418 protein-coding genes, 5 tRNA genes, 1 rRNA gene and 1 riboswitch (1 of these 425 only partly in view) are annotated in these 461,373 nt (G+C 49.1%); of the genes, 234 read left to right on the top strand and 190 right to left on the bottom strand.

What is annotated here, in order from left to right; translation table 11 throughout:
* A protein-coding gene (locus tag BUB81_RS13600) for a putative manganese transporter (protein ID WP_073323647.1) crosses the window boundary here: on the top strand, nucleotides 1–1,102 show its 3' portion. The gene continues 29 nt to the left of window position 1, outside the view; the window shows 1,102 of its 1,131 coding nt (coding positions 30–1,131); its start codon lies off the left edge, out of view; the stop codon is at nucleotides 1,100–1,102.
* On the opposite strand, the gene BUB81_RS13595 is transcribed toward BUB81_RS13600, so the two are convergent.
* Nucleotides 1,081–2,679: an alpha/beta hydrolase-fold protein gene (locus BUB81_RS13595; protein ID WP_084526534.1), complete on the bottom strand. Its 1,599-nt coding sequence runs from the start codon at nucleotides 2,677–2,679 to the stop codon at nucleotides 1,081–1,083. The genes BUB81_RS13600 and BUB81_RS13595 overlap by 22 nt on opposite strands.
* A 117-nt stretch (nucleotides 2,680–2,796) precedes the next feature.
* Between BUB81_RS13595 and BUB81_RS22180 the strand changes: the two genes are divergently transcribed.
* Genes BUB81_RS22180 through BUB81_RS13570 form a run of 5 tightly spaced genes read left to right on the top strand, consistent with a single transcriptional unit; the run spans nucleotide 2,797 to nucleotide 4,681 of the window.
* Nucleotides 2,797–3,162 carry a hypothetical protein gene (locus tag BUB81_RS22180; RefSeq protein ID WP_073323643.1) on the top strand — a complete coding sequence of 122 codons (366 nt, stop codon included), beginning with the start codon at nucleotides 2,797–2,799 and terminating at the stop codon, nucleotides 3,160–3,162.
* A 27-nt stretch (nucleotides 3,163–3,189) separates the two neighbouring features.
* Nucleotides 3,190–3,636, top strand: a complete 447-nt coding sequence (locus BUB81_RS13585) for a hypothetical protein (RefSeq protein ID WP_073323641.1) — start codon at nucleotides 3,190–3,192, stop codon at nucleotides 3,634–3,636.
* Nucleotides 3,637–3,654: 18 nt separating this feature from the next.
* Entirely contained in the window at nucleotides 3,655–3,864 is a 210-nt protein-coding gene (locus BUB81_RS13580) for a hypothetical protein (protein WP_139241583.1), read from the top strand.
* A 2-nt stretch (nucleotides 3,865–3,866) separates the two neighbouring features.
* A complete protein-coding gene (sodN, locus tag BUB81_RS13575) occupies nucleotides 3,867–4,364 on the top strand; it encodes a superoxide dismutase, Ni (RefSeq protein ID WP_073323637.1) in 498 nt (165 codons plus the stop codon).
* Nucleotides 4,364–4,681, top strand: a complete 318-nt coding sequence (locus BUB81_RS13570; RefSeq protein WP_073323635.1) for a S24 family peptidase — start codon at nucleotides 4,364–4,366, stop codon at nucleotides 4,679–4,681. The genes sodN and BUB81_RS13570 overlap by 1 nt, the downstream gene beginning before the upstream one ends.
* 253 nt (nucleotides 4,682–4,934) lie before the next feature.
* On the opposite strand, the gene BUB81_RS13565 is transcribed toward BUB81_RS13570, so the two are convergent.
* Genes BUB81_RS13565 through BUB81_RS13555 form a run of 3 tightly spaced genes read right to left on the bottom strand, consistent with a single transcriptional unit; the run spans nucleotide 4,935 to nucleotide 7,119 of the window.
* Complete coding sequence (locus tag BUB81_RS13565) at nucleotides 4,935–6,566, bottom strand: PepSY-associated TM helix domain-containing protein (RefSeq protein ID WP_073323633.1); 1,632 nt, start codon at nucleotides 6,564–6,566, stop codon at nucleotides 4,935–4,937.
* A complete protein-coding gene (locus BUB81_RS13560; RefSeq protein WP_073323631.1) occupies nucleotides 6,563–6,862 on the bottom strand; it encodes a hypothetical protein in 300 nt (99 codons plus the stop codon). Before BUB81_RS13560 ends, BUB81_RS13565 begins: the two co-directional genes overlap by 4 nt.
* Nucleotides 6,862–7,119, bottom strand: a complete 258-nt coding sequence (locus tag BUB81_RS13555; RefSeq protein WP_073323629.1) for a hypothetical protein — start codon at nucleotides 7,117–7,119, stop codon at nucleotides 6,862–6,864. The genes BUB81_RS13560 and BUB81_RS13555 overlap by 1 nt, the downstream gene beginning before the upstream one ends.
* Nucleotides 7,120–7,366: 247 nt before the next feature.
* On the opposite strand from BUB81_RS13555, the gene BUB81_RS13550 reads away from it, so the two are divergent.
* Complete coding sequence (locus tag BUB81_RS13550) at nucleotides 7,367–9,511, top strand: TonB-dependent siderophore receptor (RefSeq protein ID WP_073323627.1); 2,145 nt, start codon at nucleotides 7,367–7,369, stop codon at nucleotides 9,509–9,511.
* Between the two features lie 75 nt (nucleotides 9,512–9,586).
* Here BUB81_RS13550 and BUB81_RS13545 read toward each other — a convergent pair whose 3' ends face one another.
* On the bottom strand, nucleotides 9,587–10,222 hold the full coding sequence (locus tag BUB81_RS13545) for a response regulator (RefSeq protein WP_073323624.1): 636 nt from the start codon (nucleotides 10,220–10,222) through the stop codon (nucleotides 9,587–9,589).
* On the bottom strand, nucleotides 10,203–11,471 hold the full coding sequence (locus BUB81_RS13540; protein ID WP_073323622.1) for a sensor histidine kinase: 1,269 nt from the start codon (nucleotides 11,469–11,471) through the stop codon (nucleotides 10,203–10,205). The genes BUB81_RS13545 and BUB81_RS13540 overlap by 20 nt, the downstream gene beginning before the upstream one ends.
* A gap of 251 nt (nucleotides 11,472–11,722) precedes the next feature.
* On the opposite strand from BUB81_RS13540, the gene BUB81_RS13535 reads away from it, so the two are divergent.
* Nucleotides 11,723–13,651 carry an extracellular catalytic domain type 1 short-chain-length polyhydroxyalkanoate depolymerase gene (locus BUB81_RS13535; RefSeq protein ID WP_073323620.1) on the top strand — a complete coding sequence of 643 codons (1,929 nt, stop codon included), beginning with the start codon at nucleotides 11,723–11,725 and terminating at the stop codon, nucleotides 13,649–13,651.
* Between the two features lie 82 nt (nucleotides 13,652–13,733).
* On the opposite strand, the gene BUB81_RS13530 is transcribed toward BUB81_RS13535, so the two are convergent.
* Complete coding sequence (locus tag BUB81_RS13530; RefSeq protein WP_073323618.1) at nucleotides 13,734–14,432, bottom strand: choice-of-anchor H family protein; 699 nt, start codon at nucleotides 14,430–14,432, stop codon at nucleotides 13,734–13,736.
* Nucleotides 14,433–14,521: 89 nt separating this feature from the next.
* Here BUB81_RS13530 and bla point away from each other — a divergent pair, with 89 nt between their 5' ends.
* Both bla and BUB81_RS13520 read left to right on the top strand, forming a co-directional pair.
* Nucleotides 14,522–15,256, top strand: a complete 735-nt coding sequence (bla, locus tag BUB81_RS13525) for a subclass B1 metallo-beta-lactamase (RefSeq protein WP_084526532.1) — start codon at nucleotides 14,522–14,524, stop codon at nucleotides 15,254–15,256.
* Nucleotides 15,257–15,498: 242 nt separating this feature from the next.
* Nucleotides 15,499–16,692, top strand: coding sequence for an FAD-dependent oxidoreductase (locus tag BUB81_RS13520; protein ID WP_073323616.1), 1,194 nt, complete (start codon nucleotides 15,499–15,501; stop codon nucleotides 16,690–16,692).
* A gap of 69 nt (nucleotides 16,693–16,761) precedes the next feature.
* On the opposite strand, the gene BUB81_RS13515 is transcribed toward BUB81_RS13520, so the two are convergent.
* The 4 genes from BUB81_RS13515 to BUB81_RS13500 form a co-directional block, all read right to left on the bottom strand.
* Nucleotides 16,762–17,805: a M48 family metallopeptidase gene (locus tag BUB81_RS13515; RefSeq protein ID WP_073323614.1), complete on the bottom strand. Its 1,044-nt coding sequence runs from the start codon at nucleotides 17,803–17,805 to the stop codon at nucleotides 16,762–16,764.
* Between the two features lie 8 nt (nucleotides 17,806–17,813).
* The gene (locus BUB81_RS13510) at nucleotides 17,814–19,019 is read right to left on the bottom strand and encodes a YjgN family protein (protein WP_073323612.1); all 1,206 of its coding nucleotides are present in this window, start codon (nucleotides 19,017–19,019) and stop codon (nucleotides 17,814–17,816) included.
* Between the two features lie 152 nt (nucleotides 19,020–19,171).
* Nucleotides 19,172–19,555, bottom strand: a complete 384-nt coding sequence (rraB, locus tag BUB81_RS13505; RefSeq protein WP_073323610.1) for a ribonuclease E inhibitor RraB — start codon at nucleotides 19,553–19,555, stop codon at nucleotides 19,172–19,174.
* Nucleotides 19,556–19,587: 32 nt separating this feature from the next.
* On the bottom strand, nucleotides 19,588–20,313 hold the full coding sequence (locus BUB81_RS13500) for a 1-acylglycerol-3-phosphate O-acyltransferase (protein WP_073323608.1): 726 nt from the start codon (nucleotides 20,311–20,313) through the stop codon (nucleotides 19,588–19,590).
* A gap of 232 nt (nucleotides 20,314–20,545) precedes the next feature.
* Here BUB81_RS13500 and BUB81_RS13495 point away from each other — a divergent pair, with 232 nt between their 5' ends.
* Nucleotides 20,546–21,703 carry an HD domain-containing phosphohydrolase gene (locus BUB81_RS13495; protein WP_073323606.1) on the top strand — a complete coding sequence of 386 codons (1,158 nt, stop codon included), beginning with the start codon at nucleotides 20,546–20,548 and terminating at the stop codon, nucleotides 21,701–21,703.
* A 73-nt stretch (nucleotides 21,704–21,776) separates the two neighbouring features.
* Here BUB81_RS13495 and glnG read toward each other — a convergent pair whose 3' ends face one another.
* The 4 genes from glnG to glnA form a co-directional block, all read right to left on the bottom strand.
* On the bottom strand, nucleotides 21,777–23,189 hold the full coding sequence (glnG, locus tag BUB81_RS13490) for a nitrogen regulation protein NR(I) (protein WP_073323604.1): 1,413 nt from the start codon (nucleotides 23,187–23,189) through the stop codon (nucleotides 21,777–21,779).
* Nucleotides 23,190–23,191: 2 nt separating this feature from the next.
* Complete coding sequence (glnL, locus tag BUB81_RS13485) at nucleotides 23,192–24,268, bottom strand: nitrogen regulation protein NR(II) (RefSeq protein WP_073323915.1); 1,077 nt, start codon at nucleotides 24,266–24,268, stop codon at nucleotides 23,192–23,194.
* Between the two features lie 125 nt (nucleotides 24,269–24,393).
* Nucleotides 24,394–24,927 (bottom strand): DUF4124 domain-containing protein, encoded by a 534-nt coding sequence (locus tag BUB81_RS13480; protein WP_073323602.1) that lies wholly within the window; start codon nucleotides 24,925–24,927, stop codon nucleotides 24,394–24,396.
* A gap of 76 nt (nucleotides 24,928–25,003) precedes the next feature.
* A complete protein-coding gene (glnA, locus tag BUB81_RS13475; RefSeq protein WP_073323600.1) occupies nucleotides 25,004–26,413 on the bottom strand; it encodes a glutamate--ammonia ligase in 1,410 nt (469 codons plus the stop codon).
* 407 nt (nucleotides 26,414–26,820) lie between these two features.
* Here glnA and typA point away from each other — a divergent pair, with 407 nt between their 5' ends.
* The 3 genes from typA to BUB81_RS13460 all read left to right on the top strand — a co-directional run bounded on the left by typA (nucleotide 26,821) and on the right by BUB81_RS13460 (nucleotide 30,454).
* Entirely contained in the window at nucleotides 26,821–28,647 is a 1,827-nt protein-coding gene (typA, locus tag BUB81_RS13470; protein WP_073323598.1) for a translational GTPase TypA, read from the top strand.
* A 269-nt stretch (nucleotides 28,648–28,916) separates the two neighbouring features.
* Nucleotides 28,917–29,294: a response regulator transcription factor gene (locus BUB81_RS13465; protein WP_073323596.1), complete on the top strand. Its 378-nt coding sequence runs from the start codon at nucleotides 28,917–28,919 to the stop codon at nucleotides 29,292–29,294.
* 29 nt (nucleotides 29,295–29,323) lie between these two features.
* Nucleotides 29,324–30,454 carry a MalY/PatB family protein gene (locus BUB81_RS13460; protein WP_073323594.1) on the top strand — a complete coding sequence of 377 codons (1,131 nt, stop codon included), beginning with the start codon at nucleotides 29,324–29,326 and terminating at the stop codon, nucleotides 30,452–30,454.
* Here BUB81_RS13460 and BUB81_RS13455 read toward each other — a convergent pair.
* Nucleotides 30,443–31,630, bottom strand: a complete 1,188-nt coding sequence (locus BUB81_RS13455; protein ID WP_073323592.1) for an Nramp family divalent metal transporter — start codon at nucleotides 31,628–31,630, stop codon at nucleotides 30,443–30,445. The genes BUB81_RS13460 and BUB81_RS13455 overlap by 12 nt on opposite strands.
* A gap of 142 nt (nucleotides 31,631–31,772) precedes the next feature.
* Here BUB81_RS13455 and BUB81_RS13450 point away from each other — a divergent pair, with 142 nt between their 5' ends.
* A complete protein-coding gene (locus BUB81_RS13450) occupies nucleotides 31,773–32,396 on the top strand; it encodes a UPF0149 family protein (protein ID WP_073323590.1) in 624 nt (207 codons plus the stop codon).
* A 20-nt stretch (nucleotides 32,397–32,416) separates the two neighbouring features.
* On the opposite strand, the gene BUB81_RS13445 is transcribed toward BUB81_RS13450, so the two are convergent.
* The 3 genes from BUB81_RS13445 to BUB81_RS13435 form a co-directional block, all read right to left on the bottom strand.
* Nucleotides 32,417–32,599, bottom strand: a complete 183-nt coding sequence (locus BUB81_RS13445) for a hypothetical protein (protein WP_073323588.1) — start codon at nucleotides 32,597–32,599, stop codon at nucleotides 32,417–32,419.
* Between the two features lie 64 nt (nucleotides 32,600–32,663).
* Nucleotides 32,664–33,092 carry a CopD family protein gene (locus BUB81_RS13440; protein ID WP_073323586.1) on the bottom strand — a complete coding sequence of 143 codons (429 nt, stop codon included), beginning with the start codon at nucleotides 33,090–33,092 and terminating at the stop codon, nucleotides 32,664–32,666.
* A 14-nt stretch (nucleotides 33,093–33,106) separates the two neighbouring features.
* Entirely contained in the window at nucleotides 33,107–34,783 is a 1,677-nt protein-coding gene (locus tag BUB81_RS13435) for a chloride channel protein (RefSeq protein ID WP_073323913.1), read from the bottom strand.
* Nucleotides 34,784–34,958: 175 nt separating this feature from the next.
* Here BUB81_RS13435 and BUB81_RS13430 point away from each other — a divergent pair, with 175 nt between their 5' ends.
* The gene (locus tag BUB81_RS13430; RefSeq protein ID WP_073323584.1) at nucleotides 34,959–35,669 is read left to right on the top strand and encodes a DUF6776 family protein; all 711 of its coding nucleotides are present in this window, start codon (nucleotides 34,959–34,961) and stop codon (nucleotides 35,667–35,669) included.
* Between the two features lie 8 nt (nucleotides 35,670–35,677).
* Nucleotides 35,678–36,418: an EI24 domain-containing protein gene (locus BUB81_RS13425; RefSeq protein WP_073323582.1), complete on the top strand. Its 741-nt coding sequence runs from the start codon at nucleotides 35,678–35,680 to the stop codon at nucleotides 36,416–36,418.
* Between the two features lie 3 nt (nucleotides 36,419–36,421).
* Here the strand turns inward: BUB81_RS13425 and BUB81_RS13420 are convergent, their stop codons facing one another.
* Together BUB81_RS13420 and BUB81_RS13415 are read right to left on the bottom strand one after the other, a co-directional pair.
* Nucleotides 36,422–37,972 (bottom strand): PH domain-containing protein, encoded by a 1,551-nt coding sequence (locus BUB81_RS13420; RefSeq protein ID WP_073323580.1) that lies wholly within the window; start codon nucleotides 37,970–37,972, stop codon nucleotides 36,422–36,424.
* The gene (locus BUB81_RS13415; protein WP_073323578.1) at nucleotides 37,969–38,514 is read right to left on the bottom strand and encodes a PH domain-containing protein; all 546 of its coding nucleotides are present in this window, start codon (nucleotides 38,512–38,514) and stop codon (nucleotides 37,969–37,971) included. Before BUB81_RS13415 ends, BUB81_RS13420 begins: the two co-directional genes overlap by 4 nt.
* Before the next feature lie 250 nt (nucleotides 38,515–38,764).
* Between BUB81_RS13415 and BUB81_RS13410 the strand changes: the two genes are divergently transcribed.
* The 3 genes from BUB81_RS13410 (at nucleotide 38,765) to BUB81_RS13400 (ending at nucleotide 40,854) form a co-directional block, all read left to right on the top strand.
* A complete protein-coding gene (locus tag BUB81_RS13410) occupies nucleotides 38,765–39,100 on the top strand; it encodes a copper resistance CopC family protein (protein WP_073323576.1) in 336 nt (111 codons plus the stop codon).
* A 2-nt stretch (nucleotides 39,101–39,102) separates the two neighbouring features.
* Entirely contained in the window at nucleotides 39,103–39,984 is an 882-nt protein-coding gene (locus BUB81_RS13405; RefSeq protein WP_073323574.1) for a copper resistance D family protein, read from the top strand.
* A 150-nt stretch (nucleotides 39,985–40,134) separates the two neighbouring features.
* Nucleotides 40,135–40,854: a MauE/DoxX family redox-associated membrane protein gene (locus BUB81_RS13400; protein ID WP_073323573.1), complete on the top strand. Its 720-nt coding sequence runs from the start codon at nucleotides 40,135–40,137 to the stop codon at nucleotides 40,852–40,854.
* Nucleotides 40,855–40,901: 47 nt separating this feature from the next.
* Here BUB81_RS13400 and BUB81_RS13395 read toward each other — a convergent pair whose 3' ends face one another.
* On the bottom strand, nucleotides 40,902–42,818 hold the full coding sequence (locus BUB81_RS13395) for an alpha-amylase family glycosyl hydrolase (protein ID WP_139241582.1): 1,917 nt from the start codon (nucleotides 42,816–42,818) through the stop codon (nucleotides 40,902–40,904).
* Nucleotides 42,819–43,009: 191 nt separating this feature from the next.
* On the opposite strand from BUB81_RS13395, the gene BUB81_RS22505 reads away from it, so the two are divergent.
* From BUB81_RS22505 to BUB81_RS13370, 5 genes are all read left to right on the top strand, one after another.
* Nucleotides 43,010–43,525 carry a prepilin-type N-terminal cleavage/methylation domain-containing protein gene (locus tag BUB81_RS22505; protein WP_073323569.1) on the top strand — a complete coding sequence of 172 codons (516 nt, stop codon included), beginning with the start codon at nucleotides 43,010–43,012 and terminating at the stop codon, nucleotides 43,523–43,525.
* Between the two features lie 150 nt (nucleotides 43,526–43,675).
* Nucleotides 43,676–44,020: an iron-sulfur cluster insertion protein ErpA gene (gene erpA, locus BUB81_RS13385; RefSeq protein ID WP_073323567.1), complete on the top strand. Its 345-nt coding sequence runs from the start codon at nucleotides 43,676–43,678 to the stop codon at nucleotides 44,018–44,020.
* Between the two features lie 105 nt (nucleotides 44,021–44,125).
* On the top strand, nucleotides 44,126–44,698 hold the full coding sequence (locus BUB81_RS13380) for a glutathione S-transferase family protein (protein WP_073323565.1): 573 nt from the start codon (nucleotides 44,126–44,128) through the stop codon (nucleotides 44,696–44,698).
* A gap of 130 nt (nucleotides 44,699–44,828) precedes the next feature.
* Nucleotides 44,829–46,616 carry a trans-sulfuration enzyme family protein gene (locus BUB81_RS13375; protein ID WP_073323563.1) on the top strand — a complete coding sequence of 596 codons (1,788 nt, stop codon included), beginning with the start codon at nucleotides 44,829–44,831 and terminating at the stop codon, nucleotides 46,614–46,616.
* Between the two features lie 311 nt (nucleotides 46,617–46,927).
* Entirely contained in the window at nucleotides 46,928–47,521 is a 594-nt protein-coding gene (locus tag BUB81_RS13370) for a putative adenosine monophosphate-protein transferase Fic (RefSeq protein ID WP_073323561.1), read from the top strand.
* A gap of 100 nt (nucleotides 47,522–47,621) precedes the next feature.
* Here BUB81_RS13370 and BUB81_RS13365 read toward each other — a convergent pair whose 3' ends face one another.
* The 4 genes from BUB81_RS13365 to BUB81_RS13350 form a co-directional block, all read right to left on the bottom strand.
* The gene (locus BUB81_RS13365) at nucleotides 47,622–48,716 is read right to left on the bottom strand and encodes an alkene reductase (protein WP_073323559.1); all 1,095 of its coding nucleotides are present in this window, start codon (nucleotides 48,714–48,716) and stop codon (nucleotides 47,622–47,624) included.
* A 177-nt stretch (nucleotides 48,717–48,893) separates the two neighbouring features.
* Nucleotides 48,894–49,361, bottom strand: coding sequence for an Lrp/AsnC family transcriptional regulator (locus BUB81_RS13360; RefSeq protein ID WP_073323557.1), 468 nt, complete (start codon nucleotides 49,359–49,361; stop codon nucleotides 48,894–48,896).
* Between the two features lie 26 nt (nucleotides 49,362–49,387).
* Nucleotides 49,388–50,515, bottom strand: a complete 1,128-nt coding sequence (locus BUB81_RS13355; RefSeq protein ID WP_073323555.1) for an anhydro-N-acetylmuramic acid kinase — start codon at nucleotides 50,513–50,515, stop codon at nucleotides 49,388–49,390.
* Nucleotides 50,516–50,520: 5 nt separating this feature from the next.
* On the bottom strand, nucleotides 50,521–51,834 hold the full coding sequence (locus BUB81_RS13350) for an OapA family protein (RefSeq protein ID WP_073323553.1): 1,314 nt from the start codon (nucleotides 51,832–51,834) through the stop codon (nucleotides 50,521–50,523).
* A gap of 198 nt (nucleotides 51,835–52,032) precedes the next feature.
* On the opposite strand from BUB81_RS13350, the gene tyrS reads away from it, so the two are divergent.
* Entirely contained in the window at nucleotides 52,033–53,232 is a 1,200-nt protein-coding gene (gene tyrS / locus BUB81_RS13345; RefSeq protein WP_073323551.1) for a tyrosine--tRNA ligase, read from the top strand.
* Nucleotides 53,233–53,312: 80 nt separating this feature from the next.
* Here tyrS and BUB81_RS13340 read toward each other — a convergent pair whose 3' ends face one another.
* From BUB81_RS13340 to BUB81_RS13315, 6 genes are all read right to left on the bottom strand, one after another.
* On the bottom strand, nucleotides 53,313–53,888 hold the full coding sequence (locus BUB81_RS13340) for a GNAT family N-acetyltransferase (protein ID WP_073323549.1): 576 nt from the start codon (nucleotides 53,886–53,888) through the stop codon (nucleotides 53,313–53,315).
* Nucleotides 53,872–54,264, bottom strand: coding sequence for a DUF2721 domain-containing protein (locus BUB81_RS13335; RefSeq protein WP_073323547.1), 393 nt, complete (start codon nucleotides 54,262–54,264; stop codon nucleotides 53,872–53,874). The genes BUB81_RS13340 and BUB81_RS13335 overlap by 17 nt, the downstream gene beginning before the upstream one ends.
* 94 nt (nucleotides 54,265–54,358) lie before the next feature.
* Nucleotides 54,359–54,739, bottom strand: coding sequence for a rhodanese-like domain-containing protein (locus BUB81_RS13330; protein ID WP_073323545.1), 381 nt, complete (start codon nucleotides 54,737–54,739; stop codon nucleotides 54,359–54,361).
* A gap of 25 nt (nucleotides 54,740–54,764) precedes the next feature.
* Nucleotides 54,765–55,583, bottom strand: a complete 819-nt coding sequence (locus tag BUB81_RS13325; protein WP_073323543.1) for a cobalamin-binding protein — start codon at nucleotides 55,581–55,583, stop codon at nucleotides 54,765–54,767.
* Nucleotides 55,580–56,530: a cobalamin biosynthesis protein CobD/CbiB gene (locus BUB81_RS13320; protein ID WP_073323541.1), complete on the bottom strand. Its 951-nt coding sequence runs from the start codon at nucleotides 56,528–56,530 to the stop codon at nucleotides 55,580–55,582. Before BUB81_RS13320 ends, BUB81_RS13325 begins: the two co-directional genes overlap by 4 nt.
* Nucleotides 56,531–56,551: 21 nt before the next feature.
* The gene (locus tag BUB81_RS13315; RefSeq protein WP_073323539.1) at nucleotides 56,552–57,256 is read right to left on the bottom strand and encodes a 5'-methylthioadenosine/adenosylhomocysteine nucleosidase; all 705 of its coding nucleotides are present in this window, start codon (nucleotides 57,254–57,256) and stop codon (nucleotides 56,552–56,554) included.
* 147 nt (nucleotides 57,257–57,403) lie between these two features.
* On the opposite strand from BUB81_RS13315, the gene BUB81_RS13310 reads away from it, so the two are divergent.
* Together BUB81_RS13310 and BUB81_RS13305 are read left to right on the top strand one after the other, a co-directional pair.
* Nucleotides 57,404–58,612, top strand: a complete 1,209-nt coding sequence (locus tag BUB81_RS13310) for a hypothetical protein (protein WP_073323537.1) — start codon at nucleotides 57,404–57,406, stop codon at nucleotides 58,610–58,612.
* Entirely contained in the window at nucleotides 58,612–59,046 is a 435-nt protein-coding gene (locus tag BUB81_RS13305) for a hypothetical protein (protein ID WP_139241581.1), read from the top strand. The genes BUB81_RS13310 and BUB81_RS13305 overlap by 1 nt, the downstream gene beginning before the upstream one ends.
* Before the next feature lie 34 nt (nucleotides 59,047–59,080).
* Here the strand turns inward: BUB81_RS13305 and BUB81_RS13300 are convergent, their stop codons facing one another.
* The 3 genes from BUB81_RS13300 to BUB81_RS13290 all read right to left on the bottom strand — a co-directional run bounded on the left by BUB81_RS13300 (nucleotide 59,081) and on the right by BUB81_RS13290 (nucleotide 61,252).
* Nucleotides 59,081–59,680, bottom strand: a complete 600-nt coding sequence (locus tag BUB81_RS13300; RefSeq protein WP_073323535.1) for a DUF2726 domain-containing protein — start codon at nucleotides 59,678–59,680, stop codon at nucleotides 59,081–59,083.
* Between the two features lie 116 nt (nucleotides 59,681–59,796).
* A complete protein-coding gene (locus BUB81_RS13295; protein ID WP_139241580.1) occupies nucleotides 59,797–60,237 on the bottom strand; it encodes a hypothetical protein in 441 nt (146 codons plus the stop codon).
* Between the two features lie 100 nt (nucleotides 60,238–60,337).
* Nucleotides 60,338–61,252: a LysR family transcriptional regulator gene (locus BUB81_RS13290; RefSeq protein WP_073323909.1), complete on the bottom strand. Its 915-nt coding sequence runs from the start codon at nucleotides 61,250–61,252 to the stop codon at nucleotides 60,338–60,340.
* A gap of 124 nt (nucleotides 61,253–61,376) precedes the next feature.
* Between BUB81_RS13290 and BUB81_RS13285 the strand changes: the two genes are divergently transcribed.
* Nucleotides 61,377–62,132 (top strand): SDR family NAD(P)-dependent oxidoreductase, encoded by a 756-nt coding sequence (locus BUB81_RS13285; RefSeq protein ID WP_073323531.1) that lies wholly within the window; start codon nucleotides 61,377–61,379, stop codon nucleotides 62,130–62,132.
* Between the two features lie 290 nt (nucleotides 62,133–62,422).
* On the opposite strand, the gene BUB81_RS13280 is transcribed toward BUB81_RS13285, so the two are convergent.
* Nucleotides 62,423–63,625 carry an alpha/beta hydrolase-fold protein gene (locus BUB81_RS13280; RefSeq protein ID WP_073323529.1) on the bottom strand — a complete coding sequence of 401 codons (1,203 nt, stop codon included), beginning with the start codon at nucleotides 63,623–63,625 and terminating at the stop codon, nucleotides 62,423–62,425.
* A gap of 120 nt (nucleotides 63,626–63,745) precedes the next feature.
* Nucleotides 63,746–64,645 (bottom strand): LysR family transcriptional regulator, encoded by a 900-nt coding sequence (locus BUB81_RS13275; protein WP_073323527.1) that lies wholly within the window; start codon nucleotides 64,643–64,645, stop codon nucleotides 63,746–63,748.
* A 118-nt stretch (nucleotides 64,646–64,763) separates the two neighbouring features.
* On the opposite strand from BUB81_RS13275, the gene BUB81_RS13270 reads away from it, so the two are divergent.
* Entirely contained in the window at nucleotides 64,764–65,507 is a 744-nt protein-coding gene (locus BUB81_RS13270) for an SDR family oxidoreductase (protein WP_073323525.1), read from the top strand.
* A 252-nt stretch (nucleotides 65,508–65,759) separates the two neighbouring features.
* Here the strand turns inward: BUB81_RS13270 and BUB81_RS13265 are convergent, their stop codons facing one another.
* From BUB81_RS13265 to BUB81_RS13255, 3 genes are read right to left on the bottom strand one after another with little or no spacing between them, the layout of a single operon-like run.
* The gene (locus BUB81_RS13265; RefSeq protein ID WP_073323523.1) at nucleotides 65,760–66,827 is read right to left on the bottom strand and encodes a phosphotransferase family protein; all 1,068 of its coding nucleotides are present in this window, start codon (nucleotides 66,825–66,827) and stop codon (nucleotides 65,760–65,762) included.
* Between the two features lie 9 nt (nucleotides 66,828–66,836).
* On the bottom strand, nucleotides 66,837–67,601 hold the full coding sequence (locus tag BUB81_RS13260) for an SDR family NAD(P)-dependent oxidoreductase (RefSeq protein WP_073323521.1): 765 nt from the start codon (nucleotides 67,599–67,601) through the stop codon (nucleotides 66,837–66,839).
* A 10-nt stretch (nucleotides 67,602–67,611) separates the two neighbouring features.
* A complete protein-coding gene (locus tag BUB81_RS13255; RefSeq protein WP_073323519.1) occupies nucleotides 67,612–68,064 on the bottom strand; it encodes a MaoC/PaaZ C-terminal domain-containing protein in 453 nt (150 codons plus the stop codon).
* A 110-nt stretch (nucleotides 68,065–68,174) separates the two neighbouring features.
* On the opposite strand from BUB81_RS13255, the gene BUB81_RS13250 reads away from it, so the two are divergent.
* Genes BUB81_RS13250 through BUB81_RS13230 form a run of 5 tightly spaced genes read left to right on the top strand, consistent with a single transcriptional unit; the run spans nucleotide 68,175 to nucleotide 73,578 of the window.
* The gene (locus tag BUB81_RS13250; protein WP_073323517.1) at nucleotides 68,175–68,966 is read left to right on the top strand and encodes an SDR family NAD(P)-dependent oxidoreductase; all 792 of its coding nucleotides are present in this window, start codon (nucleotides 68,175–68,177) and stop codon (nucleotides 68,964–68,966) included.
* Complete coding sequence (gene surE / locus BUB81_RS13245) at nucleotides 68,963–69,760, top strand: 5'/3'-nucleotidase SurE (protein ID WP_073323515.1); 798 nt, start codon at nucleotides 68,963–68,965, stop codon at nucleotides 69,758–69,760. Before BUB81_RS13250 ends, surE begins: the two co-directional genes overlap by 4 nt.
* Nucleotides 69,753–71,678 carry an AMP-binding protein gene (locus BUB81_RS13240; protein WP_073323514.1) on the top strand — a complete coding sequence of 642 codons (1,926 nt, stop codon included), beginning with the start codon at nucleotides 69,753–69,755 and terminating at the stop codon, nucleotides 71,676–71,678. The genes surE and BUB81_RS13240 overlap by 8 nt, the downstream gene beginning before the upstream one ends.
* Nucleotides 71,679–71,695: 17 nt before the next feature.
* Nucleotides 71,696–73,135: an aldehyde dehydrogenase family protein gene (locus BUB81_RS13235; protein ID WP_073323512.1), complete on the top strand. Its 1,440-nt coding sequence runs from the start codon at nucleotides 71,696–71,698 to the stop codon at nucleotides 73,133–73,135.
* Complete coding sequence (locus tag BUB81_RS13230) at nucleotides 73,132–73,578, top strand: PaaI family thioesterase (protein ID WP_245819200.1); 447 nt, start codon at nucleotides 73,132–73,134, stop codon at nucleotides 73,576–73,578. Before BUB81_RS13235 ends, BUB81_RS13230 begins: the two co-directional genes overlap by 4 nt.
* A gap of 99 nt (nucleotides 73,579–73,677) precedes the next feature.
* Here BUB81_RS13230 and BUB81_RS13225 read toward each other — a convergent pair whose 3' ends face one another.
* From BUB81_RS13225 to rsgA, 8 genes are all read right to left on the bottom strand, one after another.
* The gene (locus tag BUB81_RS13225) at nucleotides 73,678–74,964 is read right to left on the bottom strand and encodes a TRAP transporter large permease (protein ID WP_073323510.1); all 1,287 of its coding nucleotides are present in this window, start codon (nucleotides 74,962–74,964) and stop codon (nucleotides 73,678–73,680) included.
* A 3-nt stretch (nucleotides 74,965–74,967) separates the two neighbouring features.
* A complete protein-coding gene (locus tag BUB81_RS13220) occupies nucleotides 74,968–75,468 on the bottom strand; it encodes a TRAP transporter small permease (RefSeq protein WP_073323509.1) in 501 nt (166 codons plus the stop codon).
* Between the two features lie 3 nt (nucleotides 75,469–75,471).
* On the bottom strand, nucleotides 75,472–76,485 hold the full coding sequence (locus BUB81_RS13215) for a TRAP transporter substrate-binding protein (RefSeq protein WP_084526530.1): 1,014 nt from the start codon (nucleotides 76,483–76,485) through the stop codon (nucleotides 75,472–75,474).
* A 592-nt stretch (nucleotides 76,486–77,077) separates the two neighbouring features.
* Complete coding sequence (locus BUB81_RS13205; RefSeq protein ID WP_073323507.1) at nucleotides 77,078–77,338, bottom strand: helix-turn-helix transcriptional regulator; 261 nt, start codon at nucleotides 77,336–77,338, stop codon at nucleotides 77,078–77,080.
* The gene (locus tag BUB81_RS13200) at nucleotides 77,338–77,622 is read right to left on the bottom strand and encodes a type II toxin-antitoxin system RelE/ParE family toxin (RefSeq protein WP_073323506.1); all 285 of its coding nucleotides are present in this window, start codon (nucleotides 77,620–77,622) and stop codon (nucleotides 77,338–77,340) included. Before BUB81_RS13200 ends, BUB81_RS13205 begins: the two co-directional genes overlap by 1 nt.
* Before the next feature lie 307 nt (nucleotides 77,623–77,929).
* Complete coding sequence (locus BUB81_RS13195) at nucleotides 77,930–78,646, bottom strand: hypothetical protein (protein WP_073323505.1); 717 nt, start codon at nucleotides 78,644–78,646, stop codon at nucleotides 77,930–77,932.
* On the bottom strand, nucleotides 78,643–79,527 hold the full coding sequence (locus BUB81_RS13190; protein WP_073323504.1) for a P-loop NTPase family protein: 885 nt from the start codon (nucleotides 79,525–79,527) through the stop codon (nucleotides 78,643–78,645). Before BUB81_RS13190 ends, BUB81_RS13195 begins: the two co-directional genes overlap by 4 nt.
* A 338-nt stretch (nucleotides 79,528–79,865) precedes the next feature.
* Entirely contained in the window at nucleotides 79,866–80,906 is a 1,041-nt protein-coding gene (gene rsgA, locus BUB81_RS13185; protein ID WP_073323503.1) for a ribosome small subunit-dependent GTPase A, read from the bottom strand.
* A gap of 397 nt (nucleotides 80,907–81,303) precedes the next feature.
* On the opposite strand from rsgA, the gene BUB81_RS13180 reads away from it, so the two are divergent.
* Nucleotides 81,304–83,055, top strand: a complete 1,752-nt coding sequence (locus BUB81_RS13180; protein ID WP_073323502.1) for a GGDEF domain-containing protein — start codon at nucleotides 81,304–81,306, stop codon at nucleotides 83,053–83,055.
* Between the two features lie 180 nt (nucleotides 83,056–83,235).
* Here BUB81_RS13180 and BUB81_RS13175 read toward each other — a convergent pair whose 3' ends face one another.
* The 11 genes from BUB81_RS13175 to BUB81_RS13125 form a co-directional block, all read right to left on the bottom strand.
* Entirely contained in the window at nucleotides 83,236–84,030 is a 795-nt protein-coding gene (locus tag BUB81_RS13175; protein WP_073323500.1) for an IclR family transcriptional regulator, read from the bottom strand.
* A gap of 213 nt (nucleotides 84,031–84,243) precedes the next feature.
* Nucleotides 84,244–85,452, bottom strand: coding sequence for a 3-oxoadipyl-CoA thiolase (locus tag BUB81_RS13170; RefSeq protein ID WP_073323498.1), 1,209 nt, complete (start codon nucleotides 85,450–85,452; stop codon nucleotides 84,244–84,246).
* 2 nt (nucleotides 85,453–85,454) lie between these two features.
* On the bottom strand, nucleotides 85,455–86,993 hold the full coding sequence (locus BUB81_RS13165; RefSeq protein ID WP_073323496.1) for a 3-hydroxyacyl-CoA dehydrogenase: 1,539 nt from the start codon (nucleotides 86,991–86,993) through the stop codon (nucleotides 85,455–85,457).
* A 4-nt stretch (nucleotides 86,994–86,997) separates the two neighbouring features.
* Nucleotides 86,998–88,653, bottom strand: coding sequence for an electron transfer flavoprotein-ubiquinone oxidoreductase (locus BUB81_RS13160; RefSeq protein WP_073323494.1), 1,656 nt, complete (start codon nucleotides 88,651–88,653; stop codon nucleotides 86,998–87,000).
* Nucleotides 88,654–88,783: 130 nt separating this feature from the next.
* Nucleotides 88,784–89,710: an electron transfer flavoprotein subunit alpha/FixB family protein gene (locus BUB81_RS13155; RefSeq protein ID WP_073323492.1), complete on the bottom strand. Its 927-nt coding sequence runs from the start codon at nucleotides 89,708–89,710 to the stop codon at nucleotides 88,784–88,786.
* Complete coding sequence (locus BUB81_RS13150; protein WP_073323490.1) at nucleotides 89,711–90,460, bottom strand: electron transfer flavoprotein subunit beta/FixA family protein; 750 nt, start codon at nucleotides 90,458–90,460, stop codon at nucleotides 89,711–89,713.
* A 9-nt stretch (nucleotides 90,461–90,469) separates the two neighbouring features.
* Nucleotides 90,470–91,606, bottom strand: a complete 1,137-nt coding sequence (locus BUB81_RS13145; protein ID WP_073323488.1) for an acyl-CoA dehydrogenase family protein — start codon at nucleotides 91,604–91,606, stop codon at nucleotides 90,470–90,472.
* 12 nt (nucleotides 91,607–91,618) lie between these two features.
* Nucleotides 91,619–92,815 carry an acyl-CoA dehydrogenase family protein gene (locus BUB81_RS13140; RefSeq protein ID WP_073323486.1) on the bottom strand — a complete coding sequence of 399 codons (1,197 nt, stop codon included), beginning with the start codon at nucleotides 92,813–92,815 and terminating at the stop codon, nucleotides 91,619–91,621.
* Between the two features lie 94 nt (nucleotides 92,816–92,909).
* Nucleotides 92,910–94,172 carry an acyl-CoA dehydrogenase family protein gene (locus tag BUB81_RS13135; protein WP_073323484.1) on the bottom strand — a complete coding sequence of 421 codons (1,263 nt, stop codon included), beginning with the start codon at nucleotides 94,170–94,172 and terminating at the stop codon, nucleotides 92,910–92,912.
* Between the two features lie 25 nt (nucleotides 94,173–94,197).
* The gene (locus BUB81_RS13130) at nucleotides 94,198–95,187 is read right to left on the bottom strand and encodes an NADPH:quinone oxidoreductase family protein (protein WP_073323482.1); all 990 of its coding nucleotides are present in this window, start codon (nucleotides 95,185–95,187) and stop codon (nucleotides 94,198–94,200) included.
* Complete coding sequence (locus tag BUB81_RS13125; RefSeq protein WP_073323480.1) at nucleotides 95,187–96,251, bottom strand: alcohol dehydrogenase; 1,065 nt, start codon at nucleotides 96,249–96,251, stop codon at nucleotides 95,187–95,189. The genes BUB81_RS13130 and BUB81_RS13125 overlap by 1 nt, the downstream gene beginning before the upstream one ends.
* A 292-nt stretch (nucleotides 96,252–96,543) precedes the next feature.
* On the opposite strand from BUB81_RS13125, the gene BUB81_RS13120 reads away from it, so the two are divergent.
* The 5 genes from BUB81_RS13120 (at nucleotide 96,544) to BUB81_RS13100 (ending at nucleotide 104,095) form a co-directional block, all read left to right on the top strand.
* Nucleotides 96,544–98,640, top strand: a complete 2,097-nt coding sequence (locus BUB81_RS13120; RefSeq protein WP_073323478.1) for a 3-hydroxyacyl-CoA dehydrogenase NAD-binding domain-containing protein — start codon at nucleotides 96,544–96,546, stop codon at nucleotides 98,638–98,640.
* Between the two features lie 15 nt (nucleotides 98,641–98,655).
* The gene (locus BUB81_RS13115; protein WP_073323476.1) at nucleotides 98,656–99,840 is read left to right on the top strand and encodes an acetyl-CoA C-acyltransferase; all 1,185 of its coding nucleotides are present in this window, start codon (nucleotides 98,656–98,658) and stop codon (nucleotides 99,838–99,840) included.
* 69 nt (nucleotides 99,841–99,909) lie between these two features.
* Nucleotides 99,910–101,088: an MFS transporter gene (locus BUB81_RS13110; RefSeq protein WP_175555809.1), complete on the top strand. Its 1,179-nt coding sequence runs from the start codon at nucleotides 99,910–99,912 to the stop codon at nucleotides 101,086–101,088.
* Nucleotides 101,089–101,247: 159 nt separating this feature from the next.
* Nucleotides 101,248–103,605, top strand: coding sequence for a TonB-dependent receptor (locus BUB81_RS13105; RefSeq protein WP_073323472.1), 2,358 nt, complete (start codon nucleotides 101,248–101,250; stop codon nucleotides 103,603–103,605).
* Between the two features lie 109 nt (nucleotides 103,606–103,714).
* Complete coding sequence (locus BUB81_RS13100; protein ID WP_073323470.1) at nucleotides 103,715–104,095, top strand: TonB-dependent receptor; 381 nt, start codon at nucleotides 103,715–103,717, stop codon at nucleotides 104,093–104,095.
* A gap of 55 nt (nucleotides 104,096–104,150) precedes the next feature.
* Here BUB81_RS13100 and BUB81_RS13095 read toward each other — a convergent pair whose 3' ends face one another.
* Together BUB81_RS13095 and gltB are read right to left on the bottom strand one after the other, a co-directional pair.
* Nucleotides 104,151–105,566, bottom strand: coding sequence for an FAD-dependent oxidoreductase (locus BUB81_RS13095; protein WP_073323468.1), 1,416 nt, complete (start codon nucleotides 105,564–105,566; stop codon nucleotides 104,151–104,153).
* 15 nt (nucleotides 105,567–105,581) lie between these two features.
* The gene (gene gltB / locus BUB81_RS13090) at nucleotides 105,582–110,045 is read right to left on the bottom strand and encodes a glutamate synthase large subunit (protein WP_073323466.1); all 4,464 of its coding nucleotides are present in this window, start codon (nucleotides 110,043–110,045) and stop codon (nucleotides 105,582–105,584) included.
* Between the two features lie 644 nt (nucleotides 110,046–110,689).
* On the opposite strand from gltB, the gene arcB reads away from it, so the two are divergent.
* Entirely contained in the window at nucleotides 110,690–113,047 is a 2,358-nt protein-coding gene (arcB, locus tag BUB81_RS13085) for an aerobic respiration two-component sensor histidine kinase ArcB (protein WP_073323464.1), read from the top strand.
* A 60-nt stretch (nucleotides 113,048–113,107) separates the two neighbouring features.
* Entirely contained in the window at nucleotides 113,108–113,464 is a 357-nt protein-coding gene (locus BUB81_RS13080; RefSeq protein WP_139241579.1) for a hypothetical protein, read from the top strand.
* 67 nt (nucleotides 113,465–113,531) lie between these two features.
* Here the strand turns inward: BUB81_RS13080 and BUB81_RS13075 are convergent, their stop codons facing one another.
* The 12 genes from BUB81_RS13075 to BUB81_RS13020 form a co-directional block, all read right to left on the bottom strand.
* A complete protein-coding gene (locus BUB81_RS13075) occupies nucleotides 113,532–114,410 on the bottom strand; it encodes a type 2 periplasmic-binding domain-containing protein (protein WP_073323460.1) in 879 nt (292 codons plus the stop codon).
* A 143-nt stretch (nucleotides 114,411–114,553) separates the two neighbouring features.
* On the bottom strand, nucleotides 114,554–114,985 hold the full coding sequence (locus BUB81_RS13070; RefSeq protein ID WP_139241578.1) for a hypothetical protein: 432 nt from the start codon (nucleotides 114,983–114,985) through the stop codon (nucleotides 114,554–114,556).
* Between the two features lie 128 nt (nucleotides 114,986–115,113).
* A complete protein-coding gene (gene prpF / locus BUB81_RS13065; protein WP_073323456.1) occupies nucleotides 115,114–116,292 on the bottom strand; it encodes a 2-methylaconitate cis-trans isomerase PrpF in 1,179 nt (392 codons plus the stop codon).
* 67 nt (nucleotides 116,293–116,359) lie between these two features.
* Nucleotides 116,360–118,951: a Fe/S-dependent 2-methylisocitrate dehydratase AcnD gene (gene acnD / locus BUB81_RS13060; protein WP_073323454.1), complete on the bottom strand. Its 2,592-nt coding sequence runs from the start codon at nucleotides 118,949–118,951 to the stop codon at nucleotides 116,360–116,362.
* A gap of 68 nt (nucleotides 118,952–119,019) precedes the next feature.
* Nucleotides 119,020–120,144 carry a bifunctional 2-methylcitrate synthase/citrate synthase gene (gene prpC / locus BUB81_RS13055; RefSeq protein ID WP_073323452.1) on the bottom strand — a complete coding sequence of 375 codons (1,125 nt, stop codon included), beginning with the start codon at nucleotides 120,142–120,144 and terminating at the stop codon, nucleotides 119,020–119,022.
* A 95-nt stretch (nucleotides 120,145–120,239) separates the two neighbouring features.
* A complete protein-coding gene (prpB, locus tag BUB81_RS13050; RefSeq protein WP_073323450.1) occupies nucleotides 120,240–121,118 on the bottom strand; it encodes a methylisocitrate lyase in 879 nt (292 codons plus the stop codon).
* 17 nt (nucleotides 121,119–121,135) lie between these two features.
* Nucleotides 121,136–121,798 carry a GntR family transcriptional regulator gene (locus BUB81_RS13045; protein WP_073323905.1) on the bottom strand — a complete coding sequence of 221 codons (663 nt, stop codon included), beginning with the start codon at nucleotides 121,796–121,798 and terminating at the stop codon, nucleotides 121,136–121,138.
* Between the two features lie 269 nt (nucleotides 121,799–122,067).
* Nucleotides 122,068–123,219 (bottom strand): serine hydrolase domain-containing protein, encoded by a 1,152-nt coding sequence (locus BUB81_RS13040; protein ID WP_073323448.1) that lies wholly within the window; start codon nucleotides 123,217–123,219, stop codon nucleotides 122,068–122,070.
* Nucleotides 123,220–123,436: 217 nt separating this feature from the next.
* The gene (locus tag BUB81_RS13035; RefSeq protein ID WP_073323446.1) at nucleotides 123,437–124,045 is read right to left on the bottom strand and encodes a BON domain-containing protein; all 609 of its coding nucleotides are present in this window, start codon (nucleotides 124,043–124,045) and stop codon (nucleotides 123,437–123,439) included.
* Nucleotides 124,026–124,625 (bottom strand): phosphoheptose isomerase, encoded by a 600-nt coding sequence (locus BUB81_RS13030; RefSeq protein WP_073323444.1) that lies wholly within the window; start codon nucleotides 124,623–124,625, stop codon nucleotides 124,026–124,028. The genes BUB81_RS13035 and BUB81_RS13030 overlap by 20 nt, the downstream gene beginning before the upstream one ends.
* 41 nt (nucleotides 124,626–124,666) lie before the next feature.
* Nucleotides 124,667–125,017 carry a YraN family protein gene (locus BUB81_RS13025; RefSeq protein WP_073323442.1) on the bottom strand — a complete coding sequence of 117 codons (351 nt, stop codon included), beginning with the start codon at nucleotides 125,015–125,017 and terminating at the stop codon, nucleotides 124,667–124,669.
* Nucleotides 125,014–126,936 (bottom strand): penicillin-binding protein activator, encoded by a 1,923-nt coding sequence (locus BUB81_RS13020; protein ID WP_073323440.1) that lies wholly within the window; start codon nucleotides 126,934–126,936, stop codon nucleotides 125,014–125,016. Before BUB81_RS13020 ends, BUB81_RS13025 begins: the two co-directional genes overlap by 4 nt.
* Before the next feature lie 201 nt (nucleotides 126,937–127,137).
* Between BUB81_RS13020 and rsmI the strand changes: the two genes are divergently transcribed.
* Complete coding sequence (rsmI, locus tag BUB81_RS13015) at nucleotides 127,138–127,971, top strand: 16S rRNA (cytidine(1402)-2'-O)-methyltransferase (RefSeq protein WP_073323438.1); 834 nt, start codon at nucleotides 127,138–127,140, stop codon at nucleotides 127,969–127,971.
* Nucleotides 127,972–128,141: 170 nt separating this feature from the next.
* A complete protein-coding gene (locus tag BUB81_RS13010; protein ID WP_073323436.1) occupies nucleotides 128,142–128,408 on the top strand; it encodes a hypothetical protein in 267 nt (88 codons plus the stop codon).
* A 36-nt stretch (nucleotides 128,409–128,444) separates the two neighbouring features.
* Here the strand turns inward: BUB81_RS13010 and nspC are convergent, their stop codons facing one another.
* The 4 genes from nspC to BUB81_RS12990 all read right to left on the bottom strand — a co-directional run bounded on the left by nspC (nucleotide 128,445) and on the right by BUB81_RS12990 (nucleotide 132,289).
* On the bottom strand, nucleotides 128,445–129,575 hold the full coding sequence (gene nspC, locus BUB81_RS13005) for a carboxynorspermidine decarboxylase (RefSeq protein WP_073323434.1): 1,131 nt from the start codon (nucleotides 129,573–129,575) through the stop codon (nucleotides 128,445–128,447).
* Nucleotides 129,576–129,590: 15 nt separating this feature from the next.
* Complete coding sequence (locus BUB81_RS13000; RefSeq protein WP_073323432.1) at nucleotides 129,591–130,793, bottom strand: saccharopine dehydrogenase family protein; 1,203 nt, start codon at nucleotides 130,791–130,793, stop codon at nucleotides 129,591–129,593.
* 115 nt (nucleotides 130,794–130,908) lie between these two features.
* Nucleotides 130,909–131,316, bottom strand: coding sequence for a hypothetical protein (locus BUB81_RS12995; RefSeq protein WP_073323430.1), 408 nt, complete (start codon nucleotides 131,314–131,316; stop codon nucleotides 130,909–130,911).
* A gap of 61 nt (nucleotides 131,317–131,377) precedes the next feature.
* Nucleotides 131,378–132,289: a 1-aminocyclopropane-1-carboxylate deaminase/D-cysteine desulfhydrase gene (locus BUB81_RS12990; protein WP_073323428.1), complete on the bottom strand. Its 912-nt coding sequence runs from the start codon at nucleotides 132,287–132,289 to the stop codon at nucleotides 131,378–131,380.
* Nucleotides 132,290–132,392: 103 nt separating this feature from the next.
* Here BUB81_RS12990 and BUB81_RS12985 point away from each other — a divergent pair, with 103 nt between their 5' ends.
* The 3 genes from BUB81_RS12985 to BUB81_RS12975 are packed head-to-tail and all read left to right on the top strand — an operon-like array spanning nucleotide 132,393 to nucleotide 133,903.
* A complete protein-coding gene (locus tag BUB81_RS12985; RefSeq protein ID WP_084526526.1) occupies nucleotides 132,393–132,959 on the top strand; it encodes a chalcone isomerase family protein in 567 nt (188 codons plus the stop codon).
* Nucleotides 132,959–133,486 carry a DUF3833 domain-containing protein gene (locus BUB81_RS12980; protein WP_073323427.1) on the top strand — a complete coding sequence of 176 codons (528 nt, stop codon included), beginning with the start codon at nucleotides 132,959–132,961 and terminating at the stop codon, nucleotides 133,484–133,486. The genes BUB81_RS12985 and BUB81_RS12980 overlap by 1 nt, the downstream gene beginning before the upstream one ends.
* 33 nt (nucleotides 133,487–133,519) lie before the next feature.
* Complete coding sequence (locus BUB81_RS12975) at nucleotides 133,520–133,903, top strand: MAPEG family protein (protein ID WP_073323425.1); 384 nt, start codon at nucleotides 133,520–133,522, stop codon at nucleotides 133,901–133,903.
* A 138-nt stretch (nucleotides 133,904–134,041) separates the two neighbouring features.
* Here the strand turns inward: BUB81_RS12975 and aceK are convergent, their stop codons facing one another.
* Nucleotides 134,042–135,853, bottom strand: coding sequence for a bifunctional isocitrate dehydrogenase kinase/phosphatase (gene aceK / locus BUB81_RS12970; protein WP_281250815.1), 1,812 nt, complete (start codon nucleotides 135,851–135,853; stop codon nucleotides 134,042–134,044).
* A gap of 130 nt (nucleotides 135,854–135,983) precedes the next feature.
* Between aceK and BUB81_RS12965 the strand changes: the two genes are divergently transcribed.
* Nucleotides 135,984–136,361, top strand: a complete 378-nt coding sequence (locus tag BUB81_RS12965; protein WP_073323423.1) for a SpoIIAA family protein — start codon at nucleotides 135,984–135,986, stop codon at nucleotides 136,359–136,361.
* 13 nt (nucleotides 136,362–136,374) lie between these two features.
* On the opposite strand, the gene BUB81_RS12960 is transcribed toward BUB81_RS12965, so the two are convergent.
* Complete coding sequence (locus tag BUB81_RS12960) at nucleotides 136,375–139,842, bottom strand: ATP-binding protein (RefSeq protein ID WP_073323421.1); 3,468 nt, start codon at nucleotides 139,840–139,842, stop codon at nucleotides 136,375–136,377.
* Between the two features lie 309 nt (nucleotides 139,843–140,151).
* On the opposite strand from BUB81_RS12960, the gene BUB81_RS12955 reads away from it, so the two are divergent.
* From BUB81_RS12955 to ung, 7 genes are all read left to right on the top strand, one after another.
* The gene (locus BUB81_RS12955; RefSeq protein WP_073323419.1) at nucleotides 140,152–142,254 is read left to right on the top strand and encodes a two-component system response regulator; all 2,103 of its coding nucleotides are present in this window, start codon (nucleotides 140,152–140,154) and stop codon (nucleotides 142,252–142,254) included.
* 48 nt (nucleotides 142,255–142,302) lie between these two features.
* Complete coding sequence (locus tag BUB81_RS12950) at nucleotides 142,303–144,360, top strand: hybrid sensor histidine kinase/response regulator (RefSeq protein ID WP_073323417.1); 2,058 nt, start codon at nucleotides 142,303–142,305, stop codon at nucleotides 144,358–144,360.
* 112 nt (nucleotides 144,361–144,472) lie between these two features.
* Entirely contained in the window at nucleotides 144,473–144,991 is a 519-nt protein-coding gene (locus tag BUB81_RS12945) for a PepSY domain-containing protein (RefSeq protein WP_073323415.1), read from the top strand.
* 384 nt (nucleotides 144,992–145,375) lie between these two features.
* Complete coding sequence (gene thrA / locus BUB81_RS12940) at nucleotides 145,376–147,841, top strand: bifunctional aspartate kinase/homoserine dehydrogenase I (RefSeq protein ID WP_073323413.1); 2,466 nt, start codon at nucleotides 145,376–145,378, stop codon at nucleotides 147,839–147,841.
* A 21-nt stretch (nucleotides 147,842–147,862) separates the two neighbouring features.
* Nucleotides 147,863–148,819: a homoserine kinase gene (gene thrB / locus BUB81_RS12935; RefSeq protein WP_073323411.1), complete on the top strand. Its 957-nt coding sequence runs from the start codon at nucleotides 147,863–147,865 to the stop codon at nucleotides 148,817–148,819.
* A 12-nt stretch (nucleotides 148,820–148,831) separates the two neighbouring features.
* Nucleotides 148,832–150,121, top strand: coding sequence for a threonine synthase (thrC, locus tag BUB81_RS12930; protein WP_073323409.1), 1,290 nt, complete (start codon nucleotides 148,832–148,834; stop codon nucleotides 150,119–150,121).
* Nucleotides 150,121–150,780 (top strand): uracil-DNA glycosylase, encoded by a 660-nt coding sequence (gene ung / locus BUB81_RS12925; RefSeq protein ID WP_073323407.1) that lies wholly within the window; start codon nucleotides 150,121–150,123, stop codon nucleotides 150,778–150,780. Before thrC ends, ung begins: the two co-directional genes overlap by 1 nt.
* Nucleotides 150,781–151,106: 326 nt before the next feature.
* On the opposite strand, the gene BUB81_RS12920 is transcribed toward ung, so the two are convergent.
* The 3 genes from BUB81_RS12920 to tal all read right to left on the bottom strand — a co-directional run bounded on the left by BUB81_RS12920 (nucleotide 151,107) and on the right by tal (nucleotide 154,173).
* Nucleotides 151,107–151,280: a DUF3545 family protein gene (locus BUB81_RS12920; protein ID WP_073323405.1), complete on the bottom strand. Its 174-nt coding sequence runs from the start codon at nucleotides 151,278–151,280 to the stop codon at nucleotides 151,107–151,109.
* A gap of 232 nt (nucleotides 151,281–151,512) precedes the next feature.
* On the bottom strand, nucleotides 151,513–153,162 hold the full coding sequence (gene pgi, locus BUB81_RS12915) for a glucose-6-phosphate isomerase (protein WP_073323403.1): 1,650 nt from the start codon (nucleotides 153,160–153,162) through the stop codon (nucleotides 151,513–151,515).
* A gap of 48 nt (nucleotides 153,163–153,210) precedes the next feature.
* On the bottom strand, nucleotides 153,211–154,173 hold the full coding sequence (tal, locus tag BUB81_RS12910; protein WP_073323400.1) for a transaldolase: 963 nt from the start codon (nucleotides 154,171–154,173) through the stop codon (nucleotides 153,211–153,213).
* Between the two features lie 288 nt (nucleotides 154,174–154,461).
* Here tal and yaaA point away from each other — a divergent pair, with 288 nt between their 5' ends.
* Nucleotides 154,462–155,238 carry a peroxide stress protein YaaA gene (gene yaaA, locus BUB81_RS12905; protein ID WP_073323398.1) on the top strand — a complete coding sequence of 259 codons (777 nt, stop codon included), beginning with the start codon at nucleotides 154,462–154,464 and terminating at the stop codon, nucleotides 155,236–155,238.
* Between the two features lie 70 nt (nucleotides 155,239–155,308).
* Here the strand turns inward: yaaA and BUB81_RS12900 are convergent, their stop codons facing one another.
* Nucleotides 155,309–157,597: a S9 family peptidase gene (locus BUB81_RS12900; RefSeq protein WP_084526524.1), complete on the bottom strand. Its 2,289-nt coding sequence runs from the start codon at nucleotides 157,595–157,597 to the stop codon at nucleotides 155,309–155,311.
* A 114-nt stretch (nucleotides 157,598–157,711) separates the two neighbouring features.
* Nucleotides 157,712–158,185: a tetratricopeptide repeat protein gene (locus BUB81_RS12895; protein ID WP_073323396.1), complete on the bottom strand. Its 474-nt coding sequence runs from the start codon at nucleotides 158,183–158,185 to the stop codon at nucleotides 157,712–157,714.
* A 129-nt stretch (nucleotides 158,186–158,314) separates the two neighbouring features.
* Here BUB81_RS12895 and BUB81_RS12890 point away from each other — a divergent pair, with 129 nt between their 5' ends.
* Nucleotides 158,315–158,554 carry a GNAT family N-acetyltransferase gene (locus tag BUB81_RS12890; protein ID WP_073323394.1) on the top strand — a complete coding sequence of 80 codons (240 nt, stop codon included), beginning with the start codon at nucleotides 158,315–158,317 and terminating at the stop codon, nucleotides 158,552–158,554.
* 249 nt (nucleotides 158,555–158,803) lie between these two features.
* Here the strand turns inward: BUB81_RS12890 and BUB81_RS12885 are convergent, their stop codons facing one another.
* From BUB81_RS12885 to BUB81_RS12870, 4 genes are read right to left on the bottom strand one after another with little or no spacing between them, the layout of a single operon-like run.
* Nucleotides 158,804–159,244: a DUF4426 domain-containing protein gene (locus BUB81_RS12885; protein ID WP_073323392.1), complete on the bottom strand. Its 441-nt coding sequence runs from the start codon at nucleotides 159,242–159,244 to the stop codon at nucleotides 158,804–158,806.
* 11 nt (nucleotides 159,245–159,255) lie between these two features.
* The gene (locus BUB81_RS12880) at nucleotides 159,256–159,795 is read right to left on the bottom strand and encodes a YggT family protein (RefSeq protein ID WP_073323390.1); all 540 of its coding nucleotides are present in this window, start codon (nucleotides 159,793–159,795) and stop codon (nucleotides 159,256–159,258) included.
* Nucleotides 159,796–159,811: 16 nt separating this feature from the next.
* Entirely contained in the window at nucleotides 159,812–160,633 is an 822-nt protein-coding gene (proC, locus tag BUB81_RS12875) for a pyrroline-5-carboxylate reductase (protein ID WP_073323388.1), read from the bottom strand.
* A 46-nt stretch (nucleotides 160,634–160,679) separates the two neighbouring features.
* Nucleotides 160,680–161,366, bottom strand: a complete 687-nt coding sequence (locus tag BUB81_RS12870) for a YggS family pyridoxal phosphate-dependent enzyme (protein ID WP_073323898.1) — start codon at nucleotides 161,364–161,366, stop codon at nucleotides 160,680–160,682.
* A 36-nt stretch (nucleotides 161,367–161,402) separates the two neighbouring features.
* Here BUB81_RS12870 and BUB81_RS12865 point away from each other — a divergent pair, with 36 nt between their 5' ends.
* From BUB81_RS12865 to BUB81_RS12850, 4 genes are all read left to right on the top strand, one after another.
* Nucleotides 161,403–162,443, top strand: a complete 1,041-nt coding sequence (locus BUB81_RS12865) for a type IV pilus twitching motility protein PilT (RefSeq protein ID WP_073323896.1) — start codon at nucleotides 161,403–161,405, stop codon at nucleotides 162,441–162,443.
* A gap of 11 nt (nucleotides 162,444–162,454) precedes the next feature.
* A complete protein-coding gene (locus BUB81_RS12860; RefSeq protein ID WP_073323386.1) occupies nucleotides 162,455–163,570 on the top strand; it encodes a PilT/PilU family type 4a pilus ATPase in 1,116 nt (371 codons plus the stop codon).
* Complete coding sequence (locus tag BUB81_RS12855; RefSeq protein WP_073323384.1) at nucleotides 163,570–163,881, top strand: putative signal transducing protein; 312 nt, start codon at nucleotides 163,570–163,572, stop codon at nucleotides 163,879–163,881. Before BUB81_RS12860 ends, BUB81_RS12855 begins: the two co-directional genes overlap by 1 nt.
* 303 nt (nucleotides 163,882–164,184) lie before the next feature.
* The gene (locus BUB81_RS12850; RefSeq protein ID WP_073323382.1) at nucleotides 164,185–164,883 is read left to right on the top strand and encodes a DUF3313 family protein; all 699 of its coding nucleotides are present in this window, start codon (nucleotides 164,185–164,187) and stop codon (nucleotides 164,881–164,883) included.
* 238 nt (nucleotides 164,884–165,121) lie between these two features.
* On the opposite strand, the gene BUB81_RS12845 is transcribed toward BUB81_RS12850, so the two are convergent.
* The 6 genes from BUB81_RS12845 to BUB81_RS22175 all read right to left on the bottom strand — a co-directional run bounded on the left by BUB81_RS12845 (nucleotide 165,122) and on the right by BUB81_RS22175 (nucleotide 168,682).
* Nucleotides 165,122–165,505, bottom strand: coding sequence for a phosphate-starvation-inducible PsiE family protein (locus BUB81_RS12845; protein ID WP_073323380.1), 384 nt, complete (start codon nucleotides 165,503–165,505; stop codon nucleotides 165,122–165,124).
* Nucleotides 165,506–165,629: 124 nt separating this feature from the next.
* Complete coding sequence (gene ruvX, locus BUB81_RS12840) at nucleotides 165,630–166,061, bottom strand: Holliday junction resolvase RuvX (protein WP_073323378.1); 432 nt, start codon at nucleotides 166,059–166,061, stop codon at nucleotides 165,630–165,632.
* Nucleotides 166,054–166,620, bottom strand: a complete 567-nt coding sequence (locus tag BUB81_RS12835) for a YqgE/AlgH family protein (protein WP_073323376.1) — start codon at nucleotides 166,618–166,620, stop codon at nucleotides 166,054–166,056. Before BUB81_RS12835 ends, ruvX begins: the two co-directional genes overlap by 8 nt.
* 37 nt (nucleotides 166,621–166,657) lie before the next feature.
* Nucleotides 166,658–167,608, bottom strand: a complete 951-nt coding sequence (gene gshB, locus BUB81_RS12830; RefSeq protein ID WP_073323374.1) for a glutathione synthase — start codon at nucleotides 167,606–167,608, stop codon at nucleotides 166,658–166,660.
* A gap of 90 nt (nucleotides 167,609–167,698) precedes the next feature.
* Nucleotides 167,699–168,427 carry a 16S rRNA (uracil(1498)-N(3))-methyltransferase gene (locus BUB81_RS12825; protein WP_073323372.1) on the bottom strand — a complete coding sequence of 243 codons (729 nt, stop codon included), beginning with the start codon at nucleotides 168,425–168,427 and terminating at the stop codon, nucleotides 167,699–167,701.
* Nucleotides 168,428–168,529: 102 nt separating this feature from the next.
* Nucleotides 168,530–168,682, bottom strand: a complete 153-nt coding sequence (locus BUB81_RS22175) for a hypothetical protein (protein ID WP_155523158.1) — start codon at nucleotides 168,680–168,682, stop codon at nucleotides 168,530–168,532.
* Between the two features lie 385 nt (nucleotides 168,683–169,067).
* On the opposite strand from BUB81_RS22175, the gene BUB81_RS12820 reads away from it, so the two are divergent.
* Nucleotides 169,068–169,907 (top strand): mechanosensitive ion channel family protein, encoded by an 840-nt coding sequence (locus BUB81_RS12820; RefSeq protein ID WP_073323370.1) that lies wholly within the window; start codon nucleotides 169,068–169,070, stop codon nucleotides 169,905–169,907.
* Between the two features lie 70 nt (nucleotides 169,908–169,977).
* Here BUB81_RS12820 and BUB81_RS12815 read toward each other — a convergent pair whose 3' ends face one another.
* The gene (locus BUB81_RS12815; RefSeq protein ID WP_073323368.1) at nucleotides 169,978–170,775 is read right to left on the bottom strand and encodes a M48 family metallopeptidase; all 798 of its coding nucleotides are present in this window, start codon (nucleotides 170,773–170,775) and stop codon (nucleotides 169,978–169,980) included.
* Nucleotides 170,776–170,984: 209 nt separating this feature from the next.
* Between BUB81_RS12815 and BUB81_RS12810 the strand changes: the two genes are divergently transcribed.
* From BUB81_RS12810 to prsR, 11 genes are all read left to right on the top strand, one after another.
* Nucleotides 170,985–172,775, top strand: a complete 1,791-nt coding sequence (locus tag BUB81_RS12810) for a choice-of-anchor I family protein (protein WP_073323366.1) — start codon at nucleotides 170,985–170,987, stop codon at nucleotides 172,773–172,775.
* A 332-nt stretch (nucleotides 172,776–173,107) separates the two neighbouring features.
* Nucleotides 173,108–174,292 carry a methyl-accepting chemotaxis protein gene (locus tag BUB81_RS22170; protein WP_425435073.1) on the top strand — a complete coding sequence of 395 codons (1,185 nt, stop codon included), beginning with the start codon at nucleotides 173,108–173,110 and terminating at the stop codon, nucleotides 174,290–174,292.
* Nucleotides 174,293–174,315: 23 nt separating this feature from the next.
* Nucleotides 174,316–174,681 carry a response regulator gene (locus BUB81_RS12800; RefSeq protein WP_073323363.1) on the top strand — a complete coding sequence of 122 codons (366 nt, stop codon included), beginning with the start codon at nucleotides 174,316–174,318 and terminating at the stop codon, nucleotides 174,679–174,681.
* Nucleotides 174,682–174,705: 24 nt separating this feature from the next.
* Nucleotides 174,706–176,652, top strand: a complete 1,947-nt coding sequence (locus BUB81_RS12795; RefSeq protein WP_073323361.1) for a chemotaxis protein CheA — start codon at nucleotides 174,706–174,708, stop codon at nucleotides 176,650–176,652.
* Nucleotides 176,649–177,155, top strand: coding sequence for a chemotaxis protein CheW (locus BUB81_RS12790; protein ID WP_073323359.1), 507 nt, complete (start codon nucleotides 176,649–176,651; stop codon nucleotides 177,153–177,155). The genes BUB81_RS12795 and BUB81_RS12790 overlap by 4 nt, the downstream gene beginning before the upstream one ends.
* A gap of 61 nt (nucleotides 177,156–177,216) precedes the next feature.
* Entirely contained in the window at nucleotides 177,217–180,228 is a 3,012-nt protein-coding gene (locus BUB81_RS12785) for a PAS domain-containing protein (protein WP_084526520.1), read from the top strand.
* Nucleotides 180,228–181,058, top strand: coding sequence for a CheR family methyltransferase (locus tag BUB81_RS12780; protein WP_073323357.1), 831 nt, complete (start codon nucleotides 180,228–180,230; stop codon nucleotides 181,056–181,058). The genes BUB81_RS12785 and BUB81_RS12780 overlap by 1 nt, the downstream gene beginning before the upstream one ends.
* Nucleotides 181,059–181,062: 4 nt before the next feature.
* Nucleotides 181,063–181,650 (top strand): chemoreceptor glutamine deamidase CheD, encoded by a 588-nt coding sequence (cheD, locus tag BUB81_RS12775; RefSeq protein ID WP_073323355.1) that lies wholly within the window; start codon nucleotides 181,063–181,065, stop codon nucleotides 181,648–181,650.
* Between the two features lie 156 nt (nucleotides 181,651–181,806).
* On the top strand, nucleotides 181,807–182,931 hold the full coding sequence (locus tag BUB81_RS12770) for a beta-ketoacyl-ACP synthase III (protein WP_073323353.1): 1,125 nt from the start codon (nucleotides 181,807–181,809) through the stop codon (nucleotides 182,929–182,931).
* Nucleotides 182,932–182,979: 48 nt separating this feature from the next.
* A complete protein-coding gene (gene prsK / locus BUB81_RS12765; RefSeq protein ID WP_073323351.1) occupies nucleotides 182,980–185,004 on the top strand; it encodes an XrtA/PEP-CTERM system histidine kinase PrsK in 2,025 nt (674 codons plus the stop codon).
* A 36-nt stretch (nucleotides 185,005–185,040) separates the two neighbouring features.
* Nucleotides 185,041–186,402: a PEP-CTERM-box response regulator transcription factor gene (prsR, locus tag BUB81_RS12760; RefSeq protein WP_073323349.1), complete on the top strand. Its 1,362-nt coding sequence runs from the start codon at nucleotides 185,041–185,043 to the stop codon at nucleotides 186,400–186,402.
* Between the two features lie 30 nt (nucleotides 186,403–186,432).
* On the opposite strand, the gene BUB81_RS12755 is transcribed toward prsR, so the two are convergent.
* From BUB81_RS12755 to BUB81_RS12745, 3 genes are all read right to left on the bottom strand, one after another.
* Nucleotides 186,433–188,574 (bottom strand): GGDEF domain-containing protein, encoded by a 2,142-nt coding sequence (locus BUB81_RS12755; RefSeq protein WP_073323347.1) that lies wholly within the window; start codon nucleotides 188,572–188,574, stop codon nucleotides 186,433–186,435.
* Nucleotides 188,575–188,716: 142 nt separating this feature from the next.
* Nucleotides 188,717–189,040, bottom strand: a complete 324-nt coding sequence (locus BUB81_RS21960; protein ID WP_073323345.1) for a hypothetical protein — start codon at nucleotides 189,038–189,040, stop codon at nucleotides 188,717–188,719.
* A complete protein-coding gene (locus tag BUB81_RS12745; protein WP_073323343.1) occupies nucleotides 189,000–189,695 on the bottom strand; it encodes an AAA family ATPase in 696 nt (231 codons plus the stop codon). Before BUB81_RS12745 ends, BUB81_RS21960 begins: the two co-directional genes overlap by 41 nt.
* A 126-nt stretch (nucleotides 189,696–189,821) precedes the next feature.
* Nucleotides 189,822–189,905, bottom strand: a riboswitch (cyclic di-GMP riboswitch).
* 238 nt (nucleotides 189,906–190,143) lie between these two features.
* On the opposite strand from BUB81_RS12745, the gene BUB81_RS12740 reads away from it, so the two are divergent.
* Complete coding sequence (locus BUB81_RS12740) at nucleotides 190,144–190,896, top strand: glutathione peroxidase (protein WP_073323341.1); 753 nt, start codon at nucleotides 190,144–190,146, stop codon at nucleotides 190,894–190,896.
* Between the two features lie 59 nt (nucleotides 190,897–190,955).
* Here the strand turns inward: BUB81_RS12740 and BUB81_RS12735 are convergent, their stop codons facing one another.
* Nucleotides 190,956–191,303, bottom strand: coding sequence for a putative quinol monooxygenase (locus BUB81_RS12735; RefSeq protein WP_073323339.1), 348 nt, complete (start codon nucleotides 191,301–191,303; stop codon nucleotides 190,956–190,958).
* Between the two features lie 234 nt (nucleotides 191,304–191,537).
* On the opposite strand from BUB81_RS12735, the gene BUB81_RS12730 reads away from it, so the two are divergent.
* Nucleotides 191,538–192,845, top strand: coding sequence for a M20/M25/M40 family metallo-hydrolase (locus tag BUB81_RS12730; RefSeq protein ID WP_073323337.1), 1,308 nt, complete (start codon nucleotides 191,538–191,540; stop codon nucleotides 192,843–192,845).
* A 62-nt stretch (nucleotides 192,846–192,907) separates the two neighbouring features.
* The gene (locus tag BUB81_RS12725; protein WP_084526518.1) at nucleotides 192,908–193,969 is read left to right on the top strand and encodes an alpha/beta hydrolase; all 1,062 of its coding nucleotides are present in this window, start codon (nucleotides 192,908–192,910) and stop codon (nucleotides 193,967–193,969) included.
* 42 nt (nucleotides 193,970–194,011) lie between these two features.
* On the opposite strand, the gene BUB81_RS12720 is transcribed toward BUB81_RS12725, so the two are convergent.
* The 6 genes from BUB81_RS12720 to BUB81_RS12695 form a co-directional block, all read right to left on the bottom strand.
* Nucleotides 194,012–197,134 carry an efflux RND transporter permease subunit gene (locus BUB81_RS12720; protein WP_073323333.1) on the bottom strand — a complete coding sequence of 1,041 codons (3,123 nt, stop codon included), beginning with the start codon at nucleotides 197,132–197,134 and terminating at the stop codon, nucleotides 194,012–194,014.
* 9 nt (nucleotides 197,135–197,143) lie between these two features.
* Nucleotides 197,144–198,961, bottom strand: a complete 1,818-nt coding sequence (locus BUB81_RS12715; protein ID WP_073323331.1) for an efflux RND transporter periplasmic adaptor subunit — start codon at nucleotides 198,959–198,961, stop codon at nucleotides 197,144–197,146.
* Nucleotides 198,962–198,965: 4 nt separating this feature from the next.
* Nucleotides 198,966–200,282: a TolC family protein gene (locus tag BUB81_RS12710; protein ID WP_139241577.1), complete on the bottom strand. Its 1,317-nt coding sequence runs from the start codon at nucleotides 200,280–200,282 to the stop codon at nucleotides 198,966–198,968.
* Nucleotides 200,283–200,394: 112 nt separating this feature from the next.
* Complete coding sequence (locus BUB81_RS12705; protein ID WP_073323327.1) at nucleotides 200,395–200,829, bottom strand: hypothetical protein; 435 nt, start codon at nucleotides 200,827–200,829, stop codon at nucleotides 200,395–200,397.
* Between the two features lie 114 nt (nucleotides 200,830–200,943).
* The gene (locus tag BUB81_RS12700) at nucleotides 200,944–202,155 is read right to left on the bottom strand and encodes a dipeptidase (protein WP_073323325.1); all 1,212 of its coding nucleotides are present in this window, start codon (nucleotides 202,153–202,155) and stop codon (nucleotides 200,944–200,946) included.
* Between the two features lie 20 nt (nucleotides 202,156–202,175).
* Nucleotides 202,176–204,119 (bottom strand): S9 family peptidase, encoded by a 1,944-nt coding sequence (locus BUB81_RS12695; protein WP_084526516.1) that lies wholly within the window; start codon nucleotides 204,117–204,119, stop codon nucleotides 202,176–202,178.
* 349 nt (nucleotides 204,120–204,468) lie between these two features.
* Here BUB81_RS12695 and BUB81_RS12690 point away from each other — a divergent pair, with 349 nt between their 5' ends.
* From BUB81_RS12690 to BUB81_RS12535, 32 genes are all read left to right on the top strand, one after another.
* Nucleotides 204,469–205,233, top strand: coding sequence for a SapC family protein (locus BUB81_RS12690; protein ID WP_073323323.1), 765 nt, complete (start codon nucleotides 204,469–204,471; stop codon nucleotides 205,231–205,233).
* Between the two features lie 73 nt (nucleotides 205,234–205,306).
* A complete protein-coding gene (gene modF / locus BUB81_RS12685; RefSeq protein WP_073323321.1) occupies nucleotides 205,307–206,755 on the top strand; it encodes a molybdate ABC transporter ATP-binding protein ModF in 1,449 nt (482 codons plus the stop codon).
* Nucleotides 206,756–207,113: 358 nt separating this feature from the next.
* On the top strand, nucleotides 207,114–207,572 hold the full coding sequence (gene mraZ, locus BUB81_RS12680; RefSeq protein WP_073323319.1) for a division/cell wall cluster transcriptional repressor MraZ: 459 nt from the start codon (nucleotides 207,114–207,116) through the stop codon (nucleotides 207,570–207,572).
* On the top strand, nucleotides 207,569–208,504 hold the full coding sequence (gene rsmH, locus BUB81_RS12675; protein WP_073323317.1) for a 16S rRNA (cytosine(1402)-N(4))-methyltransferase RsmH: 936 nt from the start codon (nucleotides 207,569–207,571) through the stop codon (nucleotides 208,502–208,504). The genes mraZ and rsmH overlap by 4 nt, the downstream gene beginning before the upstream one ends.
* On the top strand, nucleotides 208,501–208,821 hold the full coding sequence (gene ftsL, locus BUB81_RS12670; protein WP_073323315.1) for a cell division protein FtsL: 321 nt from the start codon (nucleotides 208,501–208,503) through the stop codon (nucleotides 208,819–208,821). The genes rsmH and ftsL overlap by 4 nt, the downstream gene beginning before the upstream one ends.
* Nucleotides 208,818–210,596: a peptidoglycan D,D-transpeptidase FtsI family protein gene (locus BUB81_RS12665; RefSeq protein ID WP_073323313.1), complete on the top strand. Its 1,779-nt coding sequence runs from the start codon at nucleotides 208,818–208,820 to the stop codon at nucleotides 210,594–210,596. Before ftsL ends, BUB81_RS12665 begins: the two co-directional genes overlap by 4 nt.
* Nucleotides 210,586–212,115 (top strand): UDP-N-acetylmuramoyl-L-alanyl-D-glutamate--2,6-diaminopimelate ligase, encoded by a 1,530-nt coding sequence (locus BUB81_RS12660; protein WP_073323311.1) that lies wholly within the window; start codon nucleotides 210,586–210,588, stop codon nucleotides 212,113–212,115. Before BUB81_RS12665 ends, BUB81_RS12660 begins: the two co-directional genes overlap by 11 nt.
* The gene (locus BUB81_RS12655; RefSeq protein WP_073323309.1) at nucleotides 212,112–213,530 is read left to right on the top strand and encodes a UDP-N-acetylmuramoyl-tripeptide--D-alanyl-D-alanine ligase; all 1,419 of its coding nucleotides are present in this window, start codon (nucleotides 212,112–212,114) and stop codon (nucleotides 213,528–213,530) included. Before BUB81_RS12660 ends, BUB81_RS12655 begins: the two co-directional genes overlap by 4 nt.
* Nucleotides 213,524–214,606 carry a phospho-N-acetylmuramoyl-pentapeptide-transferase gene (mraY, locus tag BUB81_RS12650; protein ID WP_073323307.1) on the top strand — a complete coding sequence of 361 codons (1,083 nt, stop codon included), beginning with the start codon at nucleotides 213,524–213,526 and terminating at the stop codon, nucleotides 214,604–214,606. Before BUB81_RS12655 ends, mraY begins: the two co-directional genes overlap by 7 nt.
* On the top strand, nucleotides 214,606–215,922 hold the full coding sequence (gene murD, locus BUB81_RS12645) for a UDP-N-acetylmuramoyl-L-alanine--D-glutamate ligase (protein ID WP_073323305.1): 1,317 nt from the start codon (nucleotides 214,606–214,608) through the stop codon (nucleotides 215,920–215,922). Before mraY ends, murD begins: the two co-directional genes overlap by 1 nt.
* On the top strand, nucleotides 215,919–217,241 hold the full coding sequence (gene ftsW / locus BUB81_RS12640; protein ID WP_073323302.1) for a cell division protein FtsW: 1,323 nt from the start codon (nucleotides 215,919–215,921) through the stop codon (nucleotides 217,239–217,241). Before murD ends, ftsW begins: the two co-directional genes overlap by 4 nt.
* Nucleotides 217,234–218,298, top strand: a complete 1,065-nt coding sequence (murG, locus tag BUB81_RS12635) for an undecaprenyldiphospho-muramoylpentapeptide beta-N-acetylglucosaminyltransferase (RefSeq protein ID WP_073323300.1) — start codon at nucleotides 217,234–217,236, stop codon at nucleotides 218,296–218,298. Before ftsW ends, murG begins: the two co-directional genes overlap by 8 nt.
* Nucleotides 218,299–218,301: 3 nt before the next feature.
* Nucleotides 218,302–219,747 (top strand): UDP-N-acetylmuramate--L-alanine ligase, encoded by a 1,446-nt coding sequence (murC, locus tag BUB81_RS12630; RefSeq protein ID WP_073323298.1) that lies wholly within the window; start codon nucleotides 218,302–218,304, stop codon nucleotides 219,745–219,747.
* The gene (locus tag BUB81_RS12625) at nucleotides 219,744–220,694 is read left to right on the top strand and encodes a D-alanine--D-alanine ligase (RefSeq protein ID WP_073323296.1); all 951 of its coding nucleotides are present in this window, start codon (nucleotides 219,744–219,746) and stop codon (nucleotides 220,692–220,694) included. The genes murC and BUB81_RS12625 overlap by 4 nt, the downstream gene beginning before the upstream one ends.
* A 2-nt stretch (nucleotides 220,695–220,696) precedes the next feature.
* Nucleotides 220,697–221,419 carry a cell division protein FtsQ/DivIB gene (locus BUB81_RS12620; RefSeq protein ID WP_073323294.1) on the top strand — a complete coding sequence of 241 codons (723 nt, stop codon included), beginning with the start codon at nucleotides 220,697–220,699 and terminating at the stop codon, nucleotides 221,417–221,419.
* 14 nt (nucleotides 221,420–221,433) lie between these two features.
* On the top strand, nucleotides 221,434–222,663 hold the full coding sequence (ftsA, locus tag BUB81_RS12615) for a cell division protein FtsA (protein ID WP_073323292.1): 1,230 nt from the start codon (nucleotides 221,434–221,436) through the stop codon (nucleotides 222,661–222,663).
* A gap of 102 nt (nucleotides 222,664–222,765) precedes the next feature.
* Nucleotides 222,766–223,923 carry a cell division protein FtsZ gene (gene ftsZ, locus BUB81_RS12610; protein WP_073323290.1) on the top strand — a complete coding sequence of 386 codons (1,158 nt, stop codon included), beginning with the start codon at nucleotides 222,766–222,768 and terminating at the stop codon, nucleotides 223,921–223,923.
* A 145-nt stretch (nucleotides 223,924–224,068) separates the two neighbouring features.
* Nucleotides 224,069–224,980: a UDP-3-O-acyl-N-acetylglucosamine deacetylase gene (gene lpxC, locus BUB81_RS12605; protein ID WP_073323288.1), complete on the top strand. Its 912-nt coding sequence runs from the start codon at nucleotides 224,069–224,071 to the stop codon at nucleotides 224,978–224,980.
* 158 nt (nucleotides 224,981–225,138) lie between these two features.
* Complete coding sequence (locus BUB81_RS12600; RefSeq protein WP_073323286.1) at nucleotides 225,139–226,029, top strand: M23 family metallopeptidase; 891 nt, start codon at nucleotides 225,139–225,141, stop codon at nucleotides 226,027–226,029.
* Nucleotides 226,030–226,122: 93 nt separating this feature from the next.
* A complete protein-coding gene (gene secA / locus BUB81_RS12595) occupies nucleotides 226,123–228,843 on the top strand; it encodes a preprotein translocase subunit SecA (RefSeq protein ID WP_073323284.1) in 2,721 nt (906 codons plus the stop codon).
* A 59-nt stretch (nucleotides 228,844–228,902) separates the two neighbouring features.
* Nucleotides 228,903–229,301, top strand: a complete 399-nt coding sequence (gene mutT / locus BUB81_RS12590; protein ID WP_073323890.1) for an 8-oxo-dGTP diphosphatase MutT — start codon at nucleotides 228,903–228,905, stop codon at nucleotides 229,299–229,301.
* Nucleotides 229,302–229,730: 429 nt separating this feature from the next.
* Nucleotides 229,731–231,641 (top strand): methyl-accepting chemotaxis protein, encoded by a 1,911-nt coding sequence (locus BUB81_RS12585; protein WP_073323282.1) that lies wholly within the window; start codon nucleotides 229,731–229,733, stop codon nucleotides 231,639–231,641.
* An 18-nt stretch (nucleotides 231,642–231,659) separates the two neighbouring features.
* Nucleotides 231,660–233,186: a chemotaxis protein CheW gene (locus BUB81_RS12580; protein ID WP_073323280.1), complete on the top strand. Its 1,527-nt coding sequence runs from the start codon at nucleotides 231,660–231,662 to the stop codon at nucleotides 233,184–233,186.
* Nucleotides 233,187–233,202: 16 nt separating this feature from the next.
* Nucleotides 233,203–234,267, top strand: a complete 1,065-nt coding sequence (gene cheB / locus BUB81_RS12575; RefSeq protein WP_073323278.1) for a chemotaxis-specific protein-glutamate methyltransferase CheB — start codon at nucleotides 233,203–233,205, stop codon at nucleotides 234,265–234,267.
* Between the two features lie 10 nt (nucleotides 234,268–234,277).
* On the top strand, nucleotides 234,278–234,907 hold the full coding sequence (locus tag BUB81_RS12570; RefSeq protein ID WP_073323276.1) for a HEAT repeat domain-containing protein: 630 nt from the start codon (nucleotides 234,278–234,280) through the stop codon (nucleotides 234,905–234,907).
* Nucleotides 234,900–235,766, top strand: a complete 867-nt coding sequence (locus BUB81_RS12565) for a CheR family methyltransferase (RefSeq protein WP_073323274.1) — start codon at nucleotides 234,900–234,902, stop codon at nucleotides 235,764–235,766. The genes BUB81_RS12570 and BUB81_RS12565 overlap by 8 nt, the downstream gene beginning before the upstream one ends.
* Nucleotides 235,766–236,143, top strand: a complete 378-nt coding sequence (locus tag BUB81_RS12560) for a response regulator (RefSeq protein ID WP_073323272.1) — start codon at nucleotides 235,766–235,768, stop codon at nucleotides 236,141–236,143. The genes BUB81_RS12565 and BUB81_RS12560 overlap by 1 nt, the downstream gene beginning before the upstream one ends.
* The gene (locus BUB81_RS12555) at nucleotides 236,136–238,727 is read left to right on the top strand and encodes a chemotaxis protein CheA (protein ID WP_073323270.1); all 2,592 of its coding nucleotides are present in this window, start codon (nucleotides 236,136–236,138) and stop codon (nucleotides 238,725–238,727) included. Before BUB81_RS12560 ends, BUB81_RS12555 begins: the two co-directional genes overlap by 8 nt.
* Nucleotides 238,718–238,963 carry a hypothetical protein gene (locus BUB81_RS12550; RefSeq protein ID WP_073323268.1) on the top strand — a complete coding sequence of 82 codons (246 nt, stop codon included), beginning with the start codon at nucleotides 238,718–238,720 and terminating at the stop codon, nucleotides 238,961–238,963. Before BUB81_RS12555 ends, BUB81_RS12550 begins: the two co-directional genes overlap by 10 nt.
* 2 nt (nucleotides 238,964–238,965) lie before the next feature.
* On the top strand, nucleotides 238,966–239,706 hold the full coding sequence (locus BUB81_RS12545; protein WP_162359794.1) for a ParA family protein: 741 nt from the start codon (nucleotides 238,966–238,968) through the stop codon (nucleotides 239,704–239,706).
* Nucleotides 239,707–239,715: 9 nt separating this feature from the next.
* The gene (locus tag BUB81_RS12540) at nucleotides 239,716–240,084 is read left to right on the top strand and encodes a response regulator (protein WP_073323264.1); all 369 of its coding nucleotides are present in this window, start codon (nucleotides 239,716–239,718) and stop codon (nucleotides 240,082–240,084) included.
* 10 nt (nucleotides 240,085–240,094) lie between these two features.
* Nucleotides 240,095–241,390 carry a methyl-accepting chemotaxis protein gene (locus BUB81_RS12535; RefSeq protein WP_073323262.1) on the top strand — a complete coding sequence of 432 codons (1,296 nt, stop codon included), beginning with the start codon at nucleotides 240,095–240,097 and terminating at the stop codon, nucleotides 241,388–241,390.
* Nucleotides 241,391–241,472: 82 nt separating this feature from the next.
* Here BUB81_RS12535 and BUB81_RS12530 read toward each other — a convergent pair whose 3' ends face one another.
* Together BUB81_RS12530 and BUB81_RS12525 are read right to left on the bottom strand one after the other, a co-directional pair.
* A complete protein-coding gene (locus BUB81_RS12530) occupies nucleotides 241,473–243,392 on the bottom strand; it encodes a methyl-accepting chemotaxis protein (protein ID WP_073323260.1) in 1,920 nt (639 codons plus the stop codon).
* Between the two features lie 295 nt (nucleotides 243,393–243,687).
* A complete protein-coding gene (locus BUB81_RS12525) occupies nucleotides 243,688–244,419 on the bottom strand; it encodes a FadR/GntR family transcriptional regulator (RefSeq protein ID WP_073323258.1) in 732 nt (243 codons plus the stop codon).
* Between the two features lie 333 nt (nucleotides 244,420–244,752).
* On the opposite strand from BUB81_RS12525, the gene BUB81_RS12520 reads away from it, so the two are divergent.
* The gene (locus BUB81_RS12520; protein ID WP_073323256.1) at nucleotides 244,753–245,484 is read left to right on the top strand and encodes a FadR/GntR family transcriptional regulator; all 732 of its coding nucleotides are present in this window, start codon (nucleotides 244,753–244,755) and stop codon (nucleotides 245,482–245,484) included.
* Nucleotides 245,485–245,610: 126 nt separating this feature from the next.
* Here BUB81_RS12520 and BUB81_RS12515 read toward each other — a convergent pair whose 3' ends face one another.
* Entirely contained in the window at nucleotides 245,611–248,622 is a 3,012-nt protein-coding gene (locus tag BUB81_RS12515; protein WP_073323254.1) for a TonB-dependent receptor, read from the bottom strand.
* 423 nt (nucleotides 248,623–249,045) lie between these two features.
* On the opposite strand from BUB81_RS12515, the gene BUB81_RS12510 reads away from it, so the two are divergent.
* The 3 genes from BUB81_RS12510 to BUB81_RS12500 all read left to right on the top strand — a co-directional run bounded on the left by BUB81_RS12510 (nucleotide 249,046) and on the right by BUB81_RS12500 (nucleotide 252,891).
* On the top strand, nucleotides 249,046–250,110 hold the full coding sequence (locus BUB81_RS12510; protein WP_073323252.1) for a class I mannose-6-phosphate isomerase: 1,065 nt from the start codon (nucleotides 249,046–249,048) through the stop codon (nucleotides 250,108–250,110).
* Nucleotides 250,111–250,140: 30 nt separating this feature from the next.
* A complete protein-coding gene (locus BUB81_RS12505) occupies nucleotides 250,141–251,412 on the top strand; it encodes an Nramp family divalent metal transporter (RefSeq protein WP_073323250.1) in 1,272 nt (423 codons plus the stop codon).
* 129 nt (nucleotides 251,413–251,541) lie between these two features.
* Complete coding sequence (locus BUB81_RS12500; RefSeq protein WP_245819198.1) at nucleotides 251,542–252,891, top strand: polysaccharide lyase family 7 protein; 1,350 nt, start codon at nucleotides 251,542–251,544, stop codon at nucleotides 252,889–252,891.
* Between the two features lie 94 nt (nucleotides 252,892–252,985).
* On the opposite strand, the gene BUB81_RS12495 is transcribed toward BUB81_RS12500, so the two are convergent.
* The 10 genes from BUB81_RS12495 to BUB81_RS12450 form a co-directional block, all read right to left on the bottom strand.
* Nucleotides 252,986–253,966 carry a polysaccharide lyase family 7 protein gene (locus BUB81_RS12495; protein ID WP_139241576.1) on the bottom strand — a complete coding sequence of 327 codons (981 nt, stop codon included), beginning with the start codon at nucleotides 253,964–253,966 and terminating at the stop codon, nucleotides 252,986–252,988.
* A 20-nt stretch (nucleotides 253,967–253,986) separates the two neighbouring features.
* Nucleotides 253,987–254,985, bottom strand: a complete 999-nt coding sequence (locus BUB81_RS12490; protein ID WP_073323246.1) for a class 1 fructose-bisphosphatase — start codon at nucleotides 254,983–254,985, stop codon at nucleotides 253,987–253,989.
* On the bottom strand, nucleotides 254,982–256,064 hold the full coding sequence (gene fbaA, locus BUB81_RS12485; RefSeq protein WP_073323243.1) for a class II fructose-bisphosphate aldolase: 1,083 nt from the start codon (nucleotides 256,062–256,064) through the stop codon (nucleotides 254,982–254,984). The genes BUB81_RS12490 and fbaA overlap by 4 nt, the downstream gene beginning before the upstream one ends.
* A 9-nt stretch (nucleotides 256,065–256,073) precedes the next feature.
* The gene (gene eda, locus BUB81_RS12480; RefSeq protein ID WP_073323241.1) at nucleotides 256,074–256,694 is read right to left on the bottom strand and encodes a bifunctional 4-hydroxy-2-oxoglutarate aldolase/2-dehydro-3-deoxy-phosphogluconate aldolase; all 621 of its coding nucleotides are present in this window, start codon (nucleotides 256,692–256,694) and stop codon (nucleotides 256,074–256,076) included.
* Between the two features lie 147 nt (nucleotides 256,695–256,841).
* The gene (locus BUB81_RS12475; protein ID WP_073323239.1) at nucleotides 256,842–257,774 is read right to left on the bottom strand and encodes a sugar kinase; all 933 of its coding nucleotides are present in this window, start codon (nucleotides 257,772–257,774) and stop codon (nucleotides 256,842–256,844) included.
* A 78-nt stretch (nucleotides 257,775–257,852) separates the two neighbouring features.
* Entirely contained in the window at nucleotides 257,853–259,157 is a 1,305-nt protein-coding gene (locus BUB81_RS12470) for an MFS transporter (protein ID WP_073323237.1), read from the bottom strand.
* 3 nt (nucleotides 259,158–259,160) lie between these two features.
* Nucleotides 259,161–259,505 (bottom strand): cupin domain-containing protein, encoded by a 345-nt coding sequence (locus BUB81_RS12465; protein WP_073323235.1) that lies wholly within the window; start codon nucleotides 259,503–259,505, stop codon nucleotides 259,161–259,163.
* 10 nt (nucleotides 259,506–259,515) lie between these two features.
* Entirely contained in the window at nucleotides 259,516–261,714 is a 2,199-nt protein-coding gene (locus BUB81_RS12460; RefSeq protein ID WP_073323233.1) for a heparinase II/III domain-containing protein, read from the bottom strand.
* A gap of 5 nt (nucleotides 261,715–261,719) precedes the next feature.
* Entirely contained in the window at nucleotides 261,720–263,987 is a 2,268-nt protein-coding gene (locus tag BUB81_RS12455) for a polysaccharide lyase 6 family protein (RefSeq protein ID WP_073323231.1), read from the bottom strand.
* Nucleotides 263,988–264,101: 114 nt separating this feature from the next.
* A complete protein-coding gene (locus BUB81_RS12450; RefSeq protein WP_073323229.1) occupies nucleotides 264,102–264,980 on the bottom strand; it encodes an NAD(P)-dependent oxidoreductase in 879 nt (292 codons plus the stop codon).
* A gap of 466 nt (nucleotides 264,981–265,446) precedes the next feature.
* On the opposite strand from BUB81_RS12450, the gene BUB81_RS12445 reads away from it, so the two are divergent.
* Nucleotides 265,447–266,202, top strand: coding sequence for an SDR family NAD(P)-dependent oxidoreductase (locus BUB81_RS12445; RefSeq protein WP_073323227.1), 756 nt, complete (start codon nucleotides 265,447–265,449; stop codon nucleotides 266,200–266,202).
* Nucleotides 266,203–266,342: 140 nt separating this feature from the next.
* Here BUB81_RS12445 and BUB81_RS12440 read toward each other — a convergent pair whose 3' ends face one another.
* The 7 genes from BUB81_RS12440 to BUB81_RS12410 form a co-directional block, all read right to left on the bottom strand.
* A complete protein-coding gene (locus BUB81_RS12440) occupies nucleotides 266,343–267,119 on the bottom strand; it encodes a class I SAM-dependent methyltransferase (RefSeq protein WP_073323225.1) in 777 nt (258 codons plus the stop codon).
* Between the two features lie 35 nt (nucleotides 267,120–267,154).
* On the bottom strand, nucleotides 267,155–267,982 hold the full coding sequence (locus BUB81_RS12435; protein ID WP_073323223.1) for an inositol monophosphatase family protein: 828 nt from the start codon (nucleotides 267,980–267,982) through the stop codon (nucleotides 267,155–267,157).
* Nucleotides 267,983–268,065: 83 nt separating this feature from the next.
* On the bottom strand, nucleotides 268,066–269,157 hold the full coding sequence (locus tag BUB81_RS12430) for a nucleotidyltransferase family protein (RefSeq protein WP_073323221.1): 1,092 nt from the start codon (nucleotides 269,155–269,157) through the stop codon (nucleotides 268,066–268,068).
* Entirely contained in the window at nucleotides 269,154–270,008 is an 855-nt protein-coding gene (locus BUB81_RS12425) for an HprK-related kinase A (RefSeq protein ID WP_084526512.1), read from the bottom strand. Before BUB81_RS12425 ends, BUB81_RS12430 begins: the two co-directional genes overlap by 4 nt.
* A complete protein-coding gene (locus BUB81_RS12420) occupies nucleotides 269,998–270,240 on the bottom strand; it encodes a hypothetical protein (protein ID WP_139241575.1) in 243 nt (80 codons plus the stop codon). The genes BUB81_RS12425 and BUB81_RS12420 overlap by 11 nt, the downstream gene beginning before the upstream one ends.
* A gap of 7 nt (nucleotides 270,241–270,247) precedes the next feature.
* Nucleotides 270,248–270,934 (bottom strand): twin-arginine translocation signal domain-containing protein, encoded by a 687-nt coding sequence (locus BUB81_RS12415; protein WP_073323217.1) that lies wholly within the window; start codon nucleotides 270,932–270,934, stop codon nucleotides 270,248–270,250.
* Nucleotides 270,935–271,191: 257 nt separating this feature from the next.
* A complete protein-coding gene (locus tag BUB81_RS12410; protein ID WP_073323215.1) occupies nucleotides 271,192–272,058 on the bottom strand; it encodes a LysR substrate-binding domain-containing protein in 867 nt (288 codons plus the stop codon).
* Between the two features lie 109 nt (nucleotides 272,059–272,167).
* Here BUB81_RS12410 and BUB81_RS12405 point away from each other — a divergent pair, with 109 nt between their 5' ends.
* Entirely contained in the window at nucleotides 272,168–273,109 is a 942-nt protein-coding gene (locus tag BUB81_RS12405; protein ID WP_073323213.1) for a DMT family transporter, read from the top strand.
* A gap of 17 nt (nucleotides 273,110–273,126) precedes the next feature.
* Here BUB81_RS12405 and hemW read toward each other — a convergent pair whose 3' ends face one another.
* Genes hemW through BUB81_RS12385 form a run of 4 tightly spaced genes read right to left on the bottom strand, consistent with a single transcriptional unit; the run spans nucleotide 273,127 to nucleotide 277,273 of the window.
* A complete protein-coding gene (gene hemW, locus BUB81_RS12400; protein WP_073323211.1) occupies nucleotides 273,127–274,266 on the bottom strand; it encodes a radical SAM family heme chaperone HemW in 1,140 nt (379 codons plus the stop codon).
* The gene (gene rdgB, locus BUB81_RS12395) at nucleotides 274,259–274,861 is read right to left on the bottom strand and encodes an RdgB/HAM1 family non-canonical purine NTP pyrophosphatase (protein WP_073323209.1); all 603 of its coding nucleotides are present in this window, start codon (nucleotides 274,859–274,861) and stop codon (nucleotides 274,259–274,261) included. The genes hemW and rdgB overlap by 8 nt, the downstream gene beginning before the upstream one ends.
* Nucleotides 274,858–276,102: an ATP-dependent RNA helicase SrmB gene (gene srmB / locus BUB81_RS12390; protein WP_073323207.1), complete on the bottom strand. Its 1,245-nt coding sequence runs from the start codon at nucleotides 276,100–276,102 to the stop codon at nucleotides 274,858–274,860. Before srmB ends, rdgB begins: the two co-directional genes overlap by 4 nt.
* 43 nt (nucleotides 276,103–276,145) lie before the next feature.
* Nucleotides 276,146–277,273: a tRNA nucleotidyltransferase/poly(A) polymerase-related protein gene (locus BUB81_RS12385; RefSeq protein WP_073323205.1), complete on the bottom strand. Its 1,128-nt coding sequence runs from the start codon at nucleotides 277,271–277,273 to the stop codon at nucleotides 276,146–276,148.
* 125 nt (nucleotides 277,274–277,398) lie between these two features.
* Here BUB81_RS12385 and BUB81_RS12380 point away from each other — a divergent pair, with 125 nt between their 5' ends.
* The gene (locus BUB81_RS12380; RefSeq protein ID WP_073323203.1) at nucleotides 277,399–278,304 is read left to right on the top strand and encodes an ExeA family protein; all 906 of its coding nucleotides are present in this window, start codon (nucleotides 277,399–277,401) and stop codon (nucleotides 278,302–278,304) included.
* Nucleotides 278,304–279,356, top strand: coding sequence for a general secretion pathway protein GspB (locus tag BUB81_RS12375; RefSeq protein ID WP_073323201.1), 1,053 nt, complete (start codon nucleotides 278,304–278,306; stop codon nucleotides 279,354–279,356). Before BUB81_RS12380 ends, BUB81_RS12375 begins: the two co-directional genes overlap by 1 nt.
* Nucleotides 279,357–279,393: 37 nt before the next feature.
* On the opposite strand, the gene BUB81_RS12370 is transcribed toward BUB81_RS12375, so the two are convergent.
* The 9 genes from BUB81_RS12370 to mutS all read right to left on the bottom strand — a co-directional run bounded on the left by BUB81_RS12370 (nucleotide 279,394) and on the right by mutS (nucleotide 292,594).
* Entirely contained in the window at nucleotides 279,394–280,614 is a 1,221-nt protein-coding gene (locus tag BUB81_RS12370; protein WP_073323199.1) for a cyclic di-GMP phosphodiesterase, read from the bottom strand.
* A 227-nt stretch (nucleotides 280,615–280,841) separates the two neighbouring features.
* Nucleotides 280,842–281,453, bottom strand: coding sequence for a 3-isopropylmalate dehydratase small subunit (gene leuD / locus BUB81_RS12365; protein ID WP_073323198.1), 612 nt, complete (start codon nucleotides 281,451–281,453; stop codon nucleotides 280,842–280,844).
* Nucleotides 281,454–281,456: 3 nt separating this feature from the next.
* Nucleotides 281,457–282,857 carry a 3-isopropylmalate dehydratase large subunit gene (leuC, locus tag BUB81_RS12360; protein WP_073323196.1) on the bottom strand — a complete coding sequence of 467 codons (1,401 nt, stop codon included), beginning with the start codon at nucleotides 282,855–282,857 and terminating at the stop codon, nucleotides 281,457–281,459.
* Nucleotides 282,858–282,871: 14 nt separating this feature from the next.
* A complete protein-coding gene (gene leuB / locus BUB81_RS12355) occupies nucleotides 282,872–283,963 on the bottom strand; it encodes a 3-isopropylmalate dehydrogenase (protein ID WP_073323194.1) in 1,092 nt (363 codons plus the stop codon).
* Nucleotides 283,964–285,523, bottom strand: a complete 1,560-nt coding sequence (gene leuA, locus BUB81_RS12350) for a 2-isopropylmalate synthase (protein WP_073323192.1) — start codon at nucleotides 285,521–285,523, stop codon at nucleotides 283,964–283,966.
* A 586-nt stretch (nucleotides 285,524–286,109) separates the two neighbouring features.
* The gene (locus BUB81_RS12345; RefSeq protein WP_073323190.1) at nucleotides 286,110–286,799 is read right to left on the bottom strand and encodes a hypothetical protein; all 690 of its coding nucleotides are present in this window, start codon (nucleotides 286,797–286,799) and stop codon (nucleotides 286,110–286,112) included.
* Nucleotides 286,800–286,858: 59 nt separating this feature from the next.
* Nucleotides 286,859–288,151: a phosphopyruvate hydratase gene (eno, locus tag BUB81_RS12340; protein ID WP_073323188.1), complete on the bottom strand. Its 1,293-nt coding sequence runs from the start codon at nucleotides 288,149–288,151 to the stop codon at nucleotides 286,859–286,861.
* Nucleotides 288,152–288,210: 59 nt separating this feature from the next.
* Nucleotides 288,211–289,842: a CTP synthase gene (locus BUB81_RS12335; RefSeq protein WP_073323186.1), complete on the bottom strand. Its 1,632-nt coding sequence runs from the start codon at nucleotides 289,840–289,842 to the stop codon at nucleotides 288,211–288,213.
* A 202-nt stretch (nucleotides 289,843–290,044) separates the two neighbouring features.
* A complete protein-coding gene (gene mutS / locus BUB81_RS12330) occupies nucleotides 290,045–292,594 on the bottom strand; it encodes a DNA mismatch repair protein MutS (protein ID WP_073323184.1) in 2,550 nt (849 codons plus the stop codon).
* Nucleotides 292,595–292,684: 90 nt separating this feature from the next.
* Here mutS and BUB81_RS12325 point away from each other — a divergent pair, with 90 nt between their 5' ends.
* Nucleotides 292,685–293,218 (top strand): CinA family protein, encoded by a 534-nt coding sequence (locus tag BUB81_RS12325; protein WP_073323182.1) that lies wholly within the window; start codon nucleotides 292,685–292,687, stop codon nucleotides 293,216–293,218.
* A 138-nt stretch (nucleotides 293,219–293,356) separates the two neighbouring features.
* Nucleotides 293,357–294,388 carry a recombinase RecA gene (recA, locus tag BUB81_RS12320; protein WP_073323180.1) on the top strand — a complete coding sequence of 344 codons (1,032 nt, stop codon included), beginning with the start codon at nucleotides 293,357–293,359 and terminating at the stop codon, nucleotides 294,386–294,388.
* A 151-nt stretch (nucleotides 294,389–294,539) separates the two neighbouring features.
* On the opposite strand, the gene BUB81_RS12315 is transcribed toward recA, so the two are convergent.
* Nucleotides 294,540–294,851 (bottom strand): EscU/YscU/HrcU family type III secretion system export apparatus switch protein, encoded by a 312-nt coding sequence (locus BUB81_RS12315; protein WP_073323178.1) that lies wholly within the window; start codon nucleotides 294,849–294,851, stop codon nucleotides 294,540–294,542.
* Nucleotides 294,848–297,124 carry a flagellar hook-length control protein FliK gene (locus BUB81_RS12310; RefSeq protein WP_073323176.1) on the bottom strand — a complete coding sequence of 759 codons (2,277 nt, stop codon included), beginning with the start codon at nucleotides 297,122–297,124 and terminating at the stop codon, nucleotides 294,848–294,850. Before BUB81_RS12310 ends, BUB81_RS12315 begins: the two co-directional genes overlap by 4 nt.
* A gap of 224 nt (nucleotides 297,125–297,348) precedes the next feature.
* On the opposite strand from BUB81_RS12310, the gene ccmA reads away from it, so the two are divergent.
* The 10 genes from ccmA to BUB81_RS12260 are packed head-to-tail and all read left to right on the top strand — an operon-like array spanning nucleotide 297,349 to nucleotide 305,180.
* Nucleotides 297,349–297,978, top strand: a complete 630-nt coding sequence (gene ccmA / locus BUB81_RS12305; protein WP_073323174.1) for a cytochrome c biogenesis heme-transporting ATPase CcmA — start codon at nucleotides 297,349–297,351, stop codon at nucleotides 297,976–297,978.
* Nucleotides 297,975–298,643: a heme exporter protein CcmB gene (ccmB, locus tag BUB81_RS12300; RefSeq protein WP_073323172.1), complete on the top strand. Its 669-nt coding sequence runs from the start codon at nucleotides 297,975–297,977 to the stop codon at nucleotides 298,641–298,643. Before ccmA ends, ccmB begins: the two co-directional genes overlap by 4 nt.
* Nucleotides 298,643–299,401, top strand: coding sequence for a heme ABC transporter permease (locus BUB81_RS12295; protein WP_073323170.1), 759 nt, complete (start codon nucleotides 298,643–298,645; stop codon nucleotides 299,399–299,401). Before ccmB ends, BUB81_RS12295 begins: the two co-directional genes overlap by 1 nt.
* Nucleotides 299,391–299,615 (top strand): heme exporter protein CcmD, encoded by a 225-nt coding sequence (ccmD, locus tag BUB81_RS12290; protein WP_073323168.1) that lies wholly within the window; start codon nucleotides 299,391–299,393, stop codon nucleotides 299,613–299,615. The genes BUB81_RS12295 and ccmD overlap by 11 nt, the downstream gene beginning before the upstream one ends.
* The gene (ccmE, locus tag BUB81_RS12285) at nucleotides 299,612–300,079 is read left to right on the top strand and encodes a cytochrome c maturation protein CcmE (RefSeq protein WP_073323167.1); all 468 of its coding nucleotides are present in this window, start codon (nucleotides 299,612–299,614) and stop codon (nucleotides 300,077–300,079) included. The genes ccmD and ccmE overlap by 4 nt, the downstream gene beginning before the upstream one ends.
* A complete protein-coding gene (locus BUB81_RS12280) occupies nucleotides 300,079–302,073 on the top strand; it encodes a heme lyase CcmF/NrfE family subunit (RefSeq protein WP_073323165.1) in 1,995 nt (664 codons plus the stop codon). The genes ccmE and BUB81_RS12280 overlap by 1 nt, the downstream gene beginning before the upstream one ends.
* Nucleotides 302,070–302,663 (top strand): redoxin family protein, encoded by a 594-nt coding sequence (locus tag BUB81_RS12275; protein WP_073323163.1) that lies wholly within the window; start codon nucleotides 302,070–302,072, stop codon nucleotides 302,661–302,663. Before BUB81_RS12280 ends, BUB81_RS12275 begins: the two co-directional genes overlap by 4 nt.
* On the top strand, nucleotides 302,660–303,103 hold the full coding sequence (locus tag BUB81_RS12270; RefSeq protein WP_073323161.1) for a cytochrome c-type biogenesis protein: 444 nt from the start codon (nucleotides 302,660–302,662) through the stop codon (nucleotides 303,101–303,103). The genes BUB81_RS12275 and BUB81_RS12270 overlap by 4 nt, the downstream gene beginning before the upstream one ends.
* Entirely contained in the window at nucleotides 303,103–304,344 is a 1,242-nt protein-coding gene (gene ccmI, locus BUB81_RS12265; protein WP_073323159.1) for a c-type cytochrome biogenesis protein CcmI, read from the top strand. Before BUB81_RS12270 ends, ccmI begins: the two co-directional genes overlap by 1 nt.
* Complete coding sequence (locus tag BUB81_RS12260) at nucleotides 304,341–305,180, top strand: MlaA family lipoprotein (protein WP_073323157.1); 840 nt, start codon at nucleotides 304,341–304,343, stop codon at nucleotides 305,178–305,180. The genes ccmI and BUB81_RS12260 overlap by 4 nt, the downstream gene beginning before the upstream one ends.
* A gap of 61 nt (nucleotides 305,181–305,241) precedes the next feature.
* Here the strand turns inward: BUB81_RS12260 and galE are convergent, their stop codons facing one another.
* The 8 genes from galE to BUB81_RS12220 all read right to left on the bottom strand — a co-directional run bounded on the left by galE (nucleotide 305,242) and on the right by BUB81_RS12220 (nucleotide 313,088).
* Nucleotides 305,242–306,261 carry a UDP-glucose 4-epimerase GalE gene (gene galE / locus BUB81_RS12255; protein WP_073323155.1) on the bottom strand — a complete coding sequence of 340 codons (1,020 nt, stop codon included), beginning with the start codon at nucleotides 306,259–306,261 and terminating at the stop codon, nucleotides 305,242–305,244.
* Complete coding sequence (locus BUB81_RS12250) at nucleotides 306,258–306,560, bottom strand: DUF6170 family protein (protein WP_073323153.1); 303 nt, start codon at nucleotides 306,558–306,560, stop codon at nucleotides 306,258–306,260. Before BUB81_RS12250 ends, galE begins: the two co-directional genes overlap by 4 nt.
* A gap of 87 nt (nucleotides 306,561–306,647) precedes the next feature.
* Nucleotides 306,648–308,177: a peptide MFS transporter gene (locus tag BUB81_RS12245; RefSeq protein ID WP_084526510.1), complete on the bottom strand. Its 1,530-nt coding sequence runs from the start codon at nucleotides 308,175–308,177 to the stop codon at nucleotides 306,648–306,650.
* Nucleotides 308,178–308,344: 167 nt separating this feature from the next.
* Nucleotides 308,345–309,463 carry a KpsE/RkpR family capsule polysaccharide export protein gene (locus tag BUB81_RS12240; RefSeq protein WP_245819194.1) on the bottom strand — a complete coding sequence of 373 codons (1,119 nt, stop codon included), beginning with the start codon at nucleotides 309,461–309,463 and terminating at the stop codon, nucleotides 308,345–308,347.
* A gap of 11 nt (nucleotides 309,464–309,474) precedes the next feature.
* The gene (locus BUB81_RS12235) at nucleotides 309,475–310,125 is read right to left on the bottom strand and encodes an ABC transporter ATP-binding protein (protein WP_073323149.1); all 651 of its coding nucleotides are present in this window, start codon (nucleotides 310,123–310,125) and stop codon (nucleotides 309,475–309,477) included.
* Nucleotides 310,122–310,904, bottom strand: coding sequence for an ABC transporter permease (locus BUB81_RS12230; RefSeq protein ID WP_073323147.1), 783 nt, complete (start codon nucleotides 310,902–310,904; stop codon nucleotides 310,122–310,124). The genes BUB81_RS12235 and BUB81_RS12230 overlap by 4 nt, the downstream gene beginning before the upstream one ends.
* Entirely contained in the window at nucleotides 310,904–312,703 is a 1,800-nt protein-coding gene (locus BUB81_RS12225) for a polysaccharide biosynthesis/export family protein (RefSeq protein WP_073323145.1), read from the bottom strand. Before BUB81_RS12225 ends, BUB81_RS12230 begins: the two co-directional genes overlap by 1 nt.
* Before the next feature lie 13 nt (nucleotides 312,704–312,716).
* On the bottom strand, nucleotides 312,717–313,088 hold the full coding sequence (locus BUB81_RS12220) for a hypothetical protein (protein ID WP_139241574.1): 372 nt from the start codon (nucleotides 313,086–313,088) through the stop codon (nucleotides 312,717–312,719).
* Nucleotides 313,089–313,417: 329 nt separating this feature from the next.
* Here BUB81_RS12220 and wecA point away from each other — a divergent pair, with 329 nt between their 5' ends.
* From wecA to galU, 5 genes are all read left to right on the top strand, one after another.
* Entirely contained in the window at nucleotides 313,418–314,494 is a 1,077-nt protein-coding gene (gene wecA / locus BUB81_RS12215) for a UDP-N-acetylglucosamine--undecaprenyl-phosphate N-acetylglucosaminephosphotransferase (RefSeq protein WP_073323141.1), read from the top strand.
* 73 nt (nucleotides 314,495–314,567) lie between these two features.
* A complete protein-coding gene (locus BUB81_RS12210; protein WP_073323138.1) occupies nucleotides 314,568–315,455 on the top strand; it encodes a glycosyltransferase in 888 nt (295 codons plus the stop codon).
* Nucleotides 315,455–316,315: a glycosyltransferase gene (locus tag BUB81_RS12205; RefSeq protein WP_073323136.1), complete on the top strand. Its 861-nt coding sequence runs from the start codon at nucleotides 315,455–315,457 to the stop codon at nucleotides 316,313–316,315. Before BUB81_RS12210 ends, BUB81_RS12205 begins: the two co-directional genes overlap by 1 nt.
* Before the next feature lie 130 nt (nucleotides 316,316–316,445).
* Nucleotides 316,446–317,792 (top strand): UDP-glucose dehydrogenase family protein, encoded by a 1,347-nt coding sequence (locus BUB81_RS12200; protein ID WP_073323134.1) that lies wholly within the window; start codon nucleotides 316,446–316,448, stop codon nucleotides 317,790–317,792.
* Nucleotides 317,789–318,682, top strand: coding sequence for a UTP--glucose-1-phosphate uridylyltransferase GalU (gene galU / locus BUB81_RS12195; protein ID WP_073323132.1), 894 nt, complete (start codon nucleotides 317,789–317,791; stop codon nucleotides 318,680–318,682). The genes BUB81_RS12200 and galU overlap by 4 nt, the downstream gene beginning before the upstream one ends.
* A gap of 68 nt (nucleotides 318,683–318,750) precedes the next feature.
* On the opposite strand, the gene suhB is transcribed toward galU, so the two are convergent.
* Entirely contained in the window at nucleotides 318,751–319,530 is a 780-nt protein-coding gene (gene suhB / locus BUB81_RS12190) for an inositol-1-monophosphatase (RefSeq protein ID WP_073323130.1), read from the bottom strand.
* A 222-nt stretch (nucleotides 319,531–319,752) separates the two neighbouring features.
* Here suhB and trmJ point away from each other — a divergent pair, with 222 nt between their 5' ends.
* The 20 genes from trmJ to der all read left to right on the top strand — a co-directional run bounded on the left by trmJ (nucleotide 319,753) and on the right by der (nucleotide 339,351).
* Nucleotides 319,753–320,472, top strand: a complete 720-nt coding sequence (trmJ, locus tag BUB81_RS12185; protein WP_073323128.1) for a tRNA (cytosine(32)/uridine(32)-2'-O)-methyltransferase TrmJ — start codon at nucleotides 319,753–319,755, stop codon at nucleotides 320,470–320,472.
* Entirely contained in the window at nucleotides 320,472–321,293 is an 822-nt protein-coding gene (gene cysE / locus BUB81_RS12180) for a serine O-acetyltransferase (RefSeq protein WP_073323125.1), read from the top strand. Before trmJ ends, cysE begins: the two co-directional genes overlap by 1 nt.
* A gap of 111 nt (nucleotides 321,294–321,404) precedes the next feature.
* Nucleotides 321,405–321,884, top strand: a complete 480-nt coding sequence (gene iscR / locus BUB81_RS12175; RefSeq protein ID WP_073323121.1) for a Fe-S cluster assembly transcriptional regulator IscR — start codon at nucleotides 321,405–321,407, stop codon at nucleotides 321,882–321,884.
* On the top strand, nucleotides 321,885–323,063 hold the full coding sequence (locus BUB81_RS12170; RefSeq protein ID WP_073323117.1) for an IscS subfamily cysteine desulfurase: 1,179 nt from the start codon (nucleotides 321,885–321,887) through the stop codon (nucleotides 323,061–323,063).
* Nucleotides 323,064–323,333: 270 nt separating this feature from the next.
* Nucleotides 323,334–324,770 (top strand): Fe-S cluster assembly protein SufB, encoded by a 1,437-nt coding sequence (gene sufB, locus BUB81_RS12165; protein WP_073323113.1) that lies wholly within the window; start codon nucleotides 323,334–323,336, stop codon nucleotides 324,768–324,770.
* A gap of 8 nt (nucleotides 324,771–324,778) precedes the next feature.
* Complete coding sequence (gene sufC / locus BUB81_RS12160; protein ID WP_073323110.1) at nucleotides 324,779–325,540, top strand: Fe-S cluster assembly ATPase SufC; 762 nt, start codon at nucleotides 324,779–324,781, stop codon at nucleotides 325,538–325,540.
* The gene (gene sufD, locus BUB81_RS12155) at nucleotides 325,537–326,793 is read left to right on the top strand and encodes a Fe-S cluster assembly protein SufD (RefSeq protein WP_073323108.1); all 1,257 of its coding nucleotides are present in this window, start codon (nucleotides 325,537–325,539) and stop codon (nucleotides 326,791–326,793) included. Before sufC ends, sufD begins: the two co-directional genes overlap by 4 nt.
* A complete protein-coding gene (locus BUB81_RS12150; protein WP_073323104.1) occupies nucleotides 326,790–328,007 on the top strand; it encodes an aminotransferase class V-fold PLP-dependent enzyme in 1,218 nt (405 codons plus the stop codon). The genes sufD and BUB81_RS12150 overlap by 4 nt, the downstream gene beginning before the upstream one ends.
* Before the next feature lie 12 nt (nucleotides 328,008–328,019).
* Complete coding sequence (locus BUB81_RS12145) at nucleotides 328,020–328,376, top strand: HesB/IscA family protein (RefSeq protein ID WP_073323100.1); 357 nt, start codon at nucleotides 328,020–328,022, stop codon at nucleotides 328,374–328,376.
* A gap of 9 nt (nucleotides 328,377–328,385) precedes the next feature.
* On the top strand, nucleotides 328,386–328,919 hold the full coding sequence (gene sufT, locus BUB81_RS12140; RefSeq protein ID WP_073323096.1) for a putative Fe-S cluster assembly protein SufT: 534 nt from the start codon (nucleotides 328,386–328,388) through the stop codon (nucleotides 328,917–328,919).
* Nucleotides 328,920–328,946: 27 nt separating this feature from the next.
* The gene (locus BUB81_RS12135; protein WP_073323093.1) at nucleotides 328,947–329,357 is read left to right on the top strand and encodes a SufE family protein; all 411 of its coding nucleotides are present in this window, start codon (nucleotides 328,947–328,949) and stop codon (nucleotides 329,355–329,357) included.
* Between the two features lie 121 nt (nucleotides 329,358–329,478).
* A complete protein-coding gene (gene ndk / locus BUB81_RS12130) occupies nucleotides 329,479–329,910 on the top strand; it encodes a nucleoside-diphosphate kinase (protein ID WP_073323091.1) in 432 nt (143 codons plus the stop codon).
* Nucleotides 329,911–330,033: 123 nt separating this feature from the next.
* Nucleotides 330,034–331,152 (top strand): dual-specificity RNA methyltransferase RlmN, encoded by a 1,119-nt coding sequence (gene rlmN / locus BUB81_RS12125; RefSeq protein ID WP_073323089.1) that lies wholly within the window; start codon nucleotides 330,034–330,036, stop codon nucleotides 331,150–331,152.
* Between the two features lie 43 nt (nucleotides 331,153–331,195).
* Nucleotides 331,196–332,362: a type IV pilus biogenesis/stability protein PilW gene (gene pilW, locus BUB81_RS12120; RefSeq protein ID WP_245819192.1), complete on the top strand. Its 1,167-nt coding sequence runs from the start codon at nucleotides 331,196–331,198 to the stop codon at nucleotides 332,360–332,362.
* Nucleotides 332,363–332,375: 13 nt separating this feature from the next.
* The gene (locus tag BUB81_RS12115; RefSeq protein ID WP_073323085.1) at nucleotides 332,376–333,380 is read left to right on the top strand and encodes a RodZ domain-containing protein; all 1,005 of its coding nucleotides are present in this window, start codon (nucleotides 332,376–332,378) and stop codon (nucleotides 333,378–333,380) included.
* Complete coding sequence (gene ispG / locus BUB81_RS12110; protein WP_073323083.1) at nucleotides 333,380–334,498, top strand: flavodoxin-dependent (E)-4-hydroxy-3-methylbut-2-enyl-diphosphate synthase; 1,119 nt, start codon at nucleotides 333,380–333,382, stop codon at nucleotides 334,496–334,498. Before BUB81_RS12115 ends, ispG begins: the two co-directional genes overlap by 1 nt.
* A gap of 102 nt (nucleotides 334,499–334,600) precedes the next feature.
* A complete protein-coding gene (gene hisS / locus BUB81_RS12105; protein ID WP_073323081.1) occupies nucleotides 334,601–335,881 on the top strand; it encodes a histidine--tRNA ligase in 1,281 nt (426 codons plus the stop codon).
* A 31-nt stretch (nucleotides 335,882–335,912) separates the two neighbouring features.
* Complete coding sequence (locus tag BUB81_RS12100) at nucleotides 335,913–336,530, top strand: YfgM family protein (protein ID WP_073323079.1); 618 nt, start codon at nucleotides 335,913–335,915, stop codon at nucleotides 336,528–336,530.
* Nucleotides 336,531–336,587: 57 nt separating this feature from the next.
* Nucleotides 336,588–337,808 (top strand): outer membrane protein assembly factor BamB, encoded by a 1,221-nt coding sequence (bamB, locus tag BUB81_RS12095; RefSeq protein WP_073323882.1) that lies wholly within the window; start codon nucleotides 336,588–336,590, stop codon nucleotides 337,806–337,808.
* Nucleotides 337,809–337,905: 97 nt separating this feature from the next.
* On the top strand, nucleotides 337,906–339,351 hold the full coding sequence (gene der, locus BUB81_RS12090) for a ribosome biogenesis GTPase Der (RefSeq protein WP_073323077.1): 1,446 nt from the start codon (nucleotides 337,906–337,908) through the stop codon (nucleotides 339,349–339,351).
* 99 nt (nucleotides 339,352–339,450) lie between these two features.
* Here the strand turns inward: der and BUB81_RS12085 are convergent, their stop codons facing one another.
* Together BUB81_RS12085 and xseA are read right to left on the bottom strand one after the other, a co-directional pair.
* On the bottom strand, nucleotides 339,451–340,530 hold the full coding sequence (locus BUB81_RS12085; protein WP_139241572.1) for a hypothetical protein: 1,080 nt from the start codon (nucleotides 340,528–340,530) through the stop codon (nucleotides 339,451–339,453).
* A gap of 11 nt (nucleotides 340,531–340,541) precedes the next feature.
* Entirely contained in the window at nucleotides 340,542–341,915 is a 1,374-nt protein-coding gene (gene xseA / locus BUB81_RS12080; RefSeq protein ID WP_073323072.1) for an exodeoxyribonuclease VII large subunit, read from the bottom strand.
* A gap of 103 nt (nucleotides 341,916–342,018) precedes the next feature.
* Between xseA and guaB the strand changes: the two genes are divergently transcribed.
* From guaB to BUB81_RS12055, 5 genes are all read left to right on the top strand, one after another.
* Entirely contained in the window at nucleotides 342,019–343,488 is a 1,470-nt protein-coding gene (guaB, locus tag BUB81_RS12075; RefSeq protein ID WP_073323070.1) for an IMP dehydrogenase, read from the top strand.
* A 71-nt stretch (nucleotides 343,489–343,559) separates the two neighbouring features.
* Nucleotides 343,560–345,137 (top strand): glutamine-hydrolyzing GMP synthase, encoded by a 1,578-nt coding sequence (guaA, locus tag BUB81_RS12070; protein ID WP_073323068.1) that lies wholly within the window; start codon nucleotides 343,560–343,562, stop codon nucleotides 345,135–345,137.
* Between the two features lie 251 nt (nucleotides 345,138–345,388).
* The gene (locus tag BUB81_RS12065; RefSeq protein ID WP_073323066.1) at nucleotides 345,389–347,347 is read left to right on the top strand and encodes an acyltransferase family protein; all 1,959 of its coding nucleotides are present in this window, start codon (nucleotides 345,389–345,391) and stop codon (nucleotides 347,345–347,347) included.
* Nucleotides 347,348–347,507: 160 nt separating this feature from the next.
* A complete protein-coding gene (locus BUB81_RS12060) occupies nucleotides 347,508–349,127 on the top strand; it encodes a methyl-accepting chemotaxis protein (RefSeq protein WP_073323064.1) in 1,620 nt (539 codons plus the stop codon).
* Between the two features lie 51 nt (nucleotides 349,128–349,178).
* On the top strand, nucleotides 349,179–350,081 hold the full coding sequence (locus tag BUB81_RS12055) for a histone deacetylase family protein (protein WP_073323062.1): 903 nt from the start codon (nucleotides 349,179–349,181) through the stop codon (nucleotides 350,079–350,081).
* Nucleotides 350,082–350,111: 30 nt separating this feature from the next.
* Here BUB81_RS12055 and BUB81_RS12050 read toward each other — a convergent pair whose 3' ends face one another.
* The 4 genes from BUB81_RS12050 to tsaA form a co-directional block, all read right to left on the bottom strand.
* A complete protein-coding gene (locus tag BUB81_RS12050) occupies nucleotides 350,112–351,056 on the bottom strand; it encodes a phospholipase A (protein ID WP_342742629.1) in 945 nt (314 codons plus the stop codon).
* A complete protein-coding gene (locus BUB81_RS12045) occupies nucleotides 351,049–351,894 on the bottom strand; it encodes an MBL fold metallo-hydrolase (RefSeq protein WP_073323060.1) in 846 nt (281 codons plus the stop codon). The genes BUB81_RS12050 and BUB81_RS12045 overlap by 8 nt, the downstream gene beginning before the upstream one ends.
* Before the next feature lie 65 nt (nucleotides 351,895–351,959).
* Nucleotides 351,960–353,528, bottom strand: a complete 1,569-nt coding sequence (gene proS, locus BUB81_RS12040; protein WP_073323058.1) for a proline--tRNA ligase — start codon at nucleotides 353,526–353,528, stop codon at nucleotides 351,960–351,962.
* 182 nt (nucleotides 353,529–353,710) lie between these two features.
* On the bottom strand, nucleotides 353,711–354,424 hold the full coding sequence (gene tsaA, locus BUB81_RS12035) for a tRNA (N6-threonylcarbamoyladenosine(37)-N6)-methyltransferase TrmO (RefSeq protein WP_073323878.1): 714 nt from the start codon (nucleotides 354,422–354,424) through the stop codon (nucleotides 353,711–353,713).
* A 370-nt stretch (nucleotides 354,425–354,794) separates the two neighbouring features.
* On the opposite strand from tsaA, the gene BUB81_RS12030 reads away from it, so the two are divergent.
* The 4 genes from BUB81_RS12030 to BUB81_RS12015 are packed head-to-tail and all read left to right on the top strand — an operon-like array spanning nucleotide 354,795 to nucleotide 359,308.
* Complete coding sequence (locus BUB81_RS12030; protein WP_073323056.1) at nucleotides 354,795–355,724, top strand: ABC transporter ATP-binding protein; 930 nt, start codon at nucleotides 354,795–354,797, stop codon at nucleotides 355,722–355,724.
* Nucleotides 355,717–356,451 carry an ABC transporter permease subunit gene (locus tag BUB81_RS12025; protein WP_073323054.1) on the top strand — a complete coding sequence of 245 codons (735 nt, stop codon included), beginning with the start codon at nucleotides 355,717–355,719 and terminating at the stop codon, nucleotides 356,449–356,451. Before BUB81_RS12030 ends, BUB81_RS12025 begins: the two co-directional genes overlap by 8 nt.
* A 2-nt stretch (nucleotides 356,452–356,453) precedes the next feature.
* Entirely contained in the window at nucleotides 356,454–358,319 is a 1,866-nt protein-coding gene (locus tag BUB81_RS12020) for a GldG family protein (RefSeq protein WP_073323052.1), read from the top strand.
* A complete protein-coding gene (locus BUB81_RS12015) occupies nucleotides 358,316–359,308 on the top strand; it encodes a DUF4340 domain-containing protein (protein WP_073323050.1) in 993 nt (330 codons plus the stop codon). The genes BUB81_RS12020 and BUB81_RS12015 overlap by 4 nt, the downstream gene beginning before the upstream one ends.
* Nucleotides 359,309–359,372: 64 nt before the next feature.
* Here BUB81_RS12015 and BUB81_RS12010 read toward each other — a convergent pair whose 3' ends face one another.
* Nucleotides 359,373–359,933, bottom strand: coding sequence for a DUF1415 domain-containing protein (locus tag BUB81_RS12010; protein WP_073323048.1), 561 nt, complete (start codon nucleotides 359,931–359,933; stop codon nucleotides 359,373–359,375).
* Entirely contained in the window at nucleotides 359,930–360,784 is an 855-nt protein-coding gene (gene folD / locus BUB81_RS12005) for a bifunctional methylenetetrahydrofolate dehydrogenase/methenyltetrahydrofolate cyclohydrolase FolD (RefSeq protein WP_073323046.1), read from the bottom strand. The genes BUB81_RS12010 and folD overlap by 4 nt, the downstream gene beginning before the upstream one ends.
* A 294-nt stretch (nucleotides 360,785–361,078) precedes the next feature.
* Here folD and BUB81_RS12000 point away from each other — a divergent pair.
* The 11 genes from BUB81_RS12000 (at nucleotide 361,079) to BUB81_RS11950 (ending at nucleotide 370,443) form a co-directional block, all read left to right on the top strand.
* A tRNA-Pro gene (locus BUB81_RS12000) sits at nucleotides 361,079–361,155 on the top strand.
* A gap of 25 nt (nucleotides 361,156–361,180) precedes the next feature.
* Nucleotides 361,181–361,257: transfer RNA gene (locus BUB81_RS11995), tRNA-Arg, on the top strand.
* Between the two features lie 87 nt (nucleotides 361,258–361,344).
* Nucleotides 361,345–361,420, top strand: a tRNA-His gene (locus BUB81_RS11990).
* A 7-nt stretch (nucleotides 361,421–361,427) separates the two neighbouring features.
* Nucleotides 361,428–361,512: transfer RNA gene (locus tag BUB81_RS11985), tRNA-Leu, on the top strand.
* 23 nt (nucleotides 361,513–361,535) lie between these two features.
* A tRNA-Pro gene (locus BUB81_RS11980) sits at nucleotides 361,536–361,612 on the top strand.
* Nucleotides 361,613–361,853: 241 nt separating this feature from the next.
* Nucleotides 361,854–363,158 carry a trigger factor gene (gene tig / locus BUB81_RS11975; protein WP_073323044.1) on the top strand — a complete coding sequence of 435 codons (1,305 nt, stop codon included), beginning with the start codon at nucleotides 361,854–361,856 and terminating at the stop codon, nucleotides 363,156–363,158.
* Between the two features lie 98 nt (nucleotides 363,159–363,256).
* Nucleotides 363,257–363,883, top strand: a complete 627-nt coding sequence (gene clpP, locus BUB81_RS11970) for an ATP-dependent Clp endopeptidase proteolytic subunit ClpP (RefSeq protein WP_073323041.1) — start codon at nucleotides 363,257–363,259, stop codon at nucleotides 363,881–363,883.
* A 62-nt stretch (nucleotides 363,884–363,945) separates the two neighbouring features.
* Nucleotides 363,946–365,223: an ATP-dependent protease ATP-binding subunit ClpX gene (gene clpX / locus BUB81_RS11965; protein WP_073323039.1), complete on the top strand. Its 1,278-nt coding sequence runs from the start codon at nucleotides 363,946–363,948 to the stop codon at nucleotides 365,221–365,223.
* 187 nt (nucleotides 365,224–365,410) lie between these two features.
* Nucleotides 365,411–367,768 (top strand): endopeptidase La, encoded by a 2,358-nt coding sequence (gene lon / locus BUB81_RS11960; protein WP_073323037.1) that lies wholly within the window; start codon nucleotides 365,411–365,413, stop codon nucleotides 367,766–367,768.
* Nucleotides 367,769–368,094: 326 nt separating this feature from the next.
* Entirely contained in the window at nucleotides 368,095–368,367 is a 273-nt protein-coding gene (gene hupB / locus BUB81_RS11955; RefSeq protein WP_073323035.1) for a nucleoid-associated protein HU-beta, read from the top strand.
* Nucleotides 368,368–368,556: 189 nt separating this feature from the next.
* Nucleotides 368,557–370,443, top strand: coding sequence for a SurA N-terminal domain-containing protein (locus BUB81_RS11950; RefSeq protein ID WP_073323033.1), 1,887 nt, complete (start codon nucleotides 368,557–368,559; stop codon nucleotides 370,441–370,443).
* Nucleotides 370,444–370,647: 204 nt separating this feature from the next.
* Here the strand turns inward: BUB81_RS11950 and BUB81_RS22165 are convergent, their stop codons facing one another.
* The 3 genes from BUB81_RS22165 to BUB81_RS11940 form a co-directional block, all read right to left on the bottom strand.
* Entirely contained in the window at nucleotides 370,648–370,818 is a 171-nt protein-coding gene (locus BUB81_RS22165; RefSeq protein ID WP_175555808.1) for a hypothetical protein, read from the bottom strand.
* Between the two features lie 84 nt (nucleotides 370,819–370,902).
* Nucleotides 370,903–371,418 carry a DUF6265 family protein gene (locus BUB81_RS11945; protein WP_073323031.1) on the bottom strand — a complete coding sequence of 172 codons (516 nt, stop codon included), beginning with the start codon at nucleotides 371,416–371,418 and terminating at the stop codon, nucleotides 370,903–370,905.
* Nucleotides 371,419–371,428: 10 nt separating this feature from the next.
* Complete coding sequence (locus BUB81_RS11940; RefSeq protein WP_073323029.1) at nucleotides 371,429–372,568, bottom strand: acyltransferase family protein; 1,140 nt, start codon at nucleotides 372,566–372,568, stop codon at nucleotides 371,429–371,431.
* A 302-nt stretch (nucleotides 372,569–372,870) separates the two neighbouring features.
* Between BUB81_RS11940 and BUB81_RS22160 the strand changes: the two genes are divergently transcribed.
* Entirely contained in the window at nucleotides 372,871–373,008 is a 138-nt protein-coding gene (locus BUB81_RS22160; protein WP_175555807.1) for a hypothetical protein, read from the top strand.
* A gap of 4 nt (nucleotides 373,009–373,012) precedes the next feature.
* Here the strand turns inward: BUB81_RS22160 and BUB81_RS11935 are convergent, their stop codons facing one another.
* Nucleotides 373,013–373,405: a VanZ family protein gene (locus tag BUB81_RS11935; RefSeq protein WP_073323027.1), complete on the bottom strand. Its 393-nt coding sequence runs from the start codon at nucleotides 373,403–373,405 to the stop codon at nucleotides 373,013–373,015.
* Nucleotides 373,406–373,716: 311 nt separating this feature from the next.
* Here BUB81_RS11935 and BUB81_RS22500 point away from each other — a divergent pair, with 311 nt between their 5' ends.
* Nucleotides 373,717–374,253 (top strand): pilus assembly FimT family protein, encoded by a 537-nt coding sequence (locus tag BUB81_RS22500; protein ID WP_073323025.1) that lies wholly within the window; start codon nucleotides 373,717–373,719, stop codon nucleotides 374,251–374,253.
* A gap of 82 nt (nucleotides 374,254–374,335) precedes the next feature.
* On the opposite strand, the gene BUB81_RS11925 is transcribed toward BUB81_RS22500, so the two are convergent.
* The 4 genes from BUB81_RS11925 to rpsT form a co-directional block, all read right to left on the bottom strand.
* Nucleotides 374,336–374,773, bottom strand: coding sequence for a hypothetical protein (locus BUB81_RS11925; RefSeq protein ID WP_073323023.1), 438 nt, complete (start codon nucleotides 374,771–374,773; stop codon nucleotides 374,336–374,338).
* 216 nt (nucleotides 374,774–374,989) lie between these two features.
* Complete coding sequence (olsF, locus tag BUB81_RS11920; RefSeq protein ID WP_073323022.1) at nucleotides 374,990–376,708, bottom strand: bifunctional ornithine lipid synthase OlsF; 1,719 nt, start codon at nucleotides 376,706–376,708, stop codon at nucleotides 374,990–374,992.
* A 97-nt stretch (nucleotides 376,709–376,805) separates the two neighbouring features.
* Complete coding sequence (locus tag BUB81_RS11915; protein ID WP_073323021.1) at nucleotides 376,806–377,606, bottom strand: UDP-2,3-diacylglucosamine diphosphatase; 801 nt, start codon at nucleotides 377,604–377,606, stop codon at nucleotides 376,806–376,808.
* Nucleotides 377,607–377,805: 199 nt separating this feature from the next.
* On the bottom strand, nucleotides 377,806–378,069 hold the full coding sequence (gene rpsT, locus BUB81_RS11910) for a 30S ribosomal protein S20 (RefSeq protein ID WP_073323020.1): 264 nt from the start codon (nucleotides 378,067–378,069) through the stop codon (nucleotides 377,806–377,808).
* 331 nt (nucleotides 378,070–378,400) lie between these two features.
* On the opposite strand from rpsT, the gene BUB81_RS11905 reads away from it, so the two are divergent.
* The 7 genes from BUB81_RS11905 to ispH all read left to right on the top strand — a co-directional run bounded on the left by BUB81_RS11905 (nucleotide 378,401) and on the right by ispH (nucleotide 386,339).
* Nucleotides 378,401–378,838 carry a CBS domain-containing protein gene (locus tag BUB81_RS11905; protein ID WP_073323876.1) on the top strand — a complete coding sequence of 146 codons (438 nt, stop codon included), beginning with the start codon at nucleotides 378,401–378,403 and terminating at the stop codon, nucleotides 378,836–378,838.
* 113 nt (nucleotides 378,839–378,951) lie between these two features.
* On the top strand, nucleotides 378,952–380,520 hold the full coding sequence (gene murJ / locus BUB81_RS11900) for a murein biosynthesis integral membrane protein MurJ (RefSeq protein WP_073323019.1): 1,569 nt from the start codon (nucleotides 378,952–378,954) through the stop codon (nucleotides 380,518–380,520).
* Nucleotides 380,521–380,595: 75 nt separating this feature from the next.
* Nucleotides 380,596–381,531: a bifunctional riboflavin kinase/FAD synthetase gene (ribF, locus tag BUB81_RS11895; RefSeq protein ID WP_073323018.1), complete on the top strand. Its 936-nt coding sequence runs from the start codon at nucleotides 380,596–380,598 to the stop codon at nucleotides 381,529–381,531.
* Between the two features lie 50 nt (nucleotides 381,532–381,581).
* On the top strand, nucleotides 381,582–384,404 hold the full coding sequence (gene ileS, locus BUB81_RS11890) for an isoleucine--tRNA ligase (protein ID WP_073323017.1): 2,823 nt from the start codon (nucleotides 381,582–381,584) through the stop codon (nucleotides 384,402–384,404).
* Nucleotides 384,397–384,921, top strand: a complete 525-nt coding sequence (gene lspA / locus BUB81_RS11885; RefSeq protein WP_073323015.1) for a signal peptidase II — start codon at nucleotides 384,397–384,399, stop codon at nucleotides 384,919–384,921. The genes ileS and lspA overlap by 8 nt, the downstream gene beginning before the upstream one ends.
* Before the next feature lie 3 nt (nucleotides 384,922–384,924).
* Entirely contained in the window at nucleotides 384,925–385,377 is a 453-nt protein-coding gene (gene fkpB / locus BUB81_RS11880) for an FKBP-type peptidyl-prolyl cis-trans isomerase (RefSeq protein ID WP_073323013.1), read from the top strand.
* Nucleotides 385,378–385,394: 17 nt separating this feature from the next.
* Nucleotides 385,395–386,339 carry a 4-hydroxy-3-methylbut-2-enyl diphosphate reductase gene (ispH, locus tag BUB81_RS11875; protein ID WP_073323011.1) on the top strand — a complete coding sequence of 315 codons (945 nt, stop codon included), beginning with the start codon at nucleotides 385,395–385,397 and terminating at the stop codon, nucleotides 386,337–386,339.
* 42 nt (nucleotides 386,340–386,381) lie between these two features.
* Here ispH and BUB81_RS22495 read toward each other — a convergent pair whose 3' ends face one another.
* The gene (locus BUB81_RS22495) at nucleotides 386,382–386,756 is read right to left on the bottom strand and encodes a type IV pilin protein (protein WP_073323009.1); all 375 of its coding nucleotides are present in this window, start codon (nucleotides 386,754–386,756) and stop codon (nucleotides 386,382–386,384) included.
* Between the two features lie 152 nt (nucleotides 386,757–386,908).
* Here BUB81_RS22495 and BUB81_RS11865 point away from each other — a divergent pair, with 152 nt between their 5' ends.
* The 5 genes from BUB81_RS11865 to BUB81_RS11845 all read left to right on the top strand — a co-directional run bounded on the left by BUB81_RS11865 (nucleotide 386,909) and on the right by BUB81_RS11845 (nucleotide 389,990).
* Complete coding sequence (locus tag BUB81_RS11865; RefSeq protein ID WP_084526500.1) at nucleotides 386,909–387,541, top strand: hypothetical protein; 633 nt, start codon at nucleotides 386,909–386,911, stop codon at nucleotides 387,539–387,541.
* Entirely contained in the window at nucleotides 387,531–388,670 is a 1,140-nt protein-coding gene (locus tag BUB81_RS11860) for a hypothetical protein (RefSeq protein ID WP_073323007.1), read from the top strand. The genes BUB81_RS11865 and BUB81_RS11860 overlap by 11 nt, the downstream gene beginning before the upstream one ends.
* Before the next feature lie 9 nt (nucleotides 388,671–388,679).
* Nucleotides 388,680–389,264: a type IV pilus modification PilV family protein gene (locus tag BUB81_RS11855; RefSeq protein WP_073323005.1), complete on the top strand. Its 585-nt coding sequence runs from the start codon at nucleotides 388,680–388,682 to the stop codon at nucleotides 389,262–389,264.
* A gap of 115 nt (nucleotides 389,265–389,379) precedes the next feature.
* Entirely contained in the window at nucleotides 389,380–389,673 is a 294-nt protein-coding gene (locus BUB81_RS11850; RefSeq protein ID WP_073323003.1) for a hypothetical protein, read from the top strand.
* Nucleotides 389,670–389,990, top strand: a complete 321-nt coding sequence (locus BUB81_RS11845) for a HigA family addiction module antitoxin (RefSeq protein WP_084526498.1) — start codon at nucleotides 389,670–389,672, stop codon at nucleotides 389,988–389,990. Before BUB81_RS11850 ends, BUB81_RS11845 begins: the two co-directional genes overlap by 4 nt.
* 41 nt (nucleotides 389,991–390,031) lie before the next feature.
* Here the strand turns inward: BUB81_RS11845 and BUB81_RS11840 are convergent, their stop codons facing one another.
* Both BUB81_RS11840 and BUB81_RS11835 read right to left on the bottom strand, forming a co-directional pair.
* Nucleotides 390,032–390,580 (bottom strand): YaeQ family protein, encoded by a 549-nt coding sequence (locus BUB81_RS11840; RefSeq protein WP_073323001.1) that lies wholly within the window; start codon nucleotides 390,578–390,580, stop codon nucleotides 390,032–390,034.
* A gap of 112 nt (nucleotides 390,581–390,692) precedes the next feature.
* Nucleotides 390,693–391,250 carry a hypothetical protein gene (locus tag BUB81_RS11835; RefSeq protein WP_073322999.1) on the bottom strand — a complete coding sequence of 186 codons (558 nt, stop codon included), beginning with the start codon at nucleotides 391,248–391,250 and terminating at the stop codon, nucleotides 390,693–390,695.
* A 273-nt stretch (nucleotides 391,251–391,523) separates the two neighbouring features.
* Between BUB81_RS11835 and BUB81_RS11830 the strand changes: the two genes are divergently transcribed.
* From BUB81_RS11830 to BUB81_RS11805, 6 genes are read left to right on the top strand one after another with little or no spacing between them, the layout of a single operon-like run.
* Nucleotides 391,524–392,144, top strand: a complete 621-nt coding sequence (locus BUB81_RS11830; protein WP_073322997.1) for a PilV family protein — start codon at nucleotides 391,524–391,526, stop codon at nucleotides 392,142–392,144.
* Entirely contained in the window at nucleotides 392,141–392,989 is an 849-nt protein-coding gene (locus tag BUB81_RS11825) for a PilW family protein (RefSeq protein WP_084526496.1), read from the top strand. The genes BUB81_RS11830 and BUB81_RS11825 overlap by 4 nt, the downstream gene beginning before the upstream one ends.
* Entirely contained in the window at nucleotides 392,986–393,558 is a 573-nt protein-coding gene (locus tag BUB81_RS11820) for a pilus assembly PilX family protein (protein ID WP_073322995.1), read from the top strand. Before BUB81_RS11825 ends, BUB81_RS11820 begins: the two co-directional genes overlap by 4 nt.
* Entirely contained in the window at nucleotides 393,558–397,628 is a 4,071-nt protein-coding gene (locus tag BUB81_RS11815) for a PilC/PilY family type IV pilus protein (RefSeq protein ID WP_073322993.1), read from the top strand. The genes BUB81_RS11820 and BUB81_RS11815 overlap by 1 nt, the downstream gene beginning before the upstream one ends.
* A 1-nt stretch (nucleotide 397,629) precedes the next feature.
* A complete protein-coding gene (locus BUB81_RS11810) occupies nucleotides 397,630–398,091 on the top strand; it encodes a type IV pilin protein (RefSeq protein ID WP_073322991.1) in 462 nt (153 codons plus the stop codon).
* 9 nt (nucleotides 398,092–398,100) lie between these two features.
* On the top strand, nucleotides 398,101–398,424 hold the full coding sequence (locus BUB81_RS11805; protein ID WP_073322989.1) for a hypothetical protein: 324 nt from the start codon (nucleotides 398,101–398,103) through the stop codon (nucleotides 398,422–398,424).
* A 369-nt stretch (nucleotides 398,425–398,793) separates the two neighbouring features.
* Here the strand turns inward: BUB81_RS11805 and BUB81_RS11795 are convergent, their stop codons facing one another.
* Nucleotides 398,794–399,336, bottom strand: coding sequence for a GspH/FimT family pseudopilin (locus BUB81_RS11795; protein WP_073322985.1), 543 nt, complete (start codon nucleotides 399,334–399,336; stop codon nucleotides 398,794–398,796).
* A gap of 211 nt (nucleotides 399,337–399,547) precedes the next feature.
* Here BUB81_RS11795 and nadE point away from each other — a divergent pair, with 211 nt between their 5' ends.
* Both nadE and BUB81_RS11785 read left to right on the top strand, forming a co-directional pair.
* Nucleotides 399,548–400,381, top strand: a complete 834-nt coding sequence (gene nadE, locus BUB81_RS11790; protein ID WP_073322983.1) for an ammonia-dependent NAD(+) synthetase — start codon at nucleotides 399,548–399,550, stop codon at nucleotides 400,379–400,381.
* Between the two features lie 6 nt (nucleotides 400,382–400,387).
* Nucleotides 400,388–400,726 (top strand): P-II family nitrogen regulator, encoded by a 339-nt coding sequence (locus BUB81_RS11785; RefSeq protein WP_073322981.1) that lies wholly within the window; start codon nucleotides 400,388–400,390, stop codon nucleotides 400,724–400,726.
* 77 nt (nucleotides 400,727–400,803) lie between these two features.
* Here the strand turns inward: BUB81_RS11785 and BUB81_RS11780 are convergent, their stop codons facing one another.
* Nucleotides 400,804–401,289 (bottom strand): FKBP-type peptidyl-prolyl cis-trans isomerase, encoded by a 486-nt coding sequence (locus BUB81_RS11780; RefSeq protein ID WP_073322979.1) that lies wholly within the window; start codon nucleotides 401,287–401,289, stop codon nucleotides 400,804–400,806.
* A 43-nt stretch (nucleotides 401,290–401,332) separates the two neighbouring features.
* Entirely contained in the window at nucleotides 401,333–402,301 is a 969-nt protein-coding gene (ygfZ, locus tag BUB81_RS11775) for a CAF17-like 4Fe-4S cluster assembly/insertion protein YgfZ (protein ID WP_175555806.1), read from the bottom strand.
* A 202-nt stretch (nucleotides 402,302–402,503) separates the two neighbouring features.
* Here ygfZ and BUB81_RS11770 point away from each other — a divergent pair, with 202 nt between their 5' ends.
* From BUB81_RS11770 to BUB81_RS11760, 3 genes are read left to right on the top strand one after another with little or no spacing between them, the layout of a single operon-like run.
* Complete coding sequence (locus BUB81_RS11770; protein WP_073322975.1) at nucleotides 402,504–402,755, top strand: FAD assembly factor SdhE; 252 nt, start codon at nucleotides 402,504–402,506, stop codon at nucleotides 402,753–402,755.
* A complete protein-coding gene (locus BUB81_RS11765) occupies nucleotides 402,733–403,167 on the top strand; it encodes a protein YgfX (protein WP_139241571.1) in 435 nt (144 codons plus the stop codon). Before BUB81_RS11770 ends, BUB81_RS11765 begins: the two co-directional genes overlap by 23 nt.
* Entirely contained in the window at nucleotides 403,168–404,025 is an 858-nt protein-coding gene (locus tag BUB81_RS11760; RefSeq protein ID WP_073322971.1) for a MaoC family dehydratase, read from the top strand.
* A gap of 12 nt (nucleotides 404,026–404,037) precedes the next feature.
* Here BUB81_RS11760 and BUB81_RS11755 read toward each other — a convergent pair whose 3' ends face one another.
* Together BUB81_RS11755 and nadB are read right to left on the bottom strand one after the other, a co-directional pair.
* Nucleotides 404,038–404,781: a sulfite exporter TauE/SafE family protein gene (locus BUB81_RS11755; protein ID WP_073322969.1), complete on the bottom strand. Its 744-nt coding sequence runs from the start codon at nucleotides 404,779–404,781 to the stop codon at nucleotides 404,038–404,040.
* Nucleotides 404,782–404,811: 30 nt separating this feature from the next.
* A complete protein-coding gene (nadB, locus tag BUB81_RS11750) occupies nucleotides 404,812–406,512 on the bottom strand; it encodes an L-aspartate oxidase (protein WP_073322967.1) in 1,701 nt (566 codons plus the stop codon).
* 225 nt (nucleotides 406,513–406,737) lie between these two features.
* On the opposite strand from nadB, the gene rpoE reads away from it, so the two are divergent.
* From rpoE to BUB81_RS11700, 10 genes are all read left to right on the top strand, one after another.
* On the top strand, nucleotides 406,738–407,316 hold the full coding sequence (gene rpoE, locus BUB81_RS11745) for an RNA polymerase sigma factor RpoE (RefSeq protein WP_073322966.1): 579 nt from the start codon (nucleotides 406,738–406,740) through the stop codon (nucleotides 407,314–407,316).
* Nucleotides 407,317–407,411: 95 nt separating this feature from the next.
* Nucleotides 407,412–407,993, top strand: coding sequence for a sigma-E factor negative regulatory protein (locus BUB81_RS11740; RefSeq protein ID WP_073322964.1), 582 nt, complete (start codon nucleotides 407,412–407,414; stop codon nucleotides 407,991–407,993).
* Between the two features lie 50 nt (nucleotides 407,994–408,043).
* On the top strand, nucleotides 408,044–409,093 hold the full coding sequence (locus BUB81_RS11735) for a MucB/RseB C-terminal domain-containing protein (RefSeq protein ID WP_245819187.1): 1,050 nt from the start codon (nucleotides 408,044–408,046) through the stop codon (nucleotides 409,091–409,093).
* Nucleotides 409,090–409,542, top strand: a complete 453-nt coding sequence (locus BUB81_RS11730) for a SoxR reducing system RseC family protein (protein ID WP_073322960.1) — start codon at nucleotides 409,090–409,092, stop codon at nucleotides 409,540–409,542. Before BUB81_RS11735 ends, BUB81_RS11730 begins: the two co-directional genes overlap by 4 nt.
* A 199-nt stretch (nucleotides 409,543–409,741) precedes the next feature.
* A complete protein-coding gene (lepA, locus tag BUB81_RS11725; protein WP_073322958.1) occupies nucleotides 409,742–411,538 on the top strand; it encodes a translation elongation factor 4 in 1,797 nt (598 codons plus the stop codon).
* Complete coding sequence (gene lepB / locus BUB81_RS11720; protein WP_073322956.1) at nucleotides 411,538–412,440, top strand: signal peptidase I; 903 nt, start codon at nucleotides 411,538–411,540, stop codon at nucleotides 412,438–412,440. Before lepA ends, lepB begins: the two co-directional genes overlap by 1 nt.
* Nucleotides 412,440–413,123 (top strand): ribonuclease III, encoded by a 684-nt coding sequence (gene rnc / locus BUB81_RS11715; RefSeq protein ID WP_073322954.1) that lies wholly within the window; start codon nucleotides 412,440–412,442, stop codon nucleotides 413,121–413,123. Before lepB ends, rnc begins: the two co-directional genes overlap by 1 nt.
* On the top strand, nucleotides 413,116–414,051 hold the full coding sequence (gene era, locus BUB81_RS11710; RefSeq protein ID WP_073322952.1) for a GTPase Era: 936 nt from the start codon (nucleotides 413,116–413,118) through the stop codon (nucleotides 414,049–414,051). Before rnc ends, era begins: the two co-directional genes overlap by 8 nt.
* 22 nt (nucleotides 414,052–414,073) lie before the next feature.
* Nucleotides 414,074–414,712 (top strand): pyridoxamine 5'-phosphate oxidase, encoded by a 639-nt coding sequence (gene pdxH / locus BUB81_RS11705; protein WP_073322951.1) that lies wholly within the window; start codon nucleotides 414,074–414,076, stop codon nucleotides 414,710–414,712.
* 21 nt (nucleotides 414,713–414,733) lie between these two features.
* On the top strand, nucleotides 414,734–415,495 hold the full coding sequence (locus tag BUB81_RS11700; protein ID WP_073322949.1) for a TatD family hydrolase: 762 nt from the start codon (nucleotides 414,734–414,736) through the stop codon (nucleotides 415,493–415,495).
* Here BUB81_RS11700 and BUB81_RS11695 read toward each other — a convergent pair.
* Nucleotides 415,471–415,803 (bottom strand): hypothetical protein, encoded by a 333-nt coding sequence (locus BUB81_RS11695; protein WP_073322947.1) that lies wholly within the window; start codon nucleotides 415,801–415,803, stop codon nucleotides 415,471–415,473. The two genes, BUB81_RS11700 and BUB81_RS11695, sit on opposite strands and share 25 nt — an antisense overlap.
* 215 nt (nucleotides 415,804–416,018) lie before the next feature.
* Here BUB81_RS11695 and serB point away from each other — a divergent pair, with 215 nt between their 5' ends.
* Entirely contained in the window at nucleotides 416,019–417,035 is a 1,017-nt protein-coding gene (serB, locus tag BUB81_RS11690; protein ID WP_245819185.1) for a phosphoserine phosphatase SerB, read from the top strand.
* An 86-nt stretch (nucleotides 417,036–417,121) separates the two neighbouring features.
* Here the strand turns inward: serB and BUB81_RS11685 are convergent, their stop codons facing one another.
* Nucleotides 417,122–417,718 (bottom strand): hypothetical protein, encoded by a 597-nt coding sequence (locus BUB81_RS11685; RefSeq protein WP_073323868.1) that lies wholly within the window; start codon nucleotides 417,716–417,718, stop codon nucleotides 417,122–417,124.
* A 212-nt stretch (nucleotides 417,719–417,930) separates the two neighbouring features.
* Here BUB81_RS11685 and BUB81_RS11680 point away from each other — a divergent pair, with 212 nt between their 5' ends.
* Both BUB81_RS11680 and groL read left to right on the top strand, forming a co-directional pair.
* Nucleotides 417,931–418,245 (top strand): co-chaperone GroES, encoded by a 315-nt coding sequence (locus tag BUB81_RS11680; RefSeq protein WP_073323867.1) that lies wholly within the window; start codon nucleotides 417,931–417,933, stop codon nucleotides 418,243–418,245.
* Nucleotides 418,242–419,870 (top strand): chaperonin GroEL, encoded by a 1,629-nt coding sequence (gene groL, locus BUB81_RS11675; RefSeq protein WP_073322943.1) that lies wholly within the window; start codon nucleotides 418,242–418,244, stop codon nucleotides 419,868–419,870. Before BUB81_RS11680 ends, groL begins: the two co-directional genes overlap by 4 nt.
* 74 nt (nucleotides 419,871–419,944) lie before the next feature.
* On the opposite strand, the gene BUB81_RS11670 is transcribed toward groL, so the two are convergent.
* Complete coding sequence (locus tag BUB81_RS11670) at nucleotides 419,945–422,467, bottom strand: PilZ domain-containing protein (RefSeq protein WP_073322941.1); 2,523 nt, start codon at nucleotides 422,465–422,467, stop codon at nucleotides 419,945–419,947.
* 187 nt (nucleotides 422,468–422,654) lie between these two features.
* Here BUB81_RS11670 and radA point away from each other — a divergent pair, with 187 nt between their 5' ends.
* Nucleotides 422,655–424,022, top strand: a complete 1,368-nt coding sequence (gene radA / locus BUB81_RS11665; protein WP_073322939.1) for a DNA repair protein RadA — start codon at nucleotides 422,655–422,657, stop codon at nucleotides 424,020–424,022.
* A 6-nt stretch (nucleotides 424,023–424,028) separates the two neighbouring features.
* On the opposite strand, the gene BUB81_RS11660 is transcribed toward radA, so the two are convergent.
* The gene (locus tag BUB81_RS11660) at nucleotides 424,029–424,442 is read right to left on the bottom strand and encodes a PilZ domain-containing protein (protein ID WP_073322937.1); all 414 of its coding nucleotides are present in this window, start codon (nucleotides 424,440–424,442) and stop codon (nucleotides 424,029–424,031) included.
* A 208-nt stretch (nucleotides 424,443–424,650) separates the two neighbouring features.
* Entirely contained in the window at nucleotides 424,651–426,318 is a 1,668-nt protein-coding gene (ettA, locus tag BUB81_RS11655) for an energy-dependent translational throttle protein EttA (RefSeq protein ID WP_073322935.1), read from the bottom strand.
* Nucleotides 426,319–426,765: 447 nt separating this feature from the next.
* Here ettA and lpxD point away from each other — a divergent pair, with 447 nt between their 5' ends.
* From lpxD to BUB81_RS11605, 10 genes are all read left to right on the top strand, one after another.
* Nucleotides 426,766–427,791, top strand: a complete 1,026-nt coding sequence (gene lpxD / locus BUB81_RS11650; RefSeq protein ID WP_073322933.1) for a UDP-3-O-(3-hydroxymyristoyl)glucosamine N-acyltransferase — start codon at nucleotides 426,766–426,768, stop codon at nucleotides 427,789–427,791.
* Nucleotides 427,792–427,932: 141 nt separating this feature from the next.
* A complete protein-coding gene (glyA, locus tag BUB81_RS11645; RefSeq protein WP_073322931.1) occupies nucleotides 427,933–429,189 on the top strand; it encodes a serine hydroxymethyltransferase in 1,257 nt (418 codons plus the stop codon).
* Between the two features lie 59 nt (nucleotides 429,190–429,248).
* Complete coding sequence (gene nrdR / locus BUB81_RS11640; protein WP_073322929.1) at nucleotides 429,249–429,698, top strand: transcriptional regulator NrdR; 450 nt, start codon at nucleotides 429,249–429,251, stop codon at nucleotides 429,696–429,698.
* A 5-nt stretch (nucleotides 429,699–429,703) separates the two neighbouring features.
* Nucleotides 429,704–430,852, top strand: a complete 1,149-nt coding sequence (gene ribD, locus BUB81_RS11635; RefSeq protein ID WP_073322927.1) for a bifunctional diaminohydroxyphosphoribosylaminopyrimidine deaminase/5-amino-6-(5-phosphoribosylamino)uracil reductase RibD — start codon at nucleotides 429,704–429,706, stop codon at nucleotides 430,850–430,852.
* Nucleotides 430,853–430,856: 4 nt separating this feature from the next.
* Nucleotides 430,857–431,522 (top strand): riboflavin synthase, encoded by a 666-nt coding sequence (locus BUB81_RS11630; RefSeq protein ID WP_073322925.1) that lies wholly within the window; start codon nucleotides 430,857–430,859, stop codon nucleotides 431,520–431,522.
* A 20-nt stretch (nucleotides 431,523–431,542) separates the two neighbouring features.
* Nucleotides 431,543–432,643 (top strand): bifunctional 3,4-dihydroxy-2-butanone-4-phosphate synthase/GTP cyclohydrolase II, encoded by a 1,101-nt coding sequence (gene ribBA, locus BUB81_RS11625; protein WP_073322923.1) that lies wholly within the window; start codon nucleotides 431,543–431,545, stop codon nucleotides 432,641–432,643.
* A gap of 72 nt (nucleotides 432,644–432,715) precedes the next feature.
* Complete coding sequence (gene ribH, locus BUB81_RS11620) at nucleotides 432,716–433,192, top strand: 6,7-dimethyl-8-ribityllumazine synthase (RefSeq protein ID WP_073322921.1); 477 nt, start codon at nucleotides 432,716–432,718, stop codon at nucleotides 433,190–433,192.
* Nucleotides 433,193–433,203: 11 nt separating this feature from the next.
* Nucleotides 433,204–433,626 (top strand): transcription antitermination factor NusB, encoded by a 423-nt coding sequence (gene nusB / locus BUB81_RS11615; RefSeq protein WP_073322919.1) that lies wholly within the window; start codon nucleotides 433,204–433,206, stop codon nucleotides 433,624–433,626.
* A 61-nt stretch (nucleotides 433,627–433,687) separates the two neighbouring features.
* Nucleotides 433,688–434,662, top strand: coding sequence for a thiamine-phosphate kinase (gene thiL / locus BUB81_RS11610; protein WP_073322916.1), 975 nt, complete (start codon nucleotides 433,688–433,690; stop codon nucleotides 434,660–434,662).
* A complete protein-coding gene (locus tag BUB81_RS11605; protein ID WP_073322914.1) occupies nucleotides 434,655–435,137 on the top strand; it encodes a phosphatidylglycerophosphatase A family protein in 483 nt (160 codons plus the stop codon). The genes thiL and BUB81_RS11605 overlap by 8 nt, the downstream gene beginning before the upstream one ends.
* 11 nt (nucleotides 435,138–435,148) lie before the next feature.
* Here BUB81_RS11605 and BUB81_RS11600 read toward each other — a convergent pair whose 3' ends face one another.
* The 4 genes from BUB81_RS11600 to xseB all read right to left on the bottom strand — a co-directional run bounded on the left by BUB81_RS11600 (nucleotide 435,149) and on the right by xseB (nucleotide 439,242).
* Nucleotides 435,149–436,036: a hypothetical protein gene (locus BUB81_RS11600; protein WP_139241570.1), complete on the bottom strand. Its 888-nt coding sequence runs from the start codon at nucleotides 436,034–436,036 to the stop codon at nucleotides 435,149–435,151.
* Between the two features lie 165 nt (nucleotides 436,037–436,201).
* Nucleotides 436,202–438,067 (bottom strand): 1-deoxy-D-xylulose-5-phosphate synthase, encoded by a 1,866-nt coding sequence (gene dxs, locus BUB81_RS11595; protein ID WP_073322910.1) that lies wholly within the window; start codon nucleotides 438,065–438,067, stop codon nucleotides 436,202–436,204.
* A 34-nt stretch (nucleotides 438,068–438,101) separates the two neighbouring features.
* A complete protein-coding gene (gene ispA, locus BUB81_RS11590) occupies nucleotides 438,102–438,992 on the bottom strand; it encodes a (2E,6E)-farnesyl diphosphate synthase (RefSeq protein ID WP_073322908.1) in 891 nt (296 codons plus the stop codon).
* A 1-nt stretch (nucleotide 438,993) separates the two neighbouring features.
* Entirely contained in the window at nucleotides 438,994–439,242 is a 249-nt protein-coding gene (gene xseB / locus BUB81_RS11585; protein WP_370165902.1) for an exodeoxyribonuclease VII small subunit, read from the bottom strand.
* Between the two features lie 330 nt (nucleotides 439,243–439,572).
* On the opposite strand from xseB, the gene pomA reads away from it, so the two are divergent.
* Both pomA and BUB81_RS11575 read left to right on the top strand, forming a co-directional pair.
* Nucleotides 439,573–440,337 (top strand): flagellar motor protein PomA, encoded by a 765-nt coding sequence (pomA, locus tag BUB81_RS11580; protein ID WP_073322904.1) that lies wholly within the window; start codon nucleotides 439,573–439,575, stop codon nucleotides 440,335–440,337.
* Between the two features lie 3 nt (nucleotides 440,338–440,340).
* The gene (locus BUB81_RS11575; RefSeq protein ID WP_073322902.1) at nucleotides 440,341–441,282 is read left to right on the top strand and encodes a flagellar motor protein MotB; all 942 of its coding nucleotides are present in this window, start codon (nucleotides 440,341–440,343) and stop codon (nucleotides 441,280–441,282) included.
* Between the two features lie 51 nt (nucleotides 441,283–441,333).
* Here the strand turns inward: BUB81_RS11575 and BUB81_RS11570 are convergent, their stop codons facing one another.
* From BUB81_RS11570 to BUB81_RS11550, 5 genes are read right to left on the bottom strand one after another with little or no spacing between them, the layout of a single operon-like run.
* Nucleotides 441,334–442,587, bottom strand: a complete 1,254-nt coding sequence (locus tag BUB81_RS11570) for an SAM-dependent methyltransferase (protein WP_073322900.1) — start codon at nucleotides 442,585–442,587, stop codon at nucleotides 441,334–441,336.
* Nucleotides 442,588–442,590: 3 nt separating this feature from the next.
* On the bottom strand, nucleotides 442,591–443,328 hold the full coding sequence (locus BUB81_RS11565; RefSeq protein ID WP_073322898.1) for a DUF1365 domain-containing protein: 738 nt from the start codon (nucleotides 443,326–443,328) through the stop codon (nucleotides 442,591–442,593).
* Nucleotides 443,328–444,590 (bottom strand): NAD(P)/FAD-dependent oxidoreductase, encoded by a 1,263-nt coding sequence (locus BUB81_RS11560; RefSeq protein ID WP_073322896.1) that lies wholly within the window; start codon nucleotides 444,588–444,590, stop codon nucleotides 443,328–443,330. Before BUB81_RS11560 ends, BUB81_RS11565 begins: the two co-directional genes overlap by 1 nt.
* Before the next feature lie 14 nt (nucleotides 444,591–444,604).
* On the bottom strand, nucleotides 444,605–445,318 hold the full coding sequence (locus tag BUB81_RS11555) for an SDR family NAD(P)-dependent oxidoreductase (RefSeq protein ID WP_073322894.1): 714 nt from the start codon (nucleotides 445,316–445,318) through the stop codon (nucleotides 444,605–444,607).
* Nucleotides 445,315–445,746, bottom strand: coding sequence for a nuclear transport factor 2 family protein (locus BUB81_RS11550; RefSeq protein ID WP_073322892.1), 432 nt, complete (start codon nucleotides 445,744–445,746; stop codon nucleotides 445,315–445,317). Before BUB81_RS11550 ends, BUB81_RS11555 begins: the two co-directional genes overlap by 4 nt.
* Nucleotides 445,747–445,918: 172 nt before the next feature.
* On the opposite strand from BUB81_RS11550, the gene BUB81_RS11545 reads away from it, so the two are divergent.
* From BUB81_RS11545 to BUB81_RS11530, 4 genes are all read left to right on the top strand, one after another.
* Nucleotides 445,919–446,494 (top strand): LON peptidase substrate-binding domain-containing protein, encoded by a 576-nt coding sequence (locus tag BUB81_RS11545; protein WP_073322890.1) that lies wholly within the window; start codon nucleotides 445,919–445,921, stop codon nucleotides 446,492–446,494.
* A gap of 66 nt (nucleotides 446,495–446,560) precedes the next feature.
* Nucleotides 446,561–447,172: a sigma-70 family RNA polymerase sigma factor gene (locus BUB81_RS11540; RefSeq protein ID WP_073322888.1), complete on the top strand. Its 612-nt coding sequence runs from the start codon at nucleotides 446,561–446,563 to the stop codon at nucleotides 447,170–447,172.
* Nucleotides 447,165–447,839 (top strand): ChrR family anti-sigma-E factor, encoded by a 675-nt coding sequence (locus BUB81_RS11535; RefSeq protein WP_073322886.1) that lies wholly within the window; start codon nucleotides 447,165–447,167, stop codon nucleotides 447,837–447,839. The genes BUB81_RS11540 and BUB81_RS11535 overlap by 8 nt, the downstream gene beginning before the upstream one ends.
* Before the next feature lie 138 nt (nucleotides 447,840–447,977).
* Complete coding sequence (locus tag BUB81_RS11530) at nucleotides 447,978–450,416, top strand: putative bifunctional diguanylate cyclase/phosphodiesterase (RefSeq protein WP_073322884.1); 2,439 nt, start codon at nucleotides 447,978–447,980, stop codon at nucleotides 450,414–450,416.
* A 91-nt stretch (nucleotides 450,417–450,507) separates the two neighbouring features.
* Here BUB81_RS11530 and BUB81_RS11525 read toward each other — a convergent pair whose 3' ends face one another.
* Nucleotides 450,508–451,275 (bottom strand): outer membrane protein assembly factor BamD, encoded by a 768-nt coding sequence (locus tag BUB81_RS11525; protein ID WP_073322882.1) that lies wholly within the window; start codon nucleotides 451,273–451,275, stop codon nucleotides 450,508–450,510.
* 168 nt (nucleotides 451,276–451,443) lie between these two features.
* Here BUB81_RS11525 and rluD point away from each other — a divergent pair, with 168 nt between their 5' ends.
* From rluD to clpB, 3 genes are all read left to right on the top strand, one after another.
* Entirely contained in the window at nucleotides 451,444–452,427 is a 984-nt protein-coding gene (gene rluD, locus BUB81_RS11520; RefSeq protein WP_073322880.1) for a 23S rRNA pseudouridine(1911/1915/1917) synthase RluD, read from the top strand.
* On the top strand, nucleotides 452,417–453,166 hold the full coding sequence (gene pgeF, locus BUB81_RS11515; RefSeq protein ID WP_245819181.1) for a peptidoglycan editing factor PgeF: 750 nt from the start codon (nucleotides 452,417–452,419) through the stop codon (nucleotides 453,164–453,166). The genes rluD and pgeF overlap by 11 nt, the downstream gene beginning before the upstream one ends.
* Before the next feature lie 111 nt (nucleotides 453,167–453,277).
* Entirely contained in the window at nucleotides 453,278–455,848 is a 2,571-nt protein-coding gene (gene clpB / locus BUB81_RS11510; protein WP_073322876.1) for an ATP-dependent chaperone ClpB, read from the top strand.
* A gap of 73 nt (nucleotides 455,849–455,921) precedes the next feature.
* Here clpB and prsT read toward each other — a convergent pair whose 3' ends face one another.
* Together prsT and xdp1 are read right to left on the bottom strand one after the other, a co-directional pair.
* Nucleotides 455,922–458,663 (bottom strand): XrtA/PEP-CTERM system TPR-repeat protein PrsT, encoded by a 2,742-nt coding sequence (gene prsT / locus BUB81_RS11505; RefSeq protein WP_175555805.1) that lies wholly within the window; start codon nucleotides 458,661–458,663, stop codon nucleotides 455,922–455,924.
* Nucleotides 458,664–458,803: 140 nt separating this feature from the next.
* On the bottom strand, nucleotides 458,804–459,553 hold the full coding sequence (xdp1, locus tag BUB81_RS11500) for an exosortase-dependent surface protein XDP1 (protein WP_073322872.1): 750 nt from the start codon (nucleotides 459,551–459,553) through the stop codon (nucleotides 458,804–458,806).
* A 334-nt stretch (nucleotides 459,554–459,887) separates the two neighbouring features.
* On the opposite strand from xdp1, the gene pssA reads away from it, so the two are divergent.
* Together pssA and BUB81_RS11490 are read left to right on the top strand one after the other, a co-directional pair.
* Entirely contained in the window at nucleotides 459,888–460,730 is an 843-nt protein-coding gene (pssA, locus tag BUB81_RS11495; RefSeq protein WP_073322870.1) for a CDP-diacylglycerol--serine O-phosphatidyltransferase, read from the top strand.
* 419 nt (nucleotides 460,731–461,149) lie between these two features.
* A 16S ribosomal RNA gene (locus BUB81_RS11490) occupies nucleotides 461,150–461,373 on the top strand; the annotation flags it as partial.

Here is a 461,373-nt window from a genome sequence, read left to right as displayed (position 1 = left end):
ATTAGTCGTATTTATAGCCTTGCCAGCTACGCGTTGGATCACACTTTCGGTGCTTACGGATGCCTTTTTTCAGGTGGCGGCGTTTGTATTTGCGACCCTGGCAATCTATTACAGCTTATCCAGCCGGATCAGTGAACATGCGATCAGCCGTTTCCTGTCCCGTTATCCCGCAGCCGAAGTTGGCATGGCTGCATTGTTGGGCGCGTTGCCAGGATGCGGTGGTGCCATAGTTGTGGTTACACAATACACCAAAGGCGCAACCAGTTTCGGGGCCGTAGTAGCGGTGTTGACCAGTACCATGGGAGATGCTGCATTTTTGCTCCTGGCTCAGGCACCCATGGATGGCCTGACCGTGATGGGAGTGAGTGTGGTTACGGGTACCCTGACCGGGATGTTGATTAATACTGTGCACAATTACCGCGACGGTGCACTGGAGCAGGCAGACGGTCAGTCGCAGCCCGACGATTCAGAGGTAACAAACACATCTATGTTAGCCGGGCATCTTTCAGTGTGGTTCTGGGCTGTGTTTGCAATACCTTCGGTAAGCATTGCGGGCATGTTGGCGTTTCAGATTGATGTGCCCGGTGCATTTGGCCTTTCAGAATCGGTTTGGCTGACGATAGGAAGCGCACTCGCGCTTTGCTGTATTACGCTATGGGCACTGAGTAGCAGAGGGCAGAATTATTCGTCGCTGATGAGCGAGGACAAAAGTGAACACCCCATCATCTGGCAACACAAATCAGCAATGGACACCCAGTTTGTGTTGTCCTGGGTTGTGGTGGCCTTTTTGTTATTCGAGCTGTTGGTGGAAATCGCAGGGGTGGATATAGCACACTGGCTAAGCTCAATGGGAAGCGGTGTGGTTGGTCTGGCTATTTTAATCGGTTTTTTACCGGGATGCGGACCACAAATACTGGTGACCAGTCTGTATCTGAATGGCGCGATCCCATTTTCTGCTCAACTGGGCAATGCGATCAGTAACGACGGAGATGCATTGTTTCCCGCTATTGCCTTATCTCCCCGCGCTGCGCTGCTGGCAACCGTGTATTCGGCAGTGCCTGCTGTGTTGGTAGCATACAGTTACTGGTGGTGGCTTGAATAGGGAAACAATGCCTCTATTCCCCATACCAGCGCCCGTTCCCAAATCACATAATCGTGGCCGCCCGCGTATTCTTTGTAATGTACCTCGTAGCCCTTCACTTTGAGGATATCGCGCAAATGCCGGCTGCCAGACAAAATCCCTTTTTTGCCCGTTGGACTGGACTCAAACAAACCTGCCGTCATGGCATAACGCACCTTTTGTGGCGCAGATGCCATGACACGTTCAGAGACAAAATAGCGGTCTGACGGATAGCCCGGTTCTGCAGCCCACCAAAATGAACCGCTCATCACTATGGCGTTGCCAAACGTCTCTGAAGCCTTAAATGCATGATTGAATGCGCCGAGTCCACCGTAGCTGGAGCCGGCCAGTATGCGTTGTTCAGCAGTAAACGCACGCCCGGTTAAGCGGTAAACCTCGGGTAATATTTCTTCCACCAACATCTGTGTAAAGAGGGAGTTGTCAGGTAATTCCTGACCACGTGTGGCGTTGTCCAGGGTATCAATTAACACAACATCGACTGCCGGAATACGGTTGTTGATGACTGCCTGCTCAAGCGTGGCCAGTACATTGATCTCAGTCGTAAATTGCACGCCATCAAACAGCAATAGCTGAAGTCTGTCGGCTGGGTGTTGATTGTCTGGCGAAGTATACAGGGAGATCTGCCGATGGTTGTTTAATCGCTGACTGTACAACGTAAATGTTTGCGAAGTCCCGGTGAGTTTGCAGTCGTTGTCACAAGCTTTGTAGGGAGCTGCATTGGGCAATGTCACAACAGAAAGCTGCATGTAGGGGTCAGTGGTATCCGGTTTGGTGGTGTGCGGATTTAATGGGTCGCGCCGGGCCGTTGCTTTTAGCGCGACACGCTGTTCAAACGGACTGCCTTCAAATCGCGGAACATCAGGCGCAATCTGATACGACACAACCGTGGTATCGGGGACCACATAGGTTTTATACCAGATATCCGTGTTACCAAGACGCGCCATCCAGCCGTGATCTCGGTCTGGGGCGCCAAAGATAAGGGCGTTGTGTTTAGCGCCGCGGTGTAAGAACGTCAACAGGTACTCGTCGGCTTTACTCGAAGGCTCGATAAGCGGAGCCCCGTTTTCAATGAGGGTTTGCCACACAGTGTCAGTGTCCTTTTGCTGTTGCAAGGCTCGCAACGCATTTAGTACAGCAGGGCTACTAATATCTGGCTGATTAAAGGTTTGCTGGTTGCGCGGAACCTGCTTCAGCAGGGTTATCTGAATGTGTTGCTTTGTTTGTGCAAGTAGAACCGGCGAGTCCACAGGAGCCACAAGGTAGAACCAGGCTGTGCCGGTATGCGATGACACCAGTTGTCGTGCACAGTGTAACTTATCGTCAGCCAGACATAACGAGAACTCACCGGGAGACGTTGCCTGGCCTGCTACGTATGTCCCTTTACTGACCGGAAGTGAGAGTGTTGTTTGATGTGGGGGCAGAGAAAGCTGGGTCTTTTGCTGACTAACTGGCCCCTTACTGATGGCGGCAAACAAAGACGATGAGATGCACAGGCAAAGCAATATTGCAGTGCGGAAGACGGCGTGTTGGATATTCATAACGTGTTGTTTTCGTTGTGCAGAAATAGCGCAGAATTGAAATTATGCAAATAGTAACAATTATCATTTGCAATTACAATTTTGAGGGTCTATTGTAATGACAAGGAGGGCACAGTTATGCAAATTTCCTATCTATGCGCCAAACACAATGATTGGGTTTACGGGCATCCACAAGAAGCCTTGCACTTTCTGGCGAGGGACGAATGGCAGGGAACCACGCTGTTTTGCGATGGGCAGTTTCGCGAATGTATTGCCTACTTAGGTTGTGCATTTGATATTGCCGTGATTTTACTGGAAGTAGAAGAGGGCCAGAATCAAAGCATGATAGAGAAAGTGAAGTCTCTGTCGTTGCTATTGTGTACCGCATACGAATCATTGCGCCTGACCGAATACCGGCGCGCTATTGAGCGGCGCGTGCAGGCGGTATTGCAAGCCGTAGATGGTCAGGGTCAGCCAATTGCTTTGCAGCGCTACGGCGCTTAGCAGCGGGTTTTGAAAGGAGGCTACACAATGAACGATTACAAGGTGGCGTACGGTTATTGGGAGCAGTCAATTTGCCGGGCAAATCGTTGTTTTGATCAGTCCCACACACTGTTAGCGCTGTTTTATTATCAGCAGGCTATTCAACGCAGTGATGTATTGCTCGAGGCCAATCCAGCCAGCCGACAGTCTATTGGTGCCATGTTGGTAAGCCACCATAACCTGGCTGAGTTGTATCAGCGCAATGGCGCCTACCGCGCAGCGTGGCAACACTTTCAGGCCGCGCGATTAAAGATGCACGACATTCTTCAGTGTAGCGGCGAGTTACCTGGCCCGCTGTGGGGAAGTCGAATCGCCTACACGCAACTTTGCCTGTTTGAAAAGCAGCACGGTGCATACGGGGCAACCAAATCCGGATTCCTCAATCGCAATATACCGCTGGCGTTTCAATCCAGTCAGCAATCATCCACCCATTAATTAAGCAGGAGCATATACATGCAACTCAAACGAATTTTTGCGTCATTGTTGATGACGATCTGTGCACTCGTTAGCCCGCTGACGTTGGCACATGAAGGGCACGACCATAGCCATTGGACCAGCCCCATTTTACACGCTTTGTTTTTACTGTCGCTGGCTGCCGTTGGCCTGGCCTGTATCTTTGCGTTGTACAAAGCCATCAGTCGTTCTTCTTCAAGGGAGTCCTGAGCATGTTGCACTCACTATTGCGTCGACTCGACAAAAAACTATCGTTTGCGACCGCCAGCGCACACTGCGATATTCCCTGTAAAATTTATGACCCCATTATCGCTCAGGTAGCGGCCCTGAGTGTGATCAGACTTACCGACCTGCTATTGGAATTGGGTGACAAAGAGAGCCTGTCACTGAGTCAGCAAGCGCAGCTGAGCCGGTTGGTCAGAGAGAAAGAGATTCACGCCGAAAAGGTGAAAGCCGAAGTACGAGTGATTTGGGGGGACTATTTCAAAGCGCCACAATTTGAGACCTTTCCCGATACCCACGAATTGGTCCATAAAATCATGCTGGCGGGCTCTGCGTGTAAGCAACATGTCGACCGCCAAAAGGGACTGGAACTTCTGCAACTGGTAAATCAGTTTGCCGGGTATTTTTGGCAAACCAAAGGCGTGGCAACCAAAACGGCGACGTGTCCTTATCCGCCGTCAGAAGACGTTTTGTACCCGGACCTGTAATGTTAAAGCTGCTGCGCATTCAGGGCAGAAGTATGCTTCCTACGTTGCCACCAGACACCTACGTGCTGGTAGCAACGTTCCCCTTTCTATCGATCTCTCTCAATGACCTCGTTGTCGTCAATACCGCGCAATACGGGGTAATAGTAAAACGCGTACTTGCGGTAGATAGCAGCAAAACTACCTTTTACTTATGTGGAGACAACATTGCCGAGAGTGTGTCCTCGAATCAAATTGGTCCGGTTTCAAAAGCGGAGGTACTGGGCAAAGTGATTTGGTTTAAAAAGCCGCCACGAACCGCGTTAAATTACCTCACATAACCTCTTTTACATGTTATCCCTGAATCTTTTACTTCCCGTCATCCCTGAATCGCGAAGCGACATCAGGGACCTTTAAAACCCAAACCACGCAACACCATTCACAAAGCAAAACACCAGCAATAGGATTTGGCTGTTGCGCTTACAACTATCGCCAGGAAGAAACAGAGGGCAGGTCCAGAACGAAAAGGGTAAAGACGGAGTGGTGATAAAAAAGAAATGGCGACAAGGCTGCCGCCATTCCTGGTATATCGGGTTAGATTGTTTTCGGTTGCACGCTATCACCTGGCGTAGCGTGAACTTTGGAAGGAATAAACCAGATACTGTCGGGCTCACCCTGGTAAGCACGTTGCCGGGTTTTTCTGGCAGCTGCAAAGAATATCCAGGCGAATACCAGCGCCATCACATCCACTAACAGGGTGCCACCAGCGACGTGCCAGTGCGTATTATGGGAAAACAGCGCGTTGATCAATGTCGTGAGCGGCACGCCTAAACAGAATGCTGCGATCAAGGCTTGCAAGGCAATTGCCGACTTCGCGGCTCCTTGCCAAAAAGCAAAGCCCAGGCTGGCAATAAACACACCGTAATAGACGTTGATATACCCTAGGTTGATATCGACACCCATCAGATAAAGCCATTTTGAGGCAAGTATTGAAGTCGCTACACCCAGCACGGAACCCAGACACACACCAATGGTGAGTTTTGCCATTATGGTAACCGAGCGGGATTGTTTTGCTTGTTTTTTGCGGCGCTTTTCCAGCCATAGCAGATTACCTGTATAGAACAAGATTGCGCCCATCATACCCAGTAAAAAGTAAATCCAGCGCCCGGTATCATTGGCAAAATTACCAAAGTGCAGCGCAAAGAAGCTTTTCACCAGAGGGCCAAACGCGCCATTTTCCGGAATGCTTAAGGTGCTGTATGTCACGTCCAGTGTAAACGGGTGCATAGCAATGATATCGGTTTCGGCGGCGCGCTGCAGTTTACCGTCGCCGGCTACTTCAATACTCAAACGCGCTCGTGGCGTGGCTAAATCGGCAAACGTTAAACTGACAATATCGTAGCCGTCTACCATGTTACCGACCGCTTCAAAATAACGTTCTACGGGGGGGAGCTCAGCCACTGAGTACACCTGTTTACTGCCGCCATTGCGCTCGAACATGGGTTCGTCACCGTAAATCAGAGAGAGGCCGCCGTACAGCATGTCGTGGAAAGCAAAGACCACAACTGTCCAGGCTATCAGCAAATGAAATGGCAGGCTGGTGATGCCAATCAGGTTATGGGTATCAAGCCAGAATCGATTTGCGCCTTTCTTTTGTCGCAAGGAGAAAAAGCTTTTCACCAGAGTGGGTAGCAGGAAAATAACACCAGATACCAGTGCGATGAAATAGAGAGCTGACGCAACTCCGAGTACCAATACGCCAATATCTTCATGACCGGCTTTACCGGGTATACCTGCGGTGCGATGCAACTGATCAATCAAGTCACCCAGTACATTTTGCTGATTGGCCACTGAAACCAACTCACCTTCCTCGTTGAACGAGGCCTGTCGTAAGTGGCTATCGATACTGAGTCCCCGGCCACCGCCTTGTTCGTACCAGGTCATTGGGCTGTGATGCATTGGACTTTGATGGGGGGCAAAGTGGAGAGTGAAGCCGTTGCTGGCCGTTTCATATTGCGCCGTAGCTTGTTGCACTAACTCATTGTATTGCCCGACTGAAATAGCTGGCAGCACGTGGTTCTCTGGCACCGCCCAATGGGTAATGGGCGATTTAAACATAGTCAATGCACCGGCAAAAAAGGCAATGAATAACAACAAGCCGGTCGTAATCCCTGTCCAGGTGTGAATAGACTGGTAGGTGCGAAGAATATCGCTGCGGATCTTCATAAAGTGTATCTCAATAGTAAAAAGGTTGCCCACGCGATCAGGTTTGCTGTACCAAGTATCAGCACGGCTCGCATACCGGTTCTAAACAAGAATGAGAACGACAGAATCAGTAACCAGACAGGGCTGATCATCCACATATTAAATTGCACTTTGTTGGGCGCCTGAATCCCGCCCGGCCCATACCAGGCAAAAATACCGACCACCGCGAACGCGAACGTCAGTCCAAGCACTGCGCCGGCCAGTGATTTTGTCCACCAGTGAGGTTGAATCTTTTCTTCTGCAGACAGTCGGGCCATTAGGTTTGTCTCCCGGGTCGAACAAGAGCAAGTAGCGGGATCAATGCCAGGACCACCATGATGCCCAACAACCAGATCAGTATGGCTGCCGAGACAGACACTGCATTTAACCAGCACACCAGCGCAACACAGGCTAGCAGGTACCCAAGGTATCGCAGAGTCAGTGCTTTTTGCTTCGCAAACAGGCGCTGATTTTTATTAGTGACATAAATCAACAAACAGCCACAGAAAGTAAAGGCCAATGCCAACACACTCATTATGCCTAATCCATTAGTTTAATAAATATTAATAAGAATCATACTCATTACGTTGTGTTTGTATAGGAAAATTTAGGTAAATTTACATAAAGCTGATCATAGTCAACGATAAATACAAAACTATGTAAATGATATTGATAATGATTATCGTTTGGTGTAGTGTCATCGACCTGCAGGGATAACCATTACAACAATCGTTTCTTTCTCAAACGCCCTCGGATTTTTCATATCACATTAAGGACAAACCATGAGTAAACCAAACGCTTTGTTTAATAAGCGAAAATTAGTATTAGCTTGCTGTGCGGCCATGACAGGTCTTGGTCATTCTGTGGCGTTTGCAGACGCGGCAAGTGCTGAAGATGTTGAAGTGATTTCTGTGGTAGGGCACAAGCTTACCGAATTTGAACAGCAAAACGACGGCGGGGCATTAGGCAAGCGCTCTATTCAGGAAACCCCATTCTCAGTAGACGTTATTTCATTGGAAGACATGGAAATTCGTCAGGTAAATACCCTTAGCAGCTTGTTCAGTCGTGAAGCGTCGGTGTCGGTCGATGGCAGTGCTTACAGTTCGTTTGGTGACACTATTCGTGTACGTGGTCTTGGCCTGGATTACACACAGAGCTTCAAAATTAATGGTATGTCGATCAACAGTTTCAGTGGTGAATTACCCTATGAAGCGTTTGAACAAGTGACCCTCATTAAAGGCGCAACCGGCTTTATGTACGGTATGGCTGCGCCCGGCGGTATCGTAAATTACAGTACCAAGCGCGCAACTCAAACTGCTGTGAGTGCCAATGTGGGCTTGCGCAGTGACAGTGTGCTGAGTGCACACGTAGATGCCGGTACCCGTTTTGGTGACGATGACAGTTTTGGTGTGCGGGTGAATGCCGTTAAAGAAGACGGTGATACCTACCTGGACAATGGCGGCATCGACCGCGAAACCGTGTCATTGGCATTCGACGCGAACCTCACGGATTCACTGTTGTGGACCGTAGATTTGATTTACAGCGACCGCCTGATTGAAAATTCCTGGAACCGCTTCTCGGTGAATATGGCGGCAAGTGAACCCCTGCCTGCAACGGTCAGCGGCAGTCGTAACCTGGCTGTGGATGGCACCTTCGACGGCTATAAAAACCTGATTGCGATCAGTAGCTTGAAGTGGAACATCAATGACAACTGGCAACTGCAGCTGGATTACGACTACTCAAAAAATGAAACCCGTTGGGTGAAAAGTCTGAACTACCTGCTAAACAGCGCGGGCGACCTGAATATTCTGACTTACGAACAGTACTTCGACGTTGATTACGATCAGGTACAAGCTATTGTAAACGGGGACTTTTCTACTGGCGGTATAAAACACAATGTAGTGTTCGGTGTATCGCATCAGGAAGCCACGACTTACCGCAACGACGGTGGTCAGTTTGGCCGTAAGGTAACCCGTAATTACGCAACCAGCAATCTGTATACGCCGGGCGATGTGCCTGCCTATGAAGCTACCTTGCAAAAAGATGCCCCAGTTGCCTGGGTTGATACTCAGCAGTCGGTGTTTGTGAGCGACTTTATTGAGCTTACCGAAGAGTGGGAATTGCTGTTGGGGATCCGTTCCAACAATATCGAACACGACACCAGCGACTATTTTGCTTCTTACCACGATAACTACGATGATACCGCGGTATCGCCAACGGTAGCATTAATGTACAAGCCGGCGGCAAACACCACGTATTACGCCAGTTATGTTGAGTCATTTGAAGGGCAGACGTCGGCCGTTGGTGAAGAATACGCTAATGCCAACGATTTGCTGCCGCCGCTGGAAAGCTTGCAGTATGAGTTGGGTATGAAAATGGCAGGCCAGGGCTGGTCTGTGAGCTCTGCCTTGTTCCGCATTGAGCGTGGCGCCACCATGGTCACTGAAGACAACTACCTGATTCAGGACGGGATCTCACTGTATCAGGGATTTGAGTTTAGCGGCGCGTTAACGGTGACTGAAAATCTGTCACTGTACGGCGATGCCATGTTCCTGAGTGCAGAATACGATAAAACCAGTACGGCTAATCAAGGCAATGATGTAGGCGGTGCACCTGAGCAGCAATTTACCTTACAGACTAACTACAACGTGTCAGCAGTGCCGGGACTCACAGTGAATCTGGGCGGCAAGTTTCACGGTAAAACAGCCCTTGATGCGGCGAATAACTGGGAGCTGCCTTCTTATACGCTGGTCTACGGCGGCGTAAGTTATACCACTACGGTTGCCGACAACGAGCTGACCCTGATTGGCTCGGTAGACAACCTGTTCGACAAAGAATACTGGGCAATCGGTGATTCTTACGGCGGTGGTAACATGCGCATTGGTGAGCCACGTACCTTTGCTGTAAAAGTGAAAATGGACTTCTAACAGCATACTCGTGTTGTGAAATGACAAGGGCGACCATGCGTCGCCCTTTTTTGTGGAAATGGGGAAGAGAGTTCGCTAAACCGCGACTTTTAAATACCCCTGTTCAATAGCCAGATGCACCAGCTCGGTATTGGTGTGGATCTGCAGTTTGCTTTTAAGCTGGGTCAGGGTATTGGAGATAGTCTTGCTTGATACGTTAAGTGCATTGGCCAGTTGCGTGCGATCCAGCCCTTTGGCTATGCCAATAAACACATCAAACTCGCGCTGGGTCAGCTGATCGCATACGGCTTCATTTTCCTGCATTTGATGCGTTGCTAATTGAATAGCCAGGCTGTGTTCAATATAGCGTTTGCCAGCGCGTACGGTTTTGATCGCATCGATCATGGTATCGGGGCTGCTGCGTTTACTTAAATACCCCATAGCGCCGGTTTGCATGGCGCGCTGAACCACCGAAGGTTCGTCAAACATACTGAAGAAAATGATCTTCAGCTCTGGCCAGCGTTTGGTAATTCTGCCTGCTAAAGTCAGTCCACTGGAGGCTTCCAGATTGATGTCCAGAATCACCAGATCAACTGACTGCTGGCCCAGAATTTTAAGCGCCTGCTGAGCATTTTCGGCTTCGTCTACCTGGGTTTCGGGTAACATCATGGTCAGTAGTGCGCAGTAACCTTGTCTTACAACTGCGTGGTCATCAACGAGCAATATGTGCATGGTTATGCTCCGGTTCTTTAGTAACGGGGACTCTCAGACTGAGGCTGGTGCCGTTGTCCGATGAATCAATAAATAAGCTGCCATTGGCCAACTTTGTCCTTTCTTGCATAGACTCAAGGCCGAGGCCCCGGTGATTACTGTCGGGTGTAAAGCCTGTGCCGTTATCCCTGATTGTCATCAGTAAATCATCCGCATCTGTACTCAGATGAATATCAACCTGGTCGGCCTGTGCGTGTTTGGCTATGTTGTTCAGCGCTTCCTGAACAATGCGATAGACCTGAGTATCCCGCTCCAGGTTGGCTTCAAAGGGCGCGCAGTCTTCCTGCCAGCTAACGTTAACCGGATGAATGTCCTGCCACGACTGCACAACCTGATGAATAGAGCGCACCAGACCGAGACGGTGTAAAAATACCGGGTAGAGCTGCGACGTCACCTCTTTCATGCCCTGATGTACCGCGTTGCACTGCTGCTGAATTTGTTCACACGCCTTGGCTACAAACTCCGGGTGTTCGCGCTGTTGCGACAGCATGTAGGTTTGCACAGTGATGCCGGTAATCAACTGACCCAGATTATCGTGTAATTCCCTGGCCAGACTCTGGCGCTCCTGTTCCTGAATGGCAGCAACGCGTTTGCGCAGTGAAACCACCTGATTTTCCTTGTGCTGCAGGCTTTGGGTCAGAGAGTTGTAATGATCGATAAGGGTTTGAATTTCGGCGATATCGGTGGCGTCACCGCTGTACTGGTAGTGTCCGGTGGTCATGGAATCTAAACCATCGCATAACTTAGCCAGGGGGCGTAAGCGCGAATTGACCGCGTAGCGCAAGCTGAACAAGGTAACCAACAGCGCAACAAAAAAGATACTGAGTACCTGAATAACCGTAGTCGCAATTTCGTCTAACTCGGCATCGGCGTTAGCGGCAATCCACAGCGTCTCTCCCGACAATGCATGCTGAACGGCTTGTGGTGGTATAGGTGTAAAAATATGATTGAACGACCAGGACGGTAATTGCGCCGAGTGCGGCGTGGGTGGCTCGCTGAGCAATACTAGATCGCGATTACTTTGTAACAGCAGTTTGAGGGTTTCCAGTGAGATATCACTCGCAGCCAGCGTTTGCGCTTGCGAAAACGCCGCCCGCCCTTCTTTTTGCACGTCAGCGCGGGCCTGCATGAACATCACTACGGACAGGACCGAAAATACCCCGGTAAAGATCATCACAACGGTCAGTGTAATGCGGTTGGAGGCCAGCATAGATTAGTAAACCTGTATTCTTAACATTCCAATAACATTATATCCTGTTGCCCTGCGCTTGCGTGGTTGTTGGGGTAGTACTTTGGTCAGGAAGGAGGGGGTACTTTAGTCGTATCTTCAGAAAATTAGCGCGGGTATGAATCGGTAATTTCTACTCGCTATACTCACAGTACGAAAGTGCTACAGCCAGAATTGAACAAAAGATCAACAATATTTTTACCATTTATTAATAAATAACAAAGGGTGGTGAAATGAAACGGTTACAAACAATATTGTTGTTCGGGACGCTGTTGGCCGGATGTAGCTCTCTGTCTGCCTGGGCAGGAAGCTGGCAGACCAATCAATCGGTAGGCAACTTTACCAAGGTACATGTATATACGCCGGATACGGTGTCACCCGTTGGTCAGGGGCGAGCCTTACTGGTGGTGTTGCACGGTTGCACACAGTCGGTTGATGCCTATCTTACCGCGAACCTGGAGCCCGCTGCAGACGCTTACGGCATGGTGATAGCAGTGCCGGATGCGCTGAACAAAGCCGGTTTTAGTTGTTGGTCCTACTGGCAGGGAACCAAATCGCGTAGTGCCGGCGACTATGCGAATTTGCTGTCGTTGGTATCAGCCATGACGGCTGACACCAGCAAAGGGATTGACCCTGATCAGGTCTATATTGCCGGGCTGTCATCTGGTGCGGCTTTTGCCAACACCACGGCATGTCTGGCGCCGGATGTATTCGCCGGAGTGGGGGTAAGTGCTGGACCCAGCATCGGCACCAGTTCCAGCGGTGCCATTGGCAGCTGTGAAAATGCTGATGTAGCGACCCGATGCCAGCAATACGCGGGTAGCTACAGTGGATCGCTGAACGATCAAATTGCTTCTATTGCACATGGTGACGCCGATACAACGGTGGATCAATGCTACAACCGACAAAATGCCGAAGGGATGGCCGGGGCTTACAATGTAACGGAACTGCCGGGCAGCAATGTGATTGGCTCAGGTAGTCGCACCATGCAGGAGTTTCTGTGGCAGGACGGTCGTGTATCGATGGTGTGGCTGAACGGTGTGGATCACGCCTGGTCTGGCGGCGCGGGCGCAAGCGGATCCTACATTAACGGTAATGGCTACAACTATGCTATGTACCTGGGTCAGTATTTTGCTGATAACAATCAGCGAGTTGATCGCAATCAGGCCCCGGTAGTCAGTAATGTGTCAGCCGCAGATACCGGCGGGCAGTTGCAGATCAGTGGCAATGCTGTTGATACAGATGGCAGTGTCAGTGCGGTTGAGGTGCTGGTTGAAGACAATGCGCAAAACAATTATCAGTACACCACGTCAACACTGGCAAACGGTGATTTTAGTTTAACCACGGCCAGTCTGCCGGATGCGCTGTATGTTGTCACGGTGAGTGCTACAGATGATGCTGGTGCAACATCTGACGGTGTATCGGTTACTGCCAGGGTGGGGCCGCCACCACCGCCGACAGCGCCAACACTGAGCAATGTAGTGTCTGACGTGTCTGCACAGTGCGTAACCGTTACTGGCGAGGTGTTCGACGAAAACGAAGATCTGACGAGCGTAAGCGCGAGCTTTGCTACCGGCAGTGTTACAGCAAACATCAATGGCATCGCGTTTAATGCGCAGGCGTGCGATCAACCGGGTGGCGAGCAAACCATTATCGTCACAGCCACGGATGCAAGCGGATTATCGGCAACGGCGTCTGTTACTGTTACTGTGGATGCCGGTGTTACCGCAACCCTCAGCGAACATATTAATGCCGGTCGTCTGGACTACACCAACTACGCGAATTGCTACCTTGAGTACAGTGACAATGCGTTTAAGTTAAACGAGTCCTCGGTAAGCGGTCAGCTGTGTCAGTGGCAGGATGACGATGCTTCCTGTGTCGGGCCTCAGCAGGCGTGCAGTGCCGGTGGCGATAACGGGTCAGGGGGTGACGGTGGCTCTGGTGGTGATGGCGGTGATGGTGGCAGTGGCAATACTTGCGCGGAATACACGACTGCCAATTATTATCATAAAGTGGGCGGTCGGGCTTACAGTACCGGTAATTACTGGGCGCCGGATTACTTTGCTCAGGGCACTAACGCACCGATGAGCGGCTCCACATGGGGCAGCAATACCTTGCATTCCAGTGATGGCAGCAATTGGTCATTAGGCAGTTGCCCGTAATCTAAACCCCTAGCTACTACAACAAAAACACAGGCCGAATTGGGCCTGTGTTTTTATTTTACAGCGTTAGTGGTCACTGTGATTATTTGCGGCGACGGATCAGCACCAAGCCTGCCAGCCCAATCAGGCCTGCTAATCCCCAGCTTCCTGCGTGATATTCCACAACGACTTCAGAGGTGACGGGTTGATCAAAGTCGGCACTTTCAAGGCTTTGATAAGAGAGATCTGCGTCACTGTATGCATCTATGGTGGCCACATGTAAGTCAGAATCTGCGTCAATCAGCTCAATCAAAATGTCATAGTCACCTGTTGGATAGCCTGTCTCCAGTTCACTTTCCAGTAACACCGAGTCGTCGCTGCTTTCACCGAATAAGGTAAAAACTGAAGTAACGTGAAACGGCTCGTAAAAATCGTTTTTGCCCAGGTACACAATGGCGTAAACCGGGGCCTGATAGTAGGCTGTGTCGGCATCAAACTCCAGACTGAAGCCATAAAAATAACCATCGTAATCACGGTCGCCATATAGCGTTACCCAGGCGTCGTAGAACCAGTAGTCAATGTGATCTGTGGTGCGTAGCATTTCGCCAGTTTTGCCCTGTAAACTGCTGACGTCGACCTTTCTCTTGTGCTTTGGTGTTGTGGTCAGTGACGTCTGTAGGTCGGGTTGGTTGAACTGCTCTTTTACGTTCACAGTTGGCGTGTCGGCATACGATACACTCGACACGCTCAACGACAGTGCTAATGAAGCCAGTAATACTTTAAGCTGTGACTGTATTTTCATGGTGCATCCCTCTGAGTCATCTTGTTTACATGTGTAGTGTGCGCAGAGTTAGATGAACAAAAACTGAAGTGAAACTTAAGGAAAGATGTATGAAAGCGATGCGAAAGCACGGGCTGGCGGGCTTGGTTTGCTTCATTTTATCTACATGTGCATGGTCAGGCTTGGCAGAAAACCTGACCATTCAGCCGCTCTCGGACACCGTGTTTATGCATCAGTCGTCACGCGAGGTCGAGGGCTTCGGTGATGTGTCGGGTAATGGGCTTATTGTGGTTGATGGTGCGAAGGCGTATTTAATTGATACGCCTTGGGATCGGGCGGACATTCAGGTGATTCATAACTGGCTGGACGCCCGTGCGTTATCGCTGTCTGGTGTCGTTGCAACTCATTCCCATGATGATGCCGGAGGTAACCTGGATGTCTTTCACCAACAACAGATCCCGACCTGGGCGCACGCGCTTACCAGTCAATTGTTAGAAGAGAAGGGGGAGGCGCCTGCAACCCATGCTTTTACAGAGTCTGTTACGGTACTCCCCGAAACGGTTGAACTGTTTTATCCAGGGCCAGGGCATACATTCGATAACATTGTAGTGTGGTTACCCAAACAAAAATTGCTGTTTGGCGGGTGTTTTGTTCGCGCGCTGGAGACTGATTCGATGGGCTACACCGCCGAAGGTGACGTGCAGCAATGGGGCGAGTCTGTGCAGCGGGTGTTGGCTCGCTATCCGAATATTCAAGGCGTTGTGCCCGGTCATGGTAAGGCGGGTAAGGTTGATATGCTTATAAAAACACAGCGTATGGCGAGACAAGCGGCGGCTGAACAATAAAGCCTGTCTTGCAGAAGTGCAGGATAAGCAAAACGTACGACCAATAACATTGTTATGCCCGAGCAGGCCAGATAAGCTGAGTAAATAATAACGAAATAAAAAAGCTGATTTTCCTGCCTGAATTCAATCTTTTATCAGCTTTAATGTGTGCTTTTTTAAGTGTTGTTTGCGATGCCGCGTTTGGTGGTGTCGTGCCGCGTCTTTCCCAAATGCATCAGGACCTCAACTAAGATGGAGTCACTATGCAACGCAGACACTTTATGAAACAGGCTTTGGGCGCGGGACTAGCCAGCTCGCTCCTGGGCTGCACCAGTCAACGACAGCCGGCCAGTTATCATCCGCCCTATTCTCCAGTGACATTGCCTTTAAGCCTGCCGCCACTTGCCAGAGTCGAAGCGCGAAGCGATCGCATTGTTGCTATGAATGTCTGTACCCGTCCATTTCGGGCCATGGGGCCGCGTACTGATGTCGAGTCGATGGGCAATAAAACCGTGATCCACAACTATGGTCATGGTGGCAGTGGTTGGTCGTTGTCCTGGGGCGCCGCGGCGCTGGCAGAGCAGCAAATTCAGGCTGAAGTTAATACGCCTGTGGCAATAGTGGGTTGCGGTGCGATCGGGTTAACCACCGCGATTGCGTGTCAGCGCGCCGGATATCAGGTAACAATTTACGCAAAGGAACGCCCTCCCTACGTGCGCTCTAGTTACGCAACAGGAATCTGGTCGCCGGATTCCCGTATTGTGACACTGGAACATGCCGCCGACTATGCGCAGACCTGGCAATGGATGGCGCGCTTGTCGTATCTACGATTTCAAACACTACTTGGCTTGGCGGGAACGCCGGTCGAATGGACCACCATGTTCCGGCTGGCCGATAAGCCTTTTGACGATAAAGGCGGGCATAATATTCCCGGCGAACCGGCTTATCCAGGGTTTCAGCATCAACTGCTCAGCGATCTCACGCCAAAAGCCAGAGATGTGCCGGAACATCTTAACCCCTTTGCCACACCACACGTTCGCCAGTTTCCGTTGCTGATGTTTAATATCAGCGCCTATTCGCAATATTTACTTGATGTGTTTGCGCGAAATGGTGGGATTATTGTGAATAGAACCCTTTCGCATCAGGATGATTTTAAGCAATTTGATGAATCCATCATTGTTAATTGCACGGGGTATGGTGCGAAAGCTTTATTGAATGACGAGACAATCACACCGGTACGAGGCCAAACCTGCAAGTTGATGCCACAACCCGAGTTGCAATACGGACTGCAATATTTCGACCGGCATACGTCATTTTACCCGCGCCGTGACGGGATCCTGGTACAAGCTGGCGCAGAAGGCGACTTTAATAATCCGCAGGCCAATATAGATCCGGCTGAGTCAGTGGCTGCGGTAAATGCCATTGCCGATATCATGCAGTCGATGCACCGGGTTTAGACAATTATTACAACAAGCCCAACAACGAGCATGTTGTTGGGGCTTGTTTGTAGAACTGCTTTTTGGTGTTTAGTTTGAGGATTGCGCTGCGCGCGCTTTCTCTATGCGATCTTTGAGCATAGGGTGTGAGCTTAGAATTTTATCCATTTCACTCTCCGGAGGCAGAGAGCTGGCCAGCGATTCCAGCGCGTCAGCAAAGTCTTCTGGTGTAAGACCGGCAGCGCTGGCATGACGAAGCGCAAAGTCATCGGCTTCCGTTTCCAGCTTTTGCGAAAACTGATTGTTGATGAGGGTATTACTGGCCCCCATAAACGTTTCGAAAACACCGCTGACGTCACCAAAGAAATACGTGATCACCATGGTGGTTGCAATGGTTTCGGCGATCAGTCTCATAGAGTGTTGCTCGCTGACATGGCCAATTTCATGCAACAAAATAGCCGAGAGCTGCTTTTCGTCCTGTTCCACCAATTCCACTAATTGGTCGGTAAACACAATCGTGCCATTGGGCAGGGCAAACGCATTGGCTCCCATGGTGTCGGTATATCGGAACTGGGTATTGAAACCGGGCTGATCCAACTGAACAGCTTGGTATACGGTTGCAAAGCGCTGGGTCAAACGCTGACGTACATCTTCGTCCAGCCTGGACGGCTCCAAAACGGTTGTATCCAGTGCAGACAGTGTATGCCGTGAGGCCACGTCTTTTAATGTGTAGGGCACATAGGAGGCAAACGTAATCGCTATGGCCGGTATAACAAATTTAAAAATGGCAACTAACATCAAAGGTGCTAACACCACGCTGGCAATGGCCCACCGGGCACTGTTTTCTAACGAAGACAGCGACCAGCCCGTTTGCTTTTTCGCATCCGAGCGGCGGTCAAGCCAATGATGAAGGTTGTCATCGGCCTGCACAGTAATAAGGTCGCCATTGCTTAGTGCAATATCACGGGGCAGGTTACCAACACGACTGTCAGTTCGGAAGGCGCCTTTTTCAAATATACCCAATAAGGTGCGTTCCGGCACAGAGTGCAGCGTAAAGTGACCGTCCTCCAACACCAGTTCAACATGCTGATGCGCTGTTGAACCGGCGGTGTAAAGCTTACCTGTGTATATCATAACGGGGATTAACCCAGTGATACATCGAGGTCAAAGGCACTGGCGACTTCTTCTGCGGTGGCAGTGCCCGTTTGTTCCTTAGACGCAACAACCGTATCAATACCGTCCAGAATATTTACCTGGGTATGCGCAGCCAAATAGCTCAGCGTGCGGGTTTTGACCCAAGGCAACGCCAGTCCCAGACTGAAAATTAACGCCAGCATGTTAGTGAGTTTCAGCAGGATAAAACTACCTACCGTGACATCAGACTCAAACGTAGCGACGTTAGCCAAGCGGGTATTTTCATACATGTGATTACGGATCATGCCTGAGTAAATTGCGCTTGCTAAGGTAAACACAAAGAAATACAGAATGAAGGTGCCCAACATAATCGAAACACTGCCGGTAGGGTCGTTTGCTGCTTCAGAGCCACTGAAGACGGCGGTTGCGCCAACAAGGCCAATACCGATTAAGAAAGTGACAAACGACACGACACCTGCGGCCAGACCTGCAATGAAATAGGTTCCACCACTTAGTTCCGCGCTGAAGGCTTTGTCGCCGTAGGTGGTGTTATTCAAAATGAATTCGTCCATCTTTTTCAATGCCCACGGCATGGCCAGATAAAGCGTGAAAAGAGTCAGGAATGGGAACAACAGAAACACCAGAAACGCTTCGCCATAACGGCCGGTAAAACCAAAGCGAACATTGCGGTAGCTGGTCATTTTCATTGCAAACTGCAAGCCTTTGCAGATTAACCACGGTGACAACACTGCCACAACAAGCATCATGACAAGGCCCACGACCGGGCTGGTGGATACAGCCAGAATATAACCGACGAGTAGAATGGCGCTGATAATGCGACCTTTCAAAATCTGTAAGGGCTCTGCCAAATAAGCAAAACGGTGGCCGTCAATTTCAAGATTGCCATAGAGATAACGGTTGGTGCGCACCTTTGCCCATGCAGAGTAAATTCCCAAAGTAACAATGGTCAGCAGTAAATTCACAATCCAGATAGAAAAGAACTCTTTACCGGTCCCATGGAAGTTCACGGCAGATTTTCGCAGGAATGTACCTTCCGTTTCTGCTTGCGCCTCGTCAGACACATGCTCAGCGTGACTGGCAATTAATTCGTCGAGCTGTTGTGCTCTTTCCGGATATAAGGATTCATCAATTGTTGCGCGAGCGTCGCACAATTCCTGGTATGAATAGGCTGAATAATCGGGTGTGGTATCCACGTGACCTCCTGTCGGCTTGACCGTCCTCGTGACGGCTTTTTATTAGTAATGTGTCCCCAGACTGTTCGTATGCAGCCAAAGGTGAATGATTCTTTTTTAACTGTTTTTGTAAGGGAAAGCAACAGGCCTGAAGGACAGGCCTGGGAAATGAATTATTCTTCTTCGCCTAGTTCTTCTGCGTCGTCGCCGATGTAGTAAGTACCCCAGCCATCGTAGTGGACCTGGTGCTTGTCGGCGATTTTTAACAGCGAATCGATATCGGCATCTAATTCTTCACGCTTTAAAAAGCGTTCAGCAATAATGTCGAAACAGAATACGGTACCGCCGTCGTCAAGGTAGACTTCTTCGGCGTCAGTTACCTCAAAACCTGCCTTGAAAGCATCAACCGCAGCTTTTTCCAGGCGGTCAAAATTATTGCACGCCATGTGGTGTTCGATAGTGTACTTCGCATCGGCTTCGCTGCCGTCGCTGATAAGCGCATCGATGGTTTCCTGATTAAATTCATACCATTCTGCGCGTTCGTCAAATTGTGTCATTGTGCTTCTGCCTTCTCACGTATAGCTATAGTCTATCGTGATTTTTCCATTTCGGCGACTTCGGCATTTAACTCTTCGAACTTTTTTTCCATGCGTTCATGGTAATAGGCCATCCAGCCTTTGGGGGAACGGGAATCGTCGAGTGGCTCAGGTGCTTCTACGTCAACCAGCACCACGCCATTGTTCCAGCGGTTCCAGCGAATTTTGTTGTGCATATTGCTGGCCGTTACCAGCATCAGTGGCGTGTTGGTTCCCTTCGCTAATCGAAACGCGCCAACCTTGAAAGGCAGAATGCCCCGACCGTATGAACGTGTTCCTTCCGGGAAAAACCATATCGACAGATTCTTCTCAGTAATTTTTTTAGCGGTCAGCGTTAGTGTATCCATGGCTTTACTGGTGTTCTTGCGGTCGATAAGGATATTGCCGCTCAGCCAGTAAATTTGGCCAAACACCGGAATCCACTTCAAACTCTTTTTACCAATGGTAACCACGCCGGGAATGGCCGCTTTGCAAATGGTAATAATGTCATAGGTGTTCTGGTGATTCGCGATCATGACATACGACAAATCGGTATCCAAGTTTTCAGGGTAACGAACCACCACTTTGAGCCCGAAAATACGCGACATCATGCTGTACCACTGGCCGGCGATATACACATTGTCACGGTGGAAAGGACGGATAACGCACCGCAATAAGACAACAATATTGATAAACAGAAAGGCGACCACTAACAGCAACGCCCGGATAATTGCTAACACTTAAACACCTATTGAAAAATTTGCGCCGGATTATAACGGCTTAGCTTGCATCATCATCTCCGATCAGTCAGTCTCAGCGCAACAAAAGCCACTGTTGTTATTGGGGACTCGTGCTATGCTTGATCAGAGTAACTATTGTAGCGACTATCGCACTGTATCGTAACGCCGCCAGACCTTTATACGCCCAAATGGTGATAAACGGGTTTGAATGGCTGAGTGAGTTGTTTTTACCATGCAAACTTTTATACCTGAAGAACTAGAACCCGAAATTCTGTCTGACCTGATTGAAGAGATCAATGAGCTGTACGAAGCCAGTGAGCAAACACTTATTGAGCTCGAGTTGAAGCCGGAAGACAATGAATTACAGCGTGCATTGTTCCGTTCCGTGCATACCATCAAAGGGGATCTGGGACTGGTAAACTTCTCGCCCATTATTCCTTTACTGCAGCACGTAGAAGATTTGCTGGATTTTCTGCGCAAGGGGCAGGTGGACTACACCAGTATCATGAGCGATCTGGTGTTGCTGACCATGGACCGCGTGAAACAGTTTGTGGAAAGCGTCATTGCCGAAGGGCAGGCGCAATACGATGATGTGTTGTATCAGCAACTGATCATGGCCATCAAACGCATTACACCAGACAACAAAGCGCAGCATGACAAGCTGTTAGGCGAGGCCGTGCTATTGCTCAATCCTGACCTTGATCAACCGGCTTACGGAGAAGATGAAGGTGAGCAAAGCGCTGAAGCAACCGCTGCGCCTGCGCCACAAAAAGCCACATTAGGTAAAACCGGGATCCCCAAAGATCTCAGCGCGGAAAAGCGCATGGATATTTTGTTTTTCCGCGAGATGATGCAAACCATTGAACATCGCTCCAACTACTGGGCCGGTCGAGGCGATCGCATTGCGAAACTGGCGCTATATGTTAATGATGTCGCCGGTAATCCTATTGAAGAAGATCAACTCGCTGTCGCCTGTTATGTGCACGATTTTGGTATGGCGTTTATGCCGCTGAAATTACTGCACAAGAATGATCCCTACACCGACAATGAATTTAACTTGATGCGCTCGCACGTGTATAAAAGCTCGCGCTTGTTGGAGCATTTGGACCAGTGGGACATGGCTCGCAAAATTGTCATGCAGCACCATGAGCGGGTCGACGGCTCTGGCTATCCGCTAGGTTTAAAAGAAGATGATATCTGTGATGGTGCAAAACTACTGGCGATTCTGGATACCTTTGATGCGATGACGCACTCCCGTGCCCGTGCTGATAAACAGGCGATATCCAAGAAAAAAGCGGTGATTGAACTCAACCGACAGGCTGATGGCAAATTCAGCCAAACCTGGCTCCAGTATTTTAACCGGGCGATGGCCAAGGTGCTGACCCGCTAGACGTGTAAGTCTATTCTGTGGAAACGAAAAAGAGGAAGCCAGGCTTCCTCTTTTTTAGTTTGGCTTTGGTGTGTTACGCGTCGACACCCAGTTCTTTTAACTTGCGAGTGAGGGTGTTGCGTCCCCAACCGAGGCGTTTCGCCGCTTCTTGTTTGTGACCATGGGTGTGGTGTAATGCGCGTTCCAACATGATCTTCTCAAAGGTCAACATGGCGTCATTGAGGATATTGTGCTGACCTTCTTTGAGCTGACGATCCACAAAGGTAGCCAGTAGCTCAGTCCAGTCCCCACTTTGACCACTGCTTTTCTCGGTAACACCGCCGCTGTGAATTTCTGGGGGCAGGTCTGCAGGCAGAACTTCTTGACCTGTTGCCATGACAGTTAACCAGCGACACACGTTCTCCAGCTGACGCACGTTGCCAGGCCAGGGGAGTTGTGTCATGACCTTTTCTGTTTCTTTGCTCAGAATTTTGCATTCCACATCGAGCTCTTTGGAAGCGCGACGAAGGAAGTGTCTGGCCAGTAACGGAATGTCTTCACGACGTTCATTGAGTGACGGAATATGAATGCGAATAACGTTCAGACGGTGAAATAAATCTTCACGGAATTTGCCGTCAGCAACGCGCTTTTCCAGATTTTGGTGCGTCGCGGCGATGATTCGCACGTCGACCGTAACAGACTGGTGTCCGCCAACCCGATAGAACTGACCATCGGCAAGTACCCGTAATAACCGGGTTTGCACATCTAATGGCATATCACCAATTTCGTCGAGGAACAGGGTGCCGCCGTTAGCTTGTTCGAAGCGCCCCTGACGTGCAGCCTGGGCGCCGGTAAACGCGCCTTTTTCGTGGCCGAATAATTCGGACTCAACCAGATCGGCAGGGATCGCCGCCATGTTCAAGGCAATAAACGGATTAGCCGCTCTGGGACTATGGCGATGCAGCGCATGGGCCACCAGTTCTTTACCCGTACCGGACTGGCCGTTGATCAGCACACTGATCGAAGAACGTGACAAGCGTCCAATGGCGCGAAACACTTCCTGCATGGCAGGGGCTTCGCCAATAATCTCGGTGGCTGATTCGGCCTGAGGTACCTGGGTGGTTCGCGATTGCTCCCGCGCGTGAATTAACGCGCGTTCTACCAGTGTGACGGCTTCGTCAATATCAAACGGCTTCGGCAAATATTCGAATGCGCCGCTTTGATACGCGTTAACTGCACTGTCTAAGTCAGAATGCGCCGTCATAATAATTACGGGGATCATGGGGGCAATCTGGTGAACTTCGTTGAGCAACGTCATGCCGTCCATTTGCGGCATGCGAATGTCAGATACGACGACTTCAGGATACTGGCCGGATTCCAGTTGTAACAATAAATCTTGGGGGTTCTCGAAACAGCAGCAGTCGATGTTGGCTACTTGTAATGCTTTTTGTAACACCCATCGAATAGAGCTATCGTCATCAACAATCCATACAGATTCAGTATTCATGATTACGACTCCTTCCTGTCGATCGGTAAAGATATAATAAATTCGGTGTGACCAGGACGGCTGTCGACTTCGATTTTTCCGTCGTGGTGATTAACCAGCGTTTGTGCAATGGACAAGCCCAGCCCTGACCCCGTGTCTTTACTGGTCACCAGTGGGTAAAACAGGGTATCGCGGATGTCGGCAGGAATACCGGGTCCATTGTCGATAATTTTGATTTGCGCAGCCAGCGAATGGCGTTGGCCATGAATAGTTAGCTGACGTTCAATGCGCGTCACCAGCCTGATATGCGGATTAGGTGTTTTCGAATCCCGAAGCGCCTGCACTGCGTTGCGAACAATATTGAGTACGGCTTGTTGCAGCATGTCAGGGTCGACTTTGACATCAGGGATACTGGGGTCGTAATCACGGGAGATCGCGATGGCCTGTGAAGTGTCTGCTTTCATCAGACTACGGATCTTTTCCAGTGGTCGGTGCAAGTTACACCACTCTAACCGCGGTAGGGAATTCGGGCCCAGTAGTCTGTCTACCAGGTTGCGTAAACGGTCAGACTGCTCAATGATAAGCTGGGTAAATTCTTTTTCATCGGGTGATGACAGCGCTTTTTCCAGCAACTGCGCAGCGCCCCGAATACCGCCGAGTGGATTTTTGATTTCATGGGCGAGTCCGCGAATCAACTCACGCGCTGCAAAATGCTGGGCGTGCTGCTGATTTTCCCGTGAAATGCGTTTTTGCTGATCGATCTTTTTAACTTCGAACAACAGCCGGGGGCCATCGTCTGTGTTCAGATTCGTTACTGTTAAGTCGGCTGAAACGACGCGGTTGTCCCGAAAGTACAGTTTAACTTCGTTCTCGGTAAAGTCCTGACCACTGCGAAACGCGGCGCGTAGGCGTGCCTTATTGATGGTGTTGGGCACAAAGAAGTCGGCAATACTGTGACCGTATAGCTGTTTTGTACCGGTAGCAAAAAGTGCCTGACCGGCGTGGTTGGCGTAAACAATACGCAGGGAATTGTCGATAACCACAAGTACGGTGGTTACGCTATCCAGCAAATTGTTGGTATCAAACGGCGTGGCTTGCATGCCAGCTTTCTCCACTTGCACCATTATGGTGCTTCATTATTTCAGGCAAACTAAACCCGTGCAAGATATTCCCAATTAAAAGCTCGCTTGAACCTCATTGGTGCGCGTAATACGCGGGTTTGCTGTTAATTATTGTTAATAAGACGTGATGCCTGATGCAGGTAAAACGTTCGTGGAGTGGTAGATGCAAGAGTCTTGCCCGTATTGTCCTTATGGACAATATAAAATGAGTGTGCGCCACGGGGCAGATTATTCAGGGTAAACAAAGGCGTGGCTTGTTCGCTTTGCAGCTCGTCATTTAAGAAAAGCTGGTACTTGTCGCCTTGTTGCGTGTTGGTGACGCGCGCTGCAATTTGAAGGTTACCCGCATTGTTGCGCACGGTAGCCTGGTCTTCGGGTTGTAATATGGTTATTTCTGAAGGCTGGCGCTGGCGCTTAGCAGACGGGTTTGTCCTGGCTGTCGGTGTGGCGACGGGAGCCGGAGGGCTGACCATACGGTTATCAGGGCCGAGGGTAACGGGCTGACTATCCGGTTGTGGCGTATCGGTATAGGTCACCGAGCCGTCTTTATTGACAACTTTGTAGATCTGCTGGGCGGTGGCTAAGTGGCTGACGCCGCTTGCAATAACCGCACTCAATAGTATTAGTAAAATACGCATGCAGTTGATTGTAGGTGAATTCACATAAAAAAAAAGCCCGCAGTTGCGGGCTTTGGTATTTTATCTGATACGGTGCTTACACACTGTAGTACATGTCGAACTCAACTGGGTGAGTAGACATGTTCAGTTTAGTGACTTCTTCAGACTTCAGCTCGATGTAGGCATCGATCATATCGTCAGACATTACGCCACCTGCAGTCAGGAACTCACGGTCGTTGTCCAGTGCTTCCAGTGCTTGCTCCAGTGAGCTTGCAACAGTTGGGATTTCTGCTGCTTCTTCAGCTGGCAGGTCGTACAAGTCTTTATCCGCTGCATCACCAGGGTGGATCTTGTTCTTAATACCGTCAAGACCCGCCATCAGCATGGCAGTGAAGCCCAGGTATGGGTTTGCAGTTGGGTCAGGGAAACGTACTTCGATACGACGTGCTTTGTCGCTGGTTACGTAAGGAATACGGATTGAAGCTGAGCGGTTACGTGCAGAGTATGCCAGCATTACCGGTGCTTCGAAGCCAGGAACCAAACGCTTGTAAGAGTTAGTAGAAGCGTTAGTGAAAGCATTGATTGCACGCGCGTGCTTAATGATACCACCAATGTAGAACAGTGCTTCTTCAGACAGACCAGCGTACTTGTCACCTGCGAAGATGTTCTTGCCATCTTTGGCGATTGATTGGTGACAGTGCATACCAGAACCGTTGTCACCTACCAGAGGCTTAGGCATGAAAGTAGCAGACAAACCGTAAGAATGCGCAACGTTGTGGATTACATACTTATAGATTTGGATTTCGTCAGCTTTCTTAACCATAGTGTTGAACTGACAAGCGATTTCGTTCTGACCCGCAGTTGCCACTTCGTGGTGGTGCGCTTCAACAACCAGACCCATTTCTTCCATTACCAGACACATAGCGGCACGGATGTCGTGTGCTGAATCTACTGGTGGAACCGGGAAGTAACCGCCTTTAACGCCTGGACGGTGACCCATGTTGCCGTCTGCGAACTCAGAACCTGAGTTCCATGCGGCTTCTGAAGAGTCGATTTTGAACATAGAGCCTGACATATCAGTGTGGTACTTGATATCGTCAAACAGGAAGAATTCTGGCTCTGGGCCAAATAATACAGTGTCACCGATACCAGTAGACTTCAGGTACTCTTCTGCGCGGCGAGCGATTGAACGCGGGTCACGGTCATAACCTTCCATAGTAGAAGGCTCAACGATGTCACAGCGGATGATAACCTGAGTTTCTTCTGCGAATGGGTCAACCACGGCGCTTTCCGCATCTGGCATTAGAATCATGTCTGATTCGTTGATGCCTTTCCAACCGGCGATTGAAGAACCGTCAAACATTTTGCCTTCTTCAAAGAAGTCTTCGTCGATCAGGCCCGCAGGAATAGAAACGTGCTGTTCTTTACCTTTAGTGTCAGTGAAGCGAAGGTCTACAAATTTTGCTTCGCTAGATTTGATTAATTCTAATGCCGATTCAATTGACATCGTGTCCTCCAGGTTATTTTAAATGTGTGAACCAATACTGGGTTCGCAGGTGAGAAATCCCTAAGCGATAATCATGCCATTTGCTTGAGCAAGGCTGGACACCGCGTAAATTCGATCTGTCGTCACGATCTTAAACATTGTTTTGCACCATTATGGTGATTTTATGGTTTATTTTGGTGCAATTGGTGGCCGGCATACACATCAATGTGACCACGCTCCTCATTCTTTCACCCGGCGTGAGAATTAGCAATAGATGAATTTTATTTGAAACTGAAAAAAACATGCGCAAAGCACACGGTTTTTCTGTACAATCCGCGCTCATTTTTATTATTTACAGTGTGTAATAGCCGGTGTGTGCTGCAAGGCCATATGTTTGGCGGGCTGCACACCCTGCAGGTTGATTTTCAATGAATGTAACTGACATCAATAAGCTAAGAAATATCGCGATTATCGCGCACGTTGACCACGGTAAGACTACCCTGGTAGACAAACTGCTACAGCAGTCGGGCACCCTCGAAACCCGAGGCGAAGCGCAAGAACGCGTCATGGACTCTAACGATATCGAGAAAGAGCGTGGTATTACCATCCTGGCCAAAAACACGGCCATTAACTGGAACGACTACCGCATCAATATCGTTGACACCCCAGGACACGCCGATTTCGGCGGGGAAGTAGAACGTGTAATGTCGATGGCTGATTCTGTACTGCTGCTTGTTGATGCGCAGGAAGGTCCAATGCCACAGACGCGTTTCGTAACGCAAAAAGCCTTTGCTCAGGGTTTGAAGCCGATTGTTGTTATCAACAAAATCGACAAGCCTGGGGCACGTCCTGACTGGGTAATGGATCAGGTATTTGACCTGTTCGATAACCTGGGGGCGACCGACGACCAGTTAGACTTCCAGGTTGTTTACGCGTCTGCATTGAATGGCTGGGCGTCATTGGATGCTGACGAGCCAGCTGAAGATATGACCGCGTTGTTCCAGACTATCGTTGATCAGGTTTCTCCACCGGATGCGGATATCGATGGTGCTTTCCAGATGCAAATCTCGCAGCTGGACTACAACTCATACGTTGGTGTTATCGGTGTTGGTCGTGTTAAGCGCGGAAGTGTAAAGCCAAACCAGCAAGTGACTGTTGTTACCGCTGACGGCAAAACCCGTAACGGTAAAGTAGGTCTGGTATATGGTTACCTGGGTCTGGCACGTCACGAAGTCGAAATGGCAACGGCGGGCGACATTATCGCGATTACCGGTTTAGGTGAACTGAAAATCTCTGACACTATCTGTGACGTGAATACCGTTGAAGCATTGCCGCCACTGAGCGTTGATGAACCAACGGTAACGATGACCTTCCAGGTAAACACCTCACCGTTTGCCGGCAAAGAAGGTAAATACGTGACTTCACGTAACATCCTTGAGCGTTTACAGGACGAACTGGTTCACAACGTTGCACTGCGCGTTGAAGAAACCAGTGACCCGGATAAATTCCGCGTATCAGGTCGTGGTGAACTACACCTGGGTATCCTTATTGAAAACATGCGTCGTGAAGGCTATGAAATTGCCGTATCACGCCCGGAAGTAATCCTGAAGGAAGAAGACGGCCAGTTAATGGAACCGTTTGAAACCCTGACAATTGACTGTGAAGAACAGCACCAGGGTTCAATTATGGAGCAACTGGGTCTGCGTAAAGCTGAAATGACCGATATGTCTCCGGATGGTAAAGGCCGTATTCGTATGGACTTTATGATCCCAAGCCGCGGCTTAATCGGTTTCCAGACCGAATTTATGACGCTGACTTCAGGTTCAGGTTTGCTATATCACTCATTCGACCATTATGGTCCGCACAAAGGCGGTACAATTGGTAAGCGTAAGAATGGTGTACTTATTGCCAACGCGCCGGGTAAAGCACTGACTAACGCCCTGTTCAACCTGCAGGAGCGTGGACGTTTGTTCATTGGTCACGGTGTTGAAGTTTACGAAGGTATGGTTATTGGTATCCACAGCCGTGATAACGACCTGACGGTTAACGCACTGAAAGGTAAACAGTTAACTAACGTTCGTGCGTCTGGTACTGACGAAGCGCAAACCCTGGTGCCACCTATCAAGATGTCACTTGAGCAAGCACTTGAGTTCATCGATGACGACGAACTGGTAGAAGTGACCCCAGAGAGCATTCGTATTCGTAAGAAGTTACTTACTGAAAACGACCGTAAGCGCGCGTCTCGCAGCAAGTAGTCATTACGTCGGGTACATCTCAGTTTTTGTGATGTTCGCCGCGAATTATTCGATTTAGTTATATATGCAAAGGCCGGTTGCTATCGCAACCGGCCTTTTTCTATTACTATTAGGAACATAGTAACTTGTGTGGTGTGGTCATCGGGCGTTTGAGCAAAATCGGTGATCCCGTTTTATAATAGTAGGACACGCACAGATAAGGCTTTCAGGCTGGTCATGTGTTAACGCCCTTCTTATTCGTTTAATTTAGATGGTTTGGTTTCAATCCTATGTCTACGTTTACCATTGCCGTTATTGATGATGATGAAGTATCGCTGGAACTCATCGCTCACATCATTGAATCGGAGCTGGATGCACAAGTTATCAGTTTTGCACGCAGTGCATTCGCAAAAGAATTCTTAATGCATCAAAACGACACATCGCTGGATATGATAATCAGTGATATGGTGATGCCGGAATACGATGGCTTGTCTTTACTGCGCGCGTGTCGCGAGAAGGGGCTCAGCGTCCCGTTTATTTTTATGACAGCTTATGCAACGCGTCAGACCGAAATGCTGGCCAAACAACTGGGAGCCGTCGCTTACCTGGTGAAGCCAATCAGACGCGAAAAACTAATAAGCCTGTTAACCGAACAACTGACAAAGTAATGTCGCAATCGAACTAAAAGGTAGTCGCAGTGAGTACGTTTGATCACACGCCTGACCGCAGCAATCAGTGGTCGTTTAAATGGCAAAAATATGCAGGCAAAGACATTTTGCCTTGTTGGGTAGCAGACACAGAGTTTCGCTGTGCGCCGCCTATTCTGGACGCGTTACACGCACTGACAGAGCACGGTGTGATGGGATACACACTGCCTGCCCAGCATCAGCCCGCCAACGATGCCATTGTGCGCTGGTTACGTGACAAGCACGACTGGGCAATTGAGTCAGACTGGATTGTGTGGACACCGGGTGTTGTTCCGGCTTTCAACGTCGCCATAAAAGCATATTGTGAAGACGGCGACAAAGTGTTGGTGCAAACGCCAAACTATCCACCATTGTTAGCTGCGCCCGCGTTAAATAACACGCAACGCGTTGATATTCCCACCGTGCTGCAAGACGGACGCTGGACGCTGGATCTGGACGCGCTGGAGAAAGAAGCGGCAGATCCGCGCTGCAAGCTGATGATCCTGTGTAATCCGATGAATCCCGTTGGTTCTGTGATGACCCAGCAAGAAGTCGACGCTATTGCGGCTATTTGTGAACAACACAACGTCAAGTTATGTTCCGACGAAATTCACTGTGACCTTATACTCAATGAGCAGGTAAAACACATTCCTGCCGGGCGGGTTGCCGCATTGCAAGATCGCAGTATTACCTTAATGGCCGCCAGTAAAACCTTTAACGTTGCGGGTTTAGGGACCTCATTTGCGATTATCCCTGATGCCTCGTTACGTCGTAAGTTTACCCAAGCCGCCGCTGGCATCGTGCCCTGGGCAAATATTATGGGGTTGGAAGCGACTCGCGCCGCCTTCACTGAAGGTGATGAGTGGCTGGCAGAGCAAATCGCGTATTTGCGTGAAAACCGTGATTACCTGGTTTCTCGTATAAACGACATCGACGGTTTGTCTGTGGTATCTGCAGACGCCACCTTCCTGGCGTGGATCGATGGCAGTGGACTGGGTGTAACAGACGTACAGCAATGGTGTGAATCTAAAGGTATTGGTCCGTCGCCGGGCAAAGACTTTGGTGCCCCCCAGTTCTTCCGCATTAACTTCGGCTGCAGCCGCGCGATGTTAACGGAGATCCTGGACCGGTTAAGCAAATAGCTTTTGGTACGTCAGTCCGACGATCAGAGCAACCACGCTAGCTCCCAACACATTGGCCGTTAAGCGATTGCGAAGCGCGCCAAGTTGGGGGTGCGTATTCATCATATACAGCAGCAACAGCGCAATAATCGGCAGTAAAATACCGTTCGCCGCCTGAGCGAACAAAATCGCATACAATGGCTTGGTGCCGGTTAACGTCGCCACGACGCCTGCCACTAACACAATTCCCCAGACTGCGCGAAACCATACGCTGGTAAGATCCGTTGGTTTGTTCAGTGCGCCGCACACCGCATAAGCAGCCGCAAGTGGTGCAGTGATTGCGCTGGTGAGACCGGCTGCAAACATACCCATAGCAAAGAAGACTTCCGCGTAAGGTCCTAACAGCGGAGCGAGTTGCGCCGGCAGGTTGCCGGCGTTCAGTGCATCGGCCTGACCAAAGAAAGTCTGCATGGCGGTGGCCATGATCACCAGCGTAATTAACCCGCCCAGGCCAATAGCGATACCAGATTGGCGACGGTACTCACTGGCTGGTTGGCTGTGTTCCTGCTGTTGTCGCGCTATCAGACTGGCGTGTAAAAACAGGTTATAAGGCACAATCGTTGTGCCTATCAGTGCCAGAATTGTCGTCAGACTCTCAGTATTGATTACCGGATCGGTAATTTGGCTTAACATACCCGACCAATCAGGTTCGGACACTGCAAATGTAACAACAAACACCAGCGCCATGATTGCCACTAATGCGACCAGCACGTTTTCAATAAGCTGATATTTACCGCGCCACAGCAGAATGGCTGCGAGGCCACCCATGACCCCACCCCAGGGGCCGATGCCCAGCGCAACAATATTATTCAGGCCCAGCGCCGCGCCAGTGAGATTGCCGGATTCATAGGCCGCATTGCCAACACCGATAGCCCCAACGACCAGCAACACTAAGGGATATTTAATCCAGGGCAGTCTGAACTGATGATGCAGGGCCTCGCTCATGCCTTTGCCGGTAGCAAAGCCTAAACGCACGGCCATATCCTGCAGCACTATGGTCGCAAGCACAGAGAACACTAATGCCCAAACCAAATGGAAGCCAAACTGCGCGCCGGCCAGACTGGCAGTGGTGACAGTACCGGGACCAATAAAGGCCGCGGCAATAATGTATCCGGATTTGGTTCGGGATTGGCTCATGCTACACTCGTTATTATTGTTTTAAGCTGGACACATCACAGGCAGGTATCGCGGATATCGCGACGCTTATCTTCCTGTGCTGTTTTAGCTATTAAACCATGCCTGCTAACCAGTGAACAGATGCAAGCGAAGGGAACAGACCATGCCACAGGCAATCAGTATTTTTGAACACCCGGCATTAAAGCACATGCTCGCATCGCGCCCCTATGCGGAGGGGGTGATCTTTGCCGTTGCTTCCTCGCCTGAAATTCCCATGCCTGAAGAATGGATGCCCTGGGTGATTGAACAGTCTGGTTCGCATAGCATTAGCAAAGGTCAGGCAGACGACATGGCAGATGGGCTAATGAAAGTGCTGCGCGATGCACTTGATGCAATGCGCAAACAACAGGTGCTGCTGCCAGTGTATTGTACCTGGTCTGAAAATGACGCTGAGCGAGCCGGATTATGTGAATGGTTAAAAGGATTACTGACCGGACATCAACAACTGGAGAAAGTCTGGCAACGTGCGTGGCATGAGGGAGGCGAACAAGGCTCAGATTTACCTGGGTTAGCAGAACGGTTGACGCGCTGTCTGAAGTTGTTTTCTACATTGGCCGAACCAGAGCAAGCCATTGCCAATGCGCCTGACGCACAGCGCAAGGTTTTAGCCGACGGGCTGCCCAAGCTAGCGGCCAGTTTACCGGCTATGCTGCAAGAATATGTTGCGATCAGTGGTGAATTAGCCGGACATTTACCCAATCAATTCGAAACGTTTAAATCTGAGTAGGGAAAAGCCAGGCAGTATGTTTAACGCTGCCGCTGCCTGAACTGAAGGTGTTCCTTCGCACTGGTTACATAATTGTCCAGCGCTTGCTTAGCTTCGTCGTACGCCATTTGTAATTCTTCTGAGGCGGGATCGGCACGCAGGGCTTCAAAAGCGATATCCGTTTTGTGTAACAGCTCTTTGAGTAGCTGGTTATTCACGTCCATGTATTGTCCTTGTTAAGCACCCTTACATCCATTTAGGGGCGGGAAAACATCAAAAAATGAAGAATCAGATAAATTTAACGACCGCCAGTAACACGATAGCGAGCAATACCAACACCGGCGCTTCATTCAAAATACGGAAAAAACGGGCTGAGTGCGTTACTTTATCTGCGGCAAATTGTTTTACCAGGTGCCATAAATAAAAATGGTATCCGTAAATAAGCGTAACTAATACAATTTTTATATGCAACCAGGTTGATGCAGCAAACCATGCATATCCATAAGTGTAGATAAGGGCTACCCCAAAAAGCAAAGTAAATACGGCGAATGGGGTAACAAATAACCATAATCGACGTTCCATGACCTTAAAGGTGTCTTTCACGATCTGATTATCAGCTTCCGCGTGATAAACAAACAAGCGCGGCAGGTAAAAAATACCGGCAAACCAGGCAACCATAAAGAAGATGTGAAGGCCTTTTAGCCACAGGATTGTCATTGTGTATACCTTTATTAAAACTGAGCGCGCTGCAGAAAGCTCTGCAGCCGGTTCCAGGTGATCACACCTGTGATGGTCGAAGGGTTGTCGTCGTATATATATACGGCACCTGAGCGGGCACTGTTAAGCTGCTCGTAGACTTCAGCCAGGGTTGCCTGTGACGACATGCCCGTCATGGTTTGATAGCTAATGGGGTGTGCATGCTGGCTTAAGCTAACATCATAGTGGACCCAGGCGTATTTAAGATCCAGTTCAAACTTACTTTGCTGAATAACTAACTGGGTAGGCGAGTCCGCCAGGAATTTCTGCAACGCTTCTTCCGGGGCATCGTAGAACAGCTTGAAGTCTGTTTCCATGGCAGCTTGCACGCCGGTCTTTTCCAGTGCCTCGCGAATAGAGGTAATGGCATAGGGCAGCTTCTGAAAATCCAGTTGCTGAATAAAGATAGAGCGGTTGCCAAGGAACTGCGTAGCGGTGACGTAGGCCGGGACGATCACCAAAATCGCCGGCAAAATAATTTCAGGTCGATAGGACAGCTCCATTACGGCAACCAATGCAGCAAGCGGGGCGTGCAATACAGCGGTGAGCATGCCCGCAATGCCCAGTAGCGCAAAGCTGCTGGTGAAGTCTTCGCGGGGTAACCAGTGTGAAACGGGTATTAACAAAAACGCCCCTGCCAGCATACCAATTACCATAACCGGGCCGATAATCCCGCCGGGGATACCCAGGCCAATAGCACAGGTGGCAAGCACAAACTTCATTAGCAGAATGGTGAGGACCAGCAAGGCTTCCGGATTTTGTGAAAACAGCGCATTCACATCCTCAAAATTTGCTCCCAGCGACTCAGGTAATAATGCACCGCCTATTGCTGTGATAAGCGAAGCGAGCAACAAGCGCCACACCATCGAAACCCGACGAAATGCGGTCATGACCGTCATTAACGTGTGGTTAAATAAGGTAGCTAGTACCCCCAACAAACAACCAAAAACAATCAGGTACAAATACACCCACTGGCTAAACGAGGAGAACGAGAAATACGCCAGTTCATTGCCTTCGCCAAACACAATGCGGGTGATCACCGAGCCGCAGGCAGCAGAGAGCATTACGGGCACAAAAATGTGTATCTTGTATTCCCGTAATACGACTTCCATCACAAAAATAACCGCGGCTAAAGGCGTGTTGAACGACGCAGAAATACCCGCGGCGATGCCACATCCGGCGAGGGTACGGATACTGTTTTGCGGTAGTCGCAAGGTTTGACCAAACAAGCTGCTTCCTGCAGCACCCAAATGCACCGAAGGCCCTTCGCGACCGACCACAAAGCCCCCGGCGAGTGCCAACATGCCGCCAAAAAACTGGTTTACTGTGGTGCGCCACGGAATATGGCCATAGTGCTTCTTTACCCGGTGAATAACGAACGGGATACCCAGGCGGTAGTGTTTAAAGCCGGTAAAAAAGGCGATGATAAGGATCAGCACCGCGGCGGCAATGGGCAGGATGATCCACGCAAGCGTGTCACTTAATTCGAAGCGACTGAGTAACGCTAACCCGGTGGTTTGTGTCCATTCAATGCCTAATCGGAACAGCACGATTAGCAGCGCTGATGTGACACCAGCAATGATCCCCAGTAAGCACAATTGTACTGAAGTGCGGGGGTGAGCTAATTCGTGTCGAAGAGACTGCAGTCGCATAATACCGGGCATGCACAAGGGAATGGTTAAATACTACCACAAGCGCTTAATATTCAAAGTATTGAGTAGTTGTACAGGCCTATTACTGCGGTAAAGATATTTGAATAATGTGGGTAAAACGGGCAAAGTGCATGGCATTGTTCTGAAGTTAACTAGGTCCGGGTGAAGTCTGGCTATGCATGTATCTGATATTCCTAAGCGGTTAGGCCATACCCGTACGGTTATTTTGCTTGGTTTGAGCCTGATCGCCATGGTGGTGTTTGGCTTTGTGCTGGCGAATGTTGACCGTTCTCGTTTGACCGACGCACTGGCCAGTGCAAACAACGCCGTGACCACGCTTCGGGCCGAGAATGCACAGCTGAAAACCTCGCAAAACCAGTTACGTGTGGAACTGGAACTGACCACCATGCACGCCGAACAGTTAAAAACCGAACTGGTTAGCCTGCAGGAAAAAGTGTTTTCTCTGCAGCAGGACAAAGCGTTTTATCAGCATGTGATGGCACCCGAAACTAGTCAGGATGGCTTTTTCATCGACGGGCTCGAGATCACAGCGTCTGCAGGCAACAACTACTTCAAAGGCTCGATGGTATTACTTCAGCAGCGCGCGGTTAATGCCGTAGTGAAAGGCACCTTGCAGTTGGAAATCACGGGCAGCCAGAACGGCAAACACACCGTGTTACAGTCGTCAAAAGACGCGTTTCTGCCAGAAGGCGACATTGCTTTCGGTTTCAAATATTTTCAGGCAGTGACCTTCTACTTGCAGCTACCGGACGGCTTTGTGCCAGAGACGCTGCGCTTTCATACTTCGGTGTACCAGTACAACCGCAAACGCGGTGACTACGAGCGCGAATACAACTGGCAGGACGTACTGACTGCAACGCCTTAGGATACAACGTGAATCAACAGGGACCTGATTACCAGAACTACAGTCTGGAAGAACTCGAAGACGCGTTATCCCAACTTGACCGGGAACGTTTTCCAGAGCGTTTTGTTGAGCTTCAGGAGTGGCTCGTCAAACGTCGCGATGAGCAGCCGGCATCAGAAAAGGCCATGGACGATACTTACTATGGCGAAGCGTTAGAACCCGTGCCAAAAGAAAACAAGCTCTGGGTTTGGTTCTGGCAAGGGCTGTTAATTGGTGTGCTATTGCTGGATATGCTGGTTATTTTCAGACAGGGCTACATTCCTGCTGCTTGGTGGGGAGAGTGGGTATTTACTCAGGTACTGGTTTATACCATTGCCCTGTCGGGCGCTTTTTACGCTTTTGTCTCAAAAGACAATTTTTTTAGCCGGAATTTGAAGCGGCGCAGTCGTAGCTGGAAGTTCACACTGGCGTTTGTGCCATTATTATTTGCCATGTTCCTGTTCCCTTTTATCAACTATGTTATTCCTGCGGCAGGGCATGAGTTTGCAACCTACAACCGTTATGAATACACAACCACCTATAAGCTGAAAACACGCAGAAAAGGCTGCCATTATCGTGCGGACCTCGACGCTGCAGAGGGGTTAACATCATCGACAATCTGCATCACTAAGCGCGATTACGACTCAATGGCACCAAGCGGAAAGATCGAAGTGGCCGGGCACCGCAGTATGTGGGGGCTTACCGTGACTGCCTACCGGGAAGTGCCTTAGCCATTACATCCAGCCAGGTTTGTCTCGCTCGATTTCCGCCAGAGAGTGGTCTGCAAGGGCATAAGCGACCTCCTCAGATAAATAAGGCATAGTCAGTCTGCCGCTTGCCAGAATTAAATCCAGGCTGACCAGACGGCGTTTTTTCATAAATATGTTGGTTCGCAGTGCCACTTGCTGCAGTTTACTCCGCGGAAAACACCAGTAATCCACGCCAAACGCACCTTTACGCAAATAGATATAGTTGTCGTCATGGGCTAATCCCCATCGTTTCCAGCAGGCTCTGGCGACCACGCTGGCGCAGCCAACAAACGCAAGTGTAAGCAGCACACCGTAAGCCCCGAGAATACCGATGGTCAGCGAACCAACACCCAGTGTGAGCGGCAACACAACAATAAACATCAGGCGCCAGAAGTAACGCACATGCGCCCCCGTATACTGAATATGCCGGGCGTGTTGCTGAGCAAATACGTCGTCTGCCAGGGATTCTGCCTCTGCAACGGTTACGGAGGGCACCAGCAATTTGTTGGTTGCTTTCGCTTCCGGTTGATACTGCGTGCCTGTCACGTTTTGTTCAAAATACAGGTTTACGCGTTTTAACAACCTGTCTAACCAATCCTGTTGCATGCGGAACACCTGAATTCGGGAGTGTTTCATGCTGACTTCCTGGCGATTGATCAGACCGCTTCTGCGTATGTATTTGTCGTCCCGCTTCGACAAGGTATAACCGTAATACATCAAAATACTGCCACCTACCGATAGCAGCGCCATAATAACCAGCAGGCCAAAGGCCACCATTGCCGTCATCACGCCCACATACCAGAATGTTACGGCTTCACTGCCAAACCATTGCTCTATGTGAGGGCGCAGGGCGGTCATTTGTTCAATTACCCAGTTAGTTCCTTGGTCATAGAAAGGCGCTGCCGCCCCGAGCAGGATCCATATCCGGTTGTTGGTAATGCCATGCAATACTAAGTCTTTTATGCTGCGGCGATTGATTACGCGGTCCGCAATGTCTGACTCTGAACTCACTGCTTCTTCGTCTGACGCGTCCTTCGCCTGAGTTTGCAGAACCTTGCGGGCTTGCAAAATAGTGTGTTTGACTGCTTCGGCATAGTCTCTCGTTACACCGGCAAAACGCGCTTCCTGTTTTGCTGAGCCAGCGGTATCCAGAGTGACAACCAGCATGTCATTGAAGCGAAAATAAAAGGGCTGGTCGAATTTTACGTTTTGAATTCGCTCAAAAGGCAGGTCTGTGTAGGTTCTATCAAACACCCCGGAGCGAATGGCTATCCCTGTTTTCGATACGGTGAATTGGAAAAACCAATATTTTAGCACGCCTGAGACTACAAATGTGACGCCCAGTCCCAGCAGTAAAAGCGGCATTAATTCTTCCGGGATATTGTTATGTGCCCCCAACAGTAATGCGGGCACAGCATAAAATGCCAGATTCACAGAGTGCTTTAATTGCTCAAACAGAAAATGCAGAACTGACCATTTGGACGCGCGTTGCCATCCCTCGGTCATGCTGGCAGAGGCGCTCACTGACTCACTCATGCTTCGTCCTGAGTTAAGTCTGAGTGATTCAGTACAAACTGGCGGATGGTCTCAGCTGTGTCCGCCGGGAGCCCCGGAATGGCCAGAGTGTGCAGACTGCCGCCAGCAGAATACACTTTCAGCGTGGCCAGGCCGGCCATACGCTCAAACGGGCCTCGCTGAATGTCGATATGCTGGATACGCAAGATCGGCTGACAAATAACGTCTTTAAACAACAGGCCCTTGAACAATACGAGATCCTGTTCCCGTATTGAATAACGAATCAAAGGGTCGGCAAAAAAATGATACAGAAACAGCCAGCTACCAATGAACAACACGCCGCCTATACAGAGCGACACAATAAAAGGGGCAGGTGGCAGCAACGCAAACCAGGGTTGAATTAACACCAGCACCAGAATCGCTGCAACGCCGCCGAATATGCCACTCGTCAGCCATAAGTTCAGACAGCGGTAGGCGGGTGAAATGGGCTCTGAGGGCACAGTCGTTAAACTGGGGAGTTCTGAGACAGGGATAACATTGTTGGAGAATTCTGAGGCTTGCATGTGTCGATCCTTAACGTTCTTACACCACTATATCACCGAATAAATGCAACACAGGGAAAATTCATCAGTAAATTGTTACGGGCTTTTTCTGGTGACGTCTGAATAAAAAGCACAGCCTGCTGCATTATCTTTACAAACGACACTTTGTTGCGTGCGCGTGATGATTTCCAGAGTAATTCGTCAGGTTGTATTATTAGACTAAGGGTTAAGAAATTTGTTTATGTGGTTTTCTAACACGAAGAGGTTATTCATGAGATTGTTAAGCGTATTACTATTAATGTGGAGCATGACTGCTGCAGCACACACCCATTTGACGGCGTCAGTGCCGGCAGATAATGCCATGTTAATGAAAGCACCTGAGGCGCTGTCGTTAACCTACTCTGCAGAAGTGATCATGTTGAATGTAACGGTGACCGACAGCAAAGGAAAAAAGGTGCCTTTTGGTTTCAAACCGGTGACCAAAGCCACCAGTGAGTTTAACTGGACGCTGCCGACGCTGAAACCCGATACTTACGTTGTAAACTGGACAATCGTAGGTAAAGACGGTCACAAGGTTCAAAAAGAATACAGCTTCATGGTGCATTGATAGTGATTGTTGATACGCTGTTCTGGCCCGCTACGCTGGTATTAAGCAAGTGGGTTGTGTATATCTCAATGATCGTGGTGCTGGGCAGTTTTTACTGGCAGCACGCGGTTGGAGATGTTTTCACACAGCGTATCGTCTTGACCCGAAGGGGACTGGGCTATGCGGCTTTCGCTGGCCTTGTTGCAGTGGCGGTTCACTTCTTTTCCCAGGTAGGTATGCTTGCAGACGACGGTCTGCAAGGGGCGTTGTCCTCCTTCATGATTCAAATCGTCTGGTCAACCGGCGCGGGTGATGCCACTTGCTGGCGCGCAGCGGGGTTTGTACTGGCCTTATTGGCCTTGTGTATTCCAAAGCAACTATCGGTCGCAAAATCGGCTGAGGTTCTGTTACATGTAGCAGCTACCGCGGCCCTGGTAGGGGCGTTTTTGTTTACCGGACACACCGCCGATATGTCGCCTATTTTCGGCGCATTACTTACCACACACGTGTTGATTGCCGTGTGGTGGTTTGGGGCCCTGCTCCCAATGCGTAAGGCCTGCCGTACCGATTCCGTAGAGGTCTTGCTGCCCTGGTTAGTTCGCTTTGGAGAGCAGGCCAGCGTACTGGTTTCAGTACTGGTTTTCGTAGGTGGCATCCTCGCTTACTTCATAGTAGGCTCATTGCACAACTTGCTTTTTACCGGTTACGGTTGGTTACTCATGGCAAAGATTCTGACGTTTTGCGTTATTCTGTTACTGGCCGCGCGTCACAAATTATCACTGGTACCCAGTATGCAATCTTCCCGCAACACCCAACAGTTTGTTGCCTCTCTGAATATCGAAATCATAGTCGCCGCCGCTTTGCTGTTAGTAACCGCAGTATTAACCAGCTTAGTGGGCGTCTGATTCCAGGTTGGATCGCTTTTTGCGAAACCTTGTTCATAGCCGGCAATGTACGGGGATTTTCCTGTGCTGCCCGGTATGAATTACCACAAGTCTGAATATTTTACCGGCACGGTTTAAGGAGGCGCTGTGAAAAAAGCAAGGTTATATCGAATGGTCACTGAACAGCATATCTGTCCATTTGGATTACGCTCTAAGGATTTGTTAGAGCGCCAGGGGTATGAGGTTGAAGACAAATGGCTCACCAGTCGTGAGGAAACCGATGCATTTAAAAGCAAACATGATGTGAGCACCACACCGCAAACCTTCATTGAAGGTGAGAGGGTAGGCGGGTATGACGACCTTCGCGCCTATTTCGGCAAGAAGCCGGCAGGGCCGCAAGGCACAAGTTATCAGCCCGTCATTGCGATTTTCAGTGTGTCGTTGTTGCTTGCCCTGATCTATCAACAATCATTAACAGCCGGTTTCTCGGTGTTCGCTACATTGATGTTGTTTATTGGATTTGCCATGACATTGTTGGCGGTACAGAAGCTACAAAATCTGTATACCTTTACAAACAGTTTTATCACCTACGATTTACTGGCAATGCGCAATCTTCGATACGGGTATGCTTATCCCTTCCTGGAGCTGTATGCCGGTTTGGGTATGTTAAGCGGTATTTCTCCCTGGTTGGTTGCGCCTGTCTCTGTCTTTATTGGTAGTATTGGTGCGGCGTCGGTATTTAAAGCCGTTTATGTCGATAAACGAGAACTGAAATGCGCCTGTGTCGGTGGTGACAGCAACGTACCCCTGGGCTTCGTTTCGCTCAGCGAGAACCTGTTTATGGTTGCAGGTGGTCTTCTGATGCTGGTTGGTACGACACATTCAATGTGATTTAAACCGGGGTTGTGAACCCCGGCATATTGTTGAACCTTAACTGATCACTTGCTTGTCTGTTTTGTCACAGAAAGTACGGCAGATCCCAGTGGCGGTAACGACAATGCGACTGAGGCTTGCTGGTCTGTATAGATTGATGTCAGTGTGCGACCTGTTAGCAGGTCAGTCAGTTCCAGTGGTGAATTAACCGCCCAGCTTTGCTGCAACGGTGGTGGTAAAACGATATTGAGGCTGACCGTATTCTCTGCATCAAAGTTACTCACAATGATGAGTTTGTCATCGCCTTGCCAACGGGCAAAAGCCAGTTGTTTTTCGCTGTAGTCACTTTCACCGCTCAGGCTTGATTGATGCAGGCTGACATAGTCGCCCGTTGCAGCAGGATGTGTTGCCGCAATGTGCATCACGGTTTCGTAATAATGTCTCAATGCCTTCTCTGCGTCGGTAAGTTGCCCGCCGTCAAACTTGCCGTTGTTCATCCAGCGTTGATGCGCTGGTACACCGGCATAGTCGAAAATGGTGGTGCGGGTAGGGTCGCCAAATCCCATGTCTTCGCTGCCATCTTCTCCTACTTCCTGCCCGAAGTAGAGCATCATAGGGGAAGCGCTCATTAGCGCGGAAACAACCAACGCCGGTTTGCCTTTTTCTGCATCACCCGCAAAGTCGGGGCTGGCTATGCGTTGTTCGTCGTGGTTTTCCAGAAAGTGGAGTAGCTGCGGCGCAATATCCTGGTATTGTTGTTGGATAGTAACCAGTTCACTGGTGGCGCCAGTGCCCTGCATAATGCGTTTTAGCGTGTCGTAAAAATCCACTTTGTCGTACAACGAGTCCATCAGCCCCAACTGCAGGTAATCGCGGTAGAGATGGGGCTGGTACACCTCAGCCAGTAAAAACGCATCGGGACGACGAATTTTAATGTGGCTGTTCAGGTAAGACCAAAATGCCACGGGGACCATTTCAGCCATATCGTAGCGAAATCCATCTACGCCCTTATCTAGCCAGTACTGGGTGATATCTTTGAATTTTACCCAGGAGTCAGGCACGTCTTTGTCTTGCCAAAACGCAACATGCTGGCTGGCGGCTTTGCCTCGCAGCGCGTCTGGCAAAGCCGGAAAGTCAAAAGTACCATCGGGACGCACGCCATAGTTTATCTTAACGGTTTCATACCAGTCGTTGACGTCAGGCTTCGCCGCTCGCGCGCCATTTCCCGTCCATTTTGCCGGGTTTTCGTCGAACTTGCCGTCGGCCAGCGCATGAGGCTCTCCACCAAGTGGTGTCAGGTTTTCAGGTATATCAGGCACGTCAAACGCCTGACCCGGTACATAATAAAAATTATTGTCTTTGTGATATGCAACCTCGGTATTGTCATGTAAACCAAAACTGGTTTCCGGGTAGGTGAGTGAGGCATATCGACGTGCGACGTGATTCGGCACAATATCTATGATGACGCGCATTCCTTTTGCATGAGTGCGCTCTACTAACGCTTCAAATTCTGCCAGCCGCTGGGCGGGATCGTCTGCCAGATCGGGATTCACATTGTAGTAATCACGCACTGCATAGGGGGAACCGGCACGGCCTTTAACCACATCGGGATCATCAGCGGGAATGCCGTATGCAGAATAGTCGGTAACTGAGGCGTGGTGAACGATACCGGTATACCACACATGCGTAACCCCCATGGATTTCAAAGCGGACAGCGCATTGTCATTAATATCACTAAACTTACCAACGCCATTTTCCTCCAGTGTTCCCCAAGGTTTATTGGTGGTATTTTTATTGCCAAATAACCGCGTAAACATTTGGTATACGATGGGTTTTCCGTTGGGGTGGCTGACGCTCATCTCTTGCTCCGGGGCCGGCTTGATGACCACCTTATCGGACGGTTGCTGGCACGACAACAGCAAAGGAGCAATTAACGCAAGCGCAGTCGCTTTCACTGCACGACGCTGGAGGGATGTTTTCATTGATATGTACGCCATTTAACTCTAGTGGCCTGAGCATAGCGGCTATTGCCTATGGGTTAAATATGCATACGTATTCACTCTGTTACGTTCAGGAATAGATAATAAGTGTAAGTTCCTAAAAAAAGGTTCTATTTTCCGTTATTTTCGAACATACTCGGTGAATAGTTATCCATTTTCATTTAAGTAGTGTTATGCCTCGTAGTTCTTCGCAAGCTGGATTTACCCTGATTGAATTGATTATTGTTATTGTGATCCTGGGTATACTTTCTGTGACTGCTGCCCCCAGATTTATCGATTTTCAGGATGACGCGCAGGCATCGACAGTACAGGGAACCGGCGCAGCGTTTGCTTCGGCCATTAAGTTGGCGCATTTGAAGTGGGCATCGACCGGCAACTCCGGCCCCGTAGATAACCTGGATCTCTACGGCAACGGTAACAACCTCATGGACATGAATGCCAATGGCTGGCCAGCCCAAAGCTATCTTCCGTTTGAAGCCAATCCAACATTAGACAATGATTCTGACTGTATCTCTGTATGGGGAGCCGTGCTTGGGGATGGCTCACCAACCGTGGCGTCAGATACTTCCCAGGACTATCAGGCTACATACAGCGCTAACACCTGTACCTATCTGCTTGTAGCCGAACCAAATTTCTCCATTTTCTATGACTCGAATACTGGCGTAGTCACAATCGACTCCACGCTTTAACTAGCGTCAAAGGCTGCGGTTTTGATTTTGTAAACTGCAGTTGTCGAACTCAATAGGGATCACCCGTTACAATAGTTGATGTAATTACTCAGGTATTAGATAATAGGCCCATGTTATTACCGGCGTACCGGTTTTTTATTTGAGGTATTTATGTCCGTTGAAATGGCACTTCCGATTGAGTTCTCGGACGCAGCAGCCAGCAAAGTCAGAGAGCTGGTGGAAGAAGAAGAAAATCCGAATCTGAAACTACGCGTTTACGTTACGGGTGGTGGCTGCTCAGGTTTTCAGTACGGCTTCACGTTCGATGAAAAAGTAAATGACGGTGACACCACCATCGACAAAAACGACGTGACCCTGGTTGTCGACCCTATGAGCCTGCAGTATCTTGTTGGCGGCGTAGTTGATTATGTTGACGGTCTGGAAGGCTCTCGGTTCCTGGTTCAGAACCCGAATGCCACCACAACCTGTGGCTGTGGCGCCAGCTTCAGCGTTTAAGCACATTTTTGCGGGGACTTGTCGCCCCGCACCTCCCTTTGCATTGCCAATCTTCGTTTGTTCGTATTAGTCTGAGTGCTCGTTTTCTTCTAACGGGATCAGATTATGAAATTGTACGGCTCTACGACATCACCTTATGTGCGTCGCATTCGCTTATGGCTCAACGACACAGACTACGAGTTTGTGAATATGGATATTTTCGGCGGGCCGGGACGCGCGCTATTGAAAGAAAAGAATCCCGCGTTAAAAGTACCGGCGCTGGAAGATGGCGAACAAATGGTTTTCGATTCAAGGGTCATATTCCGGTATTTGCAGACAAAGTCGAACGCAGCGCCATTGAGCTGGGAACAGGAAAATTGGTTAACGTTAATCGATGCCGCAAACGACTCGTTTGTACAACTGATGATGCTCAAGCGTTCAGGCGTAGAGCAGGACCGCGAGTTGTTGTTTTTCAGACTTCAACTGGAGCGCATTGAAACGGCATTAACCACACTGAATACTCACGCAGAACAAGGCGATTTCAGCCAATGGGATTACCCGACAATTTGTTTGTTCTGTTTAATCGACTGGGTGAGTTTCCGTGAATTATGGGATTTTGCTGCTTATCCGGCACTACAGACATTGTGGAAGACGTATCAGGACGACAGCATCATTAAAGCCACCGATCCGCGGATTTAGTCGAACGTTATTCGCCGATAAGTAAACATTTGTTGCCTGTTTGTTAAAATTATATGAATTTAATTCCTTAATTTTGCATTTGTTTCGAATTATATTCAGTTAATGCTAAATATAACGAACAGGTATTCAAATGACACAATCACATTCTGCGCCGGCGTTGTCGGCGGCCAGTAGAACCCTATCACCAAGACGACACACCACCGAAGCCCAATCTGTTCCAGAGCTGGTTAATGAACAATTAGCGCACTTTGGTATTAAGCCTGATAGTGCTTATGGTAAAGCGCTGGCTGATACGGCAACACATTTATATGCCGCTCACGACAGTGTGCAGCAGCTGTGGCAGGTGACCCGGGAAACGCTTGATGGCCTGGACAAAGCCGACAAGCTGGCGTACTTCAACGCTAAAAAGTTTTTGTCATTCCAAATTGCCAAAGTCCTGGATACCTTGCAAAACCCGTTTCGCCAAACCTGGCAGAGTCTGAACCAGGACTCACAGCAACATTATCCACTGTTCGACAATGTGCCTGCATTATTCTCGGCGACGCCGGCAGTAGTGAAAACCGCCACCTATGTTTACGCCTGTACAGAGTGGGTTGAAGAGGCCTTCGAAGGCAAAGAAGCGACGCATCAAATCTACAGCCGCCTGATGAACCCAACGAATATTTCGCTGGCGAACGCTATTGTGGATTTGGAAGCCGGTCCGAATGCACAGGAATATCTGGCCTGGAACTTTAACTCTGGTATGGCGGCTATTGATGCGATGTTGTCGAATGTACTGTCGCATGGCGACGTACTGATTGTGTCGCGTAATGTGTATGGCGGTGTGTTCCAGTTACTGCATGACTACTTCGCCCGTGAAAACCGCATGGCAATCACGTTGGCCTGGTTTGACGGCTATTCTGAAAGTGAGTTTGAGGCGCACCTTGAAAGCGTGAAAACCCAATATGCCGATAAACTGGCTGCGGGCGCGAAGCTGCACGTGTACATTGAATCACCGTGTAATCCGCATGGCCTGGTGCTGGATGTGCCTGCAATTTGTCGACGTGCACACGCCGAAAATGCACTGGTTATGCTGGACTCTACACTGGCTACACCGGTATTACACAAACCTTTGCAGCATGCCGATAAAGCCAGTCGTCCGGATTACGTGATGCATAGCTATACCAAGGATATTTGCGGCACAGGTACTACAACTGCAGGTGTGGTGATCGGTGAAACGCACCGCATGTTCCAGCCAAAAGGGCATGCAACCCAAGGCGTCGATTGGTCGCAAACCCTGTTTTGGGATGTGTATTACATCAAAGGCTCGTTCCTCGATTCAGAGAAAGCCTTTGACGTGTTAACTGGCATGAAAACCCTGAACCACCGCATGTTAAGTAAAGTCATTAACACGCAGGTATTCACGCGCTTTTTATCGTCGCACCCCAACGTAAAGGTGAACAGCCATGCGTTACCTGAGCACCCGAATGCCGGACTGCGCGAAAAAATGCATCAGCACGGCTGGCCTTGCGCTTTATTTACCGCGGAGCTGGATATACCCGAACTGAATCGCGTAGAGTTTGCCCGTTTCTTTGATGCGCTGGAACCTGCATTTGGTCATCAAATCAGCATTGGGCAAACCAATACGCTGATTTTATGCCCGGCCCTGACATCGCATTCTGAGCTGAGTCGTGAGGAGCAGGAAAAAGCCGGTATTCGGTTAACCACGATGCGAATTGCCATGGGTAGCGATAACGTTAGGCAGCTAATTGCGCATTTTGTGCTGGCATTGAAGCACGCAATCGACCCGATTGTACCGGGATTCAGTGAGCAGTTTATGTCTGCCGAAGAGCTGGATACCTTCTACTTCAATACCGTTGAAACCGTGCACCGCCAACAGGCAGGCTCACAGCCGAGTCTGGTTGAGTTGTTGAGTTAAGTAGTTTGTGGAAATAGAACGTCAGTATTATCACCTAAGCCAGGCTAGTTTAGCAGCCTGGCATTGTAATACTGTGCCGGTTGGTAACGCTGTAGCTGTATAATGTCTGTCGATGGTAATTTCTGCGTCGTTGGAGTAAAATTGAGCTAACACGGGGGCGCTTATGTCGAATACTGTTTCTAAAGTTACCAATGAGCACAAATCAAAGTTTAAGCCTAACCTGGAAAATTATAAGGTTAGCTTGAGCTATGAAGGCCTTGTGCTTAAGCAAGCCTCCGAAAACCAATCTGTTTCGGATTTAAAACGCAAGCATGCGAGATAAGTACGGGGTAACACAAGATAAATATTGTTATCCCGGTACTGACGTCCTGATTAATCTGCTGGATATACGTGATGCCGAAAGGCTGGCAAATGCTGAAGCTGAATTTACCGCACACCGTTATATCACCTACGAATCTTCCATTCTGGATTTTTCAGATTTTTCATTTTCTCACTTAAAGTCACTTCATTATCACCTTTTTCAGGATTTATATGACTGGGCTGGTACGCTCAGGGATGTAGATATTTCAAAAGGCGACACTCGCTTTTGTACCTGGACACGTATTGAGCCAGAAGCGAATAAGTTGTTTCGGGAATTACCGGCATTAGCTGACTGTAAGCGCCATAATGACTTAATTGAAAAAGTGTCAGATTTATTTTGTGAACTAAACATGCTGCACCCTTTTCGAGAAGGGAATGGACGAGTGTTACGCTTCTTTTTTGAAGAGCTACTGTTCACGCTTGGCTATAATGTAACGTGGCCTCAAATATCCCCGCAAGAGTGGATTGAAGCCAATATCGCAGGGGTAAACCTGAATCTGGATTTGCTACAAGCTATTTTCTCCAAAGCAATATCTGAACGTTAGCGTACGAAGCTAATACTATTTTATGCTTTGGATATTTTAATGCGTATACCTCAGGTAGCAGAAAGTGGAAGCTTTAAAACTTCCACCTGTCTAAAAAACACTACTCAGCTTTATACGCAGGGTAGTCCGAATATCCCTCAGCGCCGCCGCCATACCAACGGCTCATATCATCACTGGGGGCCAGTGGATAATCGTTGGCGAAGCGCGCTGGTAGATCCGGGTTAGTGATCCAAGGACGACCAAACGCGATCATGTCGGCATCTTCGTCAGCTATACGCTGTTCAGCCGTGGCTTGATCGTAACCACAGTTTCCAATCAGCAAACCGTCGAATACCGCGCGAAATTCTGCCAACGTCATGGGTTCACCGCGCTCATGGAAGCCAAAAGCTAGCCCGTCCATTACGTGCAGGTAGCCCAATTTAAGCGCATTAAGCTGCTTGGCTACGTACAAAAAGGTTTCGCGGAAATCATCGGCACCCATGTCATTAAACACGCCGTTAGGCGACAACCGCACACCAACTTTCTCGGCGGGCCAAACATCTAAAACAGCGTTCAAAACTTCACCCAGGAAGCGGTAGCGATTTTCTACGCTGCCACCGTACTCATCGTCGCGCTGATTACTGCGGCTATCGAGGAACTGGTTAAGCAGGTAGCCGTTGGCGGCATGCACTTCAAGACCATCAAAGCCGGCTTCTTTAGCATTAATCGCAGCCTGTTTATAGTCGGCTACTGTGCGGGTAATGTCGTCTTTTGTCATGGCGCGAGGCACTTCAAATGGCTTTTTGCCATTGGGCGTATGTATACCGCCGTCGTCGTTTATGGCAATTGCCGATGCCGACAGAGGCAGTTCACCGTTGTGGAAGTCGCTGTGCGACGCGCGGCCGGTGTGCCACATTTGCAGCACGATTTTGCCGTCAGCTTTGTGAACGCGCTCGTTGATGGCTTTCCAGCCCTGCACCATCTCGTCGGTGTAGATCCCGGGAGCACCAACCCAGCCATTGGCTTCTGAAGATATCCCGGTGGCTTCAGTGATCAGCAGACCGCCTGAGGCACGCTGCGTGTAGTAATCACCCATAATACTAATTGGCACGCGACTCTCGCCTGCGCGGCCACGGGTTAGTGGGGCCAGTACCATGCGGTTTTTGAGCGTGTTGCCTGCCCACTCAATGGGCTTAAATAAATGTTTGTCTGTCATTAGTCATCCTTTGTTGTTGTGACCGCATTAAAGTGTTGGTTTGCCAATACCAATACGCACTGGCAAGCGATGCGATCATGTGATGACTTAGATGTAGGTATGACCCGATCATTTTCCAAATAGCATTGGGTTATAGGTCATAGCTGATTGGAACTATGAAGTACTAAAACCGATGAACTATTCGGGAAAATGGGGCAGGGAAGTACTGCTGATATGGTCGTAAATCAGCGTAGTTTCTACGTGGGTTACCGCATCACGCTCGGTGATTTGGTTGAAAATGAAGTCGCGCAAATGCAGCGCGTCCGGCACGCATACATGCAGTAAGAAGTCATTTTCGCCGCCCATGTGAAACACGCTTAAGACTTCTTTTTCTGCCACCAGTTGTTGCTGAAATTGATCAACGGTGTCGCGGCTGTGTGATGACAAACGCACCGCCACCATAGCCTGAATATGTCCGCCCAGCGCTGCGAAATTCAATAAGCTGCGTGCTCCCCGTATAACCTGTTCGTGCTGTAGGCGTTTTATTCGCTCGAGGCAGGAGGACGGCGCCATATTGACCGCTTCTGCAATGGCTTTATTGGTCATACACGGGTCTTCGTAAAGACACGCCAGAATGGCAATATCAACATGATCGAGTTTTCGCATCACAGTTCCTTCTTTCATTCGCGGGTTTAACTCGCAGGGGTAAAAGTACCCAATACCGCCTCTCGCGACGCGCCTGTTACGGCAGGTACGTTCCCTGGTACGTTATTGAGGTGTGCCCAGGCCAGCCAGGCAAACGCAACACCTTCCACCCATTGAGGGTGAATACCCAGTGCCTGAGTGCTGTCTACGGAAATGCCGGGCAGCAAGGATTGCAGAGCGTTCATCAGTACCTGATTGAACGCACCACCGCCGCACACATAACATGCTGTAGTGTCAGTCACATCCAGTAACGCATTGGCAATAGTTTGTGCGGTGAGCGCAAGTAGTGTCGCTTGCACGTCTTCAGGCGGAACATCCGGGAAGTTGATTAACTGTTGCGTTAACCAAGGTAAGTTAAAGTACTCACGGCCTGTGCTTTTGGGGCCTGTCACCGCAAAGTACGGGTCGGCCAGCATGCTGTTGAGTAGAGGCTGGTGTACGTTACCGCTAGCTGCCCAATTACCATTTTCATCGTAGGCTTTGCCACGGTGTTGTAGGCACCAGGCATCCATAAGTACGTTGCCCGGGCCAGTATCAAAGCCGCGAATACCACCAGAGTTACCGCCTGGTAGTACGGTGATATTGGCGAAGCCGCCTATGTTTACCACGACTCGGGTGCTTTCGGGTTTACTGAACTGCGCGTGATGATAAGCGGGCACTAACGGCGCGCCCTGACCGCCCAAAGCTATGTCTTTTCGTCTGAAATCAGACACCACGTCGATCCCGGTTAATACCGCAAGGGTATTGGGATCACCGATTTGTAGCGTAAAACCCGGCGCATCATCGGCAAGATCCGGAACCTGATCCGGGTAATGACGAACGGTTTGGCCGTGGGAGCCTATCGCCAAAATATCAGACGGCGTGAGGTTTTGTTCGGCCAGTAATCCATTTACGGTCTGTGCGAATACTCGCGCAACCGCGCGATCCACACTGCCGCAGAGATTCAGTTCGTTGTTGCCGGTTTGGCAAAGTTCATGAAGCTGTTGTAGCAGAGCGTCAGGATAGGGTTGTTGATAAGCGGCAACAGGGCGAATTTGATCGGCAGTAATGTCGACCAGCACGGCGTCAACGCCATCCATACTGGTTCCCGACATGGCACCAATCACATACGCCATGAGCGTTATTTCATAGCCAGCATGATGCGGCGCGAGGCGTTTAATTGATCCAGGCGCTGCGCTGCTATTTGCATAAAGGCATCACGTTCGCTTTCTGCAATAGGACGCGCTTTGGGTAACGAGACAGTCCGCGGGTTACGGTGCACACCGTCGACTAAGAACTCGTAGTGAACGTGCGGACCAGACGCCAGACCGGTGCTACCCAGATAACCAATAGTTTGGCCTTGCTTCACGGTGTCGCCTTTTTTCACCGCGCGTTTGCTAAAGTGCAAATACTTGGTGGTATAGGACTCGCCGTGCTGGATAAACACGTGGTGGCCGTTGTATTTGTCGTAAGCCGCTTTAATCACCTTACCATCACCGGCAGCCATAACGGGCGTGCCAACAGCGGCAACGTAGTCGGTGCCGCGGTGGGCTTTCCAGCGTTTTTGTACCGGGTGGAAACGGGCCTTACTGAAGTTCGAGCTGACGTACTTAAAGTTAATAGGGGCACGCAGGAAGCTCTTGCGCATGCTGCGGCCTTCTGGTGTGTAGTAGTTGCCGTCTTCGTGTTGAATGGCCTGGAACTGCTCGCCCTGGTTCACAAACTCCGCAGCAACAATGTCGCCGTAACCTACAAATTCACCGTCTATGTAACGTTCTTCAAATATCACATTGAAGGTATCGCCGCTGCGAATTTCCATGGCAAAGTCGATATCCCAGCCAAAAATACCTGCCAGGTGCATGATTTGGTTGTCGGTTAAACCTGCGGCAACGCCGGCGTTCCAAAAGCTTGAATTAATTTCGCCCTGGGCAAAGTTGTAACGTACTTCAACCGGTTTGGTATCAATGGTTGATGTTAGCGAGCCATCTGCCTCTGGGGTAATGAATAGTGTGTCGGTGGCCGACAGCGCGTAGCGCAAACCGAAAAACTGGTTGTCGCGCACATCCAGATCCAGTTGATCACCGGGTAACAGCGTGACCAGCGTTTTCGCTTGTTCACCTGCGTGGCTAACCGCGTAGGTATCCTGTGGACTTAATCCGGCGCGTTTAAATATTTTAGCCAGCGTGTCACCGCGCTTAACCTTAAAGGTCTGCCAGATGTTTTCGTCAATGTCGTCCTCTTCGATTTGCTGGGACATAACATGCATCGACAGGGGATAACGCACACCAGTTTCGAGCACCAGAGATTCGGTGTGACGAGACGCTTCTACGTGCTCTGAGGGTAATAAAATCAGTAAACCAACGAATGCGCTGGCGGCAATCAGGCCCAACCGGTGAGGCCGTGGCAATTGCTTAAACAGATTAGTCATTAGTTTTGGGTTAATTCTCTTCATCATAACAGCCTGAGAATAGCGGTTTACAAGGGGATATGCTAGGGGCTAATAGCAAATTTATTCGCAATTCTTTAGCAATTTTCCGGCCGGAATGCGACGAATTTTGCAAAGATCTGGTGGAGATCCGAGATAAAGGGTTTTAATAGCCCGTTTGCCCGCGTAAAATGCCCGCCCAGAATGAAGTTAGATGGAAATCATGAAATGAGCGACTGGCAAGCTGCACTGGCCGAGATCAAGCGCGGGACCGATGAGATCCTGCCGGAAGAAGAGTTAATTACCAAACTGAAAACCGGTAAGCCGTTAACCATTAAAGCGGGCTTTGATCCGACTGCACCGGATTTGCACCTTGGTCACACCGTGCTCATCAATAAATTGCGCACTTTTCAACAGTTAGGTCACAAGGTTGTGTTCCTGATTGGCGACTTTACCGGCTTGATTGGTGATCCAACAGGCAAAAATGCTACGCGTAAGCCGCTGACCAAAGAGCAGGTACTGGCCAATGCCAAGACCTATCAGGAGCAGGTATTTAAAATCCTCGATCCGGAAAAAACAGAGATCCGTTTCAACTCAGAATGGTTTGATGAATTTGGCGCTGCAGGCATGATTAAGCTGGCTGCCAGTCAGACAGTCGCGCGTATGCTGGAACGTGACGACTTTAAAAAGCGCTACGGCAGCGGACAGCCTATCGCGATCCACGAGTTCCTGTATCCGTTAGTTCAGGGCTGGGATTCTGTAGCACTGAAAGCCGACGTTGAATTAGGTGGTACCGATCAGCGCTTCAACCTGCTGATGGGCCGTGAGCTGCAAAAAGAGCAGGGCCAGTCTCAACAGGCCGTACTGATGATGCCGTTGCTGGAAGGTTTAGACGGCGTGCAGAAGATGTCTAAATCGCTGAATAACTACATTGGAATCACCGATGAACCGAATGAAATGTTCGGCAAAATCATGTCTATCTCAGATGAACTGATGTGGCGTTACTATGATCTGCTGAGCTTTAAGCCGTTGGAAGAGATTGCAGCGTTGAAACAGCAAATGGCGGATGGCGCGAATCCGCGTGACATTAAGATCACACTGGCAAAAGAAATCATTGCACGTTTCCATTCAGACGAAGCGGCCGAAGGCGCACATCAGGACTTTATTCAGCGTTTCCAGAAAAACGCCATTCCTGACGATATGCCAGAAGTCACAGTGAGTCTGGTTGATGGCGAAATTGCGATCGGTAATTTGCTGAAGGAAGCCGGCTTAGTGGGCTCAACGTCTGATGCTATGCGCATGATCAAGCAAGGTGCGGTGAAAATCGACGGCGACAAAGTGGAAGACACTCGCTTGACGATCACTGAACCTTCAGAGCGTGTGTATCAGGTAGGTAAGCGTAAGTTTGCCCGCGTAACGGTACAGTAAGTCTCTTGATATTGAAGAAAAGCGTGTTATCGGCGTACCGGTAACACGCTTTTTTTGTATGAGGAATGTAGAAAAAAGCGCTAGAATTTCAGCAGCATTTCAGCGGCGACACACTCGCAGGTGTCGGGGCATACCGGGCAGTCGTAACCTTCATATAATGCCGCCTCGCGCCATTTATTCGGATGCTCTTTGATTAACTCGCCGCCATTTTTACTGAAGTAGCGGAACGCGCTGTTTCCCGGACTGGCCAGCCAGATGTGCGCTAATCCTGCTTTCGCTCCTTGTTCCGCCGCGCTTTGTTTAGCCAGATTCAACAAGGTTGTACCAATGCCAAAGCCTTGCATCGCAGGATCAACGGTATTGCACTTGAAGTAACATACATTGGCGAGCTCAACACCCCACAATGCGGGTGAACACCACTTATCAATAGCCCATTTCCCCGGGGCGAAGGTTAAGCGAAAGCCCACTATTTCATTGTTGAACCAGGCTACATGACCACTGTTGATCCCGTTGAGTAAGCCAAGTTCATAATACGTGCGTAAGTTGTCTTCATTCAGGTACCCGTCGCCTTGTACCCGGTTACCCAGTGCAATAATGGCGTCGAAGTGCTCGGGCAAGAGCGGCCCGTAGGTCACTGACTCAGGATTTTTTGCCAAGGTCCAACCCCTGTAAATGCACGTCCAGCGCGTCAAGAGATATGCGGATTTCGCGCACAGACTGCCACAAGCTATATAGCAAACACACCAGGCTAGCAGCGAACAGCCAGTTGCCCACCAGCTGATACGACAAATAAATAGCCAGCATCGACAGTACGCATAAGAAGAAGCTGAATACGCCGGCTTCCTGCATACGTTTTATGTAGTGGATGCGTTTGCGCAAGTTCAGTATTTGCGCCTGGGTGTTTTCGTTGCTGTTGTCGTTGTCAAAATGGCGTATCAGGGAAGCCAGTGTTAAAAACCGGTTCGTGTAAGCCAGTAACAACAACGAAATCGCCGGAAACAGCATAGCCGGCGTTGCAATATCAATGGTCATAGGATCGAGTTAAAGCTGGGGTTAAATATGAGCTGTAATGATGCCGCGAATTACGCTCGCTGTCTACGGCGGTGCAGCCGTACCGCTGCTTAATTTACGGTTTTGAATAAGCTTGCCAGGCCTGCATGTCACCCGACAAGTGATACAGTTTACGGAACCCAAGGTCGTGCAACTGATCCATTGCGATCCTGGCGCGACGGCCCGAGCGGCAATATATCAGCAGAGGTGTGTCCGTTTTACCCAGTGTGGCAAGGTGGTTAGTCAGCAGTGGATGAGGGACATTCAGGGCATTCGGGATATGGGCTTGGGCGAATTCTTCAGGGGTGCGCACATCCAGAATTACGCCGTCAAAGCCTTGCTCACCCAGTTCCGCTACGCTGACCGGCGTAATATAAGCAGGGGTATCGTCGGCGATAGCGTGCCAGACAAACAGGCTCAAACACAGGCCAGTTGCGAATCGTTGTATTAATCTCATAACCCCTCCGTTGCACTTCTCGCTGCTAATTTATGGTTTTCTCACGTACAGAATCAATACGTTCACACAGCTCGCCGATTGCAGGCACAATGCGAAGCGAAAAACGGTGTAATGCGTTGGCATTGGCGCGGATAAGCGGTGCCTGAATAAGTGCTCCATGGCTTTGCCAGAACGCCGTCAACGCTTCTTCAGACTGGTCACTGGCGGCCACTAATAATTCTGGCTGGCGCGCAACAACCTGGCGAACGGTAACCTGAGGATAATCAATCGGCGAATCGTTAAATATATGCTCAGCGCGACACAACGACAAGGCCTGATTAGCCCATGCATCGGCACCTATAGTCATAAGTGGTTGTTGCCACATGTAATAGAATACCGACACCGGCTGACTATGCGCATACAGGCTTTGAATGCTTTGCAATTGAGCACGGTATTGCTGAGTAAGCTGACGCGCCAGTTCGGCCTTGTCCAGTTTGGCTGCGAGCGCAGATAGCTCTGTAGCAATGTCATCCAGCGTTTTAGGTTGAGATACAAATACGTCAAACCCCAGTGACTTTAGCCGTGCGATGTCCTGGGGCTTGTTGCCGCCGCCCCAGGCAAGGATCAGATCAGGCTCCAGCGCCATCAGTGCGGTAAAATCCACGCCCTGATAATCAGCCACAACGGGCAGAGCGCTAGCGGCCGCCGGGTAGTCGCTAAATGCACTTACAGCGACTAACTGAGATTCCAGTTCAAGGCTATATATCCACTCAGTTAAATGCGGGGCCAATGTGACGATCCGGGTCTTTGCCAATACCTGGTTACTGACTACAAGCAGAGCTAAACCTATCCATGTGTATTTCATTTTGTTATTTGCCAAGAGGTTATCATTACCAGCGTGAGTAAAATCATACCCAGCCAAGTTGCGCGGTTAATGGCACGCAACACATAAGTTAAATCGGAAAAACGTACCTGGTTCGCACCACCGACGCGCTGATGCCGAACGGTACGATCATTATAAATATTAGGGCCACCCAGAATAATGTTCATGCTGCCACCAAACATGGCGAGCACAGTACTGGTGAGATCTTTTTGTCGGGCATTGCGCCATGCCGCAACACCTTTCAACGGTGAGGTCACCAGCATGAGCAGCATTGTACCTATCACATATCCAGGCCAAATCAGCACCTGAGTAAGGTAGTATGCGGGTATACTAAACCGTTCGAAGCCCGGCCGCTGTCGATGCCATTGCCAGCGAAACTCCAGCAACAATCGGTATCCGAGGGCGGCAATCGGACCGGCCAGCAAAAACCAAAACAGTACCCCAATAAACTGTTGTAAAAATCGCAGTAAATACGACTCGATAGCCGCCTTGGCGATACCGATGTCAGACAGCCGGTCGGTTTGGCGTGCTACCAAGTGACTCACCCGCTCACGAGCCAGCAGCTTTTTTTGTTTCGATAAGCAATAAACAACGGCTTTGTATTGTTTTCTTATGTTGTAAAAGCCAACACAGCCAAACAAGATCAGCCCGTCGACAACCTGTTTGAACTCCATTGCACTGATAATGATGGCAACCACAACCAGCATAGGCACCAACAAAACAATGATACCCAGAGTGCCTGAAATATAGTGTTGAGACGTTGGTGCTGTCTGGTCAGGCAATACCCGCGTTGCCAGGTTAAGTACCATGAGACGGTAGAGCGTCACCGGATTAAAACGATCGGGTATATGCCAGACTCTGTCGACGAGGATCACCAGCAGCACTGTCATTAATGCGATAAGCCAGGGTGAGAGTTCGCTGCTGGTCATAGTGAGGGTATAGCGTTCCGTTTAGTCTTGTTTGGCCAGTACCGCAATCATTTGCATAACGAGTTCTGCAGAGTGCTTGGCGGCTTTTTCAAGGTAGGACTGGAAAGATACCGTTGAGGTTTTGCCTGCAATATCAGACAAAGAGCGGATCACTAAAAACGGTGTGCTGAGCATAAAACAGGTTTGTGCAATGGCAGCACCTTCCATTTCAACGGCGGCCATAGTCGGGAACGCCTCGCGTAAACGCGCAGCCGCCTCGTCACTGCCAATAAACGAATCACCCGTGCAGATAAGGCCGCGTTTGGTGGTGACATCCAGCGATTGCTCTGCTGCCTGTTCCGCAGCCAGAATCAGCGTTTCGTCGCTTTCGTAAGTCGCAGGCATACCAGCAGCCTGACCAAGCGTATAACCAAAGTGGGTGATGTCGATATCGTGGTGCAGTACAGAGGTCGCAATCACCAAATCGCCAATGTTCAAGTCGGTATCGAAGCCACCGGCTGAACCCGTATTGACCACGTAGTCCGGCGCAAACCGATCTACCAGTGCAGTAGTCGCGACTGCGGCTGCAACCTTACCAATACCACACTTTACTACGACCACTTCTACGCCGTGTAACGAGCCGGTGTAAAACGTTAAATGTTTCCACTCCACTACTTCCGGGTTGTCTAAGCTGGCCTGAAGTAGCGCAACTTCCTGATCCATTGCGCCAAGAATTCCAATTTTCATGGGATACCTTTTGATTGTGTGAAAAACTGATGTCACTCAGTATGGTCAATAAGAAGCCCGAAAGTCTAATATGAATAGCAATATTCTCATAGCAAATCGCCAAATTAATCTATACTCAGCGATGACAGTGGTTGATAGGGTAAAGGTATGTACAAGCGCCTTAACATGCGCGTTTTATTGTGTCTCGCAGCGGCTTGCTTAAGCGCAAGTCAGGTTTGCTACGGTGCCGAAAAATTAGAAATATCCGGCTTTGGCCGATTGGTTGCGGGTTATCTCGACGACAATAACGTCTCGTTTGAAGGCTACACCAATGAATTGACATTCAGTGAACAAAGTTTACTGGCGATACAGGCTGATTATCATTTAACTGATACCCTTTCAGTGACGTCCCAGTTATTGGCCCACAACAATAGTGAGCGTGACTCAGGCATTGAATGGTTTTACCTGACTTACGAACCAAATTCTCAGTGGTTATTTAAAGCGGGCAAGATGCGTACGCCCTTTTACCATTATTCCGATGTGCTGGATGTCGGCTTTGCTTATGCCTGGCTCTCTCCTCCGCAACAACTCTACAGCGCTTTTTTGTTTAACCAGTACGAAGGCGTAAGCGGTATTCACCGGTTTTCTCTGGGTCAGGTAAGTGGTGCGATTGAGCTTTATACCGGTCGTTACAATGGGAATACGAGCTTTCAACAAAAGCGTTATCCCACTGACATCGATAATTTGCAGGGCGTGGTTTTCAATGCCATTGTAGGGAATCACCTTAAACTTCGATCTTCGTATATCACCGCTGACTTTGCGTTGGATCTAGAGGAAATTACAGAATTTGCCAATATCTTGCGAGGCGCGGGGTTCGTGCAGAGTGCCAACTCGCTTACCATGGAGGGCGAATTTGATATATATCAGTTAGGCGCCATTTACGAAGAGTTTGACTATCATTTGGCCTGGGAATGGATGAAGATTACGTCCAATACCATCTTGGCACCTAACATTGCCAGTTACTACGTTCAAGGTGGCTATGTATTCGATTCGGTTACAGCCCACTTAACATTTGCAAATCTCATCACATCTGATGTCGAGCCAGTCAATGAAATACCGTTTGGTGTTAACCCCGGGCTGGATCAATTATTCATTGCGTATAACACCACGCTGCAGCGTACCAAGGCGTCTGATTTAAAGAGTCTGACCCTTGGCGTAAGATGGGACGCGGGCGTAAATGTGGCATTTAAAGCTGAAGTAAGTCATTATCAGGGCGGAGTTGGTATTTCTACTTTTGAGCCACTCTCTGAAAGCGCAGCAAGTGCGTTTGATGAGCGGGCGAACTTGTATCAATTTGGAATGGAGTTTGTGTTCTGATGCGATATTTTATGAAGTTGTCATTGGTACTGGTGTGTTGGGGGGCAATAGGCTCCGGCGAGAGCGTGGCTGAAAGTCGGGATGTGGTGGTTGTTGCTAACGTTGAAAATAAAGATATCCGACTGGACAAGCGCGAAGTCAGAAACTTGTTCATGGGTAACACTATTGACGTGGTGCTAGAGCCGGTGTCGCTACCGCCTGAAACCTTAACCCGAGCGGTATTTAATACCAAAATCATTGGTCTGACGGAGTCTAGGATTCAGTCGTACTGGTCGCAAATGCGTTTTAGCGGGCGTTCAAAGCCGCCCAAGGAAATGCAGGATGTCGAGAATTTACTGGCGTATATTTCAACGCATAAAGGCACGGTGGCTTTTTTCCCTGCCGACGTGCCGATTCCGGATCATTTAACTGTTGTTTATCAAACCAGGCAATAACCAGTGTGGTATTGCCTGGAGGGTATTGTTGAGTTTAAGCAGCGACCTGCTGACCACCTGCTTGACGGCTTGAGCGAACCGGGCGGGTAGGGCGCTTCGGCGCTGGTGGATTCATCTTACTGGCGTCCAGTTTAGCCTGCTGTTTGCGCAAAGGCAGTAACTTGGTTTCAACGCATTCACGCACTTCTTCTACCGAATAGCCTGATTTCACTTTGAACCGCGCATGGGGAATGCCAGCTGCATCCAGTGCGCCGCTTACAAACCAGTCGCGCTGGGTTTTATAACCTTCTTTGCCTTGCTTGTGCACTAAATCAATAGCCAGCACCGGCGTCATGTCGTCACGACGACACAACACAAAATCGAGTTGTTTACTGCCTGCACGCAGCAGCGCCTGACGCGCCTGACGCTTGTTCGCTGAAGTGCGCACCGCCAGTAAGTCGTTAAGTCGCACACGTGAAACAATGCGAAATTCCCGGCCAACGGCTTGTTCAAGCAAATTAATAAACGTGTGTTCTACCTGAGTAAACAGTTGCTGCTTTTTACGGAAAGGAAAACTCACACCGTGATCAGCGAGCTTAAGCGCACCAATCGCAACAACAATCAGTAACATAAATAAGACAATGGCAAGTTCCATAATTTCCTCAATGTGTATCAGTCCGAAGTGTCAAAAAAATGACTTTCCGGCGCCGTTATCGAACGTATTGAAGAAATTGCAAAGGCAATGCCAATAATGATAGGAGAGGTTAAGGGCTATTCCGCAGCTGATGATTCGGTGGAGGTTTGGGTGTCAGCAACTACTAAAATATCGATTTGTGCACCCTCACCGTCGGGGGATACCACCACGCGAACGTCACCTGCGTCATTGGTTAACAGGATTCTGGCGTTGTGTTCGCCTTTCAGGTGCAGGTCAGGCATCAGTGCCAGATAAAATGCAACCAGCGCATCGGTAGAGTCATTAACAAAATACACCATAGACGCAGGCATCTGTGCGTCAAAACGCTGACACTGACGCGCTTCTTCATGAATTTTAACGGCATAAAATGATGCTGGGCATGACGTGATATCAGGCTGCGACTCAGGGGCCGAGGTTGCGTGAGCAGACATACTCAGCGTCATCATCGAAAAGCCCAAGGCAGAAAGTAGGTACCGGCGCATAGTCATGTAGGTCGTCATGTATCGAATATTAGTCATACTCACACTATAGGAGAGCAAGCGTCGACTGGCAATGCCTTACCATTCACAAAGGGTATACGTTCGAGTGGTTAGGTATAGGGCCAACGGAAGTGGGATATCAGATGTTCGTAGTATCGGGACCCATGTCATTCAACATATTTACCAGCCAGTCAGCGAACGCTTTTAATCGCGGAGATAACTGCTGTCTGGAGGGATAAATTAAATTTACCGGCATAGCGGGCGCTTCGAACTCTTTTAATACGCAAATAAGACGACCATTGGCTATCTCTTGCTCTACACCAACTATCGGGAGCTGAGCTATTCCCAAGCCGTTCAGGCAAGCAGAATAATAGGCCTCTGTCCCATTTACCGCGAGGGCACTTGGCATGGTCAGGGTGTGTGTGCCGTCAACAGTAGTATATTCAAACTCGCCGGCACGCTGACTCAGTGAGTGGGAATAATCAATCAATTTGTGATGCTGCAGATCTTCCAGCGCTTTCGGAATACCGAAGCGCATTGCATAAGACTGACTTACACAGTTCACAACACGGTAGCGCAACAGCGGTCTGGCAATCAGGCTGCTGTCTGCTAAATCGCCCACTCTGATCACACAGTCAATGCCTTCTTTAATCATATCAATGCGGTGATCGTAGCTGCTGATGCGTAGTCTCAAATTGGAGTGCTTCTCAATAAAGTCGCCCAGTTTAGGTATAAGGATATTTGACGCAAACCGGCTTGGCATATCCACACGCAACTCGCCGCGCAAATCAGCTGGGTTGCTCACAAACTGCGTTTCCATGGCTTCGAGTTCTGCCAGTAATGCGCGGCATTGCGGTAAAAAGGCCTCACCGTCGGGCGTTAAGCTCACCCGGCGAGTGCTACGATGCAGCAAGCGGGTACCGAGGGTTTTCTCCAGGTTTTGTACCGCCTGAGATATACTGGATTTAGGTAACCCCAGGTATTCTGCGGCCCCGCTAAAACTGCCTATTCTGGCGGTTTCTGAAAACCGGGTTAACATCTCAAATTTGTCCATCGTGCAGCTCATTGTTTGTTTTAATTGAACAATGTTATCGGTTTCGCTGTGTTTTTCAAACAATAAACAGAGCATAAACTGTCTCTGAATTATCCCTTCAGGTCTTAAACACAGAGGCAAAAAGATGAACAAAATGGCATTAATTACCGGCGGAAGCAGAGGGTTAGGCAGGGCGGGTGCATTGGCACTGGCGGCAGAGGGCTGCGACGTTGTAATCACTTATCACAGTAATAAAGAGGCGGCTGATTCACTGGTAAAAGAAGTCGAGTGGGCCGGTCAACAAGCGCTGGCCATGCAATTGGATACCGCTGCCATTGATAGTTTTGACGCTTTTGTTGCAAATTTAACGCACCAGCTAACCAATAAAATTGGCCGTAATAGTATTGATTACCTGGTGAATAATGCGGGTGCGGGCATCAATGCCCCGTTTGCAGACACTACACTGGAGCAGGTGGATAGCTTATTAAACATGCATGTGAAAGGGCCGTATTTTTTGACCCAATCACTGCTGCCGGTGATTGCCGATGGCGGCGCAATCTTAAACGTGTCTTCAGGGCTCAGTCGTTTTTGTTTTCCGGGTTACAGCGCCTACGGCATGGCAAAGGGCGCGGTAGAGGTTATGACCCGATACATGGCGAAAGAGCTTGGCCCGCGAAAGATTCGGGTGAACACCCTGGCACCTGGTGCCATTGAAACGGATTTCCGTGGCGGTGAGGTTAGGGACAACCAAGCGCTCAATCAGGCCATTGCTTCACAAACTGCGTTAGGACGGGTTGGATTGCCAGATGATATCGGCGGCGCTATCGCCACGCTCTTAAGTGAAAAGAGTTACTGGATTAACGGCCAGCGTATCGAAGCATCGGGCGGTATGATGTTGTAATTAATATTCTGTCTTTCAGTGCCGCCGAATCACTTAACTTGCTGATACTGAGAGGCAGATTCCCGCTTATCTTCACTATACGTTACTCGCGAAATACAACCCGACGCTTTCCTTGTAACTTATTTGCAGACATACAGGAAATGCCTCCCCCCGTCATCCCTTAAACGCCGCTCCACGTCATCCCTTAAATGCCTCCCACCCGTCGTCCCTTAAATGCCTCCCACCCGTCGTCCCTTAAATGCCTCTCACCCGTCGTCCCTGAAACGCGCAGCGTTATCAGGGATCTTTGCTTACAACGGCTCAGTAACCGTTACCTTCTTGTCAGTGAGTTGCTGACGCTCTTCATCCGTCAAGTCGTCTCTGCTCAGCAACATATTTACCTGTTCTAGGGCTTTTTCTTTATTCCCCAGTTGCAAATAGGCATCAATAATATGGACCCGCGAGCGATATGTAGTGGGATCCTGCTTAATGTTGTAGCTGAAATATTTGATCGCTTCAGCGGGGTTTTGCAGGTAATGCAGTTGACCTAACCCTTCATCGAACATCTCCCATTCTTTAGGTTCGATTTTGTAGCCATACAGGGTAGATAGTTCGTTGAAATGAGCTAGTACACTCTCGTAACCCTCGAGTGCGGTTTGATAGGGAATTGACCATTGAGGATATAAACCTCTGAGTGCCCCAATAACACCATAAATTGGCGTGTTTTGGTGTGGCTCGTTTGGAAAGTACTCGACTTTGAAACGCAAACTTTGCGTATTCAGATCTGCAAATGCGCTTTCTATTTGTCGAATGCCAGACAGCATTTGCACGCCTTCCGGGGAGTCAGACTCCGGATTGCCTTCATTCCCAATATTCATGTACAGAAAGTTTCTGTGGGAAGGGTTTTTATTGATGAACTTGATAATGTCGCGGACTGTTTCCCCGTTATTCCAAAAAAGGGAAGGGCTAAACGCAAAGTGCGCCTGGAACAAGTCGGGCTTTTTATGAAAACTATGCGAAACAAGCAGTCCACCGTATGAATGACCCGAGAGTATCCTGAACTCTTCGGTACGAAACTTTGCGTCTATGAAGGGAATGACTTCCTGTTCAATAAACCGCAAGTAGGTATCTGCTCCACCGCTTTGTTCTTCATAATTGACGTCAGGCGTTGGGGTAAAATCCCGGCCTCTGTTAGCTGTAGAAATCCCGACCACGATCATTTGGGGGGCGTTATTATAGCCGACCAGCGGTTCAAGAATGCCAGATACCAGCGGCAAGCCTACAGGCGCATCTAATGTGTAAAGCACCGGATAACGATAGTGTTGACTGAATTCACTTTCATACTGAAAAGGTAATTGAACATAGATATCAATGGTTTCATTTAATACAGCAGACGTGATCGCTATTTTTTGAAAGGGAAGGTGACGCTCAACGGCATTCTCTTTAAATGAATCCGAGTATGCGCTGCATGTTGTTAAGATGAACAACACGATCATACTGACAAACTTAGTCATACAACATCCTTATTTTTATGCCTGTTTACCAGGTTGTTCTTAACAGTAAGTTATTGTTCAAAAAGAGTCTAGTTGCTTGCATATCATCTAGGAATCTAATACCCATAAGCAAATGTTCACTCAAATCCCACTGTTCGAAATGTTGCTAACCAATTCATCAAATATAACTCGAACGCGCTTGGGAACCGGGCCTCTTTGGGGCCGGTAAATAAACAATGTCCAGGGCTCGGGATCATATTCCTTAAGGACCCGAATCAACGTTTTATTGTTCAGTTCTTTATTGGCTAGGAAGCTGGGAACCTGAGCAAAAACCAGTCCATCCAGTGCGGCTTTGAACTCCGCTTCTGCATCGTCAAATACAATGCGCGAGTTGAAAGAATGCAGTTCGTTGGCCGATTTAAAATACCAGGGCCATGTTCGGCCTGTGCCGGGGTCTAATACCGATGAAGTGGGAAGGTGATGTAAATCGCTCGGGGTTTGAGGGCTCCCTAGTTGTTGAATGAGTTCCGGCGCTGCCACAACAAAGAATTCAATTTGTCCGATTTTCTTAACGATAAAGCGATTGTCACGAATAAAACCAATCCGCAAACCAATGTCGATACGTTCTTCAACCACATCAGCACGCTTATCACTGAGCATGAGTTCTATATTAATGTCAGGGTATTTTTTCAGTAATTGCACCACAATTGGGGTAACAACTGAGCGTCCAAAACCCAGTGGGGCAGCAATTCTTACTTTTCCGGCAAGTCCTTCATTCGCCTCTTCGGCATTGCGCTCAAATAAAGCATCAAATTCTTTGATCAACGGTTTTGCTTTATCGAACAGGCGGTGGCCAAAGTGAGTCAGTTGCATGTGGCGTGTATTCCGGTGGAACAGTAATTCACCCTGCAAGTTTTCGAGCTCTTTTATTGCGCGTGTCACAGCTTGAGGCGAAATGCTTAATTTTACTGCAGTTTCTTTGAAGCTCAGATTTTCTGCGGCAACACTAAAAATTCGAAGCATTTCCAGTTTGTTATTCATTTATTTATTTATTCCTATTTTTGGAATTCAGAAAGCGTATCAAATTCATATACTGGAATACATCCATACCAGATAATTTGTCTGCATCGTGCATTTGGCAATTTATTTGGAGACAGATATGAGTGATTCAATTCAAGGTAAAGTAGTAGTTATTACAGGTGCCAGCAGTGGTTTAGGGGAAGCTACTGCTCGTCATCTGGCGAGCCTGGGCGCAAAGGTGGTACTGGGTGCCAGACGAACCGAAAAGTTACGAGCAATCTGTGTAGATATTCAGCGCGCAGGCGGTGAAGCGACTTTCAACACAATGGACGTCACGTCGTTGGAAAGCGTGAAGGATTTGGTGGATTTGGCGGTGCAAACTTACGGCAAACTGGACGTTATTATTAATAACGCAGGGTTGATGTCTATTGCACCGTTACAAGAGCTGAAAGTGGATGAATGGAATAGCATGATCGATATTAATATCAAAGGTGTACTCAACGGGATCGCCGCTGCGTTACCGGTATTTGAAGATCAGCAATCAGGCCATTTTATTAATATTTCTTCTGTTGCGGGCTTAAAAGTATTCAGCCCAGGCGGAACTGTGTACAGCGGAACTAAATTTGCTGTTCGTGCAATATCTGAAGGACTTCGCCATGAGGTTGGTGGAAATATTCGTACCACGTCGATTGAACCGGGTGCGGTTGACTCTGAGTTAAAATACGGCTCGTCACATCAGGCAAGTTCTGACTTCGTGGTGGATTTCTACAAACAAGCTATCCCTGCAGATTCAGTTGCCAGGGCGATTGCCTACGCCATCGAGCAGCCACGTGATGTGGATATCAACGAAATTGTATTACGCCCTACTGTGCAGGAATTTTGATGTAGCGGGTGTTGTATCCGCTCCTAAGATCCCTGATAACGCTGTGCGTTTCAGGGATGACGGGAAGTATGGTTTCAGTTAAATGGAGCGTAGCAACCCAGCTTGAAGATGAGTGGAGTTTCAATTCGGCTCTCATTAGCGTTGCCGGGCGGTTGTTGTGCAAGGTACCGAGATCCCTGATAACGCTGCGCGTTTCAGGGACGATGGGAAGTATGGTTTCAGGGATGACGGTTTGTGGTGTTTCAGGGCATGTTAACTCACCAACTTTGCAGCAGTAGTGGCCAGTAATGCGGCTCGTGCGCCTACTGTTAGGGCGTTGGCGGAGCTGGCGTTACCCTGAATGGCTCTGGCGTACACGCCTTGTAAAATGGCAGCGAGCCGGAACATGGAAAACGCCACATAGAAGGGCCATTGTTCAATGTTGTCACGACCTGTGCCACTGCAGTAGCGTTGGATAAACTCTGCCTCAGTAGGGATGCCGCGCGTTTCAAGGTCTATACCCACCAACCCTTTTGTGCCGGTGTCGTCTTGTGGCAGGTGATAGGGAATACAGCAATAGGCCAGATCGGCTAGTGGATGCCCTAAGGTGGATAGCTCCCAATCCAGCACAGCAGCCACATCTTTGCTATCGCTGTTAAACAACAGATTACCAATCCGAAAGTCACCGTGTACTAAGCACGTAGTAGTATCGGCAGGGATGTTGTCGGGCAGATAGGCCATTAAATACTGCATGGCTCTGGCACCTTCGCCACCGCCTGCTGGTGGTTCACAAGACTGGCGGTATTGTTCGCTCCAGCGTTTAATCTGGCGCGCGTAATAGTCACCACCTCTGGCGTAATCATCAAGGCCAACACTGGCAATATCGACATTGTGCAGAGCGGCCAGTGTGTCGGCCATACTGGCGTATATATGTTGTGTGTCAGACGCCGACAACCCTTCGCAGGCCGGATGTTCGATCAGCAATCCCGGCACATAGTCCATGACATAGAACTCGGTACCAATAATGCTTTGATCGTCGCAGTAGCAAATCATGGTAGGCACCGGTACAGGCGTATTAGCTAGCGCCGCCATTACCCGGTATTCCCGGTTGATCTGATGGGCAGACGGGAGCAGCTTTCCAACAGGCTTTTTACGCAGCACCCACTGGTGATCGTCGGCAATGACTTTGAAGGTCGGGTTGGATTGCCCGCCCTGAAACTGCTGAATTGAGAAGTTACTGAACGTCTGATTCAGTGTTGTTTGCAAATAGGCTTGCAGTGCCGACTCGTCAAAAGCATGGGCAGCGAGCACATCGACTAAGGTGGCTTCATGAGCACTCATAATACCTCCTTAACAAATAGTCGTGCCGCCATCGGCGACTAAATACTGGCCAGTCATGTAGGCCGAGGCGTCCGTAGCCAAAAACTGAGCGACGCCCGCGATGTCGATAGGCTGCCCGAGCCGGCGAAGTGGCGTCTGGTTTTCTACAATGGCTTTGCGTTTAGGGTCTTCTACCAGCGCTTTGGCAAAGTCAGTGACCACCACGCCCGGTGCAATGGCGTTTACGCGAATACCTTTTGGCCCCCACTCAACAGCCAGGTTACGGGTAAGCGCAGCTTCAGCGGCTTTTGACATACCGTAGCAACCAATTTTGTCGTTGCCTTTAATGGCTGCGATGCTCGACAGTAAAATCACCGAACCGCCACCGGCTTCAGCCATGCCGGGAAGTACCATGTTGCACAGCCAAAAGGTGCTTTTTACATTGGTATCCATGATTTTGTCCCAGGCGTCGTCAGTTAACTCTGACAGCGGCCCGTACACCGGGTTAGTGGCGGCGTTACATACCAACACATCAATCTTTCCCCAGGTAGCGAGCGTGGTATCTACCAGATCCTGCAACTGCGCTTTGTCGCCAATATGGCAAGGCTTGGCAATTGCCTCGTAACCCTTCTCGCGTAAGTCGTTAGCCACGGCTTCGCAGACTTCCGCCTTACGGCTGGAAATTACGACCTTTGCACCGGCAGCGGCATAGGTTTCGGCAATACTCAGGCCGATGCCTTTGGTTGAACCGGTGATCAACGCCACCTTATCTTTCAGAGAAAACAAATCTTGCATAACAGCCTCCTTATGGAATTAACAACGCCAGTGTGCGGGCAACCACAGCGGGCTTATCGTGATCCCGTATTTGCAACTCGGCATCTACGGTGAGTTGAATACCTTTGGGTTTGTGCAAGACCTCAACAAGGGCAAATGATGCACGAACTTCGGCATCCGCTGGCACTGGGGTAATAAATCGGCAGCGGTCGAGGCCGTAATTGATTTTGCTGGTCATGCCATCTACCGAATACACCTGTTGAGCAAGGTGCGGTAGCAGCGCCAACAGTAAATAGCCGTGGGCAATGGGGGCGTCAAAGCCAGAGGCTCTGGCTGCGTCTGCATTCAGGTGAATGCCCTGAAAGTCCAGTGTGGTATCTGCAAAGGCGTTGACCTGTTGCTGACTAAGGTTAAACCACGGGCTAACACCCAGTGCTTTTCCAACGTGTTTGTCGAGTGCGTCGACAGATTCAAAATTCATCATTTATTTTTTCTTGCGGTATTCAGTTTCGTATAGCAGAATAAACAAATCATTTACATTGTGCAATCATGCATTTTTCAAAATATTAAATATTGAGAACGGAGCGATGTGCCATGGGAAGATTTACCAACAAGGTGGCTGTGATCTCCGGAGCGGCCAGCGGCATTGGCGCTGCTACTGCAGTGCGGCTGGCAGAGGAAGATATTGCCGGGCTGGTGTTACTGGACCGCAACGAGGAAAATTTAAAAACCGTTGCGCAGGGGTTAAGTCATAAAACCAAAGTTCTCGCGAGCGTGGTGGATATTGCCGACGAAGCTCAGCTAACCCAGGTAATTAACGAAGCGCATACCACCTTCGGCCGCTTTGACGTGTTGTGCAATAACGCGGGTGTTGTCAGCAGCCGAAAGCTTGCCGACGAGCAGGATATTGCAGAATGGCAGCGCGTAATGGCGGTCAACGTGTATGGCTGCGTAAAACTTACCTCGCTGGTGGCTGCGATTATGGCCGGTCAGGCCGAGGGCGGAGCGATTGTGAATACCGCCTCGGTTGCCGGGATCCGCTCTGGTGCGGGAGGCAATGCTTACAGTGCGTCGAAAGCCGCCGTTATCAATTTTACCCAAACCGCCGCCTGCGATTTAGCCAGTAAAGGCATTCGCGTTAATGCCGTGTGTCCGGGTTTAATTGAAACCGGCATGACCAGCCCCTTCTTTGACTTAGCCAGAGAAAAAGGCATTGAACATCGGTTGGGCGAACGCTGTGAATTAAAACGGGCAGGGCAGCCTGCCGAAGTTGCTGCCGCTATCGCCTTCCTGGCCAGTAGCGATGCCAGCTACATTACCGGGCAAGCTCTACCCGTGGATGGCGGCAACACTGCTTCGCTGAATATGCCGGGCATGAAAGTATGAGCCAGCCGCTTTCACAACGCATTCTGATCACCAATGACGATGGCATTGATGCAGAGGGCATTGCGCATTTACAGGCTTTAGCCGGTGAACTCGCAAGCGAAGTGTATGTGGTCGCCCCCAATCAGGACTGCTCCGGGCAGGCCCAGTCGTTATCGTTGCACACACCGCTGCGGGTTACCGAGCACGGTGAGCGACGGTTTAGCGTAAACGGCACTCCCGCTGATTGCGTGTTGCTGGGACTAAACAGCCTGCTGCCAGGGCCAGTGGATGTGGTGTTAAGCGGCATCAATCGCGGGGCTAACGTGGGCGATGCCGTGGGGTTTTCAGGTACTCTGGGCGCTGCCAAAGTGGCCGCACAATTTGGCGTGCCGGCTATAGGACTGAGTCAGGCCTTTAAACGCGCTGACCAGATCTACTGGAGTACTGCAAAAACCTATGCGGCGAGCATTATCCGTGAACTACTGGCCCTGAAGTGGCAAAAAGCCCCCTGTGTGAACATTAACTTTCCGGCCATTCCACCTCAACAGGTACAGGGTGTGGACTGGTGCGAGGGCAGTGAAGGCAGTATTAAGCGGGTAGCTACTGATTGTCGTCGCGACCCGCGTAACCGCGCTTACTACTGGCTTGAGTTTGAACACGATTACCGGCCCATCACAGCTGAAACGTCTGACATTGGCACAATGCGCAAACACCACATTGCCGTGCAAAGCCTGAATCAACCCAATCCCTACCCGGCTGGCACCCGCGTTGTGCCAGCGTTTAATACCACGAATACAGAGACGCCCTATGACTGATTTACCGCCTTTCAAAGAAAACCCCTGGGCAGCACCCAGAGTGAATGTGCAGCGGTGCGACGATGGTTCACTGCTGGTGGACTGCGATCGCGTACCGCAACGCAGTTATCACAACGTTATTGAAATGCTCCAGCGCACGGTTGCTAAGTACCCGAAGCGCCGTTTTATGGCTGAAAAGCGCGCTCATTCACTCGGCGAGCAAGCATGCCAAACCGAAAATGATACAGACTGGACTTTCGTCACTTACGAAGCCATCGACAAGCAAACCGACGCATTGGCACAATGGTTTCTGGATAACACCCAGCCACAAGCTAATGTGATGATTCTGTCGCATAACACCTTGGAGCATGCGGCGGTAAATCTGGCGGGTATGAAAGCCCGTTGCCCCATTGCGCCCATCTCGCCGAATTACTCACTGTTGTCGAAAGACTTTAATAAGTTAAAAGCGATTTTTGCCAAGCTTGAACCCCAGGTCATTTTTGTGCAAAACATCAGTCACTACGGGCGTGCGTTGAAGGCATTGCCTTTGGAACATTGTGTGGTGTTGTACGCCGAAGGCGAGGCGCCGGAAGGGATCTATGCGGTATCGTTTGCCGATGCGGCCAACACCGCTGTGACGTTTCAGGTAGCAGACGCCATTCAGGCAATTCAGGGCGACGATATTGCGAAAATTCTATTTACCTCGGGTTCAACCGGCGAACCCAAAGGCGTAGTGAATACCCACACAAATTTGTGCTCTACGCAGGCTTCACTGCTTACCGTAATAGACGTTGATGAGGAAAATAACCCGCCGATCCTGCTCGACTGGATGCCCTGGCACCACACTTATGGTGGGAATCAGAATGTACACCGGGTAATCAAAAGCGGCGGTACGCTGTATATCGACGACGGTAAGCCGCTTCCGGGGATGTTCGAGAAAACCCTCAACAACATTAAAACCGTACCGCTGAACTGTTACACCACCGTACCGGCTGTATATGCCTTGTTGGTGGATGCGATGGAGCGCGACGACGCGCTACGGGAGGCTTTTTTCCGGCACATGGACTGGTGCAGCTACGGCGGCTCGGATATGCCTCAGGAAACCTTTGATCACTTCCAGCAACTGGCAATCCGCGAAACTGGCAAACGCATCAGTATGATCACCGCACTGGGCGCAACCGAAAGCGCCGCGGTAACTACGATTGTGCACTGGCCAACCACCAAAATGGGCAGCATTGGTTTGCCTATCCCCGGCACGCAGTTGAAGTTAATGCCCAAAGACGACAAATACGAACTGTGCGTAAAAGGCCCGCAAATTACGCCTGGGTATTATCAGGCCGAGGCCCTCAATAAACAGGTGTTCGATAGCGAAGGCTTCTTTCACACCGGAGATGCCGTGCGCTGGCTCGACCCGGAACAGCCGGAAAAAGGGTTGCAGTTTGCCGGCAGGGTAAGTGAAGACTTCAAACTGCTTAACGGCACCTGGGTACATACCAGTATGCTGCGCATCGATTTACAAAGCGTGTTAGCCCCACTGGTGTTTGATGTGGTGATCACCGGTCAGGACAAACCCTATCTGGGGCTGTTGATTTGGCTTAACGAAGACGTCGTAAAACGGGTCTTCGGCATGCCGGACGCCACAGCAGAAGAACTGGCTGCGCACCCTCGCGTGATCGCTCGAATTCGCCAGTCGCTTTACGAACACAACGTACAACACAGCGGCGCGTCTACCCGCATTGAGCGCGCCCGTATACTGACCACGCCGCCAAGTATGGATACCGGCGAGATGTCAGATAAACGTTCTATTAATCAACGAAAAGTACAGGTATTGCGCGCCAACGACGTTGCGGCTTTGTATGCAGACGAACCAGATGATAGCGTATTGTCTGATCTGCGCAGCCCGCAATCGCAGTCCGCCGTTTCACCTGTCGTGAATTAAGCCAATCAGGAATCACAATGCAAGCGAAGACCACTGAATTTTACATTAACGGGGAATGGGTAAAGCCCGGCACCTCGCATACGCGCAAGCTGATTAATCCTGCCACAGAAGCCGTTAGCGGCGAAGTGGCAATGGGGGAAAGTGCCGATGTTGATGCTGCCATTGCTGCGGCAAAAGCGGCATTTCCGTCCTGGTCGGTCAGCCCGGTTGAAGACCGCATTGCGCTGCTCGAACGCATTATTGGCTGCTACAAAAAACGCTACGCCGATATTGTTCAGGCGATTACGCTGGAAATGGGGGCGCCTGTGTCGTTGAGCCAAAGTGCTCAGGCGGCGATGGGCATCGGGCATTTCTCTGCCACGCTGGAAATACTGAAGTCCTTTGAATTTAGCCATCAGCAGGGCACAACCGAAATCCGCAAAGAGCCCATTGGTGTGGTGGGTTTAATTACCCCCTGGAACTGGCCAATGAATCAGGTGGTGTGCAAGGTCGCACCGGCATTGGCTGCGGGGTGTACCATTGTGCTCAAACCCAGTCAGGATGCCAGCTTGAGTGCGGCTATTCTGGCTGAGGTACTGCACGAGGCGGGTGTGCCTGCCGGGGTGTTTAATCTTGTGCAGGGTTCAGGCTCCAAAATTGGTGATTACATGAGTCGCCACCCCGATATCGACATGATTTCTTTTACCGGCTCTACTCAGGCTGGCGCAGAAGTGAGTAAAGCGGCCGCTGATACTGTGAAGCGCGTTGCGCTAGAGCTCGGCGGTAAGTCGGCCAATATCATTTTAGACGACGCCGACATGACCAAAGCGGTGACCAATGGCATTAAAGCGGTGTTCGCTAATTCCGGGCAAACCTGTACGGCCCCTACGCGTATGCTGGTACCCAATAGCAAAATGGCCGAAGTCGTTGCCATAGCCAAGGCTGTGGGCGAAGCATCGCAACATGCGGTAGGTGACCCGACTAACGATAAAACCGGCATTGGCCCGGTGGCGCATCAACGTCAGTTTGAAAAGATTCAGGCCATGATTGCCCAAGGCATAGAAGAAGGTGCAACGCTATTGTGCGGTGGCACGGGTAAACCGGAAGGCCTGACACAGGGCTATTATGTGAAGCCAACAATATTCACCGATGTAACCAACGACATGACCATTGCCAGAGAAGAGATCTTTGGCCCGGTACTGGTGATCATTGGTTACCGGGATGATTCTGACGCGGTAGCCATAGCCAACGACAGCCCTTATGGCCTGAGCGGTTACGTGTCGGGTGCCGATACAGACAGAGTACGCCGTGTCGCCAGTCAGATGCGTACCGGTATGGTGCATTTGAACGGCGCCCAGCCCGATTTACACGCCCCGTTTGGCGGCTACAAACAGTCGGGTAATGGCCGGGAATGGGGCGAGCATGGCTTGCAGGACTTCCTGGAAATTAAATCGGTACTTGGCTGGTACAAGTCATGACAGGCGGCGCTGCAGTAAAGCTGCCGGACATGGCCTATGAGCTCATGGAAACCGGTTACCATGCGATGCTGAATTATCAGCATCGCGATTGGGGCAAAGGGTTTTCTACCGTTACTCTGCAAATTGAGCCCAGGCACCTGAACTTAGCGGGCGTGTTACACGGTGGTGTACTGTCGGGCTTACTCGATATTGTGTGCGCACAGTCCGGGATTTACTTTCCCGACGAGCAGGTGATTCGTCGCTCGGTAACCTTGTCGCTCACCACAACCTTTACCGGTCAATGTAGCGAAGGACTGATCACTGCTTGTGGCAAAGTAAGAGCACAGGGTCGACGCATTTACAGCGCGTCAGGTGAAGTGAAAGATGCACAAGGTAACTTGTTGGCTTTTGGCGAAGGCACGTTCCGTTACCGCAGTCAGGACCCGATACCGGCAAATAAGTAACCGAGTTATAGGTTGTAAAGCAATAAGAAAAAAAAACTAAAGCCGGGGGATGTAACAACATCCCCCGGCTTTTTTGTGCTTTGTGAATGATCGATATAGCTAAGTCAGGCTCGGTAACCACAGTGCCAACGACGGAAAGAGCAGAGTGAGGATTAACACAATGATCAGCGCTGCAATAGGCATAAGCGCGCCTTTCATTACCGTGCTAAGCGGCATATTACCAATGTGCGATACCACATACAGTACGCCCCCCATGGGCGGTGTAATGAGCGCCAGGTTCACGTTAATCAGCAGCATTACCGCAATCCAGATGTTGTCCCAGCCCATGTGCGCAATGACCGGCACCAGCAACGGAATAACCAAGTACATCAACGCCAGTACTTCTAAAAACATACCCAGCACAAACAACACCAGGTTAATAATAATCAGCAGCGCCATGGGCGAGATGTCCATGCTGATAATTGCACTTAACACTTCTTGCGGCATGCGCCCGAAGATCACGCTGTGGCCCAGAATTGCCCCGCCAATAATGATCATGGTGACCATGGCTGAGGTGACCGCAGCGGCCATGAGCTGTTCCCACAAGGATTTAAGAGAAAGGGTGCGATACACCACAAAGCCAATCACCATGCAGTACACCACGGCAACGGCTGCCGCTTCGGATGCGGTGAAAATACCCAGATAAATGCCGCCCAGAATAATTACCGGGGCCATGATCCCCCAGAACGCTTCTTTTACGGCGTGGCGTTTCTTTTGTGACGGCTTTTGAGCCGGCGAAGCGTGTTCAGCATGACCGGTGAAGACCATAAACAGCGAATACAACAAAATCAGCAGCAAGCCGGGGATTACACCTGCCATGAACAGTTTGCTGATCGATTCGTCGGTAAGGTAACCGTACACGATCATCACAATACTGGGTGGGATCATGCTGCCCAGTGTGCCGCCCGCCGTGATCGCAGCGGCAATTTTGGACTCTCCGTAACCGGCTTTGCGCAGTTCCGGAATAGCAATTAAACCCATGGTCGACGATGACACAAAGCTCGACCCCGTCATAGCAGAGAACACGCCACTGCTGCCAATGGTGGCGACACCCAAACCACCGCGTAGCCGCCATAAAAACACCTCAGCGGCACTGAACAAACGCTTGCCCATACCGGTGGCGGAAATAAGCTGTGCAGCCAGAATAAACAGTGGAATCGCGACCAGAATGTCAGAGTCGATAGCCGAGTAAGCTTTATCTACCGCAATGTCGGTGGCTGTGTCCGGGCCCACGTAAGCGCTCAATAATAGAATAGCTAAAAAGCCCAGCCCGAATGCAACGGGTAAGCCGCTGAGTAGCACCAGCATAAATACCACAATACCCAGTAAAATCATTAACGTATCCATTATTTAGTGACTCCCCTGGGCAATGTTGTCTATGGTGTGACTTAAAAACTGCAGGCTTAGCAACACACCGCTAATGGGCACCAGACTGGCTGGCAGCCATAACGGCGTTTGCATTAAGCCGGTACTCGTGTCGCCCAGCGCGTACATGGCCATAGTCATGTCAGTGCCTTTCACCACAAACATCAGTGAATAACACAAACCCACCGCGTTGGTGGTAATGGTGAGTCGGCGGCGCTTGGCCGGTGACAATTTATCGACAAAAAAGGTAATGGCGAAGTGGCTGTTCATTTGAAGCGCATACGCAGCGGCCAAAAAGCCAACGGCCATCATTAAGTAAACCGAGAACTCCTGAATCCAACTGCTGGACACACCGGTGGTGTAGCGCACCACAACCTCATAACTCACCACCAGGGCAAGTACTAACAAACAGAGCGCGGCCAGCCACGCGCCGGCTTTGCACAGGGCATCAATGGTGTATTGAAATGAATAACGATGAAGCTGCATGAGTTACTCCTGAGACGTAGCCGGTTGGGGCAAGTTTAGTTCGAGCAGGCGCTGGGCCTGAGGGCCATTCCGCTGCGCCCACTCCTGCCATACCTGTTGGCTGGCTTGTTGTATTAGTGAGCGTGTGCCTGTGGGCAGGGCCGAAACCTTGCCGCCGTTCTCGCTGATCACCTGCTTAAAATGTGCTTCCATGGCTGCAGATGCGCCAAGGGAATAAGCTTTTTGCTTCTCGCCTTCTTCCAGCATGATCTGTTGGATGTCTTCAGGCAGTGAGTTCCATACGTCCAGATTTACCGTCATCAGCACAGTAGGAAAGCTCATGTCGGTAACGGTAACAAATGGCGCGACTTCGTGATTGCGCTGAAAATACCCGGTAACAATGGCGTTCAGCATGGCATCGGCCACACCGCGTTTTAGTGCCATGTATTGTTCACTTTGGGGGATTGAGGTATCGGGCGCGGCTTCTAATTTATGCAGTAAGTCGGTTACCATGGGGCTGGTGGCCAGCACGCGCAGGTTCTTAATATCGGCAATGCCATCGATACTGCCCTGGGCGCTGAATACCTGCACACCGCCACTAAATGCCGGGTAAACAAGCTGCAGGTTTTTCTCCTGCATGGCCTGCTGAATAATCGCCAACGACTCACCGGCATAGGCATTGGAAGCTTGCTCCATAGTGTCGTAGGCAAATGGCAGATACACCCCTTGCAACAGCGGCACGGTGGCCATCAAACGCGGCTGTAATATAACGCCCATATCAATGAGCCCTCGCGCTACCGCACGGTGCATATCTTTAGGGCCATAAAGCTGCCCACCCGGATATTCTATGATTTGAATGCGACCCGCCGCCCGTTCGTTCACCGCTTCAATCCATGCATTGCGTGACTGCGACAGGTAATGTTTAGGTGGCCCCCAGGACGCCAGACGCAACACGCGGGGCGACTCGGCCTGGGCAAATGTAGGGATAAGCAATAAGCTTATACAGAGTCCAATAACACAGTGAGTAAATCTTTTCATTTCGACACTAAGTTTCGCATTGTGAAATTAATGTTTCATGTTATTCTTTTGTTGTAGCAAAAGTCAACGAAAAGTAACAAGTGATTTACAATGGTTTGAGGAGTTGGTGAGTGAATATGGATTCTGTCAGACAGCGTGATTAGCGGAATTAGTTACAATTATTACCATATCTGCGCTAACGTTTGTGTATCCGCATTTACGGAGGTGAATATGGACAACCGCACACAACTCAGCGTTGATGAAGAAACGAAGCGCTTGACGCAACAAATGGCAGCAGGTCAGGGGGGACGACAAATAATAGTTGTGGACAGCTTGCTGAACAGGTTAACGAGGCGTTTAACAAACTAGATAATGGAAAGAGTGAGTTTGTTTCTCATGACGACGCTCGCCTGGACATGGAAGCGAGAAAGACGAAAGTTAGGAATAGAACCACAAATGGTCGCTAGGGAAAGCCTATCTGGCCGTTTAGTTAGTGCTTCTTGAATTATTTTACGAAACTAAGACCTACAGATCTAACGATCAGCTTATTGTTTATTAGTTACAGTTTCACTTTTAAGCCATATGTTAAGTGAACTGTGTGATAAACACTCAGTTATGCCGCATTGTCACTTTCAACTTCCCAGCCCGGGAAAACCAATACCGCTGGGTGGCATTTTAAAGCCCGAGCGAGTGATTTTGCACGCTCTACACCTAGATTTACGCGGTCATTTTCTATTGCCGATATAGTTGATTGGGGAATACCGGCTAACTTTGCTAATTCGTTTTGACTGAGTTCCTGCAGCTCGCGCATTATGCGCACTGACTCCCCAGTCGATATTGACACTCGTTTTTTAGCTTTCTGAAAATCTGCCATTACGATCTCCTGTGATAATCATGAGGGGTAACCTCTACCACGTGGACATACAGTTCTCCGTTTTCAACGGAGTAAATAACTCGATACTGTTGGTTTAGACGAGAAGAGCGAGAGCCTTTCCAATTTCCAGACAGCGCCTCATCTTTGAAACCTTTGATTAAACACAAACCAGCAGGACCAGAAATCGCTACGATATCCTTCCATTTTTCGTAACGCTTTTGTATTTCCAACGGCGCTTTCGACGGCTGTTTGTCTAACCGTTTATGTTCGAATATCTCCCACATAACTAAAAGTATATATACCTAAAATGGTATGTCAATTTGACGGGCAGAATACAAGCTGTCCCGGTGCATTCAGAGTCATATTTATTTCCCAAGAGAAACCAGGTTCAGTGCATCAATGCCAAGCTGCATCTGTCTGTACTACGCACAAATTGATAGCTTGCCTTAAAACAGTCCGCAATAAAGCTGTACTAAGTGAGTGAATTCCACTTGATACGAAGTTGTTCTCCCTAAACCGCACTAGTCCACACCGTTCTGTGGTATGGGCTAGTGATTAGTGTCAGGACGCGCGGCAGAATTTTCCAGTCAGTCAATCAGGAACGTAAATCTTGCCTGACAGCGCCTTGTGCTGAAGTACTTCTTGGCTGAATTGCTTCATTTGAGCATGACTTACACCAGGCCGAAACATCGGGAAGTAGGCATAAAGCAGCCTGTCATCTGCATCAAAATACAGGGTGTAAATAAGCCGTCCCTTTTGGTTGGTAACGTCTTGGTGTCTTGCTACTGTATAAATCTTATTCAGTACCTGAAGCCAGCCACTATGCTCTGCCAGGATGACGATAAGTGTCTTATCCAGCAATACATCTTTGTATTGCTCTGTAAACATCGCTGGTCGATTAGACAAGCACCACCCAAGATACTGGTTTGCATCCAGCCCGGTATATTCGGTCAGTTCTTGCGGCCACTCATCACTTTGTTTTTTCCTAGCGATTGGATAAAACTTCAGGTTAATTTCATTATTCAGGTACAGCGCGTTATCGCGATAATGCCGCCAGTTAGACAGGTTTTCGCCTTCACTGGCAAATAAAGTCATGAGTTTGGGAATAATAACTCCCGGCCTTCCCAGTGAATAAGGCAGGCGCGTTCGTGTTTCCGGCTCCCAGGCTCCATCACAGTCCAATGTTTCGTTTAGGTGAGGGACAGACTGCATAGGCCCACCATCCTCAATGGTTAGAAATACGAACGATGCATCACGCCGTCCATCTCGACGCACGAATTGCAATAATCTTTCCTGAACACTCTTCATAATTCACATTCCTTTTGTGATTCGTTTGCTGGCAACGGGCAGACGTCTATTCTGCCTATTCCATCATGATACAAAGCCACACTTAAATGGCCTAAACCGGTTCGGCTGTCATAACGCAAGTCGATTGCTGGTTGGCAAACAACTTGACGGGCAGAGGAAACACTGTGTTCGCATAGCAATATTCCATCAACAAATGCGGGTAAGGCCCATGACTCAGGCAGGCAATTACGCACTGCCAGTTCTGACGTGCCGATTGAGATCCCAACCGACATAATTAAGCTGACCTTGTGACGCAGCGCGAGTTCCTTGAGTCTCTGCGCAATCGACTTTGTATTGGTCTCACTAAGCCAGCTTTTATCAGTGACACCTTCTATTATCACTACTTGTATTTCAGGGTTATAGGAGAGTGTTTCTTCGAGCGTTTTTATGTAATATTCAAACGCGCTTTCGGCTGCTACTGCAGTATAGAGCGCATTGAGTTTTCGTATCTTTTCTAAGCATTCATTAACGGCCCACCATTGGGCGTCAGTGAACCTGGCTTTGAGCACCTTTGATACCGGTAGCTCTAATTCTCGCCCGACGACCTCACACATAAAATGTCTCACCCTCGTCCTATCACCCATGAACAACGTTTGCTTATTTTCGTTGTGAGACTGGATAGCCAGCGCTCTGGCAACGGCATCAAAATGCGAGGACACTTGTCCGGCTACAATAAACACGTCGCCAGGTTGTAGTTCACCGATGGCGGCTTCAATAGTAAAGCAGCCTGCCCCGGCTGATTTGTTTCTTAGGTTCACCATGCATTCCCAGTAATCCAATAGTGATAGTAAGCTGGTAGCGGTGTCTTGAACGCCGTTTGATGTTGCGAGTTGTATTGTCATTCGATTTTCCTATAGGTAGAGCTAGACCCAGACAGATTCAACATCGCGGTTTTAGAAGTTCGCTTAATACAAAGTGATTTATAAAATACTGATTTTATAGTTTATATTTTAGTTCTGATTAACAAAGTGAGTGTCGTTAGAAACTGCTTTATTGTTCTTTTTTTTGGTTATCCCGATTTACGTTAGGCTCACCGATTGAACAAATCAGTGTTTTCTTTTGGCTGCAGAACATGGCTCAGAACTCGGGCAAGAACAACCAATACTGCTAGATACATAAAAGCATCAGCCAGCCCTAACGTGTGACTGATGCTTGTTTGCAGAAAGGAAGCCGGTAGCGTCTACCGGCCTTTAAACTTGCGTGACTCCTTTTGTGAATAGTTCACAAAGCGGGTGAAGGCTTTATCTTTTGCGCGCTTTTCTGCCAGCGTGGCTGAGTTCAGTTCGTCTTCCTTCAGCAGTTTTTTGTAGTTAGCCAGTCGCCGTGGATCAAGCTCGCCTTGTGCCAACGCAGCCTGCACTGCACAACCCGGTTCGCTGTGATGCTGACAGTCGGCAAACCGACATCCTTCGGCCAGTTGCTGAATGTCGGCAAAGGCCGACACTATGCCATCATGGCAATCGGCTAACTGCAGTTCCCGCATGCCAGGCGTATCCAGTATCAGCCCGCCATTGGGCAACGGAAAAAGCGAACGACCCGTGGTGGTGTGACGCCCTTTAGCATCGTCTTCCCGAATACCCTGAGTAAGCTGACGCGCCTCTCCCAGTAACGAGTTGGCGAGGGTGGATTTACCCACACCCGACGAGCCCAGCATCACCACCGTGCTACCGGGTTTCAGCCAGTCACTTAATGCATCGGCACAAGATGAATCCAGCGCATTCAGGGCAACTACCTGTAGTTGCTTATTGATGCTGCGCACGTTATCAATCCATTGCTCAGGCTGTTCGGTTAAATCGGCTTTGGTTAACACCACCACAGGTTCAACTTCAGCAGCCTCGGCCAGCGCCAGGTAGCGCTCAATACGGCTGGGATTAAAGTCTTCGTTCATGGAGCACACAATAAACGCGGTATCGACATTGGCTGCGATTAACTGCCAGTCGTTGCCGGTACCGGCAGACTTGCGTTTAAAGCAGCTGTAGCGCTCCAGCAAACGCAGGAACTGATGCTGCTCGTTAAGCAACAACCAGTCGCCCACCACCAATGCAGGCATGCTGGGTACAACAGGCAAACTAAAGGTGTGCGAGTCAGACACCACAGTAAGCTGAGATTTGTGTTGTTCGGTAACTCTTACAGGAATAACGCAATCCCACTCTTCAAGAGTGAGTTGTTGCTGAAAAAAAGGACGCCAGCCCATAGCGGCGAGAATGTGAAAATTAGTCATAACTAACCCTTAACTAACGTTAATGTTTTCATTAAGGGGGCAAAAGGCCCCGGCATTAGCACCGGGCGAAACTGGGTGGTTTTAGTTAACCCATAGCCCGGTCAGGGTGACGACAATCATCAATACTCTCCTAACCGTTGTTGACAGGGGGAGTATAGCTTGAGATTTGGGGTTAGGGAATGATTGAACTATTAACGGGTTTCTCTTAATGGCAATGGTGCTTTTGAATAAGGGCAAATTGCTTGCAGTACTGATTGTGAATATTTGAGTCCAATTTAGGTATAAGTAAGTAGTTGATTCATATTTAATTATCTGGCTCAATAAAGGCTGATTGGGATTCAGTTAACGATTTTGAAGTGTATTTCTAGCCGTGTAACGAAGTAGGATATTGGACGTCGTGGTTAAAGTAAGAGTTATTTTGGCAATCTTTTCTTTGATAATAAGTCAACAAGTGAATGCTGAAGAAAAATGCCAATTTTTCGATGACAAAGTGTCGGATAGGCTTATTCAATATATAAAAGACAGTGACTTGAGAGCAGCTAAGCTCTTGGTAGATGAATTGGAATCAATATGCGATTACGGAAATAGGAATACGGAACAAGATGTTTTAATAGATATTGGCTGGCTATTTATTTTCAATCATGACTTTATCTATCCTCCAAAAGAACCTATTGATGTTGATGGTTTAGCAGACAGAATCAGATTGTTACCTAGACGATACAGATTGATTTCTTATTCTGTTTTGGCTGAACACTATATATTAACAGGCGACTTCAGTGATGTACTGAATGTAACTAATTTTATTGAAAATGAGCAGCGAAGCTCTCTAGTTAATTCAGATAGCAATTATATATATATCAATCTCAGTTACATCTACAGTTTAGTTGGTTTTACTAAGCTCGCAGAAGATTATGCAAAGAAAGCATATGAGCACGCGACAAGTCCGATTGAACAGTTGCGATCTTTGATTGTTTTTCAAAATTTGAGGTATCTTCATTCAGGAGAAGAGGAATCTGGAGAAGAGGAATTAAGGACAGAAATTACAAGGCTTATAACTGAAATAACGTCGAGTATTGTAAGAGCAGAAGGATATAGCATTCTTACTGAAGCAGAGTTAGAAAATGGTGACTACTTTAGTGCAAAGGAGTGGTTAGAAAAAGCATTGACTGATACGAAGAAAAATGGGGCTAGTAGACATCATCTTAATTTGCTAATTACGAAAGCTGAACTAGCAATTAAAAATTCAGAATATCAAGAAGCTTTATCGACATTAGAAGATATACACGGTTATCCATTAACTAAAATTAGGGATTTTACTAAAGTTAGACTGTTTTCACTTGAAGCTAAAGTCTATCAATATAAAGGCGATTTTGAGGGTGCACTAAATTTAGCAAGAGCGGAAATGTCATTATCTTCAGAAATTAATAGAAAGTTAAATGACGCAGTGGTTGCCGATTTGCTAGCTAGGTATAACTCGTCAGAGAAAGAAAGAGAAATAGCCACTCTGCAACAAGAAAAACAACTTCAAAAGACACTGAATAGTCAACAAAAGCAGTTGATACTAAATTATATATTAGGTGTTGCAACATTAACTTTGTTACTTCTTATTTTATTCATTTTATTTTGGAGAAAGCGTAAAAGTGCATCTCACTTCGAATATATTGCTTCGTACGATCAATTAACCCAGGTTTTAAATAGACGTGCTATCAATAAAATCGCTGAGGAGAAATTTAAATCTAGTACCCTAAGTGATTTTGTTGTTGCCATTGCTGATATAGATTTTTTTAAAGCGATTAATGACAACTATGGTCATAATATTGGTGATGAAGTGTTGAAGCAATTCGCTTTGTGTGCGAAATCGGTTATGCGTAAAAGTGATTACTTAGGGCGGTGGGGAGGAGAAGAGTGGCTTTTATTATTTTCAGATGCTAAACCTCAAGAATTAAGAGATTTTTATTCAAGATTGCAAAAATCACTTTCAGCTCTAGAGATTGATAATCATACTCTTAAAATAACTTTCAGCATGGGAGCAGTATCCTCTTCGCAATATTCTAATTTTGCTGACGCGTTAAATGAAGCAGACAAATTATTATACAAAGCAAAGAACAACGGTAGAAATAGGTTAGTCACAAGCAATGGTGAAATATAGCCAAAGAGTTGTACATCGACCTACTGTCAGGAGTGATAAATGATGCCAAATTTTAAGCAGGTTAGTCAGATCAAGGCTAGTTGTAGACTCTGGAGCGTAATCCATTTAGCCCAAAAAGCCAGTTACCTCTCAGCAACTGGCTTTCTTAAATCAAACGGTAGAACGCTTAAAACGAAAAACCTAAACCCCGGTCCCAATAATATCTCTGGCTACGTGCACCAGTTGTGGGCCTAAGCTTTCCATGGCCATTTCTTGTGATACCAGATAGGTTGGGCCACCGCAGTTAAGTGCCATTATGCGACCGTCTTGCAGTTTTAGCGGTACGCCTACGCTGTTTACTGCGCGGTCCCAGTCGCCAAACGAGGTAACGAAACCGTGCTTGTCGTAGCATTCCAGTGCGGCTTCAATGCCTGCTTTGTGTTTTGGCCACTTGTCGCCGGCGCGGGCTTCCATTTCTTTCATTACTACGTCGCGTTCTTCCTGCGGAAGGCCTGCTAAGTAGGCGCGGCCTGCTGCCGAGGTGGAAATGGGTAAGCTTGAGCCTACGTCCATGCGCAGTGCCTGGGCGTCGTCGCCGCGGCAGTTTTCTACGTAAATCATGGTCAGGCGTTCGCGAATGGTTAGGCCTACCGACAGGTTCACGCGTTCTGCCAGGCGCTCCATAATGGGCTTGGCAATGCGGCGCACCTGCAGATTAGAGGTATAGGCATAACCCAGAGCTAACACACCTGCGTCCAGTTGGTATTTTTCCAGTTGGGTTGAGTACGACAAATACCCCAGTTTGCTTAGGGTGTAGGTCATGCGGGAAATGGTGGGTTTGGGCAGGCCGGTGATCCGTGCCAGATCCTGGTTACCCAGTACACCGCCTTGTTGGCTGAATGCGCGTAACACATCCAGGCCGCGGGCTAGTGATTCAATAAATTTCCGGTCGCTACTGTCGCTCTTCTTACGTGGCAGGTCACTAAACTCTGTCATACAAAGTGATACTCTTTTCCTAAACGTCCAACCGCTATTTACTACTCTAAGCGTATTAGGTCGCGGTAAGCTTAACTACTGCTTACTCTATGAATTAACTGGCTTTGGGCCTGAGTATACACCGGATGCCGCGCTTTACCAATGCTCCGGAAGTTCATGATCTGTTGTTCATTGTCAGAGTGAATTCTGGCAACGCGCAGCAGACCCGATAGGCTAAGCCAACTCCCTCTCCAGGATCATGGCAACGCCCTGACCCACGCCGATACACAAGCTGACTACTGCGTATCGGCCTTGTTGTCGTTCTAACTGACGCAGGGCGGTTAACGCCAGCCGCACGCCCGATGCGCCCAGTGGGTGCCCTATGGCAATGGCGCCACCGTTGGGGTTGATCCGGCTGTCGTCGAACGCTACGTTCAGTTCTTTTAAGCAGCCAAGTACCTGAACGGCAAAAGCTTCGTTAATTTCGATTACGTCTATATCGTTCAATATTAAGTTGGCACGCTGCAGGGCTTTGCGAATAGCGGCAACCGGGCCTAAGCCCATTACCCTTGGCGCAACTCCGGCTACTGCACAGGCCACCACGCGGGCTCGGGGGCGCATGCCCAGCGCCTCACCGGCTTCCTTGCTGCCCAGCAACAACGCTGCTGCACCGTCGTTTATGCCCGAAGCGTTACCGGCGGTTACTACGCCATTGGCGAACAAGGGTTTGAGTGAGGCCAGCTTGCTTGCTTCGGCATCGGCTCTTGGGTGTTCGTCTTCGGCTACGTCAACGGTGGTTTTGCGCTTTGCGCCAGGCACCGTTACCGGTAGGATTTCATCGTTAAAGAAACCGTCGGCTTTGGCCTTTTGGTATTTGTGTTGCGAGGCCAGGGCAAAGGCGTCGCTTTGTTCCCGGCTAATGCATAAATCGCTGGCAATGTTGTCGGCGGTTTGTGGCATGGTGTCGTTGCCTACGGCGGCTTCCACTTTGGGGTTGGGGAAGCGTGCGCCAATGGTGCTGTCGAATACCACGACGTCGCGGCCAAAGGGCTGGCTGTTCTTGGCCATGACGAACGGCGCGCGGCTCATGCTTTCAACGCCGCCAGCAATCATCCAGTCGCCTTCGTTACACATAATCGCGCGGGCCGCTTCTATGCTGGCTGACAGCCCGCTGCCGCATAAGCGGTTTTGGGTTTGCGCGGCAACCGTTTCGGGTATACCAGCTAATAGCGCGGCGTGGCGCGCAACGTTACGTGCGTCTTCACCGGCTTGGTTAGTACAGCCAATGATCACATCTTCAATGGCGTCGCCCGATACATCGTTACGCGCCAATAAGCCCTTCAGGCATAAAGATAACAGGTCATCAGGGCGGGTGTGGGCCAACACCCCGCCGTGACGACCAAAAGCAGTGCGGATCCCATCGTATATGTAAGCGTGTTTCATGATCAGGCTCCTTGAATGAGTGGCTTGCCAGTTTGCGCGTTAGTTTGAATTTCGCGCTGCAGCCATATGCTGGGGCGGTAACGCGGGTCGCCGCTTTGAGCGAATAGGCGTTGCAGTAGAGTTAACACGTTGGCCGGGCCAATTTGACTGGCCCAGGCAAAAGCGCCTTGTGGGTAGCCCAATCCCAGTTGCATGGCGCGGTCGATATCTGCGGCGCTGGCAATGTCTTTGTGCACCATGTCGCAGGCAATATTGATAATGCAGGCCAAAACCCGCTGACTCACAAAGCCGTAGCTGTCGTTAATCACTTCTACCTGTTTGCCGGTGCTGGCGAACAGGGCGTGGGCGAATTGTGCTACATCGCTGCGGGTGGCTTGTGTGCGCATGAGCACGCAAATGTCGGTGTCGGGGAACAGCGGATCTACTGCGATTGTGCGGGTAGCGTCCAGGCCATGTTCAAATGCATAGCCGGAAGCATCAGTGCCCCAGGGGCTGATAATGATCAGTGCGTCTTCAGACGGCTCTTTACCTTGCTCAATCACCGCGTTGGTGTTGCTGAGCAATTGCAGCACCTGCTTGTGTTCGTTGCTTCCTCTGCCTGCGATCCACACTGGCATGGCTTTGATGTCATCGAGTGAAGGCGTGGCGGGCTGCTCGGGTATTTGCTGCTTACCGTCGGTGTAGGTGTAAAACCCTTTGCCGGTTTTTCTGCCTAGCAAGCCGGCCTGCACACGTTGTTCTGCCAGTGGGCTGGGGCGATAGCGCGGGTCGTGATAAAACTGCTGGTAAATCGACTCGGTGACCTTGTGGGAAATATCCAGTCCGGTTAAATCAAACAGGGTAAAGGGGCCCATTTTAAAACCGCACTGAGCGGTAAGAATACGGTCGATTTGGGCAATGTCGGCGACTTGTTCGGCCAGCACGTGCAGCGCTTCGCCGCCGTATCCGCGGCCAACGTGATTCACCAAAAAGCCCGGCATGTCTTTTACCGTTACCGGCGTATGGCCAATGGCATGGGTAAGGGCAACAATCTGTTCTACCACGTCGGCGCGTGTTTGCAGTGCGCCAATTACTTCGGCCAGTCGCATTAACGGCACAGGATTAAAAAAGTGCCAGCCCACTACGCGTTCCGGGTTAGCACAACCGGCTGCGATCTGGGTCACTGATAATGACGAGGTGTTCGTCGCCAGAATACAGTGCTCGGCTACCAAAGTTTCTAACTGTTGGAACAAGGCAATTTTAGCGTCGTAGCGCTCAACAATGGCCTCGACAATCAGGTCGCAGCGGGCCAGTTGGTCCAGTGCATCGGTTTGTGCCAGCGACAGGTTGTTCATGGTCTGCTCAACGCTGATCCCGGTCAGGCGGCCTTTGGCAGCTTGCTTGCTCAGCATGGCGTGAATGTCATCGCGGGCCGACGTCAGCGCCTCGACCTGGGTATCAACCAATACCACGTTTTTACCGTTGGCCAGCAATACCTGTGCAATGCCGCGGCCCATGGCGCCTGCGCCGACTACCCCTGTGTGTTGAATAGTATGCATCATTCACCTACATGTTCGGGTAGTTCGGGCCGCCGGTACCTTCGGGCGGTACCCAGCAAATGTTCTGCGACGGATCTTTAATGTCACAGGTTTTACAGTGCACACAGTTTTGCGCATTGATTTGCAGCTGCGGGCCAGACTCGGCTTCCACAATTTCGTACACGCCTGCCGGGCAATAGCGCTGGGCGGGTTCGTTGTATTTGGTTAGGTTTACTTTTACCGGAATGGCCGGGTCGAGTAAGCGCAAATGGCTGGGCTGATCTTCTTCGTGGTTGGTGTTCGACAAATACACCGACGACAGCTTGTCGAAACTCAGCTTGCCATCCGGTTTAGGGTAGTGCTTTTCAGGGCACTCGCTGGCAGGTTTCATTTGCGCGTAGTCGGGCTTGGTGTCGTGTAGGGTCCAGGGTAAGCGACCTTTAAACAGGTTTTGCTCTATCCAGTTGTAAGCACCGCCCATAATGGGGCCGAACTTGTGCATCGCAGGGCCGAAGTTGCGGCTGGCGTGCAGTTCTTTGTGTAACCAGGAATCGCGGAAAGCGTCAGTGAAGCCGGTCAGCGTGTCTGGCAGGTTTTCTTGCTCGTTCTGTATTAGCGCGTTAAGCACGTTTTCCGCGGCAATCATGCCCGACTTCATGGCGGTATGGGTGCCTTTGATTTTGGCGAAGTTCAGGGTGCCGGCATCACAGCCAATCAATAAGCCGCCGGGGAACGCCATGTCGGGCAGGGCATTTAAGCCGCCTTTGGCAATGGCTCTTGCGCCGTAGCTTAGGCGTTTGCCGGTAGAGAGTACGTCAGCAAACAGCGGGTGATGCTTCATTTGCTGGAATTCGTCGAAGGGGCTGATGTGCGGATTGCTGTAGTTCAGATCCACAATTAATCCTACCACCACCTGATTGTTGTCGGCGTGGTACAGGAAAAAGCCGCCGGTAGTGTCGTTGTCCAGTGGCCAGCCTGAGCCGTGCACGACCAGTCCTGGTTTGTGTAACGCTGGGTCGATTTCCCACAGTTCTTTTATGCCAATACCGTAGTGCTGGGGATCGCTGTTTTCATCGAGCTTGAACTGACTGATAAGCTGTTTGCCCAGGTGGCCGCGACAGCCTTCGGCAAACAGGGTGTATTTACCATACAGCGCCATGCCAGGCATGTAGCTGTCTTTCTGTTCGCCGTCTTTGCCAATGCCCATGTCGCCGGTATATACGCCTTTTACCCGACCGTTGTCGTCGTAGGCGATTTCAGCAGCGGCAAAGCCGGGGAAGATTTCTACGCCAATGGCTTCGGCCTGGGTGGCCAGCCAGCGGCACACGTTACCCAGACTCACAATGTAGTTGCCGTCGTTGTGCATAGGGGCGGGTATGGCCCAGCCGGGTACTTTGGTGGCGCGTTGCTGATCTTTAAGTAGGTACAGTTCGTCTTCGGTAACGGGCGTGGTAAGCGGTGCGCCTTTTTCCTGCCAGTCTGGGATCAGTTCGTCCAGGGCTGTGGTTTCTAATATGGCACCCGACAGAATATGGGCGCCTACTTCAGAGCCTTTTTCCAACACGCAAACACTGATGTCCTGTTGCTTGTCGTTCGCCAGTTTTTTCAGATGATAGGCTGCCGATAAACCCGCAGGTCCGGCACCGACGATCACTACGTCAAACTCCATCGATTCTCGTTCCACAGCTAATCCTCTTTTCTTAAATTGTGTTATTCCGCCAGGCAATAGCGGCCGGAGACCTTAGTTTGCAGTGTGAAAACACTGGCTGCGCAGCGAGTGCGAAGCTGGCAGCCAATGTTGAGGTCACGCTTGGTTACAGCAAACTTTCCAGTTCGGGTAATACCTCGAACAGGTCGCCTACCAGGCCGTAGTCGGCAATCTGGAATATAGGCGCTTCTTCGTCTTTGTTAATGGCCACGATGACTTTGGAGTCTTTCATACCGGCCTGATGCTGAATGGCACCTGAGATACCCACGGCAATGTACAGGTCCGGGGCCACGATTTTGCCGGTTTGACCTACCTGCATGTCGTTCGGCACAAAGCCTGCGTCTACTGCGGCGCGTGATGCGCCCACTGCCGCGCCAAGCTTGTCGGCGACTTTTTCCAGCAGGCTGAAGTTCTCGCCGTTGCCCATACCGCGACCACCCGAGATGATCACGCCAGCGGCGGTCAGCTCCGGGCGCTCAGACACGGCCAGTTCTTCCGACACAAATTCACTTTGGGCATTGGCATGTACCAGGCTGCAAGGGGTAATGGTGGCGCTGCCGTCGGTACCCGCTGCATCAAAGGCACTGGTTCGCACGGTGATTACTTTTTTGCTGTCGAGAGACTGAATGGTAGCCAGTGCATTACCCGCATAAATCGGACGCACAAACGTATTGGCGCTTTTCACGGCCACAATGTCAGATATCTGAGCGACATCCAGCAGGGCTGCTACACGGGGCATGGTGTTCTTACCTGTCGTCGTGCCAGCGGCAATCACGTAGTCAAAGTCGCTCGCCAGTTCAGCAATCAGCTTGGCGGTGTTTTCGGCCAGTTGATGTTGGTAAGCGGCGTTGTCTGCAACCAGTACGGTATCCACACCGCTCACGGCGCTGGCTTGTTCAGCCACGGCCTGACACTCGCTGCCAATGACCAGAATGGATATAGGCTGATTTAACTGACTTGCCGCATTAACGGTATTCAAGGTAGCAGGTTTTAACTGCTGATTATCGTGTTCTGCAATCACTAAAATGGCCATTTAGATCACCTTGGCTTCGTTTTTAAGTTTGTCGACCAGCTCGGCAACAGATTTCACTTTTACACCGGCGCTACGCTGAGATGGCGGGTTAACGCCCAGCAGTTGTGTGTGCGCTGACAGAGTTACGCCCAGTTCGTCTGGCGTGACGGTGGCAAGTGGTTTGCGCTTGGCTTTCATAATGTTGGGCAACGACGCGTAGCGCGGCTCGTTCAAACGCAAATCGGTGGTAACAATTGCGGGTAGCTGCAGCGACAGGGTTTGCAAACCGCCGTCGATTTCGCGGGTTACTGTTACGCTGTTGTCGGCGACGGAGACTTCTGACGCAAAGGTGGCCTGTGGCATATCGCACAAGGCGGCGAGCATCTGACCGGTTTGGTTGTTGTCGGAGTCGATGGCCTGTTTACCCATGATCACCAGTGAAGGCTGTTCCTGCTCAACTACTTTGGCCAGCAGCTTTGCCACATTCAGCGATTCGGTGTTGGCGGTGGATTCCACCAGAATGGCGCGGTCAGCGCCCAGGGCCAGCGCGGTACGCAGTTGTTCCTGAGCTTCGCTGGCACCTACTGACACCACCACGATTTCGCTGGCAATGCCTTTTTCTTTCAGGCGCACGGCTTCTTCAACGGCAATTTCACAAAACGGGTTAACCGCCATTTTGACGTTGGTTAAGTCAACGTCGCTGCCATCGGGCTTTACGCGGATCTTGACGTTGTAGTCGATCACGCGTTTTACGGTAACGAGTACTTTCATGGTGAACTCCTATGCAGCCTGACGCTGTTTAACCAGGTTGTCTAAGTGGATGTCCATGGAGCCAAACAGGGTGTTGATCATGGTAAGGCGCTTGAACATGTGGCCAACATCCAGCTCGTCGGTCACGCCCATGCCGCCGTGCAGTTGCACTGCGGTTTGGCCTACCAGACGCGCTGCCTGACCCACTTTCCATTTCAGGAACTGGCTGGCTTTATTGGCTTCAGCCACTTGTTCTTCGCTATTGCCTTCACCAATGGTGATAGCCGCGTAATACACCATGGAGCGGGCTTGTTCGCATTCCATAAACATATCGACCATGTTGTGTTGCAGGATCTGGAACTTCGCAATGGGCACGTCGAATTGCTTGCGCACTTTGGTGTACTCCACCGTGGCAGCGAGCATTTTGTCCATCACGCCAACGGCTTCCGCCGATACGGCCACAATGGCGTCATTCAGTACAGCCTGAATCACAGCTGCCGCATCGTCGCTGTCGCCCAGAAGTTCGGCGGCGACGTTGGTAAAGGTCAGGTCGCTGGCTCGGGCACCATCGTTAGTCGGGTAGTGATGTGCTGCTACACCTTCGGCGTTCGCGTCTACCAGGTACAGGGCAATGTTGCCGTTGTTATTATGTGAACGCGCCGCTACTACCAGTTTGTCGGCGCTCTGGGCATGCAGTACTACCTGCTTCTTGCCGTTGAGTACTACACCGCTAGCTTGTGTGCTGGCTTGTGTGTTAATGCTGCTGATGTCGGTAGCTGACTGGGCTTCCAAACCGGCAAACGCCAGTTTTAGTTCGCCGCCCACAATGCCGCCAATCAAAGCCTCTTTTTGTTCAGCCGTGCCGCCGCGCTGAATAGCGTTACCGGCCAGTACCACGGTAGACAGGTAAGGCTCCACAATCAGGCCTTTGCCCAGCTCGGTCATTAAAACCATCAGGTCGGTTGCGTTGCCGTCAAGGCCACCAAATTCTTCTGCAAAGGGCAGGGCCAGCCAGCCCAGTTCTGCAAACAACTGCCAGTTGTCTTCGCTATAACCCAGTTCGGAATGACTGTGCTTTTGGCGCGTTTCAAAGTCGTAATCGTTGTGAATGAATTTACCGGCGCTGTCTTTCAGCATTTGCTGAATATCATTTAATGCAAAATCCATGATTGACTCCCGTTACAGTCCAAGCACTTGCTTGGCAATAATGTTTTTCTGAATCTCGTTACTGCCACCATAAATGGTGACCTTACGGTTGTTGTAGTAATGCGGCGCGGCATTCGGTGCGAAGAACGGCTCAATGCGAGGCTCGTAACCGGCTTCGTCGTACTGCTCGGGTACAAATGGCAGTGCATAGATACCGGCGATCTCCACATAGAGTTCGTCCAGTGCCTGTTGGATCTCGGTGCCTTTGATTTTCAGAATGGATGATTCCGGGCCCGGTGCGGTACCGGTACTGACTGACGACAGCACGCGTAAGTCAGTGAACTCCAGTGCTTTAAGCTCCATTTCAACCTGTACAACACGGCTCATAAACACACTGTTGTTTTTCAGATCCGGGCAGCCTGCTGGTGGCTGGTTTAGCAAGTCGTACAAGGCACTCAGGCGCTGCTTGGAAACCGCCACACCAGCAATGTTGGTGCGTTCGTGGGTCAGCAGTACCTTGGCGTAAGTCCAGCCGCGGCCTTCTTCACCTACCAGATTTTCAACCGGTACTTTCACGTCCTGGAATGCCACTTCGTTTACTTCGCGGCGGCCGTCCAGGGTAATAATGGGTTTTACCGATACGCCTGGTGAGGTCATGTCGATAAGCAAAAAGCTGATGCCTTTTTGTTTGCTGTCTTCGTCGCTGGTACGAACAAGACAGAAGATCCAGTCGGCGTGATGACCCAGCGTTGTCCAGGTTTTGGTGCCGTTAACAATGTAGTGATCGCCGTCGCGTACGGCGCGGGTTTTTAACCCGGCAAGGTCAGATCCGGCATTCGGCTCAGAGTAGCCCTGACACCACCAGGTGTTCGACGCCAGAATGTCAGGCAGGAAGCGCTGCTTTTGTTCTTCGTTACCGAAGGTATAAATGATTGGCGCAACCATAGAATAACCAAACGGGATCTGGCGCGGCGCTTTTGCCTTGGCTGACTCGGTTTGGAAAATGTATTTCTGTGTGGGCGTCCAGCCGGTGCCACCGTGTTCAACTGGCCAGTTAATGCCAGCCCAGCCTTTTTTGTATAGCGCTTTTTGGTAAGCAACGGTGACTTCAGCACTAAAGCTTAAACCGTTGTCGATGTGTGCCTGAACGGATTCTGGCAGTTCTTCGCGGAAGAAGGTTTGCACTTCCTGTTGGAAGGCCAGTTCTTGTTCGGAGAAATTAATATTCATAAAACTGTATCCTGCAAAAGTGACGCCCAATAATAGGTTAATCAATCATCATTTGCAGTATACAGTTTCACATAGCGAAATCAACAGTTCATTTTTAATTTATTTCGTCATATTCAGGACGAAAATAAAAATGGCTGACATCCACCGCTTTTTCGTTGGTGCGTTTGATTTCCATACGGGCGATTTTGCGAATGTGCACTTCGTCAGGACCGTCTGCGTAGCGCAGTGCTCGCCCCTGCGACCACATATCGGCCAGCGGCAGATCTTCCGAGGTGCCCATGGCGCCGAAAGTTTGCATCGCCCGGTCTACCACCGTGGTGTGCAGAGTAGGGATGAGTGCCTTGATAAGGGAAATGTCATCGGCGGCTGCTTTAGATCCCACTTCATCAATTTTCCACGCGGCTTTGAGTACCAGTAGGCGCGCTTGCTCTATTTCTATCCGCGAGCGAGCTATCCAGTCGGCTACGGCACCGTGCTGATATAAAAACTTGCCATTGGTTTTGCGTTCTTGTGCCCGGCCTATTAATAGCTGCAGAGCCAGTTCGGCTTGTCCGATGGAGCGCATACAATGGTGAATCCTGCCCGGGCCTAATCGCGCCTGGGCCATGGCAAAGCCTTTACCTTCCTCGCCCAGTAAATTGCTGGCTGGTATGCGTACGTTGTCGAACAGGATCTCACAATGCCCATGGGGGTTAGTGTGATTCATAACTTTTAAGTTACGCAGGATCTTCACGCCGGGGGCGTCGCGAGGGATCAGCACCATGCTTTGCTGGTGGTGCGGATTGGGGTTATCCGGATCGGTTTTGCCCATTAATATAAACAGCTTACAGTGGGGATGCGCCGAGTTGGAGATATACCATTTGCGGCCAGACACAATATAGTCGTCACCGTCGCGCGCGATGCGGGTCTGAATATTGGTGGCATCCGATGAGCCTACGTCGGGTTCGGTCATGGCAAAGGCTGAGCGTATTTCACCGTTCAATAACGGGTTCAGCCATTGTTCGCGCTGCTCAGGTGTGGCAAATAAATGCAGTAGCTCCATGTTGCCGGTATCCGGCGCATTGCAGTTAAATACTTCTGAGCACCAGGGCACCCGACCCATGATTTCCGCCAGCGGGGCGTATTCCAAATTGCTCAGGCGCGTACCGGGCTCGTTGTCCTGTAATCCCGGCAGAAATAAATTCCATAGTCCTTCGCTCTTCGCCAGTGTTTTCAGGTCGGCCATAAATGACACCGGATATTGCCCGGCTTTTACTTCGTCGCGGTATTGTTGCAGGCGCGGATAAATATGCGCGTCCATAAAGGCGGTCAGTTGCTGCTGCAACTGTTTTACGCGTTCGCTGTGTTCAAAATGCATAGTGTCCTCGCAGTGTTAAGCCGTGTTAGACATTGATAAGAGGCGAAATAATCAGCTTGCCGCGGGCTTTGCGATTAATCACATCGGCAAATGCATCGGCGGTGTTGGCAAGCGGGTAGGTGGTATCAATGTGCACGTGTACTTTGCCAGATTGATACCAGTCGAGCAGTTCACGCATATTGTCGGCATAGGCTGCCGGGTCGCGTCGGGTAAAAGCACCAAAGAACACGCCAACTACGGCGTACTCTTTTACCAGCGCCAGGTTTACCGGGAATTTGGGGATATCACCGCCGGCAAAACCGACGACCAGTAATCGTCCTTCAGGGGCCATATTGCGGGTACATACATCAAACAACTGGCCGCCCACCGGGTCATACACCACGTCTACGCCTTTGCCGTTGGTTAATTCGCGCAGTTGGGTCTGCAGATCGTCGCTGCTGTAGTTAATCAGCTCGTCGGCGCCGTTTTCTTTAGCAAGTGCCAGTTTTTCTTCACTGGAGCAACCTGCAATGACACGGGCACCCATGGCCTTGCCAATTTGTACCGCTGCCAAACCTGTGCCGCCTGCGGCGCCTAATACCAGTAAGGTTTCACCCGCTTGCAAATTAGCGCGTTGTTTAAGCGCGTAATGGGCAGTACCGTGAGCCAGTATTAAGCCGGCTGCTTCGTTCATGGGAATAGCTTCTGGTACCGGAATTAAACGCGCAGCCGGTACACTGATGAATTCGGCACAGGCACTGTAATGGGTACTAAGACCCACAACGCGGTCGCCTTTTTTAAGGTGAGTCACGTTGTCGCCTACGGCTTCCACCACGCCGGAAAACTCGGCACCGGGTACAAACGGGCGCTCAGGTTTGGCCTGATACAAGCCTTGTACTAATAATGCATCCGGGAAATTTACGCCGATGGCACTTACCTTTATTAAGGCTTCGTCGTTACCGGCAACAGGCAGGGGCCACTCGCCAAAAGCAAGCTGATCCAGTGGGGCAAATTCATTGCAAATCACGGCTTTCATTATTTGCCTCCTGCTGTGTCAGGGGTCAGTACTACGCGGCCGGCGACTTTGCCGTCGCGCAGATCTTCCAGTGTCTGGTGGGCACAACACATGTCGCGCTGAGAAATTTTGATGGGGGCAATTTTACCTGCATGCACCAGCGCCATGAGCGCGTGCATGTCGCTTAGGCTACCCACAAACGAACCTTTAATCGTAATGGCTTTCAGCGGCAGGATCGGTACCGACAGCGGCATGGCACCGCCGAACAAACCTACTACCACTAATGTACTGCCTTTATTGAGGGCCTGTACGCCGAAACCGGCACTGCGATCGGAACCCACAAAGTCAACGGCAGCTGCTACGCCACCGTAAGTGCGTTTGATGAGCGCACCAAGCGCAGCCTGATCGCGCGGATCGATAACCGCATCGGCACCTTCATCTAATGCAAGCTGACGTTTGGACTCGTCGATATCGGCCACAATGACTTCGCAGTCGAGCAGGGCTTTGGCTACCGCCAGACCGCTCAGGCCTACGCCGCCAGCACCAATGATCAGTAGCTGACGTCCTTGTACGATATCTTTGATTTGTTCGATGGCGCTGTAAGCCGTTACGCCGGAGCAGGCGTAGGTACAGCCCAGCTCGGCTGGCAGGTCTTTCAGTGGGAACAGATACTTGCTGTCTGGCACTACCACATAGTCGCTGAAGCCACCGTCTACGGCGATACCCAGTGATTTGGGCTGATAGCAGAGGTGTTCTTTGTCGGCCTTACACAGCGGGCATTTCCCGCAACCAATCCAAGGGTATACAATGACTTTGTCGCCAATGCTGGCATCGGATTGATCACCACAGGCCACGACTTCACCCGCTATTTCATGGCCGAGTGTAAAAGGCAGTTTATGGCTGCCGCGCATATCAATTTTGTGGTCGCCGCCTAAATCGAAATAGCCTTCCCATACGTGAATATCGCTGTGACACACGCCACAGGCATCAATCTTTATCAGTACCTGGTTCGCTTCTGGTACCGGTGTTGGGTAATCATGGCTGCAGAGCGCCTCGCCATAATTTGAAAACTGTTCACTTTTCATAATCGTCCTATTTCAATGCGTTCAATGTCTGTCTGTTCAAATTGATAAGTCGCGAAAAATAATACCGCATAGCGAAACGCTAAGTCTACATAAACTTAACAATTTAGTGTGAATAGTGAACTGAACAGCACTCAGTTGGACGCAGCGGGGCGAAACATAGCAATAAACACGTCGTTTTCGTCACGTATTATTAGCTAAATGATTTTTAAATACCGCATAGTGAAATTATATTTTACAAATTTAATTGTGTTGGGTTAGTATGCCCACAACTTACTCATACAGGAAACACACTATGACTTCTGCTGTAATGATGCATATCGTCGACAACGTCGCCGTCATCGAAGTAGATAACCCGCCGGTAAATGCATTGTCTTTTGCTGTACGAAGTGGGTTGCAAACAACGCTGCGAGAAGCCGAGCACAATGAGGCGGTTGACGCTATTGTGCTGAGCTGTCGTGGTAACACCTTTATTGCCGGGGCGGATATCACCGAATTTGGTAAACCCATGCAGCCACCGGCACTGCCCGATTTATTAAGCGAAATGGATACCCTGACTAAACCTATGGTGGCGGCTTTACACGGCACGGCATTGGGCGGTGGTCTGGAAGTTGCACTGACATGCCATTACCGAGTGGCACTGGAATCTGCCAAAGTTGGCCTGCCAGAAGTGTTACTGGGAATTCTGCCTGGTGCAGGCGGTACTCAACGTTTACCGCGAATTGCCGGTGTGGAATTGGCGCTGGATATGATCACCAGCGGCCGTAAGGTATCGAGTAAAGAAGCCGCCAAGGCAGGCTTGATCGACAAAGTGGTAAGCGACGATCTACAAAACGCGGCGATTGCGTTTGCTAAAAAGGTGGTAAATAACAAGGCACCGCTTCGTCGTATCAGCGAATTAACGGCAACGGTGTCTGACCCTGCGATATTTGACCAGTACCGCGCCAAGCTGGCGAAAACCCGTCGCGGCTTTGACGCGCCCCAGCGCTGTGTTGATACCGTGCAGGCATCGGTAGAGCTGGATTTTGCTGATGGCATGAAAAAAGAGCGCGAGCTGTTTCTTGAATTGATGCAAGGCACGCAGTCGAAATCGCAACGTCATATGTTCTTTGCGGAACGCATGGCTGCTCAGGTGCAAGGCCTGTCGAAAGGCACGCCAACACGCGATATCAACAGTGTCGCTATTATTGGTGCTGGCACCATGGGTAGCGGTATTGCCATTAACTTCACCAATAAAGGCATCCCGGTGACCATGCTTGAGCTGAGCTTTGAGGCACTGGAGCGCGGCATTAAACACATTCACCGGTATTACGATGGCCAGGTAGCCAAAGGACGCATCAGTGAAGAGCAGGCCGCGTCCGCAAAACAATTGGTGTCGGGTACCGACAACTATGCCGACCTGAGCGACGTGGATCTGGTGATTGAGGCGGTGTTTGAAAGCATGGCGGTTAAACAGGACGTGTTCACCAAACTCGACAAATATTGTAAGCCTGGTGCCATTCTGGCTAGTAACACCTCTACGCTGAACGTAAATACCATTGCGTCATTTACCTCGCGTCCACAGGACGTGATTGGTCTGCACTTCTTCAGTCCGGCCAACATTATGCGCCTGCTGGAAGTCGTGCGCGCCGACAGCACAGCCGACGACGTACTCGCCACCGCCATGAAACTGGCCAAGCACATTAATAAAGTGGGCGTGGTGTCTGGTGTGTGTGACGGCTTTATTGGTAACCGCATGCTGAAAGGCTACGGCCGTGAGGCGGGTGCACTGTTATTGGAAGGCGTATCGCCGGCACGTATCGATAAAGCCCTGTATGACTTTGGTATGGCCATGGGCCCGCTCACCATGGGCGATTTGGCTGGACTGGACGTGGGTTATCGCGTGCGTAAAGAACGCCGTGAACGCGGAGAATATGTGCCCGAGACCGACGGCGCTATTGCAGACCGTTTGGTAGAAGCAGGGCGTTTGGGCCAGAAAGCAGGCAAAGGTTACTACCGCTATGAAGAAGGCTCACGTACGCCTATTCCTGATCCGGAAGTCGACGCCATCATTAAAGAGGCGATGGATGCACTGGGTTGCGAACCTCGTGAAATCGACGACGAGGAAATCGTAAAACGCCTTATTTACCCGCTGATCAATGAAGCGGCCCTGATTCTGGACGAAGGCATTGCCCAGCGTCCGTCTGATATTGATGTGGTGTACATCTATGGCTATGGCTTCCCGGTATACCGGGGCGGCCCGATGTTTTATGCCGATACCGTGGGATTGCCTGCGATTGTGGCTGACATGGAACAGTTCCAGGCGCGCTACGGCGACGACTGGCAGGTTGCGCCATTACTGAAAACCCTTGCCGAACAAGGTCGCAGTTTTGCTGACCTGTCATCTAAATAGTTGAGGAGAGAGATTGTGACTGATGCAGTAATTGTAAGTACCGCACGCACGCCCATTGGCAAAGCGTACCGAGGGTCGTTCAACAATACCCATGGCGCAGAGTTAGCCGGCCATGCCATTGCCCAGGCAGTGCAACGTGCCGGTATCGACGGCGCAGAAGTAGAGGATGTATTAATTGGTTGTGGTCTGCCGGAAGGCGCTACAGGCGGCAACATTGGTCGTCAGGCTGCACTCATGGCGGGCTTACCGGTGACTACCGCCGGCGTAACCATTAACCGTTTTTGTTCTTCTGGTTTGCAGGCCATTAGTATGGCGGCACAGCGCATTATTGTCGATGGCGCTCCGGTAGCGGTTGCGGGTGGGCTGGATTCCATCTCGTTGGTGCAGAACAACAACATGAATAAATTCCGCGCTCACAGCGAGGCGTTGAAAGCGAAGCACTCCGGTATTTATTTGTCGATGATTGAAACCGCCGAAATTGTGGCCAAGCGCTATGGTATTAGTCGTGAGCAAATGGACGAATACGCATTGCAGAGTCAGCAGCGCACAGCGGCAGCTCAGCAAAAAGGTATTTACGACAACGAAATTGTGCCAATGGATGTTGTGCACGCGCAATACGACAAAACCACGGATACCACTGAGCTGGTAAATAAAACCGCTACGTCTGATGAGTGCAACCGCCCGACCACTACGTTGGATGGCCTCGCGGGTCTGAACCCGGTAATCGACGGCGGCACCATTACCGCCGGTAACGCCAGCCAGCTGTCGGACGGAGCATCTGCCAGTGTCATGATGTCGGCAAAGGAAGCACAAAAACGCAACCTACCGGTACTGGGCACTTATCGCGGCATGGTTGTCACCGGCTGTGAGCCCGATGAAATGGGCATTGGCCCGGTATTCGCGGTACCCAAGCTGTTAAAGCGTCATGGCTTAACCGTGAACGATATTGATTTGTGGGAGCTGAATGAAGCGTTTGCGGTGCAGGTACTGTATTGCCGCGACAAGCTGGGTATCGATAACGACAAGCTCAACGTCAATGGCGGGGCTATTTCGATTGGTCACCCTTATGGCATGAGTGGCGCCCGTATGGTGGGTCATGCGTTGTTGGAAGGACAGCGTCGTAAAGCCCGTTATGCGGTTACTACCATGTGTATTGGCGGCGGTATGGGCATGGCAGCTTTATTTGAAATCAACAGCTAATACTAAGCCTTATATGGCGACACAGTTGTACCTCGTGCACCGGCTTACCCGTCGACTATGGTAACGCTGGTGCTTTTTATTGCCCTGTTGGCTACAGCCATGGGGCAAAGCGTGGTGATGACAATACTGCCAGCCCTTGGCAGGGAAACCGGACTGTCCGAGCTTCAGGTAGCGGCAATACTGTCGTCGTCTGCCTGTATTTTTGCACTGGGTAGCACCCGGTGGAGCTACTATGCGGCCCGGGTGGGTAATCGGCGTACACTCATTTATGGTTTGTCGGGGTATTCCCTAGGGACCCTGTGTTTTGCCAGTGTGTTTAGTGTTGGGCTCGCAGAATGGCTTACCGGCTACGCGCTGTTTGGGTGCTTATTGGCAACGCGGGTGGCGCAATCCACTATTATGTCGGCCACACCGCCAGCGGCGGTTGGCTATGTAATTGGTTATGTACGGCGGCAGAACCTGCATTCGGTGGCCACGCTCAGTCGGGTCACGTCAGCCAATAATCTCGGGCAAATACTGGGGCCGGGGCTGGCTGGCCTGCTGGTTACGTATGGACTGGTAGCCCCGTTGTACGCCATTATTGTATTAACGTGCCTGGCGTTGTTGTTGGTGTGGAGAAAATTGCCTGACGAGCCACAGTCGCAACCGGTCCCCCCAAAAGTAACAACGAGTGCCGATGTTTCGGCTTCGTCACCGGTATTGCTGTTACTCAGTTTTGCCGTGGTGTTATTTATCTGCATGGCCATGTTACAGCAAAGTCTGGGTTTCATGCTCATAGACTACTTTCATCACTCCCCGGTCAACGCTGCACAGATCACGGGCACAGCGCTGATGATCAGTGCATTAGCCGCGCTCAGCGTGCAGTGGACGCTGGTTCAGCGAAGTAATTTTACCCTGATGCAGTTACTTTTGATTGCGGCCGCAGCAATGACAGCGGGGTATGTTTCTGTCGCGACGGCCACAGAAGTGCAGTTTATCTATATTGGTATGGTCGGGATTGGTGTCGGCGTTGGCGTCGGGTATCCCAGTGTCACGGCAGCAGCCACGCAACACTGCTCGGATGCTGAACGAGCCAAAGTAACTGGTCTGATGACAGCCTCACCGGCAATGGGATATACCCTTGGACCGCCACTCGGCGCGATGTTATACCAATCTGACATCCATTTTCCGTTGTATTGCTGTGTACTGCTAAGTGCTTGTTTGATAGTAATTAACCTGAAAATCCAATCCGCCTTTAGCACTAAATAAGTAAAACCATAGATCAATTTTTATTAATTTAGTTTTACATAGCGAAATATCATTCCAATATATTGACACCTATTTTTACAGGTGTTAGTTTTGTGTGCAGTTCGTAACATAGTTTTAACAACGCGTATTACACACATAAATTGGAACTGAGGAAAAACCATGTGCCCTACCAGCATAACCAGGAATAACACTTCGCTGTTCAAGTATTCCGCTTTGACTTTGTGCCTGTCTGCACTGTTACAGCCAGTGCAGGCTCAGGAAGAAACCAAGTCGAACAAAACGGCCGACAAGCTGTTTGAGAAAATTGAAGTCACGGCGCGTAAACGCGTCGAGTCGATTCAGGATGTACCCGTGGCTATCACCGCATTTGGCGAAGACCAATTAGATGCCATGAAATTTCGCAACATGAACGACCTGTCCGTTGGTATCGCCAACGTTGTGCTGGAAGATGTAGGCACGGCACGTGGTGTGGCCAACTTTTCAATACGCGGTCTAGGTATCAACAGCTCCATTACGTCAATTGACCCAACCGTAGGCGTATTTGTTGACGGTGTATTCATCGGGACCAACGGTGGTGTGGTCGTCGATATGTTTGATATCGAGCGTGTAGAGGTGCTACGCGGTCCTCAGGGGATTTTATTTGGCCGTAACGTAACCGGTGGAGCGATTCTGATCACCACGAAAAAGCCGGATGATACAGTTACCGCCAAGCTGCGTGGGTCGGTAACCGGTGGCGGCCCGGGTGGGCTGAATAAAACGATTCAGGGTGCGGTGAATATTCCGCTTACGGATAACCTGTTTACCAAAGTGTCGGTTTATCACAATAACGACGAGGGCTGGTTTGAAAACAAATTCGATGGCAGCAACCACGGTGCGGTTAAGCAAACTTTGTTTCGCTCGTCTACCTTATGGGAGCCTACCGACGACCTGACGCTGGAACTGAAGTACGAAAACCTGGATTTGGACGGTGATGGCCCATCGGGTCAGAACCACACCAATGGTATGGGTATTAATCCAAATCTGGCGTTCTCGGGCGCACACCCACTAGCACCATTTGCAGTGACCTTTGACCGTGACAGCCATGATTTCGCAATTAACGAACCGGGCTGGCAGAAAATCGAAACAGAACTGCTATCGCTAAATCTGAACTGGGATGTCGCGGGCGGAACCATGACCTATATCTATGGCTGGCGTGATTACTATTCGCCAACTCGCGGTGACATTGATGCGCAGCCATTCACTTTGTTCCACTCTAATTCCTGGACTACCAGTGAGCAGTTCAGTCATGAGTTGCGCTTCAATACCCAGTTAGGCAAAGCTAACGTCACAACCGGTGTGTACCACTACACTAACGATATGCTTTATCACGAGCGTCGTGAGTTACCTCTCACTACCGTTTATGCGGACATCAACGCCGACGGTACACCTGACCTTCTGGCTGCCGGTATTTATCAGGACGGTGGTGGTCTGCATGAAACCTCTAGTTTAGGCGCGTTTGCGGCGGTGGATTACGACCTGGATGACCAATGGACCTTGTCGGCCGGCTTGCGTTACACCCGTGAAGAAAAAGACGTGCAGATTTCGTCGATGAACCTGAACGTAAGCAGCATCAACAGCGGATTTATTATTCCACAGGGCCCGGCGTGTAATATTTACGAAGCCAATGATTGTAACTTCGATTTTGTAGACAACAAAACCTGGAGCAATGTCTCACCTAAAGTCGGTGTGCGCTTCCGTCTGGATGACGACACTAATCTGTTTGCCAACTGGTCGAGAGGATTCCGCTCTGGTGGTTACAACCTGCGGAACACTGCCGACATCAGCACGCCTGAACTTCGCGAAGCAAACGGACCGGGACCGTTCGACGAAGAAACCGTCGACAACTTCGAGGTGGGCTACAAGGGTGATACCGATTGGGGCCGTTTCAACGCCGCGGCGTTTATCATGAACATTGATGACATGCAGCGTGAAGTCAGCTTGCCTGCACCGGATGGATCACTGATTCAAATTATCAAAAACACCGCTGAAGCCACCATTATGGGTGTGGAAGTCGACGGTATGTTCCGCATTACCGACAACCTGGTCGCTATGTTTAATTTAGGTCTTATTGACGCTGAATACAGCAAGGTTATTTATGACTTAAACGGCGATGGGGTCGTTGATCAGGGTGACGAAGAACTGGAAATTCCTCGTGTACCGGAAATCACGTACAGCGTTGGGTTAACCCATGATATGGAAGTGAGTGACTGGGGCCTGTTAACCAGTCGAGTGAATTATTCTTATCGCGATAAGACGTATTATACCGACAACAACCTGGGCTATATCGACGATCAGAAGATTCTGAACGCGGGCATTGATCTTCAAAACGAAGATGGCACCTGGGTAGTGAGCCTGTTTGGTAAAAACCTGACCAATGATGTGAAGCACGGTAACGATACGCAATTAAGCTTCGGTACCTTTGCTCCTCTGACCAAAGGGCGTGAATACGGTGTAGAGTTTACTTATCATTATTACTAGATTATTTTTTGAACATGTGTGATGAGTGGTAACACATCAGAGCCAGCCCGTGACGTACTGAGTGCGTTGCGGGCTTTGTTATGACTAAAAATAAAAACAGGCAAAACACATGGACAGAAAATACGTTTTAACAGGGTTGGGCTATGCATTGCTCGGATTACTGCTGGGTATTCACATGGCAGCAACGAAAAACCACGGTCAGCTAGTCACCCACGCACACATTATGTTGCTGGGGTTTGTCGTCAGCATGATTTACGCGATGATGCATAAATTGTGGTTAACCGACGGTAATTCAAAACTTGCCATTGCGCAGTACTGGTTGCATCAGGCAGGTACCGCCGTATTGATCATCGGGCTGTACTGCTTGTATGGTGGTATTGCTGGCGATGACGCCCTCGCACCGGTGTTAGGTATCTCGTCAATTGTCGTGTTGATTTCACTGATTTTGATGAAAGTGATGTACATTAAAAGCAGCAAAAGCACAGAGTAATAAACAAAAACGGAGCCATCAGGCTCCGTTTTGATTTTATAGCTTGTGGACTGAGTTATACGCCGATGTAGTCCATGATACCGTCAGCCGCTTTACGGCCTTCGTCAATCGCGGTTACAACCAGATCACTACCACGAACCATGTCGCCGCCGGCGAAGATTTTCGGGTTAGATGTCTGGAAAGCAAACTTACCGTTGGCAGGCGCGCGAACACGGCCTTTTTCATCAAGGATGATACCGAAATCGCCAAACCAAGGCGCTGGGCTAGGTTGGAAACCAAATGCAATAATCACAGCGTCGGCTTCCAATACAAACTCTGAACCTTCAACCACAACCGGGCTACGACGACCCTGTGCATCCGGTGCGCCCATTTCCGTGCGAACCAGTTTAACACCCGTGGTATTGCCCGCTTCGTCAACGGCGATGTCTAACGGCATGACGTTAAACTCGAACTGAACACCTTCTTCTTTGGCGTTAACCACTTCGCGGCGTGAACCAGGCATGCTGGCTTCGTCACGACGGTATGCACAAGTTACGCTTGCCGCGTCCTGGCGAATAGAGGTACGTACGCAGTCCATGGTGGTATCACCACCACCGAGTACGACCACTTTCTTGCCTTTCATGTCGATGAAGTCAGCCGCGTCTTTTTCCAGTCCCATTACACGGTTCGTGTTAGAGACCAGGAATGGTAGGGCTTCGTATACGCCAGGCGCTGATTCGTGTTCGAATCCGCCTTTCATGTACTTGTATGTACCCATACCCAGGAAGACGGCATCGTAGTCGTCCAGTAACTGCTGGAACGCAATGTCTTTACCGATTTCGGTGTTCAGAACAAACTCAACACCCATTTCAGTGAAGATCTCGCGACGCAGTTTAATCACGTCTTTTTCCAGTTTGAACGACGGAATACCGAAGGTCAGCAGGCCGCCGATTTCTTCGTACTTGTCGAACACCACTGGCTTAACACCGTTACGTACCAGGATATCTGCACACGCAAGCCCGGCAGGACCCGCACCTACGATAGCGACTTTTTTGTCTGTCCAGGTTACACCTGACATATCCGGACGCCAGCCCATTTTAAAGGCGGTATCGGTAATGTATTTTTCAATCGAACCAATGGTTACAGCACCGAACTCATCATTCAGAGTACAAGAGCCTTCACACAGACGGTCCTGCGGACATACGCGACCACAGACTTCAGGCAAGCTATTGGTTTTGTGCGACAGCTCGGCCGCTTCCATGATCTTGCCTTCGTTGGCCAGTGCCAGCCACTGTGGAATGTAGTTGTGTACCGGACACTTCCACTCACAGTATGGGTTACCGCAGTCCAGGCAGCGGTCGGCCTGGCCTTCCGCTTGCGAAGAGGTAAGTGGATGATAGATTTCAGCAAATCCGGTTTTACGCTCCACAATGGGCTTTTTAGGCGGATCAATTCTTTCTACATCAACAAACTGATAAACATTCTTAGCCATTATCTTCTCACCTCACTATTGCGCCTGAATGCGCAGTTCTGCGCTGGAACGACTAATATGGCCCAACAGGTTTTTCACATCGCTGGTCTTCGGTTTAACCAGTTTGAACTTCGACAAGGTGCTGGCAAAGTCATGCAGCAGGCTCAACGAGAACTGGCTGCCGGTTTCTTCATAATGCTGGTTGATCAAGCCACGCAGGTGCTCGGCAAGAATAACTTTGTCGTCAATCGACAGCACTTCTACCAGCTCAGGGTTAACGCGGCGATCCAGATCACCTTCGTCGTACAGGTAAGCAAAACCACCTGTCATACCTGCGCCGAAGTTAACGCCTACCGGACCCAGCACCGCAACGATACCACCGGTCATGTATTCACAGCCGTTGTCACCAACGCCTTCCACAACGGCAATCGCGCCAGAGTTACGAACACCAAAACGCTCACCGGCACGGCCCGCTGCAAACAGCTTACCGCCAGTTGCACCATACAAACAGGTGTTACCCATGATGGCACTTTCGTGAGTGTTGAATTCCGCATTACGCGGTGGGTGAATAACCAGCTTACCGCCTGTCATGCCTTTACCCACGTAATCGTTGGCATCACCTTCGATATACATGTTCAGGCCGCCGGCATTCCACACACCAAAGCTCTGACCCGCTGTCCCTTTAAAGGTTACAGTGATAGGCATTTCTTCCATGTCGTGGTTGCCGTAATGTTTGGCAATCTCACCAGACAACAAGGCACCTACAGAGCGGTCAGTGTTGCGGATTGGGTAGCTCAGGTTAATACCACAGCCCTTAATAACGGCTTCTTTGGCGTCTTTCAGCATTTTTGCGTTCAATACACCTTTATCCAGTGGCGCATTGGTGGTTTCTGAACAGAACAGACGCGTGTGTTCACCCGCCACTGGCTTCGCCAGAATAGGGGACAAGTCCAAACGATTCTGTTTTGCAGTTATACCGTCAACCAATGACAACAGCTCAGTGCGGCCGATCAGTTCATCGAACTTACGCACGCCCATGCTGGCCATGATTTCACGCACTTCCTGCGCAACAAACTTAAAGTAGTTCATTACCATTTCTGGCAAGCCAATAAAGTGGTCGCTACGCAGTTTTTCGTCCTGTGTTGCAACACCGGTTGCACAGTTGTTCAGGTGACAAATACGCAGGTATTTACAGCCAAGAGCAACCATTGGGCCAGTACCAAAGCCGAAGCTTTCTGCACCCATTATAGCTGCCTTAATTACGTCCAGACCGGTCTTCAATCCGCCGTCGGTTTGTACCCGTACTTTGTGACGCAGACCATTTTCGACTAACGCTTGCTGTGTTTCAGACAGACCTAACTCAAACGGACTTCCGGCGTATTTTACTGACGTTAACGGGCTTGCGCCTGTTCCGCCGTCATAGCCAGAAACCGTGATAAGGTCGGCATAGGCTTTAGCAACACCCGTTGCAATGGTGCCTACACCGGGCTCAGATACAAGCTTCACTGAAATAAGTGCGGTTGGGTTCACTTGTTTCAGATCGAAGATCAACTGAGCTAAATCTTCAATAGAGTATATGTCGTGGTGCGGCGGTGGCGAGATCAGAGTTACACCCGGCACCGAGAAACGCAGCTGCGCGATATACTTATTGACTTTGTCACCCGGTAACTGACCACCTTCACCAGGCTTCGCACCCTGGGCAACTTTAATCTGAATTACGCTAGCGTTAACCAGGTAATGTGGTGTTACACCGAAACGACCCGATGCCACCTGTTTAATTTTAGAGTTCTTCTCTGTGTTGAAGCGCTTAGGATCTTCGCCACCTTCACCTGAGTTAGACTGTCCGCCTAACCGGTTCATTGCGATGGCCAGGGCTTCGTGCGCCTCCGGGCTTAATGCACCAATTGACATCGCCGCAGTGTCGAAACGTGGGAATAGGTTTTCCGCAGGCTCAACTTCGCTGATATCGATAGGTTGGTTAGCCGGGTTCAGCTTCATCAAATCGCGTAAATGCGACGGTGAACGCTCGTTTACCAGTTTTGCATATTCCTGATAATCTTCGTATTTACCCGTAACAACAGCCGTCTGCAGCGTTTTCACTACATCCGGGTTGTAGGCGTGGTATTCACCATCGTGTACGTATTTCAGCAAACCACCGTGTGAGATTTTCTTGCGTTTTAACCAGGCAATGCGTGACAGGTTAATAACGTCTTGTTGGAAATCATCGAAGTTGGCACCTTCAAGGCGTGAGGTGACACCCTTGAAGCACAGCTCCATGACTTCCTGGCTGATACCGATGGCCTCGAACAGTTTCGAGCTACGGTAGCTGGCCACGGTGCTGATACCCATTTTGGACATGATCTTGTAAAGGCCTTTGTTGATGCCTTTGCGGTAGTTCAGCATGGCTTGCATGGCTGAAATGTCCAGGTCACCTTTTTCACATAGCTGTTCAATGGTCTCATAGGCCAGGAACGGATAAATCGCCGTTGCGCCTAAGCCAATCAACACAGCAAAGTGATGCGGGTCACGGGCTGATGCCGTTTCTACTACGATGTTCGCGTCACAACGCAGTTGGTTGTCAACTAAACGACGGTGAACCGCACCGGTCGCCATCGCAGCAGGAATAGGTAAACGGTTTGGCTTGATGTTGCGATCTGACAGGATCACAAATGCCGCACGTTTTTGTTTAACCAGGTACTCTACTTCATTACAGATACGCTCGATGGCTTTTTTCAGGCCTTCTTCTGCAGAGTATTGCAGGTCGATGATTTCGGAGTAGTAGTTTTCCGGGTTAAATTCACGCAGCTGTTTAAGGTCGGTATACATTAATACCGGTGATTCGAACAGGACGCGGTCAGCGTAACCACTGGTTTCGCTGAATACGTTTTGCTCGCGACCAACGCAAGTTGCCAGAGACATAACGTGGTTTTCACGCAATGGATCGATTGGCGGGTTGGTTACCTGAGCAAACTGCTGACGGAAATAGTCATACAGGGTACGGTGCTTTGAAGACAGCACGGCCATTGGGGTATCGTCACCCATTGAGCCAACGGCTTCCTGGCCGTCTTTACCCAGTACTTTTATAACCTGATGAATTTCTTCGTAGCTGTAGTTGAACAGCTTGTGATAGACCGCCATGGTGTCGTCGTCAAAGACGCGCTGACCAATTAGCGATGCATCCAGTTTTTCGATAGGCGTTAAACGACGGATGTGTTTTTCCAGCCATTCGTGGTACGGGTGACGTTCTTTTAACTCATCGTCGATTTCGGTAGAACGCCAAATCTTACCTGTGTAGGTATCTACAGCAAGCATTTCACCCGGACCAACACGGCCTTTTTCCAGTACGTCTTCTGGTTCGTAATCCCAGATACCCACTTCTGAAGCCAGGGTAATAAATCCGTTTTTGGTGACGACGTAACGAGCCGGACGCAAACCGTTGCGGTCCAGGTTACAGGCTACGTGACGACCGTTGGTCATTACGATACCCGCAGGACCATCCCAAGGTTCCATGTGCATTGAGTTAAACTCGTAGAATGCACGCAGTTTAGGATCCATGGTGTCGTTGTTCTGATAGGCTGGTGGAACCAGCAAACGCATGGCGCGGAATAAATCCATACCGCCAGCCAGGAACAGTTCCAGCATGTTATCAAGTGATGAGGAGTCAGACCCTTCTGTATTTACGAATGGGGCTGCTTCTTTCAAATCAGGGATCAGTGGCGTAGCAAATTTACCGGTACGCGCCATGGCCCAGTCACGGTTACCTTTAATCGTATTGATTTCACCGTTGTGCGCCAGGAAGCGGAACGGTTGTGCCAATGGCCATTTAGGTAATGTGTTGGTAGAGAAGCGTTGGTGGAATACGCAGATGGCGCTTTTCAGCTTCTCGTCGGCCAGGTCTTTATAAAATGCCGGCAGGTCACGAGGCATGACCAGGCCTTTATAAATAGTTACCAGACCAGATAAACAGGCAACGTAGAATTCGCTGTCTTGTTCCAGACGTTTTTCAGCACGACGACGCACCATATAAAGGCGGCGTTCAAGGTCGCGCTTACGCCAGCCTGCCGGTGCATTTACGAACACTTGTTCGATTTGCGGCACGCCGGTCAGAGCCAGTTCGCCCAGCACGTCGTGGTTTACCGGCACTTCGCGCCAGCCCACTACGGTCAGAGTCTCTTTTTCCAGCTCTTCGTTTAATACGTCACGCGCTGCTTGCGCTAATGTCTCGTCCTGATTGAGGAAAATCATACCAACTGCGTATTTTTTGCTGAGCTTCCAACCGTGTTGCTCTGCAACGTGTTGGAAAAACGCATCCGGCTTTTGTAATAATAAGCCGCAGCCGTCGCCTGTTTTACCGTCAGCAGCGATACCGCCACGGTGTTGCATGCGATCAAGGCCTTCAATAGCAGTTGTTACCAGTGTGTGGCTGGCTTCGCCTGTTGTGTGGGCAATCAAACCGAATCCACAGTTATCCCGTGAATCGTTGGGATTATATAAACTCATCTCTTAACTCCTTCAACCTTTGACTGGGCAAGGTATGCGCTGTGTTTTGTGACCAGAGTCGGCCTCACAGCTGCGTTACAACGCGTTGTTTAGTGACTGAAAATAAAAGAAAAATCAGTCTGCGCTGGGTTTGTCGTTAATTATTATTGTGGATACCAGTCGTGTACCGCATTTTTATGCACTATTGCCTAGCGGGCCGTACAACATACCGGCATTGCCGATTAAAATCAATCGGAATGTGAGCGATAGCACAGCTGAAATCGTATACCATCTTTATTCTTATTAATTTTCAGCAATTTATGCTCAATTGGTGCCAATAAAAAAACGCATATTTTTTTAGAAATGAGGCTGAGTTAGCTGCGAATATGGCCAGTCTAATTAAACTTAAGTTGCATAAATAGTCATCTATGGTGGGTAAATACCCAAATAGCATGATTGCGTTTGAATCTTTATCCTGTTTGCGCGGTAGGCATGGAGTTGGGTAATTTTTGACGCGCGAACGGCAATCAACGATTTATTGACGCTATTTTACCCTGTTTTTAGAAAATTGTAATGTTTTCGTTTTGCCTTCGCTTCCCTGAGTTATTTTCCTGTCCGGCAAGGTCTGATAGGATGGCTGCAAATTATTTCGGTATAGTATTGTTATGCATCAGGAAACGCCCAACGATTCATGGGCCATTCGATTCGCACAGTTTGTGCAGCGCTTTGGCACTATTAAGCTCAGTGTGTTGTTTGTGATTTTGACGTTGGGATTTACCGTAGGTGGGTCATACGTTATTCGACTCAGTCTCGGCAGTGAGGTTGAGCCCGATGACTTTATCAGCGCTGTGATCCTCACCATGTTATCTGCCCCCTGGGTTCTCTACTTCTTTAGTGAGCTCGTAAAGCAACTGGAGAGTTCTCGCACTAATCTGAAAGAAGTCGTAAGCCAGTTAGAGCACCTTCGGGAAGAAGATGTGTTCCTGAACCGCGAGCTGCAAAACAATATCCGTCAGCTGAATCACGAAATTGAGCAGCGCAAGCATGCTCAGGAAGAGCGTGAAACTGTCTTTAAAGAACTGGAAAAAGAAATTCAGGACAAGTCAGAGCAAGAAGCCCAGGCCCGTCATTTATCAACGCTGTTGCGGTCGATTATCGATGCCTCTCCCGACTTAATTTATTATCGCAATGAAGAAGGTCGCTTTGCAGGCTGTAACCGGGTTGCCGAGCAGATGACCGGTAAGACTGAGAAGCAATTGCTGGGATTAACGCCTCACGACGTTTACGAAGAAGATTTAGCCCGTCAGGTGGTGGCCAGTGATCACGAGGTGCTGGAAGCTAACGCCAGTATTACCGAGGAACTCTGGTTACGCTTTGCCGATGGTCGCCGTCGTTACTTTGAAATGCGCAAAGTACCGTTCTTTGATCAAGATGGTAATCGGTTGGGGCTATTGGCGTTTGGGCGTGACATGACCGAGCGTAAGCAGGCTGAAAACGCAGCTGCCAAGGCCAGTAACGACAAGACCCGCTTTATTGCCACCATTAGCCATGAATTAAGAACCCCGCTCAACGGTATTGTTGGCCTTAGCCGTATGTTACGTGACACAGAGTTGACTCAGGAGCAGTGGGGTTGGGTGAGTACGATATACGCCAGCGCCATTACGCTGGGGAATATCTTCAACGACATTATCGACATGGACAAGCTTGAGCGCGACAAGCTGGAGCTGTCACTGAAAACGGTGTCGCTGCGCGACTTTACCGAAGAACTCAGTTCTATTATTCGCTTGTTAGCGGCAGACAAGTCGTTGGAGCTGATCACCAATATTAATGACCCGCTACCAAAACTGGTTGAAGTAGACGGCACGCGTCTGCGCCAGATTCTATGGAATATTTTGTTTAACGCGGTGAAGTTTACCCAGAAAGGGCACGTTACCCTGACGGTGTCGGCGTCGCGACCGGATAACGATGTGTCACTGGTTACCTTCGTCATTGAAGATACCGGTGTGGGGATTCCTGACAGTGAAATAGAAAAGATCTTCGCGATGTACTATCAGGTAGACCACCCTGATCATCAATCTGCGACGGGCACCGGCATTGGGCTAGCTATCTGTAAGCAGATGGTCGACCTGATGAAAGGCGATATTCGCGTAGAGAGCAAGCAGGGCAGAGGCACGCGCTTTACGGTTGAACTGCCACTGCAAATCTCCAAACGCCCTATGCAGGTGGAACAGCTTCAGGTTACTGGCTTGAATATCCTGTTGGTTGAAGATATCGAACTAAACGTTATGGTGGCCAAGGCGCTACTTGAAAAGCTGGGTCAACACGTCGATGTGGCAATGACGGGGCAGGAAGCTATCGATAAAATTCGTGAGACCACTTACGACCTGATCTTGCTGGACATACAATTGCCAGACATGACGGGCTTTGATGTTGCGGCTACCGTGATTGAAGAAGATCTGGTAATGCAAACGCCTATCGTGGCACTGACCGCCAACGTGATAAAGAAGCGCGAGGAATATCTGCAAAACGGTATGGACGACGTCATTGCCAAGCCGGTGAAAAAGAGTCGTGTTATCGAAGTGCTTAATTTATTGTTTGCCGAGCCAGACTCTGCGCCTCAATCCATTTCCAGTGAACAGCCCAAGTCGGATACCAGCAAGCAGTTAACCAATATTCTGGATATGGACCTACTGCAAATGCTGGTCGACACCATTGGTGAAGACATGGTGCGCGCCAGCGTAAAAGTATTCCACGAGAAAATGCCGGAATACATGGAAATATTGCAATTGAGCCTCAGTGCTGATGAAAAGTCAGAGGTCTGTGCCCAGGCGCATAAAATTAAGGGCGCTGCAGGGTCGGTAGGTTTGGCCCGCGTTCAACGCATTGCTAATCAGATCCAACAGGGCGATCACCCGGCGTGGTGGCAAAACGTTCATGATTGGGTTGAAGAATTGCAGATGGCGGTACAACAGGATATGGACACGCTGCACAACTGGTTGAACGAGCAAATGATTGATGACTAATGAATTTTTTAGTTTCCAACGTCACTAAAATAAGTCTGTAGTCGCAGTAAAGAGAATAAAGTGAAAGCATGGATGATATGTGCCTTGTTGCCAACCCTTAGCTGGGCCAGGCAAGGCCCGTTTATGGAAACCGGTGCCGGTATTGAGTACGGCGGATTTGGGGCTCAGGTAGTCTTGCCTACTCCCATCAAATCACTTGAAATGTATGTGGCAACCGGGTTTCTGGATAACCCTTCCAACGAAGAGAACAGTATCGGTGCCGGCGTAGGTGCAAATTACTTTGTGAATCGTCACGTTGCCTTCGGCCTTTACGGCGGTATTTTGGAAATCGATTCTTTCACCGATGAAACAGGCTATGTTGAGTACGACCGAAAGCTAGGCGGTTCTATTGGCGCGAAAATCTATTTCAGTGGCTAGGGAAAATCTGGCTTTGTGTTGGGGGCAACCTATAACTATTCGCCAGACGGCGACAGCTTCCCTTTTATCAGCCTAGCGTATCGCTATTGAGGTTTCCCTGAGATAGCAGGTTGGGAACATACTGACCTGCTTTCATACAATCTGCATTCGCTTCGTGGTTTTCTAAATCAATAAAAACACGATGTTGGACCAACTGTTTGGCTTCTCTAAACCACGGCTTATCATTGAGTAAGGCTTTGAATTCACCGGACTGCAACGTGCGTTCAAAGCCGGCAGTTAAGCGCTCAGCCAGAGCGGTATTGTCTTTCTTCACGTACAGTATGAAAAACACCGGATAACGCAGGGCGAAATTAGGCGCAATCGTCAACTGCGGCACATTCGCAGCTGCCATTTCTTCAGTAATTTCGGCTGCGCCGCGGGGGTAAAAATCGGCCAGACCACGCTCTACTGCGCGGTAAGCAGAAAACCGGTCTGAGGCTAACACCGTAATGCCGTTTCGTTGCAACACCATGAAGTCCCGCCACTTGGAAGACTGCACGGCAACAAATTTTTGCAGTGCGGGTAATGAGTTTACCTGAGTGATGTTATTGTCATCCTGTCTCACTACCGCAAGTCTTATCCCGAACAAGCCCGCTGTAGACGGGACAGCAATAGGTGTATAGTCCTGGTTGCGTTCACGGGTACACGTTGCCCAGGCAATATCTGCAATATCTTCATTCAGGTTACGCAGTTGGCGCTCTTCTTCTACGGGAACTTTGACGCGTACAACCTTCATTTCGCCAAAGTCTTCCTGCGTAGCTTCAATGGCAAGTTGCAGCTGTTCGTAGAGGTAATCAATGATGGCATGGGTGGTGGTGAAGGTTGGCGCCCTTAGTATTTGAGAAGCATTAGCGCTGGCACTGAAGCCAATCGCGCAGCACCACACTGCAACTATCCATTTGCGCATTGTCAACTTCCTCTAACCCCAGTCAGAAAAGTATAGTGTATCTTTTTAAAAAGGTAGAAATTTGATTGCTATTTATTGGTGCAAAGCGCCGGTGCGGAGTATCTCTGCGTATGTTAAACCGGCGAATGTTGTGCTGGCGAGTGTTATGCCTGAAAGCGTGAATCGGACTGCGCTGCGGCTAATTCTGTTTGCAACCAATGACGGGCTGCGGTTTCATCTTCAAAAAACGCCACATTGTGACCTTCACTGCCATATATCAATTCAAACTGATACTTAGACAGCCGAGGGGCCTCGACATTTTTTAATACCACTGCAGTAGCAACACGCCCAAGCTTTAATTCATGACTGACTTGTTTCTGTAGTTTTTGAATGGCTTCCGGCACGTACACGGCTTCACCAGAAAACAAACCAAGCACTCCCCACGGGCTGCCGTAAAGGGCTTGAACTTGTTGCATAATACTAACATCGGTTAATTGCAGGGATTCACTGTTCCATGGGCCGCTTCCCGACAGCACAAGCACTCTGCCTTCAACAGCAACACTCAGAGAACCATGCATGCTAAATCGTCGAACCATAAACTCCTTCCCGACGTGATTGTCATATCCATTGTGAGGAAGTGTGCATTTAATTTGCAGAAAATACCAGTAAAAGAGGTGACTGACCCATGCCCAAAGATAGCCAGCCACCCTGAGGAAGTGTTGCGTTATAGCTGTGGTGGTGGGATATGTACCCGGCCTTCCATAAGGATGCGTGCTGAGCGACTCATTACTGCCTTGGTGGCCTGCCACTTTCCGTTTACTTGTTGTGCTTGTGCGCCGACTGCCAACGTGCCGGAAGGATGCCCGAATACCACACTTTCACGGTCGATTCCGCCGGCCGCATCGTTCACCAGTGTGCCGGGGATAGCGGCTGCGGTAGCAATGGCGACAGCTGCCGTACCCATCATGGCATGGTGAAGCTTGCCCATCGACAGCGCTCTTACCAGCACATCGATATCGTCGATGCCAATGGCTTTGCCACTCGAAGAAGTGTAAGGCGCTGGCGGTGCGACAAACGCAATCTTAGGCGTATGCTGACGCCCGGCTGCTTCAGACAAATCGTTGATTAAACCCATTTTAATCGCGCCATGTGCGCGCAGTGATTCAAAGCGGGCCAATGCTTCAGTGTCATTGTTGATCGCATCCTGAAGTTCAGTGCCGGTGTAGCCAATGTCGGCCGCATTTACGAAAATGGTAGGGATACCTGCGTTGATCATGGTTGCTTTGAGCGTACCGAATTCAGGTACCGTTAGCTCATCTACCAGGTTGCCGGTAGGGAACATGTCGCCTTCGCCGTCCGCCGGATCCATGAACTCGACTTTGACCTCTGCGGCTGGGAATGTGACGCCATCCAGCTCAAAATTACCGGTTTCCTGCACTTCACCATGGGTGATCGGTACGTGTACGACGATTTCTTTGCCGATATTAACTTGCCAGACCCGGACGACGGCCACGCCGTTTTGCGGGATTTTGTCGGCGTCGACCAGACCATTATTGATAGCAAACGCGCCTACTGCTGCGGTTAAGTTGCCGCAGTTGCCACTCCAGTCAACAAAAGCCTTATCGATAGCAACCTGACCGAACAGGTAATCCACATCGAAGCCGTCGCGTTCGCTCTTGCTCAGGATCACTGTTTTACTGGTGCTGGATGTAGCGCCGCCCATGCCATCGGTTTGTTTACCATAGGGGTCCGGGCTGCCAATGACGCGCAGCAACACGGCATCTCTGTATGCGCCGGGTTGTTGTGCTTCAGCGGGCAAGTCAGCAAGGTTAAAAAATACCCCTTTGCTGGTGCCACCGCGCATGTATGTGGCCGGAATTTTGATTTGCGGTGCAAATGTCATGATACATTCTCACTGTTGATGGAAAGCGCGGGGGCAGTGCCCCCACCTTGTCTTTCGTCGGGTGCTGTTAGCTGGCCTGGGCTTCCAGGAAGTCCTTAGCGAAGCGTTGCAGTACACCGCCTGCTTCGTAAATAGACACCTCTTCGGCAGTATCCAGACGGCAGGTCACCGGGACTTCAATACTTTCGCCATTGGTGCGGTTAATTACCAGTGTTAGCGTTGTACCGGGCGTTCTCTCGCCTTTCACGTCGTAGGTTTCGGTGCCGTCGAGGCCCAGCGTAATACGGTTTGTACCGGCTTTAAATTCCAGCGGCAACACACCCATACCAATCAGGTTGGTGCGGTGAATACGCTCGAAACCTTCGGCGACAATCACTTCTACACCGGCCAGACGTACGCCCTTTGCGGCCCAGTCACGTGAAGAGCCCTGACCATAGTCAGCACCGGCTACAATGATGAGCGGTTGTTTGCGTTTCATGTAGGTTTCAATGGCTTCCCACATGCGGGTTACTTTGCCTTCCGGTTCAATACGTGCCAATGAACCTTGCTTCACCTTGCCGTCTTCCTTCACCATTTCATTGAACAGTTTCGGGTTGGCCAGCGTAGCGCGCTGTGCTGTGAGGTGGTCTCCCCGGTGCGTCGCGTAGGAGTTAAAGTCTTCTTCCGGCAGTCCCATTTTGGCCAGGTATTCGCCGGCAGCACTGCTTGCCAGAATCGCGTTCGACGGCGATAAGTGATCGGTGGTGATGTTGTCGGGCAAAATCGCCAGTGGACGCATACCGGTGAGCGTGCGTTCTGCTGCCAAGGCGCCTTCCCAATAAGGCGGACGACGAATATAGGTGCTCATTTCGCGCCATTCGTACAGCGGGTCAATGTGTTCACCGTAATCGACGGATAAATCAAACATCGGCTCATAGACCTGACGGAACTGCTCGGGTTTTACCGAGGCTTTCACAACCGCATCGATTTCTTCGTCGGTTGGCCAGATGTCTTTGAGCGTGACCGGGTTGCCGTCCTGATCAAAGCCTAGCGGATCTTTTTCGATATCAACGCGCACGGTACCTGCAATGGCGTAAGCAACAACCAATGGCGGTGACGCAAGGAACGCTTGCTTGGCATACGGGTGGATACGGCCGTCGAAGTTACGGTTACCAGACAGCACGGCGGTGGCGTACAAGTCACGGTCGATGATTTCTTGCTGGATACGCGGGTCCAAAGCACCACTCATGCCGTTACAGGTAGTACAGGCAAAAGCGACCACACCGAAACCAAGCTGTTCTAAATCAGGCAGTAAACCGGACTCTTCGAGGTACATTTTTACCACTTTGGAACCGGGAGCCAGTGACGATTTAACCCAGGGCTGGCGAACCAGACCTTTGGCATTGGCGTTACGAGCCAGCAAGCCGGCCGCAATGACGTTGCGCGGGTTACTGGTGTTGGTACAGCTGGTGATGGCGGCAATGATCACCGCACCGTCTGGCATCAGGCCTTCCTGTTTTTCAAAGCGGCCTGCAATACCGCGCGCTGCCAGGTCACTGGTGGGCAAGCGGGCGTGCGGGTTAGACGGACCTGCCATATTACGGGTTACAGAAGACAAATCGAAGGTCAGTACACGCTCGTATTCTGCACCTGTTAAGGTGTCGGCCCACAGACCCGCTTGTTTAGCGTAGGTTTCTACCAGTTTAACTTGTTCTGCATCGCGGCCCGTTAACGTCAGGTAGTCCAGGGTTTGCTGGTCAATGTAGAACATCGCCGCCGTTGCGCCGTATTCTGGCGTCATGTTGGAAATGGTTGCACGATCACCTAACGTCAGGTGAGCTGCACCTTCACCGTAGAATTCCAGGTAAGCTGAGACAACGCGTTCTTTGCGTAAGAATTCAGTAAGGGCCAACACGATGTCTGTAGCGGTAATACCGGGTTGGGGTTTACCGGTTAACTCAACACCTACGATGTCTGGCAGGCGCATGTATGACGCGCGGCCTAGCATTACGCTTTCAGCTTCAAGACCGCCTACACCCACGGCAATAACGCCCAGGGCATCAACATGAGGGGTATGGCTGTCGGTGCCTACCAGTGTATCCGGGAAGGCCACGCCGTCTTTGGCGTGTACCACCGGTGACATTTTTTCCAGGTTGATTTGGTGCATAATGCCGTTGCCTGGTGGTATTACGTCAACGTTTTTAAACGCCGTTTTGGTCCAGTTAATAAAGTGGAAGCGGTCATCGTTACGACGGTCTTCAATGGCGCGGTTCTTTTCAAAAGCCTCTGGTTCGAAGCCAGCGTGCTCAACGGCCAGTGAGTGGTCCACGATTAACTGTGTCGGGACGACCGGGTTGACCTTGGACGGGTCACCACCTTGCTGGGCAATAGCGTCACGTAAACCGGCCAAGTCTACCAGCGCGGTCTGGCCCAGAATGTCATGACACACCACCCGGGCAGGAAACCACGGGAAGTCCAGATCGCGTTTGCGATCGATAAGCTGGATCAGTGAGTCCCGCAGTGTTTCAGGCGGGCAGCGGCGAACTAAGTTTTCGGCGTGAACGCGAGAGGTGTAGGGCAGCGTATCAAAGGCGCCGGGTTTGATGGCGTCAACCGCTTCCCTGGCGTCGAAAAAATCTAAAGTTGTGCCTGTCAGGTTCTTTCTGTATTGGGTATTCATGAGGGTTCCACACGGTCTGGGAAGGACCGCTTCGACGGTATGAAGCGGCCATTCTGTGATATTAACGCTTACGCGCGCTCAGCAATGGGCGTTACTGCGCGCAGATCTTCACCGGTATATTCTGCAGATGGGCGAATAATACGGTTGTCAGCGCGTTGTTCCATCACGTGAGCGGCCCAGCCAGTCAGTCGTGACATCACGAAAATAGGCGTGAACAGTTTGGTTGGGATGCCCATGAAATGGTAAGCCGATGCATGGAAAAAGTCGGCGTTGCAGAACAGTTTCTTCTCGCGCCACATGACTTCTTCGCAACGGACAGAAACCGGATAAAGCACCTCGTCGCCCACGTCTTTTGCCAGTTTTTCAGACCAGCCTTTGATGATTTCGTTACGCGGATCGGATTCGGAGTAAATGGCGTGGCCAAAGCCCATGATTTTCTCTTTGCGCGCCAGTTTGCCCATCATTTCTTCTTCAGCGTGATCAGCCGAGGTAAAGCCTTCGATCATTTCCATGGCGGCTTCGTTGGCACCACCGTGAAGCGGGCCGCGCAGAGAGCCAATCGCACCAGTAATGCACGAGTGCATATCTGAAAGCGTTGAGGCGCAGACGCGCGCAGTGAACGTAGAGGCATTAAACTCGTGCTCTGCGTACAGAATTAACGACACGTGCATAACCTGTTCGTGCAACTCATTGGGTTTTTCACCGTGCAATAAGTGCAGGAAGTGCGCGCCAATAGAATCATCGTCAGTTTCAACGTCTACTTTTACGCCGTCGTGTGAGAAGCGATACCAGTAGCAAATGATACTCGGGAAACAAGCCAGCATGCGGTCAGTAACAGCGTCTTGCTCGCTGAAGTCTTTTTCCATTTCAAGGTTGCCCAGCATAGAGCAACCAGTGCGCAGTACGTCCATTGGGTGAGCGTCAGCCGGAATGCGCTCCAATACATCTTTTAGTGCTTGTGGCAAACCACGCATGCTTTTCAGCTTGGTTTTGTATGCATCGAGTTCCTGTTGGTTAGGCAGCTTGCCTTTTAAAATGAGATAGGCAACTTCTTCGAACTGGCAGTTGTTAGCAAGGTCTTTAACGTCGTAACCACGATAGGTCAGGCCTGAGCCTGAAACACCTACGGTTGAAAGGGCGGTCTTACCTGCAACCTGGCCGCGTAAACCTGCGCCACTTAGAGCTTTAGCCATTGTTTATCTCCTCGTTAATTTTTTTGTAGGGTACAGCGTGTCAGCCAGCAGGCGGATTGTGTTTAATCCTTGTTGGGCAATGCTGGCTGGCATCATTATTTGTTTTTACCTTCGGCGAACAAGGCATCGAGCTTTTGTTCGTAATCGTGGTAGCCAAGGTAATCATAGAGTTCCATGCGTGTTTGCATCATGTCGACGACCGCTTTTTGGTCACCGTCATTCAGGATAGTCTGGTATACCATTTCTGCCGCTTTGTTCATGGCTCGGAATGCACTCAGTGGGTATAGCACCATCGCAGCTCCCCATTCACCGAGCTGATCTTTGTTCCACAGCTCGGTCTGACCAAACTCGGTAATGTTGGCAAGAATCGGCACATCCAGTGCGTCTGCGAATGCGCGGTAGTGTTCTTCGGTTTTCACTGCTTCGGCGAAAATACCGTCTGCGCCTGCTGCTACATAGGCTTTGGCGCGCTCGATAGCTTTTTCCAGCCCTTCCTGTGCAAAAGCGTCGGTGCGGGCCATGATAAAGAAGTCAGGATCGGTGCGTGCGTCGACGGCCGCTTTGATGCGATCGACCATCTCTTCGGTAGAGACGATTTCTTTATTGGGGCGGTGACCACAACGCTTCTGAGCCACCTGGTCTTCCATGTGCACGGCCGCAGCGCCGGCCTTTTCCATATCTTTAATGGTTTTGGCGATGTTAAATGCGCCGCCCCAGCCGGTGTCGATATCTACTAGTAATGGCAAGTCACAGGCAGAGGTTATGCGCTGCACATCGGCAATCACGTCGTTCAGTGACGTCATGCCTAAATCCGGTAGTCCGTAGGACGCGTTGGCAACGCCGCCGCCCGACAGGTAAATGGCCTGATGCCCAATGCGTTTTGCCATCATGGCACTGTAGGCGTTGATGGTACCTACGATTTGCAATGGCTTGTTGTCGGCCAGTGCTTGTCGAAATTTTTTGCCTGCGCTCATCTATCGTTCTCCGGAATTTAGGATTGAAGCAACTTGCGTTCAATGTTGTTTTTTGAATACAAAATGTGGCGGCGCATCAGCATTTCTGCCAACTCTTCATCGCGATTGGCGATGGCCTGCACAACATGTTTGTGTTCGTCGAAGGCCGTGGTAACCCGTGGGCCTGCCATACCTAACTGCACCCGATACATGCGGATCAGGTGGTAAATACCGTTTACCAGTACTTCAATAAGGTGTTGATTTTTGCTGCCAAGAATAATGCGATAGTGGAAATCCAGATCGCCGGCTTCCTGGTAGTAGCTGTTGCCGTCTTTGACGGTTTGAAAATGGTTGTCTAACAGAGCGGTAAGGTCGGCGATTTCTTCGTCTGACATATTTTTTGCGGCAAGTCTGGCGGCCATGCCTTCCAGCGCTTCGCGAACCTGATACAACTGAATCAGCCCGTCTGGTGTCAGCGAGACCACCCGGGCTCCCACGTTCGCACGTCGCTCGACGAGGTGGCAGGCTTCAAGACGGTTAATGGCTTCGCGGATAACAGCCCGACTTACCTGATATTTTGTCGACAGTTCAGTTTCACTGAGTTTACTGCCGGCAGGAATGTCTCCCTCTACGATATCGCTTCGAAGCTGGAAAAAGGTCTTATCGGCGTTGGTTACCGCTTGTTCTGTTATCACCGCAATACTCACAAAATCACTCTGCTAATACGAGGAATGTCGACAATATAGTCAACTTGTAACGTTCGGTCAACCCGGATTGGCTTGGATTGTCGACAAAGTCAATGTTCTGATGCATCTGGTTTAGACTGTTAAAAACCGGAAAACAGGTCAGAAAGGCGGCCACTAGGGCGTTTAAGGAGTATAACGAAGAGTTTGAAGAGAATTCGGTGGTACCACCAAAGTATTAGGCAGTGTCTACAACAGACACTGCCAGGTGAGAGGTAATAGCAAGATCAGAATTCGTTGCTTAGTATGGTTTGAACCAGCACATTCTGTTCGTTCTCGCATTCCTCTGCAACGCCGCAATTTACGAAAACGGTAATTGAGGTGTCATTGTGAGGGATATACAGGTTGGTTGTGGCGTATCCCGGCTCGTCGCCACCATGGTGGTAAACGGGGTAGCCGTTGATGATGTCTTTCATCATACCCATACCGTAATAGACGTCGTCACCAATGTCAGTCAGGTTGTCGTCGCCAATCATTAATTCGCGAATCGATGAAGAAACAATCGTGTCATCCGTTGCTACAGCGCGCAGCAATAAGGTCATGTCTTCCACTGTCGACACCAGGGGGGCATCGGCTACGCCAATATTCTCGTAAGCTACTTTGGTGTTTAGCACTTCGCCGTTGAGATTAAAGTACCCTGAAATAATAGTACCGAGCGCTTTCTCGACGCCATTGTAATAGCTATTGTTCATGCCAAGGGGAATGAGCACGCGGTTTCGTAAAGCGCCAGCGTGGTGTTCACCCAGTACGCTGTCCAGAATCAGGCCGGTTAGCAAATAGCCACTGTTAGAATAGTTAAAACCAGTGCCCGGGGCGAAGTCGCCTGCCTTGTCAATGGAAAATGCCAGTGCGTAAGCGTCGGTCTTCAGTGTACCAGGGTCTGACATAATAGCCTCAAACCATGCTTCAGCGGTATCTGGCGCAAGGTAATCATGCACGCCCGCGGTATGAGTGAGTAACTGGCGAAGTGTGATATCGGTGCCATATTCAATACGCTCAACTAATTCATTGGGTAACCAGGTATCCAAAGTGTCATCGATATCCAGTAAGCCGTCTTCGTACAGCATAAGTGCAAGTAAGGCCGTGGCTTTCTTTCCGGCACTGCCCACAGGCATTTGCGCGTCGACCTGCATTGGTGATTGCGAGGCAATGTCACTTAGACCTGCTGCAAGCAGCACCGTTTTTTCCGGACTGTCGATATGCAGAACAATGCCAGGCATAACATCGGAAACCGAATCATTCAGCAGCGCCTGGTAATCCAGCGGCGCGGGTTGAGGTGGAGGGATGTTAGTTTGTTGTTTAGACGAGCCTCCCCCACAAGCGCTCAGGCCGAGCAGACAAACTGAAGTAACGGCAAGGTTTGTGATAGTGCGATACATGGTGCGATCCTTTTCGTGGCAATGCCATCGCGCATTGCATATGAGTAATAAGTGCTGACAACACGAACAGGATATGAAGCGCAGGGTAAAACAAAGGTGAAAAAGCGTGGACGATGCGATTGGTATAAGTGCGGCATTTAGCGGGACTTGCTAATAAAAAAGCCTGCGCGTTGCAGGCTTTCGGATATGAGTGAATAAGCAGTGTCAGTTAATGGGCTTACTGATAAATCTCGAATGCTCTAATAACCCTGGCCACACCGTCTACATGGCGGGCAATTTCCACCGCGGCCGTGGCTTCCTGGTTAGTGACCAGGCCCATTAAAAACACCTCGGAGTCTTCAACAATAATGCTGATCTGAGAAGTGGGAACTTTGTCTGACGCCAGTATCTTGGTGCGGATTTTGGTGGCTAACCAGCGATCGTACAACACGGTTGAGCCTGCGATTGGCTCGCCCACCCGGGCCTGGTTGTGGATCTTCTGGATATAGCGAATGCTCTTAACCAGAGATTCAGCTTCCGCAATGGCCTGTTGATCAGGCGCCTGACCGGTTATGAGTGCAACGCGATTGTACACCGTTACCTCTATATTGGCGTTTTCACGCAGGTTGTCGCTTTCGCTGATCAATTTTGAGGCTTTGCTTTCGGCATTCATGTCATCCAGCTGGGTACCCGCTGTGCGGCGGTCTACCGAAACGGATACCGCCGTTGCACTTACGGCACCGACAGCGACAACTGCACAGCCGTTCAACTGGCCAAGCAGTAACACCGAACCAAACGCCAAAAGTAAGCGTTTGGCTTGTTGCTTATTACATATCGTCGAAATCATGGGCTGGGAATAAACTGTCGTCAATACACTCGCATAAACAGTGAATCGCCAGAAGGTGCACTTCCTGTATGCGCGCGGTTCGGTTAGAAGGGACGCGAATTTCCACGTCGTGTTCACTCAAAAAGCCGGCCATTTCTCCGCCGTCTTTGCCGGTTAAGGCCACTATTGTCATATCTCGGGACAGAGCGGCTTCCATCGCGTTAATGACATTTCGCGAGTTTCCGCTGGTGGATATGGCCAACAAAATGTCACCGGGCTGGCCCAACGCTCTGACTTGTTTGGAAAAAACCTCGTCATAGCTGTAATCATTTGAGATTGAAGTCAGTGTTGACGTATCGGTTGAAAGTGCAATAGCCGGTAAGCTTGGGCGATCTCGCTCGAAGCGGTTAAGCATTTCGGAAGAGAAGTGCTGTGCATCACCCGCCGAGCCGCCATTGCCACAGCTCAGAATTTTGTGCCCGTGAATAAGGGCTTCCACCATCATGTTGGCAGCTTTTTCAATGGCCGCCGGTAACATTTCCGAGGCAGCGATTTTAGTTTGAATACTTTCAGTAAAATTGGCTTTTATATTTTCAATCATTGGTTTGCAAAGGTCTAAGTGAAATACAACAACACGATGTGTCAGACACCAATGTTCTTAATCCAGTTCACTTTTTTGTTATCGATTACAAGAGCGTCCAGCCGCATTGGCGCCATGGACGGATTTACGCCATTATCACTTAAATAGCGCTGAAAGGCAGCACCCATTCTGCGGATTTTTGCCGGGCTGATGGTTTCTGCGGCGCTGCCATAATGGCTTTTGCTGCGAAATTTCACTTCAACGCAAACCCAGGTTTCTTTGTCGCGCATGATCAGGTCAAGCTCGCCGCCACGGAAATACACGTTCTTGGCTACAAGCGTCAGCCCTTGCTGTTGGAGGTATGCACAGGCACGAGATTCCTGATCAAACCCAATCAGCCGGGCCGTCTTCATTGTGTGCCGACTACCTGTATGGTTTCCTGGTTCACGACTGCTTCAGGCAATGTGCGAACCACTTCGCGTTGGCCGTTAATTTTGAGGGTGCCCGTCAGGCCTTGGTATTCCAACTGCGGCAACCAAACCATCTGACCCAGTCGTGGCAGAATATTGTAGGCATCTACTCCGAAGGCAAATAAGCGCTGCAAGCTGGTAGGACGCTGGGGCCATAACTCGCGGGTTAAGTTAGCCAGGTGTGGCTCAGGGTTGGTCGGCAACACCCAGGGCATATCCAGAAAGTGCAGGTTTTGCAGATCCCGCCATTGATTACGAGACTGGGTATAGTCAACCGAGCGGGATGTGGCATATACCGGCACCGATTCGCCACTGAAAGGGCTGATACTGGCTTCGATAACCGGGTTGAGTAACTCAGTTTGTTCCGGAGAGGCAAATACCACTATCGCGTCAATATCGAGTCGGTTGCGGGGCAGGTTGTATAACTCTACATCCACAAAACTTTGAATTTCCTTAATGCGTTCTTTACTTTGCGCGACGTCTAGTGCTTCCTGAATGCCATCGCGCAAACCGGCGTTGTCCGTGTAGGTGACCAGGGTAGGGGCACTGTGTTGATGACTCGCCAGGCCCGCAGTGAGCTTTTGCCATTGGCTTATAAAGGCCTCTTGCATGCGTTGATGAAGCGAGTGCTCCGATGCCACCAGGATGGGCGCTGATTTACCTTGTTCGAATACCTGATTAGCTAACTGCCGCGCTTCATCTTCAGGTGCCAGCGCATAGAAAATCTGTATGCCAAACGATGATGGCTGAAGTTCGTCCTGTTGCTCGTCCGCTGACAACAATAGCGGTGCTGGCGTCGTGTCGGGGCGGTTGAGTGCAAGCATTTTGACTTTAGGTGACAACAACGGCAGCAACGCGTCGACATTTTCTTTCAGCAGCGGGCCAATCACCCAATCTGCTTCAGACGCTATGTTTGCCATTGCTTCGGGCGTGGTGATGTTGGTGTCGATAAATTGTAACTGGGGGATCTGATTCGCACTTCGTGCGCTCTGGTCGTTGAAATACGCCGCCAGAATGCCTTCTTTTATGGTCATGCCCGTCGCTTGCAGGCGACCACTTAAAGGTAGAAAGACCACCACGTTGTCGCGCTTAACGGGCGCTAGATCGGTAACCTTGGTAAGCGATTCCGGCCAGTAGGTAACCAGCGGATGGCCACGATAAACTTGTCTGAACTGAATGAGTTGCTGAATTAACTGAGACTGATCGAACCCATTTTCCCGCACTAATTGCTTCAGGGCCACAAACGGTGCGACTTCGGTCAGGCGGGCGATACCCACTTCATCCTGTTCCGAGGCGTGGTTTACCCATTCCCAGGTTTGTGCAATGACATCGGGTGTAATGTCAGTGCTCTTTAACAGCGCATTGGCGGCCTGTAGCCACTGACCCAGTCGGGCATACTGCTGTGCTTTTAGTGCAAACTGTTGACGACGAAGCGTGTCGTCTGACAGGTTGCCGTTTAACAACGTTAAAACCTGTTCACTGCTGACTTTGGGATCATCCGCGTACTGCTGCGCTAACAACAGGTTATAGCGTGCTTTCAGATTTGTAGGTAGTGGGATATGACGCAGTGAATACAGGACCTGCTGAGATTTGACGGGCTCACCTGATGATTGCCATTGCTGAGCGGCCTGGATGAGATATTCCAGTGAATTGCTGTTGTCACCGTCGGATTGCCACTGCTGCTGAGCCAGTTCAATCAAGGCTTCCGGGCTCAATGGCTGTTCACTGACTTCCCGTTGCGTCACTGTCTCTGTAGGCGCAGTTCGTGTTGGCGTAGAACGGGTGGTGGGCGTAGAGCCACAGCCACTTAATACCAGTAGTGTACCGCTAACCAACAATATCGAAGTACTCAATCGAACCATAATCATCCTGCAAATGTTCATTGATGTATCCGCCGGGCGGATCGCTATGACCTCAGTGTAACTGACTCGTCTGCAAAATCTAAGCAATATTGGTAAATCCGGCCTTATGTTCAGGGTATTTCGCAGCAATGGTTAGCGTGTGGTTTTAACCTGTGTCGCATCAGGGTATATTACGCGCAGTTTTCAGTGCGGAATACACTCATGAGTTCATCCTCTCTTTACATTGTGCCTACCCCCATCGGTAACCTTCAGGACATCACGCAACGTGCCATTGACGTTTTGTCATCGGTCGTGTGGATTGCGGCAGAAGATACCCGGCACAGTGCAAAGCTGTTTCAGCACTTAGGCATTCAGGCCAAAACACTGTCGTTACACGACCACAATGAAGACAAGCGCAGTCAGATGCTATGCCAGAAGATACTGGAAGGTGAGTCGGTTGCCTTGATCAGTGACGCGGGCACCCCGCTGATTAGCGATCCCGGCTATAAGCTGGTGAGTCGGTGTCGTGAACAAGGCATTGATGTTATTGCACTACCTGGTCCGTGTGCTGCCATTACAGCCCTGAGCGCCTCGGGTCTGGCAACGGATAAGTTCATTTTTGAAGGTTTCTTACCGGTAAAAACTGTCGCACGCCAACACGCTCTCGAAGCACTGATATCACGCCCTCATACCACGGTGTTCTACGAAGCCCCGCGTCGGATTCTGGATACTATTAACGATGTCAAGGCGGTACTGGGTAACGAGCGTCAGATTGTGCTGGCCAAAGAGCTGACAAAGACCTTCGAGCGTTATATTAGTGGTAGCGCTGAAAATGTGATTGAGTGGCTTACTGAAGACCCTGTGCATCAAAAAGGGGAGTTTGTGCTGATGATCGATGGGGTGCAGGTAGATCAAAATGACATCCCAGAAGAAGCCATGGCACTGCTTAAACGTCTCAAATCCGATCTTCCATTAAAAAAAGCCGCTGCTATTGTCGCAGATCATTATCAGCTCAAGAAAAACGCTTTGTACCAGGCGGGATTGGACCTAGAATAATTCAAAACGCATGCACGTTGTCACGGGCGTGTCGCTAATAATATTGTCACCCTATAGCCTTATTTTAACTGACCTCACTGTGTTAGCGTTATGCGCCTTGCGGTGGGTTCGGTTTGGTATTCTCTTTCAGGTCACGTTGTTTTCGGGTTTTTTCCCAGGGAGAGTTTTTCATGCGCGAAAAGCAGCTATCCATAGATATTGAACGCGGTAACTGGCTGGTGGATGTGATTGATGAGCACATCGATGACGGGATTTATGAGCTGGTTTCACCGGTGAAAAGTACGACGCTACGCCTTCATGACGACCATATCTATGGTTTTCAGTACAGCATTGTGGGCAAAACTAATTCGCCCTTTACCATTAAATTAAATGATGAAGTGTTGGCGGAAGGTAAGATTGGTGACAGCGGTATTAAGCGGGGCAGAGGGATTTTGTAAAAAAATGGGCAGCGGTTGGCTGCCCATTTTCTGTGTTTAAGACAACTTGCCTTTAAAGTCGCTGTAATCGAACTGGCGCACCAGTTCAAAGGTGTCGTCGCTGCGCAGAATGCCGATAGACGGATGCTCCACGCCATTGAAGAACGTGGTTTTCACCATGGTGTAGTGCATCATGTCTTCAAACTGCAAGCGGTCACCAATATTCAACGGCTCATCAAAACTGTACACATCAATTACGTCACCGGCCAGGCATGAGTTACCGCCCAGTTTGTAATCATATGCTTTGTCGCCTGGCATGGCGGCGTTTAAAATTGTCGGGCGGTAGGGCATTTCCAGCACGTCCGGCATATGCGCGGTGGCAGAAATATCCAGAATCGCAATCTTGCCTTCGTTTTCGACAATGTCGACGACTTCGGCAATCAACGGACCGGTTTGCCACGCTACCGCTGAGCCCGGCTCCAAAATTACGTCCAGATGCGGATAGCGTGATTTGAAGTCTTTCAGCGTATTGATCAGATGATCAACGTCGTACCCGGCGCGGGTCATCAAATGCCCGCCGCCCAGATTTAGCCACTTGAGTTGACCGAACCATTTACCAAAGCGAGTTTCCAGTGCTTTAAGCGTACGCTCGGTTGCAAACGAATCACACTCACACAGGTTGTGGCAGTGAAAGCCTTCAATGCCGCTCAGATCAACGCCTTCCAGCTCCGCGGCGCGAATACCGAGGCGAGAGCCTGGTGCTGCCGGGTCATATAAAGGCGTTTCTGCTTCCTGATGCTCCGGATTGACCCGCAAACCTTGAGACACCCCTGGAAGTTGGTCCTGATAGCGTTGCCACTGGCCCAGACTGTTGAACGAAATATGGTTAACCAGTTTTGCCAGCTCCACCATATCCTGAGGTTTGTATGCAGGTGAAAAAGCATGCACTTCTTTGCCCATTTCACTGGCGAGCTTGGCTTCCCATACTGAACTGGCAGTTGCGCCGTGCAGATAGGGTTTTATGATGTCGAAGCTCGACCACATGGAAAAGCCTTTCAGGGCCAGAATGATGCGCGCGCCAGACTCGTCCTGCACGCGTTTCATAAGCTCAAGGTTGCGCACCAGCTTCGCTTCTTCCAGCACATAGCAGGGTGAAGGGATATCGGTACGCTGGGTTAAATCAGTCAAGGCTGCTCTCCGGGATTATTTAGCAAACGGACTGCTGTCACATTCCAGTACATGCCATGGCAGGCCGTGCTTGTTCAGCTCGTCCATGAATGGGTCTGGATCGAATTGTTCCATGTTCCACACGCCTGGCTTATGCCATTTGCCTTGCAACATCATCATCGCGCCAATCATGGCTGGAACGCCTGTTGTGTAAGACACTGCCTGAGCGCCCACTTCTTCATTACACACTGCGTGGTCACAGTTGTTGTAGATGAAGATGGTCTTTTCTTTGCCGTCTTTCACACCGGTAATATACGTACCGATACAGGTCATGCCGGTGTAGCCTTCTGCCAGTGAGCCTGGGTTGGGTAATACTGCTTTCAGGAACTCCAGAGGGACGATTTTCTGGCCTTGGAATTCAACTGGCTCGATGCTGGTCATGCCAATGCCTTCCAGCACGCGCAGGTGGTTCAGGTAAGCATCGCCGAAAGTCATCCAAAAACGCGCGCGCTTCAGGGTAGGGAAGTGCTTAACAATGGATTCCAGTTCTTCGTGGAACATCAGGTATGACGCACGCACACCAATGTTCTGGTAGTCCAGATCTTCACGTACGCTCAATGGATCAGTTTCTTTCCATTCGCCATTTTCCCAGAAACGACCGCGCTGGGTGATCTCGCGAATGTTGATTTCAGGGTTAAAGTTAGTTGCAAACGCTTGACCGTGGTCACCGCCATTACAATCGACGATATCCAGGTAGTGGATTTCGTCGAAGTAGTGCTTGGCGGCGTAGGCTGTGTAAACGTTAGTTACACCTGGATCAAAGCCACTGCCCAGCAGTGCCATAATGCCTGCATCTTTGAATTTGTCCTGATACGCCCACTGCCAGCTGTATTCGAATTTAGCTTCGTCTTTTGGCTCGTAGTTCGCGGTATCCAGGTAGTCTGTTTTGGTTGCTAAACACGCGTCCATAATAGGCAGATCCTGGTACGGTAGTGCCAGGTTAACCACCAGATCAGGCTTAACTTCGTTAATTAACGCTTCAACGGCTTTCGCGTCGTCTGCGTCAACTGCGAATACGCCTTTTACGCGGTCTGCGCCAACTTCCTGTTGCAGCGCTTCACATTTTGAAACGGTGCGGCTGGCCAGGTAAATTTCATCAAAATACTCTGGTAAACGGGCACATTTTTTAATGGTTACTGTCGCGACGCCACCGGCACCAATAATCAAAACACGAGACATATCTTTATCCCTTTTATTATGGAGGTAAATTTGGGGTGAATGCTATCAGACAGTTGAATTTTGGCAAGCAAAGTCGTGTGTCTGTGGCGATAAAGTTAACAGCTGATTTTGACAGCTATTTTTCAATTAACGGAGGCGCCAGAATAATGCGTTGGTTACTCCGGTAATAAGGGTATACCACCGAGCGTTCGGGTTTATTTGGTTCACATAACGTTATAACAATAGCATCTTGTGCCTGTTTGTCGTTGATTTCAATTTGAGCGGCATAAACCAGTGTCGCATAAGCGTCGTTGTCGGTGATGTTGTCGATAATGCGCCACTGCAAATGCTCAAGTAATTGCATTTCGCCCGGGTTTTCAACACCGTGATCGTCGGAAAACAAACAGCCAATGCGACCATTTTCATAAATAGCCGCAAAAGGGTAAAACGAATTTTCCATACGCAGCAGCACTTTGCACAGTACCAAAGCCCTATCAATCAGTAACTGACTGGGGCGTGAAAAGCCGGTATGAACATCGCTCATGAAATCTCCTGTCGTTATGCTTGTGAGGTTGTAGTTAAAACGCCTGTCATGCTTCAACAGATCATTCAACCTTCGTTGAACGCGCTCCCTGTAGCCCCCCTGTATGCAACACCAGAATTCGCGAGCCTTGCGCAAAAACGTGCGACGCCAGCATACTTTTTAACGCAAACAACACTTTGCCACTGTAAACGGGCTCCAGAGGAAGCTGGTGCTGTTCGCTTACTGATTGAATCAGAGTCAGCAGGGGCGCTGATGTCTTTGCATAACCCCCGTGATGAAAGTCATGCGCAATATGCCAGTTGTCTGTTCTGGCGGGTAAAAATTGTTCAACGAGAGACTCAAGATAACCAACCCCTTTCAGAACTGCAATACCCATCGCCCGTTGTTGTGGCTCCAAAGCGGTAATTAGTCCGGCCAGCGTGGCGCCGCTGGCAACCGGGCATATAACCACATCAAAATTGTGTTCGGTTTCTGTGATTACCGACTGCACGCCGGTCAGGGCCGCCTGCTGGCTGCCGCCTTCAGGGATCAGGGTCGTGTCAGGATGCGCAAGGCGAAGTTGATTCAGGTAATCGTGGTCATGGCGTCGACTATATTCAATACGATTGACGTAACGGATCCGGGTACCCCAGTTGATGAGGTCACGCAACATGGGCGTTGGATTGGCAGAGTAATCTCCACGCACCAGGGCTGTAAACGGAATATTCAACTGATGACAGCAATAACCGAGTGCATGCAGGTGATTCGAAAAGCCGCCGCCAAAACTCAGTATGGCATTCGGCAGCGTGGCCGGATCTGAAAACACACCGCTTAATTTTCGCCATTTATTGCCAGACACCACCGAGTGTATCAGGTCGTCGCGTTTAATGTGAATCGACACCCGTTCTGCCCCAGGCCAGTCTGGTGAGAATGACTGTAACGGAGTGGGAAGTTTGATCCCCAGTTTTTGCTCTACATTAAAATGGTTGCTCATGGGAACAGGACAACGTCGACAGCGGGGTTCAGAGTGATCATTTTACAGGTGCAGCAGGTATAAAAGGCACAGTGTAATTCCATTGGTCGGTAATGTGAAATCAATGAAGTTAATAGCAAAGAAAGCGTGGCAATCGGGCTTGCAGATTAGCGCCGCATTGTTGTTCGTCATAGCGCTGGGTACAGAAGCGAGGAGTGAGTCTTTGGTAAGTCCTTTTATCGATGCCGAAGTACCCGGCGCAGAGCCAGTGGGGTCCGGCCGTTTTTCAGTGTTGTTCTGGGATGTGTATGACGCCACCTTGTTTGCCCCTGAGGGCAAATGGCAAGCCAATTCGCCCTATGCGTTGTCGCTCACTTATCTGCGTGACTTTGACGGTGAGGACATTGCGTCACGTTCCGTTAAGGAAATGCGCAGACAGTCTGGTGTGAGTCGCGCCGACTTAGACCGTTGGTTACCGCTGATGCGCGATCTGTTTCCGGATGTGACCAGCGGTGACACGCTGACCGGTGTATATCTGGACAACGGTAGCGCGCGGTTTTACCTCAACGGTTCGTTGCTTGGTGATATTGAAGCGCCGGGGTTTGCGTCACGGTTTTTTGCAATTTGGTTAGGGGAGCAAACCAGCGAACCTGAGTTCAGGAACAAGTTATTAGCAGGAGTAGCAAAGTAATGCGGTATTTAGGATTACTATTATTATGCATTGTTGTGGCGGGTTGCAGTGTGTCCATCGACGGAGAGACATATAAACAACACACACCGGCATTTTCGTTAGAGCGTTTTTTCAAGGGTGATGTAAAAGCCTGGGGAATTGTGCAAAACCGTTCCGGTGAAGTGGTGCAGCGCTTCACGGTTGATATTGTCGGTAGCATGGACGGCAACGTATTGGTGTTAGACGAGCGTTTCACTTACTCGCTGGGGGAAGGGCCTGAATCAAGGATTTGGAGGATTACGCCAGAGGCAGACGGCACCTATACCGGCCAAGCTTCTGATATCCTCGACGTGGCCAAAGGCAAGCCATACGGTAATGCTTTCAATTTTACCTATTCCATGGACCTGCCTGTTGATGACACCACGTACACAGTTGTGTTTGACGATTGGTTCTGGGCGCTGGACAATGACACACTGATGAACCGCTCGTACATTAAAAAGTTTGGGTTGGTCATGGCCGAAGTTACTATTTTTATGCAACGCCAATAGCCGCTGCGCTAACAGCCTGAAGGAGGGAATCTGATGACGTTATATGTAAGTTGTTTGTTGCTCGTCTGTATTATGCCATTTCTGGCTAAAATACCGCTGGCGGTGGCAATGCATCGGCATGGCGGTTACGACAACGCGTTACCCCGGGAACAGCAACAGTCGCTCAAGGGCTTTGGGGCAAGGGCAAATGCTGCGCATTACAATTGCTTTGAAGCCATCACCTATTTCGCCCCAGCCGCGTTGGTTGTGCTGGCGACTTCGTCTGTTGGCGCCACCCACATCGCATTAGCACTGAGCTTTGTTGCATGCCGGATTCTGTATTTATTCTGCTACTGGTATGCGTGGAATACCCTGCGGAGTGTGGCTTTTGTTGCAGGGTTGGCGATCAGTATTGCGTTGTTTATTACTGCAATGTAGGTACCCGTTTCAGCTTATAGCTACACTTCAGCAATACTTTTTTCCAGACACGTTTACTCAGCCCATGGCGCCTGCCATGGGTGAGTAACGTAGGGTGTTTGATTCATTGTCGAGATGCTGTAGTTCGATGGTTCGGCACTACGACAATTCATCACTCGTTTTCGCGTCGTTATTGGTTGAAGCAGACGTAGCTGGGGTTGATTGCGCGAGTCTGTCCGGGTGGCGGCTGAACCGACGGGATTGTGGGTAAGGGGTGAAGTTATGGATTTCCCCTTTAGATGTTTCTTTCTGCACGCGGCGCCAGTATTCGGAGGTCATCAGGTCGCCGTGTTTGGCTTTCAGCATTTCTTTGAATGGTCGCTTACCCACAATAAAGTGCTCGAATTGCTCCGGGAAAACATCACTTGGTGCAACAGACAAGGTATCAAGGGCGTAAGGATCGTCTGACTTCGGAATATCACGGAAGTTACGCTCGCTCATCAAACAAATTTCATCGTAGTCATAAAATATGACCCTGCCGTGACGGGTGATGCCAAAATTCTTATGCAGCATGTCGCCGGGGAAGATGTTAGCCATGGCTATTTGTTTAATACAGGTGCCGAGCTCGTCAATCGCATTTTCTAATTTCTGTGGGTCGGTTTCCTGTTGTAGGAACAGGTTGAGCGGCGTCATTTTTCGCTCGATATACAAGTGCTTGATCACCAGTTCATCACCGCTGATGCTGACACTGGACGCGCAGGTTTCCTGCAGTTCGGCCAATAAATCAGGGTGTACCCGGTGCAGCGGGAAACGAAAATTCACGTATTCGTGCGTATCTGCCATACGTCCGACCCGGTCGGACATTTTTACCAGCCGATAGCGATCGATAACGTGTTCGCGGGTGATTTTTTTGCTTTCAGCAAACTCGTCTTTAATGATCTTAAACACCACACCGTAAGAAGGCAGGTGAAACACCATCATCACTAAACCGCGAATACCCGGCGCGATTTCGAAGGCGTCGTCAGATTTGTCCATGTGTTGTAAAAAGTTGCGGTAAAACACCGTTTTGCCATGTTTGTAGTGGCCCAGGGCAATATACAATTCGAACACTTTTTTGTTGGGCATTAACTCGTGCAGGTAAGCAACCAGTTCGCCCGGGTATTGGGTATCTGCCATAAAATAAGAGCGGGCAAAGCCAAAAATAACGCTAAGATCATGGCGGTCCGTGAGCAGCGCGTCTACAAACAGGGCATTGCTATCGTTGGTCTGCAATGCAATGACGAACGGCAGGGTTTGCTCGGGCATCTTAATGCGGCCAATCAAATAAGCCGCTTTACCGCGATAAAATACCGATTTCAGCATTTCTACCGCAGATACACTGCCGAGTTCTTGTTTGGTAAGTCGATTGCGCAAGGCATCGTCGAGGAACTGCATGTCCCTGGTGCGATCTTCAAACGGGATATTAAAGCGATAGCAGGCAAAAATGGCTTCGTACATTTCCGCCACGGTGGTTTTGGTGTCGAAACTGTGAATGACTTTTGCCCGGTCCTGTCCGGGCAAGAAGCACCGGCTTGGCAATACAAACATAATGTTGTTGTCGATAGACCTGTGCCGAAATACTTTTCCGATAACGGAGTTGTAGAAGGTTTCAGCCAGTTCGTACTGCGGATGGCTTTCTATCAGGTTGGCGAAAGCCGCTTTCAACGCATGCCAGAATTCAACGTCTTTTTGGTGCACGATGATTTGTTCGTACAAATCGGCAACGGCATCGGCCAGGCTTTGTTCGTATATGCTGATACGCTCTTTAGAAGCGGCAAGGGCATCACGCCAGTGTCCTTTCTCAAAGCGCTCCTGCGCGCCGCGGGTAATTCGACTGAACCAGCGATAGTTTTTATCGAAGCTGGTCATTATTTGATAGGCCATTTTTTTGGCTTGAGCGTGTTCTGTCACGTTTTTACTCGACGTAGTCAATCCGCTGTCACCTTACCACAGCGCATGGCGCAGGCGAATGAGACAGGTATTTTTGTTGATTTATGTCAGCATACAGCAGGCGAATATGAGATAGCGTAAGTGTAAGACTGAATAACCCGGACCGCCAGTTATGACCCAGACTCACAGTATTTCAATCGGAATAGAGCGTTTTGAAAACACCCTTTACATTGTAATGAAAGCCGCAGGAAAACTGACCCATGCCGATTACGAAGCGTTTACGCCACTGCTGGAAGGTGCGTTAAACACGATTGGCTCACCACATGTCAAAATGTTGGTAGATGTGACTGCATTTAGTGGCTGGGAGCTGCGCGCCGCGTGGGATGACTTCAAAATTGGTTTAAAGCACGGCAACGAGTTCGAAAAAATCGCCATCGTGGGAAATAAAGACTGGCAAGCGCTAATGGCCACAGTGGGTGACTGGTTTATTGGTGGCGAAGCCAACTACTTTACTGATTCAACGGAAGCGATTAACTGGTTGTGTGAATAATGCAACTCCTGAATCAGGCTTCTGTGGCTTGTTTTAGCTCGTCTAACAGGGCCTCAAATTGGGTTTTGGCGACATTGAACCGTGTGTTTATGTCTGGCTCCTGGTTTTTAGCACTTTGTTCGAGTTTACTCATGGTGTCGTAGAGTTGCTGAGCACCAATTTCTCCGGTTTGTCCTTTTAGCTTGTGACTGCGCTGACGCACTGTTTCGTAGTCGCCATTGTGTACCGCTGCTGACAGCTCTGCAAAGATGGGCTCAGCTCCTGAAAGAAAGATATCAACAAGCTTGTTCAGTAATGCCTCGTTGTTCATTAATCTTCCCAATGCTGCACCTTTGTCCCAAATCGGTAAGCTTGGTTCTGATTCTTGCTGTGTATTGCCTGAAGCCGCAGTGGCTTCTTCTTTTTGGGGGCTGGTTTGCGCCTCTTCTGGCGTTGATATCACCACTTCCTCGGTTTGTAGCCATGCTACCGACTTGGTTATAAACTCATTGGGTTCCAGTGGCTTGGTAATAAAATCGTCCATGCCAATGCGCAAGCATTTCTCTCTTTCGCCTTGCAGGGCATTGGCTGTCATCGCGATGATCGGGATTGCCGCTGTATGCTCCCCGGCTTTTCCCTGTCGGATAAGCTGGGTGGCTTCATAACCATCGATACCCGGCATATTGCAATCCATCAGAATAGCATCGGCTGGCGTGCCCTCTGATTCAAGGTTAATCAAACGGGTGATAGCATCTTCTCCGGAGTTCGCGCAGTAAATGGTAACAGGTAGTTCCGATAGCAGACTGGCTGCTACTTCCAGGTTGATGTCGTTGTCATCGACAATCAACAGTACTTTGCCTTTCAGCGTGCTTGCGTCGTAAAGGTGCTGTGCATCTACATCAGTTTGACGTCGGTGATAAAAGTCTGAAACAAACTCGGAAGTTTGCCCGCGCTGATTAATAAATTTCGCTAAAAACTCGGTGCGTAACAGGGGTTTATTCAGATACTCCAGTGGCTCATAGTCTAAATAAAAGTTCTGCGTAAAGGCTTTTAGCACGAATAACTTGGGTTTGTTCGCCTGCGATGACAACCAGGTCACCAGTTTCGTCGCTTCAGAAAGTGATACATCTACGATCAAATTGTCAGGGAGATCGGGAAGCGGCGCTTCAAGATGGCTGCTTTCCAATATAAACGGCTTACCGTCCAGGCTTTTCACTATATTAGTAATAATTCGAGCCGCGTTTTCACTGTGAGTGTAAACGCCCACGGTTTTATCGGTAAGTCGCTTAATTTCACTTTCGGCATAAGGTTCCCATTCATTGGTTGGCAGGGTAATGGTGACATCGGTGCCTTTGTGAAGCTCGGAGTCGAGTGAAATTTGACCGCCCATCATGTTGACGAGTTGCTTACAAATTAGCAGGCCAAGGCCGGTACCACCGTATCTGGACGCAATATTATTGTCGGCTTGTTGGAACGCATTAAATAACTTCGGTATTTTCTCTTTGGCGATGCCAATGCCGGTATCACTGATGGTGATGGTAAGCGTACCGGTAGAGTCGAGGGCATCGGTACGGGCTTTTACAATAACCGCCCCACGCTCGGTAAATTTTATGGCATTGCTGATAATGTTGTTTAACACCTGTGCGAGTCGATGTGGGTCGCTGCGAAACGTGCGAAAGTTAAGCGCTGAGGTATCGAGATAAAATTCCAGCCCTTTTTCGATGGCTTTTACGGCGTGGGTGGTGACCTGATCGTTTATCAATACCGTTGGGTTAAACAGTTTGCTCTCTAAATCCAGTTTACCTGCTTCAATTTTCGACAGGTCCAAAATGTCGTTGATGAGGACGTTGAGGTTAAACGCACTGACCTCAGCCATATTGATGAATTTTTCAGTTTCCGGTAGCAAGCGCTGTCGTTTTAACATGGCCAGAGCACCCAAAATTCCATTCAAGGGTGTTCGCATTTCATGGCTGATATTGGAAATAAACTGACTTTTAACCTTGCTGTTTTCTACCGCTTCATTGCGTGCAGATTCCAACTCCTGGGTGCGTTTAGCAATTTTGGTTTCCAGCACCTGGTTTATGTTGGCAGCTTCCTGTTTAGCTTGCATATCCTGAGTCGAATCCCGAAAAATCAGCGCCAATGCAGAGACTTTTTTTGACAATTTAATCACGCTTTTTGTGCAGTGATAATGGCACTCTTCTGCGCCTTTGTTCCATGTAAGATCTGATTCAGTTTCAGTATTGGATATTATGGTTTCAATGGGCGTGTTGGAGTGCGGGTTAAAGTACGGGGCGAGCTTTTCACCCAACAATTGTTGCTTGTTCACCCCTAGCATACGCTCGGCAGCGAAGTTGCACGAGGTAACCGCACCCTGATTGTCCAGGGTAATGATGACATCGATCGCAGCGGTCACCACGGCTTGCGCTTCAGCCCTGGCTTCGGCGAGTTTGCGATTGCGATTCGATGCACGGTTAATTAATGACAAAGCCATTGAGAAAAGTAATAGCACAATTGCAATGGCGGTATAAAAAGAGACCCGGCGATCCCACAAGAACTTATCAATAAACGCACTGTCACTGAATATCGACACGGTTAGTTGGTAAGGACGATGTCCTGAAGGCACCATCATTGCGCTGCTGGACACATAGCTAGCTGGCATTGTGCCAGATAACGGGGTTACTTTACTTAGTAGATTGGGTATCAACGTCGTTGTTGTATATTCACTGGTAAAGGTCTTATCAGGTGACAAATCTTTTGTAAAATACAGTACAGGATCAAAGTGTTCCAGAAAGTATCCGGCCTCATCACTGTAAGCCAACTGTTGGCCTGCCGGAATAAATTCTCTGGCTGATTCGAACAGATTGGCGAGGTTCTTATTGATGACCAGAAAAGCAAAAAGTTTACCCTGATCGGTGAAAATGGGCAGGATAAAACGAATTGTCGGCTGATAGGGTACAGTAATTTCACCAAATTCACGGTTTAAGCTAATCGGTGAAATATAAAGCTGTTGCCGCTTTAACTGCGTCGCTTCAATAAAATAATCAGTGTGTTTCTTGTTCTGGTACAAATTAGGCGTGGCAACGCGAACATCACCACGAAAGCGTTCCACCCGGATGAATTCGTCCCCAGAGTCTGCATAAATCACCCTGGCCTGTGAGTATTGGGCGTTGTTTTCAAGAAAAGCTGTGAAAATGGTTTCTAGTCGCGACCGCCAGCCATCAAAAGAGGTGTCGTCAAGACGGTCGATACCTTCCGGGTCTTCAGATGCTCTCACCAAACCGCTAATCGGCGGCGTGGAGTATAAAAAGTGAATGGCATTGATACTTTCATTAATACGATTCGAAAAGTCGATTTTAATTTCGTGTAAATTGACCTGGTGCTGTTTTGCAATTTCGTTGAAGGCTTCTTTCTCTATATAGCTTTCATGAATCAGTGACACGCCCAATAACAGGCCAAATAATCCGACTAGCAGTATGTAGGTGTATTTTATGTTGCTCAAAGTTGGCTCGCTTTACAGTTCATCAAAAGTTAGTGAAATACGACCAATCACCTATACTAAAACCAGATTGAATGCTAATCATTATCTATGAGGGAACGATTTACATCCAGCCGCTTTTTCAAAGCTGCGACAAATTGCTATGTTTTCTGCTGATTTCAGTGGGTAAGTATAGGCAGTAATGTGAAAAAGTGTTGTTTTTTCATTTATTAAAGCGACGCTGATTCGCAATAGGGTTGCTTACGAACCCGGTCAGGCTGGACGGCGAATATATCGAACCTTGCAATGAAGTAGTAAACGGAGGAGCCTGCAATGGAAGGGACATTAAAAATTCTGGTCATCGACGATGACCCAGGGGCACTGGCAGTCCTCGCCAGTGGTCTTGAGGACTTAGCCCAGGTATCAACCGCAGAGAACGGGCAGGAAGGGCTCGCATTAGCCGCGATATCTCAACCGGATATCGTGTTACTGGATATTGAATTACCTGACATCAACGGTTTTGATGTGTGCAAGCGCATTAAAGAACAGGCCTATACGAAAGTGCCGTCTGTGATTTTCATTACCTCTCATCATGACTACGAGACTGAGCGAAAAGCCCTTGAAATGGGGGGAATCGATTTCATTACCAAGCCCTTTGACTTAACGCTTTGCCGGGCGCGTGTTAACAATCATCTGCAGTTAAAGCTTCAGGAACGCGCGGTGATTAGTGCGCGGCGACAAATTGAAGAAGAGCGCCAGTATCTGAAAGTCATCTTAAACTCTATTGCGGATGCGGTCATTGCGACAGATGAAGAAGGGAAAATCACCTTCATTAACCCGGTTGCTCAGCGGCTGACGGGATGGCACAAAGACTCTGCTATTGGCTTGCCAATTGGCGAGGTTATGGTGATATCCGATGCTACAACGAATCAGCCATTGCCTAACCCGGTTGAAATTGCTTTGAAGGAAAAGCGTGTCGTCGCCATGGCGCTGAACGCTAAAATTACCAATCGTTTAGGGCGTGAATACCGGGTAGAGGACTCTGCTGCGCCAATCCGCGATAAGCAACAAAATCTGGTCGGTTGCGTGATTGTGTTCCAGGATGTGACCGAGTCTATTGCGCTTGCGACGCAAATGACCCACTTAGCAAATCACGACCAGCTCACCGGCCTGCCGAACCGCATGTTGTTGCATGACCGCGTGTTGCAGAGCATTTCTCGTGCACAAATAAGCCGGAAGTCTGTCGCCTTATTGTTGATTGATATCGATAACTTTAAGTATCTCAATGACGCGCTGGGGCATTCAGTGGGTGATATTGTGATTACACAAGTGGCGCAACGGCTGGAACATCTGTGCGACACCGAAACGACACTTGCGAGGGTCGGTGGTGATGAATTCGTGGTTATGATTCCGGAAATCAATTCGCACAACGTGACGGATATAGTGGCGATGGATATCATTGAAGCCATTCAGGAACCGTTTTCAATCTCAGGTGAAGAACACAAACTCAGTGTCAGTGTGGGAATAAGCTTTTACCCAACCGACTCGTCAAACGCTGAGGAGTTAATGCGCCATGCCGATACCGCCATGTACAGAGCGAAAACCACCGGAAAGAACCGTTATTGTTACTTTTCTACCAACTTGCAGTTGGAGCTTAACGAACGGGTAAGTATTGAAAAGTCGCTTCGCACTGCGTTGGAAAATGAAAGCCTCATTGTGCAGTATCAACCAAAATACAATTTGGTGTCGGGAACGATCACCGGTGCGGAAGCGTTGGTCAGACTGGCCGGAGAAGATGGAAGCATGATCCCGCCCGACAAATTTATTGGGTTTGCCGAGGAGTCAGGTTTAATTCACGAACTTGGCCGTCAGGTGTTACAACAAAGTATTCAAACCGCTAAAAAACTGGAACGTCAGGGGCACCCGCTCAAGATTGCTGTGAATATTTCGGCTCAGCAATTTCACGAAAGTGATATCTGCAACCAGCTTGAGGACATGCTAAACGAAGCGGCCTTACCCAGTCATTTGTTGGAGCTGGAGGTGACCGAGTCTGCGTTAATGACCGACTTCGAAGAAACCCGGGATATTTTAACGCAGTTATCGTCGTTGGGAATTTCAATTGCATTGGATGATTTTGGTACCGGTTACTCGAGTTTGAGCTATCTGAGGATGTTTCCACTCGATATCCTTAAAATCGATCGTTCTTTTGTGAAAGACATGCTGGCAGACGAGCAAGCAAAAAACATTGTCGATGTGATTGTGCATCTGGCTCATAGTCTGGGTTTGAAACTGGTGGGTGAAGGCATCGAAACTGCTGAGCAATGGGAGACACTGAAGCAAATTAACTGTGAAGAGGGACAGGGCTATTACTTTAGCAAACCAATAAATGAGAACGATTTTTTTTCGCTCTTGGCTAATGAGCCACAAGTGGTATGATACCCGACACTAAAAATAAACCAGTTAGTCAGAAAACCGGTTATTCCTATGCAGTTAGAACGCGGTAACCCTCTTATTTACAAGACGATTTTAGATATATCGTCGGATCAAAATCTAAGTACGCCGGTTATGATAGATCGCTTACTCGAGATTTGCCGCGGATCGTTTGGTGCCGACGCTGTAGGCTATGGCGGCATCGACGACGTTGACCATTCACTGTATCGACTGCATAGCATCAATCAATCATCTCAGCTGTCTTTTGAGGCAGGTATTACCCTGCCTGTAAAAGACGTACTTTGTAATAAGGCCATTGAAAGCGGTGAGCTAACGTACTACGAAGACTGCAGTACGTCTGATGTGTCAGAACACCCATTTGTGAATTTGTTTGCCATTCACACTTATTTGGGGGCGCCGATTTTAAGTCAGGGCAAATTACCCCGGACCCTGTTCTTTTTATTCACCCAACAACAGGCATCTGCTTTTAGCGATGCTGAGCTTGATTTAATCAAAACCATTGCCGCGGTCATTGAAACGGCGTTGGCCAGAGACGAAAGCCTGGTATGGAAACGGCGGCGGCTAAATTCTTTACAAGCCATGCAGCGCCTTGCGAACATTGGTTTTTGGGAAGTTGATGTGCAATCCGGCAAAGTGTACTGGAGCGATCAGACGCGCTTTATTCATGAAGTGCCCGACGACTTTGAGCCCAATTTGGAAACCGCCATCGACTTTTACAAAGAAGGGGAAGACCGTCAGCAAATTGTTGATGCGGTTGAGCGCGGTTTTGAGAAAGGTGAGTCCTGGAGCCTGGAAGTCCGCCTGATTACTTATACCGGCAAAGAAAAATGGGTTGCAGCATTAGGCGAGGCAGAATTCAAAGATGGCGAATGCGTTCGCTTGTTCGGAGCGTTTCAGGATATTGATGCCCAGGTCGCAAATCGAAACCTGCTTGCAGTGAAAAAGCAGGAAGCCGAGAACCTGTTGCAGGCACGCAGTCAATTAATTGCTAAAATCAGCCATGAATTGCGCACGCCCATCAATGGGATTTCTGGCATGTTGCAAACCATTCACTCCGGTCTGGACAAAGACATTCTGGAAACCAAAATAGCGATTGCAATGCAAAGCTCGGAGACCCTTGTACGTCTTATCAATGACGTGTTGGACTACTCAAAAATAGACAGTGGTGAATTGCTGATTTCGCCTGCGCCGTTGTCATTGGCAAGAGTGTTTAACGACCTGCAGGCGTTGTATTTACCGCTTTGTGAAAAGCAAGGTATACAACTGGAGTTTGAAACCCATTATTGCCAACAAGATTGGGTTGAAGCCGATGAGGTCCGGGTAAAGCAAATATTCACGAATATCCTGAATAACGCATTGCGGTTTACTTTTGGCGGGCACATTAAATTTACTATCACCACAATACAAACCGGCGCGTTGCTGGAATTAGTAGCTCGTGTGGCCGATTCCGGGAAGGGGATGACCCGGGAGCAGACCGCGCGTATCTTTAAGCCGTTTCAACAATTCGACAATCAGGCGAACGCCGGTACGGGGTTAGGTTTGTCGATAGTCAAAGAATTGTGCCAGGCCATGCATGGTGACATAAGCGTACATAGTCATCCGGGAGCCGGCTCTGAATTTACTGTTTCATTGAAGTTTCCCTATTCCGAGCAGGCGAATATCACTGCCAGACGCGTCGCTTCGCCGTCAGTCGTCGCGCAACTTCAAGGTATGAAAGTGCTGGTGGTAGAAGACAATGAAATAAACCGCATCGTCATGGAAGCCATGCTGTCTGAGCTGAGCCTGACCGCAGACTATGCGGTAAATGGGCTGGAAGCAATCAAGACGTTAAAGCAAAACAGGGATTACAACGTGGTCTTTATGGACTGCGAAATGGATGTGATGGATGGATTCCAGGCCACGCGAAAAATTCGCCGTGAACTGGGGTATGACCACAAATCCCTCACCATTATTGCCATGACAGCAAATACCACCAATGAGAACAGGCAAGCCTGCTTTAACGTCGGGATGAACGCATTTTTAACCAAGCCGGTATCCGTGGAAAATATTCGCGATACCTTGTTGTTGGTGTCCGAACGCAAATTCCACTAACACACAGGTTTGAAGAGCCCCACCAAAAGTCAAGAAACGTTAATTCACTGTAATCAAAATCATTTTTTCGGCAAACTAGCCGAATTAACTTTATTTACTCATGAGGAAAAACATGCCTTCACCAAAGTTTCACAATAGTTTTCGACAATACCATCGCTGGATTGGTTTTTTCCTAGCGGGCATCATGGCCGTGTATGCGATCAGCGGTGTGTTACTGATTTTCAGAACAACGGACTTTTTAAAGTATGAAAGCACGCACGAACGTCAGTTGGAAGTTGGGCTAAGTGGTAAAGGTTTAGGTGAGCAACTGCGTATGAAAGGCTTTGCGGTTGTAGAAGAGACTGCAGACACCATTCGATTCCGTCAGGGCGAATACAACAAGCAAAGCGGTGAGGTGGTCTATACGCAAAAGGATTACCCGGCACCACTGGCCAAAATGGTGAAGCTGCACAAAGCCACTACGAACAGTCCGCTGTTTATTGTGAATATTGCGTTTGGTGTGGCGTTATTGTTCTTCGTTGTCTCGTCTTTCCTGATGTTTATGCCAAGAGCACTGCCTTATAAAAACGGGCTTAAAATAGCCGGTGTGGGTTTTGTGCTCATGGTGCTTATGGTGATGTTCGGCTCGTAAGTCATGCCGCAATGAGCAAAATAGAGGGGCGAAACTTCAGTGACGCCCCTTTTTGCTATTTACTCTGTGGATCCCTAGCCGAACAAGGCGTTTACGTGCTATTATACGCGCCCAAATATGAAGATTCCGGCCATAATGGCAACGGAACGGTCTGAAAAATGCGCAAAGCCTGTTGACATATAGACGTCTATACGGCAAATTGAACGCATGAAGACGATGATTAGCACCACCGGCATGATTATTACCACCTCTAGGAGGGCGGTCGCTGGCTAGTGCGCGTAAGCAAACAGACAACGAAAGCCCGCCCTGAAAAGAGCGGGTTTTTTTTTGCGGTAACGAAAGGGCCAAATTAGCCCACAACACAATGCAGTCAAGGAGCATTCAATGAAAGTCTTAAAGTTTGGTGGTTCATCTCTGGCCGATGCACAGCGTTACATGCGGGTGACCGAGATTAGCACGACCATTCACCAGGCAAGTGGTGCTGCTGTGGTCTTGTCTGCTCCCAAAGGTGTAACCAATGCGCTTGGTGCTTTGTGCGACCAGGCGGCAGCAGGTGAAGATTACAGCGCGCTGTTTGCGGAACTCGATAAGAAAGTAAATGGCATTGCTGAAGAACTGAATGCGCAACTTGATGGTTTCGAATTCGCACGTATAAGCGACTTTATCGCGACACACTTAAGCGCGTTAAACAAACAACTGCAAGGTATCGCGTTATTGGGCTGCTCGCCGGATCCGGTAACAGCGAGCATCATGAGCCTGGGCGAATACATCAGCGTTAACTTGTTCAGCGCAATCCTGACAGCGCAGGGCGTGAACAATATTGTTATTGACCCGGTAAAATATGTACTGGCTGAAGGGGATTACCTGGACAGCATCGCCGATGTCGCGTTGAGCAAAGCGCGCTTTAGCGACGTGAATACCGATGGTAGTCAATTGATCATCATGCCGGGTTTTGTAGCAGCAAATGAAGCGGGCGAAAAAGTCACTTTAGGCCGCAACGGCTCAGACTATTCTGCTGCAGTACTGGCGGCCTGTATCGACGCGGAGTGCTGCGAGATCTGGACAGACGTTGACGGTGTGTACAATGCCGATCCGAACCAGGTTGAAGGTGCGGTATTGCTCGATAAGCTGACTTATCAGGAAGCCATGGAGCTGTCTTATTTTGGCGCCAAAGTACTGCACCCTAAAACCATCGGCCCGATTGCTCAGCATCATATCCCTTGCTTGATCAAAAATACCCTCAACCCCAGCGCGCCGGGTACTTTAATTAGTAATGAAGCCAGTACCCAGTGGACCAGCGTAAAAGGCATCTCACAGCTCGACAATATTGCTATGTTCAATGTTGCAGGTCCGGGTATGAAAGGCATGGTGGGTATGGCCAGCCGTGTGTTTGAGGTCATGTCTAACGCACATATCTCTATCAGCCTGATCACGCAGTCCAGCTCAGAATATTCAATCAGTTTTTGTATTAGCAGCAAAGATGCCCAGCGTGCACAAACCTTGCTGGAAGACGCTTTTGCGCTGGAGTTACAGAACCAGTTGCTGGACCCTATCGAAGTGCGCCACGACCTGGCTATTGTGACCCTGGTGGGTGACGGCATGCGTCATACCAAAGGATTGGCTGCACGCTTCTTTAACGCCTTGTCTCAAGCTCGGGTAAACAACATCGCCATTGCGCAGGGCTCATCAGAGCGTTCCATTTCTACCGTTATTGAAGCCAAGCGCGCTAAGAAAGCGGTAAAAGTGATTCACCAGAACTTCTTCTCAGACCGCCACACTATCGATATTTTCCTGATTGGTTGCGGTGTCGTCGGTGCTGAATTGCTGGCGCAGATTGAAAAGCAGCAACCTACGTTATTGGGTCGCAATATTCAGGCACGTGTTTACGGTATCGCGAATAGCCGCAAGTTATTGCTGAATAGTCAGGGTATCGACCTAGTCGGTGACTGGAAAGCTGAACTAGCGGATGCACAGGACCAGTTCTCTGTAGAACGTCTGCACGATTTCGTGAATAGCAATGCGCTGGTTAATCCGGTCATTGTTGACTGTACCAGCAACGCAAGCATTGCCAGCCAGTATGTGGATATGATGGAAAATGGTTTCCACGTGGTAACGCCAAACAAAAAAGCCAATACCGACACGTTGGCCTACTACAAAAAGTTGCGCAACACCGCGCTACAAACTAACCGTCAGTACTTGTACGAAACCACTGTTGGTGCTGGCCTACCGGTTATCGATAACCTGCAAAAACTGTTTATTGCCGGGGACGTTCTGCACCGCTTTGAAGGTATTTTGTCGGGCAGTTTGTCTTATGTATTCGGTAAGCTTGAAGAAGGCATGAGCCTGTCTGAAGCAACAGGTACTGCCAAAGAAAATGGCTTTACCGAACCTGACCCTCGTGATGATCTGAGCGGTATGGACGTGGCGCGCAAACTGTTGATTATGGCCCGTGAAGCGGACCTGGAACTAGAGCTCGACGACATTGAAATTGAGTCGGTGTTACCCAAAGGCTTTGCCGAAGATTGCGATATCGCTACGTTCATGGAACAGTTACCGCAACTGGATGCTGAATTTTCAGAGCGGGTTGCCAACGCGAAAGCAGAAGGTAAAGTACTCAGATACATCGGTTCCATTGAAGGGAACAAATGTAAAGTTATGATCAAGGCGGTACCGGTTTCTCACCCCTTGGCAGCAGTAAAAGACGGTGAAAACGCCCTGGCGATTCACAGTGATTATTATAATCCTATCCCTTATGTTATTCGGGGTTATGGCGCAGGTGCGACCGTAACAGCCGCAGGGGTATTTGCCGATATTCTTCGCACGATGCCGTGGAAGCAGAATGCACATTAATCGGTTTTGAGAGCAGCAAACATGAAAACAACCAGAGCGTACGCCCCGGCATCCATAGGCAATGTCAGCCTCGGATTCGACGTATTGGGCGCGGCCTTGCAACCCCTGGACGGGAGTCTGTTAGGCGATGAAGTTATTGTTAGTGATGCGGATGAATTCGGATTGTCGGTAGCGGGTGTATTTGCCCATAAACTGCCGGCCAATCCAGACGAAAACATCGTCACAGACTGCTATCGCTATTTTGAAAAAGCCATGCAGGCCAAAGGCTTGGAAGTCACTCCCATTCATATGACGCTATTGAAAAGTCTGCCTATCGGCAGTGGCCTGGGCTCCAGTGCCAGCTCAATTGTGGCTGCGTTTCACGGTCTCAATGAGCACTTTGGTCGTCCATTCGACAAAACCACATTGCTGACCATGATGGGTGAGCTGGAAGGGCAAATCAGCGGCAGTATTCACTACGATAACGTTGCGCCTTGTTATCTGGGAGGCATGACGTTAATGACGGGTCAGCAGGACCAGGTAACTGTCTCATTACCGGTAGTGAAAAGCTGGTATTGGGTAGTGTGCTATTCTGGTATCAGCGTATCGACATCTGCAGCGCGTAATATTCTGCCTAAAGATGTCCCTATGGCAGATACCCTGACCTTTGGGCGTCAACTGGGCATTTTCGTACACGCGTTATACAACGATGATTATGCGCTGGCTGCCAGTGTTATGCAGGATGTGATTGCCGAGCCTTATCGCAAATCACTGCTGCCGGTATTTGACGAAGCCCGCGCGTATAGTATGGGCAATGGCGCACTGGCGTTTGGTATTTCTGGTTCGGGCCCAACGGTATTTGCCGTGTGCGATGATTATCGCAAAGCCAATGATATTTCGAACTGGTTGAGTGAACATTACATTCAGAACGAAGATGGCTTTAGCCACGTGTGTCGTATTCCTGCACAGGGTGCAGGTTCTCAGCAGGAACAAGAGTAAGGTAGAGTTACAGTGCAATTGGTAAATTTGAAAGACGCAAGTGAACAGGTGTCATTTGCGCAAGCAGTAAAGCAGGGTCTGGGTCGCAATCAAGGATTGTTTTTCCCAACAGAAATTCCTGCGTTAGACGATATCGATGGCTTACTGGCTCTGCCGTTTGCAGAACGTTCAATTAAGATCCTGTCGTCACTTATCGGTAGCGAGCTGGGCGAGGACATGGTCGCTGAGATTGTGAACACGGCGTTTACTTTCCCTGCCCCGGTTGCTCAGGTAACTGACAATGTCTACAGCCTGGAATTGTTCCACGGCCCAACGCTGGCGTTTAAAGATTTTGGTGGCCGCTTTATGGCACAGTGCTTGTCGCGTATCAGTGACGGCAACCCTATCACAATATTAACGGCCACATCGGGTGACACAGGTGCTGCAGTAGCACATGCTTTCCACGGTCTGGACAATATCAACGTAGTGATTTTGTTCCCGAAAGGCAAAATCAGTCCACTACAGCAAAAGCTGTTCACCACCCTTGGCGACAATATTCATACTGTGGCCATTGAAAGTGATTTTGATGCGTGTCAGGCGCTGGTCAAGCAGTCGTTTGACGATCCGGATGTGCGTGAAGGTTTGCACCTGAACTCTGCAAACTCAATTAACATCAGTCGCCTGTTGGCACAGGTGTGTTATTACTTTGAGGCAGTTGCACAGTTACCGGCTGAAAAACGCGACCAGGTCGTATTTTCAGTGCCCAGCGGGAATTTTGGTAACCTGACTGCAGGTATGATTGCCAAGACCATGGGTCTGCCTATTAAGCGCTTTATTGCTGCGACTAACCTGAACGACACTGTGCCGCGTTACCTGAAAACCGGTGAGTGGGCACCTAATGCAACCGTAGCGACCATGTCGAACGCCATGGATGTGAGTCAGCCAAACAACTGGCCGCGTATCGAAGCACTGATTGAACGCGGGTATCTGGATAAAAGCGTGATTCGCGGTGAGTCGGTAGACGAAGAGTACACGCAGTTAGCTATGCGTCAGTTGCTTAAAGAAGGCTATACCAGCGAACCGCACGCAGCAATTGCTTACCGTGCAGTGAGCCACGACCTGGAGCCGGGTGAAATCGGTGTTTTCCTGGGTACAGCACACCCTGCAAAATTCCGTGAAACGGTTGAAAATGTACTGGGCACGCCGCTAAGCCTGCCTCAACCGCTTGCCGATTGCGCTAACAAAGAAAGTTTAGAAGCTGAACTGCCTGCGGACTATGAGGCGTTGAAAGCGCACATGTTTGCGTTGTTAAAAGGCGAATAATGCCAGCGTGGCAAGAGGTACTCGGGCCGGTAAAACGTGCTGATTTCTTTCAGCAACTAATGGCCCGTATTGATGCTGAACGTGCGGCGGGTAAAGCCATTTATCCGCCAGCTTCTGAAGTATTTAACGCATTTACACTGACGCCTTTAGATAATGTGAAGGTCGTCATTCTTGGTCAGGATCCTTATCACGGTCCTGGACAGGCACACGGTTTGTGTTTTTCTGTTCAGTCCGGTGTGAAGACGCCGCCTTCCCTGGTGAACATATACAAAGAGTTAGCGCAGGACATTGAGGGTTTTCATGTTCCTGAACACGGTAACTTAACCGCGTGGGCAGAGCAGGGCGTACTGTTACTCAATACCGTACTGACAGTAGAGCAGGGCAAAGCGCACAGTCATGCGAAATGGGGCTGGGAGACGTTTACCGACGCTGTGATTAAATCGGTCAACGATACCCAACACGGTGTTGTCTTTTTGCTTTGGGGAAGCCATGCCCAGAAAAAAGGTCAGAACATCGACACGCAAAAACATTACGTATTGAATGCACCACACCCGTCTCCGCTGTCTGCGCATCGGGGGTTTCTGGGATGTCGCCATTTCAGTCAAACCAACACACTGCTTAGTCAACAAGGCAAAACGCCCGTAAACTGGCAAGTTTAATACCAATCCGCATAGAATATTGCCCTAGCAGAGTGAGTCAAATCGACTTAGATCACGACGCGGTTACTGAGGCATAGTCACTCTACGTCTAGTAACCGCAACACAGAGCTAAGTCGATTTGACCACTCCCTTCGGGCGAGGCTGACAGGCTTTCTGTCTTCGTTACATTTGCTTGATTTAGAACCACTAAACCTGCGCAAATAAGCCTCGCCATAAAACCTGTCAGTCTCGCTGATAGGGTAATATTCTATGCGGGTTGGTATTACGTTAACCAAGCACTAAAAGCAAAACAGCCACAGGGTTTTCACCGTGTGGCTGTCTGGTATTTAGCGAGCGCTGTCCTCTAAGGCAAGGTCGAAACTCATATCGATATCGGCCAATTCTTTCTCAAGCTGATACCTGTCTTTAATTGCTTCTATTTCTCTCCACTTACGTTTTTTACTTTTGGTTTTAGTAGAACTGTCTATATCAAGCATTGCAAATAGATCTGAAGTATCCACGGAGATCTCCTTGTTATTACCGCTAACTACACTGTCAGTGTGTCTTTTTTGACCCCTGACAATTTTTGTACCACAGCTATCGCTAAATTAAAATACTTTTGTTTACTTTTAATTAACAATTTATGACGCTGTGATGACAATTCCGTGGTGTTCAGTGTATCCGGTTACCCGTAAGTGAAGGCTGGTAACCGGATGAATTGCACATTATTGGTACAAGTTGGACCAGTAATGTTTATTTTGGTGCATTGGCCTGTTTGAAGCGATTGATCAGTTGCTGGGTAGAGCTATCAAAGTCTGCGCTGTCTGCATCCCCCTGGATACCTGCTAACACTTGATTTCCCAGAACTTTTCCTAATTCCACACCCCATTGGTCGAAGGAATTAAGCTGCCAGATAACACCTTGTACGAACACCTTATGTTCATACATTGCAACCAACGCGCCAAGTGTGAACGGATCCAGTTTTTCGAACAAAATCGTGTTGCTTGGCTTATTACCCGGCATGGTTTTGTGCTGGGCAAGACGCGTCTGTTCGGCATCATCCAGGCCTTTGCCATTGAGGTCTGCATAGCAGTCTTCAAAGGTTTTACCCTGCATCAGTGCCTGCGCCTGACCAAAGCAGTTAGATGCCAGCATGGCGTGGTGGGTATCGTCCTGGTTAGGCACATTCAATGGCATCAGGAAGTCTACCGGAATTACGCCATGGCCCTGGTGGATTAGCTGGTGGAAACTGTGCTGACCATTGGTGCCTTCACTACCCCAGATAATAGGGCCTGTTTCATAGTCAATGGCTTCGCCGGCTTGTGTTACCAACTTACCGTTGCTTTCCATGTCCAACTGCTGCACATAGGCAGGTAAGCCGCGCAGGTAGTGATAGTAAGGCAGCAATACCTGAGACTGGGCATCGAAAAAGTTGCGATACCATACACCTAAAACGGCCAGTAAGACTGGCAGATTCTGCTCTTTGGGCGCGGTTTTGAAGTGCTCGTCCATAGCATATGCACCTTCGAGCAGGCCTTTGAAATTATCAAAGCCCAGCGCCAGAGAAATAGGTAATCCGATAGCAGACCACAATGAATAACGGCCGCCTACCCAGTCCCACATAGGGAAGATGTTTTCTTCGGCAATACCAAACTCAGTGGCAGCTTTTACGTTGGATGAAACCGCAACGAAGTGCTTGGCAATGTCTTCCTGCGTACCGCCTTGTTTCAGGAACCAGGCTTTTGCAGTCAGCGTGTTTTGCAGTGTTTCCTGAGTAGAGAATGACTTGGAAGACATGACAATCAGAGTGTCTTCGTGGTCACGCTCACTCAGCACATCGTGAATGTGGCAGCCATCCACGTTTGCAACAAAGTGCACCTTAACGGCATCAGTGCGATACGGCTTCAGTGCTTCGGTCATGATCTTCGGGCCCAGGAACGAGCCGCCAATACCGATTGCCACAATATGTTTAATGGCTTTACCTGTGTAACCTTTGTGCTCACCAGAATGAATGCTGTGCGTAAACGCCTGGATTTTATCCAGTGTAGCCAGGACTTCTGGCATGACGTCTTTGCCGTCAACCATAACCGGATTACCTGAGAAATTACGCAGTGCGGTATGCAGTACGGCGCGACCTTCAGTGGTATTGATGATCTCACCGTTAAACATGGCGGCTTTCTGCGCGTCGACGCCTTGTGCGTCAGCCAAATCAAATAACGCAGTCAGTACGTCATCGGTAACACGGTTTTTCGAATAGTCTAGAAAGATGCCACAAGCGCTGGCCTGCAGACGTTCTGCACGTTGTGCATCGTCGGCAAACCAGTCACGCATGTGCGCGCTTTTTACTGACTCAGCCAGGCTCGATAGTGTTTGCCATGGGGCTGATTGAGTAAGGGTTGTCATACTCTGTTCCTTTGAATCGATAAAGTGTGAAACAATGTTAATATTGTATTACAAATTAGCAAGCTTGTCTTTCAACATTGTTTCCAGCTTGTCCTGATCAGCGGCAAAGTTGCGAATACCTTCTGCCAGCTTTTCTGTTGCCATGGCATCTTCGTTCATTTCCCAGCGGAAACCTGACTCATCCAGACGTTCGCCTGGCGCTTCAGTGGCACCATTATCTACCAGTTTGGCTTCTACTTCTCCGTCGGTGTTTGCCAGTTCTTCCAGCAGGTTAGGGCTGATTGTCAGACGGTCACAGCCTGCCAGTTCCAGAATTTCACCGGTGTTACGGAAGCTCGCGCCCATGACAATGGTGTTATAGCCGTTGGCTTTGTAGAAGTTATAGATATTGGTTACTGAGACCACGCCTGGATCTTCGCTGGCTTCGTAGCTGTCTTTGCCAGTGCTCTTCTTGTACCAGTCAAGAATACGGCCAACAAACGGTGAAATCAGGAACACGCCGGCTTCGGCGCAGGCACGGGCCTGGGCAAAGCTGAATAGCAGTGTCAGGTTACAGTTCACGCCTTGCTTTTCCAGTACTTCTGCAGCTTTGATCCCTTCCCAGGTCGACGCGATCTTGATAAGGATGCGCGACTTGTCGATGCCAGCGTCAGCGTACAACTGAACCAAACGCTCAGCTTTGGCAATGGTGGCTTCGGTGTCGAAGGACAAACGCGCGTCGACTTCAGTAGAGATGCGGCCCGGGATAGTGGCAGAGATTTCTTTACCAATCGACACGGCCAGCTTGTCTGCTGCGTCGGTTAGTTGCTGTGCCGGATCGCTTGACTGTTCTGCGGCCCATGCCACTGCGTCATCAATCAGACTGGCGTACTGCGGCATACCTGCAGCTTTAAGCAGTAGTGACGGGTTAGTCGTTGCGTCGACTGGCTGGTATTTTTTAATGGCTTCAATGTCGCCCGTGTCGGCAACAACGGTAGTAATTTTACGAAGTGATGCTAACTGATTGCTCATGATGTTCTTAATCCTGAATGTGATAATGCAGTAATCAACTTTACAGTGCTAACGCCTGTAATAGCCTACTGTAGGGCGTCATCGTTGACTTATAATGGTGTGTTTGCCGATTAGTGTATAACAATCTGAGGGATTGTTTAACCTCTTTGGCGGCGGTCAGATATGTCAATTTTTAACAATCGCCGTACGGTTTTCGTTAACCGGAAAAGTTGAACCGTTCAATCGGTTTTACCGCCCCAAAAATCGCCACAACAGTGATATACTTTGCAGCAAATCTAAGGAGTTATCATGTTAGTTGTAGTATCCCCTGCGAAAAATCTCGATTTTGACACTCAGGTACCGGTATCTGAGTATACCCAGCCGTCGTTGCTGGGTGATGCGGACACGCTGGCGCAAGAGTGTAAGGCGCTGACGCCGGCCGATTTGTCGTCACTGATGAAAATCAGCGACAAACTGGCGACCCTGAATGCCAACCGTTTTGCTGAATTCAGTACACCTTTCACCCCCGACAACGCCCGTCAGGCGCTGTTTGCCTTTAATGGTGATGTGTATACGGGGCTGGATGCACAATCTCTGTCAGAAGATGATATCGCCTATGCGCAACAACATTTACGCATTTTGTCAGGCCTTTATGGTGTATTGCGTCCATTGGATCTGATGCAGGCCTATCGTCTGGAAATGGGCACCAAGCTGGCTAATTCCCGCGGTAAAAATTTGTATGAGTACTGGGGTGACACAGTCACTACCGAAATAAATAAAGCACTGGCTGCGCAAGGTGACAACGTGTTGGTGAACCTTGCTTCCAACGAATATTTTAAATCGGTTAAGCCCAAGCAAGTGGACGGCATGATTATTACCCCGGTATTTAAAGACAAGAAAAACGGCCAGTACAAAATTATCAGCTTTTTTGCTAAGAAAGCACGTGGTCTGATGGCTCGTTACATTCTGCAGAACAAAGTGGAAGACGTTGCAGGCTTAAAGGCATTCGACACTGCCGGTTATTATTTCAGTGAAGAACAGAGCACGGAAACCGAGTTGGTCTTCCTGCGTGAAGAGCAAGCGTAGAACAATAAGCCCAGGTAAAAAAACAGGCCGCTATAAGCGGCCTGTTTTGTTTTTGGGTTTCGGAGCCGGTTTATGGCTTAAGGTGTTCCATAAAGTAATTCGTTTTCATGGTTTGCAAATGCAAGGTGGTGCCTTTGCCTTCGCGAATGCTGTGGCTTCTATTCGGATAAGACATAAATTCGAATTGTTTGTTGTGCTCAACTAACTCGTTGATCAGGGCTTCAGTTCCCTGATAGTGAACGTTGTCGTCGCCCGTGCCGTGTACCAGTAACAGGTTGCCCTGCAAGTCTTTGGCGAAGGTGACAGGCGAGGTTTGCGTATAGCTGTCCGGATCGGTATTCGGGTTGCCGGAGTAGCGTTCCTGATAAATGGTATCGTAGTAACGAATGTCAGCAACCGGTGCCTGGGCAACGCCAACGTGGAACTTATCACCGTGTCTGAACAACAGATTCAACGTGGAGCTACCGCCACCTGAATGTCCCCACACACCGACGCGGCTGGTGTCGATTTGCGACCAGCGTGCTGCCATTGCGTCCAGTGCATCGGCCTGGTCGCGAACGGTTACACTCCCAATTTTTTTGTAGATGGATTTACGCCAGTCACGGCCTTTGGGAGCGCGAGTACCGCGGTTATCTACCGACGCCATGATAAAGCCTTTTTGGGTCATCATGCTGTTCCACAAATAACTGTTTCCGCCCCATCTGTCCTGTACCGTTGAGCCCCATGGCTCGCCGTAAACATAAAAGATGATCGGATATTTTTTGTTGGGGTCCATATCAGCAGGGAACATGATCCAGCCATCAAGCTCTACGCCATCGCGGGCTTCAACTGAGAAGAATTCGTGCGAAGGCAATACTTCGTTGGCCAGTTGCGCGTTTAACGCATCGTTAGTGGTGAGCTGGGTAATTGTTGCATGGCCCTCGGTCCTGATGATTTGGCTGGCCGGCGGCTGATTAAACCGGCTGTGTGTATGCATGGCATAGCTGGCATCTTTTGACATGTAATAGCTATTGTTCCCTGCAAATGAGGCGGGTGTCACACGCTCTACAGGCTGACTGCCATCCAATGACCCTTTGAACAGGAAGCGCTGCTCAGGATGCTCAGGTGCTGCGGTAAAGTAAAAACTGTTAGTGGCTTCGTTCAGCGTGATCAAATCGACAATATCGTAGTCTCCCGGTGTGAGATCAACAATGTCGCTGCCGTCGCGGGAAATACGGTAAAGGTGACGCCAGCCATCCCGTTCGCTGTGCCATACAAAGTGGCTGCCATCTTCTTCCCACTCCGCAGCGTAATACCATTCTAAAAAGGCATCGTCTTTGTCGGTGTAAATGGTCTTCAGCGTATTCGTTTTCCAGTTAAATAAACGCAGAGTGTTGGTGTTTTGCGGGCGGTTTACATCCTGAATCAGCAGTGCTTCACTAGTGCCTGCCCAGCTAATGCGCGGCACGTAGCGATCGCGGTTATCACCGGGGAGTTCAGCCCATTGGGTTTGTTGGGTCGCTAACGTGACAACGCCCACTTTTACCGCCGAGTTCTGCTCACCGGCTTTTGGGTAAGGGAATTGTGTGAGCGTAGGGTACAGTGAATCGGTGTTGTTGATCATGGTGAAGTATTTCACCCCAGACGCGTCCAACTGCCAGTAGGCAATGTTCTGGCTGTCCGGGCTCCAGCGGAAACCGTCAGTAATGCTGAATTCTTCTTCGTATACCCAATCGAAGTTGCCGTTAATGATGGTATCGCTACCGTCAGTGGTTAACGCGGTTACCGCTGGATTACCGAGCGTTTCCACATATATATTGTTGTCTCTGACATACGCTACTTTCTGGCTGTCGGGACTGAATTTAGCGAACATCAGACTGGTGGCAGGCGGCTGTTCACCACCCAGTTGGTACAGTTTGTTCGTTTTTAGGTTTAACACCCAGTAATCGCCCCGGGTACGGTGGCGCCAGACTTTTTGTCCGTTGGTGAAAATCAGTGCCCAGTTACCGTCAGCAGACCATTTATAGTCTTCAATACTTAGCGCTTCCTGGTTACCAGCGGGCGTTAACTGTTCTACGGTTACCAGTACTTTTCTACCTTCACCATTGGGCTGATAAAATACGATGTCATTGCCGGTAACACCGTTCTCAGTGTCAGTATTATCTTTATCTCGTGCTTCCAGAACGGTGTAGCCCGTTCCGTCATCGAGCCATCTGAAGTAAGGCGCGCGCTCGCTTTTGAATTCTCTGTCCTGATAAATACGTTCCAGTGACAGGGTTGGGGAGGCGGGGGCCGTGTCTGCTGGCGTAGTCTGACTACACGCGGTGAGCGTCAGACTGGCAGTCAGACCGAGCAAAAATGTTGTCGTTAGCGTTTTCAAAGTGGATTCCACCCTCGTTATTATTTGTATTTAACGTCAGGCAGTATAGAAAAATTAGCGCGAACGACAAACCCGCTTTATAGCGAAAATAATGCGGTTTATAGCGTTTGAGGTTTAAGGCATAGATTGTAAGTAGTCTTTTGCTTCGTCGACACCCTCGTCAGCAGCGCGTTGTAGCCACTCAATGCCGGCTTGTTTATTGACAGGAACGCCACGACCTTCGAGCAAAAGAATGCCGTAGTGATACTTAGCAAGAGAAGAATAGCCGGCCTCATCTTGGGTATGCGCGCCGCGTTTAAGCAAGGCGGCTGCTTTTTCCAGGTTCTGCGGGACGCCGATACCGGTATCGTAAATTTGCGCCAGCCAGATCATGGCATACACACTTTCCCATCGTGCGATACAGTCTTCAAATATGGCAATGGCAGCATCGTGATCACCTACTTTTTCGGCCGCATAGCCATACAAACACTTGATGGGTTTATCGCTGTGAACAAAGTGTTCATAGCTGAGTTCGTTGCCGGAGTCCTCTGTGCCTGCCGTTGCCCCAAAGGTGAAAAGAGTACAAACCACAATCAGTGTTTTTTTCATAGTGTGCTTCCGTGCTGGCGTGTTAATGGCTTGTAAATACTATAGTCACGTACGACCCGAAAAAGTATGCTACTTGGGAATGAATGCACTACTACTCCGGTCTATTGGGTTATTGCCAATGGAGCACCAATGAACCTGACCTTTCGTAAATTTTCAGCCCAGGACACAGATGATGTCTATCGTTTGCTCAATGATGCGTCTATTCGTCGGCACTTACCGCTTGCCACAGCGGCGGGCTCGTTTTCAGTAGAATTTGTTCAGCAGTGGATTGCGCAGTCGCTATTACACTGGCAACAACACGGATATGGCACCTGGCGAATCGAACGGGACAATGCGTTTATTGGCTGGGGTGGGGGGCCGGGCACTTGATAGCGAACGTGAGTTTGTCTTGGTTGTACACAGACAAGCCATGGGCGCAGGATTATCGTTGATTAGACGAGTGCTTGCACATGCTCTGAAGGAATTGGGTGATGGGAGTATGCTGATTGTGTTACCGGTTAGCAGGCCGAAAAGCCGGTTGTTGAGTCGTCTGGGATTTTCTGAGCCGCGGGCAGTCACAATAAATGGGTGCGATTTTGTTCAGTATCGGCACCCCTATTTACGTTTGGCATCGTTGATTTAATCGACGTACATTTTTTGCTGAAACTTCAGTGTCTGACTGTCATTTCCGCGTTGGATGCGAATCGCAAACCGGTATGTTTCCTGATCGCGAAAGGGCAATACCGCCAGATAATAGATGGCTTCACCTTCCTGAACGCGTTTAAAGGTAAGGGCTTTTTCCGTGCCCAATAAATTGGTTGCGCTCCCTTCCATGCCAACAATCTGCGCTTTCTGGGTGTCGGTTTCGAGTACTGAAATATTCACTAATGCATTGTACTTACTGCGCACAATACCGTATTCCCGCGCGATTTCAGGGCTGAAGAATGTAGAGTTAACCACAATGTAATGCACATCCCATTCGCCTAGCTGCATTTTCTGCTCGGCGGCCGAGCCAAAAGACACCAGTGCGGTGGCCAGGCAAATCCATAATCCGATGTGACGACCCATTCGACTTAGCATGAATGACCTCTCTAGTAATAGGGTAAGAAGTCGGCCAGCAACAGTTCGATGAACTTGAGGCCAATAATTGCCACTAACACCGATAGATCCAGGCCGCCCATTGGGGGCAGGATGCGTCGGATTGGGGCCAGGAATGGCTCGGTTAACTGTTGTAATACATACTCTACCGGGCTACTACCTTGTGACACCCAACTCAGTATTGCTCGCAAAATGAGTACCCAGAATACCAGTGTCAGGAATTCTTTTAGTACTGACAGCGCGCCGATAATGATCATGCCAATGGGATTGATGTTGCCGCCCAGCAGTAAACTCAGTGCCAGGTACTTACCCATTGCAACAATCAATGCTAACACCAGGGTGGCAACATCTATTGCACCAATAGACGGTATAACTCTTCGCATGGGGCCAATGATAGGGTGTGTGGCTTTTACCACGAATTGACTCATTGGGTTGTAGAAGTCAGCTTTGCTGAGCTGCAACCAAAATCGCAGTAACACCACCATCAGGTACAAATTAAAAATAGTGCTGATCAAAAACACCGTTGCGTTCATGTTGCGTTCCTGTCAATTAAAGAGATTTGGCCATTTCGTCGGCACGGGCTACCGCCGATTGCATTGCTTTTGACACAATACCGGAAATATCGCTGTCGATGAATGACTGAATAGCGGCAGCCGTGGTGCCGCCTTTAGACGTGACCTGTGCACGTAATTCACTTAGCATCAAATCCGGATTTTCGCATACCATCTGAGCTGCACCCAGCATGGCTTGCTGCACGAGTAGTCTGGCGTCGTCTTCGCTAAAGCCCATACGCATACTCTCTTCCTGCATGGCTTGCAGGAACAAGAAGAAATACGCCGGGCTACTGCCCGCTGCTGCGATGACACCGTTAATGCCGTCTTCTTCCGTCACCCAAAGCGTTTTGCCAACTGCAGACATCACGCCGTCGACGTAGTTTCTGTCGTCTTCATTTACCGACGAGTCTGCGTACAGGCCAGACATGCCCTGTCCCAACAAACTCGGCGTATTAGGCATGACGCGTACAACCGGGTATTCAGCGCCAAGCATTTGTTGCAGGCGCTCAACCGGCAAGCCGGCCGCAATCGAGATATAAAGCTTGCCGGATAAATCGGTATCCTGTTGCAACGCGGCACATACGTCTTCCATCATTTGTGGCTTTACTGACAGCACAATGGCGTCGGCGAATTCACAGGCTTCACCGTTCGATTGAGTGACCTTGATGCCGTAATCGGCAGCCAGCGCGTCGAGCTTCGGGCGCGAACGGTTGCTGGCCATAATGTGATCGGCTGGGTAGCCTGAAGCGACCAGTCCTGCAATGATACTGCGAGTCATGTTGCCTGCACCAATGAAGGCGAGTTTACGATGTTGCATGCGTCTCCTGACAATTCTGTTGAAGTTAAATTATGGATGCGGCCGACTAGCTGCGCGAGCCAAAAATAGCGGTGCCGATTCTGACCATGGTTGAACCATGCGCGATCGCCAGCGCCATGTCGTTGCTCATCCCTACCGACAAGGTATCGATACCCTCTGTAGTGGCTTGCAATTGCGCATACAAGGCATGTAACTGACTCAGTGTGTCACGTTGTTGTGATTCACTGACGTTGGCAGCCGGTATGGCCATAAGGCCACGCAAGCGCAAATTTGGCATGCCACTAATGGCTTCGACGATGTCGGGTAATTCGGCCGGTAAAATACCGGACTTAGTGGCCTCTTGTTCCAGATTTAACTGAATGCAAACGTTCAGCGGCGGCATATCTGCCGGGCGCTGCTCGTTAAGCCGTTTGGCAATTTTGAGCCGGTCTACCGATTGTACCCAGTCAAAATGCTCGGCCACCAATTTAGTCTTATTAGATTGTATGGGGCCAATCATGTGCCATTCAATGTCTGTCAGCGTTTTTAATTGCTCAATTTTGCTGACACCTTCCTGAATATAGTTTTCACCGAATTGCCGTTGTCCGGCTTCATACGCTGCAGTGATATCTGATACGGGTTTGGTCTTGCTTACTGCCAGTAATTGGACACAATGAGCAGGACGATGTGCATTAGCAATGGCGTGTTCAATTTCTTGGCGTGCGTTTGTCAGGCGATCTGCTATTGTTTGCATTAACGAACTCATCTAGTGGTTGGGAGAAACCAGGTTGTGGATATTACCGAACTTTTAGCTTTCAGTGTAAAGAATAACGCATCGGATCTGCACTTATCGGCCGGATTACCGCCGATAATTCGTGTCGATGGCGAAATGCGAAGACTGAATGTGGATCCTTTGGATCACAAACAGGTTCATGCATTAATCTACGAAATCATGAACGATAAGCAACGCAAGGAATACGAAGAAAACCTCGAAACAGACTTCTCGTTTGAGGTAAAAGACTTATCACGGTTCCGGGTAAATGCCTTTGTACAGAATCGCGGCGCAGCCGCTGTGTTACGTACTATTCCGAGTAAAGTACTGACACTGGATGACCTTGGCGCACCGCCTATTTTTAAAGAGATCATCAACCAGCCAACCGGTATTGTACTGGTCACAGGCGCAACTGGCTCGGGTAAAAGTACCACACTGGCCGCCATGATTGACCACATCAATACTCACAAGCGCGAGCATATTCTCACCATCGAAGATCCAATCGAATTCGTGCACGATAACAAGCTCAGTGTATTGAATCAGCGTGAAGTGCACCGCGACACACACAGTTTTTCCAACGCGCTGCGCTCAGCGCTTCGTGAAGACCCCGATGTGATTCTGGTGGGTGAATTACGAGACCTGGAAACCATTCGTCTGGCTATCTCTGCGGCAGAAACCGGTCACCTGGTATTCGGCACTTTGCACACCAACTCTGCACCGAAAACCATCGACCGTATTATTGATGTGTTCCCGGCTGAAGAAAAAGCCATGGTGCGTTCTATGTTGTCGGAGTCACTGCGCGCCGTGATTTCGCAAACTCTGTTGAAGAAAGTCGGTGGTGGTCGTGTTGCAGCACACGAAATCATGGTGGGAATACCTGCCATTCGCAACCTGATCCGCGAAGACAAAGTGCCGCAAATGTACTCGGTGATTCAAACGGGTCAATCCCACGGTATGCAAACCATGGATCAGTGTTTGCAGCGCCTGGTTGCGACCGGTGTGATAACACAGCAGGATGCTATGGCGAAAATGGTCGACAAGCAACGACCTGGGTTTTAGGGAGTCAAACCATGTTGGATCAGTTTTTACAAATGATGGTCGACAAGGGCGCGTCGGATTTGTTCGTGACCGCCGGGTTTGCCGTGAGCGCAAAAATCAACGGCAAGCTGACCCCGCTAACCGACCAGGCGCTGTCTGAACAGGGTGCACTGGACTTAGTGCATGCGGCAATGAACGACGATCAGCAAAAGACCTTTCACGATACCAAAGAGTGCAACTTTGCTATTGCGCGCGATGGCGTAGGGCGGTTTCGTTGTAGTGCGTTCTGGCAACGTGATCAGGCGGGAATGGTAGTACGTCGCATTGTGACACAAATCCCCAAAGCAGATGATTTGGGTCTGCCGCCGGTACTCAAAGACATCATTATGGCTAAGCGCGGCCTGGTGTTATTTGTAGGGGGAACTGGTACCGGTAAATCAACCTCGCTCGCAGCATTAATGGGTCATCGCAATACCCATTCACATGGCCACATTCTGACTATTGAAGATCCCATTGAATTTGTTCACGAACACAAAAATTGCGTGGTCACGCAACGTGAAGTGGGGATTGATACCCAGTCGTTTGACGACGCGCTGAAGAGTTCATTGCGACAGGCGCCTGACGTAATTCTGATTGGTGAAATCCGCTCCATGGAAACCATGGAATATGCCATGTCATTTGCCGATACCGGTCACTTGTGTGTAGCAACACTGCACGCCAACAACGCCAACCAGGCCATTGAACGTATCATGCATTTGGCACCCAAGGACGCTCACGACAAATTGCGTTTTGATTTAAGCCTTAACATACGCGCCATCGTTGCTCAGCAATTAGTACCAACGGTGGACGGCAAGGGGCGGGTTGCCGCTATTGAAATTCTACTGAATTCACCGCTTATTCGCGATCTGATTCAGCGCAATGAAATGGGCGGCCTGAAAGAGGCCATGGAGAAAGGTCGTGAACAAGGCATGCAAACCTTTGATATGGCGTTGTTCGACTTGTACAAAGCGGGCAGGATAACCATGGAGCAGGCGTTACACCATGCAGACTCGCCAAACGACCTGCGTCTGATGATTAAGTTGGATGCCAATAGCAGCAATGGCGACGGTCTTGGTTCGTTGTCAGGCGTTTCAATCGACATGGATTAATGATCAGACTCTGCCAAAGCGATAGCGCTTTTACTATTCAACAATACTACGATGCCCTGCAAGCGCAGGGTATCGGGTGTTTGATCCGTAATCAGTTTATCAGTGGTGCAGCCGGCGATCTTCCTATTCAGGACACGCAGCCGGAGTTGTGGCTGATGGACAAAGACGACCTGACAATGGCTAAAAAGGTGCTGAATGAGCTGTCGTCAGACAGTGACGAAGGTGAATGGGTATGCAGTAGCTGTAACGAACCCCAGGAGTCCGCTTTTCATTTATGCTGGCAGTGTCAGCAGCCTCGTAACAGTGCGTAAGTGTTTGAAAAATATTATCAGACTTCATTTAACACATCGCAATTCAGGCTCTTTACCTTAAATTAATGTTGCCCATCTGAGGGGAGCCCATGGAAGCGAAAGCTAATGGGTTAAATCCTGCTATTCCGTTCGCTTATATCTGTTTTAGCCGGCAGACATTATTTAATAAAACACTTGTGAAATTTTGTAATTCGATTCTGAGAAATACGCTTGAAACTAATAAGTCAAAGCGCTAACTTAAGTAAAAAATCAATTCGCTCAATAATTGCACAATGCGTGTGTAATGGAAGAGGCAGGAAAAAAATGAAACTATTCACCACCGTGCTTAGCCTTGCTGTTTTGACTGCCTGTTCTGTAACCGAACAGCCCATCCCCGAGTTTACTGCGGTCCCCGACTCAAACCTACAGCAAATGCAGGGCACCCGATTCGATCGCTTTGTCATAGACCCACAAGCTGACTTTAGCCAGTACGATAAGGTTATATTTTTTCCTACGCAGTTTGATAAATTAACCATCGATGAGGGCGCTGACAATCAGTTGACGAACAGCTGGAATGCCTCTACCTGGGATGAGATGGACAAAATTTGTCAGTTCTTTGATGATTTTGCCCAGCTAACCTTTGCGCAAAAAAGCGGACTCGAACCAACCAATCAAGGCGGCGAAAATGTAATGGCGATAGAATTCAGGCTAATGAACTTTATGCCGTATCAGCGTCGCTACCAGGATGCCAACCGCGATACGGTAGCATTAAGGGGTCAACGCAATGGCCTTGGGTCAATTACGTTTCAAGCGGTGGTGGCTAATTCAAAAACTGGTGAATTACTGGCGGTGATTGAGGATGGCATGGAGCTCAACCCAGGCAATATGCTAATTGTTAAGGGTGACCCCAACTTGCAGGTTGATAGTGCCTCACGCATGGCCCAAAATGTTGCCTGGCGTAAAACATTCAAACGCATTGCAAACCGGCTTCACGAAGATCTCATTCGCTTAAAACAAAGCTAGTTTTGTGGTTTGGCTACAAAAGCCCCGGTAATTGCATTTTCATAACATCGCATTACAAAACCAGCGCAAACAAATACCTGCTCACCGTATTGTCTCTACATTACAGACCGAGTCTCAGTGCTTGCCAGGTCCGCATCCAGATAGCGGCCTGTACTAGGGGAGATATATGCTCAAACAGGCCCTGAGTTCAAAAGGCTTAATTAACAGACGATGCGACGCCCACCTCCAATTAGCACGCTTATGGGGTGCCGCGCTGCTTGAGTTTTTCCAGGCTTACGCGGTCTTTCATACTCATGATCAAAGCGGCAATGCTGAGCAGTAAAATACTGCCCGATTCGTAAATCAACACGATTTTATCGAGTTCTTTGCTTTGTAAAATGATCATTCGGCTTAGCGCTGTCATGGCTATGATTAATGGCAGGGTGACGGGGATTCGATTGCTATTATAGTATGCCGCGAGCATGCCCATTACCTCGGCATAAATAAACAGCAACAGCAGATCAGACAGCTCTACTTTTTGGTAGCGGACCATATGCATAATTTCGGCGCCAACCGCTACCAGAGTGGCCAGCATAATTAATATCAGCAGTAGTTTTTCTATCAGGTCCAATAATTTAGGCATAGTGTCCCCCAACTTTAAGCAGATGGTTTTTTATCCATACTGCTAAAAGTCGGTGAATAAGACTATTGCTCAAAGGTCTAATTTTGCTAGTGCTTGGTGTCTAGTCTCAGATTAAAAGCGAGGATCAGGCGAACTGGTTTTCGTACCAACTGGAAAAGATTAGGCACGCAGACACGCTGTCGACCTTGCCCTTTGTAAGCTTTTTATAGCCGCCTAACTCAAACAATGCGGCTTTTGCATCGGCAGTACTTAACCGTTCGTCCCAGGTGGTTACCGGTTTGTTGAATCTGCCGTGCAGGCGGTTTGCAAACTTTTCTGCCCGTTGGGTCATTAACTGGGAGGTACCATCCATATTAAGTGGCAAACCTACGACCACCAGATGAGGTTGCCATTCTTCAAACAGCTTGCCAACCAAATTCCAGTCCGGAATCCCGTCACGGGCTTTTAACGCCTCCAGCGGTGATGCTGTGCCGGTCACTTCCTGACCAACAGCTACGCCAATGCTGGTGGTGCCAAAATCAAATGCAAGTACGGTTCGGCTTCCTAGTTCAGGCATGACCGACCTGAGGGGCCAATTGCCAAACATCCACGCCCAGTTGTTGAACCGCTGCTTCCCAGCGTTTGTGAATAGGGGTGTTGAACAATATTGCTGGATCCGCCTCAATGGTGAGCCAGGCGTTGTTTTGAATTTCTTCTTCCAACTGCCCTTCGCTCCAGCCCGCATAACCCAGCGTAATGATAGCCTGGTCGGGTCCGCGATGATTGCCCAGGGCACTGAGGATATCTTTTGACGTAGTCACCATGATTTCGGGGGTCAGCGATAAACTGGAGCTCCAGCCAGGTTGTGGCGAATGCAGGATAAACCCCCGTTCCTGACTAACCGGACCGCCAGACAGCACGATTTGCTGCCCCTTTTCGTCATCGATTTCCGCACCTTTTTCGGCTTGTTCCAACAGTTCGCGCAGGGTCATGTTGGTAGGGTGGTTAACAACCAGGCCCATGGCGCCTTCGTCATTGTGCTCGCATATATAGGTTAAACTGCGGGCGAAAAACGGATCTTCCATGGATGGCATGGCAATCAAGAAGTGATTTGCCAGACTTTTTAATTCAGTCATCGTATTACCTCGCTGCTCCACTACTACTCAGTATGGCTCATTGTGCCAATTTTGCTTCAATGGCATCAAACAGGGCGGCCATAATATTAATATCGTAGGCGCGTTCTATTTCTCTGACGCAGGTTGGACTGGTGACATTTATTTCAGTAATGCGGTCACCAATCACGTCCAGACCAACAAAAATCAGGCCTTTCTCGATTAATACCGGCGCGATGGTTTCTGCCAGACGTCTGTCGCTGTCACTGATGGGTTGAGGGCGACCTGTTCCTCCTGCAGCCAGATTTCCACGGGTTTCGCCGACTGATGGCAGGCGCGCCAAACAATAGGGCATTACCTCGCCGTTAACAATTAATACGCGCTTGTCGCCGTCTTTTATTTCCGGCAGGTACTTTTGAACCATCATTTGGCGCTGACCGTTTGCTGTCAGTGTTTCAATGATCACACCCAGGTTTGTGCCGTCTTCTTTTACACGAAATATAGAAGCGCCACCCATGCCGTCCAACGGCTTACAAATCACGTCTTTGTGTTTGGCATGGAATTCACGCACCAATTTGCTGTTGCGGGTAACCAGGGTGTCCGGGATCAACGATGGGAAGTACGATGTAAATAGCTTTTCGTTAAAGTCGCGCAGGCTTTGCGGACGGTTAACAACCAGCGCCCCATCGCGTTCTGCCAGTGATAAAATATGGGTCGCGTATAAAAACTCGCTGTCGAAAGGCGGATCTTTGCGCATCAATAGCACGTCGATATCACCTAACGCGTAGGTGGTTGTTTCACCCAGTGTGTAGAAGTCTTTGTCCTGGTCGCGAACCGTAACCTGTTGACCGATACCTTTTGGCGCACCGTTATCGATATAAAGGTCGCTGAGTTCAAAGTAAACAAGCGTTGCACCACGGCGCTGGGCTTCCAGCATCATGGCAAAACTGGTGTCTTTTTCAGGTTTGATTTTGGCAATGGGATCCATTACCACGCCAACGGTGTAGGTCATAGTGCGCTCTCATAACAGGTGATAACTCCATAATGGAGATGATTCACCAGGAATCAAGCGCTCAGGTCGGAAAAGTCCGGTTAAACGGTATTACAGATCGCCAAATGTAGCTTGCAGTACCGAGACGCTGGCAAGCGCTGCGGTTTCTGTACGCAAAATACGCGGACCTAAGGAACACCCTGTGAAGCCTGTTTCTTCGGCCTGATGGACTTCGGATTCAGACAACCCGCCCTCCGGACCAATGAGTAGCCTGAATCCCTGGCTGTTTGCAGTAAGCTGAGATAATTTCTGCTGACTGCCGGGCGACAGGACCAATCGGGTTTGCGCCGTTGACTCTGCCAGCCAACTAGCCAGAGAACAAGGCGGGTTGAGTATGGGCAGTGTATTCCGACCGCTTTGTTCACAGGCACCCTGGATGATCTTTTGCCATTGCTGTTGCTTCTTTTCCCAGCGCTTCTCATCGAGCTTTACTGCACAACGTTCCGTTATCAGAGGCGTTATGTGTGTTACGCCAAGTTCCGTTGCTTTTTGCAATACGATATCCATGCGATCGCCTTTCGACACACCCTGACCAAGGTGGATGGGCAGTGGAGACTGAGGATCCAACGTGAGCTTTGCGTCAATCTCTACAATTACCTGGCGCCGTTCGGCGACTATGATGGTCGCAGTGTATTCACTGCCATCGCCGTTAAAAATAACTACGGGGTGGCCGGCTTTTAAACGCAATACATTGGCAACGTGGTGGGTTGCTTCGCTGCTAAGGACAAGCTCTTCGTCAACATTAATGGTGTCTGGATGAAAAAGACGAGGGATACGCATATCAAACTCAACTACAAAAGGAATGACGCGTAGTGTAACTGTGGGTTAGTGGTTGTTTCAATAAGAAGGGCTCCGGAAAGGCCGGAGCAGCCCTGAGGTATGCTATTTGGAGGCAAAAGTATTTATTGCTTGTCCCTGGCCTGCGGCCATTGATTTTGAGCGACGGGCATGAACGGTATGTTTGCCTTTGTCACTGGTAAGCGCATAACCAAAAATCATCAACACGATTGTAAATAATAAACTGAGTAGTAACATTTTCTATTCCTTAAAAAATCTACCTTAGTTGTTGGCAGTCACTGCATACTACTCAAGTAGATGCTGTTAAAAAGCATACCAACCAATACTACTGAATACGCCACAATACCTTTTGTGGTTTCTGCAACAGACATCGTCTTATTGCAGCGCACAAAAATATAGAGCGAAACAGGTGAAAATTCCAGCTAAAAATGCCTAAAAAATGAAGTCAAAAAAATTTCTCTATCCTTTCAGCCACTTGGCTTAGCGCTATTTTTTATTGGTCTTAAGTTTAAATTTTGGGTGTGACAGTATCATGAAGGGGATTTGACAGGTTTATTTAGTTGCTAACCCCGTTGCTTCGCTGTTAAGTTAAGGGCTCAATACAACAAACACGGATTGGAACATGTTTACTCAAGAAGATATTGAAATGTACGTAAATACCTACGCGATCCCATGGGGAATCAACATCGCGATGGCGATAGTGATTTTCGTACTGGGTCGAATGGTAGTGGGTGTAATTATTTCGATGATTGGCAAGATTATGTCGAAATCGAAGTACGACCCTATGCTGGTGGATTTTTTAAAGTCAATCCTGAATGCCATATTGATGCTGTTTGTCATTGTTGCATCATTGGATCAGTTAGGTGTTGATACTACCTCATTGGTCGCTATTTTAGGTGCGGCAGGCCTGGCGATTGGTTTGTCGCTTCAGGACTCACTGAAAAACTTTGCAGCAGGCGTTATGCTGTTGGTCTTCAAGCCGTTCCGTTCAGGTGACTTTATCGAGGCTGGCGGTACAGCAGGTGTAGTGAAGAAAATTGGTATCTTTACTTCAACGATGAATACACCTGATAACAAAGAGATTATCGTGCCAAACGGTAAAATCTACGGCGACAACATCGTTAACTATTCAGCCATGGATACGCGTCGTGTTGATATGACTTTTGGTATAGGCTATGGCGATGACCTGTTAAAAGCGAAAAACCTGCTTGAGCAAATGGTTAAAGAAGACGAGCGTATTTTGCCTGAGCCTGCGCCTGTTGTTGCTGTGTCTTCATTGGGAGATTCCAGTGTCAACTTTATTGTTCGCCCATGGGTGAAAAAAGAAGACTTCTGGGGCGTTATGTGGTCGTTCACTGAGAACGTTAAACTGCGCTTTGACCAGGAAGGTATTTCAATTCCATTCCCGCAAATGGATGTTCACCTGTACAAAGAAAACGAAGAACAGGAAGAAAGCAAATAAGCTTTTTCGTTATGAAAAAATCCCGGCACAGGCCGGGATTTTTTGTATCTGCGATTATAACTACGAACGGCTACTGGCAACTGGCTTTTTTCTGACTCGCCGTGTAATCGCGCATAGCGGCATCCATGTTGGCTTGCAGGTTGTCTATACGGGTTTGTGGTGCCGGGTGAGTAGACAGGATTTCCGCAGGACGCTCTCCCCCGCTGGCAGCTTCCATATTCTGCCACAGGTCAACAGACTGGCGAGGATCGAATCCGGCCAGTGCCATTAACTGTAATCCAATAATATCGGCCTCAGATTCATGTGCGCGACTAAACGGTAGTTGTACGCCAACCTGCAACCCCAGGCCCAGGCCAGACATGATAGCCTGATTGTAAGGTACTTCGTTAGCGGCCAGGATTTGATTCACCGCCTGGGAACCCATTTCAATCAGAGTGCTTTGTGACATCCGCTCGTTACCGTGCTGAGCGATGACATGGCCGATTTCGTGGCCAATAACCGCTGCCAACTGATGTTGATTTTTCGCGACGTTCAACAACCCTGTATAAACACCGATTTTTCCGCCAGGCAGGGCGAAAGCATTGACCTGATCGTCATTAAACACAACCACTTCCCAGTCACCGGCATAAACGCCCGCTGGCACAAACGGTAGTAATGTCTCTGCCACACATTGCACATAGCTGTTTTGAGATGTTTTTTGCGAAACCGGTGTTTCTGCTTTCATGCCATCAAATGCCTGAGCGCCCATCTGGTCAAGTTGATTGCTGCTAAATATAAGTAATTGACTACGACCGGTTGGAGAAGTGGCACAGGCGGTTAAGCCCAGTGCCAACAGCAAACAGCTTGTTAATTTGAAAAGTGGTTTCATTCAGGGTTCCTTTTGCGGCATCGAGCACGGCGCTTTCATCTTTTAAGACGTCATCGCTCAGCGCTTCATAAATCTGTCATCCCCAAGACATTAAAGTGTCATCGGGAGTTCTTACTTTTACTAGTTTAACACCTTGATTATGCAACGCTAATTATTGTCGTCATCACAGGTGTTAGCTTACTTCAAAAGACTACAAGAAAGGAACAACAATGATAGCGTCAAAATGTAAAGCAAGCCTGTTGGCTCTCACAATTGCAGGATTATTGGGTGGTTGTAGCCTAGAAGGCGATGACGGACAAGACGGTGCCACTGGTGCGCAGGGTCCTCAGGGTGAGGCGGGCGCTGACGGCACTGATGGTCAGAATGCCCTGCAGGGTATTCGTTTGTCTGTGATTGGCCGGGCTAGCCTGGATGCTGAAGGCGCAGCAGAGATTGTTCAGTATGACGTGGACACGAATACAATTTATGTCACCAATAGCGATGCCAATACCGTCGAAATGGTCAGTACTGCGGATCTGACTGCCGAGTCAATGAGCAATCCAATCACTGACTTCAACCTGACAACCGGCACCAGCATTACCCTGGCCGATGAAATCGATGGAGTTGCGCTGGATGGTTTAACCAGTATTGCATTGTCGGGTGATTTGCTTGCCGTGGCGGTACCTGCAGATGACAAAAGCGACAACGGCTTCATCTTGTTTTACACCGGCGTATCGGGTTCGGCACCGGTTTTCCTGAAAGCAGTGGAAGTAGGCAATCTGCCAGATATGGTGACGTTTACTCCGGATGGCAGCAAAGTACTTGTTGCAAACGAAGGTGAGCCAAGCGGCGACTATACTATTGACCCGGAAGGCTCAGTGGCCGTTATTACTGTTACTGATGGTGTGCCTGCAGATACTGCAACACTGATTGATTTTACCGAATTCAATTCGCAAAAAGCGGGCTTAATGGCCATGGGCATGCATTTTCCAAATCCGGAAGGTCGCACAATTAATGGTGTTACTATCACCACCAGTGTTGCTCAGGATCTGGAGCCTGAATACATTACGGCTAATAACGACACTGCGTTTGTCACACTGCAGGAAAACAATGGCGTTGCGGTCATCGATTTGACCTCGCTGGAAGTGAATGTACTGGGGCTGGGCTTTAAGGATTGGTCTGCGCTGAATATCGATGCTCAGGAAGACGGTGAAGTGAGCTTTGGCAAGTATGCGGGCCTTTATGGTGTTTATATGCCGGATACGATTGCCATGTATACCTGGAAAGAAGCGCCTTTCCTCCTTACCGCCAACGAAGGTGATGCACGCGAGTACTTTATTGGCGATGATCTCACAGAAGCAGAGTGTACAGCGGCAGGTGGGCAGGATTTCGATGATGGTGAATGCCTGGCATTTACTGAAGAAGTCAAAGTGAAAGACCTGACCGCGGCACCGGGTTCGTTACTGGAAGCATTGCAGGCAAACGGAGAAACCGACGATCTGCGTGTCACAAACGCGTTGGGTGATATGGATGGCGATGGCCAGTATGAAGCGGCTTATTCCTATGGTGCGCGCTCTTTTACTATCTGGGATCAGAATGGCTTGGTCGTGTTTGATTCAGGTGATGACTTTGAGCGAATCACTGCATCGATTTATGGCGCTCAGTTTAATAATGGTGATGACGAAAATGAAGGGGATTCTCGTTCAGAAAACAAAGGACCTGAGCCAGAGGCACTGACTGTCGGAACAGTTGGCGAGCGTTCATACGCATTTATCGGGCTGGAACGTATGGGCGGTATTTTCATTTACGACATTACCAATCCGTACGATGCGTTTTTTGTCGATTACATCAATAACCGCGATGTTACGGAAGGACTGGCGGTAGGCGATGCGATAGGTGATCTTGCGCCAGAGAGCCTGTTGTTCGTTTCTGCTGATGACAGCGTTACTGGTGAACCTATGTTAATTGTAGGCAATGAAGTCAGTGGCACCGTAGCGGTTTACGGTATCACTCAGCAATAATTAATTCCGGGCTCCATGCCCGGTTTACATCGAGCCCGTGTTGCATGTGAATGCCACGGGCTTTTTTGTGTTTGTACCTCGCTAAAGCGAATAAGTCAGCAGGCTACGGCCCCTTCTATTGAAAATCAGTTTCATTATGTTGCACATCGTCTCATTGCATTCTATGCTTATTTCAGGTTGTCGCAAATGTCACTAAATGCGTAATTTAAACAAAATAACCAAAAGTATAATTGTGCGTAAGTGCGCTCAAGAACCATAATCAATATGTCGAAAACATTCTGTTCAGCACGAGTACAAACGGATTTGGACAGATTGTGCTGTAGGTTGAGGTAGTGATGGCCGAAGTAGCAAGACCATTGAAGCAAGGTGAATCCGTAGAATATACCTGGGTTTGGGTATCGATTATTGTACTTTTGGTGGCGTGGGGAGCAACCTATACACAATTTCCTACTTTAGCCATGGTCGCGGTGTCTTTAGCGGTGGGTGCGACAACGGTTTTCAGCGTCAGGCAAAGCCAGCATGATTCCCAAAAGAAAACAGAGCAAACAAACCCACTGCCATCACCATCTTCTGACGAAGTGCCTCCCAGAATTCGCGCAATAAACAGCGCACTGCGGGAACTGTTAGCGGAGTGTGAGCAAAATATACAGGCTGTTAAATCTACTCAGGACGATGCTGTGCACACCCTGTCTACATCATTCTCAGCGCTGCGGGAGTTGGTTGAAGAGCAGCAAACGCTAACTAAATCTCTGATGACGTTCGAAGGCTCCGAGCAGTCATACGCAGCACACCTGAAAGACTTTGCCACTGAGACTGATGAAACCCTGATGTCGTTTATTGATACCACCGAAAAGGTCAGTTCATCTACCCAATCTTTAATGACCCAGGTTGAACAAATTTATCAGGCTATGCCTACCGTGGAAAAAGCCTTGAGTGATATCGATGCTATTTCATCGCAAACCAATTTACTGGCCCTGAATGCCGCTATAGAAGCTGCAAGAGCAGGTGAGGCAGGCCGAGGGTTTGCGGTTGTTGCTGACGAGGTACGGGCATTATCTACCCGTTCTACCGAGTTCAGTGGTGTGATCACGCAACAAATGAGCATGATTGGTGAAATGATCACCAACCTCGAAAAAGAAGCGCGCTTCGTGGCTTCCATTGACTTGTCGCAGGTGACAAACAAAAAAGACCACATCAAGGGACAGCTTGGCCTCATTGCCGGCAAGGCTTCTCAGGACTTGTCTGTTACCGAAGCCCTGAGTTCATTGAATACGCGCTTCTCCGCTACAGTGGGCGATGCTATTCGCGGTATGCAATTCGGCGATATCAATGGTCAGAACCTGGAACACACCGCCGGCATTATCAGCATGATCACTGACCAGTTGGACACGCACAATATCAGCCATCTGGAAACGCAAATGGAAGACTACAAAAGCCAGTTGGTGGCCAAAGGCCAACTTGATCACAATCCGGTTTCAGCGTCTTCCATGGACGCTGGTGATGTTGAATTGTTCTGAGTGAAAACCCAGGAGTATCGGTCATGTCAAAACATATTTTAGTTGTGGATGATTCAGTTTCAATTCGCCAAATGGTCGAAACCACGTTAAAAGCAGCGCACTATCAGGTCACGCTGGCCGAAGATGGTCTGGACGCGCTGGAGAAATGCAAAGCCTCTACCTTTGATTTTGTGCTGACCGACCAGAATATGCCTCGCATGGATGGGTTGTCACTGATTAAGTCTTTGCGCAGCCTGGTAACGTTTCAACGCACGCCAATTGTTGTGTTAACCACCGAGTCGAGTGACGACATGAAACAGCGTGGCAAAGCGGCTGGTGCGACAGGTTGGATGGTCAAGCCATTCTCTCCGGATGTGTTACTCAACGTAATGCGCCGGGTACTGGGATAAGTGGCCCAGGCCTGAGGAGCGAACATGAACGTTGATGTAGAACAGTTTCATGCAGTTTTCTTTGACGAGAGTAACGAACACTTGCAGGCTATGGAAGATTTGTTAATGACACTTGATGTCGATAACCCCGACAGCGAGGCATTAAACAGTATCTTCAGAGCGGCCCACTCCATAAAAGGGGGCAGCGGTATTTTCGGCTTCGATGCGCTGACCGGGCTGACCCATGTGATGGAAACGCTGCTAGACAGAGCACGCAATCAAACCATGAGTTTATCGGTCGAGATCGTCGATCTGTTCCTTGAAACCGTTGATACGCTTAATGCAACGCTGCAGGCTTACAAGGACGGCGGTGAGCTACCTTCTGATGCTATTAACGCCGGTATCGACAGGCTTGAGGCTGTTCTTGGCAGTACTGGCAGCTCAGAGCCGGTAGCTCAGGCCGGCGAAAGCGACGATGTGCTAGCGGAATCGGAAGACGCTGACGATGGCTTTGGCTTTTTCGACTTTGATGATATTGCCGAGCCCGCTACAGCCGTTGATGCAACCGATGACCTGTTTGGTGATTTGGCCTTTGGGGCTGAAGCTTCAACAGACAATCCACAAGCACCTGATGGTAAAGAAACAGACGACATCTCCGGTTTTGGGTTCTTTGATGACGAGGCACTGCCCGCTCAACCTGCCGCATCACAAAGCGAGAAAAGCCAGCCCGCCCCGGTAACACCGAAACAGAATGTCACGCCAATCGCAAAGGGCAAGGCAGTCTCTCAAACAAAAACACCAGCCAAAGAATCCGGCTCCATTCGCGTCGACACATATAAGATTGATGGCATGGTCAATCTCGTCGGCGAGCTCGTGATCACCCAGTCCATGCTGTCTATGATCGGGAACGAAGTCGACGGTAAAGCCGGTGAGATGCTTCAAACCGCCATTGATGAGTTGCAGCGCAATACGCGTGAAATACAGGAATCTGTGATGTCGATGCGTATGTTGCCTGTCAACATGACATTTAATCGCTTCCCTCGGGTTGTGAGGGACTTGTCACAGAAGCTCGGTAAGCAGGTCAAACTTGTTATTGAGGGCGGTGCCACAGAAATAGACAAGAGCCTGATAGAAAAGCTGGTGGATCCGCTTACTCACCTGGTACGCAACAGTATTGATCACGGTATTGAGTCGCCAGAAACACGCCAGGCAGCGGGTAAACCTGCGTCGGGCACCGTTGTGCTCAGTGCTGCACAAAAAGGCAGCAGTATCATTATCAGTATTCAGGATGACGGCGCTGGGTTAAACCGCGAGCGCATTCTCAACAAAGCCATGGAGAACGGTCTGATTCACTCTGACGATATGCCGGACAGTGATATCTGGAAGCTGATATTTGAACCGGGCTTCTCTACGGCCGCAGAGGTGACCGATGTCTCCGGGCGCGGTGTCGGTATGGACGTCGTGCGTCGCAATATTGAATCAATCGGCGGTCGAATTGAAATTGAATCCAAAGTAGGTGAGGGCTCGTCATTCAATATTCATTTACCGCTTACCCTGGCCATTGTCGACGGGATGTGTGTGGCCGTGGGTGACCAGATATTTGTGGTGCCGCTGCTCAATATCATTGAGTCATTCCAGCCAAGAGCCGAGCAGTTGCAAAGCCTCAGTAATGACAATGTGTTGTGGATCCGGGGGGAGTACTGGCCACTGGTGGCGCTGCATGAACTTATGGATGTTGAAGGGGCAATCGATGCACCGGAAGAAGGGATCGTGGTGTTACTGGAAAGTGGGAAAAAACGGTTTGGTGTACAGGTTGATGCGTTACTTGGTCAGCAACAAGTGGTTATCAAAAGCCTGGAAAAACACTATCGCAAAGTCGCTGGGGTTGCGGGTGCAACCATCATGGGGGACGGCAAGGTCGCGCTCATTCTTGATGCAGACTCCATTGCTCAAACCTGCCAGGACGCTTTAAAACAAGAGGCATGCGCATGACAGAAGCAACGTTGCAGCAATCGCCAGTAGGGTCTGACGAACGGGAATACCTGAGTTTTGTGCTGGGCAAAGAGTACTACGCCATCGACATTACCACGGTAAAAGAGATCCGCGGCTACGAAGCGACTACCAAGATCGCCAACGCACCGGCGTTCATTAAAGGGGTGCTCAACCTACGTGGCGATATCGTCCCCATCGTGGATCTGCGAATAAAGTTCGATGTAGGAGAGCCCACTTATAACGAATTCACCATTGTGATCATGCTACACGTCTACGACCGCATTGTCGGCGTTGTAGTAGACGGAGTGTCCGATGTGGTGCGTTTAACGGAAGCCGAGGTGTTACCGCCGCCTGAATTCGGGGTTGCGTTCGACAGCCAGTATTTACTGGGCCTGGCAGACGTAGACGATTCAATGGTTATTTTAGTCAATATCGAAAAGCTGATCACCAGCGATGCCCTGGCGCTCGTTGATAACAGTCAGAGCGCTGCACTAGCAGGTTAGCCAACCATTTACCTGTCGGTGTAAGGACATCAACAGGCAAACCGAGTGATGGAGTAAAATCATGGGTGTATTAAGTCTGTTCAACCAAGATGCATTGAAAGCCGCACAAAAACTGTCGGTCATGCAACAAAAAGCACTGGATAACAGTGCCGCGAGCATCATGATGGTAGACAATCACGGGTTGGTGACTTACGCCAATCAGGCGTGTTATCAAAGTATTGCTAACTGCGGGGTTACCCTGGTTCCAGGTCAACACTGTGACTCGTTAGGGCAGGGTATGTTCGGTCGTCTGGCACAACACACCAACGGTGCAGCTGTCAGTGTGGGCAATAAAAACCTGCAACTCACTGTTACACCGCTCACCGACCCAGCAGGTGTCGCTGAAGGATACATTCTCGAGTGGGCAGACAACGCGCAATTAAATGCTCAGCAAGGCAAGTTAAATGCTATTGACCGTGTCCAGGCGGTTATCGAATTCTTACCCGATGGCACAATTGAAACCGCCAACAGTAATTTCTTAGCCGCGACCGGGTATACACTCGAAGAGATTCAGGGACAACATCACAAAATGTTTGTTGAGGCTGAATACGCTAAATCCGCCGAGTACACCAGCTTCTGGGCGAACCTCAAGCAAGGCAATACACACTCAGGTGAATTTAAGCGCATTAATAAGCAAGGTCAGGCGTTTTGGATTCAGGCCTCTTATAACCCGGTATTTGACGACAATGGCAATGTAGTTCGCGTGGTTAAGTTTGCCACGGACGTGACCCAGGAAAAATTACTCAATGCTAATTATAACGGCCAGATTTCAGCGATAGGCAAGTCTCAGGCAGTGATTGAGTTTGATTTAACCGGGCACATTCTGGATGCCAACGAGAACTTTTTAAATACCGTGGGCTATGAACTGGAAGAAATTCAGGGCAAGCACCACAGTATGTTTGTTCAATCGGATTATGCGGCCTCCGATGAGTACAAAGGGTTTTGGGCGTCACTCAAGGCAGGACAGTTCTTCAGTGGTGAGTACCAGCGCGTTGGCAAAGGCGGCAAGGATATTTGGATCCAGGCAAGCTACAACCCTATTATGGACATGGACGGCAAGCCCTTCAAAGTGGTGAAATACGCCTCTGACATTACGGCTTCCAAGTACCGGGCGGCAGACTATGCCGGTCAGATTGATGCAATCGGTAAGTCTCAGGCCGTTATCGCCTTTAAACCCGACGGCACCATATTGGAGGCTAATCAGAATTTCCTCGATGCAGTGGGCTACAGCCTGGAAGAGATAAAAGGCCAGCATCATCGCATGTTTGTGGACTCGGCAACGCAAAATACCGCGGAGTACAAAGCGTTCTGGTCTTCACTGGCAAACGGTCAGTTCTTCTCCGGTGAATTCAAGCGGGTCACCCGCGCTGGCGAGGAGATATGGATACAGGCTTCATATAACCCCATCTTCGACATGGCAGGTAACGTATTTAAAGTGGTGAAATACGCCTCTGACATCACCGCAGAAAAGCGCAAAAATGCTTATTTTGAAGGGCAACTTGACGCTATTGGTAAGTCCCAGGCGGTGATCGAGTTTGAATTGGATGGCACCATTATCAACGCCAATGAAAACTTCCTTGCAGCGATGGGCTACTCCCTGGACGACATCAAAGGCAAGCATCACAGCATGTTCGTTGATGAAACTTACAAACAAAGCGCGGACTACAAAGCTTTCTGGGCAAGCCTCAATCAGGGAAACTACGCGTCAGGCGAGTTTAAGCGCATTGCCAAGGGCGGCCGCGAGATTTGGATTCAGGCTACCTACAATCCGATTCTGGACCAAAATGGCAAGCCATTCCGCGTGGTTAAGTTTGCCACCGATGTGACCGCAAGAACCAAAGCCGTTAACGAAATCAAGCACGTAATGACGCAGTTGGCCAAAGGCGACCTGTCGTGCAAGATTGAGCAGGAATTTGAAGGTGAATTCAAAGAGCTGGGTCAGGCTACCGATCAGTTTATTCAGGACATGCGCACGACCATTTCGGACGTGAAAGATGTGATGACAAAGCTGGCTGACGGCGATTTAACTTGTGGCATCGAGCACGAATTTGAGGGCGACTTCAAAGTACTGGGCGAAGCCATTAATCAGTTCATTCACAACATGCGATCTACCATTGGTGAAATTAACGACGCAGTTGAAACTATCAATACCGCCTCATCTGAAATCGCAACTGGCAATGCGGATCTGTCTTCACGCACCGAGCAGCAGGCATCAAGTCTGGAAGAAACTTCTTCCAGCATGGAAGAGCTAAACGGCACTGTGAAGCTAAACGCCGAAAATGCAGAGCAGGCCAATAACCTGGCATCACAGGCTTGCACCGTGGCCGCTGAAGGCGGCGACATGATCAAGCAGGTTGTCGATACCATGTCAGCCATAAATGCGTCGGCCCAGCGTATTTCAGATATCATAGGCGTGATTGACGGCATTGCTTTCCAAACGAATATCCTGGCCCTCAATGCGGCGGTAGAAGCTGCACGAGCAGGGGAACAGGGGCGTGGCTTTGCTGTAGTGGCCAGTGAGGTGAGAACACTGGCGCAGCGATCTGCAGAAGCGGCCAAAGACATCAAAGAGTTGATTTCTGACTCGGTCACTAAAATTACCACGGGTAACGATCTGGTGAACCGTTCAGGTGAAACCATGGATGACGTTGTCGTTGCTATCAAACGGGTTAATGACATCATGTCGGAGATTGCCGCCGCGTCAATCGAGCAGGCCTCAGGTATCGATGAAGTGAGTAAAGCAGTTGTTCAAATGGATGAAATGACGCAGCAAAATGCCGCCCTAGTAGAAGAAGCCGCCGCCGCAGCGGAAAGCTTGCGCCACCAGGCGGGGCAACTCTCAGACCGGGTCACCACGTTTAAGCTCGACGGCAGTGCCTTGCAAGCCGCGGTGTCAGCACCGGCCAGACTCAGCAATCCGGTAGCCCCGGTAGCAAAACCGGCTGTAAACGGCTACCTGAAAACGCCAGCGCCAGTCGCCAAAACAATGCTGAAACCCGCCCGGGCCGAAGAAGATGAGTGGGAGACGTTCTAATGGCGGCCGTTGTGACCCCCGCTGCCCAGCGGGAGTTTGCATTTAATCGCAGCGACTTCGAAAAGGTAAGAAAAACGTTGATGAGCCAGGCAGGGATCCGTCTGGCCGACTCCAAAGACGGTATGGTGTACAGCCGCTTGGCGAGACGACTCAGAGCACTGAACATGGACAGCTTTAATGAATACCTGGCCTATGTGGCGTCCTCCACCGACGAGCAGGAACAATTCGTTAATGCCTTAACCACCAACCTGACGTCGTTCTTTCGTGAACCACACCACTTCGACGCGCTGGCAAGGTACTTACATGAACACCCAGAGACGCACACGATTTGGTGTGCCGCCAGTAGCACAGGTGAAGAACCTTATTCCATTGCCATGGTGGTGGCAGAGGTCTATGGCAGCTACAAGCCTCCGGTGAATATCGTGGCCTCTGATATCGACAGCAATGTGCTGGCTACCGCGCAACGAGGTGTCTACGCTGCTAACAGCATTGAAAAGCTGTCGAACAGCCGTAAACAGCAGTTCTTTCACCGTGGTACAGGCAATAATACCGGTAAGGTAAAAGTAGTAGATGAACTGCGCAACATGGTGACCTTCAAGAAAATCAATTTGCAGCAAGCTGATTGGGGATTCAGACGGGAGGTTAATGTGATTTTTTGTCGCAACGTGATGATTTACTTCGACAAGCCGACTCAGCTTGAACTCCTCGCCCGAATGGTAGATTTATTGCCGGCGGATGGCATGTATGTGGCAGGGCATTCTGAAAACTTTAATTTGCAAACCGATTTGGTTCGTCCCATGGGGAAAACTCTCTACCGGCCTGTGAAATAACCGTATGGATGACGCATTTGGTGAGTTCAACACGGTACCGATAGCTTATTTTGACACCCACTTTCAACGTGAAGCCATTAAGCTGTTGCCCGGGCAGTACTTTGCTACCTCTGGTGACAAACTAATTGTAACGGTGTTGGGGTCTTGTGTTGCGGCCTGCATTCGCGACCCTATGGCGGGAGTGGGGGGCATGAATCACTTTATGCTGCCCACCGCAACCCGGGAGGATGCGACGGTGCGCAGTGCCATAACCCGATATGGCCAGCACGCTATGACTATCCTCATAGAGGACCTCGAAAAGCTTGGCGGGCAACGGTCGCGCTTCGAAGCGAAGGTGTTTGGGGGTGGCAAAGTATTGAACGGCTTTGACAAGTGTGACGTCGGCCAAACCAATGCCGCTTTTGTACAGCACTTTTTGTCAGAAACGGGGATCCCTGTTGTTGGGCAGGATCTGTGTCAGGACTACGCGCGAAAAATCTATTACACCCCCGCAACCGGTGACGTTCACATGAAACGCATTCGCCGCTTCAATAACACCACCATCTTTGAAAGAGAACGCCAGCACAGACAGGCGTTGCTGCTCAAAGGCTAGTGTTGAGTTCCATCAGAGAAATTAGCGACATACACATCAAACTTCGCGACAGGATCATGACTTTTCTGTGTCAAAAGTATAAGCTTAAGCGAATCTAACAGCCCTGCAAGAGTGAACTGTGATGCAGCGGCAGACTGAATTGAGACAGAAAATAATATGAATTCATCCGTAGTGTTAAGTGGTGTCGGCCTGTGGACACCACCCAACAAAATAACCAATGAAGAACTGGTAGAAAGCTATAACGCGTGGGCAGATGCCTACAATGCAGAACACGATGCAGACATTGCTGCCGGTAAACTGGACGCTAAGCCTCATTCCAGTGCGGAATTTATTGAGAAGGCCTCGGGCATCAAAAGCCGATATATTTATTGCAAAGACGGTGCGCTGGATATTCAACGCATGCGGCCTGCTATCCCGGAGCGCGGCGAGGACGAGATGTCGAACCAGGCCGAGATCGCCATTGAAGCCGCTAAACTTGCCCTTGCCGACGCGAATAAAACGGCGGCGGATGTCGACGCAGTGATTGTGTCGTGCGCCTACACCCAGCGAGCATATCCTGCCATCGCGATTGAGGTGCAGGAAGCGTTGGGGATTGAAGGTTTCGGTTTTGATATGTTGGTTGCGTGCTCTGCGGCGACCTTTGGGATGCACCGGGCGTGGGAAATGATTGCGTCGGGCAATGCCAAATGTGTGTTAGTGATTAATCCGGAGCTGGTATCTCCACAAATTAACTACACCGACCGCGACAGTCACTTCATTTTTGGTGATGTTGCAACGGCAACCGTACTGGAGTCGGCTGACACCGTCTCGACAGACAGTGCTTTTGATATTTTAAGTACCAAAGCGAAAACCGTATTTTCAAATAACATCCGGTCGAATTTTGGCTATATTAGCCGCGCAAATGACGCTGATCCGTTTGGCCCGGATAAACTGTTTCATCAGGCTGGTCGTAAAGTATTTAAAGAAGTGTGCCCCATGGCCGCCGATCACATTGGCGCGCATCTGGCGGCGCATGGATACGAACCGGAGCATGTTAACCGTTGGTGGTTACACCAGGCCAATATCAATATGAATACGTTGATTTGTAAGCGTTTGTTAGGCCGTGAAGCGTCGCAACAGGAAGCGCCGATCGTGCTGGACGAATATGCCAATACTGCCTCTGCCGGCTCAGTGATCGCGTTTGCGCTGCATCATCAGGATCTGCAACCGGGAGACGTTGGGGTGATCTGTTCCTTTGGTGCGGGTTATTCAATTGGCAGCCTGGTTGTGAAAAAGCGTTAAGTTAACATTAAACTGTCGATAACAGGGACATACATCGAGTGGTGACAGATGATTGCTGATATTGGATATGGGCTAAACGCAGCCGGCTACCTGGTGCTGTTGTTGCTGTTATTTACGGTAAGGAAGCCAGGACTGGCAAAGTATCTGCTCAGCCTGGCAACGCTGGTCACCATGCTGTGGTCATTGAGTTTCGTGAGTGTGCTCAGTGGCCCCCTCGACGTTATTCATCTGCTGCAGGGTGACAGCATCAAGCAGGCTATCTGGCTGTTGTTTATTGCCGGTTGCCTGAAACCGGATTTTCAGAATATCTGGCAGGTATTGCGGCAACCTGCCACCCTCATTGCGCTGTCAGTGCCCCTTGTCGCTTTGGTGTTACCCTGGGTTGTGCGCACAGACATTACCTGGCACTTTTTATTGCAAACCCTGATTGCCCTTGAAGTGCTGATTCTACTTGAGGTGTTATACCGACAGGTAGGGGACGAGCAATGGGCCTACAAGCCACTGGCTTTTTACTTAGGTGCCACCAACTTATTTGAATTTGTGTCTTACGCCAATGCCACCATGATTGCGCAGGTGGAGCCCGGCTTTATTGCCGCTCGCGGCTATATCTATTTGCTTATGCTGCCCTTTCTGGTTATTGCCACCCGGCGCATAAAACACTGGGGCGTAAACATCTTTATCTCCCGTGATGTGGTGCTGCACAGCAGCTTATTGCTGGTGGCAGGCATTTACCTGTTTGTCATGGCTGCACTTGGTTATGTAATTAACTATCTGGGTTGGAGTTGGGGCAGCACGGTTCAAATCGTATTAATCGCGCTGTCCATGGTGTTGCTGGCAACGCTGTTTTTGTCAAACAACTTCCGTACCCGCATTAAAATCTTCATTACCAAACACTTCTTTGCCAACCAGTTTGATTACCGCGAGGAATGGGTCAAGCTGACGAATGTGCTTGCCAATACCGATCAGTCATCAGCCAGCGTGTACCATGTGGCACTCGAAGGGGTGATGGGTGCAGTTAACTACGATAGCGGCGCACTGGTCAAAAAGCAGGGCGGGCGTTTTACTCTTGTGAGCAATCAGTACTTCATGCCACTGGAACAGGCGGAACCGGCATTGAATGAATTGTGGGACTACTGCGAGCGCACTGGTTGGATGGTTGATTTAGAAGAGTATCGCAGCAAGCCTTTTGACTATGAGGGCTTGCAGCTGCCGCCAAAGGTGATTGAAGACACGGAATTGCAATTGGTACTGCCTTTTATTCGGGAAGGCAAAATGTGGGGGCTGGCATTACTCAGCGCGGTCGACCGGCCAAAGGTTTCACTCAACTGGGAAGTACGGGACTATTTGAATGCCGTGACTAACCAGATAGCAAACTTTATTTACTTCCACGAAGCCGCGCAGTCATTGGCGGAAAATGCTCAGTTTGCGGCATTTAATCGCATGGCGGCCTTCGTACTGCACGATTTGAAGAACGTATTGGCCCAGATTGATTTAATTCTGTGCAATGCGGCCCAGCACAAAGATAATCCCGAATTTATTGAAGATACCTTCGAAACGTTGCATCATACCAAGGCTCGTATGGACCGCATGCTGCGTCAGTTAACGGAAAAGCAGGTCGATGAGGCCGGTGTTGATGCAACCCATATACTTTCTGAATTAATATCAGACGTGATTGCGCAGCGTTGTCAGTCACACCAGCCCTTACCCGTTATGCAACTAAAGGATGAGACGAGCGTGGTGGTGGATCAGGAAAAATTCGCCAATGTCATGTATCATCTAATTAGCAATGCGCAGCAAGCCACACCGGATGACGGTCAGGTAGACATTACCGTCGTACTCGATGCTGAACGCAAATATCAGCTGATTTTTATCGAAGACACCGGATGCGGAATGGACGACGAGTTTATTAAAAACCGTCTGTTCAAGCCATTTGATACCACTAAAGGCAATGCTGGAATGGGTATTGGTGCATACGATGCAAAAACATATATGGAATCCATAGGGGGCTATCTGCAGGTGCAGAGCCAACCGGGAATGGGAACCTGCTTTACGCTGGGCTTCCCCATTGAATAAATACCCTCGTGGTCGGAACGAAATGGAAAAATAAACATGGCTGACACCATTCTGGTAGTTGATGATGATTTAGGCATTCAGAAACAGTTAAAATGGAGCTTAACCGATTATAACGTGGTATTCGCGGACGACAGACAGTCTGCCATAGCACAGCTTCGCCGCTTTGAACCCAGCGTAGTGACACTGGATCTCGGGTTACCTCCTGATCCGGCTAATGCGTCTGAAGGGTTAAAAACACTTGAAGAAATTATGGCTTTGTCACCACGCACAAAAGTGATTGTGGTAACAGGCAACAACGATAAAGAGAATGCACTGAGAGCGATTGACCTCGGTGCCTATGACTTTTATCAAAAACCCATCGATTCAGACACCATCAAGTTGTTAGTGAATCGCGCCCTCAACTTATCCAAGCTTGAAGACGAGAATCGCATTCTGGCGAAAACCCGTCCATCCATGGGCCGAATCATTGGTAACAGTGAAGCCATTCAACTGGTCATGCGCAAGGCTGAAAAGATTGCCGGTACTGATATCAGCACGCTGTTGCTGGGGGAGAGTGGTACCGGTAAAGAAGTGTTTGCCCGCAGTATTCACGAACACAGCCCACGAAAAGATAAACCGTTTGTAGCCATAAACTGTGCCTCGATTCCGGAAAACCTGCTGGAAAGTGAATTGTTTGGCTACGAGAAAGGCGCGTTTACCGGCGCCAATAAAACGACCATGGGTAAAATAGAAACAGCCCAGGGGGGTACCCTGTTCCTCGATGAAATTGGCGATATGCCGATTGGATTGCAGGCTAAAATGTTGCGCTTCCTGCAGGAACGAGTGATTGAGCGCGTAGGCGGACGCAATGAGATCCCTGTCGATATTCGGGTGATCTGTGCGACGCACCGCGACTTACAAACTATGGTGGCGGAAGAGAGCTTCCGGGAAGATTTGTTCTACCGTATTGGTGAAATTCCCATTAATATTCCACCGCTTCGCGACCGCGAACAAGACATTGTCTTGTTAGCCCGAACCTTCCTGAATCAGTACCGGGAAGAGTTTAATGCCAAAGCGAAAAGCTTCAGTGATGGCGCAATTAAGGCGTTACTGGCGCATAAATGGCCGGGCAATATTCGCGAATTACAGAACAAGTTAAAGTCTGCAGTCATCATGGCTGAGGGAACGGTCGTCCAGGCCGAGGATCTGGGCTTGATAGCACCGACTGAAGACTTTGAAAGTGATACGTTGAATCTGCGTGAAGTGCGTGAACAAGCGGAGAGCCGGGCTATCCGCAAAGCGTATCAACGGGCGGATAAGAATATGTCGAAAACCGCAGAGTTACTGGGCGTAACGCGTCCAACTCTGTATTCGCTTATCGATAAGTATCACCTGGAAGATCTGAAAACCGGGGTGTAGGCTCGCTACTTTCCTATGGCTGGCTAGCGGCTACTCGCTACAATTCCAGTTCACCGCCGACAAGTGATTCAACGACGTTTGGATGCGTGTTGGCGGTAAGTCATATTTCACCTCAATCGGAGAGGGAGAATGAGACTGGTGTTGAGATTGGGACTTCTCCCCCAACAACCCAATCCAGCAGTCCTTGCCAGAGCTTTTAGCGGCATAAAGGCAGTCGTCGACAATAGCAAAATAGTCAGACCATTCCAGACGCTCCGGTTCCTCCGGGTAAAGCGGTAATACGCAAAAGCCGATGGAGCAAGTAATATTCAGCCGGGTATTGTCGCTCAGTGAAAATAACTCCTGATGCAGGGATTGATGCAGGCGGGTTGCAAGCGATACCGCTTCTAACCGGCTAGTATTTCGACACACCGCTAAAAACTCCTCACCGCCCCAGCGTATCAGCATATCGGATGGTCGGAACACCGACCGCAGTAACCGGCTTAATTGCACTAAAATGCGATCGCCCGCGAGGTGCCCATAGGTATCGTTAATGTGCTTAAAGTTGTCAATGTCCAGTAAAAAGCAAACCAGATCCGCATTCGCGGCATCGGCACCTACGGGCTTGTTGACCAGGTAATTTTGCTGCGCACGATGAATTTCCTGGGGCAATTGGTTATTCAGGTACTGGCGGTTATACAAGCCAGTGAGCGGGTCCAGCAGACTGGCGCGTTCAAGCGCCTGATATGCACTCTCTAACTCGGCATTTTTTATTTCCAGCTCTTGGGTGCGGCGCTTTACTTCGCGCTTTAACAAGCTGGAACGCTGTTTCTGGTTTACTCTGCTCCAAAACAGAAATACAAAAAGCAACGAGGCGAGTAACGAGCCATACAGCATCTTGGTGCGTAATTGTTGCTGTTCTGCTCTGGCAAGTTCTATTGCCTGGTTTTTACTTAACAACGTGAGCGCCTGGGCCTGACGCTCGACATCAATTTGTGATTGAAGGTAGAGCAACGCCAGAGAGCGACGCTGATCCAGGCTGTCTGATTCAAGTTGACGTTGGCGTCTCAAGGCACTGAACGCCGACTGGAAATCCTGCTGCTGTACGTACATATCCACTCTGACTGCCTCAAACTGAGACTGGGTGAATAGCTCCTCCCGGTCTATGGCTTGCTGCAAACCTAATTCAATGTGCTCATTGGATTTTTCCTGGTTATCGGGTAGATAGGCATTTGCCAGCGCCAGATGAATATCAGTTAAGAGTGTGGTGCAGTTGTTCGCGGTCGCATGATCAAGCTCGTCAAGCAACAGTTGCCGCCCTTCTGCGTATTGTTTTCTCGCGATTAATATATCACCGACACTTGTAGTGGCCTTGCTTTGGTCGCACAGCGCGCCCAAATTCGAAAAACCGTCAATACTGCTATTCAGGTAGCGCAACGCGGGTTCGAAGTCTCCCTCCTTGGCATACACTTTACCAAGGTGATAGCCCAGTTCTGCATTGAGCAGTGACATCGATAAAGTGCGGATTAGTTGCTCTGCATCTTTTAAATAAAGCAATGCCTCGTCGTTTTTGCCTACATCACTGTATACCCGGGCAATATTCATCAACGCCAGCGCACTGGCGGCGTTGTCATTACTCTCTCTGAGCAAGGGGAGGGCCCTTTCAAGCTGACTCAGCGCGCTTTCAAACTGGCCCAATTGACGCAGGGAAATACCTATTTCCAGTTGCTGTAATGCAATACCGTCATTGCGATTTTGCTGATGATAGATCTCTTTGGCCAGGTTGAAATAACCCAGAGCGGATTGATATAACCCCATCACCCGATAGGTGCGACCTATATCGGTGTAAAGATCCGCAATCGCTAACGGGTTGTTGGCACTTTTAAAGTAATCCAGGCTATTTTGAAATTGCGTAAGGGCGAGAGGATAGAGGTTTTTAAGCAGCGATAAATGGCCGAGCGCATGCACGCCAAGCGCGACAGATTCATCATCCTTGTCGGCGCGAGCCAGCGCAAGAGAGTCGACTATTTGCTGTTCCGCCTGCTGAATATTACCCTGGGCAATCAGCATTTGAACGTTAGATGAACGGTCTCCGTGCTGTGTGCTGTCCAAAGAAATATGTCGCAGAGGATGTCCGCCTGCTTGCGCGGACACGCAAAGCATCAGCAGAAAGATACTGCCACGGGTTATCATAAATACCTTTTACACCGCTTATACTTGTTGCTAAAACCGCTACTACATACATCTGCGTTTTATCTGTCGCTATACTTTAGTATAGGTTAATTCCACCTACACATGTTTAAAATTTAATCGCTTGTCGTTTTTTTATGCAACATTACCAGTCACTCCTTGTGTGTGCAAAATGTGCTATCCATAGCCGTATTAATTTAGACTTGGCGACCCCGCTGTGGTCAGAAATTTCCTGCAATTGATCAATGCATTCTTCGGTGAGCGTGAAGGTAGCTCTGCGCATAGGTTGCATTGATGCATCGTTACTGACTTTAGAAGCCGATGTAACTAATTGCGTTTGGGAGTCAGCATGCGCCGGTCGACCCTGCGCATAATTCAGGGCGTCGTCAATAAAGGTATCGGCAGTTACTGGCTCAGTATTAATCGTGCTAGCTCGCGACGTGGTACGCGACAGATTGAGTAGGCTCATTCTGTTCCCCCTTTCTGCGGGCCAGCAGCTCTTCAATGATACTTCTGATTTCAATCGCGGCTTTGCCAGTTGGCTCGCTTTCCAGCACCGAGCGACCCGACTCTTCTGAGTCATCATACATGTTGCGGCTGAAGGTGACCGAGTTAAGCACCGGCACCTCAAAAGAGCGGCACACTTCCTTCGCCTCGAGGATCCGCGGAGCCAGACTCGGCAGGGAAGGGCACTGGGTGATCACAAACGCGGCATTCATTCTGGGGTTGACCATTTTACAGGTCGACAATATGTCTTCCATGTGTGGTACGGTTTTTAAGTCGCGACGCTTTGGTCGCAGTGGAATCAGTATGTGGTCGGCCACCGCCATTGACGAACGCAGTGCCAGGTTATCCTGTCCACCGCAATCGATAACGACATAGTCGTAGCGCTCTTTCAGACTGAGCAGTTCGTTTCGAATCTTACCGTATAGTTGTATACAGGTAATGTTGGGTAATTCGTCGTTGCTACTGCGCTCTTGCGCCCAGTCAGAGGTGGTGCGCTGTGGATCGCAATCCACCATTAACACACTGGCTTTTTTCTCACAACGCAAGTACACGGCGATATTTTGGGCCAGGCAGCTTTTGCCGCTACCGCCTTTTTCGCCACCTACCAGAATCATCATAGGTTCAATCCTCATTGGAGCCTGGCTATTCCTGTCCGAAGCTCGCTGTAATAGTCATTACACAATGAAAAAGTGAACACCGTTTTGGGTCTGCGGTTTTTAGGGGGAACCGGAAAGCCCTTTGTGTTCGGTAGCCCCGCTATCATATCAAAGGATGAAGACCGGAGGCTTTGCGTCACGCGCTTTCGTCGCGCTTTGCCTTTTTCAAACTTTCTGTAAGGTAACGATGTTGCCCTGATACCTTACTTGCCAAAGGATAAACAAAGCCTTCGGGTATCGCCATGTAATTGGGGCATCGCAAACCATAAACGGGGATACTTCTTAATACCAAAAATAACTGATTAAAAAATCATGTTTAATCGCATATGTAGATTATCAGGATAGATTAACTTCACTTCCATACTCTGGCGATAAGTCTATACTGGATACATCAATTAAGGAGAAAACAATGACACACCCAGTAGATATGCCTTCACGTGAAGGCCAAAAAGTGCCTGACGTAACTTTTGCGATCCGCGATGGCGAACAATGGATTAATCGGACAAGCGACGACATTTTCAGTGGAAAGACCGTGGTTGTTTTCTCGTTACCAGGTGCGTTTACGCCAACGTGCTCTTCTACACACTTGCCTCGATACAACGAGCTGGCAGATGTGTTCAAGCAAAACGGTGTAGATGAAATTGTCTGTGTATCAGTGAATGATACCTTCGTAATGAATGCCTGGGCGGCGGACCAGGAGTCGGAAAACATTTCGCTGGTACCGGACGGCAACGGCGAGTTTACCGATGGCATGGGCATGCTGGTCGACAAAGCGGATCTGGGCTTTGGCAAGCGCAGTTGGCGTTATGCCATGCTGGTGAAAGATGGGGTTATTGATAAGATGTTTATCGAGCCCAACAAACCAGGCGACCCCTTTGAAGTGTCAGACGCTGACACCATGTTAAGTTACATTGCGCCCAATGCGGTGAAGCAGGAACCGGTATCCTTGCTGACGAAGCCGGGTTGCCCATATTGCGCCAAAGCGAAAGCACTACTGCAACATCACGGTTACCGCTATGAGGAAATTGTGCTGGGACAAGGGGCTTCACTGACCTCACTGAAAGCAATCAGTGGCAGAACAACGGTACCTCAGGTGTTTATCGGTGGTAAACACATTGGTGGTAGCGATGACCTGGAAGCGTACTTCGCAGAACAAGCTTAAATGAGGAGCACCGCTCGTCTTCGTTTGCGATAAATGTGACGAGCGATTTTCAACAAGAATTATAACTGAGGGGCGTCGTAATCCGCCGGCTCATCGGTGTAAATACACACATTCCAATCTTCAGCAAGCCCATCGTCCGCCTGACAATATTTGGCAAAAAAGTCAGCGATTTCCTTGCGCTGACAATGTGCTTCAAAACTCGCCATATCGGCCCAGATTTCATTGAACATAATGGGAAAGCTTTTGCCTTCCGCAAACGGACTGGTGACATGCCGTGTCACAATGTACTGAATACAACCATCCTCTCTGATGGTATTGGGTTCCAGGCTTTGCAGTACTTCAAACAGGGCGTTTTCCTGGCCTGGTTTAGGTAAAAACTGTGCGCAGCAATAGACTTTCTTGGACATAACGGATCCTTTGACTGACCGGTGATAAGGGTTGTTTGTGAGGTTCGGATTAACAGGCCTTAGTATGGCGCGTCGACTCAGGAAGTCAAAATATCGTTGTTGTTCAAACGTGTGCGTGACAGGGAGCGAGCCTACAATCTGCTTTATCGTGGCATTCATCGTCCTGCCTCTCGTTAATTCAGGCTAACTTTGTCATAGTGAACAGTAAAGCATAATTATTCCGGGGAACACAGAATGAAAACCACGTTACGGGCCATAACCTGCGCTTTAGGCCTGGCGCTTTCTACTGGTACTGCAGCTGCACTTAATCCAGATGAAAAATCCATGGCAGACGCCGTTGATCGCCGCACATCTGATGCCATGGCATTGCTGGAGAAAAGCGTCAACATAAATAGCGGCACCATGAACTTTGCCGGGGTAAAAAAAGTCGCTGACCTACTGGCACCGGAATTTAAAGCGCTGGGTTTTAAGGTTTGGTTTGAAGACGGTAAAGAGTTTAATCGTGCCGGTCATCTAATTGCAAAACACGAAGGCGGGCAGGGGCCGAATATACTATTAATAGGCCATCTGGATACGGTGTTTGAACCGGAAAGCCCTTTTCAGACGATGACCTACGTTGATGATAAAACTATTAAAGGTCCAGGCGTGGCTGACATGAAGGGCGGCAACATCATTATGTTGGAGGCGCTGCGTGCATTACAGCACGTCGGCGCTTTGAAATCGATGAATATACAGGTGGTACTCACCGGTGATGAGGAGTTAAGCGGTCGACCCTTATCGTTATCTAAAGCAGCACTGATAGAGGCAGCAAAATGGGCGGACGTAGCGCTTGGTTTTGAGAATGGTGACGGCAATCCGAAAACGGCAAACACGTCCCGCCGTGGCTCGGTGGACTGGACTCTGACAGTAAAAGGCACGCCTTCGCATTCGTCTCAGGTATTTAAACCCAATGTGGGCGCAGGGGCTATTTACGAGGCTTCTCGTATTCTTACCCGTTTCTATGAAGAACTAAGAAGTGAGCAATTACTTACGTTTAACCCTGGCCGAATCATGGGAGGTACTGAGGTGACTCATGACCGAGCCAAAAACAGTGGGACGGCATTCGGCAAGAACAATGTAGTAGCAGAACACGCTATCGTCACAGGCGATATTCGGGCTATTTCCCAGGAGCAACTGACTCGGGTACAGCGCAAAATGCAGGCGCTGGTCGCGCAAAACTTGCCGAAAACGTCAGCCTCCATTGAGTTTGGTGAAGGGTATCCGCCAATGGCACCGAAAGCAGGAAACCGCCAGCTACTCGAAATATACAGTACGGTGAGTGCTGATCTGGGGCAGGGGCCGGTAACAGCGGTTAACCCGCTTAATGCCGGGGCCGCAGATGTGTCTTTTACCGCGGAGTATGTTGATATGGCATTGGATGGACTGGGCATGAGTGGTTCGGCGGGGCATACCGTGAATGAATCAGCGGTCATACAGTCACTGCCATCACAGGCGAAACGCGCTGCGGTGTTGATGTATCGGTTGCAGTCTTCGACACACTGAGCAGTTGCATTTGACGGGCAAGCTCGCCATAGTATGCGGCAACCTAGCCTTGGGAGTTTATTTTGTTAACACGTAAGTCTTTTACTGCCATGTGCAGTGCCCTGCTACTCGGTACCGCAGCACTTAGTTCATCGGCCTTTGCGCAGTCGTATTTTGAGCTGACTAACGGTTTTCAGGACTTGTACGCTAAGTCCTTGGGCGAGGTCAGAAAGTGTATGGAGTCAACGCCTAACCGGTTTGCGGTTTGCGCCGACTCGTTACGCGGTGAAGGCAATGCGCCGTTTATACTTATGCAGGCCGAATCAGACAGCCCTGTTGCGGTGTTGGTGCATGGTTTAAGCGATTCACCCTTTTTTGTTTCGGCAATCGCCGATGAGCTCTACAGCCAGGGATATACGGTCATTGCGCCGTTACTGCCCGGACACGGTTTGAAAGACGCCGATGCTGATATGGAAGATGACCAGTTAGCAGAGCGCTGGCAAGCTCATGTTGATGAAGTGATTACACTGGCACTTGGTGCGAGTAGTTCGGGTAAAGTGGTTGTGGGCGGATTCTCTACAGGCGGCGCACTTTCAGTGGACTACACGCTCAAACACCCGGATAACGTAAAAGGTTTAATGCTGTTTTCCGGCGCACTGGCGCTGAACGGCAATGTCGAGTCGTTATCAAAAATTTGGGGAATGCGTTGGCTGGCTAAAATGCTTGATGGCGATTACAAAACCGATGGACCAAACCCGCAAAAGTACCCGAAAGTGGCCAGTTTTGCCGGGTTGGAGCTGATGTCGCTGATTCGTGAAATTCGCGAACAATTGGAGCAAGGGGCAAACATTACTGTACCGGTATTCATTGCGCATTCTGAAGCTGACCAGACCACGCCTATCGAAGGTGTCGAAAACTTACTGGCATCAGTAGACGCCAATAATACCTTCTACGTGATTGATGCATCGCATAACTTATGTCACGCTGATCTGGTGGTTAATCGCCGCTTGCTGGAAAAAATGAATTTCGACAAAAACCGTGCTGATTTAAGTGAAACCTGTTCGGTACCGCAGGTTAATCCGCAGTTCTTTCCTATGATGCGTGCATTGCGCGGATTCGTTGAATTTTCGTTAACCTCTGAATAGACAGATATGGCCGCTATGCGCAACACATAGCGGCGTTCGTTGTTACTCAGCGAGCTGTTTGGCCATGCGTTGTTTTTGCACCAGGTAAAAACACGCGGGGATTACCAGCAAGGAAAGCACCAGTGCACTCGCCATGCCGCCTACCATGGGCGTTGCAATCCGGCTCATTACTTCAGAACCTGTTCCTGAGCCCATCATGACAGGTAACAGGCCAATCATCACTGTTGCGACGGTCATGAGTACCGGTCGAACCCGTTTAAGCGCGCCTTCTGCAACCGCATTACGCAATAGCGCAGTGGTTATCGTTTGGTGCTGGCGAGCTAAGGATTTACACGACTCGTTGAGGTAAACCACCATGATCACACCAATTTCCACGGTGACACCGGCAAGCGCAATAAAGCCTACGCCAACGGCGACGGACAATTGATAGTCGAGCCAGTACAGCAACCAGAAGCCACCAATCAGGCCAAGAGGCAAGGTGCCCAGCACAATGGCCACGTCCACCATATTGCGGAAACTCATGAATAACAGGATCACAATAATTGCCAGTGTCAGCGGCAATACATAGGTAAGCTTCTGCTTGGCTCGTTCCATATACTCATACTGGCCAGCCCATTTCAGGCTGTAGCCTGCGGGCAGCGTTAGCTGACTATCCAGCGCGGCTTTTGCGTCTGCCACATAGGTCTGAATGTCACTGGTGGTCAGATCGATAAACGTATGGCCGGTTAATCGCGCGTTTTCGCTTTTCAGCGCAGGCGGACCCTGTGTGATATTGATATCAGCAACGTCGCCAAGGGTAATCCGTTGGCCCGTAGGGGTTATCAGCGGTAAATCGGCCATGGCTTCCGGTGAATCCCGGTAAGCCTGAGGGTATCGCATATTCACTGAATAGCGTTCCAGACCTTCAACGGTCGTCGTAACTTTTTTCCCGCCGACGGCGGTGCTGATAACCTGCTGCACATCAGCGATGTTCATGCCATAACGAGCCGCGGCATAGCGATTCACATCCAGCGTGATATAGCGTGCGCCCGCCACGCGCTCAGCATACACAGAAGCTGTGCCAGGTAAATCGCCGAGGATACGTTCCACGTCTTTACCCAGTTGCTCGATGACCGCGATATCCGGCCCGGATATCTTTAATCCTAATGGGGTTTTGATACCAGTTGCCAGCATATCGATACGGGTTTTTATTGGCATCACCCAGGCGTTGGTCAGGCCGGGAAACTTCACTAACTTGTCCAGTTCCGCTCTGAGTGATTCAGTGGTCACCCCTTCTCGCCATTCTGACTGAGGCTTTAACTGAATAAAGGTTTCAATCATGGTCAGGGGCGCTGGGTCGGTAGCAGTTTCTGCTCGTCCTACTTTTCCAAACACGGTTTCGACTTCGGGAACAGTGCGAATGAGCTTATCGGTTTGTTGCAATATCTGACGCGCCTCGCCAATTGATACCCCGGCATAGGTGGTTGGCATATACATTAGATCGCCTTCATCCAGCGGCGGCATAAACTCACTGCCCAGTTTCCCCAGTGGGTAAAAGCCAATCACCCCAATAATAACCGCGCAAAGCAAGGTGGTTTTCGGGAAGCTCAGTACAGCACGCAGGGCGGGTTTATAGGCTGCCTGAATCACCCGGTTTACTGGGTTTTTCGCTTCGGGCAGGATATTGCCGCGAATAAAATAGCCAATGAGTACCGGGATCAGGGTAATCGCCAAGCCCGCCGCCGCTGCCATGGCATAGGTTTTGGTGTAGGCCAGAGGAGCGAACATTCGGCCTTCCTGGGCTTCCAGAATAAATACCGGCAAAAAGCTCACGGTGATAATCAGCAGGCTAAAGAACAGCGCAGGGCCAACCTCGCCGGCAGCGTCTGCAACCAGCTCCCAGCGGTTACGCTGCTGATTGGCTGGGTCTTCCAGATGTTTGTGGAAGTTTTCTATCATTACAATGGCACCATCGGTCATCGCGCCAATGGCAATGGCGATACCGCCCAGCGACATGATATTGGCATTCAGCCCCTGAAAATGCATGAGAATGAACGCCGCAAGAATGCCCAGCGGTAATGTGACCAGCGCCACAATCGCGCTGCGTAAATGCAACAGGAAGAGCCCGCATACTACCGCAACAATGATTAATTCTTCGAGCAGCTTGTCCCACAGGTTGTCGACGGCTTTGGTGATCAGGTTTGAGCGGTCATAAACTGGTGTTATCTCTACGCCATCAGGCAACCCCGCCTGTAGTCGCTCTAGTGCGGCTTTGACCCCCGTGATGGTTTTCTCTGCGTTTTCGCCGTAGCGCATAACAATGATGCCGCCCACAGTTTCGCCTTCACCGTTCAACTCTGCGATGCCACGTCTGGCAGCAGGTCCAATGCGGATATCTGCCACGTCACTCAGCAATACAGGCGTGCCCTGTGGGGTGGCGCCTAATACGACCTGTTGCAAATCGTCGAGAGATTGCAGGTAGCCGGTAACCGTGACCATATATTCGGCTTCGGCCATTTCCACTACCGATGCGCCGACTTCCTGATTGCCCCGGGTAATGGCGCGTTCAATGCTGCTGAGCGGCAGGTTGTAGGCCTGCAAACGCAGTGGATCGATAACCACCTGATATTGCTTTTTCATGCCGCCCACGGTAGCCACTTCGGCGACACCCGGCACGGTTTGCAGTTCGTACTTCAGGAACCAGTCCTGCAGCGATGTCAGGTCTGCAATATCGTGTTGCCCCGTAGGGTCTGACAGCGCATAGATATACACCCAGCCCACCCCGGTTGCATCGGGCCCCAATTGAGGCGTAGCGGTATCCGGCAGGGTTGGCGCCACCTGCGATAGATACTCCAGCACGCGCGAACGGGCCCAGTAAATATCGGTGCTGTCGTCAAACAGGATATATACGTAGGAGTCGCCGAAGAACGAAAATCCACGGACGGTGTGCGCGCCGGGTACAGACAGCATGGCCGTTGTTAACGGGTAGGTCACCTGTTGTTCAACTACCGACGGAGCCTGACCCGGATAGGATGTCTTGATAATAACCTGGACATCAGACAGGTCGGGTATCGCATCAACCGGGGTTTGCTTAACCGACCACATGCCGGCCGCTGCCAGCATCAGCGTCGCGATGAGAACCAGGACCCGGTTTGCGATGGACCAACGAATAATATGTGCTATCACAGTTGGCTCCTATTCGTGATGCGCGTGTTCATTGTGAACCGCGCTAGCCTGTGGCGTAATATCGACAATGATGAAATCGCCATCGTGGATCTCAAACGTAAATGAAATTGTCTGGCCTGGTTGCAGGGCGTCCATTGCTACAGCTTCATCTACCGCGAAGTCGAGTGTGGCTGGGCCGCGGCCCCATTTCTCAATAGCTCCGCGCGAAATGTTGAGTACGCGGGAGGTCACATCGACAGTGTTAATCACGCCATCGACAGTGGCCGACTGCACATCCGATTCTGGTGCTTCGTTGCTGTCCTCATTGTTCATTGCGTCATGATCCATACCGGACATAATGTGAATGCCGGTAATGAGTGGCAGACCGGATACGGATTTATCGATTTCCATGTGCAGTGATACGCCGGCACCGAGCTGAGAAATATCAACATCTTCAGCGATGGCGAAATCCATTACCATGGCTGGCCACTGCCAGTCTTCTATAGCCTCGTGACTGGCATTCACCGTGCGCGCTTCGCTATCGACACTGTTGATTTCTCCTGCTACCCAGGCTCGTGATGACATCGACTGTTCGCCATCACTGGCATTGCTGAAGCGCGCTAAATCGGAATCGATGGCGCTTTCTGAATCAAGTAAAAACTGGGCGTTAGTCACGACTTCATCGCCTTCGAGCAGGCCATCGACAATCTCTACCCGATCTTTACTGGTATTGCCAAGGGTTACCGCAACCGACTTAAACTTGCCGTCGCCGAGTGCCAGCACTACACGGTTGTTTTGCGCGGTGCGGATCACGGCGTTGCGAGGGACGGTCAGGACCATCTCGTCATTACTAATTAGAAACACCACGTTGGCAAACATATTCGGCTTGAGTTGCTGTGTCTCATTCGGCAAGCGCAGACGGACTTGTAATGTGCGGGTAGTGGCATTCATGACCGGGTATACGTAGTCGACCATGGCGTGAAAGACGTCGTCCGGGTAGGTATCCAGTGTGATCATGGCGTGCTGACCGGCCCGAATATCGGCCGCTTGTCTTTCCGGCACTTCGGTGGTGAGCCATACTTCGTTCAGACTGGCAATTTCTATAAGAGTGGTGCCGGGCTCTACATAGAATCCCGGGCGAATATTCAGTTTCGCGACAATACCGGATTGCGGTGCAGTAAAGGCCACTTGTTGACTGACTTTGCGCGTGCGAGTAACCGATTCTATTGTGCTCTCTGGCAACTGTAGGGCGATCAGTTTGTCTTTTGCTGCCTTGATCAGGTTTTGATTATTGCGATTAAGCGCAAGCAGGTACTCTTCCTGCGCATTTACCAATTCCGGGGAATACAGCCGGTAGAGCACGTCTCCTTTTTGGACCATTTGCCCTTCGTTGGTCACACTAAGGAACTCGATCCAGCCTTTCACCCGTGGGTGTACGTGGACAATGTTATCCTGATTGAAACCAATGACCCCAAGCGCCGCGACTGACTCAGATAAAGACTCAAATTGTGCTGGTGCGGTTGTTACCCCCAAACTTTGTTCAATATTGGGCGATATGGTTACCGTGCCAGGGGCTTCAGATTGATCGTTGGCGTATACCGGCACCAGGTCCATTCCCATGGGCGACTTGCCGGGGCCATCCCGTCGATAGCTGCTGTCCATGGGAGCCACCCAATACAGAATTTCGTTTTCGTCGTTGGTATCGCCCGACGATTCGTTCATTGCAGCGTGAGGTGCGTCACTGCTGTTGAGCAACCAGCCTGCGCCAAGGCCCAGAACAATGCCGACAAAGAGCATAGCGACAAGGTAGGTCGGTTTCACGGAACCTGAATAATTGTGATGTGTCATGGGATTACTCCTGAGTGGCCTGGGCGGGAAGATAATAGGCGAGTTTTATACCCAGTTTGGCCATCTCACCCTGAATCGATAGTTGTTTGAGCTGTGCGTCCAGCAATGCAATATGGCTTTGTAACACAGCCAGAAAGTCGCCATCTGCGCTGGTATAGGCGTTCAGCGCCGCATCGTATTGCTGTTGTTGTAAGGGCAACAGCGCATCGCGATATCGAGTATAGCGGCGGTTCAGGCCTTGCCATTGGGCATAAAGTTGTTCGACTTCGCTAAGCTGTTGCTGAATTAACCAGCGCTTTTCGGTCTCAATACTTTCTGCTTGCTGTACGGTGGCTGAAATGGCCGGGCGATGATGCGCGCGGCTAAATAAGGGCACGTCAACACTCACGCCAACAGAAACAAAATCCGCTCTGGAGCGGTTGGCCGTATCGTCCTGACGATAGGCGTAGCCGGCGTTGACTTCCCATTGGGGCTCAAAACTTTCGGTGACCTGCTGTTGCTTGATTCGCTGTGTTTCAATTTGTGTGTTCTTCAGGCGAACAGAAGGGTGTTGTTGCAGCAGTGCAATGCGATCTGCATCGGATATCGCTCGCTGGGCATACCACTGCTTTGCCGTTAACCATTGAGTGTCGCTGTCTGCAGGCGATAAATAGCTCAGTTGCTGATGCAATGCGTCTGGTAGCCACAGAGTAAACTTCGCTTGCGCCGTTTGTTGGCTGGTCAGTGCAGTATCCAGTCTGTCTTCCAGTGCCAAGGCCAGTACATCTGAACTCAGTACGTCATATTGTGACGGACCTGACGATGCAGCATAGCTGTTTTCGATGGCATCGGAGAGTTGACTGACGACCTGCTGTTGAGCCTGAATTAGAGCGGCACTCTGCGCCGCTATCAGCCATTCTGTCCAGGTCAGTTGAATATCGCGTCTGAGTTCCCATTCACGGTTTAGTCTGCGCAGGGGTTCAGCGCTAGCCTGCGTTGCTATTTGCTGACGTTGCAAAGCAACGCTGTCACCGCGCGGCAACATCTGCGACACGCCGACTTTTAGCTGTGTCATGGCCTGTTCGTTTAGTGCGAAGCCATCGGTCGGGACGTTGAGCACGCTAAGCGAAACACGCGGGTCAGGTAGCCGACTGACCGCTGCTTGTTGTGAATTCAGCGCCTGTTCGGATTGCCTGCTTTGTTGCAACGACAGATCGTGTTTAACAGCGCTGTCCAGCAACCAGTTTAACGCCTCACTGGCGGGTTGCGAAGCCATAGCGCCAGGACTCATCAGGCTGAGTAACAAGCCACACAGGGTGGCAATATAGGTTGTTTGTTTCATGTTAAAACCCAAAACGGAATATCAGTAACAGATATCGTCAAAGCATTGCTTCAACAGACATACGGCAATTTGCCATGTGCAGTTCGAACCGGCGAATGCACCGACTTGGGTTTTAGGCTATAGGTGGGCGGAACGGTGTATTCAGCTGACCGCTGAAGGGCTGAGCAGAGAAGCGTAGTGACGCGTGTTGTATTGTCACCGGGCTATTGATTTGAGGATACTCGGCAATAAATACCGGCGACTGACACAAATGTTTGCAAGCACAACCGCCTTTGTCGCAATCACTTTGCATGGCGCAATTGTGAGCAGTCTCTGCACCAGTGACTGCATCGGTGGCTGCTTCAGTATTGTTACCAGATTCAGGACAGCAGCTGTGGGCATTTGCCGATGCACTGTGGTGCTGTTTCATGTCAGCATTCATCGTGTCCGGCGCTGCTTGTGTCATGGTGCTCGTTTGCATCTCAGGCGCAGTCAGGCTCATTGCATGCCCGGCCAGCGGGAGCAATGTGATGGCTGTTATCAAAAAATACAAAACGATGCGCTGCATGGTTATCCTGACTCTATCAACTATCGATGAGTATACGTTAATAAACTTTGCTGGCACAAGAGGCTTGTGCCAGCAGTCGAATGTTCCAGCCGCTGAGCGTTAAGGCGCAGCAAACTAGTGAGCTGCTGCGTAGGCTTCTACTTCAGACCACACTCGCAACAGGTTTTCGCCCAACAACTTAGCGATGCTGGCTTCGTCATAACCGCGGTCCAGTAAGCCCTGCACTAACGACGGGTAAGACGCGACGTCTTTTAGCCCGATGGGGAGGGAATCACCCACGCCATCGTAGTCAGAGCCAATGCCAACATGATCTATGCCGATCAGCTTCACAACGTGGTCTATGTGATCCAGCACATCCGCCAGCGTTGAGTAAGGGTAAGGATTTTCTTTGCTGTATTGGTCAGCAAAGTTTTTAACCTGCTCGCTGTCTTCGCCAAATTCTTTAATAAGCGCATTGCGCTGTTTGGTGCGGTTGTCACTCCACATGCGGGCCTCTTTGGTGACAAAACCCGAGCCGAAGTTGATCATCACAACACCGCCGTTTTCACCCAGCTTAACCAACATGTCGTCTGTCATGTTGCGCTCAAAGCCTGGCGTAAAACTACGCAGCGATGAATGCGAAGCAATAACCGGCGTATTGGTCAGTTCGATAACCTGATAAAACGCGTCGTCAGAAACATGGGAAATATCGATTAGCATACCGATGTTGTTCATTTCTGTGACCAGCTCTTTACCAAAGGGGCTCAGGCCTTTCCACTTGCGGCGAATATCGTAGGACGAGTCACTGATGTGATTGGCGCGTGAGTGAGCCAGTGTAATGTAACGCACGCCTCGATTATAAAAGGCTTCCAGATTGGCCAGGTCGCCTTGAATCGGTGAACCGTTTTCCATTCCCATCGGCAGCGAAATCAGGCCTTTGGCAAATTGTTCACGCACATCCGCGACGCTGGTGGCAATGGCAAATTTGTCCGGGGCGCGGGATGCGATGGCCTCAACCGAATCTATCAGCAAATGCGCCAGTTGGGTGGACTCGTCTGAATTATCCAGACTGGCCGGAACGTAAATCGACATAAACGGTGCGTTCAGACCGCCTGATACCGCGCGAGGATAATCAAAGTCCCCGTCGGCAGTGGCCTCGGTTACATCAACCCATTTGTTGTGAACGCGATATGGCACATCGATATGGCCGTCAACAATGATGTGTTTTTTCGCAATTTGTTGAGCGACAGACAAGCCTTTGTAGGCGTCGACCTCATTTGATGTGGACTGACAGCCTGTTAATAGACTGAGAGCGGTAAGCGTGCCAACCATCAACACATGCTTCATGGTACAGGTTCCCTATTGTTTTATTGTTGTGTAGTTAAATGGCGTTCTAAAAATTCTGCCAACGCACGGTAAAAGGTAACACGGTTTTCCAATTTACTCACGCTGTGACCTTCATCAGGAAAACGTAAATACGTCACTGGCAGGCCCTTATCCCGCAGTACTTTCACCATACGGTCCGATTCGGTAACCGGGTCACGAGGGTCGTTAACACCGTGCTCAAAAAACATCGGAGCCTGAATGTGATGCACCGTATTGATGGGCGAGTTCTCGGCGTAAAAAGCCTGCCATTTGGGGTCGCGAATATCGCCATATTCAATGCGGTCTGAGGCTTTCAATCCCGGTGAGGCTTCCTGTAGCGCTCGCACCCAGTCAGATACGCCAACAAACGAGGCGCCAGCTTTAAATGCATCCGGATAAAGCCCCATCACGGCGTTAACCATGTAGCCGCCGTAGGACCCACCCATAACGGCGCTGTTTTGTACATCAATGCGAGGATCCGCTTTCAGATAGGACAGTGCATCAACCAAATCTCGCACGCTGTGCAAGCGTTTTTCCTGATTGTCTAAACGCGCGTAGGTTTTACCAAAGCCGGTAGAACCCCGCACGTTAATGTCCAGTACCGCAATGCCTTTACCCACCAGATATTGCGTGAGCGGTTGCCAGGCCGGTTTAGCCTGAGCTGTAGGACCGCCGTGAACATCAATGACCAGCGGTACATTGTTAAGTTTGCCTTTCGGTAAATAAAGTAAGCCGTGCAAGGTAATGCCATCTCTGGCAGGAAAATCAATAGCTTCGGGCGTAATTAAGGCATTGCTGTCTACACCCGCCAGTGTGGCGTCGACCACCAGGCGATGGCGATTACTTGTCAGGGTCGTGGTGTACACTTTCGCAGGCGATGTCGGGCTGCTAATTTGCACAGCCAGCGCATCACTTTCACTCGCGCAGCTCACGCTGTATACGCCTTCGGGCATGTCAATTTTGCGCGTTCCAGCCCCGGTTAATTTACTGCTAAATAAGGTATCAAAGCCGTTTCTGTTTTCGGTCCAGACGAGGCTCGACGGTTTGCTACACAGTTGAAGGTTTTCTAAGTCGAACTGACTTTCATGTATCAAGGTTGTTTTTTCTGTTGTGAGGTCATAAGAAAATACAGCGGTCATTTCACGGTCTACATTCGACACAAAATAGAGCGTGTTGCCGTCGTCACTCCAGTGGAAATGGCTAAAGGCAGCGGCCACAGCCGGCGTGTAAAGCGGACGTAATTCACCACTGGCTGAATCCAGCAGGAAAACGTCTTGTGCATCTTCTCCACGGGTTTCCGTTACGATGACATTGTGCGTACCGGGTTGCCAGGCCGCAGGGAAAAAGCCGAATTCAGCCTGATAAATCATGCTGGACTTACCGGTAGTCATATTGTGTTCGTAAATATCAAAGTCCCGGCCGTTACGTTCAGTCGACGCATAGGTAAATCGCGTGCCGTCGTGATTGAATTCGCCGAAACGTCTGAACGCATTACTGTGAGCTAACAACAAAGACTCCGACAGGCCGTTGGTGTGAATACTGTAGAAAGCCTCGCGCTCGTTACCGTCATTATCAGCGCCATATATCAGTTGAGTACCATCGGGGTGCCAGCGAAAAAAGGACAGGCCATTGCCAAACGTCAGCTGCTTTGCCTGACCGCCATGAACCGACTGTACCCACAGCTGACGCACGCCGGTAATAGTGCTCAGATAGGCGATTTGCGTACCCTGAGGGTTAATGCGGGCCTGGCTGACGCCACGTGAAAGTAAGAAACGGCTAATGTCTACCGGCTGCTCACCCGCTAACCCGATATTCAGTGAAGTGACAGTCGGCGTGTCCTCTGAATACGGCCAGTGGGTAGGGTCAGCCGTGTTTGCTGATGCGATGCTTACACAGCAAAAGGAAAGGAACAATAGCGGGATTTTTCGCGAAATTAAAAGTGACATAATGGCTTGCTACCCTGTAATCGAGGGCTTAAAGGTATACCAAGCAATTGGTTCTTTGTGCTTTTTTTCGGTTAATCGACAAAAATGTCTGTTCAGTGAAGATATGCAGCGAAGTGGGCGGCTTTACGGCTGACGTGAAATACGCCATACTGCCTGCCGACTGGTTGGCATCAAAGGGCGAAAAACCCGGAACTGTTTCGACTTAAACGCGTCGAAGGAAGCTGTGATTGCTTTGGAATGGATCACGACTCATGGTTTGTCGATGACATCAACCACCCCATTATGGATAGAGAGTTGCCCCGATTAAATCAGTGTGGCAACGAAGCAAATAACAATTGAGATAGTACTTATGGCAATGAATTTTGTACCGCTGGATAAAAACAAACATAAAGACATTAAAGTTGCGGTAGATCCAGCTTTCCCATTTGCAAAGAATACCCACTTAGCAGCCGCATCCATCCGTGAATTTGCCCAGTTGGCAAGCGCGATGCCGCTGGTATTCATTCAGGATCCGAAAACTGAAAACCACCACGTTGTTGCGATGCTGGGTATGGAGCCTGGTCAAAACCTGTTTTTGGTTGAAGACAAATGGAACGCGCCGCATATTCCAATGAATATCGTTCGCTACCCGTTTGACGTTCGCCCTGATGGCGAGAAACTGGGTGTATACATCGATGAAAACAGTGACCAGATCAAAGACGAAGGTCAGCCTCTGTTTAAAGAAGACGGTGAGCCAAGTGATTTCCTGAACAACCGTCAACAGCTGTTGGTAGATTTGGCGAACAGCGAAATGCTGACTCAGCAATTCGTTAAGAAAGTGGTTGAATTGGGCTTACTGGACGACGTTCAACTGCGTCTTCAGTACGTAAACGGTCAGGGTCGAAACGTTGGCGGCATGATGACCATCAACGAGAAGAAACTGATGGAGCTGTCTGATGAGCAGGTACTTGAACTGCATAAAGCGGGCTTCCTGGGCGCAATGTATGCCATCATGATGTCGCTTGGCCAGTTAAACCGCCTGATCGAGCTGTCTGCAAAAACAGATAACCCAATTCGCTCTATGCATATGGGTCCTGCTCAAAAAGAAGAGCAACCGGCACCTGCTGCACAGTAAGCACTAGCTGTTTGACCAAAAGCGGGTATTCACCCGCTTTTGTTGTTTTAGGACCTCAGGAATTCACAGCAACATGTCTATTCATCTGTCTGATTGTCAGGTAAAGCTGGCACCCTCATTCTCTTTTTCCGTTCCATCACTGCGTATTACCGAAGGACAACATCTCGTTATTACCGGCTTTAACGGCAGCGGCAAATCCTCGCTGGCCGCCGTGATTGCTGGTGTGGGTGAGCTTCAGTCTGGTTCAAGAAATGTACCCGATAGCATGGGCTGGGTAAGCGTTGCCCAGCAACAGGCCATTATTGATGCCGAACGAAAAAAAGATGATGCAGACATTCTGGATGTCGTGCCAACACCCAGCACGGCCAGACAGATTGCGCTACAGCACAATGATGAGCCGAATGATGTCCAGCGCCAGGCGCTAACCGAGTTGGCCGAACTGCTGTGTATCACTGCGTTGCTGGACAGAGCCTTTTTGTCGCTGTCAACAGGGGAAACCCGCAAGGTATTGTTGCTCCAGCAATTGCTGGATGCGCCCGACTGGCTTATCTTGGATGAACCCTACGACGGGCTTGACGTTGAATCCGTTGACCGATTAGCAGAGTATCTCGATGGTCTCGCCAAGCGCTGTACCATGATACTGGTGATAAACCGGTTGAGTGAATTACCCCAGTGGGCTGGCAAACTGGTCTTTATGCAAAACAACCAGATCAGCTGGCAGTCAGAAGGTGACTCGCTGACCGACGGAGATCGCGGTCACATCAAACAGATATTACACATCCAGCATCAGGTTAGTGCACTACCACCAGCAGACAGTGATAATCGGGCTCCGGTACTGGCCGACCGCGATGCGCCACTGGTAAAGCTGGTCAATGGCAATGTAACCTGGGGCGATAATACGGTTTTCGATGCCCTGAATTGGGAAATTTACCCTGGCCAGCACTGGCAGATCAGTGGGCCCAATGGCTCGGGTAAAACCTGCTTGCTGACTCTGATAACGGGCGATAACCCACTGTGTTACCGCAACGATCTGACCGTGTTTGGCTACAAGCGCGGCAGTGGCGAGAGTATCTGGGATATTAAACAACACCTCGGGATCGTTTCGAACAGTTTGCACTTACAGTACCGGGTTAATTGCTCGTTGCTCGACGTTATTTTATCGGGTTATTACGACAGTATTGGCTTGTATCAACAACCGACGCTCGCTCAACGCAAACTGGCTACAGCGTGGTTAGAGACTATTGATATGTCGGCTCAGGCGAAAACCCCGTTCCAGTCGCTGTCTTTTGGTGACCAACGCCTGGCCCTGATTGCAAGAGCAATGGTAAAGCATCCGAGTTTACTGATCCTGGATGAACCCTGTAATGGTCTTGACGATGCCAACAGGGTGAAGATCCTGGCAATGGTAAACCTGCTGGCTCGGCAAGGTGACACTACCCTATTGTATGTAAATCACCACACTGAAGACCGTATTGACGCCATTGAACACTGCCTGGACATGCGTGATTTTGCTATAACCTAGGACAAATTATTCGCGCAATGGGAAAACACAGTCTCGCGGCGCCCGAAAACGAGGGCGGGCGATATAGTTCTTATTACCTTATATAACTTCTGCTTTTGCAAAAAGCCTGCCTTTGTGCAGGCTTTTTCATTTTCTTACTTGTTATCAGCCACTTCGGCTGTAAGCCGCGAACGTCGGAAATTTGACACTGAAAACATCGTCATTTTACCGGGTATTTTTGCTTGACAGTGGGAAGGATTGATACCTAAACTGTGAAATGTGGGTAAAAGTGGCGAATAGTGGATCATATAATCAACGTTTTGCAGATTAGATCTCATAAAACAAGAACAACAAGATCAAATAAAAAAAGGCTAGGGGAATGTTCCGCGGCGCTAATGCAATCAATCTGGATTCAAAAGGGAGACTGGCCATACCTACCAAGTATCGACAGTCTCTTTTGGATGATTGTAACGGACAGCTGGTCTGCACCATTGACACACAACAAAGCTGTTTGCTGCTTTACCCACTTCCCGAATGGGAAGAAATTGAATTAAAGCTGAGCAAGTTTTCGAGCATGATCCCGTCTGAACGACGCATGCAACGTCTGCTGCTGGGCTATGCAACCGAATGCGAAATGGACAAAAGCGGCCGCGTGCTGCTGTCTTTGCCATTGCGCAAACATGCCACACTCGATAAAGAAGTGATGTTGGTGGGTCAACTCAATAAGCTTGAAATTTGGGATGCCGAAACCTGGGCAACGCAAATTGACGCGGATATGGAAGTGGAACGTTCAGGTGGATTTGAACTGACCGAGCGACTACAGGACTTCTCGTTATGAGTGAAAGCTTTAAACACACCTCGGTACTCCTACAAGAATGCCTTGACGGTCTGGCGATCAAGCCAGACGGTATCTACATTGACGCCACATTTGGACGTGGTGGTCATTCTGGCGAAATTTTGTCCCAACTGGGTGAGCAGGGCCGCTTGATCGCGTTTGACCGCGATCCTCAGGCCATTGAAGCCGCCAAACGATTTGCCGACGACAAGCGTTTCACCATCGTACATTCTCCGTTTGCTGATATGGCTGAAGTCATTGAATCGATGTCGTTAAGCGGCGAGATCGACGGCGTTCTGATGGATTTGGGCGTGTCGTCGCCACAGCTCGACGATGCCGAACGAGGCTTCAGTTTCCTGCGTGATGGTCCACTGGACATGCGTATGGATACAAGTCGCGGGCAAAGTGCTGCTGAATGGCTCGCAGAAGCCGATGAGCAGGACATTACCCAGGTCATTAAGGAATTTGGTGAAGAGAAGTTTGGCAAGCGTATCGCGCATGCCATCGTAAACGAACGCAAGGTCAATCCAATAACGCGCACCAGCGAGCTAGTGCGGATTATCGATCAGGCGATGCCGGTAAAAGACAAGTTTAAACATCCGGCTACCCGCACGTTCCAGGGCATTCGTATTTACATCAACGCGGAATTAGAGCAGTTGCGTGTTGGATTGAAAGCTGCCACCGCGATCCTTAAGCCGAAAGGGCGTTTGGCGGTGATTTCGTTTCACTCACTGGAAGACCGCTTAGTGAAGCGGTTTATGAAAGAACAGAGCAAAGGCAAAGCGGTACCTCATGGTTTGCCGCTTACGCAGCAGGAGATTGACGCAGATAAAGTGCTGTCGTTAATTGGCAAGGCCATCAAGCCTGGGGAGGACGAACTGGCGGTCAATGTCAGGTCCCGCAGTGCGGTACTCAGGGTGGCAGAAAAACGATGACAAACGCGTCTACGAATTTTAATTTGCTCCTCATCCTGGTTACCGAATTGACCCGCCATAAGTTGCGGGTTTTGTTGTTTATAGCGGTCATCGTAAGTGCGCTTGCTGTGATCCTGAGTAGTCACCATAATCGCCAGCAAAACATAGCGTTAGAGCAACTCATGCGTCAGAAAGACGACCTCGACGTGGAATGGCGAAATCTGGTGTTAGAGCAACGCGCGTTAACTGAGCACAACCGCATTGAAGCGCTGGTAGAAAAGCATCTGGATATGCAGCGCCCTGGCGTTGACGACGAAGTGGTGGTACGCATTAAATGACCACGATCACGTTAAAAGCCAGTAAGTCGAAAACCAGCGGCGCAAAAATGAATAACCGGCCGGGGCCCATGCAATGGCGCTTCCTGGTCGTGCTCGCCGTGATTGTTATGGTATTTCTGGTACTGGCGATGCGTGCCGCGTTTATTCAGGTCATTGAGCCGGATGATCTTATTCAGCAAGGCGACAGCCGGACTTTGCGTACCCGCAATATGCCGACGTATCGCGGTTTGATTACCGACCGCAACGGTGTTGAACTGGCGGTCAGCGTGCCGGTGCGCGCTATTTACGCCGATCCTAAAATTATTCACGAGTCCAACGCATTGAACCAGACACGTCGCTGGCTGGCGCTGGCCGAGGTGATTGGTCAGGACGTCGATGAGCTGGTGAGCAAGGTCGACAACCCACAACGACGCTTTGTTTATCTGCAACGTCAGGTGTCGCCGGCGATGGCGGATTATGTCGAAAAGCTGGAAATCCCGGGCGTATATTTGCGAAAAGAGTCGCGTCGTTACTACCCAACCGGCGAGGTTTCTGCTCAGCTAATCGGTATTACCAACGTCGATGATCAAGGTATTGAAGGTCTGGAGCGGTTGTATGACGACTGGCTTACGGGTTCGCCCGGCAGCCGCAAAATTCGCCGTGATGCCAAAGGGCGTCAGGTTGAAGTGCTGGAAATGAAAAATGGCGAAGCGGCAGGTAACCTGGCGCTGACAATTGATCAACGCATTCAGGCACTGGCTTATAAGCAAATCAAAGAAGCCATGCTGTACTATCAGGCCAGCTCGGCGTCGGCCATTGTGGTAGATGTTCATACCGGTGATATTCTGGCAATGGTGAATGCACCGTCGTTTAACCCCAATGATCGCAGTGATATTTCACCGCACCGTATGCGTAACCGCGTGATCACCGATGCGTTTGAGCCAGGCAGCTCCATGAAGCCGCTTGCCGTGCTCAGCGCGCTGGAATTCGGGTCAGTGAAGCCCGGCGACATCGTCGATACTTCACCGGGCTGGATGCGTTTAGGCGGCAGTCTGGTTAAGGACTTCCGCAACTATGGCAAGCTGAGTCTGGCGGAAATTATTCAGCATTCCAGTAACATGGGGACATCCAAGTTGGCACTGTCTGTGCCCAAGCAGTTCCTGTTGGATTCTTATTACAACATGGGACTGATGTCTGATACCGGTGTGAATATGCCGGGTGAGAGCACGGGTATCTTCCACGAACGCAATCGCTGGTCTGAGTTTGAATTGGCAACTTTGTCGTTTGGCTACGGGATTTCCGTGACGACGGCACAGCTTGCAAGAATGTACGCGACTATCGCGTCGGGCGGCATCAAACGCCCGCTGAATATTGTGCGTGATGCACAAACAACAGGGTATCAGCCAGCAGAAGAGCGGGTTATCAGCGAGGCTAACGCAAAAGCGATTCTGGCCATGATGGAAACCGTTACACAGGACGATGGGTCAGGTGTGAAAGCGCGTATTCCAGGATATCGGGTGGCAGGTAAAACCGGTACAAGCCGCAAAGCCGTCGCCGGCGGCTATGGCGAAGAATACGTAAATATCTTCGCTGGCGTGGCGCCTATCAGCGATCCACAGTTGGTTACTGTGGTGCTGATCAATGAACCCGGCGGTGATTTGTATCACGCGGGTGATACTGCAGCGCCGGTGTTCTCAGAAATTATGGGCGGAGCCCTGCAACTGCTAAACATAGCACCGGACGACCGCCAAATGAGTGCAACACAAGTTATTGAGAGGGCGAGCCATGGTGGTTAGTGCCTTTACCCAGAGCCTGCACGCGTTGATGTTAAAGTTCGGTGTGAATGCACCGGACATCCGTGTGCAGGGCTTAACACTGGATAGTCGCGAAGTCACCCCCAAGGTCGTCTTTGTCGCGGTAAAAGGCCACCAACAGGATGGTCGTGACTTTATTCCTCAGGCCGTTAGCCTGGGCGCCAGAGCAATATTAGCTGAAGCCGATGATGCCAGTGAGCACGGTAATATCTCCATGCGAGAGCAAACCGTGATTATTCAGTTTTGGGGGCTTAGAAGCCTGTTGTCATCCATTGCTGCGGCTTTTTACGATTACCCGGCAAATAAGCTGGCCACTATTGGTGTAACCGGCACCAACGGCAAAACTTCAGTCGTACAGTTACTCATGCAAATGAAACACCGCTTGGGACATCGTGCCGCCTCTATTGGCACGCTGGGCAGCGGTATTTATCGCGATGAAGCCTCCTACGCGCCAGCCAGCAACGGTAATACCACGCCGGATGCCATTTCTATGCAATATTTGCTTGCTGAGTTTGTTCAGCAAGAAGTACAGCAAGTGGCTTACGAAGCGTCGTCCCATGCGCTGGTGCAGGATCGCTTGAAGCAAGTGAAGACCGATATTGGTGTGTTTACCAATCTGACGCGCGACCACCTTGACTATCACGGCACTATGGAAGCGTACGCAGAAGCGAAACGGGCCTTGTTACATCTACCGGGGCTGGGAAAAATTGTGTTAAATCAGTCCGATTCTGCCAGCGCTGAGTGGCAGGCCGCGGCCGGCAACGAGATTGAAACGGTATGGACAAATGTGCTGCCAGATACACCGCAGAATTTGCCCGAACAGCGCTATTGTTTTGCCACAAATGTGCAATACCATCCAAATGGATGTCAGTTCAGGCTGGCGAGCTCATGGGGTACAACCGTGGTGCAGGTTGCCTTACTGGGTGAGTTTAATATTGCCAACCTGATGAGTGCGACGGCCGCATTGCTGTGTCAGGGCGAACGATTTGCCAATGTGGTAAAAGCCATTGAGCAGGTACATGCCGTGCCGGGTCGCCTGGAAGTGTTTGAATTTGAACAGCGCGCGAATGTCGTGGTGGATTATGCCCATACGCCTGACGCGCTGGAAAAAGCACTTGCCGCATTGCGCAGCCATACCCACGGACATGTGTGGTGTGTATTCGGTTGTGGTGGCGACCGTGACAAAGGTAAACGTCCTTTAATGGCAAAAGCGGCAGAAGCCGGGGCAGATTACCTGGTGATCACCACCGACAACAGCCGTTCTGAACAGCCTGAAGCCATTGTGGCCGACATCAAAGCCGGGCTCACGAAGCCTGAGCTAGCCCAGGATATTCCAGATCGGGAACAGGCGATTCGCTATTGCCTGAGTCACGCCGCAGCAGACGACTTGATTCTTGCTGCGGGTAAGGGCCATGAAGATTATCAAATCATTGGTAAGCAACGAATTAACTATGACGAACGGGCAGTGATAGCTCGTTTGCAGCAGGAGTGCAGCAAATGATAAACACAACGCTGGCATGGATTGCTCAACAGATCCAGGGACGATTAGATGGTCAGGATATAGCAGTAAGTGCAGTGAGCACTGATACGCGACAAATTAATCAGGGTGACGTTTACCTGGCACTCAAGGGCGACAACTTTGACGGCCATGCATTTGCAGAAGCGGCCATCAATGCCGGCGCCAGCGCGATCATCGCAAGCACACAACTTGACGTCAGTGTGACATCACGGGTACCGGTTATTTACGTTGAAGATACCAAGATCGCGTTGGGTGATTTAGGCGCTGCAGTCAAAGCTGAGATCAAGCCAAAAACCATAGGCATTACCGGTAGCAGCGGTAAAACTACCGTCAAAGAAATGTGTGCGGCTATTCTGGCACAGCGCGGCAACGTCTTAGCCACCGCGGGAAACTTTAATAACGACATTGGTGTGCCTTTAACGCTATTGCGTCTGACACCTGAGCATGAATACGCCGTTATCGAAATGGGCGCCAATCACCTGGGTGAAATCGCTTATACCACGAATCTGGTAAAGCCGGATGTGGCGACGATTGTGAACGCAGCTGCGGCTCACCTTGAAGGCTTTGGTAGCTTGTTGGGCGTGGCCCGGGCAAAGAGTGAAATTTTCAAAGGCTTAGGTGAGAAAGGCCTGGCCATTGTGAATCGCGACAGCCAGTTTGCTGAGTTCTGGTTGGGTAAGTTGAAGTATCAGCCGGTACAAACATTTGCCCCGGATTCAGCAAACCCGGAAGCAGATTATTACGCTTCGGATATTACTATTGACCTGAATGGCTGCGCAGAATTTGTCATGCATACGCCAAAAGGCAGTGCAGAAGTACGTTTATCAGTGCCGGGTATGCACAATGTGGGCAATGCGCTGGTGTCAGCCGCGCTGACCATGGCGGTCGGCGCCACGTTGGAAGACATCAAGTTCGGTTTGCTGGCGATGAAAGCGGTGGGTGGACGACTGAAAGTTGTGCCGTTTACCGACCAGGTACGCGTGCTGGATGATACCTACAATGCCAACGTGGGGTCGGTGAAAGCCGCTATTGATACCCTGGCCAGCTTCGCCGGTAAACAAGTACTGGTACTGGGAGACATGGCTGAACTGGGCGAGCAGGCGCGTTTTTATCATCAGCAGGTAGGCGAGTACGCGAAACAGCGCGGCATTGATTGCCTGTATACCGCAGGCGTACTTAGCCAGAGCGCTACTACGGCATTTGGCCAGGGCGCATTTCATTTCAGCGAGCAATCTGCATTGGTCGATGCACTGGTTAGTGATTTAGGTCATGAACAACGCGACCTGACTATTCTGGTTAAAGGCTCGCGCAGCGCCAGAATGGAACAAGTTATTACAGCATTGGAGGAATCCCCATTGGGAAAGCTTAATCGTCGGCGGGAGAAAATAGCATGTTGATCTGGCTCGCCGACTGGCTAACGCAGTTTGAGACTGGGTTTAACGTATTTTCTTATTTAACTATGCGGGCCATTCTGAGCACGCTGACGGCCTTGCTGATCGCCATTCTTATCGGCCCGAAAATGATTCGCTGGCTGCAAATGATGCAGATCGGTCAAACGGTTCGCAATGACGGCCCGGAGTCACATTTGTCCAAGGCGGGCACGCCCACAATGGGCGGACTGTTAATCCTCGCCGCCATCGTGATCAGTGTGTTGCTTTGGGCAGATCTCAGCAACCGTTATGTGCTGGTTACGCTGTTCGTGGTGGTAACGTTTGGTATCGTCGGTTTTGTGGATGATTACCGCAAAGTGATCCGCAAGGATTCCAAAGGTTTAATCGCGCGCTGGAAATACTTCTGGCAGTCGGCAATCGCGCTGTGCGTGGCGTTTTACCTGTATAGCAGCGCTCAGCAAATGGAAGAAACCGCGCTGTTGGTACCGTTTTTCAAAGAAGTATTGCCGCAACTGGGCATCTTTTACATCGGCATTGTGTATTTCGCCTTGGTAGGTACCAGTAATGCTGTGAACCTGACAGACGGTCTTGATGGTCTGGCTATTGTGCCGACGATACTGGTGGCGGGCGCGTTTGCCATTTTTGCTTACGTAACCGGCAACGTGAATTTCTCTGCCTACCTCAATATTCCGTACATCCCACTCACCAGTGAGCTGGTGATTGTGTGTACCGCAATTGTGGGCGCGGGCCTGGGATTCTTGTGGTTTAACACTTACCCGGCCATGGTATTCATGGGCGATGTCGGCTCGCTGGCACTGGGCGGCACGCTGGGCGTACTGGCAGTTCTGGTTCGTCAGGAAATTGTCCTCATCATAATGGGCGGCGTGTTTGTTATGGAGACCTTGTCAGTGATCATGCAGGTGGGATCTTACAAACTACGTGGTGAGCGCATTTTCAGAATGGCGCCTATTCACCATCACTATGAATTAAAAGGGTGGCCAGAGCCGCGCGTTATTGTGCGCTTTTGGATCATCTCACTGATATTGGTGCTCATTGGACTGGCTACGTTAAAACTACGCTAATGACTAACTTAATAAATAACGCAAACAATGTTGTTGTGGCAGGTGCGGGTATCACCGGGATGTCCTGCGTGCGTTATTTACTGGATCAGGGCAAGTCTGTGAAGCTTTGGGACACCCGCCCTGACGCTTCAGTACCAGATACACTCACCATTGATGTCACCTGCGGTGAATTGCCAGCAGATTACTGGCAGGGCGTGGATGTGCTGGTCGTTAGCCCGGGGATTTCACCTGCGCTGCCAGCGATTCAGGACGCTGATGCTTGTGGGGTAAAGGTCGTCGGCGATATTGAACTATTCGCTCAGGCCATACAGTGTCCGGTGCTGGGTGTGACTGGCTCCAATGGCAAAACCACGGTAACACTGCTAGCTACCCATATTCTTGAACACCTTGGCATAAAAGCGGTCGCGGCCGGCAATGTCGGATTACCGGCACTCGATGCATTAGCCTTGGCGCCTCAGGCCGTGGTGTTGGAACTGTCGAGTTTTCAGTTAGAAACCACAGAATCCTTGTCGTTAGTCGCCGCCACTTTACTGAATATTTCCGCGGACCACCTCGATCGTCACGGTAGCTTCGAGGCTTACCGCGAAGCGAAGCAGCGGATATTCGCGCATGCAGCCTGTGCAGTTACGCATCGTGACGATGCCGAAACAAGCCCCTGCAATGCCGATATACCTTGCATTGAGACAGGACTTACGCAATCTCAGACCGGTTTTGGCTGGGATGCCACATCGCAGGCGATTTTGTATAACGGCGCGCCTTTATTGAAATTGTCAGACACCCAATTAGTGGGGCTACACAATGTGCTCAATATACAGGCTGCGTTAGCGCTGGTGTCGGCACTGGAAATAGATCTGTCAGAGGCTGCAGAAGCGGTAAAAACCTTTAAGCCAGCACCGCACCGCTGCGCCAAAATCGCGGTGAAAGGTGGAGTGAGCTACATTGACGACTCTAAGGCGACGAACATAGGCGCAACTGAAGCTGCGCTAACGGGCCTCGCGCCTTCGTTAACCGGGCGCTTGGTGTTAATCGCAGGTGGCGATGCAAAAGGCGCGGACCTGTCCGAACTAAAACCACTGCTCGATGAACATGTTGATGTGGTTATTGCGCTAGGTCGGGACGGTAAAGTCCTTAGCGATATCGCCGAAAACGGGCACTATGTTGCTACACTGCCTGACGCCGTGAGTCTGGCCGCATCGCTAACCCAGCCGGGTGATACAGTCTTATTGTCGCCCGCGTGTGCGAGTCTTGACATGTTTAAGAATTATCAGCACCGGGCAGAAGTCTTCGCCGGTGCCATTGGGGAGCTGTCAGCATGAATGCCGTGACCAGCCAGCTTGCCTCGTTATTTTCAGCGCGTCATGATGAGCCTGCGCACAGTGAACCCGTGTTTGACGGGGGCATTGTATTGGTAGCCTTTGCGCTGATGGCGATAGGTCTGATCATCGTCTGTTCAGCATCCATGCCCATTGCAGACCGGCTTCACGACAACCCATTCTACTTTGCTATTCGCCATGGCATTTATCTGATTGGTGCGGTTATCGCTGCCATGGTGGTGGTGCAGTTACCTATGCAATTCTGGCGTGTGGCTAACCCCTACATGCTGTTGCTGGCAATAGGGTTATTGGTGGCAGTGCTGCTGATAGGTCGAAACGTAAATGGTTCAACCCGTTGGCTTGCACTCGGTCCCATCACCATTCAGGCCGCAGAGCCCGCTAAATTATTCTTTTTCTGTTATCTGGCGGGGTATTTGGTCCGTCGCTACGATGAAGTAACAGAAAACCTGAAAGGGTTTATTAAGCCGCTGGTTGTGTTTTTTATCCTGGCATTATTGCTCTTGGCTCAACCTGATTTGGGGACTGTGGTTGTGATGTTGGCGACGACTATCGGGCTGCTGTTCCTGGCCGGGGCAAGATTGTGGCAGTTTTTCGCGTTAATGTTTGTCGGCATTTTGGCCGTTGTGGCATTGATTGTCTTTGAGGAATACCGGCTAAGACGGGTAACCTCGTTTTTAGACCCATGGGCTGACCCGTTTGGCAGTGGCTACCAGCTTACTCAGTCGCTAATGGCTTATGGCCGCGGCAACTGGTTTGGTCAGGGCCTGGGTAACAGTTTGCAAAAGCTGGAGTTCCTCCCCGAAGCGCACACCGATTTCGTAATGGCGATACTGGCTGAGGAGCTGGGCTTTGTTGGCGTTATGATGGTATTGCTGCTTATGCTGTGGCTGGTACTTCGCGCATTGCAAATTGGGAATCGCGCGTTGGCTAACGACCGTCCGTTTGATGGTTTTATGGCTTACTCCATTGGCATCTGGTTTAGTTTCCAAACGGCGGTCAACATTGGTGCAAGCGCCGGTATTCTCCCGACTAAAGGGCTTACCCTGCCATTGGTTAGTTATGGCGGCTCTAGTCTAATTGTCATGGCAGTTGCTGTATCGCTGTTGCTTAGAATTGATTTTGAACTGCGTGTGGCCGGCGTCCAGGCGCTGACCAAAGGAGCAAAAGCCGACGCTAAGCGCGAAGCTAAACGCAACAAAAAGCGCGAAGCGAAAGCCAAAGTGAAACAAGCCATGCAAAGCGCGGAAGACCAGGCTGAAGAGGCCAGTTTTGTAGATGATGAGGAGACGCGTCATGACTAAGCGTTGCCTGATCATGGCGGGCGGGACTGGCGGTCATGTCTTCCCCGGGATTGCAGTGGCAGATACATTAGTGAAACGCGGCTGGCACATTGATTGGCTGGGCACGGCAGAGCGTATGGAAGCCCAGGTAGTGCCTCAGCACGGTTATCCGATTCACTTTATTCCGGTAAAAGGCTTGCGAGGCAAAGGTATTCAGGCAAGGTTAAGTGGTGTGTGGGCATTGTTTAAGTCGCTGATTGCGGCACGCAAACTGGTGAGAACCTTACAGCCAGATGTGGTGCTTGGCATGGGCGGATACGCCAGCGGGCCAGGCGGACTGGCTGCCTGGAGTCTGGGAATCCCGGTTATTGTGCACGAACAAAACGCGGTGCCCGGTATGACCAATCGGTTGCTGGGCAAAGTGGCGAAACGCATCATGCTGGGCTTCGACTCGGCCAAAACACATTTTGGTTCGCAGCGACAAAAGTGCGTGGCTGCGGGCAACCCGGTACGAAAAGCGATATTGGATCTGCCGGTGAAATCAACCTCAACCGCGCCGTTAAATATGTTAGTGGTGGGGGGGAGCCTGGGCGCCAGACCACTGAACGAAAACATTCCTGCATTGTGTAAAGACATGCCAGGGCTGGCTATTTGGCATCAAAGCGGTAAAGGCAACGCAGAAGCGGTGAAACAGGCTTATGGCAATACAGAAGCCAAGGTTACCGAATTTATTGACGATATGGCTGAGGCCTATCAATGGGCAGATTTTATTGTTTGCCGGGCTGGCGCATTAACCGTGGCTGAGGTGGCCGCGGCAGGTAAAGCGGCGATTTTTGTACCGCTTCCGCATGCCGTTGACGACCATCAGACACAAAATGCCCGTTCGCTGGCAGACAATCAGGCAGCGGAATTGGTGCCTCAGTCAGCGTTAGCTGACAAGTTGCCAGGCATTATTCAGACTTGGATTAACGATCCTCAGGCGTGCGAAGCTGTTGCCATGAAAGCCAAGCAATTTGCGCCACATGACGCAGCGGGCCAGGTGGCCGACGCATGCGAATACGTTGTAACTGGAGAGTAGTAAATGGTTTTAGAAACACCTTTTCAAAGCCCACAAATGCGTAAAGTAACACGCATCTTCTTTGTTGGGATTGGCGGTGCCGGTATGGGAGGCATTGCCGAGGTGTTGTTGAATGAAGGTTATCAGGTAGCGGGCTCTGACATTCAGGCTGGTGCGATGACTCAGCGCCTTACGGCGTTGGGGGCCGATATTGCGATTGGCCACAAAGCGGAAAATGTCGAAGGCGCCAACGTGGTGGTGGTATCCAGCGCCATTAACGAAGCCAATCCGGAAATTCAGTTTGCCAGACAACAGCGCATTCCCATTATTCGCCGTGCAGAAATGCTGGCAGAACTAATGCGCTTCCGCCACGGTATTGCGGTAGCCGGGACACACGGTAAAACCACGACAACCAGTCTGATCGCGACTATTTTTGGCGAAGCTGAAACCGATCCAACGTTTGTCATCGGCGGGTTACTGAACAGTGCGGGTACAAACGCCAGATTAGGCAAAAGCCGGTATCTGATTGCCGAAGCAGATGAAAGCGATGCGTCGTTTTTACATTTGCAGCCAATGATGAGCGTAGTCACGAATATCGAAGCCGACCACATGGATACCTATGACGGTGATTTTTCGAAAATGACCGACACCTATATCGAATTCTTGCACAATCTGCCGTTTTACGGTCAGGCCGTGGTGTGTGGTGATGATCCGGTAATCCGAGACTTGCTGCCGCGCATTGGGCGCAGTGTGCTGACCTACGGTTTTAATGATGATAACGATGTGCGGGCTACCAATATTCAGTATCAGTTTGGCCGCACAACCTTTGATGTGATTCGCCCTGGCCGCGAGCCGCTGGCAATCGAACTGAAGCTATCCGGTGCGCATAACGTATTGAATGCGCTTGCGGCGATTACCGTTGCCACCGAAGAAGACATTGAAGACAGCGCTATTTGCCGTGCGCTTTCCACGTTTGGCGGTATTGGTCGTCGTTTCGAAGTACTGGGCGAGTTCAGCACTTCCGTCGGTGAAGTTACGCTGGTGGATGACTACGGACACCACCCGACAGAAGTGGCGGCAACCATAGCGGCGGCCAGAAATAACTGGCCTTCACAACGTCTGGTGATGGTGTATCAGCCTCACCGCTATAGCCGTACCCGCGACTTATACGAGGACTTTGTGGAAGTATTATCTCAGGTTGATTGTCTGTTGCTGCTTGATGTCTACGCGGCAAGCGAACAACCCATTGAAGGGGCCGATAGCCGGGCATTAGCGCGGTCGATTCGTGCACGTGGTCAGTTAGAGCCTGTGTATGTGGGAAGTCATGAAGAATTACCCTCGATTTTGGCGAATCAGTTGCAAAATGGCGACATTGTGATTACCCAGGGCGCAGGTAATATTGGTCAATTAGCGAAAAAACTGGCAGCAACCGGGATGGAACCTGAAAAATTGCAAGGGCAACTATCATGACGTTCACGACTTACTCTGCAGAACAATACGGGCGTGTTGCTGTGATGTTGGGGGGCGATTCGGCTGAGCGAGCAGTGTCTCTTAACTCGGGAAACGCCGTATTAAAAGCCCTGCTATCAGCGGGTGTCGATGCCTTTGCATTTGATACGGCAGAGAGGCAACTAACTGATTTAATATCGGAAAAGGTCGACCGCGTATTGATAATGCTGCATGGTCGGGGGGGTGAGGACGGCTCTATGCAAGGGGCGCTTCAACAGTTGGGAATTCCTTATACTGGCAGCGGTGTATTGGGCTCTGCGTTGTCGATGGACAAAATCCACACCAAGCAAATCTGGCAATGCCTGCAACTTCCTACTGCGAAATATGAAATTGCTGTAAAAAGTCGCTTTGAAGCTGGATCATGCGGCGCTATAATGAATAAATTAGGGGGAAAAGTCATGGTCAAACCTGCTCGGGAAGGCTCGAGTATTGGGATGGCTAAAGTGACAAGCGCTAAACAACTAGAAACGGCCATTCAGGACGCCTTTAAATACGATAATCAAGTCCTGGTTGAGCAGTTCATAGATGGGCGGGAATTCACTGTATCTGTGGTACAGGGAAAAGCCTTACCATCGATCCGCATGTCAACCCCACATACGTTTTACGATTATTCGGCAAAGTACCAGGATAATACTACCGAGTACTTTTGCCCCAGTGGCCTGTCTGATGAACAGGAAAGCACATTGGCACAATTGTGTACGGACGCGTTCGATGCATTGTCTGCTACCGGCTGGGGCCGGGTAGATGTAATGCAGGACAGCCAGACCGAACAGTTTTATTTACTGGAAGCCAACACCGTGCCGGGCATGACTGAAAAAAGTCTGGTTCCCAAAGCGGCAGCCGCAGCAGGTATTAGTTTTCAGGAACTGGTACTGGCCGTGCTGGCAACCAGTATGGAGCCTGCGTAATTATGGCGGCGCAACAGCAATCTGCCCCATGGGGCGGCATCACCTTTTTGGTGGTGGTGTTTGCTGTGTTAGTCGCAGTAGGTGTTAAAACTTACAGCTGGATGCAGGACGAGCAACGTGCACCTGTGCAGGTCATCGATTTTTCAGGCCGGTTTAAACACCTTGATGTGCTAAAACTGGAAAAATTGATTCGTCAGTCGCAACCCGGCAGCTTTTTTGCTTTAGATGTGAATGACATACATCAGTTATTGGAGCAACAGGCCTGGGTGTACCGGGCATCGGTGCGCAAGCAATGGCCAAACCGCCTGAAGGTGTATTTGGTTGAGCAAACACCGGTTGCACGCTGGAATGAAGATTTAATGCTGAACCCTTACGGTGAAAGTTTTAATGCCGAGGGAAAGTCACTTGGTTTACCTCAATTGTTTGGTCCGGGTGGCAGTGAGAAGACAGCATTGGAAGGATACAACGCCATGCAGTCGTTACTGGCAGGGCGGGAGCTAACGATCGCAGAGTTATCGCTAAGTGAGCGGTATGCCTGGCAGGTTCAGCTCAAGAACGGCATTGAAGTCAACCTGGGAAGACAGGAATTCATTGACCGATTGCAGCGTTTTGTGGATGTGTACCCGCTGTTAGCGAAGCAGCCCAAAGCCATACAGTATGTAGATTTACGATACGACACCGGATTGGCCGTGGGCTGGTCTGAAGACGACACGACAAAAAGTTAAGAGATTGAGAATTAATGTCTAAAGCGGCAGAACGTAATTTGATTGTAGGACTCGATATCGGCACCAGCCGGGTTAAAGCCGTCCTCGGTGAATTACTGGATGATGAACAAATCAGTATTGTTGGGGTTGGAACCCATGTCGCACGCGGAATGGACAAAGGCGGCGTTAACGATCTGAACCTGGTAGTGAAGTCTGTGCAAAGCGCCGTTAACGAAATGGAGCTAATGGCAGATTGTCAGGTGTCGTCGGTGTTCATGTCGATTTCCGGTCGTCATGTAAAGTGCCAGAACGAAAGTGGCATGGTACCGATCAATAATCAGGAAGTGACACAGGAAGACGTAGACAACGTAGTGCATGCAGCGCGTTCGGTGCCGATTGCCGCTGAACGCCGTTTACTGCATGTGTTACCGCAGGAATTTACTATCGATGTACAAGAGGGAATCAAAAACCCCATCGGTATGTCGGGTGTGCGGATGGAAGCCGAAGCACACATTATCACCTGTGCCGATGACATGGCTAAAAATCTGGTGAAATGTGTTGAGCGCTGCGAATTACACGCAGACCAATTGATCTTCTCTGCGCTGGCATCGAGCTATGCCGTGTTGACAGACGATGAGCGTGAATTAGGGGTGGCGGTAGTCGATATCGGCGCTGGCACCATCGATATTGTGATATACACCGACGGCGCTATTCGCCATACCGCGGTTATTCCGCTGGCAGGTAATCAGATTACCAGTGATATCGCGAAAATCTTCCGCACGCCGATCAGCAACGCAGAAGAGATTAAAGTCAATTATGCCTGTGCGCTGAAAGACATGGTCAGCATGGAAGACAGCATTGAAGTGCCCAGTGTAGGCGGACGTCCTGCGCGGGTTATGTCACGGCATACCCTGGCTGAGGTTATCGAACCTCGCTACCAGGAATTGTTTGAATTAGTTTACAAAGAAATCAAAGCCAGTGGCTTTGATGAGCAAATCGCAGCCGGTCTTGTACTGACAGGTGGCACCGCCAAAATGGAAGGCGCGGTAGAATTTGCAGAAGAAATTTTTCAAATGCCCGTCAGAGTGGGACAACCATTGGGCATGGTAGGACTGTCTGAATATACAGACGATGCGAGCTTTGCAACGGCTGTCGGACTCCTCCAGTACGGAAAAATGCAGTTTGATAATAAGAAGACCAGTAAACAACGCACCACTGATGGTTTGTGGAAGCGGGTGCAAAGCTGGTTTAAGGGTGAATTTTAATTTTTTAGGGGGCGCTTAACCACGCACAACCGTGACGATGGAATGGTCACAATAACTGTGTATGGATAAGTGTGTATAGACGTACAAAACCGGAGAGTAAGTATGTTTGAATTAATGGATAGCCACGGTGAAGAAGCCGTAATCAAAGTCATCGGAGTCGGTGGCGGCGGCGGTAATGCGGTTGAGCACATGGTGTCTCACAGCATTGAAGGCGTGGAATTTATTGCTGTTAATACCGATGCGCAGGTATTACGCAGCTCATCTGCCGATGTGACATTACAGATCGGCTCTAACGTAACAAAAGGTCTGGGTGCGGGTGCCGATCCGAATAAAGGTCGTGAAGCTGCCCAGGAAGACCGTGAAACCATTCGCCAGGCTTTAGATGGTGCCGATATGGTCTTTATTACCGCGGGTATGGGCGGTGGTACAGGTACCGGTGCAGCACCTGAAGTGGCAAAAATTGCACGTGAAATGGGGATCCTAACGGTGGCGGTAGTGACCAAGCCTTTCCCATTTGAAGGTAAAAAGCGTACTGATTTTGCTAATCAGGGTACCGACGAGTTGGCGCGAAATGTTGACTCATTAATTACTATTCCGAACGAAAAACTACTGAAAGTAATGGGTCCTGGTACACCGTTGCTACAGGCGTTTAGCGCTGCGAATGACGTCTTACGTGGTGCGGTTCAGGGTATTGCTGAGCTGATTACACGTCCAGGTCTGATTAACGTGGATTTCGCCGACGTGCGTACAGTTATGTCTGAAATGGGTAAAGCCATGATGGGCAGTGGTTCTGCGTCAGGTCCGGATCGTGCTGAAGAAGCAGCAGAGTCTGCTATTGCCAGCCCGCTGCTGGAAGACATCGATCTGTCAGGCGCGCGTGGTATTCTGGTGAATATTACGGCTGGCCCGGATTTTGCAATTGATGAGTTTGAGACTGTAGGTAACGCGGTTAAGGCATTTGCATCGGAAAACGCAACCGTCGTGGTTGGTACCGTTATTGATATGGAAATGACTGACGAACTGCGTGTAACTGTTGTTGCAACCGGTATTGGTGCTGAGCGTAAGCCTGATATTGCACTGGTTAGTTCAGAAGGCGCGCGTTTATCGTCTTCGGCTCGTGAGTTCCAGTCTGGCGGTGAAGGCCGTGCAGTGGGTGGTACCGATGGTAACCAGGCGCTGAAAGCAGACGAAAATGCACAACCGGGTAATGATCTTGAATATCTGGATATTCCTGCTTTCCTGCGCAAGCAAGCAGATTAGACCAGTAAAGAGAACTTTACACAGCTTTTACAGTCGAAACGGCAAATATTACTGGTAATACGGTAATATTCATGACAGATTTTTGACAAGTAATAGTCGGCTCACTATAATTGCCGGCCGTTTTTGTGTAGGTAATACGAATTCGATGATTAGACAACGTACAATTAAACATGCTGTCCAGGAAACTGGCATTGGGTTGCATAAAGGAGACAAGGTCACTATGACTCTCCGGCCAGCGCCTGCGAACACGGGAATCGTGTTTCGGCGTATTGACCTTGATCCGCATGTAGACATTCACTCGCGCGCAAACGCCGTGGGGAACACCATGTTGTGTACCTGTCTGAACAACGAAGACGGCGTGAGCATCCACACCGTTGAACACCTTGCGTCTGCTCTGGCAGGTCTGGGTATCGACAACATTATTGTTGAGGTAAACAGCAACGAACTACCGATCATGGATGGTAGTGCCAGTCCTTTCGTATTCCTGCTGCAATCGGCTGGAATTGAAGAATTAAACGCGCCTAAGCGTTTTATTCGCATGACCAAGCCGGTGCGTGTTGAAGACGGCGACAAATGGGCAGAATTACGTCCTTATGACGGCTTCCGCGTCGATTTCCAAATCGATTTCGAGCACCCGGTTATTAGCCAGACGCGTCAGCACATGGTCATGGACTTTGATTCGTGCTCCTACGTAAACGAAGTCAGCCGCGCCAGAACCTTTGGTTTTATGCGTGATCTGGAATACATGAACGCAAATAACCTGGCATTGGGTGGCAGCATGGAAAATGCGGTAGCACTTGATGACTACCGCGTATTAAACCCGGAAGGCTTGCGTTATGATGATGAATTCCTGAAGCATAAAATCCTCGACGCTATTGGTGATTTGTACCTTGGTGGTCACAGCATTATTGGTGAACTGGCGGCATACAAAACTGGCCACGGTTTGAACAATAAATTGCTAAATGCCGTGCTGGCACAGCAGGATTGCTGGGAATATGTGACTTACGAGTCGCAGGATGAAGCGCCTATTCGCTACGCGCAACCCGCTCTGGTATAAGAGAATTTGCTGAAAAAGCCGCCCTCAGGGCGGCTTTTTTGTTGTTTATTTAAAGGAAATATCGCTAAAATAGCGCGAAACGTGTTATTTTTAGCAAGTTTGTAACACGAAATAAAACTAAAGAACGCGAAGCACTCCGGTGCGCATAAGACACAGCGATGAAATTAACAGTCACATTTATAGGCAAAAAACGACGGGTTCGTCACAGTATGAGCGTGCGCTCTATTGTGAGCCTGACCGTATTGTCGTCGCTGTTTGTGTTAGTTTCCAGCCGTTCAACTGATTCCTCCCTCGAAAATTTCGCCCGCGTCAAAATTGCTCAAAATGTGCTTGAAGCCGAGCAACAGGAAGTCGATGCATTAAAATCTGCGACGAATGAGCAAGTAAAAGCCCTGACAGAACAGCTCAGTGCAATGAGGCTCACCTTAGATAAAATTGACGCGAAAACACAGGTGCTGGCAAAAGCCATGGGTATCGATGAACAGTCTGTGCAGGATTTCGGGTTAGCGTCAGTGTCTGTCGCAAAACAGCTACAGGACGAACAGGACAGGTTACTTACACCTATAGAAGAATTAGGCAGTCAGTTGCAGTATAAACAGCAGCAACTGGAAGCCCTTGAAAGATTGGTTACCGGACACCATATAGATGAACAGATTAGTTTATCGGGTCGTCCGATAGAGAAAGGATGGTTGTCGTCCTACTATGGCATGCGTGCCGATCCCTTTACGGGTCAGCCTGCTATGCATAGTGGATTGGATTTCGCCGGCGAAGTGGGTGACGATGTCGTTGCTACTGCCGCAGGCATTGTAACCTGGTCAGGTGACAGGTACGGTTATGGCAAACTGGTGGAGATTGAGCACGGTGATGGGCTCGTGACACGCTACGGACATAACGACTCGCTAATGGTAAACAAAGGCGATCTGGTCACCAAAGGGCAGGTTATTGCACAAATGGGCAGTACCGGGCGTTCGACGGGTGCACATGTGCATTATGAAGTCATTAAAAGCGGCCAGAAAGTCGATCCTCTTCCATACGTTTACAACAAGTAACGTAGTCTCTATCAAACCAGTCTGATACGCGACGAGCACCGGGTTAGCCGGTCGCTGGTTATTTTTGATTACAGCAGTGGAAATACCAACACAATGTTTGCAAGCATTCTCAGAAAAGTTTTTGGCAGTCGAAACGACCGACTATTAAAAAAATTACAAAAGCACGTTAACGCCATAAATGCTCTGGAAGCCGAGTTTGAAGGACTGGACGACGCCGCACTGAAGCAGAAGACTGAAGAATTCAAGCAACGACTGAAAGACGGCGCTACCCTTGATGACATCCTGATTGAAGCATTTGCTGTTGTCCGGGAAGCCAGTAAACGCGTTTATGGCATGCGTCACTTTGACGTACAGATGCTGGGTGGTCAGGTACTGCATTCGGGTAAAATTTCTGAAATGCGTACGGGTGAAGGTAAAACCCTGACCTCGACATTACCGACCTATTTGAATGCCCTGACGGGTCGCGGCGTTCACGTTATCACCGTGAATGATTATCTGGCACGTCGTGATGCCGACTGGAGCCGAAGCTTGTTTGAGTTTTTGGGCCTGACGGTGGGTTGTAATATTCCTGGTATGGCGCCTGAGCAAAAGCGCGAAGCCTATCAGGCAGATATTACTTACGGTACCAACAACGAATTTGGATTCGACTACCTGCGCGACAACATGGCGTTCAGTCCGCAGGACCGTGTTCAGCGCGAGCTGTATTTTGCGGTTATCGATGAAGTTGACTCCATCCTCATTGACGAAGCGCGTACGCCGCTAATTATTTCTGGCGCTGCAGAAGACAGCTCAGAGCTTTATAAGCGCATTAATCGCGTGATCCCTGAATTGGTTCAGCAGGATAAAGAAGACGAAGAAGATAAACACGGCGACGGCGATTACACCATCGACGAGAAAGCCAAGCAAATCCACCTGACCGAAAAAGGTCAGATCCACGTTGAAGAAATTCTCAAGCGTGAAGGTTTGCTCCCTGAAGATGAGTCGTTATTCGACGCGGGTAACATTTCGCTATTGCATCACATCAATGCTGCACTTCGTGCCCACAAGCTATTCGCCAAAGACGTTGATTATATCGTTAAAGACGACGATATCGTTATTGTTGATGAACACACCGGTCGTACAATGGAAGGCCGTCGTTGGTCTGAAGGCTTACACCAGGCTGTTGAAGCCAAAGAAGGTGTAAGGATTCAAAACGAAAACCAAACGCTTGCCTCTATAACGTTCCAGAATTACTTCCGCTTGTACGAAAAGCTGTCAGGTATGACAGGTACAGCAGATACCGAAGCCTTTGAGTTCCAGCATATTTATGGTCTGGAAACAGTGGTTATTCCAACTAACCGTCCAATGGTTCGTGACGACAAAGCAGATCTGATTTATCTGACTGCACAGGAAAAATACGAAGCTATTGTCGAAGACATCAAGGCCTGCGTGAAACGCGGACAACCTGTGTTGGTGGGTACCATCTCCATTGAAAATTCTGAGCTAATCGCGCGCATTCTGAAGAAAGAGAAAATCGCGCACAAGGTACTTAACGCGAAGTTCCATGCTCAGGAAGCTGATATTGTAGCACAGGCGGGTCGTCCTGGTGCGGTGACCATCGCCACCAACATGGCCGGTCGTGGTACGGATATCGTCTTGGGCGGTAACTGGCAGGCAGAAGTCGCCAAACTGGAATCGCCGACTGAAGAGCAGATAGCTAAAATCAAAGAAGCGTGGAAGAAAGATCACGAAGCTGTGTTGGCCGCCGGTGGTTTGCACATCATTGGTACCGAGCGTCACGAGTCTCGCCGTATTGACAACCAGTTACGTGGCCGTGCCGGTCGTCAGGGAGATCCGGGTTCCTCGCGTTTCTATTTGTCGTTAGACGATGCTCTGATGCGTATTTTTGCGTCAGAAAAAATGGCGAGCATGATGAAGCGCCTGGGTATGGAGCGCGGTGAAGCCATTGAACACCCTTGGGTTACCCGCGCCATTGAAAATGCCCAGCGCAAAGTAGAAGGCCGAAACTTCGATATTCGTAAGCAGTTGCTTGAATACGACGATGTTGCCAACGATCAGCGTAAAGTTATTTACGAACAGCGCAATGAATTACTCGACGAAGGTGATATCAGTGACACTATCCAGGCGATCCGCGAAGATGTGATCAGTGGTGTTGTAGACGAGTACATTCCTCCACAGTCACTTGAAGAGATGTGGGACGTCAATGGTCTGGAGCAACGCCTGAAAGCAGATTTTGCCCTCGACGCACCGATTCAAAAGTGGCTGGATGACGACGATAAGCTGTACGAAGAAAAGCTTCGTGAAAAGATTCTGGACGAGCTTACTGCTGCCTACAAAGCCAAAGAAGACATGGTGGGTGAAGCCGTACTGCGTCAATTCGAAAAGGCCGTTATGTTGCAAAACCTGGATAGCCATTGGAAAGAACATTTGGCTGCCATGGACCACTTGCGCCAGGGTATTCACCTGCGAGGTTATGCGCAGAAGAACCCTAAACAAGAGTACAAGCGCGAAGCCTTCGAACTGTTCTCAGGAATGCTGGAAGCGTTGAAAGGCGAAGTGATCACCATCCTTAGCCGGGTTCAGGTTCGTGCCGAGTCGGATGTTGAAAAAGTAGAAGAGCAACGCCGTCAGGCCGATGATGTACCAAAGAATTATCAGCACGCCAATGCTGATGGTGAACCTGGTCCGGAAGCCAGTGGCCCACAAGCCGCGCAGGCATCAGCGCCGCGGACCGGCCCTAAGGTAGGTCGCAACGATCCTTGTCCATGTGGTTCGGGTAAAAAATACAAGCAGTGTCACGGTAAATTATCGTAGCCTGCAATAGGTAATGTTCAGAAGGGGCAATCGTGCCCCTTTTTTCATTTGAGGTGATTATGAAAGTCGTTGAAGTCGCGGTAGGCGTGGTAATAAGAGGCCATCAAACTTTTGTGTGCTTGCGGTCGAATGATAAACATCAGGGCGGTAAGTGGGAGTTTCCGGGTGGTAAGGTTGAGGCAGGGGAATCCCCTGAACAAGCGCTATTCCGAGAACTACAGGAAGAGATTGCAATTGAAATAACGCATACGGATCCTCTGATAACCATTGCCCATGACTATGGAGATAAGCAGGTTAAGCTGATTGTATTCATCGTTGATGGCTTTAAAGGCGAGCCAGTAGGTAACGAAGGCCAACCCGGCAAGTGGTTGAGTATAGACACCCTCGATGCAAGCGCCTTCCCTGCTGCTAATGTGGCTATCATTGAAGCCTTACAAGGCTATATTGCTAACAAATAACGCGCTGTACACTTACGTCCTACTAACGGGATTGACGCTATACAATCCCGCTATTTCAAGTTGTAAATCCCTAATGGATTCAACACATAAGCCTCAGCTTATGTACCCTTATACTTAAGTTTATACAGCGTTAAATTCGTATTCGCATGCAACTTAAGTATAGATAGACAAAATCCAGAAACAATGTCTGCTATTCCGAAAACACCTAGTTGCTCACGTAACTGGTTAATTTTTCTAGAATCCATGTATGACAATAGTGACTTTTATGCTAAATGTCTATTGTGTATATTTTGTGTAACTATGCTGATTTCAAGTGAGTAAGGTATACATTAAGTAATAAAGGTATTTGGTTTAATACCTTAATTTTTTGTCTCATTCGTATAGTAAAAACACGCATTGCAATATTGCCGTGAACGAGTGAGGTAACCCATGGCCCTTAAAAAACATTCAGAACCCGCTGCGACCAATACGACGGTTCGCGTAGATCCTAAAATGCGACGTGAGGCAGAAGAGCAGCGAAAGCGTGCCCGTACCCTAGCTCGTCAACAGCAGGCAGCAGAGCGAATTGCTACAGCATGTGCACAGCTTGCTACCGGAATTAACGAAGCCGCCAGTGCCGCTGACCAAATGGGCACTGCTATCACTGAGATTGCTACCGGTGCCGAGCAATCGAGCAGTGCAAGCCAGGAAAGTCTGGCCGCTATCGTTCAGATTAGCAAGTCGTTGGGGGCGCAACTTGATCTATCCGGCAATACCCTCACCAAAACCAATACGCTGCAAACCTTTGTAGAACGCGTTGTTGAAGATTTGTCTACGATGATGTCGAGCGTGAAAACGGCGTCTGAGCATCAGTCTCGTTCCGTGGTGATGATGAGCGAATTGGAACAGCAAGCCAGCAACATTGGTGAAGCAGTTAAACAAGTTACCCGTATTGCAGATCAAACAAACTTACTGGCGCTAAATGCTGCAATCGAAGCCGGTCGTGCGGGCAAGCATGGGAAAGGGTTTGCAGTAGTTGCTGATACGGTGAGGGCGTTGGCTGAAGTCTCTGATAAAAGTGCAGCGGACATTGCCAAACAAATCGAACAAATTCAGCAGCAGTCAAACAAGGTGTCTGATGCTGTAAAAATGTCGGCAGAGGCTGCGTTGGAAGAAGTCACCAAAGGCGAGGCGGTGACTAACCAACTGGTACAGATAAAGGACGATATGGCCACGATTGCGAATGGATCTGCAGATCTGCAGGTTAAAATTCGCGAAATGGACAATGCCGCCAAAGACATTCAGACAAGCTCAGAGTCCATTTCTTGTGCGGCTGATGAGCAATCTTCTGCAGCGCAGGAAGTGTCCAGTAACGTGACAGAACAAGGTAGCGCGTTAACACAGGCTGAAAAAGCCGCACAGTCACTGGAAATAGTGACGGAAGAGCTCAAAAACAGTACTGATATCAGTAAGAGCGCGGAAGAGGTTGCAGCATCAGCTGAAGAACTCTCGGCCAGTCTGGAAGAAATCAATCGGTCTGCCACTGAAATTGCGACTGCACTGAATCAGGTGAATAACGGTGCACAACAGGCTGCCAGCGCGGTTGCTCATGCGGTAACCAACATCGAAAAGCTCAAGGATGGCGTAGAGCAAGCGTCGTCTCAGTCTGATCAGGCCCTCACTCGTGGTGGTGAAATCACCGATTTACTGCAGAAGAATCGCAAGCTGATCGAAGAGATGGTTAACGGCATTAACTCGGCTCTTGAAACCAGTAAGCGCAATGTTGAATCGATCAACCAAATGGAAGTCATGACCCGTCAGATAGACAAAGTCATCGATACCATTACGACGGTATCGGTTAAAACCAGCATGCTGGCAGTCAATGGTGCAGTTGAGGCCGCTCGCGCCGGTGAGTACGGTAAAGGCTTCGCGGTAGTGTCAGCTGACATCCAAAGCCTCGCCGACGAAGCGGCTGAAAACGTTGAGCAAATCAAAGACCTTATCAAAGGCATTCAGGATCAAACGGTCAATGTGAAAACAGATTTGAGCAATGTTGCCGAAAGTGCCTATCGCGAAGTACTCAAGGCACAGCAAACGACCAAAGACATTGCAGACATCGCCACTGATATGGCTGAAGTACTTGGCTACAACCGCGACATGCAGAATACCAGTGAAGAAATTGCAGCAGCAGTTGCGCAAGCGCAAAAAGGTCTGGAGCAAATTGCCGCAGCCAACGAACAGGCCAGCAGCAACTGTCAGCAAGCACTCAGTGCATCAGAGCAACAGAGCAAGGGCATGGAAGACCTGGCGCGTTCTATTGAAGAAATCGCGTCTGTTGCTGATGAAATGCAAAGCAACTAACACAGGTTGGAGGCAGTTATGTCTGAAGTGATAGAAAACAACGACAACGCCACAGAAACAGAGTCACAGTTTGTCTCCTTTTTGTTGGGCGAAGAGCGATTTGCTTTCAACATGCTGACCGTCGGTGAAATCATTCGGGTGCCCACCATGGTGAAGGTGCCATTAGGCCCACCCCAAATGCTTGGTCTGGCAAATTTACGAGGTAACGTGCTCCCCGTCTATGATCTGCAGTTCACCCTGATGGGTGAGCCAGGAGAACAGACGGATTATTCTCGCGTTATCGTGGTGGAGTCCAGCATGGGGGTTACCGGGTTTCTGGTGGACCGCGTTACCCGAGTGAACAGCATTAATCACGATTGCATCGAGAATGATAAGTCCTGGGAAGGCTCGATTGCCTACGACTACCTGGACGGCATCATTAAACGAGACAAACAACCCATTGAGCAAATTTTATCGGTTGAAAAGCTGGTAACGGCTCAGGTTGTTAATCCGGTTACCAGTGGTCAGCATCAGGTATCACTGTCGCAGGCTGCAATGGGTGGTCAGGAGAAAGCCGATGAAGAGTCAGAGTCTCAGCATGAGCAACTCGTCTGTTTCTCAATAGAAGAGCAGGGCTTTGCCTTTCACCTGCAGGATGTAGAGGAAATCGTGCGCGTACCGACTGAGATTTCCGCTTTGCCCGAGAGTCACCCGTCTGTGTTAGGGCTGGTGAATTTACGTGGGCGGATTATTCCCATTGTCGATTTGGCTACCAATCTGGGCATGTGTCGTGGCGAAATCAATGATGCGTCCCGCATCGTTATCGTGAATAACAGTCAGTCGGCAATTGGCAGTGTGGGCTTTGTTGTCTCGCGTGTTAGTAACGTGATTAGCATCAAAGTGGATGCACTTGAGCCGGTCCCTGAGTTTTGTAGTCAAGGGATGGGTGATGGCGCCCTCGAATCTGTGTATCGGGTCGAAAACAGTAAGCGCCTGGTCTCCATTGTCAACCTGGCTACGATTTTTGAACGTTCATTGAATGATGCAATGGCCGATATTGAGCCCCTGCAAGAGGATACCGCTATGAACGAAGCGAAAGACGCTGAATTGCTCTCAGAAGACAATTCAAAACAGTTTGTTGTGTTTTGGATCGACGGTCAGGAATACGGTGTCAGTATTGAGCTGACCCAGGAAATTACCCGTGTGCCTGAAAAGCTGGAGAGTGTACCCAATACACCAGACTACCTGCGGGGCGTAGTGAATTTGCGAGGCACGGTTTTACCGGTCGTTGATTTAAGAACGCGTCTCGGTCTGATGATGGCGGAAACGTCTGAGCGTCAGCGCATTATTGTCCTGACCCGAGGTCAGCACAAAACCGGTTTTATTGTAGATGGTGTTGCAGAAGTCAAAACCGTGGATTTGGGCGTTATTGAGAAGGCACCTACCTTATCGAATTCTCAGTCACAGCTACTCAATGAAATCATAAAGCTGGATAAGGAACGCCGGATCATTCAATTGTTGGACCCGCAGGTATTGCTTGCGGACAGTGAAGTAACAGTCGGTTAAGAGGTAGAGGGCAAACATGAACGTAAAAGTGTTAATCGTCGATGATTCAGCGCTCATGCGTAAACTGTTTAGTCAGTTGTTTTCACGTAACGGCCTGGAGGTGGTGACCGCTCGCGACGGTGAAGAGGCCATTGATGTTGCAGTCCGGGAAAAGCCCGATGTGATCACATTAGACATCAACATGCCGAAGATGGACGGCATAACGTGTTTAAGCCTACTCAACAAGGTGCACCCTTGTCCGATAATCATGCTTTCCTCGCTAACGCAAAAGGGCGCGCTGGTCACATTGGAAGCACTAGCCCTGGGCGCCAGCGATTATGTGCTTAAGCCCGGTGGTACGGTGTCGACGGACATTTCCAGTATAGAGAGTGAGCTGCTCTCTAAAATCCAGTCGCTAACAAAAGGGGTTTCGGCGAGAAAAGCAATCAGAAAGACGACTGTGGCAACGGCACCGGCTAAAAAAACGGAAACACCTCAGAAGGCGAAAGCGTCACCGGTAGCCAGGACACGTATCGATTGTGTACTGGTAGGGGTGTCTACTGGCGGGCCGAAAAAACTGGAGCAGTTGCTAACCGCCTTGCCTGCCAATTTTAAAGCGCCGATTGTCATATCCCAACACATGCCGATGGCGTTTACCCAGGCACTGGCAAACCGCCTCGACAAGCTTTGTCAGTTAAAGGTAGTTGAAGTGTCCGAAAAGATGCGCCTGATGCCAGGTACCGCTTATATCGCGAAAGGTGAAGCCGATGTGGTGTTCCTGAAAGACGGCGGCCACCTGGCTGTAAGGCCTGTACCGGCTAACCCCAATTACCTGTGGCATCCCAGCGTCGACCGCATGGTGGAAAGCGCAAACTCACAATTTGATCCCGCCAGATTGCTGTGTATTCAGTTAACCGGTATGGGGTGTGATGGTGTGGCGGCTATGTCGGTGTCATACAACCGGGGGGCAACGGTCATTGCCGAGAGCGAAGCGACGGCAACCGTGTTTGGTATGCCTCGGGAACTTATAGAAGCAGGGTGCGTACACCATATTCTGGAAAGCCACCATATTGCTCAAACAGTAATGCGTATTTGCGCGTAGGAGAACTGCAATGGGATTAAAAAAGAAAACAACTACCGTGCTGTCACCTGAGCCGCCTGAAGAGGCTAAATCGGTCGATGAGTTGTGTCATTTGTTACAAAGTCCCGATGCAGATATTCGTCGCGATGCCGCACAGCAATTAATAGGTGAACCAAAAGCAGCGAGTGCACTGATGGCACGCGTTCCCGATGAAGCCGATGAGTCTGTTATCGAGGTATTGTTCAGTGCAATCCAGTCTGTGGTAGATGAAAGCCTTGTGCCGGATATTGCCCAGTGTCTTAAATCAGACAGCGCTCAGGTGCGCAATGCAGCCATTCAACTATTTCAACTGCAGCCTCAGTTGTTTGCTAAACACGTACTAGAGCTGCTGAGTGACGAGGATACCGATACACGTATTTTTGCCGTCGATATCATTGGCGCCATTCAACATCACGATGCACGCACTTGGCTGCATCAGGTCATTCAGTCTGACAGCAGTATCAACGTGGTGGGAACCGCAATCGACAAGCTAAGTGAAATTGGTGATGTGTCGAGCTTACCTGTGCTTGAGAGTGCCCGGACAAAATTCGCTGACAATGGCTATATTTGTTTTGCCATTGATACCGTCAGCAAACAGTTGGTGGATTGCGCTAATGAATGATATAGCCCAAGAAACTGTAGAACAGATCAGCGAAGCGGATTTCGAGCGCTTCCGCAGTCTGTTTTACCGCAAAACCGGGATCTTCTTCGAACCGTCAAAACGCTATTTTGTCGACAAGAGACTGTATGAGCGTATGAAAGAAACGGGACACGCTAATTTCCGTTCATACTTTACCTTCATGCGCTTTCAGGCGTCTGGCGAGGAGTTTCAGAGCCTGGTAAATGCGATGACTGTGAACGAAACTTATTTCTTCCGTGAGCACTATCAGTTTGAAGCCATGGTCAGCTGCCTGATGGACGAACTCAGTGACATTCGTCCGCCGGGCAAGGATTTGCGGATATGGTCAGTGCCATCCAGTACCGGTGAAGAGCCTTACAGCATTGCTATTTATCTGCTCGAATACTGGCGAGGTCTGGCTGAGCGGGACGTGGAAATCGTTTCGTCAGACATAGATAGCCGGGTATTAGAACAAGCCAAAAAAGGGCTGTATTCGAAACGTTCTATTCAGAATATTCCGGCTCCTGTGGTGAACAAATACTTCAAGAAAACTGGCAACGACTATCAGTTGTGTGACGATATTCGCGAGTCAGTGTCGTTCTGTTTAATCAATATTCTGGCAGCAAAGGAGAGTCGCTCGCTATCGCGCTTCGACCTGATTTTCTGCCGCAACTTACTTATTTACTTCGACGACCAGTCTCGTCAACGCGCAGCGCAGGTCCTTTACGATGCGTTAAACCCAGGCGGCTTCATCTTTCTGGGACATTCAGAGTCAATGAGTCGAATTTGTTCACTGTTTAAAGTCAGAAAGGTGGGCGATGTGATTGTGTATCAAAAACCACTCACCGGGGGTAGCCGCTAATGAAAACTATCATGATCGTTGATGACGCCACGACAGTGCGCTGCTACCACAAAGCCATCGTTGCCAATGCTACGCGACATATCGAAGAAGCCGAAAACGGCATTGAGGCACTGGAGAAAGCCACCGGTAAAGACATTGATTTGTTTATGGTAGATGTCAACATGCCGAAAATGGATGGCTATCGCTTGTGTCAGGCCATTCGTGCCAGCGACGAACTCAATGCAGTGCCCATCATTATGATTAGCACAGAGTCTGAGACCAAGGATGCGAATAAGGCGTTTAGCGTCGGTGCGAATTTCTATCTGAATAAGCCGGTAGACGCCAATGAGCTAAGTACCCTGGTGTCGCTGATGTTAGGCGAGGTAAGTTATGAGTGATTTACTGCACGTTTTCATTGGCGAGTCCCGGGAAAACCTTGAGTCTGCCAGTCTGCTTCTCGAAAAACTGCACAGCGATGGCTATTCACAGGACGCTATCGACAATGTCTTTCGGGACTTACACACCATCAAAGGGTCGTCAGATTTATTTGATATAAAACCTCTGACGTCGTTAGCTCACGCTGCGGAAGATTTGTTGGATAGCCTGAGAGATGGCAGCACGCCCTTAAATGAATCGCTGTGCGACCTGTTACTGGAAGCACTGGATCAAATATCCAATTGGTTTGATGAGCTGGAATCCGGTAGTGAAAACGTAGAGAAGTGGCAACCGATCTCCACTGAACTGGCCGGTAGGATCCGAGCTTGTATTCATGCCGACACAGACGATGCTGATGGCGGTGAAAGCGAGCAGGCCGCCCAGCAGAGTGAAGCCTCATCTAGTGTGAGTGCCGCACCGACAAGTTTTTTAGCGCTAGGTAGTCAAACGCAATTACAGTGTATCGAAGCGGCGTTAGAGTGCGAACAACCCCTATGGCAGGTGAATTACACTCCGGATTTTGATTGTTTTTTCCGGGGAGAAGACCCGCTAACGGTTGCTACAAATACGCCTGAGCTTATTGCCATTCAGGTCACGCCGTCAAAAGACGCGCTGAACGATGTCTTTCAATGTCACCTGGGCATTGTTGTGCATAGCAGTGCCGATGACACCGCCATTGCCAATCACTTTGCGTATTACGAAGGCCAGTATCAGCGTGAGAGCATTGCCCTTGGACAACTGGTAAGCGCATTCTGGGCTGCGAGTGAGGAGTACCTGGTTGCTGCCGAGCAAGGCGAGCTTTGGCAGGCTTATCTCGATGGCGATATGCAGCACAGCGCACGTCTGGCAGAGATGGTCGGCATGGGCGAGGATGTGACGCCAGAAGAAGCCGCAATGTGTCGTATCTTCCAGCTTATTTGCCAGTCAGACACGTTAACGGCGTTACTGGAAAGTGTCACCCACCCAGCCGATAACGACAGCGTGGATGTATCAGCCGACACGCCGTTACAGCAAAATCAAGCCAATGAAACGCCGGAAGATACCGGGGTGAATCAAGCTCGTAATGAAATCCTGTCGCAGCAGCTCATCATACTTCAGTCGATGAATAACAATGCCGATTCTCCGGTGTTCCCATCGGTTAAACGCATCGTCACCGGACTGCTGGGCCAATCTCACACTCAGGGGGCAAGTACCCCGAACCAGCTGGCAAATGCCATTGAACAGTTGCTTAACGCGACTACTCCTGTCGAAACAGAGGACGCGCCAGACGAGTTAGTAACACCTGTGGTTGAGGAATCAACGGCAGCGCCAGAAACAACTGAAACTGTTTCCGAGACTGCAGAGTCGGCACCAAAACAAGAACGTCAGGCGCCGAAAACACTGAAAGTGAATCAGGAGAAAATCGACTACCTGATGGACCTGATTGGTGAATTAACGGTAGCAAAAAACTCACTGCCGTATCTTGCTAAACAAGCTGAAGACATTCAGGAAGGCCGCAAGCTGAGCAAGCAGATCAAGGCTCATTTTTCTATTGTTAACCGCCTGACAGAAGAGCTGCAAAGCGCCGTGTTGCAAATCAGAATGGTGCCGGTTTCCCACGTATTCCAACGCTATCCCCGGTTGGTGAGAGAGTTGGCCAGAAAACTTAACAAGAAAATCGATCTGGTTATGCAAGGTGAAGACACCGAGTTTGATAAGAACCTGATTGAATCCTTGTCAGAACCACTGATTCATCTGTTGCGCAATAGTATCGACCACGGCATCGAAGCCCCGTCAGATCGTGGTGTTGCAGGTAAATCTGAAACCGGCACCATTGTGCTGAGTGCCATGCCTCAGGACGACAATGTGGTGATCGAAATCCGTGATGATGGTAAAGGCATCGATGCTGAAAAGATAAAAATGCTGGCGTACCAAAAAGGGATCATCCAGGAGCATCAGCTTGATACGCTAACCGAAGAAGAGTCACTGCAGCTGATTTTTGCCGCTGGCTTTTCGACCAGCGAACAGGTGTCTGATTTGTCGGGTCGTGGGGTAGGAATGGATGCGGTGCGCACCATGGTTGCACAGGCGGGTGGCACCATTGAAATGCAAAGTAAAGTCGGTGAGGGCACCCAGTTCAAACTGATTCTGCCGCAAACCATGTCGGTAAATCGCATCATGATGTTCGAAGTGAACCACCAAATGTTTGGCATTGGTCTGGATTCTGTGGTGGAAACCGTGAAGGTGTCGCAGCGCGATATTGAAATGATCCGCAACAACCCCGTGTTGATGCTGCGTGAAAAAATTATCCCACTGCATTGTTTACGTACCCTGCTGCAATTGCCTGTCAGCGACAACGAGTCCGATGAAGTGTGTGTGCTGGTGGTAAATAACGGCCAGGGCGATTTCGGTTTAATCATCGACAAGTTCCACGAGGGCATTGATGTGATTCAGAAGCCGCTTGAAGGGGTCATGGCCGGATTCAATCACTTCTCAGGTACCGCCTTGTTGGGCGATGGCCGGGTATTACTCATTATTAACCTGCAGGAGTTGTTGTCATGCCGATAGTTGCTAAACAGAAGGTGATTGTACTGGACGGCCACTGTGAAATTGATGCTGCCGAAGAGCTTGAGCAATGGCTGGTGTCGCATCCCAAAGGTCAGGTTAATGCCAAAAAGTTGGTGAGTGCTCATACCGCCGTTCTTCAGGTGCTTATTTATCATCGACCCGCGTTCAGCGTGTGGCCGGAAGCCGGACACTGGCAATGGCTGAGACAGGCAATGACAAACGGGAGGGAGGCATGATTTTGGCGCGCGTAACTGTAGTGGCAAACCGCAAGGGCGGCACAGCAAAAACCACCACTGTGGTTAACCTGGCCCACGAAATTGCCCGTTGTAACAAACGTGTACTGGTCATTGATTGCGACAACCAGGGACAAGTAGAGGAAGGATTCAAAGCCATGTGTAAGGACGCTGAACTTACTAGCCCTGGCTGGTTACAGAACCAGTCATTTTTTAAAGGGCTGGCCAAAGTAAGTGAGTATTTACACATTTGCCAACCCAATCAGGAAAAGTTTATCGCACCAGACGATTTAACCTGGTTGGGCGCGCTTGTTAACCATGCGTCGGTGCAACAAGACTACGACTATGTCGTCATCGATACGCCGCCGACGCTCGGCACCGTGCTGCTTGGGGCCATGAGCGTAGCCGATACCATCGTGGTGCCTGCCGAACCGACGCCTCTGGCATCCAGCGGGGTCATTAAACTGGTTAACACCTGCATGCAAGCGGTGAGAAAACGCCAGTTGAAAGCACAGCAGATCTTGTTGTTACCTGTCATGGTCGACAAGCAATTGAAACTGCACCGACAAATTCTACAACACTGGGAGGCGCGATTCGGACAGCGTCGCATTCTGCCTTTTATCCGAAGAAACATTACCCTGGCGGAAGCATTTGCCAGCCAGCAACCTGTGCAGTTATATGCGCCCGATTCAAACGGTGCCAGAGACTATCAGCAGTTATGTTCAGATTTTATGCAATACGTATGAGGAAAAGTTATGGCCACTATTCACTTAATTGACGACTCAGCCACTATGCTGATGAGTATGGAGATGTTACTAAAACGGGCCGGGTACGATGTTATCAAATCGCCGGATGGTCCGTCTGCACTGGATACATTGGCAAGTGCCTCTCCCAAGTTGATCATCACAGATTTAAACATGCCGGGAATGAACGGCATAGAACTAATTAAAAATATAAAACAGAACGGCAAATTTCGATTTACGCCGATTCTGATGCTAACCACAGAGTCTCAGCAAACCCGACGCGATGAAGCAAAGCAAGCAGGTGCCACCGGCTGGCTGGTTAAGCCAGTAGAGCCAGAACAACTGCTAGGCATAGTGAAGCAACTTGTACCAGCCGCTTAAGGGGGCAGTTATGCAAGATTTAACACAAAAATACCACCAGTACATGACGCGCTTGCAGCCATTGTGGGGCAAGGTGAAGTCTACCGTTATTGCCTATCAGTGTGCGCTGGTCGGCACCGGTGCGGTAGCGGTAGGGTGGGGCCTTACCTCGCTGGTTTCCCAGTGGGTAGTGTTGGCACCAGAGTGGGTTGCTCTGACAGCAAGCCTGTTGACTAGCGGAACCTGGTTGGTCTGGAGTGGACTGGTCTCGCAAAAGCAAAAACAAGCCATTAAAGACGAGGTGGCAGCGGCCTCAGCCTATTTAGACATGACGTCTGAGCAGCTGCATAAAACCCACACTCAGGTGGAAGATTACGCTGCTATCCTGAATGGTCAAATTGATGGTATATCCAACATTACCGAAGATGCATCGATGGAATTGATGCGGGCCTTGTATGACATAGAAAGTGCCATTCAGGATGGCATTGATGGTATTCAGAGTTCAGAGAAAGACTCAGCAGAGATTCAACAAGCCAGCAGTCGCGAGATTCAGGCAGTGAACGAGCGCCTGGAAGAAATAACTCAATTGATCAGCTCACAGCGCGAGCAAGATGAGGCTCACAACAAAGCTATTCAGGAAGTGCTGCAGGAAATCGATAAACTCAAAGAGCTTACCGAACTGGTGAAAAACATTGCATTTCAGACTAACTTGCTGGCCCTGAATGCGGCTATCGAAGCCGCCAGAGCCGGGGAGTACGGGCGGGGGTTTGCCGTAGTAGCGGAGCAGGTTCGAACCCTGTCTAGCCAGTCTTCTGAAGCCGCCGAGAGAATCGAAACGGGCATCAAGTCAGCGTTGTCGACAGCTAAAGTACATGGCGAAAAGCTAATGAACACCTCTAACAGTACTGAAACGTGCGAAATGTTAACCTCGTTCTCTGAGTCGTTGGCAAATGTCACAGAGCACTACCGTAAACTGGAAGCGTTTTGTCCGCAAATGCTGGCATGTTTTACCGGCAGTGCGAAAACGGTGGCGGCAAAAGTCAGTGGCGCCATAGGCAAAATTCAGTTCCAGGACATTATTCGTCAGCGTGCGGAACACGTGAAGTTCGAGCATCAGGCGCTGGTAGATTTGTTCGGTCAGTTTTCCAGCTATATCGACCAACGTAAAACATTCGATGACACCTTCAACCTGTCGACGGCAGAGATGTTTGAAAAATATGTCATGGAAGACCAACGAAAAATACATTTTGATTTATCGTCAAAGCATGAGGTGACGGAACCTTCGCCCGCCGAGGCTGCGAGAGAGCCGAAGATAGAGTTATTCTGAGTAATTATACCGCAACGCACTGCAGCCGCACCGTTATGCAAACCACTACAATGGACATGCATAACGGCGCGCAGTTAACAAATTAAAAACGGTAACGCTTCAACTGACTTTGCATTTGCTGGATTTGTTCAACCAGACGGGCACAGTTTTCTGACACGGTCGCAGCATACGTCAGATTTTCCTGCCCCACGCTTTGAATGCCACCCAATCGTTTGTTTACCTCTCTGGCAATCTCGTTCTGGTGACTGGCCATGCCGGATGTTTCCTGGTTCAACGTGGTGATAGTCGCAACGGCACCCAAGGATTTTTCTAATGAGGTCCCGGCATTTTGCGTGACTTCTACTGTTGCATAGGCGTTTTCTTTGTTATTTTGCATTTTCTGTGACGCTTCTCTGCTGCCTTGTTGTAAGCGCTCAATCATAATGCGAATTTCCTCAGTGGACGTTTGCGTGCGACTAGCCAGGGATCTTACTTCATCGGCAACCACGGCAAATCCGCGGCCTTGTTCTCCGGCCCGGGCAGCTTCGATGGCCGCATTCAAGGCCAGTAAATTGGTTTGTTCAGCAATGTTGCGGATCACGTCCATGACTCCGCTAATTTCTTCGCTGGCTTTAGCCAGCTCATTTATTACCTGGACGGACGCATCAACATCCTGTGCCTGGGCCTCGATGTCTTTGATGGTTGCAGACAATACACTGACACTGGTGCGAGTATCAGCATCTGCGGCCGACGCTGCTTCTGACGCGCGTTCTATATTTTCACACACCGCCGCGGCGTTTTGCTGAAGCTGAGTAATGGCACTGTCGATGGCCTTCGATTCGTTCGACAAGGCCGATACGCTGTTACTGGAACGCTGTGCCGTGTCGTTAAGTTGTTGAGACTGGCTCAGCATTGCATCTGTAGCGGATGAGACGGATTGCAATGTGTGCTGCAATTGTTCAAGTAGCTTATTGAACCCCCGTGACATCTGGCCAAATTCATCACTTCTGGCAGCATTAAAACGAAACGTGAGGTTACCCTCACCAGAGGCAAGATCGTTGACGACGGTGATGAATTCATCCAAAGGCTTGCCAACGATATGGTTAATCAGCACAAATATAGTGGCTAACACAGCTGCACTGGCGAGGATTATCTTAATCAGGACAGTGAATACCGCTGCGCTGACCATGCCGGATTTCTCGCTCTCTGAAGCAACCAGAACCAGGTCATAGCCCCATTTCTCAAAGGGGACAACTACAGAAGACCATGCATCCTTGTCTTGCAGCGCTCGCTCAACGTCGGCATCGTTAATATGGCTGGAATGCATGCGAATATTACCTTTGCCGTCGCGCAACGCTACGAAGCCCTCTTCAAGCAGGCGGCTTTGGCTAATGGCTTGTTCGAGGACCTTCAGATCAGCAGAATAACCCACATACCAGATGCCGATGACTTGTCCTGCGGCGTTTTTCATTGGTTCATAGCCGGTCAGATAAGGGCTGCCGAGAATATCGACGGCACCATAGTAGGCTGTGCCCTTGACAATATTTGCCATCGCTTTGCCTTGTGGTGCTAACTTAGTGCCTATTGCACGCTGTCCGTCTTTGATAACGTTGGTGCTAACCCGTATGTAATCTTCACCCGTTTTACTGAAAAGTGTTGCAGTACCGCCCATGACGGCGGTCAGGTTGTCAACCAGCGTAAAGTCATTGGCCTGGGGCTGATTACCAAGGTATAACTGTCTGGCTGAGGTCGTTTTTACCATCACATTGTCGCCCTGTGATGGCATGCCAATGTCAAGGCCGCGTTGCTTCAACAAGGTTATACTGCTCTTAACCCGTTCCTGTATAAGGCTATCAGTAACGGTAAGAATGTTGAGTAAACGATCGGCAACCTGCTGTTTCTGTTTTGCAACCTGTTCGTCGACAGATGACGCTGTGGTAAACACCGTAATGCCCGCAATGACAAGAGCAAATACGGCAATCACGATGGAAATAGCAGCTAAAAACTTACGCTGAATAGACATAGGGGCTCCCACTAAAACTTCCTGAGGCAACGCATCCCTGTGCCAATGGTTAGATTGTTATTCAGCAATAAATGTAGTTTATCTTGCGTAAAAGGGGAATTGGAATCAGGGAAAAACGATAAAACCAGAACAAGTATTAAAATCAGCAGTATGTACAACGCTTATACAAACGTAATTAAAGTGATGGGGTAGTTGATTTTGGTCAACAAATTGGTAATAATTAAAAGGCTGAAAAATAAACTCATCAGAGTACCCTAAGTATGAAAGTAAAGGGCGTTACGCCCTTTTTTCGTATCTATTGCCGTAAGTGAGATAGTGAATATAAATCCCGCGTTTTATCTGTCTTACGCTTAATTTCCTCAAGTGCCTTCGCCTCGCTGGCATCGAATAACGCATTGATTAATCTGTTGAAATGGTCATGCATGGCGCGGCGTGCAGCACATGCATCGCGGTTAGATATGGCATTGTAAATTTTGGTGTGTTCCTGAAGGCGCTGTTCGCAGCTTTGCGAGCAAACATCACTGTAAGCATCTATTATCCGTGGTGACGTCCGTCGAATGTGCCAAAGGTTCTCCACGCAATTTACGACAGCCGTGTTTCTGGTGGCCTCAGCAATAATGGCATGGAATCGTTGATCAGCCTGATCGGCATTGTCTGCCGTTTTCATATCAGACAGAGTTTGCTGAATAGCCAGCAGTTCAGCATCAGTGATTGAGTGTGCAGCGAGCGCGGCCGCTTCACCTTCTACCAGGGCTCTGGCTTGAGTCAATTCAAAAGCACTAATGATTTTTTCCGCTAAAGCAGAGGTATGTTGAGCCGTTACATAGACGCCTGAACCGGTCTTAACTTCTACCCGCTCGCGAACTTCTAACGCAATAATGGCTTCGCGAATAGTAGGTCTGCTGACGTCGTACATCTCTGCCAATTCTCGCTCCGGGGGAAGCCGACTTCCGGCAGAGTAGACCCCACTGTCGATTAATGCTTCGACATTATTCACTATATTCCAAAATAAACGCTGTGTTTTCATCGCGATTTCTCTTTTAGTCACATTTGTTGGTCATACCATTTTGTAATCTGCTATAAAAATGTCATACAATTACGGTGTGCCACGATATATATGGGTCATGTTAAGTGTTACAAAACCACAATGTACTCATAAATGGGTGTGTATTCGTTAGTAACGTATTGGCTTTGATTAAAATGGTTGACCAATGGCATTTTATTGGTTTGAATTTGTTTTATCAACTGATTAACGAGTGTTTAACAATTTAGTCTGTGCTTTGCATGAGATAAATAATTCAGGCTACAATCGCACAGAGCACTTCTTATAATAAGTACAGAGTTTTAGGGGATCGGTACCATGAAAAAGCGTCGTCGCTTTTGGACAGTTGTAGAAAAACTAGAAGATTTGATTGACCAAGGTGTCTATCCGCCCGGCAGCCGGCTTCCCCCGGAGCGAGAATTGGCAGAGATGTACGACGTCAGCAGACCTACTATTCGCGAAGCCATTATTGCGTTAGAAGTTCGTGAGCGGGTAGAAGTTAAGACCAGTTCAGGGGTTTATGTCACGCAATCTACACGGGAAGAAAAACAGTCCAAACCGATTAGCGCTTTTGAATTGACTCAAGCCAGAGCCCTGGTAGAAGGTGAAGCGGCCGCGCTTGCTGCTGCTACGATTCAGCCAGATGAACTCGAGGCGCTAAAGCAGACTCTCATCGATATGAAAAACCCAAAGTTGGCTGAAGAGGCTGATTTACATTTTCATGAGATCATTGCCAAAGCGACGCGTAACAATGCCATTGAAATGTCGATTAATAACTTGTGGGATATTCGCAGAACCGACCCGGAAATCATTGCTGCTTACCAGGATGTTTGTTCGCAGAGTATCAACGACAGGTTGCAGGAACACACCGCTATCTATGAAGCGATAGCAAAAAAGGATTCATCGACAGCCAGAAAAGCCATGCATAGTCACTTCAACCGTTTGATTAATGCGTTGTTTGCTGCCAGTGAGGCACGTGCGCTGGAAGAGATTAAACGTAAAACTGATGAAACCAGAGGCTTATATTCTATCTCTCATCTCACGCAGTAATCAGTGAGTTGATTCAACGTTGAAAAGCCAGCATTTGTAGCTGGCTTTTTTGTTTGCACTTTCTGGATGGCAAAAAAAAGTAAGTCCGAAGACTTACTTTTTTACGTTAACTCAATTGGAAGGGAGTTAAAAACGGTAGCTGGCGCCTACTGTAAGACGTCGGTCAGTTAACCCTTGGAAGCACAACAGTGCGCCCTCGTTAACACAAGACTGGGTGACGTCAGACTTGGTCAGGTTAATGGCCTCAATACCCACATTGAGCTTTTCATTTACATCGTAATTAACACTGGCGTTCAACTGGCCACGGTCATGGGTGACAACCGGGAAGCCCAGCGTACTGTTGCGAGTTGCCCCGCCGGCGGTATCGTCGGTACGGAACGCTTCACGCCAGGTATATCTTACCCGCGCAGAAAGTCCGAACTTCTCATAGAAAACAGTAACGTTGTAAGCGTTCTCTGAGAAATCGAGTAATCCCTGGACTGCCTCGACAGTCACAAACTGACTATCGTCGTATATACCATTAATCGCATTGAAAATGTCGGTACCACGAGTCGCTGACGAATCGGTTGCGTCACCGCCATCAAAATCCTGAATGGTATAATTGGCCAGAATACCAAATCCTGACGCCCAACCGAGCTCGCTTTCAAATTCAGACAGATCGTACTGTACAGCAAATTCCAAACCTTGCTGAGTAGTGCTGCCTGAATCATTGATAGTGGTCTCAATGGGTACACACAAACCATTACCGTCTACGTCTGATAGTACATTACGGTCTGGCAGTGGGTTGAAAATACCGCCGCCCTCACAGGGGGCTGTGATATCCCGGTAGCCATTTTCATCCACTTCTACATCTTCTAACTGAGTAACAAACAGGTTGGTCCGTTTTTTGTGGAAGTAACCCACGCTAACAACGGCCGCAGGTGCAAAGTACCATTCCGCGGCGATATCAAAGGAGACAACCTCTTCAGGTTCTAAGTCTGGGTTACCGATTTGAACAGCATTGTTCGGGCCGGTACCGAACTCTACCGAGGTAGAGAGTGCGTCAAAGTTCGGGCGGCGAATGTCTTTGCCCCAGCCCAAACGTACCAGTACGTCATCAGCAGGATTTGCCACAATGTTCAGTCTTGGTAAAAAGAAACTGTAGTCACCGCTGGTCGTGACTTGTGTTACCACGTCACTACCTTCTGCAACGGTGTTGCCCAAAGAGTCGATATCGGTTTGCACATATCGCGCACCGAAGTTTCCACGGAAAATACCGTATTCGAAATTTGCCTGAGCATACAGAGCATGTGTTTTTTCTTCGATGTCAAAGAAAGCCGTAGTACTGGAAGATGGATCTGACAGGGTGCGGGCTCCGGGTTGAGAGGCAAGTGCATCCTGTAAGCTGCTCAGTACGCGCTCCGGATCATTGAACGACAGATTGGGATCAATAAGCAGAAAGTTTCGAAACGCCAGCTCTCTTCCATCAGCGGAACCGAAATTACTCGGGCCAGGCACAAGTAAGTCTGCAAACAGAGAACCATTAGGACTGTCAGACATGCGGCTTAAACCAATACTTGAACCAACGTCATCGAAAGTACTTGCTGATTTGTTGAATCGGTAACCAAAGTCTACTGACATCAGATAGTCATTATCGAAGAAATACGTAAAGTCTGCGCGAAATGCATCTTCTGAATTTTCAGTGGTATCACGTCCTACAGTAACTGCATCCAAAACAACGTTATTGGGGTTTAGCAGATCATCTACGGTAGGTGCGTATGGTGAGTCGAAGTTTATCCCAAATGTAAGAGCACCGCCGGTAAGGTCATAAATAAAAGGAACGCTGTTATCGTTACTGGTGCCGTCTAATGGCGCATTCGGGTTAATGAAATTAAGCGTAGTGCTTAAATTCGGATTTACCGTGTCAGACGTTGAGCTTGATAATTCGACACTTGCGAATAAGTGATCGCCTTGCCATTCACCACCAATACGGAAAATCTCGCTTTTGGTGACACGGGCACCGGTATCGCTGGAAAAACGTAAATTTGGATCGTCATCATCGACATCCAGGTTAGGCTCGATGACGCCACGAACGGCGACTGGAATGCTGCCGAGGACAACGCCATCAAGTGTACCAAAGTTTACGGTTTCGAATTCACTGGGCACATTGTAGTCCAATACACTGCTAACACCCGAGCCCTGAACCCTTGAGCTATCCTGACGACGTTCCTGATCATTGATGACTGCATCGAAGAAAAATTTGGTGTTGTCATTGGGAGCCCATTCAAATGATGCGGCCAGATTTTTGGTTTCATATTCGTAGTTTTCAAGTTCCTGGTTCAGGAATTGAATACCAACAAAATCAAAGCTTTGAGCTGCAGGGCGTGCAGATGGATCCTGTTCATTGCCGCCGCGAACTACCGTTGCATTAACATTTTCTACCAGGCCACCATCGCGGTCGACACGAGGACGAAATGACGTTGCTTCCTGTTCGGTATAGCTACCACTTAACACGAAACCAAATTTACCTGAGCTGGTTTCCCAGTTCTTACCAAATGCACCCGATATCCGTGGTTGCATACCGTCAGTGGTTAGACTGCTATCCTCACCCTGAACGCGAATATTGCCAAGCGTTTCAGTGAGCTCCAGAGGTCGAATTGTTCTCAGGTTCACTGTGCCACCCACGGAACCTTCAATGGTTTTTGCCTCTGGTGATTTGGTCACTTCTACCGCGGAAATAATAGATGCGTTAACGTCTTCAAAATCAATACCGCCACGACCTGAGCCAGAGCCCACTGTCGATACCCCATTGATTTCGGTGCGGTTCGCATTAGTACCACGGATTTGAACACCTGTACCAATCCCCGCAGTACGAGTAATCTGAATACCCGTGACGTTTTCTAATACTTCAGCCAGGTTCTGATCAGGTAATTTTCCGATATCCACTGCTTGAATAACTTCAATCAGGTTATCTGATGAGCGCTTTTCTGCTAGCGCATTAGTAAGTGATTGTCGAATTCCCGAGACCTGAATGACTTCGACCAGATCTGCATCTGGTGAAGATTCGGTTGCCGATTCCTGAGCGAGCGCAGCCGATGAGACCTGCAGTGCAGTGGCTGAGAGTACCGCCAGGGAAATTTTAGATAGTTTGTGCCCCATAGTGTTTTCCTGTGTCTTTCAGTTTCATAGCGTATTACCAATTTGCTTTGCATGGCCAGTAAAAGTTTCACAAAGCGTTTACGTTATATTTACAGGTAAATGTCAATAGGTCAACCTTTTGGTAATATAATTTGGCTTAATTTGTTTTTGTTTGTTTATTACCAATATAGTTTGTGGTGATAGTGGTGATGTTGTGTCTCTTACATGTAGGTAAAAATGGTTATAAATATCAGTTGCTTAGTATTTTGTCCGTAATTGTTGATTTGAGTTTTTACGTGACGATGTGCAGCGCGTTCATGCCGCCACTAGTTAGCTGGTTGTTTCTTTTTTCTATTGTTCACTGTGAAGCTGATTGAAATATTGGTTGACCAATAATTGTCATTTGGTTAATTTGTTGTGAATGTTAAGCGATAAGGAATGACCATGTCTGGCATTATTAAATTTGCAGCAAACCGAGTCTGGCGCACATACCAGGGAGGTAAGTTGTTGGACGAAATGCAGAAAAAGGCATGTCCAGCAGACAGCAGTTTTCCTGAAGATTGGATCGGCTCGATGGTTCAGGCGACAAATGCGGGCAGAGAAGCCCTATCGGAAGGTCTGAGTATGATTACAAGTGAAAGCGGCGAGTTAACGCCGTTTAAATCACTGGTTTTGAGTGAACCTGATTTTTATCTTGGCCAGGGTTGTGAAGTAGAGGATGTGCCACTGGTTAAGTATCTGGACAGTGCGACTCGTTTGCATTTTCAGGTTCACCCCAGCCGAGAATTTGCTAAGCAGCGATTAGGCTCTTCTCGCGGTAAAACAGAAGCTTATGTCATATTAGCCATAAGAGATGACATACAACAACCTTATATTTACGCGGGGTTCCAACGCCCTCCTTCCCGCAAACAGTTAAAGAGCTGGATTGAACAACAGAATATCGACGAGATAGAAGGTTGCTTTGACAAAATCCCGGTAAAACCCGGGGACGTCTTTCTTATTCCAGGGGGAAGGCCCCATGCTTTAGGAGAAGGGATTTTGATGCTGGAAATAATGGAGCCGTCAGATCTAGCCGTGCGATTTGAGTTCGAGCGATGCGGATACGTTATTCCGGAAGCCGCACGTTTTATGAATCGCGATATTGAAACCGCGCTTGACGTGTTTGACTTTTCACCTGTAACAGGCGAAAGCATTGATTCGACATTTCGTTGTTCGCCTGAATTAATACTAGATGAAAACGGCGGAAATAGGCTGGAAAGTCTAATAGATTCCCATCACACGCCATGTTTTCGTGTAAGGCGCGCGACAACAAAAGGCATCTTCTCTCGCCGTGAGACTTCTTGCTTTTACGGTATTGTCGCAGAAGGCTGCGGGATGATTAAAACGGAAAACCAGTCATTAATGCTGAATCAATGGGATCGTTTTTTTTGCCCGGCCGGCGTAGAGGCATTTAGCTACCACAGTGATCAAAACATGACGGTACTGGAATGTTATCCAGGCGGACTGTAGACGTTATTAACAGCATCACCCGGAGACCTTATGGCCAGCCGTCCTTTTAGTTCAAGCAAACGCGCCCGACAACTACTTTCCATGGTACTGCCGGGAATATTTCTTCTAGGCTTTAATATTGGCACTGGCAGCGTTACGACTATGGCTAAAGCCGGTGCCGACTATGGTATGTCATTGCTGTGGGCATTGTTATTATCGTGCTGTTGTACTTTCTTTATGATTAACCTGTACGGCCGTTTTACCCTCGTCACCGGCCAAACGGCATTACAGGCATTTAAACAACATATTCATCCCTGGGTCAGTCTATTTTTTATTTTTGCTTTGGGGGTAGGTGTATGCGGGAGTGTTATGGGGGTAATGGGCATTGTGGCCGATATTTGTTACCGCTGGTCTCTGGTGTGGACCGATGAAGGCATTCACCCTGTTTGGTTTGCTCTGTTTTTTATCACTCTCGTGTATGTCATTTTCTGGCGCGGTAATACCCGTTTTTTTGAGCGATTTCTGGCGATAGTAGTGGCCATCATGTCGGCATGTTTTCTATTGATTGCTTTTTTGCTCTTGCCTACACCTGAGTCAATAGTGTCAGGGCTTATTCCAAGATTGCCCTCAATATCTGCATACAGTGCTGAATCGCCGTTGCTAGTCACTGCGTCGCTGATTGGCACGACAGTATTTTCTGGCCTATTTATTATACGCACCACTTTGGTTAAGGAGGCAGGCTGGACACTTGCTCATTACGCTAACCAGCGCAATGACGCTGCGTTCTCCGTAGTACTCATGTTTGTTATCAGCGCATCTATTATGGCGGCGTCAGCTGGCACTCTGCACATAGCAGGCACACCATTGATAAATGCAGCACAAATGATCGAGTTATTAGAGCCGTTAGCGGGGCAGTTTGCCGTGTCGCTATTTGCTACAGGCCTGGTTGCTGCCGGTGTATCGTCACAATTCCCGAATGTCCTTATGTTGCCTTGGCTCATTTGCGATTACTCAGGTATACCTCGCGATATGACGTTGATGAAATTCAGGTTGTTGGTTTTTGGCGTTTCACTTTTGGGCTTAGTCGTCCCCATCTTTAATGCCAGACCCGTCCTTGTCATGATCGTATCTCAGGCGTTAAACGCCGTGATCCTGCCGTTAACCGTTGTTTGCATATTGTATCTGTCTAATTGTAAATCACTCATGGGACAGTATCGCCTGAATACTCTGCAGAATCTTATTCTTATCGCCATATTACTTTTTTCAATATTTACGGCATACCTGGGCTTGTCTGGGGTCTGGCAAATGCTAATGCCAACCTGATTCAATTTAGTAGAAAAACTGAGGGTTATTGTTATGTGTGCAGCTACCTATTTTGCGCGAGGGGTACGTTGGTTTTGTTTCTGTGCGGTGGGCGTCTTGCTTGGCTGCGGAGGAGGAGGTGGGAGCACTGTGTTGCCAACATCACCGCCGTTAGTAGCGGAGGAGGAGCCCAAACAATCTGACTGCGATAATGAGCTATATGCTTTTGTCAGTGCTTCTGACGATGAGTCCAGCACCAGTGTATACGACGCAAGCAAAGCCATCGACGGTGATTTCTCGTCAGTTTCCCGCTGGCAAAGTTCTGCAACAAACAATGAAATTACGCTAGATATGGGCCGTGAAGTACAAATAAGTGCGCTTACGGTTAAATGGTTTCGGGGCAGTGAGCTACGTGTTTATTTCGATGTAGAGGTATCGGGCAACGCACAAGAATGGACGCCCGTTATCACAGGGGGAGAGTCCAGTGGCAAACATAGTGGCTTTGAATTGCACTCCTTTGATACCGTCAATGCTAGGTATATTAAAGTGCGGCTCAATGGCAGTTCTACCATGGCGGAGTCTGGCATAGTAGAAATCCGCGCTCACCGTTGTGCTGAGGCGACAGGGGAGTTTGCTGATATTTTCCCAAATGAAATAGGCATTGATTTATTAGATTGGTATTTGAGCATTCCCACCGATGAAGATGGTAATGGCAGATCAGATACGATCTCAGAATCTGAGCTGGCTAATGGTTATACCCATTCTGAATTTTTTTATGCGTCTGAGGATAATGGGATAGTGATGCGCTCGCCTAGCTATGGATATAAAACCTCAACCAATACGAATTATGTGCGGGTTGAATTAAGAGAAATGCTGCGCCGTGGCGATCCTGATATTCGAACGCAGGGAGTGAATAAAAATAATTGGGTATTTGGTAGTGCATCGGCACAACAACAGCAAGACGCAGGGGGCGTTGACGGAGATTTACACGTAAAAATGGCGGTCAATAAGGTCACGACAACGGGTGAAAATTACCAGATAGGCCGGCTGGTTATAGGGCAAATTCATGCCAATGACGACGAGCCTATACGGCTGTATTACCGAAAACTGCCGGACAATGAGCGAGGCGCAATCTATTTCGCCCACGAGAGCAGGCAGACAGATACGAATGGAGACAATATTGAGACCTATGTCGAGATGCTTGGCACACGAAGCAACAGCGCAGCAGATCCTACTGACGGGATAGCACTCAATGAGGTATTTACTTATCGTATCAGCGTAGAAATGAATCTGCTCACGGTGACTTTGTCACGCGAGGGTAAAGCAGACGTCGTGGCCAACTATGACATGAGTAACAGCCTTTATGATGCAGATGGGCAATACATGTATTTTAAAGTTGGTGTTTATCACCTGAACAATTCCAGCCTCCCGTCTGAGTATGCGCAGGCGACCTTCTATGAAATTCGAAATGCCCACAAAGGCTACGCAGCCAGTGAATGAAGCGATAACGAACAGTTGGGTAGTTGTAGGACTATGAGGTAGTCAGTTTGCAGCACTATACCATCTGCAGGAAACTGCAGATGGTATAAGAGAATCAGTGAATATTGGCTAGGTAATAAAACGTTGCCTGTACGAAATCGCGGGGCTCACCGCTATTGTTCTGGTTGTAAACACCCGCTTTAAAATACATATACTGGTTATTTTTATGATAACCGCTTTCGCTCATGTCTATAGAACGGCTGATATTGGGTTTATTTTGCCGAATTAGCGTGACGTGAAGAATGCTGTTTTCTACCGTAATTTTGTAGCTAAACTTTTCATTAAGTTCGATGCCTTCTTCCGGGTCACTCAACGTGTGAGAGCGTGAACCCACCAGGTTAACCCAGATATCGTCACCGCCATTTATTTCGTGGGCAAAATACACTGAGCCTTTTTTATTATTAGGGAGTTTTCGGTAATAGAGACGAATGGGTTCATCATCGGTTGCATGTATTTGACCAATGATTACCCTGCCTACCTTTTTTTCGTCACCGCTAACTGAGACTCGATTAACTGCCAATGTTGCTTCCAGGCTCCCTTCTATGGCACCCGCCTCGCGTTTTGCTGAGCCATGTGCGCCACTGAACACCCAGTTGTTTCCTGTAATACCTTGGGTTTTCATGCCGGTATTTCCGCGTCTCAGCATTTCCCGTAATTCGGTGCGAGCATATTTGGTATTGCTGGATGTTTTTGCACCTTCATTGGGGCAGGCGAACACCATCCCGCCATCAGCAGCAGTGTAAAACAAGGGTTTAAGTTCAAAACCGTCAGATAGAGGTTGTTCATATATCATATCGGCTTTGTTGTCCTGATTGAGGTCAGTGGGTAATGTCAGACTCCAGTCCAGAAGATCAAAGTTACCACTGGGAGGAAGGGTTGGGTCTAGCTTATGGGTGCTCCCCAATAGGACTCCCTCTTCGAGTTGCTGGTGTGAAAGTGGTAATGAGATAGTCTGAGCGCGACTGTTATTTGCAGCCATCATGAGAAGTGCAAACAACAAAAACGGGCCGATGATTTTTATTATTGTTGATTTCATTGTATATACCTCAGACGTCCTTAATTCGTTGAATGAGTGGTTGATTCATCAAAAGCCCGATCGTGTAGATACTGGTTTAGGACAGCAACTTGCGAAGCTGAACCCATCGCTACAGGTACTCGCTGATGCAGTGAGTCGGGGTGGATTGACAGGATACGCTGACCAGACGCGGTCGCTATTCCGCCTGCGCCTTCTACCAACATGGCTAACGGGTTAGCTTCGTAAAGTAGCCGAATTTTGCCGTTTTCGTTCCCAACACGGCTGTCCTCGGGGTACACAAACATACCTCCGCGGCTTAATACTCTATGGATATCTCCTACCATGGCGGCATTCCATCGCAGGGTACTATTGGCAAAATTCGGATGAGACAGCAGTTGATTGAAGTATCCCCTGACCGGGTCAGCCCAATAACGATAATTCGCCATATTGACGGCAAACTCTTTGCTGTCGGTAGGGATTTGCATTTCGGAACGCGTTAACAGGTAGCCCCCATGTGTTAAATCGAGGGTATAACATCGGGTTGGCCCCCCGGTTGACATGACTAACAAGGAGGATGGGCCATAAAGGACATAGCCCGCACATACCTGCTGATGGCCAGGCTGAGCAAATTGACGCTCACAGTTGAAAGGGACATCCGGTCGAACCGGATATATCGTGAATATGGTGCCAATCTGCCCATTAACATCAATGTTTGAAGAGCCGTCTAGCGGATCAAAGGCAACAATATATTTACCGTGCTGGTGGCCTGGAACGACGTCGGGTTCTTCTTCTGATGCAATTGCCGCAACATTGTCGTCGTCTAACAGCATATCTTTCAATAGCTGGTTTGCTACTACATCGAGTTTTTTCTGAATTTCCCCCTGTATATTTTCATCAAGCGTTGACCCAAGAATGCCTGCCAATTCGCCCTGGCTGACTCGAAACGCAATTTCCTTACTGGCGGCCAGAATCGTTCTGATTAGCAGGATAAGGTCAGTATCGACCTTATCCTGTTTGAGTATGGGAATTAAACGCTTCATTGCTGATACCGGTTTACGCAGTTTAAATCGGTGAAACACTGGATCAGGCGAGAGACCATATGACGCTCAGCATGTCGTAGCCAAACACGAGGGTCATAGTATTTTTTATTGGGCTTGTCGTCGCCTTCGGGGTTGCCGATCTGTGTCGCTAAATAGGCATGTTTTTGCTGGTAATAGGTGTGCACACCCTGCCAGCTCGCCCACTGTGTATCGGTATCAATGTTCATCTTTACGACACCATATCCTAGTGATTCGGCGATTTTTTCTGGCTCTGAACCACTGCCACCGTGAAACACGAAATTCAGGCTGTTCTCAGGTAGTCCGAATGTATCTGAAACATAAGCCTGAGAGTCTCTGAGTATGGTAGGCGTAAGCACGACATTCCCTGGTTTGTAAACGCCGTGCACGTTGCCAAATGAAGCCGCGATAATAAAGTTTGGACTAATTTTACTCAGGCGATCATAAGCGTATGCGACATCTTCTGGACGGGTGTAAAGAGCAGCATTATCAAGGTGGGTATTATCTACGCCATCCTCTTCTCCGCCCGTGCAGCCAAGCTCAATTTCCAACGTCATGCCCATCTTGGCCATTCTGGTAAGATACTGCTCACAAAGGGCAATGTTTTCTTCCAAAGGTTCTTCAGACAAATCGATCATGTGTGAGCTGAATAAAGGGCTTCCTGTTGCAGCAAAATGCGCTTCTCCAGCGTCTAATAGCCCATCAATCCAGGGAAGCAGTGACTTAGCTGCATGATCAGTATGTAACATGACTGGCACGCCGTAATGTTCAGCAACAGTATGCACATAACGGGCAGCGGCAACCGCGCCCAGTACCGCGGACTCCTGGCCGGGTAAGGTCAGCCCTTTACCTGCAAAGAACTGCGCACCACCATTAGATAGTTGAATGATAACCGGTGATTGTACGGATTTTGCAGCTTCGAGTGTCGCGTTGACAGATTGTGTACCGACAACATTGACTGCGGGCAGGGCATACTGGTGAGTCCGTGCATGCTCATAAATAGTGCTAACGCTTTCTCCTACTGCTACGCCTGGTGAAACTGAATGTGATAAGAAGGTCATAGCATGCTCCTACGCTTCCAGTGCATCGACACAGGCAGCCGTAATCGCCTCCCAGTTTTCACTGGTTACCCATTCTTTTTTGGCCACCCAGGTACCGCCAACAGCAAAGACATTGTTCAATGAAAGATAGTCCATCTTGTTTTGTGGATTGACTCCACCAGTTGGGCAGAACCGGGCTGTTTGAAATACAGAAGATACGGCTGATAGAAATGGCGCACCACCAGAAAGGGAGGCTGGGAATAGTTTTTGCTCTTCAAAGCCAAACTCAAGAGCCATCAGTATGTCGCCCGTATTCGACACGCCGGGTAAAACCGGTACCTTGCAACGTGTGAGTTCACTCAATAGCGAGGGCGAGACAGCGGGAGTAACAATAAAATCAGAACCGGCATTGATTGCCTCTTGTAAAATATCGACGTTGGTAACGGTACCCGCACCAACGCGTAAACTTGGAACAGCTGCTTTTATTGCCTTCAGCGCTTCAAGTGAGGCGTCAGTTCGAAGCACAACTTCAACCAGTCCTAGTCCTGCATCAGCCATTGCCTGAGCAATACTAACGCCTTGTTGTGGGGTCTCAGCCTGGATAATGGGTAGTAGGGTTTGCCCGGACATTAATTCGGAAAAGCGGTTCATGATGTTCTCTCTCTCAAGTAATTGTAGGAGCCCGGGGGCTGCCTGTATAACGAAATGAAAGCGGCGCGAAGGCTTCGTTTATTGGCGCCGCGTTTGAAAATAGGAGGCTCACATTTATCTGGCCAGTGATGACCTCCGGTTCGTAAACTAAATGCCAGCTGTAACCATTGCTGCTCGAAAAGCGGCTGCCGGTGCAATGGCTCCGGGGTGCTGGATAACTGTTCCGGCAGCGGTCGCAGCCAGTTGTACAGCATCGCTGATCGAACGGTTCTGAATACGTGCCCCCAGATAGACACCGTTAAATGCATCACCGGCAGAGGTGGTATCCACTACCTTTGTTACAGGTGTTATTGGGTGTTTTTGTAACTGCCCATTGGCATAAGTCAGTACTGATTCGGGTCCGTTTTTAACAACGATCTCTCGTATGCCAAATGACTGACAGTATTCAATAGCAGCTTCTGCGTTTGAAATACCAAAGAGCACTTCGAGGTCTTCCACGCCAGGTAAAGCTATGTCAGCTAGTTGGAATGCGCGTTGAAATGCGGTAATGGCTTCATCAGTGGAAGACCACAGTCTCGCCCGATAATTGGGATCGAAAATGAGAGTAACACCGCGAGACTTGAGCTGTTCAAGTAAACTCCACAATGCTGAACGTGCTGCGGGAGTTATCACGGCCAGAGAAATGCCCGATATAAACAGCGCATCTCCAGTCTTAAATAATCCGGCTACATCGTCGCTCAGGAAGTCCATCAGGTATCTGGCAGCAGCGTCACTTCGCCAGTAGGTGAAACTGCGTTCTCCGACGGCATCCGTTTTTATTAAATATAAGCCTGGGACCTTATCCTTGTGCTGGAATACAAATGTCGTATCGAGTGATTCATGGTGAAACTTCTGAATCATCTTCTCGCTCAATGCGTCGGTACCTACGGCTGTAACCATGCCGGCTTTAATGCCCGGGAAGCAGCGTTGTAAATACACTGCAGAATTGTATACATCACCGGCGAACGACTGTTCCATCGTGTTATCGTCTATGGCGCGCAACTCAACCATACATTCGCCTAAGAAAAATATTTTGTTCATAACGCGTGCGAATTCTCAATAAAAGTGCTGGTAAGTGACGTCCGCAAAAACAGCCAGGACGTCACCGTGGACAACCCGTTAATCAGGTTTTTTTAGTGGCTCGATTTTGGGAATAAGCACCCATATTGCAGCCATAGCAATAATGGCCAGAGAGGCACCGATAACAAAGGCTGGGGTGTAGTTACCATCAGCGGTTAAGTAGGGCACCAGCGAGGTCAGTCCTACCGCTCCAAGCTTAGCTGCCATACCGGAGAATCCCGATAGCGTACCCACGGCTTTCTTACCTAGTAAATCACTGGGCAGGGTTTGCACATTGCCAATGGCGGTCTGAAATCCGAACAGAATAACGGCCATGATCAGAACCGCAATAACCGGTGCGCCAGGATTAGCCATGGCGAGTAGAGCGGGTAGCATAATCAGGCAACCCAGTGTGATCGTCAGCTTACGGGTTTTATCAGTGCTCCAGCCGGCCTTGAGTCTGTTTTGTGCCAGCAGGCCGCCAAACCAGGCTCCAAACATCGCGCCAACATAGGGCACCCACCCATAAATGCCAATCGATTTAACATCCATGGCATAGACCTCATTGAGGTATATCGGGATCCAAAACACGAACAGCCACCAGATAGGATCGATAGCTGCTGAGGCAATAATGACCCCCCAGCTTTGTTTTCGACCCAGTAGTTCTGCTGTGGAAGGGTTGTATTCATCGTCACCGCCATTGGCGTCAGTCTGTTGTGACGAAGCACGTTGACCGGTTAGGATGTATTCGCGTTCTTCTGCAGTGATCCAAGGGTGGCTGCCTGGTGGCGCTTTAACCAGAATTAACCAGGGTACCAACCAGAGAAAACCTGCGAGACCGACCACAACAAATACCATTTGCCAGCTAAAATAAATGGTAAGTAGTGCGATAAGTGGTATTGCTACAATGCCGCCAATTGCTGCGCCTGAGTTGAATATACCTTGGGCGAGAGCACGCTCTTTTGTAGGAAACCATTCTGCGTTCCCTTTTGCCGCACCCGGCCAGTTTCCCGCTTCTGCTATTCCCAGAATGGCACGGAAAAAACTGAAACTGAGTACACCCTGAGCAAAGGCGTGAGCGACGGTAGCCAGCGACCATACACCAATCGACAAGACGAAGCCGATACGTGTACCTACCCAATCGAAAATCTTTCCAAATATGGCCTGGCCAAACGCATAGGCAAATACGAAAACAATAGAGATATTGGCATAAATTTGTTTGCGTTCGAGTGCATCTTTATCAGGGAAAAGATCTTCAACAATATCAGGCCATAAGACGCTTAGTGCCTGGCGATCTATGTAATTTATGATGGTAGCCAATGCAATGAGCGCAATAACCCACCAGCGCAATCCATTTATTTTCATTGTTTACTCCTCAATAAAATCTTCGCGGGGCGGACTAAAGGTATCTATGAGAACGCCGCCTGTTGGACAGATCGCGCCATGTTCTGCGTACGGCGGTATTAAGCAGCTGTCACCAGGCTTAAGAATGTGTACTTCACCATTAATGCTGAAGTGAAATTCACCTTCGACGACGTACGTGACCTGCGAGTGACGGTGTTTGTGAACGTAGCCTTCTGCGCCTTTATCGAACCAGACTTTCACAGCCATGAGTTCTTCGTTGAAACCGAGCATTTGACGTTTCAAGCCACCACCCAGGTCTTCGATTTTGGTGTCGTTGCCAAATGAAAAGAGAGGGCTTTGTTTTTGCATGATGTAACTCCTAGTGGTTCGAAAGTACGTAAACGCCAAGACGGTCGTCTAAGTTGTACTGATGATTCTTGTATGAAAATTCGGTGCTATTAGCCTGTGCGTCCTCTGTACCATTGATAGCCACCAAAAATTGACGACCTTCAACAGTAACTTCAATCAGACTCAGTGAACCTTGTTCTGAATACTCGAGGGATGAGACCTGGCTCACCGCGTTCAGGGTGAACTCTTTAGAGGGGGTGTATTCTCCGTGCGGTTCCAGGACCGAAATAAAACGGTGTTGAGAAACGCCCCTTACCCGACGTATGAAGCCGTGTTCATTACGCAGGTTAAAGTTAGGATCATTTGCACCAATTTGAGTAAAAATAAAGGACTCAGTCCCGTCGGTCAGGGTTGTCTGAGTATAAAAACGTCCGTTTTCATTTAGCCATGTGACGCGGGCCAGGCCGGCTTCTGGCGTTGCCTGACCTTTTTGCCATAAATGCTGATACCCCTGATTTTTACCGACGGGTTTTAGCAAATCAGTATTAGCCTCGATGGCAAAGTTGGTATCGATTAACTGCCCCTGATAATGCAGCGGTAAGTCCAACTGGTGGGCTTGATCGGCAATGACATTGAAGATATCGATAGCGATGGTTCGTGATAAATCTGGCAGGTTAACCAGTGCCAGTGTGCGAGACAGTTGTACGCCTGCATACGCAGTATCAATACTGCCTGCTGACACAGTACCTTTATCAGTTGTTTCGAAAAAGTCCAGAGTGGGGGCGTTGGCATTACCTACCGATACATCACCGTTGAAGTGGCTGGTTTCATCTACAACAACGGTGTTGTGCGCTACGGTTTGTTTGGCGTAGGATTCGTTTTCCGGAAGGTAACGTCCACCGTATTTTGCTTCGACATTAAGAAATCGTGCTGCACCATAGTCAGAGACTATTTCGTTTCCACGATCATAAAATTGCCAGGTCAGTTTATCAAAATGACCGTGTCCCAAACCCTGTGATGCAGGCTTGAATAAAAGCGCTTGCTCTCCATCTATGTCACTGCGCATAACCACAAGCGCGCCTTCGTCTCCGTTACTGCCATCCCCGAATGCGGTAGATTGGTATTGGTAAGGCTGCGCAAGATTATTGTCCAGTGCGCGAGCGACTTTTAGTCCATCACCGGTTAACACTATCTGGTTTTGTTGGTTTGCAATGTCCAATAGGCGATTATCGTTGGTCAGAGCATAAGCAGCAGCGACACCGTGAACCAGTTCTATGGTGTCAGTGCCTTTGCTTTTTATCGCATCATTAATAGGAAAGAATAACCCGTTGTAACTGAGGTCAATTGCGGCATAGATTGCCTTTAACAACACGCCATTACGATGTTGAAAAATAGCTCTGTCTGGTTCGTTATTTTCGATAGCGCGAGCAAAAGTGACAAATGGCAATAGCGCGAATCGATGGTAATAGGGACCTTCGTTGTAATAACCTTGTGGGGAAAACAATATATCCAGTTGTTTGAGGAAGCCGCCTTTGCCTGATTTGTCCAAGTCATAAAGCGACTTTTCAACCCATTCAGGTTCATTCATGACATAGCCAGCCATCCCCACGCCGGCAGTTGCCCACGTTCCGTGGTTGTGCACCTTATTGAATGTCGATGGTTGTCCTTCAGATAAAAACAAAGCCACTGGTTTCAGTAAGTTGTCTTCGATGGTCTTGATTTGCGAGCTGTTTAATGCGTCGTAAATAAGATCATAGGCCTGGATGGTATACACCAGCCACATTGCCTCATTCAGGCTTTGCCAGAACAATTTGCCTGGGTTTTGCGCTTTTACTTTGCGTTTGGGGTGCACATCCAGTGTTGGGTACAAATCGGCATAAGCCAGCAGCATATCACGCACATAATCTGCATAACGTTTGTCCTGGGTTAGCTGATACATAACGCCCGTATTGTACATAAGCTGATAGTTTTTCTTGTGTTGCTCATGTGTGTAACCGCCGCCACCGTCTTTTGGTACGGGAACGACGATCGGGTGTTTGATCAGTTCGTCGACCATATGGCGTTGTTTATCAAATGCGTTCTTGAAACGGCCAGGCTCATCGATAGCAGCGCGCATTTGTTCTATGTTATCGGAAGTAATTACCAGGTTCGGGTGTGCCGCCTCTGCGCAGGCTGATAGCATTAACGCCATGAGCAGTATGAAAAAGGGTTTGATTCGGGTTACTTGCATGACAATTACCTCTTGTCGCCGGTCTCGATGGTATTATTTTCAACAATGGCAGTATGTGGGCCGTTAACGCGAAGCTCTTTGATCACAGGGGCCGAAGTTGCTTTGAATACATTGTTTGTAATGGATGAATTGGGTTCACCTACCGTATGCTCCAGTACGATCGGAGCGCTGTCGGAAAACGAATTATTACTGATATCTGTGACCTGCACGCCGTGCAGATAGATACTGGCAGCCTGTTTATTCCGTTTGCCTTTGCCTGTCCCATCTAGCGTATTGTTTGTCATTGAGAAGTGTGGTCCGAACGTACTTTCATCAGTTCCACCCCGATAAAGTTTCACGATGGCACCTTGCACGCGGGAAAAGGTGTTATCAGCCAGCGTGACATATTCAGCGTTGTAGATACCCAAATCTTCAATTTCACTATTGAGTTGCAGGATATCCCCGGTTACATCACGAAAGGTATTGCCGGATAATTCGATACTGTCAGCAAAGGCACCTTTGCCAGTACTAAAGAAATGAAAAGAGTGATTGACGTCAAGCTGCTCAACGATGCAGTTCTGCATTACAAATCGGTAATTGTTAAGCATACCCCATTTTTGGGTTCTTATTACGCTGTTACCAGCGGCATCCGGGCTGTACTGACCTGATAGTGTTAAACCTTCGAGCATCAGATTGCCACCGTCTGTAATTTCGAACAGGGCGGTGCGTTCAAATGCCAGGGTCACGGTACCTGTCTGTTTCGCTTTTATTGTTAACGTTTTATCAAGCGAAATGAGCTTGGGAACAATAAACGTTCCTGCATCAAGTACCAGAATGTCGCCTGATTTGGCTTTTTCTATTGTTGATAGCAGCGTTTTTACATTTGCTTGAACCATATGTTCTGCACCCGTGTTAAACGGCGTTTCCGCTAGCGTTTTCGGATACCAGTTAACACCTGTTTGAGCTTTGTTTAAAACAGGAGCAGTTCGTTTTGCGCCGGCGGTGACCGGGTCAGGTGTCGAGTAGAGTATGTCCAAATCCGGCTTTCTTAACTCAACATCCTTGATACTGAACCCAGATTTAATGGCTTCCGGAACTGATTGATTACTCACATTGCCCGAAAAGGCGATACCGCTTATGTCGTCGAAAATACTGAAAGGATGAGAGCCTTGCTCGTTAACAATCAGATTATTGCGAAACACGCTGTTGATAGGAGCTGCGCTACGCTCTTTGTCACTGCCTGCGGCTAAATGAATATGTTTAACATTGATAAAAGTATTGTGCTCAATAGTTGCATTATCTACCTGATGATAGCGGTTAATGGGCGAGTTTGGCACACCGTTCATAACGGTAAAACCACTGCCAAATCGATATCCTGTCAAGCCTTCAAGGTAATTGTTACGAATAATTTGATCGCGATTGATGACGCGTATACCGCCGGTATGCGGTACGTTATTGCCAATGAATACATTGTCTTCTATGAGGTTGCCATTGCCATGTCGCATAGTGAGTGTGCCTCTGGCCTCGAAGAACACATTGTTTCTGAGTATATTTTTACCCGATTTGATAGAAATGATTTCTACTTCTCCATTGGTATGTTCGAAGTAGTTGTTTTCCACCAAGGTGTGCGAATCAGTCAGAGAGTAATGGCTTGTGCCAATGCGCAGCGTTTCCCCGCCATTGGAGCCAAAGGTAGGTCGATAACCAAAATAATTATGGTCGATACGGTGGTAATTTTGCTGACTGTTCTCACTGTTTAATCTTACTGCAACGGTGACGCCTTTATTGCGTTTACCAACGATATGGTTATGGTCTATTCGATTATGACGGCCGTAAAGTGCGATCCAATAGTCGGATTCCTGCTTGTCCGGGTTGTTGTAGTTATCGATCACCACTTCAGTAACTCTTGAGTGGTAAGCTAATTCATCTTTGTTTCGACGGAATTCGATTACAGCTGAGCTAGGCGTATAACCGTTTTTAAATACTAAACCGGAAACCTCCAGATATTCACCGGCTAATCGAAGATTACTTTTACCACTTAAAATAACCTTACCTTTGGTTTCTGCAGTAAGGGTAATTACTGACTTCTCTGTTCCTTTGGCCTGCAGTAGTATTTCGAAATCCTGCCAGACACCATTTTTTAATTTAACAATGTCGCCAGGTTTTAGTTGATCTGCTATGTCCTGGTAGGCTTGTGGGGTGTCTACCAAATATTCTTTGGCAGCGAGGTTTGATGACATGTGTACCATCAGTAATATGGCAGTGGTCATTAGCAGTAGGTTTAGTATTCGCATTATACACTCGTGTTTTTATGGGCTGGCTTTAGGCATAACCGGCGATTCTGTTAAGTGTCGTTGAGGCCCGCTGCCCAGAATCAAGCGCGGGCTTATTTTGTTTACCTTAGTCGGTTACTTTGATAATTTCAGATAATAGTCAAAGATTTCAGGCACATTACCTTGTCCCATACCTGCGTCGAATGCGGCCTGCAGATTTGCCGAAGAACCTTCAGCAATTTTAGAAGAGGTGCCCAGGTCATCGACCATTTGCAGGAAGTAGCCCAGATCTTTATTTGCGTTTGCAATGGAAAAGCCCAAATCACTTACATTGTCTACGGCGTAGTTCTTACAAAATTGCATGAAAGGCGAACTGGACGGCCCTGTTGACATGATATCGAACAGTTGCTGACGGTCTACGCCGGCCTTTTCGGCTACGGCAAAGGCTTGCGACATGGCACAGACGGTAGTCATCCCCATAAAATTATTGATCAGTTTTGTTGTATGTCCGGCACCTAATTCACCAAGATAAAAGACATTTTCACCCTGGTCTCCCAGTACGGGTCTGACTTTTTCAAAGGTGTCTTTGTTGCCTGCGGCCATGATATTCAGCAAGCCGTCTTTTGCGTGAGCTGGTGTTCTGCCTAAAGGCGCATCCACCATGCCAACGCCAATCTTTGCCAGCGCTTCACCAATTTTCCGGGTTGACGCTGGTACAGATGTACCAAAATCAATCAGCGTTGAGCCTTGCTTCATTCCTTCAGCCAGACCGTTTTCCCCAAAAATCACCTTCTCTACAACAGCCGATGTAGTTAAGCACAACATGACGATATCAGCTTGTTCTGCTAGTTCTTTTGGAGTGTTTGCGGCCTTTGCACCTCTTTCTACACAGACATTTACCGCTTCAGGGTTCAGATCCATAACAACTAATGGGTAACCTTTTTTCTGTAGGTTTTCCACCATATTCCCGCCCATTAGGCCAAGCCCAATAAAACCAATAACCGGTTTAGACATACGTCACTCCTAAAATGTTAATCCACCTGCTTTTTAAGCTAGTGGCACAAAATGTGTAAGATGAATAGTCAACGACATTACTTGTAACCTGTTTTTATCGCTGACCAAAAAATATGTTAAAACAGTATTAATATATAGCCAATTTGTCAACCAATATGTAATTCTGGTTAAGTGCATGACTTGTAATGATTTGCCTATATTTGGGTGTAATTTGGTCTGTAATTATTGTTTCATATATGAAACTTTTTTGTTGTTTTTCCTAACTGTCTATTTTTATATAGAAAAATTTTTCCCTAACGCTGGTCCAGTCATCAAAATTCCTTGCTCTTACACACACACTGTTTGTCTCTATTGCTAATTAATGGTCTTGTTTCATAGTTAATAAAGTGTTATTTCCATGTTTTGGTTGACCATATTGAGGGTGATTACTAGTATTGGTAATAATATTGGTGGGTAAGGAAATAGAATGTCAAAGAAAATAGCGTTGATCACTGGTGCTACAGGTGGTATTGGTTTTGAAGTTGCCAAAAGGTTGGGGAACGATGGTTACCGTGTGGTATTAAATGGTATAGAAGCAGAGAAAGGACAAGCCAGAGTAACAGAGCTAGTTGCTATGGGGATTGAAGCTGAGTATGTCGGATTTGATGTAACAGATGAAGAGGCGGTTACCCGACATGTTCGTAGCATTGGTGAAAAATACGGTAAGATTGATTGTGTTATTAATAATGCGGGTGGCCTCGGCGGCAGAAGTCCCATTGAGGGTATGACCACTGAGTTTTATCGCTCGGTGATGGCGCTGAACCTGGACAGCACGTTTTTTGTATCGAGAGCGGCTATCCCCTTCCTGAAAAACGCGGTGGGCAGCTCTATCGTGAATTATACCTCGAATGCAGCTTGGAACGCAGGTGGCCCGGGAGCAGGTATTTATGGCGTCTCGAAGGCTGCTGTCAATACACTGACCCGTGCCTTGGCTAAGGAACTGGCGCCAGCCGGTATCCGAGTTAATGCTGTTTCGCCTGGTACGATTGATACACCGTTTCACGCGCAGATTAAAGCGACAAAACCGGATGTATTTGCGTCCTGGAAAAACAGTATTTTACTCGGGCGATTAGGGCAACCAGAAGAAGTCGCGTCAGTCATATCGTTTCTGGTCAGTGAGGACGCATCATTTGTGACAGCGGAAACTGTCCAGATAGGCGGTGGGCAAGCATTGGGAATTTAATGTTTAATTTTAACTGACCATAGCCAGGCTGTGTCATCAGTTGATTACTGATAAGACCCTAAGTAAATCAAGCACATCAATGCTATTTTCAGTTAGACGGCGACACAGGTCGCCGTTTTTTATTGGCCTAAGTTTCAGACTTAATCTGACTTATTTACTGCTTTAATCTTTTCTTTTCCGGCAACAATTAACATTTGTGAAGCCAGTCTTTTAGCACCAAACTTCCATACTACCCAGTCATATATCACAGATAGGAAAAAAACAGGGAAGAAAGCAACGTAGTACGCCGATTGATAGTAACGAAGCCGCTCGTATTCAATGGTGAATCCGTTGCGCTCAAATAATCGCTGCAGGGCAGGGGGCGAACAGTGATGATAATAAGCCACAAACCCTAGCTCGCCTTTTCGTTCTGGAAATGCCCACTCCACCAGCTTTTTGGTTACTTTATTGGGTAGTAATCTGTTTAAGATTGAAAACGGCGCATGTTTACCGGGTAGCACGTGAATACAAATTCCTCCTGGCTTAAGTGTTCTGTGCATTTCACTGACAAAGGTATCGTTGTCATAAAGATGCTCCATAACGGAACGACTAAAGACGACGTCGAAAGTGTTATCTTCGAACGGCCAGGGTTTGCAGGCATCGGCAATAACGGCTGCGTCAATATCGGTGTTTTGTTCCAGTGATGAGGGCAGAATATCCATCCCTATCAAGGTAATATTCGGGTTACGTTGATACTTTAATGAGTCAGGTAGCAGATACCCCGCACCAACATCCAGTACCGTGCCAGCGTCGAGCTTTGACACGTATTGTAATATCAACCGTTCGTAGTCCGGGAAAAGTGGTTCGGTTAACGCATTGGGCAAGCGCCAGTGAATACGACGACTGAGTGCCAGGTTAATGCGTTTAAATAGCCCCATTTTCTTGCTGCTTCCCAATGTGTCTAAGTTGGTACTTAATTGGAGTTAAAGAGTGTGGCTAACTCTTGCCAGCGCGCTTCACTTTCTGCAACGATCAGTTTTCCTGCCACCTGAGGCTGGTAATCTTCTCCGTTGAGCATTCGCGTAGCCGCGCCGGCTTCTTTCGCTATCAATTGCCCGGCACCGTGGTCCCATAGGTTCAGCGTGTTTTGAAAGACGACAAAGGAAATCGCCCCCGTCACCAGCAGACGATATTCGGCAGCTGCACAGCGGTAGTCCATTAAACGGCCCAGCTTGCTTGCGACCTGAAGTGCTTGTTCGCGCTCATCTCCCTTAGCAACACCGAATGAATAACAGCCCATGGTGTCAGACAACTTGCGACTCGCGTGGCGGCCCACTCGCAAGGGTTGATCTGTGCCGTTTATTCGGTCGAACGCTCCTTTACCCTCGAGGGCCCAAAGGTAGTGGCCCGTTACCGGTTCAAAAATAATTCCGCCAATCATTTTTCCATAGCTTGCGACGCCAAGCATAACGCCAAAATACACAGAGCCATTGGCGTAATGCCAGGTTCCATCTATTGGGTCCAGAACAAAGCTCAGTTCGGCATCCTGATATTGGTCGAGTGCTGTAGCATCCGCATAAACGCTTTCCTCACCGATTAGCAGGGCATCTGGGTATAGCGTATGCAGTCTCTCCATAATGAATTTCTCTGCTGCCTGGTCGGCAATAGTGACTAAATCATTGTGATTGAGCTTCTGTTCGATGTGCGTGTCTTCAAGCTGCCTGAAACGAGGCATTATTTCAATGTCGGAAGCCTGACGACATAGTTCTGCCAGTTGATGTAGCTGAGATTCGGTGATCATACAGTGTCCTTTTAGGCTTGTTCCAAGCGCATTATAAGCGGAAAGAGGTTGTCCCTGAGGTTCATGCCCGTTTACGCCAACCGCTACTCTTTGTCAGCTTCGCCAACCAACGCTTTCCGTGCAGCTTTATAGAGTTTAACCGTACTGTGTTTCAATAGCGTTGCCAATGGCATTTTTTGACTGTGCCCCCTGCAATACACAGCGGCTCTTGCAACACCAGCATAACGATTGCAGAGGTGAGGGTGATCAGGCATAACCGCTTTACGGTAACACCATAACCAAAATCGGGTTTTCGTATCTGCTGTTATTTGTTGGGCGAGTATTTGCTGCTTAACCGTCTCCCGGCCGAACAGACTGTCTAGCAATAGCAGCAGCAATTGATATTCATAGGTGAAGTCGTTATCTACCACCAGAGTACTTACTTCCAGCCAAAACGAATCACTATTGTGCGTGTCGATAATAGATTGCATGTCCAGACAGTCGCGGAGGCCATAGGTCACCTCCTCGTTCATCAGCAGGTGAATCATACTGTGGACCAACGCAGCAGCAGGTTTCAACGTCGATAAACCGTTGTCGTTAGTCGTTGTCGTTGCCCAAAACTGCTCTATTTTAGGTGCGCGGCCACTAACAGGTAAAAACAAGTTATGGTGTAAATCAAGAACTGTCCCGCGTTCGGCTTGCATCATTGGCGGGATTTCATGGGCATATTCGCGATAATATTTGTCATCGTAATCATCGACGTCCTGAGACAGCCACATATTCATTTTTAGCTGCCGTTCGGCAACATCAAGCTCATCTTGTTTAACCAGGGCATCGATATCAGAACAGATTCTACCTGCACTATTGAATTCTGCGCTGATCACATAGGCAGCGCCTTTTAAAAAAAGCGGGGTTATGCGCTTCTCTGACAGCAGCGAGCTGATGATCTCGCATTCGTATCGTACTTGTTTTTGCTGACGCTCAGCATAAATCATTGCACTGTCGAGTCGTGTTTGTACAGTTGCAGGAAGGCTATCCTTCAGACCTATAGGTTCTAGTTGCGCATTTAGCCATGCTTCAAGGCGAGCAGTATCCAAAACCCACAACAGCATTTCCCAATCCGAAGCACTGAGTTTTTGTACTTGCTTTGGAGCAGCGATGATTGCAATAAACCGTTCCAGTTCCAGTTGTTTCACGACAACAATTCATCCGTTAAAAAGTCACTCATGAAGTCAAGTGAGGCGTAATGCACTTCAAACCCTTGAATTTGGTTTACTACCCTGGCCAGGATATCGAAAGAAGCTTGTCCGAGCACATGGTAATTAAATGCATTGGTATAGAAGTTCTCAAAAGTTTGTAATTTATCGACAGAATAGAGTTGTGGTTCTGTCGCTGAGGCATCGTATTTCGGAAATACCACACCGACAATTCGCGCCGGTGAGAATGTCGAAAATTCCTGCCAGTTGTGTGCTTTTAAATGTGCAACACTGCCCTTGGCTGTATCGTGGCAAACCGGTGTTAAGATCGCATCAGGTGACCATTTTTGAATTAAATCGATAGACAGATTTTTTAAACAGATAGGGCGGTACATTGGCTGTACTGTACCAGTGTGTAAGTCGATAACCGCCATTTCATCAGAGTACACGCTCCAGCCGTTCAGGCCTAACCAGGCAGTTAACGTGCTTTTGCCCGAACCTGGCATGGCCGGAAAAAGAACAGCCTGGCCTTCTTTTACCAGCACCGCGGCGTGAAGTAAAAGGTGGTTGAAATGTCCGGTAGCCAGACACCAGTTTAGCCCCCACTCTAGCAAAGCGTAGCTTTGGCTAGCGGGCAGAGGTTTAAAAGGGATCCGGAAATTACTCTCAAACTCTACTATGGGTTTAATAAAGCGGCGTAATAATGACGCAGGTTTTACTGCCACGCAGAAGCTTGATATGTCCTGTCTCGGCGCGTCACCATAAATAAGTTGTGCACTTTGAGCTGCTGCCGTTGGCAGTGTCAGGCAGTTTGATTGCAACAGTCCAAGGTTTAAGTAATTAATGCTCAAAAGGGATAACCAGCTTTCTGCTCACCAATACATCAAGTGTGCCTGATTCAGCACCAAAAAAAACAGAAAATTCGTCAGATGTAAAAGGGGGAGAGAATGTTGAAGCGTGATTGGCGTCGGAAGTAAAACGCAGTAAATGAGTTTGATTTAAACAACTATCAAACAACACAATACCGGAATTATCAGCAAGCGGCCGCATCTCAACAGATGCGGCAAACATCCACTTTTTCACACTGGCTTTACGACGAACAATTCATACCAGAGAATAAGAAGCTTGAAGACGGCGCTTTTGAATATCCGTTGGTATATCCTAGGTCAGAATCCGTTCCCCAACCGCTATCCAAATACATTCTATTCATAACCATATTGGCAACCTCTTCTGCTGCCATTCTAGACTGCGCAGCACTCCCACTCGAGATTATGCCATTATAAAGTTCGAAATAAGTATTGAGATATGCAGTAGCACCCTGCCTCAATATTCCACTTCCGTTACCGTGATGCTGAAAGGCCTGAGTTAAGGTTATATTGGTACTTACATTTAGTTCCAATGCCAGTGAGCTATTAATACCCAATTTGGTAGTGTCTCTGACAGTAGCGACCATTGTTCTCCAACAATCCTTTGTGGTATTACTTGGGTTGCTTCCCATTTGGGGGAATACATTTTTGATACTATTACCATTACTGCCTGGAAGAGTCTGACCGCCCTGATACCAGAAGCCATGAGAGCGACCTCCAGATAAAATAGGGGTATCGCAAAGTGGCTGTGTATTACCCGATGTTTGAGAAAGGTTGCCAGACAACTGGCCTGACATACTGCAGGAGTTTGTGGCCCAAACTGACTTTACCGGTAATGAAGTAAGCGCTGCACCGACGGCTGCTTTTTTTATAAAACCACGGCGTGATTGTTTTGACTGGTTTGACTCCATTTACCTCTCCTGATCCCTTATAACAGACTTAACGCAACTTATGGAAAAAGTATGCCAAAAATTCAAGCCTCTGATTATATTGTTTTTTATTTTTTTATATTAGTCAATAGTTGAATGTACTGTAAAGAAAGTTGACAATTTTTTATACAATTCAATAGGAGGTTACCCCTATATTTCGTTGTGCGCAATAGCTTTAGTGCAGGTCTGATCACGAAAAAGCATTAACCAGAATTAACCAGAAAATGATAAAGCGTGCATTATTTTCCTACGGCATCAGGCGAGCTTAATGTGCAGGTAATAAAAGCCCTAATTGCACTGGAAGGATTGTCTTTCCTTGAGACCAGATAGGTGGGGGCGTTGGCGATGTCATCATCGATAGATTGTACGAAGAGGCCATCCGTTTTATGCAAGCCCAGCAGTGAGCGCGGCACCATACCCAGGCCCATGCCAGCAATAACACAGCCAATCATGGTGAAATGGCTTGGAATCTCGATGACTTTATCGCAAGTATGCCCATGGCGGATTAACCAGGTTTCGAGTCGGTGGCGATAGGAGCATCCTTTGTTATAACCGACCATTGTTAGTGAGCCCGGTAGTTCAGGTAATTGTTGCCAATCAGCAGGCATGATTAACACAAGTTCTTCATCGAAGCAGTGCGTTGTGTTGAGCCTTGGATCGCTAGGTGGGTCCGAGGCCATTACCAGATCTAAGTCACCTTCCAGCACTTTGTCGATCAAAGGCATTGACGCCATCGTCATTAGTTCAAGTTGCACCGCGCTGTACTGATGATGAAATTGAGACAGGATAAAAGGAAGCCTGGATGCGGCGCTGCTCTCCATGGAGCCGAGTCTGAGCAAGCCCGAAGGTTCAGTTTTAGTTAGCTCGGCTATTGCACTTTTTTGCAACTGAAGAATCTTGTCGGCGTACTCCAGTAATCTGAGCCCTGCGGAGGTGACCGTCAGGCGATTATTCTCGCGAAGAAATAAATTAATACCCAGCTCACTCTCTAATTTTTTGATACGAGCGGTGATGTTTGACGGCACGCGATGCAGTGCTTCTGCTGCACGACTGACGCCGTTATGCTCAACCACGGCTTTTAATACGAGTAAATCTGAAATATCCATAGGGCTTTATTTTTCATATTTAGTGAATGATTTTTTCTTTATTATTCATTATTAATGAATGTTTGAGCATTTTATAATGTGTATCAATGAAAGCAAGCAGGAAATATAAATGCGTAATACGCTGAATACCGGTCAGACTTTTGACAATCAAACTATGCCACTTAAAGGCGTCATGTATGCCCTGGGGGCCGTGATGATCTGGACTGGATTTATTCTGGTGTCCAAAGCTGGCGCGTTAGCCGCACTGGCTATACCGGACATGATTATGGTGCGGTTTGGTACGGCATTTACGTTATTTTCGCCTTTCATCTGGCGCTATAGAAAAACGATTTTTCAGTGGAGAATGGGCGTGCTGGGCGCGATTGGCGGATTGGCTTACGCGTTGTCTGTGTTTAATGGCTTCGCTCATGCCCCCGCCACCCATGCCGCACTGCTGCTACCGGGATTGATGCCTATTATGATTGCAGTATTCGCCTATTTTGTAGCTGGTGAAAGACACAGCAAGTCTTCCTGGATAGGCATTATTATCAGTAGTCTGGGCATTGCGGCATTATTAATTGAAACGCTGACATCTGATAACCGCTATTGGCAGGGCGACATAAGCTTTGTGGTTGCGTGTGTATTCTGGGGGGGCTTTACTGTGCTGTTGCGTAGATGGCAGTTTGCCCCCTGGCACGCCACACTGGGCATTATTGCTGTTACCACGGTACTGTTTACTCCAATATACATATTGTTCATGCCGCATCGTCTATTAGATGTGCCGTTGGAGATGGTGGGTTTACAGGCTTTCTATCAGGGGGTAATGGCAACTACGATCCAAATGGTATTCTACGGCCGGGCGGTCCACTTGATTGGTGCGACTAAAATGGGCGGTCTGATGGCATTGGTGCCGGTATTCGCCAGTGTCATCGCCGTGCCCCTGTTTGGCGAACAATGGACGCTTGGGCTTACTGTTGCATTAACACTGATACTTACCGGTACGTGTGTAAGTAATGTGCCCCTAAAGAATTGGCGGCTACTGGCACGCCGGAAGACCGTTTGTTCGGCCTGAAACCAGCAATCCTAAAATTAAACAAACGCACTTAGCAGGCTGTTCAGATAACGCCTGCCTTGTGCGGTTACCTGCCAATGACGTTCTGATTCTAACAGCAGGCCTTGCTCCACCGCTTTACTTAACTCCGTCTGTTGAGCGGAGGTGAGCGTTGTGCCGGTAAATGCTTCGAAGTCAGCTTTTGGGCACGGCTCGACGAGACGAAAGCGATTCATAAAAAATTCAAAGGCCACATCATCCGATTCGACGAGTTGGGCTGAATCCAGATATTCCCGGCCCAATGTCATATAACCGCGCGGGTGTTTAACCTTGACTTTGCGAGTGATAGTACCCGAATCTGCATCGGTAATTTTACCATGTGCACCACAGCCAATACCCAGATAGTCACCAAAGCGCCAGTAATTCAAATTGTGTCGGCATTGATAGCCCGGTTTGCTGTAGCCGGATATTTCATATTGTTCATACCCCGCTGCTTGTAAACGGGCATGACCGGCGTTCTGAATGTCCCACAGAATGTCGTCGTCCGGTAATTCGGGCGGTCGTGAGTAAAACGGGGTGTTGGGCTCAATGGTTAGTTGATACCAGGACAGATGCTCAGGTTGCTGGTCAATGGCGTCGTTGAGATCCTGTAGAGCGTTGTGAAGAGACTGTTCGGGCAACCCGTGCATTAAATCAATGTTCATGCTGCGGGCACCGCTTTGCTTTGCCTGGCCTAGCGCGAAACGCGCCTGTTTATCATCGTGGATTCGCCCAAGCACTTTGAGGTGTGCTGGTTGAAAGCTCTGTACACCAACAGAAAAGCGATTCACGCCAGCTTGTACAAAGCCGTCAAAACGCGCCGCTTCGATGGTTCCCGGATTAGCTTCCATGGTAATTTCAGCATCGTCAGCCAGCGCTACGCGTTCGGTAACGCCACTGAGTAAATGGGCAATGCTGTCAGGTTCAAACAAGCTCGGTGTACCGCCACCAATAAAAATGGTGGTGACCTCCCGATTACCAATGGATTTTGCATCGGTTACCAGATCATCCAACAGGTGCGCGACATACTCCTTTTCAGGAATAACGCCTTTTTGCGCGTGGGAGTTAAAGTCACAATAAGGACACTTTTGTACACACCACGGAATATGGATGTACAGGCTTAACGGTGGATTACGCAAAGGTCTGCTTCATGCTGTTGAGTAACTGTTGCATTGCCTGACCGCGATGACTCGCGGTATTTTTCTGGGCTTTTGTCAGCTCTGCAGCAGTAGATTTAAAACTGTTGGCGTAAAACACAGGATCATAACCAAAACCCCCTTCGCCATGTCGCTGGCGGGTAATACTGCCATGCCACTGGCCTTCACTGATTAAGGGGATGGGGTCATCAGCATGACGCATAAACACCAGTACACACTGGAAGTGTGCGTTGCGTTGATTGTCGTCACCCAGCGCTTCGAGCAATTTGGTAATGTTGTCATCATCCGATGCGGATTCACCTGCGAAACGCGATGAGTAAATGCCCGGGGCGCCACCTAACAAATCCACAACCAAGCCGGAATCATCGGCAATGGCGGGTAATCCGGTTTCTTTGGCGGCATGGCGGGCTTTAATAATGGCGTTTTCCACGAAGGTGGTACCGGTTTCAGGCACACTACTCACATTCAGCGAACTTTGCGGGATCACTTCGATAGACAGTGCTTCAAACAGGCTGGCAAACTCTTTCACTTTGCCCGCGTTGCCCGTAGCAAGGACGATTTTTTCAGGGAAGCTCATGATGTTGATTTTCCTTTACCGGTGTTTGCTTTTTTCTTCGCTTTGGCCTTTGCCTGGGCCTTGGTTTTTGCAGGCTTTTTCTTGCCTTTGGTCGACGGCGCTTTGTTTTTGGGGCGCAGTTCGCTAATAACGCGAGCTTTAACCGGCTCATTCATATAGCGGCCAACCCGGCCAATCATCTCATAATCATGCGCTTCAACCAGAGCAATGGCGGTGCCTTTTGCACCAGCTCGACCGGTGCGACCAATACGGTGCACGTATACGTCTGCCTTGCGAGGCATGTCGAAGTTTATGACATGGCTCACATTGGGCACGTCAATGCCGCGTGCAGCAACATCGGTAGCCAACAGAATGGGGACCGTACCACTTTTAAAACGGCCTAGGGCGGCTATTCGCTTATCCTGAGGCATTTCACCTTGCAGATAGCACACTTCAATGCCTTGTTTTTGTAATTGCTCACGTAACCATTGCAGACGCTCACGTGTTTTTACAAAGACCACGGCACTGCTAATTTGGGTTTTCAGAATATGGGTAAGCAGGGCTAATTTGTGATCCAGGTCGTCAGCCAGATGATACCACTGATGGATTTTGGCTTTTTCTCGACGAGGCGGATCGGCTTCTACCACCGCGGGTTCATTGAGCAGGTCATTGGAGAAGTGCTTAACACCAGCCCCTTCAAGCGTCGCTGAGAACAACATGTTTTGTTTACGCCAGCGCGCTTCAGAGGCAATCTGATTCACAATGGCCGAAAAGCCCATGTCCAGCATGCGGTCGGCTTCGTCCAGAATTAAACATTCGATATCTCGGCAGTCAGCACTTTCCTGTTGAATGTGCTCGAACAAGCGGCCCGGCGTAGCGACCAGAATATCCAGATTCTGACTTAATGTTTCTTTGTCTGTGCCATAGTTGATGCCACCGGTGATCACGCCGCACACCAAATTGGTAAATTGCGTCACCGCTTTCGCTTGTTCAAACACCTGCAGCGCGAGTTCCCGGGTAGGTGTGAGTATCAGAATGCGGGTGGCGCCGGGATGCTGGCGTGGGAAGTCCAGCAAAAACTGACAGGCTGGTAACAAAAACGCCAGGGTTTTGCCTGTGCCTGTGGGGGCCGACGCCAGGACGTCTTTACCTTCCATTGCAACAGGAACCACCATCGTCTGAATGGTAGTAGGGCGGGTCAAACCCATTTCTGTCAGGGCACGGCAAAGCTTGTCGTCGAGTTCTAATTCTTCAAATGTCATTAATAGTCAGATATGCACTTCGTTCAATGGCGCTATTGTAGCACTATTTGGGTTGAACACTGCCACATTCAGACAGATATTCAGTGATTGCGTGTAATCGCTGGGCGGTTAATTGCTTTTTGATTTCCGGCCCTTTTGCGCCGCTGGCAATAATGCGCTGGACGTCGATGCGTTTAGCGACATCAAGAGAGCCCGTAAAGCATTCTGCCTGTATGGATGTCGGCTTTTCTGCTGGCCAGTATTTCGCTACCTGCAGTAATTGCGAAAGCCGTTCCGGTCTGCGCCAGGCATCTACCTTGTTTAACACGCTTAGCAGCGCTTCTGCGTTTTGTTGTGCTGCGGCCAAATGATTTAGCAACTGGCAGGCATTCAGTGCAGCATCCTGCTCCAGATTGGGCGCTTTCAGGTGTGTGCCCAAGTTACGAACCTGGCTTTCTGTTAATGCAGAGCACAGTAACGCCCAGCGTGTGGGCAAGTCCGCGTCGTCTGCCGCTGATTTGTTCAATTGAGACAACAGGCAAGGCAACTCGGCCAGATTATCTAGCTCGGGCATCCATATATTGAGGGCTCCCACCTTCTTCAATATCTCGAAATAGACCGCAGGCGTGCCTTCCATCAGGCTTCGACTGGTTTCTTTCCATACCCGCTCCTGACTTAACGCTTTGATGTCCGGCGTACTGCACATTGCTGTCATCAGCGCGACAGTCTCAGGCGCTACTTTAAAACCGAGATAATCATAACGGGCGGCAAACCGCGCGACCCGAAATACACGTAAAGGGTCTTCACTGAAAGCGTCACTGACATGACGCAGAACTTTGTTGATTAAATCCTGCTGACCGTTAAATGGGTCTATAATGTTGCCATCATCGCTCATGGCCATGGCATTTACGGTTAAATCGCGGCGGCGCAGATCTTCTTCAAGAGTGACATCCGGGCTCGCATGGCATACAAAGCCGGTATAGCCTTCACCTGATTTACGTTCAGTGCGCGCCAGGGCATATTCTTCCCCGGTTTTGGGGTGTAAGAATACCGGGAAGTCTTTGCCTACTTGCTGAAAGCCTTTGTTCAGCAGTTGATCCGGGGTTGCGCCCACAACCACCCAGTCGCGTTCTGTGACAGGGCGGTGTAACAGTGTATCGCGCACGGCGCCACCAACTAAGTAGGTTTGCATAGATGTGTATCTTCCTTCAGTTAAGCCGATATTATGCCTGACTAAGCGCATGAAAACACGGGGTTGTTGACTTAACCCCCGAGTCTGATAGTTTACCGGCAACAAGGAATATCCAACCGGCTGACATGTTTTTACACTATTTCGGACTAACCGATAACCCGTTCTCGATTGCGCCTAATCCGGACTACCTCTACATGAGTCCGCGTCACAAGGAAGCGCTTGCCCACCTCACCTTTGGTTTACGGGAGAGTGGCGGGTTTGTGATGCTTACCGGAGAGGTAGGTACGGGTAAAACAACGGTATCGAGAAAGCTGCTGCAGCAATTGCCTGATTCTACCCAGGTAGCGATGATCCTGAATCCGACGCTGTCAGCCATTGAACTGCTGGCGACAGTGTGTGATGAGCTGGGTATTGAATACGAACATCAGCAGGCCAGCCTGAAGTATTTTACTGACAAGATCCTGAATAAGTTAGCCGCCAACCATGCAGCAGGTAAAAATACCGTGCTGATGATTGATGAAGCACAGCACTTGCTTCCTGAAGTACTGGAACAACTGCGCTTGCTGACAAACCTGGAAACCAACCGCGAAAAGTTACTCAAGGTCGTGTTAATTGGTCAGCCAGAATTGCAACAGCTGCTTAAGCGCAATGAACTGCGTCAGCTCGCACAGCGGATCACAGCGCGCTATCACTTACTGCCACTTAACAGCGATGAAGTAAAAGCGTATGTCGGTCACCGCCTGAGTGTTGCGGGGGGGGATGTCAGTATCTTTAGTCCGGCAACGTTACGTGCAATGTATCGGGTAACGGCGGGTATTCCCCGGGTAATTAATTTGCTGTGTGATCGCGCGATGACACTGGCCTTTACCCAACAGCAACCCACCGTGAAAAAGCACTTGTTAATGGCGGCAGCCAGCCAAATTCTCGGCGATGACGTGGTAGAGCAGCGCTTAAAAGGCCAGAAAACACTGACCATGGCTGCGGTATTCTGCGTCACTGTGGTCATCGGTTACTGGTGGGGGAGTCTGTAATGAAGACTATCGCTATTCAGGATGCTCAGCCGGGCATGATGATCACGCGGGTGACCCAGCAGAACGGTCCGGTAAAAATTCAAAAATCCGGCCTGATTACCAGTCAGACAATGATCCAGGGATTGATTGAGATGGGCGTTCAGGAAATCGAATACGATCCTGATCAGACCGTTGAGATTTGCCTAGATGACGAACAACAAGTAGTGAGCACGCCTACTCAGGCGTTGCTGCGAGGACAGTTTGATTCTCAGGCTCGAAAAGCCGATGCGGCGATTAACGAGCAGTTTAACCGTAGTTTGTTTCTGCCAACGGTTAACGGATTACCAGCCTGGTGGCAGCGTGCACTGAAGCCTGTTGCCCTTTACGGATTACTTGGCTTTGGTGGTTTAGCCTGTGGATTTGTATTGGCAAAGTTACCCGTCTGGTACGAAACCATAGTTTCGCCAGCGCCGATTGCGCAGCAACCGGTAGCAATGCCAGTGCCTGAGACTACAACCGGTCAGCAAACGTCCACGCCTCAGCAAACGAGTTTGAATGATTCGCCAGTGGCTCAAACTGAACCTGAACAGACTGAAAAGTCAGAAGCCATTGCACAGGGAGAGTATACAGCCGCAACACTACCAGGCCCGGCTGCTGAGAGTATTGCGTCCGAAAGTGTTGTCGATGAGAACATTATTAACGCAGATCCTGACGACAATGTGTCAGTGTCGCCTGAGCTTATGGCTCGATTTAACAAAGTGCTGTCTGATCTGGAAAAAGAAGACAGTGGCGAAGAGCCTGTGCCCACTCAGCCCAAAGTCACGGTGCATGATGACATCAAACGCATTGACCAACTGCCGGCACGCTTGTTGACGCGCTTACCAACAATGGATTTCAGTGCGCACATGTATGCGACTGTGCCGCGCGATCGTTGGGTTAGGGTAAACGGTCAGGATAAAACCGAAGGCGACTGGATTGATGATCGCGTACAAATTGTCAATATTGAAGCACAGCGGGTGATATTGCGATTTGAAGGGGAAGTGTTTGCTATGACGGCGCTAACTGACTGGTAACAGGCCGAAAACTAATCGACCCAAGCACGGTGAACAGCTAGCCGGGCATTTGGTGAATAAACACCTCTGAGAAGAACTTTGGCAAGTTGAGAGCAAACTCTTCCGGACCGATACTCGCCACAATCTCATCACTGGATTTTGCCAGATCAAGCCGTTTGATTTCAGAATAGTGACCGCTGTTAATGCTGTAAAACGTCATTACCACTGGTGTCAGTAAGTTAGACGGGTTTTTCTGGCTGACAATCCCTAGTTTACCACTACTTAGTTTTACCAAAGAGCCCACCGGATAAATACCCAGCACGCCAATTAAGCGATTGACCAATGACTGGTCCAGCCCACTATTTTGTGACAGTGATTTGAGCACCTTATTGTTTGGCAGCGACTGCCCAAAGGGCGCTGCCATGCCAAGACGCGAAAATTCATCGATGACGGCGGCGACTTTCGCCAGTGGGTGAATAAGTTCGTCAGTTAATTTATTGGGGTAGCCCGAGCCGTCAATCCGTTCCTGGTGCTGGCTAATAATGTCAATGACGGTGTCGGAAATTCCCTCAGCCTGGGAAAGCAGCGCTAAAGATTCCGAGACATGCTGTCGGTATGCCTGTCGCTGTGTATCGTTTAACTGGTGTTCAGGCACGCACAACTCGTTGGGGACATTGATCATGCCCGTATCCATAAGCAAACCGGCAAGACTGGCTTGTTCTACATCATCCTGTTCATACCCCAACTCATTGGTGAGGATGGCCATATAGATGCTGCAGTTGATGGAGTGCTCTAACAGAAAGTCTTTTCCACGCTGAATCATGCTTAGGCACATTAACGCGTCTTTATTGTCCAGCACGCTTTCCAGAATATTTTGTGTCAGTGCGCTGAGTTTGGTGACGTCCGCGCCTTTTCCTGCTTCTAATTGCGAGAGAAAACGCTGCTGAATAGTGACCGCCTTTTGATACAGGGCTTCTGCAGCCTGCAGACTATCAGAGGTAAAGCCATTCTGCTTTTCTGTTTTAGGCTTGTCAGCTTGTTTGACTGGCTCAGCTGATTCGGTAGGTTGATTATTGGAGGTATCAGTGTTTTCTTCTGGCGCCAGACCTTTTGTGCAATCAATCTCGACGCGTTCCACACCTTTAGCACGCAACACCTCAATAACTTTTTCCGAGCGAACCACGCCTTTTGAACGGACTTTGACTTTACCCGTGTCATCAAGTACCTGATTGACATACATCCCTGGTAATAATTCATCGATGGTGATACACCGAAGCATGCGCACTCCCACTTATTGAGGCAACCGTTCATACAATACATCCAATTATAGTGCAGTTTGTAGAGAAGTAATTAAACTTTTGTTTAATATGAGATTAAGTGAAGATTATTTATGCGCAATGGCGGTGGAGTGGAAAATAGACTGAAACAGGTCTTGTTGTCCGTTTACAAGAAAAGGGCCGTTTAAAAGAAAAGTGGCCGCAAAAAAGCGACCACCATAGCAAATTACTATAACCAGGCCGGTTGGTTGGCTTCGTAGGATTCGATTTTCTTGCCCAGTTCCAGCGTCTGACCAATGGCATCCAGGCCTTTAACCAGGTTGTTCTTGTGATGTTCTGCAATATCAAACGTCCAGCTTTGCTCACCGACCGTTACGGTTTGAGCCGGCAAATCGATAGCGATTTCGGCCGTGGCGTCAGCAGCAACGGCGGCAAACAGGCTATCCATTTGTTCGCTGGTTAGCGCAATAGGCAGCAATTGGTTGTTCATGCAGTTGCCGTAAAAGATATCGGCGAAGCTGGTAGCAATAACAGCCTTGAAACCGAAGTCGGTCAGTGCCCATGGTGCGTGTTCACGACTTGAGCCACAGCCAAAGTTTTCGCGAGACAACAATATGGTTGCGCCTGCGTGTTCAGGTTTGTTCAGCACAAACTCCGGGTTCGGCTCTTTTTCTTCCAGATCCAGATAGCGCCAGTCGTGGAACAGGTGCTTACCGAAACCTGCACGGCTTACGCTGGTCAGAAATTGCTTTGGAATGATTTGGTCTGTATCAACGTTGGCCTGATCCAGAGGGCAGGCGGTGCCGGTTAATACGTTAATTCCGGTAGTTGATTCGCTCATGGTTTACTCCTGAAAATCTCTGACGTCGGCAAACTTACCACGTAATGCAGCGGCGGCGGCCATTGCCGGACTTACCAGGTGAGTGCGCGCACCACGTCCCTGACGGCCTTCAAAGTTACGGTTGCTGGTAGACGCACAACGGTCACCCGCTTGCAGCAGGTCATCGTTCATCCCCAGACACATTGAACAGCCCGGTAAGCGCCATTCAAAGCCGGCGTCGGTAAAGATTTTATCCAGACCTTCCGCTTCCGCCTGACGCTTAACTGCGCCTGAGCCAGGTACAATGATAGCTGTTACATTCTCGGATACTTTACCTTGTTTGGCGATTGACGCTACGGCACGTAAATCTTCAATACGACCATTGGTACAGGAACCAATAAACACATGTGAAACAGGAATATCAGCCAGCTTATCACCGGCATTAATGCCCATGTAAGCCAGCGCTTTTCTTGCCGATTCTTTTTCTACCGGATCGCTGAAATCTTCCGGGCCAGGTACGGGTGTTGTTACACCGATAACCTGACCAGGGTTGGTACCCCAGGTAACCTGAGGCGCGATATCCGCTGCTTCAAGTTCAACAACGGTATCAAACGTTGCGCCTTCATCAGTAAACAGCGTTTTCCAATAAGCGACGGCTGCGTCCCAGTCTGCGCCTTTGGGGGCAAATTCGCGACCCTGCAGGTAGTCAAAGGTGGTCTGGTCTGGTGCAATCATACCCGCCTTGGCGCCGGCTTCGATGCTCATGTTACAAATGGTCATGCGCTCTTCCATCGATAAGGCTTCGATGGCTTCGCCGCAATATTCGATTACATGCGCAGTGGCACCTGCGTGACCAATCTTGCCAATGATGGCCAGAATGATGTCCTTGGCGGTAATCCCTGTCGCCAGCTTGCCATTGACCTTAATTTGCATGGTTTTTGCGCGGCTTTGCTTCAGTGTTTGCGTTGCCAGTACGTGCTCGACCTGAGATGTACCTATACCGAATGCCAATGCGCCAAAGGCACCGTGCGTGGCAGTATGAGAATCACCGCATACCACGGTCATGCCGGGTAAAATTAAACCCAACTCAGGACCCATGACGTGCACAATACCTTGTTTCTGGTGGCCAACCGGGAACAGTTTTACATTGTGTTCCTCACAGTTTTTCGCCAGCGTTTGCAACTGCAATTGGTTTTGTGGACCACAGGCATCCAGAGCCAGGCTACGGGTAGAGATACTGTGATCCATAGTCGCGAAAGTGCGGTCCGGGCGGCGCACTTTGCGGCCTTTTTCGTTCAGCCCGGCAAAAGCCTGGGGGGACGTGACTTCGTGAATCAAATGACGGTCAATGTAAATCAGGCTGTCTTCGCCTATCTGGTCAATAACATGCGCTTGCCAGACTTTATCGTATAAGGTTTTAGCCATGAGTCTGAACGCTCCTAAGCCAGAATGTGTTTAACAATGGCGTCACCTACCTGTACGGTGTTCGCCGCGTTGTGACGCTGATCTGCTGGCAGTAATTCGCCTGTTAAAATGCCAGCTTCCAGTACATTTACCACAGCACTGTCGATGGCATCGGCTGCGTCAGTCAGGTTCAGACTGTAACGCAACATCATTGATGCAGACAGGATTTGCGCGATAGGGTTGGCAATGCCTTTACCCGCGATATCAGGGGCTGAACCGCCGGCTGGCTCATACATACCAAAGCCGTCTTCGTTCAGGCTGGCTGAAGGTAGCAAGCCCATGGAGCCGGTGATCATGGCGCATTCGTCGGAAATGATGTCACCAAACAGGTTTGAACACAGCATCACGTCGAAGTGAGCCGGGTCCTTAATTAGCTGCATGGTCGCGTTATCGATATAGATGTGCTCCAGCTCGACTTCCGGGTAATCCTTGGCGACTTCTTCGGTTACTTCGCGCCACAAGCGGCTGCAGACCAGCACATTGGCTTTGTCTACCGAGGTAACACGTTTACCGCGTTTCATGGCTGCTTCGAATGCACTAACGGCAATACGACGAATTTCACGTTTGCTGTAGCGCATGGTATCGAAAGCATATTCTTCTTCACCTTCGCCCTCACGGCCTTTTGGCTTACCGAAGTAAATGCCGCTGGTTAGCTCGCGCACAACCAATACGTCGACACCGCTGGCAGCAATGTCTTTGCGCAGGGGAGATAAATCTTCCAGGCCCGCGTAAATCTTTGCCGGACGCAAGTTACTGAACAGGTCGAAATGACTGCGCAGGGTTAACAGCGCAGCGCGCTCCGGGCGTTGTTCCAGTGGCAGCGTATCCCACTTGGGGCCGCCAATAGAGCCGAATAAAATGGCATCGGCCTGCTCACAGCCCAGCAGGGTTTTGGCTGGCAGGGCTTCGCCTTCCGTGTCGATAGCAAATCCACCAACCGGGTAGGCAGTGCGGTTAAATGAGACAGCAAATTTCTGTTCGATGGCATCCAGAACCTTATTGGCTTCCTGCATGACTTCCGGGCCGATGCCATCTCCGGCAAGTACGGCAATGTTATACTGACTCATTTATACTCCTGCTACGCGGTCTTGTTGATGCTTTTGCTGATCAATCTGATCAGCCAGATACGTGTTGTTTAATACGAAGATGAGGGCTTTTACACCGGCTTCGACGATGTCGGTTGCCAGGCCGATGCCGTGGAAACGACGGCCTTTGTATTCAGTGATCACACTCACTGAGGCCAGTGCATCTGCACCTTCGCCTTTTGAATCCAGTTTGAAGTCGACAACTTCTAAATCATTATGACCCAACATGGCCATAATGGCTTTGTATGAGGCGTCTACCGGGCCATTACCGGTTTCGCTGCGGGTGACAATGTCGTCACCAATTTTTAACTGCACAGTGGCGCTTGGAATGATTTCCTTGCCCGATGTCGCGTGCAGATACGTTAACTGATAATAAGCCTGATCGTGTTTCTGCTGATCGAAGAACAACAGTGCCTCCAGATCGTAGTCATACACCTGGCCTTTCTTGTCGGCCAGTTTCAGGAACGCCGCATAAATGGCTTCCAGGTCGTAATCAGACTCTTTATAACCCAGCTCGTGTAAACGGTGTTTAATAACATGGCGGCCTGAACGTGATGTCAGGTTCAGGTGGTTCTTATTAATGCCGACACTTTCGGGAGTCATAATTTCATAGGTATTTTGCGCTTTTAAGACACCGTCCTGGTGGATACCTGATGAGTGGCTGAATGCGTTACTACCGACAATCGCCTTATTTGACTGAACCGGCATGTTACACAACTGACTAACCAGCTTGGACGTACGGCTGATTTCCTTCGAGTTGATATTGGTATTCAGGTCATACATGGCCTGACGGGTCTGCAGGATCATGGCGATTTCTTCCAGTGAACAGTTACCCGCGCGCTCACCGATACCGTTAATTGTACATTCTACCTGACGAGCGCCGTTTTCTACCGCAGCCAGGGAATTGGCCACTGCCAATCCTAAATCGTTGTGACAGTGCACAGAAATTGTGGCTTTGTCGATATTAGGGACGCGATTGAACAACTGCTTGATGATACCGCCAAACTCGGTTGGCGTTGTGTAACCCACGGTGTCCGGGATATTGACCGTGGTGGCACCTGCATTGATGACCGCTTCTACCATGCGGCACAGGTAGTCGATATGGGTACGCCCAGCATCTTCACAAGAAAATTCGATATCATTGGTATAACGGCCTGCGTGTTTCACCGCCGCAACTGCCATCTCAACGATATCTTCCTGGGTTTTCTTCAACTTGTTGCTTACGTGAATATCTGACGTAGCAATGAAAGTATGAATCCGGAATTGGTCAGCAACCTTTAATGCTTCACCACAGGCATCAATATCGGCAGGTAATGCGCGTGACAAACCTGCTACCGTGGCATTCTTCACTTCTTTGGCAATCATTTGTACAGATTTAAAATCGCCCGGAGAGGACACCGGGAAACCCGCTTCAATGATATCCACACCAAGACGCTCGAGTGCCAGCGCGATCTGCAGTTTTTCTTTTACACTCAAACTGGCTGGCAAAGCTTGTTCGCCGTCACGCAAGGTCGTATCAAATATTTTTACCTGATTCGTCATGGCTTGGTACTCATGTTGTGAAGTTAAAAAAAAACCCGTGCTTAGCACGGGTTTTTGTGTGTTATTCGCTTAGTCGCAATCTACCCGTGCAATCTTGCTGCCATAAGGAGTAGAAGAGATAGAATCATAGTTTGCTTAAACATGGTTGTCCTGAAAAGCTAGAATTCATGCGACTGTTTCAATGCGGGTAAATGTACAGGCTGAGCAGGATAAGGTCAACCACTGAATCCAATTTTCGCTATAAGTTTTAGTTATAAATTACGGTATTCGGCCTTTTTTAGGATAAAAATCATCTTTGGCCGTAAGTCGTGGGCTGTAATTAGGGGCTGTTGTCCTTTGCTGTATCATTTTTGTTCTATATGGAAGCGTTTTAATCGCGAAACAGGCCTACAGGCATAGTCATTCTACGTCAAAGACCTGTGACAAAGAGTAAAACGCTTCCATGACGAACCCGAAGGGCAGCAGTTGTTAGTCATTTATGCCGCGTTGCCGACCGCTTATAAAAAATAACTACACTATGTGGATTATGGCTTGTCTAAATGACTTACAACTCGCTGCAAAAATATACAGTAAGGGCCAACAGCCCCTAGTATTTAGGCGGCATTTTTGCGGCACTGAAATGACGCCAGTCAAGTGTACTGACCAGTAGCATTTCCCTGATAGACAAGCGTCGCGGCAGCGTTTTACCTTTGTGATTCCAACTGTGCCCACAGCATGCCGATGTCACGATGGTTTTGGTGGGTTTTACCAGATTAATCAGCCTTGGCGCGAAACGCGCTTCTTCCAGTGAGTTACCATTAAAATCAAACCAGCCAAACTTGTTGATATGCAGCGTCTGGTTTTCAAGCTGGACCTTGTCGATGGAGTCCAGTTCGATGTGTTCATTATCGAATTCCTGCACGCGGACGGGAATAACCAGGCCGACTTTTGCATGCTTTTCCAACCATTGTGCGCAGACATCTGAATCGGCGTTGCGTGCCGGGCTTTTCGCTGGCTGTTTGGCCTGCCAACTGGCGTTGTGTTCATCCAGAGCGAGCGGTGTAGTGCGACTTACCAGAAACCGCGCGGTGCGTTTTACATGGTGGCTCAAGCCTGCCAATCTGCGGCGCAGTAGATTAATTTGTTTGGGACCATGAGCAGACAGGAATTGTAATTCCCGCTCATACAGGGCATTGCACAACTCGGCTAATTCGCGTTGTGAGGTATCAGATTCAACCGCCTGGAAGAAGTCTGTTTGTTGTGACGCGTGATCGGCGTGATCAGAAGACGGCGTCATGAATGGTCATCGGTACGGCAATAAAAGCAGGGCAGGCCACATCGCCTGCCCCTTATTTATTACTGGCCTTTGATTTCGCTACGACCGTTGTAAGCCACTTTACCTGCCAGCGCTTCTTCGATACGCAGCAGTTGGTTGTACTTAGCAACACGGTCAGAACGACACAGTGAGCCTGTTTTGATTTGGCCCGCTGCAGTACCTACTGCCAGGTCGGCAATAGTAGCGTCTTCAGTTTCGCCTGAACGGTGAGAGATAACCGCGGTGAAGCCGGCGTCTTTCGCCATTTTGATGGCTTCCAGTGTCTCGGTCAGTGAGCCGATCTGGTTAAACTTGATCAGGATAGAGTTACCGATACCGTTTTCAGTACCGCGCTTCAGAATCTTAGTGTTGGTTACGAACAGGTCATCACCAACCAGCTGTACTTTGTCACCGATCTTCTTAGTCAGGCTTGCCCAACCGTCCCAGTCACTTTCGTCCAGACCGTCTTCGATAGATACGATTGGGTACTGTTCACACAGTTCTGCCAGGTAATCACCAAACGCTTCTGAATCGAAAGACTTGTCTTCACCAGACAGCACGTATTTGCCTTCTTTGTAGAATTCTGACGCAGCACAGTCAAGAGCCAGGGTAACGTCTTCGTTCATGGTGTAGCCGGCTTTTTCTACCGCTTCTACGATAACAGCCAGTGCTTCAGCGTTTGAGCTCAGGTTTGGTGCAAAACCACCTTCGTCACCTACTGCAGTGTTCAGGCCTTTCGCAGACAGTACTTTTTTCAGGTTGTGGAAGATCTCAGCACCCATGCGCAGCGCTTCTTTAAAGCTCTTGGCACCAACAGGCTGAACCATGAATTCCTGGATATCAACGTTGTTGTCAGCGTGCTCACCACCGTTGATGATGTTCATCATTGGTACAGGCATTGAATATTGGCCAGAGGTACCGTTCAGGTCAGCGATGTGCTCATACAATGCAACACCTTTTTCGGTAGCGGCTGCTTTTGCTACTGCCAGAGAAACTGCCAGGATAGCGTTCGCACCCAGGTTTTCTTTGTTTTCAGTACCGTCTAAGTCGATCATGGCTTTGTCGATATCGCTTTGCGCTACCGGATCCATACCCAGCAGAGCCGGCGCAATTTTTTCGTTCACAGCAGCCACTGCTTTGGTTACGCCTTTACCCATGTAGCGGGCTTTGTCGCCATCGCGCAGTTCCAGTGCTTCGCGAGAACCAGTAGAAGCGCCTGACGGTGCACAAGCGCGTCCCATTACGCCTGAGTCCAGGTATACGTCTGCTTCTACTGTGGGGTTACCACGAGAGTCCAGAATTTCACGTCCAATGATACGCGAGATCTTCGCCATTTTATTTTCCTCAACAAGTAAAAAGGTACTCCGGGAGAGAGAAGTACCAGGTTTTTAAATTAATGATTTTCTTTTTGGTATTTTTGCGCTGCCGCCACAAACCCGGTAAATAACGGGTGGCCATCACGCGGAGTCGAAGTAAACTCCGGGTGGAACTGACCGGCAACGAACCAAGGATGATCCGGGATTTCCACTACCTCAACAAGACGTTTGTCAGTGGACAAACCACTTACCTTCAGGCCAGCGGCTTCGATTTGGTCGCGCAGGTTGTTGTTAACTTCGTAGCGGTGACGGTGACGTTCGTAGATTTCTTCACTGCCGTATGCATCGTGTACCTTGCTGCCCGGGATCAGGTGGCAAAGCTGACTACCCAGGCGCATAGTGCCGCCAAGGTCAGAGCTTTCGTCACGTACTTCGGTACTGCCGTCTGAGTCCAGCCATTCTGTGATCAGGCCGACTACCGGGTACGGCGTGTTTGGATCAAACTCGGTACTGTTGGCGTTTTCCATGCCAGCTACATTACGTGCAAACTCGATCAACGCAACCTGCATACCTAAACAAATGCCAAGGTAAGGCACTTTGTTTTCACGTGCATAACGGGCAGCGGCAATCTTGCCTTCAATACCACGCTCACCAAATCCGCCCGGAACCAGGATCGCATCCAGTTTTTCCAGAATTTGCGTGCCTTTTGATTCGACGTCCTGAGAATCAACATAATGAATGTTGATGGTCAGGCGGTTTTTCAAACCGGCGTGTTTTAGCGCTTCGTTGACAGATTTGTAGGCATCTGGCAGTTCAACATATTTGCCAACCATACCAATGTTCACTTCGCCTACCGGGTTAGATTCTGCATACAGAACCTGTTCCCATTCGGTCAGGTCTGCTTCTTCGCAATCCAGTTTGAAACGGTCTACAACCAGTTGATCCATTCCCTGGGCTTTCAGCGCTGCCGGGATGCGGTAGATGCTGTCTACGTCTTTCAGTGAAATAACGGCTTTTTCTGCTACGTTGGTGAACAATGCAATTTTTGAACGCTCGGTCGCTGGCATCGCGCCAACCGAACGACACACCAGGATATCTGGCTGAATACCAATTGAGCGTAGCTCTTTTACGCTGTGTTGGGTGGGCTTGGTTTTCAGCTCGCCGGATGCTGGCATGTAAGGCACCAGTGTCAGGTGCATAAACATCGCGTGGTCGCGACCGACTTCGGTACCCAGCTGTCTGATGGCTTCAATAAACGGTTGTGATTCGATGTCACCTACGGTGCCACCCACTTCAACAATAGCGACATCATGACCTTGTGCACCGTCGATAACGCGGCGCTTAATTTCGTTGGTGATATGCGGGATAACCTGAATGGTCGCGCCCAGATAATCACCGCGGCGCTCGCGGCGCAGTACTTCTTCGTAAACCCGTCCGGTGGTGAAGTTGTTCCGTTTTGTCATGCGCGTTCTGATGAAACGCTCATAGTGACCTAAATCCAGGTCGGTTTCGGCACCATCGTCAGTTACAAACACTTCGCCGTGCTGAATTGGACTCATAGTACCCGGATCAACGTTAATATACGGATCCAGTTTTAGCATGGTCACCGTGAGACCACGTGCTTCAAGGATGGCGGCAAGTGACGCTGCAGCAATGCCTTTACCAAGCGATGAAACGACACCACCGGTGACGAAAATATAATTAGTCATGCGAAACCTAAGACGTTGGGTTATTTATTGGGTAATGCACTGTTAGAAACAGCACTATAGACGGCGCAACAGTATACCCAATAAGCTGGCTGTTCACAATTATAACAAGCAATAAGATACGTGTATTAGGCGGGCAGGGCAATCTGCAATGATGACGTGTAGTTTGTTACGTATTTACGTCATCACTGCAGTGATTTAAGGACTAAAGATTACTCTGTTTTTTTAGTTCATAAATTAACGCGAGTGCCTGCTTGGGTGTCAGATCGTCTGGATCGATACCAGCCAGTGCCAGCTCTACAGCTGAAGGTTCGGGCTGCACAAACAACGACTGTTGAGTGGCAGTTATTTCTGTCTGTGCATTGTTGCCAGGTGAGCCTGATACTTTTGCACTTTGCTCTAATTGTTTGAGACGAAGCTTTGCGGCACCGATAACGGCTTTGGGCACACCGGCTAATTGCGCCACCTGCAGCCCATAGCTTTTGCTGGCCGCACCCGACTCTACCGTATGCATAAAGCGAATTGTATCGTCGTGTTCTACTGCATCGAGGTGTAAATTGCTGACGCCATCCAATTGATTGGCAAGCTCAGTCAGTTCGAAGTAATGGGTGGCAAACAGGGTGAACGCATTCAGCTGAGTTGCCAGATATTCTGCACAGGCCCAGGCCAGAGACAAACCGTCATAGGTACTGGTACCCCGACCAATCTCGTCCATTAACACCAACGAGTAGGGCGTGGCATTATGGAGAATATTGGCGGTTTCGGTCATTTCTACCATGAAGGTAGAGCGGCCAGACGCCAAATCATCGGACGCACCAATACGGGTGAATATTTTGTCGACCGGGCCAATCTCTGCCTGTTCGGCGGGTACATAGCTACCAATGTACGCCATAAGCACTATTAACGCCGTTTGCCGCATAAAGGTTGATTTACCGCCCATATTCGGACCGGTAATCACCATGGTACGCTGTTGAGTATTCATATTTAGCGGGTTGGGTATAAATGGCCCGTCCATGACCTCTTCTACCACAGGGTGGCGGCCATTTTGGTAAGTAATTCCCGGCACATCGACAAGTTTTGGCGCGTGATATTCAAGGGTTTCTGCCCGTTCGGCGAGCGTGACCAGTACATCGAGTTTCGCCAGCGACTGAGCGCTGTCGATAAGCTTGTCCAGATGAGGCGTAATGTGGTCAAACAGAGCCTCGTATAACTGCTTTTCCAACGCCAGGGCCCGGCTTTGACTGGTGAGTACTTTGTCTTCGTGCTCTTTCAGTTCCGGCGTGATGTAGCGTTCATTGTTCTTCAATGTCTGGCGGCGAATGTAATGCGCTGGGACTGCGCCGCTGTTCGCTCGGGACACCTCGATAAAGAATCCATGTACTTTGTTATAGCCCACTTTTAACGTGGCTATGCCTGTAGCCTCGCGCTCACGCTGCTCAAGTTGATGCAAGTAGTCTGTGGCACCTTGTGACAGGTCGCGTAATTCATCGAGGTCCGCGTTGTAGCCAGGCGCAATGACACCGCCGTCTCGGATCACAACCGGCGGGTTGTCGATAATAGCCCTGTCCAGCAAGGTCGCCAGTTCCGGGTACGTGGAGATTGTGGTTGCCAGCGAGGCTAACAACGACGCGGAGTAGGGCGCCAAGCTTGCCTGTAATTCCGGTAATGCATTTAAGGCCAGTTTGAGTCTGGAAAAATCGCGAGGGCGGGCAGAACGCAAAGCCAGTCGCGCCATGATCCGTTCAATATCGCCGATCTGTTTTAATTGCGCCTGTAGCTGAGGGTAATCTCCTTCCAACAATGCGCCAATGGCTTGTTGTCGAGCGCTGAGCTCTTCCCGGTCTGTGATGGGCGCGTGCAGGTACCGCTGCAATAAACGACTGCCCATGGCTGTCGCTGTTTTATCCAAAACCGCAAATAAGGTGTGTTCTACGCCACCAGACAGATTGCGCGTGAGTTCGAGGTTGCGGCGCGTGGCGGCATCAAGTTGAACGCGAGTAGATTGCTGTTCCAGCGTAATGGCGCGAATGTGTGGCAGCGCAGTGCGCTGGGTGTCTTTTACGTATTGCAGCACACAACCTGCAGCGCCTAACGCGAGTGTGATATTGCCTACGCCGAAGCCACTGAGATCTTGAGTACCAAATTGTGCATTCAATTGCTGCGAGGCGGTTTGCTGATCAAACTCCCACTCCGGACGACGACGGATACCTTTAATATGCGATATCAATTCAAACCAGGCAAAGCCTTCCGGATACAGTAGCTCGGCCGGATGTAAACGTTGTAATTCAGCACTTAGCTGATCTTCGCCCTGTAGCTCTGTAACCAGGAAACGACCGCTGGTGATATCCAGCCAGGCTAAGCCAAAGCTGTCTTTATGGCCATAAACGGCGGCAAGCACGTTGTCGCGACGTTCTTCCAGCAGTGCCTCGTCGGTCACCGTGCCCGGCGTAACTATACGCTGAACCTGACGTTCAACCGGGCCTTTACTGGTGGCCGGATCGCCCACTTGCTCGCAAATGGCGACGGACTCGCCCATTTTGACCAACCGGGCCAAATAACTTTCAACCGCGTGGTAGGGGACACCGGCCATAGGAATCGGCTCACCACCAGACTTGCCTCGTGCTGTAAGGGATATATCCAGGAGTTCTGCGGCACGTTTAGCATCGTCGAAGAACAACTCGTAGAAGTCACCCATACGGTAAAAGAGCAGAATGTTCGGATGTTGCGCCTTAATTGCCAGATACTGGCGCATCATGGGGGTATGTGATTCCAAAAAAGCCTCAGCTTGCGATTAGTAATTTGTCCACGGCATAATAGTGCCATTCCTGATAGACGTATTATTCCTATGAGCCAACCATTTTCAACTGTTTCCCATGATGAACTGCGTTTAGGGTTACTTTCTGAGCAAATATTGCAACTGGGAGAGCAGTTGCGGTCCCGCGGATGGTCAGTATCCTGCGCAGAGTCGTGTACGGGTGGTGGCATTGCCTACGCACTCACTTCCGTCTCAGGCAGTTCAGATTGGTTCAATCAAAGCTGGGTCACTTATTCCAATGACGCCAAGGCATCGATGATAGGCGTACAACCCGACACACTGGCCAAATTTGGCGCTGTGTCTGAACAAGTGGTAGAAGAGATGGTAACTGGCACTGCCCGCAATGCTAAATCACAGTGTGCTATAGCAGTAAGTGGCATTGCAGGTCCTGGTGGTGGTAGCGATGAAAAGCCGGTTGGCACCGTGTGGTTTGGGTTCCAGTTTGGTGAACAAACCGTGACCGTTCGGCAACGGTTTCAGGGCGACCGACAAGCCGTTCGTGCCAGCGCCATTGTGTTTGCTATTAACGAACTGCACCAGTGGCTAGTTGCAAACCCTGTCTAATCTGAAAAAATACACAAAAACCGACACACAGTATTGCACTGTATAATCATACAGTATATATTGTGCACCATTACAGTTACTAAACATCGTTCGCTGTGTAGCACACAAACCAACGGTGATAATAAGAGGGCATTTCACGTGGATGACAATAAATCCAGAGCGTTATCGGCAGCAGTAGGTCAAATTGAAAAGCAATTTGGTAAAGGCGCAATTATGCGTCTGGGTGATAACCAGGCGATGGACATTGAGGCAATCTCAACAGGCTCACTGAGCATTGATATTGCACTGGGTATAGGCGGTCTTCCATGTGGTCGTGTTGTCGAAATTTACGGCCCGGAATCATCAGGTAAAACAACACTGACATTACAGGTTATTGCTGAAGCGCAAAAGAAAGGCAAAACCTGTGCATTCGTTGATGCCGAGCACGCGCTTGATCCGGTATATGCAGAGAAGCTGGGCGTAAGCATTGACGATCTGCTGGTATCTCAGCCCGATACCGGTGAGCAAGCGTTGGAAATCTGTGACATGTTAGTGCGCTCTGGTGCTGTTGACGTGGTCATTGTGGACTCTGTGGCAGCGTTAACACCAAAAGCCGAAATTGAAGGCGATATGGGTGACTCGCACGTTGGTTTACAAGCGCGCTTGATGTCACAGGCTCTGCGTAAACTCACTGGTAACATCAAGCGTTCAAATACCTTGTGTATTTTTATCAACCAAATTCGCATGAAAATTGGTGTGATGTTCGGTAACCCAGAGACGACTACAGGTGGTAACGCGCTTAAATTCTATTCTTCTGTACGTCTCGACATTCGCCGTATCGGTGCCGTGAAAGACGGTGACGAGGTAGTGGGTAACGAAACTCGCGTTAAAGTCGTTAAGAACAAAGTTGCACCGCCGTTTAAGCAAGCGGAATTCCAGATCATGTATGGTGAAGGTATCAGTAAAGAAGCCGAGCTGATTGATTTGGGTGTTAAGCAGAAGCTGGTTGATAAAGCCGGTGCCTGGTACAGCTACAATGGTGACCGCATTGGTCAGGGTAAAGCAAACGTGGTGAAGTACCTGAAAGAGCACCCTGAAATTGCGGCGGATATCGAAAAGAAAATTCGTGCAGAGTTGTTGCTCACCAAAAATATTAAAGCAGATGACGTAGAGCCGGAAGACGCGCTGTAATCATTTGATTTACCCATTCAACTTAGCGTTGAACTCCCCCTATAAGCCCATCTTATAGATTTGCCCATCAATTTGGATGGGCTTTTTTATGGGAGATTTAGTGTTCCTTCAGAGTTAAACTCACATCTGAGTCTCATCCAAGATCAGATGGTTATATTTTCTCTTCGATACCGGGCATGGATTGTTTCCAGCTTTCTGGTACTTTTCCTTGCAGGGCATAGGAATAAGCGAGTAGCTCAGCTATTACATAATATAAAGATTCTGGTATTGATTGGCCCAGGTCGAGGGTGGTTAAAAACTCACTGAGATAGGGATCTTCATGAATGAGTACACCATTTTGCTGCGCACTGGCGATAATAGCTTCCGCTAAATCACCATAGCCTTTAGCAACAACGGATGGGGTTTTATCTCCTTCCGATTCACTATATTTAATGCCTACAGCACGTTTGGCTTTATTGGTCATGCCATCGTCTCCAAAATTTGGTACGGCTTTGTGGCAAGTGTGTCTGGAATTTTGCCTAACTGTACTTTGTGATGCTCTACGTCCAATCCAAGCATCTTGAAGCGCTTGAGTAAAAAGGGCAAAGAATTCGCTACCTTTTCAAGCAGATTCTGATTCGATGTGTAAATATCCAGGTCTATTTGTTTATGGAGGATTTTTACTTTAGTCAGTAACTCGCCGAGTTCGCCAATATCCAGTTTCATGGTGAGTTGCCAGCGTTGTTGCTGATTAGCTTCATTGTCTTGTGCCTGATGTTCAGGTTCTCGTTTGATAAGAATCTCAGCCTGTTTCTGCTGTTGCTGAAAAGCGGGCAGCAAGTAGTAGAACGTGTCCTGACCTTGTAACGTTTGTTCGGCGCTGGATAGCTTGGATTGCTGATGTGAGGACAGCAAACTTTTGAGTTGTTTAAGCATATTATGCTGGTTATCGGCATTGGCCAGGTCTCTGACCATTCTGGCTGTTGCTGACTGGAGCGGTTGAGGTTGACCCGTAGACGTTTTGGTTTGTTGTTGAAACAATCGCTCAACCTCGTCCTGACTCTTTATTTGTTTCCCCAATAAAGCAATCTGCAATAATTGAACTAAACCGCCCAGCATGCCCTGTCCCGGCTGAGAAGATGTTAACACCAAGGGTGACTGTAACCACGCTGGCGAGGTAAATAAGTGTCTGAGCACCTGTGGCGAAATGGCCTCTTGTTGAAGCGCTTTAACCTGTGCTGGCTGCATCTCACTTTTTACATTGTCTATGGATACTTCTGTACCTGCTGTATCAGATACTGGGCTGGTTGGAAGCAATTTTTGAATGATGCTTGTAAGTACTTGCTTACTTTCTGTGTTGCCTTGATTAGCGATTTTCTGTAGTGATTGTGTCAAGTCACCAATGTTGACAGATGAAGGCTCCACATTTACTGCATTAAAACGAAGTAATGTCTGGATGAGCTGCTGCACTTCACTCTTAACGCCTGGGGCCTGCATTTGTAGAAGGCTTGCAAGTGGTTTGTCGTTGCTTAATGCGGCTGCCTGAACACGTTTATCCGCCTGTCCAGATACAATGCTAGCAGCTTGTTTGGGCTCGGTAGAAACATCATTTGCGTTGACTGAAACAGATGGGCTTTGAACCGGAAGTCCTTTTGAAATGTCAGTATTTCCCGCTAGTTGGATAGGCGCTTGGGGGACTTTTAATAGCTGAGCAGCGGAGAGTTGTAATGCTTGAATAGCGTGCAGACTCGCTTTGGGTAAGGTCGCCATCAACGCTTTATCAGGGGATGTATCGAGCAATTGCGGCTGTGTTTTCAAAAAGCGGGCAGTGAGTTGTTTTCCTGTAACTTGCAGGGTAACAGGCATGGCTTCACTGCTTGTTTTTAGTGCTTGTTGAAACTGGCTAGTGAGCTGACTAACGACCTTTTCAGGTAACTGACTAATGTGCTCAATTTTCATTCCCTGCTGATGAAGTTGGGCCTGAAATAATACGTTTAATACTGTACTTTCATTGCTTACTTTCAGGGTATTTATAGTGGTTCTTGTGTTTAGCTGCGCCTGTTCGGTCGTCTTAGACAGTCCGCCTTGTTTTACAGAGTCACTATCGAATCGTAAGTGAATGTCCCACTTACCGTTCACCGGTTTGGCTTCAACAGTGACCAATTTACCAACCACCAGATCATTAGCCGCTGGACCGCCGGGGAATTGTTCCAAAGTGGCTTTGGGAAGTGATAGCATTCTGGTCTCACCTGCTGACACCCTCAGTTGCAGCGTATTTTGACTAATTTCAGCGATAGTCGCTTTGATCTGCAGGGGTTGAGTTGCGCCGGAAGTGAGTTGCTTCGACAATTGTTGAGTTAAGGCGTTGTCGATAGGTTGTGAGATGCGCTGCTGGTCTAGTTTGGCAAGCAGTGTTACATCAGTAGGGAGTGTCAGGGTTGGTGCCAGTTGCGCAAGGGATTGTGGCAGTCCCTGTGTGATTATTACGGGCAAGGTCGTTGGCAAGCGTAATAGTAACAACTGGTCGCGTGGTTTAACTGCTAATTGCTTTGCAACCTCCACGAACAACGTCTTGTCGATATTTTGTAGCGTGGTAGAAAAAGTGCGAAGGCTGTTTGACTGTGCAGGCTGGGCGACTTGCATCAATTGCGCAAATCGCGCAATAGCTTCGGGCTTCATGCCGGCTTCGCTGAGGGCGGATAACAGTGCTTGTCTGGACTCAGGTGACAAGCTTTGTGTGGACGGAGTCAGTTGCATAAATCGTTATCGGCACCTTTTGCAATTGTATGAGTATAACTGGGTAGCTAACAGAATGAGAAATAATCAGAACTATGTTTCCTCCCGGCAATTTAACGCTGTCAATCCTTCAGAAGATTGAATTAGATCAGAAATTCGCCGAACAGTCTTTCAGGTAAGATGCGATTACACCTAAATATGGTAGAATGCTGCGATTTTTTTAACGAAGTGAAGCAGGAATTATCTTGGCAGGACTAACTGCACATACGCTAACTTGTGTAAAACGGGACAGAGTGTTGTTTGCTGACTTGTCGTTTACCTTGCCGGCAGGCAGTCTGACGTATCTGCGTGGCCCCAATGGTGCAGGTAAAACCAGCTTACTTCGACTGCTTACCGGACTGTCGCTTCCTGACCAAGGGGAGATCCTGTTTAACGATGCGCCCATCGCGGAGTGTCTCCCCCAGTTTCATGCTTCACTTACCTATATCGGTCATAAACCCGGACTAAACAGTGCCTTGTCTGCAATTGAAAACCTGCAGTACTGGTGTGCCCAACATAGCATCGGCTTTTCACTCGATACCGCGTACAAGGTATTAACGATATTAGGTTTAGTCGGGCTTGAGGATATTCCCATTCGCATGCTATCGGCCGGTCAGCAGCGCAGAGTGGCATTGGCCCGGTTATGGTTAAAGTCTGCTGACGTGTGGATATTGGATGAGCCTTTTACTGCGCTCGACGTAAACGGTATCAAATTGCTCGAAACACACATGAGGTCTCATGTTGAACAAGGTGGTACAGTGATTACGACCTCGCATCAAGCGTTAAGTGAGGTTGCCGGGCCGGTTACGTTATTGGATCTGGAGTACCGCATATGAAGGCGCTCTGGAGCGGCATTTTTAAGCGCGACTTAGCTCTGGCATTTCGGCAGCGCTCTGAACTTGCGCAGCCCCTGATGTTTTTGTTGATGGTGGTAACCCTTTTTCCGCTTGGTGTAGGCCCCGGGCCTGCCACGCTGCAAAAAATTGGTCCAGGCGTCATTTGGATTGCGGCCATATTGTCGTCGCTTCTCGCCATGGATCGTATGTTTCGCGACGATTTTTGGGACGGCTCCATGGAGCAGTATTTGCTTAGTGGCCAGTCTGTCTGGGCCATTTCGGCAGTGAAGGTACTGGTGCACTGGCTGGTGAGTTTTGTGCCGCTGTTGATTTTATCGCCGCTATTAGCACTTTTTCTGAATTTAACCGTACAGATGTACACAGCATTGATGCTAACGCTGCTGCTGGGTACGCCCTTGTTATCCCTGGTTGGGGCGATAGCGGTTGGGTTGACGGTTGGCTTGCAACGGGGCGGGGTGTTACTGGCTTTATTGCTGATACCGGTGTTTATTCCGTTGCTGATTTTTGCCACCTCGGCGGTTGATGCCGCTGCGTTACAATTACCTTACCGTGCGCATCTTGCTATTATTGGCGCCATGCTATTAGCAGCCATGGCGGCTGCGCCCATGGCAATTGCGTATGCTTTAAAAGTGAGTCAAAACTAATGTGGAAGTGGTTACATCCCTACGCAAAACCTGAGCGGGCTTATCAGCTGTGTTCAACACTCCAGCCTTATTTTTTCTGGCCGGCAGTGCTGTGTATTCTGGTTGGTTCGGTCTGGGGACTGGCGTTCGCGCCGCAGGACTATCAACAGGGCGATTCGTTCCGAATTATCTACATTCACGTGCCCAGTGCAATTTTGTCGATGAGTACTTATGTCGCAATGGCTGTCGCAGCACTTGTGGGAATCGTATGGCAATGGCGCACCGCCTTTATGGCAATGATCGCGATGGCGCCTGTGGGTGCTGTGGTTACCTTTATTGCATTGTTTACCGGCGCCGCCTGGGGCAAACCAATGTGGGGCACCTGGTGGGTGTGGGACGCGCGTCTGACGTCTGAGCTCATATTGCTGTTTTTATATCTGGGGGTAATGTCACTTTATGGCGCCTTTGAAGACAAGCAACAGGCAGGAAAAGCTGCAGGCGTCATGGCACTTGTTGGCGTCGTCAATGTGCCTATTATCCACTACTCCGTAGAATGGTGGAATACCCTGCATCAGGGGGCCACTATAAGCAAATTCGATAAACCGTCGATTGCACCTGAAATGCTTTGGCCGCTACTTATTGCATTACTCGGGTTCGCTTTATTTATTGCTGCGGTAACCGTAATGCGCATGAAAAATGAAATAATTCGTAGAGAATATCATCGCCCTTGGGTGAAAGAGATGGTTCAGAGCGCAAAGGAGACCAATCATGCAGTTTGATAGTTGGCAGGCCTTTTGGCACATGGGCGGCTATGCCTTTTATGTGTGGGCGTCCTTTGGCGTTACTTTCCTGGCTATGGGCCTGATAGTGTTGAATAGCATGATGACACACAAAAAATTACTCAAAGAAGTGGCTCAGGAAGCCGCCCGACAACAGCGAATCGCGACCGCGAAGCAGGCAACTAAACAGAATCTGACCGGAGAGGAAGTATGAATCCAAGACGTCAACGCAGACTGGCCGCGGTAGGCGGTGCCGGACTGTTAATTGTTGGGGCTGTTGCACTGATGCTGTTTGCCTTAACCGACAATATCGACCTGTTTTACACGCCATCTGAAATCGTCGAAGGAAAAGACGGAGTGAAGCCAACCGTCGGTCAACGTTTGCGAATTGGTGGTATGGTCGTACCGGGGAGTGTCTCCCGCGATAGTGAGAGCCTCGAAGTGACTTTTAAATTAATTGATACCGGGCCGCAGGTGACTGTGACTTATGCCGGTATCCTACCGGATTTGTTTCGTGAAGGTCAGGGCATTGTGGCAACCGGCGTGTTAGCCGAAGCCGGCGTTATTCAGGCAGAAGAAGTGCTGGCCAAACATGACGAAGAGTACATGCCACCGGAGCTGGCTGAACAGATGAAAGGGATCAAACACGTTAAACCCAGCGAGGGGAGCTACGAATAGTGATACCTGAAATTGGCAATATCTCGCTGGTGCTTGCGCTTATCGCGTCTATTTTACTGGCGGTTTATCCGCTCTGGGGAGCACAGAAAGGGCACGTTGCATTGATGGCAACAGCCCGTCCTCTGGCAGTAAGTTTGTTTGGATTTACTGCGATTGCTTTTGGCTGTCTCACCTACGCGTTTGTTACCGATGACTTCTCACTGAATTATGTTGCTCAACATTCCAATAGTCGTTTGCCTGTCTATTACAAAGTGACGGCGGTGTGGGGCGGTCATGAAGGTTCGTTCTTACTCTGGGTATTGATGCTTTCGCTATGGACAGTGGCTGTGGCTATTTTTAGCTCAGGGATTCCGCGTGTGATGGTAGCGCGAGTGCTGTCGGTTCTAGGCATGGTAGCCATCGGCTTTTATCTGTTTATGTTACTGACCAGTAACCCGTTTGACAGTATGCTGCCGTTTTTCCCGGTAGATGGGCGCGATTTGAATCCGCTGCTTCAGGATTTCGGCATGATCATTCACCCGCCCATGCTGTACATGGGGTATGTTGGATTCTCTGTTGCTTTTGCGTTTGCCGTTTCTGCCCTCATTTCAGGGCAGCTGGATTCAACCTGGGCGCGTTGGTCTCGCCCCTGGGTTATCGCAGCCTGGAGTTTTCTGTCGGTAGGCATTGCACTGGGTAGCTGGTGGGCATACTACGAGCTCGGTTGGGGCGGCTGGTGGTTCTGGGATCCGGTAGAAAATGCCTCGTTTATGCCTTGGTTGGTCGGGACTGCACTTATGCACTCTTTGGCGGTAACCGAAAAGCGCAAAGCCTTTAAGTCGTGGACAGTACTATTGGCAATTGCCGCTTTTTCGTTGAGTTTGTTAGGCACGTTTTTGGTTCGCTCTGGCGTTATTGTGTCCGTTCACTCATTCGCCAGTGACCCCTCTCGCGGGCTGTTCATACTGGGCATATTAGTTGTGTTAACAGGCTTAAGCCTGGTGTTGTACGCAATGCGCGCGCAGCAGCTAAAAAGCCCCGGGCGCTATCAGCCGTTTTCACGGGAAGTACTGTTAATTGGTAACAACGTATTTCTGTGCGCTGCTACTCTGGTGGTGTTTTTGGGTACACTGTTACCTCTGGTGCACAAAGAACTGGGGCTGGGTTCCATATCGGTGGGGGCTCCGTTCTTTAATCAGATGTTTACCTGGTTGATTGTGCCCTTTGTCTTTATGTTAGGACTTGGGCCACTAACGCGTTGGAAGCATCAGCCAGTAGCACAAATTCAAAAAACGATATTACTGGCGTTAGGACTGAGTGTAAGCGCCGGTATTCTGATTAACTTTAGCTATGATGCACCAACGTATTTTGCGGCGTTGGGGCTGGTGTTAAGTGCATGGATTCTTGTTACGACGACTCAGGAAGTATTGCAGCGGGTAAATGCGTTATCGTCGGGCTCACTGTTCGAGCGACTTCGCAAGCTGACGCCCAGTCACTGGGGGATGATCCTTGGTCACCTTGGCTTTGCAGTAACCATCATTGGCATCACGCTGGTGAGTAACTACGAAGTTGAACGTGATGTGCGCATGGTGCCGGGAGAGTCGGTAACGCTGGGCGGTTATGAATTTGCTTTCCAGCGGGTAGAATCTCGTAACGGCCCCAATTACACCGCAGATGTGGGCATTTTTGATGTGTATCAGGACGGGGAGAAACTCGTTCACCTCGAACCTGAGAAGCGACTATATATCGTGCAGCGCATGCCTATGACGGAAGCGGGTATTTACTCTACTGTGTTCCGTGATTTGTTTATCGCGATGGGCGAGCCGCTGGATGATGGCGCCTGGGCGATTCGCGTTTATATAAAGCCTTTTGTTACCTGGATTTGGGCGGGTGCAGTATTTATGGCCTTAGGCGGCGTGTGTTCAATCAGTGACAGACGTTATCGCATGGCCAAGCTGGCAAAAGTGAAAAAAGCCGTAACACCCGGCAGTGTTATAGCAGGAGAAAGTGCATGAAGCGTTGGATAGTGTTTGGCGTACCGCTACTTGCGTTTGTCATCCTGGTTGGCTTTTTGTTCAGCGGATTGTTTTCTGACCCGCGGGCGTTGGACTCTCAGGTAAAAGGAAAGCCGGTACCGGATTTTTCCTTACCTGATTTAATGAACCCTGCGCAAACCTATACGCCAGATGTGTTTAAAGGCAAGGTGACGCTATTGAATGTGTGGGGTGTGTGGTGCGTGACTTGCGCCGTTGAACTGCCTTATCTGACTCAGCTTGTAGAACAAGAGCAGGTTAACATTGTGGGCTTGTATTTCGACCAGGACCTAGACCCGGATTTCGGTACTAAAACTATTGAGCGGGTGCAGCAGGAAGTGGTTGAAATCACAAGTCAGTTTGGCAATCCATATCAGTTTCATATCTTTGATGTATTTCGTGATACGTCACTCGATTTGGGCGTAACCGGTGCACCCGAGCACTTTTTAATCGACAGCAACGGGGTTATTCGCATGCATCACATCGGCGATATTAACGAGCGGGTGTGGAAAAATAAAGTAGGGCCGCTTTACCATCAATTACAACAAGAACTAGCGGGGCAACCACAATGAAACGAGGGCTGCTTTTTATCGCATTGCTGTTTGCCAGTTTAGTTGCACAAGCAACCGAAGAGGCTTATGAATTTGATACGCCTCAGCAACGCTTGCTGTTTCAGACTCTGACGGCAGAGCTGCGTTGTCCGATGTGCCAAAACCAGAATATTGCAGACTCGGATGCGATGATTTCTCACGATATGCGCCGTAAGGTATATACCCTGATCAAACAGGGCAAGAACGAAGCAGAGATCATAGATTATATGAAGTCGCGATACGGTGATTTTATTCACTACAAGCCACCGGTAACGCCTGTGACCATGTGGTTGTGGCTGGCGCCTATTCTGTTTTCGATTGTCGCCTTATTAGTCGTATTTCTTCGCAGACGTACCACGCCCCCAGAAGATATGGCGGCAAAACTGGCAAAAGCAGAAGCAATGTTGGAGCAAGATAAGTAGTGTCCTGGTTAGAGTTTGGATTGTCTGTTGCGGCGTTAGTCGCTGTATTGTTAATAGTGATTGCACTGCCATGGTTTCGTCGCGGCGCAGAGCAGGAAAATGTGTCATCGGCCAATGTCTCTGTTGTGAAGCAACGATTAGCCGAATTAGAACGCGAAGTGTCCGAAGGCTTGCTAACCGAACAGGACATGCGACAGGCCAGTGACGAGATAAAAGTGGCATTGGTTGATGAAGCGCAGGAAGAAAACAGGTCGGTTACCTCTGGTGGTTTGGTATTACTATTAGGTGCATTGGTTGCGTTGGGAGTAGGGGGTTGGGCTTATAGTCAGGCTAACAACCTGGAACGATTGCAGGCAACGCAGGAAGCAATCGATGCTTTACCCGGTCTGAGTACTAAAGTGGCTCAGGGAAACGGTGAGAACTTTACACCGAAGGACTTTCAGCAGTTGACGTTAGCCATCCGAAAGCGGTTGCAAATGGAACCAGAAGACGGACAGGGCTGGATGTATTTAGGACGCATTTGGATGGCGCTGGACCAGCAGGACCAGGCATTCGCAGCCTATGAAAAAGCCATTCATTATGCGCCGGGTGATAGTAACGTAAGAACCAATTATGCCAGAGCTTTGATGGCCAGTGATGACAAAGGGCGATTACAAAGTGCCCGACAGTTATTGTCGTCGCTATTGCAGGATGAGCCGGATAACAGCAATTTGGTCCTCATGTTAGCTGTGGTCGCCGGCAGATTAGGCGACGAGGCTGTGCTGGCGTCGAATTTGAATAAGTTAGATGGCCTGCTACCAGCAGATAACCCGTTAATGGTGCAACTGCAATCACGGTTGACGCAGCTTCGGGGCGAGACACCCGAATCAGCGAGTGAAGCACAACAACTAACAGGGTTTAATATTGAAATTAGTATCAGCGATGAACTGGCAGCTAAGCTACCTGAAAACGGGTTTTTATTCGTGTTTGCGCAGGACGCAAACAGTGACAATCGCATGCCTGCTGCTGTGCTCAGAATGCCATTGTCAACGTTACCTGCAACAGTCACGCTGACGCAAGAAAATGCCATGACACCGAATTATTCTCTGGCGCAGTTGTCTGAAGTCAAATTAATGGCCAGGGTGTCGGCTGATCAGGAGGCGCCAGCCGTTACCGGTGACTTAGAAGGCGTGATGAATAGTGAAGTTGTTCAGGGCAATATTCTGGACGCAACGATAGTGATCAACAAGGAAATCATGTGATATCGATTAACAGTAAGCTGTCTGCTCTTATTGTTTGCGCTGCATTAGTAGGTGGCTGCGCAACAAAGCCTTCAACAGAACAGACGGCAAGCACAACAAACACAACGAATACAACACAAAGTGACCCCAGGGATCCCTTAGAACCGATAAACCGGGTTATGTGGGATTTAAACTGGGAAGTATTGGATCGCTTCTTACTCAAACCTGCTGCAACCGTCTACGTGACGGTTATGCCTGGCTTTGCCAGAACCGGATTGTCCAATGCAGTTGAAAACCTGTCTGAGCCGGGCAACATGGTGAACAACCTGTTACAAGGCAAAGTGGGTCCGTCTTTCGATAGTTTCACCCGTTTTATGATTAACTCTACTGTCGGTGTGGTGGGGTTATTTGATGTCGCAGGTGCGATGGGATTGCAACGTCAGGAAGAGGAATTTGGCGAAGTACTGGGTGTATGGGGAGTGGGCACGGGCCCCTTCGTAATGCTGCCCGCCAGAGGCCCTACAGACGCTCGTAGTTTTACCGGTGACGTGGTCGATAACCTTTATTTTCCACTGTCTGTGTTAACAGGCAATATGAACGTAGCCCGATTTACTATTAGTGCTCTGGAAGGACGTGCACAACTGCTCGGTCAGGAAGGACAAATAGAAAACGCGGTTGATGACTATGAGATGGTTAAAAATATCTATTTCCAGAACCTGGAATTCAGGGTTACCGACGGTAAAAGTGTAGAAGAAGGTCCTGACGAAGAGCAGTTAGAAGACTTTGAAGAGTTTGAGTCGATGTTTGATGATGTCAATCTGGAAGAAGACTTGCCGGCTGAGCCTGAACCTAAATAGGGCGCAGAAAAGAATCAAAAAAACCGCTGATATCAGCGGTTTTTTTATGTTTGAACAAAGCTTAGTCCTGGTAGCCCATGGGATTCTGTGACTGCCAGTTCCAGGCATTGGCACACATATCTTCCAATGTTTTCTTCGCATGCCAGTTCAGCTCGGAAGCGGCTTTTGTTGGATCTGCATAACATGCGGCTACATCGCCTTCCCGACGCGGCGCAATTTTGTAGTTGATCGCTTTTCCGCAGGCTTTCTCAAACGCAGCTATCATCTCAAGCACTGAATAACCCTGACCTGTGCCCAGGTTATAGATGTCCAGGCCCATGTTCAGTGACAGTCGTTCGATGGCTTTTAAGTGGCCATTTGCAAGGTCTTCCACGTGAATGTAGTCACGTACACCGGTTCCGTCGACGGTGTCATAATCGTCACCAAACACGGCTAATTGAGCCAGTTTGCCTGAAGCGACCTGTGAGATATAAGGCATCAGGTTGTTCGGGATACCGTTCGGATCTTCGCCAATCTGACCTGACGGATGTGCACCCACCGGGTTGAAATAACGAAGGAGTACGATGTTCCATTCCTCATCAGACTTGTACAGATCTTTAAGAATATTCTCGACCATCAACTTAGACATACCATAGGGATTTGTCGGATGGCCTGTGGCCGAGTCTTCACGTAGAGGGAGTGATACAGGATCGCCGTAAACCGTTGCTGACGAGCTGAAAACCAGGTTTTTCACATTGTGGCGACGCATGGCGTTGCAAAGGTTAACCGAGCCATAAACGTTATTTTGGTAATATTCCAATGGCTTCTGTACCGATTCACCCACGGCCTTTAAACCCGCGAAGTGGATGACAGAGTGAATATCATGCTCTGAAAATACCTGGTCTAATGCGCCAGAATCGCAGATATCTCCTTTTACAAAGGTAACCGGCTTTCCGGTTATTGCCGTTACGCGACGCAACGACTCTTGTGACGCATTACACAAGTTATCAAAAACGACTACATCATAGTTTGCTTCCAGCAATTGCAGTACGGTGTGGCTGCCGATATACCCAGCTCCACCGGTGACAAGTATTGTTTTCATTGCTTATCCTTTTGTGACAACGATTCTAAATATTTAGCGCTTAATGAGTATTGTACAGGTTTCACGATAATGGGATACAGCAGGAAAACTAGCAACGCCCACAATAAAGACGTCCAGTCGGCTGCTACGCGAAGAAGCAGTGTAAACGCTGGCACAATCACCAGCAGTTTAAGTATGTTCAGTACAGTCTTTTCCGGAACAGTAAGTTTTTTGGCTGCCCGCTCCAGTAAGCGCATACGCTCTGCCAGAGGAAGGCCAGATAAACCAGGAATATTGCGCGTCGAAAAATAGAATTGCATAAAGTGCTCTTAATAAAAAACCGCCGGAACATGACGTCACGGCGGTTATTGTAAGGCAATCAGCCAGTGTTTAAAACACAGGTGTCGTTATTGTGCTTTTTCCTGAATACCGGCTTTTTCCCAGAATCTTGATTTGAAGCTCATCAAACCAATTACAATAGCAATAGCAATACTAAAGAGTGCAATTTGAAGATATAGGTTTGGCATTTCTTGCACGTTCTCAGGATCAAAATTACCAGATAGCAAACCAGCAATAATATTACCGATAGAGTAGGTGAGTACAAATACGCCCATCATCTGACCTGCAAAACGCTTCGGCGACAATTTACTGACCGCACTAAGTGCTACAGGGCTAAGGCATAGTTCACCTACGGTATGCAGGAAGTAAGTCGTTACTAGCCACATAGGGGCTACTTTAAGTCCTTGCGCTGCATATTGGGATGCCATAAACATGACCAGGAAGCCTGACGCCATAATTACAATACCAATTGCACACTTAATGGTATATGAAGGGTCAATCATGCGCTTGGCAAGGTTAATCCAAAGGGCGGCAAAGAATGGCGACAGAATGATAATAAAGAGAGAGTTAGAAAGCTGGAACCATACGGTAGGGATAGCGTCCATTCCAAACCATGACGTTAACCATGAGCCACTTTCAAGCGCGCGATCAGTATAGTTCTGCGCAAATAAATTAAGGGATGATCCGGCTTGTTCAAAACCAGACCAGAAGCATGCAGAGGCAACACATACTAAAAACAGTGCCCACATACGTTGCTTTTCATTATCGTTTAACTGACCTTTGAAGTAGATAAAGCCAAAATAAATAAAGAATATAGCGGTGAAAATAATAGCGACTTTTTCAGCAAGCGCGACTGGCTCGATTACGATGGTGCCCAAATGGGCCAGAATGATAATCACAACGGCTACTGCTAACACGCCTAAAACACATAACCAGGCACGCTGCCTTGCGGCACCTACATAGGGGTTAGCGGGTGCCACTGACTCTGTAGCCAAAGAGCGGTTTGTAAAGTAGTACTGTATAAGTCCTAAACCCATACCGATGGCAGCGGCACCAAATGCATAGTGCCAGCCCCAGTTTTCCTGCAGGTAACCAGTGACCAGATAGGCGATCAACGAACCGATGTTAATACCCATATAGTATAGCGCATAGCCACTGTCACGACGGCCGTCATCGTCGTCATATTGCTGGCCAACCATGGCTGAAATGTTTGGCTTAAGTAACCCTGTGCCGGAAGCTACCAGAATAAGGCCGACAAAGAATAGGTTTTGAAGGTCTACTGCCAGCACAATGTGTCCGGCGAAGATAATTAATCCGCCATACCATACCGCTTGTTTGCCTCCAATCAGACGATCCGCGAGCCAGCCTCCCGGTAACCCAAGAAAATACACAGCCCCGGTGTAGAGGCCGTATATGGCACCTGCTGAGGCGACAGTGAAGCCAAGACCTTGTGTTTGCAAGCTCGCTGTCATAAACAGCACGAGTAGGGCACGCATGCCGTAGTAGCTCATGCGCTCCCACATTTCGGTAAAAAATAACGTTCTCAGACCATTTGGATGGCCGAAGAAGCTGGTGTCGTTAGATGTATTTGTTGTCACAACAGAGTTCCGTATAGTTATTATTGGTAAGTTGGTGTGTTCAATTTGTTGGAATTGAACACACCACTGTAGACATTCTTATACTAGAGGTTGTCCATTGAGACAACCTGTAGGCGATGGGATAGCTTATAAATCCAGCAGTAGTGAAGCCTCGAGTGTGAATCTGCTTATAATTCCCGAATAGTCGCCACAACAATGCGAATGGCAATAAACGCCATGCTTAGCAACACGCCCAGCAATACCAAGTTGTAAATTACCTTAGGGTAGGTAGCGTCATCGGGCAGCGTTGGAGACTCAACAGTAACTAAATGTTGTAGTTGTTGATAGGTATCGACCCGTGCATTTTCTAACGTCATTAATGATGAGCCATAGGCCTGTAATGCAAGTTCTACCTGAACCTGCAGGTTTGAATATTGTGCCATCAGCTGATTAATCGAGAGTTTGGCGTCGCTGCCCTGCGTATCATTGATCTTGGTTTTCTGTTCTGTGATCTGCTGCTCAAGTGCTTTGATTTGGCGCTTTAAAGACACAATTTCCGGCGCTGTGGCAGACATAATGCCAGCCAAGGTGCTCAGCTCAGCTTGCTTCTGAGCGAGTGTGGCTTCAAGAGAGAATGCGATTTGCTGAAAGGCTGCTCCTTCTGCGGTAGGATCCAACACATTGTATTTTGATTGGAAATTAATGAGGGCCAGCTTGGCCTGCTGAAGCTTGTCTTCCACGATGTCGTGTTCGCTTTGTGCAAACGCTAAGCGCGATTTTGCCAGGTTATTGCTGATTTCGTTTATAAATTGTTCTGCGCGTTTAACGATGGTCTTGCTGATTAACTGGGCATATTCCGGGTTATAAGCGCGTACAGACAGCTCGATAACACTGGAGTCTGAGTTAATCAGGACATCGATATTGTTCAGGTAATATTCCAGAAAGGCTTCGTTACTGTGATCACTAGCGAGGCGACTAATGATGTCGCCCTCTGAAGAGGTATAGTGACCACTTAAATCAATAGCCTTGTCGAGATAGTGCAACATGTCATTCGATTGTATGAATGCAACAACCAGTTGGCTTTCATTGGATGCCGGGGCGCCTGTCACTCCTGACATAAGCAGCGCTGACGGGTCGAAGTTGTTTGCACCATCGGCAGACTTTACAACAAGCTGGCTTGTGCTTTCATACTTTGGAGCAGCAATCAGTGTTAAGTACGCAGCGTAAAGAAGCCAGGGCACTATTACGAGCAATAGCGGCCGTTTCTTAATCATTGTTTGTGCTTGGTTAAGGTAGTCTTTCAGCATGCTAATTCTCTTTATCCCATGTAAATCTTTATGGCTTCTTCAAGGTCGCCATAATAAGTAAGCTGGCCATTGTCTAACAGAATGGCGGACTTACAGAACTCTCGTATTTGGTCAATTTCATGGCTCACCATGATTAAGCCGGCTTCCTTTGCTTTCACTTCTAATGCTTCCCGGGCTTTTTTCCTGAATTTGGGATCGCCTACCGATGTCGCTTCGTCTATCAGGTAAATATCAAAATTAATATTGATGCAGCAGGCGAATACCAAGCGTGCGCGCATACCCGAGGAATATGTCCTGACCGGCAGGTCATAGCGTTTATCGAGCTCTGCGAATTCCTGAACTTTTTTCTCATATTTCCGTAAATTTGGCACATTATTGATTCTCCCAACAAATCGGGTATTTTCACGGCCAGTCATTTGTGGGTGAACGCCGGTTGCAAGAGCTACAGGCCAGGACATTGACTTATTAGTTAGAATTTTACCTGAGTCGGGGTACTCACTTTTTGCCAATATTCTGAAAAGTGTGGATTTCCCTGCTCCATTTTTTCCCAAAATTGCCACATTGCTTTCCGTTGGAATTGTAAAGTTTAAGTTGCGGAAAATATATTGGGGCCCAAGTTTACTTGGGTAAGATTTCGTTAAATTCTTTAGCTCAATAGTCATCTGGATAAAATACCTTTCCAAGTTAGATGATATAGGCACACGGCAAAGAAGAAAGCTGTAAAAGAACTGGCAAGAGCAAATTCGACAGACACTCCATTGTCACCATAGGATTTAAAACATGCGAACCTTGCTAATTCTATAAAGTGGACTAACGGATTCCATGTTAAATAGTGCCAATACTCCATAGGAATATCTTGAAGACTAAAAAATGTGCACGATATGAAGAAAAGAGGCCTTGTTAATAAGCCTGTAACCTTGTTTACCTCGGGAACATAGGCGGTAATGATGCCTAAAATGCAGCTCAAGCTAAACGTAAAAGCCCATAGCGCAAGGTAGATTACTATTAGTAGTAATGCATTATCTAATTGCGTAGGGATTTTCAAAAGAAACAAGGCAATAAAGGCTAGAATGATCACGACAATCTTAATTGAAAATTCTACAAAGCAAGAAACAATAAGACCTGAGATTGGCTGAACTTGCCTAAATGCGTATAAAGGTCGATTTCGTTTAAATGCGGCAGAGACGGAATTTAGTGGAGTAATAAATGATTGAATACTAATCATTCCAATCATCATAAAAATGAATACGGGAATGGAGTGGACATCGCCTCCTCCCATCATACTCCGCATATATGACAAACCGAAAATGAAGGCAAATGGCTCAATAAACGCCCAGGCTAATCCTAATTTATCATTAAACTGAGACTGCATTTCGCGAAGGAAAAGCGCGAATAACACACTTTTCCAAACGTTCAATTGCTTTCTAAGCGATACTTTCATTAGTTAAGAGCAACATTTGCTGCAACGGCAATTTGATAAATAACCTGGGTGATATCTTTAACCGCCTGTAGCGTTTTAGCGTCTATTCTTGGTAAGACCACCACCTGATCGCCGGTCGAAATAGGAGTGTCGTCATCGACATCAAAGAAGTCGACCATCCCGTTTGCCCGAATAACCAAAATGCGCTCGTCGTTCGCTCTCTCACTGAACCCGCCAGCCCAGGCAACATAATCTTCAAGCGTCGCATTCTGATTGAAAACAACAGATTGCGGCATTAATACTTCTCCACCCACATGCACCAGATCTGTGACAGCCGGGATGACAATAGTATCGTTCGCTTCAAGAAGAATATCTGCCACGTTGGGGCCATCAGATACAATGACTTTGCCTAACGGTTTAATTTGTCTGGCTCGCGCAATGAAGTCAGAAATTAATTGGGCTTCCTGAACCCGAATAGCGCCTTCGCCTGTTGATGAAACCGGCGCGGTATAAACAGATCTTTCCAGTCTGTCCAATGCCTGATTGATTATTTGCTGTTGCTGTTCAGCGACACTTTCGCGTAACAGGTAGATGTTTTTAAAGTCAGAGAGTGCTGGGTCTACGGCGACATTACTGAGTACCTGATGCAGACGGGCCCCTTTTTCGACCATAAAGCGGGATTCACCCTTGAAGCTTCCTGCAATATTTATGGGGTAGATTTGAATTTCATGATCATTTTTAAATTCAATATGATCACCTGCGTGGAGTTTCAGGTCACTAAATTCATCCAGCTTGGTGTACTTTGCAAAATGGCTCTCATCACGCAGACCGGTAACAGACACGTGACTAATAAAGTCACCGGGTTTGGCATAGTTGACCAACGATTGGCCTCGCATGTCATCGCCTTTTAATTCGAAAGTGAAGCTGTTCCTTGCCCCTTCACTCACCGTGACCGTTGAGCCTATAGGTTTTACGAGAATGACGTCTTTGTCCTGAAAAGAGAAAGCGGGCAGTGAGCCATTAGTCACAAAGTCATATAAATCAATGGCTTCAATAGTCTCTCCATTCCGGATGATTTCGATATTTCTGAAACTACCGCGAAGAAAGTCAATACCGCCAGCGCGTTTTAAAAAATACAGAACACTATCGGTCGCTTGGCCGGCATACTGGCCAGGACGTAACACAGGACCGGATACGTAAAGTGATACTGGCGTTGCAGTAAGCAAGTTGACGTATGTGTTCACGTCGTTAGTGTAAACAGATTTGATGGCCTGTGTGACAGTTTGATTCACCTGTCCAGCCGGTGTGTTCATAAGTTGTACCGGGCCAATATTGGGAATAAAGATATTCCCCTGACTATCGACGGTAACCACATCGGAATAATTAACCGCGCCCCACATCCAGACTGAAATTTGATCGCCCGGGGCAATCAAGTAGTTTTCGTTCACACTGCTTACACGTTCAGATTCGAAACCGCCAATAAACAGGTTTGCCGCAAAAGGCGGATTAGCCATTTTCTCCTGGAGTGGGTATACCATATCAATGGTTGGCTCTCCAGGTAACACCATCCCGTATCTGGGAACGTTGTTGTACTGGCCTGCGCTTGCTCTGGTTGCACTGTTGGCGCTAGCTGGCAATGTTGGCGACATGCCCAGTTGCATAGGATTAATCCCACTGGCGCTATTTGTAGTACCCGCGCTGCCCTGGCGATTAAGCTGTTGCTGTACCTGTCTGATTTGCTCTGCACTTTGTGCCACAGCCTGTCCGGTACTGAGTAAACTCACAATAGACAAGCCAATCACGTATTTAAGTACTTTCATATGATGTCTGTTCCTACTGCGTATCTTGAGATGCTATTGCCGGAAAATGAAGCCAATAATCATGTTTTTTACACAGAACACCAGCTTGATTCATTCTGCCTTGTTGGACTGCACTTAAGCGATAACATTGAAGGCCAAGCGCAGAGTAATAACCAGAGGCAACCGTATATTCTACTCCGTCAATGACAGTTCTGCCTTGAGAGATTTTTAACTCTGGAATGGCTTTTGCTTGTTTTGTATCAGATGTCGATGGTATCTGCTTTAGTGTGGCTAACTGATTGGAACTTACTAATGGTAAGTTAGCTTTGACGGCAGCAGGCTGGGATACACACCCTGCCAATGTGCTCAAACCTGTTATCCAAACAGCGGCGATAAATAATTTCATATCGTACTTGGCATACATCCATTTAAAGAGATGCCAAGAATACCATAATCGTAATAAAAGGCATGTAAAGTTTGATTGAGTTGGTTGAGTAGTAAGCAGATTAGCGATGTGCGTGCAAAAAAGCGCCAATCAAACTTAAATTTTCGAACAGGGGTAGTCAGTTATACTAATGTTTACTATTATAGGGCGAGTTTTCAGATATCTCTCCACGAAACAATGTTTGTTCGTCAGTAATCTCAATGGAGTTGGTGAGTTAATGGATTGTCCTTTTTACAAGGTAGATAGTGTGACGGGTGTACTAACCGGGAATCAGTGGAGACTGTGATCGAATGTTAACGTATCTTCAGTTCATTCCGTTATTCACGGCTTTTTTTGTCGCGCTCATTTTGCTCGTGGTGATGACGCCACTTGCTCATCAGTTTGGGCTTGTCGACCAACCATCTTATCGTAAACGCCACAGCGGTATCGTGCCGTTGACCGGTGGTGTCGCTATATTTGTTGCGGTTCTCGTTGCCAGCGTGATGACTGACGTGTGGATGAAAAACAACCCGCTCTTTTTTACGGCATCTGCCTTTATTGTACTGTTGGGTATGCTGGATGACCGGTTTGATTTAAGCGCCAAAGGGCGTTTGATGTGCCAGTTTGGTGTTGCCTCTATCATGGCCTGGAGTGCGCAAAACTACATTACATCGCTGGGGGATATTTTCGGCTTCGGTTCTGTGTACCTCGGGTTAGGTGGCTATTTCTTCACACTGATTTGTGTGGTTGGTGTCATTAACGCTATTAACATGATCGACGGTATTGACGGTCTGGCCGGTGGCATGAGCCTGATCGTGTTAGCCAGCGTGGTGTCTTTATTGCTCATCTCTGGCAACGGTGCCGCGATTATGGAGCCGCTGGTTATCATAGCCGCTATCGTTCCGTTTCTTGCGTTCAACCTAAGTTTGAAGGGTTTTAAAGGCAATAAGATTTTCATGGGTGACGCCGGCAGTATGTTCGTTGGCTTGACCATAGTGTGGCTATTAGTTGATCACACCCAGGGCGTTTCTGCATCATTACGACCTATCACCGGGGTTTGGTTGATTGGTCTGCCACTGATGGACATGGCGGCTATAATGTTCAGAAGAGCTAAAAAGGGTCAGTCAGTGCTTCGTCCGGACAGAAAGCACTTGCACAATATCTTTATGCGTGCAGGCCTCAACTCAAGGCGTTCATTAGTCGCTATCTTGTGTTTAGGCGCATGTTATTGCGTGGTGGGTATACTGGGTGAGGTTTACCAGGTGCCTGACTACATCATGTTTTGGTCTTTCATGGCGTTGTTGGTGGTTTACACGGCTGCAATCATGAATATATGGAAGATTATTCGCGTAGTCCGAGATACAAAGCGATTGTTCTTGGGGAAATAATTGCCTCAAACTAGTGCAATCCAGGCGTGTTTTTCGTTACACTCTTCGCCAGTTATTTATCTCGGACAATCCATTGACCCCAAATTTCTCAATAAAGCACAGTCGTTATAAGGTTCACCGTGTTGAATCGATAGTGGCAATGGGGGTTTATGGTCGGGATAATCCGCAATGGCTCGAGCACTCTATTACCAGCATTCGGTCGCAATCCTATTCTGATTTCCTCTATGTCATTGTTATTGATGGGCCTATCCCTGATAGGTTGCTAGCGGTAATAATGAAACACGCGTCTTTGGACGAGCGCTTAGTCATTGTAGAGGGTAAGGAAAACTGCGGCCTGGCCACGTGCATGAACTTTGCTATCGACTGGTCCCTATCGTTGCAACCAGCCTATTTCTTTAGGATGGATGCAGATGATATTTCAGAGCCTGATCGGTTTGCAACACAGATTGCCTACCTCGAAAAGCATGCACACGTGTCGATACTGGGTACAGGCTTAACCGAAATTAATGAACATGATAAAAAAGTCGGTTCGCGCGTTATGCCACTGACTAATCGACAAATTACCCGACTCTTGCCAAGGCGTTGCGCAGTAAATCATCCGACGGTATGTATTCGATACAAAGTGTTTAATGATGGGCATCGGTATGATGACAGTCTGCGCTTTGTTGAAGATTATCTACTTTGGATTGAGTTGGCATCACATGGTTATATATTTTGTAACCTCAAGGACAAACTACTTAAGTTTCGCCGAGTCGGTGATTTTTATAAGCGTCGCGGTTTTGTAAAGTCATTTAATGAATTCAGGGCGCGATTCAGAGCGCTGAGAAAACTTAAACGCATGTCTTTGTATAACTTGTTTTATGCAACCTCGGTGTTGATTCTGAGACTAATGCCTGCAAGTATTGTGAAGCTAGCCTACAAACTTGATCGTCATTACTTAGAGAAATTTATTAAACATTGATGTTCTCCAGCATTATCATCCTCTATCACCCAGAACAATCACGGCTGCTGGATAACATAGCGTTGTTGAATGACGCAGGGTGGTCAGTCATTGTAATTGACAATTCCCCTGAGTCTCACGCCAACTGGTTGCCGGATTATGTAAGCTACACACATTGCCCGGAAAATGCCGGCATCGCGGAAGCACAGAATATCGGTTTGCGCGAGGTACAGCAAAGACAACACGAATATGCGTTGTTACTTGACCAGGACAGTCTACTAAGTCTTTCTCTTCTAAGAGGCCTTCAGGCCAGTATTGTCAAAGCCAGAAAAATGCATCCAAAGGTCGCAGCAATCGGCCCTTGTATTGTCAGTGAGTTTGATCACAAGCCGGTAACAGCTTCGATTCAAAAGCCTAAAGCAGTGGGGGAGGGGTATCTTTCCGCTACGCAAATTATTGCCTCGGGGATGGTACTTTCTGTTCACTGTTTAGATGAAGTTGGCCTCAAGGAAACCGAGTTATTTATAGATGGCGTTGACCACGAATGGTGCTGGCGAGCGAGGCAATGTGGTTATGAGATATTTGTCGATAGTAATCTGCGCATGATTCACAAGCAAGGTGACGCGAGGAAGCGTGTACTCGGTGTTGATTTTAAGGTTGGGCAACCTATTCGGCTTTATTATCAGTTCCGAAATGTGCTTTTGTTGTTACCCCGGTCCTATGTGCCAGCCTACTGGAAAATCCGCAATCTAATTGCATTGCCATGCCGCTGGATCGTTAATCGTTTCTTGCTGGATGCGAGGTCACAACGAGGAGCATTCATGTGGAAAGGAATAAAAGATGGCGTGAAACGTGTATCTGGGCCGATGGGCAAGCGTTGAATACAGGTATACGAAACTTTCTGTTGAGCCTGTTTCGTCATGATGCTTTAATGAAACCAGTATAAATTAGTGGAATATCGCGCAGTCAATGTACTGAGGTGCGATTGTAAAATATAAAGGAAATGAACAAGTGAAGGTAACAGTATTTGGAATTGGGTATGTTGGTTTAGTACAAGCCGCGGTTTTGGCCGAAGTTGGTCACGATGTGGTTTGTGTGGATGTGGACCAGAACAAAGTTGATAACCTGAAAAAAGGTATCATCCCTATCTATGAGCCTGGCCTTACCCCGCTTGTCACCAGTAATTATGAAGGTGGACGTGTCGATTTCACCACTGACGCGCAGCGTGGTGTTGAACACGGCGAGCTGATTTTCATAGCCGTAGGTACGCCACCGGATGAAGACGGCTCGGCTGACTTAAAATATGTACTTGCAGTGGCAACCACTATCGCCACCCATATGCAAAATCATAAAATCATTATAAACAAGTCAACCGTGCCGGTTGGTACCGCGGACAAAGTAAAAGGCAAAGTGACCGAAACGCTTGCGGAATTAGGCAAATCAACCACCTTCGACGTAGTGTCTAACCCTGAATTTTTGAAAGAAGGGGCTGCAGTCAATGACTGTATGCGACCTGATCGTATTGTACTTGGTACAGATAGCGAAAAAGCAGAGAAAAAACTGCGTGAATTATACGCGCCGTTTAACCGTAACCACGACAAAGTCATTACTATGGATATCCGTTCTGCTGAGCTAACGAAGTATGCAGCGAACTGTATGCTGGCGACAAAAATCAGCTTTATGAACGAAATGGCAAACCTGGCTGAACATTTTGGTGCAGATATCGAAAACGTGCGCCGGGGTATCGGTTCTGACCCACGTATCGGCTATCAATTCATTTATCCGGGCTGTGGTTACGGTGGTTCTTGTTTCCCCAAAGATGTGCAAGCGCTCATTCGTAGTGCAAATCAGGTCGGTTATGAAGCAAAAATTCTGGAGTCAGTCGAAGCCGTAAACTACTCTCAAAAAGAAAAGTTATTCGAATATATTATGAGTCACTTTGATGGCGATGTGGCAGGTAAAACTGTCGCGCTGTGGGGACTATCATTCAAACCGAATACCGATGACATGCGCGAAGCATCAAGCCGTGTGTTAATGGAGCTCTTATGGGAAAAAGGAGCAACGGTGCAAGCCTTTGACCCTGAAGCCATGGAAGAAACTCAGCGTATTTACGGCAGCCGTGCCGACCTGAAACTTACCGGAACGAAAGAAGCGGCGCTTGATGGCGCGGATTTCCTGGTTGTTTGTACTGAGTGGCAATCGTTTCGCGCTCCTGATTTTGATTTAATAAAAGAAAAACTATCGCTACCGCTGATATTCGACGGTCGTAATTTATATGATCCGAAAACCATGTCGGAATACGGATTGCATTACTATGCGATAGGTCGAGGACTTTCAATAAAAGGACAAAAACTATGAGTCAGGTAAAAAAAGCCGTCATACCTGTAGCCGGTCTGGGCACGCGTATGTTGCCCGCCACCAAGGCCATCCCAAAAGAAATGTTGCCTGTGGTAGATAAGCCTTTGATCCAGTACGTAGTCAACGAGTGCGTTCAGGCGGGTTTAAAAGAAATTATTCTGGTTACACATGCCAGTAAAAACAGTATCGAAAACCACTTTGATACGTCGTTCGAACTTGAAACAACCCTTGAGCAGCGTGTTAAACGTCAGTTACTTGAAGAAGTACAGTCTATTTGTCCGAAGGACGTGACCATTATGCACGTTCGTCAGGGCGCGGCGAAGGGCTTGGGTCACGCAATTATGTGTGCACACCCAATGGTCGGTGATGATCCTTTTGCAGTTGTATTGCCAGACGTCATCATTGATGAGTACACCAGCAACCCTAAAAAAGACAACCTAGCCGAAATGGTTTCCCGATTTAACACCAGTCGCGTGAGCCAGGTTATGGTTGAGCAAGTTCCTCAGGAAAGCATTTCAAAATTCGGTATCGTTGATTTGGAAGGCGCTTCAATTAAGCCGGGCGAATCTGCAAAGATTTATGATATGGTTGAGAAGCCACCGCTTGAGGAAGCGCCATCAGATTTGGCTGTTGTTGGTCGTTATGTTCTTTCTCAGGAAATCTGGTCACTACTTGAGTTCACCCCACCAGGTGCAGGCGGTGAAATTCAATTGACTGACGCCATCTCTTCATTAATGAAAGTCGAGCAGGTCGATGCTTACTATATGAAGGGCAAGAGCCATGACTGTGGCAGTAAGCTGGGTTATATGAAAGCCAATGTTGAATACGCATTGCGTCACCCTTCTCTAGGTGCAGAGTTCAAAGAGTACCTTGCATCATTAAACGGTTAACACTACCCATTAACGAAAAAAGCCTCCGATACGGAGGCTTTTTACTTTTAGTTTTTAGTAAAGACCGATTAGGCTTTCAGATGCTTCACTAAGCCTTGAACGACTTTCACGCTACCTGCAACAATCTCGCCTTTATAAAGCGGATCATTACCGCCAGAAAAATCCGTTACCAAACCGCCAGATTCACGAACCAGCAATTCACCCGCAGCAATATCCCAGGGCTTGATGCCTCGCTCCCAATAACCGTCGTGACGACCCGCGGCTACATACGCCAGGTCCAGTGCAGCACTGCCTGCACGACGAATATCACCGCAATCGTGGAAAATCTTGTTTAAACGCACAGCATAATCTGCGTACTGACTTTTGTTTTTGAAGGGTAAACCGGTCGCTAGCACGGTTTCAGACATGTCTCTTGGTTTGGTCGCACGAATACGGTAGCCGTTTAATTGTGCCCCCTGGCCGCGAGACGCAGTGAATAGCTCCCCGCGAATAGGGTCGAATACGACTGCCTGGTCCAGACGGCCTTTGTGAAGTAAGGCTATAGACACTGCAAAGTGTGGGATGCCTTTAATGAAATTGGTCGTTCCATCCAGTGGGTCAATGATCCACTGAAACTCCGGCGCTTCTCCAACCACTTCACCGCTTTCTTCACCCAGGAAGCTATGAGCAGGATAAGACTGTTGAATCTTATGAATGATTGCCATTTCGGCTTCTTTGTCGATTTGCGTAACATAGTCGTTACTGCCTTTGACTTCTTTTACCAGCTCAGCCCGGTTTTCAAAACCACGCACAATAATAGAGCCAGCCACGCGCGCTGCGCGCACCGCAATGTTAAGCATCGGATGCATTAGGAACCACCAATTGTAAAAGATCGAATAGAAAACGGCGCGCAGTGTACCAGTTACTTCCAATAATGCAATGTGATTCGCAATATCAGGTTGAACAAAAGTTCACCAATCGTTACAGGCGTAGATTTCAATACGGCTTGTAAACGAAGTCAGCCTACCGCTGCGAATTCGACACTGCTGTGCTACACTCTCGGCCAATTAAAGGCTAACAACGATTTACACATGCTTGAACAGATAAGAATTATCCTGGTTAACACGTCTCATACGGGCAACATTGGCTCGGCGGCAAGGGCAATGAAGACCATGGGGTTGAGTCAGTTGTATTTGGTAGACCCGGTAGATGAACCTGACGGCCAGGCCAGTGCGCTAGCCGCTGGTGCAGGTGATGTGCTGGCTAATGCGAAAATTGTAAAAACGCTGAGTGAAGCTGTTGCAGACTGCGGACTCGTTGTTGGTACATCGGCCCGTTCCAGAACATTGAGCTGGCCAATGCTAGAGCCGCGTGAGTGTGGAGAAAAACTCGTTGCTGAGGTTGGTCAGTACCCGGTTGCCCTCGTTTTCGGTCGGGAAAATAACGGTCTGACCAACGAAGAATTGCAGCAGTGCCACTTCCATGTGTGCATTCCCGCTAACCCGGATTACAGCTCACTGAATCTGGCAGCTGCCGTGCAAACCCTGTGTTATGAAATTCGCATGGCCTATCTCAACAAAACGCGTATTCCTCAGGAAGAGTCTGAATATCCGCTAAGTGAAGATCTTGAGCGTTTTTATGTGCATCTGGAATCCACGCTAAGCAATGTGAAGTTTATTAATGAAAATCACCCAGGCATTGTGATGACCCGCTTACGTAGGTTGTTTAATCGCGCCAGACCAGAAGCGCAGGAGTTGAACATTCTTCGTGGTATTCTCGCGGCTATCGATAAATCCAGCGGGGAAAAGTGATGTTCGCGCGCATCAAGGAGGACATTGCCGGTGTCTTTGATCGGGATCCCGCAGCCAGAAATACCTTTGAAGTCCTGACTAACTACCCGGGCTTACACGCAGTCTGGTTTCATCGCGTGAGCCACAAACTCTGGAAGATGGAATTAAAATGGCTGGCAAGAACCTTATCGACGTTTAGTCGCTGGCTGACGGGCATAGAAATCCACCCGGGCGCAACTATCGGCAAGCGGTTTTTTATTGACCATGGTATGGGCGTTGTCATCGGTGAAACGGCGGAAATTGGTGATGACGTGACCCTGTATCACGGCGTGACGCTCGGCGGAACAAGCTGGAAAGCCGGTAAGCGTCACCCAACCTTATGCAACAATGTCGTTGTAGGGGCGGGGGCAAAAGTACTTGGTCCAATCGAAATAGGCGAAGGTGCTAAAATAGGTTCGAATTCCGTGGTGGTAAAAGATACGCCAGCTGGCGCCACGGTTGTCGGTATTCCGGGACGGATTGTGCAATCTGCACCAGTTAACCGCGAAGGCAGCGAGAATAAGCGCAATGAAATCGCCGCAAAATACGGCTTCGATGCGTATGCTGTTGCCAGCGACAATCCGGATCCTGTTGCCAGTGCAATGGGGGTCATGGTCGAACACATCCATGCCATGGATGAACGCATCGTTGAGTTGTGTCAGGTTATACAAACCCTGGGCGGCAACATTAACACCGATAAACTGGAAGGGATGTCTGAGGAAGACTTCGCTTGCACGGGTCTCTCGCCTGTTGCACCCAAAACACAACAACAAAAGCATGAAGCCTTCGACCCGCATATTTAAAAAGCCGTCATAAGCTACGTTATAATACCTGACTAAATTACTAGGTTTTATACTTGACCATTTTAGTCGGGTATGGAACAATTTTCCCATGTTAGACTATCGCTGCCCGCTATGAAACTTACATCCAAAGGCCGCTATGCGGTGACCGCCATGCTGGACGTGGCACTCCACTCTCAACAAGGCCCGGTGTCGCTTGCAGATATTTCTGCCAGGCAGGAAATATCGCTGTCGTATCTGGAGCAATTGTTTTCCAGACTAAGAAAAGAAACCTTGGTCAAAAGTGTGCGAGGTCCCGGTGGGGGTTACAAACTCGGACGTGATGCGTTCAATATTGCCATTGGTGAAGTGATCCGAGCCGTTGATGAATCCGTTGACGCTACCAGATGCCAGGGGCAGGGCGACTGTCAGGCTGGCGAACGCTGTTTAACACACAGTTTGTGGCAGGATCTCAGTGACCGTATCGGGCATTTTCTGGACAGTATCAGTCTGGGCGAATTAATGGCAAAAGGGGATGTTCAGGCTGTAGCCGGTCGACAGGATAAGCAGCGCTCGGTACTCGACAAAGAAATTCAAGTGAGCATTCGACTGTAAATGAGCCAGGTTAAAACCCCCATTTATTTAGATTATGCGTCTACCACACCGGTTGACCCTGCAGTGGCCAGTGAAATGGCTAAATGCCTGACTCTGGACGGCACGTTTGGTAACCCGGCTTCTCGCTCTCATCGGTTTGGGTGGCAGGCGGAAGAGGCCGTAGATGTGGCGCGTAATCAAATTGCCGAATTGGTTAACTGCGATCCGCGGGAGATTGTGTTTACGTCCGGCGCAACCGAATCAGATAATTTGGCGCTTAAAGGTGCGGCGCAGCAGTATCGCAGCAAGGGCAATCACATTATTACCGTGAGCACTGAGCACAAGGCTATTGTAGACACCTGTGATTATTTGATGGAGCAGGGCTTCGACGTAACCTATTTGGCTCCCGATGCACAAGGGCTGGTATCAGTCGAGCAAATCACTAATGCTTTGCGAGAGGACACCATTCTGGTGTCTGTGATGCACGTCAATAATGAAATTGGTGTCGTGCAGGATATTGAAGGCATCGGCAACCTGTGTCGTCAGCACAGCATCGTATTCCATGTGGATGCGGCGCAAAGCCTGGGCAAAATGCCGATTGATCTACAAGTGTTGCCCGTTGACCTTATGTCGTTTTCTGCTCACAAGTGCTACGGACCAAAAGGCATCGGTGCTTTATTTGTCCGCCGCCGTCCTCGTACTTTACTTGCTGAGCAAATGCACGGTGGTGGCCACGAGAGAGGGATGCGCTCCGGCACGTTACCGACCCATCAAATTGTTGGCTTTGGTACGGCCTGTGAACTTGCTGGTCAACAACTCGAGAAAGAAGGCGCACGTTTGCGTCAGTTAACAGAAGCGTTCTGGGAACGAATTAGTCAGTTGGATGAGGTTACCCTTAACGGCCATTTAACTCAGCGTGTGCCAGGTATCATAAATATCAGTTTTGGTGGCGTAGACGGTGAAAGCCTGGTGATGGGATTAGCCGACCTTGCTATCTCAACCGGATCGGCCTGCACCTCTGCCAGTTTGGAACCCTCTTATGTATTAACTGCATTAGGGCGAAGCGCGGAACTAGCGCATGCCGGGATCCGCTTTTCTGCAGGGCGGTTTACCACTGAAGCTGAGATCGATTTTGCCGCATCAACGGTCATCGATGTGGTTACACGATTAAGGCGAGCAAGGCCAGCCGCTAACGAGTAATACTTCTGGCGTAGGGTGGCCTGTCAAGGTTTGCAGTTTGGGGGAGAATAGTGCAAGATCCCCAGCCCCCAGATGGCCGTACAGAAAAATAACGCAAGCAATGGATTCGCTTTATGACAGGTATTTCGCTCAATAGTTGAGTGAAACACTCAGGTATTATAGAATACCGCGCGAAAAATAAGGGATACATGGCGTCCGATAGCCTGACTATCGGGTACACCGCACCCACAAAAGGCGTGCAATCAAAGACCAGTTAAGTGAGATGAGTCAATGAGCGATCAGATCGAACAGGCATTGTCGAAACAATATGAGGCGGGTTTCTACTCTGAAATCGAGTCCGATACCTTCGAAAATGGCTTGGACGAGTCAGTAATACGACGTATTTCGGCCATTAAAAATGAGCCTGAGTGGATGCTTGAGTGGCGTTTAAAAGCTTATCGTTCATGGTTAGAAATGGAAGAGCCCGAGTGGGCCCATGTCGACTATGAAAAGGTGGATTACCAGGCGATTTCTTATTATTCGTCGCCAAAGAGCATGAAGGATAAGCCGAAGTCGTTGGACGAAGTCGATCCTGACCTGCTGGACGTATACAACAAGCTGGGTATTCCTTTGCACGAGCAGGAAATGCTTGCAGGTGTCGCCGTGGATGCGGTATTTGATTCAGTATCGGTGGTAACCACTTTCCGCGAAAAGCTGGAAGAAGCGGGCGTTATCTTCTGCCCTATTTCTGAGGCTATCCAAAAGTACCCGGAACTGGTTAAGAAATACATTGGCTCTGTGGTTCCTCGTACCGACAACTACTTCGCTGCGCTTAACAGCGCCGTGTTTACGGACGGTTCATTTGTTTATATTCCAAAGGGTGTGCGTTGCCCAATGGAACTGTCCACTTACTTCCGTATCAACGAACAGAATACCGGTCAGTTTGAGCGAACGCTGATTGTAGCTGACGAAGGCAGTCACGTAAGCTACCTGGAGGGCTGTACCGCGCCACAGCGCGATGAAAACCAATTGCACGCGGCGGTTGTAGAACTGGTTGCGCTGGATAAAGCCAATATTAAGTACTCAACTGTGCAGAACTGGTACCCGGGCGATGAAAACGGCAAGGGCGGCATTTATAACTTCGTCACAAAACGCGGCATTTGTCATAACGATGCGAAAATTTCGTGGACTCAGGTAGAAACCGGCTCGTCAGTGACCTGGAAATACCCTAGCTGTGTATTGAAAGGCGATAACAGTATTGGCGAGTTTTACTCAGTAGCACTGACTCGTGGACGCCAGCAGGCCGACACAGGTACTAAGATGATCCACCTGGGTAAGAACACGCGCTCTACCATCATCTCGAAAGGGATCTCAGCGGGTAAGAGTAACAACGCGTATCGCGGTCTGGTTCAAATGGGTCCAAAAGCCGATAACGCACGTAATTTTACGCAGTGTGATTCACTGCTCATTGGCGATCAGTGCGGTGCTCACACATTCCCGTACATTGAAAGCCGAAATCCATCTGCCATTGTTGAACACGAAGCCACCACCTCTAAAGTCAGTGATGAGCAAATGTTCCTGTGTCAGCAACGCGGCCTGGATGCAGAAAAGGCGGTATCAATGATCGTCAATGGCTTCTGTAAGGAAGTCTTTAAAGAGTTACCTATGGAGTTTGCGGTAGAAGCCGGCAAGCTACTTGAAATTAGTTTAGAAGGTTCTGTGGGGTAAAGAATTTAATGTTATCCATCAATAATTTACACGCCAGTGTTGAAGAAAAGCAAATCATCAAAGGGTTAAACCTGGAGATTAAACCTGGTGAAGTTCATGCCATCATGGGACCTAACGGCGCCGGTAAAAGTACGCTGGGTTATGTATTGTCTGGCCGTGACGGTTACGAAGTGAACGACGGCAGTGCAACGTTAAATGGCAAAGATTTATTAGAACTGGAAGTCGAAGAGCGTGCTCGTGAAGGCTTGTTTCTGGCATTCCAGTATCCGGTAGAAATTCCTGGCGTGAGCAACATGGAATTCCTTAAAGAATCCGTTAATGCGTTGCGCGAACACCGCGGAGAAGAGCCACTTACGGCCGCTGAATTCCTGAAGAAAGCCAAAGCAGCTTGTAAACAAGTGCAGTTACCTCTGGACTTCCTGAAGCGCGGCGTTAACGAAGGTTTCTCTGGTGGTGAGAAAAAGCGTAACGAAATCATGCAAATGATTCTGCTTGAACCGTCACTGTGTATTCTTGATGAGTCTGACTCAGGCCTCGACGTAGACGCGTTGCAAGTGGTTGCTGACGGCGTAAACAGCCAACGTGATGGCGAGCGTAGCTTTATCGTTGTGACTCACTACCAGCGTCTGCTTGACTATATTAAACCTGACTTCGTTCACATTCTGGCCGACGGTAAAATCGTCAAAAGCGGTGATGCATCGCTGGCACTGGAAGTCGAAAAATCAGGTTATGCGTTCCTGGGTAAAGCCTACGAGGAGAGCGAGGCATGAGCCAGTGGCTGTCAGAAGTAATTGCTGAAGGCCAACGTCAAAATGACTGGTTGTCAGGCAATCGTCAGCAAGCAACAGCAGCGTTAGCTAACGTTAAATGGCCCGTGCGCCGTCAGGAAGCCTGGCGTTTCACACCATTGGTGCCGGTTGAAAAGCGCACCGTTAGTCTGGCAGGGCCGTCAGAACAGCAATCTACAGCGCCTGTTATAGACGGACTTGAAGCTTACAGCCTGTCCTTTACGGGCAATCAGTTGAGCGATGAGCAAGGCCAGGTGCCGGAAGGGCTAACTTTTACGTTGTTCTCAAAAGCAGATGAAGCACAACAAGCCAGTATCCAGGCGCTATTAGGCCAGGTTAAGCCATCTCATCATTTGTTTGGTCAGGTCAACGATGCCCTGCTGACAGAAGGTGTGTACATTCATGTACCGGCTAATACCGTCATTGACACACCAATTCGATTAACCCAATTGGCGGCCAGCGCGGGCGATCAGCATTTACGCGTACTGGTGCATATTGAAGCCGGTGCTAAAGTCTCTGTGATTGAAGATGGCTTCGGCGATGCAGACAGCCTGAATACCTTTGTTAGTGAATATGTGCTGGAAGCCCAGGCTGAACTGGAGCATTATCGCTTTGCCATGTATACCCAACAAGCTATGCATGTGGGAAGCTGTCATTTCAAAGTGGCAGAGAAAGCACAGTTAACCAGCAATATCGTTGGTTACGGCAGTGTATTGTCGCGTCTTGACGTCGATGTGGAATACACAGGTGAATTTGCGAATGCAAACCTGAACGCCATTTATTTGTTGGCGGAAGGCGAGCTTTTCGATCTGCACTCTACCATTGAGCACGCTGTACCCAATTGTACGACCGAAGAAAATGCTCGCGGTATTGTAGGTGACCGTGCTAAAGCGGTATTTAATGGGCGGATTCACATTCACCGCGATGCCCAGAAAACCCTGGCAGAACTTAACAACCGCAATTTGTTGTTGTCACGCCGTGCGGTAGTCAATACCAAACCAGAGCTTGAAATTTACGCTGACGACGTGCGCTGTGCTCACGGTGCTACCGTGGCTGAAATCGAAGAAAAAGCACTGTATTACCTGTTAACGCGCGGAATCAGCCGCAGTCAGGCATTGATCATGCTGAACTTTGGTTTTATTCAGGAATTGATCACACAAATTCCAAATGCCGCCGTAAGCGACTGGTTGCTACACCGTTTGCGTGAGCGCTTCGTGAGCATGGAGGTCAAATGAGTTTCGACGTTCAGGCCATCCGCGCGCAGTTTCCAATATTGTCACAACAGGTAGACGGCAAGCCGCTGGTTTATCTGGATAACGCCGCGACAACACAAAAGCCGCAGGCGGTTATCGACGCGCTAATGAGCTTTTACACGCAAACGAATGCCAATGTGCATCGCGGCGCGCACAAGCTATCGGATGAAGCGACGCGCAGATACGAAAAAGCACGTGATCAGGTTACTTCGTTCATTAATGCAAATAGTCGTGAAGAAGTGATCTGGACAGCGGGTACTACCGAAAGTATCAATATGGTAGCCCATGGCCTGACCAAACAACTGGAAGCCGGTGATGAAGTGGTTGTTACCGAAATGGAACACCACGCGAACCTGGTTACCTGGCAGCAAGCCTGTATTCAAAGTGGTGCCACACTTCGTGTTGCGCCCATCTTTGATAACGGCGAGTTGGATATCGAAACGTTCCAAAGTTACCTTGGCCCGAATACACGTATGGTTGCTTTCCCGCACGTATCAAATGCGTTGGGTACCGTGAATCCGGTAAAAGAACTGGTACAAATGGCCAAGCGATACGGTGCACTGGTGCTGGTTGATGGCGCTCAAGGCATTGCTCATGGCGGCGTTGACGTACAGGATTTAGGCTGTGATTTTTATGCCTTCTCCGGGCACAAGTTATTTGGCCCAACCGGCATTGGTGTATTGTGGGGCCGCAAATCTATTCTGGCTGACTGGCCTGTGTGGCTAACCGGCGGTGAAATGATCGCCGATGTGACGTACCAAACCGCAACCTGGGGTAATCTGCCAAATCGTCTTGAAGCAGGTACACCGCACATCGCGGGCGCCATTGGCCTGGGGGCGGCAGTTGAGTGGTTCAGTGGCCTTGATTTGGCCGCTGTTCAGGCGCACGAAAAGTCTTTGATTGACGCTGCCATGAAGCAGGCTCAGGACATCGAAGGTATGCGTTTGATCGGTACCGCCGCTAACAAAGTGGGGATCCTGAGTTTCGTTATGGATAATGCCCATCCGGCAGATGTCGGCTTTATTCTGGACCGCCAGGGCGTGGCAATCCGTACCGGCGATAACTGTGCGCAGCCGCTGATGAACCGATTAGGTATAAATGGCACCGCCCGTGCATCGTTTTCTTTATACAATACCCTTGACGAAGTGGACGCGTTCTTTGTCGCGCTTCGCAAGGCACAAAGCATGTTGGCTTAACAGGAGCATACAATGACCGTTGAAACCTTTGTGCCCAGTCAGGATGTGGTGACGCTCACTGATAGCGCAATTAAACACTTTGAATCAAAACTGGCAAAGCAGCCGGGTAAAATTATTCGTTTGTCGACTAAGGTCAGCGGTTGCACTGGCTATGCCTACGTGCTGGACTTTGCCGACGCAAGCAAAGAAGACGACGAAATTCTCAACGTATCAGACCTGCTTACCGTTGCTGTTGCCAAAGATGCCCTGCAGTTAATTCGCAATACCGAAATTGACTATGTACAGGAAGGCATAAACGGCGTCATTAAGTACCACAATCCGAATGTTGTGGACGAATGCGGTTGTGGTGAAAGCTTTAACGTCGGGTAACCCTGCAGAATGAAACAAAAAATGGTAGTGACCGAACGCGAAGTGCGGTCACGCAAAGTCCCCTCCGGCGAAAAAGTAATGATACCGGGCGGCGAATTCGTCAATCTTACCCAGGATCTGGGCGGCAACTACACGGTTACCTGGCGCGGTAACATGCTGCGTATCGATGGTACAGATGCCGATGCGATAGGCAGAAAGCCGCAAGAGCTCGATTTTGAAGTACCCGCCGATGGAAAGATTGCTGAGCAACAAGTCTGGGACGCGCTGGAAACTATTTACGATCCGGAGATTCCCATTAATCTGGTGTCTCTGGGCCTCATCTACGCAGTTAAGCTGGACCAGGAGCAAGGCGCCGTAACGATTGATATGACGCTTACCGCACCAGGTTGTGGCATGGGCCCGGTATTAGTGGGTGATGTAGAGTATCGCGTTGGCTTAGTGCCTCATGTTAAATCCGTAAAGGTAGAGTTGGTGTTTGATCCGCCCTGGTCCAGAGAGATGATGAGCGAAGAAGCGCAACTTGAAGCCGGCCTGTTTTTTTAATTTCAGCAACGAAAAGTAATCCCGATTATGTCATTACCCTCAAGCGAAGAAATCATTGAAGACTTAGCCTTTTTTGATGATTGGGAACAGCGATACCAGTATATTATTGACCTGGGCAAGGCGTTGCCGCGCTTACAGGACGAACAGAAAACCCCTGAGCGTTTGGTAAAAGGCTGCCAAAGCAGTGTGTGGCTGGTAACTTCGGTTGATGCGGGCAAACTGCACTTCGATGCCGACAGCGATGCAGTGATTGTGCATGGTCTGCTGGCGCTGGTCATGGCGGCCTATAACGACAAAACACCCCAACAAATTCTGGATTTTGATATTGACGGTTATTTCGAGGCACTCGACCTTGAACGTCATATTTCCCCTACCCGTGGCAATGGGTTGCGCGCAATAGTAGGCAAAATTCAAACCCTGGCGAAGCAAACCGCGTAAACGCCTATTTCCCCCAATTGTGAAGATTTTTTGATAATTGTTGCTGTGCCCCTAGGCACAGCGCAAAAGATTGCCTATAATTCGCGGCCAAAATTTTTACTATTACAACCGGAGACAGAAGATGGCTCTTGAGCGTACTTTTTCAATTATTAAGCCTGATGCCGTTGCTAAGAACGTGATCGGTGCAATCTACAATCGTTTTGAATCTGCAGGTCTGCGCATCGTTGCTTCTAAAATGGTTCACATGAGCAAAGAACAAGCAGAAGGTTTTTATGCAGAACACAAAGAGCGTCCTTTCTTTGGTGCTCTGGTTGACTTCATGACATCTGGTCCGGTAATGGTTCAGGTATTAGAAGGCGAAAACGCTGTTGTTAAAAACCGCGAAATCATGGGTGCAACTAACCCAGCTGAAGCAGCTGCGGGTACTCTGCGCGCTGACTACGCGGTATCAATCGACGAAAACGCAGTTCACGGTTCTGACGCACCTGAATCAGCGGCTCGCGAAATTGCTTACTTCTTCTCTGAAGAAGAAATCTGCCCACGCACTCGATAAGACGCCGGGTTTTGATTAAAAAGGGAGCTTCGGCTCCCTTTTGCGTCTGTGCGTCACGGGTTATCCCGTGGTATTCTATGCAGGTTGCAACGTTAACGATGTTCACAGTAGGTTAAGTGCTTTATGGCTAAAACGAATTTATTGAATCTAAATCGGCAGGGAATGCGCGAGTTTTTCGCGGAGATGGGCGAAAAGCCGTTCCGTGCTGATCAGGTCATGAAGTGGATCTATCAGCAGGGCGTCAGTGATTTTGAGCAGATGAGTAATCTGAACAAACACCTGCGCGCGAAACTCATTGAGCATTGTGAAATTGTTGCGCCTGAAATCGCCTATCAGCAAAACGCAACCGACGGCACCATCAAGTTTGCCTTGCGTTTGGAAGGCGGTCAGGAAGTGGAGACCGTGTGGATCCCGGAAGCAGATCGCGCCACACTGTGTGTTTCTTCACAGGTTGGTTGTGCATTGGAATGTACCTTTTGTTCAACCGCACAGCAAGGCTTTAACCGCAACTTGTCTGTGAGCGAAATTATCGGTCAGGTGTGGCGGGTTGCCACCACATTGGGCTTATCTAAAGACACCGCGAAGCGCCCGGTAACTAACGTCGTTATGATGGGTATGGGTGAACCTTTACTGAACCTGAAAAACGTTGTGCCAGCCATGGATATCATGATGGACGACTTTGGTTTTGGTTTGTCTAAGCGCCGCGTGACACTTAGCACGTCAGGCGTTGTGCCAGCACTGGATATGCTGGGCGATCAGATAGATGTTGCCCTTGCCATTTCACTTCACGCGCCAAATGACGAGTTGCGCAACGAAATCGTGCCTATCAATAAGAAATACAATATTGAAACTTTCCTTGCCGGTGTACGCCGTTATTTAAGCAAGTCAAAGGCGAACCAGGGTAAGGTTACGGTTGAGTACGTGATGCTGAATCAAATCAATGATTCTACCGATCACGCTCACCAACTTGCCAAGGTAATGAAAGAAACGCCCTGTAAGATTAACTTAATTCCGTTTAATCCGTATCCGGGCTCGCCGTATACCTGTTCCAGTAACTCGCGTATCGATAGGTTCGCCAAAGTGCTGATGGAATATGGCTTTACCGTGATTGTGCGTAAGACAAGAGGCGACGATATTGACGCCGCTTGCGGCCAATTAGTCGGTGATGTCGTAGACCGGACTAAGCGCATGTTAAAAAAACAGATGAAGGGCGAGTCGATTTCGGTAAAAATGTCTCAATAATATAAAGGACGATAAGAGGTTAGCGCCCGCAATGAGAATAGTAATGCTAGTAACGCTACTGTGGTTATCAGGCTGTGTTAGCGAAAATCAGGGCGGCAATTTCAGCGCCGAGTTCGATCAGAATGAAGCGGCGAAAACCCGCATTTCACTGGGTCTGACCTATTTGAAAAACGGCAACTATACCCAGGCAAAAATGAATCTGGATAAAGCCTTGTCGTTTGCACCACGCCTGGCCGACAGTCATTACGGGCTGGCGTATTATTATCAGGTCGTCGGCGAGGTAGAGCGGGCAAGGGAAGCATACGAAACCGCAATGAGTCTGGCACCACGCAACGCCGATATCGCCAACAGCTATGGCGCGTTTCTGTGTCAGCAAGGCGACTACGAAGAAGCCAAAACCTTTTTCCTGCAGGCCGTGAATTCCAAGCAATACGCAAATTCAGCGGCGACTTACGAGAACATGGCGCTGTGTGCTCAGAGCCAGGGGCAGGGTGAAGATGCCATCGAATACCTCAACAGTGCCCTCAAACATCAGCCTGGCCGGGCAAAAACACTGTTTATTTTGACGGAAATGTACGTTGCTACCGAGCAGTATGACCTCGCTGAGCAAACGTTGCGTAAATACGAAAAAGTCGCCCGTGTATCGCCTGATTCTCTGTGGATGGCTATTGAAATAGCAACGGGCAAAGGCGACATATTAACCGCGAACGGCTACGGCGACATGCTGTTAACCATGTATCCTGATAGCCCGCTAACTAAACTCTATATCGACAGACAACAGAAACTGCCTCAGCCGGTGATTAAGGTTAAAACCAAGCCGCAGCAAAGTGTTAAGCCGGACACCGTGAGTGTGGCAGACTTGCAAGCCAGCACAGAGTCGAGCAACGCAGTAACGACACCTGCTGCTGACAATACGGTTGCTAAGCCAGAGTCTGCGGATAGCCAGCCGACAGTCGTTACCGACATCGCTAATGAAACCGACACCAATACTGATGACGCTGCCGATGCAGAAAGCGTTGCTGAGGATGCTGTTGCTGCCGAACCTGTTAAGTTTCACATTGTACAGCCTAAAGAAAACCTCTATCGGCTGTCACTGAAATACAATATAAAGCTTGATACCCTGAAAGCGTGGAATAACCTCGACAATAACGGGTCTATCAAAATCGGAACGAAATTATGGCTGGTACCGCCAGCTGAACAGACACAGTAATCTGGGTACATAAATGGATAAAGAGCAGCTGCTAGAAGCTGATGAACAGCACGTGCCGGCCACACCAAGCCCGGGACAATTATTACGGGAAGCTCGGGAAAAGCAGGGGCTTTCACAACAGGCTATCGCCGATAAGCTGTTTTTGCGGGTCAATATTATTTCTGATCTGGAAGAAAACCGTTTAGATGAAAATACCTCGGTTACCTTTTTTAAAGGGTATGTGCGTCTCTACGCCAAAAACGTTGGGTTGAACCCGGAAGAGTTGATTGCCCTGTTTGAGCAATACCATACCGCGCCAAAGCCGCCAGCCAAGCTGCAGAGTTTTTCAAAGCGCGTCGCTAAACAGGCCCATGACGACCGCTGGATGATGGTTACTTACATCATCGCGCTCATCTTGTTGGCCGGTGTCGTTGTTTGGTGGTATCAGCAACCTGCTAACGACGACGACTTTGTCCCGTCGTCGACCACAACATCGACTACCAGCAGTTCGTCAGCAGCCTCACAGCCAGCCGCCAGTGCTGTAAACACCAATGTTGATGATTCTGCGTATATAGAAAACAGTGACGAACAGTCAGACGCCTTGCTGAACGATGATGAAGCGGTAGCAGACGATACGTACCAGGATGAAGCCCTTACGACACCTGAAGTGTCAGATACCAACACTGCACCCTTAGAAGAGCAGGACAGTAGCGACATTACCGATTCAGACCTGGAAAGCCGACTTTCACTACCTGCAACAAATCAGGAAACTAGTCGGGATGAAGCTGGCAAGGTTGCACTGACATTTACCTTTGCAGGAGAGTGTTGGGTCAATGTCACAGACTCAACTGGTGAAGCCCTGGCTTTTGGCATCAAAGCCGAAGGGTATGTGATGTCGGTATCGGGTTTGCCGCCCTTCGAGGTTACACTGGGCGCGCCCCATGTTGTACAAATTGATTATGATGGTGATGCGGTCGATATGTCTGGGTTTGATCCCAAACGTACCGCGAAGTTTTACTTACCTATGCAGGAACAATAATGTTTGCTGATAGCCCTATTACGCGCAGAAAATCTACTCGTATTTATGTTGGCAAGGTGCCAATTGGTGATGGTGCGCCCATTGCCGTGCAGTCGATGACAAATACACCGACTACCGATGTAGAGGCGACCGTTGCGCAAATTAATCGCATTAAAGCAGTGGGAGGCGAGATTGTCCGCGTATCTATTCCCACTATGGATGCGGCAGAAGCGTTTAAGCAAATCCGCCAGCAAGTGGATATCCCGTTAATCGCTGATATTCACTTTGATTACCGCATTGCGCTGAAAGTGGCGGAATACGGTGTGGATTGTTTGCGCATTAACCCCGGTAATATCGGCAATATCGAACGGGTAAAAGCGGTTGTTGACTGCGCTCGCGATAAAAATATTCCTATTCGGATTGGCGTCAATGGCGGCTCATTAGAGCGGGATCTACAGGAAAAGTACGGTGAACCCACGCCGGAAGCTTTGCTGGAATCCGCCATGCGCCACGTTGATATCCTCGACAAGCTCAACTTCGACCAGTTTAAGGTATCGGTAAAAGCCTCTGACGTGTTCTTAGCCGTTGGCGCTTACCGTTTGTTGGCCAAAGAAATTGACCAGCCACTGCATTTAGGCATAACCGAAGCGGGTGGACAGCGGGCTGGCGCAGTGAAAAGTGCGGTTGGTCTGGGTATGTTACTGGCTGAAGGTATTGGTGATACGCTGCGCGTATCGCTGGCGGCCGACCCGGTAGAAGAAATCAAAGTGGGTTTCGACATATTGAAATCACTGCGTATTCGGTCTCGCGGCATCAACTTTATTGCCTGCCCAAGTTGCTCTCGTCAGGAATTCGACGTTATTGGTACGGTCAACGCGCTGGAGCAGCGCCTGGAAGATGTATTAACGCCTATGGACGTCTCCATTATCGGATGCGTGGTAAACGGTCCCGGTGAAGCGGAAGTGTCAGATCTGGGCCTTACCGGCGCGCGCAATATGAGTGGCTATTACCTAGATGGCAAGCGTCAGAAAGAGCGCTTGGCAAATGATGACCTGGTCGACCAACTGGAAAAACGTATACGTGCGAAAGCGGCAATGTTGGACGAACGCAATGCCATTGCGGTAACACAGAAAGACTAAAGCAGGCCGTTTTTCAGTGCCGATATAATCGGCAAGAATGTTTGTTGTTTAGTGCTAAAGCCCCTATAATGCGGGGCTTTTATGTAAGCTTGAGAGAAATAAGTGGCGAAGACAATTCAGGCTATCCGCGGAATGAATGATTGCCTGCCGACAGAGTCGGGTAAATGGCAACAAGTGGAAGCAACGATCCGTCAGGTGGTGGCCAGCTACGGTTATCAGGAAATACGTACACCGATTGTAGAAAGTACCGATTTGTTTAAACGGTCGATTGGTGAAGTCACGGATATCGTTGAAAAAGAAATGTATACCTTTGAGGACCGCAATGGCGATAGCCTGACGCTGCGTCCGGAAGGTACCGCCAGTGCAGTTCGTGCCGGTAATGAACACGGTCTTATTTACAATCAGCAACAGCGCCTGTGGTATATGGGACCGATGTTCCGCCATGAACGCCCGCAAAAAGGCCGTTATCGCCAGTTTCACCAGTTTGGTGTGGAAACCTATGGTTTAGAAAGTGCCGATATCGATGCTGAAGTGATTTTGTTGTCTGCCAGATTATGGAAACTGTTTGGTATTGAGGATGCGGTATCACTGCAAATCAATTCTTTGGGCTCTAATGAAGCTCGCCAGGCTTATAAGCAAACCCTGATTGACTATTTAAGCGCGCACAAGTCGCAATTAGACGAAGACTCGCTGCGCCGTTTGGAATCCAATCCTCTGCGCGTGCTGGACAGCAAGAACCCTCAGGTGCAGGAAGTGGTTGCTAACGCCCCTTCTTTACTGGATCACCTGGACGAGGAATCAGAAGCACATTTCAAAAAATTGTGTGAACTTCTGGACGCAGCGGGAATCCGATACGAAGTTAATCCGAAGCTGGTACGTGGCCTGGATTATTACAATCGCACCGTATTTGAATGGGTCACCGACAGTCTGGGAGCGCAAGGTACGGTTTGTGCTGGTGGTCGTTATGACGGTCTGGTAGAACAACTGGGCGGCAAAGCTGCGCCTGCGGTTGGTTTTGCCTTAGGTCTGGAGCGTCTGGTATTGCTACTGGAAACACTGGATAAAATAGAGGCCAACGACGCCGCTGCAGAAATTTATGTTACCGCGATGGGCGATGACACACTGGCTTATGCAAGTCAGGTTGCTGAAACCCTGCGTGATCAAAAACCTGCATGGCGTGTTATGTTGCATTGCGGCGGTGGTAACTTCAAAAAACAACTGAAACGGGCAGATAAAGCCGGCGCCGTCGTCGCATTGTTAATTGGCAGTGACGAAATGGCAGCCGGGCAGGTCTCCGTTAAACCATTGCGCAACAATGGTGAACAAATCACGGTGGCAGCCACTGAACTGCCACAGGTTTTGACTGGTATGCTTGCCGGGTAAACCAGGCAATATCAATTTACAGAGGTAAAACATGGAACAATTCGCTACAGAAGATCAACAAGTAGAAGCGATCAAGCAGTTTTGGAAAGACCATGGCACGTCACTCATTTTAGGTGCAGTGCTTGGCCTGGCGGGTCTATTTGGCTGGCAATATTACAGCGAATCACAAATGGAAACCAAAGAAGCGGCTTCTATTAGCTATCAGGACGCGTTAGAAACCCTGGTGGCTGACGATAATGCAGGGCCCATCTCTGCACTGATCGAGTCAGGTGAAGTCAGTGGCTACAGTGATCTGGCCAGCCTGATTGCGGCTAAACAAGCTGCAGATAAAGGCGAGCTGGAAGTGGCGGCAAGTTATTTGTCAAAAGTTGCGACCAATGGCAGCGATGAGAGCTTAAAGCAAGTAGCTGCTGTGCGTTTAGCGCGCGTACAACTGGCTTTAGAGCAACACGACAAAGCCCTGGCGACGCTGGATATTGCTAAAGACGAGGCGTTTGTGGCGCAAGTTGAAGAAACAAAAGGCGATATTTTTGCTGCGCAAGGGAACTTTGACAAGGCTCGCATGGCCTACTCTTCTGCTCTAGAAAAAAATACCAACAACCGTTTACTGCAAATGAAACTCGACAACCTTGCAGTAACAGCAGGATAGTGAATGACAGCAATAACTCGAAACATCTCACAGAACCGCGCATTACTGTGTAGCCGTATGTTTAAGCGGGTCGTCGTTGGCGCAATTATGATTGGTCTGACAGGGTGTTCAACCGTGTCCGATTGGTTTGCTGATGAAGAAGAACTGAAGATTCGCCGCATTCCGGCTATTCAGAACCAGATTACGCCAAAGGTGGTCTGGGATTATAATCTGGGCGATGGTGTTAACGGCTATTACTCACGTTTACGTCCGGCGTTTGCTAACGACAAAGTATTCGTGGCAGAACGCCATGGCGAAGTAGCGGCACTGGCCCCAGACACCGGCAAAGCACTGTGGCACAAAAACTTTGCTATCTTCCCTGACGAGTCCTTCTGGGACGACATTGCGCGCTTATGGCGCAGTGGCGCGTCGGCCAAGCTAAGCGCAATTGCCGCGGGTTACAACATGTTATTTGTTGCCTCTGAAGACGGTTTAGTGCGTGCGTTAAACGTAGATACGGGTGAGACCATCTGGGAAGCCACTGTCGCCGGTGAAATCCTGGCAACGCCAGCAATGGATGAAGGTATTCTGGTATTAAACACCGGTGCCGGCATTTTGTTTGGGCTGGACGTTAAAACAGGTGAACAGCTGTGGCGCAGTGAAACCGATGTTCCACCACTGAGCTTACGCGGGATCTCAGGTCCGGCTGCCTCAAATGGTGGTGCGCTAGTGGGTACCCCAACAGGCAAGCTGCAGGTAAATATTCTTAACAGCGGTATCCCAGCCTGGGAAACAGCCATTACGGCCCCATCGGGTGCGACTGAACTTGAACGTATTATTGACGTTGACTCAACGCCTGTGGTGTTTGGCACCAACGTCTACATCGTCTCCTACGACGGTACACTGGCGGCACTTGAATTGCACAGCGGTCGTATTTTGTGGAAACGCGAATACGGTTCTTACCGCGACCTTGCTGTCAGCGGTAATAAGATTTATGTGGTTGATAACCGTTCTATTGTTTATGCATTAGACCGTCGCAACGGCGTAGAGTTATGGTCGCAGGGTGGCCTGAAACAACGCAATCTTACTGCGCCTGTGGTTACCGACACGCATATCGTAGTGGGTGATAAATGGGGTCTGTTGCACTGGATTGATCAGGAAGAGGGCAGTTTAGTCGCCCGTTACGACCTGGGCGGTGATGACGAAGACGAAGCTATTTATACAGCACCGATTGTGGTCAATGATCTTATTGTGACGATTACCCGTGACGGAGACGTGGCTGCGTTATCCGCAAAATAATCCTCAGCGCTGAATAATGCGCAATATTTATATATAATTACACGGCCGCGTCTTTGACGCGGCCGTCTGTTTGTTTAACTCTGTAAGGAACATCACTATGTTGCCTGTTGTGGCGCTGGTTGGCCGGCCCAATGTGGGTAAGTCCACCCTGTTTAATCGATTAACGCATACCCGCGATGCGTTGGTTGCCGATTTTCCTGGTCTGACTCGTGACCGTCAGTACGGTCAGGCGAGTTATGAGCAGCGCCAGTTTATTGTGGTGGATACCGGCGGTATTACCGGCGACGAAGAAGGTATCGATGCCCGCATGGCCGCACAATCTTTACAGGCCATTGAAGAAGCCGATGTGGTGTTCTTTCTGGTTGATGCCCGTGCTGGCTTATTGCCTGCAGACCAGATGATTGCCGATCACTTGCGCAAGACAGACAAGCAGGTATTTGTGCTCGCCAATAAGGTTGACGGCATCGACGGCGATAGCGAGAGCGCCGAGTTTTATTCCATGGGGTTGGGTGACATTCACCAGATCGCCGCTGCGCATGGACGAGGCGTAGCAAAGCTCATACAGGACGCATTGGAACCTCTGGATGAAGAGTTTCCGGAAATGGCGGTCCGCAAAGACGAAGAAAAGTCTGAACTGGATCCTGAAGAGCAGTTAGAGCAACTGCAAAACCTGCCGATTAAACTGGCTATAGTGGGTAAACCTAACGTCGGTAAATCTACGTTGACCAACCGAATCCTGGGTGAAGATCGCGTTGTTGTTTACGACATGCCAGGTACTACCCGAGACAGTGTTCACATTCCACTTACCCGCGACGAACGTGAGTACGTATTAATCGATACGGCAGGGGTAAGAAAACGCAAGAAAGTGTCTGAAGCGGTTGAGAAGTTTTCTATTGTTAAAACCCTAAAGGCGATTGAAGAAGCGAATGTTGTCCTGTTGGTGATTGATGCACGGGAAGGGATTGCCGATCAGGACTTGAGCCTGTTGGGCTATGTGTTAAATTCAGGTCGTTCGCTGGTAATTGCCGTGAACAAATGGGATGGCCTGGATACCGACGTTAAAGACGATATTAAGCGTGAGCTAGACCGTCGTCTTGGCTTTGTTGATTTCGCCCGTCTTCACTTTATCTCGGCTCTGCATGGTACCGGCGTAGGCAACCTGTTTGAATCGGTCAATGAGGCATACAGAAGCGCGACCAAGCGCATCAATACGTCAATGCTGACACAAATTATGGAAATGGCTCAGGACGATCACCAACCGCCATTGGTTCGTGGACGTCGGGTAAAAATGAAGTATGCGCACGCGGGGGGGTACAATCCACCGGTTATTGTTATTCACGGTAACCAGGTAGACGATTTACCCAGCTCGTATAAGCGTTACCTGATGAACTATTTCCGCAAAGCACTGGACGTCATGGGCACGCCGATCAAAATTGAATTCCGCGAGGGTGCGAACCCGTTTGAAGGGAAGAAAAATCAGCTTACTCTGGCGCAGCAACGCAAACGTAAGCGCCTGATGGCTTATCATAAACAGAAAAAATAAGCCGGTAATCTGTCTTGGAATGAAAAGCGAAAGCATGTAGCGGCTTTCGCTTTTTTGTTTGCGGGGCAATATTTTATGCGGATGAGTATGAAATCGGGGCTATTTTAACGCCCGGCGGATCTCTTTCATCAGTGCCGATTCGGGCGGTACCTGTAAATGAGGAAAAGCGGCTTGCACGAGCCGATCGCTTATTCTCGCCGGAAATGTTGTACTGAATTTAACGAATTTATCTTCTATCTGAAAAACATAAATACTGGCAAACAGGGATTCACCGGTCTCGCTTTCCGCAAACATTTCTGCCATTACACCCGCGTTAGGTAAAAACGCCGACTCAACCGGCGTAAATAACTGCTGCATGGTAACTGCCATAGCCCTGGCTTTAGCGACTTCATTTGCCGTATCAACCGCCTTTTTAAGCTCCGCTTTTACACTAACATCTGAGGGCTGTGTCAGCGCTGAAAGCATGGGGTACACGGCTATATCCAGTATTGCTTCTTCGAATTCAGGGTGGGTATAGCGGGCTATCACGCCTCGAAATGGGTCCGGGTAAAGGTACCGTTGAGACAAGGAAAACGCATCAAGGGTCTCAGGTAAGTGTAGTTGGGCATTGTAATCACTGGCCCCCATGGCGGCATAGAGATACGGTGTACTGAAAACCTTCGCATTTTCTACGTGTTTCCACCACGTTAAAATGACCTGGCTGACGTCTGATGGAGAGACCGCACCCTGGTTCTGATGCCAGTATTCAACTGAAAACGTGTCGATAGAAACGCCTCGCCACTCTACAGAGAATTCAGTGACACTCTTGCGCGGCGAGTGAGCATTGCTGCTGTCTTCGGGTTGGGTAAGCTGGTTGCCAATGAGTAATTCGTAGTCATGCCGGCTGACCGAGGGACTGAGGTTCTCAAACAAGGCGAGGGAAGACAGTGCATTAAGGAAATCACCCGCGGGAATACCGTCGTTCTTACATTGATAGCTTTGTGGCAAGTCAGCCTGGCAGGCAGCCATGCCTTGCTCACTCAGATACGATGAAAATACGTTGATATCCAGCGCTATCGGCGTGTTTTCAGGCACGGGTAAGATTGGCTGAGCAGGAACCGGTGGAGTGACCTGATGTGCACAGCCAAGGATACACAACACAGAGGCTGTTGCTATCCATCGACAACTAAATTTAAACAAACATCCGTTCCTTATGGTGACTTGTCACTGTCCACGAGAGGCTGGCAGTGTGTCACGACACTGGTGATTTCCCCGTCTTTCACCCGGGTCACCAACGTATCTTGTGCAGCAATGTGTGCCACCGAGGTTACCGCTTTGTCGTTGTTCAGGGTAATTGAATAACCGCGCGATAACGTTGCTAATGGACTCACAGACTGTAATAAGTGAGCCGTCGATGCGAGTCGTTGCCCATTGGATTCCAGTTTGCGCTGCATAAGAGAGAGTAATCGTTGGTGGCTATGATGACACCGGCTCCGCAAGGCTTCAAGCCGTATTTCCGGATGCTGTCGTTGCAGACGATGTGACTGCGACTGCACGGCTTGTTGAGCCTGAGTAAGTCTTCGCGTCATCGCCTGATGCAAGCGCTGCTCGAGGCGGTCAATGCTTTGGCTTTGCTGATTCAACTGGGCCGACGGATGGCGTCGAATTAAGCGCTGTTCCAGGGTCATTAACCGATGGGTCTGGCGCTGAATCAGCGACTGCGTCGATTGAGACAACCTGCGCGTCAGGTTGCGGATCTGCGATAAAGACTCCGTCTGGTCCATAGACACCAGCTCAGCTGCCGCAGACGGTGTTGGCGCACGCAAATCAGCCACAAAATCGGCAATGGTGACATCGACCTCATGCCCAACGGCACTGACGACCGGAATCCCAGAGCGGGCGATTTCCCGGGCCAGCGATTCATCGTTAAAACACCACAGGTCTTCCATCGAACCACCACCCCGGGTGAGGAGTATCACGTCAACTTCATTGCGTTGATTGGCAACCCAAAGCTGATGCATTAACTGCCGGCTGGCTTGTTCGCCTTGTACCATGGACGGATACACAATGACTTCGGTTGCCGGACTGCGTCGTTTTAATACGCTTAATACGTCGTGAAGCGCCGCACCTTGCGCTGATGTAATAACCCCGACGCGTTTAATGACTTTTGGCAAGGATTGTTTACGACTTTGATCAAATAACCCTTCAGCTTGTAAAGAAAATTTTAATTTTTCAAAGGCCAGCTTCAACTGACCTTCGCCTTCAGGTTGTAACGTTTCTACAACCAACTGATAGTCACCCCGAGGTTCATAAAGGCCAACACTGGCTCTTACCAACACGCGATCACCTTCTCGTGGTGGTTGACGAACAACCCGGTTGGCAGTGCGAAACATCGCTGCCCGCACCTGTGCCTTGTCATCTTTGAGGGTGAAGTACCAGTGCCCAGAGGCCGCACGAACGAAATTAGAAATTTCAGCAGTGAGCCACACCAGGCCGATTTCACTGGTTAAAATGTTGCGTGCAAGGCGATTTAGTGTTGTTACCGTGTGAATTTTTTGCCCCTGAGGAGCGGTGTTGCTAACCATCGAATGAAAAAACCTCAGCTTTAATACAAATACAGTTTACCTGAAACTGAAAAAACACTACAATTGCGCCGCAATTAGGCCTTTACTACACAGGTGTTATTGCATGCTCAGAATCGCTCAAGAAGCGCTAACCTTTGACGATGTTCTATTGGTTCCTGCGCACTCCACAGTGCTACCGCACACGGCAAGTTTACAAACCCGACTGACCCGCGAGGTCACACTTAATATCCCTATGGTTTCAGCCGCAATGGATACGGTTTCTGAAGCGCGTTTGGCGATCGCCCTTGCCCAGGAAGGCGGGATCGGTTTCGTTCATAAAAATATGACGCCGGAAGAACAAGCCAAGCACGTTCGCGAAGTGAAGAAATACGAAAGTGGCGTAGTGTCTGATCCGGTAACGGTATCAGAAACTGACAAGCTTGGCGACGTCATTGCGCTAAGTAAACGCATGGGGTATTCCGGATTCCCGGTAACCGACAAAGACAACAATCTGATCGGTATTGTAACCGGTCGCGACCTGCGCTTTGAAAATCGCCTTGATTTGCCGGTGGGTAAAGTCATGACGCCAAAAGATCGTTTGGTTACGGTGAAAGAAGGTGCCAGCTCTGAAGAAGTACTGGAACTGATGCATGAACACCGTATTGAAAAAATCCTGGTTGTTGACGACGCGTTTAAACTGTCAGGTTTGATCACGGTAAAAGATTTCCAAAAAGCTGAAAGCAAACCCAATGCCTGTAAAGATTCATTAGGTCGCTTACGAGTTGGTGCTGCAGTGGGCGTAGGCCCTGGTACCGACGAGCGCATTGAACTACTGGTTGAGGCTGGTGTGGATGTGTTGTTAATCGATACCTCTCACGGTCATTCACAAGGTGTTATCGAGCGTGTTAAAACCGTACGTGCTAAATACCCTGAATTACAAATCATTGCGGGTAACGTTGCGACTGGCGACGGCGCAAAAGCGCTGGCCGAAGCAGGTGTGGATGCGGTTAAAGTGGGTATTGGCCCAGGCTCAATTTGTACAACACGTATTGTTACCGGTTGTGGTGTACCGCAAATCACTGCGATTTCTGACGCCGTTGCGGCGCTGGAAGGTACGGGTATCCCTGTTATTGCTGACGGCGGTATCCGCTTCTCGGGTGATATCGCAAAAGCGCTGGTAGCCGGAGCGAGCTGTGTCATGGTAGGCAGCATGCTGGCCGGTACGGAAGAAGCGCCGGGTGAAGTTGAACTTTATCAGGGCCGTTACTACAAGTCGTATCGCGGTATGGGTTCACTGGGTGCCATGAACCAACGCAATGGATCATCTGACCGTTACTTCCAGGAAAGCGACAACGCTGAGAAGCTTGTTCCTGAAGGGATTGAAGGCCGTGTAGCGTATAAAGGCCCTATTGCGAATATCATTCACCAGCAAATGGGTGGCTTACGTTCGGCTATGGGGCTGACAGGTTGTGCGACCATTGCTGAGCTAAACACCAAGCCACAATTTGTGCGGGTAACAGCAGCTGGTATGGGTGAGTCTCACGTACACGACGTTAGCATTACCAAAGAAGCGCCTAACTACCGTTTAGGCTAAGCACATCCCAAAGCGATTATCACAGGCTGGTTTTATACCAGCCTGCTTATTTTTATTTGAAGGCGAAGACCATGACACAAAACATCCATAAGCATCGAATTCTTATTTTGGATTTTGGATCGCAGTACACACAGCTCATTGCCCGCCGCGTGCGCGAAATTGGCGTTTACTGTGAACTCTGGGCATGGGATGTCAGCGAAGAGCAAATTAAAGAGTTTGACCCAACCGGCATCATCTTATCAGGTGGCCCGGAGTCGGTGACTGAAGCTGGTTCTCCTCGTGCCCCGGAATATGTGTACGAAGCAGGCGTGCCAGTGCTGGGTATCTGCTACGGAATGCAGACCATGGCGCAGCAACTGGGTGGTCAGGTTCAGGGTTCTGACAAGCGCGAGTTTGGTTACGCTCAGGTTGAAGTGGTGAAGTCCAGCGCATTACTGGCGCAAATCGAAGATCACCTGAACGACAACGGCAATGCCTTGCTGGATGTGTGGATGAGCCACGGCGATAAGGTGATTGCCATCCCTGAAGGATTCGAAACCGTTGCGTTAACACCGTCTTGTCCGCATGCCGCAATGGCAAACGAAGAGAAGCAATTCTACGGCGTACAGTTCCACCCGGAAGTGACGCATACTCGCCAAGGGATGCGCCTGCTGTCTCACTTCGTGCTGGACATCTGTAAGTGCGAAAAACTGTGGACGCCGGGTGCGATCATCGACGATGCGATTGAGCGTATTAAACAGCAGGTCGGTGAAGATGAAGTGATTCTGGGTCTGTCTGGTGGTGTTGATTCTTCAGTAACGGCCATGCTGTTACACCGTGCTATCGGCGACCGCCTGACGTGTGTGTTTGTAGACAACGGATTACTGCGTTTGAACGAAGGCGCACAGGTCATGGATATGTTCGGCGACCACTTTGGTCTGAACATCATTAAAGTGGATGCAGAAGACCGTTTCCTGGCCAAGCTGGCTGGTGTGGAAGATCCGGAAGCCAAGCGCAAAGTAATTGGTAATGAGTTTGTGTACGTATTCGATGAAGAAGCCAGCAAGCGCGTCAACGCAAAATGGTTAGCGCAAGGTACTATTTACCCGGACGTGATTGAATCTGCGGGTTCGAAAACCGGCAAAGCTCATGTGATCAAATCTCACCATAACGTAGGTGGATTACCAGAAGACATGGAGCTGGGTTTGGTAGAGCCACTGCGCGAGTTATTTAAAGATGAAGTGCGTAAGATTGGCCTGGAGCTGGGCTTGCCTTACGATATGCTGTATCGCCACCCGTTCCCTGGCCCAGGCTTAGGTGTACGCGTACTGGGCGAAATCAAGAAAGAGTACTGCGACTTGCTACGCCGTGCAGACGCGATCTTTATTGAAGAGCTGTACAAAGCCGATCTGTACAATAAAGTCAGCCAGGCCTTTACCGTATTCCTGCCGGTGAAATCAGTGGGCGTAATGGGCGACGCCAGAAAGTACGACTGGGTTGTATCACTGCGCGCAGTTGAAACCATCGACTTTATGACCGCTCACTGGGCACACTTGCCTTATGACTTCCTGGGTAATGTGTCGAACCGCATTATCAACGAAATCGACGGTATTTCCCGCGTAGTGTATGACATTTCCGGTAAGCCACCGGCTACCATTGAGTGGGAATAATCTGCTCGACTGTGCGATAAATGTTAAAGTATGTAAAAGCCTTGCTCAGCAAGGCTTTTTGTTTTTGAGCGAATGCTCAACCGTCTGACAGGACGACGCATTAGACGGCACTGTTCAACCCATGAGATATTTTCTTTCGTTTTTTCTGAGTTACAAAAAGTTAACTGGTTGTTAACCATAAAGATCGTTGCACAATTTTTGACTAGCGGTAATCTGGATCACGGATAAGGATTTACTCTAAAGGATTAGAAGTGAAGTACCGCTCAGACATCGACGGGCTGCGCGCGCTGGCCGTTGCCGGCGTTGTGTTGTTTCATGCATTTCCCCACAAACTACCCGGTGGCTTTACCGGGGTTGATGTTTTCTTTGTTATCAGTGGGTTTTTGATATCCCGTATTCTCTATGAACAATGTGCCTTAGGTACATTTACCTTTCGCAGTTTTTATGCCCGCCGAGTGCGCCGTATTTTTCCAGCTCTGCTTATGGTTTTGTTATGCAGCCTCGTTTTTGGCTGGTTCGCATTGTCTGCCGATCAGTACCGCTTATTGGGTAAACACGCGCTGAGTGGGTTGGGTTTCGTGATTAATTTTGTGTTGGTGAACGAGGCCGGTTACTTCGATGTTGCAGCTGAAACCAAGCCCCTGTTGCATTTGTGGAGTTTGGCGGTTGAAGAGCAGTACTATTTGTTGTGGCCCTGTTTGCTGCTGTTGTGTTGGTCACGTAAAGCAGGCGTAGTTGCGCTTATTGTTGGGTTAATTATCGCTTCGTTTGTAGTAAATATTGTGTTGGTAAATACGCAAAGCGCAGGGGCGTATTTTCTCCCATTCGGCCGTTTTTGGGAGATGCTTGCTGGCAGTTTACTGGCCTGGGTCATTGTTAAAGTAAGCACACAATCATTGCTATTGAGACAATCCATATCAACCCAACTCGTTATTACCAATGCCATCTCGATAATTGGGCTAACGTGTGTGGTTTCTGGGTATTTTGCCGTCAGTAAATCCTCGGCTTTTCCAGGATACTGGGCATTGCTACCCGTAATGGGAAGTCTTGCCATCATAGCCGCCGGGCCGCACGCATTGCTCAATCGTTGGTTATTTAGCCATCCCCTTGCCGTGTGGGGAGGGAAGATTAGCTACCCTCTTTACTTGTGGCACTGGCCGGTCCTTAGCTTTTTGCGCATACTCAAAGGGACTGAACCCGACACTACAGAATTGGTCATTGCGCTGGCGCTATCTGTCTTGCTCTCCTGGTTGACGCATGTGTTTATGGAAAAGCCGGCTCAACGTAATTTTCAAAATATAAGCGCTATTTTTGTTCGCTTCTTACCGCTGTCTGCTGGTATGGCTGCAGGGGCGGCGCTGATTGCTTTTAGTGTTGTTTCAAATTATCCGTCGGTTGAGCCAGAAAAGTTTAGTGTGGCATCGACCTCAGCGCGTTGTAGTGAGTCTTTTACGTCCTGGAACCAAGTGAATGACAACGCATGTCGCTTTCAACAAGCAGAGAACACAATAGCCGTTATTGGGGATTCCCATGCTGGCCATTTATTTGATGGCCTCGCCGAGCTGGCCGCCAGACAAGGCGACAGTGTGGCGTTGTTTCCCGCGTCTTGTCAGTCTCCTTTGCGTGGTATTTCGTCCGGGTTTGTGGTTGAAGGCAACGCAGAAGTACAGACTATGCGGGCGAATGGTTATTTACTCATTGAGCAGGCGTTAAATTATGTGCTGCAAAACGACCAAATACAGAATGTGGTGCTAGCCCATTCCCCTCGCTGTGACGTTAATATTAAAGATACAACTGCGCCCCATGTCACGGAGTATAAAGCGGTGTTGGAGAATGGGTTTCAGCGCACCTTATCGGCACTGCATACCAAACACAAACAGGTATTGATTGTACTCGATAATCCGTTTTTAAATGCATTACCTAACCACTGCCTGGAAAACCGCCTGCCACTGTACTCACAGCGACAACCCTGTATTGAGACCGAGCAGGAACACAGAGCGAATGACCTGGTTAAGACCTACAATGCTGTTGCTACTGACCTCGCCAAACGGTACGAAAATGTGAAAGTCGTCGACCTCGCCAATGTGCTTTGTGAACAGGGGGTATGTAAAGCGGTTATCAATGACACCTTGTTGTACAAAGATCAAAGTCACCTGTCTGTGTTTGGGTCTCGTTACGTCGCACCTTATATTCTTCAGGCAATGAACTAATAACGTACAAAGTAAATAACAGCGAATTCCCTCTGGTAGCTTCAATTGCCTGCTTATTGAGCAGGCTGTCACAAAAGTGTCACCGGAACGTTATTTAATATCCAACCACTGCGCACGGACAGTGGTTTATTCACCTCACCGCACATTCCGGAGGCCCTACATGATACGTTTTACCAGTATCAATCGCTTGATCATGACGCCCGTCATGGCGATTATCAGCATTTTAGTGTTGCTCAACGCGGTTTCGCTCTCGCTGGCGTTCAGCCTGATTGAAGACATTGAACAGGTAGAGCTGACCCATGTTGAGTCCGAGCGCCAAATCAGCGAAGTGTTGTCTGAGTTTAAAACCCAGGTGCAGGAATGGAAAAACGTGCTGTTGCGGGGCAGTGTTGAGAAAGACCGGAATAAATACTGGCAGCGGTTTCAGGAGCGCGAGCAGGGTGTCAGAACCCAACTGAGCAAGTTGGTTCAGGCACAACAGTTACACGCTGAACAGAGTGCGACAATAGAAGCGTTTCTGGTTGCACACGACACCATGGGGACTAAGTACCGGGAAGGCTATCAGGCGTTTGTTGCGGCAGGATTCGACCCTAAAGTGGGCGACACCTTTGTGCGCGGCATCGACCGCGAACCTGCCAAGTTACTGCAGCAGTTAGCTGACCGAATCGCATTGCTGTCTAAGCACGCTAAAGAAGACGTAGCCAGCCAAACCCGCCAGCGGTTGTGGATGATCTTACTATTGTCGGTGGTGGTGAGTGTGCTTTGTATCTGGTACCTGGTGGTTAATTTACGCAAAAATATCGTAAAACCCACTCGCGACATTGCCGCCTGCTTGCGTCAAATGGAGCAAAAGCACTATGACTATCGCTTGTCGTATCGCAGTGAGCATGAATTAGGCGCAGTAGCGAGCGCCACGCGTCATTTGCAAACTAAACTGCAGGATACGGTTACGCTGCTCTCTGATGCGCAACTGGAAATGCAGCGTTCGCACGACACGCTGGATGATGTCAGCCAGGCCATTGAGCGCGGCGCAAATACACAGCATCAATCGTCTGACGCCCTTGCCAGTGCAAATGCCAAACTGGATGAAATTGTAAAAAGCCTGGTCGCAATTACCACACAGGTATCGGTGGCGTCGGGTAACTCTCAAACCCAGGTAAATGAGTGCTATCAAACCTTTGAATCGGCCAATCAGGGCTTTGCCCAATTGGCACAAACGGTGACAGATGCCAGTGAAATCGTGAATGAGTTGCAGGCGAGAAGTGCCAGTATTCTTACCGTGGTCAATGTCATCAATGAAATTGCCGATCAGACTAACCTGCTTGCGTTGAATGCGGCCATTGAAGCAGCCAGAGCCGGTGACCACGGACGAGGCTTTGCCGTTGTTGCTGATGAGGTGAGGGCACTGGCAGCGAAAACGCAGCAATCGACTCAGGAAATAAACGGCATCCTCAGCGCCTTTGAGTCTGATGCCAACAAAGCCGTTAATGCTATGCAAAACGGGCAGCATCACGCTGATTCCAATGCACAAAGCGCGCAGCGGGCGCTGGTATTACTGAATGACCTTGTGCGCTACATTGAAGAAACACAAAGTGTGGTTGCTGCGCTAAACGATGCAGCTGGTGAGCAGTCTGAGGTGGTCCGGCAATTGGATGCCGTTACCCAAAAAGTGCTGCGTTCGTCAGAAGAGTATCACACGCTGGCGAAAAGCGATGGTATCTCCCGGGCGATTGGGCAGATGTCACAAAACGTCACCTCTGTGGTATCAGCACTGAGCTAAACAGCGTATTTTGGCGTACAATGGGGCAAACACTGCGCAGTACAGGCCAACATGTTGTTAAACAACCTGACGTTTCATCCTATTTACAGTCAGCTTTCTTTGCCGGTGAGGCATCGGTTCCCGATTGAAAAATATCAGGGGATTTACGATGCGTTGTTGGCAAGGGGAGTAGAGCGTGAACGTTTTGTCTCACCTGAGCCCGTTTCCGTTGAGTTACTGCAACAACATTACCTGCCTGAGTATGTAAATAATCTGGTAAGCGGAACGCTGGACCGACAGGCTATGCGACGTATTGGCTTTCCCTGGTCGGAACAATTAATCCAACGCAGCCTCACCGCCGTTGGCGGCACCATTCAGACAGCAGAGCTGGCACTGCAACATGGCATTGCACTAAACCTCACCGGTGGTTATCACCATGCTGCCGCCGACTTTGGTTCAGGGTTTTGTTTGTTTAACGATCTCTATCTGGCCGCCAGGCGAATGCTGCAGTCCTCTGATATCGACAGAGTATTGATTGTTGATCTGGATGTGCATCAAGGGGACGGTACTGCATTATTGGCCCAGCATGACGACAGTGTAATCACGCTTTCATTGCACGGTGAAAAGAACTTTCCCCACCGTAAACAACAGTCAGACATGGATTTTCCACTGCCCAAAGGCACGACCGATGACGATTATCTGAATGTAGTTGATGAGGCGCTGTCTTTGGCCCTGCGAAGTTATTCTCCCGACGCGGTTATTTATGATGCCGGTGTCGATATCCACGAGGATGATGATCTGGGTCATCTTAACATCAGCACGGCCGGGGTGTTAGCCCGGGACCGACTGGTCATTAATGCCTGCAAGCAGCATTGCCTGCCGGTGGCTTGTGTCATTGGAGGCGGGTACCAGCGTGATATTGGTGCGCTGGTAGACGTTCATCTTCAGCTTTTTAAAGCAGCCGGTGTCTACTAAACTGCAGTAAACCTTAACGAAGCCGCTGAATTAAAACAGCGCGAGCTGGACTCCGACGCCGATGCGCTCCTGCTTGCGGTTGTAATCGATGAGTGAATCACCGTAACCGTTAAAGTACTCCAGCACTGCTTCGTAACGAGGTGAAATGGGGTAGCTAAACGTTATACCAACACTGCCGCGATTTTTGTCCCATTCCAGGTTGTTTCTTAGCTGAATAAGCACGCCCCAATTGTCGAAGCGGGTGCCGTAACCTATTTCCATGCGGCCGTAATAATGGTTGATATCCGGATTGTCATCACCACTGGTATCATTTTCATCGACTTTCGCATCTTCAGGAACGCGATACCAGGTTTTCAGGTAATAGACGTCATCCTCGTCGCTAAACAAGGTTGAAAGCATAACGCGGTTCCAGCTTCTTGAGCGGATACCGCTTTGCCCGTTGGACATGTGATTAAAGCCCAGTTGAATAGCATTGAAGTCAAAACCCAGTAAACGGATATCGGTATTCCACTGGTAGAACACTTCGGGCTGATAATTGGTTTCTCTGAAGGGTTTGGACACTTCACTGTTATACAGCTGCCAGAACGAGGTCAGGGTGAAACCGAAATACAACCCTTCAACCGAATCTTGCTGTGTGTAAAGCGGAAGTTTGATACTGAGTTGAAACTTGGCTTCGTTGTTGTCGACATTGTCACTGGTTAATGCTTCGTTGCCCAATGAATTTGGGTTAGTAACATGACTAAAGGGCAAAATATAGTTGCGCTGATACTGAGTAATGGCAAATGCATTTGCCAGTGCTGTGCGATCTGATTCAAAGCGTTTGGTTAGTATATTGGGCTTGGCGACAACTCCGGGTTCTTGCTCCAACTGTTGAGTCGCATTGGGATCCTGAGCAAGGGCAGACGTGGCAACAAGCAGCAACGACGCCAAACACCCTTTAAAATAACAAAAGTAATTAACGGAGCGGTTATTCACAAAAATCAATGGTGAGTCCTTCGTAAGCGGCAAACATCTCCAGCGGCGACTCGGCGGCAGCAATAAACTGATTACAGTGAGACACAATCGCATCAATGTCGTCATCGGTTCTACACGGATCGTGACTGTACAGTGCCAGACGTTTGGCATTACAAGCCATAGCCAGCTTAACTGCTTCTTCAGCCACCGAGTGGCCCCAGCCACTTTTCGCCGGCATGTCGGATGTCATGTACTGTGCATCGTGGATGATCAGGTCGGCATCCCGGGCAAATTCTACAAAGGTCAGAAAATCTGTTTCTTTTTTGTATGGAGGGTACAGCTCGTTATCGGTAATGTACGCTATTTTTTTGCCCTGATCGGTAATGGAGTACGCACTGCCTTTTCCAGGGTGGTTCATGGGGAGGCGGGCAATACTTGCGCTGCCAATTTTCCAATGGTTGGTGGAATCCGGAATGGGGGTAATGACAATGTTGGACTGCAACGCGCTGGCAGGGACCGGGAATACCGACCCTTGCATTTGTTTCATAATGGCGTCGTATTCCGGCAGGGTTGTTAAGCCTGGGGTAATGTTAATTTCACGCTCGGGTTGATAAATGGGCGTAAAAAAGGGAAAGCCCTGAATGTGATCCCAGTGATTGTGGGTCAGCAGAATATGAATTGGCGTGGTTTTTTTAATTAACTTTTCGCCGAGCAATCGAATGCCGGTACCGGAGTCCAGAATGATATCGGTACCGTCACCAGGAACAACATGCACACAAGCGGTATTACCGCCATATCGCACAAAATCTTCGCCGGGTGTGGGTATTGAACCTCGCACACCATAGAAGGTGAGTTGCATGTTCGCTCCTTACGCTTGTTCGCCTCACTGCGTATTGTCAGCGAGGCGTTTGCTTTTTCTTATTATTAAAGCGTTCCAATGAAATTGGCAACGTCTGATAAGTCTAGTAGTGTTTTCTCACCTGTGCGACGGTTTTTGTACTCAACTTGCTGATTATCAAGATTTCGTTCGCCGACAACAATACTGTGCGGGATCCCTACCAGTTCCATGTCGTTGAACATTACGCCCGGGCGCTCTTTGCGATCGTCAAACAACACTTCAATGCCTAAATCGACTAATTGCGCATAAATCGCCTCTGCAGCGTCTTTAATCCGCTGTGACTTGTGCATGTTCATAGGAATTAGCGCAACCTTGAATGGGGCGATAGGGTCTGGCCACATAATGCCGTACTTGTCGTGGTTCTGCTCGATCGCTGCGGCCACAATACGCGACACGCCAATACCGTAGCAGCCCATCGATAAAATCTCGTGTTTGCCGGTTTCACTTAACACACCGCAGTTCATAGCTTTAGAGTATTTATCGCCCAGTTGGAAGATATGACCCACTTCAATACCGCGCTTGATTTCTATGGTGCCTTTGCCATCCGGAGACGGATCGCCAGCTTCAATGTTGCGCAGGTCAGCAGTTTCGCCCGTAAAGGATTCACCCAAAATGGCAGCTGCCACAAAGTCTGCAATCACAGGTACGGAAACTGACGCTACATCAACGTCGCTTAACGCAACACCTAAAACAGACTGCGCTTTTTCGTCGCTGGCAATAACCAGCGGACTGGCTACCTGCGCGACTTTTTCGGCTTTGATATCGTTCAGCGTGTGCTGTGCAGACAGTGCTAACAACACCCATTGCTCAGCATCGTCTTCGGATTCACCCTGAACCAATACAAACTGAAGGGCTTGCTCGCCAGCAGATTCAACCGGCAGCGTCTGTGCCATTTCAACGTTTGCGGCGTAGTCTGATTCGGTAGAAAAGGCGATGGCGTCTTCACCTGAGTCGGCTAGAACATGGAATTCATGAGAAACGCTACCACCAATAGAGCCGGAATCGGCGATAACCGCGCGATAGTCCAGACCCATGCGTTCAAAGATATTACAGTAGGTTCTGTACATAACATCGTACGTTCCTTGCAGGCAGTCCTGGCTCAAGTGGAAGCTGTACGAATCTTTCATGGTAAATTCACGGCCACGCATAATGCCAAAACGCGGGCGAACTTCGTCGCGGAATTTGGTCTGAATCTGATACAGGTTAATTGGCAGTTGTTTGTAGCTGCTGATTTCGTTGCGTACCAGGGCTGTGATCACTTCTTCATGAGTCGGGCCCAGTACAAAGTCACGCTGGTGGCGGTCTTTAATGCGCAATAGCTCGGGACCATACTCTTCCCAGCGACCAGACTCTTCCCACAGGTCAGCGGGTTGTACTACCGGCATCAGGACTTCGATGGCACCGGATTTGTTCATTTCTTCGCGAACGATGTTGGCAACTTTATTCAGTACACGCAGACCGGTTGGCAGCCAGGTGTACATACCGGCAGCGAGTTTGCGGATCATACCCGCGCGCAGCATAAGCTGGTGGCTAATGACTTCTGCATCAGCAGGGGTTTCTTTTTGCGTCGATAACAAATACTGGCTGGTACGCATTGGTAGTGTTTACCTATTTCTGATTATTAAACCCGCGTATTCTAGCAGCGTTACGGGCGCTTACAAAGCCTGTTGTCCCCGGTCTGTGTTCTTTCCCACACATTTTTTCTGAACAGGTTATTGGGGGCAGGTCAGCTCGCGTGCAAACAGCAAGTTTGTTGTCTAAAAGCAGTCAACTCAACTTATACCAACGATACAATCTCGGTGACCCAAACCTCGCCCTGAGAAACCCGCCAGTGTACGTCTGCATCGTAAAACTGAACCTGGTAGTCTTTCGGATCATCCAGCTGCGACTGTTTGTAAGCGGGGCGAGGGTCTTGCGATAAGCAGTTTTCAATTAACAGAGGCAAATCCTGTTGTGGTTGCCTGGCAAGTTGAGCACGAGCCTGCTCGGTAAAATTCACGGCTAAATTTGGCACGGGCTTGTCGTCAAGCAGCGCAGCCGACGCATTCTGTATAGCATCACTGTAGGGAATGTAGGGTTTGATATCGATAATGGGTGTGCCGTGCAGCAAATCGATATTGCCCACATGGAGAAACAGCCCCGATGCAGTGTGCTTAACGCCCAGGTTTTCCACTGCAGACATGCCAATGCCGTTGGGACGAAAGGTGCTTCGGGTAGCAAATACGCCCGTGCGGGTATTGCCACCCAGGCGCGGCGCTCTGACCGTGGGTGACCATCCTTTATCCAAATTCTCGTGGAATAGAAACAACAGCCAGAGATGACTGTATGTGTCTATTTGCCGCAGCGAATTAGGGTCACTAAAAGGCGGGGTGAGTTTAATTCGACCTTGCGCTTTTGCCAGTGCTGGCTGACGGGGGATCGCAAATTTTTGTTTAAAAGGCGACTCAAGTGTTCCAATTGGTTCAATTGAGTACACATTCGGTTTTGTCATAGTTTGCAACACTTTTGTAGTGGTTCTGACACATTGTGCACACATTTTCGGGGTATCTTACATTGGCTATTCCGTGAGTGCGATCCATTCGACGCTTGAATGTAAGTTGTCTCTATGGATAGCCCAACCACGTCCTCCCTGGGACATAGCATCTTGTCGCTGGCCAGATGGCCGGCGATGTTTTTTGCTATTCAGTTCCCTCCGGTCCATTACACAGCCCTATTTTGTGAATTCATCACATAACACATGATTGAAATTTACGCGTGTGTCACTATATATCAAGCGCACATTAGCTCATGTAGCCACAGTGCACACAGACTATTTAGTACAACGTAAAAGAATAAGCGTCGCAGATCGTAATAGGATGACTATGATCTCAGTAAAAAACTTATCCAAACATTACCACCACTTTAAAGCGGTTGATGATTTGTCGTTTGATATTGCACCAGGCAATATCGTTGGGTTTCTCGGTCCGAATGGAGCGGGCAAATCCACTACCATGAAAATGCTGACCGGGTTCTTGCCACCTACGTCAGGCGATATTGTTATTCAGGACAAGCGCTACGCGTCGGATGCCAAAGCGATTCAGCGCAATATCGGATACTTACCCGAGGGCGCGCCCGCCTACGGCGATATGACGGTTTGGCAATTTCTGCACTTCATTGCCGATGTTCGCGGGCTGAAAGGCGCTGCGCGAAAGTCACGTTTGTTTGATGTAATTGGCCGGGTTGAATTAGCCGATGTGCTAAACCGACCGATAGATAATCTGTCAAAGGGATTCAAGCGCCGTGTCGGCCTGGCGCAAGCTATTTTGCATGACCCGGATATTCTGATCCTCGATGAACCGACAGACGGTCTGGATCCAAATCAAAAACACCATGTTCGTCAGTTAATTGAAGACTTGTCGAAAGAGAAAATTGTGGTGATTTCTACCCACATTCTTGAGGAAGTCACAGCGGTATGTAATCGGGTTATGATCATTGCCAACGGCCAGCTTCGATTTGATGATACGCCCAATGCACTGCGTCATCAGTCTCGTTTTTGCAATGCAGTCAGCCTGAAGATGAGCTATGCCGCGGATATTTCCGGCCTGGCAGAGCTTGAGGGTGTCGAAGAAATGGAAATCGATCGCAAAACCGGTTTGGTGACCTTGTTTCCCGAACCCGGTAAGCATATTTTCCATGTCATCAACGAATACGTTACCCAGCGCCGTTTGCCGGTTGAAACCCTCACCCTTGAGCAAGGGCGGCTGGACGAAGTATTCCGGGATATCACTACCCGGGAGGTGTCACATGGCTAATGTCTGGTTTATTACCCGCAGAGAATTCAGTAGTTTCTTTGCCACGCCGGTCGCTTATGTGTTCATTGCGATTTTTTTAATGCTGTCAGGCGTGTTTACCTTTTTCATTGGCAACCTGTACGAACGCGGTCAGGCTGACCTCATTCCGTTTTTTAATTTTCATCCCTGGTTGTATTTGTTTCTGGTGCCAGCCATGGCGATGCGCAGTTGGGCCGAAGAGCGCAAATCCGGCTCAATTGAATTATTAATGACGTTACCCGTGAGCATAGGTGAGGCAGTGCTGGGCAAATTTCTGGCGGCCTGGTTTATCCTCGCACTCTCGCTAATTCTGACCTTTCCTTTATGGCTAAGCGTTAACTATCTCGGTCAACCCGACAACGGCATAATACTGGCCGCTTACATTGGCAGCTGGCTTATGTCCGGGGCGTTTCTGGCTATCAGTACCTGTATGTCAGCCTTCACTCGCAATCAAGTTGTTGCATTTATTCTGGCCGTGGTTGTGTGCTTTTTATTTGTGGTGTCAGGCAGCGGTATCGTGCTGGATGCGTTTGAGCCCTGGGCGGGTAACCTGTTGCTCGATACCGTAGCCAGCTTCAGTTTTCTTACCCACTTTGAAGCCATGGCAAAAGGGGTACTTGCTATGAATGACGTGGGCTACTTCCTGATTATTATGGTGATTTGGCTGTATGCCAGCCTGGTTGTAATTGAAAATAAGAAGGCGGATTAACCATGAAAAATACTACTGCCTTAACAACTCTCGCGCTGCTCATTGTGCTATTTTTCGGTGTTGTGGTGATCAACAATGAATTATTAGGTCATTACCGCATTGATTTAACCGAAGATAAAGTGTATTCCCTGTCGCCCGGCAGTCAGAAGGTGCTGGATGAATTGGACGAACCGATTGTACTGTACTTCTTCTTTTCGGATTCCGCATCGAAAGGCATGACCGCATTGCGCAATTATGCCAATCGCGTTCAGAGCCTGTTGGAAGAGTACGCCAGTCGTGCGAATGGTAAGATTACGCTAAAAGTGATTGACCCTGAGCCTTTTTCTGAGGCAGAAGATCTTGCCGCACAGTATGGCTTGACCGGGGCAACGCTTGGGCCGGTTGGCGAAGCAATTTACTTCGGGTTAGCGGGTACGAATGCGGTAGACGACCAGTTCAGTATCGGCTTTTTTGACCCCCAGCAGGAAACCTTTCTCGAATATGACATTAGTAAGCTCATTTATCAGTTAAGCGATCCTGAGCCTGTTTCTGTAACGCTATTAACGGACTTGAACTTACTCGGTGGCCAAAATCCCATGTCGGGCCAGTATACGCCGCCAATGACGTTCTATAGTCAGCTAAATCAGCTCTACGATGTTACCACGATTGGCAGTGATGCATCGCAATTGCCTGACGACACAGATGTGCTGGTGGTTGTGCATCCGCAAAACTTATCAGAATCCCTGTTGTACTCCATCGATCAGTTCGCGATGAAACAAGGGCGGATACTCCTGTTCATGGATAGCCACTACGAGTCAGACCCAATGGCGATGATGAGCGCGATGGGCGCCAATGCATCCGAGTTCTCGCTATTGGAAAAGTGGGGGATTAACGTCGACACCAGCAAAGTCGTATTAGATGCTCGATTGGGACTGGACATTCGCACGCCGGAAGGTGCAGTCGCAAGACATCCCGGGATCATTGGTTTAACCGGCGAGCAGTTAAATCGCGAGGACATTATTACGGCCAATCTGGAGCTTATTAACGGCTCGTCGTTTGCGCCACTCTCGCTAAATCAGGACAGCCGCTTGCGCCTGACTCCCCTTGCGTATTCTTCGCAGGACGGCGTAGCTGTGAGCAGCAGTGACTATGCGCTTACTCGTGACCCTGGAGCGCTGCAACGCATGCTGGATACGACTAAACAGCAATACACGCTGGCTGCAAGGATTGCCGGAGCAACACGTTCGGCCTACGACAGCGCGCCTGATTTTGAAGAAAGTAACGCAATGCAATCTGCACATGTGAGTCAGACTACACAGTTAAACGTTATTGTGTTCACGGATGCCGACATGTTGGCGGATCGCTTTTGGGTTCAGCAAAGCAATTTCTTTGGCGAAACCTTGTTCACACCATTCGCGAATAATGGTGACGCGGTGATCAACGCTAGCGAAAACCTGGCCGGAAGCAGCGCATTGATCAGTATTCGGGGACGCGGTACGTATGCGCGACCTTTCGAGGTGGTTCAGGCTTTGGAAGCGAAAGCGGAAGCGCGCTTCCGGGAACAGGAAGAGCGGCTGCAGGCCCAGTTGCAACAAACGGAAGCGCAATTAGCCGAGTTGCAGAGTGTGCAAAATGAATCCGGTGCGTTAACGCTCAGTCCGGAGCAGCAGGCTGCACTTGACGAGTTTATTGCGCAGCGGGGAGCGATTCGCAGGGAGTTGCGCGATGTAAGGTATCAGTTGGAGCGTGACATAGACACGTTGGGCAATTATCTGAAATTACTCAATATTGCCGTTGCACCGCTAGTGTTGGTTACCTTGTTATGGCTAAGCGCGCGTTTATTTAAGCGCCGGGCCGGTAAACAAGTCAGGGAGGAAATCGCCGCATGAAGCGTATCGTTGTTCTAAGTGTATTGGTTATTTTGTCGTTAGGTGGCGCTTACTACTTAACGATGTACAGAGGACAGGCAGACAGTGCACCAGCTCATGTCCTGCTGGGCGGACTGGAGGAAAATGCTTCAGCGCTCACGGCGGTAACCATAGAAAATGCAGAGGGTGTTGTATTTAGTGCGCGCCGGGAGCAAAACCAATGGTTCGCCACGCATCTGGACAGCATGCTGACGTTTCCGGTTGATATGACTGCGCTGGCTGATTTTGTTAGTGAGCTCACTCAAGCCACGGTATTGGAAGGGAAAACGGCCAAGGCCAGTCAGTATTCTCGGTTGGGGGTTGAGCCTGTGACACAGCCAGGCTCCCAGGGCACGCTGATCACGTTGGCCTCGGCTACTCAGCAATGGCGGGTGTTGCTGGGCAATCTTGCCAGCAGCGGTATGGGACGCTACGTGCGGGAACCTTCACAACAACGCAGTTATCTTATCGACAAACCATTAGCGCTGCCGGTGGGCAATGCTGACTGGCTAACAAAGCAGTTAATAACAGTGTCGGTTAATACGCTCTCTGAAGTCATTGTAGACGGGCAGGAACCTTTTACGCTGTTTAACAACAGTGAAAACGGTGAGTGGCAACTATTTGATGTCGCAGCTTCCGAACTAGCGTATCCGGGTATCTTGTCACAAACGCTCAATGACATCGTAAATGTGAACTACGACGACATGCGTGCGCGTATGCCGGAAGAAGCTCTCGATGAACCATTACAATCGATTACGCTGAACGGTAACAAGCAGACGCTAACGATTCATGTTTTTGCTAAACAGCAGGACGCCTCAGGTTATCTTGTTTCTATTGCTCACGAGGCCGACGGCGAGACACCCTGGACGCCGGAAGGTATTGAAAATTGGGTGTTTGAGCTGACCGACTTTCAGGCCAGAGGGCTACTGACACTGCGTTCGGATTTAATTCGATCACCGGAAGCCGAGTAAATATTAAATATAGTCAATATCCTGTGCCCGCAGAGGCGGGTACAGGGTGGATGCTTTGTCTTTGTTAATACTCTTCTGACTTACAGGCCGCTAATTGTGCAGCCAGATGTGGGCATCCTAATGCTTCCGCTTTCGCGATATTGCCCTCAGGAATATCCTGTGGCGCATCATAATGTTTCAGCGCTTCGGTAACGTCTTTTTCTCTGATGATATGCAGTACCGGGTGAGGAGCCCGGTTTGTGTAATGACTGGCACTCTGTGGATCCTCGCCATCAAACAGATAATCCGGGTGAAACGTGGCCAGTTGGTAGGTGCCACTGTAATCCCAGTGTTCAATGCATTGCTGTGCCATATCAATAAGCAGCAGAAAATCATCAAACTCAGCCCAACCTGTCGGCAATATGAGTAGTGTGGTGGCGATAGTCGGGTTGTTATCGAGTAATTCGCACTCGTTTTGTAACATTGTCAGGGCGTCGGCCATGTCGGCACTTTCGCATTCGGCATAACGGATTTGGTTGTTATTGCGAACATAGCTGGCGAAAGGGCAAAAGTTATGGGCTATCACCATCGTATCCAGCCAGCGCTGCACGTGCAGACTGGCTGGTGTTTGCGGAGTCATTTTCATGAATGGAATTTAACGTAGGCTTCCAGCGTGTTTTCAATCAAACTGGCCACTGTCATTGGGCCAACACCACCTGGTACGGGGGTAATATAACCGGCTCTGTCTTTCGCTTTGTCGAATTCGACATCACCAACCAGGCCGCCTTCAGCAGTGCGGTTAATACCTACATCAATAACGATAGCGCCAGGTTTAATCCAGTCTCCCGGAATAAACGCAGGTTTACCTACCGCAACAACCAGCAGGTCCGCACGGCTAACGTGTGATTTTAAATCCTGGGTAAACTTGTGGCAGGTTGTCACCGTGCAACCGGCAAGCAATAACTCCAGTGACATTGGGCGTCCAACAATATTCGATGCGCCAACAATAACCGCATCCAGGCCTTTCACAGGACGCTTGGTTGCTTCAATCATGGTCATAATGCCCTTTGGCGTACACGGGCGAAGGGCCGGAATACGCTGAGCCAGTCGGCCTATGTTGTAAGGGTGGAAGCCATCGACGTCTTTGTGCGGATGAATACGTTCAAGAATGGCTTCTGCATTTAAACCAGCAGGCAAAGGTAACTGTACCAGAATGCCGTCAATTTCTGCGTCGTCATTGAGTTTGTCAACCAGCGCTATTAGATCTTCCTGGCTACTGTCTGCTGGCAAATCAAAAGAGCGTGATAAAAAGCCCACTTCTTCACAGGCTTTGCGTTTGTTTGAAACATACACTTGCGACGCAGGATCTGCGCCTACCAGGACAACGGCAAGACCGGGTTGACGTTTACCGGCTTCTTTTAATGATTTTACATAACTGGCGACGTCTTGTCGGACTTGCTTGGCAATTTGTTTGCCGTCTATAAGGTGCGCGGTCATAGTTACTTGCTGCTTCTATTGATTCAAAAAGGAGAGTACCTAATATTTTCACATAAATAGTGTGGCTTAGGAAGTTAGCAATCGGTGTAATGTCTTTTGCGGGTGGTATTCAGGTCGCCAGGGAATTTTTCAATAGCTGTCCTTCATATGGACTATTGTTGGCTAAAAAATAACTCAGTTGCTGAGTTAATGAGCATACAAACATTTTGCTAAAAAAAGTGTTTGACGAGGTAGGGGCAAATCGGTAACATGCGCCCCCCGTAACGAGAGGGAAATTTACTCTCCTTACACAGTCGGTGAGTGGCGCAGCTTGGTAGCGCACTTGTTTTGGGTACAAGGGGTCGCAGGTTCAAATCCTGTCTCACCGACCATTTTATGCTAGCGTAGATTCGCCGAGCGTCCGTAGCTCAGCTGGATAGAGCAACGGCCTTCTAAGCCGTGGGTCGCAGGTTCGAATCCTGCCGGACGCGCCACGCGAAACCGGTAAAAAATATGCAGCATAAGCAAATAATAGTTACCTAACCTCAACTATTATTTGTATAATCAGCAACACCTCAATGGTGGGCGTAGCTCAGTTGGTAGAGCCCCGGATTGTGATTCCGGTTGTCGTGGGTTCAAGTCCCATCGTCCACCCCATTTTCTTGCGGAAGTGGTGGAATTGGTAGACACGCTGGATTTAGGTTCCAGTGCTTCACGGCGTGAGAGTTCAAGTCTCTCCTTCCGCACCACTTTAGCAAATATCTCTTCGAGTCGGTGAGTGGCGCAGCTTGGTAGCGCACTTGTTTTGGGTACAAGGGGTCGCAGGTTCAAATCCTGTCTCACCGACCATTCTTTCTGTTTTTTCTCAGTATTTTGACGCTTTTCTGCGCAGTCTCTGCTGTGCGGCCATGAAAGGCGTGATTAACGCTCGACTCTGCTATTAGCAAACTGTATACTACTGCGTCTTTTTATGGCAGCGCACATTAGTAAGCGCGAAGAATCGACCTTTTTCTGCTGGTTGGTAACTGTTACCGCTGGGAGACAAAGGCTGGAAAATAAAGCGTCTTAGGCGCACAGTTGAGGTAATACAATGCAAGTTTCAGTCGAGACGACTCAAGGTTTAGAACGCCGTCTTACTATTACTGTTCCTGCTGAGTCAGTAGATAATGCGGTTAAAGCGCGTTTACAGCAGTTAGCGAAAACCCAGCGTATTAACGGCTTCCGTCCAGGTAAAGTACCAGTAAGCGTAATCAAAAAGCGTTACGGCCAGGCTGTACGTCAGGAAGTGGCTGGCGATGTAATGCAGCAAAACTTCTATCAGGCCATCGTTCAGGAAAAAATCAATCCTGCTGGCATGCCTGCTTTTGAATTAACAAAAGATCAGGATGGCGAAGATTTAGAATTCGTAGCCAAGTTCGAAGTATACCCGGAAGTAGAAGTGAAGGGTGTAGAAGAAATCGAGCTTGAGAAAACTGTTGTAGAGATCAGCGACGCTGACCTGGACAACATGATGGAAACGTTACAGAAGCAACACGGTGAGTGGAAAGAAGTACGTCGTAAAGCACGTAAAGACGACCGCGTTGTTATTGATTTCGTTGGCACAGTAGACGGCGAAGAGTTCGAAGGCGGTAAAGCTGAAGACTTTACGCTTGAATTGGGCAAAGGCCGAATGATCCCTGGCTTCGAAGAGCCACTGGTTGGTGCGAAGAAAGGCGAAGAAGTCACTGTAGATGTGACTTTCCCTGAAGACTACCACGCAGAAGCCCTGAAAGGTAAAGCCGCTCAGTTCGCAGTTAGCGTGAAGAAAGTTGAAGGTCTGACTCTGCCAAAAGTTGATGAAGAATTTGCAAAACTGTTCGGTATCGAAGACGGTGATGTGGAAGCATTGAAAGCGGAAGTGCGTAAAAACATGGAACGCGAGCTGAGCACAACACTGAAAAACGAGCTGAAAGAAGCCGTTATTGCTAAACTGATTGAAAAGAACGAGATGGACGTGCCTGCTGCATTGGTTGAGCAAGAAATCAATGCACTGCGCGAACAAGCTAAACAGCGTTTCAGTCAGCAAGGCGGTGGTGCAAACATGCCAGAGCTGCCAGGCGATCTGTTTAAAGACAACGCTAAGCGTCGCGTAACAATTGGTTTGTTACTGGGTGAAATCATCAAGCAAAACGAACTGAAAGCGGATCAAGAAAAAGTAGATAGCCTGATCGAAACGATGGCGTCTGCGTATGAAGATCCTCAGGAAGTGGTTGAATATTACAAAAACAACCAGGAACTGATGCAACAAATGCAAAACGTTGCGCTTGAAGAACAAGCCATCGAATGGGTAGTGAGCAAAGCAAAAACTACCGACGTGACAAAAGCGTTTGACGAGGTTATGAACAAACAGGGGTAATTTTACACTCCCAGATTGACTTAACCTACAAGCAACTGTTTAAATGCTCGGTCTAGTCCGAGCATTTTTATTTCTGTTAGTACGTAAGGTATCGCAAAATGCATAGCCCACTTGATCCGATGAACGCCCTGGTTCCCATGGTTGTTGAACAAACTGCTAAAGGAGAGCGTTCTTACGATATTTATTCGCGTCTTTTAAAGGAAAACGTGATTTTCCTGGTTGGTCAGGTAGAGGATCACATGGCCAATTTGATCGTCGCACAAATGCTGTTTCTGGAAGCAGAAAACCCAGAAAAAGACATTTTCCTGTATATCAATTCTCCTGGCGGCTCTGTGACAGCAGGGATGGCCATTTACGACACCATGAATTTCATTAAGCCAGACGTGAGCACTGTGTGTGTGGGTCAGGCAGCCAGCATGGGTGCATTCTTGTTATCAGGCGGAGCCAAGGGCAAGCGCTATTGCTTACCTAATGCCCGGGTCATGATTCACCAACCTTTGGGTGGATTCCAGGGCCAGGCTTCTGATTTTGAGATTCACGCTCGCGAAATTTTAAGCATTAAAGAGAAGTTAAACCGTTTGATGGCACAGCATACTGGCCAGGATTATGAAACGGTTGCCAGAGACACGGACCGTGACAACTTCTTAAGTGCAAATGAAGCCAAAGAATACGGGCTAATCGATCAGGTTTTAACAAATCGATCTGACGCAACGGCTTCTAAGTAGTATAGTTATATAAGCCCGGCGTTATTGTTTATGTTTGCCGGGCAGTATAGAGGCAATAATCTATGAGCGACAAACAAAGCAGCGACGGCGACAATAAACTTCTGTATTGCTCGTTCTGTGGCAAAAGCCAGCACGAGGTCAGAAAGCTTATCGCCGGCCCCTCAGTGTTCATCTGCGATGAGTGCGTTGAGTTATGCAACGATATTATTCGGGAAGAGATCAAGGAGATTGCCCCGAATAAGCAAAAGCAAAATGCGCTGCCAAAACCCCAGGAAATTCACGAGCACCTGAACGACTATGTGATTGGTCAGGAGCACGCGAAGAAAGTTCTGTCGGTGGCGGTTTACAACCATTACAAGCGTTTACGCAATGGTGATGTACACGAAGGCGTTGAGTTAGGCAAAAGTAACATTCTGCTAATTGGGCCTACCGGTAGCGGTAAAACCCTGTTGGCTGAGACGTTGGCTCGTCTGTTAGACGTACCTTTCACCATGGCTGATGCCACCACACTGACCGAAGCCGGTTATGTGGGTGAAGACGTTGAAAATATTATTCAAAAGCTGCTGCAGAAGTGTGATTACGATGTAGAAAAAGCCCAGCGCGGTATTGTTTACATTGATGAAATCGACAAGATCAGCCGTAAATCAGACAACCCTTCGATTACGCGTGACGTATCCGGAGAAGGTGTTCAGCAAGCGCTATTGAAGTTGATCGAAGGCACTGTAGCATCCGTACCGCCGCAAGGTGGACGCAAGCACCCGCAACAGGAATTTCTGCAGGTTGATACCTCTAAGATCCTGTTTATCTGTGGTGGTGCATTTGCAGGGCTCGACAAAGTCATCGAACAACGCGCGACCAGCGGCAGCGGCATTGGCTTTGGCGCTGAAGTGAAGTCCAAGGAAAACAAGAAGGCCATTTCTGAGCTGTTCCGTCAGGTAGAGCCAGAAGATCTGGTGAAATACGGGTTGATTCCGGAGTTTATCGGACGACTGCCAGTGGTAACCAGCCTGGAAGAACTGAATGAAGAAGCGTTAATTCAGATTCTGAAAGAGCCGAAGAATGCGATTACCAAACAGTATTCTGCCTTGTTTGCCATGGAAGACACTGAACTTGAGTTTCGTGAAGATGCCTTGTTTGCGATTGCTAAGAAAGCGATGCAGCGCAAAACAGGTGCCCGCGGCCTGCGTTCAATTGTAGAAGCTGTTCTGCTTGAAACCATGTACGAATTACCTTCTATGGAAAACGTAAGCAAGGTGGTGATTGATGAAACCGTGATTCGCGGTGAGTCTAATCCCATTCTTATTTACGATAGTGCGGACAAAAAAGCCGCCAGCGAATAAAACAATCAAAATATATAAAAAGGCCTCCGGGCCTTTTTTTATTTGTGATATCAAGCATTAGTTACTGCTTTTCAAAACGGTTTGCAGTAGATTAAGACTACGCCTTATAGAAATATACTGCGGGTTAATTGAACTTTGTTAGCCCATCCCCATATAAAGACACAATAGTAATAATCAGAGAAGAAGTATGACATCAGAGCGAGAGAATCGCATTGAAATACCAGTACTGGCCTTGCGGGACGTGGTTGTGTACCCCCATATGGTCATACCTTTATTCGTTGGACGTGAGAAGTCGATCCGCTGTTTGGAAGCGGCCATGGACAGCGACAAACAAATTTTCCTGGTTGCCCAAAAAGACGCGGGCATTGACGAGCCAGACACCGGCGATATTTATTCTGTAGGTACCATCGCGACCATTTTGCAATTGCTTAAATTACCCGACGGCACGGTCAAAGTGCTGGTTGAGGGTAATGTGCGTGGTGAAGTCGCCGACTATGTACAAACTGAACCTTTCTTTGTAGCGGGTATCGATCGCCTGGGCGATGAAGCGCTGCCAGAAAGTGAGCAAGAAGTGCTGATCCGTTCTGCAGTGTCGCAGTTCGAAGGTTACGTTAAGCTCAATAAAAAGATTCCACCCGAAGTACTGACGTCGCTCAACGGCATCGATGATGCTGCACGTTTGGCTGATACCATGGCTGCGCATATGCCGCTTAAACTGGTAGAGAAGCAAAAAGTGCTCGAGATGCGGGGCGTGAATGAACGCCTTGAGTATCTGATGGCGTTAATGGAAGGCGAAATTGATTTGCTGCAGGTCGAAAAGAAAATTCGCACCCGCGTAAAGAAGCAAATGGAGAAGTCTCAGCGTGAGTACTATCTGAACGAGCAAATGAAAGCCATTCAGAAAGAACTGGGTGAGCTCGACGACGCGCCGGATGAATTTGAAGCGCTGAGCAAGAAAATCGAAGAAGCCAAAATGCCTGCCGAGGCTGAAGAAAAAGCCAAGGCTGAACTGCAAAAGCTGAAAATGATGTCGCCAATGTCCGCCGAAGCAACGGTTGTCAGAAGCTATATCGATTGGCTGACCAGTGTGCCGTGGCATAAGCGTTCTGCAGTGAAAAAGAACCTGGCAAAGGCAGAAGAGATCCTGGATGCCGACCATTACGGACTGGAAAAGGTCAAGGAACGTATTATTGAATACCTTGCCGTGCAACAACGTGTTCGTAAACTGAAAGGGCCGATTCTGTGTTTAGTCGGACCGCCGGGTGTGGGTAAAACATCACTGGGTCAATCTATTGCCAAAGCCACAGGCCGCAAGTATGTGCGTATGGCACTGGGTGGCGTGCGCGATGAAGCGGAAATTCGTGGACACCGTCGCACCTACATTGGCTCATTGCCGGGTAAGCTGATCCAGAAAATGGCCAAAGTGGAAGTGAAAAACCCGCTGTTCTTGTTAGACGAAATCGACAAGATGTCATCTGACATGCGTGGCGACCCGGCTTCCGCATTACTCGAAGTGCTGGACCCGGAACAAAACAGCAGCTTCAGCGACCATTATCTGGAAGTGGACTACGATTTGTCTGACGTCATGTTCGTTGCGACATCAAACAGCATGAACATTCCTGGTCCGTTACTCGACCGGATGGAAGTGATTCGTTTATCGGGCTATACCGAGGATGAGAAGCTGAATATCGCCACACGCCATTTGATCAGTAAGCAAATGGAACGCAACGGCCTTAAAAAGAATGAACTGGAAATCGAGGACTCAGCCATTATTGGCATGATCCGCTACTACACCCGCGAAGCTGGTGTGCGTTCACTGGAACGCGAGATTTCTAAAGTGTGTCGTAAAGCGGTGAAAGATATTTTGCTGAATAAATCGACTAAGAAAGTGGTAGTGAACCAGGATAACCTGAAAGACTATCTGGGTGTGCAGCGCTTCGATTACGGTAAAGCCGACAAGAACAACCAGATTGGTCAGGTAACAGGATTGGCCTGGACACAAGTTGGCGGTGACTTACTGACTATCGAAACGACTTCTGTACCTGGTAAGGGAAAAATGACATCAACCGGTTCACTGGGCGATGTTATGCAGGAGTCTATTCATGCTGCCATGACGGTCGTTCGCTCACGCGCTGAAAAACTGCGTATTAACGGCGACTTCTACGAGAAGCGTGATATTCACGTTCACGTGCCAGAAGGCGCAACACCTAAAGACGGTCCAAGTGCGGGTATTGCGATGTGTACTGCATTGGTGTCGTCATTAACAGGCAACCCTGTTAAGTGCGATGTGGCCATGACAGGGGAAATTACCCTGCGCGGAGAGGTGCTGGCGATTGGTGGACTAAAAGAGAAGCTGCTTGCTGCGCACCGCGGAGGCATTAAAACCGTGGTGATCCCGAAAGACAATGAACGTGATTTAGAAGAAATTCCGGATAACGTGAAGCAGGATTTGTCTATTCATCCGGTACAGTGGATTGATGATGTGTTAGATATTGCCTTGCAAGAGCCGGTTGAGAGTTTTCAACCTGTTGCGTTAAACGGCTAAAACTTAGGCACATAGAATGCTTGCCGCGCCAGTCATATAAAGGCTTGCGCGGCATTTTTATTTGTTTTGCTCAAAAAGTGTGCAGATAACGTGAGAAAAGTCATTTTTTTTAACTTTAGGGGCTTCAAAGTCAGAAAAGTTGTGTTACCTTAACTGCTGTATTCGCTTGAAGCCTTGTCACTAAAGGGATGGCAGCGATTCATTAATAAGTTAAAAAATTGTAAAGCTTGGCTTGATGTTACTGATTAAGCTTGCTATAACGTCTGAGCAATGAATTAATGTTTTTGCGGACGAGAGCATAATAACAAACGAAGGGGATCTTAATTGTGAACAAGTCTCAACTCATCGATAAAATCGCTGCTGGTGCAGATATTTCTAAAGCTGCTGCTGGCCGTGCACTGGACGCTTTCACTGACGCGGTAACTGACGCGCTGAAAGAAGGCGATCAAGTAGCACTGGTTGGTTTCGGTACTTTCTCTGTAAGAGAGCGCTCTGCACGTAGTGGTCGTAATCCTCAAACTGGTGAGACTATCGAAATTGCTGCAGCTAAAGTACCTTCTTTCAAAGCTGGTAAAGCACTGAAAGACGCTTGTAACTAATAAGCAGTCAGAGTTTTTGAAAAGGCGATGGAATTCCATCGCCTTTTTTATTGGTATCGACACAAGGAATGTCGTTCCAGCATTCTATCCGGGTGAATGTTAGGCTATAATCCCGGCTTATTTTACCGAGAGTACAACCATTTTGTTGATGTCTCGGGCAGCGGTATGTAACGGAGTTAGAATCGAGTCATGCTAGAAAGAATCAGAGAAGGTTCTCAAGGCCCTTGGGCGATGGCGATCATTGTCCTGATAGTGTTGAGTTTCGTATTTGCAGGCGTCAGTAGCTATGTGTCATCGTCAGGTGTCACGGCAGCGGCAGAAGTTAACGGCGAAGAAATTAGCCAACAAGATGTTGAGCGTGCTTACCAGTCTCAACGCGCGCGTCTTGAAGCGCAGTTTGGTGAAAGCATCGGCGCTTTGTTCAGTGATGAAAATTACCTGCGTGATTTTCGTTTAAACGTATTGGATCGCTTAATTGCAGATACCCTTGTGCTGCAAAAAGCAGAAGAATTGGGTTTACGCGTGTCTGACAAGCAAATCCGAGAAGCCATTGTACAAATGCCAGAGTTTCAAACGGCAGGTACATTCGACAATGAGCGTTATTTAATGCTGCTTCGTCAAAATGGTTTCCAACCCGCTTCGTTCAGCAATTATATGCGTCAGCAAATGACTCGTGAGCAGCTGGCACGAGCGGTCAGCGCCAGTGATTTCGCACTACCTGCAGAAGTGACCCTGGCGAATGCGTTGCAACAGCAAACACGTAATGCCGAATACCTTATCGTCGACTCTGCGCCATTCGCCTCTGAGGTTGAGCTGAGCGATGAAGAAGTGAATACCTTCTACGAAGCGAATCTTGCTCAGTTCGATACGCAAGAAAAGGTGAACATTGCTTATGTAGTCCTTTCCGTTGATGATCTGAAAGGCGATGTCACTGTATCTGACGAAGAAGTTGAACAGTACTACACCGAAAACAACCTGCTTTACAAAACGGCGGAAGAGCGTCGCGTATCGCACATTATCATTGAGTTTGGTGATGATGAAGCAGCGGCAAAAGCCAAAGCTGAAGCACTAGTGGCTGAACTTGCCAACGGCGCAGATTTTGCGACTCTCGCACAAGAAAATTCTGATGACACTTTTACCGCTGAAAACGGCGGCGACCTGGATTTCATTACTGCAGGTATGATGGACGAAGCGTTTGACGACGCAGCGTTCTCACTGGCGCAGGTAGGCGATGTATCTGACGTGGTTGAGACTGAGTTTGGTTATCACATTATCAAGCTTACCGATATCAAGCCTGAGGAAGTGACGCCATTAGCTGAAGTTAGCGAAGAAATTCGCAACCAGCTTGCTACAGACAAAGCCACTGATCGTTTTTACTCTTTGCAGAATGACATGGCTAATCTGGCGTTTGAAGTGCCAGACACACTGGAAGATGTGGCAGGTGTAGCGAATAAGCCTGTGAAAGAAACCGGACTGGTCAGCGCGCAATTGGTGCCTGCGCCATTAAACGTGCCAGCAGTAACCAGTCGGGTATTTGACCCAGCGTTTATTGAAGAAGGTCTGAACAGTGACCTGATTGAACTTGATGACGACACTATTGCATTCGTTCGCATCGCAGAGCACGAGCCACAACGCACTCAATCGCTAGACGAAGTACGCACGCGAATTCTTGCGCAGCTTCGTGCCGAGAAAGCACAACAGGCCGCAGCCGATTGGGCGACCAACGTAGTTGAGCAAATCAAAGCGGGTGAAACACCTTCACTTGAGCTGGGTGATGTTACGCTGTCGTGGGAAAGCAAAGAAGCGCTGACGCGTACCAGTGGTGAACTGCCACGTGCTCTGGTTGAAACCTTGTTTACGCTGGGTAATGCTGCGCCTGACAACATTGATATTGCCGAGCTGGGCTCAGGCGATGTGGGTATTGTGAAGGTGACAGGCATTAATCAGCCTGAGGCGCTGTCAGAAGAAGACAGTGCAGCGCTTGCTCAGCAGATTGCTACCGCAAGCGCACAGACTGGTTATCAGGCGTTTATCGACTCCCTGCGCAACGCTGCGGATGTAAAGATTAACCTGTAGTTCACCAGGATATTAATCGCATTATTCAGGAAGGCCACTTACGAGTGGCCTTTTTTGTACTCTTCTTCGCGGCGTTGTAGATAATTCAGGTTTAGTGGTAAAGCGAAAGAGTGTTACCCGAAAAGAAGTTGTTGAGACGGGAAGTCAACATGCGGCTATAAATGGGCGTACAGAGCAGCACGCCACGCTTATAGCAGATTGGCGTTACTGTGTGACAAAATACATAAATGTGAAGAACAGGGCGACAACCGACGAGAAAATAAAGATGTACTTAAATCCCTGCTTGCCGTCGGCCAGACTATACTGATTAACCTTCAGATAGCCCACCCAAATCAGGCTGAGGACTAATGGAAGCAACACAATGATTTTCAACATAATAACGAGCCAACCTGATATTTTAATTTAGCTACGTAACGAGACAGCCATTGGATTAGTCGAAGACGTTGCCAAGCCGACGCGTTAGCGTGACGATACTCTTTTATAATGGAACTTATGTTCCGTGATTTTGCCGCCATCTTCAATGGCTACGTAAATATTCATGGTGTTTTCGTCGATACGCTGCAAGGTGAGGCCATTGAAATACGCGGTGTCCTGAGTCAGCTTTAACAGAGGAAAGTCCATATATTCCTCTTTTTCTTCCCAGCTTGTTAAGTCATTACCGAAGTGCTTCAAACGAAACACCAGCGATGCATTAACCGCCATGATTGTTTCGATCTCATAGAACTGCACCTTGTCGCCAACAACCAGTTTGAACGCGCCCATCATCGAGTCACCTAATGGGGGCGACCAGACTTCTTCTACAATGCCGCCAAATGCTTCCCCCCGCCAGTGCCCGGCCAGCCAGGCAACCGAATCCAACGTGGCGGCAGGCGAGGGCGCGTGTTTGTCTGCTTGCATAACATTAGGAAATGGCTGATTTGCCTGAACCGAGATGGTGAGCAGACAGGCAAATAATACAACCAGTAACGCCTTCATGTGCGCCTCCTTATGCGTGTTCCTTGATAATAGGTTTCATGCCAAACAGCCTGCGAGTCAGGTTAAATGGCCGAATGCCAACGTAGCAGGTTGCTGCGCAAATAGCGAACGATAGTACTAATAATAGGGTTGATTTGATGGCAATGCTGCTTTGCCACTGCACGATGTAAAACGCCAGGCCGACGATAATCGTTTGATGCAAAATATAGAATGGAAAAATCAATGAATTGGCCGTACGAAGCCACTCTGGTGAGGAGGTGCAGTACTTGCTGGCGTAACCAACCAGGGTCAGCATAGCCGACCAGGATACCAGTGAGCACATGGCCCACCATATCGCCCAGCGCGTCTGCAGTGACGCGTAGCCGCTAAAATCAACGAGGTAATATCCATAGAACAAACAGGAGCACAGAAGCAGTGTTACCGCACTGGTGCGTCTGTGCTTGGCAAAAGAATCCCAAATGGAAGAGCGACTCATGCATATCATACCAAACAGGAAAAACAGACCATAAAAAGCAGACAAGGCCAGGTTGTCGATCCCATGCCCTTCATTAAAGGTGGTGGTCTGAAGCCAGCATCGCACCGCAATAAGCAAAGCAACTAGCAAAAATAGCCCCAAACGGTATTGTGCCAAACGCGTTATCCCCGACAAGACTAGCTTCGACGCGCTACTTTTTAACCAGGCAGCAACAGGTATGGCAAACACCATGAAAACGATAAGAAACTCGAGGAACCAAAGGTGGTTAGGTTCAAACGCCAGAAATCGGTGGTAATAGGCGTCTAGCAACGAGCTATATTGGTCTGGGTGTTCAAAATATTCCTGCGGCGGCACGATAAACATCATGCCAATAAAAAAAGGCACGACCAGCCGGTAAATTTTACTTTTAAAGAAAGCGCCGGCAGTGCTGCGCTGCAGTAACAGGTAGCTACCTGCGCCGGCAATAAAAAACAGTATGGGTAAACGGATTTGCTCGAAATACACCATGATATCGTCCAGCAATTTGCTGGAATCGGTATTGGTTATATGCCAGTCATCGCCATTAAACGGCATAAAAACATGGTGCAAAAAGACCGCGAAGATCAGAATGACACGAAGCCAGTCCAGTTCATAATAGCGTTTATTTTGCGATGTCCCCGCTGCCTCGTTGTTCATTTACAATCCTTTGTTTTTGATGCAAAGTTGAGTTCTCAGGCAACACTATACGGGTATTTGCTGACCGGAAGTGTGATGAATTGTTAGCAAATAATTCTTGTATATGTGCGTTTACCAGCAACGCTGGTACCAGAATTTGGCGGCAGCATGTCCTTTAAAGTTGACCACTATGCGGCGAAGACGATTTCGCCTAAGCCACAATTAGATATTGAGTCCATTGCTATTGAGCTGAGCATTGGCATTATTCTGGCCAATAGGGGCAATTAGAGGCTATAGGGGGCTTTAACGCAGGTGTGCTGTTAATGGCCGTTCCATGCGGGCTCATTTCTCTGACGTGTTTTCTGCTGGCAGTGGTATCTATCTCACGTTTTGTGATTGACCGTCGTATTGCCCGACAACAAAAGCAAAACCTAGACCCTGAAGTCATTGAATCAGACTAGCCGCTCATAAGGTCCTGTTTGTCCTCATCTGCAGAGCAAGCTTATAAACAAGCGATGCGCCTAAAATACCGGCTACATCAGCCAGCCAGTCGAACACATCAAAAGTGCGGGAAGGGATATACAGCTGGCTGATTTCCTCCGCCGTAACAAACAGCAGAATAACCAGGCTCCCGATATAATAACGTTGGCCAGACACGCCCACGGATTTTCCGTTTGTCGCGGCTAAAACAAGGAGGGTGAGTGAGCCAAACAGACCAAAGTGCCCGAGCTTATCGCCAAAAGGAATGTGTTGTCTAACGCTGAAAAAGACGCTGGTTGCTCCCGCATTTGCGAGGTAGATAACCCAAAGAATAAATGCAGCTGCCAGTATGCTTAAGAGTGTGTAGTATTTTTTCAATGTTTGCTTAATGCCTGAAACAATTAAAGTATTAGCATTATCCTAATAGCCAAATAGGTTAAAGTACGGGCGAAAAAGTGGCTTTTACGGTGCATGAAATGTCACTATAGTTGCCACAACGAGTGCAGTTGTTCTGATGAGCCCGATCCGCCGAAAGCTTTGTTTTGCGTTTTTTTATGTCGTCTGGCAGCAAACTTATTGAAAAAGGGCTGGTGTGTTTGTCGGTCGCCGATGTATGTTTTTTGCGCTACTATAAGCAATAAGACGCTGTTATTTATTGTTGTATATGAATTTGTCACTGTAAAGGGTTTATGAAATTTCAATCCCCAAAACAACAGGGATTCACGCTTATCGAGCTGATCACTGTCATCATTTTATTGGGTGTACTGTCGGTGACGGCTTTGCCCAAATTTGTGAATTTTTCTTCCGATGCCAACGCTGCTGTGATCAATAACCTGGCAGCAGGACTAAAAGCGGCTGCTAATCTAGGTAATGCCAAAGCGTTAATTGCTACCGGTGCAGGCGGTATGAACAATGGCTTTGAGTTCGATGGCGTATATTTCGACAGAGGCTATCCACTTGGCACATCCTATAATGACAGCGACGGGGTACCTGAAATACTGGAACTTATGGTCTACGGCCCGAATGATCTTACGTTTGCAGAGAACTTTAACGGCCAGGCTTCAAGCGGTGAATCGACTCGTGAGGTTTACATAACTACGCGCAGTAAAATGAATGCCGGGGTCGGCTATACGGCGATCGTAGCAGGCAGGTGCTATGTGTCCTATGAGAGTTTCGTTAATGACTACAAAGAACCTGAAATCGTAAAAGAAACTTCAGGTTGCTAACCTACAAGAGGTGAAGTGTTCGTACACTTCACCTCGCAAGTATTGATGCTGTTCCCTCAGCGTTTCAGCCTGGTGTTGCCGGCTAATTTATCGCGACCTGATTCATTGCGATTAATTGGGGTGAGTACACCTTCAATAGCTTGGCAAGCTGGGTTTCATCTTCTAAAGACGTTACGTTCAGCGGTTGTTCTGGCAACTGCAGCGCCGTTTTATTCTCAATAAGAGCTTTGAGTTTTTCCTGGTCAACCTGACCATTCACTGTCACCGACTGCATTTCTTCGTCAGTCAGGTTTTGTGTATAGCCGTCTGGCAAGTAAATCGTGCCGTTAGAGAAGTCTACTGCAAACGCAATCACGCCGGGCACGAAGAAAAACAGCAAGCCAACGGCATCGAGTAACACAACGCCCGCATCCAATCGACCACTTGTCTGGCCTTTACGCTCTGGGTGTAGAATCGTCCCGCACGCTGTCAGGTTAAGAATCAATCCGGTTGAAATAAACAGTGTGAGTAGCTTTTTCATCTTGTCATCCTCAGTATCTGAATCGTATCAGCATTACTTGCAGCAAGCCGGGTGCCAGATTTGAGCTAGGTTAAAAAAGCACTTTAAATCATGAGTTTACTAAAGTTTGCCATTTGAAATGGCGCAGGATGAAAAATACTACTACGTGAAAGTTTCACGGGGAGTGTAATATTTGCGACACCGGCAGGGCAGTCAATGACTGCCCTGTAAATGTGCTTATGCGCTCTCTGCTAATTGGTGGGATAGCAGGTAACGTTTCCGTTTTTTGGGTAACAGTTTCTCGGTGTCTACGACGACTAAACCGTCAATGCAGTCACAAAAATCCGGGTCGATATTAAAGTCGAGGAATGCCACGCCATCGTGTTCACACACTTCAGTATACTGCTTATACAGCGTCGGGACATTCACTCCCATATTGGCAAGTAAGTGCTTGAGTTGAGTGAACTCTTTTTTGTAATCGTTACCAGAGAAAGCTTTTAAACTGTCACTGGGCACGGTGAAGGGGATTTTCGCCTTGGCTTCGCCAAACCTGGCCGGGAAGTAGGTCTGATAAAATTGCACAATCAGCTGCTTGGCAGGCTGTGGGTAACTGTTACTCAGGCTAACCGGCCCGAATAAGTAGCGATAGTGTGGGTAACGCGTTAAAAACGCACCAATACCGAACCACAGGTAGTCCAGGCTTCTTTTACCCCAATAACGTGGCTGAACGAAGCTGCGTCCCAGCTCCAACCCTTCCTCAAACAATGCCGGGTTGTCTTTTGCGTATTCGAACAGGGTCGCAGAATACAAGCCGGTCTGATGATCGGGCTGTGACAAGCGCTGGGCATCGCCAAAGCGATAGGCTCCAACGATCTCAAGGTCTTTGTCGTCCCATAAAATCAGGTGGTAATAGTGATTGTCGTAGCGATCGATGTCGCGGCGCTGCAAGGTGCCTTCACCTACCGCTCGAAAGGCAATTTCGCGTAAGCGGCCGATTTCCCGCATGATCACGGAACTGCCTTTGTGCAGGTATAAGTAGATGTGTTTGCCGTCAGACGTTTCACCCAGGTGTTCGCATTGGCGAATTGCTCGGGACAGCTCTTTTCTGTCCTCAGGCATGGCAATGGCAGCCTGTGTCGCAAATATGCCTTTCTTATTGGTGCCTATGCGGTACAGGTGACGTTTAAACAGCTTTACTGTATCGGGAACAGATATCGACATGGATTGGTAGCTGCTGTAGGGGATCAGTTCGCCTATACGCATTGGGAGTGATTTACGGCGCTGATTGAACATTTCTTTTACCAGTAAGGCTGTCGCCAGCGGTTTGTAAATCATGGATACGCCGTAAAACAAGGGCGAGTTTTTGGCATCAATAAAAATCGGCAAGATAGGCGCTTTGGCGTGACGTGCCATGCGCAGGAAGCCGCTGTGCCAGTGTGTGTCGCGCACGCCCTGTGGACGCAATCGAGAGACTTCTCCGGCAGGGAATATAAGTACCGCACCTTCTGAAGCCAGGTGGTCATGAATGGCCGATAAATGCTGTTTAGGCGTGCCGCCTTGCATGTTGTTTACCGGTAGCAGCCGGTCACGTAATGGCTCAATGGCCATCAGCATCTGATTGGCCACCACTTTAAGGTCGTGGCGTATTTCAGAGATTAATTTGATGAGGGCTAACCCATCGATTGAACCAATCGGGTGGTTGGCAATGATCACGACACGCCCCTCACTGGGGATGCGCTCGCGTTCATTGTCGCGGATTGAGGTACTTACATTAAAGTACTCTAAGACCTGCTCGACAAAGTCAATGTCGTGATAGTGCGGATAGGTCCGTCCGAAATCTGCAATTTCCCTTTCGTGTAGCAGGTGTCGTAGAACAAAACACAGGGGTTTGTTCAGGATGCGGTTGTTTGCAACCTGCGGATAATACTCGTTGAGTAGGCCGTCTACAGTAAACATATTAAGTACACTTTGTGCGATTTTCGCTACACGATATCAACCAATTGTGACGAAAAAAGCACAGTTGTATGTCACTTATTTTACAGCGGAGCAGGGGCTATGCCGCCTGCTCACCTTTAACAAAATCAGCCAGTATTGCCACGGATGCCTTTTGCTTCAGGTATTCATTGAAGTGGATCAGGGTTAACTCACCGTCCATATCTTCTACCAGCGCTGAGCAGTTTTCTATCCAGTCTCCATCGTTTATGTAATGAATACCGTTGACCATTAACGACTCAGGATGGTGAATGTGACCGCAAATGATACCGTCTAAGCCTTTGGCTCTGGCATAGTCACAGCCTGCGGCACGGTAGCGCTCAATGGCTTTATTCGCGCCTTTTATGTGTTTCTTAATATAACCCGCCAGCGACCAGTAGTGGGTATTCCGCCAACTGCGGAAGCGGTTGTACCAGCGGTTCAAAAACAACAGCAGGTCGTAGCCTTTGTCGCCAATCCAGGCGTGAAATTTCCCCAGCGTTACATCAGCATCGAACTGATCGCCGTGCAGTACAAGATATTGTCTGCCATCAGCCGTGACGTGCACCAGTTCGCGCTCTATTTCGATGTCGCCAAATGCCATGCCCGAGTATTTTTGAATGGGGGCATCGTGATTACCAGGTAAATACACCACGCGCGCACCATCGTTGCTCATTTGCATGAGTTTGTGCATTACCCGGTTATGGGCTTCCGGCCAACGGAATTGCTTTTCCATCTGCCACATATCAACGATATCACCCACCAGGTACAGGGTATCTACTTTGATGTTATGAAGAAATTCTAAAAGGTATTCTGCTTTGCAGTCTTTATTGCCCAAATGAATATCAGACAACCATACTGCTTTGTAGTGGAGTGTTGGCATCACGTCACCCTGCTGGATTATTCCGAATTGGCTGGGCTTAATGTAGTGAATGCAATTGACAGTTAGGTGACGTCCACTTGACGATTCAATGACGAGTTATTGAATGTTACGTGACACGCCCTAAAATGGCAGGCATAAAACAAGCAGGTATAAAAAAAGCGCCGTAAGGCGCTTTTTATCACTGTTCGTTAATCGTGGATTAACCCAACGCTTTAACTTGCGCAGCCAGACGGCTCTTATGACGAGCAGCTTTGTTTTTGTGAATCAAACCTTTGGTAGCCATTCTGTCAAGAATTGGAGTGGCAGCAGCCAGTGCAGCCTGGGCACCCTCTTTATCGCCACTGGCGATAGCCGCTACTACTTTTTTAATACTTGTACGAGTCATGGAGCGACGGCTGGCATTATGCTGGCGACGCTTTTCGGCTTGAATTGCACGTTTCTTAGCAGACTTAATGTTAGCCAAGGTGTAACTCCCAGAAAAAATTCATGTCAAAAACGAGGGTGCGGATTATGCTTAGCTATCGGCTATTTGTCAAACAATTTCTCAAATAAGCGTAACTTTTCTTCCACAGGCCAAAGAATAGCCAAAAAGCGCCGAGAAGAAAAGCCCGCTAAGTCATTGTAAAACAGACTGTAGAAAGCTCTCTGCCGGCGGCTTGCCAGCATTCGACTATTCTGATTTGCCTGAGCGGAACCATCGGAATTGATTCAGGTCACACTGGATAGACCCGTTAATGGCTACACTACGTAATAAAAATAATGAACGAACCTTAGCGTTAATTAAGGACCTGCTTATGCTAACTGTCGCCGATATTATGACCTGCCCAGTGCTGCAACTTCACGAAGGCAACAGCCTTCACGACGCCCACTATATTTCCCGACACAGAGGCATTCGCCATTTGCCGGTGGTGAACAAAGACACCAAGGCTATTGTGGGGGTGGTAACGCAAAAAAGCCTGATTGCGAAAGTGATGAGTATGTTGGTGCTTTATGGCAATGATGCGCTGGAGCAACATGAAAAAGACACCAACATCATGGAAGTGGCGGTGCTGGATTTCGATACGGTAAAGGCCGATGAGCTAATCCGTGATGTCGCCCCGTTCTTTTTACGCAATAAGCATGGCTGCTTACCGGTGGTAGACGAATCCAACAAGGTAATAGGCATTGTGACGTCAACCGATTTTGTGAATCTCTCCATGATGCTCATCGATAAGATGGACCAGGCAGGGTGATGCTGCGCAATTCGCTCACTGATTATGCAATCAAGGTTGGCTTAACTTGCTGACTTTACGCTAGAATGGCCTGACTTATTGGTATCGGGCGTTAAGCCCATTATGGAATTGTTGTGTCGAGGAAGTTAATTAAGTCTGGCCTTATTGTGAGCACGATGACCTTGTTGTCGCGTGTATTGGGCTTGGTTCGCGACGTGGTGATCGCGCGCCTGATGGGGGCTGAAGCCGCCGCGGATGTGTTTTTCTTCGCCAATAAAATTCCCAATTTTCTGCGTAGGTTGTTTGCTGAAGGTGCATTCGCACAGGCATTTATTCCGGTCCTCACCGAAGTTCACGCCGAAAAGGATGAAGTCAGATTAAAACAGTTTGTTGCCTATGTATCGGGCACACTCGGTGCAATTGTGTTTGTCACCGCCATTGTGGGCGTCCTGTTGTCCCCCGTATTAACAGCCCTGTTTGGCACAGGCTGGTTTATCGATTACCTGAACGACGAGCCAGACGGCGCGAAATTTGAGTTGGCTAATACCATGCTCAAAATCACCTTCCCGTATATTGCATTTATTTCGTTAACCGGGTTGTCGGGTGCCATTCTCAATACCCTGAACAAATTTGCCGTTGCGTCGTTTACGCCGGTGTTACTGAACGTGTGTATCATTGCCTGTGCCTGGTTGTTAGCGCCACACATGTCACAGCCTGCCTTCGCGCTGGCGTGGGGGGTGTTTTTAGGTGGTATCGTACAACTGGCCTTCCAATTGCCTTTTCTGTATCGCGCCGGGCTTTTAGTAAAGCCAAAGTGGGGTTGGCACGACCCAGGTGTTGTCAAAGTGCGCACACTGATGATCCCGGCTCTGTTTGGTGTGTCTGTCGGCCAAATAAACCTGTTGCTGGATACCTTCATTGCCAGCTTCCTGGTCACCGGGTCCATCAGTTGGTTGTATTACTCTGACCGGTTGCTGGAATTCCCACTTGGCTTATTTGGCATTGCCATCGCGACAGTTATTTTGCCCACGTTATCGCGCAATCACGTGGGTAAAGACGAAAGTGGCTTTTCCGGAAACATGGATTGGGCGGTGCGAATGGTGTGTTTGCTGGGCATTCCCGCAGCGACCGGTTTGGGCGTGTTAGCCGAGCCGATTTTGTCTGTTATCTTCCAGCGAGGTGCGTTTACAGCGGAAACCACACGCATGGCATCCTACAGTTTAACGGCCTATTCCTTCGGCCTGCTGAGCTTTATGTTGGTGAAAGTACTCGCGCCGGGTTACTACTCCCGTCAGGACACCAAGACGCCAGTGAAGTACGGCATCTGGTGTATGGCGGCAAACATGCTGTTCAATCTTATCTTCGCGCTGCCTTATGGTTACATCGGGCTGGCTATCGCAACCAGCTTGTCGGCCACCCTTAATGCCGTGTTGCTCTACATTGGACTATATCGCCAAAACGTTTACAAGATCAGCCGGTTAACGCGAGGGTTTGTTATGCGAGTGGTGGTGGCAACCACGGCGATGGCGATGTCTATCATGTGGATGCAGTACAACGTACCTTTTACATCGTTAGTGTTTAAAGACCAGGTTATTTCGCTAACGTTGACCATATTGCTTGCCGTAGCCGTGTTTGGTGCAAGCCTGTTTATGATGGGTATTCGCTTCCGACATTTCAAATCCCGTAATTTTAACCCTGCTTAGCGATTGGTATTGCGGGCTGGGTAGTTTATAATCGCCGGCTTTGTAACATAGTCATCTGTAAGGTTGTAGTACATCGTGGAGCTTATTCGGGGCCTGAATAATCTGAAAGCCAGTCATTTTGGTTGTGTATTAACCATTGGTAAATTTGACGGTGTTCACCAGGGTCATCAGGCGGTGTTGAGAAACGTCATTGAACAGGCGCGTCGCCTGGGGCTACCTGCAACGGTAATGGTGTTTGAACCGCATCCGGAAGAAGTCTTTACGCCAGATACTGCGCCTGCGCGCATCAGTCCATTGGCAGAAAAATACCAGCTACTAAAAGCACAAGGGGTTGATCGCCTGTTGTGTGTTCGGTTTAATGCCCAGTTTGCTGCGCAGTCGCCACAATCATTTATTGAACAATGGCTGGTGAAAAAGCTTGGTGTGAAATTCCTGGTAGTCGGTGATGACTTCCGCTTTGGAAAAGCGCGCCAAGGGGATTTCGATATGTTACAGGCTGCCGGACTCGAACACGGTTTCGACGTCGTCAGTACCCAAAGCTTCCGCATGAAAGACTGCCGCATTAGCTCGACAGCGGTGCGCGAAGCGCTGGCGGACAGCAACTTTGAGCTGGCTGCAGATATGCTAGGCCGACCGTTCTACATCAGCGGGCGTGTAATACACGGTGAAAAAAAAGGCCGTACCATTGGCTTTCCCACTGCCAACGTATTGTTGAATCGTTGTCAGACACCAGTCACGGGTGTGTTTGCTGTAAAGCTGCACATTGCAGACAAGGCCTACTGTGGTGTGGCAAACATTGGTTCGCGCCCTACAGTGAACGGACAGCGCAAGCAACTGGAAGTGCATATTTTTAATTTTGAAGGCCATTTGTATGGTCAGCGAATTACGGTAGTGCCGGTAGAAAAAATCCGCGATGAACAACGGTTCGACGGATTGTCAGCACTACAACAACAGATTGCCCGCGATGTTGCCCAGGCACAGCGGATTTTGAAAATGAATACCGACCTGTAAAGGTCTGAAACGGGAACCTCCCGATAACGCGGACGGAAATAACAAACGCTATGAGTGATTACAAAGCCACACTGAATTTGCCGGAAACTCAGTTTCCGATGCGTGGAAACCTTGCCCAACGTGAACCCCAAATGCTGAAAAGCTGGGAAAAGCAAGGTTTGTATAAGCAAATTCGTGAAGCCAAAGCCGGTAAAACGCCTTTTGTGCTGCACGACGGCCCCCCGTATGCCAATGGAAATATTCACATTGGTCACGCGGTGAATAAGATCCTCAAAGACATTATTGTGAAGTCGAAAACCCTCTCTGACTTCGATGCGCCTTATGTGCCTGGCTGGGACTGTCACGGCCTGCCTATCGAACTGATGGTAGAGAAGAAAGTCGGTAAGCCTGGTGTGAAGGTCAGTGCCGCAGAGTTTCGCCAAAAATGCCGCGACTACGCGCAAAAGCAAATCGACGGCCAAATGGCAGACTTTAAACGTCTGGGTGTACTGGGCGAGTGGGACAAGCCATACAAAACCATGGATTTCGCGTCAGAAGCCAACATTGTTCGCGCACTGGGCAAAATCATTGAAGCCGGTCACCTGGAAAAAGGCTTTAAACCGGTTCACTGGTGTACTGACTGTGGCTCTGCACTGGCTGAAGCGGAAGTTGAGTACAAAGACAAAACGTCGCCTGCCATCGATGTAAAATTCCCGCTGGCTGACGTCGACGTGTTTGCAAAAGCTTTCGGCGTTAGCGAAGACGATTTAAAAGCGCACAACACCGGCGTTGTTATCTGGACAACAACCCCTTGGACCTTGCCTGCCAACCTGGCCGTGAGTCTGCACCCGGAGTTAGAATATTCTCTTATTGCACTGGAAGGCGCGTCTGACTGGTTGATTGTCGCCAGCGACCTGGCGGAAAGTTGTGCCAAGCGTTACGGCAGTGAAGCGTTTAACGTCGTAGCAACGTGCATTGGCGGTGCGTTAGATAAAGCGCGCTTACAGCATCCTTTCCTGGATAAAACGTCGCTGATCGTGCTGGGCGACCACGTCACAACCGAGTCAGGTACCGGCTGTGTTCACACCGCGCCTGCACACGGTGTGGACGACTTTAACGTATGTAAGCAATACGACATCGAAGTGTACAACCCAGTTGGCAACAACGGGGTGTATTTAGAAAATACCCCGCTGTTTGCCGGTCAGCATGTGTTTAAAGCGAACCAGTCGGTTATCGATACCCTGGCCGAGCATGGCAATCTGGTATTGAATGTGGCTTATGAGCACAGCTATCCGCACTGCTGGCGTCACAAAACGCCGATTATTTTCCGTGCCACGCCACAGTGGTTTGTGAGCATGGACAAGCTGGGTTTACGCGAACAGTCGTTAGAACAAATTCGCAATACTCAGTGGATACCGGAGTGGGGCGAAAACCGCATCAGCAAAATGGTAGAAGGTCGCCCTGACTGGTGTATCTCACGTCAGCGTACCTGGGGTGTGCCAATTCCACTTTATGTACATAAAGTATCGGGTGAACTACACCCTGAAACTTCTGCGCTAATCGAAAAAGTTGCGGCGGACATTGAAACCTCAGGGATTCAGGCCTGGTGGGATATCGACGATGCAGCCTTGTTGGGTAGCGATGCTGACCAATACGAAAAAGTAACCGATACGCTGGACGTCTGGTTCGATTCAGGTGTGACACATTTCTTCGTTGTGGATTGTCGCGACGATATCCCGGCGTCAGCTGATTTGTACCTGGAAGGTTCTGACCAACACCGCGGCTGGTTTATGTCGTCGTTAATGACGTCTACTGCCATGCATGGTCACGCGCCATACAAGCAAGTGCTGACCCATGGCTTTACAGTGGACGCTCAGGGCAAGAAAATGTCCAAGTCTTTGGGGAACGTGGTTGCGCCTCAGGAAGTCACTAACAAACTGGGTGCCGACATCCTGCGTTTGTGGGTTGCCTCTACGGATTACCGTGGTGAAATCGCGGTATCGGACGAAATTTTGAAACGCGCCGCCGATAACTATCGCCGCTTGCGTAACACATCCCGTTTCCTGTTGGCCAACCTGAATGGATTTAACCCTGCTACAGACTTAGTGGCAGAGCAGGATATGGTGGCACTGGATCGCTGGATGGTTACCCGTGCCAAGCAGTTACAGGAAGAGCTGGTTGCCGCTTATGAGCGCTACGACCTGCTGGTGGTATCGCAAAAGCTCACGCACTTCTGTTCGCTTGATCTGGGTAGCTTCTATCTGGATATCATCAAAGACAGACAATACACCGCGAAGCAGGACAGTGTTGCGCGTCGTTCATGTCAAACAGCGCTGTACCACATTGTAGAAGCGTTGGTTCGCTGGATGGCACCGATCACCAGTTTTACTGCTCAGGAAATCTGGCAGGAAATGCCGGGTGAACGCGGCAAGTTTGTGTTCACTGAAACCTGGTATGACGGCTTCAACAGCTTTACTCAGGACGGCGCACTGGACGATGATTTCTGGCAACAGATCATGGCCGTGAAAGATGCGGTTAACCATGCGTTGGAGCAAGCGCGTAAAGCGCAGGTACTCGGTGGTTCACTGGAAGCCGATATTACCTTGTATGCCGATGAAGCATTAAAAACCCAGCTGGATCTGTTAGGTGATGAACTGCGTTTCGTATTAATCACCTCGGGTGCGACGGTGAAAGCGTCTGCCGAGAAAACCGACGACGCCGAGAAGACCGATGTATCTGGTTTGTTTGTCAGTGTGGCCAAAACGGCTGGCGAAAAATGTGTCCGCTGCTGGCATCACCGTGAAGATGTGGGCTCACATACAGGTCACGAAGAGCTGTGTGGCCGCTGTGTGACAAACGTAGATGGCGACGGAGAAGTACGTCACTATGCTTAATGTGGTAAGCCAAACCGGGCTGCGTTTTCTTTGGATCAGTGCTGTTACTGTGCTGCTGGATCTGTGGAGCAAGTACGAGGTAATGGCCAAAATGGACTTGTATGAGTCCATTCAGGTAATGCCATTCTTCAACTTCACTTATGTGCATAACTACGGTGCGGCATTTAGCTTCCTGCATGGCGCAGGTGGCTGGCAGCGCTGGTTTTTCACCGCCATCGCGATTGCCGTTAGTGCGGTGATCTTATGGTGGTTAAAGCAAACGCCCAAGCAACAAAAGCTTCTACCAGTGGCCTTTAGTTTCATTTTAGGCGGTGCGATCGGTAATGTTTATGACCGTATTGTGCATGGCTATGTCATCGATTTTCTGGATTTTTACGTAAATGATTGGCACTGGCCGGCATTTAATTTAGCCGACAGCGCTATCTTCGTTGGTGCAGCATTACTGATTTGGGACATGTTAACGAACAAATCAGACAGTGCCAGCGATACGACAACCCAATCAGCGAGTGAGAAATAAACCGTGAGCGAACAAGCCTTACCGGTCATTGGCCCAAGCAGCCAGGTCATTATGCATTTTGACCTGAAGTTATCAGACGGCTCTGCAGCAGACAGCACGCGGGTTAACAAGAAGCCCGCCAAATTAGTCATGGGCGACGGCAGCTTAACACCCAACTTTGAAGCCTGTTTGCTGGGATTAAAAGCCGGTGATAAAAAGTCATTTGAGCTGGGCCCGGATGACGCATTTGGACAGTCAAACCCGGACAACATTCATCATATGGATCGCAGTCGTTTCAGTGGTGATATGGCCATTGAACCCGGCACCATCATCGCATTTGCGCAACCAGACGGCAGCGAAGTGCCTGGGATCGTGCGCAGTGTGGCAGGTGATTCAGTTACAGTGGACTTTAATCATCCCCTTGCTGGACAAACCGTGGTGTTTGATGTTGAAATCATCGACGTGATCAACGCATAAGCCAAGGAGCCTGTGGTATGCAAATTCACTTAGCTAATCCGCGAGGTTTTTGTGCGGGTGTTGACCGAGCCATAACCATTGTTGAGCGCGCGCTGGAAATCTTTCAGCCACCGATTTATGTGCGTCATGAAGTGGTCCACAACCGGTTTGTGGTTGACGGCCTGAAAGAACGCGGCGCGATATTCGTCGATGAGCTTACCGAAGTGCCAGATGACAACATCGTCATTTTTTCTGCGCATGGCGTGTCCCAGGCAGTGCGTAAAGAAGCAGAGCGTCGTGGCTTAAAAGTCTTTGATGCTACCTGTCCGTTAGTCACAAAAGTGCATTTAGAAGTAACCCGTGCCAGTAAACGGGGCACCGAGTGTATTCTGATTGGTCACGCTGGTCACCCGGAAGTAGAAGGCACAATGGGTCAGTACGACAATCCGGAAGGCGGTATTTATTTGGTTGAGTCCAGCGACGACGTAGCCACGCTGGAAGTGAAAAATCCCAATGCACTTTACTACTGCAGTCAGACAACGCTGTCGGTAGACGATACTGCAGACGTGATCGATGCGCTGCGTCAGCGTTTCCCGAAGATTGAAGGGCCACGCAAAGACGATATCTGTTATGCCACACAAAACCGTCAGGATGCGGTTCGTGAGCTGGCACAGGATTGTCAGGTGTTGTTTGTAGTGGGTGCACAAAACAGCTCAAACTCTAACCGCCTGCGAGAGTTGGCAGAGAAAATCGGTGCAAAGGCCTATTTGATTGCAGATGAAGCCTGTATTCAGAAAGACTGGCTGGACGGCGTGGAGCACATTGGTGTTACCGCGGGTGCATCTGCCCCTGAAGTATTGGTAAAACGCGTTATTCAGCGTTTGCTGGACTGGGGAGCCGTAACGGCGTCTGAGCGCCCGGGCCGCGAAGAAAACATTGAATTTGCGGTACCGAAAGAACTGCGTATCAAACAGGTTAGCTAACTCGCTAACCTGTTTTGCTTTACAACCTTCCTAAAACTACATTCACCAGCAACCGCTGGGTTGACGAGTCATCGACTGGTCGATGGTTAAGCTTGCACATCCCTTATCTTGTTTCTGCGTGCCCACCGCCTTTGCAGTGAGTACAAAGGTTTGCGAGGACACGTTCGCAACGGAAAACTGATAGAAATCCGACGACGGCAAGCCGAGTTTCTGGCCAGTGGCAAAGCTGGGGTTTTGCAGGCGATATGCTTGTTGGTTTATGTGTAAACTCAACAACTGCATTTTTACTGCATCCCTGCGTACTTTTCGAATTTGCTCCTGATAGACTGGCATCGCAACGGCACTCAGAATACCGATAATAAGCAGCCCAATCATCAATTCCAGCAACGTAAAGCCAGTTTGCGTTTTGTGTGTCATCGACTCATTCCTTTGTTAGCCATGGACTCAAGACTAGCCAAATACACCAGGGCAACCAACGTACTTTGGTAGAGCTTTAGAAAAACCGGTAGAAAGGACAGTGTTGGTTATGTAGTGCGTAATGCAAACTGAAGCCATGAAGGGATAACTAGGTGAATGATGATATGTTACGGCATTGGCAAGGAATGGCCTTACCTGAGCTCATTATTGTATTGGGTCTTGGCAGTGGGGCAACGCTGGCGCTCACCAGTTTGGTTGCAGGCTCTGTCAGTCTGAACCAACATTTGCTCAATAATGCGCGACTGACCGAAGAGTTAGGCAATGTCTTTGCGTTGATACAGTCGGATCTCCAGCGCGCAGGGTATGACGGCAACACGCAGCAGACACTACACCCCGGCGCTTCAGGAAGCGTATTCAGTCATCACCTGTCTTTTGGTGCCTATCCCAGTGAGCCCGCCAATACCTGTGTCACCTTTCGTTATGATGTAAACAGCAACGGCGTATTAGACACACAATTTCCGAACGAACAATTTGGCTACCGCCTGCAAAACAAAACCGTGGAAGTCCGTAAAGCCGGAGCGAGCTGTCACAGCAAAGGGTGGGAAGATATTTCCGACAGGGATCTGGTGATTGTCACCGAACTGTCTTTTCAGCCGAGCACGCTGAATCAAAACGGGGTGCCCGTCACTCGTGTTGCTATTCGTCTATCGGGATACCTGAAAGCCAATCCCGGATTGTCACAAACCTACAGCAAAACAGTGCTGGTAAAAAATCATGTTGGTTAACCGTTGTCAGCAGACTCAATGTTCAGGCATGGCGCTGCTCAGCGGGGTACTGCTGTTACTGATACTGGCCACACTGGTTACCTTGTACGTGAGTAAAGTGAAGTCGCTGGAGTATCAAATACTCAATAATGTGCAAAGTCGAAATCTTGCCTTAAATGCTGCTAACAGTGGGTTGAACCAGGCGCTCGCAACCTTGCAGGCAAAGCCTGACTGGTCATCGCCAGGCACCGGAGGGGGGCTGTCTTCGGGAAGTCATTACGTGGTGCAAACAACCGATAATCCCTTGTCTGCAGGCACAAGGTTTAAACGCGCTATTTCAATGAGTTCGACAGGCACCACACAAGACGGATTAACCCAGGCAAACGTTGCTACAGATGCAGTGATTTATCCCATCGTGGCGCGTATACCACCTGCACCTGTCATGATCGGCACTGGACCTGCAGCGCTGAATGGGGCCGTGACCATTGGCAGCCAATTAGTCATCGGCGTTAATCATGATGGAGTCGGGCAGGGGCAGCCGCTGGCGCTGTGGTCAGCACCAGTTTTAAGTCCAACCGCCAACATTGAGACGTGCTACCCGGCGTATTTAAGCACCGTGGGATGCGGTGGCAACACGCTGAGTCACGTGGGCGCGTTTGGCAGTGATGTACTCGCTAACAATAGTACTTTTCCTGCTGACTTGTGGCTTTATGCATTTAACCTTAAGGCCAGTGAACTATCTGTGTTGGCGCAAGAGGCCAATGTCAGAACCGCAGATTGTTCTTCAATATCTTCGCTCACATCAGGCTTTGTGTGGGTGCAAGGCGATTGCGATATTGCGCCAGGCGTTACGTTGGGAAGTGCGGCTGAGCCTGTTTTGCTGGTAGTTGAGAATGGGAGTCTGACGCTGCAGGCCAGTGCCGCCGTACACGGTTTGGTCTTCTGGGCCCTTACCGCAGCAAACAAGGGGCCGTTCCATATTGCTGCGAATAATAGTGCAGTCATCCATGGCGTATTGCTGGCTAATCAACAGGTCGATACCGCAAACACAAAGGTGCAGGTGGTTTACGACAAGACTGCGTTGAATAATCTACAGCAATCTCCTTTTACCCGAGTGACCGTTGTTCCGGGCAGCTGGCGGGATTTTTAAGGACAAGACATGTGCGGATTTTCCTTTGTAGAGTTACTTGTGGCGACATCACTGGTTGCGATATCAGGAACGGGGTTAATCACACTGCAGACCCATTTCGTGCAGTTGGATGAACAACAGGCTTTGCGCACCCACGCCTGGTATCTGGCGCAGGAAAAGCTGGATGATTTGGCGCATTTTCAGTGGTTAGAGTCGTCGGCTCAGAATGCCAATGACTTCAAAAGTATTGCGAATAATAAAGGCGGGCAGTTGCCGGCTGGGCAAATTCTCCATCCTGTTAGTGTTTCAACGTCAGTGAATTTTCAGCGTAACTGGCAGGTAACTGACGTTTATTTCGTTGATACCACGGGAAACGGCCAGCCAGACAACTGGCAAACAGGTAGTCAGCTATCGACAGCGCAACAAACGCTTGTAACTGCAGTGCAGGCTAAGCAGGTAGTAGTGCAGGTGAGTTGGACCGATAACAAGGGCAAGCTAAATACGGTAACGGCAGAAGGCGTTATCGCCCCAATTCTGGCTGCCCGAGCCGGTGTTGCGTTAAACCCTTATGTTGCCCCCGTACCCGCGATAGGTATATCGCCAACAGGTAATTAATCCATCATGCTAAGCCTAATCGTAATGGACGCTTTTTTCAGGTTGAGGTGGTCCACCAACTTGCATAGTATTACCTTTTGGGTAATATTACCTTGTAGGTAATGGCAGTGTTGTCATGTCGATAAAAACGATAATAGACCGAAGACTCAAAGAAGTATGGGTAAACGACGATTTGTCTGTTTTTCCTTCGCTCTACAACTTTGAAATCCGGAATGTGCTATTCGATTTAGATGCCGCAGATGTGATTACTGATTTACACGACATTGGCGCAGTACAATTTAATCCCAATGATAAAAGGGCTTGGTCGGTGACTATTACCGTTAATAATATCGAGCCTTGTGGTGCGGTCATTTGCGATTTTTGGGATGGTAACTGCTACAACATTGACTTCAGGGAGTACAATCCATGATACCTGAGTTTGCTGGCACCGCTGAAAGCGTTAGTCGGGATGAAGGGTTATACCGGCCTCATCCGGGAGATGTCTTTAAACGAAGATGTTTAAGCAAGTCGCGATTAAAACAGCCAGAAATCGCAGCGTTGATGGGGATCTCACCGAAACATTTATCCCGTTTCATCAATGGGCATGTTAGTGTTCAAATCGAGTTAGCCCGGAAACTAGAGTCAGTAACGAATATCAGTGCGGCTGCGTGGTTGAATTATCAAAATGCTTATGATTTGTATAAGACATCCAGTTCCAAACCCGCAAAGCAGTTGATTTACGGCTAATGGGTCACGCATATTATGTTAGCGTAACCCACTTGGTAAGTTTAAAGCCATTTCTCAATGGCAACTTCAACGCTTTCGGTGACGTCCGGGCCTTCTACCGTGAGCCATATTTGCCCATCCTGAATCGTGACCTGAATCTGCATTGAGCGCTGCACCACATTTTCCAGTGTACTTACCAGGTCGGCAGGTAAAGTGAAGACAGACAAGTTGTTTCTGGCCTGTAATTTGGATTGTTCTTTCTTCCACCAGGCATCAAAACTGTTATCGGCGTAGGCATAAATCATCATGTGTTGGCTTTGGTTACAGCCTTTTTTGATACGCTGCTCAGACGGCTGGCCAAGCTCAATCCACAGTTCAATTTCATCGCTAAAGCTCTTTTGCCACAAATCCGGTACGTCATCGTCGGACAATCCTTTGGTAAATTGCAGGCGCTCGTGGGCGTTAACAATGAACGCAATAATACGCAACATCATGCGAGCATCGTTCTCTGATGGATGACGGGCAATGGTTAAATTGTGGTCGTTGTAATAATTGCGATCCATATCCGATATGGATAGATCAGCTTTAAAAATGGTCGCTTTAAGTGCCATGAGAATTCCGGATGTTAAACAGCGAACGACAGATTTCAGCAGAATAGCTGTCGCAGGCAAATATGGCGCACATACTACCAGTTCTGGATACCATTGCGATCCAATTTCGTTGCTAACAACTCTTATAAGGGGAAAAGGGCGGTGTGGTTGTGCAAATGCGCACTCTACCCATATTACTCAGGAGTAGTTTAAGCGTGTGCTCACCGTTGCTAAGTTGCAGGCTTCCTGCAAAGCCAGTTGCCATGCCTCTTGGAGCGGTAAAGCGACTTTGTGGCGGGTTACCGAAAGACACGTTGGTGATGGTAATACCGGGATATTCTGCGAAGTGAAGCACGTTTTGCTGGTGGTTTATGAGGCAGCTGTTAATTAGGTCACATTGACATCCCTGAATTTCGCTAAGCCCCAGGCATGCTTTACCAACAGGGTTAATGTCCAGGTGAATAGTGGCATTTGCCCGAATCGATTCGCTTCTGGCCCGCTGCAGAAAAAAGTAGCTGGCCTGCGCGGCACCAATGAGATGTTGGCGCTTTTGCATTGATGCATAGTTACTTACCCCTTTAACCAGCAAAACCGACAACACGACCAGACATATCAGCAGTTCAATGAGTGACCTGCCTGTTTGCGTGTATTGCCTCGTTTGTGTGTGCTGCCCCGTTTTAGTTTGTTGCATAGGGTCCCCGCGCTGATAACCGAAACTAAACAATACTTGCGCGTTTCCGATAACACAGCTGTGCGTTGGGGTAGGTTTTGTGCGCGTTCAGGACAGTTATTCAAACTTATACGAAACAGCCTCCACAGCTACCCTATTCTCATGCAATTTTGAGTGAATTTATCTACTATGCTAGTACGTAATAGTAGATGTTGAATCGTGTGGCCCGGTGAAATACGTATTCACAGGCTGTAATCGACATTCCAATTAAACCGAATACAACAGGTATTGAAAATGATAAGACAGCGTCACACCACCCAGGCCGGCGTCGGTATGATGGAGATTCTGGTTAGTCTCTTCGTACTGTCTGTTGGTCTCTTGGGCGTGGCTTCTTTGCAGTTCACCGGTACCTTTAACAACGTGCAGTCGGTCAGTCGCAGTCAGGGAGAGTTGGTCGCTCGCTATGTGGCGGAGCAGCTCGTTGCGGTTGCAGAACCGTCAACCACCGACGACGGCTGGGAATTTGACGATGCCTTCCTGAACTCTAATATCTACAATTTTCAGAATGTGACCTGTAATGCCAACAGCGATAATTACCAATGCCTTTGCCTGACCCTGCCTGCGGGTATCCCGAATTGCAGAGGCGCGCAATGCTCGGTGAACGACCTGGCGTCGTTTACCGGTTGGGAAGCCAGCTGTCAGGCAGTGCGCAGTAATCCGAATATGTGGTTAAACGTAACATGTAACGACCGCGATGCCGGCGACGCTAAACTGTGCTCATCCGGTTCCCTCATTAGTATTGCGGTCAGCTGGCCGGTGAAATCCAGCACCGGTAACAGCGTTCAGGCCGACTCCCGTTGCGCTATTACCGGCAGCACTAATCGTGCGTGTGTCATTAAGGAGATCACGCTGTGAGAGCGCAGTCGGGTTTCTCTCTGGTGGAGCTAATGATTTCCATGTTGCTGGGACTCATGCTAACCGTGGGTGTGATCCAGGTATTGGTTAGTACGCGTGCCACCAATACCCTGAATCAGGCCATTGCTGAAGTGCAGGAGTCAGGGCGTTATATTTCAATGCGTCTGCAAGAAGAGTTGATGGAAGCGGGCAGGTACGACACCACGGTATCCAGCGTAGACAATTCGGTGGATTTGTTGTTGGAAGCGAGTTTCGTGCAAAGTCAGCCGATTGCGTTGCCAGGGGATTACAATGCGCAGGCTACCGTCGGCAGTACAGAAGGTAGCAGTACAAACAGTGATGAAGTGGTGGTGAATTTGTTGGCGGGAGAAGACTGCACAGGGAATTCATTTGGTTTGGTGTCACCGCAGGAAATGCATGTAGTTAACCGTTATTTTGTAGACGGTGATCAACTGAAGTGTATTGGTTACAGCGGCCGTTATTTACGAGGGCTGGTAGGGAATAGTACGCCAAGCAGTGAAGTGGTAATCCTCGATAATGTCGCCAGCTTTCAGGTGGAATATGGCTTGTCTGACGACGTGAATAACAACAACAGTCAGGTAGTCCAGTTTGTCGACGCCAGTCAGCTTGCCGCTGCCCGCCTTGCCAATCAGCAGGTTGTTAGCGTTCGCATTGAGCTATTGCTGAAAAGCGAGCCTACCAATATTCAAAATACCGCGACGAATCAGGTCCGGTTACTCTCAGAAGCGCCGTTAACCCTGGATGTAAAACATTATTATCAGGTATTTGCCGTGTCGGTAGCACTGCGCAACAGCCTGAACTATGTTGGGAGTGCAGCATTATGAAGTCTCAGCAAGGTGTGGTGCTGGTGATTGCCCTGGTCTTTTTATTGTGTGTCACGTTGCTTGGCGTAGCGGCAGTCAGTAGCAGTGTGAGTCAAACCAAAATGGCCAGTTCGGTGCAGGCTCAGGGGCTGGCATTCGATGCGGCGGAAGCGGCGATCGCCGGTGTTATCTTTGAATCGGAAGACGACACCATTTTAACCGATGACAATGTTGATGACCCGCTTACTGCAGCGCGTCAGGGAACGCAGTTTGACCCGGCTAATGCCAACCTTGCGTGTGCCAATAGCGCAGACTGGACTAATCGTCAGTTAACTGCCAGTGGGTTGTCGAAAGGGCAACAGCACACAGCGTCAGGCCAGTTTCATTCACAGCCAGACGTAAACAGCTGGTCGCGCACCGCGTTTGTGGTCGAGCGACCTTGCCGGGGTTCAAGTAATGTTATTGGTAGCGGTGGATTACGCTGCCACGTGTTTGTTATTCGAGGTTGCGGTCAAATTGAAGGGAAGCGGGTTACGAAAGCGAACACGCTGACCGTTGCAGTCTTTGGCCCTTCAACGGAGGCGCAGTAATGAAATTTCGCAATATCAGCTGGTTGTGCAGCTTTTCTCTTATCACATTTCTGAATGTCGCTGTTGCAGATGATCTGGATATTTTCATCGGGACGTCAAACAGCGCACAAACCTACAACCCCAACGTGCTGTTTATTATGGATACGTCGGGCAGTATGGGGTCGATGGACGGTGGCTCGGAATCCCGCATGCTGCGCGTGCAAAACGCGCTGAAAACGGCACTTGGACAAGCGACGAATATTAATGCCGGCCTGATGCGTTTTTCTGATTATGGTGGCCCGATCCTGTATCCGGTCACGAATATCAACCAAACCATCGACGTACAAATGAGTACGTCAACGGCGGGTTCGCAGAATGATGGTTATGAAATGAGTTCGAGCGTGAACACCACGTCGGACGACATTGTGATCAGTTACTCTACAACGCCTGTTACCTCGGCGTTTCGTTTTGAATCACTGAATATTCCCCAAGGTGCGGTCATAACGTCCGCTTACCTCAAGTTTACTTCGGCCCAGTACAACATTGCCGATACTACTATTACGATTGCTGGTGAAAGTACCGGAAACTCTGCAGCGCTTACTACCGGCTCAGGCTCAATAACATCGAAAACGCAAACAACGGCCACTGTGGACTGGAGCACAGGTAATGACTTTCCGGCATCCGGAGAAGAAGTTAGTACGCCTGATATTACACCCGTAATTCAGGAAATTATCGACTTGTCGACCTGGTGCGGAGGAAATGCCTTAACGCTACTGGTGAATGCTCAGGGAAATACCACAGCCAGTTCACGCAAGGTCATAGGCTACGATGACGGAACGGGAAACGCTCCTCAGCTTATTATTGAATACGATCAAACTACTGCTACGGGGTGTATTGCGGAAGATGCGCAGTATCAGATTTCTGACCAGTACAATAATGTAGAAGAAAATACCCGGGGACGCGAATCGACAGGCCGCGAACTCACTTTTCGTAGCTCCTCGAATAATTACATTGGCTTGCGTTTCGAGTCAGTCAACATACCTCAAGGCGCTACCGTATCATCAGCTTATATTGAATTTACCGCGTATGACTCAGATTATGGCAGCGGCGCATCCATGTTAATTCAGGGCATCGATGCCGACGATATTAGCAACTTCCGCAACCACGGCCGCTACGACCTGCAAAACGTGGCTAAAACCGCGGGGGTCAATTGGTCGATGCCGAGTTTTCGTAAAAACCGCTCTTATCAGACTGTTGATGTCAGCAGTATTATAAACAGTATTGTGGGCCGAGGTGGCTGGCAGGCCGGCAATGCACTGGGATTTGTTTTGAGTAATTTTTCAAATGTCAGAGGTGCATACTCCTACACGGGTAAGCCATCTGCAGCGCCGCGTTTGTATGTGCAGTTCAGCGGTAACGCGCAAGCGGGTAGTTCGCTAACTGTGCGGGATTTGCTGATCAGTAAAGTCGATGATTTAGCGGCCAGTGGTTATACACCCATTGTGGATACCTTGTACGAGGCATCACTGTATTACGGCGGACTGAATGTTGACTATGGCTTGAGCCGCGGGCAGTCGTCTACGTCAACAACAGTAAGAAGAAACACCCGGGTTAGCCACAGAGACTCTTATACGGGCGCAGATGCCGTTCGCCCCTATGGTTGTGGCGAGGAAAACCTGAGCGACAGTGATTGCGTGGGGGAATACATTCCCAGCCCTGCAACTTACATTAGCCCTGTACAGGACTTACAGTGCCAAACCAACAACCATATTGTGTTGCTGTCAGACGGTGAGGCAAACAGCAACCATAGCGCGTCAAAGATTCAAAATCTACTGAGCACCTCTTGTCAGTCTGCCAGCTCAGGTGAACTCTGTGGATTGGACCTGGTATCAAATATCAGTAAGTCGGCAAGCTCAGCCATTAATGCCAAAGTCACTACGCATACCATTGGTTTTGCCGCTAACAATACCGCGAATAACTTCTTATACAGACTGGCACTGAATAGCGGTGGTGGGTTTTATACTGCCAGCAACAGTGCTGACCTGTTAACGGCATTTCAGACAATCCTGCGTTCTGTGAAAGACGTTAATGCTACCTTCGTATCTCCTGGTGTGGCGGTAAACCAGTTGAACCGACTGACCCACCAGGACGAGCTGTACTACGCGTTGTTTAAGCCAGCCGAAGGTACTTTGTGGCCAGGCAACCTGAAAAAATACCGTATTTCCGGTGATCAGGTGTTCGACCAGAATGGTCTGGTCGCAATCGATGAAAATACAGGCTTCTTTGCCGATAGTTCACACAGTTATTGGTCACCCACGCTGGACGGAGCGGATGTCCGCGAAGGTGGCGCTGCTTCCTTGCTGTACGGCAGTCGCAATATTTATTTCTTTGACGGTCCGGGGTCCATTATCCAGAGCAGTAATCAGGTCCACGAAAACAACTCAAACATTTCAACGGCCGATATGGATACCGATGCGGAAAGCGATCCCAGTGGTTTACGTACGCAGTTGCTACAGTGGAGCAGGGGCATTGATTTACGCGACTTCGATGGTGACGGCGATTTAACCGAAGCGCGCCTGCAAATGGGCGATCCCATTCACTCACAGCCCGTTATTGTGAATTATGGGACCAATGACTCCGTTATTTACATTGCGACTAACCATGGTTATCTCCATGCTTTTGACGCCGATACGGGTTACGAGTACTTTGCCGTTGCACCGAAGGAGATGTTAGCCAACGCCAAGGACTTTTATCAGGATGCGTCCAGTTATCAGCACATCTACGGACTGGACGGCCACATGGTGTTGCGTGAATTCAACAATAAAAAATACCTTTACGTGGGAATGCGTCGCGGTGGACGTAATTACTACGTATTTGATATCACGTCTAAAACGTCACCAAGCCTGGTGTTTACCATCGACGGTGGCAGCGCAGGCCTTGAGAAACTGGGACAAACCTGGTCTCGCCCCATCATCACCAAAATGAACATGGGCGGCACTGTGTATAACGTGATGATTGTTGGTGGTGGTTATGATGAAGGGCAGGATACCCACCCTACACGGACACCCGATGCGGTAGGAAACGCCGTGATGATCTTCAATGCCGATACCGGTGCGTTGTTGTGGCAGGCCTCCAACGCGAGTGCCGACCTGAATTTATCAGAAATGACCTATTCAATTCCGGGCCATGTTGCGGCAATTGACAGAGACAACGACGGTCTGGCAGACCACCTGTATGCAACGGACATGGGCGGCCAGATATTCCGGTTTGATATCTATAACGGGAAGTCAGGCAGTGATTTTATTAAAGGTCAGCGCATTGCAGACCTTGCCGCTTCGTCGAATGGTGACAACCGCCACTTCTATTACGGTGTTGACGTATCTGAAGTCACGCTGGGCAGCCAGAACTTTTACGCCGTCGTTGTAGGCAGCGGCTGGCGTGCAAATCCGCTGGACCAGGTGGTGAATGACCGATTCTATATGATCAAGGATACCGGGGTGTTCACGCCAGACACCAGTGGTGAATTTACGTTCCCTAGTACCATTACCGAGAGTGACTTGTTCGATGCAACCAGTCATGCTCTGACGGCCAGTGACGATGCTACTCGCAATGTTGCCATTAGTGATTATGCCTCTAAGCAAGGCTGGTATCTGCAATTGCAAACAGCCGGTGAAAAGGTCTTGTCGTCGCCGGTTATTGTGAACTACAAAGTGTTTTTCACAACGTATGTGCCTGCCGCCAGCAGCACCAGTGCCTGTGCGCCTCCGGCTGGTAACAGTCGCGCGTATCTGGTTAATTTGTTGGACGGTAACGCCGCCGGAGACTTAAATGCGGACGGCGACCTCACCAATGACGATCGGTTTGCTACACTCACACAAACGGGCATTGCACCAGATACCAAAATATTGATTGAAGATGCGTCTAACCCCACTATATGCTTGGGTACCGAGTGTGTTTCAGCCGTAGTGCCTATTGATGACCAGGGCAATGAAGAAGCCTGCACCTCGGCATTTGAATGTTTGAGTCAGAATATTTTTGGTCGATATCAGCGCGTTATGCGAGGCAGCTGGTCGACAGAAGTGGAGCAATAATATGCAACGCCAAGCAGCGTTTACGTTAATAGAGTTAATGATTGCCGTCGTCATTGTGGGTATTATTGCCGCTGTGGGCTATCCGTCATATCAGTCGATGATGGTGAGCACAAATCGCGGCACCGCCAAAGCCGATCTAATGAGTCTGGCCGCGGCAATGGAACGCCACTATGCGACCACTTTCAGTTACAACGGTGCGGCAAGTGGCGGCGGAAACACCGGGGCGCCAGCAATTTATGCCACACATTCCCCTTCAACTGAGTCCGCTTCAGATAAAAAATACACGCTAACCATTTCCAGTGTCAGCACAGACGGCAACAGCTTTGAATTGAGAGCGATTCCCGTTAGTGGCACAGCACAGGCCGGCGATGGTAATTTATATATCTTCAGCGATGGCAGAAAAGCCTGGGACAAAAACAACGACGGCAGCCTGGCTGCCAGTGAATACTGTTGGTCGTGTTGATAGTTCAGGATGTGGATTAACCATGCTCGAAGTCGGGTTGCTCTACTCATATCCCTGCTATTCGCCTTCGGCTTAGCTCCTTTATTTCCGGAGTCAGACTTTACTGTTGGCTTTCTTTGCGGTGCAATTTGCCCATTCGTCGAGGTTGTGCTGGGCGATCAGGATGCCAAAGCCGAAGGCATGGTGTGGTTTTTTATCTTCTCTTTTTTCGTTGGCTTGTCGCTACTTTTTACGTCCTACAATGCGAAAGGTATGGTGTTGTTGTCCTACAGCACCGGAGCAATGGCTTCCCACCTCTATTTGTTTTTAAATGCAAAACGCCGGGATGCTTAATCGGTTTTCGTCAATCACTAAAACACTGGTGGGCGATTAACAGGCTAGCAAAGAGTACTGGAGGGTAACTCAACACTGCATAGCCATTGTAGCGTTGGGTATTTCGTAACGTCACATCAAATGAACTATCGCCAAATCGTATATTGATCGGAATTACCGATAATACGAGGCAATAAAAATAGCTCAGGTTGTCTAATGCACAGCACCAAATAAAAGCCGAAATGCAGGCGAACAAACTCATAGTTTTGAGTTTCATAAGGCCTTCAACCGAAACGTTGGGATTCTTCAACTCGAATTGGTATGAGAAATATCGGATAAATACAATAGAAATGGCACTGAACTTAAAGCGTGTTTTGCTCGCTATGCCCTTTAAGAACAAGCCAACTTATTACCCGCGTGGTTTTCCTTAATGCCATCGTCATCGCTGTCGGCGGCAATGGCAATTTTGCCGTAACCGTTAATGATGAGTCCTACTGCGGCAGAGGCTTTTAGTGTGGTGTCGCAAAGTGTAATGGTGGTGGTTACGTTCGCACCGCCGCGTCTGTCGAAAACCAGTGACTGGGAGGGGGCGAAGATTTTCAGGCTGCCGTTCATGATTTCGGTCGAGGCCAGAATAGCTTCGTTGCTATTGCGTGTGCCGTCGTCGTTAATATCCACAAAAGCCATTTTTCCGTAGGTCCAGTTCGTTGAACAACTGCTGAAGTCTTTGGTAGGGCATACGATAACGTTGGATTGTTCATCCATGGCTTTAAAGCGAGCCAGTCGCGACATGCTGCTCAATTCATTGATTTCGCTGCTAAGTCGCGTGTGATTCACTAAATCACGGGCACCAGGAACAACCACCGCTATAACAATGCTGAGCACGGCAATTGTAACCATCAGTTCTAGTAAGGTGTATCCCGCCTGGCGCATACTCAATCTAAAAAAATAATCTGTTCACCGGTAGTGTAGCGTATGTAACTGGGTCAAGCTTATGATAATAGACACTTTGGTATGTTTTGCGTATAGCTGCAAGCAACTAAGACGTGAAATTTCATAGACTTTGGTGAATTTTCTAAGCTGACAAAGGACCTACATTTAACGTAGACTGTAAACATCTGAAAAAGTGCAATTGGACTGACTCATGGACAAACAAGCCGTTATTGAAGAAATGAAGGTACTCCCGGCTATCGATGTCGAGTATGAAGTAACCCGCCGTGTGGGCTTTATTAAAAAGCATTTACTGCAATCTGGCATGAATTCACTGGTTTTGGGCATAAGTGGCGGCATAGATTCATGTACGCTGGGCAGACTGGCTCAACTGGCTGTTGATGAACTGAATCAGGAGCATCACGAAGCGTACCAGTTTATCGCGGTTCGTCTGCCTTATCAGGTGCAGGCCGACGAGGAAGATGCGCAGGCATCTATTGACTTTATTAAGCCTACGCATTCTGTTGCGGTAAACGTTCAGCCCGGTGCTGATGCGATACATGTACAAACGTGTGATGCGCTTGCGCCAGCCGGACTGCTGCCTGCCGATGAAGCGAAACAGGATTTTGTGAAAGGGAACGTAAAAGCCCGCACCCGTATGGTTATTCAGTATGAAATAGCAGGCATGGTAGATGGACTGGTATTGGGTACTGATCATTCTGCCGAAAATATCACGGGTTTTTACACTAAATACGGTGATGGAGCCTGCGATCTGGCACCGCTATTTGGCCTGAGCAAACGTCAGGTCAGACAGGTCGCTGAGCACCTCGGCGCACCGGCCAAGATCATTCACAAAGCGCCTACGGCAGACCTGGAGAGTTTGTCTCCTCAGAAAGCTGACGAACAAGCGCTTGGTCTGACATATGATCAAATCGACGATTTTCTGGAAGGCAAAGATGTTGCACCGGAAGTCTCCGAGAAATTGTTGTATATTTATCAAAGAACACAGCACAAGCGTGTACCCATTCCGACTATTTACGATGAGTAAGCGAACATGAAGAAGATAGAAGCAATAATAAAACCGTTCAAACTCGATGATGTACGAGAAGCATTGGCAGACGTAGGCATTGCCGGTATGACCGTAACGGAAGTAAAAGGGTTTGGTCGTCAGAAAGGCCACACTGAGTTATACCGCGGGGCTGAGTACCAGGTAGACTTTTTACCGAAAGTGAAAATTGACCTTATCCTGACCGATGACCGGGTAGACGTAGCCGTTGAAGCTATCTTAAAGTCCGCCAAAACCGGTAAAATCGGCGATGGCAAAATCTTTGTTTATCCTGTTGAACAAGCCATTCGTATCCGTACTTCTGAGCAGGACGACGAAGCGATTTAATATCGCATCTTCTAACCTGAAAATACGCATTAAAAAAAGGGGCTGAAAGCCCCTTTTCAACGTCTGTAAAAAACGAATTAGTGGTTGTGGCCACAGCCACCCGGCCCATGAACATGGCCGTGCTGTAATTCATCAGCCGTTGGCTCACGCACTTCAATGACATCGACTTCAAATGACAGTGTAATGCCCGCTAACGGGTGATTGCCGTCGATAGTTACCTGGTCGTCGGTTTTATCGATAACAATAACTGACTGCTCGCCGTGGTCGGTAGTCGCACGGAAAGACATGCCTACTTCCACTTCCAAATCATTAAACATCGACAAGGGCACATCCTGCACTAACTGGTCCAGTCGCTCACCATAGGCTTTTTCCGGGCCGATGGTGACTGCGAAATTGTCGCCAGCCTGCTTACCTTGCAGCGCTTCTTCCAGTCCGCTGATCAGAAAGCGGCTACCCAACAACGCTGCAAGCGGTTGGCCGTTGCGAGACGTGTCCAGTTCTGTGCCGTCTTCCGTGCTCACAGTGTAATGCATCACGACCACACTGTTTTCAGATATTTGCATAATGTTACCTTGTATTGATGGTGTAGAAGCACCAAATGGTGCGCTATTCTTCAAGCCTATACGGCAAGTCGCATTGGATCAACTGCGCGTCGGGATTTTCATTCAGGCGAAAGGTATCTTCGGCCGTGGTATCGTTACTCAACACGGCGAGGATCCAACTTTCCTGGCCTATCGTCGCAGCTTTTAAAATAGTGCCGCCACCGCGCCAGTGTTCGCCGAGTTGCTTCTCTAACTGCATATGCTCAATACCACTAATTGCCTGGTCGACACGAAATACATAAGCGGCTCGTTTATTTCGGCCCAGATACCGGGTGCGGGCGACCACTTCCTGACCCATGTAACACCCTTTTTTAAAGTCGATGCCATTGAGTGCCTGTAAATTCATCATTTGTGGTACAAACTGCCCAATGTGTTCTGGCTGACTGATTTCAGGGAGCCCCGCCTGAATTTGCAGAGCCTCAAACACTGCTGGTGGATAGAGGGTAATACCCTGGTCGCTCAGCGCCTGCTGCAAATTTTCAAGGTGGTCTGTTTTACACAGAACGAGTAGTCCGCCATCCGGTAAATCCAGTCTTATGCAAAGGCCTGCTTGTGTATTGATAGCAGACATGGTCGTGTCGGGTAGTTCGCCAAACACTGAAGCCACAGCAGACTCGGCTTCGGCTCCTTTAATAAAGTACGCAGCAAATGCTGTTGTCACATCTTCCAAAGTAATCTTGGAAAACACGCCAAATTTTTTAAACTGGGCATGCGAGGCTTCCACCCCCACGGCGTGCCCGGTTATCAGTAATGCGTCATCAACGGGTGTGATCAGGTTCACACTCCAGCTTTTTCCTTTTGGATCGCAATGGCCGGTGCGACGAACCTGACCGTTTTCCAAGTGGGTCACATCAACAGTAATTTGTCCGTGTAAAAAGGTGCGTGCATCCTCTCCACTAACCAGTAATACGTTGCGGTCGTGGGGAATAGCAAAGCTGCTTTCAAGTTCACTCAGGCGGTCGATCGTTTGCATGAATACTCTGTTTTTGTCCTCGTATAAGTTCATATAGTGGGGGAGAATTCCTCAACTTCAAGGCATCGTTAACAGGAATCACAAACGGTGAAGGGAAGGGCGGATTCACTGAACTGATCTGCGGTATCTTTCGTTCAGTATCAACCCCCACGCAACCGTGGTATATTTGCCGCCTCAACGAAGACAGGAATTAACACGCACTATGTTTACTGAAAAACGCTATGCACGTTTAAAGTGGGCATGCCGTCGCGGCATGCTGGAGCTGGATGTTCTGCTGCAGCCCTTTGTGGAAGAAGCCTTTCACGATCTCTCCGACCAGGATCAGGAAACCTTTGAACGCTTACTTACCTGCGACGACCCGGATTTATTTGCCTGGTTTATGGGCCATCAACAGTGCGATGATCCAGCGCTGGCACACATGGTAAGCACCATTGTTAACCGAGTTAAAGTATAGCTTTTTAATCAAGCCTTCCCGGTATCGCCACGCCTGGCCATGGGTACAGTTTTGCGTGGCGATGGCATTCATTGTAGGGGTGACTGATTCAGTCTGGCTTTGGGGGCTGGGTGTGCTGGTGGTTGCAGCTATTTTCCGGCCGTTACAACGCCACCCTGCCAACACAATGTGTGTTACCCTGAGTGAAAGTGGGCAATGGCACGAATACTCAGAGCAACCGGTGGCTCCGACAACCTCGAAGGAAAGCTGGGCAGTCTCTCACCAATCCAGACTGACGCCTTTCGCGCTGTTTGTTGTGCTTAAAGGGCAGTGCTCACACGTCACCCGTTTTCTGTGGCTTTGGCCCGATCAGGTTGATGATCAGCATTATCGTCGAATTGCCAGAGCGATTTATCGCCAAGGACTGAATTAGATGTTAGGACTTTATTTACAAGCTGCGATGAAAAAAGCCCGGCCTTTTTCGGCGGCTGATGTTGAGGGATTACAGCGCGCCCCTGTGCTGTGGGAAAACCTGTTACCCAATACCCGTCGCTATAAGAAATACTGTGAACTGGCAGGCTGGCAACAGGATGACACCATGCATCCGCTTTACTGGCAGGTCCGGTCTTTGCCGTTACAACTAAAACTGATCAGCAGTCCGCAAAGCCCTTTTGCTATGTTGGGGCTGGTTCATATCAGTAACCGGGTAACCGACTACACGCAGTGCCGTCCGGACATTCCATGTGAACTGATCGTGCGTTTTGGCCAGGTGTTTCAGCACCGCCGGGGATACGCATTTGAGGTAGTCGTGACGGCGACACAGCGAGGTAAGCCAGTGTATGCTGCTGTGGGCACGTACCTGGCGCGCACTGGGCACTCTGCAACGGGCTTACCAGCCTGGGAAGAGCGCGATATGACGCTGCCGGACGACACAAGCGAACTGACACCCATACAGGCCAGTGGCGGCCTGATTCGCCATTATGCGCGGGTGTCCGGCGACTACAATCCTATTCACCTTAGTCAGGTGACCGCTAAGTTATTTGGCTTTAAACGTGCCATAGCCCACGGAATGTGGACGGCAGCACGGGTAATTTCCGATCTGCAGGCATCCCGTCAACTCAGCGGGCAGGAGATTGACATCCAGTTTAAACGCCCCTTGTTTTTACCGGGTAAAGCGAAAGCGGTAGTGGGGCTAACGAGCGAAAATACTAGTTTTTCAGTGCTTAGCGAGGGGACTACTTCTGAGCCGACTGTCTACATGTGCGGCACACTGCGCAGCCCGGCTGGCTAGTAGCAAAATGAATCAGTAACCCATGGCATCAGCAATCAGTTTGATGCCAATCGCCAACAGCAACACCAGAATAATGCGGTAAAAAACTTTATCATTCAGCTTACGTTGAATGACCAGTCCCAAACGTACACCCACCCAGCCAAATGGCATCAGTAACGCCGCTATTAGCAGGTTATCGGTGTTAAATTGATTGAGCATGGCATAGGGCACTAATTTAACGACATTAATAACGGCGAAAAATATCACCGCTGTCGCCAGAAACTGTGCTTTGGGTAGTTTTTTGGCTAAGAGATAAATGTTAACCGGTGGGCCACCGGCGTGGGCAACAAAGCTGGTTAATCCCGCAATGGCACCAAATAGGCGACCCGCTAGTCTGGAGCCGAACGTAACGCGCTGCAAACCATTGCCCAGGCCCCACAGAGCGAAAAGCATAGACATCACTCCAAGGACGAGCTTGAGCATCTCTTCATTCAGGTATTCGAATAGCAGGTAGCCAGCAACAATACCTGCAATGGCAGGCGGAATGAGTAACCCTAAATAATGATTACTCTGTTGTCCCCACCAGGCTTTGAGGCTGAAGCCGTCCATCAGGATCAGCAAGGGCAGCATGATGGCGGCAGCTTGTACTGGCGACATTACCAGCGACAAAATAGGCACCGTGGCTATACCAATCCCCCCGGCAAAACCGGATTTAGAGATACCGGTCAATACCACGCCTGCAATAGCGACTAACCAGAATACAACGGACTGTTCCATAGTAAATAATGCCTTAACAAGCGGGCGTCGTTATTGGTCGAATCCGCCTGTCAGGTTTCCGGGTTCCGGATTACTCAGGCGTTTCAGAGGTACTAATACCGACGGCGTCGCTGACTCCGCGCGATCAGGGTAATCCAGGTTGTAATGCAGGCCACGGCTTTCCTGACGTTGCATAGCGCAGCGCACAATCAGTTCTGCGACGGTAACCAGATTACGCAGCTCAAGCAGGTTATTACTTACCCGGAAGTTGGAGTAATACTCGCTGATTTCCTGCTCCAGCAATTTAATGCGGCGCATTGCACGTTCCAGTCGCTTGTTGGTACGCACGATGCCAACGTAGTCCCACATAAACAAACGCAGTTCATGCCAGTTGTGCTGAATAATAACCTCTTCGTCGGAGTTAGTTACCTGGCTCTCGTCCCATGGCGCAATCGGTTCATTGCTGCCTGGCTCGTCGAGGCGTGACAGAATATGTTCAGCCGCAGAACGGGCAAACACCACGCATTCCAGCAATGAGTTAGAGGCCATGCGGTTAGCACCGTGCAGGCCTGTGTAGGCCACTTCGCCGATTGCGTATACGTTGTCGAGATCGGTTTTGGCATTCAGGTCGGTCATTACCCCGCCACAGCTGTAGTGAGCCGCCGGCACAACCGGAATGGGTTCGCGGGTAATATCAATGCCCAACGCCCGACAGCGCCGATAGATATTCGGGAAGTGTTTCACAATGAAATCTGCTGGCTTATGGCTGATATCCAGGTACATACAATCGGCACCCAGTCGCTTCATTTCATAGTCGATGGCGCGTGCAACAATGTCACGCGGTGCCAGTTCTTTGCGAGGATCGAATTTTTCCATAAACGGGGTGCCGTCAGGACGGACTAATTTCGCCCCTTCGCCGCGCAGTGCTTCTGTGATCAGAAAGTTTCTGGCCTGAGGGTGGAACAGGCAGGTCGGATGAAACTGATTAAATTCCATATTCGCCACTCTACAGCCTGCGCGCCAGGCCATGGCTATACCATCACCGCTGGCTACGTCAGGGTTCGAGGTATACTGGTACACTTTACTTGCACCACCCGTTGCCAGGGTTACAAAGCGGCTGCGAATCACTTCAACCTGCTCTCTGCGGCGATTCCAAACATAAGCGCCCTTACAGCTGTTTGGGTTTTCTTTACTTTTAATCAGGTCTATTGCGTTGTAGCGCTCGAAAATATGGATATTCGGGTGCTGAGATACGGCTTCGTTCAAGGTAATTTGTAACGCTTCACCGGTTGCGTCAGCCGCGTGCAGGATGCGGCGGAAGCTATGGCCGCCCTCCCGGGTCAGATGATAGCGATTTTCACCGTCGTCAGATTTTTCCTGATCAAAAGGAACGCCGTGCGCAATTAACCACTCCATGGCCGATTTTGCATTTTGCGCAGTAAAGCGCACTACGTCTTCGTCACATAAATGTGCGCCTGCTTCCAGGGTATCTTCCACATGAGATTCTATCGAGTCGCGCTCGTCAAACACCGCTGCGATACCGCCTTGGGCGTAACGGGTTGAGCCTTCGTTACAGTCACTCTTACTCAATAAAATGATTCTGCAATAATTAGCAAGAGACAGCGCCAGACTGAGGCCGGCGGCACCCGAACCGATAATCAAAACATCGCAGCTGTGTTCACAGCCCGGTGCTACCTGTGCTGAGTCGGGTGAAGATAATGGCGATTGTGGAGAAGATGGATTTGAATTCATGTGCGGTTACGGTCACAATGCGTGATTTTCGGCAAGTCTAATAAAAGTCGGGGCAAACGTAAAAGGAAAACGCGGATACCGACCGTATTTTCAAACTATTACGTCCTGAATAATTCATCGATTGAAAAAAAGATCACAAACTTTGCGAACTTTTTGCAAACCCCGCAGTCTACTCATTTGCTTGCATGAGCTGTTTGAGTTTAGTAGGTAGGAGAAATAGCTCGAATGAGCGAGCAGATTACAGATCAACAACTGGTTGAGCGCGTCCAGCAGGGCGATAAAAATGCGTTCAATCTGTTAGTAACGCGATATCAGCACAAAGTGATGCATTTGGTTTCGCGCTATGTAAAGAACACCGGTGACGTGGCAGATGTCACACAGGATGCGTTTATTAAAGCCTATCGGGCATTGCCCAACTTTCGTGGCGACAGTGCATTCTATACCTGGTTGTATCGCATAGCGGTAAACAGTGCAAAGAACTACTTAGTGGCACAAGGCCGTAAGCCGCCCGCTAATGATGTTGATGCAGAAGAAGCAGATTACTACGATGGTAGTGATGCGTTGAAGGAGCAGTCGTCTCCCGAACGGTCATTGCTGTCTGATGAGCTTGAAGCGACATTGTTTCGAGCCATGGAAAAGCTACCCGACGATTTGCGTATGGCCATTACCCTGCGTGAAATCGAAGGATTGAGTTACGAAGAAATAGCAAACGTGATGGCTTGTCCGGTAGGAACGGTTCGTTCCCGGATATTCAGAGCTAGGGAAGCGATTGATAAGGTCATTCAACCATTACTGGAGTCGTGAAAGTAGGCAATACGCCACTTTTGATGTACAGTAGAATTTGAGACGGTAGCCGGTTGTGGGAATAGCAACCAGGTCGCACCAGGAAAACGTACTTTATGACGCAGCAACACGAAAAATTATCGGCTTTTATGGACGGTGAACTCAACGAAGCTGAGTTCATTGACAGTGTGAAGAACGATAGTGAACTACAGGCCAAATGGCGTAGTTATCATGTTATTCGCAGTGGTCTTCGTAAAGAAGCGACGGTAATGCCAGAATTTGACATTACTGCTCAGGTCGCCGCCGCGCTGGAAAATGAAGCCACTGTTTTGGCGCCTAAGTCAAAATGGCAGTCCATTCCAGGTGTGAACAAAATTGTGCCGTTTATGCGCCAGTCTGGTCAGTTTGCAGTGGCCGCTTCTGTGGCAGCCGCGGTTATCCTGGGTGTTCAGCAGATGAACCAGCCTGCACCGACTGAGCCGTTCACGACGTTCCAGACTGGTGGTACAGCGCAAGCAGGCCTGGCACCGGTAAGTTTGGAACAAAGCCAAACGCTTCGTAACAACGATATGGAAGCGTTGCTTGAAAAGCGCCGTCAAATTAACGCGCTGCTCGCTGATCACGAACAACAATTAAAACTAAAACGCGCAGAAGAGCAATCCGGCAAGACAGCAGAAGATAATCCTAATCAGCCTTAAGTTTTTATATGTTTTCAAAGAGTTATTTAATCAAACGCACGGTTTCGACCGTGCGTTTGTTGTTTCTGACCGGTGCATGTGCGGTGTCAGCCGTGTCGTTTGCACAACAAAGTGATGCTGAATCTCCTGAGCAAATAGCCTCTGAGCCAGCGGAAGCTACGCCAACCCCCGAGCAATATGTTGAGCCACAAAACACGTCGACTGCCGTTTTGTCTCCTGAACAGTGGCTGACGCGACTGGCAGAGGCTAATCGTACCGGTAATTTCGAAGTGTCCTATGTGGTAACCCGTCCGGGACAGGAAGTCATTCCGTATTTGTGGCGACATGCGATTCTGGAAGATGGCACCGAGGTCGAACAGTTAAATTTACAGAACGGCCCAGGGCAGGAAATGATCCGCTTGAACAACGTGGTTAGCGTGTTCGAGCCTGATGCACAACCCTACAGTATCTACGCCACTGCGATTGCAGGCCCGGTACCCAGTGACCTGCTGTACGACCCGCTTGCACTCACCGATGGCTATCAGTTTATCACCGTAGGCCGCACGCGTGTGTCAGGCCGGGCAGCGCAGCAAATCCGTATCGTCAGTCGCGACAACAATCGCTACAATTACCAGTTGTGGCTGGACGAGCAAACCGGCATGTTATTAAAGCTCAACATGGTCGACTTACAGGGCACGTTACTGGAGCAGGTTCAGGTAACCGGTGTGAATTTGACCGAAGCGCCACCGACCTATTTCAACAAGATCAATCCAAATGCATTGCCAACCGCGGTAGCAATGACGCCACAGTCACGCCGGCACGAGTGGGATGTCAGTTTTCTCCCTCTGGGCATGCAAGAGGTGAAGCGCGAGACCCGTCGTCTGGCACTGACCGGACAAGTGGTGGAGTACAAGCTGTTCAGTGACGGGCTGGTGGATGTGTCTGTTTACGTACAGCCCGCTCAGGACTCGCTGGACTCGGATGTTCTGCTACGCAATTCCACCAATACGTTTTTGTCGCTGACTAATGGTCAGGTGCAAATCACGGTTATTGGTAAAATACCGCCTGCGACAGCCAATGAAATCGCGCATTCGTTGAGTGCATCAGGAGCCAAAGGGTGATCACCGAGACGGCCACTGTCGTTGCAGTCAACGGCGATAGAGTGACTGTTAGCGCATCGGTGAAAACCGCGTGTGGCAGCTGTCAAGCGGCCGATGACTGCGGTACCAGTGCAGTGGCAAAAGCCTTCTCCCCCAAACAGCAAACCTTTGATCTGGTGTCGCCGTTACCGCTGAAAGCCGGTGACCTGGTGACGCTGGGCATTCCTGAGGCACATTTGTTGTCGGCTTCCTGGATGATGTACGTGGTGCCACTGCTGGTCTTAATTGGCAGTGCACTGACCTTAACCGAGCTGACCGAACTCCACGAACTGCTGGTCTTTCTGGTCTCTGGCGGGTTTACCTGGCTCGCATTTCAATGGGTATCGAATCGTTTACAACGTCGGCGAAACGGGCGCTACGAGCCGGTGATCGTGAGTAAAATTAACCACGTAAGCACTCCGGCTGAGTAGAAAACCCCTGTTAGACGGTGAATATCCGGTTTTGTTGCCGACTACATTCGCTTTTAGCTCAATAAATAGGTAAAATCCGCAGCCTTGAATATGTGTCTGTGACCCTGACTTCAACTGAAGCTCAGCCCATTATCGCTCGCGTTTAACCAGCGCCGGTACAGACATTAGATTAATTTTTTGCAGGTAATTTCCAAGCATTATGCAACATAAGCACATCAGAAACTTCTCGATAATTGCCCATATCGACCACGGAAAATCCACGTTGTCAGACCGTCTTATTCAACACTGTGGTGGCTTGTCGGATCGTGAAATGGCCGCTCAGGTACTGGATTCAATGGATCTGGAACGGGAGCGGGGAATTACCATCAAAGCGCAAAGCGTAACACTGGATTACAAAGCTCGCGACGGCGAAACCTATCAGCTTAACTTCATCGATACTCCCGGACACGTGGACTTCAGCTACGAAGTATCGCGTTCACTGGCCGCGTGTGAAGGTGCACTGTTGGTGGTCGACGCCGGGCAGGGTGTTGAGGCGCAAACCGTAGCCAACTGCTACACCGCTATCGACATGGATATGGAAGTTGTGCCTATCCTGAACAAAATTGACTTGCCTCAGGCTGAGCCAGAGCGCGTAGCCGAAGAAATCGAAGACATTGTGGGTATCGATGCGATAGACGCCGTGCGCTGTTCAGCTAAAACGGGTCTTGGTATTGAAGATGTGCTGGAAGTCATCGTTAAGCAAATTCCACCACCAGAAGGCGAGCTGGAAACGCCGCTCAAGGCACTTATTGTTGATTCGTGGTTCGACAATTACCAGGGCGTTGTGTCATTGGTACGTATTGTTGAAGGCCAGTTGAACGTAAAAGACAAAATCAAAATTATGTCCAACGGGCAGGTTCACCAGGTCGATAAAATCGGAGTGTTCACGCCTAAAGCGCTGGAACGCACGGTACTGAAAGCCGGTGAAGTGGGCTTTGTTATCGCTGGTATCAAGGAAATTCACGGCGCGCCGGTGGGCGACACCATTACACTGGCAAAAGATCCGGCTGAAAAACCGCTACCCGGCTTTAAGAAAGTGAAGCCTCAGGTGTATGCTGGTTTGTTCCCGGTAAGCTCAGACGATTACGAAGACTTCCGCGATGCGCTGGCAAAACTCAGCCTGAACGATGCCTCATTGTTCTACGAGCCAGAAAGCTCTGCTGCGCTGGGTTTTGGTTTCCGCGTCGGCTTCCTTGGTATGCTGCATATGGAAATCATTCAGGAGCGTCTGGAGCGAGAGTACGATCTTGACTTGATCACCACGGCACCCACGGTAATTTACGAAGTACTGAAAACCGATGGCGAGACCATTCAGGTCGACAACCCGTCAAAGCTCCCTGCAGTTAACGACATCGAAGAAATGCGCGAGCCGATTGTTGAGGCCAACATTCTGGTTCCACAGGAATTCCTCGGAAACGTTATTACCCTGTGTATTGAGAAGCGTGGTGTTCAAACCAACATGAGTTACCACGGAAAACAGGTTGCGGTGACCTACGAGTTGCCAATGGCCGAAGTGGTTCTGGATTTCTTTGACCGCCTGAAATCAACCAGCCGGGGCTTTGCATCGCTGGATTACAACTTCAAGAAATTCCAGGTATCGGACATGGTTCGACTGGACATTCTGATCAACGGTGAACGTGTCGACGCGCTGGCGGTCATCACGCACAAAGAGAATGCCCCTTACCGCGGACGGGAATTAGTCGAAAAACTACGCGAGTTAATCCCGCGTCAGATGTTTGATATTGCTATTCAGGCCGCAATTGGTAACCATGTCATTGCGCGAAGCACAGTAAAGCAGTTACGTAAGAACGTTATCGCTAAGTGTTACGGTGGTGACGTGAGCCGTAAGAAGAAGCTGTTGCAGAAGCAGAAGGAAGGTAAAAAACGGATGAAGCAGGTAGGGAATGTGGAGTTGCCACAGGATGCCTTCCTTGCAGTACTTAAGGTATCTAAGTAATGGCTAATTATTTTTCGATTTTGCTGGTGATCCTGACGTTAGGTTCGGGTCTGATTTGGTTGTTGGACGCCGTGTATTTCGGCCCCAGACGTCGCGAACGTGGTGTGGCTGTTTCCGGTTTAGGTGAATCTGCGTTACAACCCGATGACAAACTGCCCTACGTGGTAGACACTGCCCAGCAAATCTTCCCGGTTATCGCCTTTGTTTTGGTGTTGCGTTCGTTTTTATACGAACCGTTTCAGATCCCATCTGGCTCCATGATGCCAACCCTGTTGGTCGGTGATTTTATCCTGGTCGAAAAATATGCCTATGGCTTGAAAGATCCGGTTTTCCGTCACAAGTTTATTGAAACCGGTGCCCCGGAACGCGGTGATGTCGTTGTATTCAAATACCCGGAAGACCCCAATGTTGACTTCATCAAACGTGTGGTCGGCATGCCGGGTGACACTGTGGTCTATCGCAATAAGCAGGTTTACATAAAGCCGGCCTGTGAATCGGGTAGCCAATGTGAAGAATTTAAGGTCATGCCGCAAGAATTTGTTAGCAGCGGTGAATTCGTGCAACACCTGGCGCCGTTGAAGCGCATGACAGAGCAATTGGGTGAGGTTTCTCACGATATTCTGCAGCACCCCACCGGTGAAGCGAGCCCGCGTGAGTTTTACACGCAGCCTGGTACAAAAATGAACGAGTGGATCGTGCCTGAAGGGCAGTATTTTGTATTGGGTGACAACCGCGATAACAGCCGTGACAGCCGTTTCTGGGGCTTTGTGCCCGATGAAAACCTGGTAGGCAAAGCGGTTGCTATTTGGATCAGCTTTGAGTTCGACCGCCCGGCTAGCAGTTGGGTGCCGTCCTGGATCCCATCAGGTGTTCGCTTTAGCCGTGTTGGTGGCATTCAGTAATGCAAGGGATTAACCCATACGCAAAACTGTCGCGCCAAATTGGCTATGAATTTAAGGATACCGGGCTGCTGAAGCAGGCGCTTACGCATCGCAGCGCAGCCAAACAACACAACGAACGGCTGGAATTCCTGGGTGATGCTGTGCTTGGCATGATCATCGCCAGAGAGCTCTACGACAAGTTTCCGCAGGTACCGGAAGGCAAGTTAACCCGCATGCGCTCGACCCTGGTAAAAGGGGATACACTGGCTGAATTGGCCAGAGAGTCAGATGTCGGCGAATTGATGAACCTTGGCCCGGGTGAACTGAAAAGCGGTGGGCATCGCCGCAGTTCCATCATTGCTGACGCCATGGAAGCAATTATTGGCGCTATTTATCTGGAAGCCGGACTCGAGCAAACCGAACAAGTCGTGCTGCACCTCTGGAAAAGCAGGATCAATAAACTCGATCCTAATGAGCATCCGAAAGATGCTAAAACCCGCCTTCAGGAGTTTTTGCAGTCGCGCAAACTGCCGCTGCCGGTTTATGAGGTAGTGAAAATAACGGGTAAAGACCACGCACAAACATTTGTTGTGCATTGTCAGGTCGCCAACCTGAACTCACCGCTGGAAGGGGTGGGAAGCAGTCGCAGGAAAGCCGAGCAACAAGCCGCTAATCTGGCATTAGAGACATTAATGAATGACTGATTTTGAACAGCCTGAATTACCTGATTCGCCACAAGGCAATACCCGTTGTGGCCTGGTTGCTATCGTAGGCCGCCCAAATGTGGGTAAATCAACACTGCTGAACCGTTTGCTGGGGCAAAAAGTCAGTATTACTTCCCGCAAGCCGCAAACCACCCGTCACCGTATACTGGGTATTGATACCGACGGTGATTGCCAGACCGTCTATGTTGATACGCCGGGACTGCACAGCGAAGAAAAACGTGCCATAAACCGCTTAATGAACCGGGCGGCGGCAAGCTCATTAGGCGAAGTCAGCCTGATTTTGTTTGTGGTTGAGGGCACGCGCTGGAACAACGACGATGACATGGTACTGACCAAGGTAAAACAGTCAGGGTTACCGTGCATTCTGGTGGTGAACAAGCAAGACAAAGTGGCTAATCCTGACGACCTGATCGCGCATTTACAGGTACTGCAGCAAAAGCATGACTTTGAAGAAATCATTCCGCTGAGCGCAAAGCAAACCAAACAGGTTGATCGCTTGCGTGAACTGGTGCGTAAACGTCAGCCAGAGAGCGAGTTTTATTTCCCGGAAGACTATATAACCGACCGCTCAAGCCGCTTTATGGCCGCCGAAATTATTCGCGAAAAACTGATGCGATTCACGGGCGATGAGCTGCCTTATTCCACTACCGTGGAAATAGAACAGTTTAAGCTGGCTGAGAACGGGGTATACAGAATTAACGGATTGATTTTGGTAGAAAGGGAAACGCAAAAACGCATGGTGATCGGGAAAGGCGGTAAGCACCTGAAAACCATTGGCGAGCAGGCAAGACTGGATATGGAGCGCCTGTTCGACAACAAAGTGTTTTTGGAACTTTGGGTAAAAGTAAAATCTGGCTGGGCTGATGATGAACGTGCCCTGCGTTCACTAGGGTATGGCGAAGATTAAGCGCGTTAGTTAGGAGAAAATCATGTCGATTGCCGATATGCGACGTCAGTATTCCATGGGGCGACTCACCGAAGAGGCGTTAACGCAGCACCCCATTGATTTGTTTAAGCAATGGTTAGGTGAAGCAATCGATGCGAAAATCCCCGATCCGACGGCAATGACAGTCGCCACTGTAGACGCTAGTGGTCAACCCTCCCAACGTATCGTGCTGCTGAAAGACTATGACCACGACGGCTTTGTGTTTTACACCAATCTGGGTAGCCGTAAGGCCAAAGAACTGGCTGAGAACCCCAAAATATCATTGCACTTCCCGTGGTTTTTCATGGAGCGGCAGGTACGTGTTTGTGGCGTAGCAGAAAAGCTGTCTGTGGCACAAAATGCAAAGTATTTCCTGTCTCGTCCAAAAGATTCTCAATTGGCCGCATGGGCGTCACAGCAAAGTCAGCCGATTTCGAGCCGCGAATTGCTGATGACACAGTTCAAGCAAATGAAAGACAAATTTGCCAATAAAGATATTCCGTTACCGGATTTCTGGGGCGGCTTCAAAGTAAAACCCTCACAAATCGAGTTCTGGCAGGGCGGAGAAAATCGTCTGCACGATCGCTTCGAATATCGATTTGATGCAGAAGCAGGTTGGTCAACCCAGCGACTCATGCCCTAGTGCCGTTGCGTTCTTCAGGCCATGATCGACTCGCACTGTCATCTTGATCTCGCTGCCTTTGACAACGACTGGCTGCAACAAATTGAGGCTGCCAAAGCCAGGGGCGTAACACGCTTTTTGGTGCCAGGCACCACTGAAGCGGGTTGGGATAAGCAGCTTGCCATGACGCAAACTGTTGCTGAAATAGACATCGCTTTCGGGCTTCACCCCTATTTCTTACCTGACGATGCAGAGCCGGTTTTGGCTCGTCTCGATGCGCGCCTCAAACAATCAACAGCATCATTGGTGGCACTGGGCGAAATCGGCATCGATGCCAGTCTAAACACGCCAATCCAGTGCCAACAACAGGTGTTTGAAAAACAGCTGTCGATGGCTACTCAATATCAGCTGCCGGTGATACTGCATCATCGAAAGTCCCACCATTTACTGATTGAGTCCCTAAAACGCTGCCGCTTTCAATACGGTGGTGTGATACATGCCTTCTCTGGTAGCCTGGAAGCAGCGAAGGCCTATACGGATTTGGGGTTTTGCATTGGTGTTGGCGGCACAATTACCTATCCCAGAGCACAAAAGACGCGGCAAACAATAGCCAAACTCCCTTTGGAGAGCCTGCTGCTTGAGACTGATGCACCGGATATGCCCATGTGCGGCAGACAAGGTGAGCGCAATGCCCCTGTGTATTTACCTGACGTGTGTCAGGCTCTTGCTGAATTGAAGCACACCTCGGTGGAAGATATTGACGAGGTTACCAGTAAGAATTATCTGTCGGTGTTTGGGCGGTAAAGTATAGATAAATAGCCCACGACCTGTTGTGTATCTTCCGCAATTATCGGGGTAAATACCGACTGCAAAGCTGGTTCAGTTCTGACCATACCAACGAAAGTGTCGACCTTGCCACTGTGGGCTAGTTGCTCTCCTGCAGGGCTGAAAACACTGGCAGCTATTACTGACTCTTCTAACATCAGTGTCGCTAGGGTTCGATTTAGCGCATCAGTGTCATTTTCCTGTGTGCTTTGCTCTAGCAGAGCGGTGTAATGAACTACCAGTTTTTCTGCCTGAGAAGTGGGAGCCGAAGGAGAAATTAGCGACATACTTAACAGGAAGCCTGTCAACAAAACTACAATGCCGAATAACCAGGAACGGCGCGAAAGTTTTGTTAGTACCCGTGTTGGCGTATGAAAAGCTGATTTTATGTATGTCATATAGCGAAAAACACTGAAATTAATGTAGTGGAAGGATTTCACCGGCGGCGCTGATCCGTTAGGATTGGGCACATTTTGTTGTTAGTCAAACAGGACCCATCATTTTGCAACCACTCGTCATAGCTGAGCCTGCACTAAACAGTGCTGCTTTCCTTCGTTCTGTGTTAGCAGAGTATCAGAATCTTAGTTGGGATCAATCTTCCGCACAATTACAGCAGGTCCAGGGCCGCAGTACTGATGCAAGATTAGTCATTCAAAGTCAGGCGCTAACGCTTCAACAGGTGGCAGATATTCAGCAAAACCTGTCAGCAGCACTGAGCGTGCACAGCTTTTCATTGCACCCTTTCGATGAACTGTTAAATCACACCGTTGTGGTCGCTGCGGTTGACCATAGCTGCGATGACGATGAGCTGGTAAAAGCCGTTATTGCCAAAACAGCAGAACAGCATCACTGCGAAATTGCACTGCTTGAGCATACCCCGAAACTTTCTGAACCCGGCTTGTTGGTCATGGACATGGATTCCACGGTTATTCAGATTGAGTGCATTGATGAGATCGCGAAGCTGGCGGGTCTTGGAGACAAGGTTGCAGCCGTAACAGAGCAGGCAATGCGTGGCGAGCTGGCGTTTAAAGACAGTTTGATTTCCCGCGTAGCGTGCCTGGACGGTGTGCAGGTTAGTCAGTTAGCGCAGATCCGAAACAGTATTCCGTTAATGCCGGGCTTATCTAAACTGCTGGAAGTGCTAAAGGCAAATGGCTGGAAAGTGGCTATTGCGTCAGGCGGGTTTACCTACTTTGCCGGTTATCTGGAAGAGCGACTTGGTCTTGATGCCAGCCGGGCCAACGTGCTGGCTGAAGAAAATGGCGTGCTTACCGGTAACGTCATTGGTGATATTGTTGATGCAGAAGTAAAAGCCGAAACGGTGAAAGCGTTGGCAGCGAAGTGGGATATTCCTATGCACCAGACGGTTGCGATGGGCGACGGTGCCAACGACCTTAAAATGATGGACGTTGCCGCGTTGGGCGTTGCATTTGAGGCCAAGCCTATTGTGAATGCGCAGGCTAATGCCGCTATCCGTTATTCTGGATTAGACGCCATGCTGGCGTATTTGTGCCCGTAAGCAACATTTAATTATTGCAAACCATGCGTACTAGTCGGAGCGCGCCATTGTAAATACGGCGCGCGCCACTGATAGCGGAGTTAGCGTTATTGAGACGGCGTATCAGGGGTGAGCTGGATACCCATTTTCGCCAGTTGAGACGCTAAAAACGGGTCGCCACTTTTCCTCCAACGTTCATATACTGCCAAAATATCGGACATATCAAAACCTTGCTGTCTATTCCCTGCGCGAGCAACCAGTTCCAGCATGTCATGGAACGTGGTGGCTAGTTCAGCAAATACATGTTGGTAGTCTCTGGCGTGTATCGACAGGTAATCGTATGCAGCGGTCCCCATTCCTACAAAATAATCTTTTTTAATCCCCCGGCGGGCGTAATTTTGCGGAAACAAAGCCCCTATAAATAACGCCAGGTCGCCTAGTTGACGTAAAAATAAACAACGTTGGCGCGCAATTGGAGTGTCCAAAGCGTCCTTGTAAAGCAAAGCGAGGGGACGCACTCCAAAACGCCCATCCTGATAACTGTATAGCGTACTGCTATTTCCGAAACGCGCCAGCAGGTTGCCAATATACCAAAGCGTATCTTCCTGCGGGGAGGGCTCAAACATGTTGGCCAATTCTTCCAGTTGTTCACGAAAATAATTGGAAAGTTGTTGTTCAAAAATAAGGTTTGGCTGTTGTTGCATAGTCACCTCAGTTTCGCTATTGAACACTTTAACGTTAACGCATAACTGCCTTATTTGCAGATGATTTTTTATTCTTAAAAATTATTTTTTTATAAAAAAAAGTTACAAATTCTCACTATTGAAACAAAAACAGCGTGACCTTATTTGCTGGATTGGGTGCATATAACCCAGAAATATTATCTGTTAGTTCAACTTTTTTGGAGAAAAAAGCAATGCGTATACGACCTATGTATGACCGCGTGGTTGTTCGCAGATTACCCGTTGAAACCAAAACCAGCGGGGGAATTGTTATTCCTGATAAAAGCGCAGGTAAGTCAACTCGTGGCGAAGTGCTCGCAGTTGGGCCTGGAAAGTTACTCGATGATGGCACAACGGCCACGCTGGCAGTGAAAACGGGCGACCAGGTACTGTTTGGTGAATATGCCGGAACTGAAATTAGCCTTGATGGCGACAAAGTGTTGATCATTAAAGAGCAGGATATTCTTGCTGTAGTTGAAGAAGATGTTGAACAGGAGAAAGCCGCATGAGTGCAAAAGTCGTTAAGTTTTCAGATGACGCACGTGGGCGTATGCTGTCTGGTGTAAACGTGCTGGCTGATGCAGTAAAAGCCACGCTTGGTCCAAAAGGTCGAAATGTGGTTCTGCAAAAGAGTTATGGCGCTCCTCGTGTTACTAAAGATGGGGTGTCGGTTGCCAAAGACATCGAGCTGAAAGACAAATTTGCCAATATGGGGGCGCAAATGCTCAAAGAAGTTGCGTCTAAAACCGCTGATGTTGCCGGTGATGGGACGACAACTGCCACCGTGTTGGCCCAGGCTATTGTGAGGGAAGGTCATAAAGCCATAGCGACAGGTATTAACCCCATGGACCTGAAGCGGGGTATTGATGCAGCCGTTACGAATGCCGTTGAACATTTGCACAACCTGTCTCGTCCATGTAGCGACAACAAATCGATTCGTCAGGTCGCAACAGTGTCTGCGAACTGGAATGATGATATTGGTGAAATCATCGCCAAAGCGATGGAGCGTGTAGGCCGTGATGGTGTCATTACAGTAGAAGAAGGAAAATCGTTACACAATGAACTTGAGGTTGTTGAAGGTATGCAGTTTGACAGGGGCTACCTGTCTCCATACTTTGTGACGAATACCGAGAAAATGCAGGTAGAGCTGGATAACCCTTACCTGCTGCTGGTCGATAAGAAAGTGACACAAATCCGCGAACTCTTGCCGCTGCTCGAAGCTGTAGCCAAAGCTGGCAGACCGCTAGTCATTGTTGCTGAAGACATGGAAGGAGAGGCGCTGGCGACACTGGTAGTGAACAACATGCGCGGCATACTGAAAGTGGCTGCCGTTAAGGCTCCCGGGTTTGGCGATCGCCGCAAAGCTATGTTGCAGGATCTGGCAATTCTTACCAAGGGCACCGTGATAAGCGAAGACGTTGGCCTGAGCCTTGAAAAGGTTGAGCTGGAACAATTGGGCAGTGCTAAGCGTGTCGTAATAAGTAAGGACAACACTACCGTTGTTGACGGTCTGGGAGATAAGGCTGATATCGAATCGCGTGTTGCGCAATTGCGTCAGGAGATAGACAAGTCGACCTCTGATTATGACAAGGAAAAATTGCAAGAACGCATTGCTAAATTGGCTGGTGGCGTCGCGGTGATTAAAGTAGGTGCGGCTACCGAAGTTGAAATGAAGGAGAAAAAAGACCTGGTAGACGATGCATTACACGCCACGCGAGCAGCTGTTGAGGAAGGGATCGTACCCGGCGGGGGGATTGCCCTAATTCGCGCTGCACAGGCAGTGACCAAGGCTGACTTGAGTGTAGCGAATGAAGAGCAAAAGCTGGGTGTGAATATTGCCGTGCGGGCAATGGAAGAACCCTTCCGCCAAATCGTCACTAACGCAGGTCTTGAGTCAAGTGTTGTCCTGTCTCAGGTGCGACAGAATGAAGGAACCTATGGCTTCAACGCGCAGAGTGAGCAATATGGCGATATGTTGGATATGGGTATTCTTGATCCCACAAAAGTAACGCGTACAGCACTTCAAAATGCGGCTTCTATTGCGGGCTTGATGCTGACTACCGAAGCAATGGTGGCAGACGCTCCGTCTAAGCAAAATGCAGAGACGGCAGCCACAGGCGCGGAGTGGGAGTAACTCGTACTCTAATGTAGCCAGGCACTTGCTGTCTGGCTACCTCTTGATGTTTTCCGTAATAAAGCGGCTTTGTACTAGCCGCTCTTTAACAAGGCCTTGATACCGCTGGGCTCAATAGCATGCTGGCTGGGTGTTTGATAGTTAGCCTGCACTTCCTGTAAATCAAATCCGAAGCGCAATAATACCTCATCGGTAATATCGACAGCGTGTACGCAAGCACCAATACTCCACAAACGCTCTTCCAGCTCTTTAGCGCGGTGAATAGCATAAACGCCAATGTAATTAATTTCCGACTGCAGCATTTCCAGATCGGGTTTACCGGTGGTCGTCACCGATACAGACATAGCAATGAATTGCCCGTCTTTTAGTGTATCGGCGATAAACTGTTTTTGTGCGTCGTGGGAACTAAAGCGGTGCTCGTAGCGCGCGTCGATAGCGGCGCGAGGATCCTTCTCAGTCGGTTTAAATGCAACGAACAGTTCTCGCATCACTGGTTGATGCTCTGTTTTCACTTGCTTTATCGCATGTTGAACGAAGGGAGCATCTAAGTGGCGATCGCGGAAAAATACTTCCAGATTCAGTTTATTCTGTTCTGCAAAGTGCCCGCACAGGTTTTTGAGTCTGGGACTGGTCTCGCCCAGTACACCCACCTGAGGATGGTAGCGTCCACTTGTCTTAGACAACACAAACGCGAGCGTTGCCGGGTTTTTAGCATTAATACATCGCAAGGCATGGCCAATGCCGGGGATTTCTTCTTCATCCGGATAGGTCTTCAGCGATGCTTTATTGCTCTTAATGAGTTCGGCAAAAAACGTTCGGGCAGATAACCCGTCTTCACCGGCGACAGTGCGAAGGTGTAAAATGTTTTTGTCACCACTCACATGCACCACACGGTATTGCAGGTTTGATACGTCAAATTTACTGGTCAATTCCTGCAGTTTCGGGAACGCCAGTACTACGCGCATATTTACATCACCGTGATACTCACCTTCAATTTCGATGCGAAGTCCATTAATGGAAATGTCTTCACTCACGCCGGTAATGGTTTGCCCTCGGGCATGCAAATTTACGGAGGTCCGCAATAAATAGCGGGTTTCCATACGCTGTTCATGAAACTTGTAGCGAAATGCTTTTACCGGGAAGGGCGGACGATTGCGGGCGTGACCGAATAGCTTAAGCGCTTTTAGCTGGCTGCGATCGATTTTTATCTGACTGAACAGCAGTTGCTCGGCGTCGGATGTAATGTCGGTGATCTGCGCGATATAGGCCAGGTTTTTGAGTTTTGCCATCAACCGCGGGGCCGGTTTTGCATTTTGTCGCTTCACTTTGGTGCCCACTTCGTCGGGCAGCGACAGCGGCGCATAAGCCTGCTTAGGAGACATGTTGCTCAGGCTTATTTTAAAGACCCGCCAGCTGACCTTGCGGGCACCAAATCCTAAAAATAAATTCCGCAACTTTTCATGGCGGGCCAGATCGATATGACTGGCGGAATAAAAATAGACCTTGCCGTTTTGAATATGGTTAAACGCGTAAATAAACAGCGTAGGTACGTCTTCCTTACTTTCAATCAGGTATTGAATACGCTCCTGATTTAGCAGATATCCCAATCGGAGTTCATCTTCCTCATCATTCCAGTAGCCCAGAATATGTCGATTTAGTTCATTGGCCATCGCAAAGCGGGGCAGGGCTCTGCCTTCATTTACGTCGATATAAACAGGCAGGGTCGGACAACTGGGTGAAAAGTACTGTTCACACGACTTGTTGATGATGGCATCAACGGTGTTGTCCATATTCACTTTATAGCGGCGCTTATTACCGTGAATAAACTTGTCGATGAACTGGTCAAATGCATTATTCGGGGCATCGGCCAGGCGTTTCATTTGCAGGAACTGGTGCTCCTGCTTTCTGGAGATACTCACCACCTGGTATTTAATGGCTTGCTTCTTGTCCAGAGAATACTCTGTTTCCAGGCCTCGAAAGTACACGCCGATTTTTTCACCGGGTTTAAACAGTTGCTCTTTCGAGAGCTTTATTTTCAACCCGTGAGACGAAATATCCACACTGGTAGCACGCAGGCTGTTATTGGTTTCAGTGAAGATCTCCAGCGCCACAGCGAAGTTCATACGCTCTTCGTTGCGCTTGGCATAGTCTAATAATCCGATATTGATAACATCAAATTGTGTCAGGCTATTCTTCGGCTTATCAGCCACTTCCTGTTCTTTTTCGTTGCGGGCTTCTGCCTTTTCCCGAATAACTCTGAAGTTGTTCTCTGTTGCCATAACGGCTTCGTATACGCCGAAGCAATACAGCCCGAAAATTCGCACTTGCTGTTCAAACACTTCGATCGCAACGTCGTCGAGGTAGTGCTTGATTCCATTGTATTCGTAAAGTTTACATTGGCCGTCAACCTGGCCACGCAAATCAATGGCGCGCAAACAAGGGCGGGCGAGGCGCTTTACCTCCATTTTGATCAGGAAACGCTTTTCTTTTGGAATGTGCGAGGCAATTTGTTGCAACACCTGATTAAACTCAGGTTCTTTCACCATGGGCTTGAGTTGCTCAATAACCGACGCGTACTGTGATAAATCCTGATTCATATCTTTGGTCTTGCTGTCTACCCTGAAGGTTTTTGTTATATTACCGTTTTTATCGGCAAGTGCTGGATATTAATTAACGAGATATCAATGGAAATGCGGTTTGCGCCTCCCTGTCTCACTGGTAATGAACATGCCTTTGTATTGAATCCCAGATTAATACGTATCCAAAAGGAAACCAACCAATTTTATGGCTAAACGTAAAACTGCCTTTGTCTGTTCTGATTGTGGTGCTGAATTTCCTCGCTGGCAGGGCCAGTGTACGGAATGTAAGGCTTGGAATACTATTGCTGAATTTGTGGTCAGTCCTGCTAAGTCCACCGCGCGGGGTAATTTAGCCGGATACGCTGGGCAGACCACCAGTCAGGTTCAGGTACTCAACGAAATCAATGTTGAGGACTTGCCGCGTTTCGGGTCGGGGTTCAAGGAACTCGACAGAGTACTCGGCGGCGGCATTGTGCCGGGCTCAGCGATTCTGATCGGTGGCTCACCTGGTGCTGGTAAAAGTACCTTGTTATTGCAGGTGATGTGTCAGCAGGCCATCAGCAAATCCGCTTTGTATGTAACTGGCGAAGAATCGCTGCAACAGGTCGCTATGCGAGCCAAACGCCTGGGGTTACCCGACGACAAGCTAATGATGCTGGCAGAAACCAACGTCGAACTGATTTGTGATTTAGCGTTAAAACAAAAACCGCAGATTATGGTTATCGATTCAATTCAGGTAATGCATGTCAGTGACGTACAGTCAGCGCCCGGCAGTGTATCTCAGGTGCGGGAAAGCGCGGCGTACCTTACCCGGTTTGCCAAACAGCATCATATTGCCATGTTTATTGTTGGCCACGTTACCAAAGACGGCAGTCTGGCAGGACCGAAAGTACTGGAGCACTGTATCGACTGCTCCATGATGCTGGAAGGGGAAAGCGATGGTCGCTTCCGGACCCTGCGAAGTCACAAAAACCGCTTTGGTGCGGTGAACGAGTTGGGTGTTTTCGGGATGACCGAGAAAGGCATTAAAGAGGTGGGGAATCCCTCTGCTATTTTCCTGAGTCGAAATGAAAATCAGGCGCCTGGCTCCGTAGTGATGGTGATATGGGAAGGCACCCGGCCTATTTTGGTTGAGATACAAGCATTGGTAGACTATTCCCCGTTAAATAATCCACGCCGGGTTACGGTAGGGCTTGAGCAAAACCGCTTAGCCATGTTGTTGGCAGTGATGCATCGCCATGGCAATGTGCAAATGAACGATCAGGACGTATTTGTCAATGTGGTGGGCGGCGTTAAAGTGGCGGAAACTGCAGCCGACTTAGCCCTGCTGGTTGCGATGATTTCAAGCTTTCGCAACCGGGCGTTACCCCGCGATCTTATTGTTTTTGGAGAAGTGGGTCTGGCAGGTGAAATCCGGCCTGTTCCCAACGGCAGTGAGCGGTTAAGCGAAGCGGTGAAACATGGCTTCAAGCGCGCTATCGTGCCGAAGGCGAATGCCCCTAAACAACCTATAAACGGGTTGAAAGTCATCCCCGTTACCAAGTTAAGTGAGGCGCTTGAAGCACTGGAGTAGGGCGGGTTAGGAAGCGCCCGGTAGTGCGTCGGCGATTCGATCGAGCAGAATCATTAGTTCGTTGGTGTCCATGTCCTGTTCTCCGCTATTGAGCAGCAATAGCCGACGTAACGCGCCTAAGTCTTCCAATGGGATATGAGTGAGCTGCATACCTAGCACGGTAGCTGCGGGTGTGCGCTCTGCTTCATGCTGGACATGGGTAATCTGCCCGAACAAGGTAATGGTAGGGCTGTCTGCATTAGCCTGAATAGTTAACGTTAATGGTTGGCTGATATCCAGTGCGCTGTCACTGTCCACTCGTACTCTCACGCCTTGCAATGACAAATCGAGAACCCTCACTTTGAAGGTATGTTCTGCGATATTAAGCAGGCCGTTCATATCAATGGCCAGACGTTGAAATTGTCGCTTCTCTTTAGACATTGCCGACTCCGGATAAACGCGTTGCGTGTGTTGCGCAACATAATCTCAGTTTAGTTAAGGCTTTACAATCACAAGTGTAGCAAAGAGGACGTCAGAGCGTAGCTGTGCTTTGACGTGTATTGCGCTTCTGGCTAACTCGGGCCGGTAGCACAAAGAAAAAGCCCCTCGACACCTAAGTGGGAGGGGCTTTGCTTGATAAAGTCAGCGCTTATTTGCTGATGCGCTTGTACTTCAGTCTGTGTGGTTCAACGACATCCTGTCCGAAGTTGGCTTTCAGCCAGGCTTCGTAATCAGTGTAGTTACCCTCGTAGAAGTTGATCTTACCTTCGTCGCGGTAATCCAGGATGTGTGTAGCAACCCGGTCAAGGAACCAACGGTCGTGCGAGATAACCATGGCACAGCCAGGGAATTCCAATAACGCATTTTCCAATGCACGCAGTGTTTCTACATCAAGGTCGTTGGTCGGTTCATCGAGCAGCAATACGTTGCCGCCGGCTTTGAGTAATTTTGCTAAGTGAACCCGGTTACGCTCACCACCCGATAGGTCTTTAATGAACTTCTGCTGGTCGGTACCTTTGAAGTTAAAACGGCTGCAGTACGCACGGCTGTTCAGCTCGAAATTACCAATGCGCACGATGTCCTGACCATCTGACAGCTCCTGCCATACGGTATTGTTACCATCCATGTGGTCGCGGAACTGCTCAACGCTGGCAATTTTTACCGTATCACCAATGGTGATCGTACCGCTATCAGGTTGCTCTTTGTCAGTTAACATACGGAACAGCGTGGACTTACCCGCACCGTTTGGACCGATAATACCCACGATTGCACCTTTAGGAACAGTGAAGCTCATGTCGTCAATGAGCACGCGGTCTCCGTAGGATTTCTTCAGGTTTTGTACTTCGATGACTTTGTCACCTAAACGCTCACCCGGCGGAATGAACAGTTCGTTGGTTTCGTTACGCTTCTGATAATCGCCACTGGACAGCTCTTCAAAGCGAGCCATACGCGCCTTACTTTTAGCCTGGCGGCCTTTAGGATTGGTGCGAACCCATTCCAATTCCTGTTTAATCGATTTTTGGCGGGCATTTTCAGCGCGTTCTTCTTGTTCCAGACGCGCGTCTTTCTGCTCGAGCCAGCTGGAGTAATTACCTTCCCACGGAATACCGTGGCCACGGTCAAGTTCCAGGATCCAGCCCGCTACATTGTCGAGGAAGTAACGGTCGTGGGTAATGGCTACCACGGTGCCTTCATAGTCGTGCAGGAAACGTTCTAACCAGGCTACGGATTCTGCGTCAAGGTGGTTAGTTGGTTCGTCGAGCAGCAGCATGTCCGGCTTTTCGAGTAACAAACGACAGAGCGCGACACGGCGGCGTTCACCACCGGATAGTTTGCTTACATCGGCATCCCAGGGCGGCAGACGCAACGCATCGGCGGCACGTTCCAGGGCATTTTCCAGATTATGACCGTCTTTGGTTTGGATAATGGCTTCCAGTTCACCCTGCTCTTTGGCCAGGGCATCGAAGTCGGCGTCTGGCTCTGCGTACAGGGCATAGACTTCGTCGAGGCGCTTCAGCGCATGCGCAACATCGGCAACCGCTTCTTCGATGTTACCGCGAACGTCTTTGCTCTCGTCCAGTTGCGGCTCCTGTGGCAGATAACCAATATTGATACCAGGTTGTGGTCTGGCTTCTCCTTCGATCTCGGTATCCACACCAGCCATGATGCGCAGCAGGGTTGATTTACCTGCGCCGTTCAGACCCAGCACACCAATTTTGGCGCCGGGGAAAAAGCTAAGTGAAATGTCTTTTAAAATCTGACGATTAGGCGGGACAATTTTGCCCACCCTGTGCATAGAGTATACGTATTGTGACATGCGATGTCCTGGCTCAATAACAAAGGCGCTATTGTAATCAAAGACGCGTGGAGTTGGTAGGGGCTGTTGACCTTTGCTGTATGTTTTTGCAGCGAGTTGTGCGTCATTTAGGCAAGGCAGAGTCCACGTAGTGTAGTTGTTCTACATAAGTGGGCGATAACGCAGTATAAATGACGCACAAACGCTGCCCTTCGGGTTCGTCATAGAAGCGTTTTACTCTTTGTCACAGGCCTTTGACGTAGAATGACTATGCCTGTAGGCCTGTTTCGCGATTAAAACGCTTCTATATAGAACAAAAATGATACAGCAAAGGTCAACAGCCCCTAGCGATAGTCAGCACGAAAACACGATCAACGGTGCATTTTTTTGAACGTCGACGCAGCCAGCCAGCCATTTTTTTTGTACACTACGCGAAAGAGAGTCAGCCTTATTCATAAAGGAAGTTTCATGCAACAACAACCCAAGGTTTTTTCGCTCGCCGAACTGGCTGAGCAGGTGGGGGGAGATGTACAGGGAAATGGTGATATTTCGCTGAGTGGTGTAGGCACATTGAGCAGCGCCAACAGCTCACAGATTTCATTTTTAACCAACAGCAAATACCGCTCTCAGCTGCAGCAAACAGAAGCGGGCGCTGTGATTTTGCATCCAAATGATGCCGTAGACTGTCCAATACCGGCACTGGTGCATAACAATCCACATGCAACGTTTGCACGTATAGCACAGTTATTCGATACCACACCGGGTGTCGCAGTGGGCCAACACGCAACGGCGATCGTGGCCAAAAGCGCGACCTTGGGCAACAACGTCGCACTAGGTCCCCATTGTGTTATTGAAGATGACGTTGAGTTAGGTGACAACGTGGTAATCGGCGCAAATACTGTCGTCAGCAAAGGCTCTAAAATTGGGGCCGGTACCGTAATACACCCTAATGTAACGATTTATCACAGTGTGCGCATTGGCAAACGGGTTCGCGTTCACAGCCAAACGGTAATTGGTGCCGACGGGTTTGGTTATGCCAATGATGCAGGAACCTGGTTACCGATTCCGCAAACCGGCTCGGTGGTAATAGGCGATGACAGCCAAATCGGCGCATCATCGACCATTGACCGGGGCGCACTGGACGACACCATTATTGGCACTAACGTTATCATTGATAATCAGGTTCAGGTTGGACACAACTGCATTATTGGTGATCACAGCTGTATTTGCGGAGCGACCGGGATTGCCGGCAGCACGCACATTGGCAAATACGTCATTATTGCCGGCGGATGCGGTATTAACGGTCACCTGACCATCTGCGACAACGTGCAGATTACCGGGTATACCATGGTCACCAGTGACATCAAAGAGCCGGGCGTATACTCGTCCGGACAACCCGCGATGACCAATCGTGAGTGGCGTAAGAATGCCGTTCGAGCCCGTCAGCTCGATAAGTTGTTTGAAAGAGTCAAACAGCTGGAAAAACAGAAATAGTCTCAGGTTGACAACTGTCAACCTGACTGAACTGAAGGTTTTGTCATAATTCGGCCACAAAGCAGTATACATAGGTCGGAAAATGACTAGAATATGCCCTTCTGAATGATATGCGACCAAATTACGCAGTAAGGAGCCTCCATGTTACCGCGCGAAATGACCATTGCCGACTTTGATCCAGAATTAGCTGCCGCGATTGATAAAGAAAATCAACGCCAGGAACACCACATCGAGCTAATTGCCTCTGAAAACTATTGTAGCCCACGAGTAATGGAAGCCCAAGGCTCTCAACTGACCAACAAATACGCTGAAGGATACCCTGGTAAGCGTTATTACGGTGGTTGTGAATACGTAGACATCGTAGAAGATTTAGCTATCGAGCGTGCTAAGCAACTGTTTGGTGCTGAGTATGCCAACGTGCAGCCACACTCTGGTTCACAAGCTAACTCTGCTGTATTCATGGCGTTACTGAACGCAGGTGATACTGTGTTGGGTATGAGCCTGTCAGAAGGTGGTCACCTTACTCACGGTGCTCACGTAAACTTCTCAGGTAAAACGTACAACGCAGTTCAGTACGGCCTGAACGAAGAAACCGGTGAAATCGATTACGATCAGGTTGAAGCGTTAGCGCTTGAGCACAAGCCAAAGATGATCATCGGCGGTTTCTCTGCTTACTCAGGTATTGTTGACTGGCAACGTTTCCGCGAAATTGCGGACAAAGTGGGTGCTTACCTGATGGTTGATATGGCACACGTTGCAGGTTTGATTGCAGCGGGTATCTATCCGAACCCTCTGCCACACGCACACGTGGTTACCACGACTACGCACAAAACACTGGCTGGTCCTCGTGGCGGTCTGATTTTGTCTGCTTGTGGCGACGAAACACTGTACAAAAAATTCAACAGCTCTGTTTTCCCGGGTAACCAGGGTGGTCCTCTTTGTCACGTTATTGCTGCGAAAGCGGTTGCGTTCAAAGAAGCACTAGAGCCGGCGTTTAAAGAGTATCAGCAACAAGTACTGACCAATGCAAAAGCCATGGTATCGGTAATGCAGGACCGCGGTTACAAGATTGTGTCTAACGGCACCGACAACCACTTGTTCCTGTTGGATCTCATCGATAAAGACATCACAGGTAAAGATGCAGACGCAGCCCTTGGCCGTGCAAACATCACTGTGAACAAGAACTCGGTACCAAAAGACCCGCGTTCACCGTTTGTTACCAGTGGTCTGCGTATCGGTACACCAGCGATTACCCGTCGCGGCTTCAAAGTTGAAGAAGCACAGCAGGTTGCAAGCTGGATCTGTGACATCCTGGACAACATGGGTGATGAAAGTGTTGTTGAACGTGTACAAAGCGAAGTGGTTGAGCTGTGCTCACGCTTCCCGGTTTACGCGTAACAAACTGAAAGACGAGCTGGTGGCGTTCGCCACCAGCTTTGTTTACCCCGGAGTTCACCATGCATTGTCCTTTTTGTTCTGCCGAAGAAACTAAAGTCATTGACTCTCGTTTAGTCGCTGAGGGACATCAGGTACGCCGTCGTCGCGAATGCGCAGAGTGTCACGAACGTTTCACCACGTTTGAAAGTGCGGAACTGGTGATGCCCCGTGTGATTAAACGCGATGGTACGCGCGAACCCTTCAATGAGGACAAACTCCGAGCCGGGTTACAGCGCGCACTGGAAAAACGTCCGGTGAGCACCGAGAAAGTTGAGCAGTGTATTCTGAAGTTGAAGTCAACGCTGCGCGCAACGGGTGAGCGGGAAGTAGAGAGTGAATTATTAGGTAATCTGATCATGGATGCCCTGAAAGAACTCGACAAAGTGGCCTATGTGCGCTTTGCTTCCGTATACCGTTCATTCGAAGATATTAAAGAGTTTGGTGAAGAGATAGCCAGACTAGGGGATTAACTCCCATGTCCAACCCTTTTCCGTTACATTCCGATGAGTATTGGATGGCGATGGCTATTCAACAGGCTCGTCGCGGTTTATATACAACATCTCCCAATCCCCGTGTCGGCTGTGTGATTGTTAAAGACAACACGCTGATTGGTGCAGGTGCGCATTTACAGGCAGGTACCCCTCACGCAGAAGTACACGCGTTGCAAGACGCGGGTAATGAAGCGCAAGGCGCTACCGCGTATGTCACGCTTGAGCCTTGTAGCCACACTGGCAGAACACCACCTTGTGCCGAAGCCTTGGTTAAAGCCAACGTCGCCCGGGTAGTGGTTGCTATGACCGACCCTAATCCGTTAGTGAGCGGGCGCGGTATAAAGCGATTACAGGATGCAGGAATTGCAGTCACTCAGGGCGTGCTAACGCAGTCAGCTGAAGCGTTGAATCCAGGATTTATTAAGCGCATGACATGCGGCAGGCCCTGGGTCAGAGCAAAACTTGCTTGTAGCCTGGATGGTAAAATTGCGCTTGCTAATGGGGTTAGTCAGTGGATAACTGGCCCGGCTGCTCGTCAGGACGTTCAGCGTTTTCGAGCCCAAAGCTGTGCAGTACTAACCGGTAGTGGCACGGTGAAAGCCGACAACCCCAGTCTGTTGGTCAGACCCGAGCAGGCGAATTTTAGTGATTACCCTTTGACGCAATGCCGTCAACCTCTGCGGGTAGTCATTGATACTCGACAGCAATTAACACCAGACCTCGCCATGTTTAATGACGGTCAGCCGGTGTTGCTGGTGGTGAATGGCCAGCTGAAGCACGAGTTTTCCGATGCGGTTACCGTTATCCCTGCAAAGCTAGATGCAGCCTCTCAGAAGGTTTCGCTTACCTGGCTGCTGGATGAACTGGGCCGCCAGGGGCTGAATGAACTTTGGTTAGAAGCAGGCGCAGGTCTGGCCGGGGCATTTCTGGATCAGCATCTGGTTGACGAGCTGATTGTTTATCAAGCGCCCAAAGTGCTTGGCGACAAAGGCGTTTCAATGCTCACACTGCCGGATTATCAGCAGATTAATGAGGCTCCCCACTTGAAAATGACCGATCTCAGACATATAGCTGAAGACATTCGAATGACATACCGGGTAATGACGCCCGACACTCACGCTGCTGCAGGATAACGACATGTTCACAGGCATCATAGAAGCACTAGGCACAATTGAATCCATGGTCGACAGAGGCGATGCGATTCGCCTGAAAGTAAGCGCAGGTAAACTGGATATGTCAGACGTGGCGCTGGGCGACAGCATTGCAACGAACGGCGTGTGTTTAACCGTTGTTGACTATAGCCCGAATCATTACAGCGCAGATGTATCTGCCGAAACAATTCGACTTACCGGCTTTGCGCAGTACAAACCGGGTATGCAGGTAAACCTGGAAAAAGCCATGCAGGCTAACAGTCGTTTTGGCGGACACATTGTGTCTGGCCACGTGGATGGCGTGGGTACCATATCCAAGGTCATTACCCACAGTGATTATATCGAGTTCTGGGTAAAAGCCCCGGACGAGCTGGCAAAGTATATTGCGCATAAAGGCAGCATAACGGTTGATGGCGTCAGCCTTACTGTTAACAAAGTGAATGGCAGTGAGTTTATGCTATGGATTATTCCTCACACGCTGCAGGAAACCGTGATGCGCCATTATCAGGTCGGCACCCGTGTTAACCTGGAAGTTGACGTCATTGCTCGTTACCTGGAACGCCTGATGCTTGGCGACAAGGCCGCAGAACCTCAAAAACAATCCGATATCAGCCTGGCATTTTTGGCTGAAAACGGCTACTTAAAAAGATAACCCTACACAAAAGAACGATTATGGCACTGAATACTACAGCTGAAATCCTTGAAGATATTCAACAAGGTAAAATGGTTATCCTGATGGATGACGAGGATCGCGAGAACGAAGGCGATCTGATTATGGCGGCCGAGCATGTCACGCCGGAAGCCATTAACTTTATGGTTAAACACGCTCGTGGTCTGGTGTGTCTTCCTATGACGGCGGAGCGTTGCAAACGCCTGAATTTACCCTTGATGGTAGACAAAAACGAAGCGCAATTTTCGACTAACTTTACCGTGTCGATTGAGGCGGCTGAAGGCGTTACCACAGGTATTTCCGCAGCCGACCGCGCGACCACAATTCTTGCAGCAGTGGCGCAGGATGCCAAGGCAACAGATATTGTGCAACCGGGCCACATTTTCCCGCTGATCGCCAAAGAAGGCGGAGTACTGAACCGCGCCGGGCACACCGAAGCTGGGGTGGATTTAGCCAGACTGGCAGGCTGTGAACCAGCGGCTGTGATCGTCGAGATCCTGAATGACGATGGCAGCATGGCTCGGCGTCCACAGCTCGAAGCCTTCGCTCAGGCGCATGGCATAAAGATTGGCACCATTGCCGACTTAATCGAATACCGTAATTTGAACGAGACGACGATTAAAAAAGTTGCGAGTTGTGCATTACCAACACAATACGGTGACTTTGAGCTACATACATTCAAAGACGTCATCGACAACCAATTACACTTCGCGTTGAAAAAAGGCGAAATCAGCGCCGACAACCCAACGCTGGTTCGGGTGCATTTGCATAATACCCTGAGTGATTTACTGGGCTCGACTCGCGGTATTTCGCGTTCTATGACTCTGCCTGATGCCATGGAACAAATCGCTGCGGAAGGTGGCGTACTGGTTTTATTGGGTAAAGAAGAAGATCTGGAGTCACAATTACGCCGGTTTGCTGCTGAAGATCGCGGCGAACAGCCGGTTGGTAAAAATTGGCAGGGCTCGTCACGCACAGTAGGCGTAGGCAGCCAGATTTTAGCCGCCATGGGCGTACAAAAGATGCGATTGCTAAGTAAGCCAATCAAATATCACGCGCTGTCGGGATTTGGATTGGAAGTTGTCGAGTATATTCACGACTAACGATTGGGTTTTGGCGCTGTTGTGGTATACTTCGCGCCGTTTTTCACACGGGATTCTTACGGGATTGGGGCTATGCAGGTAATCGAAGGTAATATTCGCGCAACAGGTAAAAAATTTGCCATTGTTGTGTCACGTTTTAACAGTTTTGTAGTAGAGAGCCTACTGGAAGGTGCGCTTGATACTCTGGAGCGTCATGGCGAAGTCAGCGATGATGACGTAACACTGGTTCGCGTGCCAGGCGCATATGAATTACCTGTTGCTGCCAAAAAGTTAGCTGAGTCTAAGAAGTTCGACGCGATCATCGCATTAGGCGCTGTGATCCGCGGTGGTACACCCCACTTTGATTTTGTAGCAGGCGAGTGTAACAAAGGCCTGGCTCAGGTATCACTGGAATACGGTATCCCGGTATCATTTGGTGTCATTACAACAGACTCTATTGAGCAAGCGATCGAGCGCTCAGGTACAAAAGCCGGTAACAAAGGTTCAGAAGCTGCACTTGGCGCATTAGAAATGGTCAATGTTATGTCTGCACTTGACGGTTTGGCGTAAAGGGGCAATTTGTGAAAGTATCTCCTCGCCGTCGAGCCCGTGAACTTGCCCTACAGGGCGTTTATTCCTGGCAAATGACTAACAACGCTGTAGAGCAGGTGGAATTAGCGCTTGCGACCAGCAACGATATGAAGAAAGTGGATATGCGCTTTTTTCAGGGCTTGCTGCGCGGTGTTGTTAAAAGTGCGCCTGAACTGGACGATAAAATTCGTCCGTATCTCGGGCGCCTGCCGGAAGAGCTCGATCCTATCGAAAAAGCCATCTTACGCTTGGCAACCTTTGAACTAACTCAGCATGTTGAGGTCCCATACAAGGTTGTTATTAACGAAGCGATTGAACTGGCTAAAGCATTTGGTGCTGAAGATAGCCATAAATTCATCAATGGCGCGCTGGACAAGGCTGTTCGCACATTGCGCCCTCATGAGCGTGGCTAGCGGCAAACGCCAGTCTGGTCACGGTTCATCGTGATTCACTTAAGATGTTACGTCGACGATTGTGAAAGAATTTGATCTGATTAAACGGTACTTTGCGCAAGGTGGACACACGCGCAAAGACGTACTGGTAGGGATTGGCGACGACTGTGCCGTTGCCAAGGTACCTGAAAACCAGCATTTAGCCGTCACCACTGACACGCTGATCGCCGGCGTGCATTTTCTCCCCGACGCGCCAGCGCGATCTGTTGCTTACAAAGCTGTAGCGGTAAACCTTAGCGATCTTGCATCTATGGGGGCCGAGCCCGCGTGGATCAGCTTATCGTTGTCATTACCCCATTGCGATGAAGCCTGGATTGAAGAGTTCGCCAGCGGACTTTACGAGTTGACCGAGTATTATTCGGTGCAGTTAATTGGTGGTGATACGGTGGCTGGCCCTATGGCCATGACAATTACGGCGCAAGGCTTCATTCCACCAGACAACGAGTTGCGCCGAAGCAGGGCAAAACCAGGTGACTGGATATATGCCACTGGCTCATTGGGAGATGCCGGAGCAGGGCTAGATATCCTGCAAAATACCATTACGGTGCCGCAGCGTCATAGGGATTACCTGGTGAATCGCCATTATTACCCAACGCCTCGCGTAATGGCTGGCACTGCACTGCGCCGAACGGCAAATGCGTGTATTGATGTGTCTGACGGGTTGGTATCTGATCTTAAGCACATTCTGAACGCATCGAACTGTGGTGCGACGGTACATGTTGATCGTTTGCCTATTTCTGCACCGTTGTTTGAATCTGTTGGGGCGCAAGCGGCTTATCGCTACGCGTTAACCGCTGGCGATGATTACGAGTTGGTGTTCACGGTAAATGAAGAGCAGCGCGGCAATCTGGAGACGTCACTGTCGAATGCTAACGTGAAAGCGACCTGCATTGGCCAGATTACCGGCCACGCAGGACAATTGGATTTGCGCCTGTACGACGAGCGTTATTCTTTGCCAGAATCCAGCGGCTACGAACACCAGTTCGACCATGGATAAGCAGCTTCGACAACGTGTTTCGCTAAAAAATCCTGTCCACTTTCTGGCGTTGGGATTTGGCAGTGGCCTGATCCCATTTATGCCCGGTACCTTCGGTTCATTGGCGGCGTTACCGCTGCTAATTCCCTTCTTATACCTGCCGCCAATTACATTACTGATAGCCGCTGTTTTGGCCAGCGCAATAGGTATTTATCTGTGTGGTAAAACAGCAGATGATATGCAGGTTCACGATCACGGCTCTATTGTATGGGATGAGGTAGCTGGTATCTTACTGACATTCTTGTGGGTGCCATTGTCATTGTGGACGGTAGTAGCAGGCTTTTTGCTGTTTCGTTTCTTCGATATCGTTAAGCCCTGGCCAATTGGCCCGGTGGACAAATACGTCAGTGGTGGGCTTGGTATCATGCTCGACGATATCATTGCCGGTTTAATGGCCTGCGCGAGCCTCCACGCGATTATGTTGATGGTAGGCTAATCTCACAAGCATCATCGTTGATAGTGCTTGAAAAGCGGGCATTGTTCTAACGAAGCAGCGAAAGCCTGCGCATACAGCTGACGCAAATAGTCCTCATGCGCCTGAGTAAACTGCTTTTGTTTGGGCCCCTTCTTTTTCTTCAGATGTTTGGCGGCTTTCTCGCCAAATGCCGCAACTTCGTTGTAGTTCCAGTTAGCTGCGTGCGTAAATTCAGCAAACACGCCGTTATTTTCAATTGGTACTTCTACCTTGTACTGGCAACGACGCACGATGTCGCCGGTTTGTGTGTCGTAGGCAAGGAAAGTCCCTGCTTTGACAAGCGTACCGAAGTCAACCTTAGATACCCACCAACGCTTTTTTTGCCCTTTTTTACGCGGATCTGATGTGGCGCGAATATAGTTAACCGGGTCCGATACGCCAACGACATAAGGCTGATTGACGACAATAATATCAGCGCCTATTTCATCGTGAAACAAGGCTTTAAAACTGGCTTTGTGTGCTTCAGGTACAACATATTTAAGCGTCTCACTTTCCTTATTTGCTTTCCAATAAACCTCCTTGAAATAACTCAGAGCATGCTCGCCTACGTGCTCAATGAGCTCATCATTAGTGACTTCAATATCATCCAAAAATGAGTTCTGTATATTCACGTTAAAGGACTTGGGGCTTGTCATTTCCAGTCTCGTCCGCCAGGAGAAGTCATCTCTTACATAACGTTCAACGTTGACATAGAGTTCTGGATAAAGCTCTATGTACATAGGCGATTGGTAGTGCGTAAAATCAAGAGGGGCATCGTTGTGTTCAATATCGTAACTCATCACTTGCCACAGGTTTGGTTTCTCGGCCAAACAGGCACAGGAAACGAGCAAGAGTAACAACAAGGTGGAGATAGATTTCATTGCTAAATGACCCACATCTACTACGTAAAGTCATCAGTATAGACACAGGTCAGTGAATAAATGAAATGCTGCGATGCTTTTTGTTTTGGCACCATGTAAATGATAAGGGAAATAAAAAAGGCATGAACTGTAGCATGCCTTTATGGTTGATGGGGTGGGAGCTAATTAATGTTCAGTAAACGCCTTAACTTGCTCGACAATGCCAGTGTCATCCAATTTAAGCTCGGCATACATTTCTTCCTGTGTGCCCTGCAGGATGAAGCTGTCCGGTAAGCCAATCTGAAGTAGCTTTGTGCCGTATTGCTTTTGCATGAGATATTCAGCAACTGCGCTACCTGCGCCACCCATGATACAGCCATCTTCAACACTCACCAGCACATCATGGTCTTGCTGAAGACTATCCAGAATATCGGTGTCTAACGGCTTCACAAAGCGCATATCAACCAACGTGGCATCCAGCGTCTCAGCCGCTTTTTCTACATACGGTAACAGCGTACCGAAATTGAGTAAGGCAACGCGCTTGCCTTCTCGCAAAGTACGGCTTTTACCAATTGGCAAGGCGGTCATTTCGGTGTCTGGCGTGATGCCTTTGCCTGCGCCACGTGGGTAGCGTACAGCTGCTGGCTGGTTGGCAAGGTGTCCGGTATACAACATTTGGCGGCATTCGTTCTCGTCGCCAGGCGTCATCACAATCATGTTAGGGATACAACGCAGGAACGCGATATCAAACGCCCCCTGGTGTGTTGGGCCGTCGGCGCCGACAATACCAGCACGATCAATGGCAAACAATACCGGCAGATTTTGCAACGCCACATCGTGAATCAACTGATCGTAGGCACGCTGCAGGAAGGTAGAATAAATCGCAACAACGGCGTTCAGGCCTTCTTTAGCCATACCTGCACCCAACGTTACAGCGTGCTGCTCAGCAATCGCTACATCGAAGTACTGTTCCGGGAATTGCTGGGAGAAAGCCACCATGCCTGAGCCCTCACGCATCGCAGGCGTGATTGCCATCAGCTTGGGATCGGCTTTTGCCATATCACACAACCAGGTGCCAAAAATAGCCGAGTAGGTTGGTTTGGAGGCGGCAGATTTGGGCAGAGTTTGATCTGCCGGATTAAATTTAGGTACCGCGTGGAACTTGATCGGGTCTTTTTCGGCTTCCGGATAGCCTTTACCTTTTTTAGTCACCACGTGCAGTAATTGTGGGCCTTTGAACTTACGCATATTGCGAAGTGTGTCGACCACACCATTGATGTCATGGCCGTCGATAGGGCCAATGTAATTGAAACCCAGTTCTTCGAAAATCGTGCCCGGTACCACCATGCCTTTAATATGTTCTTCTGCCCGGCTGGCGAATTCTTTAATGGGCGGCACGTTACTCAGCAGCTTTTTGCCGCCGTCACGAATACTGTTAAACAGGTTGCCGGTTAACAGGCGGGCCAGGTGACTGTTCAATGCGCCGACATTTTCGGAAATCGACATTTCATTGTCGTTTAATACCACCACCATGTCTTTGCTGATATCGCCAGCGTGGTTCATGGCTTCGAAGGCCATGCCGGCCGTCATTGCGCCATCGCCAATGACGGCGACAACCTTACGGCCCTGTTGTTCTTTTTCAGCCGCAATGGCCATACCCAGCGCAGCGCTGATTGACGTTGAAGAGTGACCCACCGCGAAGGTGTCGAAGTCGCTTTCAGGCGGCCAGGGGAAGGGGTGTAACCCTTCTTTTTTTCGAATGGTCGACATTTGCTCTGCACGACCAGTCAGAATTTTGTGCGGGTAAGCCTGATGGCCAACATCCCAAATAAGGCGGTCAAACGGCGTGTTGTATACGTAGTGCAAGGCAACGGTTAACTCAACCGTGCCGAGGCCGGATGCAAAATGTCCGCTGGACTGACTTACACAGGTAAGTAAGTACTGACGAAGCTCATCTGAAAGGGCTCGCAGTTTGTCTTGAGGCAATTTGCGAAGCGCTTCCGGAGAGCGGGCTTGGGCCAAAGTAGGATAGTGCGCTAAATCTAAAGTCATTCTGATTATATTTGTACTGTGTCTGTCTGGCGGATTAATGGTCGCGATTAACCATTAAATCGGTAAACGCCACTAAGTAGTCCGTATTGTAGGGCAAACCGTCCAAGGCTTGAAGCGCCTGTTGATGCAATTTTGCCAATTCTTCCCGGGCGGTGTCTAAGCCGAGTAGCGATGGGAAAGTATTTTTGCCTAACGCCACATCTGAGCCGCTGGGTTTGCCCAATGTTTCAGTGCTCGCCGTCAGGTCGAGAATGTCATCCTGGACCTGAAATGCCAGGCCGATTAATTCGGCGTAGCGACACAATAAAGTGTGGCTTTCCGGCGCAATAGATTCACTGGCTCTGCATGTCATATCAACGCAAGCCGTGAGTAACGCGCCGGTCTTTAAACGGTGTAATTGCTTTAATTGATCAACGTCGATGAGATTACCCGTTGATGCCAGGTCTATGGCCTGTCCGCCACACATACCGAGATACCCGGAAGCACGAGCCAGGCTACCAATGAGTTTGGCGCGCTGCTTATCTCCAAAGGCACTTAAAGGTTGTTCTGCCAAAATGCTAAACGCGAGGGTTTGCAGAGCGTCGCCAGCTAAGATAGCGGTCGCTTCACTGAATTTAATGTGGCAGGTTGGCTGCCCGCGTCGCAGGTCATCGTCGTCCATCGCCGGCAGGTCATCATGCACTAATGAATAGGCGTGAATGCATTCAATTGCCATGCTTATGGTGAGTTGGTCTGTGCGAGGCAGATCCAGCATGTTGCCAGTCAAATGGACTAGCAGAGGCCGCATCCGCTTACCGCCTGCAGTCAATGCATAATGCATTGCGGCTTTTAACTCAGGTGCGTGATCAGGTAATGTGCTGATGACACCTGACAACGCCTCGTCAACTTGCTGACGAACCGTTTGTTGAATTGCTTTCAGGGTCATATTACAGCTCGTCGTCAGGTGTAAAATCCTGCAGCGTTGAGCTATTACCTTGCTCGGTAAGGATTTTTACCTTTTGTTCGGCATCGGTCAGTGCCTGTTGGCTAAGACGCGATAACTCTACGCCGCGTTCAAATTTCTTCAGCGCATCGTGCAGAGGCAAGTCACCACGTTCCATTTCATTGACGATTTGTTCAAGCTCAGACAGGGTTTGCTCAAATGTCGGGGACGTATCGGAGGCTTTATCGCTCACGGTTTTCTCTCTATGACCAAAATAAAAAGGGCACATTAACCGAGGGGCGCAGATGGGTCAAATAGTTTGCAGTCACGCCCGGGATATTTTCCCGTGATGCGATACAAAGCCTGTATAGGCTGAGCAGATAAACAGCGAATAAGCCAAAACAATGAATTTCCGGTGTAGAAAATTTTTTATCTGCCGATAGAATGACTGAAAACCAATCAGATAGCGTTAATGTTGGTACTTGCATAATTGTTCAATATCAACATGCTGCCGCAACAATTTGCGGCTATAGTTACTCATAACAAAACGCATCAAACACAATAAATGAATTGAGGGATACAAGTGGATTTAGCAACCTTAATCGGCATGTTAGGTGGTATTGGCTTTATTGTAATGGCCATGATCCTCGGGGGCGACCTCAGCATGTTTGTGGATGTTCCGTCAGTACTTATTGTATTTTGCGGTAGTTTATTTGTTGTTATGTCACAGTTTACGCTGGGGCAATTTTTTGGTGCGGGTAAAGTGGCCGGCAAGGCCTTTATGTTCAAAATCGACACGCCTGAAGAACTGATTGAAAAGGTGGTTGAAATGGCCGATGCGGCGCGTAAAGGTGGATTCTTGGCGCTGGAAGAAGCAGAAATAGTAAACCCTTTCATGCAAAAAGGGGTTGATATGCTGGTTGATGGCCATGATATCGACGTCGTGCGTGAAACGCTGGCTAAAGACATTTCCATGACGACCGAACGCCACGAGTTCGGTGTATCTATTTTTAAAGGTCTAGGCGATGTGGCCCCGGCGATGGGTATGATCGGTACGCTTATCGGTCTGGTTGCCATGTTGTCGAACATGGATGACCCGAAAGCCATCGGTCCTGCCATGGCGGTAGCCTTGTTGACCACATTGTACGGTGCATTCCTGGCTAACGTAATATGTTTGCCAATCGCGGCAAAGCTGTCTAACCGACTGAACGAAGAAAAGCTCAACCAGTCTTTGATCCTCGATGGGATTGTGGGTATTGCGGATGGGCAGAACCCCCGTGTTATTGAAGGTATTCTGAAAAACTATCTGGCGGCCAGTAAGCGTGGTGCCGGGGCAGAGGAAGAGTAACCGATGGCACAGGAAGAAGAATGCCCTAAATGCCCCCCCGAAGGTCTCCCCGCATGGATGGGGACCTTTGCGGACCTCATGTCACTACTGATGTGCTTCTTTGTACTCTTGTTGGCATTCTCGGAAATGGACGTGCTTAAATTTAAGCAAATAGCCGGTTCGATGAAATTTGCCTTTGGTGTACAAAACAAAATCGAAGTGAAGGACATTCCTAAAGGCACCAGCGTGATTGCCATGGAATTCCGACCTGGCCGCCCGGACCCCACGCCCATTGACACCATTCAACAGCAAACCATCGACATGACCCAACAAATGCTGGAGTTTCAGGCCGGAGATGAAGACTCGGCTGGCGGACGTCAAAAACAACGTGGCACCCAGCGTGGTGGTCAATCGCAGCAAACGTCAACTGATCAGTCTGCGTCAACACAGCAAGCGGCAAACCAGGAGCAGGTTGCCGAGATGATGAAAAAAGTAGCGCAGCAGCTGCAGAAGCAGATTTTAGATGGTTCCATTGAAATGGAATCCCTCGGACAGCAAATTACTATTCGCATTCGTGAGAACGGATCGTTCTCGGCAGGCTCTGCGTTCCTGCAGCCTCAATTTAAGCCAATCATTCGCCAGATTGGCGAAATTCTGGCAGATATGCCGGGCCAGATTGAAGTCTCCGGACACAGTGACAGTCAGCAGATCTCTAATGAACTGTATCGCTCAAATTGGGACTTGTCTGCTCAACGCGCTGTTGCGGTAGCGGAGGAAATGCGTCTGGCGGCAGGGTTTGATGAATCGCGTATGTCAGTTGTGGGTAAGGCTTCAACGTTACCGCTGGTCGAGCAGCCGACTACGGCAGAAGAGCGTGCTCGTAATCGGCGTGTTGAAATTAATATTAACCAGGGTGAGCCCATTCGCTCTAAACCGATTTCCGTGTTGGACCAGCCTGCAGGTTAAACATTATAGATTTTGCGGCTATATGCCGGTTAGCAATAGAAAAATGGCCCGTTATCGGGCCATTTTTGCTTCACTTCGAGGTTTACTTAGTACCAGTTGCACCGTACTAATGGTGCGCTCCAGGAAGCCTCCCTCGCAATACTTCAGGTAGTACTCCCACATACGTGCAAACCGGTCGTCATAGCCGTGTTTCGCCAGAGCCGGGCGAGCAACATTAAATGCCTCAAACCAATCGCGGAGCGTGGTGGCGTAGTCCAGGCCTATATCGTGTAGATCCCGTATAGACAAATCGCTGGCACGCTTGATGTGATCGTTGAGGGTGAGTTGCGACGGCAAAAAACCACCTGGGAAGATGTGTTTCTGAATAAAATCCACGCCTTTCTGGTAGGTGTCATAGCGGCGATCGTCAATAATAATAGACTGCAGCAACATCAGACCGTCTGGTTTGAGTAAACTGGCACATTTGGTGAAAAACTGGTTGAGGTAGGGTTTACCAACGGCTTCAATCATTTCAATAGACACCAGTTTTGAGAATTTGCCTTCAAGTAACCGGTAGTCTTTTTTGAGTAGTGTAACCTGGTTTTCTAATCCTTCTTTCTTCACCCACTCAGAAGCATAGGCAAATTGCTCTTCTGAAATAGTGGTTGTGGTCACTTTACATCCGTAGTGTTTTGCAGCGAATACGGCCAGGCCACCCCAGCCTGTACCTATTTCCACCAAATGGTCTGATTCGTTCAGCTGCAGTTTGTCGCAAATGGTTTTTAGCTTGTATTGCTGCGCTTCGGCCAGTGATGCGTTTGCATCCGGGTAGATAGCCGAGGAGTACATCATACTTTTATCTAAAAAGTGCGTGTAAAGGGTATTCCCTAAGTCATAGTGGGCCGCAATGTTCTTTTTGGCCTGGTCGCGGGTGTTGCGGCGCTTGAGGTGCATAATTTTATCGAAAGGGAACGTGAGCCAGCTAAAACGTGACTCCCAACGGTCAAGCGTTGGCAAATTGCGCGCAAACAAACGAATAACATGCGTTAATTCAGGACTGCTCCACATACCATCTGTGTAGGTTTCACCTGATGCCACACTGCCACCAAACAACAGCTTTCGATAAGTTTTCGGTGAGTGAATATTTACCTCGGCATGTAAGTCGCTGCTGCTGTTGCCGCATTGTGCAACTACCGCGTCATTTTCTTTAATGACAAGATACCCCTCGGGCAATGTTTGCATTAATGAAATAAAAATTTGGCGACAAATCTTGTCGATAGAGGTAAAAGTGAGTGTTGGGTAAATTGCTGATTCACTGTTGGCCATGGTTCATTCCTGACTATTTATCGGATGTGAATATACGGGCGTGCGCTTTATCCATAACTTTGCGGCTTGCCAGTAGATTCCGACGACAGTTCTAAGTGTCATATTAGGTATAGCTTTGATTACGTTGATAATCGACTTTGAGTTCAATGGTTGCTGTGCTAAATGCATCATTGCGGTGAAATGCTTGTTGCCTTTATAGCAACTTAATCCCACCGAAAAGGTGTCGGCTGGCTGTTGTACATGCCAGCGGTAAATCATGTCGATGGGATTAAACGGAGAGACATGGAACGCTTTTTCTGTATCTGCCTGCACTGCCAGATCGACAAGGTAATGATGACGTTCATTCCAGGGCGTATTGCTGACTTCAGCCAGTAAGTGTGTGAACATCCCGGAACGCTTATCGCGTAGAAAGTAAAAGTTAACCGGACTGAAGTACAATCCAAAGTGCCGCGCCTGTCCTAATAAAAAGATGTCTCCCGCGAGATGCTCACCTTCGGTATGCAGTGCGTTCATTCGCTCGAGTACGGCCTGCTTTAACGGTACGGTAGGATCGCCGAGATAATCACTGCGGCGAAACTCAAACGCTGCGCGACGGCAATTCGAGAACCCTTTTACGGTGTGAGCAAGTTGATTAACCTCATCCAAATGCAGCCACATCATTGCAATGCCGTAGGAAAAGGCATGCTGGGTAGGCCTGAAGCGTTGGTGTAATACCTTCCCGGTATACAGAGCGCTTTCCATTACAATTCCTCACCAAACCGTTTACAGACGTCTAATGCGGAACGCACGCCGTCTTCGTGAAATCCGTTGTACCAGTATGCCCCGCAGAAATGCATATGATCAACGCCGCAAATGACATTGCGTTTGTTTTGTGCAGCGACCATGTTTTCACTGAATTGGGGGTGTGCATAACGGTATTCACCCAGTACGTCGTTATGATTAATTGAGGGTGAATTCAAACTAACACAAAACGTAGTGGGCGTTACCAAGCGCTGCAGGATGTTCATGTTGTACGTTACTGCTGCCGGGCGAGCTTGTTCTTCTGCAGAACCGGTTAACCGGTAATTCCAGCTAGCCCATGCAAGTTTACGTTGAGGCAGTTGAGCAGTGTCTGTGTGCAGCACAACGTCGTTTTCTGTGTAGGGTATAGCCCCGAGTACCGCTTTGTGGTCGGCGGAAGGTTCAGCCATCATTTGCAAGGCCTGGTCGCTGTGGCAGGCAAAGATAATCTCATCGAATAAATGGCTGTCGCCGTGGGCTGTAATGACTTCAATGCCTTGCTCGACAGTGCGGACGGATTTTACCGGCGTATTGAGTTTAATGTGGTCTGCAAAAGCGGCAGTCAGGGGCTTAATGTATTCTCTGGAGCCGCCCATAATGGTGTACCACTGTGGACGGTCAGTAATATTCAGTAAGCCATGGTTATTAAAGAACTTCAGGAAAAAAGCCAACGGAAAAGCCTTGGTTTGCTCAAGGCTGGCTGACCAGATTGCTGCGCACATGGGATAAATGTAGTGCTCACTAAAACTGTCGCTAAAGCCGTGTCGGGCAATGAAGTCTGCTAGCGTTATCCCTTCTACGGGCTCGTTGTTTTCAAGTACCGCCTTGCAGGTTTTGTTAAATTTAACGATATCATTAACGATTCGCCAAAATCGGGGGCGAAGCAGGTTGCGTCGTTGTGCAAACAGGGTATTAAGGTCGTGCCCGTTGTATTCGATATTGGTTTTTTCATGGTGTACCGAAAAACTCATTTCGGTTTCCTGGTAGGCAACCCCGAGTTGCGTCAGTAACTTAATGAAATTCGGGTATGTCCAGTCATTGAATACAATAAAGCCAGTGTCAATGGCGAATTGCTCACCGTTAACGGATACATCCTTGGTTGCCGTGTGACCGCCAATGTAATCGTTTGCTTCAAATACAGTGATATCGTGCTGACGATTGAGTAAGTAGGCGCTGGTCAGGCCGGATATGCCTGTGCCAACAATTGCTATGCGTTTTGCCATAATAATGCTTGCCGTTATTGTTGTAATTTGGATGACAGCCAGCGTTTGATGCGCTGGGGGAGATGGTTAAGGATGCGTAATATCCAGCCAAATACGTTGGGAAAATAGATTGCCATTTGTTTTGCTTCTATGCGTTTCAGCAGCGTTTCAGCTGCCTCTTCGGCGGTGATTTTCATTGGCATTTCGAAATCGTTTTTATCAGTTAACGGGGTTTCCACGAACCCCGGTGAAACGCTCTGAACAATGACGCCTTTTGCCCGTAAATCCACACTCAGGCTCTGGGTTAAATAATGTACTGCCGCTTTGCTGGCGCCATAGGCTTCGCTGCGCGTGAAGGGCAGTAATCTGGCCATTGAATCAATAATAACTAGCTGTGTGTTTTTTTCGCATTTGGGCAAAAGTGCATGAATGCAGTTAACAATGCCGAAAAAATTGACCTCAAATACGCGTTTGAACAGTGCAGGGTCGAATTCGGGTAAATCAACGTATTCGCAAGTGCCTGCATTTAATACCGCGATGTCGAATGTTGTGTCACCGAGCGCTTTATTGGTTTGTTCGAGATCCGTAACGTCAAATTGTAATGTATCGATATTACTGTTTTTACTTAGTTCGGCCAGTGCCTGCATGTTTCTGCCACATGCGATAACGCGGTAACCTGCGTTGGCAGCGTGAAGTGCAAATGCTTTGCCGATGCCGGAAGTGGCACCGGTTACCAGAATCGATTTCATTGTGTCAGTCGCTTCTTAATATAGTGAATAACGCGCTTTAGCACGGGGACATGCTCATAAACCATTTCGCCCATATCGTAATAGTCACGGTGGTAGATAACGCGGTCGTCTTTTAACGTAAGCAGTGATACCCCATTGACAGAGATGGGGCGGGACTGATTATTCAGCGTCAGGTGCATGGTCCATTCGACAGTAAAGTCGTAGGGCGAATTAGTTGATGAACTCTCAATAAAATGATGGATATCAAATTTACAAGAGGACGTACTGTCAAGAAGATGAGCGAAATAGGCTTTTACGCTCTCAATACCAGAATGGCTGGCGATAGGGTCCTTAAACAGAATCTGCTCGTGGTACACATTATCCAGATCGTCTATATCGACGTTAGCGAGATCGGCGTAAAACTGAGTGAAGCGTGTTTTGAATGACATGACTTAATCACTTGAATTGTTTGCCATAAGTACAGAATATATACATTAGCAGATCACTTTTTGTCGCGCATGGCATTAAAAATAGTTTTATGTAGTGATTGCCGAATATAAATAGATCCAATTGCAAGCGCACGGCGTAATGAGAATCGATTAGTTAACGAATGTAAGGCTTATGCATCACCACAACATTCCTTTATTTCCTTTGTCCGCGCACTTGCTCCCTGGTGGGCACATGGCGTTGCGTATTTTTGAGCCACGTTACGTCCGCATGGTTAAGGAAGCCTGTGCAGGAAATGGGTATTTTGTATTATGTATGCTCAATTCCCGCGGGGATCAGGCATCCAATGAGCATATCTTTCCAATAGGCACGCTGTGTAAAATAGTCGACTTCGACTTACTTGATGATGGTTTACTTGGCATTAACGTAGAAGGCGTATGTTGTGTCAGTGTCGGGAATATTAAGACAGAAGCTGACGGGCTGCGAATTGGCGATTGCACAGAACAACATGACTGGTCTTGTGTTATTGAGGATGAGAAAATCACGCCGTTGCGCATCAAACTTGAACTCATCTACGACAAATACCCGGAAATAGCCCGACTGTATCCAGAGCTCAAATTTAACGACCCTATGTGGGTTATATACCGGTGGCTGGAATTATTACCTGTGGATGCCGCCAACAAACAAGCGTTTCTGGGTGAAAAAAACTGCGATAACGTGCTAAATTATATTAGTGAATTAGTTCGTTAAAAATAGTGATCTGTTTGTACATTCTGTCAGTAAAAACTGTATATTCGTAAATTACGGACAGGAACTATGCTTGTTGGAATTCCTTTGGAACATGAAAATAGCGCAATAGAACCAAAAGAGTGTGCGGTAGAAATGTCGCAGTACCTCGTGCAGGTCGCGGAAACGCGATGCAAAGCGTCGTTCGCCCGAATTTTTGGCTATTTCGCGCCACGTTTGCGTTCCTATGCTTTAAAGCAACTCGGAAACGAAGCGCTGGCAATGGAGCTGGTGCAGGACACAATGTCCAATGTCTGGCAAAAAGCGCATTTGTTTAATTCTGAAAAAGGATCCCCGTCGACCTGGATATTTACAATAGCCAGAAATATCCGATTCGACATGCTCCGCAAAGTCCAAAATCGCAAAGAAGATATCTGTGCTGATGACCTCTGGCCAGTGCTGTGTGAACAAACGCCTGACCAAAATGAGACCAGCCTGGACGAGCAGGTCACACTGGAGCAAATTGGGCATTTGTTTGACGAGCTTCCGGAGAAGCAAAAAGTAGTCATTGAAGCCATCTACATTGATGGTAAGTCTCAGCAAGAGATCGCTGATGAGTTAGCAATACCTTTAGGTACAGTGAAATCTCGCACACGACTGGCGTTACAACGATTAAAAGGTATGCTAAGCGAGTATGATTAAGTTTCATCCTACCCCCGAACATTTAAAGCAGTTTGTAGAGGGAACTTTGTCGCCGGTAGAGTCATTAATGATTTCTGCACACTGCGACATGTGCGAGCACTGTCAGCACAAAGTTGACGCGTTTACTTCTACTTTTGCCAGCAACGAAATTGAGGAAGCTGTAGAGAGCTATGACCCTGATTTCGATTTGATGCTTGCAAACATCACGCAGCAACCTGCGGCAGAGAGGGCGTATCGCCCGCAAGGAATTAAGCAAGCGACGTCGATTGAACTCGACGGTAAGTCTTTTGAGTTGCCGAAAACACTTCATCGATTAGTCAAAAAGAAAGGGAACTGGTCTTCACTGGTAGGTAAGTTGTGGCAGTCACCCGTTGATTTGGGTTGCGATGGCGTTGCTAATTTCATATACATTGAAAAGGGTGGCACGGTGCCGGAACATACACACCGCGGGTCTGAAATGACACTGGTGATTAACGGTGAGTTCTCCGACGGTCTAAACGATTATGATTCTGGTGATTTGATTTACATGACCGGTGAACATACTCATGCCCCTCGTTCTGACGCGCCTGAAGGCTGTCTGGTGTTCAGTGTTGTAGACCAACCACTACACTTTACCTCAGGCTTAGCGAGATTGTTAAATCCATTCAGCCATTTATTCTTCAGATAACCAGTGCACCCAGCACTGGTTTCTTTTGCTTCAATGTCTCCTGTTTTCTTGGAGGCTAACGTGACTTTCTACTGCTAATGTAAGCACTTTCAAAAAGATCTGGTATTCTATCAGTCTGGATCCTATGGATAGGTGGGCATGGTTAGCCACTTTCTCTTTCAAGTCATTTTGTTTTGTGTGTTTCCGTCGGTGCTGTCGATGGAGAAAAACCCGCATACGCGAAGAGTATCGTTATACATTTACGTCAGCTTAGTGCTACTGATGGGCGGCTTCCTAGGCGCGGTTTATTCGCTGGAATTGTTTAATAGCATTAAGTTATCTGGCGGCACCATTGCTTACGGCGGATTTATGATGGCCTGTGTGATACTGGCCTTTATTGAACGCGACGCCTTTATATTGCAAAACATTATGCGCTTAGTGTTCACGGTGGGCTTATTCAAAGTGCTGCTGTTTGCGCTGGTGGTAAAGAGTCTCAGGGCTGAACAGGTAATTAACGCACTTGACGTGCCCGCTGCGCTATTTGAATTGTCAATCCCGCTGATTATTCTTGGTGCGGTATTAATAATTCTTGAGCTTTATCTGCTGATTTTTCTGTTCGACAGGTTCAAAAGTCGTATTGCCGGGCATGCAAACCTCAGCCTGGCCTATAGCCTGAGTTTTGTTTTTGTGATCGTCGCAGACGGCATATTGTTTCCGCTACTGGCGTTTGGGGTACACAGCGACACCTTTGAGCTAATTATTGGTAATTTTAGCGGGAAAGTACTCATTGCGTGTTCTTATGGGTTGTTCCTGTTCGCATTTCTACTGTTTAGCCGTCACCGCATGGAGAAGGTGGTAAAAGAGCCTCTGCTGGACTGGAACCTGTTATTGTCCAGTGGCAAGGAAATCGTCGAGCAAATGGACAGGCATGAGCAACAACTCAGACAGGCAAAAACGGTCTTCGAAACCAGTCGTGAAGGGATCGCAATCCTGAATCTCGACTTTGCAATCGTCGATGCAAATAACGCCTTAGTGAAAATGGTGAACCCGCTGTCGGATGACACATCGTCGATTCTGCACGACAAATTACTCGAACGATTCCTACCACCGGAAACCGGTAACAGGGTTCAACAATTATTGAAATCAGGTCAAAGCTGGTCAGGGGAAATCAACTGGTCGTCAGCAGAAATGCGTCGCTACGGTTTATTGAATCTGGTGCCGGTAACCGACCGGATTGGTAGTATTTCTCATTACACATTGTCTCTCACTGAGGTATCAGAATTAGTGCATACCCGGGAAGAATTACGGTTTCTGGCCAACCACGATGTATTAACTGCATTGCCAAACCGGCGGCAGTTGCACACAGTATTAGCTCGGGATTTGCGGCCGTTCAGTGCGGGGATTTGTAAAGCCCTGCTCATTATTGATTTGGATAATTTTAAGCAAATTAATGACAGTTTTGGCCATGTGGCCGGCGACGAACTGCTACTGGATTTCACGCACCGCATTTCATTTACTATTTTAGGTAAAGGGACCTTGTACCGTATCGGCGGTGATGAATTTGCCATATGGACGCACTCAATTTCCTCTATTAAAGAGGCGCTGGATTTAGCGGAAGCGGTTCGCGAGGAGGCTATTAAGCCGTTCCGAGTGAACAACGATGAGTTGGTCAGAGTGAATTGTTGTATTGGAATTAGTGCTTATCCGCACCATGCAAAAGAAGTAAAGTCGATTTATCAACAAGCTGATACGGCCCTCTACTGGGCAAAAGAGCTAGGAAAAGGCAGTATAAAACTTTACAAGCAAGGGATGACAGACTCGCGCAGAAAGTCACTTCAACTGGAAAGTGCGCTACGTGATGCGTTGGCAAATGATGAAATTCAAGTGTACTGGCAGCCTCAAATTAATCTTCAGTCAGGTGAGTTTGTTGGCGCTGAAGTGTTGGCGAGATGGGAAAGTAAAACGCTCGGGTGGGTAGCACCGGATGTATTCATACCTATTGCTGAAAATGCAGGGTTAATGTCACAGCTAACCCGGATTGTGTTTGCAAAAACATGCAATGCACTTATTAGCATGCCCTCGGCAATTCGGGAGCGATTGAAAGTAGCAGTAAATCTATCGGCGCTGGACATATCGCAACCCGGTTTATTAGACGATATGTTGGCAGAGCTTCATAAGCACGCCTTGTCGCCCTCGCGATTTGAATTGGAATTAACCGAGAGTGCGCTACTGGATATGGACACCCAACAATTGGCTAGTTTCAAAGATGCGGGTTTTTGTCTCGCGTTGGACGATTTTGGCACTGGGTATTCCTCTTTGGCTTATTTAAATACCTTACCCTTCGATGTGCTGAAGATTGACAAGAGTTTCATTGCGCAAATACCCCGTGAGCAATCGAGTTGTTCACTCACTCACAGTATTATTCAAATGGGCAGAGAGCTTGGATGTGAGATTGTGGCTGAGGGCGTAGAAACCGTTGAGCAAGTTGTATTTCTTACCAAAGAGCAATGTCATAAAGTGCAGGGATACCTTTATACCAAACCGCTGCCAATAGATGAATTTGTGGATTATTGTGAGTCTTACCAAAGTCCGGTGTAGGGCAGAAAAAGTACACGCACTTTTTCATAGACAAACAAAAACGCCCTGTTGCAAAGCAGGGCGTTTTTTATTGTTTTAATATCGTTGCGCTTTAACTGATAAATTCGCTATTAGGGAAGTTCAGTTTCAGCGTTTTCATCGCGTTGTCTTTCAATTCAGTCAGCTCTAGCTGATCGTAACATTCCACCATGATTTCCAGTGCCTGCTGAACCTGGTTTGAATCAGGGTAGTGTTCCAGAATGTACTTTCCACGGTTGGCAGCAGCAATGTAGGCTTCACGACGCATATAAAAACGTGCGATCGCGACTTCATATTTGGCCAGTCGATTCTTAATAAACACCATACGCTTACGTGCGTCAGCTGCGTATTTACTGTCAGGGAATTGTTGGATCAGACGGCGGAAATCGTCAAAAGCCTGCTTTGACTTCGTTGGATCACGGTCTGTATTGTCAATGCCTACCATTTCCTGGAACAGATTATTGTCGGCTTCCATGTTCGTTAAACCACGCATATAGAAGGCGTAATCCACGTCTGCATGGTTAGGGTTCAACCGAATGAAACGGTCAATGGTAGCCAGCGTTTGGTCGGATTTACCTGATTTGTAATAGCTGAAAATCAAATCAAGTTGCACCTGGTGAGACAAAGGCCCAAAAGGAAAGCGAGAGTCCAGCGCGCTCAGTGATGCAGCAGCAGCGGCAAAGTTGCCGTTTTCCATACTTTCACGCGCTCTGTCGTAAAGCGATTGCGCATCCAGATTCGCGTTGACCACTTGTGCTTCTTTATCTTCTGAAGACGAGCATCCAGCTAAGCTAACAATGGCGCCGAACACCAGTGGTGCAATGCAACGGGTAATTTTCATAGTACTTCTAGTTCCTGGTCCGTTTTATTCGCTACTGTATTACGTACAGCAAAATTTTCGTTATTTTAACGTACTTGCACGCAAACACCATATAAACACCAAAAGAAAACCGCCAACGACGGCAAACCTTGTTATAATCTGCGCTTTGCGTTCCTGTCTTAGGCGGTTATGGTACAACAAAGTTCACAAATTTCATTATCAGCGAGCACTGAATTTCAACATTTTGGTATGCGGTTAGATCAGGTCGTGGCTGATTTGTTCCCTGATTATTCACGTTCGAAGCTAAAAGAATGGATTTTGGCCGGCAATGTCTGTGTAAATGGCGAGCCATGTGTGGTGCCAAGACAGAAGATGACCGGTGACGAAGTGATTTCGGTTGAAGCCGAAATTGAGCAACAGGTTGTGAATGAAGCTCAGGCTATTGAGCTGGATATCGTTTATGAAGACGAAGATATTCTGATCATTAATAAACCCGCTGACTTAGTGGTTCATCCAGGTGCTGGTAATCAGGATGGTACCTTGCTGAATGCATTGCTGGCTCATGTACCGGACATCGACAAAGTACCTCGTGCCGGCATTGTCCATCGTCTGGACAAAGACACGACCGGCCTGATGGTGGTAGCGAAAACTTTACCAGCCCAAACTCACCTGGTTGACCAACTGCAAACCCGTGTGATGAGCCGGGAGTATGAAGCATTGGTAAACGGCACTATGGTGGCCGGCGGGCTGGTGGATGCGCCTATTGGACGCCACTCAACCAAACGGACTCACATGGCGGTGAGGGAAATGGGTAAACCCGCGGTGACTCACTACCGCGTAATTGAAAAGTTCCGCGCCCATACTCACGTTAGATTAAAACTTGAAACCGGGCGCACGCATCAAATTCGTGTTCACATGGCGTATATTAAACACCCTCTGGTTGGTGACCCTGCGTACGGTGGTCGTTTGCGACTGCCAAAAGGATCGAGTGACGAATTTGCAAATACCCTTCGGGGCTTTAATCGTCAGGCGCTTCACGCCGCTCAGCTTTCTTTGTATCACCCAACTACAGATGAATGGATGACCTGGCAGGCGCCTTTGCCACAAGATATGGTCGCGCTTATTGATTCAGTAAGAGAAGATACCAAGATTCATGGTATCGATGACTACTAAAACACCGTTGATTATCCCGCAGTGGCAAGCACCCAAAGGGGTGTTTGCGTATTGCACGACAAGACTTGGTGGTGTCAGCGACTCCCCTTTTGACTCACTCAATGTGGGCAATCATGTTGGTGATGAGTCAGTCCGGGTCCGGGAAAACCGCAGCAGACTGCCTTTTGCCAGTCACATTCATTGGTTAAATCAAACTCACAGTTGCGATGTTATTGCGTTACCGTCAGATCAATACGACGGCGATGCGTCAGTCAGTCGAGACAGGCAATCTTTCTGTGCAGTTATGACGGCCGACTGTGTACCAGTGTTGTTGTGCGATAACGATGCTACCGTTGTGGCAGCGGTGCACGCCGGTTGGAAAGGACTGGCGAATGGCATTATTGCCAGGACTATTGCAGCCATGGCTATAGATGCGGAATGCCTCCATGCCTGGATTGGGCCCGCGATTAGTGGACCTTGCTATGAAGTCGATATCGGTATGGCTGCAAAGTTTACGGAATTTCCCGATGCTGTACTGACTCATACCCATGCAGAAAAGTGCTATTTGGATCTGCCTCTGATAGCGAAACAGCAATGTGAACAAGCCGGCATACGGCAGGTTACCTCCTCTCATCTTTGTACTTATCAACAATCATCGCTATTCTTTTCACATCGACGTGCTTGTCATGAAGGCATTTCAGGCACGGGCAGGATTGTCAGTGTCATCGGGCTGTCCGACGCGGATTATTCAAGTCTGTAAACGTTGCGCTAGCGCAATAAATTGCCGTATTTTTACACAGCCAACTTGAATCTTGATGCTGTCATACCCATAAATGAAGCAAGGTTATTTACGCACGGTTAAAGAGGTTTTATGCGTTTAGATAGATTTACCAGCAAGTTCCAGATTGCGATCTCTGATGCGCAGTCTCTTGCTTTGGGCAGAGATCACCAGTTTATCGAGCCTGTGCATTTAATGACAGCGTTGCTAAACCAGCAAGGCGGTTCAGTACGTTCATTGTTGGATCAGGCAAGTATCAATGTGAACGCACTTCGCTCCGCGTTGGCAGAAGCTATTGACAGGTTGCCCCGAATTGAGGGCATTGGTGGTGATGTGCAACTGGGCAAAGAGTCTGTTGTGCTTTTAAACCTGTGCGACAAGATTGCACAGCAACGCAAAGACGATTACATCACATCTGAAATTTTTGTATTGGCAGCAATTCAGGACAAAGGCCGTCTTGGCGATATCCTGAAATCGCTGGATATTACTAAAGACAAAATTGAAAAAGCCATTGATGCCATGCGAGGTGGTCAGAAAGTGACTGACCCGAATGCAGAAGATGTACGTCAGGCACTGGAAAAATTCACTACCGATCTGACCGAGCGCGCAGAGCAGGGTAAGTTGGATCCGGTTATTGGACGAGATGACGAAATCCGTCGAACCATTCAGGTATTGCAGCGCCGTACTAAAAACAACCCGGTGCTTATAGGTGAGCCTGGTGTGGGGAAAACCGCTATTGTTGAAGGGCTGGCACAGCGGATCATAAATGGTGAAGTCCCCGAAGGACTAAAAGACAAGCGCGTATTGTCGTTAGATATGGGGGCCCTGGTGGCCGGTGCTAAATACCGTGGTGAGTTTGAAGAACGGTTAAAAGCGGTACTCAATGAGCTGGCCAAAGAAGAAGGTCGGGTTATTCTGTTTATCGATGAACTGCATACCATGGTAGGTGCTGGGAAATCCGAAGGCGCAATGGATGCGGGCAATATGCTCAAGCCTGCATTAGCGCGAGGAGAATTACACTGTGTAGGTGCAACGACGCTGGATGAGTACCGTCAGTATATTGAAAAGGATGCAGCGCTTGAACGTCGCTTCCAGAAAGTACTGGTGGAAGAGCCGAGTGTAGAAGATACCATTGCCATTTTACGTGGCTTGAAAGAACGTTACGAGTTGCATCATTCTGTGGACATAACGGACCCGGCGATAGTTGCGGCGGCCACGTTATCGCATCGCTATATTAGCGACAGACAGTTGCCTGACAAAGCTATTGATTTGATAGACGAGGCAGCGTCCAGTATTCGTTTACAGATCGATTCAAAACCCGAAGAAATGGATCGCCTCGAGCGCCGAATTATCCAGTGGAAGCTGGAAGAACAAGCGTTGGCAAAAGAAACGGATGATGCCAGTCATAAGCGCCTCGAAATGATCGAGTTGGAACGTGAACAGGCAGAACTGAAGTTTTCCGAACTGGAAAAGATTTGGAAAGACGAAAAAGAAGCAATGCAAGGCACGCAGTCCATTAAATCTGAGTTGGAACAAGCCAAACTGGATTTAGAGATTGCCCGTCGTGCTTCTGATTTAAACCGTATGTCGGAACTGCAGTATGGTCGTATTCCCGAGTTAGAAATGAAGCTGGAAAAAGCAGCCGAAAATGAAACGCGGGAAACCCTGTTACTGAAAAACAAAGTCTCAGACGCTGAAATTGCCGAAGTGTTGTCGCGGTGGACCGGTATTCCTGTGGCAAAAATGCTCGAAGGCGAGCGCGACAAATTACTGCGCATGGAAGACGTGCTGCACAAACGGGTAGTAGGACAACAAGAAGCCGTTGCTGCTGTGTCGAATGCGATACGACGCTCACGAGCTGGACTGGCAGATCCCAATCGACCTATTGGTTCATTCCTGTTTCTTGGTCCAACAGGTGTCGGTAAAACGGAGTTATGTAAGTCACTCGCAGGTTTCATGTTCGATACCGAAGATGCAATGATTCGTATCGATATGTCTGAATTTATGGAAAAACATTCCGTTGCCCGATTGGTCGGCGCACCGCCGGGATATGTGGGGTACGAAGAAGGGGGTTATCTTACCGAAGCAGTTCGTCGCAAGCCGTACTCGGTTATTCTGCTGGATGAAGTAGAGAAGGCGCATCCGGATGTGTTTAATATTCTGTTGCAGGTGTTAGACGACGGCCGCTTAACAGACGGGCAGGGGCGCACGGTTGACTTTAAGAATACCGTTGTGATCATGACTTCTAACTTAGGTTCGGACATCATTCAGGACAAACATCAGGAAAGTCAGTACGACGAAATGAAGTCGATGGTGATGAACGTGGTAGGGCAGCACTTTAGGCCTGAGTTTATTAACCGTGTGGATGACATTGTCGTATTCCACCCGCTAGGTAAAGAGCAGATCAAGTCTATTGCTAAGATCCAGTTAGCGTCGCTACGAGCGCGCCTGGCAGACAAGGGTTACAAGTTGGAGCTTTCAGCGGCTGCCATGGACAAGCTGGCCGATGCCGGATTCGACCCTGTGTTTGGGGCGAGACCGTTAAAGCGGGCTATTCAGACTCAGATAGAAAATCCGCTGGCGCAGCAATTGCTGTCAGGTACTATATTACCTGAATCCACCATTCGGATTGATGTCGACGGTGAGAATCTGATCGTTTTCTAATACCGTAGGAATGTGAAAGAGGCTGTGCAATACAGCCTCTTTTTGTTTGATAAGAAGTAATTCTTACGGTTTGTTAATCCAAACGTTTGAATAATGCTTCCGCGTCAGCTTTATCCGGAAACGTTTTTTCCAACGTGTTGTTGCGGATTAATTCTTCTTTGGCTTCTTCCTTCTTACCTAATTTTTCCAATGTTGCCGCGATATGATATTGAATCGTTGGATCTTCTGAGTTCACCGCATAGGCTCTACGCAGCGTATCCAACCCTTTTTCTAATTGGTTTGCCGAAACCAGCAGCCAACCGTAAGTATCCAGCAGCGGTGCTGAATTATTGGTAATATCCAGCGCTTGCTTACTGTATTCCAGCGCTTTTTCTATGTCTTTATCGGCATAGATATTGGCCATGTTATTCAGGATAAAAGCACGTTGTGCGAGTTGATCCTCATCCAGAAGCACCGTATATATTTTTTCGGCTTCGTCGTATTGCTTATCCAGCATCAGCGCGTCAGCAAGAATCTGTTTTACAATGAGTGAACGGTTGCCACTCGCCGTAAATTCCTTTACGTATTTTATAAACTTATTTCGGTACTGCTGGTTTTGCTGCGCGAGAACATAGAGTTTCAACAGCGGCATGTTAAAACTTGTCATCGCTTGATGTGATTTTAAATAGTACGAAAAGGCACCTTCCACTTCATTTTGAGCAAAGGCAAGATCGCCGCGAAGCATAAGGTAGTTAGCATTTGAGCCAAATGTTTTTTGATAAGATGCCAATTCTTCCTTGGCCGATTCGAGACGGGACTGTTCGACCAGGAAGTTAATATACTCAGCATGTGCCTGTTCCCATTTTGGCTTGAGTTCAATGGCACGCTTGATAGATCTTTCTGCTCCAGGGTAGTCAAGCGCCGTGCGTTGAATTTTGCTCAAACGCAGCAAATCAAATGCTTGATCTGACCAGGTTGCGTAAACAACATTTAACTGAGAAGCGGCATCCGCATAGTTACGCATTTCAATGAGCACGTCGGCTTTCTGTAACATGTACTCTGAGTTCAATCTATCAAGATTGAGAAGTTGATTTATCTCTGAAATAGCATTTTTCAGGTCGCCGGTCTGACGATAAATAGATACGAGTAGTTCACGTGGCTCTGGGCTGGACGCGTTCAGGGCCTTTGCAATTAATAGTCTGTCAACGGCCAGGTCGAACTGCCCTTCTAACGTATAAATTTGACCCAGCAGTAATAGCGCAGACAGGCTGTCGCGTTTTTCTTTTACCACAGATTCCAGTAACTCAATGGCAACAGTGCGTTTGTCTTGCTGGAAAGCGATTCGCGCTTTGACAACTCTCGCGCCCAGATGATTGGGTTCGAGTCTAAGTGCTTTATTGACTATTTCTGTGGCTTCTTCGTTACGACCTAATCGCACCGCAATGTCTGCCCGAATGATTTGATATGCGAGATTATCCGGCCATTTTTCCGTTAAGTATGAGGCTTGAATAAACGCGTTATTAAAGTCACCGATTTGACCAAACAAAATGGCTTTTAATTCGGCTACGGGTTCTTCTTTGTTATTGCTTAAATTAGCTTGTAAATAATCACTCGCAGCTTGATATTGAAATTTGCTCATCAAAAGCTTGGCATGGATCAGCTTCACTTTCGTGTTATCAGGATAGGCTTTTTCAAGCTCGGGTAGCATTCGCTCACACTTAAAGTTTCGACGAATAGAGATATAGAGCTCACAGGTCAATACGGCCACATCAGGGTTTTTAATAACAACATCAATGTGTTTTTCGAGTGCGGTGATAGCGTCTTTGTAGTAGCCAAAACGCAGTAGAGAATCGGCCAGCATACCCACGATTTCAGGTGACGGTGTTCGATCAGAAACGTAACGGGCTAGTTCTGTACTGGCGAGTTCATAGTTTTGGTTAATATAAGCAACAATACCTGTCACAACACTGAGCTGTATTCGCTCATTTCGTTGTTTTTCATCGAGCAAGCTTAGCTCTTGTGTCAGTTGCTGAAGGATCTTATCTGCTTCAAACTGCTGTTTAGTCAGTGCAAGAATACGTGCTTTCAATAAGCGAATTTGAATATCCGCCGGCGTTTGTTGTTCTATTTTCGCAATAACCTGACGAGCCTCGTCATATTTTCCTAGCTCTGCCAGTGCAGACGCTAATGAGCGCATATACAGCGGGTTAGACGGTTGTTGAGCATCTACGCGTTCGAATGTGTCTAATGCAGCCTCTTTTTGCCCCTTGGCATGCTGTAATTTTCCATAGGTGTGCAATAGGGCGGCTGATGTCGGCATTTGGGACCGATAACTGTTTAATAACTCTTCGGCGCTTTTAAGGTTTCCAACCGATATTAGCATGTCGGTATAAGAACTTACTGCAGCTATATTATTCGGAGACAGTTTTAATATTTGCTGGTATTCCGATTCTGCATCTGAAGGCTTGTTCTGACGAATGAATGCACTGGCTGCATTTAGCTTTAGTGCAATTTTCGTTTCGGTTGATATAGGTTGAGAGTCGGCAAGACTAATAACCAAATCATATTCACCTTGCATCAAGTAAGCGGTGCTTAAATAGGGGAGTGCGAGGTTTTTATCTGCACCTAATTGCAGAGATTCTTCAAATTCATCGATGGCATCAATAGTAAAGCCGTCGATCAATAGAATTCGGCCCATCAGTAATTTAGACGGAAGGTGATCCGGGTTATCCCGCAACGTGTTTTTCAGCAATATGTAAGCTTCACCAATCTGTTCCTGATTGAACGCGCTTAACGCAGCTTCGTATTTCTCCTGAGCCAGTGAAGACGTTGACATTAAAAGCATCGCACCGGCAAATGTGCATTTCAGTAAGTTATTCATATTGCATCTGTGTTTACTATTTAAACTTAATTATGAAGGGTTTACAGACATAAAAAAACCCCGCTAGGCGGGGTTTTTTCAGAATAGTAACATTATTATTTTTGTACTCTGCGGCGATTCCACATAAATACGAGCGCTGCTGCCATCAAGCCTAGAGATGCTGGCGCATTCGCTTCAACCGGGGGGGTTGTAGTCGTTGATTCGTGGCTTGTCATGATACCGGCAATTTTTACATAATCCTTGCCGTGTTCATAACCGCTGCTAGAACCGAAAAACTTATTATAAGCACCTACCAACCAATACTTTGACTCGAAGCCACCACTGTTAAAACTATTCCAACCTGAAGTGGCGCCGTGGTGAATGATTTCAAATACTGCATGCGTACCTGCAGTGATTGCACTGGCAAGTGAACTCCAGGTTGAGCTGCTGTTATATGTTGGAAGCGTATTAAAACCAACAACAACCATGTCACTGTCGTTTGTTGACCAACCGATGTTCAGTTTAGTTAAAGCTACAGACTTGTTAAAATCAAAAAATAACATGTCTCGAGCACCGTCGTTGTCTACTGTATGTTGGCTACTGCCTTCATCACGATTGTAAACGAGCAAACCGTGACTGTTAGATGAGACTTTTGCATCTTCTACAGTGCCATTGCTACCTGTGTCGGCAAACGCTTTAATATCAAGGTCTAATGTGCCTTGTGATATTTCATAGGTGTTGCCGTAACCACCCGGTGTGCTCGAAAAGTTACTCGAGCTCGTAAAATCGAATGTTGATACCGTTGTCGTCGCAACGGCTTGGCTAGCTGCCAATAAACCTATTGCAATAATACCTGACTTTAGCATTTCTCTTCCTCATAAAGACTACCCATTCTTGCAATAGCAATAAAGCAAAATGCGGGCCAAAATATAAAAATCAATAATTTCAATTATATATGTCTGCTTGTGTCAGTATAATTTACGGCTATGTAAAAAAAGCTGACTGTATGTGATGAGAAAGCAATTCAACATGGCGTTTTCATCAGCAGTTATTTCGGATAAATAATAACCGAATAAATACCGCGATAAGGTATAAGGCTTCATACCTTGTTATTGCTCGAAAAGAAGGGAGATAAAAATCTACAGGCAACAATAAACAGAGTATGAAATAATATAGAGGAACTATTAATCAGGGAATTCTATGACAGAAAGTAAACGCAAAGGTATTTATCTACTACCTAACCTGTTAACTACCGCCGGACTATTTTCGGGGTTCTTTGCCGTAGTCTCTTCAATGAATGGTAAATTTGAAGCGGCAGCAGTTGCAGTGTTCGTTGCGATGATCTTCGACGGCCTGGATGGAAGGGTTGCTCGAATTACTAATACACAAAGCGATTTTGGTGCTGAGTATGATTCAATGGCAGACATGGTGTCATTCGGAATGGCTCCAGCCTTAGTTGCGTATAACTGGGGACTAAGCGACCTGGGTAAAATAGGATGGTTTGCTGCTTTTATATATGTAGCTGGTGCAGCGTTGCGTTTAGCAAGGTTTAATACTCAGGTCGGAATTGCAGACAAGCGATACTTTCAGGGACTGGCGAGTCCGGCTGCGGCAGCAGTTGTGAGTGGCTTTGTATGGCTCGGTGTTGAATACGACATTGATGGTAACAGCATCGGGATTATTGTTGCCTTGATTACCGGGTTATCGGGATTACTAATGGTAAGCAACTTTAAGTACAACAGCTTTAAAGAGGTGAATTGGCACGGCAAAGTCCCCTTCGTTGCGTTACTGCTTATATTGCTGGTATTTATAGTAGTAGCAACAGAACCAGCCTTGGTCCTATTTATAGTTTTTGCCTTGTACGCCATGGCGGGCCCAATCAACACATTCAGAACGGTTGAAAAAGTAACGTTGAATGATGTGGTCGGTGATCAACTGGAGGATGCTGAGTTTCCAAATAGCGAAACTAATGCAAATACCCCTAATGAAGACAAGACTGACAATGTTGAACAGGCAACAGAGAGTGATAAAAAGACGCTTTAGTAGCTAAAATGAAGTTGAGATAGATGTTTTAATAAACAAAAATAGCTTAATTGATTAAAACGCGACCAAACGGTCGCGTTTTTTGTGGTTTTTTGAAAATAACGGTTGACGCAAATAACCAGATGCGTAGAATGCGCCCCACTTCAACGGGGAACGCCGAAAAGCAACTACCCAACATAACGCGAAAGCCTTATGTGAAGCGGTTTACAGCGAAATGCTTCGAAAATAAAATTTTCAAAAAAGTGTTGACGCAGGAAATCAAAAGCGTATTATACGCATCCCGCTTCGGCAGGTTCTGAAAGAACGCTGAAGCAGCAAACAACTGAGTTTGCACTGTTCTTTAACAATTTATAACAAGACAATCTGTGTGGGCACTCATTAAGAGTGTCAACAACGACAATTCAAAATTTCGATATATTTAATTGAAGAGTTTGATCATGGCTCAGATTGAACGCTGGCGGCAGGCCTAACACATGCAAGTCGAACGGTAGCAGGAAGTGCTTGCACTTTGCTGACGAGTGGCGGACGGGTGAGTAATGCTTGGGAACTTGCCTTTAGGTGGGGGATAACAGTTGGAAACGACTGCTAATACCGCATAATGTCTACGGACCAAAGGGGGCTTCGGCTCCCGCCTTGAGAGAGG

Origin of the sequence: Marisediminitalea aggregata (assembly GCF_900129565.1) — a bacterium.
Taxonomy (GTDB): Bacteria; Pseudomonadota; Gammaproteobacteria; order Enterobacterales; family Alteromonadaceae; genus Alteromonas; species Alteromonas aggregata.
The sequence above is the reverse complement of the archived record's forward strand: the minus strand, read 5'-3'. Positions and strand labels throughout refer to the sequence as shown.

What these genes read in the sequence shown, in the direction of transcription:
- leuB (WP_073323194.1), bottom strand. Translation starts at nt 283,963, where the DNA reads ATGAGTCAGTATAACATTGCCGTACTTGCCGGAGATGGCATCGGCCCG.
- BUB81_RS11605 (WP_073322914.1), top strand. Translation starts at nt 434,655, where the DNA reads ATGGATAAGCAGCTTCGACAACGTGTTTCGCTAAAAAATCCTGTCCAC.
- BUB81_RS13535 (WP_073323620.1), top strand. Translation starts at nt 11,723, where the DNA reads ATGAAACGGTTACAAACAATATTGTTGTTCGGGACGCTGTTGGCCGGA.
- BUB81_RS12045 (WP_073323060.1), bottom strand. Translation starts at nt 351,894, where the DNA reads ATGCAACTCACCTTCTATGGTGTGCGAGGTTCAATACCCACACCCGGC.
- BUB81_RS12010 (WP_073323048.1), bottom strand. Translation starts at nt 359,933, where the DNA reads ATGAAAATGACTCCGCAAACACCAGCCAGTCTGCACGTGCAGCGCTGG.
- BUB81_RS12895 (WP_073323396.1), bottom strand. Translation starts at nt 158,185, where the DNA reads ATGAAAAAAACACTGATTGTGGTTTGTACTCTTTTCACCTTTGGGGCA.
- BUB81_RS12745 (WP_073323343.1), bottom strand. Translation starts at nt 189,695, where the DNA reads ATGATGATTCTGGTAGGTGGCGAAAAAGGCGGTAGCGGCAAAAGCTGC.
- BUB81_RS22180 (WP_073323643.1), top strand. Translation starts at nt 2,797, where the DNA reads ATGCAAATTTCCTATCTATGCGCCAAACACAATGATTGGGTTTACGGG.
- secA (WP_073323284.1), top strand. Translation starts at nt 226,123, where the DNA reads ATGTTTGCAAGCATTCTCAGAAAAGTTTTTGGCAGTCGAAACGACCGA.
- ispG (WP_073323083.1), top strand. Translation starts at nt 333,380, where the DNA reads ATGTTTGCTGATAGCCCTATTACGCGCAGAAAATCTACTCGTATTTAT.
- BUB81_RS12700 (WP_073323325.1), bottom strand. Translation starts at nt 202,155, where the DNA reads ATGAAGCATGTGTTGATGGTTGGCACGCTTACCGCTCTCAGTCTATTA.
- rluD (WP_073322880.1), top strand. Translation starts at nt 451,444, where the DNA reads ATGGTACAACAAAGTTCACAAATTTCATTATCAGCGAGCACTGAATTT.
- leuC (WP_073323196.1), bottom strand. Translation starts at nt 282,857, where the DNA reads ATGGCTAAAACCTTATACGATAAAGTCTGGCAAGCGCATGTTATTGAC.
- ftsL (WP_073323315.1), top strand. Translation starts at nt 208,501, where the DNA reads ATGACAAACGCGTCTACGAATTTTAATTTGCTCCTCATCCTGGTTACC.
- BUB81_RS11660 (WP_073322937.1), bottom strand. Translation starts at nt 424,442, where the DNA reads ATGTCTAAAGAGAAGCGACAATTTCAACGTCTGGCCATTGATATGAAC.
- BUB81_RS12565 (WP_073323274.1), top strand. Translation starts at nt 234,900, where the DNA reads ATGAATGATATAGCCCAAGAAACTGTAGAACAGATCAGCGAAGCGGAT.
- glnL (WP_073323915.1), bottom strand. Translation starts at nt 24,268, where the DNA reads ATGCAAGCCACGCCGTTTGATACCAACAATTTGCTGGATAGCGTAACC.
- BUB81_RS11805 (WP_073322989.1), top strand. Translation starts at nt 398,101, where the DNA reads ATGTGGATTAACCATGCTCGAAGTCGGGTTGCTCTACTCATATCCCTG.
- ung (WP_073323407.1), top strand. Translation starts at nt 150,121, where the DNA reads ATGCCAGCGTGGCAAGAGGTACTCGGGCCGGTAAAACGTGCTGATTTC.
- BUB81_RS12770 (WP_073323353.1), top strand. Translation starts at nt 181,807, where the DNA reads ATGAATTCATCCGTAGTGTTAAGTGGTGTCGGCCTGTGGACACCACCC.
- BUB81_RS12560 (WP_073323272.1), top strand. Translation starts at nt 235,766, where the DNA reads ATGAAAACTATCATGATCGTTGATGACGCCACGACAGTGCGCTGCTAC.
- BUB81_RS11545 (WP_073322890.1), top strand. Translation starts at nt 445,919, where the DNA reads ATGCATCACCACAACATTCCTTTATTTCCTTTGTCCGCGCACTTGCTC.
- rsgA (WP_073323503.1), bottom strand. Translation starts at nt 80,906, where the DNA reads ATGACTAATTTTCACATTCTCGCCGCTATGGGCTGGCGTCCTTTTTTT.
- BUB81_RS12525 (WP_073323258.1), bottom strand. Translation starts at nt 244,419, where the DNA reads ATGAAAACACAGCGTTTATTTTGGAATATAGTGAATAATGTCGAAGCA.
- rlmN (WP_073323089.1), top strand. Translation starts at nt 330,034, where the DNA reads ATGGCTAAAACGAATTTATTGAATCTAAATCGGCAGGGAATGCGCGAG.
- BUB81_RS22175 (WP_155523158.1), bottom strand. Translation starts at nt 168,682, where the DNA reads ATGTTACTACTCAGTTTATTATTTACAATCGTGTTGATGATTTTTGGT.
- ruvX (WP_073323378.1), bottom strand. Translation starts at nt 166,061, where the DNA reads ATGCCTGAACTAGGAAGCCGAACCGTACTTGCATTTGATTTTGGCACC.
- BUB81_RS13280 (WP_073323529.1), bottom strand. Translation starts at nt 63,625, where the DNA reads ATGACTAAGTTTGTCAGTATGATCGTGTTGTTCATCTTAACAACATGC.
- lspA (WP_073323015.1), top strand. Translation starts at nt 384,397, where the DNA reads ATGCTTAATGTGGTAAGCCAAACCGGGCTGCGTTTTCTTTGGATCAGT.
- BUB81_RS12825 (WP_073323372.1), bottom strand. Translation starts at nt 168,427, where the DNA reads ATGCGTATCCCTCGTCTTTTTCATCCAGACACCATTAATGTTGACGAA.
- BUB81_RS12170 (WP_073323117.1), top strand. Translation starts at nt 321,885, where the DNA reads ATGAGCCAGGTTAAAACCCCCATTTATTTAGATTATGCGTCTACCACA.
- BUB81_RS12375 (WP_073323201.1), top strand. Translation starts at nt 278,304, where the DNA reads ATGAAGACTATCGCTATTCAGGATGCTCAGCCGGGCATGATGATCACG.
- BUB81_RS12690 (WP_073323323.1), top strand. Translation starts at nt 204,469, where the DNA reads ATGGCAATGAATTTTGTACCGCTGGATAAAAACAAACATAAAGACATT.
- bamB (WP_073323882.1), top strand. Translation starts at nt 336,588, where the DNA reads ATGTTTAAGCGGGTCGTCGTTGGCGCAATTATGATTGGTCTGACAGGG.
- BUB81_RS13260 (WP_073323521.1), bottom strand. Translation starts at nt 67,601, where the DNA reads ATGCAAGATTTGTTTTCTCTGAAAGATAAGGTGGCGTTGATCACCGGT.
- BUB81_RS12540 (WP_073323264.1), top strand. Translation starts at nt 239,716, where the DNA reads ATGGCCACTATTCACTTAATTGACGACTCAGCCACTATGCTGATGAGT.
- BUB81_RS13530 (WP_073323618.1), bottom strand. Translation starts at nt 14,432, where the DNA reads ATGAAAATACAGTCACAGCTTAAAGTATTACTGGCTTCATTAGCACTG.
- BUB81_RS12150 (WP_073323104.1), top strand. Translation starts at nt 326,790, where the DNA reads ATGAGTTTCGACGTTCAGGCCATCCGCGCGCAGTTTCCAATATTGTCA.
- BUB81_RS13365 (WP_073323559.1), bottom strand. Translation starts at nt 48,716, where the DNA reads ATGACAGACAAACATTTATTTAAGCCCATTGAGTGGGCAGGCAACACG.
- BUB81_RS13140 (WP_073323486.1), bottom strand. Translation starts at nt 92,815, where the DNA reads ATGAATATTAATTTCTCCGAACAAGAACTGGCCTTCCAACAGGAAGTG.
- BUB81_RS13230 (WP_245819200.1), top strand. Translation starts at nt 73,132, where the DNA reads ATGACAGGCGGCGCTGCAGTAAAGCTGCCGGACATGGCCTATGAGCTC.
- BUB81_RS13360 (WP_073323557.1), bottom strand. Translation starts at nt 49,361, where the DNA reads ATGCGAAAACTCGATCATGTTGATATTGCCATTCTGGCGTGTCTTTAC.
- BUB81_RS12220 (WP_139241574.1), bottom strand. Translation starts at nt 313,088, where the DNA reads ATGAAATTATTTATCGCCGCTGTTTGGATAACAGGTTTGAGCACATTG.
- prpC (WP_073323452.1), bottom strand. Translation starts at nt 120,144, where the DNA reads ATGGCTAAAGCTCTAAGTGGCGCAGGTTTACGCGGCCAGGTTGCAGGT.
- BUB81_RS11540 (WP_073322888.1), top strand. Translation starts at nt 446,561, where the DNA reads ATGCTTGTTGGAATTCCTTTGGAACATGAAAATAGCGCAATAGAACCA.
- BUB81_RS13520 (WP_073323616.1), top strand. Translation starts at nt 15,499, where the DNA reads ATGCAACGCAGACACTTTATGAAACAGGCTTTGGGCGCGGGACTAGCC.
- guaA (WP_073323068.1), top strand. Translation starts at nt 343,560, where the DNA reads ATGACACAAAACATCCATAAGCATCGAATTCTTATTTTGGATTTTGGA.
- rnc (WP_073322954.1), top strand. Translation starts at nt 412,440, where the DNA reads ATGCAAGGGATTAACCCATACGCAAAACTGTCGCGCCAAATTGGCTAT.
- BUB81_RS13335 (WP_073323547.1), bottom strand. Translation starts at nt 54,264, where the DNA reads ATGACCATTGATATTGCAACGCCGGCTATGCTGTTTCCGGCGATTTCG.
- prsT (WP_175555805.1), bottom strand. Translation starts at nt 458,663, where the DNA reads ATGTCAACGTCTTCACTGGCTCAGGAGAAATACGAAGCTGCGTTAAGC.
- BUB81_RS12100 (WP_073323079.1), top strand. Translation starts at nt 335,913, where the DNA reads ATGGAACAATTCGCTACAGAAGATCAACAAGTAGAAGCGATCAAGCAG.
- groL (WP_073322943.1), top strand. Translation starts at nt 418,242, where the DNA reads ATGAGTGCAAAAGTCGTTAAGTTTTCAGATGACGCACGTGGGCGTATG.
- BUB81_RS12495 (WP_139241576.1), bottom strand. Translation starts at nt 253,966, where the DNA reads ATGAAATCAACAATAATAAAAATCATCGGCCCGTTTTTGTTGTTTGCA.
- BUB81_RS12435 (WP_073323223.1), bottom strand. Translation starts at nt 267,982, where the DNA reads ATGATCACCGAATCTCAGCTACATCAACTGGCAGAACTATGTCGTCAG.
- BUB81_RS11820 (WP_073322995.1), top strand. Translation starts at nt 392,986, where the DNA reads ATGAAGTCTCAGCAAGGTGTGGTGCTGGTGATTGCCCTGGTCTTTTTA.
- BUB81_RS12055 (WP_073323062.1), top strand. Translation starts at nt 349,179, where the DNA reads ATGTTGTTAAACAACCTGACGTTTCATCCTATTTACAGTCAGCTTTCT.
- mraY (WP_073323307.1), top strand. Translation starts at nt 213,524, where the DNA reads ATGTTGATCTGGCTCGCCGACTGGCTAACGCAGTTTGAGACTGGGTTT.
- BUB81_RS13150 (WP_073323490.1), bottom strand. Translation starts at nt 90,460, where the DNA reads ATGAAAGTACTCGTTACCGTAAAACGCGTGATCGACTACAACGTCAAG.
- modF (WP_073323321.1), top strand. Translation starts at nt 205,307, where the DNA reads ATGTCTATTCATCTGTCTGATTGTCAGGTAAAGCTGGCACCCTCATTC.
- BUB81_RS13145 (WP_073323488.1), bottom strand. Translation starts at nt 91,606, where the DNA reads ATGGATTTTGCATTAAATGATATTCAGCAAATGCTGAAAGACAGCGCC.
- BUB81_RS12740 (WP_073323341.1), top strand. Translation starts at nt 190,144, where the DNA reads ATGACACACCCAGTAGATATGCCTTCACGTGAAGGCCAAAAAGTGCCT.
- rraB (WP_073323610.1), bottom strand. Translation starts at nt 19,555, where the DNA reads ATGACACAATTTGACGAACGCGCAGAATGGTATGAATTTAATCAGGAA.
- BUB81_RS11685 (WP_073323868.1), bottom strand. Translation starts at nt 417,718, where the DNA reads ATGCAACAACAGCCAAACCTTATTTTTGAACAACAACTTTCCAATTAT.
- BUB81_RS13000 (WP_073323432.1), bottom strand. Translation starts at nt 130,793, where the DNA reads ATGTCTCGTGTTTTGATTATTGGTGCCGGTGGCGTCGCGACAGTAACC.
- BUB81_RS13040 (WP_073323448.1), bottom strand. Translation starts at nt 123,219, where the DNA reads ATGTATCGCACTATCACAAACCTTGCCGTTACTTCAGTTTGTCTGCTC.
- pssA (WP_073322870.1), top strand. Translation starts at nt 459,888, where the DNA reads ATGACAGAAAGTAAACGCAAAGGTATTTATCTACTACCTAACCTGTTA.
- BUB81_RS12980 (WP_073323427.1), top strand. Translation starts at nt 132,959, where the DNA reads ATGCGGTATTTAGGATTACTATTATTATGCATTGTTGTGGCGGGTTGC.
- BUB81_RS13420 (WP_073323580.1), bottom strand. Translation starts at nt 37,972, where the DNA reads ATGAGTGAGTCAGTGAGCGCCTCTGCCAGCATGACCGAGGGATGGCAA.
- BUB81_RS12800 (WP_073323363.1), top strand. Translation starts at nt 174,316, where the DNA reads ATGTCAAAACATATTTTAGTTGTGGATGATTCAGTTTCAATTCGCCAA.
- ispA (WP_073322908.1), bottom strand. Translation starts at nt 438,992, where the DNA reads ATGACCCTGAAAGCAATTCAACAAACGGTTCGTCAGCAAGTTGACGAG.
- lepB (WP_073322956.1), top strand. Translation starts at nt 411,538, where the DNA reads ATGGCTAATTATTTTTCGATTTTGCTGGTGATCCTGACGTTAGGTTCG.
- nadB (WP_073322967.1), bottom strand. Translation starts at nt 406,512, where the DNA reads ATGAATTCAAATCCATCTTCTCCACAATCGCCATTATCTTCACCCGAC.
- ettA (WP_073322935.1), bottom strand. Translation starts at nt 426,318, where the DNA reads ATGTCACAATACGTATACTCTATGCACAGGGTGGGCAAAATTGTCCCG.
- BUB81_RS11760 (WP_073322971.1), top strand. Translation starts at nt 403,168, where the DNA reads ATGTTAGGACTTTATTTACAAGCTGCGATGAAAAAAGCCCGGCCTTTT.
- BUB81_RS12530 (WP_073323260.1), bottom strand. Translation starts at nt 243,392, where the DNA reads ATGTCTATTCAGCGTAAGTTTTTAGCTGCTATTTCCATCGTGATTGCC.
- BUB81_RS11755 (WP_073322969.1), bottom strand. Translation starts at nt 404,781, where the DNA reads ATGGAACAGTCCGTTGTATTCTGGTTAGTCGCTATTGCAGGCGTGGTA.
- ndk (WP_073323091.1), top strand. Translation starts at nt 329,479, where the DNA reads ATGGCTCTTGAGCGTACTTTTTCAATTATTAAGCCTGATGCCGTTGCT.
- BUB81_RS13325 (WP_073323543.1), bottom strand. Translation starts at nt 55,583, where the DNA reads ATGAAATACACATGGATAGGTTTAGCTCTGCTTGTAGTCAGTAACCAG.
- BUB81_RS13030 (WP_073323444.1), bottom strand. Translation starts at nt 124,625, where the DNA reads ATGATTGAAAATATAAAAGCCAATTTTACTGAAAGTATTCAAACTAAA.
- BUB81_RS13480 (WP_073323602.1), bottom strand. Translation starts at nt 24,927, where the DNA reads ATGCGTATTTTACTAATACTATTGAGTGCGGTTATTGCAAGCGGCGTC.
- BUB81_RS12890 (WP_073323394.1), top strand. Translation starts at nt 158,315, where the DNA reads ATGAACCTGACCTTTCGTAAATTTTCAGCCCAGGACACAGATGATGTC.
- prsR (WP_073323349.1), top strand. Translation starts at nt 185,041, where the DNA reads ATGGCTGACACCATTCTGGTAGTTGATGATGATTTAGGCATTCAGAAA.
- BUB81_RS13075 (WP_073323460.1), bottom strand. Translation starts at nt 114,410, where the DNA reads ATGCGCAAATGGATAGTTGCAGTGTGGTGCTGCGCGATTGGCTTCAGT.
- BUB81_RS13270 (WP_073323525.1), top strand. Translation starts at nt 64,764, where the DNA reads ATGAGTGATTCAATTCAAGGTAAAGTAGTAGTTATTACAGGTGCCAGC.
- sufC (WP_073323110.1), top strand. Translation starts at nt 324,779, where the DNA reads ATGTTATCCATCAATAATTTACACGCCAGTGTTGAAGAAAAGCAAATC.
- arcB (WP_073323464.1), top strand. Translation starts at nt 110,690, where the DNA reads ATGCATCAGGAAACGCCCAACGATTCATGGGCCATTCGATTCGCACAG.
- BUB81_RS12995 (WP_073323430.1), bottom strand. Translation starts at nt 131,316, where the DNA reads ATGAGCGATGTTCATACCGGCTTTTCACGCCCCAGTCAGTTACTGATT.
- BUB81_RS11855 (WP_073323005.1), top strand. Translation starts at nt 388,680, where the DNA reads ATGTGCGGATTTTCCTTTGTAGAGTTACTTGTGGCGACATCACTGGTT.
- tyrS (WP_073323551.1), top strand. Translation starts at nt 52,033, where the DNA reads ATGAGCGACTGGCAAGCTGCACTGGCCGAGATCAAGCGCGGGACCGAT.
- BUB81_RS12030 (WP_073323056.1), top strand. Translation starts at nt 354,795, where the DNA reads ATGATCTCAGTAAAAAACTTATCCAAACATTACCACCACTTTAAAGCG.
- BUB81_RS12585 (WP_073323282.1), top strand. Translation starts at nt 229,731, where the DNA reads ATGGCCCTTAAAAAACATTCAGAACCCGCTGCGACCAATACGACGGTT.
- BUB81_RS11740 (WP_073322964.1), top strand. Translation starts at nt 407,412, where the DNA reads ATGACGCAGCAACACGAAAAATTATCGGCTTTTATGGACGGTGAACTC.
- pilW (WP_245819192.1), top strand. Translation starts at nt 331,196, where the DNA reads ATGCTAGTAACGCTACTGTGGTTATCAGGCTGTGTTAGCGAAAATCAG.
- BUB81_RS12510 (WP_073323252.1), top strand. Translation starts at nt 249,046, where the DNA reads ATGTCTGGCATTATTAAATTTGCAGCAAACCGAGTCTGGCGCACATAC.
- BUB81_RS12625 (WP_073323296.1), top strand. Translation starts at nt 219,744, where the DNA reads ATGACGTTCACGACTTACTCTGCAGAACAATACGGGCGTGTTGCTGTG.
- BUB81_RS12475 (WP_073323239.1), bottom strand. Translation starts at nt 257,774, where the DNA reads ATGAACAAAATATTTTTCTTAGGCGAATGTATGGTTGAGTTGCGCGCC.
- eno (WP_073323188.1), bottom strand. Translation starts at nt 288,151, where the DNA reads ATGGCGAAGATCTCGCGTATCATTGGACGTGAAATTCTGGACTCTCGT.
- BUB81_RS12205 (WP_073323136.1), top strand. Translation starts at nt 315,455, where the DNA reads ATGTTCTCCAGCATTATCATCCTCTATCACCCAGAACAATCACGGCTG.
- BUB81_RS13370 (WP_073323561.1), top strand. Translation starts at nt 46,928, where the DNA reads ATGCGAGATAAGTACGGGGTAACACAAGATAAATATTGTTATCCCGGT.
- BUB81_RS11560 (WP_073322896.1), bottom strand. Translation starts at nt 444,590, where the DNA reads ATGGCAAAACGCATAGCAATTGTTGGCACAGGCATATCCGGCCTGACC.
- BUB81_RS11810 (WP_073322991.1), top strand. Translation starts at nt 397,630, where the DNA reads ATGCAACGCCAAGCAGCGTTTACGTTAATAGAGTTAATGATTGCCGTC.
- BUB81_RS12145 (WP_073323100.1), top strand. Translation starts at nt 328,020, where the DNA reads ATGACCGTTGAAACCTTTGTGCCCAGTCAGGATGTGGTGACGCTCACT.
- glnG (WP_073323604.1), bottom strand. Translation starts at nt 23,189, where the DNA reads ATGAATACTGAATCTGTATGGATTGTTGATGACGATAGCTCTATTCGA.
- BUB81_RS12880 (WP_073323390.1), bottom strand. Translation starts at nt 159,795, where the DNA reads ATGAACGCAACGGTGTTTTTGATCAGCACTATTTTTAATTTGTACCTG.
- galE (WP_073323155.1), bottom strand. Translation starts at nt 306,261, where the DNA reads ATGAAAACAATACTTGTCACCGGTGGAGCTGGGTATATCGGCAGCCAC.
- BUB81_RS12555 (WP_073323270.1), top strand. Translation starts at nt 236,136, where the DNA reads ATGAGTGATTTACTGCACGTTTTCATTGGCGAGTCCCGGGAAAACCTT.
- BUB81_RS12550 (WP_073323268.1), top strand. Translation starts at nt 238,718, where the DNA reads ATGCCGATAGTTGCTAAACAGAAGGTGATTGTACTGGACGGCCACTGT.
- BUB81_RS12815 (WP_073323368.1), bottom strand. Translation starts at nt 170,775, where the DNA reads ATGAAACCACTTTTCAAATTAACAAGCTGTTTGCTGTTGGCACTGGGC.
- BUB81_RS13435 (WP_073323913.1), bottom strand. Translation starts at nt 34,783, where the DNA reads ATGCGACTGCAGTCTCTTCGACACGAATTAGCTCACCCCCGCACTTCA.
- murD (WP_073323305.1), top strand. Translation starts at nt 214,606, where the DNA reads ATGACTAACTTAATAAATAACGCAAACAATGTTGTTGTGGCAGGTGCG.
- BUB81_RS13585 (WP_073323641.1), top strand. Translation starts at nt 3,190, where the DNA reads ATGAACGATTACAAGGTGGCGTACGGTTATTGGGAGCAGTCAATTTGC.
- BUB81_RS12620 (WP_073323294.1), top strand. Translation starts at nt 220,697, where the DNA reads ATGGCGGCGCAACAGCAATCTGCCCCATGGGGCGGCATCACCTTTTTG.
- BUB81_RS12535 (WP_073323262.1), top strand. Translation starts at nt 240,095, where the DNA reads ATGCAAGATTTAACACAAAAATACCACCAGTACATGACGCGCTTGCAG.
- BUB81_RS11780 (WP_073322979.1), bottom strand. Translation starts at nt 401,289, where the DNA reads ATGCAAATATCTGAAAACAGTGTGGTCGTGATGCATTACACTGTGAGC.
- BUB81_RS11950 (WP_073323033.1), top strand. Translation starts at nt 368,557, where the DNA reads ATGCTAGAAAGAATCAGAGAAGGTTCTCAAGGCCCTTGGGCGATGGCG.
- BUB81_RS12460 (WP_073323233.1), bottom strand. Translation starts at nt 261,714, where the DNA reads ATGCAAGTAACCCGAATCAAACCCTTTTTCATACTGCTCATGGCGTTA.
- ribD (WP_073322927.1), top strand. Translation starts at nt 429,704, where the DNA reads ATGTCCAACCCTTTTCCGTTACATTCCGATGAGTATTGGATGGCGATG.
- BUB81_RS13545 (WP_073323624.1), bottom strand. Translation starts at nt 10,222, where the DNA reads ATGCACATATTGCTCGTTGATGACCACGCAGTTGTAAGACAAGGTTAC.
- xdp1 (WP_073322872.1), bottom strand. Translation starts at nt 459,553, where the DNA reads ATGCTAAAGTCAGGTATTATTGCAATAGGTTTATTGGCAGCTAGCCAA.
- folD (WP_073323046.1), bottom strand. Translation starts at nt 360,784, where the DNA reads ATGACCGCGCACCTTATAGACGGCAAACAAATTGCCAAGCAAGTCCGA.
- pgi (WP_073323403.1), bottom strand. Translation starts at nt 153,162, where the DNA reads ATGACAACCCTTACTCAATCAGCCCCATGGCAAACACTATCGAGCCTG.
- BUB81_RS11945 (WP_073323031.1), bottom strand. Translation starts at nt 371,418, where the DNA reads ATGAAGGCGTTACTGGTTGTATTATTTGCCTGTCTGCTCACCATCTCG.
- BUB81_RS12295 (WP_073323170.1), top strand. Translation starts at nt 298,643, where the DNA reads ATGTGGAAGTGGTTACATCCCTACGCAAAACCTGAGCGGGCTTATCAG.
- BUB81_RS11770 (WP_073322975.1), top strand. Translation starts at nt 402,504, where the DNA reads ATGTTTACTGAAAAACGCTATGCACGTTTAAAGTGGGCATGCCGTCGC.
- proC (WP_073323388.1), bottom strand. Translation starts at nt 160,633, where the DNA reads ATGCAACATCGTAAACTCGCCTTCATTGGTGCAGGCAACATGACTCGC.
- guaB (WP_073323070.1), top strand. Translation starts at nt 342,019, where the DNA reads ATGCTCAGAATCGCTCAAGAAGCGCTAACCTTTGACGATGTTCTATTG.
- BUB81_RS11840 (WP_073323001.1), bottom strand. Translation starts at nt 390,580, where the DNA reads ATGGCACTTAAAGCGACCATTTTTAAAGCTGATCTATCCATATCGGAT.
- BUB81_RS12385 (WP_073323205.1), bottom strand. Translation starts at nt 277,273, where the DNA reads ATGCAAACCTACTTAGTTGGTGGCGCCGTGCGCGATACACTGTTACAC.
- BUB81_RS12660 (WP_073323311.1), top strand. Translation starts at nt 210,586, where the DNA reads ATGGTGGTTAGTGCCTTTACCCAGAGCCTGCACGCGTTGATGTTAAAG.
- BUB81_RS13155 (WP_073323492.1), bottom strand. Translation starts at nt 89,710, where the DNA reads ATGGCCATTTTAGTGATTGCAGAACACGATAATCAGCAGTTAAAACCT.
- BUB81_RS11785 (WP_073322981.1), top strand. Translation starts at nt 400,388, where the DNA reads ATGAAGAAGATAGAAGCAATAATAAAACCGTTCAAACTCGATGATGTA.
- BUB81_RS13380 (WP_073323565.1), top strand. Translation starts at nt 44,126, where the DNA reads ATGAAATTGTACGGCTCTACGACATCACCTTATGTGCGTCGCATTCGC.
- BUB81_RS12310 (WP_073323176.1), bottom strand. Translation starts at nt 297,124, where the DNA reads ATGCAACTGACTCCGTCCACACAAAGCTTGTCACCTGAGTCCAGACAA.
- BUB81_RS13300 (WP_073323535.1), bottom strand. Translation starts at nt 59,680, where the DNA reads ATGGAACTTGCCATTGTCTTATTTATGTTACTGATTGTTGTTGCGATT.
- BUB81_RS13395 (WP_139241582.1), bottom strand. Translation starts at nt 42,818, where the DNA reads ATGAAAACATCCCTCCAGCGTCGTGCAGTGAAAGCGACTGCGCTTGCG.
- BUB81_RS22495 (WP_073323009.1), bottom strand. Translation starts at nt 386,756, where the DNA reads ATGACACACAAAACGCAAACTGGCTTTACGTTGCTGGAATTGATGATT.
- BUB81_RS12025 (WP_073323054.1), top strand. Translation starts at nt 355,717, where the DNA reads ATGGCTAATGTCTGGTTTATTACCCGCAGAGAATTCAGTAGTTTCTTT.
- BUB81_RS13495 (WP_073323606.1), top strand. Translation starts at nt 20,546, where the DNA reads ATGCAAACTTTTATACCTGAAGAACTAGAACCCGAAATTCTGTCTGAC.
- lepA (WP_073322958.1), top strand. Translation starts at nt 409,742, where the DNA reads ATGCAACATAAGCACATCAGAAACTTCTCGATAATTGCCCATATCGAC.
- rsmH (WP_073323317.1), top strand. Translation starts at nt 207,569, where the DNA reads ATGAGTGAAAGCTTTAAACACACCTCGGTACTCCTACAAGAATGCCTT.
- BUB81_RS13315 (WP_073323539.1), bottom strand. Translation starts at nt 57,256, where the DNA reads ATGAAAATTGGAATTCTTGGCGCAATGGATCAGGAAGTTGCGCTACTT.
- BUB81_RS12785 (WP_084526520.1), top strand. Translation starts at nt 177,217, where the DNA reads ATGGGTGTATTAAGTCTGTTCAACCAAGATGCATTGAAAGCCGCACAA.
- olsF (WP_073323022.1), bottom strand. Translation starts at nt 376,708, where the DNA reads ATGTTTACTGTAGACGGCCTACTCAACGAGTATTATCCGCAGGTTGCA.
- BUB81_RS13175 (WP_073323500.1), bottom strand. Translation starts at nt 84,030, where the DNA reads ATGACAGAGTTTAGTGACCTGCCACGTAAGAAGAGCGACAGTAGCGAC.
- fbaA (WP_073323243.1), bottom strand. Translation starts at nt 256,064, where the DNA reads ATGACCTTCTTATCACATTCAGTTTCACCAGGCGTAGCAGTAGGAGAA.
- BUB81_RS12115 (WP_073323085.1), top strand. Translation starts at nt 332,376, where the DNA reads ATGGATAAAGAGCAGCTGCTAGAAGCTGATGAACAGCACGTGCCGGCC.
- BUB81_RS13375 (WP_073323563.1), top strand. Translation starts at nt 44,829, where the DNA reads ATGACACAATCACATTCTGCGCCGGCGTTGTCGGCGGCCAGTAGAACC.
- xseA (WP_073323072.1), bottom strand. Translation starts at nt 341,915, where the DNA reads ATGGTTAGCAACACCGCTCCTCAGGGGCAAAAAATTCACACGGTAACA.
- BUB81_RS12715 (WP_073323331.1), bottom strand. Translation starts at nt 198,961, where the DNA reads ATGACACATCACAATTATTCAGGTTCCGTGAAACCGACCTACCTTGTC.
- eda (WP_073323241.1), bottom strand. Translation starts at nt 256,694, where the DNA reads ATGAACCGCTTTTCCGAATTAATGTCCGGGCAAACCCTACTACCCATT.
- BUB81_RS12795 (WP_073323361.1), top strand. Translation starts at nt 174,706, where the DNA reads ATGAACGTTGATGTAGAACAGTTTCATGCAGTTTTCTTTGACGAGAGT.
- BUB81_RS13310 (WP_073323537.1), top strand. Translation starts at nt 57,404, where the DNA reads ATGTACAAGCGCCTTAACATGCGCGTTTTATTGTGTCTCGCAGCGGCT.
- BUB81_RS13020 (WP_073323440.1), bottom strand. Translation starts at nt 126,936, where the DNA reads ATGGTTCGATTGAGTACTTCGATATTGTTGGTTAGCGGTACACTACTG.
- ygfZ (WP_175555806.1), bottom strand. Translation starts at nt 402,301, where the DNA reads ATGCAAACGATCGACCGCCTGAGTGAACTTGAAAGCAGCTTTGCTATT.
- BUB81_RS11680 (WP_073323867.1), top strand. Translation starts at nt 417,931, where the DNA reads ATGCGTATACGACCTATGTATGACCGCGTGGTTGTTCGCAGATTACCC.
- BUB81_RS12735 (WP_073323339.1), bottom strand. Translation starts at nt 191,303, where the DNA reads ATGTCCAAGAAAGTCTATTGCTGCGCACAGTTTTTACCTAAACCAGGC.
- gshB (WP_073323374.1), bottom strand. Translation starts at nt 167,608, where the DNA reads ATGACCTACACCGTTGGCGTGGTAATGGATCCCATTGCCAAAATCAAA.
- BUB81_RS12710 (WP_139241577.1), bottom strand. Translation starts at nt 200,282, where the DNA reads ATGAAACAAACAACCTATATTGCCACCCTGTGTGGCTTGTTACTCAGC.
- rdgB (WP_073323209.1), bottom strand. Translation starts at nt 274,861, where the DNA reads ATGAGCTTCCCTGAAAAAATCGTCCTTGCTACGGGCAACGCGGGCAAA.
- BUB81_RS13220 (WP_073323509.1), bottom strand. Translation starts at nt 75,468, where the DNA reads ATGCAGCTTCATCGTTATTCATTTCAATACACCATTGATGCCCTGTGC.
- ccmD (WP_073323168.1), top strand. Translation starts at nt 299,391, where the DNA reads ATGCAGTTTGATAGTTGGCAGGCCTTTTGGCACATGGGCGGCTATGCC.
- BUB81_RS13350 (WP_073323553.1), bottom strand. Translation starts at nt 51,834, where the DNA reads ATGATGAAGAGAATTAACCCAAAACTAATGACTAATCTGTTTAAGCAA.
- BUB81_RS12870 (WP_073323898.1), bottom strand. Translation starts at nt 161,366, where the DNA reads ATGCAAACAATAGCAGATCGCCTGACAAACGCACGCCAAGAAATTGAA.
- BUB81_RS13105 (WP_073323472.1), top strand. Translation starts at nt 101,248, where the DNA reads ATGTGCCCTACCAGCATAACCAGGAATAACACTTCGCTGTTCAAGTAT.
- BUB81_RS13595 (WP_084526534.1), bottom strand. Translation starts at nt 2,679, where the DNA reads ATGAATATCCAACACGCCGTCTTCCGCACTGCAATATTGCTTTGCCTG.
- wecA (WP_073323141.1), top strand. Translation starts at nt 313,418, where the DNA reads ATGTTAACGTATCTTCAGTTCATTCCGTTATTCACGGCTTTTTTTGTC.
- BUB81_RS12455 (WP_073323231.1), bottom strand. Translation starts at nt 263,987, where the DNA reads ATGCGAATACTAAACCTACTGCTAATGACCACTGCCATATTACTGATG.
- trmJ (WP_073323128.1), top strand. Translation starts at nt 319,753, where the DNA reads ATGCTTGAACAGATAAGAATTATCCTGGTTAACACGTCTCATACGGGC.
- BUB81_RS11850 (WP_073323003.1), top strand. Translation starts at nt 389,380, where the DNA reads ATGTCGATAAAAACGATAATAGACCGAAGACTCAAAGAAGTATGGGTA.
- ribBA (WP_073322923.1), top strand. Translation starts at nt 431,543, where the DNA reads ATGGCACTGAATACTACAGCTGAAATCCTTGAAGATATTCAACAAGGT.
- murG (WP_073323300.1), top strand. Translation starts at nt 217,234, where the DNA reads ATGACTAAGCGTTGCCTGATCATGGCGGGCGGGACTGGCGGTCATGTC.
- BUB81_RS13565 (WP_073323633.1), bottom strand. Translation starts at nt 6,566, where the DNA reads ATGAAGATCCGCAGCGATATTCTTCGCACCTACCAGTCTATTCACACC.
- BUB81_RS12135 (WP_073323093.1), top strand. Translation starts at nt 328,947, where the DNA reads ATGTCATTACCCTCAAGCGAAGAAATCATTGAAGACTTAGCCTTTTTT.
- leuD (WP_073323198.1), bottom strand. Translation starts at nt 281,453, where the DNA reads ATGAGCGAATCAACTACCGGAATTAACGTATTAACCGGCACCGCCTGC.
- BUB81_RS12580 (WP_073323280.1), top strand. Translation starts at nt 231,660, where the DNA reads ATGTCTGAAGTGATAGAAAACAACGACAACGCCACAGAAACAGAGTCA.
- BUB81_RS12225 (WP_073323145.1), bottom strand. Translation starts at nt 312,703, where the DNA reads ATGAAAGTACTTAAATACGTGATTGGCTTGTCTATTGTGAGTTTACTC.
- BUB81_RS13320 (WP_073323541.1), bottom strand. Translation starts at nt 56,530, where the DNA reads ATGACCAGCAGCGAACTCTCACCCTGGCTTATCGCATTAATGACAGTG.
- BUB81_RS12975 (WP_073323425.1), top strand. Translation starts at nt 133,520, where the DNA reads ATGACGTTATATGTAAGTTGTTTGTTGCTCGTCTGTATTATGCCATTT.
- BUB81_RS13410 (WP_073323576.1), top strand. Translation starts at nt 38,765, where the DNA reads ATGAGATTGTTAAGCGTATTACTATTAATGTGGAGCATGACTGCTGCA.
- lpxC (WP_073323288.1), top strand. Translation starts at nt 224,069, where the DNA reads ATGATTAGACAACGTACAATTAAACATGCTGTCCAGGAAACTGGCATT.
- BUB81_RS12990 (WP_073323428.1), bottom strand. Translation starts at nt 132,289, where the DNA reads ATGAGCAACCATTTTAATGTAGAGCAAAAACTGGGGATCAAACTTCCC.
- BUB81_RS13555 (WP_073323629.1), bottom strand. Translation starts at nt 7,119, where the DNA reads ATGAGTGTGTTGGCATTGGCCTTTACTTTCTGTGGCTGTTTGTTGATT.
- iscR (WP_073323121.1), top strand. Translation starts at nt 321,405, where the DNA reads ATGAAACTTACATCCAAAGGCCGCTATGCGGTGACCGCCATGCTGGAC.
- ribH (WP_073322921.1), top strand. Translation starts at nt 432,716, where the DNA reads ATGCAGGTAATCGAAGGTAATATTCGCGCAACAGGTAAAAAATTTGCC.
- thrB (WP_073323411.1), top strand. Translation starts at nt 147,863, where the DNA reads ATGAAAACAACCAGAGCGTACGCCCCGGCATCCATAGGCAATGTCAGC.
- BUB81_RS12235 (WP_073323149.1), bottom strand. Translation starts at nt 310,125, where the DNA reads ATGACTATTGAGCTAAAGAATTTAACGAAATCTTACCCAAGTAAACTT.
- BUB81_RS13205 (WP_073323507.1), bottom strand. Translation starts at nt 77,338, where the DNA reads ATGGCAGATTTTCAGAAAGCTAAAAAACGAGTGTCAATATCGACTGGG.
- prsK (WP_073323351.1), top strand. Translation starts at nt 182,980, where the DNA reads ATGATTGCTGATATTGGATATGGGCTAAACGCAGCCGGCTACCTGGTG.
- BUB81_RS13330 (WP_073323545.1), bottom strand. Translation starts at nt 54,739, where the DNA reads ATGAGATTAATACAACGATTCGCAACTGGCCTGTGTTTGAGCCTGTTT.
- mutT (WP_073323890.1), top strand. Translation starts at nt 228,903, where the DNA reads ATGAAAGTCGTTGAAGTCGCGGTAGGCGTGGTAATAAGAGGCCATCAA.
- BUB81_RS13285 (WP_073323531.1), top strand. Translation starts at nt 61,377, where the DNA reads ATGAACAAAATGGCATTAATTACCGGCGGAAGCAGAGGGTTAGGCAGG.
- BUB81_RS12955 (WP_073323419.1), top strand. Translation starts at nt 140,152, where the DNA reads ATGGAAGGGACATTAAAAATTCTGGTCATCGACGATGACCCAGGGGCA.
- BUB81_RS12695 (WP_084526516.1), bottom strand. Translation starts at nt 204,119, where the DNA reads ATGTCACTTTTAATTTCGCGAAAAATCCCGCTATTGTTCCTTTCCTTT.
- BUB81_RS11795 (WP_073322985.1), bottom strand. Translation starts at nt 399,336, where the DNA reads ATGCGCCAGGCGGGATACACCTTACTAGAACTGATGGTTACAATTGCC.
- lpxD (WP_073322933.1), top strand. Translation starts at nt 426,766, where the DNA reads ATGCAACAACAACCCAAGGTTTTTTCGCTCGCCGAACTGGCTGAGCAG.
- ftsZ (WP_073323290.1), top strand. Translation starts at nt 222,766, where the DNA reads ATGTTTGAATTAATGGATAGCCACGGTGAAGAAGCCGTAATCAAAGTC.
- BUB81_RS13290 (WP_073323909.1), bottom strand. Translation starts at nt 61,252, where the DNA reads ATGGACAAATTTGAGATGTTAACCCGGTTTTCAGAAACCGCCAGAATA.
- BUB81_RS12230 (WP_073323147.1), bottom strand. Translation starts at nt 310,904, where the DNA reads ATGAAAGTATCGCTTAGAAAGCAATTGAACGTTTGGAAAAGTGTGTTA.
- cheD (WP_073323355.1), top strand. Translation starts at nt 181,063, where the DNA reads ATGGATGACGCATTTGGTGAGTTCAACACGGTACCGATAGCTTATTTT.
- nadE (WP_073322983.1), top strand. Translation starts at nt 399,548, where the DNA reads ATGGACAAACAAGCCGTTATTGAAGAAATGAAGGTACTCCCGGCTATC.
- prpF (WP_073323456.1), bottom strand. Translation starts at nt 116,292, where the DNA reads ATGACATTTGCACCGCAAATCAAAATTCCGGCCACATACATGCGCGGT.
- BUB81_RS11575 (WP_073322902.1), top strand. Translation starts at nt 440,341, where the DNA reads ATGGCACAGGAAGAAGAATGCCCTAAATGCCCCCCCGAAGGTCTCCCC.
- BUB81_RS11525 (WP_073322882.1), bottom strand. Translation starts at nt 451,275, where the DNA reads ATGAAAATTACCCGTTGCATTGCACCACTGGTGTTCGGCGCCATTGTT.
- BUB81_RS13010 (WP_073323436.1), top strand. Translation starts at nt 128,142, where the DNA reads ATGCGCGAAAAGCAGCTATCCATAGATATTGAACGCGGTAACTGGCTG.
- sufB (WP_073323113.1), top strand. Translation starts at nt 323,334, where the DNA reads ATGAGCGATCAGATCGAACAGGCATTGTCGAAACAATATGAGGCGGGT.
- BUB81_RS12520 (WP_073323256.1), top strand. Translation starts at nt 244,753, where the DNA reads ATGAAAAAGCGTCGTCGCTTTTGGACAGTTGTAGAAAAACTAGAAGAT.
- BUB81_RS11905 (WP_073323876.1), top strand. Translation starts at nt 378,401, where the DNA reads ATGCTAACTGTCGCCGATATTATGACCTGCCCAGTGCTGCAACTTCAC.
- BUB81_RS13195 (WP_073323505.1), bottom strand. Translation starts at nt 78,646, where the DNA reads ATGAAGAGTGTTCAGGAAAGATTATTGCAATTCGTGCGTCGAGATGGA.
- BUB81_RS12945 (WP_073323415.1), top strand. Translation starts at nt 144,473, where the DNA reads ATGCCTTCACCAAAGTTTCACAATAGTTTTCGACAATACCATCGCTGG.
- murC (WP_073323298.1), top strand. Translation starts at nt 218,302, where the DNA reads ATGGTTTTAGAAACACCTTTTCAAAGCCCACAAATGCGTAAAGTAACA.
- BUB81_RS12600 (WP_073323286.1), top strand. Translation starts at nt 225,139, where the DNA reads ATGAAATTAACAGTCACATTTATAGGCAAAAAACGACGGGTTCGTCAC.
- BUB81_RS11570 (WP_073322900.1), bottom strand. Translation starts at nt 442,587, where the DNA reads ATGGCCAACAGTGAATCAGCAATTTACCCAACACTCACTTTTACCTCT.
- BUB81_RS11530 (WP_073322884.1), top strand. Translation starts at nt 447,978, where the DNA reads ATGGTTAGCCACTTTCTCTTTCAAGTCATTTTGTTTTGTGTGTTTCCG.
- BUB81_RS13455 (WP_073323592.1), bottom strand. Translation starts at nt 31,630, where the DNA reads ATGAGCCAATCCCGAACCAAATCCGGATACATTATTGCCGCGGCCTTT.
- BUB81_RS22500 (WP_073323025.1), top strand. Translation starts at nt 373,717, where the DNA reads ATGAAATTTCAATCCCCAAAACAACAGGGATTCACGCTTATCGAGCTG.
- BUB81_RS12445 (WP_073323227.1), top strand. Translation starts at nt 265,447, where the DNA reads ATGTCAAAGAAAATAGCGTTGATCACTGGTGCTACAGGTGGTATTGGT.
- BUB81_RS12380 (WP_073323203.1), top strand. Translation starts at nt 277,399, where the DNA reads ATGTTTTTACACTATTTCGGACTAACCGATAACCCGTTCTCGATTGCG.
- cysE (WP_073323125.1), top strand. Translation starts at nt 320,472, where the DNA reads ATGTTCGCGCGCATCAAGGAGGACATTGCCGGTGTCTTTGATCGGGAT.
- sufT (WP_073323096.1), top strand. Translation starts at nt 328,386, where the DNA reads ATGAAACAAAAAATGGTAGTGACCGAACGCGAAGTGCGGTCACGCAAA.
- rpoE (WP_073322966.1), top strand. Translation starts at nt 406,738, where the DNA reads ATGAGCGAGCAGATTACAGATCAACAACTGGTTGAGCGCGTCCAGCAG.
- glnA (WP_073323600.1), bottom strand. Translation starts at nt 26,413, where the DNA reads ATGTCAATTGAATCGGCATTAGAATTAATCAAATCTAGCGAAGCAAAA.
- BUB81_RS12835 (WP_073323376.1), bottom strand. Translation starts at nt 166,620, where the DNA reads ATGACTGAATTAAAAAGTCTGGCAAATCACTTCTTGATTGCCATGCCA.
- radA (WP_073322939.1), top strand. Translation starts at nt 422,655, where the DNA reads ATGGCTAAACGTAAAACTGCCTTTGTCTGTTCTGATTGTGGTGCTGAA.
- lon (WP_073323037.1), top strand. Translation starts at nt 365,411, where the DNA reads ATGACATCAGAGCGAGAGAATCGCATTGAAATACCAGTACTGGCCTTG.
- BUB81_RS12705 (WP_073323327.1), bottom strand. Translation starts at nt 200,829, where the DNA reads ATGCAGCGCATCGTTTTGTATTTTTTGATAACAGCCATCACATTGCTC.
- BUB81_RS12465 (WP_073323235.1), bottom strand. Translation starts at nt 259,505, where the DNA reads ATGCAAAAACAAAGCCCTCTCTTTTCATTTGGCAACGACACCAAAATC.
- BUB81_RS12665 (WP_073323313.1), top strand. Translation starts at nt 208,818, where the DNA reads ATGACCACGATCACGTTAAAAGCCAGTAAGTCGAAAACCAGCGGCGCA.
- ftsA (WP_073323292.1), top strand. Translation starts at nt 221,434, where the DNA reads ATGTCTAAAGCGGCAGAACGTAATTTGATTGTAGGACTCGATATCGGC.
- BUB81_RS12450 (WP_073323229.1), bottom strand. Translation starts at nt 264,980, where the DNA reads ATGTCTAAACCGGTTATTGGTTTTATTGGGCTTGGCCTAATGGGCGGG.
- BUB81_RS11565 (WP_073322898.1), bottom strand. Translation starts at nt 443,328, where the DNA reads ATGGAAAGCGCTCTGTATACCGGGAAGGTATTACACCAACGCTTCAGG.
- nrdR (WP_073322929.1), top strand. Translation starts at nt 429,249, where the DNA reads ATGCATTGTCCTTTTTGTTCTGCCGAAGAAACTAAAGTCATTGACTCT.
- BUB81_RS12335 (WP_073323186.1), bottom strand. Translation starts at nt 289,842, where the DNA reads ATGACTAATTATATTTTCGTCACCGGTGGTGTCGTTTCATCGCTTGGT.
- BUB81_RS13560 (WP_073323631.1), bottom strand. Translation starts at nt 6,862, where the DNA reads ATGGCCCGACTGTCTGCAGAAGAAAAGATTCAACCTCACTGGTGGACA.
- BUB81_RS13550 (WP_073323627.1), top strand. Translation starts at nt 7,367, where the DNA reads ATGAGTAAACCAAACGCTTTGTTTAATAAGCGAAAATTAGTATTAGCT.
- erpA (WP_073323567.1), top strand. Translation starts at nt 43,676, where the DNA reads ATGTCCGTTGAAATGGCACTTCCGATTGAGTTCTCGGACGCAGCAGCC.
- BUB81_RS13580 (WP_139241583.1), top strand. Translation starts at nt 3,655, where the DNA reads ATGCAACTCAAACGAATTTTTGCGTCATTGTTGATGACGATCTGTGCA.
- ccmB (WP_073323172.1), top strand. Translation starts at nt 297,975, where the DNA reads ATGAAGGCGCTCTGGAGCGGCATTTTTAAGCGCGACTTAGCTCTGGCA.
- yaaA (WP_073323398.1), top strand. Translation starts at nt 154,462, where the DNA reads ATGTTAGTTGTAGTATCCCCTGCGAAAAATCTCGATTTTGACACTCAG.
- BUB81_RS22505 (WP_073323569.1), top strand. Translation starts at nt 43,010, where the DNA reads ATGCCTCGTAGTTCTTCGCAAGCTGGATTTACCCTGATTGAATTGATT.
- BUB81_RS12345 (WP_073323190.1), bottom strand. Translation starts at nt 286,799, where the DNA reads ATGACGCCGTCTTCTGATCACGCCGATCACGCGTCACAACAAACAGAC.
- BUB81_RS11815 (WP_073322993.1), top strand. Translation starts at nt 393,558, where the DNA reads ATGAAATTTCGCAATATCAGCTGGTTGTGCAGCTTTTCTCTTATCACA.
- BUB81_RS13120 (WP_073323478.1), top strand. Translation starts at nt 96,544, where the DNA reads ATGACTTCTGCTGTAATGATGCATATCGTCGACAACGTCGCCGTCATC.
- BUB81_RS13355 (WP_073323555.1), bottom strand. Translation starts at nt 50,515, where the DNA reads ATGGCGTATGTGATTGGTGCCATGTCGGGAACCAGTATGGATGGCGTT.
- BUB81_RS12060 (WP_073323064.1), top strand. Translation starts at nt 347,508, where the DNA reads ATGATACGTTTTACCAGTATCAATCGCTTGATCATGACGCCCGTCATG.
- BUB81_RS13225 (WP_073323510.1), bottom strand. Translation starts at nt 74,964, where the DNA reads ATGGATACGTTAATGATTTTACTGGGTATTGTGGTATTTATGCTGGTG.
- BUB81_RS12885 (WP_073323392.1), bottom strand. Translation starts at nt 159,244, where the DNA reads ATGCTAAGTCGAATGGGTCGTCACATCGGATTATGGATTTGCCTGGCC.
- clpP (WP_073323041.1), top strand. Translation starts at nt 363,257, where the DNA reads ATGCATAGCCCACTTGATCCGATGAACGCCCTGGTTCCCATGGTTGTT.
- acnD (WP_073323454.1), bottom strand. Translation starts at nt 118,951, where the DNA reads ATGAATACCCAATACAGAAAGAACCTGACAGGCACAACTTTAGATTTT.
- BUB81_RS12405 (WP_073323213.1), top strand. Translation starts at nt 272,168, where the DNA reads ATGCGTAATACGCTGAATACCGGTCAGACTTTTGACAATCAAACTATG.
- BUB81_RS12490 (WP_073323246.1), bottom strand. Translation starts at nt 254,985, where the DNA reads ATGAAGCGTTTAATTCCCATACTCAAACAGGATAAGGTCGATACTGAC.
- BUB81_RS13100 (WP_073323470.1), top strand. Translation starts at nt 103,715, where the DNA reads ATGGACAGAAAATACGTTTTAACAGGGTTGGGCTATGCATTGCTCGGA.
- BUB81_RS11555 (WP_073322894.1), bottom strand. Translation starts at nt 445,318, where the DNA reads ATGAAATCGATTCTGGTAACCGGTGCCACTTCCGGCATCGGCAAAGCA.
- rsmI (WP_073323438.1), top strand. Translation starts at nt 127,138, where the DNA reads ATGAGTTCATCCTCTCTTTACATTGTGCCTACCCCCATCGGTAACCTT.
- BUB81_RS13095 (WP_073323468.1), bottom strand. Translation starts at nt 105,566, where the DNA reads ATGGCTAAGAATGTTTATCAGTTTGTTGATGTAGAAAGAATTGATCCG.
- sodN (WP_073323637.1), top strand. Translation starts at nt 3,867, where the DNA reads ATGTTGCACTCACTATTGCGTCGACTCGACAAAAAACTATCGTTTGCG.
- BUB81_RS11860 (WP_073323007.1), top strand. Translation starts at nt 387,531, where the DNA reads ATGTTGGTTAACCGTTGTCAGCAGACTCAATGTTCAGGCATGGCGCTG.
- clpB (WP_073322876.1), top strand. Translation starts at nt 453,278, where the DNA reads ATGCGTTTAGATAGATTTACCAGCAAGTTCCAGATTGCGATCTCTGAT.
- BUB81_RS12730 (WP_073323337.1), top strand. Translation starts at nt 191,538, where the DNA reads ATGAAAACCACGTTACGGGCCATAACCTGCGCTTTAGGCCTGGCGCTT.
- BUB81_RS12755 (WP_073323347.1), bottom strand. Translation starts at nt 188,574, where the DNA reads ATGATAACCCGTGGCAGTATCTTTCTGCTGATGCTTTGCGTGTCCGCG.
- BUB81_RS13265 (WP_073323523.1), bottom strand. Translation starts at nt 66,827, where the DNA reads ATGAGTGCTCATGAAGCCACCTTAGTCGATGTGCTCGCTGCCCATGCT.
- BUB81_RS12845 (WP_073323380.1), bottom strand. Translation starts at nt 165,505, where the DNA reads ATGCCTAAATTATTGGACCTGATAGAAAAACTACTGCTGATATTAATT.
- glyA (WP_073322931.1), top strand. Translation starts at nt 427,933, where the DNA reads ATGTTACCGCGCGAAATGACCATTGCCGACTTTGATCCAGAATTAGCT.
- prpB (WP_073323450.1), bottom strand. Translation starts at nt 121,118, where the DNA reads ATGAGCGCAGGCAAAAAATTTCGACAAGCACTGGCCGACAACAAGCCA.
- BUB81_RS11835 (WP_073322999.1), bottom strand. Translation starts at nt 391,250, where the DNA reads ATGCAACAAACTAAAACGGGGCAGCACACACAAACGAGGCAATACACG.
- BUB81_RS13400 (WP_073323573.1), top strand. Translation starts at nt 40,135, where the DNA reads ATGGTCACTGAACAGCATATCTGTCCATTTGGATTACGCTCTAAGGAT.
- BUB81_RS12790 (WP_073323359.1), top strand. Translation starts at nt 176,649, where the DNA reads ATGACAGAAGCAACGTTGCAGCAATCGCCAGTAGGGTCTGACGAACGG.
- BUB81_RS12570 (WP_073323276.1), top strand. Translation starts at nt 234,278, where the DNA reads ATGGGATTAAAAAAGAAAACAACTACCGTGCTGTCACCTGAGCCGCCT.
- BUB81_RS13305 (WP_139241581.1), top strand. Translation starts at nt 58,612, where the DNA reads ATGCGATATTTTATGAAGTTGTCATTGGTACTGGTGTGTTGGGGGGCA.
- clpX (WP_073323039.1), top strand. Translation starts at nt 363,946, where the DNA reads ATGAGCGACAAACAAAGCAGCGACGGCGACAATAAACTTCTGTATTGC.
- BUB81_RS12655 (WP_073323309.1), top strand. Translation starts at nt 212,112, where the DNA reads ATGATAAACACAACGCTGGCATGGATTGCTCAACAGATCCAGGGACGA.
- gltB (WP_073323466.1), bottom strand. Translation starts at nt 110,045, where the DNA reads ATGAGTTTATATAATCCCAACGATTCACGGGATAACTGTGGATTCGGT.
- BUB81_RS12270 (WP_073323161.1), top strand. Translation starts at nt 302,660, where the DNA reads ATGAAACGAGGGCTGCTTTTTATCGCATTGCTGTTTGCCAGTTTAGTT.
- BUB81_RS13415 (WP_073323578.1), bottom strand. Translation starts at nt 38,514, where the DNA reads ATGCAAGCCTCAGAATTCTCCAACAATGTTATCCCTGTCTCAGAACTC.
- BUB81_RS12515 (WP_073323254.1), bottom strand. Translation starts at nt 248,622, where the DNA reads ATGGGGCACAAACTATCTAAAATTTCCCTGGCGGTACTCTCAGCCACT.
- BUB81_RS13170 (WP_073323498.1), bottom strand. Translation starts at nt 85,452, where the DNA reads ATGAAACACGCTTACATATACGATGGGATCCGCACTGCTTTTGGTCGT.
- BUB81_RS12780 (WP_073323357.1), top strand. Translation starts at nt 180,228, where the DNA reads ATGGCGGCCGTTGTGACCCCCGCTGCCCAGCGGGAGTTTGCATTTAAT.
- BUB81_RS22160 (WP_175555807.1), top strand. Translation starts at nt 372,871, where the DNA reads ATGGCCGTTCCATGCGGGCTCATTTCTCTGACGTGTTTTCTGCTGGCA.
- BUB81_RS13165 (WP_073323496.1), bottom strand. Translation starts at nt 86,993, where the DNA reads ATGATGCATACTATTCAACACACAGGGGTAGTCGGCGCAGGCGCCATG.
- tsaA (WP_073323878.1), bottom strand. Translation starts at nt 354,424, where the DNA reads ATGACAAAACCGAATGTGTACTCAATTGAACCAATTGGAACACTTGAG.
- BUB81_RS12505 (WP_073323250.1), top strand. Translation starts at nt 250,141, where the DNA reads ATGGCCAGCCGTCCTTTTAGTTCAAGCAAACGCGCCCGACAACTACTT.
- BUB81_RS13275 (WP_073323527.1), bottom strand. Translation starts at nt 64,645, where the DNA reads ATGAATAACAAACTGGAAATGCTTCGAATTTTTAGTGTTGCCGCAGAA.
- BUB81_RS11830 (WP_073322997.1), top strand. Translation starts at nt 391,524, where the DNA reads ATGATAAGACAGCGTCACACCACCCAGGCCGGCGTCGGTATGATGGAG.
- BUB81_RS11670 (WP_073322941.1), bottom strand. Translation starts at nt 422,467, where the DNA reads ATGAATCAGGATTTATCACAGTACGCGTCGGTTATTGAGCAACTCAAG.
- BUB81_RS13070 (WP_139241578.1), bottom strand. Translation starts at nt 114,985, where the DNA reads ATGGTTCGACGATTTAGCATGCATGGTTCTCTGAGTGTTGCTGTTGAA.
- proS (WP_073323058.1), bottom strand. Translation starts at nt 353,528, where the DNA reads ATGCGTACCAGCCAGTATTTGTTATCGACGCAAAAAGAAACCCCTGCT.
- BUB81_RS12275 (WP_073323163.1), top strand. Translation starts at nt 302,070, where the DNA reads ATGAAGCGTTGGATAGTGTTTGGCGTACCGCTACTTGCGTTTGTCATC.
- BUB81_RS12250 (WP_073323153.1), bottom strand. Translation starts at nt 306,560, where the DNA reads ATGCAATTCTATTTTTCGACGCGCAATATTCCTGGTTTATCTGGCCTT.
- BUB81_RS12410 (WP_073323215.1), bottom strand. Translation starts at nt 272,058, where the DNA reads ATGGATATTTCAGATTTACTCGTATTAAAAGCCGTGGTTGAGCATAAC.
- BUB81_RS13515 (WP_073323614.1), bottom strand. Translation starts at nt 17,805, where the DNA reads ATGATATACACAGGTAAGCTTTACACCGCCGGTTCAACAGCGCATCAG.
- BUB81_RS12860 (WP_073323386.1), top strand. Translation starts at nt 162,455, where the DNA reads ATGTTGGATCAGTTTTTACAAATGATGGTCGACAAGGGCGCGTCGGAT.
- tal (WP_073323400.1), bottom strand. Translation starts at nt 154,173, where the DNA reads ATGAGCAATCAGTTAGCATCACTTCGTAAAATTACTACCGTTGTTGCC.
- BUB81_RS13025 (WP_073323442.1), bottom strand. Translation starts at nt 125,017, where the DNA reads ATGAAGACGGCCCGGCTGATTGGGTTTGATCAGGAATCTCGTGCCTGT.
- BUB81_RS13570 (WP_073323635.1), top strand. Translation starts at nt 4,364, where the DNA reads ATGTTAAAGCTGCTGCGCATTCAGGGCAGAAGTATGCTTCCTACGTTG.
- ftsW (WP_073323302.1), top strand. Translation starts at nt 215,919, where the DNA reads ATGAATGCCGTGACCAGCCAGCTTGCCTCGTTATTTTCAGCGCGTCAT.
- BUB81_RS13255 (WP_073323519.1), bottom strand. Translation starts at nt 68,064, where the DNA reads ATGATGAATTTTGAATCTGTCGACGCACTCGACAAACACGTTGGAAAA.
- BUB81_RS13235 (WP_073323512.1), top strand. Translation starts at nt 71,696, where the DNA reads ATGCAAGCGAAGACCACTGAATTTTACATTAACGGGGAATGGGTAAAG.
- BUB81_RS11845 (WP_084526498.1), top strand. Translation starts at nt 389,670, where the DNA reads ATGATACCTGAGTTTGCTGGCACCGCTGAAAGCGTTAGTCGGGATGAA.
- BUB81_RS12240 (WP_245819194.1), bottom strand. Translation starts at nt 309,463, where the DNA reads ATGCTGAAAGACTACCTTAACCAAGCACAAACAATGATTAAGAAACGG.
- BUB81_RS13035 (WP_073323446.1), bottom strand. Translation starts at nt 124,045, where the DNA reads ATGATTTCGACGATATGTAATAAGCAACAAGCCAAACGCTTACTTTTG.
- ispH (WP_073323011.1), top strand. Translation starts at nt 385,395, where the DNA reads ATGCAAATTCACTTAGCTAATCCGCGAGGTTTTTGTGCGGGTGTTGAC.
- BUB81_RS12020 (WP_073323052.1), top strand. Translation starts at nt 356,454, where the DNA reads ATGAAAAATACTACTGCCTTAACAACTCTCGCGCTGCTCATTGTGCTA.
- BUB81_RS12440 (WP_073323225.1), bottom strand. Translation starts at nt 267,119, where the DNA reads ATGGGGCTATTTAAACGCATTAACCTGGCACTCAGTCGTCGTATTCAC.
- ccmE (WP_073323167.1), top strand. Translation starts at nt 299,612, where the DNA reads ATGAATCCAAGACGTCAACGCAGACTGGCCGCGGTAGGCGGTGCCGGA.
- BUB81_RS12950 (WP_073323417.1), top strand. Translation starts at nt 142,303, where the DNA reads ATGCAGTTAGAACGCGGTAACCCTCTTATTTACAAGACGATTTTAGAT.
- BUB81_RS12820 (WP_073323370.1), top strand. Translation starts at nt 169,068, where the DNA reads ATGTTTACTCAAGAAGATATTGAAATGTACGTAAATACCTACGCGATC.
- galU (WP_073323132.1), top strand. Translation starts at nt 317,789, where the DNA reads ATGAGTCAGGTAAAAAAAGCCGTCATACCTGTAGCCGGTCTGGGCACG.
- BUB81_RS12965 (WP_073323423.1), top strand. Translation starts at nt 135,984, where the DNA reads ATGACCCAGACTCACAGTATTTCAATCGGAATAGAGCGTTTTGAAAAC.
- pdxH (WP_073322951.1), top strand. Translation starts at nt 414,074, where the DNA reads ATGTCGATTGCCGATATGCGACGTCAGTATTCCATGGGGCGACTCACC.
- BUB81_RS12415 (WP_073323217.1), bottom strand. Translation starts at nt 270,934, where the DNA reads ATGGAGTCAAACCAGTCAAAACAATCACGCCGTGGTTTTATAAAAAAA.
- tig (WP_073323044.1), top strand. Translation starts at nt 361,854, where the DNA reads ATGCAAGTTTCAGTCGAGACGACTCAAGGTTTAGAACGCCGTCTTACT.
- BUB81_RS13445 (WP_073323588.1), bottom strand. Translation starts at nt 32,599, where the DNA reads ATGGACGTGAATAACCAGCTACTCAAAGAGCTGTTACACAAAACGGAT.
- BUB81_RS13190 (WP_073323504.1), bottom strand. Translation starts at nt 79,527, where the DNA reads ATGACAATACAACTCGCAACATCAAACGGCGTTCAAGACACCGCTACC.
- BUB81_RS11600 (WP_139241570.1), bottom strand. Translation starts at nt 436,036, where the DNA reads ATGAAATCTATCTCCACCTTGTTGTTACTCTTGCTCGTTTCCTGTGCC.
- BUB81_RS21960 (WP_073323345.1), bottom strand. Translation starts at nt 189,040, where the DNA reads ATGAGCCTACTCAATCTGTCGCGTACCACGTCGCGAGCTAGCACGATT.
- mutS (WP_073323184.1), bottom strand. Translation starts at nt 292,594, where the DNA reads ATGATGCGCCAGTATCTGGCAATTAAGGCGCAACATCCGAACATTCTG.
- bla (WP_084526532.1), top strand. Translation starts at nt 14,522, where the DNA reads ATGAAAGCGATGCGAAAGCACGGGCTGGCGGGCTTGGTTTGCTTCATT.
- BUB81_RS12470 (WP_073323237.1), bottom strand. Translation starts at nt 259,157, where the DNA reads ATGAAAATAAATGGATTGCGCTGGTGGGTTATTGCGCTCATTGCATTG.
- surE (WP_073323515.1), top strand. Translation starts at nt 68,963, where the DNA reads ATGAGCCAGCCGCTTTCACAACGCATTCTGATCACCAATGACGATGGC.
- BUB81_RS22165 (WP_175555808.1), bottom strand. Translation starts at nt 370,818, where the DNA reads ATGTTGAAAATCATTGTGTTGCTTCCATTAGTCCTCAGCCTGATTTGG.
- BUB81_RS12325 (WP_073323182.1), top strand. Translation starts at nt 292,685, where the DNA reads ATGAGCCAACCATTTTCAACTGTTTCCCATGATGAACTGCGTTTAGGG.
- BUB81_RS13125 (WP_073323480.1), bottom strand. Translation starts at nt 96,251, where the DNA reads ATGAAAAGTGAACAGTTTTCAAATTATGGCGAGGCGCTCTGCAGCCAT.
- BUB81_RS11630 (WP_073322925.1), top strand. Translation starts at nt 430,857, where the DNA reads ATGTTCACAGGCATCATAGAAGCACTAGGCACAATTGAATCCATGGTC.
- ileS (WP_073323017.1), top strand. Translation starts at nt 381,582, where the DNA reads ATGAGTGATTACAAAGCCACACTGAATTTGCCGGAAACTCAGTTTCCG.
- BUB81_RS12015 (WP_073323050.1), top strand. Translation starts at nt 358,316, where the DNA reads ATGAAGCGTATCGTTGTTCTAAGTGTATTGGTTATTTTGTCGTTAGGT.
- BUB81_RS12315 (WP_073323178.1), bottom strand. Translation starts at nt 294,851, where the DNA reads ATGACCAATAAAGCCAAACGTGCTGTAGGCATTAAATATAGTGAATCG.
- BUB81_RS13135 (WP_073323484.1), bottom strand. Translation starts at nt 94,172, where the DNA reads ATGCATTTTGAACACAGCGAACGCGTAAAACAGTTGCAGCAGCAACTG.
- BUB81_RS13250 (WP_073323517.1), top strand. Translation starts at nt 68,175, where the DNA reads ATGGGAAGATTTACCAACAAGGTGGCTGTGATCTCCGGAGCGGCCAGC.
- BUB81_RS12855 (WP_073323384.1), top strand. Translation starts at nt 163,570, where the DNA reads ATGATCAGACTCTGCCAAAGCGATAGCGCTTTTACTATTCAACAATAC.
- BUB81_RS11915 (WP_073323021.1), bottom strand. Translation starts at nt 377,606, where the DNA reads ATGCCAACACTCCACTACAAAGCAGTATGGTTGTCTGATATTCATTTG.
- mraZ (WP_073323319.1), top strand. Translation starts at nt 207,114, where the DNA reads ATGTTCCGCGGCGCTAATGCAATCAATCTGGATTCAAAAGGGAGACTG.
- BUB81_RS13295 (WP_139241580.1), bottom strand. Translation starts at nt 60,237, where the DNA reads ATGACTAATATTCGATACATGACGACCTACATGACTATGCGCCGGTAC.
- BUB81_RS12985 (WP_084526526.1), top strand. Translation starts at nt 132,393, where the DNA reads ATGAAGTTAATAGCAAAGAAAGCGTGGCAATCGGGCTTGCAGATTAGC.
- BUB81_RS13465 (WP_073323596.1), top strand. Translation starts at nt 28,917, where the DNA reads ATGTCTACGTTTACCATTGCCGTTATTGATGATGATGAAGTATCGCTG.
- thrA (WP_073323413.1), top strand. Translation starts at nt 145,376, where the DNA reads ATGAAAGTCTTAAAGTTTGGTGGTTCATCTCTGGCCGATGCACAGCGT.
- suhB (WP_073323130.1), bottom strand. Translation starts at nt 319,530, where the DNA reads ATGCATCCGATGCTTAACATTGCGGTGCGCGCAGCGCGCGTGGCTGGC.
- leuA (WP_073323192.1), bottom strand. Translation starts at nt 285,523, where the DNA reads ATGACGAATCAGGTAAAAATATTTGATACGACCTTGCGTGACGGCGAA.
- era (WP_073322952.1), top strand. Translation starts at nt 413,116, where the DNA reads ATGACTGATTTTGAACAGCCTGAATTACCTGATTCGCCACAAGGCAAT.
- BUB81_RS11700 (WP_073322949.1), top strand. Translation starts at nt 414,734, where the DNA reads ATGATCGACTCGCACTGTCATCTTGATCTCGCTGCCTTTGACAACGAC.
- BUB81_RS11695 (WP_073322947.1), bottom strand. Translation starts at nt 415,803, where the DNA reads ATGTCGCTAATTTCTCCTTCGGCTCCCACTTCTCAGGCAGAAAAACTG.
- sufD (WP_073323108.1), top strand. Translation starts at nt 325,537, where the DNA reads ATGAGCCAGTGGCTGTCAGAAGTAATTGCTGAAGGCCAACGTCAAAAT.
- BUB81_RS11550 (WP_073322892.1), bottom strand. Translation starts at nt 445,746, where the DNA reads ATGTCATTCAAAACACGCTTCACTCAGTTTTACGCCGATCTCGCTAAC.
- der (WP_073323077.1), top strand. Translation starts at nt 337,906, where the DNA reads ATGTTGCCTGTTGTGGCGCTGGTTGGCCGGCCCAATGTGGGTAAGTCC.
- BUB81_RS13540 (WP_073323622.1), bottom strand. Translation starts at nt 11,471, where the DNA reads ATGCTGGCCTCCAACCGCATTACACTGACCGTTGTGATGATCTTTACC.
- pgeF (WP_245819181.1), top strand. Translation starts at nt 452,417, where the DNA reads ATGACTACTAAAACACCGTTGATTATCCCGCAGTGGCAAGCACCCAAA.
- cheB (WP_073323278.1), top strand. Translation starts at nt 233,203, where the DNA reads ATGAACGTAAAAGTGTTAATCGTCGATGATTCAGCGCTCATGCGTAAA.
- BUB81_RS13450 (WP_073323590.1), top strand. Translation starts at nt 31,773, where the DNA reads ATGCCACAGGCAATCAGTATTTTTGAACACCCGGCATTAAAGCACATG.
- BUB81_RS11940 (WP_073323029.1), bottom strand. Translation starts at nt 372,568, where the DNA reads ATGAACAACGAGGCAGCGGGGACATCGCAAAATAAACGCTATTATGAA.
- BUB81_RS13130 (WP_073323482.1), bottom strand. Translation starts at nt 95,187, where the DNA reads ATGAAAGCCGTGATTTGCAATGAATTTGCCCCACTGGATCAGCTTGCT.
- BUB81_RS12810 (WP_073323366.1), top strand. Translation starts at nt 170,985, where the DNA reads ATGATAGCGTCAAAATGTAAAGCAAGCCTGTTGGCTCTCACAATTGCA.
- dxs (WP_073322910.1), bottom strand. Translation starts at nt 438,067, where the DNA reads ATGACTTTAGATTTAGCGCACTATCCTACTTTGGCCCAAGCCCGCTCT.
- BUB81_RS13240 (WP_073323514.1), top strand. Translation starts at nt 69,753, where the DNA reads ATGACTGATTTACCGCCTTTCAAAGAAAACCCCTGGGCAGCACCCAGA.
- BUB81_RS12370 (WP_073323199.1), bottom strand. Translation starts at nt 280,614, where the DNA reads ATGCTTCGGTGTATCACCATCGATGAATTATTACCAGGGATGTATGTC.
- srmB (WP_073323207.1), bottom strand. Translation starts at nt 276,102, where the DNA reads ATGACATTTGAAGAATTAGAACTCGACGACAAGCTTTGCCGTGCCCTG.
- BUB81_RS13200 (WP_073323506.1), bottom strand. Translation starts at nt 77,622, where the DNA reads ATGTGGGAGATATTCGAACATAAACGGTTAGACAAACAGCCGTCGAAA.
- BUB81_RS13440 (WP_073323586.1), bottom strand. Translation starts at nt 33,092, where the DNA reads ATGACAATCCTGTGGCTAAAAGGCCTTCACATCTTCTTTATGGTTGCC.
- typA (WP_073323598.1), top strand. Translation starts at nt 26,821, where the DNA reads ATGAATGTAACTGACATCAATAAGCTAAGAAATATCGCGATTATCGCG.
- BUB81_RS13430 (WP_073323584.1), top strand. Translation starts at nt 34,959, where the DNA reads ATGCATGTATCTGATATTCCTAAGCGGTTAGGCCATACCCGTACGGTT.
- BUB81_RS11925 (WP_073323023.1), bottom strand. Translation starts at nt 374,773, where the DNA reads ATGAAAAAGCTACTCACACTGTTTATTTCAACCGGATTGATTCTTAAC.
- BUB81_RS12850 (WP_073323382.1), top strand. Translation starts at nt 164,185, where the DNA reads ATGAAACTATTCACCACCGTGCTTAGCCTTGCTGTTTTGACTGCCTGT.
- BUB81_RS13215 (WP_084526530.1), bottom strand. Translation starts at nt 76,485, where the DNA reads ATGAAAAGATTTACTCACTGTGTTATTGGACTCTGTATAAGCTTATTG.
- BUB81_RS11535 (WP_073322886.1), top strand. Translation starts at nt 447,165, where the DNA reads ATGATTAAGTTTCATCCTACCCCCGAACATTTAAAGCAGTTTGTAGAG.